The sequence below is a fragment of the Paenibacillus sp. FSL L8-0644 genome (assembly GCF_038008165.1).
GTDB classification, from domain to species: Bacteria; Bacillota; Bacilli; order Paenibacillales; family Paenibacillaceae; genus Paenibacillus; species Paenibacillus polymyxa_D.
The window spans coordinates 1,210,001-1,671,373 of the sequence record NZ_JBBOYN010000001.1 but is presented as its reverse complement, the minus strand read 5'-3'; the positions used below and the strand labels follow the sequence as shown (position 1 = coordinate 1,671,373).

Annotated in this window: 400 protein-coding genes, 20 tRNA genes, 2 rRNA genes, 5 pseudogenes, 3 CRISPR repeat arrays, 5 riboswitches and 1 other annotated feature (2 of these 436 only partly in view); of the genes and pseudogenes, 107 read left to right on the top strand and 320 right to left on the bottom strand. The window is 46.4% G+C overall.

Annotation, left to right across the window (positions count from 1 at the left end):
• The 20 genes from NSS94_RS07535 to NSS94_RS07440 form a co-directional block, all read right to left on the bottom strand.
• Positions 1-984, bottom strand: partial view of an isochorismatase family protein gene (locus NSS94_RS07535; RefSeq protein WP_341039108.1) — the 5' portion only. The gene continues 66 nt to the left of window position 1, outside the view; only the first 984 of its 1,050 coding nucleotides appear in the window; its start codon is at positions 982-984; its stop codon lies beyond the left edge, outside the window.
• A 44-nt stretch (positions 985-1,028) separates the two neighbouring features.
• The gene (locus NSS94_RS07530; RefSeq protein WP_340933887.1) at positions 1,029-2,681 is read right to left on the bottom strand and encodes a (2,3-dihydroxybenzoyl)adenylate synthase; all 1,653 of its coding nucleotides are present in this window, start codon (positions 2,679-2,681) and stop codon (positions 1,029-1,031) included.
• 33 nt (positions 2,682-2,714) lie between these two features.
• Positions 2,715-4,001 carry an isochorismate synthase DhbC gene (gene dhbC / locus NSS94_RS07525; RefSeq protein WP_341039107.1) on the bottom strand — a complete coding sequence of 429 codons (1,287 nt, stop codon included), beginning with the start codon at positions 3,999-4,001 and terminating at the stop codon, positions 2,715-2,717.
• Positions 4,002-4,078: 77 nt separating this feature from the next.
• Positions 4,079-4,864, bottom strand: a complete 786-nt coding sequence (locus NSS94_RS07520; protein WP_322251360.1) for a 2,3-dihydro-2,3-dihydroxybenzoate dehydrogenase — start codon at positions 4,862-4,864, stop codon at positions 4,079-4,081.
• A gap of 318 nt (positions 4,865-5,182) precedes the next feature.
• Positions 5,183-5,953 (bottom strand): alpha/beta hydrolase, encoded by a 771-nt coding sequence (locus tag NSS94_RS07515; RefSeq protein ID WP_340933886.1) that lies wholly within the window; start codon positions 5,951-5,953, stop codon positions 5,183-5,185.
• A 118-nt stretch (positions 5,954-6,071) separates the two neighbouring features.
• The gene (locus NSS94_RS07510; RefSeq protein ID WP_341039106.1) at positions 6,072-7,094 is read right to left on the bottom strand and encodes a FecCD family ABC transporter permease; all 1,023 of its coding nucleotides are present in this window, start codon (positions 7,092-7,094) and stop codon (positions 6,072-6,074) included.
• A complete protein-coding gene (locus NSS94_RS07505) occupies positions 7,087-8,094 on the bottom strand; it encodes a FecCD family ABC transporter permease (protein WP_039269698.1) in 1,008 nt (335 codons plus the stop codon). Before NSS94_RS07505 ends, NSS94_RS07510 begins: the two co-directional genes overlap by 8 nt.
• Before the next feature lie 10 nt (positions 8,095-8,104).
• On the bottom strand, positions 8,105-9,085 hold the full coding sequence (locus NSS94_RS07500; RefSeq protein WP_029516428.1) for an ABC transporter substrate-binding protein: 981 nt from the start codon (positions 9,083-9,085) through the stop codon (positions 8,105-8,107).
• A gap of 164 nt (positions 9,086-9,249) precedes the next feature.
• Positions 9,250-9,933: an HD domain-containing protein gene (locus tag NSS94_RS07495; protein WP_341039105.1), complete on the bottom strand. Its 684-nt coding sequence runs from the start codon at positions 9,931-9,933 to the stop codon at positions 9,250-9,252.
• A 146-nt stretch (positions 9,934-10,079) separates the two neighbouring features.
• Positions 10,080-11,114, bottom strand: coding sequence for an NAD(P)/FAD-dependent oxidoreductase (locus NSS94_RS07490; RefSeq protein ID WP_103047635.1), 1,035 nt, complete (start codon positions 11,112-11,114; stop codon positions 10,080-10,082).
• Positions 11,115-11,303: 189 nt separating this feature from the next.
• The gene (locus NSS94_RS07485) at positions 11,304-11,753 is read right to left on the bottom strand and encodes a hypothetical protein (RefSeq protein WP_165144977.1); all 450 of its coding nucleotides are present in this window, start codon (positions 11,751-11,753) and stop codon (positions 11,304-11,306) included.
• Between the two features lie 28 nt (positions 11,754-11,781).
• The gene (locus tag NSS94_RS07480) at positions 11,782-12,303 is read right to left on the bottom strand and encodes a GNAT family N-acetyltransferase (protein WP_341039104.1); all 522 of its coding nucleotides are present in this window, start codon (positions 12,301-12,303) and stop codon (positions 11,782-11,784) included.
• Between the two features lie 47 nt (positions 12,304-12,350).
• A complete protein-coding gene (locus NSS94_RS07475; RefSeq protein WP_341039103.1) occupies positions 12,351-13,349 on the bottom strand; it encodes an aminoglycoside phosphotransferase family protein in 999 nt (332 codons plus the stop codon).
• Between the two features lie 2 nt (positions 13,350-13,351).
• Positions 13,352-13,843, bottom strand: coding sequence for an 8-oxo-dGTP diphosphatase (locus NSS94_RS07470; protein WP_069012034.1), 492 nt, complete (start codon positions 13,841-13,843; stop codon positions 13,352-13,354).
• Between the two features lie 266 nt (positions 13,844-14,109).
• Positions 14,110-15,066, bottom strand: a complete 957-nt coding sequence (locus NSS94_RS07465; RefSeq protein WP_341039102.1) for an aldo/keto reductase — start codon at positions 15,064-15,066, stop codon at positions 14,110-14,112.
• A gap of 105 nt (positions 15,067-15,171) precedes the next feature.
• Complete coding sequence (locus tag NSS94_RS07460) at positions 15,172-15,987, bottom strand: helix-turn-helix transcriptional regulator (RefSeq protein ID WP_341039101.1); 816 nt, start codon at positions 15,985-15,987, stop codon at positions 15,172-15,174.
• Between the two features lie 36 nt (positions 15,988-16,023).
• On the bottom strand, positions 16,024-16,485 hold the full coding sequence (locus NSS94_RS07455; RefSeq protein WP_318626848.1) for a hypothetical protein: 462 nt from the start codon (positions 16,483-16,485) through the stop codon (positions 16,024-16,026).
• Between the two features lie 11 nt (positions 16,486-16,496).
• Positions 16,497-16,925: a GNAT family N-acetyltransferase gene (locus NSS94_RS07450; protein ID WP_165144965.1), complete on the bottom strand. Its 429-nt coding sequence runs from the start codon at positions 16,923-16,925 to the stop codon at positions 16,497-16,499.
• Between the two features lie 296 nt (positions 16,926-17,221).
• On the bottom strand, positions 17,222-17,575 hold the full coding sequence (locus tag NSS94_RS07445) for a FlxA-like family protein (protein ID WP_341039100.1): 354 nt from the start codon (positions 17,573-17,575) through the stop codon (positions 17,222-17,224).
• A gap of 53 nt (positions 17,576-17,628) precedes the next feature.
• A complete protein-coding gene (locus NSS94_RS07440; RefSeq protein ID WP_341039099.1) occupies positions 17,629-17,895 on the bottom strand; it encodes a hypothetical protein in 267 nt (88 codons plus the stop codon).
• Positions 17,896-18,128: 233 nt separating this feature from the next.
• Between NSS94_RS07440 and NSS94_RS07435 the strand changes: the two genes are divergently transcribed.
• Both NSS94_RS07435 and NSS94_RS07430 read left to right on the top strand, forming a co-directional pair.
• Positions 18,129-18,704 (top strand): class I SAM-dependent methyltransferase, encoded by a 576-nt coding sequence (locus NSS94_RS07435; protein WP_029516416.1) that lies wholly within the window; start codon positions 18,129-18,131, stop codon positions 18,702-18,704.
• 15 nt (positions 18,705-18,719) lie between these two features.
• Complete coding sequence (locus tag NSS94_RS07430) at positions 18,720-19,325, top strand: DedA family protein (protein WP_029516415.1); 606 nt, start codon at positions 18,720-18,722, stop codon at positions 19,323-19,325.
• Between the two features lie 331 nt (positions 19,326-19,656).
• Here NSS94_RS07430 and NSS94_RS07425 read toward each other — a convergent pair whose 3' ends face one another.
• From NSS94_RS07425 to recQ, 3 genes are all read right to left on the bottom strand, one after another.
• Entirely contained in the window at positions 19,657-20,970 is a 1,314-nt protein-coding gene (locus tag NSS94_RS07425) for an alkaline phosphatase (RefSeq protein ID WP_029516414.1), read from the bottom strand.
• A 176-nt stretch (positions 20,971-21,146) separates the two neighbouring features.
• Positions 21,147-23,003 (bottom strand): B12-binding domain-containing radical SAM protein, encoded by a 1,857-nt coding sequence (locus NSS94_RS07420; RefSeq protein ID WP_029516413.1) that lies wholly within the window; start codon positions 23,001-23,003, stop codon positions 21,147-21,149.
• A gap of 54 nt (positions 23,004-23,057) precedes the next feature.
• On the bottom strand, positions 23,058-24,956 hold the full coding sequence (gene recQ / locus NSS94_RS07415; RefSeq protein ID WP_029516412.1) for a DNA helicase RecQ: 1,899 nt from the start codon (positions 24,954-24,956) through the stop codon (positions 23,058-23,060).
• A gap of 223 nt (positions 24,957-25,179) precedes the next feature.
• On the opposite strand from recQ, the gene NSS94_RS07410 reads away from it, so the two are divergent.
• Positions 25,180-26,193 carry an RluA family pseudouridine synthase gene (locus tag NSS94_RS07410; protein ID WP_029516411.1) on the top strand — a complete coding sequence of 338 codons (1,014 nt, stop codon included), beginning with the start codon at positions 25,180-25,182 and terminating at the stop codon, positions 26,191-26,193.
• An 86-nt stretch (positions 26,194-26,279) separates the two neighbouring features.
• On the opposite strand, the gene NSS94_RS07405 is transcribed toward NSS94_RS07410, so the two are convergent.
• On the bottom strand, positions 26,280-27,128 hold the full coding sequence (locus NSS94_RS07405) for a hypothetical protein (protein WP_029516410.1): 849 nt from the start codon (positions 27,126-27,128) through the stop codon (positions 26,280-26,282).
• 684 nt (positions 27,129-27,812) lie between these two features.
• Here NSS94_RS07405 and speD point away from each other — a divergent pair.
• Together speD and NSS94_RS07395 are read left to right on the top strand one after the other, a co-directional pair.
• Positions 27,813-28,619, top strand: coding sequence for an adenosylmethionine decarboxylase (gene speD, locus NSS94_RS07400; RefSeq protein WP_029516409.1), 807 nt, complete (start codon positions 27,813-27,815; stop codon positions 28,617-28,619).
• A 273-nt stretch (positions 28,620-28,892) separates the two neighbouring features.
• The gene (locus NSS94_RS07395) at positions 28,893-30,311 is read left to right on the top strand and encodes an NAD-dependent malic enzyme (protein WP_029516408.1); all 1,419 of its coding nucleotides are present in this window, start codon (positions 28,893-28,895) and stop codon (positions 30,309-30,311) included.
• 85 nt (positions 30,312-30,396) lie between these two features.
• Here NSS94_RS07395 and NSS94_RS07390 read toward each other — a convergent pair whose 3' ends face one another.
• Together NSS94_RS07390 and NSS94_RS07385 are read right to left on the bottom strand one after the other, a co-directional pair.
• Positions 30,397-31,077: a serine/threonine protein kinase gene (locus tag NSS94_RS07390; RefSeq protein ID WP_029516407.1), complete on the bottom strand. Its 681-nt coding sequence runs from the start codon at positions 31,075-31,077 to the stop codon at positions 30,397-30,399.
• 137 nt (positions 31,078-31,214) lie between these two features.
• Entirely contained in the window at positions 31,215-31,946 is a 732-nt protein-coding gene (locus NSS94_RS07385) for an HAD family hydrolase (RefSeq protein ID WP_340884771.1), read from the bottom strand.
• A 358-nt stretch (positions 31,947-32,304) separates the two neighbouring features.
• Here NSS94_RS07385 and NSS94_RS07380 point away from each other — a divergent pair, with 358 nt between their 5' ends.
• The 3 genes from NSS94_RS07380 to NSS94_RS07370 all read left to right on the top strand — a co-directional run bounded on the left by NSS94_RS07380 (position 32,305) and on the right by NSS94_RS07370 (position 34,483).
• Positions 32,305-33,159, top strand: coding sequence for a hypothetical protein (locus NSS94_RS07380; RefSeq protein WP_340954816.1), 855 nt, complete (start codon positions 32,305-32,307; stop codon positions 33,157-33,159).
• 113 nt (positions 33,160-33,272) lie between these two features.
• Positions 33,273-34,028, top strand: coding sequence for a threonine/serine exporter family protein (locus NSS94_RS07375; RefSeq protein ID WP_029516404.1), 756 nt, complete (start codon positions 33,273-33,275; stop codon positions 34,026-34,028).
• 20 nt (positions 34,029-34,048) lie between these two features.
• Positions 34,049-34,483: a threonine/serine exporter family protein gene (locus tag NSS94_RS07370; RefSeq protein ID WP_013309318.1), complete on the top strand. Its 435-nt coding sequence runs from the start codon at positions 34,049-34,051 to the stop codon at positions 34,481-34,483.
• 119 nt (positions 34,484-34,602) lie between these two features.
• On the opposite strand, the gene NSS94_RS07365 is transcribed toward NSS94_RS07370, so the two are convergent.
• Entirely contained in the window at positions 34,603-35,115 is a 513-nt protein-coding gene (locus tag NSS94_RS07365) for a GNAT family N-acetyltransferase (protein ID WP_069012554.1), read from the bottom strand.
• Positions 35,116-35,312: 197 nt separating this feature from the next.
• Between NSS94_RS07365 and NSS94_RS07360 the strand changes: the two genes are divergently transcribed.
• Together NSS94_RS07360 and NSS94_RS07355 are read left to right on the top strand one after the other, a co-directional pair.
• Entirely contained in the window at positions 35,313-36,041 is a 729-nt protein-coding gene (locus NSS94_RS07360) for an MBL fold metallo-hydrolase (protein ID WP_069012553.1), read from the top strand.
• Between the two features lie 72 nt (positions 36,042-36,113).
• Complete coding sequence (locus NSS94_RS07355) at positions 36,114-37,202, top strand: M24 family metallopeptidase (protein WP_069012552.1); 1,089 nt, start codon at positions 36,114-36,116, stop codon at positions 37,200-37,202.
• 58 nt (positions 37,203-37,260) lie between these two features.
• Here the strand turns inward: NSS94_RS07355 and NSS94_RS07350 are convergent, their stop codons facing one another.
• The 3 genes from NSS94_RS07350 to NSS94_RS07340 form a co-directional block, all read right to left on the bottom strand.
• Entirely contained in the window at positions 37,261-37,959 is a 699-nt protein-coding gene (locus NSS94_RS07350; RefSeq protein WP_165144939.1) for a queuosine precursor transporter, read from the bottom strand.
• Between the two features lie 250 nt (positions 37,960-38,209).
• On the bottom strand, positions 38,210-39,607 hold the full coding sequence (locus NSS94_RS07345; RefSeq protein ID WP_029516398.1) for an L-cystine transporter: 1,398 nt from the start codon (positions 39,605-39,607) through the stop codon (positions 38,210-38,212).
• Positions 39,608-39,823: 216 nt separating this feature from the next.
• Positions 39,824-41,059 (bottom strand): PTS transporter subunit EIIC, encoded by a 1,236-nt coding sequence (locus tag NSS94_RS07340; RefSeq protein ID WP_341039098.1) that lies wholly within the window; start codon positions 41,057-41,059, stop codon positions 39,824-39,826.
• Positions 41,060-41,560: 501 nt separating this feature from the next.
• On the opposite strand from NSS94_RS07340, the gene NSS94_RS07335 reads away from it, so the two are divergent.
• Positions 41,561-43,261: a methyl-accepting chemotaxis protein gene (locus tag NSS94_RS07335; RefSeq protein ID WP_318626855.1), complete on the top strand. Its 1,701-nt coding sequence runs from the start codon at positions 41,561-41,563 to the stop codon at positions 43,259-43,261.
• Positions 43,262-43,382: 121 nt separating this feature from the next.
• Here the strand turns inward: NSS94_RS07335 and NSS94_RS07330 are convergent, their stop codons facing one another.
• The 10 genes from NSS94_RS07330 to cobD form a co-directional block, all read right to left on the bottom strand.
• Positions 43,383-45,002 (bottom strand): cobyric acid synthase, encoded by a 1,620-nt coding sequence (locus NSS94_RS07330; protein WP_341039097.1) that lies wholly within the window; start codon positions 45,000-45,002, stop codon positions 43,383-43,385.
• 38 nt (positions 45,003-45,040) lie between these two features.
• Positions 45,041-45,910 (bottom strand): adenosylcobinamide-GDP ribazoletransferase, encoded by an 870-nt coding sequence (gene cobS / locus NSS94_RS07325; protein ID WP_341039096.1) that lies wholly within the window; start codon positions 45,908-45,910, stop codon positions 45,041-45,043.
• Complete coding sequence (gene cobU / locus NSS94_RS07320) at positions 45,907-46,473, bottom strand: bifunctional adenosylcobinamide kinase/adenosylcobinamide-phosphate guanylyltransferase (RefSeq protein WP_069012672.1); 567 nt, start codon at positions 46,471-46,473, stop codon at positions 45,907-45,909. The genes cobS and cobU overlap by 4 nt, the downstream gene beginning before the upstream one ends.
• The gene (cobT, locus tag NSS94_RS07315; protein WP_029516392.1) at positions 46,470-47,540 is read right to left on the bottom strand and encodes a nicotinate-nucleotide--dimethylbenzimidazole phosphoribosyltransferase; all 1,071 of its coding nucleotides are present in this window, start codon (positions 47,538-47,540) and stop codon (positions 46,470-46,472) included. Before cobT ends, cobU begins: the two co-directional genes overlap by 4 nt.
• A 43-nt stretch (positions 47,541-47,583) precedes the next feature.
• A complete protein-coding gene (locus NSS94_RS07310; RefSeq protein WP_029516391.1) occupies positions 47,584-48,417 on the bottom strand; it encodes an ABC transporter ATP-binding protein in 834 nt (277 codons plus the stop codon).
• A complete protein-coding gene (locus NSS94_RS07305; RefSeq protein ID WP_029516390.1) occupies positions 48,414-49,460 on the bottom strand; it encodes a FecCD family ABC transporter permease in 1,047 nt (348 codons plus the stop codon). The genes NSS94_RS07310 and NSS94_RS07305 overlap by 4 nt, the downstream gene beginning before the upstream one ends.
• Entirely contained in the window at positions 49,457-50,464 is a 1,008-nt protein-coding gene (locus NSS94_RS07300; protein ID WP_029516389.1) for an ABC transporter substrate-binding protein, read from the bottom strand. Before NSS94_RS07300 ends, NSS94_RS07305 begins: the two co-directional genes overlap by 4 nt.
• 206 nt (positions 50,465-50,670) lie before the next feature.
• Positions 50,671-50,862: riboswitch (cobalamin riboswitch) on the bottom strand.
• Between the two features lie 122 nt (positions 50,863-50,984).
• Complete coding sequence (locus NSS94_RS07295) at positions 50,985-51,737, bottom strand: histidine phosphatase family protein (RefSeq protein WP_029516388.1); 753 nt, start codon at positions 51,735-51,737, stop codon at positions 50,985-50,987.
• Positions 51,738-51,786: 49 nt separating this feature from the next.
• Positions 51,787-52,758: an adenosylcobinamide-phosphate synthase CbiB gene (gene cbiB / locus NSS94_RS07290; RefSeq protein ID WP_318626864.1), complete on the bottom strand. Its 972-nt coding sequence runs from the start codon at positions 52,756-52,758 to the stop codon at positions 51,787-51,789.
• Positions 52,748-53,851, bottom strand: coding sequence for a threonine-phosphate decarboxylase CobD (cobD, locus tag NSS94_RS07285; RefSeq protein WP_341039095.1), 1,104 nt, complete (start codon positions 53,849-53,851; stop codon positions 52,748-52,750). Before cobD ends, cbiB begins: the two co-directional genes overlap by 11 nt.
• A 160-nt stretch (positions 53,852-54,011) precedes the next feature.
• On the opposite strand from cobD, the gene NSS94_RS07280 reads away from it, so the two are divergent.
• Positions 54,012-55,013, top strand: coding sequence for a lipoate--protein ligase (locus NSS94_RS07280; RefSeq protein ID WP_029516385.1), 1,002 nt, complete (start codon positions 54,012-54,014; stop codon positions 55,011-55,013).
• Positions 55,014-55,175: 162 nt separating this feature from the next.
• Positions 55,176-55,976 (top strand): Cof-type HAD-IIB family hydrolase, encoded by an 801-nt coding sequence (locus tag NSS94_RS07275; RefSeq protein WP_029516384.1) that lies wholly within the window; start codon positions 55,176-55,178, stop codon positions 55,974-55,976.
• Between the two features lie 139 nt (positions 55,977-56,115).
• On the opposite strand, the gene NSS94_RS07270 is transcribed toward NSS94_RS07275, so the two are convergent.
• The gene (locus tag NSS94_RS07270; RefSeq protein WP_029516383.1) at positions 56,116-57,027 is read right to left on the bottom strand and encodes a DMT family transporter; all 912 of its coding nucleotides are present in this window, start codon (positions 57,025-57,027) and stop codon (positions 56,116-56,118) included.
• Between the two features lie 151 nt (positions 57,028-57,178).
• Here NSS94_RS07270 and NSS94_RS07265 point away from each other — a divergent pair, with 151 nt between their 5' ends.
• The gene (locus tag NSS94_RS07265; RefSeq protein ID WP_318626867.1) at positions 57,179-58,672 is read left to right on the top strand and encodes an aminotransferase-like domain-containing protein; all 1,494 of its coding nucleotides are present in this window, start codon (positions 57,179-57,181) and stop codon (positions 58,670-58,672) included.
• Positions 58,673-58,687: 15 nt separating this feature from the next.
• Here NSS94_RS07265 and NSS94_RS07260 read toward each other — a convergent pair whose 3' ends face one another.
• Together NSS94_RS07260 and NSS94_RS07255 are read right to left on the bottom strand one after the other, a co-directional pair.
• Positions 58,688-59,458 carry an MBL fold metallo-hydrolase gene (locus tag NSS94_RS07260; RefSeq protein WP_029516381.1) on the bottom strand — a complete coding sequence of 257 codons (771 nt, stop codon included), beginning with the start codon at positions 59,456-59,458 and terminating at the stop codon, positions 58,688-58,690.
• A 189-nt stretch (positions 59,459-59,647) separates the two neighbouring features.
• Complete coding sequence (locus tag NSS94_RS07255; protein ID WP_341039094.1) at positions 59,648-60,709, bottom strand: sulfate/molybdate ABC transporter ATP-binding protein; 1,062 nt, start codon at positions 60,707-60,709, stop codon at positions 59,648-59,650.
• Positions 60,710-60,930: 221 nt separating this feature from the next.
• On the opposite strand from NSS94_RS07255, the gene NSS94_RS07250 reads away from it, so the two are divergent.
• A complete protein-coding gene (locus NSS94_RS07250) occupies positions 60,931-61,332 on the top strand; it encodes a secondary thiamine-phosphate synthase enzyme YjbQ (RefSeq protein ID WP_029516379.1) in 402 nt (133 codons plus the stop codon).
• Positions 61,333-61,505: 173 nt separating this feature from the next.
• On the opposite strand, the gene NSS94_RS07245 is transcribed toward NSS94_RS07250, so the two are convergent.
• From NSS94_RS07245 to NSS94_RS07235, 3 genes are all read right to left on the bottom strand, one after another.
• Complete coding sequence (locus tag NSS94_RS07245; protein WP_029516378.1) at positions 61,506-62,087, bottom strand: TetR/AcrR family transcriptional regulator; 582 nt, start codon at positions 62,085-62,087, stop codon at positions 61,506-61,508.
• A 5-nt stretch (positions 62,088-62,092) separates the two neighbouring features.
• Entirely contained in the window at positions 62,093-62,725 is a 633-nt protein-coding gene (locus NSS94_RS07240; RefSeq protein ID WP_023987635.1) for a YigZ family protein, read from the bottom strand.
• A 148-nt stretch (positions 62,726-62,873) separates the two neighbouring features.
• Positions 62,874-64,229: a glucose-6-phosphate isomerase gene (locus NSS94_RS07235; RefSeq protein WP_013369975.1), complete on the bottom strand. Its 1,356-nt coding sequence runs from the start codon at positions 64,227-64,229 to the stop codon at positions 62,874-62,876.
• A 250-nt stretch (positions 64,230-64,479) separates the two neighbouring features.
• Here NSS94_RS07235 and NSS94_RS07230 point away from each other — a divergent pair, with 250 nt between their 5' ends.
• A complete protein-coding gene (locus NSS94_RS07230) occupies positions 64,480-65,379 on the top strand; it encodes an NAD(P)-dependent oxidoreductase (protein ID WP_029516376.1) in 900 nt (299 codons plus the stop codon).
• Between the two features lie 108 nt (positions 65,380-65,487).
• Here NSS94_RS07230 and ppnP read toward each other — a convergent pair whose 3' ends face one another.
• The 4 genes from ppnP to NSS94_RS07210 form a co-directional block, all read right to left on the bottom strand.
• Positions 65,488-65,802 carry a pyrimidine/purine nucleoside phosphorylase gene (gene ppnP / locus NSS94_RS07225; protein WP_013309288.1) on the bottom strand — a complete coding sequence of 105 codons (315 nt, stop codon included), beginning with the start codon at positions 65,800-65,802 and terminating at the stop codon, positions 65,488-65,490.
• A gap of 214 nt (positions 65,803-66,016) precedes the next feature.
• Positions 66,017-68,062, bottom strand: a complete 2,046-nt coding sequence (tkt, locus tag NSS94_RS07220) for a transketolase (protein WP_029516375.1) — start codon at positions 68,060-68,062, stop codon at positions 66,017-66,019.
• Between the two features lie 414 nt (positions 68,063-68,476).
• Positions 68,477-69,376, bottom strand: a complete 900-nt coding sequence (gene purU, locus NSS94_RS07215) for a formyltetrahydrofolate deformylase (RefSeq protein ID WP_023987631.1) — start codon at positions 69,374-69,376, stop codon at positions 68,477-68,479.
• Between the two features lie 22 nt (positions 69,377-69,398).
• Positions 69,399-70,526: a deoxyribonuclease IV gene (locus tag NSS94_RS07210; RefSeq protein WP_029516373.1), complete on the bottom strand. Its 1,128-nt coding sequence runs from the start codon at positions 70,524-70,526 to the stop codon at positions 69,399-69,401.
• 417 nt (positions 70,527-70,943) lie between these two features.
• Here NSS94_RS07210 and NSS94_RS07205 point away from each other — a divergent pair, with 417 nt between their 5' ends.
• Entirely contained in the window at positions 70,944-71,858 is a 915-nt protein-coding gene (locus NSS94_RS07205) for a TIGR01777 family oxidoreductase (RefSeq protein ID WP_029516372.1), read from the top strand.
• Positions 71,859-71,932: 74 nt separating this feature from the next.
• On the opposite strand, the gene NSS94_RS07200 is transcribed toward NSS94_RS07205, so the two are convergent.
• The 16 genes from NSS94_RS07200 to NSS94_RS07125 form a co-directional block, all read right to left on the bottom strand.
• Positions 71,933-73,735 (bottom strand): DUF6382 domain-containing protein, encoded by a 1,803-nt coding sequence (locus NSS94_RS07200; RefSeq protein ID WP_341039093.1) that lies wholly within the window; start codon positions 73,733-73,735, stop codon positions 71,933-71,935.
• 63 nt (positions 73,736-73,798) lie between these two features.
• Positions 73,799-74,311: an A24 family peptidase gene (locus tag NSS94_RS07195; RefSeq protein ID WP_341039092.1), complete on the bottom strand. Its 513-nt coding sequence runs from the start codon at positions 74,309-74,311 to the stop codon at positions 73,799-73,801.
• 86 nt (positions 74,312-74,397) lie between these two features.
• A complete protein-coding gene (locus NSS94_RS07190) occupies positions 74,398-75,393 on the bottom strand; it encodes a TadE/TadG family type IV pilus assembly protein (protein ID WP_341039091.1) in 996 nt (331 codons plus the stop codon).
• Positions 75,362-77,578 carry a hypothetical protein gene (locus NSS94_RS07185; protein ID WP_341039090.1) on the bottom strand — a complete coding sequence of 739 codons (2,217 nt, stop codon included), beginning with the start codon at positions 77,576-77,578 and terminating at the stop codon, positions 75,362-75,364. The genes NSS94_RS07190 and NSS94_RS07185 overlap by 32 nt, the downstream gene beginning before the upstream one ends.
• Before the next feature lie 40 nt (positions 77,579-77,618).
• The gene (locus NSS94_RS07180; RefSeq protein ID WP_341039089.1) at positions 77,619-78,287 is read right to left on the bottom strand and encodes a TadE family protein; all 669 of its coding nucleotides are present in this window, start codon (positions 78,285-78,287) and stop codon (positions 77,619-77,621) included.
• A complete protein-coding gene (locus NSS94_RS07175) occupies positions 78,287-78,478 on the bottom strand; it encodes a Flp1 family type IVb pilin (protein WP_013309278.1) in 192 nt (63 codons plus the stop codon). The genes NSS94_RS07180 and NSS94_RS07175 overlap by 1 nt, the downstream gene beginning before the upstream one ends.
• A 13-nt stretch (positions 78,479-78,491) precedes the next feature.
• Positions 78,492-79,376, bottom strand: coding sequence for a type II secretion system F family protein (locus NSS94_RS07170; RefSeq protein ID WP_341039088.1), 885 nt, complete (start codon positions 79,374-79,376; stop codon positions 78,492-78,494).
• Between the two features lie 6 nt (positions 79,377-79,382).
• On the bottom strand, positions 79,383-80,174 hold the full coding sequence (locus NSS94_RS07165) for a type II secretion system F family protein (protein ID WP_340884744.1): 792 nt from the start codon (positions 80,172-80,174) through the stop codon (positions 79,383-79,385).
• Positions 80,171-81,418, bottom strand: a complete 1,248-nt coding sequence (locus tag NSS94_RS07160; protein ID WP_340884742.1) for a CpaF family protein — start codon at positions 81,416-81,418, stop codon at positions 80,171-80,173. Before NSS94_RS07160 ends, NSS94_RS07165 begins: the two co-directional genes overlap by 4 nt.
• A 15-nt stretch (positions 81,419-81,433) precedes the next feature.
• A complete protein-coding gene (locus tag NSS94_RS07155) occupies positions 81,434-82,591 on the bottom strand; it encodes a ParA family protein (RefSeq protein ID WP_341040399.1) in 1,158 nt (385 codons plus the stop codon).
• A gap of 175 nt (positions 82,592-82,766) precedes the next feature.
• Entirely contained in the window at positions 82,767-82,928 is a 162-nt protein-coding gene (locus tag NSS94_RS07150; protein ID WP_341039087.1) for a hypothetical protein, read from the bottom strand.
• Between the two features lie 196 nt (positions 82,929-83,124).
• Positions 83,125-85,452 (bottom strand): histidine kinase, encoded by a 2,328-nt coding sequence (locus tag NSS94_RS07145; RefSeq protein ID WP_340887071.1) that lies wholly within the window; start codon positions 85,450-85,452, stop codon positions 83,125-83,127.
• 215 nt (positions 85,453-85,667) lie between these two features.
• On the bottom strand, positions 85,668-86,555 hold the full coding sequence (locus tag NSS94_RS07140) for a metal ABC transporter permease (protein ID WP_069012197.1): 888 nt from the start codon (positions 86,553-86,555) through the stop codon (positions 85,668-85,670).
• Positions 86,552-87,481, bottom strand: a complete 930-nt coding sequence (locus NSS94_RS07135; RefSeq protein WP_029516359.1) for a metal ABC transporter permease — start codon at positions 87,479-87,481, stop codon at positions 86,552-86,554. The genes NSS94_RS07140 and NSS94_RS07135 overlap by 4 nt, the downstream gene beginning before the upstream one ends.
• Positions 87,482-87,486: 5 nt before the next feature.
• Positions 87,487-88,251 carry a metal ABC transporter ATP-binding protein gene (locus NSS94_RS07130; RefSeq protein ID WP_029516358.1) on the bottom strand — a complete coding sequence of 255 codons (765 nt, stop codon included), beginning with the start codon at positions 88,249-88,251 and terminating at the stop codon, positions 87,487-87,489.
• A 14-nt stretch (positions 88,252-88,265) separates the two neighbouring features.
• The gene (locus NSS94_RS07125) at positions 88,266-89,237 is read right to left on the bottom strand and encodes a metal ABC transporter solute-binding protein, Zn/Mn family (protein ID WP_340884737.1); all 972 of its coding nucleotides are present in this window, start codon (positions 89,235-89,237) and stop codon (positions 88,266-88,268) included.
• Positions 89,238-89,475: 238 nt separating this feature from the next.
• On the opposite strand from NSS94_RS07125, the gene NSS94_RS07120 reads away from it, so the two are divergent.
• The gene (locus NSS94_RS07120) at positions 89,476-90,252 is read left to right on the top strand and encodes a DUF3153 domain-containing protein (protein ID WP_049816931.1); all 777 of its coding nucleotides are present in this window, start codon (positions 89,476-89,478) and stop codon (positions 90,250-90,252) included.
• An 8-nt stretch (positions 90,253-90,260) separates the two neighbouring features.
• On the opposite strand, the gene NSS94_RS07115 is transcribed toward NSS94_RS07120, so the two are convergent.
• The 3 genes from NSS94_RS07115 to NSS94_RS07105 all read right to left on the bottom strand — a co-directional run bounded on the left by NSS94_RS07115 (position 90,261) and on the right by NSS94_RS07105 (position 91,684).
• Complete coding sequence (locus NSS94_RS07115; RefSeq protein WP_340884734.1) at positions 90,261-90,686, bottom strand: thiol-disulfide oxidoreductase DCC family protein; 426 nt, start codon at positions 90,684-90,686, stop codon at positions 90,261-90,263.
• A 128-nt stretch (positions 90,687-90,814) separates the two neighbouring features.
• Entirely contained in the window at positions 90,815-91,141 is a 327-nt protein-coding gene (locus tag NSS94_RS07110) for a hypothetical protein (RefSeq protein WP_013309265.1), read from the bottom strand.
• A gap of 123 nt (positions 91,142-91,264) precedes the next feature.
• The gene (locus NSS94_RS07105; protein ID WP_029516355.1) at positions 91,265-91,684 is read right to left on the bottom strand and encodes an organic hydroperoxide resistance protein; all 420 of its coding nucleotides are present in this window, start codon (positions 91,682-91,684) and stop codon (positions 91,265-91,267) included.
• Between the two features lie 585 nt (positions 91,685-92,269).
• On the opposite strand from NSS94_RS07105, the gene NSS94_RS07100 reads away from it, so the two are divergent.
• From NSS94_RS07100 to NSS94_RS07090, 3 genes are all read left to right on the top strand, one after another.
• Entirely contained in the window at positions 92,270-93,589 is a 1,320-nt protein-coding gene (locus tag NSS94_RS07100; protein WP_340884731.1) for an Nramp family divalent metal transporter, read from the top strand.
• Positions 93,590-93,976: 387 nt separating this feature from the next.
• Complete coding sequence (locus NSS94_RS07095; RefSeq protein ID WP_340884729.1) at positions 93,977-94,519, top strand: PadR family transcriptional regulator; 543 nt, start codon at positions 93,977-93,979, stop codon at positions 94,517-94,519.
• A gap of 13 nt (positions 94,520-94,532) precedes the next feature.
• Positions 94,533-95,732 (top strand): MFS transporter, encoded by a 1,200-nt coding sequence (locus tag NSS94_RS07090; protein ID WP_340884727.1) that lies wholly within the window; start codon positions 94,533-94,535, stop codon positions 95,730-95,732.
• 99 nt (positions 95,733-95,831) lie between these two features.
• Here the strand turns inward: NSS94_RS07090 and kdpC are convergent, their stop codons facing one another.
• The 5 genes from kdpC to NSS94_RS07070 all read right to left on the bottom strand — a co-directional run bounded on the left by kdpC (position 95,832) and on the right by NSS94_RS07070 (position 101,130).
• Entirely contained in the window at positions 95,832-96,560 is a 729-nt protein-coding gene (gene kdpC, locus NSS94_RS07085) for a potassium-transporting ATPase subunit KdpC (RefSeq protein WP_341039086.1), read from the bottom strand.
• 19 nt (positions 96,561-96,579) lie between these two features.
• A complete protein-coding gene (kdpB, locus tag NSS94_RS07080) occupies positions 96,580-98,610 on the bottom strand; it encodes a potassium-transporting ATPase subunit KdpB (RefSeq protein WP_340884722.1) in 2,031 nt (676 codons plus the stop codon).
• A 37-nt stretch (positions 98,611-98,647) separates the two neighbouring features.
• Positions 98,648-100,324, bottom strand: coding sequence for a potassium-transporting ATPase subunit KdpA (gene kdpA / locus NSS94_RS07075; RefSeq protein ID WP_340884719.1), 1,677 nt, complete (start codon positions 100,322-100,324; stop codon positions 98,648-98,650).
• Positions 100,325-100,473: 149 nt separating this feature from the next.
• Positions 100,474-100,551, bottom strand: coding sequence for a potassium-transporting ATPase subunit F (locus NSS94_RS26205; RefSeq protein WP_071559652.1), 78 nt, complete (start codon positions 100,549-100,551; stop codon positions 100,474-100,476).
• A 183-nt stretch (positions 100,552-100,734) separates the two neighbouring features.
• A complete protein-coding gene (locus NSS94_RS07070) occupies positions 100,735-101,130 on the bottom strand; it encodes a hypothetical protein (protein ID WP_340884718.1) in 396 nt (131 codons plus the stop codon).
• A 114-nt stretch (positions 101,131-101,244) separates the two neighbouring features.
• A riboswitch (cyclic di-AMP (ydaO/yuaA leader) is annotated at positions 101,245-101,417 on the bottom strand.
• A gap of 465 nt (positions 101,418-101,882) precedes the next feature.
• Between NSS94_RS07070 and NSS94_RS07065 the strand changes: the two genes are divergently transcribed.
• Positions 101,883-102,359, top strand: a complete 477-nt coding sequence (locus NSS94_RS07065; RefSeq protein ID WP_341039085.1) for a glutathione peroxidase — start codon at positions 101,883-101,885, stop codon at positions 102,357-102,359.
• A 156-nt stretch (positions 102,360-102,515) separates the two neighbouring features.
• Here NSS94_RS07065 and NSS94_RS07060 read toward each other — a convergent pair.
• Positions 102,516-102,598: transfer RNA gene (locus tag NSS94_RS07060), tRNA-Leu, on the bottom strand.
• 342 nt (positions 102,599-102,940) lie between these two features.
• Between NSS94_RS07060 and NSS94_RS07055 the strand changes: the two genes are divergently transcribed.
• Positions 102,941-103,162, top strand: coding sequence for a Rha family transcriptional regulator (locus NSS94_RS07055; RefSeq protein ID WP_069291380.1), 222 nt, complete (start codon positions 102,941-102,943; stop codon positions 103,160-103,162).
• A 124-nt stretch (positions 103,163-103,286) separates the two neighbouring features.
• Here the strand turns inward: NSS94_RS07055 and NSS94_RS07050 are convergent, their stop codons facing one another.
• The 6 genes from NSS94_RS07050 to NSS94_RS07025 all read right to left on the bottom strand — a co-directional run bounded on the left by NSS94_RS07050 (position 103,287) and on the right by NSS94_RS07025 (position 105,274).
• Positions 103,287-103,670, bottom strand: coding sequence for a helix-turn-helix domain-containing protein (locus NSS94_RS07050; protein WP_250243807.1), 384 nt, complete (start codon positions 103,668-103,670; stop codon positions 103,287-103,289).
• 93 nt (positions 103,671-103,763) lie between these two features.
• Complete coding sequence (locus NSS94_RS07045; protein WP_341039083.1) at positions 103,764-104,138, bottom strand: helix-turn-helix domain-containing protein; 375 nt, start codon at positions 104,136-104,138, stop codon at positions 103,764-103,766.
• A 185-nt stretch (positions 104,139-104,323) separates the two neighbouring features.
• On the bottom strand, positions 104,324-104,779 hold the full coding sequence (locus tag NSS94_RS07040) for a MarR family winged helix-turn-helix transcriptional regulator (RefSeq protein ID WP_023987598.1): 456 nt from the start codon (positions 104,777-104,779) through the stop codon (positions 104,324-104,326).
• Between the two features lie 163 nt (positions 104,780-104,942).
• Positions 104,943-105,025 (bottom strand) — tRNA-Leu (locus NSS94_RS07035).
• A 15-nt stretch (positions 105,026-105,040) separates the two neighbouring features.
• Positions 105,041-105,116: transfer RNA gene (locus NSS94_RS07030), tRNA-Lys, on the bottom strand.
• Positions 105,117-105,202: 86 nt separating this feature from the next.
• Positions 105,203-105,274 (bottom strand) — tRNA-Glu (locus NSS94_RS07025).
• A 245-nt stretch (positions 105,275-105,519) separates the two neighbouring features.
• On the opposite strand from NSS94_RS07025, the gene NSS94_RS07020 reads away from it, so the two are divergent.
• Both NSS94_RS07020 and NSS94_RS07015 read left to right on the top strand, forming a co-directional pair.
• Positions 105,520-106,281 (top strand): DeoR/GlpR family DNA-binding transcription regulator, encoded by a 762-nt coding sequence (locus NSS94_RS07020; RefSeq protein WP_029516347.1) that lies wholly within the window; start codon positions 105,520-105,522, stop codon positions 106,279-106,281.
• 69 nt (positions 106,282-106,350) lie between these two features.
• Positions 106,351-107,226, top strand: a complete 876-nt coding sequence (locus NSS94_RS07015; protein ID WP_029516346.1) for a Cof-type HAD-IIB family hydrolase — start codon at positions 106,351-106,353, stop codon at positions 107,224-107,226.
• Positions 107,227-107,405: 179 nt separating this feature from the next.
• Here NSS94_RS07015 and NSS94_RS07010 read toward each other — a convergent pair.
• The 3 genes from NSS94_RS07010 to NSS94_RS07000 all read right to left on the bottom strand — a co-directional run bounded on the left by NSS94_RS07010 (position 107,406) and on the right by NSS94_RS07000 (position 108,140).
• Positions 107,406-107,494, bottom strand: a tRNA-Ser gene (locus tag NSS94_RS07010).
• A gap of 1 nt (position 107,495) precedes the next feature.
• Positions 107,496-107,571: transfer RNA gene (locus tag NSS94_RS07005), tRNA-Asn, on the bottom strand.
• Positions 107,572-107,615: 44 nt separating this feature from the next.
• Positions 107,616-108,140, bottom strand: a complete 525-nt coding sequence (locus NSS94_RS07000) for a SprT family protein (RefSeq protein ID WP_029516345.1) — start codon at positions 108,138-108,140, stop codon at positions 107,616-107,618.
• 144 nt (positions 108,141-108,284) lie between these two features.
• Between NSS94_RS07000 and cmpA the strand changes: the two genes are divergently transcribed.
• Positions 108,285-108,419 (top strand): cortex morphogenetic protein CmpA, encoded by a 135-nt coding sequence (gene cmpA / locus NSS94_RS06995; RefSeq protein ID WP_007429337.1) that lies wholly within the window; start codon positions 108,285-108,287, stop codon positions 108,417-108,419.
• Between the two features lie 104 nt (positions 108,420-108,523).
• Here the strand turns inward: cmpA and NSS94_RS06990 are convergent, their stop codons facing one another.
• From NSS94_RS06990 to NSS94_RS06965, 6 genes are all read right to left on the bottom strand, one after another.
• Positions 108,524-110,746, bottom strand: coding sequence for a Tex family protein (locus NSS94_RS06990; RefSeq protein ID WP_039269623.1), 2,223 nt, complete (start codon positions 110,744-110,746; stop codon positions 108,524-108,526).
• Between the two features lie 179 nt (positions 110,747-110,925).
• Positions 110,926-111,276, bottom strand: coding sequence for a type II toxin-antitoxin system PemK/MazF family toxin (locus NSS94_RS06985; RefSeq protein ID WP_007429335.1), 351 nt, complete (start codon positions 111,274-111,276; stop codon positions 110,926-110,928).
• Between the two features lie 6 nt (positions 111,277-111,282).
• Complete coding sequence (locus NSS94_RS06980) at positions 111,283-111,564, bottom strand: CopG family ribbon-helix-helix protein (protein ID WP_007429334.1); 282 nt, start codon at positions 111,562-111,564, stop codon at positions 111,283-111,285.
• A gap of 291 nt (positions 111,565-111,855) precedes the next feature.
• A complete protein-coding gene (gene alr, locus NSS94_RS06975; protein ID WP_341039081.1) occupies positions 111,856-113,052 on the bottom strand; it encodes an alanine racemase in 1,197 nt (398 codons plus the stop codon).
• A gap of 269 nt (positions 113,053-113,321) precedes the next feature.
• Positions 113,322-114,608 carry an outer membrane lipoprotein-sorting protein gene (locus NSS94_RS06970; protein ID WP_209949622.1) on the bottom strand — a complete coding sequence of 429 codons (1,287 nt, stop codon included), beginning with the start codon at positions 114,606-114,608 and terminating at the stop codon, positions 113,322-113,324.
• A gap of 110 nt (positions 114,609-114,718) precedes the next feature.
• Positions 114,719-115,351, bottom strand: a complete 633-nt coding sequence (locus tag NSS94_RS06965) for a LysE family translocator (RefSeq protein WP_341039080.1) — start codon at positions 115,349-115,351, stop codon at positions 114,719-114,721.
• Between the two features lie 234 nt (positions 115,352-115,585).
• Here NSS94_RS06965 and NSS94_RS06960 point away from each other — a divergent pair, with 234 nt between their 5' ends.
• Positions 115,586-116,578: an ABC transporter substrate-binding protein gene (locus NSS94_RS06960; protein ID WP_341039078.1), complete on the top strand. Its 993-nt coding sequence runs from the start codon at positions 115,586-115,588 to the stop codon at positions 116,576-116,578.
• Between the two features lie 108 nt (positions 116,579-116,686).
• Positions 116,687-118,417 (top strand): ABC transporter substrate-binding protein, encoded by a 1,731-nt coding sequence (locus NSS94_RS06955; RefSeq protein WP_341039076.1) that lies wholly within the window; start codon positions 116,687-116,689, stop codon positions 118,415-118,417.
• A gap of 23 nt (positions 118,418-118,440) precedes the next feature.
• Here the strand turns inward: NSS94_RS06955 and NSS94_RS06950 are convergent, their stop codons facing one another.
• From NSS94_RS06950 to NSS94_RS06900, 11 genes are all read right to left on the bottom strand, one after another.
• Positions 118,441-120,072 carry a formate--tetrahydrofolate ligase gene (locus NSS94_RS06950; protein WP_165144898.1) on the bottom strand — a complete coding sequence of 544 codons (1,632 nt, stop codon included), beginning with the start codon at positions 120,070-120,072 and terminating at the stop codon, positions 118,441-118,443.
• A 212-nt stretch (positions 120,073-120,284) separates the two neighbouring features.
• Positions 120,285-120,593 carry a hypothetical protein gene (locus tag NSS94_RS06945; protein ID WP_029516338.1) on the bottom strand — a complete coding sequence of 103 codons (309 nt, stop codon included), beginning with the start codon at positions 120,591-120,593 and terminating at the stop codon, positions 120,285-120,287.
• Positions 120,594-120,691: 98 nt separating this feature from the next.
• A complete protein-coding gene (locus NSS94_RS06940; RefSeq protein WP_029516337.1) occupies positions 120,692-121,195 on the bottom strand; it encodes a DUF6933 domain-containing protein in 504 nt (167 codons plus the stop codon).
• A 283-nt stretch (positions 121,196-121,478) separates the two neighbouring features.
• Positions 121,479-122,628: direct repeats of the CRISPR family, unit length 30 nt; unit sequence ATTTCAATACATCCCATGTTGTGGTTAAAG.
• Between the two features lie 175 nt (positions 122,629-122,803).
• Positions 122,804-123,085: a CRISPR-associated endonuclease Cas2 gene (gene cas2, locus NSS94_RS06935; RefSeq protein ID WP_341039073.1), complete on the bottom strand. Its 282-nt coding sequence runs from the start codon at positions 123,083-123,085 to the stop codon at positions 122,804-122,806.
• A gap of 5 nt (positions 123,086-123,090) precedes the next feature.
• The gene (cas1b, locus tag NSS94_RS06930; RefSeq protein WP_341039071.1) at positions 123,091-124,104 is read right to left on the bottom strand and encodes a type I-B CRISPR-associated endonuclease Cas1b; all 1,014 of its coding nucleotides are present in this window, start codon (positions 124,102-124,104) and stop codon (positions 123,091-123,093) included.
• Between the two features lie 18 nt (positions 124,105-124,122).
• Positions 124,123-124,617 carry a CRISPR-associated protein Cas4 gene (locus tag NSS94_RS06925; protein WP_341039069.1) on the bottom strand — a complete coding sequence of 165 codons (495 nt, stop codon included), beginning with the start codon at positions 124,615-124,617 and terminating at the stop codon, positions 124,123-124,125.
• Complete coding sequence (cas3, locus tag NSS94_RS06920) at positions 124,614-127,325, bottom strand: CRISPR-associated helicase Cas3' (protein WP_341039067.1); 2,712 nt, start codon at positions 127,323-127,325, stop codon at positions 124,614-124,616. Before cas3 ends, NSS94_RS06925 begins: the two co-directional genes overlap by 4 nt.
• Before the next feature lie 123 nt (positions 127,326-127,448).
• Positions 127,449-128,249, bottom strand: a complete 801-nt coding sequence (cas5b, locus tag NSS94_RS06915) for a type I-B CRISPR-associated protein Cas5b (RefSeq protein WP_010349458.1) — start codon at positions 128,247-128,249, stop codon at positions 127,449-127,451.
• Positions 128,250-128,283: 34 nt separating this feature from the next.
• Entirely contained in the window at positions 128,284-129,288 is a 1,005-nt protein-coding gene (locus tag NSS94_RS06910) for a type I CRISPR-associated protein Cas7 (RefSeq protein ID WP_341039065.1), read from the bottom strand.
• Positions 129,272-131,332, bottom strand: coding sequence for a hypothetical protein (locus tag NSS94_RS06905; RefSeq protein ID WP_341039064.1), 2,061 nt, complete (start codon positions 131,330-131,332; stop codon positions 129,272-129,274). Before NSS94_RS06905 ends, NSS94_RS06910 begins: the two co-directional genes overlap by 17 nt.
• Positions 131,333-131,353: 21 nt before the next feature.
• Positions 131,354-132,067 carry a CRISPR-associated protein Cas6 gene (locus NSS94_RS06900; RefSeq protein ID WP_341039063.1) on the bottom strand — a complete coding sequence of 238 codons (714 nt, stop codon included), beginning with the start codon at positions 132,065-132,067 and terminating at the stop codon, positions 131,354-131,356.
• Positions 132,068-132,434: 367 nt separating this feature from the next.
• A CRISPR array of direct repeats spans positions 132,435-133,454; the repeat unit is 30 nt; unit sequence ATTTCAATACATCACATGTTGTGGTTAAAG.
• Positions 133,455-134,217: 763 nt separating this feature from the next.
• Positions 134,218-135,103: direct repeats of the CRISPR family, unit length 30 nt; unit sequence ATTTCAATACATCACATGTTGTGGTTAAAG.
• A 418-nt stretch (positions 135,104-135,521) separates the two neighbouring features.
• Between NSS94_RS06900 and NSS94_RS06895 the strand changes: the two genes are divergently transcribed.
• The 6 genes from NSS94_RS06895 (at position 135,522) to NSS94_RS06870 (ending at position 142,559) form a co-directional block, all read left to right on the top strand.
• On the top strand, positions 135,522-136,229 hold the full coding sequence (locus tag NSS94_RS06895) for a response regulator transcription factor (RefSeq protein ID WP_029516330.1): 708 nt from the start codon (positions 135,522-135,524) through the stop codon (positions 136,227-136,229).
• 1 nt (position 136,230) lies between these two features.
• Positions 136,231-137,175, top strand: coding sequence for a sensor histidine kinase (locus tag NSS94_RS06890; protein WP_341039061.1), 945 nt, complete (start codon positions 136,231-136,233; stop codon positions 137,173-137,175).
• Positions 137,176-137,283: 108 nt separating this feature from the next.
• Positions 137,284-138,207, top strand: a complete 924-nt coding sequence (locus NSS94_RS06885; RefSeq protein ID WP_341039060.1) for an ABC transporter ATP-binding protein — start codon at positions 137,284-137,286, stop codon at positions 138,205-138,207.
• A complete protein-coding gene (locus NSS94_RS06880; RefSeq protein ID WP_069011122.1) occupies positions 138,200-138,895 on the top strand; it encodes an ABC transporter permease in 696 nt (231 codons plus the stop codon). The genes NSS94_RS06885 and NSS94_RS06880 overlap by 8 nt, the downstream gene beginning before the upstream one ends.
• Before the next feature lie 122 nt (positions 138,896-139,017).
• Positions 139,018-139,162: riboswitch (FMN riboswitch) on the top strand.
• Positions 139,163-139,340: 178 nt separating this feature from the next.
• Entirely contained in the window at positions 139,341-140,288 is a 948-nt protein-coding gene (locus tag NSS94_RS06875; protein ID WP_340954696.1) for a DMT family transporter, read from the top strand.
• Positions 140,289-140,528: 240 nt separating this feature from the next.
• The gene (locus NSS94_RS06870) at positions 140,529-142,559 is read left to right on the top strand and encodes a methyl-accepting chemotaxis protein (RefSeq protein WP_341039059.1); all 2,031 of its coding nucleotides are present in this window, start codon (positions 140,529-140,531) and stop codon (positions 142,557-142,559) included.
• Between the two features lie 90 nt (positions 142,560-142,649).
• On the opposite strand, the gene NSS94_RS06865 is transcribed toward NSS94_RS06870, so the two are convergent.
• Together NSS94_RS06865 and NSS94_RS06860 are read right to left on the bottom strand one after the other, a co-directional pair.
• Positions 142,650-144,131: a carboxylesterase/lipase family protein gene (locus tag NSS94_RS06865; RefSeq protein WP_341039058.1), complete on the bottom strand. Its 1,482-nt coding sequence runs from the start codon at positions 144,129-144,131 to the stop codon at positions 142,650-142,652.
• A gap of 153 nt (positions 144,132-144,284) precedes the next feature.
• Entirely contained in the window at positions 144,285-144,848 is a 564-nt protein-coding gene (locus NSS94_RS06860) for a GbsR/MarR family transcriptional regulator (RefSeq protein WP_028543060.1), read from the bottom strand.
• 515 nt (positions 144,849-145,363) lie between these two features.
• Between NSS94_RS06860 and NSS94_RS06855 the strand changes: the two genes are divergently transcribed.
• Both NSS94_RS06855 and NSS94_RS06850 read left to right on the top strand, forming a co-directional pair.
• Positions 145,364-146,587, top strand: coding sequence for a quaternary amine ABC transporter ATP-binding protein (locus tag NSS94_RS06855; protein WP_341039056.1), 1,224 nt, complete (start codon positions 145,364-145,366; stop codon positions 146,585-146,587).
• Entirely contained in the window at positions 146,562-149,159 is a 2,598-nt protein-coding gene (locus tag NSS94_RS06850) for a glycine betaine ABC transporter substrate-binding protein (RefSeq protein ID WP_341039055.1), read from the top strand. Before NSS94_RS06855 ends, NSS94_RS06850 begins: the two co-directional genes overlap by 26 nt.
• 97 nt (positions 149,160-149,256) lie before the next feature.
• Here the strand turns inward: NSS94_RS06850 and NSS94_RS06845 are convergent, their stop codons facing one another.
• The 6 genes from NSS94_RS06845 to NSS94_RS06820 form a co-directional block, all read right to left on the bottom strand.
• Entirely contained in the window at positions 149,257-150,480 is a 1,224-nt protein-coding gene (locus NSS94_RS06845; RefSeq protein ID WP_341039054.1) for an ABC transporter permease, read from the bottom strand.
• Position 150,481: 1 nt separating this feature from the next.
• Positions 150,482-151,846: an HlyD family secretion protein gene (locus NSS94_RS06840; protein ID WP_341039052.1), complete on the bottom strand. Its 1,365-nt coding sequence runs from the start codon at positions 151,844-151,846 to the stop codon at positions 150,482-150,484.
• A 23-nt stretch (positions 151,847-151,869) separates the two neighbouring features.
• Positions 151,870-152,454: a TetR/AcrR family transcriptional regulator gene (locus NSS94_RS06835; protein WP_029516317.1), complete on the bottom strand. Its 585-nt coding sequence runs from the start codon at positions 152,452-152,454 to the stop codon at positions 151,870-151,872.
• A gap of 256 nt (positions 152,455-152,710) precedes the next feature.
• Complete coding sequence (locus tag NSS94_RS06830; RefSeq protein WP_341039051.1) at positions 152,711-154,075, bottom strand: ABC transporter substrate-binding protein; 1,365 nt, start codon at positions 154,073-154,075, stop codon at positions 152,711-152,713.
• A gap of 125 nt (positions 154,076-154,200) precedes the next feature.
• Entirely contained in the window at positions 154,201-155,022 is an 822-nt protein-coding gene (locus NSS94_RS06825) for a carbohydrate ABC transporter permease (protein WP_029516315.1), read from the bottom strand.
• Complete coding sequence (locus tag NSS94_RS06820; RefSeq protein WP_340931632.1) at positions 155,019-155,984, bottom strand: carbohydrate ABC transporter permease; 966 nt, start codon at positions 155,982-155,984, stop codon at positions 155,019-155,021. Before NSS94_RS06820 ends, NSS94_RS06825 begins: the two co-directional genes overlap by 4 nt.
• Before the next feature lie 192 nt (positions 155,985-156,176).
• On the opposite strand from NSS94_RS06820, the gene NSS94_RS06815 reads away from it, so the two are divergent.
• Positions 156,177-156,497, top strand: coding sequence for a hypothetical protein (locus tag NSS94_RS06815; protein ID WP_318626944.1), 321 nt, complete (start codon positions 156,177-156,179; stop codon positions 156,495-156,497).
• 113 nt (positions 156,498-156,610) lie between these two features.
• Here NSS94_RS06815 and NSS94_RS06810 read toward each other — a convergent pair whose 3' ends face one another.
• Complete coding sequence (locus NSS94_RS06810) at positions 156,611-156,985, bottom strand: PH domain-containing protein (protein ID WP_318626945.1); 375 nt, start codon at positions 156,983-156,985, stop codon at positions 156,611-156,613.
• Between the two features lie 371 nt (positions 156,986-157,356).
• Here NSS94_RS06810 and NSS94_RS06805 point away from each other — a divergent pair, with 371 nt between their 5' ends.
• The 5 genes from NSS94_RS06805 to NSS94_RS06785 all read left to right on the top strand — a co-directional run bounded on the left by NSS94_RS06805 (position 157,357) and on the right by NSS94_RS06785 (position 162,112).
• On the top strand, positions 157,357-158,148 hold the full coding sequence (locus tag NSS94_RS06805; RefSeq protein ID WP_341039049.1) for a polysaccharide deacetylase family protein: 792 nt from the start codon (positions 157,357-157,359) through the stop codon (positions 158,146-158,148).
• Positions 158,149-158,360: 212 nt separating this feature from the next.
• Positions 158,361-158,666 carry a hypothetical protein gene (locus NSS94_RS06800; RefSeq protein ID WP_318626948.1) on the top strand — a complete coding sequence of 102 codons (306 nt, stop codon included), beginning with the start codon at positions 158,361-158,363 and terminating at the stop codon, positions 158,664-158,666.
• 52 nt (positions 158,667-158,718) lie between these two features.
• Complete coding sequence (locus NSS94_RS06795) at positions 158,719-159,387, top strand: class F sortase (RefSeq protein ID WP_341039048.1); 669 nt, start codon at positions 158,719-158,721, stop codon at positions 159,385-159,387.
• A gap of 25 nt (positions 159,388-159,412) precedes the next feature.
• Complete coding sequence (locus NSS94_RS06790) at positions 159,413-160,534, top strand: amidase domain-containing protein (RefSeq protein ID WP_341039046.1); 1,122 nt, start codon at positions 159,413-159,415, stop codon at positions 160,532-160,534.
• Between the two features lie 75 nt (positions 160,535-160,609).
• Complete coding sequence (locus NSS94_RS06785) at positions 160,610-162,112, top strand: oligosaccharide flippase family protein (protein ID WP_341039044.1); 1,503 nt, start codon at positions 160,610-160,612, stop codon at positions 162,110-162,112.
• Positions 162,113-162,353: 241 nt separating this feature from the next.
• Here NSS94_RS06785 and NSS94_RS06780 read toward each other — a convergent pair whose 3' ends face one another.
• From NSS94_RS06780 to NSS94_RS26200, 5 genes are all read right to left on the bottom strand, one after another.
• The gene (locus tag NSS94_RS06780) at positions 162,354-163,682 is read right to left on the bottom strand and encodes a prolyl oligopeptidase family serine peptidase (protein ID WP_029516310.1); all 1,329 of its coding nucleotides are present in this window, start codon (positions 163,680-163,682) and stop codon (positions 162,354-162,356) included.
• 101 nt (positions 163,683-163,783) lie between these two features.
• A complete protein-coding gene (locus tag NSS94_RS06775; RefSeq protein WP_341039042.1) occupies positions 163,784-164,665 on the bottom strand; it encodes an AraC family transcriptional regulator in 882 nt (293 codons plus the stop codon).
• Positions 164,666-165,839: 1,174 nt separating this feature from the next.
• Positions 165,840-166,967, bottom strand: a complete 1,128-nt coding sequence (locus tag NSS94_RS06770) for a hypothetical protein (RefSeq protein WP_341039040.1) — start codon at positions 166,965-166,967, stop codon at positions 165,840-165,842.
• 467 nt (positions 166,968-167,434) lie between these two features.
• Positions 167,435-167,665 (bottom strand): restriction endonuclease, encoded by a 231-nt coding sequence (locus NSS94_RS06765; RefSeq protein ID WP_080658594.1) that lies wholly within the window; start codon positions 167,663-167,665, stop codon positions 167,435-167,437.
• Positions 167,666-167,945: 280 nt separating this feature from the next.
• Positions 167,946-168,038, bottom strand: a complete 93-nt coding sequence (locus tag NSS94_RS26200; protein WP_373459275.1) for an S-layer homology domain-containing protein — start codon at positions 168,036-168,038, stop codon at positions 167,946-167,948.
• Between the two features lie 215 nt (positions 168,039-168,253).
• On the opposite strand from NSS94_RS26200, the pseudogene NSS94_RS06760 reads away from it, so the two are divergent.
• Positions 168,254-168,997, top strand: a pseudogene (locus NSS94_RS06760) (alpha-amylase family glycosyl hydrolase); the annotation flags it as partial.
• Between the two features lie 478 nt (positions 168,998-169,475).
• Here the strand turns inward: NSS94_RS06760 and NSS94_RS06755 are convergent.
• The gene (locus NSS94_RS06755) at positions 169,476-170,135 is read right to left on the bottom strand and encodes a nitroreductase family protein (protein ID WP_029516306.1); all 660 of its coding nucleotides are present in this window, start codon (positions 170,133-170,135) and stop codon (positions 169,476-169,478) included.
• A 209-nt stretch (positions 170,136-170,344) separates the two neighbouring features.
• Between NSS94_RS06755 and NSS94_RS06750 the strand changes: the two genes are divergently transcribed.
• Positions 170,345-170,683, top strand: a complete 339-nt coding sequence (locus NSS94_RS06750; protein ID WP_307348518.1) for a winged helix-turn-helix transcriptional regulator — start codon at positions 170,345-170,347, stop codon at positions 170,681-170,683.
• A 1,455-nt stretch (positions 170,684-172,138) separates the two neighbouring features.
• Positions 172,139-172,939, top strand: coding sequence for a Cof-type HAD-IIB family hydrolase (locus NSS94_RS06745; RefSeq protein ID WP_029516304.1), 801 nt, complete (start codon positions 172,139-172,141; stop codon positions 172,937-172,939).
• Positions 172,940-173,311: 372 nt separating this feature from the next.
• On the opposite strand, the gene NSS94_RS06740 is transcribed toward NSS94_RS06745, so the two are convergent.
• Positions 173,312-174,202 (bottom strand): AraC family transcriptional regulator, encoded by an 891-nt coding sequence (locus NSS94_RS06740; RefSeq protein ID WP_341039039.1) that lies wholly within the window; start codon positions 174,200-174,202, stop codon positions 173,312-173,314.
• A 122-nt stretch (positions 174,203-174,324) separates the two neighbouring features.
• Between NSS94_RS06740 and NSS94_RS06735 the strand changes: the two genes are divergently transcribed.
• The 3 genes from NSS94_RS06735 (at position 174,325) to NSS94_RS06725 (ending at position 177,355) form a co-directional block, all read left to right on the top strand.
• A complete protein-coding gene (locus tag NSS94_RS06735) occupies positions 174,325-175,698 on the top strand; it encodes an MATE family efflux transporter (RefSeq protein ID WP_341039038.1) in 1,374 nt (457 codons plus the stop codon).
• A gap of 68 nt (positions 175,699-175,766) precedes the next feature.
• A complete protein-coding gene (locus NSS94_RS06730; protein ID WP_341039036.1) occupies positions 175,767-176,393 on the top strand; it encodes a sugar O-acetyltransferase in 627 nt (208 codons plus the stop codon).
• Between the two features lie 392 nt (positions 176,394-176,785).
• Positions 176,786-177,355, top strand: a complete 570-nt coding sequence (locus NSS94_RS06725; RefSeq protein ID WP_445671534.1) for a site-specific integrase — start codon at positions 176,786-176,788, stop codon at positions 177,353-177,355.
• A gap of 98 nt (positions 177,356-177,453) precedes the next feature.
• On the opposite strand, the gene groL is transcribed toward NSS94_RS06725, so the two are convergent.
• The 7 genes from groL to NSS94_RS06690 all read right to left on the bottom strand — a co-directional run bounded on the left by groL (position 177,454) and on the right by NSS94_RS06690 (position 182,812).
• Positions 177,454-179,082, bottom strand: coding sequence for a chaperonin GroEL (gene groL / locus NSS94_RS06720; protein ID WP_013309215.1), 1,629 nt, complete (start codon positions 179,080-179,082; stop codon positions 177,454-177,456).
• Between the two features lie 73 nt (positions 179,083-179,155).
• Positions 179,156-179,437 (bottom strand): co-chaperone GroES, encoded by a 282-nt coding sequence (gene groES, locus NSS94_RS06715; protein WP_007429271.1) that lies wholly within the window; start codon positions 179,435-179,437, stop codon positions 179,156-179,158.
• A gap of 359 nt (positions 179,438-179,796) precedes the next feature.
• Entirely contained in the window at positions 179,797-180,564 is a 768-nt protein-coding gene (gene tatC, locus NSS94_RS06710) for a twin-arginine translocase subunit TatC (RefSeq protein WP_340954656.1), read from the bottom strand.
• A 109-nt stretch (positions 180,565-180,673) separates the two neighbouring features.
• Positions 180,674-180,931: a twin-arginine translocase TatA/TatE family subunit gene (locus NSS94_RS06705; protein ID WP_039269589.1), complete on the bottom strand. Its 258-nt coding sequence runs from the start codon at positions 180,929-180,931 to the stop codon at positions 180,674-180,676.
• 103 nt (positions 180,932-181,034) lie between these two features.
• Positions 181,035-181,517 carry a MogA/MoaB family molybdenum cofactor biosynthesis protein gene (locus NSS94_RS06700; RefSeq protein WP_013309212.1) on the bottom strand — a complete coding sequence of 161 codons (483 nt, stop codon included), beginning with the start codon at positions 181,515-181,517 and terminating at the stop codon, positions 181,035-181,037.
• A gap of 114 nt (positions 181,518-181,631) precedes the next feature.
• A complete protein-coding gene (gene moaC / locus NSS94_RS06695; RefSeq protein ID WP_029516247.1) occupies positions 181,632-182,120 on the bottom strand; it encodes a cyclic pyranopterin monophosphate synthase MoaC in 489 nt (162 codons plus the stop codon).
• A gap of 38 nt (positions 182,121-182,158) precedes the next feature.
• Entirely contained in the window at positions 182,159-182,812 is a 654-nt protein-coding gene (locus NSS94_RS06690) for a 5-formyltetrahydrofolate cyclo-ligase (protein ID WP_322251311.1), read from the bottom strand.
• Positions 182,813-183,082: 270 nt separating this feature from the next.
• Here NSS94_RS06690 and NSS94_RS06685 point away from each other — a divergent pair, with 270 nt between their 5' ends.
• Positions 183,083-185,047 carry an ABC-F family ATP-binding cassette domain-containing protein gene (locus NSS94_RS06685; RefSeq protein ID WP_209949684.1) on the top strand — a complete coding sequence of 655 codons (1,965 nt, stop codon included), beginning with the start codon at positions 183,083-183,085 and terminating at the stop codon, positions 185,045-185,047.
• Positions 185,048-185,594: 547 nt separating this feature from the next.
• Here NSS94_RS06685 and tsaD read toward each other — a convergent pair.
• The 4 genes from tsaD to tsaE are packed head-to-tail and all read right to left on the bottom strand — an operon-like array spanning position 185,595 to position 188,508.
• Positions 185,595-186,659: a tRNA (adenosine(37)-N6)-threonylcarbamoyltransferase complex transferase subunit TsaD gene (gene tsaD, locus NSS94_RS06680; protein WP_318626961.1), complete on the bottom strand. Its 1,065-nt coding sequence runs from the start codon at positions 186,657-186,659 to the stop codon at positions 185,595-185,597.
• The gene (gene rimI, locus NSS94_RS06675) at positions 186,656-187,171 is read right to left on the bottom strand and encodes a ribosomal protein S18-alanine N-acetyltransferase (RefSeq protein ID WP_029516243.1); all 516 of its coding nucleotides are present in this window, start codon (positions 187,169-187,171) and stop codon (positions 186,656-186,658) included. Before rimI ends, tsaD begins: the two co-directional genes overlap by 4 nt.
• Before the next feature lie 17 nt (positions 187,172-187,188).
• Positions 187,189-188,025 (bottom strand): tRNA (adenosine(37)-N6)-threonylcarbamoyltransferase complex dimerization subunit type 1 TsaB, encoded by an 837-nt coding sequence (gene tsaB, locus NSS94_RS06670; protein ID WP_341039034.1) that lies wholly within the window; start codon positions 188,023-188,025, stop codon positions 187,189-187,191.
• Between the two features lie 3 nt (positions 188,026-188,028).
• Positions 188,029-188,508, bottom strand: a complete 480-nt coding sequence (gene tsaE, locus NSS94_RS06665; RefSeq protein WP_341039032.1) for a tRNA (adenosine(37)-N6)-threonylcarbamoyltransferase complex ATPase subunit type 1 TsaE — start codon at positions 188,506-188,508, stop codon at positions 188,029-188,031.
• 134 nt (positions 188,509-188,642) lie between these two features.
• Between tsaE and NSS94_RS06660 the strand changes: the two genes are divergently transcribed.
• The 5 genes from NSS94_RS06660 to NSS94_RS06640 all read left to right on the top strand — a co-directional run bounded on the left by NSS94_RS06660 (position 188,643) and on the right by NSS94_RS06640 (position 193,101).
• Positions 188,643-189,173: a cysteine hydrolase family protein gene (locus tag NSS94_RS06660; protein WP_341039030.1), complete on the top strand. Its 531-nt coding sequence runs from the start codon at positions 188,643-188,645 to the stop codon at positions 189,171-189,173.
• Positions 189,174-189,761: 588 nt separating this feature from the next.
• Positions 189,762-190,946, top strand: coding sequence for an acetyl-CoA C-acetyltransferase (locus NSS94_RS06655; protein WP_209949652.1), 1,185 nt, complete (start codon positions 189,762-189,764; stop codon positions 190,944-190,946).
• 54 nt (positions 190,947-191,000) lie between these two features.
• Complete coding sequence (locus NSS94_RS06650) at positions 191,001-191,741, top strand: acetoacetate decarboxylase (RefSeq protein WP_039269579.1); 741 nt, start codon at positions 191,001-191,003, stop codon at positions 191,739-191,741.
• 41 nt (positions 191,742-191,782) lie between these two features.
• Positions 191,783-192,448, top strand: a complete 666-nt coding sequence (locus NSS94_RS06645) for a CoA transferase subunit A (protein ID WP_029516237.1) — start codon at positions 191,783-191,785, stop codon at positions 192,446-192,448.
• The gene (locus tag NSS94_RS06640) at positions 192,445-193,101 is read left to right on the top strand and encodes a 3-oxoacid CoA-transferase subunit B (protein ID WP_029516236.1); all 657 of its coding nucleotides are present in this window, start codon (positions 192,445-192,447) and stop codon (positions 193,099-193,101) included. Before NSS94_RS06645 ends, NSS94_RS06640 begins: the two co-directional genes overlap by 4 nt.
• Before the next feature lie 198 nt (positions 193,102-193,299).
• Here NSS94_RS06640 and NSS94_RS06635 read toward each other — a convergent pair whose 3' ends face one another.
• From NSS94_RS06635 to NSS94_RS06625, 3 genes are read right to left on the bottom strand one after another with little or no spacing between them, the layout of a single operon-like run.
• A complete protein-coding gene (locus NSS94_RS06635; RefSeq protein ID WP_341039028.1) occupies positions 193,300-194,280 on the bottom strand; it encodes a hypothetical protein in 981 nt (326 codons plus the stop codon).
• Positions 194,281-194,283: 3 nt separating this feature from the next.
• Entirely contained in the window at positions 194,284-194,463 is a 180-nt protein-coding gene (locus NSS94_RS06630; protein ID WP_029516235.1) for an H-type small acid-soluble spore protein, read from the bottom strand.
• Between the two features lie 52 nt (positions 194,464-194,515).
• On the bottom strand, positions 194,516-194,755 hold the full coding sequence (locus NSS94_RS06625; RefSeq protein WP_029516234.1) for a hypothetical protein: 240 nt from the start codon (positions 194,753-194,755) through the stop codon (positions 194,516-194,518).
• Between the two features lie 210 nt (positions 194,756-194,965).
• On the opposite strand from NSS94_RS06625, the gene ku reads away from it, so the two are divergent.
• Positions 194,966-195,880, top strand: coding sequence for a non-homologous end joining protein Ku (gene ku / locus NSS94_RS06620; RefSeq protein WP_340884684.1), 915 nt, complete (start codon positions 194,966-194,968; stop codon positions 195,878-195,880).
• Positions 195,881-195,902: 22 nt separating this feature from the next.
• Here ku and NSS94_RS06615 read toward each other — a convergent pair whose 3' ends face one another.
• The 8 genes from NSS94_RS06615 to NSS94_RS06580 form a co-directional block, all read right to left on the bottom strand.
• Positions 195,903-197,756 carry an ABC transporter ATP-binding protein gene (locus NSS94_RS06615; RefSeq protein ID WP_341039026.1) on the bottom strand — a complete coding sequence of 618 codons (1,854 nt, stop codon included), beginning with the start codon at positions 197,754-197,756 and terminating at the stop codon, positions 195,903-195,905.
• Between the two features lie 142 nt (positions 197,757-197,898).
• Positions 197,899-199,392, bottom strand: a complete 1,494-nt coding sequence (locus tag NSS94_RS06610) for a nucleotidyltransferase domain-containing protein (RefSeq protein ID WP_341039025.1) — start codon at positions 199,390-199,392, stop codon at positions 197,899-197,901.
• 28 nt (positions 199,393-199,420) lie between these two features.
• Positions 199,421-199,900 (bottom strand): lasso peptide biosynthesis B2 protein, encoded by a 480-nt coding sequence (locus NSS94_RS06605; protein WP_341039023.1) that lies wholly within the window; start codon positions 199,898-199,900, stop codon positions 199,421-199,423.
• A 1-nt stretch (position 199,901) separates the two neighbouring features.
• Positions 199,902-200,204 carry a lasso peptide biosynthesis PqqD family chaperone gene (locus tag NSS94_RS06600; RefSeq protein ID WP_029516229.1) on the bottom strand — a complete coding sequence of 101 codons (303 nt, stop codon included), beginning with the start codon at positions 200,202-200,204 and terminating at the stop codon, positions 199,902-199,904.
• Complete coding sequence (locus NSS94_RS06595) at positions 200,191-201,201, bottom strand: serine kinase (protein ID WP_341039022.1); 1,011 nt, start codon at positions 201,199-201,201, stop codon at positions 200,191-200,193. The genes NSS94_RS06600 and NSS94_RS06595 overlap by 14 nt, the downstream gene beginning before the upstream one ends.
• A gap of 199 nt (positions 201,202-201,400) precedes the next feature.
• Positions 201,401-201,529, bottom strand: a complete 129-nt coding sequence (locus NSS94_RS06590; RefSeq protein WP_134902123.1) for a paeninodin family lasso peptide — start codon at positions 201,527-201,529, stop codon at positions 201,401-201,403.
• 52 nt (positions 201,530-201,581) lie between these two features.
• On the bottom strand, positions 201,582-203,507 hold the full coding sequence (locus NSS94_RS06585; RefSeq protein ID WP_341039021.1) for an asparagine synthase-related protein: 1,926 nt from the start codon (positions 203,505-203,507) through the stop codon (positions 201,582-201,584).
• Entirely contained in the window at positions 203,504-204,772 is a 1,269-nt protein-coding gene (locus NSS94_RS06580; protein ID WP_341039019.1) for a sulfotransferase family protein, read from the bottom strand. The genes NSS94_RS06585 and NSS94_RS06580 overlap by 4 nt, the downstream gene beginning before the upstream one ends.
• A 213-nt stretch (positions 204,773-204,985) precedes the next feature.
• Between NSS94_RS06580 and ligD the strand changes: the two genes are divergently transcribed.
• Entirely contained in the window at positions 204,986-205,888 is a 903-nt protein-coding gene (gene ligD / locus NSS94_RS06575; protein WP_340931604.1) for a non-homologous end-joining DNA ligase, read from the top strand.
• 69 nt (positions 205,889-205,957) lie between these two features.
• Here the strand turns inward: ligD and NSS94_RS06570 are convergent, their stop codons facing one another.
• Both NSS94_RS06570 and cls read right to left on the bottom strand, forming a co-directional pair.
• Positions 205,958-206,902: a YitT family protein gene (locus tag NSS94_RS06570; RefSeq protein WP_029516224.1), complete on the bottom strand. Its 945-nt coding sequence runs from the start codon at positions 206,900-206,902 to the stop codon at positions 205,958-205,960.
• 192 nt (positions 206,903-207,094) lie between these two features.
• Positions 207,095-208,525, bottom strand: a complete 1,431-nt coding sequence (gene cls, locus NSS94_RS06565; RefSeq protein WP_069011100.1) for a cardiolipin synthase — start codon at positions 208,523-208,525, stop codon at positions 207,095-207,097.
• Positions 208,526-208,671: 146 nt separating this feature from the next.
• Between cls and NSS94_RS06560 the strand changes: the two genes are divergently transcribed.
• Entirely contained in the window at positions 208,672-209,703 is a 1,032-nt protein-coding gene (locus tag NSS94_RS06560; RefSeq protein WP_341039017.1) for a M23 family metallopeptidase, read from the top strand.
• 45 nt (positions 209,704-209,748) lie between these two features.
• Positions 209,749-210,210, top strand: coding sequence for a bactofilin family protein (locus NSS94_RS06555; protein WP_318626969.1), 462 nt, complete (start codon positions 209,749-209,751; stop codon positions 210,208-210,210).
• A gap of 39 nt (positions 210,211-210,249) precedes the next feature.
• Here the strand turns inward: NSS94_RS06555 and NSS94_RS06550 are convergent, their stop codons facing one another.
• The 16 genes from NSS94_RS06550 to NSS94_RS06475 all read right to left on the bottom strand — a co-directional run bounded on the left by NSS94_RS06550 (position 210,250) and on the right by NSS94_RS06475 (position 227,349).
• On the bottom strand, positions 210,250-211,335 hold the full coding sequence (locus tag NSS94_RS06550) for an AI-2E family transporter (protein ID WP_029516220.1): 1,086 nt from the start codon (positions 211,333-211,335) through the stop codon (positions 210,250-210,252).
• Positions 211,336-211,576: 241 nt separating this feature from the next.
• The gene (locus NSS94_RS06545; RefSeq protein WP_341039014.1) at positions 211,577-212,359 is read right to left on the bottom strand and encodes an ABC transporter permease; all 783 of its coding nucleotides are present in this window, start codon (positions 212,357-212,359) and stop codon (positions 211,577-211,579) included.
• Positions 212,352-213,272, bottom strand: coding sequence for an ABC transporter ATP-binding protein (locus NSS94_RS06540; RefSeq protein ID WP_341039012.1), 921 nt, complete (start codon positions 213,270-213,272; stop codon positions 212,352-212,354). The genes NSS94_RS06545 and NSS94_RS06540 overlap by 8 nt, the downstream gene beginning before the upstream one ends.
• A gap of 109 nt (positions 213,273-213,381) precedes the next feature.
• Complete coding sequence (locus NSS94_RS06535) at positions 213,382-213,873, bottom strand: hypothetical protein (protein ID WP_341039010.1); 492 nt, start codon at positions 213,871-213,873, stop codon at positions 213,382-213,384.
• Positions 213,874-214,004: 131 nt separating this feature from the next.
• Complete coding sequence (locus NSS94_RS06530) at positions 214,005-214,982, bottom strand: LCP family glycopolymer transferase (protein ID WP_341039008.1); 978 nt, start codon at positions 214,980-214,982, stop codon at positions 214,005-214,007.
• A 14-nt stretch (positions 214,983-214,996) separates the two neighbouring features.
• Positions 214,997-216,337: a UDP-glucose dehydrogenase family protein gene (locus tag NSS94_RS06525; protein ID WP_165144669.1), complete on the bottom strand. Its 1,341-nt coding sequence runs from the start codon at positions 216,335-216,337 to the stop codon at positions 214,997-214,999.
• Between the two features lie 51 nt (positions 216,338-216,388).
• Positions 216,389-217,198, bottom strand: a complete 810-nt coding sequence (locus NSS94_RS06520; RefSeq protein ID WP_341039006.1) for a WecB/TagA/CpsF family glycosyltransferase — start codon at positions 217,196-217,198, stop codon at positions 216,389-216,391.
• Complete coding sequence (locus NSS94_RS06515) at positions 217,176-218,417, bottom strand: glycosyltransferase family 4 protein (protein ID WP_341039004.1); 1,242 nt, start codon at positions 218,415-218,417, stop codon at positions 217,176-217,178. Before NSS94_RS06515 ends, NSS94_RS06520 begins: the two co-directional genes overlap by 23 nt.
• Positions 218,414-219,646 (bottom strand): glycosyltransferase family 4 protein, encoded by a 1,233-nt coding sequence (locus NSS94_RS06510; protein ID WP_341039002.1) that lies wholly within the window; start codon positions 219,644-219,646, stop codon positions 218,414-218,416. Before NSS94_RS06510 ends, NSS94_RS06515 begins: the two co-directional genes overlap by 4 nt.
• Positions 219,647-220,490: 844 nt before the next feature.
• Positions 220,491-221,753: a hypothetical protein gene (locus tag NSS94_RS06505; RefSeq protein ID WP_209949660.1), complete on the bottom strand. Its 1,263-nt coding sequence runs from the start codon at positions 221,751-221,753 to the stop codon at positions 220,491-220,493.
• Positions 221,740-223,083 carry a flippase gene (locus NSS94_RS06500; RefSeq protein WP_209949661.1) on the bottom strand — a complete coding sequence of 448 codons (1,344 nt, stop codon included), beginning with the start codon at positions 223,081-223,083 and terminating at the stop codon, positions 221,740-221,742. The genes NSS94_RS06505 and NSS94_RS06500 overlap by 14 nt, the downstream gene beginning before the upstream one ends.
• 79 nt (positions 223,084-223,162) lie before the next feature.
• Complete coding sequence (gmd, locus tag NSS94_RS06495) at positions 223,163-224,152, bottom strand: GDP-mannose 4,6-dehydratase (protein WP_029516209.1); 990 nt, start codon at positions 224,150-224,152, stop codon at positions 223,163-223,165.
• Between the two features lie 21 nt (positions 224,153-224,173).
• Positions 224,174-225,112: a GDP-L-fucose synthase gene (gene fcl, locus NSS94_RS06490; protein WP_069012566.1), complete on the bottom strand. Its 939-nt coding sequence runs from the start codon at positions 225,110-225,112 to the stop codon at positions 224,174-224,176.
• 36 nt (positions 225,113-225,148) lie between these two features.
• Positions 225,149-225,847, bottom strand: a complete 699-nt coding sequence (locus NSS94_RS06485) for a sugar transferase (RefSeq protein WP_029516207.1) — start codon at positions 225,845-225,847, stop codon at positions 225,149-225,151.
• 85 nt (positions 225,848-225,932) lie between these two features.
• Positions 225,933-226,619 (bottom strand): CpsD/CapB family tyrosine-protein kinase, encoded by a 687-nt coding sequence (locus NSS94_RS06480; protein ID WP_029516206.1) that lies wholly within the window; start codon positions 226,617-226,619, stop codon positions 225,933-225,935.
• Positions 226,600-227,349, bottom strand: coding sequence for a YveK family protein (locus NSS94_RS06475; RefSeq protein WP_341039000.1), 750 nt, complete (start codon positions 227,347-227,349; stop codon positions 226,600-226,602). Before NSS94_RS06475 ends, NSS94_RS06480 begins: the two co-directional genes overlap by 20 nt.
• A 326-nt stretch (positions 227,350-227,675) precedes the next feature.
• Here NSS94_RS06475 and NSS94_RS06470 point away from each other — a divergent pair, with 326 nt between their 5' ends.
• The gene (locus tag NSS94_RS06470) at positions 227,676-228,044 is read left to right on the top strand and encodes a helix-turn-helix domain-containing protein (RefSeq protein WP_025720479.1); all 369 of its coding nucleotides are present in this window, start codon (positions 227,676-227,678) and stop codon (positions 228,042-228,044) included.
• Positions 228,045-228,097: 53 nt separating this feature from the next.
• Here the strand turns inward: NSS94_RS06470 and NSS94_RS06465 are convergent, their stop codons facing one another.
• The 4 genes from NSS94_RS06465 to NSS94_RS06450 form a co-directional block, all read right to left on the bottom strand.
• On the bottom strand, positions 228,098-228,280 hold the full coding sequence (locus NSS94_RS06465) for a hypothetical protein (RefSeq protein WP_029516204.1): 183 nt from the start codon (positions 228,278-228,280) through the stop codon (positions 228,098-228,100).
• A gap of 309 nt (positions 228,281-228,589) precedes the next feature.
• Positions 228,590-230,887, bottom strand: coding sequence for a hypothetical protein (locus tag NSS94_RS06460; RefSeq protein WP_341038998.1), 2,298 nt, complete (start codon positions 230,885-230,887; stop codon positions 228,590-228,592).
• A 48-nt stretch (positions 230,888-230,935) separates the two neighbouring features.
• Positions 230,936-232,537, bottom strand: coding sequence for a glycosyl hydrolase (locus NSS94_RS06455; RefSeq protein ID WP_340884651.1), 1,602 nt, complete (start codon positions 232,535-232,537; stop codon positions 230,936-230,938).
• 13 nt (positions 232,538-232,550) lie between these two features.
• Positions 232,551-232,631, bottom strand: a riboswitch (cyclic di-GMP riboswitch).
• A 156-nt stretch (positions 232,632-232,787) separates the two neighbouring features.
• Positions 232,788-234,164: a sugar phosphate nucleotidyltransferase gene (locus NSS94_RS06450; protein WP_029516201.1), complete on the bottom strand. Its 1,377-nt coding sequence runs from the start codon at positions 234,162-234,164 to the stop codon at positions 232,788-232,790.
• A 74-nt stretch (positions 234,165-234,238) separates the two neighbouring features.
• On the opposite strand from NSS94_RS06450, the gene NSS94_RS06445 reads away from it, so the two are divergent.
• The gene (locus tag NSS94_RS06445; protein ID WP_341038996.1) at positions 234,239-234,553 is read left to right on the top strand and encodes a hypothetical protein; all 315 of its coding nucleotides are present in this window, start codon (positions 234,239-234,241) and stop codon (positions 234,551-234,553) included.
• A 184-nt stretch (positions 234,554-234,737) separates the two neighbouring features.
• On the opposite strand, the gene NSS94_RS06440 is transcribed toward NSS94_RS06445, so the two are convergent.
• The 20 genes from NSS94_RS06440 to thpR all read right to left on the bottom strand — a co-directional run bounded on the left by NSS94_RS06440 (position 234,738) and on the right by thpR (position 259,666).
• Entirely contained in the window at positions 234,738-236,066 is a 1,329-nt protein-coding gene (locus NSS94_RS06440; protein WP_029516200.1) for a UDP-glucose dehydrogenase family protein, read from the bottom strand.
• Between the two features lie 5 nt (positions 236,067-236,071).
• Positions 236,072-237,172 (bottom strand): glycosyltransferase, encoded by a 1,101-nt coding sequence (locus tag NSS94_RS06435; protein ID WP_029516199.1) that lies wholly within the window; start codon positions 237,170-237,172, stop codon positions 236,072-236,074.
• A 28-nt stretch (positions 237,173-237,200) separates the two neighbouring features.
• The gene (locus NSS94_RS06430; protein WP_341038994.1) at positions 237,201-238,349 is read right to left on the bottom strand and encodes a glycosyltransferase family 4 protein; all 1,149 of its coding nucleotides are present in this window, start codon (positions 238,347-238,349) and stop codon (positions 237,201-237,203) included.
• Positions 238,346-239,533, bottom strand: a complete 1,188-nt coding sequence (locus NSS94_RS06425; protein ID WP_340954620.1) for a glycosyltransferase family 4 protein — start codon at positions 239,531-239,533, stop codon at positions 238,346-238,348. The genes NSS94_RS06430 and NSS94_RS06425 overlap by 4 nt, the downstream gene beginning before the upstream one ends.
• A complete protein-coding gene (locus NSS94_RS06420) occupies positions 239,520-240,359 on the bottom strand; it encodes a glycosyltransferase family 2 protein (protein WP_039269533.1) in 840 nt (279 codons plus the stop codon). Before NSS94_RS06420 ends, NSS94_RS06425 begins: the two co-directional genes overlap by 14 nt.
• Positions 240,360-240,381: 22 nt before the next feature.
• Positions 240,382-241,761 (bottom strand): lipopolysaccharide biosynthesis protein, encoded by a 1,380-nt coding sequence (locus NSS94_RS06415; RefSeq protein WP_029516196.1) that lies wholly within the window; start codon positions 241,759-241,761, stop codon positions 240,382-240,384.
• Between the two features lie 5 nt (positions 241,762-241,766).
• Positions 241,767-243,209, bottom strand: coding sequence for an O-antigen ligase family protein (locus NSS94_RS06410; RefSeq protein ID WP_322251285.1), 1,443 nt, complete (start codon positions 243,207-243,209; stop codon positions 241,767-241,769).
• 5 nt (positions 243,210-243,214) lie between these two features.
• A complete protein-coding gene (locus NSS94_RS06405; RefSeq protein ID WP_013309155.1) occupies positions 243,215-243,985 on the bottom strand; it encodes a WecB/TagA/CpsF family glycosyltransferase in 771 nt (256 codons plus the stop codon).
• Between the two features lie 4 nt (positions 243,986-243,989).
• Positions 243,990-245,327 (bottom strand): O-antigen ligase family protein, encoded by a 1,338-nt coding sequence (locus tag NSS94_RS06400; RefSeq protein ID WP_341038990.1) that lies wholly within the window; start codon positions 245,325-245,327, stop codon positions 243,990-243,992.
• Between the two features lie 10 nt (positions 245,328-245,337).
• Positions 245,338-246,273: a glycosyltransferase gene (locus tag NSS94_RS06395; RefSeq protein WP_039269526.1), complete on the bottom strand. Its 936-nt coding sequence runs from the start codon at positions 246,271-246,273 to the stop codon at positions 245,338-245,340.
• Positions 246,273-246,971 carry a sugar transferase gene (locus NSS94_RS06390; RefSeq protein ID WP_013309152.1) on the bottom strand — a complete coding sequence of 233 codons (699 nt, stop codon included), beginning with the start codon at positions 246,969-246,971 and terminating at the stop codon, positions 246,273-246,275. The genes NSS94_RS06395 and NSS94_RS06390 overlap by 1 nt, the downstream gene beginning before the upstream one ends.
• A gap of 16 nt (positions 246,972-246,987) precedes the next feature.
• Positions 246,988-247,881, bottom strand: coding sequence for a UTP--glucose-1-phosphate uridylyltransferase GalU (gene galU, locus NSS94_RS06385; RefSeq protein ID WP_013309151.1), 894 nt, complete (start codon positions 247,879-247,881; stop codon positions 246,988-246,990).
• Positions 247,882-247,920: 39 nt separating this feature from the next.
• On the bottom strand, positions 247,921-248,559 hold the full coding sequence (locus tag NSS94_RS06380; protein WP_340954615.1) for a CpsD/CapB family tyrosine-protein kinase: 639 nt from the start codon (positions 248,557-248,559) through the stop codon (positions 247,921-247,923).
• Positions 248,543-249,286, bottom strand: coding sequence for a YveK family protein (locus NSS94_RS06375; RefSeq protein ID WP_029516190.1), 744 nt, complete (start codon positions 249,284-249,286; stop codon positions 248,543-248,545). The genes NSS94_RS06380 and NSS94_RS06375 overlap by 17 nt, the downstream gene beginning before the upstream one ends.
• Before the next feature lie 281 nt (positions 249,287-249,567).
• Complete coding sequence (locus tag NSS94_RS06370) at positions 249,568-250,206, bottom strand: response regulator (RefSeq protein WP_165144639.1); 639 nt, start codon at positions 250,204-250,206, stop codon at positions 249,568-249,570.
• A gap of 116 nt (positions 250,207-250,322) precedes the next feature.
• Positions 250,323-251,960, bottom strand: a complete 1,638-nt coding sequence (locus tag NSS94_RS06365; protein WP_029516188.1) for a sensor histidine kinase — start codon at positions 251,958-251,960, stop codon at positions 250,323-250,325.
• 315 nt (positions 251,961-252,275) lie between these two features.
• A complete protein-coding gene (gltB, locus tag NSS94_RS06360; RefSeq protein WP_029516187.1) occupies positions 252,276-256,874 on the bottom strand; it encodes a glutamate synthase large subunit in 4,599 nt (1,532 codons plus the stop codon).
• Between the two features lie 463 nt (positions 256,875-257,337).
• Positions 257,338-258,021 carry a metal-dependent hydrolase gene (locus NSS94_RS06355; protein WP_104496511.1) on the bottom strand — a complete coding sequence of 228 codons (684 nt, stop codon included), beginning with the start codon at positions 258,019-258,021 and terminating at the stop codon, positions 257,338-257,340.
• Positions 258,022-258,176: 155 nt separating this feature from the next.
• Positions 258,177-258,989 (bottom strand): cell wall hydrolase, encoded by an 813-nt coding sequence (locus NSS94_RS06350; RefSeq protein ID WP_029516185.1) that lies wholly within the window; start codon positions 258,987-258,989, stop codon positions 258,177-258,179.
• 101 nt (positions 258,990-259,090) lie between these two features.
• A complete protein-coding gene (thpR, locus tag NSS94_RS06345) occupies positions 259,091-259,666 on the bottom strand; it encodes an RNA 2',3'-cyclic phosphodiesterase (protein WP_341038988.1) in 576 nt (191 codons plus the stop codon).
• A 225-nt stretch (positions 259,667-259,891) separates the two neighbouring features.
• Between thpR and NSS94_RS06340 the strand changes: the two genes are divergently transcribed.
• Complete coding sequence (locus NSS94_RS06340; protein WP_039269519.1) at positions 259,892-260,848, top strand: D-2-hydroxyacid dehydrogenase; 957 nt, start codon at positions 259,892-259,894, stop codon at positions 260,846-260,848.
• Between the two features lie 4 nt (positions 260,849-260,852).
• On the opposite strand, the gene NSS94_RS06335 is transcribed toward NSS94_RS06340, so the two are convergent.
• From NSS94_RS06335 to NSS94_RS06205, 27 genes are all read right to left on the bottom strand, one after another.
• Positions 260,853-261,839, bottom strand: a complete 987-nt coding sequence (locus tag NSS94_RS06335; protein WP_341038987.1) for a methyltransferase domain-containing protein — start codon at positions 261,837-261,839, stop codon at positions 260,853-260,855.
• Between the two features lie 24 nt (positions 261,840-261,863).
• Positions 261,864-262,805, bottom strand: coding sequence for an MsnO8 family LLM class oxidoreductase (locus NSS94_RS06330; RefSeq protein ID WP_165145386.1), 942 nt, complete (start codon positions 262,803-262,805; stop codon positions 261,864-261,866).
• Between the two features lie 69 nt (positions 262,806-262,874).
• Complete coding sequence (locus NSS94_RS06325) at positions 262,875-264,290, bottom strand: deoxyguanosinetriphosphate triphosphohydrolase family protein (protein WP_069012216.1); 1,416 nt, start codon at positions 264,288-264,290, stop codon at positions 262,875-262,877.
• A 262-nt stretch (positions 264,291-264,552) separates the two neighbouring features.
• On the bottom strand, positions 264,553-264,942 hold the full coding sequence (locus NSS94_RS06320; protein ID WP_185156333.1) for a hypothetical protein: 390 nt from the start codon (positions 264,940-264,942) through the stop codon (positions 264,553-264,555).
• Positions 264,943-264,955: 13 nt separating this feature from the next.
• A complete protein-coding gene (locus tag NSS94_RS06315) occupies positions 264,956-266,098 on the bottom strand; it encodes a hypothetical protein (RefSeq protein ID WP_165144627.1) in 1,143 nt (380 codons plus the stop codon).
• 234 nt (positions 266,099-266,332) lie between these two features.
• Positions 266,333-267,244, bottom strand: coding sequence for a nickel transporter permease (nikC, locus tag NSS94_RS06310; protein ID WP_209949669.1), 912 nt, complete (start codon positions 267,242-267,244; stop codon positions 266,333-266,335).
• Between the two features lie 35 nt (positions 267,245-267,279).
• Complete coding sequence (locus NSS94_RS06305) at positions 267,280-268,284, bottom strand: ABC transporter permease (RefSeq protein ID WP_318626986.1); 1,005 nt, start codon at positions 268,282-268,284, stop codon at positions 267,280-267,282.
• 29 nt (positions 268,285-268,313) lie between these two features.
• Positions 268,314-269,969, bottom strand: a complete 1,656-nt coding sequence (locus tag NSS94_RS06300) for an ABC transporter substrate-binding protein (protein ID WP_341038985.1) — start codon at positions 269,967-269,969, stop codon at positions 268,314-268,316.
• A gap of 754 nt (positions 269,970-270,723) precedes the next feature.
• Entirely contained in the window at positions 270,724-271,689 is a 966-nt protein-coding gene (locus NSS94_RS06295) for a glycoside hydrolase family 25 protein (protein ID WP_341038983.1), read from the bottom strand.
• Positions 271,690-271,842: 153 nt separating this feature from the next.
• A complete protein-coding gene (locus NSS94_RS06290; RefSeq protein WP_341038981.1) occupies positions 271,843-272,289 on the bottom strand; it encodes a phage holin family protein in 447 nt (148 codons plus the stop codon).
• A gap of 87 nt (positions 272,290-272,376) precedes the next feature.
• Positions 272,377-272,643 (bottom strand): hypothetical protein, encoded by a 267-nt coding sequence (locus NSS94_RS06285; RefSeq protein ID WP_069011559.1) that lies wholly within the window; start codon positions 272,641-272,643, stop codon positions 272,377-272,379.
• Between the two features lie 58 nt (positions 272,644-272,701).
• Positions 272,702-273,319, bottom strand: coding sequence for a hypothetical protein (locus NSS94_RS06280; protein WP_341038978.1), 618 nt, complete (start codon positions 273,317-273,319; stop codon positions 272,702-272,704).
• Between the two features lie 12 nt (positions 273,320-273,331).
• Complete coding sequence (locus NSS94_RS06275) at positions 273,332-275,929, bottom strand: hypothetical protein (RefSeq protein WP_341038976.1); 2,598 nt, start codon at positions 275,927-275,929, stop codon at positions 273,332-273,334.
• Position 275,930: 1 nt separating this feature from the next.
• Positions 275,931-276,605, bottom strand: coding sequence for a YmfQ family protein (locus NSS94_RS06270; RefSeq protein WP_341038974.1), 675 nt, complete (start codon positions 276,603-276,605; stop codon positions 275,931-275,933).
• The gene (locus NSS94_RS06265) at positions 276,598-277,749 is read right to left on the bottom strand and encodes a baseplate J/gp47 family protein (RefSeq protein WP_029516166.1); all 1,152 of its coding nucleotides are present in this window, start codon (positions 277,747-277,749) and stop codon (positions 276,598-276,600) included. The genes NSS94_RS06270 and NSS94_RS06265 overlap by 8 nt, the downstream gene beginning before the upstream one ends.
• The gene (locus NSS94_RS06260) at positions 277,749-278,213 is read right to left on the bottom strand and encodes a DUF2634 domain-containing protein (RefSeq protein WP_340931565.1); all 465 of its coding nucleotides are present in this window, start codon (positions 278,211-278,213) and stop codon (positions 277,749-277,751) included. Before NSS94_RS06260 ends, NSS94_RS06265 begins: the two co-directional genes overlap by 1 nt.
• A complete protein-coding gene (locus tag NSS94_RS06255) occupies positions 278,206-278,613 on the bottom strand; it encodes a hypothetical protein (protein WP_165176500.1) in 408 nt (135 codons plus the stop codon). Before NSS94_RS06255 ends, NSS94_RS06260 begins: the two co-directional genes overlap by 8 nt.
• The gene (locus NSS94_RS06250; protein WP_340931561.1) at positions 278,606-279,586 is read right to left on the bottom strand and encodes an XkdQ/YqbQ family protein; all 981 of its coding nucleotides are present in this window, start codon (positions 279,584-279,586) and stop codon (positions 278,606-278,608) included. The genes NSS94_RS06255 and NSS94_RS06250 overlap by 8 nt, the downstream gene beginning before the upstream one ends.
• On the bottom strand, positions 279,583-280,221 hold the full coding sequence (locus NSS94_RS06245; protein ID WP_254329439.1) for a LysM peptidoglycan-binding domain-containing protein: 639 nt from the start codon (positions 280,219-280,221) through the stop codon (positions 279,583-279,585). The genes NSS94_RS06250 and NSS94_RS06245 overlap by 4 nt, the downstream gene beginning before the upstream one ends.
• A gap of 39 nt (positions 280,222-280,260) precedes the next feature.
• Positions 280,261-282,165: a hypothetical protein gene (locus NSS94_RS06240; RefSeq protein ID WP_341038972.1), complete on the bottom strand. Its 1,905-nt coding sequence runs from the start codon at positions 282,163-282,165 to the stop codon at positions 280,261-280,263.
• Positions 282,166-282,346: 181 nt separating this feature from the next.
• Positions 282,347-282,781: a phage tail assembly chaperone gene (locus NSS94_RS06235; protein WP_090736430.1), complete on the bottom strand. Its 435-nt coding sequence runs from the start codon at positions 282,779-282,781 to the stop codon at positions 282,347-282,349.
• Between the two features lie 68 nt (positions 282,782-282,849).
• Positions 282,850-283,257 (bottom strand): phage tail tube protein, encoded by a 408-nt coding sequence (locus NSS94_RS06230; protein ID WP_025678602.1) that lies wholly within the window; start codon positions 283,255-283,257, stop codon positions 282,850-282,852.
• Positions 283,258-283,379: 122 nt separating this feature from the next.
• Entirely contained in the window at positions 283,380-284,846 is a 1,467-nt protein-coding gene (locus NSS94_RS06225) for a phage tail sheath family protein (protein ID WP_029516160.1), read from the bottom strand.
• A 2-nt stretch (positions 284,847-284,848) separates the two neighbouring features.
• Positions 284,849-285,067: a hypothetical protein gene (locus tag NSS94_RS06220; protein WP_029516159.1), complete on the bottom strand. Its 219-nt coding sequence runs from the start codon at positions 285,065-285,067 to the stop codon at positions 284,849-284,851.
• Positions 285,068-285,077: 10 nt separating this feature from the next.
• A complete protein-coding gene (locus tag NSS94_RS06215; RefSeq protein ID WP_029516158.1) occupies positions 285,078-285,938 on the bottom strand; it encodes a hypothetical protein in 861 nt (286 codons plus the stop codon).
• Positions 285,935-286,069, bottom strand: coding sequence for a hypothetical protein (locus NSS94_RS06210; RefSeq protein ID WP_256026078.1), 135 nt, complete (start codon positions 286,067-286,069; stop codon positions 285,935-285,937). Before NSS94_RS06210 ends, NSS94_RS06215 begins: the two co-directional genes overlap by 4 nt.
• 339 nt (positions 286,070-286,408) lie before the next feature.
• The gene (locus NSS94_RS06205; RefSeq protein WP_029516157.1) at positions 286,409-286,885 is read right to left on the bottom strand and encodes an ArpU family phage packaging/lysis transcriptional regulator; all 477 of its coding nucleotides are present in this window, start codon (positions 286,883-286,885) and stop codon (positions 286,409-286,411) included.
• 299 nt (positions 286,886-287,184) lie between these two features.
• On the opposite strand from NSS94_RS06205, the gene NSS94_RS06200 reads away from it, so the two are divergent.
• From NSS94_RS06200 to NSS94_RS06185, 4 genes are all read left to right on the top strand, one after another.
• On the top strand, positions 287,185-287,658 hold the full coding sequence (locus tag NSS94_RS06200) for a helix-turn-helix domain-containing protein (protein ID WP_341038970.1): 474 nt from the start codon (positions 287,185-287,187) through the stop codon (positions 287,656-287,658).
• Positions 287,659-287,669: 11 nt separating this feature from the next.
• Complete coding sequence (locus tag NSS94_RS06195; RefSeq protein ID WP_076264415.1) at positions 287,670-288,095, top strand: ImmA/IrrE family metallo-endopeptidase; 426 nt, start codon at positions 287,670-287,672, stop codon at positions 288,093-288,095.
• A gap of 194 nt (positions 288,096-288,289) precedes the next feature.
• Positions 288,290-290,191 carry a 5'-nucleotidase C-terminal domain-containing protein gene (locus tag NSS94_RS06190; RefSeq protein WP_318626999.1) on the top strand — a complete coding sequence of 634 codons (1,902 nt, stop codon included), beginning with the start codon at positions 288,290-288,292 and terminating at the stop codon, positions 290,189-290,191.
• Between the two features lie 235 nt (positions 290,192-290,426).
• A complete protein-coding gene (locus tag NSS94_RS06185; protein WP_318627000.1) occupies positions 290,427-291,098 on the top strand; it encodes a 3'-5' exonuclease in 672 nt (223 codons plus the stop codon).
• A 46-nt stretch (positions 291,099-291,144) separates the two neighbouring features.
• Here NSS94_RS06185 and NSS94_RS06180 read toward each other — a convergent pair whose 3' ends face one another.
• From NSS94_RS06180 to NSS94_RS06170, 3 genes are all read right to left on the bottom strand, one after another.
• A complete protein-coding gene (locus NSS94_RS06180; protein WP_341038963.1) occupies positions 291,145-292,122 on the bottom strand; it encodes a helix-turn-helix transcriptional regulator in 978 nt (325 codons plus the stop codon).
• Positions 292,123-292,193: 71 nt separating this feature from the next.
• A complete protein-coding gene (locus tag NSS94_RS06175) occupies positions 292,194-292,961 on the bottom strand; it encodes a hypothetical protein (RefSeq protein ID WP_029516151.1) in 768 nt (255 codons plus the stop codon).
• Between the two features lie 223 nt (positions 292,962-293,184).
• Entirely contained in the window at positions 293,185-293,340 is a 156-nt protein-coding gene (locus NSS94_RS06170; protein WP_165144572.1) for a hypothetical protein, read from the bottom strand.
• A 314-nt stretch (positions 293,341-293,654) separates the two neighbouring features.
• Here NSS94_RS06170 and NSS94_RS06165 point away from each other — a divergent pair, with 314 nt between their 5' ends.
• From NSS94_RS06165 to queF, 6 genes are all read left to right on the top strand, one after another.
• Positions 293,655-294,095: a hypothetical protein gene (locus NSS94_RS06165; protein WP_341038961.1), complete on the top strand. Its 441-nt coding sequence runs from the start codon at positions 293,655-293,657 to the stop codon at positions 294,093-294,095.
• A gap of 25 nt (positions 294,096-294,120) precedes the next feature.
• Positions 294,121-294,825 carry an AIM24 family protein gene (locus tag NSS94_RS06160; protein ID WP_069011542.1) on the top strand — a complete coding sequence of 235 codons (705 nt, stop codon included), beginning with the start codon at positions 294,121-294,123 and terminating at the stop codon, positions 294,823-294,825.
• 79 nt (positions 294,826-294,904) lie between these two features.
• Positions 294,905-294,948, top strand: a riboswitch (PreQ1 riboswitch).
• A gap of 133 nt (positions 294,949-295,081) precedes the next feature.
• Positions 295,082-295,765: a 7-cyano-7-deazaguanine synthase QueC gene (gene queC, locus NSS94_RS06155; RefSeq protein WP_165144569.1), complete on the top strand. Its 684-nt coding sequence runs from the start codon at positions 295,082-295,084 to the stop codon at positions 295,763-295,765.
• Entirely contained in the window at positions 295,758-296,249 is a 492-nt protein-coding gene (queD, locus tag NSS94_RS06150; RefSeq protein WP_341038959.1) for a 6-carboxytetrahydropterin synthase QueD, read from the top strand. The genes queC and queD overlap by 8 nt, the downstream gene beginning before the upstream one ends.
• Complete coding sequence (gene queE, locus NSS94_RS06145; RefSeq protein WP_341038957.1) at positions 296,242-297,105, top strand: 7-carboxy-7-deazaguanine synthase QueE; 864 nt, start codon at positions 296,242-296,244, stop codon at positions 297,103-297,105. The genes queD and queE overlap by 8 nt, the downstream gene beginning before the upstream one ends.
• A 218-nt stretch (positions 297,106-297,323) precedes the next feature.
• On the top strand, positions 297,324-297,821 hold the full coding sequence (gene queF / locus NSS94_RS06140; protein ID WP_029516147.1) for a preQ(1) synthase: 498 nt from the start codon (positions 297,324-297,326) through the stop codon (positions 297,819-297,821).
• Positions 297,822-297,934: 113 nt separating this feature from the next.
• Here queF and NSS94_RS06135 read toward each other — a convergent pair whose 3' ends face one another.
• The 6 genes from NSS94_RS06135 to NSS94_RS06110 all read right to left on the bottom strand — a co-directional run bounded on the left by NSS94_RS06135 (position 297,935) and on the right by NSS94_RS06110 (position 308,298).
• Complete coding sequence (locus tag NSS94_RS06135; protein WP_029516146.1) at positions 297,935-298,768, bottom strand: AraC family transcriptional regulator; 834 nt, start codon at positions 298,766-298,768, stop codon at positions 297,935-297,937.
• A gap of 216 nt (positions 298,769-298,984) precedes the next feature.
• Complete coding sequence (locus NSS94_RS06130) at positions 298,985-300,364, bottom strand: glycoside hydrolase family 32 protein (protein WP_341038954.1); 1,380 nt, start codon at positions 300,362-300,364, stop codon at positions 298,985-298,987.
• On the bottom strand, positions 300,357-302,612 hold the full coding sequence (gene bglX, locus NSS94_RS06125; protein ID WP_341038952.1) for a beta-glucosidase BglX: 2,256 nt from the start codon (positions 302,610-302,612) through the stop codon (positions 300,357-300,359). The genes NSS94_RS06130 and bglX overlap by 8 nt, the downstream gene beginning before the upstream one ends.
• 18 nt (positions 302,613-302,630) lie before the next feature.
• Positions 302,631-304,037: a sucrose-specific PTS transporter subunit IIBC gene (locus tag NSS94_RS06120; RefSeq protein WP_069011536.1), complete on the bottom strand. Its 1,407-nt coding sequence runs from the start codon at positions 304,035-304,037 to the stop codon at positions 302,631-302,633.
• A gap of 290 nt (positions 304,038-304,327) precedes the next feature.
• The gene (locus NSS94_RS06115; RefSeq protein ID WP_341038950.1) at positions 304,328-306,097 is read right to left on the bottom strand and encodes an acid phosphatase; all 1,770 of its coding nucleotides are present in this window, start codon (positions 306,095-306,097) and stop codon (positions 304,328-304,330) included.
• A 209-nt stretch (positions 306,098-306,306) separates the two neighbouring features.
• The gene (locus tag NSS94_RS06110) at positions 306,307-308,298 is read right to left on the bottom strand and encodes a copper amine oxidase N-terminal domain-containing protein (RefSeq protein WP_341038948.1); all 1,992 of its coding nucleotides are present in this window, start codon (positions 308,296-308,298) and stop codon (positions 306,307-306,309) included.
• A gap of 356 nt (positions 308,299-308,654) precedes the next feature.
• Here NSS94_RS06110 and NSS94_RS06105 point away from each other — a divergent pair, with 356 nt between their 5' ends.
• Complete coding sequence (locus tag NSS94_RS06105; protein ID WP_029516140.1) at positions 308,655-309,923, top strand: MFS transporter; 1,269 nt, start codon at positions 308,655-308,657, stop codon at positions 309,921-309,923.
• A gap of 101 nt (positions 309,924-310,024) precedes the next feature.
• Here the strand turns inward: NSS94_RS06105 and NSS94_RS06100 are convergent, their stop codons facing one another.
• Complete coding sequence (locus NSS94_RS06100) at positions 310,025-310,939, bottom strand: EcsC family protein (RefSeq protein WP_341038947.1); 915 nt, start codon at positions 310,937-310,939, stop codon at positions 310,025-310,027.
• A gap of 133 nt (positions 310,940-311,072) precedes the next feature.
• Here NSS94_RS06100 and NSS94_RS06095 point away from each other — a divergent pair, with 133 nt between their 5' ends.
• Positions 311,073-311,549 carry a GNAT family N-acetyltransferase gene (locus NSS94_RS06095; RefSeq protein ID WP_341038945.1) on the top strand — a complete coding sequence of 159 codons (477 nt, stop codon included), beginning with the start codon at positions 311,073-311,075 and terminating at the stop codon, positions 311,547-311,549.
• Between the two features lie 249 nt (positions 311,550-311,798).
• On the opposite strand, the gene NSS94_RS06090 is transcribed toward NSS94_RS06095, so the two are convergent.
• Entirely contained in the window at positions 311,799-312,224 is a 426-nt protein-coding gene (locus tag NSS94_RS06090; RefSeq protein WP_165144551.1) for an Lrp/AsnC family transcriptional regulator, read from the bottom strand.
• Positions 312,225-312,383: 159 nt separating this feature from the next.
• Between NSS94_RS06090 and NSS94_RS06085 the strand changes: the two genes are divergently transcribed.
• Together NSS94_RS06085 and NSS94_RS06080 are read left to right on the top strand one after the other, a co-directional pair.
• A complete protein-coding gene (locus tag NSS94_RS06085) occupies positions 312,384-313,136 on the top strand; it encodes an MBL fold metallo-hydrolase (protein ID WP_165144548.1) in 753 nt (250 codons plus the stop codon).
• A 76-nt stretch (positions 313,137-313,212) separates the two neighbouring features.
• Entirely contained in the window at positions 313,213-314,112 is a 900-nt protein-coding gene (locus NSS94_RS06080; protein WP_069011529.1) for an SDR family oxidoreductase, read from the top strand.
• A 105-nt stretch (positions 314,113-314,217) separates the two neighbouring features.
• On the opposite strand, the gene mmsB is transcribed toward NSS94_RS06080, so the two are convergent.
• The 6 genes from mmsB to NSS94_RS06050 all read right to left on the bottom strand — a co-directional run bounded on the left by mmsB (position 314,218) and on the right by NSS94_RS06050 (position 323,449).
• Positions 314,218-315,381, bottom strand: coding sequence for a multiple monosaccharide ABC transporter permease (mmsB, locus tag NSS94_RS06075; protein WP_023987351.1), 1,164 nt, complete (start codon positions 315,379-315,381; stop codon positions 314,218-314,220).
• Entirely contained in the window at positions 315,365-316,915 is a 1,551-nt protein-coding gene (mmsA, locus tag NSS94_RS06070; RefSeq protein ID WP_029516133.1) for a multiple monosaccharide ABC transporter ATP-binding protein, read from the bottom strand. The genes mmsB and mmsA overlap by 17 nt, the downstream gene beginning before the upstream one ends.
• Before the next feature lie 32 nt (positions 316,916-316,947).
• Entirely contained in the window at positions 316,948-318,033 is a 1,086-nt protein-coding gene (gene chvE / locus NSS94_RS06065; RefSeq protein WP_336077296.1) for a multiple monosaccharide ABC transporter substrate-binding protein, read from the bottom strand.
• 502 nt (positions 318,034-318,535) lie between these two features.
• The gene (locus NSS94_RS06060) at positions 318,536-320,605 is read right to left on the bottom strand and encodes a UvrD-helicase domain-containing protein (protein WP_341038943.1); all 2,070 of its coding nucleotides are present in this window, start codon (positions 320,603-320,605) and stop codon (positions 318,536-318,538) included.
• On the bottom strand, positions 320,590-322,689 hold the full coding sequence (locus tag NSS94_RS06055) for an ATP-dependent nuclease (protein WP_341038941.1): 2,100 nt from the start codon (positions 322,687-322,689) through the stop codon (positions 320,590-320,592). The genes NSS94_RS06060 and NSS94_RS06055 overlap by 16 nt, the downstream gene beginning before the upstream one ends.
• 259 nt (positions 322,690-322,948) lie before the next feature.
• Positions 322,949-323,449, bottom strand: a complete 501-nt coding sequence (locus NSS94_RS06050) for a hypothetical protein (RefSeq protein WP_341038939.1) — start codon at positions 323,447-323,449, stop codon at positions 322,949-322,951.
• 353 nt (positions 323,450-323,802) lie between these two features.
• Here NSS94_RS06050 and NSS94_RS06045 point away from each other — a divergent pair, with 353 nt between their 5' ends.
• Positions 323,803-324,150 (top strand): helix-turn-helix domain-containing protein, encoded by a 348-nt coding sequence (locus tag NSS94_RS06045; protein WP_341038937.1) that lies wholly within the window; start codon positions 323,803-323,805, stop codon positions 324,148-324,150.
• Between the two features lie 41 nt (positions 324,151-324,191).
• Here NSS94_RS06045 and hcp read toward each other — a convergent pair whose 3' ends face one another.
• The 4 genes from hcp to NSS94_RS06025 form a co-directional block, all read right to left on the bottom strand.
• The gene (hcp, locus tag NSS94_RS06040; RefSeq protein ID WP_340931532.1) at positions 324,192-325,484 is read right to left on the bottom strand and encodes a hydroxylamine reductase; all 1,293 of its coding nucleotides are present in this window, start codon (positions 325,482-325,484) and stop codon (positions 324,192-324,194) included.
• A gap of 144 nt (positions 325,485-325,628) precedes the next feature.
• On the bottom strand, positions 325,629-326,930 hold the full coding sequence (locus tag NSS94_RS06035) for a response regulator (RefSeq protein ID WP_069010373.1): 1,302 nt from the start codon (positions 326,928-326,930) through the stop codon (positions 325,629-325,631).
• Positions 326,881-328,881 carry a cache domain-containing sensor histidine kinase gene (locus NSS94_RS06030; RefSeq protein ID WP_039269448.1) on the bottom strand — a complete coding sequence of 667 codons (2,001 nt, stop codon included), beginning with the start codon at positions 328,879-328,881 and terminating at the stop codon, positions 326,881-326,883. The genes NSS94_RS06035 and NSS94_RS06030 overlap by 50 nt, the downstream gene beginning before the upstream one ends.
• A gap of 34 nt (positions 328,882-328,915) precedes the next feature.
• Positions 328,916-329,923 carry a substrate-binding domain-containing protein gene (locus tag NSS94_RS06025; protein ID WP_165144527.1) on the bottom strand — a complete coding sequence of 336 codons (1,008 nt, stop codon included), beginning with the start codon at positions 329,921-329,923 and terminating at the stop codon, positions 328,916-328,918.
• Between the two features lie 218 nt (positions 329,924-330,141).
• On the opposite strand from NSS94_RS06025, the gene NSS94_RS06020 reads away from it, so the two are divergent.
• Positions 330,142-331,368 (top strand): acyltransferase, encoded by a 1,227-nt coding sequence (locus tag NSS94_RS06020; protein WP_165144524.1) that lies wholly within the window; start codon positions 330,142-330,144, stop codon positions 331,366-331,368.
• Positions 331,369-331,548: 180 nt separating this feature from the next.
• Here NSS94_RS06020 and NSS94_RS06015 read toward each other — a convergent pair whose 3' ends face one another.
• Together NSS94_RS06015 and NSS94_RS06010 are read right to left on the bottom strand one after the other, a co-directional pair.
• Positions 331,549-331,818, bottom strand: a complete 270-nt coding sequence (locus NSS94_RS06015) for an aspartyl-phosphate phosphatase Spo0E family protein (RefSeq protein WP_141695431.1) — start codon at positions 331,816-331,818, stop codon at positions 331,549-331,551.
• 238 nt (positions 331,819-332,056) lie between these two features.
• Positions 332,057-333,454: a helix-turn-helix domain-containing protein gene (locus tag NSS94_RS06010; protein WP_069010370.1), complete on the bottom strand. Its 1,398-nt coding sequence runs from the start codon at positions 333,452-333,454 to the stop codon at positions 332,057-332,059.
• 204 nt (positions 333,455-333,658) lie between these two features.
• Here NSS94_RS06010 and NSS94_RS06005 point away from each other — a divergent pair, with 204 nt between their 5' ends.
• The 3 genes from NSS94_RS06005 (at position 333,659) to NSS94_RS05995 (ending at position 335,372) form a co-directional block, all read left to right on the top strand.
• Complete coding sequence (locus tag NSS94_RS06005) at positions 333,659-334,108, top strand: AbrB/MazE/SpoVT family DNA-binding domain-containing protein (RefSeq protein ID WP_341038934.1); 450 nt, start codon at positions 333,659-333,661, stop codon at positions 334,106-334,108.
• Between the two features lie 170 nt (positions 334,109-334,278).
• Positions 334,279-334,785: a DJ-1/PfpI family protein gene (locus tag NSS94_RS06000; RefSeq protein ID WP_069010368.1), complete on the top strand. Its 507-nt coding sequence runs from the start codon at positions 334,279-334,281 to the stop codon at positions 334,783-334,785.
• Positions 334,786-334,877: 92 nt separating this feature from the next.
• Positions 334,878-335,372, top strand: coding sequence for a hypothetical protein (locus NSS94_RS05995; RefSeq protein WP_029516121.1), 495 nt, complete (start codon positions 334,878-334,880; stop codon positions 335,370-335,372).
• Positions 335,373-335,457: 85 nt separating this feature from the next.
• On the opposite strand, the gene NSS94_RS05990 is transcribed toward NSS94_RS05995, so the two are convergent.
• Positions 335,458-335,928, bottom strand: a complete 471-nt coding sequence (locus tag NSS94_RS05990) for a hypothetical protein (RefSeq protein ID WP_029516120.1) — start codon at positions 335,926-335,928, stop codon at positions 335,458-335,460.
• A gap of 393 nt (positions 335,929-336,321) precedes the next feature.
• Here NSS94_RS05990 and NSS94_RS05985 point away from each other — a divergent pair.
• From NSS94_RS05985 to NSS94_RS05970, 4 genes and pseudogenes are all read left to right on the top strand, one after another.
• A pseudogene (locus NSS94_RS05985) lies at positions 336,322-336,564 on the top strand (hypothetical protein); the annotation flags it as partial.
• 82 nt (positions 336,565-336,646) lie between these two features.
• On the top strand, positions 336,647-337,720 hold the full coding sequence (locus tag NSS94_RS05980; RefSeq protein WP_039269442.1) for a polysaccharide deacetylase family protein: 1,074 nt from the start codon (positions 336,647-336,649) through the stop codon (positions 337,718-337,720).
• Positions 337,721-337,897: 177 nt separating this feature from the next.
• Positions 337,898-338,833, top strand: a complete 936-nt coding sequence (locus NSS94_RS05975; RefSeq protein WP_029516118.1) for a hypothetical protein — start codon at positions 337,898-337,900, stop codon at positions 338,831-338,833.
• 75 nt (positions 338,834-338,908) lie between these two features.
• The gene (locus NSS94_RS05970) at positions 338,909-339,145 is read left to right on the top strand and encodes an NHLP leader peptide family RiPP precursor (protein WP_013309068.1); all 237 of its coding nucleotides are present in this window, start codon (positions 338,909-338,911) and stop codon (positions 339,143-339,145) included.
• Positions 339,146-339,244: 99 nt separating this feature from the next.
• On the opposite strand, the gene NSS94_RS05965 is transcribed toward NSS94_RS05970, so the two are convergent.
• Positions 339,245-341,134 (bottom strand): sensor histidine kinase, encoded by a 1,890-nt coding sequence (locus NSS94_RS05965; RefSeq protein WP_029516117.1) that lies wholly within the window; start codon positions 341,132-341,134, stop codon positions 339,245-339,247.
• 132 nt (positions 341,135-341,266) lie between these two features.
• Entirely contained in the window at positions 341,267-341,554 is a 288-nt protein-coding gene (locus NSS94_RS05960) for a hypothetical protein (protein WP_023987328.1), read from the bottom strand.
• 183 nt (positions 341,555-341,737) lie between these two features.
• On the opposite strand from NSS94_RS05960, the gene NSS94_RS05955 reads away from it, so the two are divergent.
• The 4 genes and pseudogenes from NSS94_RS05955 to NSS94_RS05940 all read left to right on the top strand — a co-directional run.
• Positions 341,738-341,998 (top strand): hypothetical protein, encoded by a 261-nt coding sequence (locus NSS94_RS05955; protein WP_029516115.1) that lies wholly within the window; start codon positions 341,738-341,740, stop codon positions 341,996-341,998.
• 91 nt (positions 341,999-342,089) lie between these two features.
• Positions 342,090-342,269, top strand: a complete 180-nt coding sequence (locus tag NSS94_RS05950) for a hypothetical protein (RefSeq protein WP_029516114.1) — start codon at positions 342,090-342,092, stop codon at positions 342,267-342,269.
• A 101-nt stretch (positions 342,270-342,370) separates the two neighbouring features.
• Positions 342,371-342,641: a binding site (T-box leader), on the top strand.
• An 88-nt stretch (positions 342,642-342,729) separates the two neighbouring features.
• Positions 342,730-343,812, top strand: a complete 1,083-nt coding sequence (locus NSS94_RS05945) for a bifunctional 3-deoxy-7-phosphoheptulonate synthase/chorismate mutase (RefSeq protein WP_029516113.1) — start codon at positions 342,730-342,732, stop codon at positions 343,810-343,812.
• A gap of 238 nt (positions 343,813-344,050) precedes the next feature.
• Positions 344,051-344,218 (top strand): annotated as a pseudogene (locus tag NSS94_RS05940) (hypothetical protein); the annotation flags it as partial.
• 86 nt (positions 344,219-344,304) lie between these two features.
• Here NSS94_RS05940 and NSS94_RS05935 read toward each other — a convergent pair.
• Positions 344,305-345,165, bottom strand: coding sequence for a TrmB family transcriptional regulator (locus NSS94_RS05935; RefSeq protein WP_029516112.1), 861 nt, complete (start codon positions 345,163-345,165; stop codon positions 344,305-344,307).
• A gap of 154 nt (positions 345,166-345,319) precedes the next feature.
• Between NSS94_RS05935 and NSS94_RS05930 the strand changes: the two genes are divergently transcribed.
• Positions 345,320-346,222, top strand: a complete 903-nt coding sequence (locus NSS94_RS05930; RefSeq protein ID WP_322251241.1) for a DMT family transporter — start codon at positions 345,320-345,322, stop codon at positions 346,220-346,222.
• Positions 346,223-346,338: 116 nt separating this feature from the next.
• On the opposite strand, the gene NSS94_RS05925 is transcribed toward NSS94_RS05930, so the two are convergent.
• Together NSS94_RS05925 and NSS94_RS05920 are read right to left on the bottom strand one after the other, a co-directional pair.
• Positions 346,339-346,518 (bottom strand): aspartyl-phosphate phosphatase Spo0E family protein, encoded by a 180-nt coding sequence (locus tag NSS94_RS05925; protein ID WP_023987319.1) that lies wholly within the window; start codon positions 346,516-346,518, stop codon positions 346,339-346,341.
• A 150-nt stretch (positions 346,519-346,668) separates the two neighbouring features.
• On the bottom strand, positions 346,669-347,901 hold the full coding sequence (locus NSS94_RS05920; RefSeq protein WP_341038930.1) for an MFS transporter: 1,233 nt from the start codon (positions 347,899-347,901) through the stop codon (positions 346,669-346,671).
• Between the two features lie 131 nt (positions 347,902-348,032).
• Here NSS94_RS05920 and NSS94_RS05915 point away from each other — a divergent pair, with 131 nt between their 5' ends.
• Together NSS94_RS05915 and NSS94_RS05910 are read left to right on the top strand one after the other, a co-directional pair.
• Entirely contained in the window at positions 348,033-348,290 is a 258-nt protein-coding gene (locus NSS94_RS05915) for a YqkE family protein (protein ID WP_029516109.1), read from the top strand.
• A 329-nt stretch (positions 348,291-348,619) separates the two neighbouring features.
• Positions 348,620-349,297, top strand: coding sequence for a peptidylprolyl isomerase (locus NSS94_RS05910; RefSeq protein ID WP_029516108.1), 678 nt, complete (start codon positions 348,620-348,622; stop codon positions 349,295-349,297).
• A gap of 226 nt (positions 349,298-349,523) precedes the next feature.
• On the opposite strand, the gene NSS94_RS05905 is transcribed toward NSS94_RS05910, so the two are convergent.
• The 3 genes from NSS94_RS05905 to NSS94_RS05895 all read right to left on the bottom strand — a co-directional run bounded on the left by NSS94_RS05905 (position 349,524) and on the right by NSS94_RS05895 (position 351,870).
• Entirely contained in the window at positions 349,524-350,195 is a 672-nt protein-coding gene (locus tag NSS94_RS05905) for an MgtC/SapB family protein (protein WP_341038928.1), read from the bottom strand.
• A gap of 120 nt (positions 350,196-350,315) precedes the next feature.
• Positions 350,316-351,749, bottom strand: a complete 1,434-nt coding sequence (locus NSS94_RS05900; protein WP_341038926.1) for an N-acyl-D-glucosamine 2-epimerase — start codon at positions 351,747-351,749, stop codon at positions 350,316-350,318.
• On the bottom strand, positions 351,739-351,870 hold the full coding sequence (locus tag NSS94_RS05895; RefSeq protein ID WP_275041130.1) for a hypothetical protein: 132 nt from the start codon (positions 351,868-351,870) through the stop codon (positions 351,739-351,741). Before NSS94_RS05895 ends, NSS94_RS05900 begins: the two co-directional genes overlap by 11 nt.
• Before the next feature lie 65 nt (positions 351,871-351,935).
• Between NSS94_RS05895 and NSS94_RS05890 the strand changes: the two genes are divergently transcribed.
• Positions 351,936-352,727 carry an SDR family oxidoreductase gene (locus tag NSS94_RS05890; RefSeq protein ID WP_341038920.1) on the top strand — a complete coding sequence of 264 codons (792 nt, stop codon included), beginning with the start codon at positions 351,936-351,938 and terminating at the stop codon, positions 352,725-352,727.
• Between the two features lie 114 nt (positions 352,728-352,841).
• Here NSS94_RS05890 and NSS94_RS05885 read toward each other — a convergent pair whose 3' ends face one another.
• Positions 352,842-353,636, bottom strand: coding sequence for a YwaF family protein (locus NSS94_RS05885; RefSeq protein ID WP_341038918.1), 795 nt, complete (start codon positions 353,634-353,636; stop codon positions 352,842-352,844).
• A gap of 140 nt (positions 353,637-353,776) precedes the next feature.
• Between NSS94_RS05885 and NSS94_RS05880 the strand changes: the two genes are divergently transcribed.
• The gene (locus NSS94_RS05880; protein WP_013309048.1) at positions 353,777-353,989 is read left to right on the top strand and encodes a hypothetical protein; all 213 of its coding nucleotides are present in this window, start codon (positions 353,777-353,779) and stop codon (positions 353,987-353,989) included.
• Positions 353,990-354,083: 94 nt separating this feature from the next.
• Here NSS94_RS05880 and NSS94_RS05875 read toward each other — a convergent pair whose 3' ends face one another.
• The 7 genes from NSS94_RS05875 to NSS94_RS05845 form a co-directional block, all read right to left on the bottom strand.
• A complete protein-coding gene (locus NSS94_RS05875; protein WP_341038916.1) occupies positions 354,084-355,355 on the bottom strand; it encodes a methyl-accepting chemotaxis protein in 1,272 nt (423 codons plus the stop codon).
• Between the two features lie 263 nt (positions 355,356-355,618).
• Positions 355,619-356,959 (bottom strand): hemolysin family protein, encoded by a 1,341-nt coding sequence (locus NSS94_RS05870; RefSeq protein ID WP_341038914.1) that lies wholly within the window; start codon positions 356,957-356,959, stop codon positions 355,619-355,621.
• A gap of 141 nt (positions 356,960-357,100) precedes the next feature.
• A complete protein-coding gene (locus NSS94_RS05865) occupies positions 357,101-357,760 on the bottom strand; it encodes an SGNH/GDSL hydrolase family protein (RefSeq protein WP_341038911.1) in 660 nt (219 codons plus the stop codon).
• A gap of 168 nt (positions 357,761-357,928) precedes the next feature.
• The gene (locus tag NSS94_RS05860; protein WP_209950039.1) at positions 357,929-358,846 is read right to left on the bottom strand and encodes a PD-(D/E)XK nuclease family protein; all 918 of its coding nucleotides are present in this window, start codon (positions 358,844-358,846) and stop codon (positions 357,929-357,931) included.
• Positions 358,847-358,962: 116 nt separating this feature from the next.
• Positions 358,963-360,273, bottom strand: coding sequence for a galactokinase (locus NSS94_RS05855; RefSeq protein ID WP_341038908.1), 1,311 nt, complete (start codon positions 360,271-360,273; stop codon positions 358,963-358,965).
• Between the two features lie 194 nt (positions 360,274-360,467).
• Positions 360,468-361,991 carry a copper amine oxidase N-terminal domain-containing protein gene (locus NSS94_RS05850; RefSeq protein ID WP_341038906.1) on the bottom strand — a complete coding sequence of 508 codons (1,524 nt, stop codon included), beginning with the start codon at positions 361,989-361,991 and terminating at the stop codon, positions 360,468-360,470.
• A 101-nt stretch (positions 361,992-362,092) separates the two neighbouring features.
• Complete coding sequence (locus tag NSS94_RS05845) at positions 362,093-363,757, bottom strand: PucR family transcriptional regulator (protein ID WP_340884569.1); 1,665 nt, start codon at positions 363,755-363,757, stop codon at positions 362,093-362,095.
• Positions 363,758-364,001: 244 nt separating this feature from the next.
• Here NSS94_RS05845 and ald point away from each other — a divergent pair, with 244 nt between their 5' ends.
• Complete coding sequence (gene ald / locus NSS94_RS05840) at positions 364,002-365,132, top strand: alanine dehydrogenase (RefSeq protein ID WP_341038904.1); 1,131 nt, start codon at positions 364,002-364,004, stop codon at positions 365,130-365,132.
• Positions 365,133-365,213: 81 nt separating this feature from the next.
• Here the strand turns inward: ald and NSS94_RS05835 are convergent, their stop codons facing one another.
• The 12 genes from NSS94_RS05835 to NSS94_RS05780 form a co-directional block, all read right to left on the bottom strand.
• Positions 365,214-365,759 (bottom strand): mismatch-specific DNA-glycosylase, encoded by a 546-nt coding sequence (locus NSS94_RS05835; protein ID WP_341038902.1) that lies wholly within the window; start codon positions 365,757-365,759, stop codon positions 365,214-365,216.
• A gap of 14 nt (positions 365,760-365,773) precedes the next feature.
• On the bottom strand, positions 365,774-366,634 hold the full coding sequence (locus NSS94_RS05830; protein ID WP_341038900.1) for an aldo/keto reductase: 861 nt from the start codon (positions 366,632-366,634) through the stop codon (positions 365,774-365,776).
• Positions 366,635-366,647: 13 nt separating this feature from the next.
• A complete protein-coding gene (locus NSS94_RS05825) occupies positions 366,648-367,889 on the bottom strand; it encodes a WD40/YVTN/BNR-like repeat-containing protein (protein WP_039269410.1) in 1,242 nt (413 codons plus the stop codon).
• 149 nt (positions 367,890-368,038) lie between these two features.
• A complete protein-coding gene (locus tag NSS94_RS05820; protein ID WP_029516091.1) occupies positions 368,039-369,493 on the bottom strand; it encodes a PstS family phosphate ABC transporter substrate-binding protein in 1,455 nt (484 codons plus the stop codon).
• 196 nt (positions 369,494-369,689) lie between these two features.
• Entirely contained in the window at positions 369,690-370,454 is a 765-nt protein-coding gene (locus NSS94_RS05815; RefSeq protein ID WP_029516090.1) for a class I SAM-dependent methyltransferase, read from the bottom strand.
• Between the two features lie 209 nt (positions 370,455-370,663).
• Positions 370,664-372,760 carry a multidrug ABC transporter permease gene (locus NSS94_RS05810; RefSeq protein ID WP_341038897.1) on the bottom strand — a complete coding sequence of 699 codons (2,097 nt, stop codon included), beginning with the start codon at positions 372,758-372,760 and terminating at the stop codon, positions 370,664-370,666.
• Positions 372,735-373,637: an ABC transporter ATP-binding protein gene (locus tag NSS94_RS05805; RefSeq protein ID WP_029516088.1), complete on the bottom strand. Its 903-nt coding sequence runs from the start codon at positions 373,635-373,637 to the stop codon at positions 372,735-372,737. The genes NSS94_RS05810 and NSS94_RS05805 overlap by 26 nt, the downstream gene beginning before the upstream one ends.
• The gene (locus NSS94_RS05800) at positions 373,630-374,019 is read right to left on the bottom strand and encodes a GntR family transcriptional regulator (protein WP_029516087.1); all 390 of its coding nucleotides are present in this window, start codon (positions 374,017-374,019) and stop codon (positions 373,630-373,632) included. Before NSS94_RS05800 ends, NSS94_RS05805 begins: the two co-directional genes overlap by 8 nt.
• A gap of 163 nt (positions 374,020-374,182) precedes the next feature.
• Positions 374,183-376,858, bottom strand: coding sequence for a PAS domain S-box protein (locus NSS94_RS05795; protein ID WP_341038895.1), 2,676 nt, complete (start codon positions 376,856-376,858; stop codon positions 374,183-374,185).
• Between the two features lie 183 nt (positions 376,859-377,041).
• Positions 377,042-377,977, bottom strand: a complete 936-nt coding sequence (locus NSS94_RS05790; RefSeq protein ID WP_341038893.1) for a nucleoside hydrolase — start codon at positions 377,975-377,977, stop codon at positions 377,042-377,044.
• A gap of 176 nt (positions 377,978-378,153) precedes the next feature.
• Positions 378,154-380,298, bottom strand: a complete 2,145-nt coding sequence (locus NSS94_RS05785; RefSeq protein WP_341038891.1) for a glycoside hydrolase family 6 protein — start codon at positions 380,296-380,298, stop codon at positions 378,154-378,156.
• Between the two features lie 548 nt (positions 380,299-380,846).
• Complete coding sequence (locus tag NSS94_RS05780) at positions 380,847-382,346, bottom strand: alpha-glucosidase/alpha-galactosidase (RefSeq protein ID WP_341040395.1); 1,500 nt, start codon at positions 382,344-382,346, stop codon at positions 380,847-380,849.
• A 264-nt stretch (positions 382,347-382,610) separates the two neighbouring features.
• On the opposite strand from NSS94_RS05780, the gene NSS94_RS05775 reads away from it, so the two are divergent.
• From NSS94_RS05775 to NSS94_RS05755, 5 genes are all read left to right on the top strand, one after another.
• The gene (locus NSS94_RS05775) at positions 382,611-383,456 is read left to right on the top strand and encodes a Cof-type HAD-IIB family hydrolase (RefSeq protein WP_029516082.1); all 846 of its coding nucleotides are present in this window, start codon (positions 382,611-382,613) and stop codon (positions 383,454-383,456) included.
• Positions 383,457-383,685: 229 nt separating this feature from the next.
• Positions 383,686-384,684 carry a substrate-binding domain-containing protein gene (locus NSS94_RS05770; protein ID WP_341038890.1) on the top strand — a complete coding sequence of 333 codons (999 nt, stop codon included), beginning with the start codon at positions 383,686-383,688 and terminating at the stop codon, positions 384,682-384,684.
• Positions 384,681-386,096 (top strand): sensor histidine kinase, encoded by a 1,416-nt coding sequence (locus tag NSS94_RS05765; RefSeq protein ID WP_318627038.1) that lies wholly within the window; start codon positions 384,681-384,683, stop codon positions 386,094-386,096. Before NSS94_RS05770 ends, NSS94_RS05765 begins: the two co-directional genes overlap by 4 nt.
• A gap of 4 nt (positions 386,097-386,100) precedes the next feature.
• The gene (locus NSS94_RS05760) at positions 386,101-387,438 is read left to right on the top strand and encodes a response regulator transcription factor (protein ID WP_341038888.1); all 1,338 of its coding nucleotides are present in this window, start codon (positions 386,101-386,103) and stop codon (positions 387,436-387,438) included.
• Positions 387,439-387,665: 227 nt separating this feature from the next.
• Positions 387,666-389,066 (top strand): sugar porter family MFS transporter, encoded by a 1,401-nt coding sequence (locus tag NSS94_RS05755; protein ID WP_029516079.1) that lies wholly within the window; start codon positions 387,666-387,668, stop codon positions 389,064-389,066.
• A 545-nt stretch (positions 389,067-389,611) separates the two neighbouring features.
• On the opposite strand, the gene NSS94_RS05750 is transcribed toward NSS94_RS05755, so the two are convergent.
• The 40 genes from NSS94_RS05750 to NSS94_RS05555 all read right to left on the bottom strand — a co-directional run bounded on the left by NSS94_RS05750 (position 389,612) and on the right by NSS94_RS05555 (position 447,038).
• On the bottom strand, positions 389,612-390,418 hold the full coding sequence (locus NSS94_RS05750; RefSeq protein WP_029516078.1) for a hypothetical protein: 807 nt from the start codon (positions 390,416-390,418) through the stop codon (positions 389,612-389,614).
• Between the two features lie 125 nt (positions 390,419-390,543).
• A complete protein-coding gene (locus NSS94_RS05745; RefSeq protein ID WP_209950046.1) occupies positions 390,544-393,966 on the bottom strand; it encodes a phage baseplate assembly protein V in 3,423 nt (1,140 codons plus the stop codon).
• Positions 393,967-393,986: 20 nt separating this feature from the next.
• Entirely contained in the window at positions 393,987-394,415 is a 429-nt protein-coding gene (locus tag NSS94_RS05740) for a DUF4280 domain-containing protein (protein ID WP_029516076.1), read from the bottom strand.
• 15 nt (positions 394,416-394,430) lie between these two features.
• Positions 394,431-395,855: a hypothetical protein gene (locus tag NSS94_RS05735; protein ID WP_069010344.1), complete on the bottom strand. Its 1,425-nt coding sequence runs from the start codon at positions 395,853-395,855 to the stop codon at positions 394,431-394,433.
• Positions 395,843-396,502: a hypothetical protein gene (locus tag NSS94_RS05730; protein WP_029516074.1), complete on the bottom strand. Its 660-nt coding sequence runs from the start codon at positions 396,500-396,502 to the stop codon at positions 395,843-395,845. The genes NSS94_RS05735 and NSS94_RS05730 overlap by 13 nt, the downstream gene beginning before the upstream one ends.
• Positions 396,503-396,961: 459 nt before the next feature.
• Entirely contained in the window at positions 396,962-397,873 is a 912-nt protein-coding gene (locus NSS94_RS05725) for an AraC family transcriptional regulator (RefSeq protein ID WP_069010343.1), read from the bottom strand.
• A gap of 146 nt (positions 397,874-398,019) precedes the next feature.
• The gene (locus NSS94_RS05720) at positions 398,020-398,679 is read right to left on the bottom strand and encodes a TetR/AcrR family transcriptional regulator (RefSeq protein WP_341038886.1); all 660 of its coding nucleotides are present in this window, start codon (positions 398,677-398,679) and stop codon (positions 398,020-398,022) included.
• Entirely contained in the window at positions 398,672-399,871 is a 1,200-nt protein-coding gene (locus NSS94_RS05715) for an MFS transporter (RefSeq protein ID WP_341038884.1), read from the bottom strand. The genes NSS94_RS05720 and NSS94_RS05715 overlap by 8 nt, the downstream gene beginning before the upstream one ends.
• Positions 399,872-400,014: 143 nt before the next feature.
• Positions 400,015-400,671, bottom strand: a complete 657-nt coding sequence (locus tag NSS94_RS05710; RefSeq protein ID WP_039269397.1) for a DJ-1/PfpI family protein — start codon at positions 400,669-400,671, stop codon at positions 400,015-400,017.
• A 319-nt stretch (positions 400,672-400,990) separates the two neighbouring features.
• Positions 400,991-402,829 (bottom strand): ABC transporter ATP-binding protein, encoded by a 1,839-nt coding sequence (locus NSS94_RS05705; protein WP_341038882.1) that lies wholly within the window; start codon positions 402,827-402,829, stop codon positions 400,991-400,993.
• Positions 402,810-404,546, bottom strand: a complete 1,737-nt coding sequence (locus NSS94_RS05700) for an ABC transporter ATP-binding protein (protein ID WP_341040394.1) — start codon at positions 404,544-404,546, stop codon at positions 402,810-402,812. Before NSS94_RS05700 ends, NSS94_RS05705 begins: the two co-directional genes overlap by 20 nt.
• 246 nt (positions 404,547-404,792) lie before the next feature.
• Complete coding sequence (locus NSS94_RS05695) at positions 404,793-405,929, bottom strand: homocitrate synthase/isopropylmalate synthase family protein (protein WP_341038881.1); 1,137 nt, start codon at positions 405,927-405,929, stop codon at positions 404,793-404,795.
• Entirely contained in the window at positions 405,907-406,671 is a 765-nt protein-coding gene (locus NSS94_RS05690) for a HesA/MoeB/ThiF family protein (protein WP_341038880.1), read from the bottom strand. Before NSS94_RS05690 ends, NSS94_RS05695 begins: the two co-directional genes overlap by 23 nt.
• Positions 406,672-406,765: 94 nt before the next feature.
• Positions 406,766-407,155 (bottom strand): NifB/NifX family molybdenum-iron cluster-binding protein, encoded by a 390-nt coding sequence (locus NSS94_RS05685; RefSeq protein WP_069291237.1) that lies wholly within the window; start codon positions 407,153-407,155, stop codon positions 406,766-406,768.
• Positions 407,152-408,459 (bottom strand): nitrogenase iron-molybdenum cofactor biosynthesis protein NifN, encoded by a 1,308-nt coding sequence (nifN, locus tag NSS94_RS05680; RefSeq protein ID WP_341038878.1) that lies wholly within the window; start codon positions 408,457-408,459, stop codon positions 407,152-407,154. The genes NSS94_RS05685 and nifN overlap by 4 nt, the downstream gene beginning before the upstream one ends.
• Positions 408,449-409,810, bottom strand: coding sequence for a nitrogenase iron-molybdenum cofactor biosynthesis protein NifE (gene nifE / locus NSS94_RS05675; RefSeq protein WP_341038876.1), 1,362 nt, complete (start codon positions 409,808-409,810; stop codon positions 408,449-408,451). Before nifE ends, nifN begins: the two co-directional genes overlap by 11 nt.
• A gap of 79 nt (positions 409,811-409,889) precedes the next feature.
• On the bottom strand, positions 409,890-411,419 hold the full coding sequence (nifK, locus tag NSS94_RS05670) for a nitrogenase molybdenum-iron protein subunit beta (RefSeq protein WP_069010333.1): 1,530 nt from the start codon (positions 411,417-411,419) through the stop codon (positions 409,890-409,892).
• Positions 411,416-412,864, bottom strand: coding sequence for a nitrogenase molybdenum-iron protein alpha chain (gene nifD, locus NSS94_RS05665; RefSeq protein ID WP_069010332.1), 1,449 nt, complete (start codon positions 412,862-412,864; stop codon positions 411,416-411,418). The genes nifK and nifD overlap by 4 nt, the downstream gene beginning before the upstream one ends.
• Before the next feature lie 88 nt (positions 412,865-412,952).
• A complete protein-coding gene (gene nifH, locus NSS94_RS05660; RefSeq protein WP_069010331.1) occupies positions 412,953-413,819 on the bottom strand; it encodes a nitrogenase iron protein in 867 nt (288 codons plus the stop codon).
• Positions 413,820-413,825: 6 nt separating this feature from the next.
• The gene (nifB, locus tag NSS94_RS05655; protein WP_341038874.1) at positions 413,826-415,325 is read right to left on the bottom strand and encodes a nitrogenase cofactor biosynthesis protein NifB; all 1,500 of its coding nucleotides are present in this window, start codon (positions 415,323-415,325) and stop codon (positions 413,826-413,828) included.
• 313 nt (positions 415,326-415,638) lie between these two features.
• Positions 415,639-418,086, bottom strand: a complete 2,448-nt coding sequence (locus NSS94_RS05650; protein WP_341038873.1) for a rhamnogalacturonan lyase — start codon at positions 418,084-418,086, stop codon at positions 415,639-415,641.
• Between the two features lie 374 nt (positions 418,087-418,460).
• Entirely contained in the window at positions 418,461-421,724 is a 3,264-nt protein-coding gene (locus tag NSS94_RS05645) for a DUF5704 domain-containing protein (RefSeq protein ID WP_341038872.1), read from the bottom strand.
• Positions 421,725-421,728: 4 nt separating this feature from the next.
• Positions 421,729-422,673, bottom strand: coding sequence for a copper amine oxidase N-terminal domain-containing protein (locus NSS94_RS05640; protein ID WP_340884532.1), 945 nt, complete (start codon positions 422,671-422,673; stop codon positions 421,729-421,731).
• Between the two features lie 437 nt (positions 422,674-423,110).
• Entirely contained in the window at positions 423,111-425,411 is a 2,301-nt protein-coding gene (locus NSS94_RS05635; RefSeq protein ID WP_069010385.1) for a glycoside hydrolase family 127 protein, read from the bottom strand.
• Between the two features lie 86 nt (positions 425,412-425,497).
• Positions 425,498-426,721: an NAD(P)/FAD-dependent oxidoreductase gene (locus NSS94_RS05630; protein ID WP_341038871.1), complete on the bottom strand. Its 1,224-nt coding sequence runs from the start codon at positions 426,719-426,721 to the stop codon at positions 425,498-425,500.
• Positions 426,718-427,053, bottom strand: a complete 336-nt coding sequence (locus tag NSS94_RS05625; protein ID WP_029516055.1) for a (2Fe-2S)-binding protein — start codon at positions 427,051-427,053, stop codon at positions 426,718-426,720. The genes NSS94_RS05630 and NSS94_RS05625 overlap by 4 nt, the downstream gene beginning before the upstream one ends.
• On the bottom strand, positions 427,050-427,376 hold the full coding sequence (locus NSS94_RS05620) for a (2Fe-2S)-binding protein (RefSeq protein WP_230584936.1): 327 nt from the start codon (positions 427,374-427,376) through the stop codon (positions 427,050-427,052). The genes NSS94_RS05625 and NSS94_RS05620 overlap by 4 nt, the downstream gene beginning before the upstream one ends.
• Positions 427,357-428,793, bottom strand: coding sequence for an aldehyde dehydrogenase family protein (locus NSS94_RS05615; protein ID WP_340887066.1), 1,437 nt, complete (start codon positions 428,791-428,793; stop codon positions 427,357-427,359). The genes NSS94_RS05620 and NSS94_RS05615 overlap by 20 nt, the downstream gene beginning before the upstream one ends.
• A 15-nt stretch (positions 428,794-428,808) precedes the next feature.
• Positions 428,809-429,696 (bottom strand): dihydrodipicolinate synthase family protein, encoded by an 888-nt coding sequence (locus NSS94_RS05610; RefSeq protein ID WP_340884526.1) that lies wholly within the window; start codon positions 429,694-429,696, stop codon positions 428,809-428,811.
• 63 nt (positions 429,697-429,759) lie between these two features.
• Entirely contained in the window at positions 429,760-430,761 is a 1,002-nt protein-coding gene (locus NSS94_RS05605; protein ID WP_341038870.1) for a proline racemase family protein, read from the bottom strand.
• Positions 430,758-431,966 carry an NAD(P)/FAD-dependent oxidoreductase gene (locus tag NSS94_RS05600; RefSeq protein WP_341038868.1) on the bottom strand — a complete coding sequence of 403 codons (1,209 nt, stop codon included), beginning with the start codon at positions 431,964-431,966 and terminating at the stop codon, positions 430,758-430,760. The genes NSS94_RS05605 and NSS94_RS05600 overlap by 4 nt, the downstream gene beginning before the upstream one ends.
• Before the next feature lie 46 nt (positions 431,967-432,012).
• Positions 432,013-433,536: an Ig domain-containing protein gene (locus NSS94_RS05595; RefSeq protein ID WP_341038867.1), complete on the bottom strand. Its 1,524-nt coding sequence runs from the start codon at positions 433,534-433,536 to the stop codon at positions 432,013-432,015.
• 73 nt (positions 433,537-433,609) lie between these two features.
• On the bottom strand, positions 433,610-434,713 hold the full coding sequence (locus tag NSS94_RS05590; protein WP_049816916.1) for a M24 family metallopeptidase: 1,104 nt from the start codon (positions 434,711-434,713) through the stop codon (positions 433,610-433,612).
• 79 nt (positions 434,714-434,792) lie between these two features.
• The gene (locus tag NSS94_RS05585) at positions 434,793-435,719 is read right to left on the bottom strand and encodes a carbohydrate ABC transporter permease (protein WP_209950065.1); all 927 of its coding nucleotides are present in this window, start codon (positions 435,717-435,719) and stop codon (positions 434,793-434,795) included.
• On the bottom strand, positions 435,716-436,621 hold the full coding sequence (locus NSS94_RS05580) for a carbohydrate ABC transporter permease (protein WP_039269383.1): 906 nt from the start codon (positions 436,619-436,621) through the stop codon (positions 435,716-435,718). The genes NSS94_RS05585 and NSS94_RS05580 overlap by 4 nt, the downstream gene beginning before the upstream one ends.
• 33 nt (positions 436,622-436,654) lie before the next feature.
• Entirely contained in the window at positions 436,655-438,010 is a 1,356-nt protein-coding gene (locus tag NSS94_RS05575; RefSeq protein WP_341038866.1) for an ABC transporter substrate-binding protein, read from the bottom strand.
• 123 nt (positions 438,011-438,133) lie between these two features.
• Complete coding sequence (locus NSS94_RS05570) at positions 438,134-439,723, bottom strand: response regulator (RefSeq protein WP_341038863.1); 1,590 nt, start codon at positions 439,721-439,723, stop codon at positions 438,134-438,136.
• 16 nt (positions 439,724-439,739) lie between these two features.
• Entirely contained in the window at positions 439,740-441,566 is a 1,827-nt protein-coding gene (locus NSS94_RS05565) for a sensor histidine kinase (RefSeq protein WP_341038861.1), read from the bottom strand.
• Positions 441,567-441,579: 13 nt separating this feature from the next.
• Complete coding sequence (locus tag NSS94_RS05560) at positions 441,580-442,878, bottom strand: alpha-glucosidase/alpha-galactosidase (protein WP_341038859.1); 1,299 nt, start codon at positions 442,876-442,878, stop codon at positions 441,580-441,582.
• A 134-nt stretch (positions 442,879-443,012) separates the two neighbouring features.
• Positions 443,013-447,038 carry a DUF5695 domain-containing protein gene (locus NSS94_RS05555; protein ID WP_341038858.1) on the bottom strand — a complete coding sequence of 1,342 codons (4,026 nt, stop codon included), beginning with the start codon at positions 447,036-447,038 and terminating at the stop codon, positions 443,013-443,015.
• Positions 447,039-447,563: 525 nt separating this feature from the next.
• Between NSS94_RS05555 and NSS94_RS05550 the strand changes: the two genes are divergently transcribed.
• Both NSS94_RS05550 and NSS94_RS05545 read left to right on the top strand, forming a co-directional pair.
• Positions 447,564-447,965, top strand: a complete 402-nt coding sequence (locus tag NSS94_RS05550; RefSeq protein WP_029514787.1) for a VOC family protein — start codon at positions 447,564-447,566, stop codon at positions 447,963-447,965.
• A gap of 483 nt (positions 447,966-448,448) precedes the next feature.
• Complete coding sequence (locus tag NSS94_RS05545; RefSeq protein ID WP_341038856.1) at positions 448,449-449,519, top strand: SDR family oxidoreductase; 1,071 nt, start codon at positions 448,449-448,451, stop codon at positions 449,517-449,519.
• Between the two features lie 46 nt (positions 449,520-449,565).
• Here NSS94_RS05545 and NSS94_RS05540 read toward each other — a convergent pair whose 3' ends face one another.
• Positions 449,566-449,946: a winged helix-turn-helix transcriptional regulator gene (locus tag NSS94_RS05540; protein WP_025685981.1), complete on the bottom strand. Its 381-nt coding sequence runs from the start codon at positions 449,944-449,946 to the stop codon at positions 449,566-449,568.
• Between the two features lie 369 nt (positions 449,947-450,315).
• Between NSS94_RS05540 and NSS94_RS05535 the strand changes: the two genes are divergently transcribed.
• Together NSS94_RS05535 and NSS94_RS05530 are read left to right on the top strand one after the other, a co-directional pair.
• Positions 450,316-451,524: an IS110 family transposase gene (locus NSS94_RS05535; RefSeq protein ID WP_029514786.1), complete on the top strand. Its 1,209-nt coding sequence runs from the start codon at positions 450,316-450,318 to the stop codon at positions 451,522-451,524.
• 199 nt (positions 451,525-451,723) lie between these two features.
• A complete protein-coding gene (locus tag NSS94_RS05530) occupies positions 451,724-452,575 on the top strand; it encodes an aldo/keto reductase (protein WP_029514784.1) in 852 nt (283 codons plus the stop codon).
• Between the two features lie 117 nt (positions 452,576-452,692).
• On the opposite strand, the gene NSS94_RS05525 is transcribed toward NSS94_RS05530, so the two are convergent.
• The gene (locus NSS94_RS05525; protein ID WP_069010312.1) at positions 452,693-453,379 is read right to left on the bottom strand and encodes a TetR/AcrR family transcriptional regulator; all 687 of its coding nucleotides are present in this window, start codon (positions 453,377-453,379) and stop codon (positions 452,693-452,695) included.
• Between the two features lie 137 nt (positions 453,380-453,516).
• On the opposite strand from NSS94_RS05525, the gene NSS94_RS05520 reads away from it, so the two are divergent.
• On the top strand, positions 453,517-454,869 hold the full coding sequence (locus tag NSS94_RS05520; RefSeq protein ID WP_341038854.1) for an MATE family efflux transporter: 1,353 nt from the start codon (positions 453,517-453,519) through the stop codon (positions 454,867-454,869).
• 90 nt (positions 454,870-454,959) lie between these two features.
• Here NSS94_RS05520 and NSS94_RS05515 read toward each other — a convergent pair whose 3' ends face one another.
• Positions 454,960-455,112, bottom strand: a complete 153-nt coding sequence (locus NSS94_RS05515; protein WP_161626959.1) for a hypothetical protein — start codon at positions 455,110-455,112, stop codon at positions 454,960-454,962.
• A 673-nt stretch (positions 455,113-455,785) separates the two neighbouring features.
• Entirely contained in the window at positions 455,786-456,250 is a 465-nt protein-coding gene (locus NSS94_RS05510) for a hypothetical protein (protein ID WP_029514777.1), read from the bottom strand.
• Positions 456,251-456,711: 461 nt separating this feature from the next.
• Here NSS94_RS05510 and NSS94_RS05505 point away from each other — a divergent pair, with 461 nt between their 5' ends.
• The 3 genes and pseudogenes from NSS94_RS05505 to NSS94_RS05495 all read left to right on the top strand — a co-directional run.
• Positions 456,712-457,197 (top strand): hypothetical protein, encoded by a 486-nt coding sequence (locus NSS94_RS05505; RefSeq protein ID WP_203056004.1) that lies wholly within the window; start codon positions 456,712-456,714, stop codon positions 457,195-457,197.
• Positions 457,178-457,343 (top strand): annotated as a pseudogene (locus NSS94_RS05500) (IS110 family transposase); the annotation flags it as partial. The gene NSS94_RS05505 and the pseudogene NSS94_RS05500, both read left to right, overlap by 20 nt.
• A 14-nt stretch (positions 457,344-457,357) precedes the next feature.
• Positions 457,358-457,582, top strand: a pseudogene (locus tag NSS94_RS05495) (oxidoreductase); the annotation flags it as partial.
• Positions 457,583-457,976: 394 nt separating this feature from the next.
• Here NSS94_RS05495 and NSS94_RS05490 read toward each other — a convergent pair.
• The 16 genes from NSS94_RS05490 to NSS94_RS05415 all read right to left on the bottom strand — a co-directional run.
• A tRNA-Leu gene (locus NSS94_RS05490) sits at positions 457,977-458,056 on the bottom strand.
• A gap of 12 nt (positions 458,057-458,068) precedes the next feature.
• Positions 458,069-458,145, bottom strand: a tRNA-Arg gene (locus NSS94_RS05485).
• A gap of 7 nt (positions 458,146-458,152) precedes the next feature.
• Positions 458,153-458,227: transfer RNA gene (locus tag NSS94_RS05480), tRNA-Gly, on the bottom strand.
• Between the two features lie 10 nt (positions 458,228-458,237).
• Positions 458,238-458,318, bottom strand: a tRNA-Leu gene (locus tag NSS94_RS05475).
• Between the two features lie 12 nt (positions 458,319-458,330).
• Positions 458,331-458,406 (bottom strand) — tRNA-Lys (locus tag NSS94_RS05470).
• A 7-nt stretch (positions 458,407-458,413) separates the two neighbouring features.
• A tRNA-Tyr gene (locus tag NSS94_RS05465) sits at positions 458,414-458,499 on the bottom strand.
• Positions 458,500-458,503: 4 nt separating this feature from the next.
• Positions 458,504-458,579: transfer RNA gene (locus NSS94_RS05460), tRNA-Thr, on the bottom strand.
• Between the two features lie 13 nt (positions 458,580-458,592).
• Positions 458,593-458,669 (bottom strand) — tRNA-Asp (locus NSS94_RS05455).
• A gap of 26 nt (positions 458,670-458,695) precedes the next feature.
• Positions 458,696-458,769, bottom strand: a tRNA-Met gene (locus NSS94_RS05450).
• A gap of 26 nt (positions 458,770-458,795) precedes the next feature.
• Positions 458,796-458,871 (bottom strand) — tRNA-Val (locus NSS94_RS05445).
• Between the two features lie 10 nt (positions 458,872-458,881).
• A tRNA-Glu gene (locus NSS94_RS05440) sits at positions 458,882-458,953 on the bottom strand.
• A 20-nt stretch (positions 458,954-458,973) separates the two neighbouring features.
• Positions 458,974-459,065 (bottom strand) — tRNA-Ser (locus NSS94_RS05435).
• Positions 459,066-459,068: 3 nt separating this feature from the next.
• Positions 459,069-459,144 (bottom strand) — tRNA-Asn (locus tag NSS94_RS05430).
• A gap of 4 nt (positions 459,145-459,148) precedes the next feature.
• Positions 459,149-459,224: transfer RNA gene (locus NSS94_RS05425), tRNA-Ala, on the bottom strand.
• Positions 459,225-459,294: 70 nt separating this feature from the next.
• A 5S ribosomal RNA gene (rrf, locus tag NSS94_RS05420) occupies positions 459,295-459,411 on the bottom strand.
• 148 nt (positions 459,412-459,559) lie between these two features.
• A 23S ribosomal RNA gene (locus NSS94_RS05415) occupies positions 459,560-461,373 on the bottom strand; it runs 1,114 nt beyond the window's last position.

Below are 461,373 nucleotides of genomic sequence, written 5' to 3'. Positions count from 1 at the left end.
ATCAGCAAGTGTCGGACGTTCAGCCAACTCCACGAACGTCACCCTTGCCCCGTAGCGGCGCCATTTTTCCACAAGACTCATCATACGAATCGAATCCAGTCCCCTATCCATCAGATTATCGTGGGCAGCCAATCCTTCCGCTGATTCCTGCAGCAGTCCTGCGACCTGCTCACGTACCAATTGTTCAGTTAACTGCGGAGCCGCAGGCACTTCCTTTTCAGCCATTGCTGAATCTAAAGTCTTTGCCTCGCTTTCTCTTTCACCAGGCTTCTGGTCAGCTATGCCTGTCTGAGCTGTAGCCATATTTACACTTTGCACCTGAGCACCTTCCGTTGCTGACCCCTTCGTAGTCTCCAACTCGTCAATCAAGGGGGCAGTCAGCATCGTAACCGCGCAACGCTCAGCAGCGTAAGTCAGGGCCATTTTGTGGTATTCCAGTGAAAAGTCCCCCAAGGCGTCAGCTACAAAAAAAGGCTGTATATCCTTCATAAATGCCTCGGTCGCGGTCATTAGACAGCCAATATGTGCGTAAATACCGGTAATCATGATCTGATCGCGATGATATTGCCGCAATATAGCGTCTAAATTGGTTTTTTGAAATGCGCTATACCTCCATTTCGTCATAACCATATCCTGATCCGAAGGGGCAAGCTCGTTCACAATCTCCTTTTGAACAGGTCCATCATCCATCCCCTTGCCCCAAAAATCCTGCTGTAGCCCCCTTTTCTCCGGAGCCTGACCTCCCGGCTGCGCCGAATAGATTACAGGTATCCCAAGCTGCTGGCAGTGGCTTTTCAACAACTGGATGTTAGCGATCAACTCCTTGACCGGAGATTGCCCAGCCTCAAAAGCGGTAACAAAATATTGCTGCATATCATGAATCAACAGCACTGCACGTCTGGGATCAGGCCGCCATGCCACTTTATTTTGGGGCATATCCGAAGCACTCGGCATCGGATAAGCTGAAATTGGAGGAATAGCCATCATATCGCTTCCTTTCATTTTTCATTACGAGTATCTGTCTTGCGTTATGTGTTCTTGCTCATCGTTATGTCTCCATGCGGTTCAGGTGCAGATGCTAGCTGCTGTGTAATCATTTCCCGCAATGCTTTTTTACTAACCTTGCCTACACTGGTCTGTGGAAACGCTGTTATAAACTCAATTCTGTCAGGAATTTTGTAAGCCGCCAAACCACGTTCACGCAGAAATTTCTTCAACTCCGTTACGGTCGGTACCATCTCATACGGGATAATAAAAGCACAGGAACGTTCACCCAAATATTCGTCAGGCATGGCTACAATCGCTGCATCATGCACACCGGGATGGGCCAGCAAATGATTTTCAATCTCCTCAGCCGCCACCTTTTCTCCGCCCCGGTTAATTTGATCCTTCGCTCGGCCTTCCACAATCACATTGCCATCGGGACTCAACCTCACCAAATCGCCCGTACGATAAAATCCATCCCGCGTAAATGCTCTTGCATTATGCTGATCCGCCTTATAATAACCCCGAATCGTGTAAGGTCCGCGTGTAAGCAAATGGCCTACCTCTCCCGGTGCCACTTCTTTGTCCTCATCATCCAATATTTTAATTTCATCGTCGATTGAAATGGGACGTCCCTGAGTTGCTACAATGATATCCTCCGGATCATCCAGTCTGGTATAATTGACCAGCCCCTCCGCCATACCAAACACCTGTTGCAGGGTACACCCAAGTTCCGGCTTTATGCGACGAGCAGCCTCCTCATTGAATTTGGCTCCCCCTACTTGAAGCACCTGAAGACTGGACAAATCACAGGTTCTCGACGAAGCACTATCAAGCCATACCAGCGCAAGCGGCGGGACCAAAGCAGTAATCGTCACCTGCTCCTGTTCAATCAATGGAAAAGCATCATCTGGACTCGGCGTAGGCGCAAGTACAATTTTAGCTCCCGCATATAAGGCTCCGAAGACACCCGGAGAACTGAGCGGGTAATTGTGAGCCATGGGAAGCGCAGCTAAATACACGCTATCTTCATCCAGACCGCATATTTCAACACTGCCCCGCAGACTGTAAATATAATCATCGTGTGTCCTTGGAATTAGCTTGGGCAAGCCTGTACTCCCACCGGAAAGCTGGAGAAAGGCAATATCCCCCGCAAGCACCTGGGGTAACGACTGATCAGGTTGGATATACAATCCGGATAGAGCCGTAAATTCCTGCGGCTTGCCCACAACAATGACATGACGCAGGGTTGCCACTCTGGCTTGTACCTCTCTGGCTAGTCCACGATAGTCAAAGCCCGAATATACATCTGGAATGATATAAGCAACCGCCTCGGAAAATTCACCGAAATAGGCAATCTCGCTACTTCGATGAGCCGGAAGCGAGAATATGGGTAACGCCCCCAATCTGAACAGCGCAAAGCATACATCAAAAAACTCCGTAACATTTGGCAACTGAACGATGACCCGATCCGTCGATCTAATTCCCAATTGGTAAAATCCGGCTGCCAGACGATCTACTTTTTCGTCCAATTCACGGTAGCTTGTACTTGTTTGGCCGTCCGTCACTGCCGTCCGGTCACCTTGCGATACTGCACGCTCCCGCAACATTTCTCCAAAGGTCACTCCCTCCCAGTAGCCTGCCTTCCGGTAACGCTCGGCAAATTCCTGCGGCCATGTAGGGCATCCGGGCAACATCATGATATTCCTCCTCTTTCTGTATCGTTCTCGTTATTCATGCTTCAGTCCCAATGCCTGAAGCATGGTTCCAAACTTGGCTGCTGTTTCCGCCAGTTCGTCTTCCGGGTTTGAAGCCGCCACAATGCCTGCCCCTGCAAACAAACGCAAGGAATGCTTTGCAGCTTCTGCACAACGGATCGTAATCACCCATTCTCCATCTCCTGCTGCATCACACCATCCAACAATTCCCGTGTAAAAGCCCCGATCAAACGATTCGATATCTCGGATAACCTTTTTGGCCTGCTCTGTAGGCGAACCGCATACGGCTGGCGTAGGATGCAGCGCCAGGGCAACGGCCAAAGATGAAACCGTCAAATCCACTAATTCCCCCGTAATTTCAGTCGAAAGATGCCACATCGTCTCTGTTTGTATCAGCGAAGGCTCCTGCGGCACATCCAGTCTCCGGCATAGCGGTCTGAGTGCCAAGGCCACCGCTTCAACGACTACCGCGTGCTCATGCCGGTCCTTGACTGATTCCAGCAATGCCGCAGCCCGCAGCTTATCTTCGACAGGATCATCACTGCGAGGTGCAGAGCCAGCCAGCGGATTAACCGTCAGATGCAGCCCCTCTCGGGAAACGAGCAGCTCGGGGCTAGCTCCAATCAGCGTTCGCTGTTCCACACCGACAACAGCCCCGTCCGAGCCTGCTTCTTCCGCCTCCAAAGCGGGTAAATCAACAGCGAAGGTATAGCCTTTGGTATTATGTCTGGCTAAATTATGCAAATAACTTGGAACGTCTACTTGTTCCGAAGTATCCAGCTGTAGTGTTCTGGAGAGCACGATTTTGTTCAGCTCCCCGGACGCAATATATTTCAGGGCCTGTTCCACCCCCTGTACAAACTCCGACGGTTCGGGCACGGAACGAATACCGTAGTCCGGAGCCTGCCCAAGCTTTGTCGGGTTCACACGGCTGGCAGCATTCGCTGAATCGGCAGCTTTCCCATTCTCGGAGTGCCAGTTCGTAGAGTGAGAATGAAGCGGCCCCGCCCATCGAGTCTCTGCCGGAACCAGAAGCTGTGCAGCCCGTGAAGCATCAAAGGGAATAGCTCCCACCACAATCGGATGTCCACCGTGGGACTGACGCACACTCTCGAGCAACGTGGCTACACGCCCGGTCAATCCGCCCTCCGTATCGCTTGCCTCCCCATGCGGCAATGCCCCCAACGTACCTTGGGCCAGTAAAGTCCGGGTGGGTGACGCAAAAAAGAAGGAAGAGCCTGGCTTGTAATCTTTTAGCAAGTGAGTCGCTTGCACTTCAAGCGCAGTATTGGATTTCATACGTTATTGCCTCCTATTCCATTGTTTTCTGTCACGATTGCCATTACCTATTCCCATACAAGACCGCTGCATTCCACTCAGACACCTAACGTAGCGCCACCATCAATGCGCAAATCATGCATCGTTATATGGCGTGACTTGTCCGAAGCAAGAAAAACAACAGCATCCGCGATATCTGCCGGATCAGCCAACCTTCGCAGTGGAATGCCGACCTTGTAAGCGTTCGGCGATCCGTCAATAGCTGCTTGTGCCCCACTTTCATCAGACCACAGGGACCACTGCATTTCTGTCTCCGTAGAACCTGGGGACACCACATTACAGCGAATATGATGGCAGGCAACCTCCAATCCCAAGCATTTAGTAAACATCGCCGAAGCGGCCTTTGAAGCTGCATAAGCTGCCATATACATACGAGGTACAGCTCCCGCATTGGAACCCACCGTGACAATCGAACCCGATTTCCGGGGAATCATATGCTTCACCACAGCCCGGGATATGTAAAAGACACCGTTTGTGTTTACAGCAAAGGTTTCCGTCCAGTCACTGTCACGGAGCGTGTCTACTAGCCCAATTCGTAGCACACCCGCAACATTCACCAAAATGCCAACTGGTCCGAGATGATGCTCAATCTGCTCTACCATCTCGTCGACAGCCGCACGATGGCTGATATCGACAGGAAAAGCCGTTGCACGATAGCCGTCACGCACCAGCTCGTCTACCAGCCTGCTCACACCTTCTGCGTTTCGGTCTACAGCGGCAATGATTGCTCCCAATTCGGCCAGAGAACGCGCCACAGCAGCACCGATACCTTGGGCAGCACCTGTAACCAGAGCTACCTTCCCCTGTATTCCGTCATCACTCATGTTCATTCCACCCTTTCCAGCGAAATCAAAAGAAGCAGTTTAATGCCCAGTTTCTACTGTAATCATCATTCATTTTGAATTTAAATAACTAATAATGATAATCATTATCAATTAAGAGTTACAAAATATGATAACTAAACCATCAATTACAGTCAATGTTGAAAATCGTCTGTTTTAGTCCATATTTGTACATTTAAGAAAATTATCAATTCAAAAAAACCTCTCCTGGTAGCATCGGAGAGGTTTTTTTTGAATTTTATCCCTTTTTATACTCTATATCCCTTTAGATATCTTCATTTTTTGGTTCTTTTTATAGTTTTAGTGACAAACCGAAGCAAAACGAACGGCTCTGCTCACCAGTACTGGCAACACGGATATATGGCCTTCATCTGCAAATTCACGGAATTCTACATGCAAGCCCGAATCATTCACATTTGTTAAACGCTCGGCAAGCTCCCTGGCCTTTTCCTGCATACCACTTGAATGTCCTGCTTCCAGCTCACCCACCGCAATCAACAGCCTTTTGTTCCGTTGTTCCTGAGCTGTGGAGGCTAAAAAGTGTTTCTCTTCCTCCATAATGGCCCTCCCGCCCCAGTGAATAGAGGGACTTCCCGCCACATAGACCTGAAAAGAGCCGGGTCTTGTAAACAGGGTATGTAATACGAACAGGCCCCCTAATGAATGACCGAAGATCGTTTGTCGGCTGCGATCAATGTGAAAATCATGCTCCATTTCAGGCTTTAGCTCATCTTCAATAAATGACAGGAAATGCTCGGCTCCCCCGCTTTCAATAGGTGCTTCTCCATTTGGTTTTACAGGAAGCTCTACTGCCGTTCTTGGTAGTGTAAGATCGTAATATCGAGAAGGATGGAACGGAGCCTCTGTTGGGTAGCCTATTCCTACAATGATAGCTGGGACAACCCCCGTTTTGTCGGGTCGTCTGCCCTGAACACGCACCGCTTCCACCATGGTTCCAAAAACAGAATTGGCATCCAGTACATAAATAATTGGATATCCGGATACAGGAGGTTCCTCAGCAGGGATGGCAATATAAATATGATACTCACGGTTTTCAGCCTGTGAATACATCACTCGATGCTGACTTCGAGGAACGTACACAGCTCCATGTGCATCACTGGAACGATGAACATGCGTAAATAGGTCTTTCACGGGAATAACCTCCTATAGAACCTCAATTTCAATTCAATTAGGCCGTTTTTTTCATGAGCAAGACTACAAAATAAGGGACCCCGATCACCGCAATAATCAGCCCAACGGGAATTTCCGCAGGCGCAACCACCGTTTTGGCAACAAAATCAGACAACAGTACCAGCACCATACCCACCATGCCGCATACGGGAATCACAAGACGATGATGAAGGCCAACCAATCTTCTGGCGATATGAGGGGACAATAATCCTACAAAGCCTATTCCTCCTGAAACAGACACACAGGCACTCACCAGTCCAATGCTGGACAGCAGAAGAATAGACTTTTCCTTTTCGGTCGCAACGCCGAGACTTTTAGCTGTATGTTCATGCAATTGAAATAGATCCAGAACATACGATTTCAACCAAATAACAGGGATCAAAATGACAAGCCACGGAATTACGGCGGCAACCAGCTTCCAATCCGCACTCCAAATACTGCCCGACATCCATACTGTCGCCATCTCGAAATCCGAGGCTTTCATTTTCAGCGATAGATATAAGCTTAAGGAACCGAAGCCAGAGCCAATCGCGATACCTACGAGAAGCAGCCGCTGTGGATCCAGGCGTCCTGCTTTCCATGCAAACAAATAGATCAGCAGTGCAGCCATCAATCCTCCAATCAAGCCAAAAAAGGGCATAGCCAACGCCGCAGTCCAGCCTGTCGTTTCCATCTGTCCTTGGTAAAAGAACATAAATATGACGATGGCTGCCCCCGCCCCTGCATTAATGCCCAAAATGCCGGGATCAGCCAAGCCATTCCGTGTAACTCCCTGTACCGCCGCCCCAGCAATCCCCAGCCCCAGACCGACCAAGGCTGCAATCACAATACGAGGTAGCCGAAAATCAAAAATTACCAAATCCAACTGCGGAGTAGGATGAATACGGAACAACGTCTGAACCACTTCCTGCAGAGTCATGTCAAACTCCCCATGGGTCAGACTAATATAGGAGGCTACTAAAATGAGCGCAGCCACGCTTAAAAGTACGAGCCACAGGCGTTTTGCACTGATTTTACGCATGCTCTCCCCCTCCTTTTCTACGTATTAAGTACAGAAAGAAAGGGATGCCAATGACTGAGGTAACCACACCAATAGGCGTTTCAAACGGATAATTTAGAAAACGGCTCAACACATCAGACATACCCAAAAAAACGCCACCGATCAAACCAGAGCATGGAATGACCCAACGGTAATCTACTCCGATTAAATATCGGGTGATGTGCGGAATCAATAAGCCAACAAAAGCAATTTTTCCTGCCAGCGCAACAGAAACACCCGTCAGCAATGCTACACAGAGCATCGCCCCCAGCTTGACCGGTAATGACCGCTGTCCCAGGCCTGTGGCCACGTCGTCGCCTAGCGACAGTAGTGTTATTGGCTTGGCCAGCAGCATCGCCCCCACAACTGCCACAAGAGCAAAGGGAATTGCCAATTGGATCATCCCGGGATCCATCTGATGCAGTCGTGCGTTAAACCAGAAGCTTACATTTTGCGATACATTAAAATAAATGGAAAGAACGGCCGACAGGCTGCTTAAAAACGTGCCGATGATTGTTCCCAAAATGGCCATACGAACCGGAGCAAGACCCCCGGGAATCATCCAGGCTAAACCGAATACAATAGCTACCCCAAGAGCCGATCCTACAAAAGAACTGCCGATCAGCCCCATCGAAGTGGAGTTCGGCGCGAGGATCATCATTAAGGTGATCACAAATGCCGCTCCATCTGACACGCCCATAATGGAGGGTGAAGCCAAGAAATTCCGCGTCATTCCCTGCATAATGGCTCCTGAAATCGCAAGAAAAGCACCAATCAATATAGAGCCGACCGCTCTAGGCAGACGAGAGTTTAATACGACCTGATGATCTACATTCCCAGCATCAAAATGGAAAAAGGTAGCAATTACCGTCTCCCATTCTATCGTCTTGGCTCCGTACATCACAGACAGCAGTAACGTTAACACGATAAACAAGGGAGAGACGAAGATGATAAGGTAAGGAGAGATTAATTTTTTTCCCATGTTCCTACCTTTACTGCGAAAGTCGGTTCATAACCGCTTCCAAAAAGGCTAGTTTGCTCCATGAAGTACCGCCTTGAGCATTGGGATCTACGATGTTGACGAAGGTTTTCCCATTCTTTACGGCGCTGATACTGCTCCAAATCGGATTTTTCTCCAGATCTGCTAATGCCTGCGGCTGATCCTTGTTCTCTCCTTCTGAGAATTGCACGAACAGATAATCAGGGTTCATATCAGCCAACTTCTCCAAAGAAACTGCCTCTTGTGCTTTTACTGTATTTAACTCTTCCGGTACTTTAGCTCCCAGATCAACATATAGCGAAGGATTGAAATATACATCTGCAGGATATACATACAGATTACCTGTACGAATCCGTACCATAAGCACCTTTTTGTTTTCCCATAATGGCTTGAGCTTCTGTTGGGCCGCCTGAGCATCTCGCTTGTACTTGTTCAGTATCTCTTTCGCCTTCGCCTCTTTGCCCGTAAGTTGCCCCAACATGAGCAGGTTCGCTTCCCAGTTCGTTGAAATATGAGATACTGGAATCAATGTAGCGACCTTCCCCAGCTGTTCTGCCACCGCAGGCCGAAATTTGGAGCTCCCAAGAATCACATCTGCCTTCAGTTTCAGGATCGTTTCAGCACTAGGCTGCATTCGGTCACCAACATCTGCGGCTCCTTCCATCGCTTTTTCCATGTATTCGGGGAATTTTCCTCCCGAAGTAACCGCCCCAGTCGGCTTTACTCCCAGGACAGCCGCATCTTCCATCGCTTCCAGACTTGCTACAATAATATGATCCGTCTTGGTCAGCTTATAAGTCTTATCTAGATATGTAATCGTCTTGGCACTTTCTCCGTCGGAAACTGACGTCTGTGTCGATGCATTGGAATTCGTTTGAGCCGAGCTATCCACCTCCTGCACTTTTCCACCACACGCTGTCAACAACAAACTTGCCGATAATAAAGTACACACCCCTACTGCAAACTTCTTCATAACCTGAATGGCTCCCCTCTACTGCTTGATTACAGATAATAGTTATCATTATCAATGATAACTATTATCAATAGTAGGAGAGAAATCAGTGCATTGCAATATTTTTTCTAATATTTATTAAAAAGGTGAGCTTTTTCCCTTGGAATCACTGCATCTAAGAAGCATCAGCCTTCCTCTCTCTGCTGAACATCATCCACATTCCATTCTCTATAGAACTGCTCCAGATACATCTCCATCCATTGATGCCGAACCTCCGCCAGCTCTCGGGCATAAGTGGTATTCATTAAATCCTGGAGCTTGAGCAGCTTTTCGTAAAAATGGTATATGGCACTTTTACCTGCGGCACGATACTCATGCTGTGAAAAATCTTTATCCGGGTGATGCATCATACTGCCTTTTGAGCCTGCATACATAAAGGTTCTTGCAATCCCAATTGCTCCAAGAGCATCTAACCGATCCGCATCCTGCACAACTTGACCCTCCAGCGTCTCCATGGGCGGGTTTTGTCCACCATTGTAGGACATCGTAGCAATAATAGTCATCACGTGCGCGATTACCTCCAGATCATTTACATGCAGAAGCAGCCACTGCTCTACTTTATCCAGCCCGGCTTGTTTGGAATCATTTAATTTTTCATCCGCTACATCATGCAGCAGTGCTGCCAGTTCACAAATAAACGAATCTGAGCCCTCTTTAGCAGCAATTTTAAGGGACAGCTTTCTCACCCGGTCTATATGCCACCAATCGTGGCCACTATGATCATGCGCCAACTGTTGCTGTACAAAGGGCTCTGCCTTTTGAATAATATCTGCACAAATCGCTTCCTGTTGCTCCGTTCGTCTCTTCATATGTCACCTTTCAATCCAGTCCATACTTTCTATGGTAGGTTCGTTTGATTTTTTAATGCAAACCACATCAATCGTAGTCGCGGAAGTTCTTTTACATTTTCCCTACCCTATCTCTAATCCTATATAACTTAATTCCGTATCTTACTCTACTCCACGACACCAAGCTCGCGGTTCTTCTCCTTAAAGCGGCTGTTATGAGAAGAAACATATGCCGCTTTGTCAGCTGCCGGATCAATATACAGCTTCGCGCTGTTCAGCGCAAGGGCGGCATCTGTGAACGCACCGGCAATCAGATACAGCTTACTTCCGTACTCGACAAAATCGCCTGCCGCGAAAATCCCCGGCAGATTCGTTTCCAGCTTTTCGCTCACTCGGGCATGCCACTCCCCCATATCCAGTCCCCAATCCCGAAGCGGACCGAAATCGGATTTTAGTCCATGATTTACGATGACTGCATCGACATTCAGCACCTGTATTTCGTCCGTATCTACATGACTGATCGTTACCTGTTCAATCGTCTCTCCATTGTTGCTATGTAGCTGACTCACCGCGTATGGCGTGAGAACACGGACCGAAGATGATTTCATACGCGCTACATTTTTCTCATGTCCACCAAAGTGATCCCGACGATGTACGACGGTCACACTCGCCGCAATAGACTCCAGCTCATTCGCCCAATCCACTGCTGAGTCGCCCCCACCGGAAATCAGGACGTGCTTGCCCCGAAATGGCTCTAGCTCTTGTACAGTATAATGCAGGTTCGTAACCTCATAGCGGTCCGCCCCCTCAATCTCCAGCTTAGCCATTTTGAGAATACCATAGCCTACTGCCAGAACGATCGTGCGTGTCCAATGCTGTTCCCCTGTGGCAGAAGTTAGCAGGAACGTGCCATCCTCTTGCCGATCCAAACCAGTGATCTGCTGCCCCAGCACAATGGTAGGCTCGAACGTCCGCGCTTGCTGCTCCAGCTGATCAATCAGCTTTTCACATAAAACCGGGGTAACCCCTCCGACATCCCATATCATCTTCTCTGGGTATATGCGCATCCGTCCGCCCAACTCATGCTTGGCTTCGATCAGCTTGGTCTTCATATCTCTCATTCCACTGTAAAATGCGGTATACATACCGGCAGGACCACCGCCGATGATCGTTACATCATATAATTCCAAGGACACTGTCACTCTGCAACTCTCCCTATCATAGCGTAATATGTCTGCTTTTATTATAAGTGATAATAATTATCAATATCAATTAGGAAATAAAAACATGGCCCTTGGAGAGGTTTTCGTGACCTTAGAACTACATCTTATGGGTTAATATAGCTACTCATGCATGGAAGCATCCATATATTCATTTCCTCTTTCGTTCTATCAAGTGAATGTTTCAAAAAAGTTACTTCCATCGATCATCCAATACTGTTCAGATGAAGGTACCTCGTTCATAAAGTTTTGATATTCTCCTTTCCACCCCACTGGGACATAGTGTTCAAACGAAGCTGGCTCAGGAAATAGCGAATAGAGAACTTTCTCATCAAAGTTAACATACAGAGCAGGATAAAACTCCAGCACTTCATCCTGATGCTGAATAGCATCATCCAGCAACTGGAGCATTGAAGTTAGCTCCCCTGTAGCCACCTTATATTCACAGATGTGATCCAAAAATGCTCCTGCTGTGGTTTCATCCAAAATAGGGATACCAAACCGTTCCTCCATCTCGGTATTCAAAAACCAATATTCTCTTTCCGTCACATACCAATTCCAGTTTCCTTCAAAAATAACACCAACAATGATGTTTTGCGCATATTCAGGCCATAATTTCATGAGCTTCTCGCGTTCCCCTCTTTCTCACTCACAATTCGATCCAAAACCGGTTTACACGGTTTCCGTCTTCCTCTATGTAATCCTTGTCCGGCATTCCGCCGTTTTGTATGATTGTTTTTTTGGAGGAAATATTATCGGAGTCGCATACGACCAGGACTCGGGAAATCCCCAGCTCTTTTGCTTTTTCCAGCGCCAAGGCCAGCATTGTAACAGCGTACCTGTTCCCTCGTGCAGAAGGACGGATACCGTAACCGATATGACCTCCGGCATTCATTAGGTGTTCGTTAAGGACATGCCTGATATTCACCGCTCCCACAACCTGTTCATTCGCATTCACAAGCCAGTATGTGGAGCTTTTGACCCAGCCTTCAGACAGGTTCATTCCATTTTCCTGATTACTTAAAAACGTCAGCATACCTTCAAAATCGTACGGCTCTACAGAGATCACCCAAGGTACCATATGCTCCTGACTCTGTTTCCATTCCTCATAAAATGAAAGATAAGCTTCCTTCCAGTCCTGATCCGGCTTTACCAATCTGACGGTCTGCATCCCACTCACTACCTCCTCTTTAAACACTCAATTTGTCTGCTATTGCTTTATACCTCAATATCCATGAATTTTTGCGCCCAATCTGCAAAAGAGAGCTTATCATCCCAAGTGATTTGCTTCATCGCTTTGGCACATCCCCAGTTTAGAACCTGCTGATGCAGCATATGCACCCGGAAACGCTCAGTAAATCCTTCTTTAGCTTCCATCCCTTGTGCGTAGGCAGTAAGAAAACCTTTTGCCAATTCTTCTTCGCCGTTCTCCAGATACATGGTGGTTATTTTCGGAAGATCTGCAACCCCATCCCCAAAATAGGCTGTCGTAAAATCAAAAAGACCACTGACTCCCCAGCCCTTATTCCCATTCTGCACAAGGAAATTTTGCGGTTTAAAATCCCCCATCACGAAAGTGGCAGCTTCCAGCTGATCGAATGCTTGACGGGAGCCTTCCAATATTTCCTCTACCCATTCCAAATCCTGTACAGAAATGTTCGAGTATTTTTTGGCATCCTCTAGCCAATAGCGAATTCGTCCATACAACCATACTCGATAAGAGACTTCAAAAGGACGAATGCCTAGAGTTGTTGTATCCAGCTCTCCACTGTTCTTAACCTTCCATCTATGAAGCTCTAACAAAACAGTAGCAAGCATTTCAACCATTTGCTGTTTATCCAGCGAGGTCAGCTTTGCTTGCAACTCAGGTGTATGTATATGCTGACCGTATAGACGGGGCATAAGTGCATAGCTCCAGCCAAAAATGTCCTCTGTATGATCCACAAGATACGGTGTTGGCACGGGAATTGGAGTCCGCGTCTGTATTTGCTCCACCATAAATTTTTCTTCTACCCATTGCCCTGGAAAAAGTGGGTTCCCCTTCAGCACAAACTGCCCAGCCGTTGAGGAAACATAAAGAGTTTGCCCTAGGACACCTTCTGCCGTTTTTTCGTAAGACAGCAAACGTCCCAAATCAAAACGATTCAGCATCCTTTGCACTTGATCAATTGTTACCTCGCCTAGCCGATTAGATGAGAAATATATGGTCGTCGTCATCTCTATACACCATAGCTCTTAATCGTTGCTTCCAGAGTTTCATCTGTATCCGCCAGCCACACGGAACTAACTTCAAACGTTCCTGGCTCAAAAAACAATGGAAATCTCCGCTTAAACCAATCCTGCATCGGCAGATTTAGCGCTTCTTTCATATCCACCCACAGCAGTTCTCCCTCGGGGGGATTTTTTAATAGTTCACCTTCAGTGGCTGTAGCCAAATAGTTAAAGACCATATATCTCAGCCCTTGGCTTGGGTCACAATATTCGTCGATTCCTTTAAATACGATTTTCGTAACGGTTAAGCCTGTTTCTTCCCTTACTTCACGAATGGCCCCATTCACAATGCTTTCTGGAAACTCTACTTTTCCTCCTGGAGCAATATAACCCGGAAACCCCTTTCGATTGGGTCTATTCATAAGCAATACCTTACTTCCGTCCTGAATCATACACATGGTATATATTTTGTGTGTCACTTCTGTTGTCAATCCGATCATACCTTTCTTTATTCACGATTCACTAAAATCTAGTTTTACTTTCACACCGACAAACTGTGGTTAAATATGGCATTTCCCATACTTTAACTCGTTATTTTGTAGAGCGCAATAACTCTAACCATAGACTAGACTTGAGAACTCATGCCTAAGTCGGTCAAAATTAGTAAAAAAAAGACCGCCTTTCTACAGAGCCGCTGGTACTACCAGCGGCTCCAGAAAGGAACGGTCTTATCCTAAACTTAATCATCATGCCAATACTCCGTTTTCTAGGCACGCTCCGGATAACGAGAACCTACTGCGAAACCTTTGGGCGAAATACGCTCGATCTCTTGAAGCTCTGCTTCCGACAAAGAGACCTGTAGGGCACCAAGATTTTCACGCACTCTTTCCAATCTCTTCGTTCCTGGAATCGGGACGATATGGTCGCCTTGCGCAAGCAGCCATGCCAGCCCCAACTGAGCAGAAGTACAACCTTTTTGGGCAGCCAGCTTTTCGATCAGGAGGACAACCTCTAGATTTTTGGTGAAATTCTCGCCTTGGAAGCGAGGGAAATGACGGCGGTAATCATCCACTGGCAGATCGTCAAATTTTTTGATCTGTCCCGTGAGGAAACCTCGACCCAGTGGACTGTAGGGGACGAAGCCGATTCCCAGTTCGTTTAGTAGCGGAAGGACATCGTCTTCCACTTCTCTGCTCCACAAGGAATATTCGGTTTCTACTGCGGTAATTGGATGCACCGCATGCGCGCGGCGGATCTGTTCAGCCGACGCTTCCGACAAGCCGATATAACGGATTTTCCCTTCCTTAACCAAATCGGCCATCGTTCCGACGGTCTCTTCAATCGGAGTATTGGGATCGACTCGATGCTGATAATACAGGTCGATATAATCAGTCCCCAGATGAAACAGACTGGCGTCTACGGATTTTTTAATATATGCCGGATCTCCCTTGGGTCCCTGAGTGTGTGTGATCCCGAATTTAGTGGCAATCACTACCTCCTCCCGACGACCCTTGAGCGCACGTCCAACTAGCTTCTCATTGCCGCCGAACTTCTGCTGTGCGTATTCCTCACCATAAAGATCTGCTGTATCAAACAGCGTTACACCAAGGTCCAGCGCTCCCTGAAGTGTGCGCACCGACTCCTCGTTGTTCGGCATCATCATCGTGCCAAGGCCCAGAGCTGATACCTCCAGCCCTTCACATCCCAATTTCCTTTTCAGCATATCATGGTTCCCTCTTTTCTTTGGGTAAATGGATGGAACGAACATGTACTCATTCTAATAGACCCTTATGGAGGCAACCACAGTACGTTTATACTAGTAACAAGATTACCAGGCAGAGGATTGGCTTACTGGCGTGTAGATACAAAAGTGCAGACCCGGTTGGTCCGTAATACTTGCTAAAGAATTAATATCATAGGAAACTGCTTCCACAGCGCCAGGGATTTGAAGGGAAACCCGATTCACCTTTTTGAGCTGGATATGATGCTGCTTCCACATGGTGTCAAACTCCATACTTTCCACACGCAGCCGTTCTACCGTCTCCTCAAACCAAGGATCTCCTAAATACTTGTCATAATAGGTTCTAAAAACAGCTACCGAATAGGACGCGAATTCTTCCCAGTTAACCATTCGACGACGTAATTCGGAATCCACGAACAATAAACGAATCATGACACGTTCAGAAACGGACAGGGAAGAAAAATCGGTAATCACCTCATTCGCCGCGCTATTCCAAGCGAGCACTTCCGCTTTTTCATTGCTGATAAAGGAAGGATAGGACAACTGATCGATAATACGTTGCCACTGTGGATTCAGCATTGTCTGGATGGGCGAAATCGCAACCGTCTCATTGGGATTCCACAATTGAATTAGATGCGCTCTCTCATCATGAGTTAATTGTAGAGCTTCTCCTATACTTTCGATAATCTCCTTAGATGCTGTTACTTCTCTACCTTGTTCCAGCCATGTGTAATACGTCGCACTGACACCTGCCAGCATAGCAACTTCTTCTCGGCGAAGCCCCGGTGTTCTTCTTCGCGGGCCCTGTGAAAGCCTAAGACCTGCCTGCTCTGGTTGAAGTCGATTTCTACGTGATTTCAGAAAAGCTCCCAACGTTTTCGATTTACTATTATCATTAGACATGTGTTACCTCTTTTCGAATCAATCGCTATAGAACGCTCACAGTCCCTCGTCAAACAACTGTAGGCCTATGATTTCAAAGGCGACACCGTCGCCCGCTTTAACGTTGACATCACCATTCATTTCTTCAGAATCCAAAATAAACGTAGTGTCTCCTACTACAATCTCCACACATTCTATCTCGTCTGCTTCGCCTTGCATCACTTGATGTATCGTTCCTTGAATCCAATAGTCGCCTAGCTTTGGTTGAGGTCGAAAAATCCCTGTCTCTTCAGTAGACTTCAGCCTTCTGAACCCCTCTATACTGGACTGAGAAGTCTCGACCGAAATTACACAACCGGGAATCATCTTATTCAAGCTTTGTTCATAGGGGACAACATACGCATATCCGGAGGTCAGTTCATGCCAAAAATATGTCCAGTAGCCGTATACTTTTTCCTTGCCAATATTACGAATGGTGATATGCTGATCTTTATTTATTTCCTTGATCTGTACGCGCATCTATAGAATCCTCAGTAGATATTTTTCTTATAATAATAGTGTTTAAAGCCTCTCGGAGCATCGTCAATGACACCAACGACTTCATACCCCTGCTTTTCATAGAATTCGGGCGCTTGGAAAGTAAAGGTATTAAGTTGTATAAAATCGCACCCTTTTTCTTTAGCAATTTGTTCAATTTCACCAAGTAGTTGTGAACCGTAGCCCTTTCCTCTGTAGCTCTGATCTACCCACAAAATATCAACCTCCACCCAGTTCCAACATAGTACACTTAGGAGACCGCCTATCACCTGACCGTCTTCATTTTTAAGCGTAAGATTAATCTCTTCGTATTGGGTTCGAATATCTGCTGGAACGTGTTTCGCATTAAACTCAATCAACTTGTTTCTGACTAAACGGGCTTCATCTCTACTACTTCGATTCATCTGAGGTTCCAGCGTCATGGCATAAATCCTCCAATTTGAAATGATTACTAGCACTTACTGATTTAAATATAGAAAATAATAGGGTTAAAATACTTTCATCTTCCTACTGTTATATATTGTATATACTTTTCTATGTTTAGTCACATGATTCAATTTAGATGGACAGAATTATTCTAATCTAAATATCGCTGATTAAAGTCGTTCCCTGGATTCATGCAAAATATTTAGTAACGAAAAAAGCAGGCCCCTCTGAAACGGAGAACCTGCTATCCTTTATATCCATCGTCTGCCATACAGGAGAAGAGAGGGGATGATTAAATTGAAATATCCAGTGAATTCCCAACTCCCGTAATATCGCTGCTGTTAGCGCTGTTGATACGAGTTGTTTCTGTGTTACTTGGAGCGGGCTTTTCCATTTTTGGAGTTGACGTACTGCTGGATTGCGAACTTTGCTGTGCAATTTGAGCTTCAATCTGTTTAATTTGTTGCTGAAGCTGCTTCATTTTTGTTTCTTTTGTATCTTTATTATCCTTACTTTGCTGTACCTTGTTGTACTCCGCTTCAAGTTGAGCTTTTTGCTTTTCCAGACTAGCTGTATCGTTGGTACTGGATGAAGATGAAGTGCTTGAAATAGATATAGAACTGCTGGATGTGGATGAAATGTTCATACGAGATTTCCCCTTTATAAAAGTATGAGTTTACACGTGTGGGCTAACCGGTTCTAAGCTAGGGTGTTGCACTCTGTGGCATTCGTAGGAAGCGGAGCCTGCATTCCTCCCGTGTATTCCATGAATTCCTTACTCAATTCGAGTGAATCGTTAGATTTCTTGTGTGTGGTATGACCCGCGGTATTTAGTCCATTCTCATGTGACTTCACCGTATTCGAATGATCATAGGAAGTCGTGATAAGATGTCTGTTAATGGATAGTGACAAAATAGATCCCCTCTCAGTGTACATAATGTTTTTGGCTGCCCACCTACCTTTCATCGGTAGCAAATCTGAATGCAACCTGAGGGTATGCTGAATGATAACTGAATCAATACAGACTCATTAATACCGTAACCCTTTTATTATTTCCTAGACCATAGTCAAGGAAAATACCCTCCGCAAGACGGGGGGATCAACCCTACTTGAGACAGGAGTAAGTAAAGGGATAATTTGTTACTCTTAGCAAAGAATAAATGAACGTATTTTAAAAATTGAAAGTAGGGAAATGATGTATGATCCGTATTAGCCATTTGGTTCACGAGAGACTTATGTTCCTGGTCAAATTTTTGTACTCGCCTGCATACGTGGGTAGTGTAACACCAAGTTCCAGATTTTTAGCTAAAAATATGATAGAATCCATTCCATGGAGTGAAGTTCATGCTGTTGCCGAGCTTGGTGCTGGAACAGGGGCTATTACTCAATACATCCCGTCTGCTGCTGAATTTCAACCTAAGGTTTTACTCTTTGAGAAAGACCAAACCATGCAGCAGAGTTTAAAAAGAAGATTCCCGAATTATCTATGCTATTCCGACTCGCGTGAGCTTCAGCTTGCTATGAAAAATGCCCAAATAGAACAGCTTGACTGCATAATCAGCGGGCTGCCTTTTTTCAATTTTCCACAAGCGATGCGGAATCAAATTGTAGAACAAATTCATCTATCGCTCAGGGATGGAGGAATGTTTGTGGCCTTTCAATACTCTAAACAGATGAAGCAGCAGTTAGGTGAATGGTTTGATATTGAAGAAATCAAGTTTGTGCCAATGAATGTTCCACCCGCATTCGTGTATGTATGCCGAAAGAAAGCTTAAGAAAGGAGTACGGGTATGGACGTGGAATATTTAATTTCCATCATCGAACAATACGGCTATGCAGCATTATTCTTTTCTCTATGGCTGGGGATTGTGGGTCTGCCCATCCCGGATGAAGTCATTGTGATGACTGGCGGGGCTGTAACAGGCATGGGCATACTTCACCCGTTACCCGCTTTTTTAATTGTATATCTTGGGGTTATATCAGGCTTGTCCTTAGGTTATGTATTGGGGAGAACCGTGGGCACACCGATTCTAGAACGTTTACGCCGGAAGAAAAAAATGGACAAGTACATTACGTTTTCGGAAAAATTGATACATAAGTATGGAAACTTCACTATTTGCATCAGTTATTTGCTGCCGATCGTCCGTCACATTATTCCTTATATTGTCGGAATCAATAAAATGAGCTTCAAGCGCTACGCCCTCTTCTCTTATTCAACGGGTTTGATCTGGACGCTGATCTTCTTTCTACTCGGACGTATCTTTGGCGATCATGTACAGGCAGTAGGAGAACTAATCCATCGTTATGGCTTGCAGATGGCATTGCTTGTCATCATGCTGACCATTATATTTTTTATAATGAAATTAGTATGGGGGAAGAAAACAACGGAGGAGTAAAGGTAGAACACGTTCGGCTAGTCTCCTGCAAAGGAGGTGATGCCTGTGGAGGTTAAAGATACATTGATGTGATGATTCAATTTGCGACATTGGTGATCTTGATTCTTTCCTTCAACAAAAAGAAATAGACCGCCCTCTGGAAAAGGTTAGCGGTCTATTTTACTAATCCAACCCTACAACTACCGCCCCTATAAGCGGCTGTTGTAAAAGAGTGAGGATGTTGGCTGCATCTTTGCTATTTTTCAGTATATACTTATTAGCTTTAGTTTATCACAGGAAAAACCATATTGCCAATATGGAAAGCCTTTAAAGTGGCGGCTTACACCCCGAGCTATTTCTTTAATTGAAGCAACTTAACCAGCTTATCATGAATGGCAGTATTCGGGTAATTCCCGCTAAACTGAGAAGAGCCTGGGCCCATCGCGGTTAACGCCACATCAACAGATGTATGTCCTCCCGTGGTCCAGTCAATATAAAACTTTTCATTAGAGCCTTTTACAGTAAAAGGACCATCCTCTTTGGAGACGCCTTCACCGGATTCATCCTCCGCATCTTCGCCTTCAATCGCCAAACCGCCCGTTTCATGATCTGCCGTCACCAACACTAATGTATCTGGATGTGCTTTGGCATAATCTTTAGCTACTTTAACGGCCTTATCGAGCTGTTGCCCAGCCTTAATCGTTAGCTCACCTTCATTGTCATGCGCCATCTCATCCGTTCCTTCTTCTTCTACCATCAGGAAAAAACCTTTTTGGTTTTTGGAAAGAACATCAATCGCTTTGGTCGTCATATCCGGTAAAGAAACCGTTGGATTGTAAGAGTTACCCTGCTTGTTGTGAGCTTGGAACATCTCTTCATTGGCGAACAGCCCCAGCAACTTAGAACCTTTGGCTGCTTTCATTCCTGTCTGATCCGTCACATAGCTATATCCCAGCTTCTTCGCTTGTTCTACCAAATTCCCTTGAGTTCCCTTACTCGCTTCCTCAGGATCTTCTGCCGGAGCATCTGGATGTTTGCCTACTGTTCCGGCAGGGTACCAGAAATCCTCACCACCGCCCAGAATAACATCCAGCTTGCTTTTCTCCAAATACTGTTTGGCAATCTCGCTTTGAGCGGAGCGTTTTTCGACATGCGCACCAAAGGCAGCCCCCGTTGCGTCTGTCACTTGGCTTGTCGTCACGACACCTGTAGACATGCCTGCTTTTTTAGCCAGCTCCATAATCGTTGTCACTGGTTTTTTATTCAAATCCATTCCAATCGCGCCGTTATACGTTTTCACACCTGTTGCAATGGCAGTCGCAGCGGCGGCAGAATCCGTAACCAGGTTATCCCCTGAACTTGTGCTAACCAGGCCGGTTACAGGCATGTTGTCCATTTCAAGTAATCCCGATTTCCCTACCGTCGCCAAGCGAATCGCGTTGCGACTTGCTTCTCCCATACCATCGCCGATGAAGAGAATGACATTCTTAGGGGCATCGACTTTCGCTGACGAGGTTTTCTGTCCTTTGGATACCTGTGTCGTAGTAGACTTGGTATTAGATGAGGCTGCAAAAGCGTTAGGGATATTAGCAGATAACAATGGCGCACTCAAAACGGTAATAGCACCTAAAGCAAGGATACTCTTTTTCATCGAACGCTTTTTCACAAGGTCACACTCCAATAAATTTAATATTCATATATGATAAAGTAATCATATATCTGCTTTGTAAAGTATCGTAAAGCAATAGATTACACGAATGTAAAATTTGGAGTGCTCACCTGTTTTTTATAAGACAAAAGAAGGCACCGACTCTTGGTATATCAAAGTCGATGCCTCTTATATTAAATCGCAGCGATATTTTTGCCGATCGGCATGGTGTAGTAGAGCGGCTTTTGCTGTCCATTTTGCTGATAGACTACAAGCAGAAGCGTGCGGCCTTCGGCAGTCAATGGGCTACCCCCACTCAGGATATGATCCAGACTGAACGGCAGTACATCCAGCACAGCGTGCTTTTGCAGTTCTTTTTCACTCAGCTTCAAGGAAGCAAAGGCTGGGATAATCTCGCGGTATGGCTGCGGCTGTTGACTGCCTACATCCGTCTCACCTGTACTCTCCTTGCTCGCATCTGCCACCACAGGTGACAACAGCGCATCCGGATGCTGGAGAACCATTTTCATATAGCTGGACCAATCATTCTTCTCCAAGGCATGCTCCCACCAAATTTTACGCGGCTTATATTTATGGTTAAGGAAATAATCAAGCTTCATCAGTCCAAGCACCATATCCATTCGCTTTGTTCCACGCGATTCTAGAAAGGACTGGAGACGCGTGAACAAGTCTTCGAGCTGATGCCCGATTTTTTGCCAGCCCTGTCCTTCCCAGTAGTCTCCGAATTCCTGAAAGAAATCAAAGGCGGACGAGAATTCACGCTCAATCAGATAGTTGACTGTATGATCCATACGATGAGAATTCCAATACTTTTCCAATACATCTTCCAAGCGCTTGAGCCGGACGATATCGGCAAAGGAAAGGACGTCATTGCTCAGCATTTCATACGGCGCAACATCCATATACGTATAGTTATACTTGTCTGCGTCGATACGCAGTCCGGTGCCACGCAGCATTTTGAGGAAGCCAAGTTGAAGCTCTTCCGGGCCGAGCGCAAAAACGTCATTAAACGTTTTACGGAATGTGTTGTAGTCCTCCAAGGGCAATCCGGCGATCAAATCCAAATGCTGGTCGATTTTACCGCTTTGTTTGACCTTTGTAACAGTACGAGAAAGTTTGGTAAAGTTCTGGCGACGCTTAACCAGCTCATTGGTAGGATCATTCGTTGATTGGACGCCGATTTCAAAACGAAATACGCCCGGCGGCGCGTTTTCCGCCAAATAATCCAATACCTCGGGACGCATAATATCTGCCGTAATCTCAAACTGGAAGACACATCCACGGTGATTTTCAATCAAAAATTTGAACATTTCCAGTGCATAATCGCGTTTAATATTAAACGTCCGATCCACGAACTTAATTAGGTTGGCTCCATTGTCGATCAGATACAGAATATCTGACTTTGTACGCTCGATATCGTAATAGCGCACCCCAACTTCGATGCTTGACAGACAAAACTGGCAGCTGAACGGACAGCCCCGGCTCGTTTCGAAATAAACAACCCGTTTCCCGAGTTCCGGTATATCTTCAGCAAAACGATAGGGCGACGGCAACTCGTTCAAGTCCGCTTTCGGACGACCGGGCATCTGAATAACCTCTTCTCCCTTACGGTAAGCAAGTCCATACACAAAATGGAACTTGCGATCCCCTTCCAGCTCCTGCAGCAGTTGATGGAATGTTTCCTCTCCTTCACCAACCACGATAAAGTCCACATTCGCCAAACGCTTCATCCAGTGATCCGTATCGTAGGATACCTCTGGACCACCCAGAACAATTTTGACTTCGGGCATAATCTTTTTCAATACATCGATGACTTTAATCGTCTCTTCAATGTTCCAAATATAACAGGAAAAGCCGATGACATCTGCCCCCCGTTGAAACAAATCGGATACGATGTTCATCACCGGGTCCTTAATCGTGTACTCCGCCAGCTCGATATCAAAGTCCTTTTCACTGTAGGCTTTGAGACATCGGATGGCCAGCGAGGTATGAATATATTTTGCATTTAACGTTGATAAAATGACTTTCATAGGTCACAACCTTCTATAGTTTGCATGGACTGTTATATCCTTACCTTAGTATGGCTATTCAAAATCCTCGTACACATCGTCTGCATAAATCTCGTCCTCACTTACCGTTCCCCCGATATTCCCCTGATTATGAAAAAAATCAAGAAACGGCTTGCCGTACTTGCGGAACTTCACTTCTCCGACACCCTTGATCCGCAACATCTCTGCCTCGGATTGTGGGCTCGCTACGCTCATCTCACGCAGCGTCGCATCATTGAAAATGATATAAGACGGTACATGCTCCTGAGCGGCCAGATCGCGGCGGATCAGGCGCAATTGCTCGAACACGGTTTCGTTGACTGCAGCCGGGTATGCATCGCGTCCCTGTCGTCCGCGTGAACCTGCTCCACCTGCAAAAGCCGTGGCATGTCGCACAACACGCTGCATGACTTCTCGCTGGCCCTTCAGCACTTCAGCGGCAAGCTGCTGCAAGCGTACGACCGGATATTGTCCCTCGGACAACATCAGATAGCCTTCCGAAACAAGAACATTGATGATTTCGGCGATCTCTTTTTCCGTCCGGTTGCCCATCACGCCATAGGTTGGTAGGCTGTCAAAACCATACTGCAGCACTTTTTTGTTACGCGAGCCTTTCAACACCGAGGCGACCATCGAGACCCCATAACGTTCCCGCATGCGATGAATGCACGAAAAAATCTTTTGCGCATCTATGGTCATATCAACCAGTTCCCGTTCATCTGTACATGAACTGCATATGCCGCAAGCTTTATGCTCCTCCGCTTCTCCGAAATACTCAAGCTGTGCTGTACGTAGGCAACGAGTCGTGTAGCAATAATCAACCATCTGCTGGAGCTTGCGATAGTCATTACGCTTGCGGTCTTCATCCTGTGGATTTTGCTCAATCAGGAACTTCTGCGTCACAATATCTTGCGGTCCGAACAGCAAAATACATTGACTCGGGTCGCCATCACGTCCTGCGCGTCCCGCCTCTTGCACGTACGCCTCCATATTTTTAGGCATGTTGTAGTGAATGACATAGCGTACGTTCGATTTATCTATCCCCATGCCGAAGGCATTGGTTGCTACAATGACACGGATATCGTCGTACAGAAACCCTTCCTGGCTATCTGCACGTTCCTGATCTGTCATCCCGGCATGATAGCGTCCAGCCGCCATGCCTGCGTCACGCAGCCGTTGGTACAAATCGTCCACGTCCTTACGTGTCGCAGCATAAATAATGCCGGATTCACCCTCATGCTCACGGGCGTAATTCAGTAAAAAGCTGCGTTTGTCTTCCCCGCGCAGCACACTGAACGCCAAATTGGGCCGTCCAAGGCCTGTAACGAACGTCTCCGGTGAGCGCAGACGAAGCAAGCGCACGATGTCATCCATGACCTGCGGTGTCGCCGTTGCCGTAAACGCAGCCACGATTGGACGTTCATACAGCCCGTCCACGAATGGAGCCACAGCCAGATAGCTGGTACGGAAATCATGGCCCCACTGGGATACGCAGTGAGCCTCATCTACCGCTACGCAGGAAATCGGCAACTGAGCCATTTCATCGCGAAACCAGTCCAGTTCGAGTCGTTCCGGTGCGACATACAGTAACTTCAAGTCACCATTCCGTGCGGCTCGTATGCGATCATTCACTTCTCGACCACTCAACGTACTATTGATGTAGGCAGCAGCAATCCCCATCGTGGTCAGCGCATCCACCTGGTCCTTCATCAGCGAAATGAGCGGTGACACGACAATGGTCAGCCCCTCATGCAACAATGCGGGGATCTGGTAGCATATCGATTTTCCGCCCCCTGTCGGCATGATGCCCAACGTATCGTTGCCCTCCAGCATACTGGCCACAATTTTCTTTTGTCCCTCCCGGAAATCGGGATAGCCATAAAATTTTTGCAGCAAGTCCTGCGCCCGTTCCAAGGTTGGTGCTTGTACACTCATAGTTTCAAAACTCCTCATATTTCTAGCGTCCTTGACGCATATCGGCTTTTCTTTCGTTACCTTTAGTTTACCGGGGTTCAGGGTAATGTTCAACCGCTAGAAGACTACCAATCTGGTTTAGTCCCTTATGGCGTTCGCTGTTTTCTCATGATATAGTGAACACGGTGCCGAAAATTTGTCCATAATTATGAAGAGACACGGTTCCAAGAAGGAGAAAGAACCCATGAACAATCGGAAACCCCAACGGAAAAATCATACAAAATCTACGTCAAACGCAAGCCATTCCAAACGCAGTCATAAACCTGCCGGAAGATCTGGCTCCCATAGACCGGAAGCTCCACGGGGAACGAATGCTTTTGATAAAGCCCCTGCCAAAACATACATCGTCCAGGAGCCTGCCGAGCTGTTAAGCTTTTTAGTAGAGCATGTGACTGGCATGGGTCGCAACTCCATTAAATCAGCACTGGCTCGTGGGCAGGTGTCCGTCAACGGCATTCCGCGTACCGTGTATAATTTTCCACTGGAGCAAGGTCAGACTGTCGCTCTTTCCAAGGAAAAGGTAATTCCCGTCGTACCACTGACTGGGCTACGTATTTTGCATGAGGATGAAGCCATTATCGTTATCCATAAGGATGCCGGGTTGCTGTCCGTGGCTTCAGCGCAGGAGCAGGAAGTAACAGCCTATCGCCAGCTTACGGCCCATGTGAGACGCGAGCATCCGTACAATCGTATTTTTGTACTGCATCGTTTGGATCGTGATACATCAGGAGTGATGATGTTTGCGAAAAGCGAAGCCATACAGCAGGAAATGCAAAAAGCGTGGAAGGAAGTTGTGTATGAACGAACATACATTGCTCTTGTAGAAGGACAGGTTAAAAAAGCTGAGGGTACAATCACCTCATGGCTGAAAGAAAGCAAGACGCTAAAAATGTATTCCAGTCCTTATCCGAATGACGGACAACACGCAGTCACTCATTACAAGCTACTTCAAGCCAATCGGCATTTTTCTTTGCTGGAAGTACGTTTGGAGACCGGACGCAAAAATCAAATCCGCGTACATATGGAGGATATCGGTCATCCCATTGTTGGAGATAAAAAATACGGTTCCAAATCCAAGTCGATTGGGCGCCTTGGCCTACATGCGAGGGTATTGTCTTTTATTCATCCCGTCACCGGGGTATTGCTGCGTTTTGAATCCGACATCCCTAAAACCTTTTTGAATCCGTTCCGGGAGTAGAATTGAGCAAAGCATACGGAGATTAGATAGAAAAATAGAAGAGGAAATGAGGGGGCTGTAGAAGGACAGCACCCTTTTTTGATTGATTAAGCGGTATACCTCCGAACACCATCAGCCATTTTCATCAACTCATCCCATATATATATGGGCGTATTACACACTGGACAATCTACCCAACCATTTAAATAGGGTAATTGGGCAATCAGCTTGTTCTCTTCAATTTTTTGGGCATATTCGTGCAACCACTGCATATTAGCACCTCTATGGTCCAATGAACGGGGGCGAATCGGTTGGGGAACCAGATTATCTGAATTTACAGGATCCTTATCATAGACAACCAAGGTGTCATTCTGTTCATCAGGCCAAATATAGAGCGGGGTACCGCAATGCGGACAATCCAGCGTATATTCGTCACCAGTATCGAAGCTTTGTAGCATATAAGCTACGCAGCGATAACCCTGAAAAGCGGCACCCGCAGCCAGAACATAGCGTTTACCGACATCTCCTTCGTGTTCTTTCGCATACAGCACCATTTCTTCAGTCAATTCTGCAAGTCGGACAATGGCACACCGATATTGCGCGTAAATATATTCAGCCAGACTAGAATCCACTTTCACCTGATCCCTTGTAAATTCCAAAGGAACTTTGGTATGTAAGGGATTGTTATTCTTCGCTTCGAATATTCCGCAAATGTTATATATATCTGCACGAATCCCTATATCAGAACTTTTTAACGCAATGTCTACAAGGTAAGGTACAGCCGCAAATGTACAAGTATACAACGTATTTTGGTGATACAGCTCCTCCCAATACAAGGTGTCAGCCATTTCGCCATCATATCCGGCTTGGAGCTGCTTCAACATTTCCGGGACGTATTGAGAAGAACCATAAGGGCCTTGGAGCAGAGTCCAGGCCGGATCGGACAAAGCCAGCATCTTGATACTCCTTCCACCGTTTTTCTTACAGTAAAGGATTTTGCAAAAATCCAATAAGCGACTTCCAATGAACAAAGGTATAGAACGAAGTAGTTTAGTTCGTCTATATCTTGCACTTCGGAGCGACTGGAATCGAATTGTGCAAAATCCTGACAGTAACATGGGATCGGTTTGTAAATTAAACTCGCTAACAAATTCATTTTAACTTCATAATTCTCAGCTTCTTACGTTTATTTTATTATACGCATATTATTAGCTGAAGTTGCTTTCTCGATTTATGCAATATACAAAATCACTATTTTTCCGGGTCTATAATCATATTCGGTTAAGCTTTCGGCATTGTGAAGGTGATACACATTAAATTACTGAATTACTAACCTGGTTCTTAAGTTCTACTACGAGTTCTCTGTCAGTTCAGTTCCTTCTTCGTATACATAGTTCATATTATAAGTCCTGTTACTTAAAAATTGCTGAGTAAGAAATAAAGTATATATACATTAAAATTTCCATACATGTAAAAACAAAGCCACTCCCCTGCCTGTTTTTAATTATGCCAAACGGGTAAGACATACTTGTTCAAGCCTTTAATCTAACAGCTACAGAACTGATTTTATGAATCGGTATATGAAAAGGCGTGTTGGGAATATTATGTATGAATACTGCGACTATAAGGGGAAATAGCCTATGACCATAACACCGGAACAGCGGATTACCCTGCACGGATTTAACAACCTGACCAAATCATTGAGCTTCAATATGTACGATATTTGTTACACCAAAACCAAAGAAGAACGCGAGGCGTATATTGAATATATTGATGAACAATACAACTCAGATCGGCTGACAGCTATTTTAAAGAATGTATCTGACATTATCGGCGCCCATGTGCTCAACGTAGCCCAGCAGGATTATGTTCCTCAAGGAGCCAGCGTGACAGTACTTATATCAGAGGGACCCATTGTGGAGGTTCCGACTGAATCTTATGCCGAGTCACCAGGCCCCCTACCTGAATCTGTCGTGATACAGCTGGATAAAAGCCACATTACGGTTCACACCTACCCGGAATATCATCCAGACGAGGGGATCAGTACGTTTCGAGCAGATATTGATGTCTCTACCTGTGGGGAAATCTCCCCGCTCAAGGCACTCCACTATTTGACTCATTCTTTCGACACCGACATTATGACGATTGATTACCGGGTACGCGGCTTCACACGTGATATGAATGGACATAAGCTTTTCATCGACCATGATATCGGCTCCATTCAAAACTATATTCCAGACGAAGTGCGCAGTCAGTATGACATGATCGACGTGAATGTGTATCAGGAAAATATTTTCCATACCAAATGTAAGCTAAAACAATTCGATTTAGACAATTACCTGTTCGGCTACACCAAGGAAAGTCTGACTGAAAAAGAGCAACAAAATATATCAACACGTCTCAAAATTGAAATGGACGAAATTTACTACGGTAAAAATATGACGTAACAGATCGAATGTGTGAAAATAAAGTGAATCATTTCATTGAAAAAAAGGATGATCGCTTGGACTGAAATACAGCCAGGCTTTCGTCCTTTTTTTGATACAAAATAAAAGATATTACTCAACTTAATCTGTACAAGCGAGTGATTGTTCACTATGATAGGGGAAGAAACCACTAATTTGAAATATCAGCATAGATTTTACATCCGCTTCATATTGTAAGCGCAATCAATCGATCCTACGTATGATTTTGTCATGGAAGACAAAGGAGGAATTTGCATGCAAGGCGGTATTGGCGGTAAAAATATCATTTTACGACTGGAAATTTCCACAGAGCACATCCAATTTGGTCAATTGATTACGTTGGTAAACGAACATGGCGGGGATGTAATCGCCATTGACGTCATCCGCACCTCTGAGAAGGTCACTGTGAGAGATATTACAGTCACCATTGCTGATCCAGCAGAAATCGATCAAATGATTGCCCGGATTAAAAAAGCACAAGGTGTTAAGGTATTATCCATCTCTGATCGTACCTTCCTATTACACCTCGGGGGCAAAATTGAAATGCAGCCCAAAGTCCCCATTCAAAACCGCGATGACTTATCCCGGGTATATACCCCCGATGTGGCACGCGTATGCATGGCGATTCACGAGGAACCGGACAAAGCTTTCCGTTTGACGATCAAGCGCAATACGGTCGCCGTCGTCTCTGACGGAAGCGCTGTCCTCGGGCTAGGCAACATCGGTCCCTATGCAGCCATGCCAGTTATGGAAGGCAAAGCTATGCTGTTCAAGCAGCTCGGATCCGTCGATGCCTTTCCCATCTGTCTGGACACGCAGGACACCGAAGAAATCATTAAGGCCATTAAGCAATTGGCCCCAGCCTTTGGCGGTATTAATCTGGAGGATATTTCATCGCCACGATGCTTTGAGATTGAACAGCGGTTACGTAACGAGCTGGACATACCTGTTTTTCATGACGATCAGCACGGTACAGCTGTCGTTTTGTACGCAGGGCTGATCAATGCGCTCAAGGTTGTCGGCAAGGCCCTGTCTGACGTCAAAATTGTCGTCTGTGGTATCGGGGCTGCGGGTGTGGCCTGTACGAAAATTTTGCTATCTGCAGGAGCAGTCAATATCATTGGCGTAGATCGTCACGGAGCGCTTACAGCGGATGAAACATACGAGCATCAGATGTGGAACTGGTATGCGCAGCATACCAACCCCGAACGGCTGTCTGGCACGCTGTCCGAGGTTCTGAAGGACGCTGACGTGTTTATCGGACTCTCGGCAGGCGGACTACTGCAACGAGAAGACGTGAAACGTATGAAAGAAGCCCCGGTACTGTTCACTATGGCTAACCCAGTTCCCGAAATTGCGCCAGAGGACGTCGAGGACATTGCGGGTGTCATCGCCACCGGACGTTCGGACTATCCTAACCAAATTAACAATGTGCTTTGTTTCCCAGGCATCTTTCGAGCAGCGCTCGACTGCCGTGCCCGTGAAATCAACGAAGAGATGAAGCTGGCGGCCGCCGAGGCCATCGCAGGCACGATCCGTCCTGAAGAACTAAACAAGCTGTATATAATCCCTGGTGTATTTAACGAGAGTGCGGTTCAACGGGTGCGTGAAAAGGTAATTCAAGCCGCAATTGCGAGTGGTACAGCGAGAAGAGTGCCTCGGGATTTCAGATAAAAGAAAAGGATTGCTCCCCTAAATGCGGGTGCAATCCTTTTTGCTATGGAAAGATCAGACTGCATATCCGTTATCTTCACAGCGGTTATGACCTCCATTTAGAGAACAATTGACTGGCACGCTGGGCAAATTCCTCCAGATTAAAGTTGGAGTTGTCCAGCTTGTAGTACCATTTTTTAATCGTATCCAAAATCCATGAGGGAACTTTAACCTCCGAGATACCAGAATAAAACGTATGATACGCCCACACCAAATGCTCCCAGCGCTTGTCATCGCCTTCCTTCACGTATTCAGATACGTCCAATACCTTGGCACGCCCGTCTTGCATGAGTACATTCTTGAGGTGGATGTCACGGGGGTTCAGCCCCTTGGATCGGACAAATTCTCTCGCCTTTTCCACATCCAGAATGACCTGCTCTGGCACAGGAATTCCTTGCAGCAAACAATCCAGCAGCGTAATACCGGATTCATAACTTATGACAATATACTTGTCGCCTTTTCCGTAATAATGAGGAAAAAAGTCAGACCCTCGCAAACGCTCATATACGTCGGCCTCCGCATCTTTCTTGTCGATCGCCATGTCTGAGTACACCTTGAATGCGTAGCCTGGCAACGTATCCAGCGTAAATACGGCCGCATCTGTCCCGATGCCAATACAGCGGACGTCTTGAGTGGCTGTTTTAATGGTAACCGGATCATTATCCTCTGTACTGTATACGGTCACTTGACTTATGATGTCTTCTGCCTGCCTCCATTGTTCTACCATGCGCGATCCCCTCCTTTTCTGTTCTAAACCATTACCAATGAAATTAGATCTATAACAGATAAATAGTATTACGGGTTAGCTTTGGGAATGGCTTCAAAATAGGTTGATTCTTTTAGAAAAAACGGTATGTGCCGTGTCTAACGAGCGTCCGGCAAAAGCAACCTTCTTAACTCTGCATAGCTTGCCGCTGTTTTATAGATTCCTAGCACGTCAGTTTCCGGGGGAGCGTTCCTGTGATTGAACCAGATCACCTGCCAATTCGCAGCTATAGCTCCCGCCACGTCATTGCGCCAGGAATCCCCAATGTAACAGCAGTGCTCTGCTAACGTTCCTGTCCGTTCGTTCACTACTTCAAAAATGCGCGGATCAGGCTTGGCATAGCCAACGGTTCCAGATACAAAGATATGCTCTGCTGCAACATGATTTTCCAACGCCATAGCCTTGATCTTGCTCATCTGGTGTTCTTCAAGACCGTTGGTAATTAATCCAACTAAAAAGCCAGCCGAGCTCAAATCATTTATTAACGAGGTAGCCCCCTCAAAAGGCTCAATTCGGTACTGACGATCCAAATATTCTTGTTGAACATGTACTGCCTGCTCACGGGTAATTTCTATCCCGAATTCTTGTAAAGCCAGAATGAAACGGCTTTCTCTCATCTCATCCAGTTCATGCGTCCCTGCCTTCCCCTCCAGTAGTCCTCCTTTAGCCGATAGTACATCGCTGTAATAGCGAATACGATGGTAGGCTTTCTCAAAAGGAAAACGCTCACTCAATCCTAATACTGCTCGCAATGCATCGCGTGTAGGGTGCAAATGATCGTACATCGTATCATCTACATCAAAAAAAACAGCCTTCTTTTGCAAGTTCATATGCCCACTTCTTTCTGTTAAATCTTCGGATGTCGCTCCTTTTCACCTTGTCCTGATATTATACCCGTTGGCCTGTTGCGTTGCACCCTGTCCTTCACACTGCGCTCCTGCATTCACACTTCACGGTTGCTAACATACACTGAAAAAGACCGCATTTTCGCAAACTCACTTTACTTCTCTACCGAGCTAATATAGGTATCTTGTCCTGCTTTGCCCGAAAGCGTTTTATTTGACAACACACGGGTAAAAGGTCACATTTTTGAAAAGATTCGTCATACAGGTTTACATTTCGTGTAAAATCACGTACCTTTTAGGGATGGACGCTTTATGGATGTATTGGATAAGGGAGGCAGACACGATGGATTCCGGTTCTAACCTAGCCTATGGATCAGCTACACCTTTGATTGAGGCACTTATAGAATTTGAAAAGGAGCTCGAAGCGAACCGGCATTCTTTGAGTTTTGATTTGGGATTGATTATGGAGCAGGGCCGCGCGCCACGATATATGGCTACACCACCAGATGTTATTCCTTTTGCCCATGCAGGGGTGGACGGAATACATTATGGCTTTTTAACGGATTTTGGTCTTGAAAAGGACCTTTCACAGGCCCCTATCGTATGCGTATCTCCCGTCGATTGGACGGGTGTATGGGTGGTTGCCCGTCATTTGCAGGATTTTTTAAGTGTTGTTTATACAGAGAACAGTTCATTACAACGATACTACGCCAGTGGAGATGACTATTCTGGACATGCAGGTCAGCGACTGCCTCAGATTGTAGATGAACGTACCGCGTTTGTACGCGAATGCTTCCGGGAACGCTTTGGTATCGAACCGATTCAGGATATGGCTGCCTATATCGATAGTTTGCGTACAGAACGGAAGCACAATGAAGTAGCTCCTACGCTGAACGGCTTGGGCATTCAGGTATCTTCTTCTGCGAAGCATAGCTCTTCTAAGGAGAGTGCCCTCTTGACCGTAACGGAGCCTTTCCTTTGGGAACAACAAGGCGAAGCTGTGCGTGAGTTATTCCACAACGGTTCGCGTGAAGCCAGACTGGCCTTTATTCGAGATGCCCAGACACGGCATCTGTTCACCCATTCTGCCCTTCGTGCTTTTGTAGCTGGACAGCTTAAGTTGATGGGCCTATCTGAGGCCGCAACATCTCTGGAAGAGTCCTACTATACCGTTATTCCTGATATGATAGAATCATGATGAATTCCTTGGATTTCCCCTAACCTAACCGCCTCCGAAAAGGCGGCTTTTTGTGCTACAATAAATGAAAATAATAGGGTCGAACGGCCCGGTACGAATGAAAGAGAGCGAGCATGAATAATCATTCCTATCCTACTCCTGAAATCATTGAGGTTTGTCTGTTGGCGGGCAAACTGATGATGCAAAATGGAGCCGAAACCTATCGTGTTGAAGACACGATGTCCCGCATTGCTTCGGCCTATGGCATATCCCAGTCCCATAGCTATGTCACACCAACTGGGATTTTTTTTGCCATTAATGACTCGGAGCCTGCCACGCTCATTCGCATCGTAGAGCGGACCACCGATTTGCACAAGGTGACAGAGGTCAATTCCATTTCACGTAAAATCAGCACAGGTGATTTGTCTCCCCGCGCTGCCGTCAAGGAGCTTTCGGAGATTGAATGTGGTCCCCTCCGTTATTCTAACCGTATACAGCTGATGGCTGCTGCGTTGGCCAGCGGTTGCTTTATGATCATGTTTGGTGGAGTTTGGCGAGATTTCCCCGCAGCTGTGTTATGCGGAGGTATCGGATTTGCAGCCGTACAGTATTTTCACAGGCTCGTTAAGGTTAAGTTTTTCTCAGAGTTTTCTGCATCTTTTCTAATCGGTTTGCTGGCGGCTCTATTAACGATAGTAGGCTGGGGACAGATGATGGATAAAATTATTATTGGCTCTGTCATGCCACTGGTTCCAGGCTTGTTAATTACAAATGCCATCCGTGATTTAATGTCCGGGCACCTTGTTTCGGGTCTTTCCAAGGGAGCCGATGCTTGCCTGACGTCTTTCGGCATTGGAGCTGGCGTTGCGGTGATCATTTCTTATATGTGATTCGGAGGAGATTCAAGTCTATGCTTGCACAATTATTCACAAGTTTTATTGCCACCGCTGCATTCGGCATACTTTTCCATGCCCCCCGGCGCTCGCTGCTGCAATGCGGTTTCGTCGGTATGCTAGGCTGGCTGGTCTATTATTCAACTACGGACAGCATGGGACCTGTGAGCGCCAGCCTTTTGGCAACGATCCTCATCGGCATCGTCAGTCAAGGCTTTGCGCGGCTGTACAAAATGCCTGTGATTATTTTCAGTGTCGCAGGCATGATTCCGCTCGTTCCAGGGGGAATGGCCTATAATGCCATGCGCCAGTTCGTACAACAACATTATCCGCAGGCACTGGAGCTGGCGATGAGCACGCTGATGATCGCAGGAGCGATTGCTGTCGGTTTGGTGCTGTCTGAAGTGCTTAATCAGATTTTTCACAGTATACGTTTTAAACCACAGCGCTAAAAGCGATGAAAATAGAAAAGCAAAAGAGGCTGCTCCCAAAATCATCTGCAGTGTATGAGACGATTTTGGAAACAGCCTTTTTCTGTACACGTTACAAAGAATATTTATATGTCATAAGCTTATTCATCCACTCGCTTACCCAATATCGCCAAATCTCGCTCTATGCTGTCCAGCACAGCTACACGCGGATAGTACCCCCATTGCTCAAAACCAAACTTCCGTAGCAGCCCAATACTTGGCTCATTATGACCAAAAACAAATCCCAACAACGTGGTAATCCCCAGTCTCGGACATTCATTTAGCAAGTGCTGCACCAGTCGACTTCCTGTTCCGGTTCCACGAGAATCCTCATGGACGTATATGCTAATTTCTGCTGTACCGTTATAAGCTGGACGCCCATAAAAGGACTGAAGACTGGCCCATCCGGCAATTGTACCCTTTTGTTTTAAAACCCACAAAGGCCGGTGGTTTTCCTGATGAGCCTCAAACCATGGAATTCGACTTTCCACTGTCACCGGTTCCAGATCTGCCGTGACCATTCGTCCTGCGATCGTAGAATTATAAATGTCCACAATATCGGGAAGATCCTCTTTGCATGCAAATTCAATGGAAAAAGATTGGTCGTTATTCATTATTCGTATCCGCCTCCTATTGTGTGATTTATTTATTGTACAAGACAAGCGCCCGATCAGCCATATCGAGTTGTTTTGCGGATTAGTCCCAAAGGGTTTTATAATAGAGCTTGAAGAAAAACAAAAACGGAGTAAGCGATTTAACATGACGAGACGGGAGGTATGTTTCGGAGTCAAGGATTCTGAAGCAGCTTAATATGAATATTGGAACTCAACTCTTGATTTTGGAAATACCTATGGAATCTTTTTTTGGAAAAACAACCATTTATCCTGTACTGCTCAAGGACGAGGATGGACTTACACTGATTGACACGGGAATGCTCGGCCAATTGGAGCCATTACGCAAGGCTATTTCAGATGTGGGTGAGGATATCAGCCGCCTGAAAAGAATTATTTTAACACATCAAGATATTGACCATATCGGAAATGTTCATGCACTGCTGGACTTGCTGCCGAATACTGCCCTGTTAGCCCATAAGGATGACGTCCCTTATATGACAGGAGAGCGACCATTTGTGAAGCTAACGCCGGAACGGATTAATCAGTTGGATACTACGCTCAAGCAACAAGCAGAGGATCTGATTCGCCGCCTGCCAGATTTGCGCTTTGCTCATATTCTTGAGGATGGTGAGCATCTACCCTATGGTGGAGGAATACAGATTATACATACACCCGGCCACACGCCCGGGCATATCAGCTTGTATGTGCCCGCACAAAAGCTGCTGTTGGCAGCAGATGAGTTGCTTGTAGTCGAAGGTGAACTGGTCGGTCCCGCTGAGTCGGCTACGCCGGATATGCCACTGGCCCTAAAGAGCCTCGATAAACTGACTGTATTGGATGTTGATAAGGTACTCTGCTACCATGGTGGTTACTATGATCAGAATGTACAGGCACGTCTGCAAACATTAAGTCAGGAAAGAGAATAAGTCATTCCATGCTATAAATAATGATGTATGAAGAGCTATAATGAATAAATAGGCAGAAAGGAATGAGACTTTATGAATGAGAAAATAACCCGACTGTATGATGAACTGAAGTCACAGTCTTGGGACGGCCTGCTTGTGACCGATCCTAAACATATTTACTACCTGACGGGCTTTGCCAGTGATCCGCATGAGCGTTTTCTTGGTCTGGTGTTGCTTCGGGACCAAGAACCAGAACTGATCGTACCCGCCCTGGATGCAGAAGCCGCCCAAGCTGCTTCTTCTGTGACTCGTATATCCACCCACACCGATACGGACAATCCATATGATCTGCTTCGTCAACGCACAGGCACCGGTGTGAAAGCATTCGCACTGGAAAAGGAGCACGTCTCCGTCCTCCGTTACGAACAGCTACATACTGCCATTGGCGCGGCTCAATATGTGGACCTGGGTCCAGTGCTTCAAGAAATGCGTGTGAGAAAAACTCCTGAGGAAGTACAACGTCTGAAACATGCAGCTCGTTTGGTGGAAGATGCCCTTCGTCACGGTCTCACCCATGTGCGTGAAGGGGTGACGGAAGTCGAGCTGGTGGCCGAAATCGAATACCAGATGAAAAAAATCGGTGCAGATGGTCCGTCTTTTGACACAACAGTGCTGTCTGGACCCAAAACAGCCTTGCCTCATGGTGTTCCGGGTACCCGCAAGCTGCAACACGGCGATCTGCTCATGTTTGATATGGGCGTATATTCCGATGGCTATGCTTCGGATATTACGCGTACTTTTGCTTTTGGAAAGCTATCGACTGAGCTCGAAACAATTTATAATACGGTTCTTCGCTCGAACGAAGCAGGAATTGCCGCCATTCGCCCAGGAGTTTCCTGCGCATCCGTAGATCAGGCAGCACGGGCTGTTGTTGAATCCGCTGGATATGGCCCTGCCTTTAACCATCGAGTTGGACACGGCCTTGGCATGAGTGTTCACGAATATCCATCTGTACACGGAGGCAATAGCGATCTGCTTCATGAAGGCTTCGTGTTCACAATCGAACCCGGCATCTATGTGCCAGGCCTCGGCGGTGTGCGGATTGAAGATGACGTTCTGGTCACCTCTGATGGTGTTGAAGTGCTTACCTCTTTTCCAAAAGAACTGACAGTGCTCGGATAAATCCATTTGCTATTCATTATATAAAAAGTATGAAAAAAGGAGGGGTAACCCCAAGCCATCATGGCTTTAGGGTTTGCCCCTCCTCTTCTATAAAGCTGAAATTGCGTGCAATGTACAAAATGGGTGTACCCGCCGCAGTCAATACAAATTTTAAGATGTAGGTGGTGAATAATATCTCGATCCATATCCCCCACGCATAACCGTAAAAGGCAATAGTACAGAAAATGAGCGTATCTATAAACGAGCTGATCATCGTGCTGCCATTGCCGCGAATCCAGAGCTGATGACGTTCCGGGAAAAACTTGCGAATCCAGGCGTACAGACGCACATCCAGCAATTGACTGACTGCATAGGCTGTCAAGCTGGCAAGCGCAAGCCTTGGTAACAATCCAAACAGCTGTTGCATCGGGGTCTGGGCAAAATCCGTTGCAGTTGGCTCGAATTGCAGCACCATTTGCATCGTGACCGTCGTCATAATCAGAGTGAAAAAGCCGAACCAAACAGCTTTACGCGCCTCTTTAGGCCCATATTTTTCATTTAGCAAGTCGCTGGCCATATACATAGAAACATACATCGTATTTCCCAATGTCGTGGTAATGCCGACCAGATCAATCGTTTTGGTTACCTGAATGTTAGCTAGTACAGTAGCAACACCAATCCAGGCGTACAGCCCTTTTTTACCGAACAACCGAAAACATAACAAAAAGAACATAAAATTGACGAGGACAAAAGCTGCCCCCCATAACAGATTAAACATGAAATCCTCCTAGTTTTGATAGCGCGGGATGGTTGCGAACCGCGGTTCATCCGAAGAAAGCCGGAAAAATATTATTTTAATGTATCATAGATTAGGATTCGTGAACAGCTATAATTTACACTGTCCTAAGCCTAATATAAAGAGCCGACCTTAAGGTCGACTCTGAGTATTGAGGTGCACAGTGCATGTGTTACATATGCGATAGATGCGATATGAGACTGTAGTTTACACCATCTTGTCTATCTTTTACTTAAGAGTGCGCCGTTGCATCCAAATCCATACCTTGATTGTTGAACACGTCTTGATCGTTCTCTTTGAGCACCTTGCCTGAAATGAGACCTGCGGTAATAGAATCATTGACATTTAGCGCTGTGCGTCCCATATCAATCAACGGTTCGACTGAGATGAGCAATCCTGCCAATGCCACTGGAAGATTCATGGTGGAAAGCACGATCAGGGAAGCGAAAGTGGCACCACCGCCTACACCCGCCACGCCGAACGAGCTGACCGTAACGACTAGAATAAGCGTGAGGATAAAATCCCAGCTCGTTGGATCAATACCCACGGTAGGAGCAATCATAACCGCCAGCATCGCCGGATAAATACCAGCACAGCCGTTTTGCCCAATAGTCGCTCCCAAGGTCGCAGACAGATTCGCGATGCCATCGGACACACCCAGTTTTTTCGTTTGCGTTTCAACATTTAACGGAATGGTCGCCGCACTGGAACGAGAAGTAAAAGCAAAAACCAGTGTAGGCAATACCTTTTTCACATACGTCACCGGATTATAGCCGAACAAGGCCAGCAAAATAAGATGAATGATAAACATGACCAACAAAGCCACATAAGAAGCGAGCACAAACTTGATTAGCTTCAAAATTTCATCTGGATTGGTCGTAGCTACTACTTTAGTGATCAGTGCTAAAATACCGTAAGGTGTCAATCTCAGCACCAGCGTTACAATCCGCATCACCACAGCGTACACTGCATCAATCACTTTACGGAAGGTTTGCGCCTGTTCGGGTTTTTTACGATCCAATCCGAGCACAGCCACCCCGATAAAGGCCGAGAAAATAACCACCGCCAGCGTCGACGTACGACGTGCTCCCGTCATATCCTCAAAAGGATTTGAAGGAATAAATTCCAGCACCTGCTGTGGAATGGTCATGTCCTGAACTGTTCCAAGGCGCTCTTCCATCTTCAAGCCTTGTGCTTGTTCCTTTTCTCCACCTTGAATCTCAATGGCCTTTAAATCAAATGACAGACTGGTTACAATACTCACTGAAGCAGCAATTGCCGTTGTAATCAGTAGTACTGCAATAATGGACACGCTGATTTTGCCAAGGTTCTGTCTTCCCTTCAAATTCATAATAGCCGAAATAATCGACACCATGATAAGCGGAATAACGACCATTTGCAGCAAACGGACATAACCATTACCTGCGAGGTTGAACCAATCAACTGATTTTGTAATGACCTCTGAGCCTGCCCCATAGGCATATTGTAGAATAGCCCCGTAGATCAGTCCGAAGCCAAGTGCGGCAAATACCCTTTTTGTAAAGGAGATGTGCTTTTTCTGCATCCAGACCAACACGCCGAGCAGTGCAAGCAGCACGATGACATTCAAAATAATAAAGAAGGTATCCATATATCATTTCCTCCAAACTTCAACGTAAGATGTTTTCTAAAGTGACCCTTCAATCCGAAGATTACTATATCACAAAGCCAACTATTTTTGTAGGTTTTATTGAAATAAAAATAATAAATCTGCTCCAGCCTTAGATTTATCAAAATGACAAACAGCAAGCCTTCGTAAGATGAAGGCTTGCTGTTTGTTATCCTGACACAACGACACGTATTCGATTTAGCTGCCGGGGCTCTTTTCCACAACCGAGTTCGGAGAAGCATTCATGCCAGATGTAGATACTACTTGCGAATGCTCATCTTTTTCATCCACAAAGCCCATAAAATACGTAATTACGCCAGCCGTAACAAACGAAATCAGTATACCCACAATACCGTACACAAGCGTGGGTTCAGAAAATAAAGGTAAGCTGAGCAGCCCAGCAGACGTACCAATAGCAGTAAGCTCTGTTTCAAACAAACACATACAAGCCCCACCAACGGCTCCACCAATCATAACTGCTATTAACGGTTTTTTGAAACGGATATTGACACCATACATGGCCGGTTCAATGATTCCCAGCATGGCTAACAAACCTGTGGACGCAGCCAGCGTTTTGACTTTGGGATTTTTGGATTTAACACATACGCCAAATGTTGCGCCAGCCTGAGCGAAAGCCGCTGCAATGACCACGGGAAAAATATGGTCGTAACCCAATGTTGTAAGCGAGCTGATCATAATCGGTAGCATTATATATTGCATGCCTGCAATAATAAGCCAAGACATCGCGCCTCCGAGCAACAACCCTGTAAACACTTCTGCATTGTCAAACAACCAGCCTAGTCCATCCGATACATGTTGGCCGAGATAACTCCACAGTGGCCCGAAAGCGAACACCATCAAAGGTATAGTGATTATCAGTGTCAAAGTCGGGACAACCAATAATTTAAGTGAATAAGGGGTATACCTGTCTAACCATCTTTCGACACACGATGCTATCCAAACGACAACAAGTATGAGTACTATAGATGAAGCAGCTTGTGGGTCTATAACTGACAGACCAGCAAAACGTACCTCCTCACTTGACTGGAATAAACTTGTTAGTTGGGGATGGAATACGGATACTGCGATGGCTGCCGCAACAAATACATTGCTGCGCAGCCTTCTTGCCGCACTTGCCGCAACAAAAATAGGTAGAAAGTAATACACCCCATCGCTGATAGCCATTAAAATAGTATATACCTGCGGATCAGACAACAATAAACCGAAGGACATTAAAACTAATATAATTACCTTGATCATTCCTGCCCCAATCATTGCCGGCAAGATCGGAGTGAATACGCCTGATACATAATCTAATAGACGACTTATCGGATTTCCCCCTGCAGCAGCTCTGTTACTACCGGAAGTCGGCTCTAGTTCATCTTCGCCTCTGACCTGCGAAATCATTTCTTTGGAAAGTAAATCTCCATTCATAACTACCTTTTCCCCTTTTATATGTATATTGAAGACCACTTTCGAACTTACCAAACCAAGCTTAGAAGAATATTGTCGTAAAAGCGGTATTCCTTATGCTACTTATATTACTTCTTTTTTACAATAGTTTTATAGAAGGAGTAATCTATTCGTTTTTATGCACCTGATAATTTACATCAAACTTACATCTAAACACCTAAGACCATAGTTATATATTTTTTGTTTGTTTTTGGGCAAATATGACTATTCAACCGCCTGTTAATTATGTAAAATAGGTCTAACCTACTTTTTAGTAAATCATGGATTACTTCCCTTTCACATTCTTGTTCCTTGAATACAGCTGAAATATACATAGAATCCGAACATTTTCAGTCTTTTCTTCAAGCAAGGAGAGGAAAACAAGTAGATCATGGCGTGTCTAGCATCTTATTGGACAAGCGGCCTACATCAAGCAGGGGAATTCGTCTGACTTTATTACCATCATGTGAGAGGAGAATTTTCATGAAGAGTTTTAATCGTTCCATTGGCGCGAAATTACGAATTATGTTTTTGCTGATTCAGCTCTTTGCATCCCTTTTGTTCAGCATCAGTTTCTATGCAATATCCATGAGTATCATTAATAACAGTGTCATGCCTCAGGTAGACCAATTACTAGAAATTGGAGCTAAAAATGTATATCAGGATCTCAATATTTCCTTAGCTGTTCAGGCCGGGCAAGGAAGCGGTTCTGATTCCGGCTCCGCTATACAGATGGAATCCTATCTGCAGGACAAAGTCGATACCCTCAAATTAGAATCGGCATATATCGCGGTAGTGAAGGATGGTAAAGCCGAAGTCGTCGCACGGAATGTAAAATCAGTATACAAGGTCAAGGATGCACTCATTCCTGTAGAGGATGTAAAAAAAGCAAAACAAGGCGAGATGAATATCAGTGAAATTTATAGCGATTCGTACGGAGTACACAAAACCGCCTTCTTTGCTATATCGGGTAGTAATTTAGTTCTGGGCGTGAACGAAGATGTTGGATTCGTACAAGAAAAATCCCAACAAATTCTATGGATTTGCATAGGTATTACAGTGGCAACACTCCTGCTGGGCGGAATTATTTCTACCCTCGTGATACGTAAAGTTGTAAAACCCATTGCTGAATTGGTTCGTCATAGCGAAAAAATTGCTCAAGGTGATCTTTCACAAGAAGCGAAGGTTCATGGCGTCAATGAAATTGCGCAACTTGCCCGCAGCTTCCAATCGATGTCTCATAACTTAAAAGAAATGATCGGCCATGTGCTTTCTACATCCGGTGCGGTTGTTGGAGGATCGGACGAGCTGCTTCGTCGGACTGAGGCTATGAGTGTAAAAGTCCAGGATTCTACAGTTGCCGCAGAGGAAATAGCAAAGGGCAGTACCAGCATAGCTACAGCTGCTGCTGAAAATGCGCAGGCTATGGAGGAAATCGCTCAAGGTGTTCAGCACATCGCCTCCTCTGCCAATGATGTATCCGATCAAATCAGTGAAGCGACAAAAGAAACGGTTAACGGTACTACGCTCGCTCAAAAAGCTGTAGCTCAAATGTCACAGGTAGGACATGCTGCCGATGAATCGCTTCGATACATCCATAGTATGAATGAGCGCTCAGAAGCCATTGGCAGTATCGTTTCGGCTATTTTCGATATCACGAAGCAAATTCAAATGTTGTCCCTGAATGCCTCCATTGAAGCTGCCCGTGCGGGCGAACATGGACGGGGCTTCGCCGTAGTAGCCGGAGAAGTGCGCAAGCTTGCGGAGCAATCTAAAGAAGCCACACAAGAAATTTCCGACTATTTGGTTACCATTCAAGAAGTATCGCAACAATCTGTGGACTCTGTGACCCAGGTGAGCCGTGAAATTCATTCGGGAACGGAAATGGTTCAACAAGCGAGCTCAGCCTTTAACCAGCTAAGTGAGCTTATGCAAAAGATCAATGCTACGATTCAAACGGTATCTGCAGCAACGGAACAAGTATCCGCCAGCTCGGAAGAAGTATCTGCTTCCGTGGAAGAGACAGCTCTCATCGCTGCCAATGCACAGCATATGATTCAGGAAATCGGTTTAAATGCCGATGAGCAACTGAATGAAATGGAAAGCCACAGCGAGGTTGTTCGCCAATTAAGCAAACAAGCAACCGAGCTGCAAAAGGCTGTCCAAAAATTTAAAATTACGTAAGCCGATACCATAGAGGATTTTGCAAAATCCTGAATAAAGAGAGGTATCTCTCAGTCATGAAAATGGCTGTAGAGATACCTCTTTATTTTTAAGAGCGATTTAAATAATCATTTTATGAAGTTTATGAATTCATTCCCATCATACGATAAATTTGCTCCATATCTAAATGAGCCCGAACCACCTCTGCGACACGGTCAAACTCTCGTTCCTTGGCTTCACGTACAGTAAAAGTGCTTTCTAAAGGTGCCAAGCCCTTGGCTTGTCGCAATCCATCCAGCCAGCATCGGCGAAAACGGTCATTATCAAACACACCGTGCAAATAGGTTCCCCATACTTTACCGTCTGTCGTACCCCAGCCTTCCTCAAAAGCTGTTCCTTCGCCACGCCGGATATGGAATAACCTTTTCATTTCGCTTAGGTTTAAAGTTCTACCTGTAGGTGCGTATGGTTCCGTAACATACTCCGTAACGCCCATATGTATTTCATAACCTTCAATACTTGGCTTGGAGGCATAACCCGAATCAGGCGCAGTGCCAAGCAAAAGCGGACAATGATTAGACAGGGTTCCTTGTACGCGTACGGTTTGCTTTTCCTTCAAAAAGGTCGTGGACAGAGCCAGCCAACCTAACCCCTCTGCCTGCTGCGGCAACCCAGATTCGACGGCTTCGGAATCAACTAGCGCTGTACCCAGCATCTGGTAACCTCCACAAATGCCAACTAGCTGTGTGCATCCGGTATTCATAGCCTGCCGAATGTCTTTCTCCAGACCTCTCTCACGCAATTCCAACAGGTCTCCAATGGTGTCTTTGGTCCCCGGTAAGATAATGGCGTCCGGTACACCCAACTGTCCGGCTTCTGTGACATAACGAACACTCACATCCGGCTCTGCGGCCAGAGCATCCGTGTCCGTAAAATTGGAAATCCGTGGATATCGTATCACTGCAATATCCAGTTCTTTATCCTTTGCAGATTGCTTGGGCTTCTTATCCAGTACTACCGAATCCTCTGCTTCAATGCGAATGTCTGGTAGATAGGGCAATACACCGAATACAGGAATGCCTGTCCGTTCCTCCAGCCAGTCTAATCCCGGTTGCAGCAGAGACAGATCACCTCTGAATTTGTTAATGATAAATCCGCGGATACGTTGTACTTCATGGGGTTCCAGCAACTCGATAGTTCCTACGAGAGAGGCAAAAACACCGCCCCGGTCGATATCTGAAATAAGCAACACTGGAGCATCCGCCCAACCTGCCAGATTCATATTTACGATATCGCGGTCCTTCAAATTAATCTCTGCCGGGCTGCCTGCCCCTTCCATAAGGACAATATCATAGGTATCGCGCAACCGATTCAGAGCATCCATAACGGTCTGTTTGGCTTTTGGCAAAAAATCCTTCCGGTAATCGGAGGCGCTCATATAGGCATAAGGTACACCGTGTACAACAATTTGTGAGTGCATATCTTTGACCGGCTTAATCAGAATCGGATTCATGTCGGTCGTGGCCCCAATACCGCAGGCCTCAGCCTGCACCCCCTGAGCGCGTCCAATTTCCTTGCCGTCTTCGGTAACATAAGAGTTTAACGCCATATTTTGCGACTTAAACGGTGCTGGACGATATCCGTCCTGCGTAAAAATACGGCAAAGCGCAGTCGTCACCACGCTTTTGCCCACATCCGACGCTGTTCCTTGAAGCATCAATACGGCTGCCGGGCTCGTGCAGGACGGTTCGAAAGTTGACAATTGCCTCTTCCCCTTTAACGAATTCATTTCAAATCTGGTCACAACCCGTACAAAATGACAATAAACAACAATAAAACAGTCTCCAGCAATTCGTTTAAAGTTCCGTATATATCTCCCGTAAGTCCACCCAAGCGGCGGTTAATACGGTTTGCCGTGAAGGTTCCAACACCGTAAGCCAAGAGCGGAATCAACACAAAACCTATCGAGATTGGAAGGCTTTCAGAATATGAAAGCAAGGTTTGTAAGCATGATCCTGCCAACGACAGATTCCCAGTATCCCTTGTTGCTGTAGCCAAACCTGCCAGAAGATATTGTCCTACGGCAGCACTCAGGGTCACTAATACAGCCCAGAATACGGCCAACCCTACGCGGCCACCACTCATATCAGCAAAACGCGCAGCCAGTCCATCATCATTACGGGCTTTAGGCCAGCGCTTCATCGCATGTACCATAAACCAGCGGCTCCAAACCATCGGAAGCAGCAGCAAGCCAGACACATTCCGTTCAACCAGCACCGTATATAGCAAAGAAGCCTTGAGCATGAGCAGCAACACGCAAGCAATAACGCCCATTGCCCCTACACGGCTATCCTTCATAATCTCCAGCATCCGTTCACGGGATCGGTAGCTGAACAAGGCATCAGCTGCATCCATCCACCCGTCCAAATGCAATCCACCCGTCAACCAAACCCAGACAACAAGAGTAAGAATCGCACACGGCAACGGCGGCAGCACCATAGAAGCGAGCGCCGCAAAGCCCCAGACGATGATGCCAATGACCACTCCCACCAGCGGATAATAACTTGCACTGCGTTTAAGCAAATCCGGGGAAAAATCCAATTCCGCCTTCACCGGAAGACGCGTTAAAAATTGAAAAGCAGCAGCAACAGCCTGACGTTCGCGGCTCATAGCTTATATTCCAGCCGTTTGAGTTCTACGGGAATACCCGCCGTCACCAAAAATACTTCATCACAAAGACGGGCAATCCGCTGATTCATAACCCCACTCAAATCCCGATACAGCCGACCAAGCGGATATTCGGGCACAATGCCGTCACCAACCTCGTTGGTCACGATGACAAGCTGCCCCGGATACTGCTCCACAGCTGCCGTCAGTTCATTAATGGCAACTTTGGACGCAGCTTCGCCGTCCTCGCCTGCGGCCAGCAGCACGTTCGACAGCCACAGGGTCAGGCAGTCGACTAACACCATAGGCGCGGGTGATGGCTGCGACGCTTGATCGCCGCCAAGCCGTCGCAGCAGCTCCGGCAGCGCCTGCGCTTCCTCCAGCGTCTGCCAGTCGTACCCGGCAGACTCGCGCTGGACCCGATGAAGGGCGATGCGCTCCTTCATCTCCATGTCGTAGGCCTGCGCCGTTGCAATGTAGCATGCGCCAGGCGCGCGCGACATGCATAATCGCTCGGCAAAGCCGCTTTTCCCGCTGCGTGCCCCGCCGGTCACGAGCGCTTTCATCGCTGCGCGGCTCCCTGACCGTCCGATACGCCTGCATCGGCAAAGGTCGCCATTTCGCGCATAATGCGGCACGCCGCATCAATCAGGTGCAAGCTAAGCGCACCACCTGTGCCCTCCCCGAGCCGCATGTCCAAATGAAGCATGGGCTCCAGCTTGAGCTCGCGGAGCACCGCCGCGTGCCCGCGCTCGTCCGAGGCGTGCGAAGCGAGCATGTACGCAGCGCTTGCAGGCGCAAGTGCACGCGCTGCGAGGGCAGCTGCGCCGGAAATAAAGCCGTCCAACACGACTGGACAGCGATGTGCGGCTGCGCCGAGGATAACTCCTGCCAAGGCGGCAATCTCCAGACCGCCGACCTTAGTGAGCACGTCGAGCGCATCATTTGCATCTGGCTGGTTCACGTCCAATGCGCGGCAGACAACCGCTATTTTGCGGGTAAGCCCAGCCATATTTACACCCGTTCCCCGGCCTACGATAACTTCCGGCTCTAGCCCGGTAAGAGCACATACGACCGCAGCGCTGGCTGTGGTATTCCCGATGCCCAGCTCTCCAGTAACGAATAGCCGTGTGCCACCTTTGACCGCTTCTATTACAGCTCCAGCTCCGGCCAAAATCGCCTGTTCCGCTTCCGTACGCAGCATCGCTGGCCCTTTAGCTATATTCGAAGTACCCATGCGTACCTTTCGGTCCACCAGATTCGCGTGAGCGACATCCGCATTCACGCCAACATCTACCACCTTGACATCTGCGCCCGCATGGCGTGCCAGCACATTAATTGCTGCGCCACCTGACAGCATGTTATACAGCATTTGCTGTGTAACCTCAGCCGGAAAGGCACTGACTCCCTCTTCACACACCCCGTGATCCGCAGCCATGACCATAACCGTTTTACGATCGAATTCAGGCTTATCCACTCCTGTAATTCCTGCTAGCTGAATGACCACACTTTCCAACTTTCCAAGACTTCCCGGTGGCTTTGTTAATTGGTCCAAATGGGCTGAAGCTGCCGAGGCCGCCACCCCATCCGGCTGGGCAATGCTATCGATCAGCTGACGCAGCTTGTCGTTCATACCTTCCACTCCCTGCTCTTTTTAAGTGTGTTTCATCGTTTATTTAATCTGCTGTATCCGAAGCGCTCCTGCGCAGCAAGAGCTGCGGCACACCGCTATCAGGATGCGGAAGCATCACAGGCTCAACACCGTATACTCGTCGAATCCGATCCTCAGTTAATAACTTCGATGAAGCTCCCAATCCTTCAACCATTCCATCCTTGAGTACAAGCAAATCTTCGCAAAATTGGGCTGTCAAGTTAAGATCATGCAAGACCGCAATGATCGTCACACCCGTTTCTTGGCGCCAATCTGCCAGCAGTTCCATAAATTCAAGCTGATAGCGCAAGTCCAGATAGGTCGTAGGCTCGTCCAGCAGCAATATTCGTGGCTCCTGCACCATTACTTTTGCCAAAGCTACACGCTGTCGCTGTCCCCCACTCAAACGGTCTAATGCTCTGTCCGCCAGCGTGGTAAGACCCAATCGCTCCAGCACGCGATCCGCGATCGCCTCCACATCAACACCCTTTTCCCTGCCTAGCCAGTCCTGATGGGGAAAACGTCCCATTTCTACGACTTCCCTGACGGTGTATCCCACGGGAGGAAGCCCTTCCTGTTGGAGTACGGCTATGAGTCGGGAAAGCTCTTTCCTGCTGTAGCTACCGACCTTTTTGCCATAGATATGAACGTTTCCCGAAGTTGGCTGATCTACACCGGAAAGCAAATGCAACAAGGTCGATTTTCCACTGCCGTTCGGACCAATAATCCCCCACCAAGTTCCTTCGTCGACGCTCCAGCTTATATTTTTTAAAGCATGGAACTCTCCATAGGCACGTGTCAGACCCACTACCTCTAATGCCCGATCACGCACCTTCTGTGATTCACTTTGTTCTGTCACAGCAGTCCCCCCCTGCGCAGCTTCTTGTTTCGGTACAGGAGATATGCGAAGAACGGTGCCCCAACAAAGGCCGTCATCACGCCCAGAGGAATTTCTGTGGGGGCTAACAATGTGCGAGCCGCCGTATCTGCCCAAGCCATAAAAACAGCTCCGCCGAGCGCAGATAATGGAACAATCATACGGTAATCAGGACCTGTCACCAGACGAATGATATGCGGTACAACGAGTCCAACAAAGCCAATCACGCCACACACCGAGACAGCGGCTGCTGTCAGCAGCGTGGAAATAATCAGAACAGATAGCTTCGTCGCATCTACATGAACTCCCATGTGCGCCGCCTGACGTTCACCCAAAGCCAAAATATTCAGCACACGTGCCCGGTTCCATAGAAATACCAGCCCTATGACCACATAAGGTAAAAGGATTCCTGTATATGACCAACCGCGCAGACTAAGACTTCCCATCGTCCAGTACAATATTTCATTGACCGTCTCCTTCGACATGGCTGTCAGAAAGGAAACAACCGCTCCCAGAAAGGATTGCATCACCACACCCGACAAAATGAGACTTTGTGTCGGAATTTTCCCACCTTCCCGTGCCAACGTCAGCACCATCCACAGCGTAAGCATTCCGGTCGTAAATGCCACTAGCGGCAGCGTCCATATGCCAACAAATGAAAATTGAAGGCCCCAATAAATCAGTACTGCCGCTCCTACCGAAGCCCCCGAGGATACCCCCAGTGTATACGGATCAGCCAAAGGATTACGCAGCACACCCTGAAATCCGGCTCCCGCCAGCGCCAGCGCTGCTCCTACCAACATTCCCAGTAACACTCGTGGCAATCTGACCTTCAAAATAATCTGCTCTGAGGATGTATTCCAATCCGGTGTAAACGTATCGCCTAACCACGGTAGGTGGTTAACCAGAATGCCCGTGATTTGGCTGACCGGAAGCTTGGCCGAGCCGATGCCAAGACAGAGCAGCAGCGTCAGCAACAGCAGGACAAGACCTGTCCCTCCAAAGCCGATCAGTTTACGGTTCATTTGAAAATTTCAGGATACACGCCCTTGGCCACTTCCTTGAGACCTTCCGTTACGCGTGGACCCGGACGACTGATCAAATTATCATCCACGGCAAACACCCGGTTGTGGCGAACAGCCGATATTTGATCCCATCCACTGCGAGCTTTAATGATATCACCGAGCGTCTGGCCCGTTTTGTCGTCCTTGACACTTTTGCTGTACAAAATCACGTCAGGGTTCGCAGCAATAATATTTTCCTCACTGATTTGGTACCACCCCTTCTGCGTGGCACCTACATTTTCGCCGCCCGCCAACGTAATCAGCTCGTCCATAAACTCGCCTTTACCCACTGTCCAGCCTGGTGAAAACTCGACGTATACCCGCAGCTTCTGCCCTTTACCGATATTTTTAATTCCTTCTTTTACTTCTGCTACATCTGCTCTCATCTTGTCAGTCACCGCTCTTGCTTCTCTCTGATGATCGGTGATTTTCCCATACAATTCGATGTTAGCCATGACATCTTCCACTGTCTTCGGTTCCGTTTTAAAAATCATAATTCCCATGTCGCGCAGCTTGGTCGTAGCCTGTTCACTAAGTGATATCCCTGCAAAAACGACTTCCGGGTTCGCAGCAATGATCGCCTCTTCGTTCGGTTTCATAATACCGCCCACTTTAGGCTTTTTCGTAGCTGCTTCCGGGTAATCAGAGTAGTCGGAGACGCCGACAATTTCCTTATCCAGCCCAATGGCGAACAACGCCTCGGTTTCTGCCGGGGAGACGGAAACGATTTTATCCGGCGCTTTTTTGAATGTAAATTCCTGTCCTGTTGCATCTTTAACTGTGAGCGGGTAAACCGTTTTGCCCGGAGGCTCTTGTGCGTTTACTGCCTGTCCCGGCTGCTGTGAAGAAGCCTGACCCTCTTTATTTTCTGCATTTTTTCCATTAGCGCCACATGCACTCAGCACAACTGCCAAAATCAGAGCCAATAGACCTGTTGTCCACACCTTTATTTTTTTTCCTGCCATGATTTGCACCCCTTCATAAATAAATCGTTAAGAGCGTTACTTGAACATCATCAGATATCTTCTAAATCTAGCCTTTTTTCCTATCAAAAACCCCCGCATCCTCATATCAGGACACAGGGGTCACGTTAGCGCAGATCGTGCGCAGGCGGCAGCTTCTTTCCGCATGGACAGTCACTGCGAACACGTCATCCTTTCCTCGAAGGATTATGGTGACAGGCGGACGGGCAGGTATCCTGACTTATGGTAAAATACATGTCCTGAAATTCTTTCATATGCTTAGTAACATATAAAGAGGACTAACGGGCATGTTTCCATTTACAGTGGCGGGACCGCGCCGGATTCACACCGACTTCCCTTTTAACAGCGCAGGGAGGGAAACCATAGTTTCATCACGCTGCGCCGACCTCGTCTGCTGGATATTTGATGTAGTGGTAGTCAAGCCGTTCTTTTACTTGATGATTATAGGTTAAAATGAGGCGGCTTACAACCCAAACAGCCTCTTTATCCGCTGGTGTCTAACCTAATGAGGAAGCATTTCCGCTATGTAATTGTGCGGTCCTGCCAGCCTCAATTGAATCCTTAATGCTTCTCCCGGCTTCGGATTCAGACTCCAAAAATCATGGCCCGGTATCAGCATGCAAGCTAGCTGACGAATTACGCCACCATGCGTAACGACCAAAACAGAGGGCGACGTAGCAGTCAAATCCATGGGTTGAACTTCCATAGCAACACGCCATTCATACAGAGAGTCAAGAAATTTGCGCAGACGATTTACAAAATCTGTCCAAGACTCTCCACCAGGTGGGGTGATCCGTTGCGGCTCATCAATCCAAGCCCGATACAACGACACATCCTTGAGCATGTCATACGTTTTTCCATCCCACTCGCCAAAATGAAGCTCTCGCAGACATGGTTCCATCATAGGAGGCATAGTAGATAGGGAACGCCCAGACGTCAACTCTGATTCCGGCACAATGATCTGCAAGGTCTGGCGACATCGCATTAAGTCGCTGCAATAGATTCGAGCAAAGGACTGACCTTGCAATTTTTCCTGCAAAGGCTTTAATTCCTGCTCTGCCCCCGGTAGCAAACCTAAGTCGGAGTGTCCCAGATATCGACGTTCCTTGTTCCATAAGGTTGTGCCGTGACGAACTAACACGAGCTCCATATCCCAATGCAGATCTTCTTTAGCATCATACGGCACCTTATCCTCCTGTGAGTTCGGTCTTTGTGCGTATTCTACTGTCCTTTTTGCTGCTATATCTTGTTTCAAGAAATGTCACTTCCTGCTCGATCATTATTCAGTGTGTCACTCCTCACCCTCACCGCACCCATCCCAAGGCAAAACAACCTGCGGCTCCTAACAAACACAATCCTACAAACATACTGGACACGGCGAACATCAGCTGGATCGTATGCCGTATATCTTTCGACTCTAGCGGTCGTATCCAATCCCCCATGTATGCACGAAAGGAGCGCACGCCATGATACACATTATATCCTCCAAGACGAATCCCCAATGCACCAGCAACAGCCGATTCCGGGAAGCCACTGTTCGGACTTGGGTGCAGACGAGCGTCTCGCTTGACTGTGCGCCAGCTTCTTGCAGCATCTCGTTTGTACATCCACGCCGCTATCACAAGCATTGCCGCTGTCAGGCGTGCTGGAATGTAGTTAGCCACATCATCTAGACGTGCTGAAGCCCAGCCTAAATGCAGATACTTTTCATTTTTGTAGCCAACCATGGAATCGAGCGTATTCACAGCACGATAAGCCAGCGCCAAGGGTGCTCCCCCGATCAAGGCATAAAAAAGCGGGGAAATAATCGCGTCCACGATATTTTCAGCGACCGTTTCAACCGTACCGCGTACAATCTCAGGCTCATCAAGTTGCTGCGTATCCCGCCCGACTATCATGCCCAGCTCCCGCCGTGCCGCAGCCAGGTCATCCGCCTGCAACGCTCGGTAGACTGCCATTCCTGCATCCTTTAGTCCTTTGGAAGCAATCGTGGTCGCAATCAGCACTATTTCTGCGCCGACAGATAACCACGGATGAATCCAGGCAAGCAATTGCAACAGCGCCCAGGCGAGCGCAAAGGAGCCTCCCGCCACAATGAGTGGAAGCAGTATACCTGCACGTTTCAGCCCTCGGTCACTTCGGACCTGGCAGCGAATCACTTTTTCCAATGCTGAAATGGCATGTCCCATACCGATGACTGGATGCGGCAACCACCTCGGGTCACCGATCAGCCTGTCCAATAGATAGGCTGCCAGGATAATCAAGCTAACTGTCACGCCGCTCCTCCTCCTCCAGCACTTCACCCAATACAGATAGCAGCCTGTTATTGGCTTCTGCATCCTTGACTGCAATCCGAAAATGGCTCGTCGTCAGTCCCGGATACATAGCACAGCTACGTATAAGGATTCCGCGTTGTCCAAGCGCCTGCTGAATAGCTGATGCGCTCCACGTACCCGGCGCCCTTGCCAGCACGTAATTGGCTTCGCCGGGAACGACACCGCAGCCCCATTCCGCCAAGCCGGTCAACAGACGGTTGCGCTCCGCAGCAATCAGCTCCTGTGTTCGGCGCTCATATGCTTGCCCACTTTTCAGACATGCCTCCCCAGCCAGCAACGCTAACCCATTCACACTCCAGGTCACCTGTTTGGCCGTCATTCGCCGGATATAGTCCGGATGAGCAATCGCATAACCCAATCGTAGGCCAGGAATGGCATAAAATTTGGTCATTGACCGGATCAAAATCACATGAGGATAGCGATCCAGCACAGGCAGCAGTGAGATTCGCCGTTCCAGCGGAATAAAATCAATGAATGCTTCATCCACCACCAGCACAGTACCCGTTGTGCCAGCCGCCTCTGCCAGCTCGCACAGCTCCTGCTCACTATATTGGACGCCATTTGGATTATTCGGCTGCCCGAGGAACAAAACATCTACCTGCTCCATGAGCTGAAGGATGTCCTCCACGTCCGCCTTCCATTGAAGCGAGGCCTTCCCATACACCCGGTTGACCTCGGCTCCGCATTTGCCAGCCAGCTCGGCATATTCCGAAAAACACGGCTCCACTGTACCCACACGCTTAGGAGCTAGTCCCAATAACAAGAGCGCCATGCTCTCAGCCGCTCCGTTTCCGATACTTAACGACTCCGGTGGAACATGCAGTCGCCGTGCGAGCATATTTTTAAAATTCCGATGCCCAGGGTCTGGATAGCGAATCACAGTGTCAAATGAGTGTTGCAGCGCCTCAAGCACCTCAGGCGGTGGACCAAGCGGATTAATATTTGCACTAAAATCTACAAAATCAGCAGCAGTCCCGCCAAATGTCGCCGCAGCTGTTTCCCTGTCCCCGCCATGACCGTAAACCTCTATCATTGCCTCTCATCCTTTCCGCCCGTTTCCAATCATTTAGCTCCATTATGAGGCTGCTTTTTGCGTCCCGTCAATGCAAATGAGCTTTTGTACATGGCTCACTTGGGTTACAATAGAAGGAGGCACACATAAAATTACACAGTTTATATACGGAGGAATGGACATGCTGTTCATCGACAACCAGGGGATACACGATCCAGCCATTAATCTTGCTATTGAGGAATACGCGCTCAAGCATCTACCGCTGGACGACAGCTATTTGCTGTTTTACATTAATCAGCCTTCTATTATTATAGGCAAGCATCAAAATACCATTGAAGAAATCAACGCCGAGTTTGTCAGAGATAACAATATTCAAGTCGTTCGTCGCCTGTCCGGCGGCGGTGCTGTATATCATGACCTCGGTAATTTAAATTTCAGTTTTATTACCAAGGATAACGGGGAGTCCTTTCATAATTTCCTCAAATTTACGCAACCTGTGATTGATGCTCTGCGCCAAATGGGAGTAGAAGCTGAAATGACAGGCCGCAACGATCTGCAGGTCGGAGAACGTAAAATTTCAGGAAACGCCCAATTTGCCACACGCGGACGTATGTTCAGCCACGGTACATTGATGTTTAACCTGAATCTGGACAATGTGGCTGCATCACTGCATGCCAATCCCGAAAAATTCAAATCCAAAAGCACTAAATCTGTCCGCAGTCGCGTAGCTAACATCAGCGAACTGATGGACCGTGAGATGACCATAGAGCAATTTCGCGAGGAACTGTTGCGTTTCATATTCGGATCAGAATTGGATCAAGTACCTCAATATAAGCTCACCGATACCGATTGGGCCAAAATCCATGAAATATCCAAAGAACGCTACCAATCGTGGGATTGGAACTACGGTCTATCCCCCGAGAGCAATATCAAGCACACACGTAAATTTCCAGTCGGTATTATTGATATCCGCATGGATCTTAAGGAAGGCTACATTCGTGATATTAAAATCTATGGGGATTTCTTCGGTGTGGGTGACGTTGCTGATATTGAAAATATCCTGCGCGGCAAGCGTTATGATGAAGGTGAGGTACGTCAAGCCTTATCCTCTCTCGATTTGAAGCACTATTTTGGTAATATTGAGTTGGACGATTTTGTTGGACTTGTATTTTTGGAAGACTAACCGTTACTTTTTCCCATCGTTTCAAACCAATACTTCAGTGGTTATAAGGGGACAGGCTCTTATAGGAGCCGTCCCCTTTTCCTTGCGATATTGTCATTTTGAATATTATAAGATACAATTTTAGCATTGCCCCATGATAGAGATAAAGGAGAGAATACCGATATGTATAAATTAATTGCCATTGATATTGATGATACACTCATTAACGACCAAAAAGAAGTTACACCAGCGACACAACAGGCATTAGAAGCTGCTGTAGCGAAAGGTGTGGTGGTTACCCTCGCTACTGGACGAGCTTATGCCTCTGCACACAAAATTGCTCGCCAGACTGGTTTGAACGTGCCGATCATTACGTATCAAGGAGCTTTGGTTAAAAACCTGCTGGACGAAAACGTGCTGTATGAGCGTTATGTTCCACTCGTGGCTGCACGCCGTCTGTATGAATTCTGCGTGGAACGCAATCTGCATCTACAAACGTATATTGATGACAAATTGTACACACGTGAAGATAATCAGAAAATCAAAGATTACACGGAGCTGAACAACACGGAATATTTTGTAGAGCCTGTATTCAGTAAAGTTATAGAGCAGCCGGCTCCTAAATTGCTGATTATCGACGAGCCGGAAGTGTTGGATGAATTAATTCCTGAACTTCGCGTACTGCTTGGCAATGAAGTTCACATTACAAAATCCAAGCCTCACTTTCTGGAAATTATGCACCATGAAGGCACCAAGGGTCACGCGCTTACCTTCCTTGCAAACCATTTTGGCTGTGAACTGTCGGAAACGATTGCCATCGGCGACTCTTGGAACGACCATGAAATGCTTGAATGCGCTGGTCTCGGCATAGCGATGGAGAATGCCATTCCTGATTTGAAGAAGCTGGCTGATTACATCACTCGCAGCAATAACGAAGATGGTGTTAAGCACGCCATCGACAAATTCGTACTCAATGTTGAATAAGCAAAAAGTGCCTGCTCCCATAATTCTTAAATGAAGTAATACAACAACAAAGCCTCCAAACTGTCGCATGATCAGTAACATACGACAGTTTGGAGGCCTTTTCTGTCAGATCATATAATAACCTGACCGCTATAAAATATCAGGCAGCAGAACGTAACTTACGCCTGTTCACCAAACGGATAATTCCATTGTTCATAAGGATTAGTCCGGTCACAATGAGCAGCACCCCAACCAGCATCCACCAGCTTACATGCTCTCCATACAACAACGCTCCCAAGCCCACCGCAATCGGCGGTGATATATACAGCCACGTCGTCGGAAACAGGGGATTTGTACGCTCCATGAGCCAGTAGAACAGTGTATGTGCAATCATCGAACCAAACAGGATCAGATAGAGTAAAGACCCCATGGCAGGAAGGTACTGCCACCCCTCAGAACTCCACGGTTCCGTGATCGCAGACAGTAACAGCAGCATCCATCCCCCATGGATCATTTGCGCCGCATTCAGGGCAATCGGGTTCGTTTCACGAAATACATCCATCACTCGCTTGGAATAAAGAGCTCCCCCTGAATAACACAGCTCCCCCAGCAAAATAACAAGGCATCCCGCCAGCCACAGACCACTGATCTGAACCGCCAATCCGGGCAGCACAACCAGCACCACACCAAGAAAGCTGATCATGCAGCCAACGACCGTAATCCGTGACGTTTTTTGCCGTAGCAGTACAGATTGCAAAATGACGATCATCATCGGCCCAGTAGCTGACAGAATAGCTCCGATCCCGGAGCTGACATATTGCTCTGCCCAATACAAGGCCGAAAAGGTACCGAAGGTCGTTCCTGCTCCAATCAGCAACATTTCCTTACGCCATAATAACGACCATTTCACCTTTCCGGTCAGCTTCATAGCAATAAATAATATCGCACCTGCGGCGAAAAAACGTACCCCTGCCGATAAAAACGGCGGAAGCCCGGCTTCCACTCCCACTTTTATGGCCAAAAACGTTGTGCCAAAAATAAGACACATTACTGTAAACGCGATCCCAATCATGATACGTCCCTCTCCCTTCAGTTGCTTTTAAGCATACAGGGAGACGAACAGAACAGTTGTATAACTACAGAACAGTTGTATAACTACAGAACAGTTGTATACGTTTTTGAAGTGCTATATAGTACAATACACACAAAGGAGCGTGGATAGCATGGGTAAGAACAACAGCGAACTACTTTTTCCAGCCGATCATGCCTTAAAGCTGTATGAGCAGGTTATCCATTATGTAACTGTGCGGATCGATCGCGGGGATTGGCAAACAGACATGAAGCTGCCGTCCGTACGAAGCTTGGCTCAGGAGCTGGGTGTACATCGGCTAACTGTTTTCCGGGCATATCAGGAGTTGAAGCAACGAGGACTGGTCTATGTAAGGGACAAATCAGGATATTACGTTCATGCTTCCCAAGCGACTGGACATGCAAAATATGCTGGCTACTCGAGACATACGTCCATAGACCTCACGATTCACTCCAAATCTGCCCATGCGGCAGATGATCCGTCAGTTTCAGCCTGGAGAGGAATGGATGGACTTACCCGCGTTCAATCAGTGAATGCGAATTTCCAGTTTTCCAAAGCGCTGATTGACCCCTCTCTCCTGCCCAACCGATTTTGGGGAGAGCTGATGATGCAGGTTTTTGAAAAGCATCCGAAAGTAGCAGCCACCTATTCCGCTGTACAGGGTGATACCGAGCTTCGGGAGGCCATGGCGCAGCATTTTAGCGTGGATAAGCATTTTGCTTTATCACCGGATGAAGTGATGATTACCTCGGGAGCACAGCAAGCCATTGATTTAATTGCCCGATCTCTGCTCCATACAGGAGACCGTGTATTGATCGAACGCCCTGCTTATGGTCCTGCCATGGAAATATTCCGCAGACAAGGCGCACGTCTGACCATGACCGATATTCGACCAGAAGGATATGATATGGACCAGATTGAGTGGTGCATGAAAACGGAAAAACCACGTCTCTTTTATATGAATCCGACATTCCACAACCCGACGGGCTTTACGGTCCCCGATGAGCAACGCAAACGACTGCCTGAACTAGCCGAGCGCTACGGCTGCCTCATTGTTGAGGATGACAGCACCTATGACATCAGCTTTGGGCAAAAGCCTCCTTCTCCGATTTTCGCCTATGATGTTTCGGGAAGCGTCGTCTACATTCGAAGTTACAGTAAATATGTCGCACCCGGTCTACGAATCGCAGCCGTGACCTGCCGACCACAGCTCATGAACAGCCTGCTCAACGTCAAAGCGTTGGTGGACAATGGATCGCCACTGCTGAATCAAAAGCTATTTTTAGAATACTTTCAATCTCCACGTATGCAGCAGCATATTAAAAAACTATGTATCGCGCTCCAGATTCGTAAGGAAACGATGGAAGACAGTCTCCGCGATTCCGGTTGGACATGGACCAGCCCAGCGGGAGGACTCAACCTGTGGCTCCAGCTGCCTTCTACGTTGAAACCTAATGAATTACTTGCCAAAAGTGTACAAGAATCTGTATCCTTTGTCCCCGGCAATGTATTTGATCCCATCGGCGCAGAGGGTAAAACGCATGTACGACTGTCCTATTCATACGCCAACGAGCTACAAATCAAAGAAGGAATCTCCACCCTTCTACGTATCAGTCGAACGATGTAAAGGTAAAATGCACCTTTATTCTAACGGCAAACTCATGCCGGTGTGTGCCAAACTAATCCCTTCCAGAAGCCCATAATTGCGTGTGACATCCACATCATGGGACATATGTGTAAACACTGTGCTTTGGGGCTTAAGCCTTCCTATAAGCTCCTGTGCCTCCAGCATGTCATATACGGAGCGGGTGGCATACTCGGCCTCCTCATGATAAAAACTCGTTCCCAGGACGAGCAAATTCAGATTGTGCAAAGGCAGAATTTCCGCCTCATTTAATCCAATCGAATCCGAACAGTAGGCCCACGAGAAGCCGTCCTTTTCCAGGCGATAAGCGTAGGCATATCCGTTCTTCCCGTGATTCACACGCCATCCCCGGATATTCCACCCGCCAAGTTGGGCTCCCTGATCTACTGGAATAAGATCCAAATTTCCAGAGAGCCAGGAAAATTGCCGCAAGATCGTGTCGATCACTTCCTGTGGCGCGTACAAGCGACCTCTGTTCCCAGTCCAGCGACAGGCATCTGCCCATTCTGGTAATCCTCCAATATGGTCAAAATGTGCATGTGTCACAAGGATCGTAGGGATAAAACGCAGATCGCGTAATTCTAGCTGTCTGCGCCAGTCCGGGCCACAATCAATCATAAAGTCCTCCGTCTCGCTTTCGATCAGCACAGACGATCTCAATCTTATGTTCGCCCCTGTCGTGCGAGCTTCTGTGCATACGAGACAATCACAATATACACGCGGAACCCCCATTGCATCCCCCGTGCCAAGAAAAATAAGCCGATTCATGGTTTAACTCCTATCTATTTGGGTCTTTTTACTACTATTATAACGAACAGACCGATTCTACGTAAATCATCTGCGTAAATCCTTCCAGCGTCCAACGCCAAAAGGAGCATGCCCAAAGCCGTGAAATCAGGCTAGACATCCCCCCAAGCGTGGTCATATATATTTGAGAATTTTGCAAAAGCCTGATTTTTAAATGATGATAGGCATGGGATCTTCCTTCAGGCGGTTTTCCACCATCCAGCTGGACTGGTCATTATATAGATAGGCTCGATGCACCAACACTCGCACCTGCTGACCAGGTTCCAGCGTAGACTTCTCCAGCGAACGGTACGTCATGAGACGATGGTCCCCAACTTGTACTTCAACCATCCACTCACTTCCACGAAAATGCAAATGCTTCACTACGCCTTCCTCGGTTGCCGACAGAAGCGTAAATTCCTCGCTTGGCCCGACATCAATATACTCCGGACGGATCAAGGCACGTGTTCCCACTCCAGCAGCTTCTTCGAAGCCTTTGAGACTGCCTGCCTGTTCAATCACCGTAGATTCCCCAATGAAGGAAGCCACGAACGGGGTACCCGGTTTTTTATAAATATCCCAAGGCGTTCCCTTCTGCTCCAGTCGTCCCTGATTAATCACCATAATTTCATCCGCTACTTCAATCGCCTCATCCTGATCATGGGTGACAAAAATTGAAGTAATGCCCACCCGCTCAATCAACTCTCGCAGCCAGGTGCGCAGCTCCTGACGAATCTTGGCATCAATAGCTGCAAAAGGCTCATCCAACAGCAGCAATTGAGGCTCTGGTGCCAAAGCACGCGCAAAAGCAACTCGCTGTCGCTGTCCACCTGACAACTGATGCGGATAACGATGCTCAAATCCTTTGAGCCCCGTTAGTTCGACCAACTCCGTGACCCGTTCCTTGATACGGGTTTTGGAGCTTTTTTTCACTTTCAGACCAAAGGCAATATTGTCGTAGACGCTCATGTGCTTGAACAAAGCATAGTTTTGAAATACAAATCCGATTCCACGTTCCTGCGGGGACAGCTCGTTTACCCTTTTTCCATGAAAATGGATTTCTCCCGCATCCGGTTGCTCCAGACCCGCCAAAATGCGAAGAATGGAGGTTTTTCCCCCACCACTTGGACCGAGTAAGCCAATAAGATGGCCCGTCTGAATATCAAAAGATACGTCCTTTACTGCATGAAAATTACCGAAATGCTTGTTTAACCCTCTTACTTCCACATGCATATCCGTACACTTCCTTTCCGCTTCTGGACCTGTTCAGGAACAGCAGCAGCCTTGCTTACCGCAAAGCACGTACCTCATTTGAAATCATTTAATTATTCCAATGCATATACTATGTTTTTTCTTATGTGATACTTTATCAAAGGAAAGTAATTTTCGTCAACTCTATATATTATATTAGTAATTAAAAGGGTAAAGTATTAGGAAGAAAGGAGATGGAGTTATTGTTGCATACTTTAGAATTATCCACTACACGGCGAGATGAAATTCGTGATATTACACGAGAGGTTGCTTCATTGATCGAAAAAAGCGGGGTGCAACAAGGAACCGCACTTGTTTATTGTCCACACACGACAGCCGGCATCGCCATTAATGAAAATGCAGACCCAGATGTCAAACATGATGTGATGTTAAGACTAGATGAAGTCTATCCGTGGGAGCATCCCCAATATCGCCATATGGAGGGAAATACAGCGTCCCACCTAAAATCCATCACGACAGGCCCCTCACAAACGATCATCATCCATGATGGAAAGCTGTTGCTCGGACGATGGCAGGGACTTTATTTTTGTGAATTCGACGGACCACGCAGACGTCAATACCATGTGAAAATCATGAAGGGCTGACGGAAACGGGTAAAAAAACAGACCATGATGTTTTCCTACTGGATGCATCATCGTCTGTTAAATTCTTAGTCGCTTTCGCAAAGTACCGTAATGATAAGTCACCGTCATGAAGTGCATACACCTAGAAAAGCGCCCTACATGTTCATGGGTGAAGCGTGTGAATGCAGGTACGCTCATAGGTGTCTGCACAGCAGCTTTACATGTGCTAAAGCAGCGGGCCTAATTTCTTCAAATGTTAAACCGTCCTGAATATAAAAGGATACAAAGCCATGCATGGATAAAAACAGACTTTTCGGTACCCTTGAGCAATCTTCCTCCGAATGCCCCTGACCACTCAATTCTTGACGGATCATGGATGCAAATAGTTCGACACAACGGTTTTGCTCTGTGCGACAGTATGCAAATAGTTCTTCATCGTGCATCATGAACATAATTTCGTATTGATATGGATTTTCCAAACCAAAACGGATAAATTCCAGCATCAAGTACTCTAGTCTGCTCAAGCCATCATCAGGTGTGCCTGTTGCTGCTTGCAGTAGAATCCCACGCAATGTATTAAAATCTTCAATCACAATGGCATAGAACAGTTCAGCCTTCTCTTTAAAATGATAGTATAACGAACCATGACTGTAACCCAGATGCTGGCCAATGCTGCGCATTGAAATCGCACGGTAGCCCTTGGTAATAAACAAGTGCCTGGCCGCTTCCAGAATCCGCCCTCTTGACAACTCCTGTTCTACTGCTCTTCTAGCCATATTATTTATTCCCCTTCAATAAAGTAAAGCTGCTCTCCCTCCGACACAAGCGATTGCCCCTGCGTCAAGTCTGTTATCCAGTTGCTAAAGGATTCCGCATCACCAGCCAGCGGCAGACAGGTTAAGGTAACTTTATCCGTAAACATTGTTTCTCCAGTGCGGATGCTGCGATTGCGTAATTCATTTTCCACTTTGCCCAACCAGGTATAATCCAATTCTACAAAAACTTCACGATGCAGCACACGCGTAATTGCATCCCCTGCCTCGATTGCTGCAACAGCACCATCTGAATACGCGCGAATCAGACCGCCTGCTCCCAGCAAAATCCCACCAAAGTAACGGGTAACAACAATAGCGACATTTTTCAGCTTCTGGTTGCGGATTACCTCCAAAATAGGCTTTCCAGCCGTACCGCTCGGTTCTCCGTCATCCGATTGCTTTTGGATTTCGTCTCTTTCCCCAATCATGTAAGCAGAACAATTATGGGTAGCGTTCCAATGCTCTTTTTTGATGCGCTCTATGAAAGCAGTTGCTTCTTCCTCAGTTTGAACAGGCTGAATGTGGCCGATAAAACGGGATTTTCGAATCACAATTTCCTTGTTGCCGGCACCGCGTACGGTTCGGTATTGTTCCAACATACACGTATAACCTTCCTTACTTCATTTTACAAGAAAGCAGTCCCCCGCTTCTGGCAGCTGGTGAACTGCTTTCCTGTACTTTAATTGATGCTATACACTATAACACTTCTGACCGAAATCCTGTTTCGCATCAGAGATTACAGCACTCTTATTCAGACAATCTCGCTTCAAGCTCAGCTTTTTCTTTTTCGAAGCCTGGTTTGCCGAGCAGCGCAAACATGTTCTTCTTGTAAGCTTCTACGCCCGGTTGATCGAACGGATTTACGCCCAACAGGTAGCCGCTGATGCCGCAAGCTTTTTCGAAGAAATAAGCAAGATAGCCGAAAGAGTAAGGGCTCAAGTCAGGAATATTTACAATCAAGTTCGGTACTTGTCCGTCTGTGTGAGCCAGCAATGTACCTTGGAATGCTTTTTTGTTTACAAAATCCACAGTTTTGCCTGCCAGGAAATTCAGTCCGTCCAGATCATCCTCATCTGCTTCGATGGTGATGTGACTAGGTACATTTTCTACTTGGATTACCGTTTCGAAAATATTGCGGCTGCCTTCCTGAATGAATTGTCCCATGGAGTGCAGGTCTGTCGAGAAATCAACAGAAGCAGGATAAATGCCTTTGTAATCCTTGCCTTCGCTTTCTCCGTACAACTGTTTCCACCACTCGGATACAAAATGAAGAGACGGCTCATAGTTTACGAGAATTTCAATTGCTTTACCTTTGCGGTACAAAGCGTTACGAACGGCTGCATATTGATAAGCCTCGTTCTCAGCTACATTCGGGTTGCTGTATTCTTTGGAAGCGTCTGCCGCCCCCTGCATCATTTCTTCGATGTTAATGCCTGCAGTAGCAATCGGCAACAAGCCTACTGCTGTCAGCACGGAGTAACGACCACCCACATCATCAGGTATAATGAAGGATTCGTAGCCTTCTTCGTTAGCCAGTTTTTTCAAAGCGCCACGTTCTTTATCGGTCGTTGCATAAATACGTTTGCGCGCTTCTTCTTTACCGTATTTTTTCTCCAGAGCTGCACGGAATACGCGGAATGCGATAGCTGGCTCTGTTGTCGTACCTGATTTGGAAATGACGTTCACAGAGAAGTCTTTACCTTCAATCAGTTCCAACAGATGATTCACATATGTAGAGCTGATGTTGTTGCCTGCAAAATAGATAGCTGGGCCCTTGCGTTGATCTTTAGGCAGTGCATTGTAGAAAGAATGCGACAGCATTTCGATCGCAGCACGTGCTCCAAGGTAAGAACCGCCGATACCGATTACGATCAGTACTTCGGAATCGCTTTGAATTTTAGCAGCAGCCTTTTGGATGCGCGCAAACTCTTCTTTATCATAATTGGTAGGCAGGTCGATCCAACCTAAGAAATCGGAACCTACACCGGTTTGGTTGTGCAGTTGCTCATGAGCCAGCTTGATAGGCTCTGCAAAATAATCAATTTCGTGCTGACCTACAAAGGAGAGAGCTTTAGTGTAATCAAAAATAACTTTTTTAGACATGTTTGGAACCTCCTGTTTGGTATTACTAAGACCATGAATACGAACATAAGGACTTAGGAATAGGATACTTTAATTTGCTGGGCCTGACAAGCTTGCGTTACCTATGTATCCTGTGCTTGACAGCCCCTCCTGTAGATAGGGTAGCATGCCCATGCTACAATTAACTGAGATCAACCTGTTTCAATATTCAATTCAGGGCCGACTCGCATCTGCATCGGACGGCAACTTCCAACAAGAAAGGTGATTAGCAATGAAAAACATCGGATTTATCGGACTGGGCACCATGGGCGCCCCGATGGCATCCAATCTGCTAAAGCAGGGATTCGGAGTCACAGTTTATAATCGCACCGCTTCGCGCTGCGAGCCACTGGAAGAGCAAGGCGCACGTACAGCTTCAACCCCTCGTGAAGCAGCTGAAGGTCAGCACTTGGTCATTACCATGGTCAGTGATGATCATTCCATTCGTGACATCTATTACGGCGAAGACGGTGTGTTTGCCGGCCTTACGGCTGGCATGACCGTGATGGACAACAGCACGATTTCACCTGAGCTGGTCAAACAACTAGCCGCCGAAGCGGACAAGCTGGGCTGTTCCTTCATTGATGCTCCCGTAACAGGCAGTAAGCCTGCCGCTGTAGACGGCACACTCGTGTTCATGGTTGGTGGTAATGCAGAAGCCATTGCGGCACAATCAGATGTTTTTGATACCCTGGGCAAAAAGGTACTTCATATGGGACCTAATGGAAGCGGGGCCGTAGCCAAGCTCGCTCATAATACGATGGTCGGTATTCATAACCTCGCTCTGGCTGAAGGCTTTGCTATCGCGGCTAAATCCGGCATCCCGGCAGACAGCTTCCTTGAATTGGTACAACTCGGATCGGCAGGCAGCAAGGCCGCTGACCTGAAAGGGCGCAAAATCATTGAGCATGATTTTAGCAACCAGTTCTCACTTGCCTTGATGCTTAAGGACTTGAAGCTTGCTTCCTCACTAACAGACAGCCTGTCCATCCCCGCACCTATGTTATCCATTGCCAAAAGCCTATTTCAAGCCGGGCAAACGCAAGGCTACGGCGACGAGGACCTATCCGCTGTCGTGAAGACATACGAAGCATGGATTGGCCGCACCATTGGTGGTCAACCTCTCGAATAAGCTGTACCTTTCTGTGTAACTATACTGCTGTGCTTGTGTACATATGGCATAGCTTTAGGGTAAGCACACTTAGCTTGAAGGCTGAGTGTGCTTACCCGTTTTAGCTTACTATTCGGGATAAGAACAGCAATAATCAGTTACACTTCGTACTTCCAGCTTGAAGGAAGACTTTGCAGGTACGTGAAAGGTTGCTGTCCCTTGTATTTCCAGCCATTCCTCAGTACCTGGAAGTAACACTCTCAGATCCCCTGCCAAAATCTCCATAATCTCACGGGAATCCGTGCCGAACTCGTACGTTCCTGGCAGCATAATCCCCAGTGTAACCTTACTACCGTCACCCAGGATGACTGTACGGCTTGTAACCTGACCATCGTAATAAACGTTTGCTTTTTTAACTACGCTTACTCCATCAAACTGTGTCATTCGTTATCCCCTCATCTGCTCTCAATGGTTGAATGAATATTGGTGCATCATAACATAGATTTGATTCCAGCTTCAGTATGAAAATACACACTGTATCACGTATACAATACACTGGAATTCCAAAGTGATCTTTTCGCAAAACATCAACTGTATGAAACAAACAGCCGTAAGCCTTACTCAGGTTACGACTGTCTGTTTTAGATGCTCCAATGTTTTATTTCAACAAAGCTTTCACACGGCTAACAACATTCTCTACTGTAAAGCCGTATTCCTTAATCACGCGATCGCCAGGTGCGGATGCGCCGAATGTACTGATACCGAGAATGTCGCCTTGGTCGCCAACATATTTTTCCCAGCCCAGTGGATATGCCATTTCTACAGCCAAACGAGCTTTCACTTCTGGCAGCAGAACGGAATCTTTGTATGCTTTGTCTTGTTTTTCGAACAGATCCCAGCTTGGGAAGCTGATAACACGTACTTGAATACCTTGTTCTGCCAGTGCTTCCTGAGCTTTAACAGCCAATTGCACTTCGGAGCCTGTAGCTAGAATTTGAGCAACTGGTTTGCCATCTGTTGCATCTGCAACCACATAAGCACCGCGTTTGATACCTTCGCGTGCATGCTCAGCACTAGCAGCCAGGATTGGCAGGTTTTGACGAGTTAATACCAGAGCAACCGGGTTTTTCTTGTTTTCCAGCGTGTAAGCCCAAGCAGCAGAAGTTTCATTACCGTCCGCTGGACGAATTACTGTCAAGTTCGGGATAATACGCAGGGAAGCCAATTGCTCGATCGGCTCATGAGTCGGACCATCTTCACCTACAGCAATACTGTCGTGAGTCAGAACGTAGGTTACAGGCAATCCCATCAGAGCTGCCAGACGAACAGCTGGACGCAGATAGTCTGTAAATACGAAGAATGTACCGCCGAATACTTTTACACCTTGGTGCAACGCCATACCGTTCATCGCAGCAGCCATACCAAATTCGCGGATACCGAAATAGATGTTACGACCGGCGTAGTCTTCTGGCGTAAAGTTCGTCAAGTTGTTCAAATGTGTCATCGTGGAGCTCTCCAGATCGGCAGATCCGCCTGTTAGGAAAGGTACGTTTGGAGCTAATCCATTCAGAGCATTACCAGAAGCTACACGAGTCGAAACGGCTTTGTCTTCAGTCGTGTACTTCGGAAGGTCACGATCCCATCCTTCTGGGAGATCGCCGTTTACAGCTGTTTCGAACTGAGCTGCCAAATCAGGGTGAGCTGCTTTGTATTTGGCGAACTGTTCATCCCATGCTTTGTTCGCTGCGATACCGCGCTCTTTTACTTTAGCAAAATGCTCGCGAACCTCTTGTGGTACGTGGAAGTCCTCTTCGTATACCCATTTGTAGAATTCTTTAGTCAGCTTGGCTTCTTCTGATCCCAGCGGGGAACCATGAGTACCGCCGTGTCCGCCTTTACCTTGTTTGTTCGGGCTTCCGTAGCCGATGACAGTTTTCACTTCAATCAGCGTAGGACGTGTCGAGTCGCCTTGCGCTTCTTCAATGGCTTTTTGGATGGCTGGAAGGTCGTTACCATCTTCTACGCGCAGTACTTGCCAGTTGTAAGCTTCAAAGCGTTTGGCAACACTCTCGGAAGAGGACAGATTAAGCTTGCCGTCCAGTGTAATATCATTGGAATCAAACAATACAATCAGCTTGCCCAGTTGTAAGCGACCAGCCAGCGAGGCAGCCTCGTGGGAAATACCCTCCATCAGATCGCCATCGCCGCAGATTGCATACGTGAAGTGATCTACAACTTTAAATTCGTCCTTATTATATGTTGCGCCCAGTTGAGCTTCAGCCATTGCCATACCTACGGACATTGCGAGACCTTGTCCCAGAGGACCGGTTGTAGCATCTACACCAGCAGTGTGGCCAAACTCAGGGTGGCCCGGTGTAAGGCTACCCCATTGACGGAATTGTTTCAGTTCTTCCATAGGAAGATCATAGCCGCTCAGGTGCAGAAGGCTGTATAGCAACATGGAACCGTGTCCTGCAGACAATACAAAACGGTCACGGTTAACCCATGTAGGTTGATCGGGATTATGATTCATCGTTTTAGCAAAAAGTTGGTATCCCATTGGCGCGGAGCCCATCGGCATACCAGGATGTCCCGAGTTTGCTTTCTCGATGGCGTCAATTGCCAACGTACGAATAGTTGTGATGGACAAATTGTCGATCGTGGAGTTTTCATCCTTTTGAATCGCTTGGTTCTGGTCAGTCATGGTTAGCCTCCTCATATTGTAAAAAGTATGTCAATTGCATTCGGTCATACTCCCCAACATCACCGCCTGATACAAAAACGATATCTGTTGAAGTGAGTGAATCTGCTTGAATGTTTCAATATGACTTATACATTCTTAAGTATTGTACCATTTGCCGTGAAAGTTTGCCAGATCGTTTATAAAGATGATTGTGGGAAATGTAGTACCGTGTCCTCATATAAATATACCCGTAATGTATTAACCTCATTTAAAAAAATATAAAATCACAAAAATATTATGTACTGACCGGCTATAAGGCTAATAATTCACATGAGGATTTTGCAAAATCCTTATATAAAAAAACAAAGCCCGTTATGCGATGGGCTTTGTTTAACAAAAAATATAGATTCACAAATTTTTTCTAAAATTTTAAGATTAGTTAAAAACGACTGTTTTGTTCTCATGAACCAGAATACGATCCTCTGCATGCCACTTCACGGCTCTTGCCAAAACGACCCGCTCTATGGTGCGACCGATCCGTTTTAGCTCATTTACATCATCTCCGTGGCTTACACGCTGCACGTCCTGCTCAATGATCGGGCCGCCGTCCAATTCTTCAGTTACATAATGCGCAGTAGCACCAATAATTTTCACACCGCGATTATAGGCTTGGGCATATGGCTTCCCACCCACGAATGCAGGCAGAAAGGAATGATGGATATTGATAATTCGGTTGCGATAATGCTCAATAAACTTGGGAGATATAATCTGCATGTAACGGGCCAAAATGATAACGTCAATGTCTTCGCCAATAACCTCTAGTTGGCGACGCTCCGCCTCCGGCTTGGTATCGGCGGTTACCGGAATATGGTGATATGGGATACCAAACGATTCCACATACTCCTTCATATCCGGATGATTACTAACCACCAATGAAATATCCGCGTCCAGATCTCCTGCCTGCCATTGCCACAGCAGTTCTACCAAACAGTGATCTTCTTTGGAAACGAAAATAGCCAGTTTTTTCTTGCGGCTAACCGCAGAAATCGTCCACTCCATACGGAATTGCTCAGCAACAGCGGCAAAATCCTGCTCCAACTGTGGCTGGGTTGCACTCAAATTCGGCAGATCAAATTCAATCCGCATAAAAAACATACCGCCCGACGGGTCCATTGTATATTGGTCAGATTGAACGATATTGGCCCCATGCTCGTACAAAAAACGGGACACGGCCGCTACAATACCTGGTCCATCTGGACAAGATACAAGCATACGCGCGCGGTTTTCATGGGCAGATAGAGTGCTATTTGGCTGATGTTTTACGTGAATTTCCATGTGGCTATTAATCCCCCTTAGCTTATACCGTCACTGGCAAATGACTGCCGGCAAACCAGGCAATCAACCGTTGATTAATGTGTTCTTCGCTCAAATCTGGAAATAGTGCTGCTTCCGTTATCATGTCATACAGACGCTCCAACGGCTCACGTGGATCGGCTTTTCTTGCTTTGGCATCATTTTTCAGCAGAGCCCAGGTGTCCAGAACAAATTTACGGACATCCACATCCTGTTTTTTGAAAAACGAATGCAATTGCTCTACCTGACCCAAAAACTCATCCCCAAAGCGCTCCTTTACATTTCCGCGAAGCAGGGCAATTTCAACCTCATACATCGGACGCTGAGTTTTGGCTTCCTTCCCAATCCATGGCGTCTCCAAAATAAACGGACGTCCTTGAAGTGCTTCATGATGCACCACATTATGAATAGTCTGATAGCCAATCCAGCCTGATCCGATCGGAGTATGGCGGTCTTTATGAGCGCCAACTGGATTTTTACTGTCATTAATGTGAACAACTGCAATGCGATTCAAGCCGACAATACGGTCGAACTGCTCCAATACACCGTCCAGATCATTTACGATATCATAACCCGCATCGTGAATGTGACAGGTGTCCATACAAACCGTAAGACGCTCGTTACGCTCTACTTTATCTATAATGGAGGCAATCTCCTCAAAGCTACGCCCCATTTCCGTTCCTTTGCCTGCCATCGTTTCAAGCGCGATGTTAACATCTGTCTCCTTCACGCCGTTCAGTACCTCGTTCAAACCATCGGCAATACGCCCGATTCCATATTCCGCATCCTTATCGGTAAAAGCGCCCGGATGCAGCACAATATTTTTCACACCTATCGCGTGTGTGCGCCGAATTTCCTCCTGAAGAAAGCTGACCGCAAGCTCATAGGTATTTTCTTTGTAAGAGCCAAGGTTGATGATATACGGGGCATGCACCACGATATCTTCCATTCCCTTCTCAGCCATTAACTGCTTGCCTTCCTCCAAATACATGGACTCCATCGGCTTACGACGCGTGTTTTGCGGTGCTCCCGTGTATATCATAAAGGAGCTGGACCCGTAAGTAGACGCTTCTTTTGTAGCGCTGAGCAGACCCTTGTCCGAGAAGGACACATGAGAACCAATTTTCAGCATGACCCTGATTCATCCCCTTATCCTGTTATGCTTGTCTTATTTTAATTTAATCATTTTAACGTGATTATTGAAATCAAACAACATAGCTTTTATGGCAACTTTCTTAAATCAGGATTTTGCAAAATTCGATTCCAGTCGCTCCAAAGTGCAATATACAGACGAACCAGACCATTTCGATCTATATATTCTTCATTGAAAGTCGCTTATTGGGCTTTTGCAAAATCCTCAAATAACTCTATTAAGGGAATACGTAGATAAAGTACACATCAGAATATATGTTAGTCAAACAGGGGTAAATAAAATCATGGATTGACACTTAACCGTATAAAGGACATTCATATGAAGTTTTTTTCTCTCGAAAAGGGTTATATTCTATAACAGATGTATTTTTTGTGAATTGGAAGGAGAGCTGGCTCCATGAACATCATCGTATGTGGAGGAACTGGATTGGTGGGGAGTGCACTAGTCAAAAGCCTGCTAGACGACGGATACACCGTGAAAGTCGTTACCCGCAAGCCACTGGTAGGACACGAAGCGAGCCCCCGCTTGCAATATATGAGCTGGAACGAATTAAAACAAAAGCCTGAAGTACTGGAAGGCACAGATGCGGTCGTTAATTTAGCAGGCGAAACGCTGAATCAGCGCTGGACGGATAAGTCCAAACAAAGAATTCTTCAATCTCGACTGCTATCTGTTGCCCGGTTGGCTCAAGCATTGAATGCTCTACAAAAAAAACCGAAAGTAATCATTCAGGCTTCTGCTGTTGCCGCCTATGGTACATCCCTGACCGAAACATTCGATGAAACGAGCCCGCGCTGTTCGGGAGATTTTCTGTCTCAGGTGGTTGAGCAATGGGAAGAAGCAGCCAATGCCTACCCTTCTGAAGCCCGTTTAATTAAGTTACGCATTAGCCTTGTGCTGGACAGAAAAAAAGGGGCATTCCCACTCATGAAGATGCCTTATAGCTTCGGATTCGGCGGCAAAATAGGTAGCGGCCATCAATGGATGAGCTGGATTCATATTGAAGATATCGTTCGTCTGATCACGTACTGCATCCATACGACGGAAATTGTCGGGGCAGTGAATGCTTCATCACCACAACCCTTGACGAACGACCAGTTTGGGAGGACAGTAGCTACGGTATATCACCGTCCGTACTGGTTTCCCGTCCCCAGCATTCTCGTTTCAAAGCTAGTTGGTGAGATGAGCACGCTAGTATTGGATGGTCAGAAGGTAATACCGCGCAAAGCGCTGGAGCACGGATTTAAGTTTCACTATCCTTCACTTAAGGACGCTCTTAAAGAACTCCATTCTTCCCAAAAACAGCATTGAATTGAAAAAGAGGAAAAGAAAGAGGCTCTGAATATAACAGGCCTCTTCTTGACATATATCCATATAACCTTCATTTATGATGCATTGGAGGATTTAAAAGAGTCCAACCGGTAAGTATAAGAAACTCCAGCGATTTTAAAAGTATCTCCATCCTTCATTGTGTACTCCTTATAAGGCACCATAGGCTCTCCATTCAGAACAGTTCCATTCGTCGAGGATAAATCCTTAACAATGTGGCTATGTTCTCCTGTAACTATGCAAAGCTCAATATGAGAACGGGAAGCTCCATCCGTATGCTCTACAAACTGAACCAGTTGCGGATCTCTCCCGATGATAAAACTGCCTGCAACGAATTGGTCTGGCTGCAACCGGATGCGCTCTGTCCCTCCACTACCTGGTGGCTTGCGATCCAGGCAAGCCATCGGTGATTGCTGCACTGGTGAAATCTGCATCTCTTGATCTGCACGAAGCAGCATCGTTTCCTGCTTAGATGCAGCATTTAGAAGCTCCGTTACCCCGGAGAGAGACTTATAATAAGCCTCACTGGTATCACTGGCTTCCAATTCATTTCTCCGTTCCGCACCTTTCCACGATGGCTCGTGTAAGTCAAAATTCGCTGAAGTTTTCTTACTATTTTCCGTAACTCGATTTCCCACGCTCTTATATTCTGAGTTTGGAAAAGTCCATCTCCAGTTCTCCTGCCCTTGATCACTCGAATCGGAAGATTGCTTGTCTTGATGATGACGTCCCGCTACAAATCCGGTCAGCTTATCTACCTGATAACGATCATTTTTGCGCTGTACTGGGGAAGAAGTAGTTCCTAACCATTCCGAATCCAATACAGGTACTGAATCGCTGTACATATGAGATGAAGTTCGATTGCGCTCCCATTTCCCCGTCCAGCTTATATAAGCAACAGCGGCAAGTACCAAGGTCAGCACCACGGAAATAATCAACGGTACCGTCTCTGGATGGTCCAGATAAATATAACGCCACACGATGGCCGAAGCGAGCAGACATCCGAGAGCAATGTAGGTTTTATATTTTTGCAATCCAGACTCCACATCTTCTACTTCGTTTTCTGTTACATGCTCGGAATTCTCCTCTGGTTTCACGGACGGTTTGAGCCGATTGATCCGTTTAAGCTCCTGAATCTCCTGTAGAGTTTCCCGATGCTCTCGCGCGTATGTTCCGCCACGATCCGTATAGTTCCCCTGTGAGGTATGGGCAGATAGGATAGGATCAGCTGATGAAAAAGCTCGCTCTTCCATACTTTCTGCCTGCACGCTAACACTCTCTGTACCAGCCTTCATTCCTTGCAACAGCAGTTCCTTTAGCAAACCCAATTCAAATTCATTTCTATCACACAGATCGAGTATGCGTTGTATATTTTCTCCCTGAAAGTGGGCCACACGAGTCATTAAACGAATAACCATCTGCTTAAATTGACTGCCTGTTTGCCCTGCATACTGTACACTGCGTAAAGGAACATAGGTTAAACTGGCGGTTTCCCTTGTACCTGAACCACTTAGAAAAATATAATCCTCGTGCAAAATAAACTGGCGAATATCTAACATATATTGCGGGCTGCGATGGAGGGCATCTGCCACTTCAAAAAGAATCCGGTAGAAATGAGAAGTCGACACGCCCCCACCTTTCCATAATTGGGAAAGCATGCGTTGCCCCGAAATGTCGTAATGTAACTCAATCTGAAAATCGACTTCCTTTATTCTAAGTTCCAGCAGACCGGGAATCCGATTACCAGTCATCATTCCAGTTTGTACGGAATTTAAATCATCGGTTTTGAGCCCGTCTTCCTTGTTTAGAATCATAAATGTCCCGCCGTTCCGGGCAAAATCCCTGCTTAAACCAAACAATTCATGACCTCCTTAACAATTTCCTATCTCCGTGAGGTAGCATGATCTCCCCCAGCGGACATGTCATGGCAAGAAGTAAAGATAAGCACTGATCGCCCCCGGAATGACTGCCGTCATAAAAGGAAACCTGAGGTGTGCTTCATTTCCACTGGTCAGTGCTTTTCCGCTGCGAAATAGAAAAAATCCTCCTAAATTAAAAGCTACGCGCCGCAGTCTCATGATGGTTTCCCTCTTCCATAGCAAAATCCCTATGCCAATAATACCTGCAAAAAAAATCGAATATAAAGCTGACTGCCATGCAAAAGCGGCACCTGTCCATGCTCCAATCAAGCCGAACAGCTTCACATCTCCTGCACCAACAGCTCCCATCCAGTACAAAATCAGCATGAACCCAAATCCGGTACCCAGTCCAGCAACAGCAAATAAAAAACCGTGCCACCCCCCAAATAGAGAATTGAATACCAAGCCTACCACTATGCCGGGCAATGTAAGCTTATTAGGGATTTTCATGCTACGTAAATCCGTAAATAACGCAATCGCGAGCAGAACTCCGCATACAATATACATCCACGTCAATGCGATCTTCCCCCTTTATAAAAATAGAAATAGCAGACTGCCAAATCATTTTCCATCGTAGCTATCCCTACAAGTCTATATCCATCCTATCCATCAGCTGGCTTTTCCACGGTAAACGGAACTTCTATACGTTGACCATCCTCTGTTTCAATTACAAAGCTCCATTGACCAGGTGTTGTGTTCGTTCCCACAAACCAGTTCCATTCTATAATCCCGTCCGCGTTGGCAGAGGTCCAGCCCAAGTGCTGAGCTGTGCTTTCACCCGACTTATAAAGCACAGAAAGGTTAGCAGTCGTCCCAGGCTCAACCTTGGCCTTGATTAAATTGTACACACCCTTCACAGCAGGTTCAGGCTTAACGAGCAACTGTATGGAATGCTCCGCATCCTTGTCCCCCGTCGCATTTCCTGTACCTGCTCCTTCCCCTGTGTCGCCAATCCAAAGACGTTCCTCAGCTGCCGCCTGAAGCACAATGCTGCGATACAGAAAAGGAACCTTCATCGGCAGTTCATACGACAGTTCTACTCTAAAATAAGGGTCCTTAGTTCCTGCAAGAGCAGGTACATGTACGCTCGTTATATGAATACGGTCATACTCCAGAATGCTTTCCTCCATAAAAGGCTTTAGCATCGGCTTCAAAACAGGATCGAGTGCAGCTTCCGTAAATCGCCCCCGCAGTTCCTCCATCGGCTTTTGACCGCCCTGAACAGCGCTTTCTACCCAATCACCAATTGGAGGTGGCAACTGGGAAGCGAATTGGCTTGCATATTCACTCACAGATAACTTGGGCAGTTCATCCAGCGGTTCACGCACTGCATCTATTTTTGCGGATGCCGCCTCCACGGCTAGAGAAACTGGGTAGATTTTAGCCGAAACCTGCTTAACCGCTTCTGAAGCGGTAGTCTGCAACGCTGTAGATACCAGTGTCATCTGAACCATATAAATGAGAAAAATAATAAAAAACAGAAACATCGGCAACACCAATGACGCTTCTAAAACAATACTTCCTTGTTCACATTGCTTTTGCCCACAAACTTTCCGTAAACACCGATTAATAGGAAAAATGCGCTGTTTTCGTGACATAGTACACACTTCCCTTAATACTCTCGCCTTCTTTCGAGGCGGTCCCGAGCATCTTCATTACCCCAGGTAGAAACCACAGCCTCATCCCATTCTTGACCTCACCCGTTGCATACGTTTGCCGCTCAGCAGGATTGACATCTGTATTCAGACGGATCAGAGCCAGCATACGGGACATTTTTCGTTCATTATTGCTATGGATCATCAGGAACAATCGCAGATGATCCTTGTATGTCATTCGAAATTTCAGAAAATCAGACAATGGCACGTCCCCCTTTTGTGCCAGCATAATCATGTCTTCTATCGCTTTTTCTACTCCATATAACAAAGCTGCCGCCAAAACGACCAACGGATTACCTTTTGAGCTGTTCTTAACCAATCCCTCCATTGTTCGAATGGCAAGTCTCATAGCAAAAATTTCCCCATAGGCGGATGCCAGATTACCCGTCGGATTATGGAACCCATACAGGATATACTCAACTTCCTGATTATTTATCTCTAGCTGATCTCCCAAAACCTGTGCAGCATTTCCCACATTTCCACCCGATCCGGCCAAACTGCCAAAACGACTGAAATCCACATGATGGAAGTAAGAAAGTGCGTATTCATTCTGGTAAAACTCGTCTCCCAGTTGAGTCAGTAAATTGGATGCCGATCCGTATAGACCATCCATACTATCCATAGAAGCTCCCGCTGCATCATAGGTGTCATAGGGCAAATCGGAGGAAACAGATGGACTGGATGTAGACTGGTTAAACGAAATACTTTCATTGTAATACCGCTCCAGATTTTGGAATTGTTCTGCACTTTGTTTACCTTTGGAAAGAACCTCAATAATCCGATAAGCTTGTTTGAGCTTGTTTTTCGCCTCTTTTTCCATTTTTTTGCGTTCTTTGTCCGGGCCGCGTCGCGTATCCATCGTCCTGGCTTCACCGTCGAGTACATTGGCGGGTCCCGCCCAAGCATACGCATTTAAGTATTTATCTATCTCCTTGAGCGTAGAAGCGACTTCTTGCTTGAGCATGTCTGCATTCAAAAATGGATCTGTATAAAAGGATAACGTACGCATCATACTCGTTATTCTATTGTTAGCAGTATTTATAGAAGTCCGTTGCTTTTCAATTTCTGCTTCCCATTGCTCAAATTCCTTGTCTGGAATCAATAAATCCTCTGCTTTTTGCCGTGCGCTTCCTACCGACGGATCTGCGTTGGAGCCTGCTCCGCTTGGAGTAGGGGCTGCTGAAACCCCATCGTAGCCTGCATTGGCCGCCCTCTGCTTATATTGGGCAATGACTTTGCGCATCTCTTCATTAATCTGCCGTGCTTCATTTAACGGTTCCTTGGCTTCCAGAAGCAGCTTATCATGTTCTTCCCCAGCTTGAACCATGATCTGACGCAGGCGATCAAGCGCTGCCCTCGCTCTACGTGCATATTTTTCCATCTGCATGATTTTAACGTCGTCCACACTCTTCTTATTGTCTTCATATACATGTACGTAATGCTTATATTGAGCGGCAATATCGGCTACAACCTCAAGCGGGTCCCATATATACTGATTGGGCATATAGGTGCCCCTCTGTTTAATAATCCGCTTACGAACCTCTTCCATATAAGCCCCTGCCTTACGCTGCTTCTCCAGCATGTCATCCAGTTTGGTCTCTCGTCTGTCGTACAGCTTTTGCAGCCGTTTCAGCAAATCTACCGTATGAGAAGCCTCTTTCATATTTTGAGAGAGCGGCTTTAGCTTTTCGAGCACTTCAAACGTAAAATCGACAGGTGCTTTATACTTCATCTCTTCACGGATCTGCTCGTTAAATATGGCATATTTACCAAGCTCCCTTTCCATTTGCAGGGAACTAGAATCCAGCTTCATATTCATAAGCGGTAGCGTTTCTGCGCGTGCCGTACGCCGCGCGCTATCATTCAGCACTTTGACCATAATTTGTTCTCCGCCGCCTTCGCCATAAGCAAACAAACCGTACTCCTGTTGTAATGTCGGATCATAAGCAGACATCACTGAACGAACCGCCGCATGGGTCAGTCGTTCAGTCTGCACATGCAGTGCAGCAATTCTCGCGTAATCAATAAATACAGCAATAAAACCGAACATGACCGCCAAAATCAGAATTAAAAAGACCGTGACAGCACCTGATTCCCCGTCCTTTGTATTGTGACCCTTACCAAACACCCGCTTCCTCCTTCCCAGTTACATTCCTATTCCTTACTTCTCACTGACCGTTTTGACCATATTGCATCAATACTTTCCCTACAACTGCCGAATCTACCTTTTCACCTGTTCCTCTGCCCATAAACTTCGCACCATAATAACGGACTAACTCCACCGTACGAATCCATTCCACAGGTTCGACCACGCCAGAGCTCATTTTCCCTTGCAAATCTGTCTGATCTAAAAACTGATTCAGCAAAGGTACCTTCACGATCTTATTTAACTTTGTGGTCACCTTACGGTGAATCATACTGTTCTCATATGTCATCTGCCCCTGCATGCCCGCAGGCATTTTATTTTCTGCATTGGACAGCTTTTGAGCAGGTAACGAGCCTCCCCCATTGCCGCCCGGCACCTGTACATTTTCCTGATTGTTGGCTCCGGTCCAGCCAAACAGGGCTCCCAGCATAACATCATCCTTCAAGCGCCAATAGAGAGAATCCCGTTGCCCTTGCGCAAATGCTCCTGTACGTGGGTCCTTGAAGCTGTTATCCCAGCTGTAAGCGGCTCTTTCTGAAGCAGTAGCAGCGACTTGCACCAATATAGATTTTTGATATATGTACAGGCAAAAAAATAACATCACAAAAATGACCAGCAGTAGAATGGGAAAGACGAGGGAAGCTTCCAAGGAGAAGCTCCCGTCCTCTTTTTGTGCCAATTTGCGCAGCATTATGAATCCATAAAATCGTTACTTTTTTTATCCGCCTTTTTCAAAAGCCCTTCTACAATTTTCTTGATCTGATCCTTGAAAATAATTGCCACCGCAATCAGAATGGCAATGATCAGGATCATTTCTAACGTACCCAGACCATCCTCATCCTTGTACAATTTACGAATACTGCCCGTTACTAATGTCATCATCGTTGTATTCCTCCTACATATTCATCATCATTAAAGCCGGAGCGCCCACCAGCACAATTACCGTTAGCAAAATCAGCGCCATCGGGAATACCAGCTTAGATGAAGCCTGCTCCCCTCTTGTGCGGCTAATTGAAGTCCGCTTGCCCCATAACGTCTGGGACAACTCACGTAAAGCCATCACGAAATCGCTCCCGCCGCGCCTCATATTCAACAAAACTGTCGTCGTAAATACTGTCATTTCCTGAATACCACAACGTTTGCTCAGGTGCTCAAATGCCTGTTGAAAGGAAAAGCCGCTTTCCCATTCTGCCACCGTCTGCCTCAGTTCTCGATACAACGGATGTTCCGTATCCGCCCCTTTACGTTCCACGCAATGTAGCAATGCCCGTTGTACCGTCTCACCTGCACCTACTAAAAGCATCATTTTACTCAACAGTTCAGGCAGTTCCATTAAAATTTGCTGATCCCGCTTCTGTACTTTCCCGTGCAAATCCTTGATCAGCGCGATGGGTACCAGAAGACCAAGTCCCAATCCGAGCACCAGCCCGGTCGCATCCCCACTCAGCAAAAGCGATATTATAGCTCCACCAGCAGCCATCATATATCCGTAACCCAACATTTCTGCCAGAAAAAGCATCGTTTTTTCTCCGCTGTTACGCATACCATACAGCTTTTGCACCGAACGCTGGAGCTTGAACATTAGCAAAGGCAGTCTATGAGTAGCACGTGAAGCATGAATCATTTGTACAAATGGGACTGAAAGTCTTTGCAGCCGCAGTCCCTCCAACTTCATATGGCGAAAATGCGCATACTTAGCACCGTGCATCTGGTTCAGCACCACCCAACCTCCCACTTGCAGAACCAGCATGACCAGACAAATCAACATCACCACACCCATCTCTCCTTACACTTCAATCTTCATAATGTGGTTGATCCACACGAGACACCCACCAAGCACCAATAAACAAAAGGTTGATAAAATCATACCTGTACCGCTGTATAAGGGCATCATGTAATCACCCGCTGTCATGGTCATAAACAATACAAACAAAAAAGGCGCCGCAAACATAACCCTCGATTCAAAACGTTTCTGCGCAATCATTACACCGATCTCCTGCTGAATTTCCAGCTTCTCACCAATGACACTTGAAGCTCGTCTTACGACTTCCACCAGATCACCTCCGGTTCGTTTGCAAGCCGCAAATACGTCCGCAAAATTCGTAATATCTTCCATCTGCGCCCGACGGGCCAAATCCTGCAAAGCGGTTTCTACAGGCTGTCCGATTTCGAGACAGGCGGTAATAATGTTAAATTCAAAAATCAGGTCGTGATCTCCATCTGGACTAAGCAATCTCAAATCCTCTACTGCCTCACGAAAAGCATTCTCCACCGACCTTCCCGCTGAAAGAGAAGACGAGAGCGAATATAAAGCCTGTTTGAATTGGATGCTTAGGGCAGACCTGCGTCTTTGCAGCAAAAATTGCCTAAAATAACGAGGCATCACCCCAGCCCCGGCAGCGCACAGCAACGATAATATCCATTGGTGATAAAATAGATAACCGATCATCGCGAACAACACGCCACTAAAGAATATGCACAGACTTTTTTGTACTGTCGATAATGTATACACCGTATAATCTGGCAGAGAAGGGGCCTCACGTGATACTTGCTTGGCCGCCGTTTTTCCTGACTTCACGCTGATACGCCTCCCCTGTGCCAGTTTTCCGGATTGATCCCGGCCATTTGCAGCTTCAACGTATGTTGCAGACCCTCGCCACAACGTTCCAGACCTCCTACGATTCGCCCCTTGCTTTCTCCTCGCTCCTGAAACCGATAAAGGGGGTTAAGCGTCACCTCACCCTTTTCAAAACCAATCACTTCGCTAATTTCCAGCACTCGTCTGGATTTGTCGCGCATCCGTGACAGATGAACAAATATATCAATGGCCGAGCTGATCTGCTGTCGTACTACTCCAAGCGGAAGCTCTGCCCCTCCCAGCACCATCGTTTCCAGCCGGCTGACCATATCGCGGATATTATTTGCGTGGCCAGTTGACAGCGATCCATCGTGTCCTGTGTTCATCGCTTGCAGCATATCCAATGCCTCACTCCCCCGGACCTCACCCACCACAATGCGGTTGGGCCGCATACGCAGGGAGGAACGAATCAGATCACGAATTGTGATTTCTCCCTTCCCCTCGGTGTTCGCATTCCGTGTTTCCATGGAAACCAGATTAGGGACCGTCACAATTTGCAGCTCTGCTGAGTCTTCAATAGTAATAATCCGTTCAGACGACGGGATAAACTGGGATAATGCATTCAGAAAAGTTGTTTTACCAGAACCCGTTCCTCCGCTTATAAAAATGTTGTACTTGCTACGTACCAAGTCCTTGAGCATAGCAGCGGCTTCTGCATCCAGCGCACCCATTCGTATCAAGTCATCCATCGTCATAGGACGCTCGGGAAACTTCCGTATGGTCATCGTCGGACCCTTGAGAGCAACTGGAGGCAGCACAATATTTACGCGTGACCCATCCTTTAATCGGGCATCCACAATGGGGGAAGCCTCATTCACAATTCGATTCACTCCGGCTACAATCGTCTGGATTAAATCCTCCAGTCGCTCGCGGGACTCAAATTGATCGGGTATCTGCATCACCTCACCAGCCCGCTCCACAAAGATTTCCCGGTGACTGTTGATCATAATTTCCGTAACGGTCGGGTCGTCAATCAATGGCTGGAGTACGTCCATCCCACGGAAAGAGTTAAAAATCTTGCGGACAAGCGCGTGCTTCTCACGGGAAGTTAAGCCTACTAGCTCTACATCGTGTAAAATTCGATTTTCAATATGCCGTACCAGATCTGCATCCTTTACCGAAGACGTTACGTCCAGCCCGTTTCGGATATCTGCTCGCAATGCCTTAAATCGTCCCTCATTCATGTTCATCAGCCCCTTTTAAGACCAAACGGTGGCCGGATGTGTTACACCGTCCACATTCAGCAGCTCCCGGCATAGATGACGAATTTCCCGCTGATAAATCGGTGAACTTAGCAACAGCTCACGGTGCTGCATCTGTTTCCATGAAGGTATATAGGGTAACGCTCCGTTTAGCTCCATGAAGTCACGAGGTAACGAGTTGATCATAGTTCCCATATAGCGGTTCACCACAAAGCTGGTTTTGCATATCATGTCTTCAAGCCCTTCAGGCAGCGTGGTTTCTAAAACATCCAGCCATAATCCGCACTTGTGCATGCTCATTAAATCGTCTGCCAGCAGCCAAATCAGCTTATGACTAGCTTCAAGCACGGCTTGAGCCCGATCACCTTTTTCAGAATCGCCATCTACGATCACTACATCATACTGTCCACTTTCGGCAACTGTTCGAATCAGCTCTTTCGCTTCATCACAAGTCATATCCGTCAGCTCCTTGCGATTATAGACAGGCTGAAAAGTATCCGCCTGAATTTCAGGGCGACGAACACAATAGGAAGCAATGGATAACGGAGTCTCCTCACTCCCTTCTGCCTTGAGATCATAGAGCAGCCTGGACAGCCCTTCTCCTTCTGCTCCGCTAGCACTGCCTGAACCAGTGAATAATGAGCTTGAATCCACCGTCTCCAGATTCAGATAGAATACCGAATATCCCTCATTCCCCAGCTGTTTGGACATATTGAGTGCGGCCGTTGTCTTGCCCAGTCCTCCGGAAGCTGCTACCATGCCGATAATCATCCCACCTTCCCGGCTGTTTACACTTTTCCGACCATTTGACTTCTGTCTCGCCGTTTCCAAAATAAAACCGACCAGTTCAGATAAAGGCTGATATTTTAATAAAGGCTGTCCATATTCGCTCACTTGTTCTCCCTCATGCAATACCAAACAAGGAATATCAGCAGCTTCCCTGTCTGTCCATAGATTCAAAAAGGGAGTTTCACCAACCACCACATCCGGTCTTTTCATTCCGCTGGTTTCCATCATGTATTGATGAAATGCCTCCGGTTGCGAAAAAGCCGTTATTCTCAGCCTTCTAGCGTACTCGCTTCCGTGAACATAATTCAGCAGCGGCTCAATATAATCCCGACCTTCTACGGCTAATACCACTTTCACTGGAATCATAATGCTCATCCCTTCCCTAACACAACAACGCAAAAAAGCACCGTTCATCCATCCGTAAGTACATACGGTTGGTGAACGGTGCTTCCGTCACGTGCAATCTATTTACTGGTAGAATAGCATAGCGCTTATATTAGAGCAAGTATTTTTTGTGCAAGTATCTTCCAAAATCCTCGTACTAAGAGAAGGCGGGCAGTCTAGCCCCGCCTCCTACCATCTTCATCTTAGTAGAATTTGTGGTGACGACGATGACAGTCATGATGGCGATGATGGCGATGATGACGTTTCCGGCAATGACATTTCTTATCAAAATCTTCATGTTTCCGATGATCACGTTCAAATTTAGGTTTAAACTTAATGACAGTCACCTTAATGATCTTCTTAAAGACACGTTTTTTTGGCTTTGGAAAATGACAATGATGCTTACGATGTTTAAACATTTAAATTCGCCTCCATTTCTTTGAGATAGAATATACTATGGAAGCAGCGAACCATCGGTAACCAGCATATGACTATTTATGAATTTACTGGGCTAATTAATGATCTACCTCCAGCTTAATATCCGGGTCATAATCCGCCACAATTAGAACATCCATATGACGTGCTTGACGGAGAATCCTCGGCACAACCGCAGACTTCCCCCAACAGCTACTTCGGGAAGACTGCCCCACGATAAGCTGCGTTCCTGAATATCCTTCCACCGGAGCAATCAAAATGTCGGCAATCTCGCGTCGGCTGGAAACAAGCCGCATCTCAAAGGTTCCCCCCAGTCGGTGGGTCAGCAACTTTAGTTGTTCCAGACGAGGGTTCAGTCTCTCGGGTATACACTCACCGACATGAGCATACGTCACAATCCACACAGCCTTTAGCCGAAAGGCGATACGAAAACCACGGCGGATCAACCTTTCAGCATTTTCGCTTAGCGTCACGCCTACGAAGATCACTTCCTCCCTGCGCCACGGTCCCCGAAGTGATTCGTGTCGATCCCAGGATTCTAACCGCTCATCTACGTCATCTGCCAATTCCCGCAAAGCAAGTTCACGCAACGCAATCAGATTGCCCAGTTTAAAAAAGTGGCTAAGTGCCTGTTCCACCTTCGCAGGATCGTATATTTTGCCCTCACGCATACGCTGCTGCAACGATTTGGGAGCCACATCAACAAGCTGTACTTCATCGGCCAGACGCATCATATGGTCGGGAACAGTCTCTCTCACTCGTATGCCAGTAATCTGTTCTACCGCATCATTTAAGCTCTCCAGATGCTGTACATTCATTGTAGATATCACAGAAATCCCTTGTTCCAAAATGGCGAGCACATCCTCATAGCGCTTGGATCTCAGACTTCCTGGGACGTTGGTATGAGCCAGCTCATCAATTAGCACCACCTCGGGATTGCGCCTGAGAATAGCTTCGGTGTCCATTTCTTCCAAGTGTGCGCCATGACGCTCAATGGACTGACGAGGGATCATCTCCAGAGAGCCTACCTGGGCCAATGTTTCTGCTCTTCCGTGCGTTTCCAGCAATCCGATAACCACATCAATCCCGCTCTCCAGCAGATCGTTTCCCTCTCTCAGCATCGTGTATGTTTTGCCGACCCCCGGAGCAGCGCCAATGTATACCTTGAGCTTGCCTCGCAGGATTTTGGCTGCCTCAGCCTGTGCTTCCTCAACGCTCAAACGATGATACGGGTCATTCTCTTCTACCTCCTGTCTCATCGTTGGTAAAATTCGCTCACCCTCCTGCTCGGCTCGGTCCGCAATCAGCAGTAGATCCATATTTTTCATTCGTTTTAAAATCCCGTTCACCAGCGATCCTTTCATCAGCTCCTGCCACGGAGTCTGCCGAGAATGTCCCATAACAATACGGGTAACATTGTGCGTCACCGCATAATGAATCAGTTGGCGAGGCAACCTTCTGCGGGAAAAAAGCGGGATTTCTTCAAATGTTGATCCTATCTTGTCGGCCAATTGCTCAATTGAGCGCTTAAAGGCTGCTGATTCCTTGGACAGCTTGCGCTTCGAGCTGACAAAGGAGACTACTAGCATATCTCCACCCAACCGCTTGGCGACCTGTTCCCCCCTGCGTACATAAATGGACCCATTCCAATGATATTGGACAGGTACTAAAATACGCTCTGCGGCTCCTGACGCCCCGTGCAAGCCCAACTCCTCCCGGTGCCGTTCCAGCGAATCATTCACATCCTCTGCTACCAATCGCAAGGCAAGCTCACGCAATTTACCCAGATTTCCCCGGTGAAACATCTCAGGATTGGGCGTATGCATGTAGCCTTTCGCCAGCCGTTCCAAAATCATCTCCGGGGTGGCATCAATCAGACGAATTTCATCCGCCAGCTCCAGTGTATCAACCGGAACCGTATATTCCGCTTCAAAGCCTGTCAACTGATATACCCACTCCGTAATTCCTTCGAGTTCATAAACATTGACCGTCGTAATGACGCTAATCCCCTGCTCCAGCAAATACCGAATATCCTCCAGCCGTGTTGGAAATGGGGCGTCTTTCCGGTTATGATGTGCCAAATGATCCACCAGTACCACCTCAGGATTTCGTGCCACCAAAGCTTCCACATCCAGATCCTTTTGCTCCTCACCATCTTTTATCCAATGAATACTAGGCACTCGCTCCAACGTGCCGACCTGTTCCACGGTCTCAGGCCGCTGCATGGTCGATACCGCACAAATCACAACATCGATACCTTCATGCTGCAGCGACCGTCCCTCATGCAGCATGTGATACGTTTTACCCGAGCCACTGACCGCACCCATGTATATTTTGAGTCTGCCTCGATGCAATTTGTTAATCGAATCCAGTATTTCCTCTGGTGATTTACGTTTGAAGCTCTCCACTTTCGTTCCTCCCCACAGCGTAGCCGCTCGTTCCGTCCATCTTATATGGTTGTAATGAATGTACTCCCGTGTCCCAATCAATTCAAGATGATCAATCAAGCTTGCCCCAAAAAAAGCCGCACAGGGTAGCATAAGCGCAAAAAAACGTGCATTCAGGTCTCCTATGCCTGAATGCACGCTATTTTGGGTAACTCATATGGGATCACTTCCTACAATCACTTGCTATCTTCGCCAACGATCCCCCGTTGTTGAATTAACTTTTGCCATACCACACCATGAGACGGGGAAAAGAGAAAAGCCAAAAGCAGCAACACACCCGATACACACAGCATACATGCCGCAATAGAAGCATCCAATACACTTGCTGTGTAAAAGCCTGCGACCGAGCTGATGGCCCCAAGTCCGACACTGTATACAATCATACGGGACAACTTCTCCGTCAGCAAATAAGCGGTAAGAGGCGGTACAACGAGCATGCCAACCACCAGAATTGCGCCCACGCTCTCAAATGACGCCACCGTCGTTAATGAGACGAGACTCATCAGCAGATAATGAAAAAAAACAACTGGAATGCCTAATGAAGCTGCCAAAGCGGGATCGAAGGAAGTAATTTTAAATTGCTTGAAAAAGCCCCCTATCACGAGCAAATTGATCAAAAACATCGCACCCGTAATCCACACAGCCCTCGGACCGACATCAAAGCCAGCTATCTCTAACGTATTCCACGGCACATAAGCAATTTCCCCATATAAAACGTGATCCATATCCAGATGGGCATTGGAAGCAAACACGCTGATCAGCAAAACACCGATAGCAAACAATGTCGTAAACACCACGCCAATAGCAGCATCACTTTGCAGACCGCTTTGTTGGAACAGCTGAATCAGGTACACCGTTAGAAGACCCAGCACTGCCGCACCAAACATCATCCACACCGAATCTCTCGATCCGCTGATGAGAAAGGCAATGACAATCCCCGGCAGTACCGCATGACTGATTGCATCACCGATCATAGCCATTTTTCGGAGCACAAGAAAGCACCCAACGATACTACATCCCCCTGCCACTAACATTCCCGTCAAAATTACATAAAATGAACTCATAGGGCACGCTCCTCCCTTGGCTGTGTTCCGACTGTCAGCTCCAGATTTTTCCTGGCGTTCAACCGAACGATAGCCTTGGAGATCATCCCGCGCTGCGGCGCAAAAATCAAGCTCATTCCAAACACCACAGTCGCACACAACACACATAACGGTCCTGTAGGCAGATTTTGCCCCAGAGAGCTAATGAGCGTCCCACCAAGCCCCGCTATAGCACCAAACAAGCCTGATAGACACACCATGACACCCAGCTTCTCTGTCCAGTATCTTGCCGACACTGCCGGGGTAATCAGCAAGGCAGCCATCATTATGACTCCCACGGCCTGAATGCCAGCAACCACCGCAATGACAATCAATAGCATCAACAACTTATCCAGCCAACCTGCCGGAAAACCAAGTCCGCGCGCAAAGCCAGGATCAAAGCTGAGCAACTTAAATTCCTTGAAAAATAATATACATATTCCGATGAGTACCACTGAAATTACCGCCATCGTATAGACATCAGACAATACCATTGCCGCAGCTTGACCAAATAGAAATTTGTCCAATCCGCTTTGGTTTCCTGCGCCACTATGCTGAATTTCGGTCAACAACATAATGCCAAAGCCAAAAAATACCGACAGCACCGCTGCAATCGCCGAATCGCTTTTAATTCGCGAATACCGGGTTAACGCACTGATAGCAAAGGTCGCAACAATCCCTGCAATGGCGGCCCCAATCATAAATCCAAACACAGATTTTGTACCTGTGATCATAAATGCCACACATACCCCCGGCAAAGCCGCATGTGCCAAAGCATCTCCCATGAGCGACTGCTTGCGCAAATACATAAAACTGCCAATCACCCCGCTGCTTAAACCGAGCAAAATGCAGCCCAGCAAAATCCACTGCATGTTTGGATCGGTCAAAAGCGTTGCCAAGCTTGTCATACTGCTCACCTCACTCCAAGTATCGTGCCGGAATCCGGGCCTGTTTTGAGTATACTCAGACGCCCGCCATACGTACGCTGCAGATTTTCCTCGGTAAAAATATCTGTCGTCTCTCCAAACGCCATAAGATGCCCGTTCAACAGCATAACCTGATCAAAATAATCCGTGACTGTAGATAAATCATGATGAACGACAAGCACGGTTTTACCCTGCTGTTTCAGATCGTTGAGCAATGAAATAATGGCTTTTTCCGTTGCAGCGTCCACACCGACGAACGGTTCATCCATAAAATAAAGCTGAGCGTCCTGCGCGAGTGCTCTGGCTAAAAAAACACGTTGTTGCTGGCCGCCAGACAATTGACTAATCTGTCTGTCTGCATATTGGCTCATTCCAACTTTGTCCAAACTCTCCATTGCAGCCTGACGATCTGCTGCTCCCGGACGCTTAAACCAGCCCAATCTGCCATACCGTCCCATCAAAACCACATCCAATGCGTTCGTCGGAAAATCCCAATCCACCGACTCCCGCTGTGGTACATAGCCAACCTTAAGCAGCTGTTGCTTATAGGGCTTGCCGTAAACTAGCACCTCGCCCCTAAGCTTTGGAATCAATCCAAGCGTTGCCTTGATCAGTGTAGATTTCCCAGCCCCGTTCGGGCCGATAATACCAATCAGCTTGCCTTCCGGCACCTCAAAGGAAACATCGAACAAAACGGGCTTTTTTTGATAAGCTACCGATAAATCACGAACGACAAGTGGTGAATGCCCCATGTATCTCTGCCTCCTTATTTAAGAGCTTTAACAATCGTATTGACGTTATGCTTGACCATTCCGATATATGTTCCATTTTCTGTGCCCTCTTCACCCATGGCATCCGAATACAGCTCGCCACCAACCTCAATTGTATGACCTTGCTGAGCGGCCCCCTGAATAACCGCATCTATGGCCTTTCTCGGAACACTAGATTCTACGAATATGGCCTTGACTTTATGCTCCACCAAATAATCTCGCAGCTTGGTCACATCTTGAGAACCCGCTTCTGATTCTGTGCTCATACCTTGAAGTCCTCTCACTTGAATGTGGTAGGCATCTCCGAAATAGCCGAAAGCATCATGTGCCGTGACAAGCACGCGCTGGGCTTCCGGTATACTGGCAATCTGCTCTCTCGTGTAATCATCCAGCTTTCGCAGCTCAGTAAGATAGGCTTCTGCGTTGGCCTTATATTCCTCCGCATGAACAGCGTCTAGCGTCGACAATTCATCTCTGACGGTTTCTACCGCAGACATCCAATTCTGTACGTTAAACCAGATATGTGGATCATGCTCAGATCCCATTTCCGGGCTACCTGCACGCAACTGATCCTGTGTGATGTTTTTGGACACGGGTATGACGGGTTTTTGCTTGCTGATTTTCTCCAGAATGTCCTGCATTTTACCTTCCAGATGCAACCCGTTATAAAAAATAACATCGGCCTGATCCAGCTTGCGCATATCTCCCTGTGAAGCCTTGTACAAATGCGGGTCAACGCCTGACTTCATAATTCCCGTGACCTCCACATGATTACCGCCGACCTTGCCGACAATGTCAGAGATCATACCGATGGTAGCCGTAGCCTTTACTTTTTGTCCCGTCTCTCTCGCACTTCCCTGCTCTTTCTTCTTAGCATCGGTACATGCAGTCGCTAGAACCAGAGCTAGAGACAATACTCCAACTGTCGTTACCCAGCGCGGCAAAGCCTTCTTAAACTGCTTGTTCATGTTTTAAAATCCTCCTTTGAATTTCGTTTTGGGACAAACTATTTCCTTGATTCAATTATTTTTTATCAATACTATATTTTAGAGTATACACTAAAGTTTTTACCTAGGGAAACATTTTGTGAAATATAATTCTTCTTATGTATTTCGTTATACCGTTCGATTTTCGTTCTCCCAATGTGTAATATATAGAAGATATCCAATCGTTAAACCAAAGAATACATATAAAGAGGTGTAGGTCATGAAGCCAATAGGGTACAGCCCATATCGGAACAAACGTCGGCAAGTTCGGATACGAAAAATACTGCTCATTTTTATGCTGGTATGCTGTCTGCTTGCCCTAACTTCCTGTGCTCGAGGTGACATCCATGTAGATGTTCATCTCGATCAAAGTGTAGATATGGATGCGACGTTCAGCGTAAACAACCAGACACTGATGATGTTGGACAATCCCGGGGTGCTAGATCAATTAGTCAAGCGTATTCAAAGCAACAATGTAGATGTACAGCCGCTAGCTGAACAGGGAAGAAAGGGATATCAAATCAAGGGGCATTATCAAGGAGATTGGAGCACAAACAAAAAAAATCCCAGTCAGGGATTACATCTACCTGAGGGATTAGAAATAAAGCGCGCTGTGAGCCAACATTTTTTCACAACGAATATTGATCTTACCATGAAGCTCGATCTACCACGGATGCTTCCTGAAGAAGCTCAAGGACTGAGTGACAAATTTAAGCAAATGAATGTGTTTGCGCGCAAATTACTGGAGCGGCAGCTGGATCTTAACTTCAGCCTATCCTTACCCATCCAACCTGCTACCCATAATGCGGACCGTGTGTCGGAAGACGGAAAAACACTGTACTGGAACATTGCTCCATTGGAATCTAACGAGCTAAAATTGTCTGTTAACGTGCCCAATGTACGACATATCATGTATGTAGCTGTTACGAGCCTGATATTGATCGTGATCGCTGTGATCTTACTAATTCGTAGACATCGCTCCAAAAAAGAAACTTAAAAAAGAAACTAAAAAAATCGTTGTCTAATTTCTGGTGGGGGGATCAGACATTGATCCTCTTCATCCTTGCCAAACCAACGATATCGGTTACGCGCCACCCAGTTATAGACTGCGTTGCGCACAAAGCGGGGTACCAGGATGAAACCATAGGCCAGCGGGTATGGAAAACGAAGACGTTTGGCAATTCGCAAAGCCGCGGTGGACCTTGTATAATACGTACCGTCTTCAATCAGCACGAACGTATCCAGCTGATCCGCAGATAGTCCTCCTGCACGTAATAGTTCTTGTCCTGCCTCGGATTGCAGGGAACCAAAATGAAATGTTCCCTTAGGGTCACGCTTGATAATAAAGCGGACTGCTCCCTGACAAAAGTGGCATACCCCATCCACCAACACAATGGAGTAATCTGAATGAGCATGATCAGACTGGTTCATATAGCATTTCACCTCCAGGAAATCAACGGCATGAATACAATCAACGCAACCATATGAATATAAACAAAAAAACGCCGAAAGTATCCGACGCTTGTTTAGAAATGTATAGTCTTTACCTGTTCGAAAAACTAGCTCAATGCTTTCTCAAACAGCTGTTTCGTATTAATTTGCTCTAAAAACTCCTCATGGAACTTATCCATACACTTGCAGATAAAATCCTTATGGCATACCGGGCAAGGCGTCGTTAGCAGTCGACTAATATTCGTCAAGGTCCACTCCGGATGACGTTGAGAAAAAACGCGGCACTCCGTTCCATCGGCCAAACTCATTTTAAACTCATAAAGCCCTTCTTTTTCGTTGCTGCCAGCCAGCGTGAAATTAACAATATTCGGTCTGTAAGACATCATATCACCCGTATTTTTCAAATTTGTTTCGTACCTGATGACCAGAATCACCTAAGCCATCTTAATGAATTTTGGCGATGATGTCAAATGGTCGTGAATCTCAGCGAATCAAGATCTATGTGCAAAAGCCCCCGATAAATCGGCGGCCAGAGTGTAGAAGTTATAGAAATGCAGTCAAATGACATTAAGCTCGACATCAATGTTACCGCGTGTTGCTTTGGAGTACGGACAAAAATCATGCGCTTGGCGTGCCAAATCTTCGGCCAGGGCGCGTTCAATACCGGGTATTTTCACATCCAGACGTACCGCCAGCTGGAAGCCGCCATCGCTTGGATCCTTGCCGATAGATACGTGGCTAGTGACCTCAACATTGTCCACCTTCACCTTAGCCTTCCGGGCCACATTAGCCAATGCGCTCTCATAGCAGGCACCATAGCCTGCCGCAAACAATTGCTCTGGATTCGTAGCTTCTCCACCTGCGCCACCCAGTTCCTTCGGCGTGCTGAGCTTATGCTTCAAAACTCCATCGGATGAAGCGACTGAACCGTCTCTTCCACCATGTACCGTTGCTGATGCTGTGTATAATGCTTCCATGATTTCATCTCTCCTTCACTATATTTTTTGCATTCCGCAGGAACCTATCGTCATGTTAATACATGATTTCCTTCTCGTATGTACTTTAAACGAACTACATAAAATGAATCATTTGAAATATGGATGTAAACTAGTACATTTACCGTTTAGTTCCACCCCACCATGTTTACACTATATGTTATAGGTCCCTACTTGGGCCGTCTACATTGAACAACCATCTCCACCAGTCGTTTAATTTTCGGGGACGGAATAAGGTAAGACCATTTTATGGTCCTACCCATTCGATGGGATAACTCTGTCGCACGTGAGAAGGAAATTCACAAAATATGGAACGGGCCTTCACCCGGTAGATGGACAACAATTTAAAAAATCCAAAACGACCAAGCCGCTCCCCTCAGAGCGATATAGCTTGGTTTTTCTATGGTTCAGCTTATACGATGGCCATATTGCTTCAAAAATACGATTAACTTGCTTGACCACACAAAAGTTGTACTAGACAAAAACTATTGGGAGTGTACAATAGGGATAACACAATCGTTATGTCACTAATAATATATTTCAACATCCATAAAGAAGGTGAAGCGTATGAAAAATACAAAGGGTAACTTCGCGGAAATCGCTTCACTGTCGGAAGTGAATCGTTCCTTGAGCGTCCCAAAAGACGGGACCTGGTTTCGGAAGTTTCTTGCCTTTGCTGGACCCGGCTATATGGTCGCAGTCGGCTATATGGACCCCGGCAACTGGGCTACAGACATCGCCGGCGGATCAAAATTCGGCTACACGCTGCTTAGTGTCATTCTAATCTCCAACCTAATGGCCATCCTGCTGCAAGCCTTATCTGGCAAGCTTGGCATTGCCACAGGTAAAGATTTGGCTCAAATGTGCCGTGATGCCTACAGTCGTCCTGTCGCGATCGGCTTATGGCTCTTGTGCGAAATTGCCATAGCAGCCATGGATTTAGCCGAGGTCATCGGTTCAGCCATTGCGCTGAAGTTGCTGTTTGGTCTACCGTTACTATACGGAGTTATCATTACCGCATTTGATGTTATGCTCATTTTACTGCTGCAAAACAAAGGCTTTCGGGCATTGGAAACCCTCGTCATTGTACTGATGGCGACGATTGCCGGCTGTTTTGGCATTAATCTCATTTTGGCACAACCGGAATGGGGCGGCGTATTGGGTGGCTTTGTACCAGACTCGCAAATTTTGACGAATCCAAGCATGCTGTATATTGCTATCGGTATTATGGGTGCTACCGTAATGCCGCATAACCTGTATCTGCATTCTTCTATTGTACAAACTCGCAAATTTGAGCAGACTTCAGCAGGTAAACGGGAAGCTATTACATTTGCAACTTGGGATTCCAGTATAGCGCTGATGTTCGCATTATTTATTAATGCCGCCATCTTGATCGTGGCAGCTGCTGTATTCCATACGGCAGGAAGAACAGATGTAGCCGAAATTAGCGATGCCTACTATCTGCTTTCGCCCCTACTGGGAACCACACTGGCGAGCATACTATTTGGGGTAGCGTTACTCGCCTCAGGGCAAAATTCAACCGTAACAGGCACTTTAGCCGGGCAAATCGTGATGGAGGGCTTTTTGAATCTTCGTCTTTCACCTTGGTTGCGTCGTCTGGTGACCCGCCTCATCGCGATCATTCCAGCGGTCATCGTCACTGCCATCGCAGGTGAAAAAGGTGCGGAGGAACTGCTTGTGCTGAGCCAGGTCATCCTGTCCATCCAGCTTCCCTTTGCCATCATTCCATTACTGCTCTTTACCAGCGACAAAAAGATTATGGGCGAATTCGCAAATAAAATGTGGCAAAAAGTACTAACCTGGCTCGTGACCGCAGTCATTATCATCTTGAATGTAGTACTCATCATCCAAACGATTTCAGGTTGAACAATAATGCTTACAGACGCCTAGCTACACCCAAAACAGGAGATATCCAAAACGCCATAAAAGGCGTAGTGATATCTCTTTTCTTTATGCTTAGCTCCGCATTCTTTTCCACAAATCTAACATCAAGCATGCTCTCATGATCTCCTTACCCGACACGGATCGAATATTCCCGAGTTGTAGAGCGCTCCCCTTACTTACGAACCTGTTCGTATTGCTTTTCAAAAGCTCTTTTTAACTTCAAAAGTCATATTACCAATTTTCAATTGTATGTCTATTCATTTAAGTAAAATTCTTTACTTCCTTAGTTTGTAATGCTACAGTAAAATCACAATACTAAATGTTTAGTATTAAAAGTTTATTATTAAACTATATGGAGGAGATATTATCTTGAGTACAACACGTGTGATGGTTCTTGGGCTCTTGCTGCAATATGGGGCAATGTCAGGATACGAAATACAACAGAAAATGCAATCTGCACAAACGGATAAATGGGCTTATGTGCAACCAGCTTCCATATATCATGCCTTAAAAAAAATGGATTCAGAAGGAATTGTACAGTTAGAAACGTTAGAACAGACAGGGAACCGGTCCAAAGCTATATATGCTATCACGGAGGCAGGAAAGAGTGAGTTTAGTCGGCTTTTAATCGAATCATTTAAAGAATCTTCTGTTGTATTTCCAACAGCACTGTACACAGCTTTAACCTTTATGGATGAGGCTGGGCTCCATGAAATTGAAGAAGCTTTAAGTTTTCAGCAGCAAGCCGTCGAAAAAATCTATAGAGAAATGAAATTAGGGCAAGAACAAAAAGCTGAACTTATGGATATCCCTGTAAACGTTATGTTAATTTTCAGAAATATTTATGATCAATGTGAGCTTCAATTAAAATTTGTCAAACAAATTAAAGAGGAAATCAGAAGAAATTTATGAGGAGGATGTAATAATGAAACTGAGTAAAGGAGCACAAAATAAGCAAAAAGCTGCACTAATGGTTGTCGGATTAGCTGTATTCATTGATATGTTAATCTATGGATTAGTCGTTCCCATTTTGCCAAGGTATGCAGATTCTTTGGGCGCAACTCAAACTGAAATCGGATTTTTATTCAGCAGTTATGCAATCGCATTATTTATAGCTACACCTGTTTTTGGCCTATTAACGGATCGGATTGGGAGAAAGACACCTCTATTATGGGGGTTAATTGGACTCATAGCCTCCACTTTAATGTTTACCATAGCCCACACTTTCTGGCTACTTGTAGTGGCACGCGCTCTTCAGGGAATAGCAGCCGCAATGACCTGGACAGCAGGACTCGCTCTCTTGGCTGATCTATACCCTTCTGAAGAACGTGGTAAAGCCATGGGCTTGGCATTATCCGGTCAAGCCGCCGGAACCCTTCTCGGACCAACAATTGGCGGTTGGTTGTATCAATGGGGAAGTTACCAGCTTCCTTTTTACTTTGCCATCTCCTTGGCCGTCATCGATGCTATACTTCGACTAATTCTCCTACATGATATTCCGGAAGCGAAAAATGAAAAGTATATTTCCCCTTTCTCGTTCATGAAAAATAAAGATTTGCTTTTGGTTATTGGAGTGGTGATTATCGGCGCATCCATCCCAAGCGTACTTGAGCCAACATTACCGTTACACCTACAGCACAATTTTAGCGCTAACCCAGGACTTATTGGATTATTATTTGCTATTCCCACACTTGCTTATGGCCTGGCAACACCTTTTATAGGACAGTTTTCTAGTAAAATCGGCTATAAAAACGGAATTCTCCTCGGTCTACTTATGGTATCCATCGCACTTCCTCTAACTGCACTTCCAGCAATATTATCGCTTCAAGCTGTTATTTTAGCTATTTTAGGGGTTAGCATGGGTATGGTCCTTGCTCCCTGCTTACCTCAACTTGCTGATATCTCTCAACGAAGTGGAATTCATTCTTATGGAATTACTTTTGCACTCTATAACACGGCATACTCGATTGGCCTAATGATCGGCCCTATTTTGAGCAGTACTCTCACGGATCTAATGAATATTAAGTTCTCTTATTTAATCATAGGCATTATTGTATTTATATACATGTTCGTACTCGCTTCAACCTTAAGGAAAGCCAAAAATTCATATCCCCATAAGAAATAAAACATTTTATTACATATTTTTACACCACAGAGCATTCCAGTCCCTGAAAAAAAGGTATCCCTCAAGCTTATCGCTCAGGAATACCTTTTTTTGATCCATCTATAGCTTGACATGCTCTACTTTCATTTGCGCCTCAAGCGCGAGATTCAGCTTGAGCACGTTGACACGCGGCTCGCCGAACACGCCGGCGCTGCGGCCTTCTGTCTGCTCCTGCACCAGTGCTCTCAGTTGATCCTGCGGGATACCCGTCAAGCCGCTAATGCGCGGAATTTGCATCCATGCCGCCTGTGGCGAGATGTGTGGGTCCAGACCGGAGCCGGAGTTCGTAATCAGGTCCACCGGAACCTGACTAACAGGCACATCCGGGTTATGCTTCTGCCAATCCGCAATAGAGTCCTTGACTCGCTGTATCAAGGCCGGATTCGACGGTGCGTAGTTACTAGAGCCTGAACCAACCCCATTATAATCAACGCTCGATACCCGACCTTGAAAAAACGCCGAATCAGTGAAAGACTGCCCAATCAGTTCGGAGCCGACCACCCGCCCCTCCGCGTCACGAAGCATACTGCCGTTTGCTTGCTGCGGAAACAGAACCTGCGCTATTCCTGTACTGGCTAGCGGATATGCCAAACCGCACAAGAGAATCATCAGCACCGAAGTTCGCAAAGCCACTCCAATAACTGTACTTCCTCGCATCTCTTGTCTCTCCGGTTTTCCTTCCGACACAGTCCCGGTCCCTGTATGTTTGTTATGACCTTGTCCGCCAGATTCAGCTTTTTCGTGCGCAGCAAATCTGCGTCCAGACATTATCCGATAAAAACCACTCATGTCATTCACCCTTTCTGCGCTAAATCCACAAATGCACCAGCAAATCAATGGCCTTAATGCCGATAAACGGTACGACCATACCGCCCAGACCGTAAATCAGCAAATTCCGTCCCAGTAGGCGATCCGAGCTCATCGGTTTATACTTCACGCCCTTCATGGCCAGCGGAATCAGAAGCGGAATAATAACCGCGTTAAAGATCAGCGCCGACAAAATAGCGGACAGCGGGGAGCCAAGCCCCATGACGTTCAAAGCGCCCATTTGGGGAATGGCCAGCATGAACATCGCCGGGATGATGGCAAAATATTTGGCAACATCGTTCGCAATGCTGAACGTTGTCAATGCTCCGCGCGTCATAAGCAGCTGCTTGCCGATCGCGACCACCTCAATAATTTTAGACGGATCGGAATCCAGGTCCACCATATTAGCCGCTTCTTTGGCTGCGACTGTGCCGCTATTCATGGCAAGGCCGACATCCGCTTGCGCCAGCGCAGGTGCATCATTCGTGCCGTCTCCGGTCATGGCAACCAGCTTTCCCTGTTCCTGCTCGCGTCGGATAACCGCGATTTTGTCCTCCGGCTTGCTCTCAGCTACAAAGTCGTCCACTCCCGCTTCTCGTGCAATTGTAGCTGCTGTCAGCGGATTATCTCCGGTACACATGATCGTACGGATACCCATTTCCCGGAGCTGATCAAACCGTTCCTTCATGCCTGGCTTCACTGTATCTTTCAAATAAATAATGCCGTATATCTGATCATCCAGCGCGACTGCCAGCGGTGTACCTCCTTCAGAGGCTACCTGATTCGCTTTTTCCTCCAGATCGGCTGGAACACTGCCGTTTTGCGATACGATCCATTGCCGAACAGAATCCACCGCACCCTTGCGTACCTTTCGTCCATCGGCCAGATCCAGACCACTCATCCGGGTCTCCGCCTTGAATTCGATAAAGGTTCCACCTGCTGCCAAGGATGCATCCAACGTATGCTCCTGTTTGCGCATCAATTCGAGAACCGAGCGACCCTCTGGCGTCTCATCCTTCATTGAGCTAATCGCGGCCCACTTCACTAACTCTGCCTTCTCCACGCCCTCTACAGGCACGAATTCACTCGCCATTCGGTTCCCGAAGGTGATTGTACCTGTTTTATCCAGAATCATCGTGTTGATATCCCCAGAAGCTTCTACCGCCTTGCCTGACATGGCCAGTACGTTAAACTGGGTGACTCGGTCCATACCGGCAATCCCGATAGCTGACAACAGTCCTCCAATCGTGGTCGGAATCAGACAGACTAGCAACGAGATCAGCACAGGAACAGGCAAATCAATGTTAAAATGACGGGCAATCGGCGCTAGCGTAACCACCACAATTAGAAAAATAATCGTCAAGCTAATCAGCAAAGTGTTCAGTGCAATCTCATTCGGCGTTTTTTGCCGCTGTGCGCCTTCCACGAGCGAAATCATTTTATCAATAAATGTCTCGCCCGGCTCTGTCGTAATTCGCACCTTAATCCGGTCACTGACTACTCGCGTCCCGCCGGTTACCGAGCAAAAATCACCACCCGATTCCTTGATGACCGGAGCCGATTCTCCCGTAATTGCAGATTCATCCACCGAAGCCAGACCTTCAATGACCTCACCATCGCTTGGAATCATTTCGCCCTGGGAGACAATAACCACGTCCCCCTTACGCAATTCGGTTGAGCTAACCACCTGAATGTCATTTCCGATGAGCTTGTTAGCTTGTGTATCCTGCTTGGATTTTTTTAAAGAGGCAGCTTGTGCCTTACCCCGCCCCTCCGCGAGCGCTTCGGCAAAGTTGGCAAAAAGCAACGTAAACAACAGAATAACAAACACGGCCAGGTTAAAGCCCATTTCCTTTCCAGTTCCAAAATAACCGGGAAACAGTAGCATTAGCAGCACGACCAATGTACCGATCTCCACGACGAACATGACAGGATTTTTCATCATGATCATCGGATTTAATTTTATAAAGCTATCCTTGATCGCATGCTTCAAGATGCTTCTGTCCAGCATGTGTTTGCGTTGTTCCTTCATGATCAAACACCCCGTTCATCCATTCTCATTTTCTTCTTCACATGGTCAAAAATTCAGCAACAGGTCCCAATACGATGACGGGTAAAAAGGTCAACGCACCAATCAGCAGCACGACCCCGATCAGAATGGCTCCAAATAACTTGTTGTCCGTGCGCAGTGTCCCCGTCGTCACCGGAGTCGGTGCTTTGGCATTCAACGAAGCCGCCACAGCCAACAATGCAATCATAGATACATATCGTCCGAAGAACATAACCATCCCCGTTGTCATGTTCCAGAATACGTTGTTATCCGAAAGACCTTCAAACCCCGAACCATTATTTGCGGCAGATGACGCATATTCATAGAGCACCTGAGTCAACCCGTGATAGCCAGGGTTAGTGACCGCATCGTATCCCCAATGACTCATAAATGCAAGTGCAGTTGGGGCGAGAATGAGAAACGGATGTACCAAAATGGCAATCGCGATCAGCTTCATTTCCTTGCCTTCAATTTTCCTTCCCATAAATTCTGGAGTTCTCCCGACCATCAGTCCGCATATAAACACACCCAGAATCGCATACATCAGCATATTCATCAGCCCGACACCCTTGCCGCCAAAAATGACGTTTAGCATCATTTCTCCCAAAGCAGCCATACCACCCAGTGGGGTTAGTGTATCATGCATATTATTGACCGAACCTGTCGTTGCCGCTGTCGTGACCGCAGTGAATAAAGCCGATTGTCCAATGCCGAAACGAACCTCTTTCCCTTCCATGCTTCCCTGAGAAGCATCCACACCCAGTGTCTGGATTAACGGATTACCTGTCTTTTCAGACACGTACGTAATGGATAGAAAAATAAGAAACAATACCATCATGGAGCTAAAAATAATCCAGCCCTGCTTACGATTACGGGCAAACAATCCAAAGGTATACGGCAACGAAGCCGGCATTACCCACATTGCCAAAATTTCCAGCACGTTCGTCCAAGGACTTGGATTTTCAAAAGGATGCGCAGAGTTAGCTCCCGCATAACCGCCCCCGTTCGTCCCCAAATGCTTGATGGACTCCAGAGAAGCAATAGGTCCCATAGAAATCTGCTGCTGTGTTCCGCTCAGCGTCGTAAGATCCGCCGTAGGCTGTAGCGTCTGCGGTACCTTCAATCCAACCAGCACCAGCGTTAGCACAAAGGCCAGCGGCAGGAAAATCCTTATAATGGCTTTAATAAAATCTTGAAAAAAATTGCCCATCCCTTCACCGCGCCGCGTCAATCCCCTCATAAAAGCCGCAGCAACCGCAAAACCGGAAGCAGCCGAAGTGAACATCATCATCGTGACGAACGCCATCTGTGTCAGATACGTAAGCCCGCTTTCTCCGCTATAATGTTGGAGATTTGTATTCGTCATAAAGCTGATTACCGTATTAAAAGCTAGTGATGCTTCCATATTACTGTTTCCCGCCGGATTACCGGGAAGCATTCCCTGTAAACGCAACAGCAAGTAGCTGATCGCCACAAGCACGACGTTCGTAGCAATGAAACTCATAACATACGTGGTCCATCGCATGCTCTCCACTTTCTTCAAACCTACTACCTTATAAATCAGCTTTTCTGTTCTGCCAAAAATCCGATCCGTCCGATTCGGTTCATTCGAGAATACATGATACATATATGTACCCATTGGCTTTACCAAGAGCAGCAATATAAGGATCACAATTCCAATTTGAAGCAGCTCCATCCTCTATTCCTCCTTCAAAATGCTCCTGCGTTTGGAACAACAGACCCGATTCAGACCATCTATGGAGTGCACACGTTTGCGAAAACCTGCTACCTATGATGCTTAATATTCAGATCTGTTGTTCCCGCCCGCTCTACCCCTATAGCTGACTAGAACTTTTCAGGGTTCAGGAGTGCGTAGATTAAATACATAAACACAATAGCCGTAAGCCCAAGTATAACAATCATCCTCTTCGTCCTCCTTTAGAGGTCTGCGCATCACACCAGCGTACAAACAGCAATATCACTCCATAACTCACAGCCATGACGAGCAGCATGTATATATCCATCATGTTCATAACCTCCGTATCGGTCCTCAGATCGCCATTCTTATTTCATCATAAAATCATAAAACAACTATGTTATAAGTGCTTATCCGTTCAGCAGAAAACCCACCTCTCCGTTCAATGTGTAGATCACATGGTCCGCTCCCAATCCCCGATAAATTCCTTGTGGATTACAGCCGTGCGTAATAACATAGATCGATTCCGATGTTAGTGGCCGACATATTTGCAGGAAACGGCAAGTCAGATTCAAGCTGTTCTCGAACAAATACACACTACCAATTTCTTTTTTTGGAAATTTCCATTTTCCCGCTTGCATGGTATTGATGCGGACAATGTGCTCCACACCCATTTTTTTGAGCTGTCGTTCCTCCTGGGCGCTATTCGTGAGAACTGCAAACGCCAATTTTTTGAACATAAGCAATTTCACAAAACTTCTGCCCGCTTCATTCGGTGCAGTGACAATAATTAACCGACCTTCCATCAGTAGCTCCTCTCCCGGTATAAAAAGACAACAAAAAGAAGCCGAAGGAAAAAGGCTTTCCTCCGGCTTCTACATATCCATGATAAAATAAACCATGGCTGCACACGGCGGTTTGTTGCCTCTCCCTGTACGCTTACGAGGTTAGCTGTCGGATTCGGACGTGAGAGTCGCCCTATTTCTGGTACTTGACCGGAAAATTCACCCCATGAGACACACGGCTTCCGAAGCCGTACAGTCTCGATTGGTTCCCCCGCTTTTGCAACTGCAAAATTCAGCGCTATAGACATTTCGTTGTTGCTTCATTCAAGTTAATTTGAAATTACGTCTTGAATCATACACCCGCGCAAGGAAGACTGTAAAGCTCAACTACGGGGTTATAAATCGGCCTTTAGAGCATAGAAGATTAATAATAACGCTTACAATACAACCATTCTTCTCACAGCTCACTCAATCTCTGTTTTTCATCCCTTTTTGAAAATGACAAGCATGTCAATATTGGCGTAGGGTAAGGCGTTATTGGCCTTTTTTTTGTATAAGAGAAGAAAATACGCTATATGTACCAGCTAAACACCGATTGAACCCGCTTTTATAAGAAGAAACACCTTAATTCGCTCCATTTGCGGTGCGATTTACTGTTTTGAGCAAAATACGATTTTACAGCGACTAAGGCTTAATACAACTTTTCCAAACTTGCAACCCTTCTTTAAATTGCTTACAATTTAATTGTTGAATATTGAATAAGGAGAGATACTATGACCGTTTATGAATATGATGCGCAAACCCTGCAAGGGAAACAAATTCCGTTATCCATATATGAAGGGAACGTTCTGCTTATCGTGAACACTGCCAGCAAATGTGGGTTAACCCCCCAATACAAAGCGCTACAAGAGCTATATAACCAGTACCATGAACAAGGGCTCGAAATTTTGGGATTTCCCAGCAACCAATTCGCCAAACAAGAGCCTGGTTCCAGCGAGGAGATTTCCGAGTTTTGCCAGATCAATTATGGTGTTACCTTTCCGATGTTCGCCAAGACAGATGTCAATGGCGATCAAGCTCACCCCTTATTTCGCTACCTGACCCAAACAGCTCCGGGAGTATTAGGGTCCAAAGCGATCAAATGGAATTTTACTAAATTCTTAATTACACGAGAAGGTAACGTATTTAAGCGCTATGCACCGCAAACCACTCCAGATAAACTGGCGGGAGATATAGAGAAGCTTTTGTAGCAAAACTGACATTATTCTTTATCACAGTTAATAAACGACCTGTTGTCTACCGTTGCTTCTGTGGCTAAAGGATATAACGAAAAATACTTAACAAAAAAAAGCATCCCTTCACGTAAAACGTGTCAGGATGCTTTTTTAACTAGGTCTTGCATATAATGCGGTCGAGAGGACTCGAACCTCCACGGGCGTACGCCCACTACCCCCTCAAGATAGCGTGTCTGCCATTCCACCACGACCGCAAATCATAATGTATTGAGGCAACAGATTTATTATACTCTCTCATCAACTATTTGTAAACAAAAATATTATAATTATTTTAACATACATATATGAGCGATAATAATACCGTCCTGCATAAAGATAACCGCTTGCTGAACTATGCATTAATGTTGCCCCCTTACGGATTATCAGAACCACCTAGCACTTAACTAAGTAATTAATTTGACGAAATAACGTATTTACGATTGTAAAAACACGTATAAAAGTGTATCATAGTTTTAGATGGTTAATTCTAACATGTTTACTGATGATTATTATAACACACCAATTATTCCGCAAGAATCCGTAAGGGGCGATTTCTCTTGAACAACAAAATGCCTGTCACCTCCTTCGGGTGGGCCATCAAACAACGGCTTGTCGAACTTCGACTGGATCAGAAAACATTTTGTGAGACACACAATATTCCACCTTCACGCTTGTCCAATCTGATTCACGGCACCCGCAAAGCACAAAGGTACAGAAAACAAGTTGCTGCAATTCTGAACATCGACGATAACGATTATAAGGAGGCACCGCCACTCTAAACCCAACAAGCATTCCAGTTACATATAGGTCATTCCATACCACCAAGAAACCAAATAAACCCGTAAAGCGAACCTCTCCAGTTCGTTTACGGGTTTTCAACCCAGACGATTTTTAGCCAAAAAGTTATTCTGGCTTTGTTTTATCCTTCTCACTTTTTTGCTTACGGTATTTTGCAAATTCGACATATTCTAAAATAAAATTCCGTTCTTCCGTCTCCAGATTTTCTGCCTGGCAATTCAGTGGCCCCATCACTCCAAAAAAATAAGCAGCCTTCTGCTCCTGAAGTACGCCTTCTCCTGGCTTAATCCCTTTCATCAACCAATCGAGCGATACATTAAAAAAGTCCGAAATCTGAATCAAATGGGTGGTACCCGGCGTTGTTTTGCCCCTTCTCCAATCACCAAGATTCCCTGAACTGATTTTAAGTTTTTCACAAAATGCCTTCTTGGTCATTCCGCGATCCTTAATCAAAGCTTCAATCCGCTGATAAATAGTTTGATCTCCCAAAATATTTCCCCTCCGACACAGTAACTTTTTCTGAAATAATTTTCATTCTTTAGCCTTACTCATTAGTAATCCTCATCAAATCCTAAGCAACCATTACCCCATAGTAGAATTGCGCTGGTTTTTCTCATTACGAAAGCGGGTAAATTCAATATACTCAAGTATAAAATTTCTTTCCGCCTCACTAAGCGGTTCCCCCTGGCAATTCAGTTGCCCTGAAGCATCAAAAAAATAAGGGTCTTGCGACTCCTTTAGCACCTCACCCTGTACATCTCGACCCAGCATAATCCAATCCAGACTGGCATCAAAAAAAGAAGCGATTTCAATGAGTTTATTCGTGCCTGGCGTCGTTTTTCCTCTTTTCCAATCCCCGAAGTTCCCTGTACTAATGCCTAACTGCTGGCAGAACGCCTTTTTCGTCATTCCCCGTTCCTTGATGAGTTCCTCGATGCGATGGTAAATAGATTGCATAGAAGTTCCTTCCTCCCTAGCAGGCTCTCAAATAACGATATCATGTTCTCTGTTCCCATTTCAAAGATCACGTATGCTAAAATTACCGAATTATGTATGTTGGTTCCCATTATACCACAACACGCAACAAAAACCGCCTGTTTTCCGAAGAAAGGGCGGTCTTTAAGCCGGTTCACTTACGCCAATCACGTAGCAGAGTTGTCGATTTTAAGTAAAATATGCTTCAATTCATTCAAAGTTTCACTCAGATGCAATAAATCTTCTTCTGGCAGATACACCAGTCTTTCTTGAATTTTATTGGAGAAGGTATGAAATACCTGTTCACAAAAAGCATCGCCTTCCTGTGTAATCGCTACATTTACGACTCTGCGATCCGAATCACACGACTGGCGGTCAGCCAACCCATGCTCCACCAGTTTGTCCAGAAGAGGAGTCATGTTCGGACGTGAGACATTGAGCTGTTTGGATAAATCAGATACCGTAGACGAACGTACTTCACGCAGAAGCATTAGCACCTGAAAGTTATTAGGCGACAAGTGTAATGGGAAATCGAGCGGACCGTAGGTGAAAAATTTCTTCTTCACAATCGGAAACAAGCCCAAAATATTTTCTGATATATTTCCTAACAGTTGAGTGTCCATATTTTTCACCGTCACTTCATAAGTTTATACTTATCATTCTATAACATTATGGCGTTATATTATACTATGGAATCATTATTTCATCATAATCATTACTTTATTACATCATTACACAAATAAAAAAAGCCTCTACCGCGAGAGACTTTTCCGTTCATTCCATTGATGCGGTCGAGAGGACTCGAACCTCCACGAGCGTACGCTCACTACCCCCTCAAGATAGCGTGTCTGCCATTCCACCACGACCGCATAACAAAATATAAATGGTGAGCCATGAAGGACTCGAACCTTCGACACCCTGATTAAAAGTCAGGTGCTCTACCAACTGAGCTAATGGCTCATGCTGTTCATCCAAGCTGTCCGCCATTAGACCAGACCTCAGGAATTTCCCTTAAGCATGCAACATGTAGTCTATAAAGACAACAATGACCCGTAGGGGATTCGAACCCCTGTTACCTCCGTGAAAGGGAGGTGTCTTAACCCCTTGACCAACGGGCCTTATTATTATGCGCCAACTTGGCGACAAGAAAGAGTATATCAAATAGAATAACAAATGGCAATACTTATTTTTGAAATTTTAAAAAAAGCAGTTTTTATCATTACAAAATGCATGTCCACTTACATTAACTTATCTAGAATCATTTAATCCCTGAAAAATCATGATAAATGATTGCAATACCACTTACATTTACTTATAATCACTTACGAGATACCGAAATCATTATATATCAGAGGAGCTTTCTATGTATCAGGAAGAACGAATGTTAAAAATCGTTGATTACTTACAGCTTCACAAGCGTATTTCGGTGGATGATATTTGTGAAATTTTTAATGTTTCACGGGATACGGCCCGTCGAGACCTGGTAAAACTTGAGGAGCATCAAAAAATTATTCGCACCCGCGGCGGCGCCCTTCTCCCTAAACTGCATCACGATCCAATTGGAAATTATAACGAAAGACTGCTTACTGTATCTGAGGAGAAACAAGTGATCGGACAATTGGCTGCCAACATGGTACGAGATAGGGATCGTATTATATTGGATTCCTCTACCACCGTACAGGCGTGTGCAGAAAGACTGAATGTGCAGGAATGTTCGGTTATCACCAATTCAATTAATCAGGCCGACGTACTATCTGGAAAAGACGGTGTCTCCATTCATCTGTTGGGAGGCCGCCTGCAAAAAGAGCACCGGTATGTATATGGCTCGTCCGTAATCGCCACTTTGTCTCACTATTTTGTAGACAAAGCTTTTATCGGGATTGGAGGCATATCATCCCACGGACTAAGCCTGATTCATGAAGAAGACGGTATGCTGAAGCATCAGATGATGAAACAGGCGGATCAGGTGATCATCCTTGCGGACCATTCGAAATTCGGAATTAATTTCCCGTATCGTTTTGCTGATTTATCTGAAGTTAATATCGTGATCACCGATCGCTTGCCAGAACCAGCAATGCTGGAAATTTTGCAACATCATGATATTGAAGTTGTTGTCCCCTCATAAAATATGAGACTGCTTAGCTAGAACTCAAGATTTATCACAGAGATATCGAAAGACAGGAGTTGGAGAGAAATGAAACTGTTTGCGATTGATATGGATGGAACACTGCTGAACGAGGAAGGAAAAATAAGCAAAGTGAACGCGGAGGCTATACGCCAAGCACAAAAGCAAGGCGTTCAGGTGACAATTGCCACTGGTAGAGCCGCTTATGACGCCTGGACAAAGCTAGAGGAAGCAGAACTTATAACTCCCGTCATTGGAGCAAACGGCGCAACCGTACACGATGTGCATCGTCGTCAGTTAACCTCTACTCCTATGGGCCGCAGTGAAACGTTTGAAGTGCTGAGCTGGCTGCACGATAACGACTTTTACTATGAGGTCATGACAGACCGCGCTATTTATTCTCCACAAAACGGACATCAGCTACTTGCTGTTGAAATGGATCGATTGCTGAGCGCCAACCCGGATATTTCGCTGGATACATTATTACACGCAGCCGAAAAACAATATGAACAGACCGGACATACCCGCATCGCTTCATATGAGGACATTCCACTGGATGTAGAGATTTATAACGTGCTCTGTTTCTCCTTTGATCAAGCCAAATTGGATCGGGGCCGTGAGCGTTACCAAAGTTTTCAGGGCCTGAACATGGTCATCTCTTCAGACCGTAACTTTGAAGTCGAGCATAAGGACGCGTCTAAAGGTAATGCATTGCGTTATCTGGCGAATCATCTGAGCATTCCCATGCAGGAAGCTGTAGCGATTGGGGACAGTTACAACGATATCTCCATGCTGACAATGGCAGGAAGAGGCATTGCCATGGGCAATGCAAAAGACGACATTAAGGCCGTCTGCTCCGAAGTGACTCTGACTAATACGGAAGATGGCGTCGCTCATGCTCTGTTGAACATACTTAAGACAGTTGAGGCTGACACTGTGAAATAGAAGTCATTGGCTGCTTACAAGACAGGTTGACGTCGCTTCATGGCGTACGCAGCACGTTCGTCTCTCCACTTAAACGAATTTCAGTCCACCGTTATTTTCAAAGCAGATCTAGACAAAAAGGACGCTCGCAAGCATCATTACAATGCATACGAGCGTCCTTTTTCTACTTAAAATACCAACGGAGAGAGAGGGATTCGAACCCTCGCACCGCTTTCGCAGCCTAACCCCTTAGCAGAGGGTCCCCTTATAGCCACTTGGGTACCTCTCCATGGCTCCCCGAACAGGACTCGAACCTGTGACAACTCGATTAACAGTCGAGTGCTCTACCAACTGAGCTATCAGGGAACATTACTGTAAATTATCTTACAGTATGGTTAATTTACCATGATTCAGGGGGTGCCGTCAAGTGCCAACAGGCGAAGCTTACCTCCACATTTCCCACAGCGATATCGCTGAGGATTCATCTTACGCTTGCGCATATACTCCTGTTTACAGGAAACGCATACTAGCTTGTAACGATAAGGCTGAGGCTTACGTTCCGTTCTTCCCGGCAGAGTCTGACAATGCCTGCTTCCTCCTACACGGGCCAACCATGCTTTGAAGTCAGCATCTCGATGCTGATAGCCCATCCCGCGCAAATGTAAATGATAATGGCACAGCTCATGCTTAATAATTTTCTCCACCTCAGAACGTCCGTAAGCTGCGAGTTGATGTGGATTAATTTCAATATGATGACTTTTCATAAAATACCTACCGCCTGTGGAAGACAGACGTACATTAAAGGTGGCTTGATGTCGAAACGGCACACCGAAGCTCTCCAGCGAAATGCGCTCTACCCATTCTTGAAGCTCTTCATTACTCATAGAATGGCTCATTGAATGGTTCATTGAATTGTTCAGGGACTTAGACTCCATCCTTACGGTCTCTCCTCCTTTGCTCCTTACTGACAAGCATATTATAAAATAACGACCGAAGTCTAACCCCCAATTCATAAGCACACTTTAGGTACCCACCCCATATGCTAAGCATACAGATGTAACGCAGAGGAGGAGATCGGCTTGCCTCAATGGCTCAGCAATCAGCTCATGCGGGCCTTTTACAAAAAGGACCGGCGCCAAATTAAACTGTTGAACGATTGTTGGTTTTTTTATCATAAAGCACCTGGCGTGGAGTTCGATGCCAACAACGGGTAAAAGCTAAAGGCATCCAAAATGAAAGCCGGAATCTCCGATGCAGTTCGGAGATTCCGGCTTTTGTTAACCCTTCACAAGAAGGTTGCACAGTTTTATTTAAAGTATTATGCCTGCGATTGCGCCTCTGCAGGAGGTTTCATCGTCAGACCAACCCTGCCTTTTTTCAAATCAACATTTAACACCCACACCGTTACGTTATCACCGACAGATACGACATCCATCGGATGCTTTACGAAGCCACTGCGCAGCTGTGAAATATGAACCAACCCGTCACTTTTAATACCGATATCGACAAACGCGCCAAAATCAATGACATTGCGGACGGTTCCCTGAAGCTCCATACCCGGTGCCAGATCCTCGATCTTCAGCACATCCTTGCGGAATACCGGCAACGGCAGCTCGTCACGCGGGTCACGGCCCGGACGCTGGAGACTGTCCAGAATATCCTTCAGTGTCGGCACGCCGACTTCCAGCTTCGCAGCTAGTTCGTCAATGTTGGACACGTTCAGTGCTTCCGTTGCAGCCTTGGTGCCCAGATCGTGGGCATTGATGGCCAGTTCCGCCAACAGGCGGTCTACGACAGCATAGGATTCAGGGTGAATCGGTGTGCGATCCAGCGGATTTTCTCCACCCGGTATACGGATAAAGCCAACAGATTGCTCGTAGGTTTTTGCACCAAGACGCGGCACCTTCTGCAACTGACGACGGTTGCTGAATTTACCGTTTTCCTCACGGTACTTAACGATGTTTTTGGCAATCGTCGCATTGATCCCTGCTACATAGGATAACAGCGCAGAGGAAGCCGTGTTCACATCTACACCGACATGGTTAACGGCTGATTCGACAACGTCCTTTAAGCTTTCATCCAGATGTTTCTGCGACACATCATGCTGGTATTGGCCTACACCAATAGCCTTCGGCTCAATCTTGACCAACTCAGCCAGCGGGTCCTGCACACGACGTGCGATGGAAGCCGCACTGCGCTCGGCCACGTCCAAATCGGGAAATTCCTCCTGTGCCAGCTTGGAGGCAGAGTATACGCTTGCGCCCGCCTCATTGACGATCAGATACGCTAGACTGCTGTCACCAATGTCCGCGATGACTTCCGCTACGAATTGCTCTGTCTCGCGCGAAGCGGTTCCGTTACCAATGACAATCAATTCGATCCCGTATTGGGCAATCAGCTGCTTGAACTTTTCAGCAGCCTCGCGCTTCTTGTTGTTCGGTGGTGTCGGATACGTCACAGCCACTTCGAGCAGCTTGCCGGTGTCATCGACAACCGCCAGCTTGCAGCCTGTCCGATAGGCCGGATCGACACCGAGCACACGTCGGCCCTTGATCGGAGCCTGTAGCAACAGGCTGCGCAAGTTGCCTGCAAAAATGGAGATCGCCTGCTGCTCGCCCTTCTCCGTCATTTCAGCGCGCACTTCACGCTCGATAGACGGCGCGATAAGTCTTTTATACGCATCCTCAATGACACTGCGCAGCAGATCTTGCACGACAGACGATCCTTTAATCACTTGGCCCGCCACGTAATTGTAAATGGAATCTGGCACTACCTCCAGACCAACCTTAAGAATGCCTTCCCGCTCCCCGCGATTAATCGCCAGAATACGATGAGGTGGCATTTTCTTAGCGAGTTCACGATAGCTGTAGTAGTTCTCATACACAGATTCTTGCTCTGCGTCCTTCGCTTCGGAGGTCAGCATACCATGGTCCAGCGTATATCGGCGTACCCATTGGCGAATAGCCGCATCATCCGCTATATTTTCAGCTAAAATGTCCAAGGCTCCTTGGATGGCCGCCTCGGCGCTGTCCACTCCCAGTTCCGCATTTACATAAGACTCGGCTTCTTTCAGAGCATCGCCCTGCTTCGGCTGGCTCCAGATCCAGATGGACAGCGGCTCCAGTCCCCGTTCCTTTGCTACACTGGCGCGGGTTTTGCGCTTTTGCCGATACGGACGGTACAGATCCTCCACTTCCTGAAGTTTAACCGCAGAGGTGATAGCCGCCTGCAGGTCTTCCGTCAGCTTGCCCTGCTCATCAATAATGCGGATGACCTCTACCTTACGATCCTCCAGATTACGCAAATACACTACACGATCTTCAATTTCACGTAGCTGATTTTCATCCAGCTCTCCTGTCATTTCCTTACGATAACGCGCGATAAAAGGAATTGTATTCCCTTCATCCAACAAACTAATCGTTGTCCGGATTTGCTTGAGTGCCAGCGACAGCTCTCTCGCCACTTGTTTGACAATCCGCTCTTGGCGTTCTGCTTCGTTCGGCTCCTGCCGGATTTCCGTCTTCGTTTCCTCGTTAGACAAACCTATCCCTTCTTCCTCACAACTCTTGTCATACAGCATGTCTTTCATTATCACAAAAAATGATTCAAAGCGCCAGCAGGTGCCGTTAGAGCAAGCCCTACCTGCATTTTTCATCAGACACGCAAAAGGACAGCGCCCAAGCGCTGCCCTTTTCCCGTTTCACTCGTCGTTCCATCACGCTAAAAATCAATCAAACCGAGACTGATTTGTAGCGAATCGCTCACTTTGCGCATAGTTTCTTCATCTAAGTGGGTGATTTTGTCGGTAAGCCTTTGCTTGTCGATCGTCCGAATTTGCTCCAGAAGAACAACAGAATCACGATCAAAGCCATGCGTCGCCGCGTCGATTTCCACGTGTGTAGGCAGCTTTGCCTTCTGAATCTGAGCGGTGATAGCTGCCACGATCACGGTAGGACTAAACCGGTTGCCGATATCATTTTGAATGATCAGCACAGGTCTGACGCCACCTTGCTCGGAACCGACTACGGGTGAAAGGTCTGCAAAAAAAACGTCGCCGCGCTTTACGATCAATATGGATTACACCCCGCTAACTGTACGGCCCAAGGTGCTGTTTGCATCTTCCTCCGCGTGAAAGGCTTCGGATGCCATGGTCAAGTTAATTTTAGCCATTTCCATGTATCCACGCTGCATAGCTTCACGAATGTAACGTTTTTTACGTTCGCCTACATACAGCTTCATGGCCTGCCTGATAAATTCACTGCGGTTGGAATTTTCCATAGCTACGATCCCGTCCACTTCCTGCAAGAGATGATCTGGCAAACTGATCATTATTCTTTTGGTGTTCTGCAAATTGGCCAACTTCTCTTCCACCCCCAAAACCTTGTCGCCATTGTACCATTATAACGTTATTCCCGGTAATTTATTCAAACGGAATACAAGAATGTATATGATATTCGTATATCATCTATGCTGCATTCCATTATAAACTACGCAGTTCGTTTTCGTACAGGCGTTTGATCCCCGAAATACAAGTGTCAGCGGAGCCTGATGCGTCTTTTGACAGTTATAGCGCTCTTTTCTTTCCTTTGTACATATTTCGGGACGTTCTGCGAAAACTCCTGCTTTTATTCGGTAATTTGCGTTATGAAATTAATTCCAGTGGGTTGGAAGAAGCGAGTTCACTCGAATAACAGGAACATGGCCTCGTGTGTATACACGCGGTACCCTGTCTGCGATCATGCAGATCACCTCATAGTGGATCGTACCAAGCTTGGATGCCAGCTCATCCGCTGCGATAGTTTCGCCGGACTGCTGACCGATGAGAACAACCTCTTCGCCGGTTTGGATTTCTTCCGCATCTTTTGCGAAAGATTGTAAGGATACCATACACTGGTCCATGCAAATCGTGCCTAGTACCGGGACGCGGCGACCGCGTATCAATACTTCGATCTTCCCACTCAGCATGCGGGAGTATCCATCCGCATAGCCGATTGGCAGTGTACCGATCCGTTCTTCACTGGTAGTCACATACCGGGTGCCATAGCTAACTCCCCAGCCAGGAGGAAGCGTCTTGGTATAAACTACCGCCGTCTTCAATGACAATACAGGCAGCAGTTCAATCGCTCGCCGGTTAACCTCATCAGACGGATACAGACCGTATATACTGATACCAATCCGCACCATATTGGGGGAAAGAGAAGGGGTATCAATGGTAGCGGCGCTGTTGCCCGTATGTATAATGGGAATGGTGATACCTTGTTCCCTTAGCGCTTCCGCCACGCCCCGAAACCGATCATATTGTAGCAGTGTATAGCTTTTGTCTTCTTCATCCGCGCGGGCAAAATGGGTGTACATGCCTTCCAGCAGCACCTGCTCTAATTCGTGAGCCTGCCGGACAAAAGCCATAGCCTCTTCTCCAGGCAGCAAACCCAGTCTTCCCATGCCGCTGTCTATTTTGATGTGCACCTTCAGCTTGCGTTCATTTCCTTGGCAGTCCAGTCTGCGGATACCCTCCAGCACTTCTTCACTGAACACAGTCAATGAGATATCATGCTCCCAAGCCGTTTGTACAGCTTCCGGTGGGGTATAGCCGAGTACAAGAATCGGTAGCTGAACCCCCGCATGACGAAGCTCCAACGCTTCATCCAGAAAAGCTACGCTCAAATAATCCGCACCAAGGCGTTCCAATTCCTTTGAAATTTCCACGGCACCGTGTCCGTAGGCATTCGCCTTGACACAGACCAGTATCAGCTTATCCGCTGGCAATGCCTTGCGAAAAGCTTCATAGTTGGCGCCAAGGTGATCCAGGTTGATTTCGGCCCGGGTCGATCTGTATTGTGCTTGCAAATCCAGTCACCTTCTTCAATTGTTAGCCTGTAACATAACCTTTTACCATTCGGAGTGTGGCAAAAGTGCTTGCTTCCAAAGGTTAATGGTAATGTTCAAAAACGTGGCTGTCAATGGCAGGGGGGCTTTACCAGCCTCCTCTACCATCTCTACAATAGAACAGGATATACAAGCGATGCACATCTTAGACTGCGAATGAACAAAAGACGGATACGGGCGGCAGCAGAGCATTTTTACACTCTAGACCGTCTGCATCCGTCTATAAAATTTTATTTACCCGATTGATCCTGTATAGAAGCGGCAATTTGTATCATTTCGCTCACAGGCAGGTCAGCACTGGTGATTCTGAACTCGATTCCGTCATTCATCCAGGTCATCGTCTGCTGTTCGCTTCCGGTCAGCACGGCGAAGCTTCCTCCAATATCAACCAGTTCGCCTGCGGCCAGTGCGACCGCCCGATCTTTTGGACGTGCCTCCACAATGGTATAATTATACGTTCCACTATACCGCAGCATCACGGCATGTGTACCATTATCCTCCAGCTCCGGCGTATCCTTGATCTGTACTCCGGCTGGCGTGTAGGACGGTTCGATCAAGCCGAACTCACCCATCACAGCTTCTGCCGCATCTGTTCCCGCTGACGTTCCGTTTGCAGCATCCGATGTGCCCGGGGTTTGTTGCTGCCTCTCTGCGTTGGCTGCGTTGGCTGCTTTGTCCGGTTTGGACGTATCGTTTGTGGCAGTACCGTCCACCTTGGCTTGCCCTGACGGTTGCTGGACTGCATCCCCTGCGGTCCCCTGCTCTTGTCCGGGTTCGCCAGTCGTCACGCCAGTCGTCCCATCCATCGCACCGGAAGGATCAAGCTGACTGCTGGGATCTACTGCTCCGGAAGATGGCGCCCCTGCGCTACCTGTACTCGTCTTACCTGAAGCCATATTCCGCTCCATATCAAAAGAGTCCTTGTCAAACTTCGTATCAAAAACAAATTGATCGAATTTCAGATCAACAACTACCTTGGCATTCGCATCAGACACCTGTACCTGAGTGGGTGCATAGTCATTTTTGGACAGCCATATCTTTTGTCTCACCAGCGCATGGCTGTTGTAATTCGCTGCCACATCAAACACATAGGATTTATCGTCGGTAGCCAACTGACGGGAGGCATCGCCGATAATGCTGCGAACCAACGTTTCATATAAATATACTTGACCCTGATTGTTTGGCCAGTCGCTTTTGAAACGGAAGCTTTTGTTCAGGCTGGGTGTTAGCACAAATACACCCTCATCATTACGAAGCACAATTTGCGTAACATCCTTTTTCTCGTTCGTCATGGCAATTCGGTAATAGGACGGCTTGCGGTAGGAAATATCCACCTTGTATTCCTGCGGCGTGTCGCCGGTATGCAGCGTCATCAAAGCTGTACCGTGGTAGCTGTTCAGGTCGCTCACCACGTCACTCAAATCTTTAACCACATCGTCCGCGCTCTTCTTGCCGCACCCGGCCAGCAGCAGCGTTACACACATGACCATGGCGAGCATCCATGAAATCCGGCGCATGTCATCAACCCCTTCAGCACATGTTTTAAATGAATTAGTACATGTCTATGAAGGACTTGTTCGATTTATGCAGACTGGCATGACAAGCTTGAACGTATCCTTGCGTAATGCTATAAAATCTTTTGGAGAGTGATCATAAATTCATACAGAAAATAAATCGAAAAACCGATCAAAACCACGCCTGCACCGATCGTAACCCACTTGATAGCGGTTCGATTCATGGCTTTCCGTGTTGTGACTACGAGGGTCATCAAGCCTAAATCATGGATAAGAATACCAAACAAAATACCTAAGCCAACAATCAAGAATTGACTTGTATTTGACCGATCAAATGAGCTTGCCAGCACAGTTCCAAAAACACTCACCCAGAACACTAAATTTCCTGGTGAAACAGCTACAAGCAGCCCATTTTTATAGGAAGAAAATAATGATTTCGTCTTTTTCTCTCCTTCTAGCGCAATATCATGATCTGCATTTTTAATGCTGTCGTACCCCACGTAGCACAAAAAAAGGGCTCCAACGAACCACATAATCACTTGTACCACAGGTAATGACAAGACTGAGGCCAGACCAAAATACAAGCCAGTAATTAATAACAAATCGATGGTCATCCCCCCAAGGCCCACAATCCAACCATGCATGAATCCATTCTTTAGCCCTTGCTTCGTCATTTCAACCGTAATTGTACCTACAGGTAGTGCTATAGAGAAACCTAGTAAAACATATGTAATAAACAATGCCATTTCAAAACCCCTTTCAAATGTATAAAAATGCTATTCTATACCATAAAAAATGACAAATCAATAAAATTTGAAGAATGAAATGAGCTAAGAACACCTGAGACTTATTTTGTACAAAATCGGATTCATTGACCAAGTCTGTCCATTGAGTATTGAGGGTTCAGCGCTTATCATAGCTTTTGTGATAATAATTCTCATTTGCAAAATTCTGAATCATTCTATTATACGGAGGTTACTATGACCAACAAGAGCTCGACAATCAACAAAAAATCTACTCGACCATACACTGCTCTCATCTGCCTATTCTTTCTTATGGGGGCATTGCTGCTGGGATGTGGCGCATCTGACAATCAGAGTGCAAACAGCAACACGATAGCATCTACAAAAACATCGGAAGCTGCCACAACTCGTGAATACACAGACTACAAGGGACATACAGTGAACATTCCTACGACTCCTCGGCGCATTGCTTACTTTGGAGAAAACTATGGGGATTTATTGGTTTTAGGCGTACAAGCTGTAGGTACATCAACTTCTATGATTGAAGGCAAGGTTTACGAAAAGCAGGTTCAGAACGTGGCTGATCTGGGGTTCCCGATTAATTTGGAAAAAGCCTTGGAACTACAGCCTGACCTGATCATTGCCGCCGATACAGATGAAAAGCAATACGCAGCGTTAACAAAAATTGCACCTACAATTATGTTCGATACCTTTGCTCCGTTAAACGAACGTTTGCTGCATCTCGGAGACATTGTGAACAAGAAAAAGGACGCTGAAGATTGGCTTGCCCAATATAAAATAAAGGAAGCGGAGATGTGGACCAAACTTCACGCAGAAGGTGTTAAGGCGGGGGAAACTGCTTCAGTCTTTACCTACTATCCAGGTGACCGTTTATTCGCAATGGGACGGACAGGACTGTCACAAATACTGTATGAAAAGAATGGTTTCAAACCTACCCCTCCTATCCAGAAAGCACTGGATGAAGACAAAGGATTTGTACAAATATCTCAGGAAGTGATCGGACAATACGCTGGAGATCGGATTTTCATACTAAGAACACCAAGTTCAGAAGCCGAACAATCCACCGAACAGTTAATGAAAAGCAAGCTGTGGCTCCAGCTCCCTGCTGTCAAACAGGGTCGTGTGTACACTCAGGATATTGGCAAAACTGAAAGTGATGCTTCCACTCGAGAATGGCTGCTGAAGGAATTGCCCAAGCTCATCAGATAAAATTGGAGAAGCTTATCGACACTTGTTGATAGGCTTCTTTTTTGTTGAACCTAAAGGAGGTATACTCATATATACATGATAACCATTCTCAATAAAAGGAGCAATACTGTGAACCAGTCTTCGTCGTCCGTATATCCTCCTCCGTTCAGCTCACTGCTTTTTCATTTTAAAGAAATTGCGTTGATTGGTGAGCCTACCGATGAATTATTATCACGTCCCAGTTCATATCACTGTCTTCTTATGTTCATCAGTGGGACAGGGATGGTGGACATTGGCCCAGAGCAGTATCTATTCCATACAGGTCATGGGTATTGGCTAGCTCCAGGTGAATCCTATCAAATCGCTCCCCTGAATGGAACTGTACCTGAATACTACAAAATCACGTTTGAGGTCATCGCTTTGACGTCGGAACCACAAGCGGACATGGCCTTGGCTGAACACGCAGCGCGCATGCCGTCCATATATCATGGAGCTGTCCTGCCGGAACCGCGCGAATACATCGTCTCCTCTTCTTCCTCCAAACTTATTCAGTTGATTGAAGAGTTATTTTATAGTACCCAACAAACGGTACAGCCGCATAACCAAACATCCGTATTACGGCAGCAAATCATGTTTCAAGAGTTGTTTTTGCTGTGGCAGGAAGATCACACCGATATTGATCAAAACAATACCTCTAATCCGGCATTGCCAGCATCGGTAGAAGGCACTCTCTCATATATGGAAAACAACTATGAAAAGCCCATTACCGTCAAGCAGCTTGCCGAGCAGGCGAACGTTTCCATATGGCAATACTCGCAAATGTTTCGTAAAATTACAGGCAAAAAGCCGCTGCATTACCTCACTGAGCTGCGCTTGAATCATGCCAAGCGGCTGCTGCTGGATTGCAAACGGCCTTTACGTGAAATAGCCCGTCAGGTTGGTTTCTCTGACGAATATTATTTTAATCGACGGTTTAGGCAAATGACCGGGATTCCCCCTGGCAAGTACGCACTTTCTGTCTCCGGTTCTGTGCGCGTCAAGGATTGGACGGGCCACCATATTCATATTCCGCGCCGAGCAAGCCGCATCATCTATCATGGAGAAACGATGGGCGATCTATTGGCATTAGGGGCCAAAGCCATCGGCGGAAGTCTGCAACTCAGTGAATACAGCGTCTATAAACATCGTCTTGTGAATGTCGCCGATGTAGGCCTTCCACTGGACACCCGCTTGACCAGTGCTCTTGATCCTGATCTAATTATCATCGCCAATTCGGACGAACAGGAATATAAGCGCATTGCCAGCATCGCCCCCACCGTCACCTTCAACTCCTTCGCCACGCTGGAGGAACGGATGCGTACACTTGGCGCCTGGCTCGGTAAGGAGCGGGAGGCCGAACGCTGGTTGTCTACCTTCACAGCCCGTAATCTGGCAATGTGGCAGCAGCTCGGTACGCAAATCACAGCCGGAGAAACGGCCTCCGTCTTCATCTTCGATCATGGTGATCGGCTCTTTGTCATGGGTATGTCCGGATTCTCATCGGCCCTCTACCACCCCCAGGGCTTTCAGCCCGTTGAGCCGATCCAAAAGGTGCTCGACGAGGGACACGGCTTCGCGGAAATAGATCCGAACGAATTGCCTGATTACGCCGGGGACCGCATTTTTATGCTTGTCCCGACAGCCCCAGAATCCAAACGTACGCTGGAACGCATGATCAGCAGCCCTCTCTGGCGCAGCCTCCCTGCTGTACGTCAAGGTCGGGTATATTTCGTAGAAGCTGAACGCTGGAACTGGAGCGATGCCATAACCCGACAAAAGCTGCTTACTGCACTGCCCAAACTGCTTGGCACTTCATCCTGAGAAGCTGCCATTTTCTAAAGATACTACATTAGACCTTGAATGCTTCCATCTGCCTCCAGCGACATATGCTCAGCTGCCGGCGATTTGGGCAATCCTGGCATCGTCATAGTATTGCCTGTTTCCACGACCACAAAGCCTGCCCCTGCAGACAAAGCAACGCTGGACACGTGAATGGTAAAGCCTTCCGGTGCACCTAGCAGAGAAGGTTGATCTGAGAAAGAATACGGCGTTTTGGCCATGCATACAGGCAGTTGTCCAAAACCAAGCTGCTCCATACCGGCCAACGCCCGTTTGGCCGCAGGAGTGTAAGCTACCTCTGCCGCACCGTAAATCTCCTTCGCAATAACACTAATCTTCGCTTGCAAACCAAGGGTATGCTCATACAATGGTGCAAAATGGGCTTTGTCCTCCTGGAGCAGGTTGAGCAGGCTTTGGGCCAGCTTTTCTCCCCCTTGGCTTCCCTGTGCCCACACCTGTGACAACTCTACGGGTACTCCCAGCTTGAGGCATTCCGAGAAAATCAGTTCCAGCTCGGCTTCACTATCTGTTACAAAATGGTTGACCGCTACCAGTACTGGCACGCCAAACTTTTGCAAATTCCGTACATGCCGATTCATGTTGGCTAATCCAAGTTGCAATTGCTCCAGATTTTCTGCGTCCAGCTCATTTTTAGCTACACCGCCGTTATATTTCAGCGCTTTGGCGGTTACGACCAACAGAGCCGCATCTGGCTGCAAACCGGATTGACGGCACTTGATGTCAAAAAACTTTTCTGCCCCCAGCTCAGCCCCGAACCCAGCCTCCGTGACAACCACCTCTCCCAACTTCAGGGCTAGCTTCGTACCGATCAAACTACTGCATCCATGCGCAATATTCGCAAAAGGTCCGCCGTGCACAATAACTGGAGTTCCCTCCAACGTCTGCACCAGATTGGGTTTCAATGCTTCCCGAAGCAGCACAGCCATACCTTCCACCGCATGTAGTTCCTCAGCTGTTACCGTTTCGCCATCTTCGTTATAACCAATCACCATCCGACCCAATCGCACTTTAAGATCGTCCATATCTTCACTTAAACATAATACGGCCATCACTTCTGAAGCCGAGGTAATCAGAAAACCACTTTCTCTCACTGCTCCATTACCTGACCCCAATCCGGTTACAATGTTTCGTAAACTCCGGTCGTTCATATCGACAGCGCGTTTCCACACAATCCGCTCGGGTTTCAACCGCAAAGCATTTCCATGAAATAAATGGTTATCGATCATCGCTGCCAGCAAATTATGCGCTGCCGAAATCGCGTGAATATCACCTGTAAAATGGAGGTTAATGTCTTCTGCTGGAACAATCTGGGCTTGTCCTCCCCCAGTTGCTCCTCCTTTCATGCCGAAGCAAGGGCCAAGGGACGGCTCACGTAACGCAGCAACGGTTTTATGCCCCAGCGCATTCAGCGCCTGCGACAGTCCAATGGTGGTCAGCGTTTTGCCTTCTCCCGCTGGCGTGGGGTTCATCGCCGTAACCAGCACCAGCTTTCCATTCGGACGATCCTTTAACTGCTCCCACAGGGACGGGTTCAGCTTTGCTTTATATTTTCCATACGTCTCTAGATGTTCTTCTTCAATTCCTGCTTCTTTGGCTATATCAATAATCCTCTTCATCTTTCGTTATGTACCCCCCGTTTTATAAGTCTGACCGATGGTGTCAAACCCTGTATCGTTTTATTTTACCAAAGTGTGCCGCTTATTGCGCTATGATTCATTTCATCGCAAGCGTTGCTATCATGTGAGTTATTAAAAAAGAGCCTCCCCCGCCCGTATGGACTTTGGTGGATGCCCTTTTGATACGTCTCATTCAACAAACAGCTCTCAAATTAACCTGCAAAGTTAGCAGCGTAATTTTCAGCAATAAATCCCTTAGAAATCAGGATAGATTGGGATTTCTTAGTAGCAGGGCCATAGCCTTGGGACAGCAGATCATTAATATGTAAGCGATTATAAATGAAGCAAAATACAAAGTTGGACGCCCCACTCGTAAGGATCGATACCAGAAAAATAATAACAGCCCACTTCCAATCCCCTCTAAACAACGCAGGGAAAAAACCGAAAAAGAGCGTAGTCCATGAAAAACCTACTTTGCGTTCCTTGATCATTCCAGTTTTATTTCTTAATTTAATCTTCATTTACCCCTTACCTCTCTTTATATAGTCTTTTAGAACTATATTAGATTATATAGGACAGAGGGAATAAATGGAACTCATTTCGTAAAATCATAAATTTCTCAAATACGCTCTAGTTTATAATGCTTTTCCAGCACTTCTTTAAAAACATCAACAGGGTACTTGTATTCAACAGTTTTGAAAACAATCCGGTTATTCCACTGGTTTTTTTCCAGCTCGCACCCATGCTCCATATCCAGTTCCTTCATAATAAATATAATCTCATCTAAGGTTACCAACACACTATGTCTATTCGTCGTAGTTGCCAGCATCTGCTCGCCTTCCTGTGTGTATGCCTTCACGATCTGCTCATCAAACCCTTCGCTGATCATTAATTCCTTCAAGGCTTGTATAAAAAGAGTCGGCAAGTTTTTGTACTGCGATTTTTTAATCCCAAACAGCGTGATGCTTAAGCGGGATATATCATGCATAAACACTATATTTTTTCTTCGATTCAGTAAAAATAAGCTGGCATGCCAACTATTTAAAGGCGGATAAATATCAACTTGAAGTGGTTCAGTCTCCCATTCCTTCAGCAGTTTTTGTGTTCCTCGTATGACAAACATCGTTGCTCTCCTTTATTGACGCTCCTGTACCGCAGCGTGATTCGACATACCTAAGCTCTCATAATAAGGCATGCCCCGGATATTATAACACTGTATTTCAAACATCGGATTATAAACTCTTTCAGTATAATATAGGGGCTAGCAGCTGCCAGTAATTTGATCACATCTTCTGTTAGGAGTGGAGATGAAATTACTATAGTGCCTTCAGGTTAAGAGTATTTTGAATACTTCTCTGTTGTGGTTAAAGGTAAGTACACAAGGGTGAGTGAATCCATGGTGCTTCATTTCAATACATCCCATGTTGTGGTTAAAGCGTACAGGAAGAAAGTGAAAAGGCACAGTTAGAAAGATTTCAATACATCCCATGTTGTGGTTAAAGCTACACCGATTTAAGTTGGGTAAAGGAGAGGGACCCATTTCAATACATCCCATGTTGTGGTTAAAGCCCGTTTACGTTTAACCGTTCGTTCAAATTTTAGCGATTTCAATACATCCCATGTTGTGGTTAAAGGAACAAAGGGAACAATTTCTAAAGGAAAGAGAAGCATTTCAATACATCCCATGTTGTGGTTAAAGCCGTCCAGTTTAATAGATTGTACGTCCACGTTAATCATTTCAATACATCCCATGTTGTGGTTAAAGAGAATTTAATGTGAATGGTGAAGTCAAATTATTTTAATTTCAATACATCCCATGTTGTGGTTAAAGAGAGGGAGGCAGTAACAACCCTACGGCTCCAGTGCTATTTCAATACATCCCATGTTGTGGTTAAAGGAGAATATGATAGGTTAATAGGTTTGGCCAAAGAAAATTTCAATACATCCCATGTTGTGGTTAAAGAACAGTGCAGGTAATGCGCTTATGAGAGTTAAAGAATTTCAATACATCCCATGTTGTGGTTAAAGAGCTAAAACATTTTTGGAAGAACTAGAAAAAGCACAATTTCAATACATCCCATGTTGTGGTTAAAGGCTCGTCCGCTATACGCAGATCCAGCGCGTTACGCTATTTCAATACATCCCATGTTGTGGTTAAAGGTATCAGTTGTTAAAAGAGATAGAGAATAGTGGTTAATTTCAATACATCCCATGTTGTGGTTAAAGAGCTCAGGGACGCAAAGACACGCGAGAACAAGCTAAATTTCAATACATCCCATGTTGTGGTTAAAGTAACGGAAAGAAATATACGTTTTACTTGACTGCCGTATTTCAATACATCCCATGTTGTGGTTAAAGGGTTGAGTTCACGCTGAAGGTTCCTATTGTAAACAAATTTCAATACATCCCATGTTGTGGTTAAAGTACTTAATACGGGATCTGACTAAAGCAGCTTCACGAATTTCAATACATCCCATGTTGTGGTTAAAGTCCTAGGGCCGGAGTGGGCTAGTTTAATTAGCTCCTATTTCAATACATCCCATGTTGTGGTTAAAGGCTAGTAAAATCAACGTTCTTACAAATGCTATTATGCCTATTCTACTACAGCCGCAAGGGTTTCACAAAATTTTCCCAACCGAAGAGGGTTTGTTAAAAACAATTGACAAATCCTCTCAAACCCTTGGCGCTGTAAGGTTAATTGCTTTCCTCCTCTTTAGGGCGGTTGGGAAAATTACAGCAATAAGGACTCCGAATCACTCATGCGGGCACCGATGATTTCCTCGTCGAAAACATAATCACCTGTCATCTTAAAAACGGCAACAAAGTCGTTCCCTTCATCAATAACCTTTTTTAACTCAGCGCGTAGCTGAATTAAATTAGCAGGGGTAATTTCACCTCGAAATACGGATTTCTGAAAATGAACGAGATACTTTTTACATATTTTAAATACCTTACCCACTCGCTTTTCTCCGATGTCATACACCAGAATGACATAGTTATAATTTTTCGCCATATCCCTTACCTCTTTTCCTTTTCCAAAAAGGGAACAAAAGGCGTTCCTTCGACGATATGCTTTTTTAACTTGTAAGCATCATATTTAATAGCAGATAAATAGCTGACCTTCCGTTTAAGTGTGCCATGATCGAACACCTGCTTCATCCGATCTTCAAGCGCGGTGATAAATACATCGCGACCCATTCCATTTAAAATACAGTAATTATAATCCTTTTCAAAATGCTTATTAACTTGTATTCTTCGGTTGTTCACCAATTCAAAAATAGTGCGGTGCACCAACAATGGCTTGAACGGCTCAGACAAATCCAGACTGAGAGAAAATCGTCGATCGCTCGGTTCATGCAGAAAACTGATACTCTGATCCAGATGGGTATGGTAAATTTGCGAAATCGTTTTCGTGTACAAAATGGTATTACCAAAGCTAATTAGTGCATTCAGCGGATTGTCCGGCGGGCGCTTGACCCGCTTATTCATTTTAAAGTCTTCGGGCAGGAACGTCTTAAATGTGTCGTAAAACCGTCTCCAAATCTCCCCTTCCACACTCAACAGTCTCGGAATATCCTCCATTTTATCTAATAATCGTGGTACATCTTTTTTCAGCCAGTCCAGATAGGGTTTGATCTCCTTGTTGCCATGTTTATAATAGTGATACAGCACTTCATGGATGTTAGCTGCAATGGCACCAATAAAAGCAGCAGCAATAGGTATTCTTCTCTCCAAACAGGCTTTCGCTTGCAATAGCTTAACCTTACCGCTCACCCTTGCGTCCTTCGGATAAAAGGTGCCTCTAAAATGACCATAGTAATCGAAGAAATGGACTGTTATCCCTGCCATCGACAGAAAAGACAGGAGCTTGCTGTTCAACGTTATCTCATTCAGCAAATATAGCTCCTTCAATCCATGAATCGGCAGGTGTACGATCCCTCTTTCTTCACTCCGAAATGTCAGTGAATTATCTTCACGTCCCAAAGTGCCCGGAGTACGTATATATCTAGTAGATGGCGCTGTTTTGGACATTTTTGTCGTCCTCCTTTCTTATAAAAAGCAGTAGGCAAGATAGGCGCAGCGGGTACATTTTTTCTCACGTATCGCCGGATCGGGCTGCTCCTGCTGTAAATATTGCTCCAACTCAGCCAACAACTGCTCCATCGCCTGTTCTGCCGCTTCATCCAGTTCCAGCTCTATCGTTTTACTAGCCTGTTTGTTGCGCTCGCTGAACTGGATTTTTCCCTTACGCTCCATCCCTTTTTGCTTGAGTACATACATGTAATACAGCGTCTGCCATTTCGTTGCCTCTACATCAGCGTCAGACTTTTTGATTTCGGTCACATAGTCGCTGGTCAGCTTGTCCACTTTGATGCCCTCTATTGCAACTTCGCGGTTTTTCTTCCCTTCACTTTGCAACTCATGCATGACCTTGCCGATTCGTACATCCTCACTGTCATCCTCAAAATTCATGCCGCTAGCAAACAACCAGCATTGTCTACGGCAGTGTACATAATAGTTCACCATCGTTCCGGTAATTCTCATAGCAAAAGCCTCTCTTCATCTTCCTTATACCTGGCACGATTAAACTTCTTGGTATTCGTCTTCTCATCCATATCCATATATTGTTCACCCTGCTCCACGAAATACAAAGTACCTACACTATAAGTGTATATCCCCGGCTTTACCTTTCCCCATTTTGTATACATGTGGGGAACCGGATAAATAAAAGTAAAGTTATTCATTTGAGCACGCACCACGGACAAGCGAATCATTCTTTCTGAATAGTCCATCTCCAACCGCTTGTCTGACAATCTAACAAACTCATCCCACACATCTTGACCGTTAAGCGGGGGAGCGTCTTTCATTGGACAGGTATAGTTCAGGAATAGCGTCACACTTTGATCAGGAATGAGGTCCATATGCTTTTGTACATCTGGAAATTGAAGTTCCTGCACTTTTTGTGTAAAGTCGCTCCAATGCTGTTGATCCGGTTTTTCACGAGACTTGTTGATTTCATGAATAACATTCTCATAAAATCCACTAAAATCCTTACTTTCAAGCATTTTTTGATACGCTTCTTCCTTGAGATCAAATGCAACACGCAAGTCATTTTTATATATACCGCTCGCCTGATCACAATCAAAGAAATAAGCCTGGCAATAGTCACGCAGACAAGAACGATTCAGTCGTCCCAAAAATTGCTCCTCACTATCCAGCAAAGAAATATCTTTAAAGCCCACATCCATATCAATATCTACCCCGGCTTCAATCACCTGTGTTGCTACAACGATCACATCACTCAGATAAAACCTCCCATGTTCGTCCTTCCCCAATTTCTGCAACAGCTCTTGGCGATAGGAGAAGCTATCATCCCCGGTAAGCTCATAGACGTCCAAGCCCAAATTCTGCTCCAGCAGCAGATTATAAAATTGGCGTGCCGTCTTTTTCTTGATAAACTCGATCAGAACCCTGTTCCCTTGCCCATCCCGCTCTCGCTGCTTAATTACAGATTCAACATGCTCCAATACTTGTTCCGGCTGCATCTTGCCCTGTTTCAACAAATTAAAATCCAGCTTCACGCGCTCTCTAAACAACGAATGGGCAAAATAACGATCCCGGTTCTGCACCAGTGTATAGGTTTGTATTGCTTCCTCATGATCTCGCTGCTCCAGTAACAAATCCAGATTTGGCAAGGTAGCGGACATGATAATAATTTTAATGTTTAGAATATCCGCAAAGGATCGCAGAAAATGAATAATTTCCTTCCACAATTCATTTCGGTAGCTCTGGATTTCGTCCAGTATAATGACACTATTGCATAAATGGGCGAATGCTAGATTGGCCTCTCGTCCTGTCCCAAATAGATAATTAAAAAAGTTCACGTGAGAAGTCAGTGTCACCGGATATTGCAGCAATTGACGCTCCAACAGCACCCTTTTGAAATCCGTGTTGTCTGGCTCCTGGTCCTTCCCTTCCAAAGTAGCTTCTGCCTCTAGTTCTTCCTCGGTCACCATCGGAGTAATCGAATTAATAACTTCCACCTGATAGCCGTTTACCTGCTCCTTGTGGAAAATCCCATTCAGCGTCTGTCTCGTTTGCTCGATCAGAGAGTTGAACGGAAATACATAAATTAACTTATTCAGTCCCAAGCCGTTATTCAGCAAATGTAGTGCCAAATTTATAGACATGTTGGTTTTACCTGAACCAGTAGGAGCTTCGAGATAAAAAACAGGCTCTTGCAGCCGCTCTAACAACCGCTTTTCCGTTTCGATAAACAACGCCGCTCGTAGCTGATTCATTTCAGACAAGCCAGAGGCATCAGGATTTTGGCGATAGGACTCAATCCCCTGCACAATTCCCGTCTGACGATAAGCCTCCAGCATGGGCTCCAGTGGTAGACGTTCTCCAAAATAATGCATCTCCGGCACTTGCTGCTCTATATATTGATACGTCGCCCGAAAATCCGATGCGACCATCGTGGAGTACAGCAGCTTGACCAACACATAGAAAGGAAAAGGCCTGTGTATTTTATTCTGACGTTTATTGCCTTCCAGACGGATGCACCCAAATACGTTATCGTTCTGTAGCAAGTCCTGCTGATCACGATAATAGCGAATGTAATCAGAATTCTCTTTGACCCGGTTATATTGATTTTTTATTTTTAACTCAAATTCGTTGACCTGCCCTCCCATATCTTCATCCATATTTCCCAGGTACGTGTGGTGGCGGGAGATCGTATATGAGAATGAATATAAAAGATGATGCAGGAATGCAAGTACTTTGCGTTTATGCTTCTTACGGTTTGGATACAGCTCTGTTGTATCATGCCATTCCTGCACCTGCCGTAAATGAATATGCAAGTAAAGCACAGCAGACAGCATGGAATGGTTACTGTCTCCCAACTCAGCGTTCCTTTTAACTTCATTGTTCTTCATTTTGATACGTTGGAAGGCCGGGTTCACCTTGCCAAGATCATGCAAATAAATGGCTTGTCTAAAATAGTACATGATCATTTGCCTTAATGATTCATCCAGCGGTTCTCCATCTATGCCGAGACGATCCAGTGCCCTATGTACCGCAGCTTCCACACCATTATCCCTCATCAGTATCTCAGCATGATGCATGACCAGATCGCTATGCTCCTCCAGCATTTCATCCTGTTGAAGCCCCTCTTCTTTTGCCGTGTGCGCCTTCAGCCTCCCTTTCCCTTCCTCCGTTAGCCAATGCTGTATGGATACATGAATACGCAAATCGTCTTCCCTCTTTTCCTTGGGTACAATTTAAAAAATCCATATAAAAAACCGGGCGCTCCCCATCCTGACAATGGAGAATACCCGGTGTTGATTCCATCTATGAAAACGACTGCCCTTTTTTTAGATAAAATACAAGGTGCGGTCATTGTCAGCATCCCGGTACATTTTTTGTAGATCTTCGGCTTTCAGCTCATCTGTATCAATTTCCTGATTAGAAAATACAAGCGGCTCCAGAATGTAACCGTTGTTGGCTGTATTCAGCCCTACGGGGAGATACTCTTGCAAGTAGGATTGCATCTGATCATCTTTCACATATCCTCCCGTATCTACAAGTACATGTGCAGCCCGGAGGGAGTCGATATATTCCGGTTCACTCGCTGGCTCCAACTCAACTAATCGAGCCTTGGATATCGTAGCCGGATGATCATTTTTCCCCAGATAAGGAATGTATTCAGCCTTGGAATGCTGTACATAATCTGCAAGCCGATCAAATACCTCCCGATCTACGCCCCCATCATCTGCCACGTAGATCGTCCAGCGTGGACGCTCCAACCATTGCTCCCGCACATTCAGCACACCGCCCTCTTCCTGGCTTGCATAACCGACTGTGTTGTTGAAAATCTGGATTTTTTTCGAAAAATATCCTCGATCCCCGTGTGGCACGATGCTCACCGATGCATGACGAAACACCTCATAAAATTCAGGGTACGGCATCGCCGGATTATCCTGTTTGGCTTTACCGCCCAACGCCATATTCCGTTCATACTGCTGCGTATAGCCGCCAAGTCCGAGTACCGCACCGAGCAAGCCATATAATGCAACCTTGTGGATATGACTGTATGTAAAATACGCATATACGTTAACATCCGGCTTTTTAAAAAACGCTGTTTCTCCGCTCAACTCAAAGCATAAAGCCTGCATGCTTTCTTCCCTCCTTCCCCGATGTAATCATCCTCTAGCCTTGAGGAAGCTCGCTGCGCGTAAAGATGTTAAACGTCCGCAGCCCCGGAAAATCCAGCTCTACACGCGATGCATACGGATTAACGTATAATTCTACCGTTTCAATTTCCTCGTTTACATCGTTCAAAAGCGGTGCAAGGGCCGACAAATCATAAACCGTCTGCTCTCCATCCTTGTCCTTATCTGCCTTCACATAAGGGTCCAAATTCGGTAAATACGCCGGGCTCCCTGCTTTAAATTCCACAAATAAGGCAAAAGCATTTTCCGCACCGGATTTACTGTTGGTATTTTGCAAAGTAGCCCCGGTCAAAGCTCCCGTTTTGAAAGCCTGATATGCTTCCTCCGTATATCCTTCAAAGCCCTCGGCTGCCAGCAATTCCACATAGTGATCATAATGCTTCGGATTGACGGAAAAAGGATATACATAATGGGATTCATCCACCGTTCTCTTTTTACCAATCGAGGTGGCGTCATTGTCCTCGCTCTTTTCATTTGAGTTACGAAACGGAGATAAAATATCCTGTACCTCCAGATTTGACCAATCAAATTTATTAAAGCCCTGACCAATTTGTACCGGACCAGCAAGACCAATATTCTGATCCTTCACCGCAAACGTTGCACCAAAATTCATCACATCCACACATTGAAACAGCTTGCTCAGCACTTCACGTGAATTTTTGGATACTTCTTCACCGAAAAGATATTCATAACGCTCTGCGAGATTACGCGGCTGGAGCTTCTCTTCTTTCCCTTTGTCCGCATCCTTTACCTTGTCCGCCTTCTTGTCCTTGCCACTGCTCACTTTATACGAACGAATATACAGTACCTTCTGTCCTTCCTCTGCCCATAAGCGCTTGATGCTATATTTTAACGCCTTGTCGCTACCAAAAATTTGGCCCGTGCTGGTTGTCTTTGGTTGCCCGCTAAAGTCTGCATTCCAGTTCGCCATCCGGCTGACAATCCCGATTAGTCCTACCACACGATTAGTTTTCTTCGCCATGTCCGTTCTCCCCTTCGCTGCTTGGTTTCTCGTTCTCGCCTTTTTTCCAGAACCAGTTGTCCGAAAATAACCCCGCCAGGAACATTTCCCTTGCATCTTCATGCTGGAATTCTTTGTCTGGCTGGTAGGCGTTCACATTCGCTAAAGCCCAATTTAATTTAGTATATTGCAGCAGTATTTTGTGGCGATGCAAATAATACGCTTCTTCGATCCGTTTTTTGAGCTGTGCGCTGCGCTTTGCCATGAAAAAAGGCCCGAGTAAATCTCCTTTTTTCTGCTGGGCTTCAGACTGACTTTTCAAATAAAAAGCAAGTTGTCCCGCCAAATAATAAAACTCATCATCTGTTACTACATAGATCGGCTCTGGATAGGCTGTCTGTTCCGTTTGCCCTGCTCCATCTGCGTTTTCCTTCTGTTTCCGCTTATCCAAGGTGTCTAGCTTTTCTTTGAGTTTATTAGACACTTCAATCAGACGATTTCCCATAGCTGTGTATTCCTCCCCTTCCAAATGAGCCATTAGCGAAAGTCTTACATTCATCGCATCGGCCAACCCACTCAGATCCAGCTTCGACTTCTCTTGCCCTGCTGGTTCTACCCGCAGTAGCTGTTCCTCCAACAGACGAAGCGTTACCCGTGCAAATTGAGAACGGATCGTGGCGGTCGTTCCCTTGAAAAACCAGTCATGGAAGCCCTTTTTGCTCTGCATAAATAATGCAACCATCCCACTGGTAAAATCCTTTTCTCTCGCCTTCGGCTCATCTTGAAGAAAATCACCGTTCATCCGTCCGCGAAAAAAGCGTCTGCTGATTTCCTTTTGCAGTTGCTCCACATTTTCCAGATAGCCGTAATCCTTCACAAACGCTTCGCCATCGTTATTTTTGGTCATCAGACCCAGTGCATTCTTGAGCCGAATATTAACATAAACCTGTTTGGAAAAAGGTACATTTTCATAGTCCTGTATTTCGTTATCCTTGCCCTCCACGTAAATAAAAAAGTAGCCTTCTGCTGCGTCCGAGATACTTTTGGAAAAATCCGTATAATAGCTAAACTTGTTCATTCTGAACTTAGGTTGAGAAATAAGCCATTCGGTCGCTTCCTTTACCCGTAATGCTTCCTCCAATGATAAGCGGACAGGCGCACCAACGCGCATTGTTTTATGCTCCAAATATGGCTTCTTACTGTTCATGCTCATGTTAAAACCGGGAAGACCTGTCAAAGCTCCGTCTACCATTTGGTTATAGTCATTACTATTAAAGATTTTTGGGATGGTATATAGCAAATATTCATAGCCATACATTTCGTCCCATGAATACAAGCTGGAAGTTTCGTTAGATGGGTGATCCATTGATGAGTGAATTGGAGTAGATTCTGAGGTGAAAAAGATTTTAACGTAATTCTTAAAAGGAATCGTTCGGATATGTTCAATGAGAACCGACAGGTTTGTAGCGTACCATTGTTCAATCTGTGCAATACTTGTCTGGCGCTGCTCACTTACGAGATATTCCAGTGCCGGAGCATAATCGGTTTGGGAGAAAAACTGCTGCGTAGGACTGGCGAAGATAGTCTCCGTGCTGCTTTTCTTACTGACTTTCTTACTGCTAGTCTTCTTGGTACCTATCAGATCGTCCCACTTCTTCTGTACCTCTGTTGCCTGAGTCTTGTCCAGAAAACGGGCAAGATACGTGCTCATCCCGGTGGTTCTATCTGCCAGTGGCTCAGCTAAAAAAACATCCCTTTTTGCATATAGGGTGTACGGATTATTGGAATGAAGCTGTTTGCCGGGATCTACGGCTTTGTTCATGGAGATCAGAGAACTCACATAATCTTTTTGTTGGAACCATTCAAAAAGCTTCCCACGTGCTCGATCAGGTTCTTCTTTAGTAATGATCATATGCTCGCTTTCAAACTGGCTGACCTGTTCATTCCAGCTTTGATCTAATCGCAGGCGAATATACAGCCCTTCCTTAGGGCGGTGCCTATCAAATGTAATGTTCGGAAACTCTTTCTTTGCCAATAGATAGCTGTTGGTCAAATCCTTTAGCATCCCTTGCGCCTCCTTTCCGAGTTATTCCAATCCCTTGGCGATGCAAAAGCCTGCCCCAAGGATGCTATTTTTTTCTGCCGCTCCTGAGCCTAACGCAACATTCGCCAGCATCTGTGAATGTTCGTCTGCTCTGACAAGCAGCCGTAGTTTATTACCCAGTAGCTTACGTCCTTTATAGGCTAAGGCAATCGGTTTATGGTTCAACACCTGAATCCCTTCCACAAAAGGCTTCTCCAGTCGAATAGGCTGATCTGGATACAGATGATTATATTTCTTCTCCGCGTTAGCATGAATCCGTTGCAGTAAAAGCTCTACACTCAGGCCGGGTACCCACGGCTTGCCTTCAATGGTCACAATAGCAGGGGTGACAGTGGTCAGCTCGGTGATATGCACCAACTTTTTAGATTGCACGGGGGATGCAGCGATAAACTGGAAATATTCATCCTCCTGTAAGGCTTGCAGTGCTGCCGATATTCGACGTAACGTAATCTCTAAGGAACTGCGGATCGTAATGACATATACACGACCTTGCTTGTATACCCCCACCTTTTCACGCGGAAAAGGCGATCCGAATGTATAATGCTTGTACTCCTTATCGTAGTGCGCCTGCTTTAATGTTTCATCTTTCAGCCCCGCTCGACCAATCCAGGCTCCGATACGCTCCGGTATCTCCAGATGGTGAGATAATTGTTTCATTAACGTTGTTATCTGAATTTCAAAATACAAGATATTCACCTCCTAACTTGATATAGAGTATAGACCTCAATCCGTGATTTGTAAATATTTTTCTCGTTATAATTCTTATTTTAAAATTAGATGTAACGGTACTTAAATTGCTACACGTGCAGACTGCCCTTTTGGTCGCTGTTATCCCCAGATTTTCTGGATTGTATAAACCCGTCGAGGATTAAAATCGGAATAGAGGTGGCTACTTACGCTTCTCCAGAACTTCTTCCCTCTTCACTGCTTAGGACTTAGTACGTTTTATGTTGAAGTTGAAGGATAGCAACCAAAATAAATGAAACGTACAATTTCTTATTTCGATACATCCATGTTGTGGATTAAGAATGTCTACGATTCAAGCACTGACTGGCGCAACCGAATTTCAATACATCACATGTTGTGGTTAAAGTGCAGAAGATGCTAGAAAAGCTATCGAGGCATATCGATTTCAATACATCACATGTTGTGGTTAAAGTAGGTATTCATTTTTCGAAAGCGACCTAATAGCCATATTTCAATACATCACATGTTGTGGTTAAAGAGAAAAGTTTAGTCTGAATTCTGCTGAAGGGCGCACATTTCAATACATCATATGTTGTGGTTAAAGTCCAAACGTTGTGGAGACTCTGCACACATATCTCGGATTTCAATACATCACATGTTGTGGTTAAAGGCAAGTCTACGAAGGTGGAAGTGGAGTGGACAACGTAATTTCAATACATCACATGTTGTGGTTAAAGTGTTTATAAGGTGTTCGCGTTGCTCGGTGGGGAGGTATTTCAATACATCACATGTTGTGGTTAAAGTACCAATGGTTTCATCATTGTCTAAGGTGAATAGTGATTTCAATACATCACATGTTGTGGTTAAAGGGCGGCTGCTACCCAGCAACAGTTTTCATTTATTACATTTCAATACATCACATGTTGTGGTTAAAGACACTTGGAGGGACAAGCCCGCAGATCCTTGCCTTATTTCAATACATCACATGTTGTGGTTAAAGTGAATATATTTGTACTGTCCAGATATACACTCGACCATTTCAATACATCACATGTTGTGGTTAAAGATGCTTAATTTGCTGTTGTATTGGGGGCGTTCGTACATTTCAATACATCACATGTTGTGGTTAAAGCAGTTACAGATGGAGTGATTCCATTATCTAAGCCTTATTTCAATACATCACATGTTGTGGTTAAAGAAGGAGCAGGGTGAAGCGAGCAATGCGGCTATAGGATTTCAATACATCACATGTTGTGGTTAAAGTTTGGCAACATCTCGTGAACATGGTCTTAAACTTCAATTTCAATACATCACATGTTGTGGTTAAAGTCAGGCAAGTAATGCATGTCATTTTCAAATAATCGAGATTTCAATACATCACATGTTGTGGTTAAAGGCTAGTAAAATCAAACTTTCCAAAATCGCAATGTCGTTATTTTACTACAGCCACAAGGGTTTCGCAATTCTTTCCCAACCGTAGGTCGCTTCTTGCCAAGTGCTAAGAAAAATAGCTGTATCCCTTGGTGATCTAAGGAGTTACCTCTTTCTAGCTCTTATAAGGTTGGGAAAAACATAGACCTTTGGTCTATGTTGAGATCGCTTACTTAAGAGTATAATGTAAATGCATCAGAAAAAATGCGCATAATGAATAAAACACTTGTGTATTTAAATTTATATTTCTAGTTTTAAAATACTGAAACTAGACTATGACCGTAACATCCGATGTTTCTTTTACTTTTTGTTCGGAAATATTCTTACTAATGGCTATGAGCTACTTCTTTCTGAATACCCAATTAGTAGCTGACCCCAATACCAAGCTTACCAAAAAAAAGCAAACAACGATTTCAAAATAACAGGCAGTATCGATTAATTTGAATTATTCACGATGTTTACTAAAATATCTTACAAAAATAATTATAAAAATGACAATGCAATTTTGCTTTTCTGAAGTTCTTTATATAAATCACGTTTTCAAAATTTGAGATTTAAAAAATATATTAGTACCCTAATGCATGCAAATGTCAAAAGCCTCCTGACCACTATAAGTGGCTTAGGAGGCTTTTTTCAATAAAAAGGAATGAAGTTCATGGAAGGATGAAGCTAAATAATTTTAATTGTTGAGCATCGAACAAAACACTTTATCAGAAACGAGGCCGAGTATTTTGAATACATCTCATGTTGTGGTTAAAGTGAATCTCCGTTAACAGGGCGAACCTTCCTCTACAAATTTCAATACATCGCATGTTGTGGTTAAAGGTATATATGGGTATGGGGTAAGAGGCTGTTAAGCCTATTTCAATACATCACATGTTGTGGTTAAAGGAGCTAGTTCCATTGCACAGCGTCAAGAACGTTAATTTCAATACATCACATGTTGTGGTTAAAGTCAAATGAAAGCTTTCGCTATTGGCTCACAGATTTAATTTCAATACATCACATGTTGTGGTTAAAGGACGACCCTTGACCGTATCGGTACCGAACAAGGCAATTTCAATACATCACATGTTGTGGTTAAAGCGCCATAGCAGCCGGACATTCCAATACATGCACCATATTTCAATACATCACATGTTGTGGTTAAAGCTTGTCTAAAGCACACAGTTCCCCTATCCTTAATCCATTTCAATACATCACATGTTGTGGTTAAAGGGCAACCGAAACGCGTATCTTCGTTAAATTTTACGTATTTCAATACATCACATGTTGTGGTTAAAGAGTGGTTTTCCTGGTTATTACCCTGGGCAAGCTCAATTTCAATACATCACATGTTGTGGTTAAAGCGGCGGTGGCGACGATGGCGGCAGCTCGCAGCAATGATTTCAATACATCACATGTTGTGGTTAAAGCTCCGTTTTGCGCATTTTTAAGTGTGTCATTAAATTATTTCAATACATCACATGTTGTGGTTAAAGTTCCGGTCAGTATTTGTATATGCCAGAGGATCGCAAATTTCAATACATCACATGTTGTGGTTAAAGCCGGACAGGTCGTACAGCATGGGGTGGATCATACGGTATTTCAATACATCACATGTTGTGGTTAAAGGCTAGTAGAATCAAGCTTTTCAGTTTTAATAATGTGCTTATTTTACTACAGCCACAAGGGTTTCGCAATTTTTTTCCCAACCGTAGACCCCTACCCTCTGATTGTAGAGAAAAACGTCTAAAACCCTTGCACCTCTAAGAAATTCTACGTCTCACCCTTTTAAGAGGTTGGTAAAAAATCACCTACAACGCTTAATGAAATACCTTAATTTATTAGGAACATCATTGGATGTACACCGCGGAATTCATTCTTGAAATAAAGCCAATGCATCGGGAAAAACACCCTTTTAACTTTCTATGAATATTCCCCACTCAACTTCAATGAATATTTTTTATGGAAATCCCCTCCACTGCTCTATATAATTCAGGTACAGTTCGTCACACGAGCTTAATCTAAAAATTAGGGGTGTTCCACACCTATGCCACAGCATATTTTACTTATTGAAGACGATCTATCCATTGCCGAAATGCTACTTAAAGCACTCACTAAGGAAGGATACAGCCTAACCACTGCCTATGACGGGGAAGAGGGGCTTCTTGCCTTTGAACGTCATACCTATGATCTGGTACTGGTGGATTTGATGATGCCGAAGGTGGACGGTATGGAGGTGATTCGACGAATTCGTACCCATAGCGCCGTCCCGATTCTGATTATGTCAGCCAAGGACAGCGACGTGGATAAAGCGCTTGGACTGGGCTTTGGGGCAGACGATTATATTGCCAAACCTTTTTCAATGCTGGAAATGACCGCTCGTATTCAGTCCGCGATCCGCAGATCTACTACATATGCCCGTCAGCAACAGCAGGAGGAACAGCCGCAAGCACAAGTTTTGACCTACGGCAGTCTGTGCATTGATTTTGATCATTTTACAGTCATACGCAATGAAAACGAAATTCAGCTAACAGCCAAAGAATCCGATATTTTGAAGCTGTTTGTAGCCAATCCAAACCGGGTATTTACAAAAGCACAATTATACGGATTTATTTGGAAGGACGATTATATGGGCGACGAGAACGTGATTAACGTCCATATTCGCCGCCTGCGTGAGAAAATTGAAGAAGATCCCTCTCATCCTGTCCACATTAAAACGCTATGGGGCATTGGCTACAAATGGGAGAATGGCTGATATGAACATCGAAAACATTTCTGAATGGATTGTCGGTCTCATCATGTCAGTCGTTATAGTATGGCTTTGGCGGGAGCGTATGGCCAATAAGCGCAAAATAAGGGATATCCGAGCCCTACTAGAGCGAATAGTGACGGTGAATCATGCGGAAAAGCTGCTATATGTCACAGGTGACGTTGAACTGCAACGACTCATGACGGAAATTAATCGACTGCTGGACTTGAATCTCAGAGTGTCTGCAGATTACAACCGTAGCCAAATTGCTATGCGCAAAATGATTTCGAACATTTCACACGATCTCAAGACCCCGCTTACGGTTGTGCTTGGATATGCCGAGATGCTGGATGGCGATCCGACTATTTTGCCGGAAGAACGTATAAAGCTGCTATCCAAAATTCATCAAAAGACAAGCGAAGCGATTGAGTTGATCGGAAGCTTTTTTAATTTGGCGAAACTGGAAGCTAATGATACGGATATTCCGTTGACACGACTGGAAGTGGGAGAACTGTGCAGACGCAGCATTTTAGAGTTTTATGACCTGCTGACCGCACAGGGGTTTACTGTACATATTGAGATCACGGAGCACCCCATTCATGCCTTGGGGAACGAAGGAGCGATTGGACGGGTGCTGAACAATCTGATCTCGAATGCCATTCGCTACGGGGCAGACGGACGGACGCTGGGTCTGACTTTATCGGAACAGCAGGATACAGTGCGTATAGAGGTATGGGATCGTGGAAAAGGCATACAGGAATCTGAGCAGGATAAAGTTTTTGAACGCATGTACACACTGGAGGACTCCCGCAATAAGGCGGTACAAGGCAGCGGACTGGGCCTTACGATTGCCAAACGTCTGGTTGAAACGATGAACGGAGAAATTCAATTGACTAGTAAACCTTATGAGCGGACGGTCTTCTCTTTTACATTGAAGAAAATCAACTATTAATCGGACTCAACATGCTCAACTTAATAAATTTGTAAGAATCACGAAAGAAAAATGAACATTTCGCCCTTTATCCTTGAATTATCAGCAATATACGAAGGGAGAACACCCATGACTTACGTAATACGTACACATCAGTTGACCAAAGCCCTGAAGGGTAACGAAATTGTAACGGGAGTCAGTATGAATGTGCGCAAGGGAGAAACCTATGGCTTTCTCGGCCCTAACGGGGCAGGCAAGACAACGATGATGAAAATGATTACGAATTTACTCAAGCCGACATCGGGTGAAATTGAATTATTCGGTGAGAAATTAACGCCAAAGTCGTATCATCTGCTCGGACGTATGGGTTCGATTATTGAATACCCGATTTTTTATGATAGGCTGACGGCGCAGCAAAATCTCGAACTTCATTGTGAATACATGGGCTACTATAATAAGCAGGCTGTTCGGGATGCCCTGGAATTAGTAAACTTGCAGAATGCGGATGACAAGTCGGTAAAAGACTTTTCACTGGGAATGAAACAGCGTCTCGGGATTGCCCGCGCTATTGCGACTAAGCCAGAGCTACTCATTTTGGATGAACCGATTAATGGTCTGGACCCCGTGGGAATCAAGGAAATCCGCCAACTATTCCACATGCTATGCAAGGAATATGGGATGACTCTGCTCGTGTCCAGTCATATTTTAGCGGAAATAGAGCAGATTGCGGATACGGTAGGCGTGATTAATCACGGAAGGCTGATTGAGGAAGTGTCGATGGAACAGGTGCGGGAAACCAATACGGAATACATCGAATTTACGACCAACGATTGTAAAAAGGCGGCCTACGTCCTCTCCCATCATCTGAATCTGAATAATATAAGGGTGCTCAATGAACAGAGTATACGTATTTACGATTCAAATGTACCGCAGAAACAAATTACGAAGACGCTCATTTTAAATGATATAGAAGTGGATTCCATTCATCAGAAAAGCAGTACGCTGGAAGACTACTTTTTGCGGCTGTTAAACGGAGGTGATCTTCATGCTTAAGTTGATGCAACTGGAGCTCAAAAAATTTCATCTGGCGGGTTATATCCGTTCAGCACTGATCGCCAATGCATGCATTCTTGGGCTGCTCTGTATCATCGCGCTGGACAGCCAAAGTACAGGAATACCCGAATTTACACAGTACACTCAGCTTCTCGATCTCATGGACATGCTGGTCAGAGCCACATTTATTGTGTTTGCCTCCGTTCTCCTGTGCCGCTTTATCGTAGGGGAATTTAAGTCCAAATCGATTACGATCCTGTTCATGTATCCGATTCACCGTCAGAAGCTGATGATCGCCAAGCTCTTGGTTGTGCTGCTGTTTACCTTCTTGTCTATTATTATTTCGGAAATAATCATTACGGCTGCTATTCATCTGCTCAACCAGTTTGTCTTGATTGTACCCGATAACCTTACTCTTTCGATACTGGGTCAACAATCAGCACGGACGCTGATCAATGCCGTTGCTGCCAGCTTTATGGGACTGGTTCCGCTGTATATGGGGATGCGAAGATACTCTGTACCTACTACCATTGTGACCTCAATCCTGATTGTAGCATTGCTTTTCTCTAATAATAACGGCGCTACACTTAGCTCCATAGCCCCCGTGCAAATAGGCTTCTCTATACTGGGAATGCTGGTGGCTTATGCGGCGATTCGACGCATTGAGTATAAGGATATTACTTCATAGTATGTAACTTAGTAAAACGCTTTCGAAAAATAGATGAAAATCATTGTTAGATATACACACATTTTTCACTGGACTTCATTCTAAAACAGGTATATCCTATAGGAGAAATTAAAAAACGGAATAAGGATCTTCGGGGTAGGGTGTGATTCCCAACCGGCGGTATGGCTCATGGAGCTAAGCCCGCGACTCTGTATCTGGCAACAGGATACGGACTGATTTGGTGAGATGCCAAAGCCGACGGTAAAGTCCGGATGGAAGAAGATCGAAATATCAACATGCCGCGAAGTGGATGAATGCTGCGTTATGGGTTTTGCAGTTGCAGTAACTTCATTTAACTTGCATAAAGCGGCAAGTTTATTTGATCAACCCCCGTCTTGCATGGCCTTTCGCCATGGACGGGGGTTTTTGTGCCACCGGTCCTGTATTCGCAAGGAGCTAATTGAGTATGAGTCAATCTTCTACTGTACTAACATCCAAAGGTTTTGATCATAGCTCCCACATGAAAAGCGGTTTTTGGCTGGTCGCAATTGGGGCAGCCTTGTGGGGCGCTGATCCGCTGTTTCGTATTATTTTGCTAAAATCATTTACTTCAACACAAATTGTACTAATGGAGCATGTGCTGCTCTTCCTCGCTCTGACACCGATGCTGTGGAAGCATCGTGAGGAACTCAAAGCGGTACGGCTTCGTCAAGTTTTCGCTATTTTGTTCGTCTCGTGGGGCGGCTCGGCTCTGGCCAGCGTGATTTTTACCATGGCGCTCAGCAACGGTGATCTGAATGCTGTACTCTTACTCCAGAAGCTTCAACCATTGGTCGCTATTATTCTGGCCCGCGTTATATTGAAGGAAATGCTGCCGCGTCATTTTGGATTATTAATTGTCGTCGCTCTGTTCGGGACGTATCTTCTGACCTTCGGTTGGTCGCTCCCCTTCGGGCATGTTCGTGATTTTGTCCAGGTCGGTAGTCTACTTGCACTGGGTGCAGCGGTTCTGTGGGGCGGTTCGACAGTCATGGGAAGCTACTTGCTTCGTTCAATGAAATATGAAACGGTAACCTCCCTCCGCTTCATGGTGGCGCTCCCTCTGCTAATTGTCCTCACCTCTGTAGAGCATGCGCCATGGAATATGCCTGCCGGTACATGGGCAGGCGCAGCTGTGATTATCAACTTGCTATTGCAGGCATTGCTTCCGGGTCTTCTTAGCTTATTGCTGTATTACAAAGGCTTAAGTACGACCAAAGCGTCTTATGCTACGATGGCAGAATTGAGCTTTCCCATGGTGGGTGTCGTGATTAATTGGATCGCATTTCAGCAAATCGTTACTGTAGCGCAATTGACTGGTTTTATGCTCATCTGGATTACGCTCTTTATGATTTCACGTCAGCAAAAAAATTAACAGTTCAATGTCCCCTTCATGACTCACCCAAGCCAAATTGTGAAGATGCTTTTGCATCTCCGATTTGGCTTTTTATGTGTTCGCATTAATATTAATCATAGTTCTTTAGACCTGTTTTTCAAAAAAAGTGTCTAAAATATGCTACTATTTCTCGTTTCCCAATGATTACATCTATAAAATTCGTCGGTTTATGTCGAATAAAACAATGTAGTGATCATCAGACACAGAGGAGCAAGAACTATGACTAAAACAAAACAAACAGTTCCGTGGTGGAACAGGTTTCTCAAGCAGTTTTATTTAATGAGGACAAGATTAATAATATCTTTTTTAGCTGTGTTATTGATTCCGAGCGTACTTATCGGGTACTTTTCTTATCAGGGGGCTACGACACAACTCAGTCAGCAAATGGGCGGTTCCGTATACACGAATCTGTATCTGATCCGGAGCAATGTCAATCAGTATGTAGCGCCTATTATGAAAGACCTGGACGTGCTTACCACTGAAATCAATTCTGATTCCATTGGTACCAACCAAGAGACCCTTCAGAAAAAGTTAGATGTTATCGTCAAGGCTCACCCCGAGCTAGATGCAGCGCTTCTCGGCAATGAGAAGGGGCAATACATACGTTCGCCGAAAAAACAGGAGTCCGATTATGATCCCAGGGAGAGAAAATGGTACAAAAACGCGATGCTGGAAAAGGGTAAAGTATTCGTCGGTGTTCCAGTTGCCAGCGTCACGACAGGGAATTTAGTCGTTAATATATCGGGAACGCTGGAGGACGGTGAAGGAGCTGTTGCCCTGGCTTTGAACCTGGACAAAATGAGTGAAAGTCTGCAGTCTGTTAAGATTGGTGAGCGCGGAGGACTCATTATTGTTGATTCTGAACATAAAGTTGTATCTGGGACTGGAACAGCTTTCAACAAGACAGGCAAAAAAGCGGCTGACGCCATAGAAGGACTTCCCGAAGTGGCGACAACCGTCGAAAATGATACTCCTTCCATGTCGCAAATTCAATTTATGAATCGAGATATGCTGGCCTTTACACTTAAGGACCCTCTCACCGGTTGGAGCATTGTCGCACTGTCGGATCTGGAGGATTATAGTGATGCAGTCCAACCAATTCTGAAACAAAGCCTGATTGTGATTGTTATTTCCATACTTGCCGCGGCGATCATCATTGTGCTTATGGTCCGCTCATTCTTAATTCCGCTGCGCAAGCTGCAAGCAGGAACACGCATCGTCCGTGACGGAAATCTGACCGAACGTGTTAATCTATCCAGCAAGGATGAGTTCGGCGAACTGGCACAGAATTTTGACCAGATGACGCATTCCTTGCATACGATGGTCTCAGAGGTCAACCAAACCTCCTCCCGACTTGCTTCCTCTTCCCTGATAATCAAGGAAAGCACAGAGCAAACGACGGAGTCCGTACAACATGTAGCGGAAACGGTTATGGAATCCGCGGAAAATGCAGCCACCAGCGCCGAGGCATCCGAGCAGACCGCTAATGCCGTTGAAGAAATGGCGAAGGGTGTCAGCACCATTGCCGAATCGGCAAGCTCCATCGTGGATTCAGCAGGACAAACCGAGCATGATGTGGCTCAAGGCAGTCAAATGATCAGTAGTGTACGGACCCAAATGGACCGTATTCTGGAGGCTGTCAGCCAAACGGCTAGCCTAATGGATGAGCTATCCCAGCTCTCGGACGATGCGAAGCAGATGAATACGGCTATTGCCGCCATTGCCAAGCAAACCAATTTGTTGTCTCTGAACGCGTCTATTGAAGCTTCCAGAGCTGGCGAAGCCGGGCGTGGATTTGCCGTAGTCGCTATAGAGGTACGCAAGCTGTCTGAGCAATCCAAGGAAAGCGCGGATTCCATCAGTCAGATTATTACTCAGATGCTCGATTTGATTCAACGCTCTACCGCTACCATGAACGGTAATGTTCGTAACCAGGTAGGTGAAGGTATGCGTATTAGCCAAGATGCAGAAGGTGCATTTACGAATATTGAGCGCTCTACTTCTCATATCGTGGAACAAATTCAAAGTGTGTCCGCTGCTGCTGAACAAATCTCAGCCAGTACAGAGGAAGTCTCCGCCACTGTTACCCATTTGGCAAGCCTGTCTCGCAATTCGGCGGACAGCTCGCAGACAACATCTGCTGCTGCTCAGGAACAAATGGCAGCTATGGAGGAAATTGCCTCTTCGTCACAGGAGTTGTCCAACATGGCGCAGGATTTGCAACAGCTGGTTAAGCGATTTAAGATTTAACTTACTACTAACAAAAGCCTTCGTCCGTATACAAATTACGGGCGAAGGCTTTTTACATTTGAGTTCTTGATATGCTCTCTCTCTTGTTACTTATAGGGTCATCTGACCGGTTAAATGACGGCGTCTATCTCCTTCAGGGTCGTGCTCCACCTTAATATTCTGATGGAAAATAGCTGTAGTCCGCTCTTCTCTGTCGTACATCGGCCAAGCCCCCTCGGACAGCACTGGCTTCCCATCACGTGCAAAAGCAACCCATGCCTGCTGCATATCTTGAGCCAGCTTCTGCATCGAAGGTTGAATCTCTAATCCAAGCTTATCTAGCAGCTCCAGATTATCGAAAACAAACGCAATCTCTGCACCGTGAACCGCTTGTCCAAAGGTAGGATGCCCCGGCAATGTCCAATCAAAACGATACATCCATACAGGCGCATGCGCCGACTGTGCAACAGCAAGAGCCAACGCAGGACGCCAAAAAAATAGATCGGTCAACATTTGCGCCTGTCCCTCAATCGTAACCGGAAAAGGTTCTATCAGGTCGCCGATGTCTGACATGCCCGTCATCATTTCCAATGCCTGTCTCGCTGTCGACTTGTTCATTAGATGGGATTCTTTTCGGATGAAATAGCCCCCCTCATGCAAGTTCGTTCCAATCAAAACGGAAACCTGCTTTGCTGAACCTTGCGCGATTGCAGACAGGGGTACATCTGGCAAGGTCACACCGTCCACAACGGGTTGATAGATCATCGCCATCCCTGGTCCGATGACTTCATGCGTCTTCGCCATCGCTAGCATCAGCGCATCTGTCGGCAGGCTAAACAACCTCTCTGGATGCTGAGTGTCCACACCCAGCTGCTGTAGATACACAGCCGTCACTTGCTCGGCCTGTGAAGTTGGCAATACCTGCGACGCACCGCTCTGCAAAATTGCACGCTGGAACAGTCCTTTAGCTGCTGGCATCGCCAATAAAGCGGCAATACTCATCGCGCCTGCTGATTCACCGAACACCGTCACTTCGTCCGGATTGCCGCCAAAGGCAGAGATGTGATCCCTAACCCATTCCAGCGCAGCGATCTGATCCAGTAGTCCCGCATTAGAGGTCAGGCCATCTCCCTTTGGAGTCAGATGCAAAAATCCTAACGGCCCCAATCGATAATTGATCGTAACAACCACAACATCGCCATTCTTCGCCATGCGTTCCCCGTCATATAAAGGTATAATCCCGGACCCCGTGATAAAGGCACCGCCATGAACCCACACCATCACTGGACGTCCCTTCTCAGGAGTCTTCGAAGCAGGTGTCCAAACGTTCAGGTATAAGCAATCCTCTGACTGCTTAGGCGGTTCCACCAGATTTCCAGTCATACTTTCAGCGGATGGCATAGGTTGCGGACAGATTGGCCCAAAACTCGTCGCAGCCCGCACACCCTCCCAAGACTCCAAAGGCTGGGGCGCGTGAAAACGTAGTTTTCCAACAGGAGGCTGTGCATATGGGATACCTTTCCACACATGATATCCATTTCCCGTTTCCCCACGTAATTGACCTAAACGAGTATGTACCGTAATACTTTCCATTATGAAGCCCCCTTTATTTCGTATGTTCAACACAACGGTATAATATCAATCTTTACATATCTCTATTATACCCTTTGCACACGGCCAAACCAAAAAATACCGGAAGCACTTTTGCGCTCCGGCATTTTTATAAACAAGATAGGGAAATAGCGATTAATCCCGAACTTCTTCTTTTGGAATCAGCTTGTAAATTTCTTCGCTTTCCATAGAGTCAATTAGTCGATCTAGCCACTTGTAATAAGCGACGGCCTGCTTCATTTTCATACGATCTTGCTGAAGAATCGCCTTAAATTCCTCGTACTCTTCACCCTGATTCATCAATCTGTCCAGCTCATCAATGGCTTTGCGCAACACCAGTAAATTTGTTTCTACTGCTTTTCTCCATTTAATAGCGAAGAAGTCAGTGAAGGTTTGATGCCAGTCATATTCGACTTCATACAAGTCTTTGCGTGAGCCCTTGCTCCATACCTTATTTACCATTTTCAGATCCAATAATGTTCGAACTCCTGTACTCATGCTCGTTTTGCTCATTTCCATTTCACGGCCCATCTCGTCCAGCGTCATCGGTTTATCCGCAAAAAAAAGCAAACCGTATAAATGCCCCGCAGACAAAGTAATCCCATACAGGTCCATGTTTTTACCTATAGCTTCTATGACACGTTTGCGAATTTTTTGCAGCGAAGCCTGCTGCTCATCACCTAACTGGTACAAGCTCATGCTTGCAACCTCCTAATTTTAGAGCATTTTGCACAACCTAGTATGAACGATTTACCCGTAAAAGATTAGCTTTGACGCAATATATGAAATCTTTCAACAATAAATGAAATGTTTCAAAAGCAAAGCTTCTGTCTATATTACAACAGCATGGGTCGTTCAAAATCATAATTCGCAAAATTGCTAATGATAGTAAACTTTTTAAATTATGGATATACATAAATCTTTTTCTTATGGTTATATTTCATTGTCTATTTTAAAAAAAGCACTATCGGTTGTAAAGTTCCGAATGTTTGAGCATTCTATAGAACGAAGGAGCATATCGAAGGAAACTTTGTACAGTTTTTTCTGTACGTACTTTATGAACAGTTTTTTTGTTTGAAATGTAAGCAATGCTTCTGTTACAATTAATTTTGTCATTAACCGTTCAGGATGTTCAGAATTATGATTTTTATACTCAATCCTTAATGCAACATGGGGTTAATACCAAGCAAAGTATAGAAAGAAGAGGTGTATGTATGACGATTTTGGAAGTCAAAAATGTCAGCAAACTCTTTGGTCCTCACGCAGAGCAAGGTGTTCCGCTCCTGGAGCAAGGCTGGGGCAAGGAAAAGTTGGCCAAAGAAAAACAGATTACTGTTGGTGTCAATAAGGCCAACATGGAAATTAAGCAAGGTGAAATTTTCGTAATTATGGGGCTATCGGGCAGTGGCAAGTCCACTTTGGTGCGAATGCTAAATCGCTTGATTGAGCCTACCTCCGGTGAAATTCTGGTCCACGGCAAAGATCTCCGTAAGATGAACAAAGAACAACTTCGCGAAGTTCGTCGTAAAACCATCAGCATGGTTTTTCAAAAATTCGCTCTGTTCCCACATCGGACTGTATTAGAAAATGTAGAATATGGTCTTGAAATTCAAAAGGTAGAAAAAGCACAGCGTCAGGAAAAGGCGCAACAAGCGCTGGAACTGGTTGGTCTTAAAAACTGGGGCGATAAAATGCCCGATGAATTGAGTGGCGGCATGCAGCAGCGTGTCGGTCTGGCACGGGCGCTGGCTAATGACCCTGAAGTGCTCCTGATGGATGAAGCGTTCAGTGCATTGGACCCGCTCATTCGCCGTGACATGCAGGATGAGCTGTTGGAGCTTCAGGATAAAATGAAGAAAACCATTGTGTTTATCACCCATGATCTGGATGAAGCGTTGCGGATTGGTGACCGGATTGCATTGATGCGAGACGGTGCGGTCGTACAAATCGGTACACCGGAAGAAATTATGATCCAACCGGCTAACTCTTATGTAGCCCGCTTCGTCGAGGATGTGGATCTGTCCAAGGTATTGACGGCTGCTCATGTCATGCTTCGTCCAGAAACCATCACCATGGATCGTGGTCCGCGTGTGGCTCTGGAATTGATGCGGGAGCGTGGGATTTCCAATTTGTTCGTCATTGACCGCACCAAAAAGCTACTGGGTGTTATTAACGCCGAGGATGCTGTTCATGCACTGCGCAATAATTTGAAAATTGAAGATATTTTGATCACGGACGGACCGCAGGTTGCTGCCGAGACAGTCATTAATGATTTATTTGAAATTACAAGCTCGTCCAAGGTGCCGCTGGCTGTGGTCGATGACAAGCAAAAGCTGCTGGGCGTTATCGTCCGTGGAGCATTGCTCGGCGCACTTGGTGGAGATGTTACCACTACGAAGGAGGTGAATGCCCGTGATACCGAAACTGCCAATCGCTGAGTGGATTCAATCCATTGTAGACTGGATGGGTATTCATCTGGCTGGATTGTTTAATGTTATTTCTTCCATTATAGAAGCTGTAGTTGGCTTTTTCTCAGGCCTGTTCATGCTTCCGCACCCTCTGGTGTTCATCGTAATCATCGGGATTATCGCCTTTATGATCGGGCGGGTTCAGCTTACGCTATTTACTGTCATCGGCTTCCTGCTGATTGATAATCTTGGTTATTGGAGTGAAACAATGAATACGCTCGGACTGGTCATCACGTCTGCGCTCGTATCCATTGTTATCGGGATTCCCATCGGGATCTGGTGTGCATACAGTAAATCGGCATCACGCATTATCACGCCTTTACTTGATTTTATGCAGACGATGCCTGCGTTCGTGTACTTACTCCCAGCGGTTACCTTTTTCAGCCTGGGTGTTGTGCCGGGTGTTATCGCATCTGTTATCTTTGCTATCCCCCCAACCATTCGCATGACCAACTTGGGGATTATGCAAGTATCAGGTGAGCTGATCGAAGCATCAGACGCTTTTGGTTCAACATCTGCGCAAAAGCTGTTCAAAGTTCAGCTTCCACTTGCATTGCCTACCTTAATGGCTGGTATTAACCAGACGATTATGCTGTCACTGTCTATGGTTGTCATTGCTTCCATGATCGGTGCGGAAGGCATCGGTGCTGTTGTGTACCGTGCTGTGACACAGCTGCAAATCGGTAAAGGTTTTGAAGCCGGCTTAGCTGTTGTCGTTCTGGCTATTGTGCTTGACCGTTTTACGCAAAACCTGTTTAAACCTACGCAAAAAGGCAAAAGCCGCGTATCCAGCAAGCAAAAAGTATGGATTACTTCTGCAGTTACAGCTGTCATTCTGATCGCTGGTGCATCCCAATATTTTGTTGGAACGGATCATTCCGCATCTGGCAAAGGTAACGCTGCTGCCAACCCGGTTGGCGAAGAAGTCGGTTACAAAATTATCGGTATTGATGCCGGGGCAGGCATTATGAAATCGACTGCCAAAGCAATTCAAGACTACAATTTGTCTGATTGGAAGCTGGTTGAAGGTTCCGGTGCAGCTATGACGGCCACACTGGACAAAGCCATTAAAGCGAAAAAACCGATCATTATTACAGGTTGGACTCCACACTGGATGTTCAACAAGTATGATCTCAAATATTTGGAAGACCCTAAGAATTCTTATGGTGAAGCCGAGGGGATTCATACGATTGCCCGTAAAGGCTTGCAGCAGGATGCTCCTATCGCTTATGAGTTTCTAAAACGTTTCAAATGGACACCAGAAGATATGGGTGAAATGATGGTCGCCATTCAAGCCGGAACCAGTCCTGAGCAAGCTGCCAAGGATTGGGCGGAGAAACATGCCGACAAGGTTCAGGAATGGACTCAAGGACTGCAACCTGTCAATGGTGACACCTTCAAGCTAAGTTATGTGGCTTGGGATTCTGAAATTGCCAGCACGAATTTGCTAAGTTATATTTTGGAGAACAAACTGGGTTACAAAGTAACAGCACTTCAAGTTGAAGCAGGTCCTATGTGGACGGGTGTCGCTAGTGGTGATGTAGATGCTTCACCGGCTGCATGGCTGCCGTTAACACATGCGGATTACTGGGCTAAATACAAGGATAAGCTCGACGATCTTGGGGCTAATATGAGCGGTGTTAAAACCGGATTGGTCGTTCCAGCTTACATGGATGTTAAATCGATTACTGATTTGCAGGATAACGGAGCCGAAGCGGCTCCGGCTTCCGCCACAACTGGAGACTTTGGCAAAGAGGTCGGCTACCGCATTGTCGGTACCGACCCTGGCGCCGGACTAATGAAGCTGACCGCTAAAGCTATGAATGACTATGGCTTATCCGACTGGAAGCTGCTTGAAAGCTCTGGAGCTGCTATGACTGCTACACTGGATAAAGCTATCAAAGCCAAGCAGCCTATCGTCGTAACAGGTTGGACACCTCACTGGATGTTTAACAAATATGATTTGAAATACTTGAAAGATCCTAAAAAAGCGTACGGTGATAAGGAAGAAATTCATACAATCGCCCGCAAAGGTTTGAAGCAGGATGCTCCTGTGGCTTATGAATTTCTAAGCCGATTTAAGTGGACTGCTGAAGATATGGGTGAAGTGATGATCGCGATTCAGGACGGTACTGCCCCACAGCAGGCTGCCAAGAATTGGGCTGATAAACATCCTGACAAGGTTCAGGAATGGATCAAGGGTCTGCAGCCCGTCAACGGCGATCCTTTGAAGCTAAGCTACGCTGCTTGGGATTCTGAAATTGCCAGTACGAACGTATTGAAATATGTATTGGAACAAAAATTAGGCTATAAAGTAACAGCTCTGCAGGTGGAAATCGGCCCGATGTGGACTGGCGTAGCTGGCGGAAGTGTAGATGCTACCGCAGCCGCTTGGCTTCCATTGACGCATGCTGATTATTGGGCTCAATACAAGGATAAGGTGGATGACATCGGAACCAGCATGACTGGCGTTATGTCCGGGCTTGTCGTTCCATCCTATGTGCCGATTGATTCTATCGAGGATCTTCAGCCGCCGCAATAATATTTTTTCTGCTTTTAAACCATACGAACAAGCAAAAGGCAGATCAGGGTTTACTCCTGATCTGCCTTTTTGTGATATCCAATATTTAGAGTTGCTCTCAGCCTTTTAGCGTGAATCCTTCTTGAGCGGACACTTCGGCATGCTGCTCTGTCGTCTGGTGCTGTCTAAAGAATAACGGATAGATCGCGAAAGACACCAGCAGACTTACACAACCAATGACGCCTAGAGCAATCATATCTTTGAAAATGTACGTGATATCCAGTCCTTTGAGCGTGATGTTCCGTACAGCATCCAGGTAATACGTCAGTGGCAATATCTCAGCAAGCCCCCGCAAGAAGCCGGGCATTGCCTCTAATGGCCATGTATAGCCTGACAGCATAAAGGAAGGAACAGCAATCAGCATCAGAGTTTGGGTCGCATCTACTCTGGTTTTGGAAAAGAGACTGAACAGGAAGCCTAATCCGCACAAGGCAAAGTTAAAAACCAGCGACACTAAAATCAACGGCAGTACCTGTCCCCTGAACGGAATATCGAAGCATAAAGCGCTGATACTGAATACAGTCAGCACATTGAAAGCTCCCGCTGCATAATACGGTGCCAGTTTGGCAATAGCCAAACGCCAAGGGGTATTTCTCCATGCGCCAAATCTTCCCCAAGTCCCTGCTTCCTTATCACGCGTGCAAGACAACGCAATACCTAGCAGCAAACACTGCTGGAGAGCCGCAGAAATAACCCCCAACGGCATGAAAAGCTTATAATCATATACTGGGTTAAATAGCACTCTGGATCGGAACGGGATGGTAGTCAGCGTCGACGCGGCCTGATCGGCGTTCATTCCCTTTTGTTTCATGGAATTGACTGATACTCCGGCACTCACGCTACTAATAACCTGATTCGCAATCCGACTGGCACTATTGGAATACATCATATTACTGCCGTCAATCAGCGTGAGCACGGGTGGATTCTCCCCATGCTTAAGCCGAGTAGTAAAGTTGTCGGGAATGACGATTCCGACCTTAGCTTCTCCAGTCTCTACTTGACGGACTACATCATCCTGATTGTTTGCTTGCCGTGTAACGGCAAATGAATCGGTCGAATCAAACGCCTGAATGATCTGGCGACTGAGTTGCGAATTATCTCCGTCGTACACGGTGACAGGCATCTCGGTAATCCGCTGATGTGAATATAGGAAGCCGAATAGTATCGTATACACAATCGGCGTAATCAGCAGAATAGCCATAAAGCGGCGGTCCCGGAAGATGCTCAGCCATTCCTCGCGAAACACATCGCGGATACGAAGTCTTTCCTGTGAATCCTGCATATTACTGCGCCCCTTTGCCTGTAAACAGAACCGTGGAGCCTGTTGGAACCGATGCAGCAAGGTCTGGCAATGCTACTTTAACACCGAAGGAACGGACATCCTTGTCACCGGAGCTTTGGCTCGGTTTTTGAATGGCAAAGTCAGCAGCCGATTCTAACAGAATGACTTTACCCTTCAGCTCCTTACCGCCAGACAGCAATTTAATTTGGACTGTATCCCCTGCTTGAAGACCGTTCAGAGACGTTTCAGGTACATAGAATTTAGCCCAACGTTGTGTCGAAGTTTCAATGGTATAAACCGGGAACCCTGCACTAGCCATTTCACCTAAGCTAAGCGACTTGGATTTTACGATTCCATCCTCGGACGCACGCAGCGTAGTGTAGCTCAAATAGGTCTGAGCCTCTTGAAGTGCGGCTTCCGCTTGGGCTACCTGTGCATTGGCACCTGCAACCGCAGATTGAGCCTGCTCAACTGTGGATTGCGCCGCCTTCACCGCAGATTGCGCTTGTTCTACCGAAGCCTGAGCGGCTTTGACATCTTCCTGTTGCAGAGCAACTTTGCCCGCTCCTGCCTGTGCTTCCTTCACCGCAGCCAAGGCTTGACGGTATTGAGCTTCAGCCGCCGTAATTTCCTCCTTGCGGCTTCCCTCCCGTGCCATATCCAATTTTTGCGACTCCGCATTATACTTGGCCACTGCCTGTTGATGTTCCAATGTCGCTTGATCCAAAGATGCCTGGGTTGCTGCACCGGCTTCTTGAAGCTTTTTGGCACGCTCCAGATTTTTAACGGTCAGGTCCAGCGTTTCCTTGGCTACCTTCACAGATACTTGCAATTGCTCAAGCTCCTGTGGTCTTGCCCCGCTCTTGAGGGCATCCAGTTTTGCCAAGGCGGCGTTCGCAGCCGCTTTGGCCTGTTCAATCTGGCTGGAGGAAGCCTCTGCGGTCACACTGACCGATGTCGTGCCTTGGCTTTTCTTGGCCTGAGCAGCACTCACAGTAGCCTGTGCCTGGCCTACGCCTGCTTGAGCCTGCAACACTCCAGCTTTTGCTTTGGATACATTACTCTTGGCTGCCAGCAATGCCGCCTGTGCCTGCTTCACCTTATCTTCCAACTCGCGACTTTCCAGATGGGCTAACACCTGCCCTTTTTTAACCTGATCGCCTTCTTTGACGAGCATCTGGTCAATCCGTCCTGCCATTTTAAAGCTGGCATTGAGGGTATCCGACTCCACATAAGCCGTAGGAATGGAAGAAGACTGATCCGCAGACAAGCTGCTTCCACCCCGTGGAAGAGCAGTTAAGGCATATATCCCAACCGCGATTAAAATAATAAGTACGACATAAATCGTATATTTTTTAGCTTTCATGTTTTCATCACTCCATCTGTATATTAATGTTGCATGCCCAATGCATTACACACAAAAACTTCAATGCTTTCACGAGCCTCTTGCAGATTCATCGTTTCGCCCCAAACCATTGACCTCATAGGTGCAAAAATGTAAATCCCAAATAAGCAATTGGCTGTTGTTTTGGCATCCAGCTTACTTGAAATTTTTCCATGAAACTTGCCGGAATCGATCTCTGCCTCCATAAAATCAAAATAGTCAGCCAGCACCTGCCTAATATTAAAATGCTGCTCTTGCGAAACCCAGCCCTTACTGACCAATAGACGGCAAAAGTCCGGTTCTCTCACAATAAACTCAATATGTACTTGGATTAGCTTGCGAATCCTAAGCTCCACCTGATCTTTAGGCGTATGAGCCATTGCTTCATGGATATCCCGGACAAAACGCTCCATCCCCATCTTCAAAATGTAAATGTACAATTCTTGCTTGTTTTTAAAATTGTAATACAGGGTTCCTTTGGCTATGCCACAAACTTTGGCAATTTCCTCCATATTTGTTTCATTAAATCCTCGTTCAGAAAAAGCTTTGAGTGCGCCGTTAAAAATAATTTCCTTTGTCTGCTGTTTCATGCTTCCTCCTTTTTTGAACTGACCGTCCAGTACAAAAATTATGTATTTATTATAAGCCCATTTTTAGTTATCCAGCAATAGGAAAAATGAAAATATTTCATTTTAGACAATTCGTCTAAACGCTTATTCTAAAAGTGAAAATGCAAAAACGGATCGAATAAGTGAGGGGGTCACTCATTCGATCCGCTATGTCATAAAATCGGATGATAAGGAGGCGCATTCTACGGATTATCATCTGATTTTAAGGGAAGGCCGACTATTTTTTCACGGTTTGATTATATTGCGCAATTTTGCCTGTAATTTCTTGGGTAGCTTGATCCAATGCCTGTTTTGGTTGTTGCTGGCCACTCAGCACAGCCTCGATTGCACCTTCGACGATTTGGCGCGCTTCTGGGAATACGCCCATCACTGCGCCCTGTGTAGCGGTGGATTGTGCCGATGCGTGCAATTGGTCAACCGCTGTCTGGAATTGCGGATATTTTACCATATTGTCTTTGAGTACCTTCTCGTCATAGGCTGCTTTCGTGATCGGGAAGTACCCGGTATTTACACTCCATTGTGCCTGTACAGCTGGGGAAGCGACGAATTTAATGAACTCCCATGCTGCCTTCTGCTGGGCTTCGGGCTTGTTGTTCATGATGTACAAGCTTGCGCCGCCTACAACCACGCCGCCTTCTTTTGCTTCATTCGCTCTTGGCAGGAATCCTGTGCCTACTTCAAATTTATCGCCAACCTGCTCCACAATATTACGCAGCGAAGCGGTGGAATCCAGCGTCATCGCAATTTGTCCTGCGGAAAAAGCCTTTGCCGTATCGTCCGAGTTACGTCCCAGATTGGATACAACCTTTTCATCGATCATTTTCTTCCACCACGTTAGGGTTTTTACACCTGCATCCGAATTCAGCATGGATTCCGTTGCCGCTTGATCACGACCATTGCCATTATTCACATAATCTGCGTTCTGATTGGCAAACAGTTGCTCCATAAACCAGCCGTAGATGGCAATGGAAGCACCGGATTTACCATCCTTGCTCAAGGCTTTAGCAGCCTTTTCGAACTCATCATACGTTTTCGGAGGATTAGCTGGATCAAGTCCTGCGGCTTTGAATGCATCCTTGTTGTAATATAAAATCGGGTTTGACGTATTGAACGGCATGGCGTTCAGTTTACCATCAATCGTATAGTATCGTGTAATATTCGGCTCTAGCTGTGACAGATCGAACTTGTCTGCATCAATAAATTGTTGTACGGGTGTGATCATTTTGGAGTCGATCATGAATTTACTACCGATTTCATATACCTGAATGATGTCCGGTCCGCTGTCGGAACCAAGCGACGCTTTCAGCTTGTTCAAGCTGTCATCATATTTGCCTTGATATACTGGCTCTACCTGAATGTCCTTATGACTGGCGTTAAAATCAGCAGCGATCTGCTTGATTGCTTTTTCACCGTTACCGGACATCGAATGCCACCAAGTCAGCTTCACTGGGGAAGCCGCTACTGCTCCATCACTACCATTACTCGGCTTCTCTGCAGCAGTATTATTGCTACAACCTGCTGCAACCACCATGGCAGTCAGAATAAGCAGGGTCAATGCACTTTTCAGACGAAAAAATCTCATAATCTCTCTTCTCTCCCTTTGATTAAATGATTCTTGAATTGGCATTCTCTTGCGATATTCTTGTGTGTTGAAGCTCTGTATATGGGCTGCTTGCGCAGGTGTTGCTTATCATTTTAAATATGTGGTCAGCCTTTAAGCGCACCCGCTGCCATTCCACGAACCAACTGTTTTAGTCCAAAGATCAGCAGGAGCAGAGACGGTAAAATGACAAGTGCCGTACCCGCGAACACCAGATTCCATGAAGTCGATTCCTGAAATTCGAGCATGGATATTCCAATCTGTACCGTGCGCATATTCTCACTATTGGTGATCAGTAAAGGCCAGAGGTACGAATTGTACATATTCAGGAACGAATACACAGCCAGTGTTCCGAGCGCAGGGCGCGATAACGGAAGCACATGGAACAGAAAGTAACGGATATGTCCGCACCCATCCATACGAGCCGCCTCGAACAGTTCCTTGGGAAGCTGGAGAAAAAATTGCCTTAACAGGAATGTCCCGAATGCCGTCGCCAGAAAAGGAACCGTCAACCCTTGATATGTATCAAGCCAATTCCAGCTCCGTACCGTCAGGTAGTTTGGAATAATGGTCACTTCCCAAGGGATCATCATTGTCGCAACAAACATGCTGAAAATGAAGTTTTTTCCCTTGAATTCCATTTTGGCAAAGGCATAGGCCGCCAAGCTCGCTGTAATCAGTTGTCCAATCATTGTAAGACCCGAAATGAGAAATGTATTTCCAATAAAGGCTGCAATCGGAACGATTTCAAACACTTCAGTAAAATTGGCCATATGAAAAGAATGCGGGAAAAAGCTTGGTGGGTAAGCGCTCGCTTCCTCGGGAGACATGACTGCCATAAAAAACGTATATATAACCGGATACAAAATGAGAGCAGCTGCAATCGTAAGCAGCACATACAGCAATGTAGAATTCAGGTGTCGTTTCATTGGTAATGCACCTTTCTTTCCACCCATTTGAACTGAATCATCGTGAGCAGCAGAATGACAGCAAACAAGACAATGGCCTGCGCACTCCCCGTTCCGAACCGGAAATTAACGAAAGCTTCCTGATAGATGGAATACACAAATACATTCGTACTGTTCACCGGACCGCCTTTGGTCAAAATGTTAATTTGAGCAAAAGACTGGAAGGCTCCAATGATGGAAACTACGGTCACAAAAAAGATCGTCGGTGATAACAGTGGCATGGAGATACGCCAGAACGTGACGAGCGGTCCAGCCCCGTCCATTTTGGCACTCTCATACATGTCATCTGGAATCCCTTGAAGTCCGCTCGATAAGATAATGTAATTGAAGCCAAGATTCATCCAGATGGTCATTATGGCTACTGAGAACAGCGCCCAATCCGGGCTGGTCAGCCACGGAACCGGATTGATATGTAGGAGGGAAAGCACATAGTTGAGCATCCCCAGTGTCGGATGAAAAAGAAATTTCCAAATGACCGCAGATGAACCGACCGACAACACCATTGGCAGCGAAAAGGCAAACTGGAAGATACGCATTCCCCGCAATTTACTGTGTGTAAGTGCAGCCAGTACCAACGCCAATAAAATACCTACTGGTACGGTTAGCAGTGCAAACAGGAGTGTGACCTTAATCCCTTGTAGAAACAGTCCCGAGCTGAAAAGTGTAGTAAAATTATCTAACCCCACATAAGCTGCAACGTTTCCTGCGGGATCTGTAGAATGCAAGCTGAGATAAACGGACTTGATCATCGGATAAAACATAAATACAGCAAACAAAATTAGCGATGGAGCCAAAAAGGTATACGCCAGCGCGTTTTCGCGCAGTCTTTGAATTTTTAGCGAACCCGTGCGTATGCGGGCTTTAGACGAAGTCTGTTGCTGACTCCTCGTCCCCAGTCCCATAGATTTGTTAAGCTCACCCAAAACGGAACGCCCCTTTCTTTTCAAACCAACCTCAGTAAGTGTATCGTTTTGATGTAAAGGGAACGTCAAGTGGGCTGGAGTAAAATGTTAATGTTTTTTCTTTTTGTAAAAGCAACTCTCTATAGGTATGAGCACAAGGACATAGACTTCTGCATATGATGCATCATTACATGGTATGGAGGTTAGAGGCGAATGCCGTACAACACCGTCAGTCCGCAAACTTTATATCAAGCTAGACCGGAATTACAGACCGAACTCAAAAAGATCCGCGATCATTTGCATTATCAATTAAGCCCCTACATGAATCATACGGTTAGGGTACAAACGATGGATCATCAAGTATATGAAGGAACGATTGTGCACATCGATGCGGATCATTTGTATCTGAGAGTTCCTCAGCAATATCACTCACCCTTCCCAGGCACCACGACTCCGAATCGCTCCTATGCCTACAACAATGTCATTTTGCCGCTTGTGTTATATAATTTATTGGTTATAACCCTGTTGAGCTAGCGCTCGTTCCATCTCTCTCTAACTAAAAGACAAAAAAACCTCCAAATTCGATAAGTAGCCACCCTTGGCATATTACGAAGTTGGAGGTTTTAGTTATTTGTTTTCCATAATCATTAGTTCTCACAAGAGATACCTGCTTCTTGCTCTAGTACAGCTACAAATCCCTCTATACCCTCTCCACTCGGCAGATGGGTGAACACCTCGTTCACACCCTGATTGATTAGCGTGATGTTTCCCCTAGTACCCGACAAATCCTCATCCAGCTTAGCCAGTGAAATATGGTGATAATTAATGAACTTGACCCAAGGAGTACCCATAGTACAGGAATAAAAAATGATTCGTTCGGACGTCACAGCCAGCATTCCATGAAGCGATATCCTTTGGGAGCTCTGCTGCAAATCATACGTACACCCCATATATGATCGAATGTGTTCGCCCGCTTCTAACGTCAGACTAATAGCTCGCAGCTCTTTTTCTTTTGTTTGCATCCCGTCTCATCTCCTGTTGGAAGTTCAGGAACGAGTCGCAACTCCTTGACCTCAGATCAGCTTTTGCGGCTTGTCCCGTCGACCTCTTCATTTTTCGTCAGATTAAGACTCTCACGAACTGGACAATGACCTACCTCAACTGCACATTGAAACCAAGGATGGATATGTACAACTTAACATGGGTACAGGATGTTATCAACAAGCAAGCTATCACTCTTTTTAAGCATAACTCTGTAATCTGCGTCTTATTGAAGAAACAATTAGATCCAATTTTAAGTGATTGGAATTGATGAATTTCAGAACCGAAGAATGATATACGCTTCTTCTTGGCAAGCTAATGTGAGAATACGTTAGAACGGAGAAGAAGCCTGATGAAATATAACCGATTACTATCTGCAAGTATCGCTGTTTCCTTGTTTTGTGCCAGCTTGTGCCCCACAACCTATATAAATACTGCACAAGCCGCATCTTACACCTCCCCTACTCCTACAAAGGGAAGAGCCTATTATGAAGAACGCGGCGACATTGTATGGGAAGTTCCTACCCATCGCAAGTTGATTGCCCTCACATTCGACGACGGACCGGATGGACGCAATACGCCTGCCATTTTGGATTTGCTTAAAGAATACGATGCTAAAGCGACCTTTTTTGTCGTCGGCAGTCGTGTAGAAAAGCTGCCTCACCTTGTCAAGCGGGAACGAGAAGAAGGGCATGAAGTTGGCAACCATACCTTCCTTCACTCATCCTTTCAGTATATTTCTCGCAACAAAGCTCTGTCCGAATTGGATCAAGCTCAGGCGAGCATCGTACAGGCAACTGGTGCGGGGACCCATCTTTTTAGACCGCCCGGCGGTTCCTATACCGATTCGCTGGTCAAGCTCTCCAAGGAGAAAGGTCTCAAAATTATTTTATGGTCCTGGCATCAGGATACCTTAGATTGGCGAAAACCCGGTGTACATCGTATCGCTAATAAGGTCCTTCGCAATGTCCGTAACGGCGACATCGTCCTTATGCACGATTATGTATATAAAAGTACACAAACCGTCGAAGCCCTGAAAATCATTTTGCCCGAACTAAAAAAAAGGGGGTTTACCTTCGTCACTGTGTCTGAGCTGCTTGCCAATCGTAAGACGCCCGAAGGACTGATTGAAGTGAATAAATAGTAGATAGAAACAAAAAGACTCCGCCAGTTACTCGCCGACGGAGTCTAATTACTATATGTGACACCCAAAGGACTAATTAAGTTCAATAGTTGAAGAGATAGGTATTTGTAATATAGTCCTTTTATATGAAATTCTTGGTTACACAATACGTTCTTTTTACGGCAACTATACTTACGAATTACAATTACAACTATTTAAAGGAGGCAATTACAATGAAAAAAGCAATATTGACTGTAGCGTCCCTTGCTGTATTTCTGTCAGCAGGATCGATGGTTTCTGCGGCTGCACCCGCAACAGAAAAACACGAGCAAAAAATGCATCAACATAAGGTTCATGCAAAACATGAACACAAGATGCATGCCAAGAGCAAGCATGAGAAAATACACAAGCTACATGCGCGTGAAGCTGCTCCTGCCAAAATCATAGGAGAAAAAAGTATTCATGCGAAAAGTTTGAAAGCAAAGGCAACAAAATTACCAAAAACCGGATTCGGTGGCGCGAGCGAGCAAATGAATTAGGGAGGGTTAAAAGGAGAGGGTTAGCTTTATTAAACCCTCTCTCTTTCTTCATATGAACAATACATGGATCATTCGTATAGGAGTATTCTTAATTTTGCTGGGAAGTACGAGCTGTTCATCCTCTGTTGAACATCATCATAACTCTACCTACGCCCCGGCCAAATCTGAAATTCAACAAGTTAAAATAGCGAAGCCCTTACAGGTTAAAAATAAACCTTTTCAAGGAATCGTTCCATATATGCTCGATATTCCTGAGGTTCGTATTCATTCAATTATAGAACCGGTTACATTCTTAGAAAATGGTCAGATGGGCGTTCCAAGCAACACAAATCGAGTAGGTTATTTATCTACCGGTATATTGCCAGGGGCAGCAGGTAATGCAATTATGGATGGACATGTAGATACATACACGGGCCCAGCTGTTTTTTATCCTCTTAAAAAACTAAAAAAGGGGGATTTCGTGTATGTGACTGGCGGTGGCGGCTGTAAGATTCAGTTTGCTGTCGAGTCTGTAAAATTTTACTTAACTTCCAAAGCACCGATTCAGAAAATTTTTGGTCCTACAGAAGAGCATCGTTTGAACTTGATTACATGTGCAGGTCGCTATAGCCGAAGCAGAAAAGAACACGAGGGAAGGCTAGTAGTTTACACCAAATTAGCACACATGAATTCAGCCTGTGAGAAACTTACTCAGGATAAGGGCAATTCCAAAAACAATTAAAACATTTTCAAGGAGAATGAATAATGTGCTTAAGACCGCTAAATTGCAATTGCTGTGCATGATCTTAATAATGATCCCCGCTTACAGCTTCTCTTCATTTCGTGTACAAGCAGAGCCAGCAAAACAAGATGACGTTATTCCTTTTCTTCAAGAGCTGTTTAATGATCGCACCCGGTTGTTGATGGATCAGGATAAAAAGCATATTGAGGACTATTATTTAGTAAAGCACAATCGAAGCAACTACGCATACCTTCATGAAATGAACAGAGCAGAATATATTCAGGAATGGGCCAAGCATCGAAAAATGAAATTCGTGAATGCAGAAAGCTCCATTCGGATATCCCGTATAGAAGTGTTAGACGATACGGCAAAGGTGTCACTTGTTCAGTCCTTAAAATTGAGTTATGAGTATATCGACAGCTACTCCGGTCAGCATGATTTTGGAATTGGAACACGTCATGGCATTACACTTAGAAAAAAAGATAGCCGTTGGTATTTGGAACGTGAATGGTATTCAGATCCATTGGAAGAAAATCCAAAAAAAATTGAACCGCTTGATTCAAGTTTTATTCCTCATAAAGACTCGGTTCCATCAGAGAAGGTTATCCATAATTACAATAGAGCCCGAGCCATTGACTATGCTAACAAGTATGCTGGAATAACATGGGGAGCAGGAAATCGTCAGCGATATAACCCAAAATACCTGGATTATAACTCCAAAGGGGGCGACTGTACCAACTTCTCCTCCCAAGTTATCGGAGACAAGGAGGAAGGTGGAGGACTGCCTATGAAATCTGGGTGGCATTACTCGTATGGTAACGGCGGAAGCCAAGCCTGGGTTCAAACGGACGCTTTTAAAAATTTTCTGATACGCTCCGGCTATGGGAGGATTATAGGACAAGGGAGCTTCTCAGATGTTGTCCGCGCGGTCAATGGTCAGCAGCATCAATACAGACCACAGTTGCTACCAGGTGATTTGATTGCTTACGTATTAAAAGGAGATGTAGACCACTTCTCCGTTGTTGTCGGATTCGATGGGGGTGGTTATCCTTTAGTTAACTCTCATACGGCAGACCGTTTCAGGGTTCCCTTCGACTTGGGATGGGATAGAAGCACCAAGTATTTATTGATTCATATACAAGATTAAGCATCTTGAATCGCAACACTTGCTCATATCCCAAAGAATACTGTCATAGAAATAGAATGGACAGCTTCTAATGGGGTGAAAAACGATTTGAAATTACCTCTTTTATTAAAACAAACTATGGTGAGAGCTAATGCGATGATCGTCGTGAAAGCCATAGGTCTAATCGGAAAAGTATTTATGATACGGCTAGTTGGAGCTGAAGGAATGGGCCTCTACCAGTTAGTCTATTCCTTCTACAGCTTAGTATTGATGATTATTTCCGGGGGATTGCCAACAGCGTTGGCTATGTTTACAGCTAAACATACGGCAAAAGGCTGGCGGTTGTTCAAAATTTTTTCAATACCCATAATTCTAACGGGATTGGCATGCAGTTTATTGACCTATTGGTTTTCAACGCCCCTTGCTAAATTACTCGGCTATCCGCAGATCAATTTTGTGATTCGATGCCTAGCCCCAGCTATACTGACCGTTCCCTTGTTAAGTCTGCTGCGTGGATATTTGCAAGGTCTTGAAAAGTACACTGCGATCGCCATTTCGGAAATCATAGAGCAAACTGCCCGGATCGGTACTTTGATGTTGCTAGTGCCATTATTTATCCAATCCGGCATCGAGTTTGCTGTTGGTGGAGCGGTACTTGGAACTTTTACAGGCGCGTTGTTATCCTTTGCTGTGCTTATTGCTTTTTTTATGTATAACCGCCCTTCTGTAGCTTTATCCCCTCCATCAATTCGAACAGAATTACCTTTAGTAGTACAAGCTTCCTTTGCTATTGCGCTTACACGTTTGCTCATACCTACGTCTGATTTTATGGATGCGATCATTATTCCCCAACGGTTACAAGTTGCCGGGGTTTCTTCTAAAGAGGCAGCGGAGATGTTCGGTATTGTTACTGGCATCGCCCTTGTCGTCGCTTATATGCCTACTTTGATTACAGGCGCGTTAACCCATACGCTCACTATGAAAATAACAGCAGACTGGCAAAATAAGAAGTACAACTCATTCTATAAAAAAGGCTATGCCGCTATTGAGGTAGCGTGGGTCTGGGGATTAGCCTCAGGTTTTTTCATTTTTAAATATGCCCCAGATATCTCCCTACTTGTTTTTGATATACAAAATGCCGAAATTCCTATTAAATCGTTGGCTATGCTACCATTACTCGTTGGATGGCGGGAAATCACAACTAGCGTCTTATGGGCACAAAATCGGAAGAAAACTCCCTTTATCGGCCTTTGCACAGGTGTACTTGCCAATTTCATCATTCTTTACTCCTTGGTTGCCATTCCCGATTTCGGGTATACCGGCATGTCCCTGGGGATCATAACGCTGGAGTTGATCGCAACAGGTTGGAATTTCAAAGTCCTTCAACTCTTTCAACGTGCCAAATCCTGTTTAGCCATTATGCTGTTAGTAGATATTTTAGTTTTTGAAGCCATTCTTATAGTGGGCATGTTGTGTTCCAAGACGTTATCCTCATTGGAATGGCCAGAGACGGCTCATATAATTGTGGAGGTAATCCATTACTGCTTCTGGTGTGCTTTGTATTTAAAGGTTCGATTAAAAAGCGTTTTCAAAGAGTAGGAAAGGCTTCTCATAAGTTTATCAAACTTATGGGAAGCCCTTTTCTATTTGAATGTTAGCATTTAGCTATGTGTATCATTCTTTTGCCGAGCTGCTCAAGTACAGTCTGTCATACTGATTCCTTGAGTTTTCGTCTGGAAAATGTATGTGCGTTAAGCGAAGTTGTATTTACTATTACTGCTACGTCCAAGCTCAACGCTTTGGTTCATGCTTTGGTTCATGCTTTGGTTCATGCTATCTTTCAGTCCAATGTTTTGGAGGCAAGCCATTGCATCATCGTTGTTTTCTTTCCGTTAATCACCTTCGATACTTCGTTGTTATATACGTAAATCCAAGACCAATGGCCGTTGTATTCATACGGTGTTTGGTCGCTCTTCTTGTACAAACCAGAGGTATCCACTACGTTATCAAATAACGACATATGAACATCCTTTGCTCCAGCATTCACTAAACGGTTGTAAGTCGGAACCGTATAATCGTTGGGCGGAACCACGGTGTCGGTTTTGGCAGCCACAAACCAGATCGGCAGGTCCTTCATTTCGTTAATCTGTTCATCGGTTATAAGACTATCCTTCAAGGCTTCACATGCAACCACAGCTGCTGCAAAATAATCTTTATAGTCACGGATCATCAGCATAGTCATGTAACCACCGTTGGAGTCTCCACCAATGTAGATTCGATCTGTATCAATGTCTTTGTTTTGGGCCACGTAATCCTTAATTAAGGACATCAATGCTTGCTCATACTTGGAGGTTCCGTCCCCAAAGCTTGTAAAGCCATCCATCCAGTAGGTTGGGGTCTGAGGTGCCAACACATAAGCCCCGCCAAAATAGGATTGGATATCCTTAGAGGCAAAATTTGCTGCTTTATTTCCGGCAATCGGAATCGTTGGATCGGTACCTCCCTCACCCATACCATGCAGCCAGATCACCAAAGGGTTTTTCACTTTGTCTTTTGCCGGTGCATAGTCTGCGTAGGTTAAAGTAACTCCATCAAAAGTAGATTTACCGGTCGCAAATTGATCAACCAACTTCCGTATCTGTCCTGCGGAAGTATCAATCTTCAAATCGGAAATCGTTCCGGATTTGGTTTTAATAGTTTTTTGCTGCGTGATCGTGTATTTGTTATCATTCCATGCATTAAACCCGGAGCCTGCCGCATCATAATGAATAGCGGAGCTTAGTGTTAATGTCGGACCGATTTCCATTTCCAATACAACATAGCTTCCGGTTTTATTTACAGGATTTCCACTTTTGTCCGATACATAGGCCTTGGTGACTTTCCGGTTGCCATTTTCAATAAAGGGATTTAACAACCGATTGTCGCTTCTTCCCACATGCACCTTAAATGTATCCTTAGTTATCGCATCTTTAGGGACTGGCTTACCCAGGTTAACAATGATCTTCGTAATGGCTGCTCCCCAATCCTTAACTTCCGCAACCGTCCGGTATGAGGTGGGCTGTATCTTTACATCCTTGGCCCATGCACCGGAGCTGAAAACAAGAGTCGTACCGATAGCTAAAGTGAGTAACATAGTTGTCTTAGCAGCCTTTTGAAACCGTTTAAACATGATGTCTTACCTCCCAGATCCATTAATAGAACGCTTACATTGTTTATTTTAATAATCTTTTTAATTTGCATCCTGTCTTTTATTAGCCTAATTCAGGTCAATTACTGACTCCTTGCTCCAGAATACCTCTTGTTCTCTTTTCGATATTGATGCGGTGTTGCCTGGAAAACCTTCTTAAATACCCTGGCAAAAGACTTCTCGTTCGGAAAACCGTGCTCCAACGCAATTTGTATGATGGAATGATCCGTATTCATAAGAACACGATAAGATCTCTCCAGACGGATGGCATTGATATATTGAAATAGAGTCATCCCTACATGCTTCACAAAAAAACGGGACAAATATTCGGGAGATAGTCCAAAAACCTGGGCTATGGAATCCAGGGATAAGCTTTGATCGTAATTCTCTTTGATATAATTGGTTATCAGCGTCAGCCGCTCCAAATATTTATCAGAGTTAAAGCCGGGGATAGATTCATTGTCCATTTTAAAATGCATTAATAACAGATACACCAGTTTATAAGATAGCGATGTTAAATGGATATGTGCTAAAGAGTCATTATGCTGATTGAGATAAGCCACAAATAAGGTGTTTAGCAAATCACGCAGCTCCGCAAAATGCTGTAATCTCTGCTCGTTAGTTTCGAAAATGGATATACAGTCAAATGAAATGGGGTTACTGCCGTTGACATTTGCTCTAATAAATTCAGAAGGAATCAGAACGGTTATGGCCTCTCTTCCTTTTCCCTTAGCCACAGAAAAGGAATGAATAGCATTCGAATTAATGAGCACAATATCTCCTCCTTTGGAGCTATAGCTCGCACCATCAATATAGATATGGTCAATTCTTCCTGAAAGTACATAGGATATTTCGATGCTATCGTGCCAATGCCCAGGTATGTATGCTGGTTCATTGGAGGAATGAACTATAATTTTTAACGGAAAATGATTGTCTGCCTGGACCAGCTCATATTTGTATTCCAAGTTTATCGCTCCTCTCAGATGTGACCTCATAAATAGAAGAAAATGGCTTCAGCAGAGTGCCGAAACCACTTGTATTTAACCTCCCTCTCTCTATAAACAAAAAAACCTAAGTATAACAAAATACATAAGATCCTTGGATCTTAACATTTTGTTCCTTAGGTTTTGCCTGCGTAACAGTAACAATCCTAGTGCTATTCATTTAATTAAGCTAAGTATATAGTGGGTTGAAATACATGTCAACGCTTTCATTTTAGAGCGTAATGAAGTGAAAAAACTGGATTGATTCTCGCCGATAAACGTTTCTGAACTTAACTCTTATTTTATAACATGGTTTGTTCCCTGTTCAGAAAATTTCATTTGCCTATATTCATTCATGTTATTCTTTCTAGCGTCCAATATTCTAATACCCTCTGAGATTCTGTGCTGGAATAGGATTTTATCTGAAATTGTTTTTCTGAATTGTTCATTAAATCACCTCTAAGGATTATTTTTGTGCAAGCATATTATGTTCTAAATTGATTTTGTTATGTAACAAAAATGGATGTTTTCCATAAACACATACTTCATAGGTTCTTCTTCAGCTCATAGTATCGACCAGATCCATTCTCTGATCTTATTGTAAAAAATGATACCGGGTATCCTAAACATGAAAAAATGCAAAGGTCCAAATTTAAAGGAGGCAGCTTTTGTAAGGAAGGACAACCAAAAAGAGCCCCAGAAAATCCCAGGGCAGGTTCTACTACTTTGAAGTTTTTGGAAGTGTGATAAATTAACCTTAATACATATGGTTCCATTTTGACTATTCTGCTTTATCTCCAGTCAACCAGCTAAGACCATCGATTAGGCCATGTTTTTTGAATTTTTGATAATTCGCTTTTGCTTCCTCCTTTCCGCCTCTTACGATCTTCAGTTTGTTACTGGATCTTGTTTGTTGGATGTGTCATTAAAAACGTTTCTGGATTTTTGAGAAGTTATTTGTTGTACCAACATCTTGGGTCGCAGTAGCGGATATATTGGCAGAATCAGTTACACTTGCAAAGATCGCACTCGGCACGACAACAGCACAACAGCTCCCAACAACTAATAGATAAGGCTGATACAAAGAATAATTTCTTTTTCATATATTATTCCTCTTTGTATTACTAGGTGGTAATGACAGCCATCATTGAAATTGTTAAATCCAAGTGTCTTGTTTGTTTTTTGAGGATCTTAGATGAACAAGAACCAAGTTGGCTGTATTTTTAATTCCATGGAAAATAGTATCCTCGTTGATTATCTCAGATCTAACCTTACTATAGTGATCAGCAATTTCTTTTAGAGTCCATCCTTTAATTTGATAATCTACGAGCCATTTAAAATGTTCTAAATTTCTCTTCTCTTTATCTTTTACATATCCTCGTTCTTGAAGGAATTGCTCTGTTCGTTCACGATATAGATTTTTATATTGTTCATAATATGTGTCTATGAGTCTCTCGAACTCTTTCCAGGTTTCTTTCCGCGGATCCCAACCCTTCCCGACCTCCCATGGTTGTGTAAGTGAGTTAGTTTTAGACGAATCCATGATTTTAGCTTCAATAATATTGCTCTTACTTTCGTCAAACATTCTAAGCATTTCAAAAGCATGGATATTTGGTTTATCGTTTCCAGACAAACAGAATATATCTTCTGGGGAAAACACGAAAGGGAAATATCTCGAAAAAAATGAATGATATATTTTTTCTTGTTTACCGACACTTCTACTTAATTCAATATCGTCGTGTTCGTCCTCAAAGTAGAGATACTCTGATAATGATAACTGTTCCTCATACGGCCAAGAGCATTTGTAAATTGACATTGCGCGAAGAGCCTCCGGACCGACTTCAAGATCTTCAGCGTGCTTTTTTATATTCAGCTGTCTTTCTTTTCTTGATTCCTCTTTCCGGTCATCATAATAGTTAGCAATCCCCCATAGAGCCAAATTTAGGTACAAGTCTCCATCTCCTGTTAAGTGGTACTTAGTAGCCCAGCCGTATAGACTCTCTTTTAATTTCATATATTCAGGAAAGTAATCTGTGCGGGCTGCTTTTATTAGTTTCCAATTTGACGGCTCTTCATTGGGAGTCAGTTCCTTTTGACTTGCATACCATTGAAAAGCTTGTGTATAGCTTTCATAAACGCCATGTTCTAATTGTTCCAGTACATCTGGTGCCATTTGTTCTATTAACTTTACAAACAATGATATGGCATCGTGTTTTCCTGAGTCTATTAACACTGGTGAACCATTATATTTGATCCGATTAGGATGATAGTACAAACCCCTCATATGTTTCGGTCTCCCTTCAAAGTAAAAGATTTATTTCTATTCTAGAGTATATAAGTCAATGGGAACATGAATTGCAGCAAATCGATTCTAATTCAACTAAGAAAACAATCAACAAACCTTATGTACTACTACCCACGGTTATTTGTGAGGATCACCTATAAGGATCTTTTACAACAAAGAGTTTCTCCCTACAGCAAACGAAACAAAAAGATCAGTGCTGATCTTTCTCGTTACAACCTACATTTTCTATTAGACTCTTATTAGTAAAATTTCTTCAGTATGTTACTAAGGCAATAATTCAGATTCTGTTATAAATAATAGCACTCGAGCCAATTCGCTAAGGATCATTCCCCCTTTCATTCAACAGTTGAATCATTCCTCAATTTCGCGTGGGATCACTTCAATAATATTCAAAATCATTTTCTTTATAAGGTAATAATTCTACAATAGGCAGCATCGTTATTGAATTAAGCACTTGTCTTCTTAGAGGACAACATTTTTCTTTCGTTTGTACTAGCATCTCTACCAAATTCATTCCGGCTGATTAGCCTGACACTATTGGATTTAGCCAACTCATAGGCCTGTGATGTAAAGTTGCTATTGGTGACAACCCATGCACCATTTGCTCTATAATGTGCGCGGGCGCTCCGCACTTCCTGAACAATATGGAATTTAGTACTCAACCTATAGACGATCATACCGTTCAATTTATAGAAAAATACGCCATGTCCTTGGCGTATAGTTTCGTTAAAATATTAGTGGTACCCCTTGACAAACATTAGCTGGTTTTCTTGTCTTGCACTTGTTTCCAGGCGTTAAGTGTACTCAACTTCTCGCTTTCCTTCTTCTGTAAAAATGATCTGAGTTTTTTTTCCATCAGGATCATCTTATACATCAATTTTAACACGGTTATGCACGGTTTATGGATTCAGGATAATGACTCGGGCAGTATTTGCCTGAGCTTGATATTTTCTTTCATTATTTTTTCTCTTTCAAAGAAAGCATGGCTCCTTCCTGTCTACTCATATGGTCTTTCGGTCTAAATGTTCCGTCCGAATACCCTTGGACCATATAATCTTCGTAAGACCCATAATCTCTCCTTTGGCCCACTGAGCAATCTTGTCCTGGTCCAAGTATACCACTGATTCCCTCTCTCATTTTCGGTAGCCTGAATCACTCTTGCATATGTATATCCAGAGATAACTCTTACTAGACCGACCGTTGCTAAGTGCTCAGCTTGTGTACCCAACAGAACTTTTTTTCATTAGCATTCTTTTTAAGCTCGACTGAATGGAAAGGGTTGGAATAGCCTGTATCTGAATAATCATGATCAACCTCGCATGCTTTCCCGTTTTGGAGACGATAAGAATTATCATAAAGAGTCTGGCAAAATGCTGGCGACCCTATTGCATACGCTTCAAGGCACATCCTACATTTACCAAGGCGAAGAAATCGGAATGACAAATGTGCGCTTTGAAACAATCCAAGAATACAAGGGTATTGAAATCCTCAATATGTATAAAGAATACATGGCTGCAGGCCAAGATGAAGCCTCCATTATGAATTCTATCTACATCAAAGGACGCGACAATAGCCGCACTCCTATGCAATGGAATGACTCACCGCAGGCCGGATTTACAACTGGTAAGCCCTGGATCGGTGTTAATCCTAACTACAAACAAATTAATGTAGAATCTTCGCTGTCTGATCCAGATTCTATTTTTCATTATTATCGTCGGCTAATTGAACTGCGCAAGCAGCATGACATTATTGTTTATGGTGACTACTCAATTGTTGCAGAAAATCATGAGAAAGTTTTTGCTTATCAGCGAGCATTGGGTAACGAACGACTGGTGGTAATTCTCAACTTTTTTGGTGAACCTACGAGTATTTCTTTTCCAAAAGAAAGTTCTATTCCTCAATCTGGAAAACTACTGATTTCCAACTACAAGTCGGAAACTGCACTTGTTGATACTCAAAATATTACATTGAGACCATATGAAGCTAAGGTTTATTTATACACAGTGTAATCAAATTTTTCAAAGGTCTTCCACACCATACTGTTCAGTGAGCAGAAGGCCAGTCTGGGGACAAAGCTTGCCGTTCGATTTCAGAGGGCCTGCGTCAAGATGCCAGCAACAAGCTTCGAGTAACGATCGTTTCACCCGGATTCACAAACACACCTGGATCCACACAATTGGATTCCCTGGACGCCATAAAGGACTCAGAGATGAAAGCCAAACTCGAAGCTTATCAGAACATTGGGTTATCCCCCTACTCTATCGCTAAAGCTATTGCGTTCGCAATTGAGCAACCAAATGGCGTGGGTAAGTGAAATAGTGGTCCGCCCCACAGCGCAAATGTCCAGGGACATCCTCATTAATGATCAATAAGGATCAGGTGCCACCAAAAAACTCAAAAATGCACCTCCAATTGTTAGTAGTGGTTAACAATTGGAGGTGCATTTCATATCCTTTAGCTTCTTTTATATTACATGAATGATTAATATCAATCCTTAGGCAATTCATTAAAGAAAGCGACATCTTCTATCGGTAATCTTACCGTCCGGTGTCCGGGCTTCACCGCCTTACCGATGGCGATAAGCATAACTGGAGCGTATCTCGCCGGAATATCAAACTCTTCTACAAATTTTACTTGGTCAAAGCCGCCCATCGGGACCGTATCATAGCCTTTTGCACGGGCGACAAGCATTAGCTGCATGGATACCAGTCCACTATCAATAAATACTTTTCGGAGTACATTTTCTGGAGGCATACTCGCGAACAGTCTTTGGTATCGCTCCACGAATGATTTAGCTGTCTCTTCAGGCATGTACCCCGCATCGACCGCCATCCCGTAAACTTTCTCGGCCAATTTATAGCCTTCCAAATCTCCGAGTATCGCAATGACAGCTGAAGCCTCAATCACTTGCTGCTGGCTGTTGGCGATCGGAAGCAGTTTTTGTTTTAGCTCCTGCGAGTCGATGACGAGAAACCTCCACGGCTGGAGATTGGCGCCAGAAGGAGCCAGTGTAGCTAGCTGCAATATATCCTTCATTTCGTCCCGTGAGATCTTTACTTCGGAATCATAGTACCTTACAGATCTCCGATCTTGAATAACATCGAAAAACTGCGCCTCCACCTTCTGTGACGATTGTTCAACGGACATGCTTCTCTCCTCCCCATAATTACCTTGCCCCAAGTTGGCACAAGATGTTCTAAATAATTAGTAGTAGACCTTCAAAACAAATTCAACCATTGCAGTTAAATAAGCTTTAGTGTTACTATAAATTATTAAGTGTCTACTTTAAAGTAGACACATTATTTTTATATAGCTCAATAAATTAGACTAACTATACTATAGTAAGGAATGATTTTGTGGATATAAGCAAAGAGGACGAACAATGTCTGATCTCCATTCGCGAGGCGTTGGAGGTTGTTCGCGGAAAATGGGCTATTTTGGTACTCACCTTACTTAGTCTGGGTCCGCAGCGATTTAATCAGATGCGAAGATATTTAGACAATGTCAGCATCAAGTCTTTAACGGATGTCCTGCGTCATTTTGAGCGGCATGAAGTCATCAACCGCCAGGTGTTCCCTACCTCACCTGTTACTGTTGAGTATTCGCTAACAGATAAAGGAAGGGCGTACATACCTGTACTTCGGGAAATGCGCATATGGGGTGAAACCTGGGGAGGAACATCGGAAGCGCGTTGATGATGGCGAAACCCCGCTTGGGTAAAGTAATAGTTTAGACTGGATCTTAAAAATGAAACGGCAACAGCTAGGGACCAGAAAATAAAGTCCTAGACTGTCACCGTTTCATTCAACTAATGTTCACTGTTTAGCACAATCATTATTTCTACTATACGTTTTCGCGAGACAGGCTACAATCGAATGGGATTCAATAATATACAGGCCGCAAAGAAGGTACTGTTCCCAGGAAATCTGGAGTGCAGTACCCTCTTTGTTAACGGACTTATTCAATTAGCTTCATCAATCGTCTAATTTTATTGTGTCCGTCTTGACTGAAGCGATGTTCTGTGGTGTCAGTCCAGGACCGGTGCGACGGGTGCCAAACCATATAATGATGGTGACTAACACAAGCACCGCACAAGGCATCAGCATGATCTTTGCCCCCATTCCTGCCGAACGGTCGACGGCGGTCAAATCAGCTAGAACAATTAATACAAAAACTACCTAATTCAACTCAAATTGAATATGCAAAATTACTTGGCGTAGCACAAAGCTGCATTTCACAACTCATGAAAACCCTAACCGAAGAAAAAGCCATACAAAAGTGATTTTTTTCGTAATATATTGAAAGAGACTGTTTAATCTAAGCTTCCTATCCCCTCCCCTTTCCATGTAGACATATAGGTGAAGTCTTTGGTCTAATCTTAATAGACCCACTATGTAGTATCTACCTAGTGGGTATTTTTACTATCAAGGTACTCCGTTTTCATTTACACTAGTTCACTTAATATAAGTACACTATGGATCTTCCACGAGCTGATTTTTAAGAGGATACACAAATGGTATATACCCACGTAGTAGTTGTGTAGTTAGAAAAAAGGTTGTAAGGCTTTTCTAACTAACCCAATTGAATTACTTTTTGAATATCCCTATACAACCTTATTCAATTTAATTTTTCAGGATTTTTTATGTGATTTTTTGTGATTCAAATAACGAAATATTCACCACATATCGGCCTCATCAACAATTTCCTTCTTATATTCTCTAAAATACCTCTTCCTAAACAGCTGGCATTTTAACGATCACATATCATAATTGTGGCTTGGTAACTTGGAAAAATGTACTGAAATTAATTTATTGACATGAAACCAGTTACATATTTTAATCTTGTTTTGTAGCGAGAGATCATAGATAAGCATGTGACCAACTCGTTTTGAATTTTTTTAAAGACATTTTAAATGTCCATTATAAAGTATTTAAAAAAAGAGTTTTATGAATTTCACAGGAGGCGAATTTGATGGGAATATTAGGTGGATATATTGACCACGTGCGTTTTGATGGGTTCGTATTTTATCATTAGCGCAATTGTATATTCGCAAAAGTTCAAATTCTGGTGGAGAACATGCAAGTGAAATACGTCGATCATTGCAATCAGAAGGATAAACAAGACCAACAAAAAACAGGAGGGTAATAAGTATGATTAAACTTGTAGTCACTGATCTAGACGGAACATTTCTGAACAATAAAAGTTTGTACGATGTCGAACTTTTCAAAAAAGTTTATGCAGAGATGCAGCAAAAAGAAGTCACATTTGTCGCATGTACAGGTAAACAATGTGAACGTGTTGAAAAATTGTTTGACGAACATGGCAAGGGAGTTTGGATATTGGGTGACAGTGCTGCTCGAATTAAAAAAGATGGCCAAGTAGTTAAAGAGTTTAGTATTGATCGAGATCTAGCTCTACAGGCGATTGATCAAATTCAAGACTTCGACAACAATATGACACTTATTGTATGTGCAAGTGATGCTGCGTACGTTCATTCTTCCATTTCAGAAGATATGTATAACGTTGTTAAAGGCTCCTATGAACGTGTATTAAAAACAGACTCCTTTGCAAACATAGATAGCTGTTTTATCAAAATTACGGTCTTCGATACGGAGGGACGAAGTACAGCATTAAGAGCGCATGTTGAGAATACGTTGGGTGGACAAATTTATATTGTTGATTCAGAAGCTAGATGGCTGGATATCACGGCATTGCATACGCATAAAGGTGAGACAGTAAAGAAACTGCAAGAAATGTTGGGCGTCACATACGAGGAAACAATGTCATTTGGTGACGGCGAGAATGATGTGGAACTCATGGCAATCGCGAAATACAGTTTTGCAGTGAGTAATGCTTGTGAAAATACTAAAAAGGCAGCAAACTTCATTACTAAGTCAAACGAAGAAAATGGTGTTCTTCTCACGATTCAAAAAATACTGGATTTGCAGTGATCCTTGTCTGTCAACTGGTATTGCATTATGTAAAGGAGCGGGGCAATGGTGTGATTGCCCCGCTCTTTTATCATTTGAGTTGCAGAAACAGGCACTTCCAATGGTTATTATGTACCGAAAAAGAAATGATTTATGAGCAGACTCATCACATGTATCAATAAAGAATGAAATTTTTGCGGGATATGTTGCCCCAAAATATCTAAAAAGACGCAGGCATGTTAGCGCTCTCCGTGAAAAAAACAGGTTGTTCCTCTACGTAAAGTCCGTACTCCTTATTGTTTGAATTTCTATATTACGCTTTTGAAAAAATAATATTTGATTGGAAGACTGTTGTAATCCAGATTATTTCAAATCGGTTTGTATTACTTCCATTCAAGTTGAATCGTTATTTGAAACTTGTTTTCGATAATTTTGCGGAACTACACCCATCTGTTTACGAAAAATGGATGAAAAATAACTAGCACTTTGAAAACCGCAGGCAAGTGCAATTTCACTTATGGATCTTCGTGTTTCTTTTAACATTTCGCAACTTTTTTGAAGACGATATTGAGTGACATAATTGTTGGGTGTGTGGCCCACATACTTGTTAAATAATGTACAGCAACGGCTTCTGCAAACGGCTCCTGCGTAAGCGATCTCCTCAAGAGTTATTTTTTGATCATAGTTTTGATGAATGAAACGCGTCATTTCTTGAACATGCGTCAATACTCCAGGTTGCCCAGAAATGGGTTGCAAATGATCCCCTATTGTTGCACACAAAGATAAAGCTTGTGATGCCAGACGAAGCGGATTTGGAGGAGTATGGTCCTTATGCATTTCCTGATAGATTTCTTGAATGGACAGTAATATTCTTTGCTGCCAATCAACCTGATCTGTAAGTACAACAAAATCAGCCATCATTAAACTAAACTTTTCCCCCCAGTATGTTTGAATAAATGAAGGCTTCTCACCAAGGATAGAGGGATGAATGACGACGACAAGGAATAAACAATCTTTATGGTCTGCAAGAGAATAGCCGAAATGCAAACGTTGGCTATTCACAAAAAGTCCATCCCCTTGATGCAATCGAGTGATACTTCCATTCACAGAGAAATCCATCGATCCTTGTAATATGTAGATAAACTCTATGTCCAAATGCCAATGCGCTACTGCTGCATAATTGTTAAATTGATGAAGGCTTCCCTTTCGGACATAAAGCGGTAAATCAGGAAGATTATAATTCAAACGTTCTGATAAATCAGAAAACACCTCTAAATTTGTCATCAAAGAGCCCCCCCTTTGTAAATATACGATTTTTATAAAATTATAGCCAATATTAATGGAAACAACAATGATATTATCCTATCCTTATATTGTGTAGATCAGTGGGGGAGGACAGGAGATAGGTGAGAAACCGCATACAACTCAAAGGATCTAATCGTGATTTTAATCGGGAGTTAATGACGCTCGTCATTCCCATTGCATTACAAAATTTAATATCAGCAACTGTGATATCCGTTGATGTAGTTATGCTGGGCATGATTAGTCAATCCGCAATGTCAGCTGTATCACTCGCAGGGCAAATTACTTTTGCATTAACATTGTTTTATATGGGAATTTCAGCGGGGGCAAGTATCCTCACTGCGCAATACTGGGGGAAAAAGGATACTTCAACCATACAGCGCATTCTTAGTATCGCTTGCATGTTCTCCTTTTGTGTCTCCATTTTGTTTTTTTTATCTTCCTTCTTTCTTCCGGGTACACTTATGCGTTTATTCACCAATGATGCAGAACTGATTCGATTCGGCTCAAGGTTTTTACAAATGAATTCCTTTTCTTATCTTGTGATGGGAATATCGCAGATGTATCTCAGTGTGATTAGAAGTATGGAAAATGCAAAACTTAGTGCGTGGATTAGTTCCTTATGTTTGATTTTGAACATTTTCTTCAATGCCATTTGCATTTTTATTTTATTCCCATCAAGGCCCGAACTGGCCATTTCAGCCGTAGCTCTTGCCACGGTTTTAGGACGGATTGTTGAACTAGCGTGTTGTGTGATTCATTCCATAACCAAGGGATCCATTCGTTTTCGTTTGCCTGTACGTGACGGCATTCAACGTAATTTATTAAAAGATTTCCTAAAATATACTCTGCCTGTACAGGGGAATTATATGGTTTGGGGAGGAGCTCTTACCGCTACTGCTGCAATTATTGGACATGTGAACTCCGATCTGGTAGCCGCAAATTCCATAGCGTCTGTAGTTAAAAATCTAGCAGTGGTTCTCTGTGGAGGCATCACTACTGGGGGCTCTGTACTTGTTGGGAAGTATTTGGGACAGGGTGAAATCGAGAAAGCAAAGCATGCGGGCAACAAAATGTGCTTTTATGCTTTGATATTTGGAGTCATTGCAGGCTGCACGATTCTGTTCATTAAACCATTGGTATACTCTATCGTCAATTTGAATCCAACTGCTCAAAGTTACCTAGATGGGATGCTTTACATTAGTGCGTATTATTGTATAGCCAAATCGTTTAACTCCACAACTATAGCGGGTATATTCACGGCTGGTGGGGATTCTAAATTTGGATTTTGGTGCGATACTGTCGTCATGTGGCTTATTATTCTACCGCTTAGTTACCTATGTGCTTTTGTTTGGCAAGTCCCCCCCATTTTCTTATATATCGTCATCAGCCTAGACGAGATGATTAAACTTCCCATTGCTTTTATTCGATATCGACAGTTTAAATGGCTTAACAACATCACTAGAAACTTTGCATAAACCTGATCATAAATAAGGTTTTGCAATTTACTCTAATAAATATAAGCATGTATAAAGGAGAATGTGGCATGAATATCCAAGAAAGAATGACCAGCAAACAATTATTTACAGATCACGATGCTAATTATCCGAAAGAGGCTGCAGAGTTGGCAAAAGCACGCCAGCGTGGTAAGGCAATATGCTATGAAATTAATAATTTGCATCCAGATGATGTTGAAATGCGCAAAACGTTAATGAAACAACTTTTTGGAAGTATTGGAGAAAATGTATGGATGGAGCCGCCCATTCGCATGTCTTATGGTTCAAATACGACCGTAGGAAATAATGTATATATCAATTTCAATCTAACCGTGGTTGACGACTATAAAGTTACGATTGGTAATGATGTCATGTTTGGCCCGAATGTAACGATTGCTGTAACGAATCATCCTGTACATCCAGAAAAGCGCAAAGAAGGCGGGATGTTTGCATTACCAGTGGCCATTGAGGATGGGGCATGGATCGGGAGCGGAGCGATTGTTGTTCCAGGAGTCACGATTGGCAAAGGAAGTGTAATTGGTGCTGGTAGTGTGGTAACTAAGGATATCCCGGCGAATGTAATAGCTGTTGGAAATCCATGCAGAGTTCTTCGGGAGATTACGGATCATGATAGAGAGTTTTACTATAAAGACATGCGTTTTGATCAAGTTGAATAGTAAGAAAAAGTGACCAGTAAGTTTTATAGAATAAAAATACGGCTCACATAAAGTCAAATGGAACCATACCATCTTCGATCATCTACCTTCCGGAGAGGAGTTTTTCGATGAATATAATTTATTTTTTTCTTACAATAGTTTCCCTTTATTTTGTCATTACAGCAATTGTGCATTCACGCCACACTCACTTGGTAGCCGATAAAATGCAAAAACAGTTTGAACATTACTTTAATGAAGATGCGCATCAAAATGATCAGCATATCGTATCAAATTAATAACAATGCATTATTAGCGAAGCAAAACGTCAATTTACAGTTAATAAGTATTTAGAAATATTCGTTGAATATAGCATCCTTCATCTTGAACAAGCTGATGACATTGAAATCTTTCACTTGCTTGCCTTTTCAGGGATACGATCTGGGGAACTCTGTGCTTTAAAAGATACGGACTTTAACTTTGAATTAAATGAGTTACGAATAACCAAGACACTTTACAATCCTGATAATAATATGCGTAAATACATTCTAACTCCACCCAAATCTACAGGATCTATTCGTAAATTTAATATAATTGATAACGTTATGAATTTGCTCCAAAGACACATTGTTAAACAACAAGCTTTCAGACTTGAATGCAAGAAATTATTTGATGATTATCATGAAAACAACTTTGTTTTTGCCCACAAGAACGGCTACCCACTCATTCAAAAAAATATATTAATCCGTATGGAACGTATTCTCAAGAAAACCTCAATTAAAAAGAAAGCTACTCCTCACATTTTTCGGCACACTCACATATCGATGCTGACTGAAGCTGAAGTTGATATCAAAACGATCATGAAGCGAGTTTGTCACGATGACGCAAAAACGACATTGAAAGTCTATACGCACGTTACGGAGAAAATGAAGAAAAATGCCAATGAGAAGATTAAAAATCACTTCGCAGACATCCTCCAAATCTGACTCGTTACAGAGAATGTGATTTTTATGTGATTTTATAGAAAAGGGCTCCCCCTCGGGAGCCCTTTAAATAGCGGTATTACAGGGTTTTGAGGCCCTAATTACATCATGCCGCCCATTCCACCCATGCCGCCCATGTCAGGCATTGCAGCCTTTTCTGGTTCTGGCTTGTCAGCGATAACCGCTTCGGTAGTCAGGAACATTGCCGCTACGGAAGCAGCGTTTTGCAATGCATAACGAGTTACTTTCGCAGGGTCAACGATACCAGCGTCGATCATGTTTACCCAGTCGCCAGTAGCTGCGTTAAAGCCTACGCCAACTTCTTCGCGTTTCAGACGCTCAACGATTACAGAGCCTTCTTCACCTGCGTTAGCAGCAATGGTACGGATTGGAGCTTCCAGAGCGCGCAACACGATGTTCACGCCTGTTTGCTCGTCGCCTTGCAGTTCAACAGCTGCAACTGCTTTGTATACGTTCAGGAGCGCTACACCACCACCGGATACGATACCTTCTTCAACCGCAGCACGGGTTGCGTTCAGGGCATCTTCGATGCGCAGTTTGCGTTCTTTCAATTCTGTTTCAGTAGCCGCACCGACTTTGATGACTGCTACGCCGCCGGACAATTTAGCCAGACGCTCTTGCAGTTTCTCTTTGTCGAACTCGGAAGTGGTTTCTTCCAGTTGCGTACGGATTTGGCTAACACGAGCGTCGATGTCGGCTTTGTTTCCAGCACCGTCAACCACAATCGTATTTTCTTTTGTGATACGCACTTGACGTGCTGTACCCAGTTGGTCTACGGAAGCTGTTTTCAGGTCCAGACCCAGTTCTTCCGTGATCACTTGACCGCCTGTCAGGGCAGCGATATCTTGCAACATTGCTTTACGACGGTCACCAAAGCCTGGAGCTTTAACAGCTACAGCGTTGAATGTACCACGCAGTTTGTTAACAACGAGCATAGCCAGCGCTTCGCCTTCGATGTCTTCAGCGATCAGAACGAGTGGCTTGCCTTGTTGTACGATTTTTTCAAGCAATGGCAGGATTTCTTGTGTGTTTGTGATTTTTTTGTCTGTGATCAGGATATACGGATTGTCCAGTACAGCTTCCATTTTGTCCGTATCTGTAATCATGTACGGGGAAATGTAGCCACGGTCAAATTGCATACCTTCAACCACTTCCAGCTCTGTTGCAAACCCGCGGGATTCTTCAACCGTGATTACACCGTCTTTGCCCACTTTTTCCATAGCTTCAGCGATCAGTTCGCCTACTTCGTCATCAGCAGCGGAAATACCAGCTACTTGAGCAATGGATTGTTTGCTTTCGATTGGTTTGGAGATGGCTTGCAGTTCAGCAACAGCCGCTTTAACCGCTTTGTCGATCCCTTTACGGATACCGATTGGGCTAGCGCCAGCAGTTACGTTTTTCAGGCCTTCTGTGATGAGGGCTTGAGCCAAAACAGTAGCAGTAGTCGTACCATCACCAGCTACATCGTTCGTTTTGGTCGCTACTTCTTTAACCAGTTGAGCGCCCATGTTTTCGAACGCGTCTTCCAGCTCGATTTCTTTTGCAATCGTTACACCGTCATTAGTGATGAGCGGGCTACCGAATTTTTTCTCCAGTACAACGTTACGGCCTTTCGGTCCGAGTGTTACTTTAACAGCGTTAGCCAATGCGTCAACCCCGCGCAGCATAGAGCGACGAGCGTCTTCACTGAATTTAATATCTTTAGCCATTTGTGATAAACCTCCCTATGGATTATGAATGATTTGTTTCAATTCCTATATTCAGGTCTTGTCCGGGTTCCGGTTAACCGATGATCGCGTGGATATCGCTTTCTTTCATAATCAAATATTCTTTACCTTCATATTTGATTTCCGTTCCAGCGTATTTAGAGAAAATGACACGGTCGCCTTCTTTTACTTCCAGAGGAATACGGGCACCGTCTTTCAATGCGCCTGCGCCAACCGCGATAATTTTGCCTTCTTGCGGCTTTTCCTTGGCAGAGTCAGGAAGTACGATCCCGAAGGAAGTCGTTGTCTCTTGCTCAATTGCTTCCACCAATACGCGTTCACCCAAAGGTTTGATCATGAAAAAATAGCCTCCTTATTAAGTGTTTTATCCTGTAATTTGGTTGTTATGTTGTATGTATTAGCACTCGACAGTCGTCAGTGCTAACAACCAACTTTATGATACTCAACTTGGGATTGAATTTCAAGTCCCTAATGTATTTTTTATGGGAATTTTTATGGACAGCCCTTCCCGATTATATCCATCTATCTGAAAAATAACCGTTAACTCAAGGCTAATGGTTATTTTTCAGGGGACTAAGCTGCTACTGTTCATGCCCTGTACATAGTCATGAAATACAAATGCTATTCATCATCTGCAAGTTGCCATGAAGCGCGACCCGAATAAATTATTTACTGATCCATTCAGGTCCTGCCTTATTATTCTGAAGCTACACGCAATTGAGCCTCACGTTCCTCCTGTGCACGCAGTTGCCTGCGGTACACGACCGAAGACAAGTACACGCTCACTTCATATAGCACCAGCAACGGAATCGCCACCAAAAAATCGGAAATAAAGTCCGGCGGGGTAATGACAACCGCGACGAACACCAGCAGAAAATAAGAAATCTTCCGCCATTTGCGAAGCCGCATTGGTGTTAAAACATGAATCCCCGTCAGAAACATGATAAGCAGGGGGAGCTCAAACAGTAGCGCTACAGGTAATACAATATTAAACATAAAGGTGAAATATTGTGCGATCCCGTACGTTTCCTGTAATCCCATACTTTTGGTGACAGACGATGTAAACTGAATCGCCATCGGGAAAATAATGAAATAAGCAAAAGCTGTCCCAATGATGAACAAAAGCAGGACATAAGGCACATACCGCAAAGTCGCACTTCGTTCTTGCGGTCTTAATCCCGGGCTGACAAATTTCCACAGTTGGTAGCATGCAAACGGTAGCGCCACCGCAATCCCGATGATCATGGCAATCTTCATGTAGATACCAATCCCGTCCCAAAAGGAAAACGCGTTTAACTGAAAAGCTTGCGCCGAACCGGAGCGAATAAGCCAGTCATAGACAGGACCCGCCGCGAACAGACCACCAGCCAGTGCCAATACAAATACAATTAGCACATAGATCATTCTGCGGCGGAGCTCTCCCAGATGTTCCATTAACGGCATTTCATGCTCTGATGGGGTCAAATCCACTTCTCCTTTCTGAACGGAACGCAGCAGCGCCTCCTAAAAAATAAAGCCCTTCACTGAAGAAGAGGCTTTTGTTTAGTACAAGATCAAGAATCGATCACTAAATCTATGACAAGCGTTTATCCTCAGACTGAGGCTGAGGTTGAACTTCTGAAGACGTCGTTTGTGATGCTTTGACCACACTATCTTTGCTGTCTTTACGCTCAGTCCGTTCATCTTCTGATAAAATATCGCGTGCCCCGTTTTTAAACTCACGGAATGTACGCCCTACAGCTCGACCCAGCTCAGGCAGCTTGTTCGGACCAAATAGCAGCAGCGCCAGAATAATTAACAAAATATAACCCGGTGCTCCAATATTGGGCATGTGTAGTAATCCTCCTTATGTTGACGAACAAAATAAGAATCTTTGTCCGTATACGGCCTTATAAATTCTTATAGGTATCATACCACACACGATGTGCTGCCTTCTACCGGAACTGACCTGTCACCATAAGCAACGCTTCTGGAAGCTGATCCATTATCGCTGCCAAATTTTCATGCACGCCTTTGGGCGTTCCTGGCAAATTGACGATCAGTGTACGTCCGCGTATTCCCACGATTCCACGGAATAGCATAGCCGCTGGATTTTTCTGCATCACGATCATTCTCATGGCCTCTGCCATACCCGGCACTTCCCGTTCCACGACCCGCCGAGTCGCCTCGGGTGTCACATCACGAATGGCCAGCTCAGTCCCGCCCGTAGTTAGTACCAGGTCTGCATGAAAATAATCAGTCATTTCGATTAAAGCTGCAATAATTTCATCCGGTTCATCGGGAACGATCCGGTATTCCACAATCTCTCCGCCCAGTTCTTCTTCGATGAGTTCCCGGATGACCTGTGCGCTTGTATCCTCACGCTCTCCCCTTGCCCCTTTATCACTGGCTGTTAGGATCGCCGTTTTCCACACCATAAGATCACCCTTCTCCTATCATGAAAGAATACTTTCTCTTCTGAAAATCAGAAACAGCCACGCTGCATCCTGCATCACATCACAGTACCCTCTCGGCGACAATGTTTATCTATGTCAAGGTTCCCGGTGGTCCTCCCGTTGAAAATCCCCATGCTTGCCACCTGTTTTGGATTGCAGCATGGTAGGGCCGATGATCATATCTTTTTGCAGCGCCTTGCACATATCATACACGGTTAACGCTGCGGCTGAAGCCGCTGTCAAAGCTTCCATTTCTACACCTGTCTTACCTTCGGTCTTCACTTCAACTTCAATATGAAGCACATCATGTCCATTATCGGAAAAAGTAATGTTCACGCCTGTCAGAGCCAGTGGATGACACATCGGTATCCAGTCTGACGTTTTTTTCGCGCCTTGAATCCCTGCGACCTGGGCCACAGCAAGAACATCACCCTTGCCGATTCTTCCTTCTTTTACAGCCGTCAATGTAGCCGGATTCATTGTAATCTGAGTCACGGCAACTGCTGTACGAACCGTAGACGTTTTACCCGAAATATCTACCATACGAGCACGTCCCTGTTCGTTAAAATGAGTAAAGGAATCCACGACTCCCTCACAGCTCCTTTCACATACCCAACTTTACTTCAATCATCATTTGTCAATTTTGCATAATCACAATCTAAGCGTCCATCCAGAGTAAACAGCACGTCCACTCGCAAATCCCTTGGCTCCATGGGCACCTGTGTCAGCAATTGTCCCGGCAGTAGCAGCGAGACATACAGCGGACCTACATGGCTGTTGTTACGCTTCTCTGCCTCTACCTGTACGGTAAAGCGGTCATAATAGCCTCCGCCGTAGCCAATCCTGCCCCCACGACGATCAAAGGCCAAGCCAGGCACAACAACCCAATCAATTCCCGTCCACATTTCAGGCGACCATTCCTTGCATGTCAAAGCAGGCTCAGGGATGTTCCAGATGCCGGGTACAATATCTCCGTTCTGATCCATCTCCCTCAGCTCCATCGTCCGAGTTACCGAATCCACTCTTGGGGCCAGGACACGATCTCCCTGTGACCAGCAATGCTCAATGAGGGGAGTCGTCGAAATCTCGCTGCCAAAAGAGAGATAACTAAATAAGGTTAGCTTATCTCCGTTTCTGTCTATTCTAAGCTGCTCCCATGCCTCGATTGCATGCCGACAGGCCACAGCCGATGCCTTCTGCCTTGTCAGCGGGTCCATGGAGTCACGCGCCTCTCGTTGCTGTAAACGCAGCGCGTTCTTCACATTACAGACATCCATCACATCCGCCCTCCCGCACAATCGTCGATAATCTTTAAAACGTTGCTATTGTCCCATTTGTCAGTAAGTGCTGTACGTTGCAAGTTTTTTTCATTCTTTTTCACTTCTCGCTTAAGTTTATCATTGTTTATACAAATTGACTACACGCGGCTCAAGGGTTTACAGGGTGAAAGCAGTGCAATAGTGGGTAATTTCATGTAAACTGGAAGGAAGGTACCTGCGAAAAAAGCAGGTAGAACTGTGCAAAATGTAATGGAGGAACGATACGCTATGCTATTGCAAGTAACCGGAATTACTAAATCTTATGGAATTGAGCCCGTTCTGGACGGGATTAACCTTCAAATATTGGAACGTGAACGTATTGGACTCGTAGGTGTGAACGGTGCAGGCAAATCGACCCTGCTCAAAATCATTGCTGGTGAAATATCCTATGACAGTGGACAAATTTTCAAGGCAAAGGAGACCAGCATCGGTTATCTGGCGCAAAACAGCGGCTTGAATTCTGACCGTTCTATCTGGGGGGAAATGATGCTGGTGTTCACTCCCCTGATTGAAGCGGAACGGGAACTGCGGCAAATGGAACAGGACATCGCTGACCTAGCCAATGCTCAAAACGAAAAACGCTACGCAGATCTGCTGGAACGCTATGCACGTCGTTCAGACTGGTTCAAGGATCACGGTGGTTATGAAATGGAGACCCGTATTCGCAGCGTGCTGCACGGTATGGGCTTTGGCTCATTTGCACCTGAGACGCCTGTAGCTACTCTGAGCGGAGGACAGAAAACTCGGCTTGCGCTTGCGCGCATCCTACTGCTCGCCCCAGATGTCCTTATGCTCGATGAGCCTACCAACTATCTGGATATTCAAACACTAACCTGGTTGGAGGACTATTTGCGCGGCTACTCCGGTTCTCTGCTGGTTGTATCACATGACCGTTATTTTCTGGACCGACTGGTAACGACGATTATTGAAATCGAACGCCATCGTTCTACCCGATATACAGGCAACTACAGCCGCTACATGGAGTTGAAAGCTGCCGAGTACGAAACGAATCTGAAGCATTACGAAAAGCAGCAAGGAGAAATTGCCCGTTTAGAAGCATTCGTACAACGTAATATTGTGCGGGCTTCTACGACCAAACGCGCTCAAAGTCGGCGCAAGCAGTTAGATAAAATGGAGCGTATGGATCGACCCATGGGAGACTTGAAAAAGGCTCATTTTTCCTTTGAAACAGCCCATATGTCAGGTAAGGAAGTACTGGAGGTCCGTGACCTCTCTGTGGGATATGAAGGGAAAAAGCCTTTATTCCAGCACGCATCGTTCGACTTAAAACGTGGAGATACCGTGGCACTGATTGGTCCGAACGGGATCGGAAAATCGACGTTGCTCAAATGTCTGACCGGATCACTTAAACCTGCTGCGGGCTCCATCCACTGGGGCACGAAAATCAAAATCGGTCTGTATGACCAGGAGCAGACGAACCTGAACCCTGCCAACACCGTACTGGAGGAGTTGTGGAGCGAGTATCCTCATATGGAAGAAGCACGTATTCGTACAGTGCTGGGTAATTTCCTGTTTAGCGGTGACGATGTACTAAAAAAAGTAGCTGCATTAAGCGGAGGGGAAAAAGCCCGCGTTTCTCTGGCCAAGCTCATGCTGCGCGAAGCCAACGTGTTAATTCTAGATGAGCCTACCAACCATCTGGATCTGTTTAGCAAGGAAGTGCTGGAAGCGGCTTTGATGGACTATGACGGTACACTGTTGTTCATTTCCCATGACCGTTATTTCCTGAACAAAATGGCGGAACGTGTCATCGAGCTTCATCCTGGAGGGATAGAACATTTCCTGGGGAATTATGATGACTATGTAGCTAAAAAGCAGGAATTGGAGGAAATTGCGCAGGAAGCTTTGGAGGCAAATCAGGCCGCACGCGGCAAAACATCGGCTACCTCTGCATCCGTGACAGACGAGACCACATCCAAATCACGCGCCGCCACCTATGCTGCAGACAAACAAGCCAAAAGCGAGGAACGTAGCCGTCAACGCAAGCTGGAGGCATTGGAAAACCAGATCAAAACGCTGGAAGAACAAATTTTAGGGCTGGAGGAACAAATGACCCTACCTGAGATTTATCAGGATTACACAGCGCTTCAGAATATTCAGGCACAGCTCGACACCCGTAAACAGGAATTGACTGAAACCTATACCTCTTGGGAAGAGCTGTTAGAAGAATAAACACTACTGCATAAAATCTTAGCCTTAAAAATTTCACATTTTCCTCTTCTATTTTTTTGTACACAAGATTATCCACAGCTTATGTGTATGAATGAGATTGAAAAATGGCCTTTTAGGCCATTTTTTTATTGATAAAGAGCCATTTTCAAATGAAAACCAAATTTATCCACCCTTTTATCCACATTATCCACAGATTTTACAAGAACTAAAGGTGTTACATATCCCCCAACTTGCTATCTCCAAAAAGTCTTAGCCTGCTTGCTTCGGGCTGGGTTATCCACATTCGAAACGGTATATGTGGATAACTTTGTTCACAACTTGACAAATCACATCATTATTCGGGCAATATCAAAATTCCAGATTTTTTTGATGGATTATGAAAAATCGTGAACCATTGTGACGAATCATGCGAGGGAATGAGATGCTGCCATTCTTTTGCTCAAACTCCTGTATTTTATCCTCTTGAATTTATATTTTTATGATCGTTATGGTGCGGAACAAAAAAGACACGGCTCAACTGTGCCATGTCTTGCTCATTCTTCTTCAATTAAGTTTGGACAGACCATTCTTCCAGAGACAGCCCTGGATCAGCCTTCATATCCAATGAGGTAAATTCCCCGCGCTTCCATTTGGCGTAGGCCGCAGCGCCGATCATCGCTGCATTATCTGTGCAATATTTCATCGATGGTACAAGCAACTCGATTCCTTCGCGCTCACAGCGCTCACGCAATGCTGTACGCAGTCCGCGATTAGCAGCCACACCGCCACAAAGCAGGAGCTGCTTCGCACCGTATTCACGCATGGCACGAATCGCCTTTTCTACCAGCACCTCGACGACCGACTCTTGAAAGCCTCTTGCGATCGCTCCGACATGAACGGTTTCTCCGCGCATTTTCGTCTGGTTAATTACATTCAGCACCGCAGATTTCAAACCGCTAAAGCTAAAATCATAAGAATCCGGCTCCAGCCATGCACGCGGCAAAGTAACCACTTCCTCCGATTCATGAGCCACACGATCCACATGCGGGCCACCGGGATACGGAAACCCAATGGCTCTCGCTACTTTGTCGTAGGCTTCCCCAACCGCATCATCCCTTGTACGACCAATGAGTTGAAAATGACCTTCGGACTCCATCAGCACCAGCTCTGTATGTCCTCCTGACACAACGAGAGCAATGCACGGATATACGATATCATGCTCCAGCTGATTGGCATAAATATGTCCCGCGATATGATGCGTCCCGATTAATGGCTTGCCGAACGCCAAGGCAGCACTCTTGGCAGCGACAATTCCAACCAACAATGCGCCAACCAGTCCTGGTCCTTGTGTCACGGCAACCGCCGAAATCTCACGAGGGGTAATTCCTGATGTTTGCATGGCCTCGTCCAGCATGTAGGTGATGCTCTCCACATGTTTGCGTGAAGCCACCTCTGGCACAACACCGCCAAAGGCTTTGTGTGTTTCAATCTGACTGGAAATCAAATTTGAGAGCACCTCTGTGCCATTTTTCACGACAGAAACAGCCGTCTCATCACAACTCGTTTCCACTGCCAGTATATAGCAAGGCTTGCCGGGGGCGGAGCCTGTACCTGCTTTTTCCTCTTGCGTCATTGCTTCTGCACGCTTCCTTCCTGTTCACCGGATGCCCCATGCGCGGGAAGATCCGCCCACATGATCACGGCATCCTCGTTATTATCCGAATAATAGCCTTTGCGCACACCTGCGGGCTTAAAGCCTTTTTTCTCATACAAGCCCTGAGCGATCCGGTTCGTTACCCGCACCTCTAGCGTCATACGTTCCATCCCTAAATAAGATGCGGTCTGCATCAGCTCATTCAACAGCTTGTCTCCAAGCTTGCGTCCGCGATAAGCCTCACGAATCGCAATATTCGTAATATGGGCCTCATCCATAATCGTCCACATGCCTGCGTAACCAATGGCTTGTCCGTCTAGTTCCATAATCATATATTTAGCGAAATGATTCATCGTCAGCTCATTGCGGAATGCTTCCTCCGTCCACGGTAGCGTGAACGCTTCATGCTCAATCTCCAGCACATCGGGAATATCATCCAGTTGCATCAAGCGAAACTCAAGTTTCTCTTCCCGCTGTATGTTCTTTGCCATGTTGTTCACCGCTCTCTTCAGCGCTGACGAAGCAGATTGGCTTCCGCCTCCGCCAGCTGGGTATAATTAGGAACCAGCGTATGTAGCTCGTCATGTTCCTGACGAAGTAGCTTATCCGCCCCAAGGCGGCCAACCCATCTTCCTTCCAGCTCATAAGGTACAATACGAAGCTCGCTCCAAGCACGCAGACGCTCAGCTGTTTCGGCGTGAACCGTCGTTTCACCGACTAGCCAAATGACTGGAGGACGCTCTTCAGAGGGCAAAGCCTCCAGCCGTTGCAGCAGGTCATCGGTCCAAGCAGTCATTAAGCGAATTGCATCTGGCTCCAGCCGTTGCGGACTCTCGACGTCGTCAACTGTATTCACGGCGAACAGCCCCGTGTAAACCTGACCACGGCGCGCATCCAGCACAGGCACAATCCAGTCTGCTGCCTGCGCTCCGGACGAACCGTTATGCACAGACTCATTTTTATCTTCTTGTCCCTTCATCTCGACGCCGCGATTCCAACCACCCCACGCCAAAGCGTGCAAAGTCGATATGGACGTCACCGGGATACCCCAGGCCCAAGCGAGTGTTTTGGCTGCAGTCACTGCAATCCGGATACCGGTATAAGACCCCGGTCCAACACCAACTGCAATACCATCTACATCATCTCGTGTCAGCCCTTCTTCATTCAGCAGTCGTTCCAGCTCGGTAATCACATGCACGGAGTGATTACGTTCGCCATAGACGTTGCTTTCTCCCAGCAATTCTCTTCCGTTCATCAGAGCGGCCGCCATCACGGTCGTCGCTGTATCTAACGTCAAAAACCGCTCACGCGGCTTTACATTTACATCTGTATGCTCTCTTTGCATGGTTCAAACTCCATTCTCCCGCAAACTGCGGCACCATTGTTCATAAGGCTCGCCGTACCCGGTCAGGTGAATCAAGCGCTCCCCCACATCCGTTGTTTCTATATACATATGAAGCCGCTGCTCCGGCAATATATCCGGTATAATACTACCCCATTCCACCAGACATACTCCTGTCCCGTAAAAATATTCGTCCAGCCCGAGATCCTCCGCCTCATCCTGGGAAATCCGGTACACATCCATATGATACAAAGGCAATCGGCCCTCGTACTCCTTAATGAGGGTAAAGGTTGGACTATTTACGATACCCGGCACACCTAAATGGCTGGCAAAAGCCTTGGAAAAAGCAGTTTTGCCCGCCCCCAGATCTCCATCCAGCACAATCACTGTTCCGGGAACCGCTTTGTCTGCCAAAAAACCTGCCAATGCCCCGGTCTGTGCCTCTGAGACAGAACGGAACGTAAACTGTTCCTGCGAAATTGTCATATATTTTAATCACCTTTCGTCCGAATCGGACCGTTCCAACTTGTTCTTTATTATATAGTTCACCTTATGTCGCCGCAAGGCATGAAGACATGCTATTGTAAGTTAGATGATACACACAGGGAGGGATCGAAACGATGGGACAAACCGTTTTACTCTTGATTGATGTTCAGCAGGCGATGTTCATGTATGATGAGAAGCTGTATCGTGAGCAGGAAGTTGTAGCGCATTTGCAGCAGCTTTTGGACAAAGCCAGAGCTACAGGTACACCCGTGATTTTTGTACAGCATACCGATGAAGCGGATGAGGATTTCCGGGAAAACAGTGTAGGCTGGGCCATCGCCGATGTGGTGCGCCCTCTTCCTCATGAACGAATTGTCCGTAAATCATCCTGGGACAGCTTCTACCAAACCGAATTGGGCCATGTGCTGAAGGAACTGGGGGCCGATCAGCTCGTAATCGCGGGGATGCAGACCGAGTTTTGCCTCGACACGACTTGCCGAAGCGCCTATAGTCTGGGATACCAGAACAACGTGCTCGTATTGGATGCGCATAGTACATTTGATAGCAAGGTGCTGAGCAGTGAACAAATTGTAGCTCATCATAATGAGCTGCTTGGCAATCGTTTTGTGCGTTTACTCGCGACAGCAGATGTACATTTTTCGTGAGTTATTGATCCAATTCACAAGTTTTCACTATCTCGCAAAGACGTCATCATTTTTATTGGAATTCCAGATGTATTCAATTGGATTGGCAATCTGCCTAGCTTTTTCAAGACCAGATTGGTCAGAAACAAAGCCGCCTTCAGAAAATTCTGTAGGCTTTTTTTATTTTCCAGCTGAGTTAGATGATATTTGCGAGGAAAACTTTTTTACGTATGGATTGTAACTTTCATTTTTAACATAAAATTCAATTTATGATCATGATTTTCAGAAAAAACAAGAAAATAACAGAAAACGTTAGAATGGCCTAATTATTGTGGCCTATATGACCCTATAAACATCTGTACATAGATATGTGTAAATATTTGGACATTGAGCAAAATCTGCATTAGAACTATGATAAAACTGGTTTTAATTCCCAATGGGAGAAGGCGATCGAACCGTCACATTTACTGTCTTAGGCACCATGATATGCCCGCATGCAAATATATCTTGCAATCGCTGCGTCTCGTAGGTTAAGAGCGGAAATTACGAATTGAAGTGCAATCATGGATGTATTGTGTTTTAACACAGCGAAAGGAATGTGAGTTTTTAATGAAAAAAGTAGCTTTAGTAAGCCCGTTAAGAACAGCGGTCGGCTCTTTTAACAAAACCCTTGCGCCTCTAAGCGCTTCCGAACTGGGAGCAACCGTGATGACAGCATGCCTTCAGCAAAGTAAATTAGAGCCTTCTTTGATTGATCAGATTTATTTGGGAAATGTTCTTCAGGCGGGCAATGGACAAAATCCTGCCAGACAGGCGGCATTAAAAGCCGGTATCCCTATTGATGTACCCGAAACAACGATAAACACGGTTTGCGGTTCTGGACTTCATGCCGTTGCTTTAGCTTACAATTCAATATTGGCTGAACAAGGCAACATCGTCTTGGCCGGAGGCATGGAGAGCATGTCGAATGCCCCTTACCTGCTAAGAAATGCAAGAAACGGCTACAAACTTGGTAACGGTGAGTTGGTAGACTCCCTGGTGGCCGACGGCCTTACATGCCCGATCAACCATTACCATATGGGAATTACCGCAGAAAATGTTGCCGATAAATATGGAATTTCAAGAATGGAGCAGGACGAATTTGCCTATCAAAGCCAGATAAAGGCCGTAGAAGCAAAAAACAAGAAGCTTTTTGAAGAGCAGATTGTTCCAGTCATGATCAAAAACAAAAAAGAAACTATTTCTTTCACAGAGGATGAACACATAAGAGGAAATACAACGAAAGAAAAACTTTCTCAATTAAAACCTGCGTTTAAGGAGAACGGAACGGTTACCGCCGGGAATGCTTCGGGAATCAATGATGGCGCGGCGGCCGTACTTGTGGTGTCGGAAGACAAATGCAAAGAACATGCATTAAAGCCATTGGCATATATCAAGGGTTATTCCCTTGTTGGCGTTGACCCTGCATATATGGGAATGGGGCCAGTGAAAGCCATTTCGACACTTCTGAAGCAGCAAGGTATATCCATCGATGCCATTGATCTTTTTGAAATTAATGAAGCGTTTGCCTCACAAGCATTAGCGGTAGTGAAGGAGCTAGGGGTCAGTCTGGACAAAGTGAATGTCAATGGGGGCGCGATCGCGATCGGGCATCCTGTCGGGGCCAGTGGTGCTAGAATATTGGCTACGTTGGTTCATGAAATGGTGCGAAGATCTTCACGTTACGGCATCGCCTCGTTATGCATCGGAACAGGAATGGGCATAGCGATGCTGGTTGAAAATGCGCTCATTTAAAGTGCGTATTCAAGATGAATTTTAGAATATCTGTTAAAGGGAAGGGAGACCGTTATGAATCAAAAAGATGTACTTTCACTCCAATCCATGCCTGCGGCTAGCGGCAGCTACGGGCGCCCGCCATACCGCTTCATCAACCGGGAATTTTTTATCATTACCTATGAGACCGATCCCGCTGCGATTAGACAGGCGGTCCCGGAACCTCTTCAGCCGGATGGAAGCAATACGGTTTCCTATGAATGGATCAAGATGCCCGATTCATCCGGGTTAGGAAGTTATGAGGAAAGCGGTATTGTCATTCCGTGTACTTTTCAAGGAGAACCCTGCAATTTTGTCGCCCAAATGTATTTGGATAACGCGCCTGCTATTCTGGGGGGACGCGAAGTCTGGGGTTTTCCGAAAAAATGGGCAAAGCCTCGCTTGATCGTTGAGGAGACGGAGACGCTGACGGGTACATTGCATTATAACAACGTCCTGGTGGCCACGGGAACTATGCCTTTCAAATATAACATTCTTGATGAAAAGGAAACGGCAAAAGCCATCGCAAAAACACAAGTTAATTTAAAGTTAATTCCTGATGTTGACGGTACCCCCAAAATCGCTCAGTTAGTAGCGTATAATCTTGAGAACATTACTGTAAAAGGAGCCTGGTCAGGGCCTGCCAGATTAAGCCTTATCCCCCATGTCAACGCTCCTGTGGCAGATTTGCCGGTTAAATCTTATATTGGCGGGAAACATTTTATTGCTGATTTAACGCTTCCATATGGAAGAGTCCTCTACGATTATCTTCAATAAAGTTTGCTTTCCTAAAAATATATATATAAGGAGAAGGAACCATGAATAACAAAGTAATCTCCGCTGAAGAAGCAGTTAAGAAGGTCAAAGACGGAGACACGGTGATGGTCGGAGGTTTTCTGGCAGGAGGCTTTCCGGAGGAGCTGGTTCGTGCGCTTGTCGACACCAATCCCGCCAGCAATCTTGCGATTGTTTCCAACGACACAGGCACACCAGAATTATCTATCTATAAGCTTGTAAAAAGCGGCAGAGTAAAGCGAATTTTTGCATCCTATATCGGCTCCAATCCGGAAACGGGAAGGCTCCTGATGACGAAAGAAGCTGAGGTCCAACTCTTCCCGCAAGGCACGCTCGCTGAAAAAATACGCGCAGGAGGAGCCGGTTTGGGCGGGGTTTTAACACCTGTAGGTGTAGGCACCGTTGTAGAGGAAGGAAAAAAGAAAATCAAAATTGATGAAAGGGAATATTTGCTCGAACTCCCGCTCAAAGCGGATGTGGCGTTAATCAGAGCCCATAAGGCTGATGAAGCGGGGAATCTTGTCATCAACGGCTCTTCACGTAACTTCAATATGGTTATGGCTACAGCGGCAGAGTATGTAGTTGCTCAGGTAGACGAATACGTAAAGACGGGTGAAATTGATCCCAATCATGTCAACGTTCCCGGAATATTTGTCGACGCAATTGTAAAGGTGGGTGAAAACGCATGAATAACAGAGAATTCATTGCTCGAAGAATAGCCCAGGAATTCAAAAGTGGTGAAGTTGTCAACCTTGGTGTCGGATTGCCTACAATGGTAGTGGACTATATCCCCGAAGACATTCATATTATGCTGCAGGCTGAGAACGGAATCCTCGGTGTAGGCCCCAAAGCGGCTCAGGGAAAAGAAAGGCTCGATTGTATCGATTCAGGCGGAAACTACGTTACAACCATGGAAGGAGCATGCTTTTTTGACAGTGCACTTTCATTTTCCATCATCCGCGGAGGGCATGTGGATATCACCGTGCTGGGCGCCCTGGAGGTCGACGAGAAAGGCAACCTTGCAAGCTGGATGATCCCTGGGAAAAAGGTGCCGGGTATGGGGGGAGCCATGGATTTGGTAGTTGGAGCCAAGAGAGTGATTGTAGCCATGGAGCATGTGAACAAAAATGGCGCGCCGAAAATACTGGAACAATGCAAGCTGCCCTTGACTGCTGTAAATGTTGTAAAGACCATAGTAACCGAAAAGGCTGTCATTGATGTTATTCCGGGTAAAGGGCTGATGCTAAAAGAAATTGCTCCGGGTTTGACGGTGGAAGACGTTCAATTAGCAACAGAGGCTAAACTGATAGTTTCACCACATTTGAGGGCCATTGCAGTGTGAAGGTCATAGAAAGGAACCAACTGCATCTTCAAATTAACTTGTCTGGCATTTAACTCGTCCCTACGACTGCACTTGTTATTACAAAAAAAGGTTCGCTAATTGCTCATTGAGCAATTGCGAGCCTTTTTTTGGTGGAGCGGGACCTTTCAAGCAGCATCTGCGATGAAAGCCTACAGCTGTGCAAATAAAATGCGCCTTTTATGAGCGTAAAATCCAATCCGCTACATGCTCAGCCACCTTCGTATGGTTAAGATAAGCAAAGAAGTTGTGGGGATTGGCACGCCCAGTGTGACTATCTTTCCAGAATGTCTGAATAAGCGGCTGATCATCAATACTTTCTATTAAATTTCGATTCAGCATCAGATGGAAATCATCTTCAACCCTTGCATCATGCGCAATGTAGTCATCCTCGGCGTTAATATTGGTCCAATGTCTGATATTTGCGGGATACATACCGTCCTCAGGCTCATTGGAATCATACAAGCTGCGCTTTACGGCTGGCTCGCCTAGCGGATTACCCAATGTTAGCCATTCGTTAAGTTTGTGTTCCCATAGATGTTTGTATTCGCTCATACGTGAAAATTTCCATAAAACATCGTAAGCCACCATGCATCCCATACTATGGGAAAGCAGCATGACATCCCCTCCACTACTTAAAGCCTGGGCTAGAGGACACTGTAGCCTTTCGCGAATTTGGGAGCCTATTACACGACTGGTTAAATAGGCTCCCAGATCAGGGAGAATCCTTTTGATCGCACGGGTACTCATACCAAACAAAGAGAGGTAAGGGCTGAGTATTTTTGCAGCATCATCATAGAAGTGTATAGTGGGTTCATTGGCTATCAGACGCTCGTATTCCTCCGGGGTCATATGATCCGTTGGTCGATTAATTAATTGTTCCATACTTTCGTCGTAATAATGGTCTGGAACGTAGAAATCTCCATCGTCTTCTTCAAAAAGTTTTCTGTACCGAGGCTGACTCTTTAATAAAAGTCGATTGTTGATGTCACCATAATAACTAAATGTCAGTAAAATCTGCTCTTGCTCCAGTTTTTGTGCCGCTTCCTCGTTTACTCGACGAAATCCTGCGATCAGTGCTTTTTTAATAAGACGAAGCATTTCGTCGCATCTGGGCTTTTTGTCACGGCCATGGATAATGACCAGATGTTTGGTTCCCATCTCCTACCGCTCTTCCAGACGATCCACACGGACGGTTTGAGTATTGCCGGGGTTGCTGCCCACCTGTACGGTAGCCATACCGTTTGCTTCATCCACATGCTCAATCCAAATCGGTTTGCCATCCAATTGTACGGCAATATTCTCAGATGAATCATAAATGGCTTTTGCTCGTTCCACGTTCATGCTGTTCTCCTCCTGCTGAATGTTGGTGCATTAATTTAGAAATCTAGGTCACCTAGTCTTCATCTATAAGTCGTTCAACGTCCAATGAAGGAAAGCTATGGGAAGGCGAGGTTGAAACTACAGCCTCTAAATCCACATGAGCCACAGCAACGGGAAAAGGCGGCTGAGTTCCATGTGAAAGGGCAAACTCGGGCGGCAATGCATCTTGTTCGCCTGCGGCGGGACCCCGAAAGGCGATATGGCTTTGACCCACACGATGACTGATCTGCCGAGGATAGGATTTTCCGGACATAAATTGTGTACCCCCTTTGAATCGGATATGCCTTACTATGTACCAAAATTGCTGTAACCATGCGCAATCGGCAGCAATTTGCAGTCTTCATCTACACCTCATACAATCACTTATACGAAGCATACTAAGTGAAAATCATATGCTCATATCCCGGGGTGCCCGGAATCGAAGGATGCAAAATGCGGATTAAAGAAAAGGAGGACTGGCGGTATGCATACGGTCTGGAAAGGCGCGATCAGCTTCGGGCTGGTTCATGTGCCCGTTAAAATGTTTTCAGCTACGGAGGATAAGGACATTTCCATGCGTTACATTCACAAGGAGTGTGGAAGCCCACTTAGCTATGTACGAAAGTGTCCCGTTTGTGACAAGGAGGTTGAGTGGGAGGAAATTGGAAAAGGTTACGAGTATGAAAAAGGAAAATTTGTCATGTTCGACAAGGAGGAACTGGAGCAAGTTAGCGGACAAGCGGATAAAAATATCGTGATTTTGGATTTTGTTGATTTGCAGGAAATTGATCCGATTTACTTTCAGAAAACGTATTATTTGTCCCCGGATCAGGCCGGCTCCAATGCGTATAAGCTGCTCATGAATGCAATGAAGGATACCGGGAAAATCGGGATTGCCCAAATCTCCATCCGCTCTAAAAGCAGCTTGGCGGCGATTCGGGTGTTGGATGAATGTTTGGCGGTGGAGACGATGTTTTACCCCGATGAAATTCGTCCCATTGCTCAAGTTCCTAACTTACCGGGGCAGGAAGAGGTTAAAGAGAAGGAGCTGACCATGGCCAAAATGCTGATTGAGCAGCTATCTACACCTTTTGATGCAGCCAAGTATACGGATCAGTACCGCGAGCGTCTGCTGGATCTCATTCAGCATAAAGTTGCTGGTGAAGAGGTGCGAATCGCCCCAACACAGCCTCAGACCAATGTAGTAGATTTAATGGCCGCCCTTCAGGCCAGCATCGAGGCAGTGCAACCTGTCGTTACCGATCCCGGCCCTTCTGCGAAAAAACGCCCTGCGCGTAAACCAGCAGCCCCAACAGCACAGCAGGCGGTGGCAGGCGACAACCTCTCTCCGACTCCAGTCAAAAAGAAAAGAAGCACTGCCAAACGTAAAGAAACTTAAGCTGAGTTACAAAAAAGTCTGGTTAAGGGGTGGCGGTGACACTGCTTTGATACGATAGTAGCTGACTGAACGCCCCCCACTCCTCTTGTTCCAGTTGGCGGTAGTTCCCCTGCTGTATGACCTCGCCTTGATCCAGTACGACAATTTGATCCGCATGTCTGATGGTTGACAGGCGGTGAGCAATGACGATCAACGTCATTTGACCTTTCATCCGTTCCAGTGCTGCCTGAATTGCGGCTTCATGTTCACCATCCAGCGCACTTGTCGCTTCATCTAGTATAAGTACCGGAGGATGATGCAAGATAGCCCGTGCTAATACTAGCCGTTGACGTTCTCCTCCAGACAGACGAATCCCGCGATCCCCAATGATCGTGTTCAGCCCTTCGGGCAGTCTGGATACAAAGTTGTCTGCTGCTGCAAAATGTAACGCCTCCCATAGCTGCTGCTCACTAGCATCCTTATCCGCTAGCATCAAATTTTCGCGGACAGTCGCATGAAATAAAAATGGATCTTGTGACACGTAGCCAAACGACTGCCGCCACTGGGGCAATAATTCGTCGCCCAGAACAAGCCCGTCTATTGTAATCTGCCCCCCAGTTGGACGTAAAAAACCCATCAGGACATCGACCATTGTACTTTTACCCGCTCCTGATTTCCCTACAATGGCTGTCATTTCCCGGGCGGGTATGAACAAATTAATATGACGCAGTGCAGGCTCTGCTGCACCCTCGTAGCGATAATCCAGATGGCTGCATTCAATCCCATGACGAAGGGACAGGGGTTGCCGTTCAGATGCAGATGATAGATTGACCACCGCGGATGGAACGCGAGTCTCAGAGGATGCAAGTGCAATCAATGACGGATCTGTGAAAGCTTCGCACTCTTGTTGCACCTTGGTGACACTTTCAAAAGCGGAGATCATAGACATGATGTATTCCAGACTCGCTTGAATAAGAGCAAATCGAGGCCATAAGCGGGAAAATATAAGAATCAGCACAATCAGTTTTTCAGGTGTAACATGCATCCACTGCAGCGATATAAATATGACGCAAGCGACAAAAACAGCTGCCACTGCACGATGAAAAAACTGTGTGGTCGCATTTTGCCGGACAAATTGAGTCGTATTATCCTCCATGCGTTGCGTCAGGGAGCGAAACCAATGGATATTCGCCGCTTCCAACAGATTGCTTTTTATATCTTTCATACCGTTCATGTGATCCGTAATTCCAGCAAAATAAACCTGTGACAGTTCAGTCGTACGATCACCTAATTGTTTGGCATTTCGAATGGAGCGGCGGAACACGACAAACAGCCCCAATCCACTCAGAAATACCAGTCCGGTTAAAGAGGGGGATAACCAAAAAGCCAGCGCAATCTGGATCAGCGTAAACATGACGGCTGTAGTCAGTTGAAGAAGCAAATTCGTTCCCTGACTGACACGCGCCAGCTCGGTCGTCATCACATGGCTAAAATCAGATTTACGCTGACGCAAATAAAAGGCCCACTGCGCCTTCATAAAGGAAGTGTACACGTCTATTCGAAGAGAACGCATAAAACGCTGCTGAATCCGCGAATTCAGGATGGATTGGTAACGCTGAAGCAAAGCCTGCCCTGTAAGCAGCACTACAAAAACCATCAACATCCCCGGCAATAGCCAGCTTTTAGGAACGAACGGCAAAAAATGATCCAATCCATCAGACAGAAATGGCATCCCTGAATGACCGACAAATACGCCGATGGCCGCCAGCATAGGAACAAGCATATAAATGCCAAAACCCTCCAGTAGACTGACAATGATCATACACCCAATATTGAGAAATAACGCACCGCCGTTCACGCTATACAGCTTTGTCATATATAATCGCAGGTGAACCATAATGCACACTCCTTATTCAGGACTTTGCAAAATTCGATCCCAATCGCTCCAAAGTGCAATATATAGACGAACTAGACCATTTCGATCTATATATTGTTCATTAAAAGCCGCTTATTGGATTTTCACAAAATCCTCTATCGAGTCAGTGCTTTGAAAATCGCCGCTTCAGCCAGAGAAATGGACGTAAAGGGATATACAAAAAATGCAGCTGACGAGGCAATGGAAAAACGCTCGAATCGCCCGTAGAAGGAAACAAACGGCTGATGAGATACCATAGTCTGTGTCTTGGCTCTTTTAAGGAAAGCAAGTAAGTGCGGCTGACCGGCTGATAGACAGCCCTGTTTTTGGTCATGACTTGGCTGGAGGCAGCAGCTGGAGTCATCGGGGCACAACTGGCAGCGGTGCTCATCGGATTATGATTGTCGTTACTGGCATCTTCCCTGATGCTAGTAACGCCACGGGTGGCAAGCATGGCTGCTTCGCCAGAGGTACTGCATACTGAAGGACCGCCACCTGGAAGGGCGGCCTCCGCTTGCTCCGCCAAGGCTCTGCTGTGCAGCAGCTCTGATGGAGCAAGCCTACCTGTACCCGACCCGTGGGTGATCGGGTACAGTGCGGGTACGCTGGCCTGCATGAAGGCCAGCGCGCTCAGCGCGAGCCTGTGCGCCTGCCGGGTAGCCGATACCGGACGCATCGGCTCCGGTATCGGCGTACCCAACAGCGCAGCGGCGAGCGCCCAAGCCTGCCCGCCAGCAGGCAGGCCCCCGTAGCGGCGCATCATCGGCAGTAGCGCCTCCCAATCGACAGCACATACCGCAAGCCTGTCGATGTCAACCAGCCAGCGCAGCCTGAACCATCCGTGACGCGCACCATGCGCACTCAAGTACAGAAATTGATGCTCACTGCCAAGCGTATACATACAGGACGTCATCGCAGTCCTGTTGTCGGCAGGTGTCAACGGTGCCATCCAACTGGCTCCTGTAGCTTTACCCATTTGCCGACAGCTCCACAGCTCGTCAAAAGAGGGTTCCCCACCCCCATCCGGGTGAAGACGCCAATGCAACTCGATCTCTACCCGTTTTTGCGGATGGAGGTATGATGCATGATGGTCCTTCCATTTCCAACTGCCAAGGACACGCACTTCTCCGCTCTTGGACGCATATCCGGCTTCCTGCATCCAATGCTCAGCCTCGTCCATATCGTCAGGGGCAATGAGTAAATCGATGTCCTTGGAGGTACGCAGAGAAACATCCCCGTACAATTGCTGTGCCAGAGCAGGACCCTTCAGCATAAGCACACGGATTCCATGAGCTATGAGCAGCCTGGTCAGACGCCCGGCTTCTGCTTGAAGATGGAGCATGCGAAGCGTGTTTCGATGATATTGCGCCAGAAGGTTTCGCAACAATTCTGCGGGAATGAACGGATGATTCAATGTTTTCAGTTGGAGATACACCGTAGGTACCACTCGATGGTGCTCGGTCAGACGTAAAAAGCGGACCCAATCCATCTCACGCAGCTGGGTAGCAGCAGTCTTATCCTGCCAATGAGAAACGTCTTTCCCCAATAGAGAGAGTAACAACGTTAATTCCTGATCCTCATTCCAATTCGCAAGTTCCAAAACAGACTTGGTAGGCATGCATTCTTCTCCTTCTTGTCTCATCGCATTAAAGCAAAGAACTACCTTTATTTTCTATGTTTGTATCCGTCATAGCACGTCTCCCGAATATTCCCACCACCGTAAATGCTTCCATCTCCCGTTTCCCCGTAACATAAATCGGTCCGCTACGTACCCATGCATGTGCGGCCAAGCGTCCCGCGGCATTTTTGGCTGTGCCCAAATACAACGTGCAGTCCAGTTTTCTGCGCCCCAGCAACGTCATCGCCGCAGCGGCTTGTACAAGACAACTACTGCGCCAAGGAGTATAACGGCTTGCCAGCTCCACAGCGTGTGAAATCTGCCGAATGGACTTCTCTTGCCCAGCGTCACACTGCCATGGGGTTTCTTCCATACGTATGCCCCAAGCCCTTGAGTAATCCCAAAAAGAACGACGCTGGCGCAGCCTCGCCCATCCCAGCTCCAGCCAGGCTTCCGGCAACAATCTTCTGACTTCTGGAGACAGGAGAAGAAGCCGTTGTATCCGCATGTTATACCGGCTCCCGTAGAAGCTTTAACAGTCCTTCCCGCTCCAACTCAGCCACAAAGGTATGTACCTGCTGTCTGCACTGTTCCTCGTCCACTTCATATTCGTTCGTCAGGACAGTTACGATATCGCCAAGTGAAGGACCGGATTCTGCCAGTTCCCAGATTCGTCCTCCTGTGTAGCCTAAATTGTAATATTTACCAGTGTTAATGCTCATCATCACTTTTTCTCCGTCCATATCACTGACGTAGACCTCTTCATTGTAAATGACGCGATAATGATCCTTAGCTGGATTAGTGGCTGCCATAACTCTTTTCCTCCTTACGAATGAGTTCAAGTACCCGTTGTACAACCTCGGACGCAGTAAAGACGGAACTATCCCTCAGCAAGCGCCAGCCCTCCACTTTCCGAGCCATCCTAGCCGCTGTATCAAACGACCATTCACTCAAACCCATTCGCGGAATAATCACCCTGCGATATGTATGTTGTAGTAATGTATGCAAGCACTCCAGAACGTTCAAGGGCTGTTCCGTAACCGCCACTAGCTCCCCTTCGCGCATCAACGCACGGGTTGGAGAATCTGCCACCAGCTCGAATACGCCCCCTAAGGGCAGCGGATCGTTATAAAAATCATCTACGGCGGGTACGGCATATTTATTCAGCTCACCTGCAAGCGTACGCAGATCTGTGTATTGTGGCATTACAGAATTGCGTACATGCTTGTTCTCCCGTAAAGCCTCCAGTTGGAGCAAGCTTTCAAGCCCCAGCTTTTGCTGCGGATAAGCTGGATACACAATGGCAGAGGAACCCGTAGCTTTTACAGCAATCACGTCATCACTAACCATCTGATAACCTGCCTGCCTAAAAACAGCAGCCAATGTCGATTTCCCCGTACCCGATTCACCCACAAATGCGTAGGCCCTCCCCCCGATGACGACCGCACTTCCGTGAATAGGTAATATTCGTCTTTGCATCAGCAGAACACCCATGCATGTACCCAGCACAAACAGCCGCACGGTGTCAGGATCAGCCCCAGAGAATATACTTACCTCGATCTCCTTGCCTTCCCTGACGGCATAAATGGCCGTGCCCGGTATTCGGAACATAAATCGCTCATCCAGCATCACAAAATTGGCCTGCTCCAGCTGACCACTCCATGCAGTCAAATCAGCCTGTCGAATGACTACATCCTCTACCACTCCTGGTGCTGCCAGCATTAGCTCAGGCAGATTCAGCTCACTCGCAATCCTGAGTCCAAAGGCTGTATATTTCGTCCAACTGACATTTGCACTCCTGTCATGCACGTAGGACTCACTCCTCTGTCTTTAAAAATCCCGTCTTTATTTCTTGGGCAACACCTCTAACCCGAAAGAAATAAAGACGGCTGTGTATTGAATACGAGTCCAATGGATCATGCTATTTTCGTTCATTCAATCGTTATCGGCCCAGTTGTCTGGCTTCCAGTCCAACATTGGCTGCATGTATAACATGTATAACCATCTATTAGCTTGGATTATAGATATCGGCATCGTGGTCGGACACCCAATCAATCTGTCTCCAGCCTTTACCCGCCATGGTCTGGCTAATATCCAGCACCTCTATCGTCGGTTCCTGCCATTCTTTTTTACTCATTTCATCACCTCCCCTCCAACGAATGGCGAACTGTCTGACCGGACAGATTCGATCAGTTGAATCTACAGAGAAAACGGTACACAATCAGGCTATGCATGAGTAGTCTTATATTCGGATCAGACGCCTGCTCAGGGCCGGGGTGGTGAAGTTTTGCCATAGCCGTCTTAATAAACTCAATATTGAGATATTCGGCGGCTCGTAAATCATGACACATCAGTTGAAGCTCCCCCATAAACGTATCCCAACAAGGAAGCATACGATGTAGCCAATCTGCAGGCTGCACGCCGCGTACCCGCTGGTTCAACCGAACATCATCAGGTAGATGATCACGCATGGCCGTACGAATGAGGGCACGGTCCCGACCGTTTTGTACATACTGCTCAAAAGGCACCGATAAGCAAAAGCGAATTACCCGGCTGTCCCCGGTCGGATCACGTTCCCATAGGCCGTAACGTAGTGAAAGTTTGGTCGCGACCACACCATTTTTGTTGGCAATCGCCAAATTTGAGAACTTCTCTTTTCTCGTCTGATCGGCATTTTTCATCCAACCTGTTCCGCTCAATACAGGAATATCTTCTACATTCATCCGTTGGGCAAACTCTGGGTGAATCAGTGAAGGAACGGGACTGCGATGGCCACGCCGCAGCCATAAACGAGGTTCAAGTGAAGTCGCTTTCTTCAACATCACGGGGAGTAGATGAGACATACGCCTGCCCGTAAGCTTGCTGTACCGCCTCAATCCCTGAAAGGATTGCAACCAGTGCAAATGACGAAACTGACGGGCATAATAGTCCAGTGCAGGGCCCCACGATACGGAAAAATTGCCTCGTGCCCCGGTCAACAGTACACCGACATTGTGTTCCTGCGCTTTTTCATAAAAACCTCTGATCCAGAAGGAGTTTTCAAAATATTTGTAGGGAGCCTCCATCAAATCCAGCCAAATATCAATTTCTGAAAACGGACTTTTTCCCTCAAAATCCATATAGTTCTCGTGAATGTTGCCCACATAGCGAGCCGTAGAATGAATGTAGCTTCGTTCGTTCGCCAGCAATGTAGGCGGTGTCCAGTCTGTAAAATCTTGAACAGGCACATAGCTGTAGGCATGTAGCGGCTTTTGTTGCAAGTGCAGCGCTGGCGCGGCAAAGCTGGCAACCGCTCCGGAATCCAGCCCTCCGCTCAAGGCAGCCCCTACAGCGCGATGCGTCCGTAATCGGGCAGTGACCGCCTGTGTGAACACCTCGTGGAAAGCTTCTATGTACTCACCTCCTGTTTTGAGCCGCAGTGGCTCTACCTCATCCAGGCATGCATATTTATGAAGGGTTCGCTTCCCCTCCTCCATAGTGAACCAATGTGCAGGAGGAAGCTGGTTGATATGCTTGTAGGCGGTCGTCCCGATATCGACGGATTCCTGCATGGTGCGGATGGACAAAAATTCGGCCAGCCACGGTTCATGCAGTTCTTTTCGCAGAGAGGACAGGGCCAAAAGCGGAGCGACTACCGTGCTAAACGCGAATCCTCGGTCATGTTGGTAGATGTACAGCGTACGATGGCCTGTCATATCTCGAGCACCATATAATCGATGTTCCTTGGCATCCCAAATGACAAAGGCAAAATCACCTATCAGATAACTGGCTGCCTCCACTCCCCATTTGTCATATGCCAGCAAAATCAGCTCGCTGTCCGTGATATCTTGCCGCCGTTCCTGCTCAACTCCCAGCCGTTCAAACAGCTCGGAACGATTGTCAATAATCGCATCCGCCGTGATTGCCAAATCTCTTAGCTCATCATAGAAGGGAAGACGCTCATGAACAGATTCCGGGGTCACATGCTGGGCATGACAACCTAAAAAAATAGAGCCTTCACACCAAGCGCATACGCGGTCAGCGGGATATTTCCGCAGGGCCTGCATCATTTTCCCGCCTTCTTCGGTGCATACAGACTCATGCCCAAAGCTATAGATTCCGGCAATCGCACTCACGTTCTTCCCCCTTTTTCTTTTCCTATACTTGATAATGCTACAGACGCCAAGTACCTGAGTTTACGGGCCAAGAGGCTGCGAGATCGGAGACCTTGATGTGGGCGTTGATAGCTTTGAAGCTGAGCGATAAGACGGTTCCGCTCCTCATAGCTATGTGCCAATCTGTTTTCCAGTGATTGGATCCGTCGATCGTTCACGCTCTGGTCCACATGCATCCTTGCGGGATCTTGAGGTGCAGTATGACGGGTTGCATTTGTCACGAGTTCTCTGTTATCTGTATCCTGTTCTTCGAGGATCCGATAAGCTTCCTTCCATTCAAAGCCGCTTTGCTGGAGGAATTGTTGGGTACGTCGACTGAGCAGCTCCATATCCGGCTCATCTTCAAAGTGAACTCCAGTCATCTGTTCAGCCTGCTCCAGCGCTTCCGCGTAACCAAGTTGCTTAAACATGTGGGACCCAATGCTTCTGCAATACAGCTCAATTTCCGTTTTACTCAACAAATGTTGCCAGCTATGTACCGAATCCTGATGCGCCTGCTCATGCTCTCCTACGAATGGATCGCCCGCTCCCATGCTATAAAAAAGACTGGATTTGGGCGTATCCGCGAAGTCTCCGTACTTTTCCATTCCCGCTTCATAATGGATTCCTAGAAAACCGCACAGCTTCTCAATCTCCGTCGTTGGATTGGATACGAGCTGTTCGTACCTAAGCGGGTATGCAAGTGAATGAGGTGCAGCAAAATAATGAGCGTAACGGAACAAACCAACCGTAATATCCGTCATTTTCATATTAAAATGCGGACTCCCCAGTTCCTCCAGTAGTTGAAAACGTCCGTTCCGTAGCTGATTGACCTTTTTGAATGAGGCCACAATGGCCAAAGGATTTCGGATAAGCCACAACCTGCGGGCAGCAGGGAATAAACGGTCTATAAATTCCAGCACCGTATAGTAACGCGGGGATTTGTCGATAAGCATATCTGCTGTTGTTCCTTGAAGCAAACCATTATATATTTCAAGTGCATACGAACGGGAGGCCTGCTCCAATACGTCGGAGGGGACCATACCTTTAAAAAATTGCCGGAGTATCCCTGTTCCTCCATATGGGCGTGCATGTGACTGCGGAAGATCATATAAACTGAGCAGAAACCACATTTCCTGCGTGGCAAACAGGCGGGAATGGTTTTGCAAAATGGCGGTAAGCAACGAGCTTCCACTCCGAGGGACACTTAACAGGAATACCAGCCCTCCGCCTTGCTTTTCAATCAAGCAAACTCCTCCTCTACCTCTGCTCAAGACACTTTAATAGATACATATCGTATTTTTATTATAAATTTATGATACATAATGTATCTTGTCAATCCTTTTGATGGATAAATTCAGCACTTCACGTTCATGTTAAACCCTATGTAGATCTAAAAGCTTAACAATCAGCCTGTAAATAAAGATTTTGCTGCATATTAGCCAAAGGAGGATAGCACAATGGGACAAGCTGTTAAAGGTACTATTACCATTGAAGGTCAGGAAATTCCTATCACCAACCCGGATAAACCGCTGTGGCCTGAAGCAGGCGTGACTAAGGCGCTGTATCTTCGCAAGCTCGCGGTACTGGCTCCCTTCCTGCTCAAATATTGTCATCATCGTCTGCTGACCGTCATCCGCTGGCCACATGGGATTCACGGTGATTTTTTTTATCAGAAAAATGCCCCACGTCCTCGGCCGGACTATATTGAAACCGCCCTGCATGATGGCATTGAATATATCGTGCTCGGCAAATTGCCACAACTCCTCTGGCTTGGTAATCAAGCTGCGTTGGAATTCCACCCCTCTCTGCACGAAGCGGGAAACAAGCTGCCCTGTGAATGGATGATTGACCTTGATCCATCCAGAGAGGTGGAGCCACGTATTATGGAGGCAGCCTCTATTGTCGGTGAAGTACTGGCTTCGCTTGGTTTGGACTCCGTCCCCAAAACATCCGGGGCCACAGGTGTACAAATTATCGTTCCGATCCGTACAGGCATAACCTTCGACGAACTTCGCAGCATCGGGCTATTAGTCGGACAGTTTGTGACAGAAAAGCACCCGCATCTGTTCACACTCGAAAGGTTAAAGAAGGATCGTGGAACAGCCATCTATTTTGATTATTTGCAGCATTATCAGGGGAAAACTCTGGCCGCTCCTTATACCCCGCGGGCACGCCCCGGCGCTACGGTCTCCACTCCGCTAACATGGGAAGAGGTACGGCAAGATGTATCACCACTTGACTACCATTTGCTGAATATTGAGGAACGACTAAATCGGGTAGGCGACTTGATCGACAAGGTTCCTCCCCAACCTGTAGAAGACGTCCTCAAGCATATGCGCACCAAGGCACACCGAACCTGATCCATGCTTGGAAGAATAAAAAAGGGGACGAACCCCACAGCCATTAGGCTGAGAAATTGTCCCCTTGCGCTAGTGTATTCCTTTTTTCTTAAAGCGTCCGCCCTTCACATCGTGAATGTTACCGATCGCAACGAAAGCGTGCGGGTCCCAATCTTCAACGATGCTCTTCAGCTTCGCTTCCTCCAGTCGGGTGATGACGACGAAAATCACTTTCTTGCTTTCGCCCGTAAAGCCACCTTCACCTTCCAAATAAGTTACGCCCCGTCCAAGACGATCCGTCAGGGCATCCCCGATATCACGGTATTTGTCACTAATAATCCAGACCGATTTGGACTGATCCAGACCTTCAATCGTAATATCAATCATTTTCATGGCGATATAATAAGCAATCATGGAATACAGGGCATTTGGCCAACCGAACACAAAACCTGCACTTCCCAGAATGAATATGTTAACGAACAGCACGATCTCACCGACCGAAAAAGGAGTTTTTTCACTGACGAGAATAGCTACGATCTCTGTTCCATCCAGCGAACCGCCAGACCGAATCACAAGACCCACCCCAACACCGAGAATGACGCCCCCAAAAATAGCGCCGAGCAGCGGTTCACCAGGAGTCAACGCACTTACATTGTGAAGTAACGCGGTTCCAATGGACATTACGACGATACCGAATAATGTGGATAAAGCGAAGGTTTTACCGATTTGTTTGTAGCCGATAAGTAAAAATGGAAGGTTCAACAGGGTCAGGAAAATACCGAGCGGATAGCCAGTAATCTTGGAGGCCATGATGGAAATACCTGTAACGCCTCCGTCAATAACGCCGTTAGGAACCAGAAATATTTCCAATCCCACTGCCATCAGAGCTGCACCAACTACTATCATGGCTGCACGCTGAAACAGGCGTTTTACTTTGTTCTTCGGATTAGCTGGAATTTTGCTGATCTTGGTCAACTCTCCGGTCACATCTGTAATCTCAGATAAACTTTGGACTTCCTTGCTCACTACACTCATATATAAATCCCCCCGTTACAGTATGATATATTGGACAAAAAAGGGGCTGCTATCCGCAGTCCCCTATTCTTTACCGCGCTATTTATATAAATAGTATATCACAAAACTGTGATTTCGCGCAAAAAAGTTAGCAAAGAGCACATAAATCACAATAAAGCGGGATTATATCGATAAAAACGACGAAAATCGCCTTTAAAGGAGTGGAGAGAGCATGCGAGTTAGAATTTCAGCTGTTTTCTGAGATCTAGGCCGTCTGCGGAACACGTTTAAATCTATGCGTGAGGAGTTGGAAATGTCCTCTACAAAATCTGCCGAAAGCCGTTCCAGCGCTGAATTAGCAAAAACGACAGCGGTCAACTCAAAATTATAGAAAAAGCTGCGCATGTCCATATTGGCGGTCCCGACCGAGCCGAGTAAATCATCGACAATCACCACTTTGGCATGAATAAATCCTTTTCGATATTGGTAGAACTCCACCCCTGCCTCCAGCAGTTCTTGTACATAGGACAGAGACGCCAAATGAACTAACTTCGAATCGGACTGGTAGGGAATAATAATTTTCACATCTACGCCACTGACTGCCGCCAGCTTGAGCGCCTCATAAATGCCCGGATCGGGAATAAAATACGGCGTCGTAATCCAAATCCGCTTTTTGGCAACTGTGAGCGCCCCAAAGCACATTTCCTGAATCGTATCCCATACCTGATCGGGACCGCTGCTCAAAATCTGTACTTCCTCATCCCCGGTACAGGTATGTGGAGGAAATAAATTCACATCCATCAGTCTCTCCCCTGAGGCCAGCTTCCAGTCACTAAGAAACGCATTTTGTAGAAAATAGACGCTATCTCCTTCAATCTGCAAATGCGTATCCCTCCAAAATCCTACTTTGGGGTATTTTCCGAGATAATCGTCGCCTACATTAATCCCTCCTACAAATCCGACCATGCCATCTACCACCACGATTTTCCTGTGATTGCGATAGTTAATCCGGCGGTCCAGCGTGGCGAAAAACGGAGGTAGAAAATAATGAAATTCCACTCCCGCCTCACTACAGGTGCGAATAAAGGAATAGGGTAAATTGTAGCTCCCCACACCGTCTACAACGAATCGTACTTTTACTCCCTCACGTGCCTTGCGGATCATGACCTCTTGAAACTTTCTTCCGATTTCGTCGGCCCGAAATATGTAAAACTCCACATGGATATGATGTTGCGCATGTTCCATCGCTGCCAGCATGGCCTCGAAGGCTTCTTCACCGTTCGTCAGCACACGTGTGCGGTTACATCCAGTCAACGGGTTTTCCGACATACGAATTAACTGGTTAAACAGGCGCTCCTGATGTTTGAAATGAGGATTATGCATTTGCTCCACATGTTCAATGACCTTGGATTGCGCCCATAGACGCTCGCGGAATTCACGAAACAGCTGCGATCCCCCTTTTCGAACCACTTTACGCTTCTGATAATCCTGTGCAACAAAGTAGTACACGACAAAGCCAATGAGCGGGAAGCAAAACAAAATAAAAAGCCAGGCTACCGCTTTGGACGGCTTGCGAAATTCAAAGAGCAGAATCGTCCCGGTCTGAAAAATAAAAACAATTAAAACCAACAGCAACCACAGCATGTCTAAGCCTCCTTATATATCTCAGGATTTTGCAAAATCCTCATCTACGTTTTATACTAAGCTCCAATTTTTTTGACATGTTTGCCTCTTAAGCTGAATAGATAGTAACCAAGCACTATAGGAGCGATGTCCGGAAAGGAGCGATTATGAAAAAAGGAAGCCTAAATCGCCGGATGACCCTGCTTGTTATTCGGGATGCACAGCAACCGCCCAAGCAGCTACAATGCTCTACAGCCGCTGTCATTCTCGTCCCGACTCTTGTGATCGCGTCTATCTCTACGCTCGTGATCGGGCTGCAAATCCGTTCTTCCCATATTATTTCCCAAATGGAAACGAATCTTGCTGTCCAGAGTTTGCAGATGGAGGTCACGGTAGCGGACAAGGATGCAGCCATTGGGCGACTACGGCAGGAAGTCATGGAGCTGACAAATCAAGCCACCCATATTCGTGAACGCCTTCAGCGCGTAACAGAGCTGGAACAGCAAATGCAACAATTCATTCGTAAACACGGAAACTCATCTGCCACAAGTAACCATAAAAAGACCATGACTCCGCTCTCCTGGGATGCTTCCGGCCATATTGGGGGTGAGCTGATCGCAGTACATGAAAATACTGCCTTCCTAACTCGCCAGGCAATGGATGATTTTCAGGAGATCGAATCTCTGTTGGACACGGTGGAACGTACGGTTCCTCGCTCTATTCAGCAAGCAAATGCCGTCCAGCAAAATCTGGAGCACAAACAAGCCGCACAGTTACTCCAGACTCGTAGGCTGGCTCTTGCCGTGCAAGGGAAACCCTCCGTTTGGCCTGTAGGTTCACGGCAAATGACCTCCAGCTTCGGCTATCGCAGCGACCCTTTTACGGGTAGATCTGCCTTTCATTCAGGCGTGGACATTGCCGGACAAACCGGTGATCCTGTCTATGCAGCAGGAGCAGGCACCGTCTTGGAGGCTGCTTCTAGTGGAGCCCGCGGCAAGTGCATCATCATCCAGCATCCTGACGGACTCCAGAGCTGGTATATGCACCTGAGCGGCATGCAGGTGGCTCCAGGAGATCGTGTCCACAAAGGACAGACCATCGGTCTGCTGGGAAGTACCGGGAGAAGCACAGGACCTCATCTTCATTTTCAGATCGTCAAGCATAACCAACCTGTCGATCCATTACTGTATGTACAATGAGGATTTTGCAAAATTTTCACAATAAAAGATTGGGGGAAAACCATCATGTTTAAGGAATCCAAAAAAAAGCTCTCCACCCCAGCTATGGATACACTGCTCGCTAATGGCACCAGCTTTGAAGGTACAGTTGAGGCAGAGGCCAATATTCGGATTGACGGTCATTTTCAGGGCGATATCCGCAGCACTCGTACTGTCGTCATTGGAGAATCTGCTGTTGTACGTTCGGACATCTTCGCACAAGACGTCATCCTTGCCGGTAAGGTGTTCGGCAGCATTACTACAGAAGGACGACTGACCATTACGCCGACAGGTGAGCTGTACGGAAATACCGCGACCGCTGCATTGGTCATTTCTGAAGGCGGTGTACTGGACGGCACAAGTCAAATGAACCGAACAAAGGATGTAGAGTTGTCAACTTCTACGGATGAGCCAAACGACGAAACCCAATCTAGTTTCAGCAAAGACAGGGAGGACAGCCAAGCCGCTCTGCAATCTGAAGCAGGGTAAAGTCAGTATATACTCCTTTAAATCCAGTGCATTCTCCATTCATTCCATAATATCCTCCACTCTGCGTTCCAAAAATAATTGGTATACCTTGCGTATGACGATTTTTCCGCACATATACAATGGAATCACCAAAATGATACCCAGAATCCCGAGCAGGTCGCCACCAACTAACAGTAAAATAACGACAGTCAACGGATGAATATCCAGCTGTTTACCAAAAACTATAGGTGACAGCCAATTATCCTGAATTTGCTGTGCAGCAATCACCACGACCAGCGACCAGAGCGCCATCGAAGGTGATTCGAGAAATCCAATAATAACCACGGGTATAGAAGCAGCCACTGCCCCCACATAGGGAATAAAATTAAGGAAAATCGAAATAACGGCGAGCAGCAAGGCATAAGGCAAACCAATAATCAAAAATCCAAGGAACATCATCACACCCAACGCGACATTGATCAGCACCCGACTGACGATAAAGCTGCTGAGTGCACTATCGATATCTTCCATAACCTCCAATGCGTCCTTGTGATATTTTTTAGGAAAGAAGTTTAGCATTTTAGGGCCAAACTTGCTCCCTTCCTTCAGCATGTAATAGAGCAATATGGGGAAGGTAGCCAATACGATAAAAAAGTAGGACACGAACGATACCAGCTTTACCGAATAATCAGATAGCGTCGAAAAGGCTTCGTTCAACGTATCTGACAGTTGTGACAGCGGGTCTTCACCCGGAGGCAGCACTTGTCTCAAGGATTGATTATGCCGCCATTGGCTCAATTGATCAACCAGACTTTTAATGAGCTTCGGCGCATTTTCAAATAAATTGGTTACTTGATCACGCAGCGTAGGCCACACACCCCATGAGAAAACAAACAATAACACTCCAATGACCAAATAAATCAGCAAGATGGAGATCGATCGTTTGATTTTTCTCCGTTCCATTACATCCACAATCGGCCTTAATAAATAATAGAGGAAAAAAGATAGCATTAACGGTACCACCAGCAAGCTGACCAAGGATACGAGAGGACTAAATATAAAACTTACTTTGGTGCCCAAGTAAATGATGAGTAATAGCATGACGATACCTGTAGTTACACGAAAAAAACGATTATTTTGCAGCATACCATGCGGCCCCCTCTGTTCTATTTCTCTCTACCTCTTTAAACGCAAAATGACCCTATTGATTGATTCTTGCTGAAAATAGATTACAATATACCCCTGCACGCAGAATATGTAACAAAAATGACATAGATACTGGATAAAACAGTGTTAAATGAGGATTTTGCAAAATCCTGAAATAACAAAAGGACGTCCAAATGCTGAGCATTTGAACGTCCTTTGTGTAACTCTAAGACACTGCGATTTAGGTTGAAACATCCCGTTTTACGAAAACCACCCAGGCAATGGCGATAAAAATTACATAATAAGCGGCCAGCACGGTGAGCGAAAAGGTTAGACTGAAACTTACCCTACCCGGCGGCATATCTAGATATTTTTTCAGATCCATATGCGTAAATAGTACGTATTTGGTCCATTCAAAACGATCTGTGCTGAACAAGCCAATAGAGTTATAGATTGTTTTGGTGAACATCATGAACAGCGACAGCCCAATCGCCAAGGCACTGGAACGGAAAACAGCGGACAGCATAAAAGCAAAGGCCATCGTCACGAACAAGGCAATATAGCTATACAAGAAGTTCAACGTTACATAAGATATCGGATCACTGAACAGCGGAACAGAACCCGCTGGTGCATCCTTGGATAACATCAGCCATGAGGACAGCGTAACCATCAAGATCAAAATGATCGTTCCGAGCAAACTGAACAAAATCACGGATATATACTTGGACAACAATATTTTGCTGCGAGTCCAAGGTCGGATGAGCAGCAGCTTAATCGTTCCCCAAGTAAATTCACCAGCCACCGAATCAGCAGCTACAATGACCGTAAACGTTGTATTGAGAAAAAAAGTAAACAACGTCGTTAATGCAATCCCATCCCACACACTGACCTGATCGGAAACCAGGGAGATCAGCATCGGAATCGCAGCAGTGATGACCGCCAGCAATCCCAGCATAATCCATGTGCGCACACGCAGGTAAATTTTCAGATTTTCGTTATGTACCAGTTTGAAGAAATCACCCAATGAACCCGCCTCCCGTCACTTCCAAAAATTGATCTTCCAGCGTACGGGCAACCGGGCGAATCGCATATACTTTAACTCCGTTTGCAGCCAGCAGGCTGTTCATCTCTGCGATCTGTTCCCGCTCCAGGTGAAGCAGCAGTTGATTACCTTCAACGCGTCCTGCTCCAGCAAGCGCATAGGCTTGTTCGGCATCATTTACCTCAAAAGCAATTTCCGCCGTCTGCACTTCCTCCCCTGTATTCTTTAGTTGCTTGATATCAACCAGCCGTCCGCTCTGAATAATGGCTACACGGTCGCACATCAGCTCCATCTCGGACAACAAATGACTTGATACGAATACGGTAATTCCCTCCGTACGGGTCAATTGACGCAAATAATCCCGCAGTTCACGAATACCCTGCGGGTCCAAACCATTGGTCGGCTCGTCCAGCACAAGCAGCTTCGGTCGATGCAAAATCGCCTGAGCTACTCCAAGTCGCTGTCGCATCCCGAGCGAATAGGTTTTTACTTTATCGTGAATCCGGTTTCCGAGTCCCACCAAACGAATCGCTTCATCCACGCGTTCTTGGGTCACCCCAGAAGACATTCGCGCAAAATGCTGCAAATTTTGATAGCCTGTCAAAAACTTGTACATCTCCGGGTTCTCAACAATCGCGCCGACATGGGAAACGGCCTTTTCAAAATCAGTATTAATGCTGTCTCCACAAATATGAATATCGCCCTTGCTGATCGAAATCAGGCCAACCATCATACGGATGGTTGTCGTTTTTCCCGCACCATTGGGTCCAAGGAAACCAAATACCTGTCCCGCCGGAACCTCCAGCGTCAGATCGTCCACGATCGCTTTTGAGGAAATGATTTTACTCACACCCTCCATACGTATGACGGGAACCTGTCCTGTCGCTTGCTGCATGCTATGAAACTCCTTCCATCCGGAGTGAAGCTGTGATCCATTTTACTGTACATTTCCGGTTTTGGAAGTATTGTACCATATTTAACCTTTTAGAAACACCACGCAACCTCTATTCCTTGTCCTTGTATATCCAAAGCACCCGCCATTTCTCATCTTCCTGCGTCACATAACAAGGCTGTACGATATCAAAATTACCGAATCGGGTCTTGTAATGCTGAGTGACCGTAATACGGTAAACCTTCCCTAACTCTTCTCCATTCTGATCCGTACGAATGTCATATTCAGTCTGCGGCTCCCCCAGTTCAAACGTGAACGTATCCGTCCCCATATCCTGCATAAAAACGTGCGCACGCTGCTGTACATACGTAGATTTCTCGAATTTCTTTTTTATTTGCGAATGAAAAAGCTCCCATGAACCTCCGAAATTTCCCGATTGCTCCATCGTGTAGAACTCATTCAGTGCTTCTACCGCTTGATCGCCCTCGCCTGTAGACATCACCCCGCGCAGACCCAGCCACAGCAGCCATAACAATCCACCTATGATGGCAATATATAATAGCTTACGTACGAACGCCGAAGCCGCTCTTCTTCTAAACAGCACACACTGCCCCTCCCTCTGTTGGACTATACCGAATTCTCTACAGATGTATGTGGGACAAGCCTTTTTTAGAAGACTTTAGAAGAAAATAACGGGTGACCTCCCAACAGGGCACCCGCCTACATAAGGCTTACCTAAGGCGATATGGTAGTGGTAAGCATATGCTTCTCCAGCACTCCATGGATACGCTGGCGTTCCTGTTCATCCACCATGTAATAATACACCCCGTTGATTTTACGCCCATGTCCCTTCAGTTCAACGGTATCCGTCTGCTTGAGGGACGGACCGATCCGGGTCAGGAAGGTGGTCATATCGTCAAAGGTAATGTCTGTGCGAATCTGCTCCCCCGCTGCCTCCAGTATCGGTTTTACCCTCAACAGCCCTTCCTTGCTGATGGACTGGGCAAGAATTTGCTTGAGTAGCTCCCGCTGGCGAGCATTTCTTCCGAGATCCCCACGTGGATCATCGAAACGCATACGGGCGTAGGCCAACGCCTCAGCCCCGCTCAAGTTCAAATTACCCTGTGCAAAATGATGACCCTCATATTGAAAATCAAGTGGATTATGAACCTCGACTCCCCCCACAAGGTCCACCATTTTCGCAAACCCTTCCATGTTCATCTGTACATAGTAATCTATCGGATAGTTCAAAAAATGTTCTACCGTACGGATCGACATATCCACGCCCCCAAAAGCAAAAGCGTGATTGATTTTGTCCTCACGCCCCCTACCGATCAACTCTGTTCGCGTATCGCGCGGAATGTTGAACATCAACATAGAGCCTTCGGCAGGGTTAACAGACAAGACGATCATCGTATCCGATCGTCCTGGATCGTGAGACCGCCGATCTACGCCCAGCACCAGCACGGTAAACGGCTTGAACTGGGAGATGGCTGCCGGATTGGGTGTACTTGATCCAGAGTCTGTATCTACGGATCGCCCTGCTCCGCCCGTTGCAAGGGTAGAAAACGCCCCAGGCTGCACGATGCTGCGCGGATGATACATCGCATTCGCCGCTGTTTTAAAAGAATGATACACATAAGCGGTGTAGGCAGTAGCCCCTATGACCAATAACGCTGCAGCCCCCAATGTCATCTTCAGCCATCGTTTCATATGCAGCCTCCCCTTTACGGATTTACTACAGACTGATGACGATCTACATCCAGATTATTCATCTGTGGCCTACCAACAGAATAGTATGCAAAGACGGATTGTCTGATTTGCTCCTCGCTGTACACATTGCGTCCATCGATCATAATAGGATACTTCATAAGCTCATTCAGCTCACCCAGCCCGATTTCACCAAACTCCTCCCATTCCGTCAATAGACACAGTGCGTCACATCCCTCTGCTGCTTCCCGTGCGCTATCTGCCCACGTTACTTCCGAGCTGTCCAGCAGTCTGCGGAAGTTAGCGGTAGCGATCGGGTCATATGCACGGATTTGCGCCCCTGCCTCCAGCAGCGACTGCATAATATCCAGCGCCGGGGCATCTCTTACGTCATCTGTATTCGGTTTAAAGGCCAGTCCCCATATACCAATCGTTGCTCCTTCCAGATCACCCAGCGCCTCTTTCAGCTTACGAATCACGTTAAAGCGTTGACCCTGATTCACTTCCACCACAGATTTCAGCAGCTTGAATTCATAGTCTACGTTGCCTGCAATTTGGATTAGAGCTTGTGTATCCTTTGGGAAACAGGAACCCCCATAGCCGATACCTGCAGACAAAAAGGAGGAGCCGATCCGCTGATCCAGCCCCATACCGTGTGCCACACGTGTAACGTCTGCGCCCACCTTTTCGCAAATATTTGCAATCTCATTAATAAACGAAATTTTGGTCGCCAAAAAAGCATTCGACGCATACTTGATCATCTCCGCCGAACGGATATCTGTGGTTACGATATTTGTCGTCAACGGCTCGTGCAGTGTAGTCAACACAGCGGACACATGTGGATCGGAAGCTCCGATGATGATTCGATCTGGCTGTAGGGTGTCTATGACTGCTGAACCTTCGCGCAAAAATTCAGGAACCGAAGCCACACCAAAAGAATAGTTTGTGCGGCTCGCAATCCAATTTTGAATGCGTTCGTTCGTGCCGACCGGTACCGTGCTTTTGGTGACAATGACTTTGTAGCCATTCATGGCGTCTGCCACCTCGCAGGCGGCTTCTTCAATATAGGACAGGTTCGCTTCTCCGCCCGGCAGCGAAGGCGTGCCGACCGCCAAAATAACAATTTCAGCCGCCTCCACCGAAGCTGCCGTATCTGTTGTAAAGCTTAGTCGGCCTTGTTCTACATTATCTTTAATTAGTGCCTTTAATCCCGGTTCATAAATCGGCACCCCACCTGCACGCAACTGAAGAATTTTGTCCTCATTCTGATCTACACAGACGACGGTATTTCCGAGTGCGGCAAAACAGACCCCCGACACCAGCCCCACATACCCTGCACCTATTACACATAGCTTCAAAGCAACTCCCCCTTTTACATGCTGTCTCATTGCATCCTGCTATTACCGACTTCACTTCTCTATATCTCTTCCTGCAAGCCGATTTTGATAAAGCGTAAGCCGTTTGTTTTGCCGATAAGATTTTAGAAAACGGTATACATATATCGGATTGTTGTAGGCATACCTCTTCCATAATCGCTTCGGTTCGCAGATCAGACGATACAGCCACTCCAGCCCCAGCTTTTGTACCGCTAGCGGCGGTCTGCGAACCTTTCCAGTGATATAGTCAAAGGCCGCCCCTACTCCAATCATCACGCCACGGATGCGGTCTTTGTTTCGATGCATCCATATTTCCTGCTTCGGGCAGCCTAAGCTGACGAATATGATATGCGCGCCGGATGCATTGATTGCATCAATGATCCGCTCCTCCTCATCTGGGTGAAGCTCACGAAATGGCGGTGAAAAGCTGCCCGCAATGCGGATTCCGGGGTAATCCTGTTCTACTCTCTCTTTTAAGCTATCCAACGTATCCGGCGTACTGCCGAAAAAATATACACTCACCTTCGTCTGTGGCGCACGTTCGCACAACTTGAGCATCAGGCTGGGACCATCTACCCGATCCTGACGCTCAAATCCGTACAGCTTGAGCGCCCATACCAACGGCATACCATCCGGAGTACACAAATCGGCTTGAGTGAGCGCTTCGTTGAACTCGGGATGATTCCCGGCCGTGACAATGGAATGCGTGTTGCAAATACAAACATAGCCGTCCTTTCGTTCGACTACCCATTGTTCCAGCATGTGTACCGTCTCCTGAAACGTAAGTGCTGCAATATCTGCATCCGCAATCCTTCCAACTCTATATTGGGGCAGCTGCTTCATAATCACGCTCCTCCATCGCCTCGCTATATATCGCCATCAGCTGCTTCACATTCACTTCTTCCGTATAGCGTGCAGCGTAGTTTTCTGACACCTTCTGTCTCATAGCTGCATAGTTTTCATAGGCTACTGCACAGCGAATCACAGTCTTTATATTTTCCAAATCATCATGTTGAAAATGGAAACCCGTCACCCCGTCCTCCACGACTTCCTCCAGTGCGCCGAGCCGGCTGCATAATACCGGAGTTCCAACAGAAAAAGACTCTACAATGGTCATGGGAAATCCTTCATACCAAATGGAAGGCACCATGACATACATGGCCCGGCTCATGCAATCGAGTACCGTGTCTCCATCCTGCTTATCGAGAAACCGAACATCTTCCTGCGGATAAGCAGCGGCCAATTCAGCCTTTTCCGGACCATCCCCAATGATGACCAGGCTCAATCCATCCCGATCTTCCAACTGTGACCAGGCTTGCAGCAGATTGCGAACCCCTTTTTCAGCTGAAATCCGCCCCACGAACAATAAATAACGATCATTCGGGTCATATTGGGTTTTCATGGTTTTATGATGGACAAAATTCGGCTTTACCGCGATACGATCCAGTGGAATACCGCTTTCGGCAAATTTGTCCCGTGCAAATTCCGTCAGCGCAATATAGCGACTTACCTTGTGCTGCCATGTGCCGATCAGATCGTTCAACTTAATCATCGCCGCTACCGGAATCGTCTGAAGCTGTGAACCTCGATAGCATCCATGACGGATGGAATGCAGCAGCGTGCCGTGCAGACATTTTTCACAAACCTTATTCCCTCGCATAAAGGTTGCCGCCGGACAAATCAGCCTGTAATTATGCAGGGTCTGGACAACCGGAATCCCCAGCCGTTCACAAGCATGATAGACCGAAGGGGATATAACCGGAAAAAAATTATGCACATGCACCACATCCGGCTTCACCTGTAAAAGCAGCTTCTTAATTCTCTTGAATTCCGGCAGGGACCATACCGCCTCTACCGCCAGCTTTGCCATGTTCGCTAGCCCTCTGCTTTGAATGCTGTCGTTGTGCACATAGTAATGCTCTGTCTCTATTCCTCTGGAACGCAGCATAGCCGATTCTTGCTCGACAACCTTGTCTTCTCCCCCGCTTTGCTGATAAAAGTTATGGATGATCAGCACCTTGCTTACAGGAGGGTTCATCTGTCTGCTGACCTGTTGGCTCACGTGGCTGCCCCTCTTTCCTGCGTTGATTGCATAGCGTGGTTAGAATTCTTGGGCTTGACCCCTTGATGGCTTACGATTTCATCTGCGATGCGATCCCACGACATACGCTCGACCGTAAGAAAAGCCTCCTCCGCCATACTTCGTCTCAGCTCAGCATTATCCAGCAAAGCGCCTATTCGACCAGACCATTCCTCTTCTGAAAAGCTTCTCAGCATCACCCCGCTCACTCCGTCCTCAATCAAGGTAACCGAGCCCCCGTTTACCGAAGAGATAATCGGGACGCGAAACAGCATACTTTCCAGCAGTACCATACCAAAAATATCGTATTGGGTCGGAAACAGCATCACATCCGCCGCTCCGTAAACCTGCCACAGATGACGTTGCTCCACTCTTGTAAAATGTATAATACTGTCCGTTATTCCCAATTCATGAGCATATGTCCAGTAGCGGTCTGTGTCCGTCTTCCGTCCATTCCCGACCATTAACAAAAGGCAGCTAGGATGCTTTTGGAGCACCCTTTTGAACGTACTCAGCATAAAACGTATATTTCTCCGTTCCTCCAGTACACCAACATACAGTAGTACCGGACGATCACCGATTCGACGCAGCTCATTCGCGACCTCACGGTTTTCCTCACGTTCTCCGCTTATGTCTTCACTGTTGTTGCTGATGTCACTGTTGAATGCTCTCTCTACTTTACTGCGATCCAGTCCGACTCCAATCGTAACCACGTTGTCAAAACCTTTATTCTCCAGATAGCGCTTGGCGAGATCGGATTTGACATAGGTACGGCGTAGAGATTTTGTTACCTTCGGCAGCAGCATAATATCGTACAGTTTGCGGATCAGCGCGTGCGTGTTATCCCGGTATGGGCCGTGATACAACGCCAGCTTATCAGGACATTTACGGGAAAGCAGATAGGTCATGATCTGGTTGTATTCTGTAGTAATGACCAGACCATAAGCATCCAGAAAAGAATCTTTGAGAACATCTCTGTAGATGCTGTTGCTTAAGAACTTAAACCCGTGGAGCCAGATAATACGCAAGGTGCATCCTTCGTGACGGTAGACTTGTTCCAGATGGGTTTCCTTACGATCGTTGTAGTAAACAATGTCGCAATCATAGCCTTTTCGAACGAGTGCTTTGCCCAAACCGACTTCCTGTAAATTGTATGAGTCCCCGTTCACCTTGCTGGCAAAATTGCGGAGATACAATATTTTTCGAATCATCATCAGGGCTCCTGCCATTTCATATTGAGTGAGTTATGGAGCACGGAGGGTTCAGAGAACGCTGCGCGTTCCATTTGATCTTCCGATCGCTGTTGCAGTGGGATTCCTGGATATATAAAACATTCCGAGGTAGGAATCCCACTGCAAAGGCGAACGCTAGCGCTTCTTCAGATTCAAATGGACCGCTCCGCTGCTGACCACCGTTTCCATAAAGTCACCCCATTTCAAAAAAGGGAATGCTGGGTATGAAGTGCCCTCGCTGCGTGGATACGCGAGCAAATGCATGCAGGGCGTTGACTTCGTCAAACGACTTGTGAGCTTGGCACAGTTATGGGGGGCGGGGTTTAGAGACCGCTGCGCACTCCATTTGATCTTCCGATCGCTGTTGCAGTGGGATTCCTGAATATATAAAACATTCCGAGGTAAGAATCCCACTGCAAAGGCGAACGCTAGCGCTTCTTCAGATTCAAATGGACCGCTCCGCTGCTGACCACCGTTTCCATAAAGTCACCCCATTTCAAAAAAGGGAATGCCGGGCATGAAGTGCCCCGCTGCGGATATACGCGAGCGAATGCATGCCCGGCGAGAAGTTCGAGGCGATAGGGCGAAGCTATCGCCGGACGGCTCTTACCTCCCCACCTTATAGGCTGGGGGAAATTCTTTTTGGCGGCGGTGGGTAGCGGAGGGTAAGGATTTGAATCTGGAAAAGCGGCAGCGTTCGCCTTTGACGAGGGATTCCGCCCTTTTACAGGGCCTATTCAATCTAGGGAATCCCCCGTCAACAGCGATCGGAAGATCAAATCCGTCCCGCAGCGGACTTCCATCCACAAAAGTCGCTCCAGGATCAAATCCGTCCCGAAGCGGCCTCCCCCCTCCAACTTGAATGTTCCCGTTGCCTCTCCTCCGTCATCTGCATATTAAAATGATCTGCCCCTTTGAGCTGGGCAGCTGCCATATCTGCCACTAGAGTTACACTCGATTCCATCGGCACAAAGCGGTATTTGTAAGCTGTAAGCCGATGATCGGTTTCGTGAAATAAAATATCCTGAGCGTAATTCCCCCATCGGTCCTTGGGCATCAAATCAATGGTCATACCGGCATGCGCAGAGGGCAGCAGCATATTAGAGCCGTGGATGCCGATCACTAATCGGCTGGCTGCATATACCTTGCAGACCCGCAGCTCACTTTCCCGGTCGAAGCGTGTGACACGCTCATCAGAAATCCATGCCGGGAAACTCCCGGTACGCCCAAGTCCAGCGACTGTAAAGCGATGATCCGGGAAGCTTTCTCTCAGCCTGCGGAACAGCCGTATGATTTTACTGCGCTGATGATAAATTAGCGGTTTTAGCCCACGTTTGAGCTGCGGAAATTTCTGTACCGCTCTTGCGATATGATGGCTGCCGCTCCACAAGCGGTCTTCCCTCCATACGAAGGTAATGCGCGGCTCTGGCTCACGATCCTCGTTATAACGGGAGACACCTGTAAACTGCTCAATATCAAACTGATTGGGATGTGAATACGCCGGGCTGACATACACCTCATCAAAACGCATCAGTTCCTCAATCATCCGATGATGTAGTACAGGATAAAAGTTTCGTGCCCTGCTGAACGGCACATCAACCGTCCAAATTTCAGACACATATGCTGGCACCATCCACTCCAGCGACTTTTGCACAATGACGATGATGCCCAGGTCCGGCGATTGCTCGTATTCGCGTTGCACATTGAGCAGCTTGAGCAAAGCATGACCATACAAATAATCCATTGTGTTGACGATGATTACACGTGTAGAAGCTTTCATTTTATGCACGGTCATGCCGACTGCTAAGTCATAGGAAGGATTCATCAACGATTGTCGCAAAGGTTCTCCGAGCCATTTTCTCGACTTCGCATCACCGGTCAGAATATAGTCAGGCATTTCTACACGATAAGGTGAATACGTAGCATGGCCGACCCTCATGTCCTCAAGATATTCGCGTCCGCACCCCTCACACATAGTGCTGACACATACATGGATTCCCTGCCACAGCACCTCTCCACCACGTACCTTACCTCCACAATGCGGGCACTGTTCCTCATGCCGAACAAACGGTTTAATGGGTATCATGATTGTTCTCTCCAACTTTCGGTACTGTAATATGAACACGCCAGAAGGTCAGGATGGACTTCATCATCCAACCCAAATTAGATTTAACTTCCTTAAACAACAAATCTAATAGAAATACAGATATCGTAAAGGACAAAATCGTCGCCACTAACGACCCTCGGACACCAAGCAACGGGATTAGCGCGTAATTGAAAGCGATATTCGTGACCGCCCCCACCACCGAGGTCAGCAGCGTGTATCTGAACAAATTTTCATTGGTAATAAACAAGCTTTTAGCAACACTGAAGTTGGTGAAAAACAGACGAATCGCGAATAGAGACAACAGCGAACCTGCTTCGGTAAATTCTCTCCCATACAGCACAACCACTACCCATTGGGATAGAAAAAATAAAGGTACCGAGGTCACAAGAAAGCATATAAACATCAGCCGATACACCTTGGACAATGTCTGTCTGTACTCGTCGCTTCCTTTCTGCTTGGAACGCGTCACCACCGGAGCATAAGCCGTTGTCAGAACGACCGGAATGAAGCCCAACACTTCGATGAGTCGGAGTGCAACGGAGTATTGCCCAACCGCAGCGTTTCCCAGCAGTTCACCGATAATGACTTGGTCGATCCGTGCCTGTACATATACAGCGGAGGATGACAGTATAAGCGGCCAGCTGTGATTCATGATTCGCCGAGCTGTGGCTAAACGGAACGTCCATCGGTTCACACGTCGTCCTTCCTTATGGAAGAAATACAGCAGCAGCAGGCTTCCCAACAAAAACTCTCCATGAGCACACAACGCCACCCACCATATCGGAACACCCGATAACAACAGAATGATTTTGACAGTGGAGCCGAGAACAAAAGCGGTATTCTTGGCAACGACCGTGTATTTGGACAGCATCTGCGCACGAAACCAGTAGTCGATGATATCAAACAATTGAAATACCGAGGCCGTAGCTAGGATCAGATTGATCAACCGTACCGAACTGTCTTCCGGTCTGAGTAGTGAAATGAAGGAATAGGACAGTACAATGGCTATTAGAGTACCTAACAATTTCAACAGAACCGCCGTACCCAATAGCTCATGCTCATCCTTGGGGTCTTTGACAAGATCGCGTACTAATATAGAATCAAAGCCAAGGGTCGTAAAAATCAGAAACATCCCGAAAAAGGATTCCGCATAATTCCACTTTCCCAGTTCCTCTGGTCCCAACACTCTCGCCATGATGATGCTGACTGCCAGGCCGAACACCATGCGAATCATTTTGTCACCGAACAGCCAGGATGTATTCACCAGCAAACTTCTGCGCGGTTTGGCGCGTTTTTCGACTAATGTCATAGGTTTTACTCCATCTTGAAAAAATGACCTTGCGTACAGCGAAGAGACCCCCCGCCCAGGCGGATGGCCTCTCCATCTCTTACACGACGACAGAAGCTTCAACTGCAGCCTGCCTTTTTACCCGCTCCAAGTCTGTATCCACCATCATACGAATGAGCTGCTCGAAGCCTACTTCCAATCGCCAGCCCAGCTTTTCTTTCGCCTTGGCACAATCGCCGAGTAATAGATCTACCTCTGCCGGACGGACAAATTGAGGATCGATCACGACGTAATCCTCATAATTTAAACCTACATGGGAAAAGGCAATTTGCAGCAGTTCACGCACAGAATGCATTTCTCCCGTGGAAATGACGTAATCATCCGGTTGATCCTGCTGAAGCATCAGCCACATCGCCTTTACATAATCCCCTGCAAAACCCCAGTCTCGCAATGAATCCAAATTTCCCATGCGCAGCTCTTGCTGCAACCCCAGCTTGATACGAGCTACCGCATCCGACACTTTACGCGTTACAAATTCCAATCCTCGACGTGGGGATTCGTGATTGAACAGAATGCCAGAGCAAGCAAACATATCAAAGCTTTCACGATAGTTCACTGTAATCCAATGGCCGTACACTTTGGCGACACCGTAGGGACTACGTGGGTAAAATGGAGTCGTTTCTGTCTGCGGTGTCTCCAGCACCTTACCAAACATCTCGCTGCTTGACGCCTGGTAAAAGCGCGCTTCCGGTTTGGCAATTCGAACCGCCTCCAGCATATTGGTGACAGATAATGCTGTAATCTGCCCTGTAGCCAACGGCTGCGGCCATGAGGCCGCTACGAAGGATTGAGCAGCCAAGTTGTAGACCTCATCCGGGTCGGACTGCCGGACGGCTTCAATCAATGAAGCCAGATCGGTCATATCACCGGAAAGCCAGTGGATGTCATTCTGGATATGCGCTACATTTTCAAAGTTCGGTGTGCTGGTTCGTCTGCGCATCCCGTACACCTCATAATCTTTGGATAGCAGCAATTCAGCCAGATAGGACCCGTCTTGCCCGGTAATTCCTGTGATCAGCGCTTTTTTCATTCCAATTCCCCCACCGTTTTTTTATTGTTCAACCAGATCCAGACCTTGAAATGCCTGATACACAGACTTTAATCCCTCTTCTAGTGAAATACGCGCCGACCAGCCCAGCCCGGAAATTCGGGATACATCTACCAACTTACGCGGCGTTCCATCAGGAGCGGAGGTGTTAAAGGTAATTTCTCCCTCATAGCCGACTACATTCTTCACTCGCTCAGCCAGCTCACGAATGGAGATATCCTCACCTACGCCGATATTTACAATTTCATTTCCCTCATAATTGTTCATTAGGAATAGACAGGCCTCAGCCAAATCATCAGAATGAAGAAATTCTCGCCGCGGCGTACCAGAACCCCATACTTCTACAGTCGGAGATTGATTCAGCTTGGCTTCATGAAACTTGCGGATGAGCGCAGGCAACACATGAGAAGTCTGGAGATCAAAATTGTCGCCCGGACCGTATAAATTCGTCGGCATCACAGAAATAAACCGGGTTCCATACTGACGGTTGTAAGACTGACACATTTTAATCCCGGCAATTTTAGCAATCGCATAGGCCTCATTAGTAGGCTCCAGTTCACCCGTGAGCAGATATTCTTCCCGTAACGGCTGCGGAGCAAATTTAGGATAGATACAGGTAGAACCTAGGAATAATAGCTTACTTACATTTGCCCGGTATGCCGCATCAATCACATTTGTTTGTATAAGCAGATTGTCACGGATAAAATCAGCCGGATATTCGTTATTCGCCAAAATCCCACCAACCTTGGCCGCTGCCAAAAATACATAATCCACAGGCTCTGTTTCAAAAAAATGATCTACTGCCTCTTTATTACGTAGATCCAGCTCACGGCTTGTGCGAGTAATAATATGACGGTAACCCGCTTCCTGAAGCGCTCGGACAATAGCGGAACCCACCAGTCCGTGATGCCCTGCTACATATATGTTGGAATGAAGATCCATACTTATCCCCTACCTTCTTCGTGAAAATGAAAGACTTTAATACGCATCCTTGGAGCCTAGCAGCACACGAAATGTTTTCAGCATAATAATCATATCTGTGCGGAAACTGCGTCTGGATATGTACTCCAAATCCAGTTCTACCATCTGGTTAAAGCTTAGATGATTACGACCGCTGATCTGCCATAGACCGGTGCAGCCTGGTGTAACTGTCAGACGCAGCTTATCCCTCACTGTGTAATCATGGACCTCTCTTGGCAACGGGGGTCTGGGTCCTACCAGACTCATCTGCCCACGCAGTACATTGAACAGTTGTGGCAACTCGTCGATGCTCGTTCTGCGAAGAAAGCGACCCACACGGGTAATTCGGGGATCGTCCCGCATTTTGAACATCGCACCCTCAATTTCATTTTCCACCAGCAGTGCAGATAATCTGGCTTCGGCATCAGACACCATGGAACGAAATTTGATCATGCGAAACGGCCGCTCATTTTTTCCAATACGTACTTGATAAAATATTGCACTTCCTTTGGGGTCCTCCAGCTTAATCAGCAAAATGACAAGCAGAAATACCGGGCATAGCACGATGATTCCAATGAAAGACAATATAATGTCCATGCTTCGCTTCACGAACGGGTATACGTTCCATCCTTGCCGCCGTTCAAGCCCATGAGCGACCGAATAAACATCCACTGACGCACCCCGCACTTCGACCTCATTCGAGCGGGAAGAAGACACGTCTCATCACCTCGCTCCTTATTAATAAGTATTATTTATACATTGTTAAAAGAATTTTATATACTCTCATTTTCCTCCTTTTTATTCATGTCAGATTGCGTTCCTCCATCCCCCGCTCGACACGGGTATTCGAACGCTTCACATTATTAAGTACTACGCCCAGAATGCGCGCCTTTACTCTTTCCAAATTCGCTTTTGCTTTCTTGACGACATCCTTTTTGACCTTCCCTGCCTGCACCACCAGAATGACTCCGTCACACATGGCGCTTATAATGAAGCCATCCGGAAAGGACAGCAACGGCGGTGTATCCATTAGGATCACGTCATAATGTTCTTTCAGCTCAACCAGCAGAGCATTCATTCTGCGGGAACTGAGCATCTCGGACGGATTGGGCGGGTTCGGTCCGGCTGTAATTGCATGCAGATGGTCAATCCCGGTTTCTTGAACCACATCCTGCCATGCCTGTTGATTGGCAAGCACCCGTGTCAGCCCTGTATGATTACGCAAACCAAACATATGGTGCAAGGAGGAACGGCGCAGATCCATATCCATAATCAGCACCTTTTTCCCCTCTTGCGCATAGGTTACAGCCAAATTGCTAATTGTGACCGTTCTGCCTTCACCCGCCTGAGCGGACGCCACCATCATAACCTCAATCGGCTCGTCTATAGAAGAAAACTGGATGTTAGTGCGAAGCATGCGGTACTCCTCCGAAACGGAAGACTGAGCATGTAGGGATGTAACGAGCTGATTATTGATTAATCGCGGCATATTGCCCTTCACCTACCTGTTTAGGAGTTGTAGTGGAGCTGTCAGAGCGTTTATCTTCTTTTTTCATTTTCGTAATCAGGGCTAGGGTAGGCAGACCGAGTTCTATTTCAATATCCTCTTCATTCTTAAATGTATCATCCAGTACCTCCAGCAGAAACGCCAAGCCTATTCCCAACAATAAAGAGGTGGCAAAAGCCATAAATATCTGTATAGTGGCATTACTGTTCACGGGAACTGCTGGATCATTCAGACTGGCTTCGCTTAGGATGGTGACATTGTCCATTTTCATGATAGAGGGGATTTGCCGTTTGAATACTTTGGCTACCGCATTGACGGTTTTCACAGCCTTCGTATACGATAAATCGCGGATTGTTACATCCATGACCTGTGAATCACCTGCGGTGTTCACTCTTAATTTTTGCGCCAATGCTGACGGAGTGACCTTAAGATCGGGGAAGCTGGCGACCACCTGATCCATAATCGCCGAGGAGATCATAATTTGCTTATAGGAGTTCGTTAAGGCTATATTCGTTTGAACTACACTGTAATCGACGACACCTGCACGATCCGGTCGTGGCGTCTGGTTGATAATGAGCTTTGCGGTAGCTTCATAAATCTGCGGGGTAAAATACATATTTTTTATGCCCACTACAGTACATACTAGCAGTACGATGCTACCAATCAACCACATTCTTTTACGGATCAAACGGATGTACTCTTTCAACTGCACAAGACCAGTCCTCCCTGATTGACTTGTTTTCGATGCAATAACGCTTGTACTGATCCTCTGCATAACGGGGAAAAGAACGGTGCATGACCCTCTAATCTATAGTAAAATGTTGTATAATAGCGCATAGAAGGTCTAGCCAGCGAATAAGCACAAAATGCTCATCATCGGTGGCCTCTTAGGGTATATAAACGAAGACATCAGTGAAAACCATTAAATAAAGATACGTTATGTAACTTACATAACTAATTTATGATACAAAACGTATCTTGTCAAGCGTAAACTTGCTTTTTTACCTTTCTTAACCTTGCCTTCAGGAGGAAAAACGGATGAATTATGGCACCCGCATCGCTGAATTACGAGAACATAAGGGATTAAAACAAGAGGAACTAGCACAATCCCTCGGAATTACGCGGGCAGCTCTTTCTCACTATGAAAAAAATAGGCGCAAGCCAGATTTCGAGATCCTGACCAAGCTCGCTGATATTTTCGGGGTAACGATTGACTACTTGGTGGGACGTACGAGCCATCCGGCGGCAATATTGGATTCAGATGTGAGGGAATTTGTGGACCAGCTTGAACTGTCCGATGAGGATATTCTGCAACGTTTCAACCTGACCATTGATGGACGCACCTTGTCTGAGGAAGAAGCCAAACGTTTTATTGCATTTGTCCGAATGGAACGAATGATGGAATAAAGAAAGCGGCCGACTGCTTCACGTCTCGCTCAAGTAAGACCAGCCGTTGGAATTTACACGCGCTTGTCCTTCCGGTATGTGGTTCCATCCGCGTCGCTTTCTAGCCATTCTGGCATCGTGAACCCACATTGGAGCAAAATGTCCCGGATGTCCAAGTGGATGGCAGCTTTGTCTGCTTTCTGTACGTTGTTTTGAAAAAGAGGGTTGTTCCCCCCTAATTCTGTCTCCTTGTTCATTCAGCACTAACCTCACTTTATTATTCTTGGTCACCGGAAAGAAATTTCCCACAAACCTTGTATGTATAGTCACGAACAAAACTATTATATATGAATACACACCTGCAATGTTGTCGTCTTATGACGAGAATAAAAAAGGATTTTCTTATTTTTTTCTTCATTATACGTAAAGTATTGGCAAATCAGAACGATTTTCCAACAAAAAAGAACCTGTCAGGTCCTATTTTCTCCTGATAGGTTCTTTTTTGTTTTATTTCGAAATGATGTTAGGTATTCGAACTCTAAGGTCCTATATGCATTCCGATCTGATTAAGCGGCCTCGGCTGCCTGGGAAACCTGAGTACCTCCGGTCGCTCGGACTTTGTAGACATAGTGGCCTCCGGCTTTTACCGTGCGGTCTGTATACGTGCTTCCCGCTACTTGCGAGGCAATCACCTGATAGGCCCCGTCGGTTCCGTCAGCACGCAGCACATCATAGGAAGATACGCCTTCTGCCTGAAGCCAATTAATCTCTACCGCCCCATCCTGAACAGAGGCAGCCTTCACCCCTGTTGGAGCTGAAGCTGCGGTCTGATCTGTACTTTTTAATTCCAAAATATATTGTACCGCTTCGCCAGGACCCAGCTTTTCTTCAAAATCAAGGGCAGGAGAAGCCTTGAGCCCTGATATGGAACGCTGTGCCTGACTGTAAGTGGAACCCGCTCCAAAACGTTCACCCGTGTACAAACCGGCATTCGGCATTGTCACCCGTACACGAACGGTCTGCGTGGTGGATTCGAAATTCACTAGATTCACCAGCAATTTGTTTGAAGTAGCGCCGCTACCTGCCAGCGGTTTAAGCTTGGACGTATCCACCGCACGCACATACACCATTTTATCCTTGGTATCCTCTGGATTCAGCACTGTATAAGTCAGAGGTTTTCCATGGGTGGCATAGGCTAGACTCAAGCGTCTCATGATCTTAACACGAGTGTCCTGTCCCTGCCCGAACGGATAAATTTCTGTGTTGGCCGGGTTATGACTTTGCAGATCGAAGCCTGTTTTAAACAGCGTATAATCTTTATAAAAAGCAGCGTGCTGGATAAACATATCGGCAAACCCAATTTGTGAACGCATAATCCGGTCGAATGCGGCTGCTTGTGGCTGACTAGCCCCATAATCTGGATTATCTCGATGCGTATCATTGGTACCGAACTCCGTGTTCAGCATCTTCTTCGCCAGTCCGTCGCTCGAACCGCCGAAGGTTTTCAAATTTTGAATGAAGCTGCCCCCGCCCTCTTCATTATACGATTCACCGTAGGCGTGTCCGTTGGTCAGGTCAGTGACTTCCTCCAGCTGTTTACGCTGCGCCGGGTCTCGCTCCCATCCATCCGGATCACCGCATTTTTGCTTACCTCCGGTTTGATTTTTGCACGCCTTGGTAGAGTACGTCGGCCAGTAGGCCCAACCCGGCGCTACCGTTTTGAGATGCGGTGCCAATTGCTTCCCTTCCGTATTCAACCACTTAGCTACAGCCAGATTTACCGCCTTGGAGCGATTAAATAATCCAGGTTCGTTATCTACTTCATAATATTGAAGATAAGAACCGTATTTTTTTACATAATCGCGCAACTTTTGCTTGGCCGTTTCTGGCAGAGAACCATCTTTTTGCAGCTTGATATCACCTGTATATAAATACAAAGCAGACGATTGCATATTATACTGCTTTAACGTTTGATAGTAATCATCCACGTCTGTACAGGCCTTGCCCACATTGCTGGCACAGGTGACCCTCATGACATTGCCACTATAAGCAATTCCCAGCCATTTGAGAACGTATGGTAAATGCTTAACTGCACCCTGATCATAATAAAATTCTTTATTGTTCACATTTGTTCCGGTCAGTATATATTTACCGTGTACCGGTTCGGTCGCAGGTGAAGCTAACGTCTCCAAGCTCAAGTCATCCCAAGTCCACCACACATTTTTATCTTCTGCAGAGGAGCAGTATAGGCAGCGCGCTGTCTTTAGCTTGAGTACGTTAACACCGCTTTGCAATTGCTCTTTGGGTATATACAGCTCGTAGTTGTTTTTGAAATTATAAGCACTCCCAGTACCGGATACTCCGGCAATCTGAATAATACCGGACAGCTGTTGATTTGAAAATACAGCCATTTGTGGGACTGCTTTGCCCGCATCTAAAATCCGAACACGGAATATCATACCATTGGGAGGAATCTGATTCAGCTTATACTGGAGTGTCAGTTCAGGGTTCGTGGACGCATTCAAACCGGGAGGAATATCTCCACTGCTGAGCAATACCGGAACTGTTGTACTCTCTTCTGCTACCGACAACGCTGACATTGCTCCTTTAGCAGATGATTCGGTAGAGGCAGCTGCTGTAGAAATGTCGATATTATCCCTGCCGACCACACCTTTGAATTCCGCTGAAGAGTCATCCCTCTGCCCCAGCTTCCATACTGGACTGGCAGCTGCTACTTTATCCGTCTGCAATTCTGCGCTTCTTGAAGGCGTGTATATAAACCAAGCGATCATCGCTATAGCTACGATCGCTAGTAGTCCAGATAAAACTACTGTATACCTATGGGATAACCACTTTTTTATCATATGATCGACCCTCTCTCCTCAAATTTTTGGACCGGGAAAGAGTATTAATCAAGGAAGAAACAAAGCGTTTCCGGGAATCACCGCTTTCGCTTCATGCTGACTTTCCCACATTAGACGTGCCATCGCGTCGCCTTTTTCATCATAGTATTCTACTTTTAAATCTACCATTTTGCCTGCTTCCAAAGTCATACTGCCTTTACGCTCTGTCCAGCTTTGTTTGAACCAGCTGTCAATCACCAACTTGCCGTCTACCCATACACGGATACCATCATCGGATATCGTGGTGAACGTATAGGTCTCGCTATATTGCGGTTTGATTTTACCCGTCCAGCGAACCGAGAACTGATCGGCATTCACCTTAGGGTCAGCGGCATTGGCACGCCAGTTGTAGTCCAGCTTGCTATCTGTACGGATCAAAACAGGACTTCCATTCAAATTCATATTGTTAAAATATTCGCCACGCAACCCGTTCACATATACCACATCAGGAACAGAAGGAGGAGTCGGAGCTGGGGGAACGATCACTACTGGCGGAGCCGGGATAGGCTCACTTTGTCCCTCGTCCGGTAAGGTCGGTATATCTGTCCCAGGTGGTTGAATCGTTTCCAATCCATTCTTCACATCATCCCGCGTCAAACTCCTCGAATCATTCATATAATCCTGAATTTGATTTGTTGTGTTATTCTCAGTCAGCATCTTGCCCCAAGTCATGGAATATACCCATTTAGGTTGAGCCTGCAACACCTCAGAACTAGGCATCTCACCGTGCTCCCCAATGGCAATCGGCTTATTCCGTGCCAGCCCAAGCAGACCTTCGTAATGACTTTGCTTAAAATCATTGTTGTAAATATCTACTGCCAAGATGTCCACTCTGTCATCCCCCGGGTATTTCGGGGTGTACGGGACAGTATACGAATTGGGCGCATTCGGACTCCATACCCACAGCAGATTGTTCAATTGATGTGTGTTGGTAAAACGGTCGTACATGATATTCCATAGCTGATTGAAATTATTTTTGTTTCCCCACCAGAACCAGTCGCCATTCATCTCGTGGTAAGGTCTCCACAAAACCGGAACCCCTGCATCACGAAGCTGCTTTAACGATACAGCGGCCTTATCCAGATCGGCAATGAGGAGGTTATACTGCGTAGTACCTGGGGTCACGTATTTGTTGAACTCTGTCTGACTTACTTTCGCCTGTACATTGGCCCAAGTCAGTGGCCTACCTGGTAGCGCTTCATGAAAAGTCATCGTCACAATACCACCGGATCTGTCCCAACGGATAGCACTATCGACGACATTTTTACGTTGCGCTGCTTCTGTAGCGTCAGATTGACCAGAGATAGCTCCCATCTCATAGCCGTGTACACCTACATATGCCTGACTGATTTTTTGGACCTTGTTACTTAATTCATCCGGACTTTCCAAATAATCATGCTGACCGGTGACTATTTTTTTCCCTGAGATGTTGAGTAAATAATTGTATAGTTCACGGGCCTGAGTAGAAGCGTCCGAATTAACAGGTTGTAATGAAGCGGCATTCGCCACAGACAGAGAATCACCAAAACCGACGGGCAACAATGAAAAAAGCATAACAACGGGGAGTACATGACGTATCAGTCGATACAGAGGAATAAAATTGAATCTCACTTTCGCTCTTCCTTTCGGTAGCCAGGCTGCCATCCTTGTGGAAGGCCCTTTAGCTTTGCGTACCTGCCTTTCGACAGGGCTGCGTTTATCGTTGGAAGGAGTTTGGATTCCTTCTTACCCTAAGTATCGACTTTATTTTACCAAAATTTAATAGGTCATGTTCATGAATTTACAGGTTTTCGCCCAAATTCGACAGTTTGAGCCATGAATTTTCATGAATTTGTCTTTTTTTTCGTTTTTACGAAAATAATTATGAGATAAATTGGTGACGGGAAATTTCATTCCAATCCATACAAAAGCGGACAATATCCTCTTCAACCAATTCAGAGCCAGTCTGCACCTCAATAAAATCCACATCTGTCACAGCCAAAATGCTATGCTTCGTCCCTTCAGGAATGCGGACTACATCACCAGCCTTTACTTTGTGTAGCTTCTCATTCAAAATAATTTCCGCTTCACCGCTAATAATGGTCCAGATTTCACTCCGTTTGAAATGAAGCTGGTAGCTGATATTTTTGCCTTTTCGTACGCGGATTCGTTTGGTCAATACCTCGTTACCCTCGTCATATTTGACATAATCCACAACCCGATACTGCCCCCAACGACGTTCTTCATACATTGGACGCTGATCATGAGCCTTGAGCACTTCTTTAATACGAGGACTTTCTGCCTTATTGGTCACAAGAATGCCATCCGGGCTAGCCGCTACAATCAGATCATTCGTTCCAATGATCGCCACAGGAATGTCTAACTCGTTAATAAGACTCGTATTGACGCAATCCTCCGTTACTACACCTCTGCCCACTTGTTGATTAGACATTTCTTCTGTGAGCGTATTCCAAGTACCTAAATCCTTCCAAAAACCATCATACGGAAGAACTACAATGTCCTTTTCCTTCTCGACTACTTCATAGTCAAAACTGATTTTTTCCAGAGATGCGTATTGCTTTTGCATTTCTTCATAATTCAGCGGCAATCCCTTGGATGCCAAGATATCCAGCAAATAACTTAATTTGAACGCAAAAACCCCGCAGTTCCATAGAGCATTGCGTTCAATCAGACGCTCCGCCTGCTCCCGGTCGGGTTTCTCTTGAAAATGGCTCACTTCGCGGTAGCCAGTGCTACCTTGGGTGGCATCGTTTTTCGGAATAATGTAACCATATTTCTCTGAAGGATAGGAAGGGACAACCCCGATTAATGCAAGCTTGCCTTCACTCTCCTGAAGCGTATGTTCCAGTTGGGCTACGGAGGCGAAGAAAGCATCCTCAACATAAGGATCTACAGGCAATATAGCTACAATTTCATCAGGTGAAACACCTGCAATGGAATATAAATAAGTCGCTGTCAGCGCAATCGCAGGAAAGGTGTCTCTGCGTTCTGGCTCAACAATGATACGCGTATTCGGCCCAACCTGACTCTGGATCATTTCGACCTGTGCTCTCCCTGTCGCAATAAACGAGGATTCTGATAATCCGTTGTCTCCCAATTGTCTCCATACCCGCTGTACCATGGATTCCGAAGTCCCCTCCGGGCTCTCCAGTACCTTCAAAAATTGTTTGGAACGGGAATCGTTGGACAAAGGCCATAATCTTTTACCGGAACCACCAGACAAAAGTACGAGCTTCATAACTCTCCACTTCCTCTCTATAATGTATGGGTGATCGGATGGGGCAGGGTTGAGTAGTCCGCTACGGGCTGGATTTGATCTTACGATCGCTGTTGGACCGGGATTCATTCGATTGTATAAAATCGTATATAGGTTTGAATCCCGATCCAAAGGCGAACGCTATCGCTTCTCCAGATTCAAATCCATCCCTGCGCTACTCAAAAATGCATCATGCCGATCATACCGTTTATTGCAAAAGGCGTGACCGGACATTATTAAGTCCGGTCAGCCTGTTAGCGCTCACGCGCTCGGCCCAGCCGCGAGGTGCTTTGATCGGAAGGAGCGGCATCAACCGCGCCGCTCCTTCCGATACGCCCTTCCTACTCCCATCCCATAAGGTGGGAGTTTAAAACTGTGACTCCACGGCGGAAAGCAGCGGAGCGGGCAGAATTGTTCTGAAGAAGCGTCAGCGTTTGCCTTTACCCCCGGATTTTAACCTTTGAATGTTTTACACAATCAAGAAAATCCGGGGGTAACAGCAATCGGAAGAACAATCTGCACGCGCAGCGCCTCCCCCACCACCACAGTCACTTTTTAAACTTCCACTTTATCTCTGTTCCACCCACTCATCCGCGGACGCCCCACGGAATAGTATTCCAGCCCGGAGCCTTGAATCTGTTCCTCGGCGAATACGTTACGACCGTCAATTAGAACCGGTTTGCGCAGAAGGGAGGCCAGTTGTACGAGATCGACCTTTTTGAACTCTTCCCAATCGGTCAACAGGCACACAGCGTCGCTACCTTCGGCGGCTTGCTGTGGGGATGAGCACCACACAATATTCGGGTGATCCACGTGCTCCTTGAATTTATCCATCGCAATGGGATCATACAGTTTGACAATTGCGCCTGCCTGAATGAGTGTTTCTACGATTTCCAGTGCTGGAGCTTCGCGGATGTCGTCTGTATTTGGCTTGAAGGCGAGGCCCCAAATGCCAATCGACACACCGTTCAGTTGACCCAGCGATTCACGCAGCTTGGATACAATCATAAAGCGCTGGTCGGTATTCACCTCGACCACCGATTTCAACAACTTAAATTCATAGTCTACATTACCCGCAATTTGGATAAGCGCATTTGTGTCTTTTGGAAAGCAAGAGCCACCATACCCGATCCCTGCTTGTAGGAAAGAGGAGCCGATCCGTTTGTCCATACCCATGCCATCAGCCACACAGGTTACATCGGCGCCAACCTTTTCGCAAATATTAGCGATTTCGTTAATAAACGAAATTTTAGTTGCCAGGAACGCATTGGACGCGTATTTGATCATTTCAGCACTACGGATATCCGTCACATAGATTTTATCCGTGAACACCTGATGCAGAGTGACCATGGTTTCACGCAATCCAGTATTGTCCAAACCAATAATGATGCGATCCGGATGAAGCGTATCATTGATGGCTGAGCCTTCTCTCAGAAACTCCGGCGCAGATACGATATCGAAAGACAAACTCGTGTGACGAGCCAATACGTCCTTAATCTTTTCGTTCGTTCCGACAGGTACAGTACTCTTGGTCATAATAATCTTATACCCGTTCATGGCTTTCCCAACATCAGCAGCCGCCTGTTCAATGTAGGACAAGTTCGCCTCGCCGTTAGCCAGAGAAGGCGTACCTACCGCCAAAATGACGATATCCGAGCGGCGTACCGCATCAGCCAAATCCGAAGTAAACTCCAATCGACCTGCTTCCAGATTCAGCGCGATCAATTCCTCAATACCCGGTTCATAAATCGGAGATTCTGCCCGGTTCAACATGTCGATTTTGTACTGCTCCAGATCGACACAAATCACCTCATTACCTTTTTGCGCAAAACATACACCCGAGACGAGCCCAACGTATCCAGTACCAATTACAGCCAGCTTCATTCCGTTCATCCTCCTTTTAGAAAGTTCACATAGGCTTGTTCTACATACTTTTTCAGTTGATCCTTGAAGTTATCTTCATCAAATTTGCGGGCATGGGTAATGATATCGTCCACATTCCATGCATGCTGCTCGACCTTTGCGACGGCCTCTAGCACATCCTCTACTTGATGCTTGCGGAAAAATACGCCGTTTACATGAGGAACAATCGTATCCAGCGCTCCCCCACCCTGAAAAGCGATGACAGGCCGTCCGGCCGCATTCGCCTCCAAAGGCGTAATACCGAAGTCCTCTTCGCCCGGAAAAACGAGCGCTCGGCATTCTGCCATCAGCTTGTTAACCTCTTCGTCCTCAAGCCTGCCGAGGAACTCAATGTTCGGGGCAGCCATACCTTCGAGTCGTTTACGATCTGGTCCTTCACCCACAATGCGCAGCTTGAGACCGTTACGTTTGAATGCTTCGATCGCGAGATCGATGCGCTTGTAGGACACCAATCGGGATACGATCAGGTAATAGTCACCGATGTTTGTAGCGCGTTTAAAACGGGATGTATTAATAGGTGGGAAAATGACATCCGAATCCCTTTGGTAATAGTGCAAAATTCTTCTTTTAACAACCGAAGAGTTGGCGACAAACTGGTCTACGTTGCGCGAAGTTTTGGCATCCCATGTTTTCAACCGGTTCATGTACAGCTTTAGCATGTTTTTGAGCAGGTTGGATTTGGACTGCCGGGCCATATATGTATCGTAATCCCAGGCAAACCGCATCGGTGTGTGACAATAACAAATGTGAAACGTATGTTTGGGTACCTGGATGCTTTTCATAAATGCACTGCTGGAGCTTAAAACAATATCGAAATCCCTAAAATCAAAATCACGGATAGCGATGGGATATAGCGGCAGCACTCCTTTGAAGTTGGCCTTCACTCCTGGGACCTTTTGTAGCCAAGTGGCTCTAATATCCGCATCTTTCAAGTTACGCGACAGGCGGTCGTCGCTGAACACCGTTGTGAAGATAGGAGCTTCCGGATACATATCGTGGAATACCTCTACTACCCTTTCCGCTCCGCCCATTTGGATTAAGTAATCGTGTGCTATCGCTATTTTCATCTGAATCATCCTTTAACGCGAATGTCGGTCAGACTCCTGCCAACAAACCCTTATAGTAATGAACTATATCCTTAACTGTGTTCTCGATGACAAAATGCTTCTTGACCCGTTCCATCCCTCTCTCACCCATCTGCTGACGTTCCTGTGGATGCTCCAACATCCAGCGGATGGCTTCTTCCAGCTTAGCCGGGTCACCCGGTTCAATAAGTAGCCCGGTTTCATGGGGTACCACCGTTTCCTTGGGTCCACCCTCATTGGAAGCAATCACTGGGAGACCAGCAGCCATGCCTTCAATAATGACCTGGCCGAATGGTTCTGGTGTGATAGAGGTATGAATCAGCAAATCACAACGCTGCATCAGGCCTTGAATGTCATCGACGTGCCCCAGCAGATTGACATTAGCCAACCCGTATTCGCGCATCGTAGACTCTAATCGTTGCTTGTATTCCTCTTCTCCGAACAATGCATCTCCAGCCAGCCAGAATTTCACGCGCTGATCCGGTAAAAAGGAACGTGCCGCCTCCAGTAAAATATGTTGTCCCTTCCATTCCGCCAATCTGCCGACCAATACGACGTTAAACGAGTCATCACCACGTGAATGCGCAGCCGTGTCACGTGCTGTAATTGCTTTGGCAAAAGCGGAATAAACGACGAGCGTCTTTTTGTCCGGGGGTAACTCCAATGCACTCAGCGTGGACTTGGAATTGGCAATCACTCCGTTGGGCAAAAAGCGGGACATCAGCCGAATCCCTTTGGCTACAATCGGCTTCAGATACGGCGGACCGATGTGGTCACGGATATGCCAGATCAAGGGCAGCTTCGCCGATTTGGCAGCTACTGTACCATACAGTGCAGACTTGAGCGAGTTCGTGTGAACGCACACGACCTTTTCCTCACGCAGCAAGGGCGCAAGTTTTCTACCGTATGCCAGCAAACGAAAAGCTGCTGCAGGCGCACCTAGATTCACGGCGTTCCGTCCCCGATTGCGAATCGAATCGTCCAATGGAATGATGCGCACATCAATATCACGCTGCCGAAGCCGATCTGCCAAATCACCCTCCTCTGCCAAAATAACGAGCGGGTCGATATGTTCCCCGATATTCGTCAGTATGTTATACAAAGCGACTTCGCCGCCGCTCCATCTTGCCGTATGGTCAATATAAGCTACTCTCATCATTTCGCCGCCGCCTTTCTGTCAAGGACCTGTCGGAACACCTCTTCCACCTGCTCCGCTACATGTCCCCATGTATATCTGCTCAGGACATGGTCCCGGCATTCCCTTGCATTCGGTAGAAGTTCACGATGATCCAGCACACGCAGCAATCCTTCAGCAATGGCTTCACTGTCCGTTCCCTGGAACAATAGCTCGGGACGGAATCCTCTTAAAATTTCCTTGCTACCGCCCACAGGAGTGGCCAGCACTGGCAGTCCCGAAGCCATTGCCTCCACCGTGATCAGACCGAAACCTTCCAGCGCCTGTGTAGGTACGACGAACAAATTCGATGCTTGATGGTACAGTGGAAGCTCCTCATCCGACACATAACCGAGCAACCTTACATGGTTATGAAGATTGTATTCCGCTACCTTGGAAGCCAATTCCTCCATCAAGGGGCCCTTCCCTCCAATCAGCAGCAGATGATCAGGATGACGCTCGGTTACTCGTCGCCATGCTTCGAGTAGCTGTAGCAGTCCCATTCGATTAACAAGACGACGAACGGTTAGCACAATCGTCGCGTTTTGCGGCAAATTCAGGCGCTCTCGTACTGCTCCCCGATCCTCTGCCGGGTGGAACCTTTCTACATTCGCCGCTCCGGGAATAATGTGAATTTTGCTGAGTGGAACCTTATAGTGCTCATGCAAAATATCCCGAAAAGTCTCGCTTAGCACTATAAATTTATCCGACAGACCGTAGGCCTTCATTTCAATGGATTTAGCCAACGTCGTTTTTAGAAAATGCTTGATACCCTGTCCTTCAATCTTCATTTCCTCCGTCCACGGTCCGTGAAAGGTGGTAACTACCGGGATTCCTCTTTTTTTCGCCTCCAGCGCTGGCCCGACACTATAGGGAGCAAAATGGGAATACAATATATCCACCGGTTGCTTGTCGAACAACTCTGCTGCATATTTTTGCATTAGCTCCCGGCGCTTCCAGATGGATTGCTGCTTGCTGCCAATCGTATGAATCCGAATACGGTCGGGCGCTTGCGGCTGCTCGTCACTACAGATTAGAGCATCCAACGTATTGCGCTCTAACGTAAGCTGCTCACAGATCGATTGGAAATATGTGTTGAGGCCTCCTGGCTGCAAAGACGGCCAGCTCAACCCCGTTGCCGCAATACGAAATCCGTTATTGTACGACATAGCTGGTTTCTCCTTTCTGCTCGGTATGTCCGTCATCCACGATTTCTATCTTTTTTCGCCGCTTGGTTAGCTCATAATGCTTGAAGCAGACGAGAAACTCATACATCACCCAGAAAACGGCTACGGCAAAACCCGCCAATCCCTTGCGGTATAAGCCTTGGACAAAATACTTCTGCACAAAGCGGGCAGGGGGCCGCCACAACAGTCTGGTCATCCGAAAGGATCTTCCTTTGTTAAATGCCGTCTCTGCTTCCAGATCTGTATATTTATTAAAACGGGTCATATGATCACTGATGCTGCGGAAGCCGTAGTGCCATAACACACCCTCCAGATTGACAATCTGGGAAGAGGCTACATCCGGCATTTCATGAACAAGACTATTCGTAATGCCATAAATACGACGATTGTACAAACGAACCAGATATTCGCCTTTATTCATCCATTTGCCGAGAAAATCGCCAATCCGAAATACGGAATATGCTTTGGCCGGATCGTGGAGCGTTTCTTTTACTTTCAACAAATCTCCAAGCAACTCTGCATCCACTACTTCGTCCGTATCAATCAGGAATATCCAATCAAATTCCGCTTTTTCAACACCAAACATGCGCTGCTTGGCATAACCGGGCCACGGGTTAGAAAACACCCGACAGCCCAAGGATTCAGCTACCTGAATCGTATTGTCCTTGCTCCCTCCGTCAATGACGACGATATCGTCCGCAAAGGGCTTGCAGGATTTAATGGCGGCTGTGATTCGAGTGCCATCATCCTGAGCGATAATAACTACGGATATCCGGTTGTCCGCGGGAACGCTAGACATGTGGTTCATTAGCGGGTGCCTCCTTCTTTATCTAACCGTTAACTGGCTTTTTCCGGATGTAGTGTGACATCGTTGATCGGAGCCATTGAAAATCTTGTTTGGAAATAAGCAGTCTTGGAATCTTCATTTTTAGAACGAATTTAACATTACATAAAATGAAAATGAACCGTAGAATCCCCGAAGACAGCATTGCTATCCCTGCACCCGTCAATCCATATCTCGGCACGAGTATGGACAGCAATGGAATGACGAGCGCCAATCCGACACCCTGTAGAATGGTAACCAGTTTGGGCTTACCCAACGCCATAAATTGTTGTGCCAGCACCATGGTCCCTCCACTGATAGCAACCTCAAGCACAAGGAACCGGAATACCGTAAGCGCTTGTTTAAACTCTTGACCATATAACAATGTAAATACGAACGGAGCAATCAGCATCAGCATCATCGCAGCCAGAAAGGTTGCTGTTGATGTCACTCGAAATGCCCGAAATGTTATGTCCACCGCCTCTTCCTTATTCAGACCAGAGGCTTTGGGAAACAGCACGACAATGATCGAGGTAGAAAATACATTCACCATCCTGGCCAAGCTGACCGCTACTGCATATAAACCGAGATCAGCGGGTCTGAGCAGACCCGCAATCAAAATCTGATCAATATAAGTGGAAACCTGCCCCATGAGATCATTTCCGTATGAACCCATACCGTAGGTAAAGAGATTTTTAAATTGCGTCCAGCTGTTCTTCACCTTGGGTTTGTACAGCCGAATCATCCGTATCGTGACACCGATATAAATCGGCAAGCCTGGTAGTAAATAAGCCAATGCCGAGGTGTACGGATTCATATTTCCGGTTAGGATCAGAATCGCCAGACCCAGCAACGTACTTAGCGGTACCAGATACCGGAATAAATTGTACTGCTTATATTCCGAGCGAACTTGAAGCAATGCATTATTGATCTGTGAAATCGCTATGAGCGGACACATCATCATGGAACACTGCGCGAAAAGGATGACCGATGAAGAAAAAGAGCGCAGCCAATAAGGAATTAGAAATACTCCGACGAGTGTCGCCAAGCCCCCGAACATGGTAGCCAACAACAAGGCCAAACCATACAGCTTGCCCGTTTCCTCCGGTTTCCTTTTCGCATTGTAAATCAATGCAGAAGGGACACCGAAGCTCATGCAGAAGGCGAGAAATTGAGACCAGTTCACCATCGCTGTCTGTTCCCCGCGTCCAGTAGGACCCAGGAATCGTGCCGTTAGCACACCAGTCAGCATGTTCACGACGAGAATCAGCATACTGAATATCATCGTTTTTACTGCTGCAGAGCTGTTATCCTTGCTTTTGGCAAACCGAATCACTGTGGACCATAGTGTCCGGACAGGTGCGGATAATGCTTGTAAGTTTTGCACAGCCTTTACCTTCTTTCCGCGATGACATCTTTTGCCCATAGTCCTATTCCGATCATCATCCAGATCAGATAGCCGCGCATACCCGGGAAACCATTATCCGATATGAGACTGGCTACAGCTCCGGCCCACGTAGCCAACGCCAGTCTGATATAAGGCTGACTGGAATCTCGTTCGGCAATACGGACGAGAAGGCGCTTGATGATAACGAACAGACCACCGAAGAAAAAGAATGCTCCGAAAATACCGAAGGTGAGGAAAATGGCAATATACCCATTATCCATAATCCCAAGTTCACCGAGATCGCCGCCGTTATCAAGCTTGGTTCCGATTCCTACACTCCCGATCCCCTGCCCGACTGGATTGCTAGTAATTGCCGGAAGCATCGTATGCAGTAAATCCAAACGCTCGTTGTACGAATGATCCTGTTGAATATCCGTCAGCGTCTGCATACGAGCCACCAAACCCTCTGCCCCTGGAAGTTTTGGAACAATAATGTAGAGAAGAAGACCGACGACAGCTAGTTGAACCAAGGTCTTCCACTTCCCCTTGGAAGATGAACTGAGAATATAAGCCAACAACATGACGAATGCAATTAGCCAGGCTGAACGTACCAGCGTGATTAAGAGACAAACGACCGTCAGCAGAATTCCGATCCATCCCAAAGTGCCACGCCACCGTTTTTCCATTAGCATGGGTACAAGTGCCATCGCCAGGAAAATAGCGCACGGACCGGGCGAGTTCATGGAAGAAAACACTCTGATTTGAAGCGGTTCTGGAACACCAATGGAATTCATTTCTACATGATTCATCCAAAATGCATCCCAAGGAGGAACTGTCAAATACTGAATAATGCCGTAAATCGCCACAAGAACAGCAATGTTGGCATATGAATACAGCAGTCGGTCCAGTTCCTTCGCTTTCATGGGCTTAATCGCAAAATATGGCAATAGGATCAAAGGAACCACATAATTGGCTAAATCATAAGCAAAAACAATACCATTTTTGAATAACCCGACGACACTTCCGTAGGCCAATTCTATGCCGAAAAATACAGCAATTCGGGTTAATGGCTTTTCCGCCAGATGAATACCCCGCAGCACAGGAATAATCAACATACTGCTTACCAGCAGCGGTGCCACGCTCAACAAGGAAACCGAGTGGTACGTTCCCTCCAACCAATCCGCAATACGGCGGATTTCCGGGCCTACTGCCCACACTGCCAGCGTGTAAGGAATCAGTAGCCGGGATTGCAAGATCGCCAGCAGGAAGGCCGGAAAAACGAGCGCCAGCAATATGGCTCCCTGCTGGCTCATGGTGGGATTCATCTTGGCGCTGGCAAATCCGATGGCGAGTGGCAGCATACAAGCCAGCAACCCCATGCCGATCATGCCGATTCCACGCCGATTTCCTAGCCAAACGGAAATCTGCTGATCTGCCAACCGACTCATGTTTCTCACCCCTGACCTCCCTTCATCCGCTTCCGCTTGAACATCTCCTTAAACAGCAGAACGAGAAATTGGGAATCCTCAATCAAATATCTTTTCCACAATCGTTTAGGCTCCTGAGACAATCTCCAGAACCATTCAAATCCCGTCTTCTGCATCAGCTCCGGTGCTCTTTTCACATTTCCCGACAGGAAATCAAAGGTCGCTCCCACCCCAATCGAAATCGGAGCGCGGTAAGTCTCATAATATCTGTAAATCCATTTTTCCTGTTTAGGTGCGCCTACACCAACAAAAACGATGTCCGGGCGAGCCTCTTGCAGCAATTGGACAATGTGTCTGTTCTCCTCTTCGTTTTTCTCAAATCCATAAGAAGGAGAGTAACAGCCCACCACGTTCATGTTCGGATAAGATTCCTGGAGATTGAGCATAGCCTTCTCAGGAATACCGTCAGCTGCACCCAGAAAAAATAAACGATAGCCTCGATCCTCAAAAGCCTCCCCCAACCGAGTGAACAAATCTGACCCGGACACTTTTTGTTTGAGGGGCTTTTTCAGCAACTTGGACGCCCATATGATAGGCATCCCATCGGCCACTACAGCTCCGGCATCTGAATACACCTTGCGGAATTCATCATCCTTGCGAAGCTTGATCACATGATCGACATTACAGGTCAAAATGTAGGAATGACGCTGATGTTCAATAGAAGTATCTATAAATTCGAGTAGATCATTAAAATCGTAATTATCAAAGTTGACATCGAACATGTTCACTCTGCTCATCGTATCACTTCTCTTTGCGAAAATCGGTTTGAGTAGATGTCTGGTATAACGCGTTTAAATACCAGCAAAATGGAATAATCATCTGAACCGTCGACAACGTATTATCTGAAAACGAGTAGATCAGAAAGCCTGCAATTAAGCTTGCAAAATAAGGTTTGATAGACTTGGCAAGCGACCGGTAAATGAGAGCGAACACGATCAGCAATGAAAGCATTAATAGCCCGCAACCGATATATCCCGTGTCAAAATAAAAGCGAATATACTCATTATGCGGTACAACGAAACCATTGAATAACGTCCCGTCGTTCGCAACCGTTACCGCGCCAAGACCTCTACCTGACCAAGGGTAATCATGTACTCTGTTCAAAAAATATTCCCATGCCTCCGAGCGTCCCGACAGGTCAATGCCTGTATCGGTCTCCCGTTCGAAGGAGCGTTTTTTTAAATTGTTCCATTGCAGGGCCACCGCCCCCAGAGCAACCAAAAACGATCCGGCCAGCGGTAGCAAATAATTGACTTTCCCCTTGAGGTACTGACAGGCAATATCAAACAGATACACAGCAAACATTAATAACAATGCCAGAATCGGTCCACGTGTACCGGTGGCGATCAGAATCAAAAAGTTCAGTGCCAACACTGTGTAATAAAAAGCGGCTTGCTTGGGTTTGCGCTTGACCTCAATTAGAGAGACGGCAATTCCGAGAAAGGAGAGCATTGCCAGATGCGGCGGTATATTCGCTCCTTGTACTCTGACTGCGCCCGTAAATTCCACATCCGTAAACGAATGCAGCCCTAGAACCTGCAAACCCAGCCCAATGACCACACTAATAATTGGCAACAGACTGATCAGTCGGATATGCTTTTCTGCCACATCCTTTTTCCACTGGATCAGTAAAAAAAAGAAAGGGAGTGATAAACCGACGAACGCCTTGACGGCAATCGAGGTCGTTAACAAAGGCATCCATGCTGAAAATCCAAATGTGATCCCCAGCATGATCACCAATGCCCAGACCGGATAGCTGAACTTGAGACGTATGCCATACACGAGCATGCACGGCACCAGCAGAGCCAAAATGCCCAATTTGTACAATGACAAAATCTCAATACCGAACACGCCGCCCTGATACAGAGAATCGACTGAGACTGCTGTACTTAGCAAAACAGCATAGCTGATGCGCTCCGGATGATGGATAGAAACAGCCAGCAAGAGCAGTAAACATACCGCCGCAATACTGACCACCGGCTGATAGGTAGCCGCAATTCCTACAGCAAGAGCGCCCAGTAGAAAAATAAAAACATGCTGTATGGTGTTTATTCTAGTAGTCCAAGGATAGTTACTCATGTTCCATCTTTCACCCCGCAGCTGACTCGCTTTTCCGGTTGCGCAGTGTATCCAGCGTCCCACGGATACTTTCAAGCCTGCACCGGTTCAACAGCTTCCTGCCCTCACTACGTGCCAGCAGGGAATCCGCCGTGATGTATAACACTTTGGCTGCCGTCTTCGCCATCAGCATCGCGTTGCCGCGCAGACCTACGGCCTGAGCAGCGTTAGACATGCCCTGACAATAGTAGCGGTTCATGATCCATTCTTTCGTTAACCGTGAAGCCGGCACAAAATGTTCCACAGACATGTGTGGATGATACATAATCGTTCCACCATTTTTACGGATTTGCTCGAATACCCACGATTCTTCACCAGATAGAAGGATATCTCCCTTTCTGCCTAGATGAAGCGGGAACATAACGGCGGCAAAAGCCGTTTTGCGCATCGCCATATTCGCTCCGAATGGATTCAGTCCCGACGGGTACTCACGAACGGCTTTGCCCAAATCAATAATCGTGTAAGGCAGTTCAAGCGGGCCTGTCAGCCAACCCGGTCGTTCCGTCTCAAACATAGGGTCAATTTTCCCACCCATAGCCGTCAGCTCAGGATTGTTCCCGAATGCCGACATAATCGTTTGCAACCATGTAACACACGGAATTGCATCATCATCGAGAAAAGCAATGACTTCCGCTCTTGATAACGTAATACCTGCATTACGAGCTGCAGACAGTCCTTGCTCTCGCTCATAATGATATCGGAGATGGATATTCTGACCATGTGCGACAGTGAACCTTTTGATCGTCGCCGCTGTATGATCGGTGGACCGATTATCGACCACAATGATCTCAGCCAGTGCGAGGTCTTCCAGCTCCAGCAGGGACATTAACGTTTTTTCCAGCAGATCCGCCCGGTTATAGGTGCAAATAACGACGGATACTGCGGGACATCGCTTGAATGCATCCATCAATAAGCATCCTTGGAGAACAGCATTTTAACGCCTGTTTTCATGATGATTTTCAAATCGAGCCACGTATTGCGTACATGAATATACTTCAAATCCATTTGCACCATTTCTTCGAAGCCTACACTGTTACGTGCGCTCACCTGCCAGTAACCCGTACATCCCGGTGTTACAATCAGGCGTTGCTTATCATAATCGGAATATTGCTCGACCTCGCTGGGCAACGGCGGACGCGGACCGACTAAAGTCATGTCGCCGACCAACACGTTCCACAGCTGCGGAATCTCATCAATACTCGTCTTGCGCAGAAAACTACCAATTTTCGTGATCCGAGGATCGTTTTTAATTTTGAACATGGCGCCGCTCACTTCATTCAGCTCCATCAAGTCCTTTTTCAATTCCTCAGCATTGGACACCATTGAACGGAATTTATACATATCGAATAACTTCTCATTCTTGCCCACCCGAGTTTGCTTGAAAAACACGCTTCCCTTTGGGTCTTCGAGCTTAATCAATACGCCTACCACTACAAAAAGCGGAAGCAAGACGATCAAGCCCACGAACGACAGCAGCATATCAAGGAGGCGTTTTGTGACCAGGTAGGACGTTTTATCCTGAATTTGTGTATTTCCGTATGGCATGTAAAACGCTTTACCTGACATGACAGCCTCGCCGTCCTCCGGTAAATTTTCCATGCTCATGCTGACGTACCCCCTCTCAACCTGCCGTGGTTGCTTTCTCGGTCTTTTTCAACCATTCATTCATAGCCTCCATAACCGGATACTTCAAATCATCGCTGGCAAGTGCAAATTCAAGTGTGGTTAAAATATATCCAAGACGCTCACCTACGTCATAGCGTGTGCCTTCAAAATCATAGGCGTACACACGCTCACTCTGATTCAGCTTTTGGATCGCATCCGTCAACTGAATTTCGCCGCCAGCTCCTTTTTCCTGAAGATCAAGATATTTGAAAATTTTCGGTGAGAACACGTAGCGACCCATAATAGCCAAATCGGATGGCGCTGTGCCTGGAGCTGGTTTTTCTATAAAATTATTCACTCGGTACAAGCGTCCGTCCTGCTGATCCGGTTCAATGATGCCGTACCGGTTCGTAAATTCCTGCGGTACCCGCTGCACACCGATAACCGAATTTTGTGTTTCCTCATACTGATCCATCAGCTGGCGCAGGCAAGGCTTCTGACCTGTTACGATATCATCGCCCAGCAGCACACCAAACGGCTCGTCCCCGATAAAGCGTCTTGCGCACCATACCGCATGTCCAAGACCTTTGGGTTCTTTTTGGCGAATGTAGTGAATTTCCACTCCCGAAGAACGCTGTACTTCCTCCAGAAGCTTCAGTTTTCCGTCCTCGAGCAGTTTTGACTCCAGCTCAAATGCGTTGTCAAAGTGATCCTCAATGGCACGTTTACCTTTACCCGTAACGATAATAATGTCCTCAATACCAGAAGCAATTGCTTCTTCCACGATATATTGAATCGTAGGCTTGTTGATAATTGGAAGCATTTCCTTAGGCATCGCTTTGGTGGCAGGGAGGAAGCGCGTACCTAACCCTGCTGCTGGAATAATGGCCTTTTTCACTCTTTTCGTCATCGCACTCATTCTCCTTGCTTCATCGAATTTTGGTGTTGCTTACTTCACCTGATTCATCACAATTCCAACCAGCGTCGCACTGGCCTGCTCCATGAGTTGCTTTGTTTTGCGCAGATCTTCCCGTTTGGTACGACCATGTTTAGCAACGAGAATCACACCATCTGTCAAACCTGCAATCAGGCGAGCATCCGTATAATTCAGCGCCGGAGCTGAATCGAGTAAGATGATGTCATATTCACGTTTGAGCTCTTCCAGCAGCTCAGCCATACGTTCGCTACCGAGCAGATCCGCTGCGTTGTACAGGGTGTCTCCACCGGGAACAACCGATAGCTCCAGGCCACCATGCCTAACGATAGACTTGGAAGAAGCCCCACCGCGCAAATAAGCCGATAGACCTCCGGTACTCTCCATTCCGAATATCTCGTGCAGCGCTGGTTTATGCAGATTGCAATCCACCAGAGCCACCTTCTTGCCTTCTTGTGCAAAAGAAACTCCGATGTTGGCGAGCAGTGTTGTTTTACCCGCTCCGCTTTCCGGCGAGGTCAACAATAGAACCGTCCCACGGTCCTTTTGTCCAATCACCTGCTGCCGAATGTATGTACGGAGGGATCGAAATGATTCCGAGATATACGATGATGGATTACTTTCTGTAATCAACATGTCATTCAATCGCAGCATATTTACGCTCCCCTACCCGTTCTTTGGAATTTCCAGCTGCTCCATCGATGTCCTTCTTGCGAATGACTGGAATCGATGCAATTACCGGAATACCGATGTCTGCGTCTGCCTCTTTTTCCGAGCGCAGCGTGCCGTTAATGCTTTCCAGGAACACAATCGTGCCCAATGCAATCATCAGCGATACGAGAAAACTAATCGCAATATTCATGAGCGGGTTCCCATTAATCGGGTCAGGATTGGCCTGAGGATCCGCTTCATTTAAAATTTTCACATTATTCAATTCCATCAATCCCGGAACCGTCTGTACGAATTTCTGGGTAACCGCGTTTACAACCGCTGCGGCCTGTGGATAGCTCCCTGCCTCAAACGTCAAACCGATAACCTGACTTTTATCCGAGGATTTAATCTGCAGCTTTTCTGCCAACTTCTGCTGTGTCAAACCGAACTCGGGATGAGTCGCTACAACAGCGTCCATAATTTTAGGTGAAGTGAGAATTTGCTTGTAGCTTTCCACCAAATTAAGACTTGTGTTGACGTCGTTCAGATTGTTGCTCCCCTGCTTGGCGGAAATATGATTAACCAGCAGTTGGCTTGAAGCGGAGTAGACTGGCTTCACGACATTGTCGCTCACAAAGTATGTTGTTACACATGAGAGAATGACAAAAATCGCAATCAGCCACAATCTTCTTTTAATCAGGACTAGATAATCCAAAATGGTTTTCTCCACAAAAATCCTCCCTCCTATACAATTTCTCTTCATATTTAAGTATGACTTTATTGTAACAATTGGCTCTGTGAACGACATGGAACCGAATGGCACTTTCTCCCTCACTACAGGGGGAGGGAAATGTATACTTTCGGATACGGCATGGTATACTTTTGTACCATACATTGTTGATTATGGAAAAAGAAATCGAAAAAAGCCTCAAAATCACAAAAATTGGTGATTTTAAGGCTTTTCATTCCACTCGCATATGAAAGTGCAATGCAACTTATAGAGTCAGCGCATCATACAATGTTTGTTGGCTCGTACTTCGCCAGACCAATGGCATTGGCATACAACGCTGCCTGCGTGCGATCCGCCAGCCGCAGCTTGGCCAGGATCTGACTGACATGCTTTTTGACTGTAAACTCACTGATAAATAATCGGGATGCAATTTCACGATTGCAAGCTCCTTGTCCCAACTCGACCAGCACTTCCTTTTCCTTTGGCGTCAGGTCGTCCGTCAGATTGCCCGCATCTTCACGCAGCTTGTTTTCGAGAATAGCCGGATCATAATATTTGCGTCCTTTGTTGACAAGATGAATCGCGTAAATTAGTTCCTCAGGCAACGCTTCCTTAAGCACATAACCGTCCACGGAAGCTTCCTCTGCTTTCAGAAAATCTTCACGTGTTGCGGAAGAGGTCAGCAAAATAAATTTACTTCTGAAACCACGTCCGCGCGCTATCTTGATAATATCCAGCCCTGATTCATCAGCTAGTTTCAAATCCAGCAGCACCAGATCCGGATCCGTTTCCTCAATCACCACAAGTGCTTCCTGTTGATTCTGGGCCTCTCCCGCAAACTGAACATTGGGCTGCATGGATATAACCGCAGCAAGTCCTTTCCGTACTAAAGGATGATCATCGACAATGACAATTTTCATGATTCGGCCTCCTGTCTACAGTTCAGGATTTGCATAATCCCTATGTATCCGATTGTTACCGCAGATTTTGTATTGCAGAATGTTCACACATTTTATTCGAGAATTTTGCAAAATCCTCATTCATAAGCATTTACCGGAATGGACAATCGGATCTGTGTTCCTTCTCCGATTCGACTTGAAATATCAAATTCGCCTCCCATCGATTGAGCTAAATATTCCATATTCATCATGCCCAGGCCCCCGCCTGCACTGACCGCCTCACCTCCTGCTACCATTCTCGCCGTCTCAAACCCTACTCCGTCGTCATGAATAGACAGTCTAATCACTTGGGGCGTCAATTTTAACTTCACATCAATTCGCTTGGCCAATCCATGACGGATTGCGTTCCCCGCCGCTTCGGAAATGATGCGGAACAAAGCCTTTTGGTACAAATACGGAAGTGAATAATGATCACCATGAATGTCAAAATCAATTTGTACATGATTCAGCTTGGATAGTGTATGCAGATGACTTTTCACCGTCCCTAACCAAGTTGAGCCTCCGCTTTTTTTCGAGCTTAGACTATGAATCGCTCCTTTCAGCTCTCTAACCGCTTGGTTGGCAGATTGCTGAATTAGATCAATTTGCTCCTCCACCTGCTCCTTTGGCTGATGACACCAGGTTTGCCGGAGAGAATGCGTTGCGTACACAATACCAAAAAGGCTCTGAGAAACATTGTCATGCATTTCATTTGCAATCCGGTTCTGCTCATTCGTCACAATCAATTGATTCTCAATACGCTCCAGCTCATAGCGCTCCAAAAACACAGCACTCAGCTCAGCCAAGAATATCAGTTGTTGCACGAGCCAGCGTCTTCCTGTCAGACTTTGATCCGGTCCCAGCTTGAGGCCAATCGTCGCTACAAAGCGGGTCGTCATCGGTACGGTGATCATGAGAAAGTCGCCCCATTCTGGCAGATGTCTGAAAAATGGTTCGCGTTCTTCCCTGAACTCCTCCCGGTAATTCTCCAGTTCCTCGAATAGCTGCTCTTCCTCCTCCACCGTCCAGCCTGTCTGGCTGCTTGCCGGTGCATCCTCCTCCTGACTATCCAGCCAGAAAAATGCACGGCTCTGCTTGGTAAGCTTGACAGTGTAATCCGAGATGACCTGACCCAGATTTAATGCCTCATTATGGCTGGTCGTCTCCATGATGTGGTAAATTGACTTGATATGATCCATCGTCTCATTGGCTTGTTCTTTAGCCACCTTCAGTTCGTCCTTCATGACGCCGATAACCTGCATTGCCATCGTGGTTACGATCAATACCAGAAACAAATTAATGTTCTGCAATATAAGATCCCACAAAAAATATTGACCTGGTGTAAAAAAGATATAACAAAATGTAAGCACCAAACCGATATAAGAAAGTAGGAGCGTCCAGCTGTACCTCATAGATAGATGAGCACAAGCTACCAGCATGGGAGTAATCACATACCATTTGAACGGGCTATTTATCCCTCCGGTCGGGAATAACAACAAAATGATCCCTGCTGTTTCTAGTGCAATGCTACATTTCAATACCATATCATGAAGTCTGTATTTACGGTAAATCCAAGTAAATGCTGTAACGGATAAAAATAGAAAACCAATCAGTAACAGCTTCTGCCACACGATTAATCTAGATGATTCGAACAGAAAAACAAGTGACGTTAAAGATAGTGATACATAACGGTATAGAAAAATCATTTTGTCTTCTGCTGACTTCCTCAACTTCATCCTGTCACCCTATTCTGTGTTTTGAAGGGACGATGGGCATATTAGGTTTGTGTACTCTAAAAAATCATAACCAATCCAAAAATAAATAACAAGACATAAACTCTTACGTAAACGGTTACATTCCAAAAAAATTGGTACTTTTTATAACATATTTACCGTTTCAGGAAAACATTTTGGGGGTAATGTCAGAATTTATGACGTTTGTCAAGGAAATAAATCACATTTTTGCGACCTAAAAAAGACTTGCTGGTACCACTGTGATTACAACAGCGGTATTCAGCGAGTCCTTTTTTAGTGAACCTGGTAGTCTACATTTTAGCCCCCGGCACGTGCTAATTCACGCATATTGGCTTCAAATGCTGCCAATAGAGCTTCATCTCCGCTCAAACCAGTTGCCTCTTCTTTTTGGATCTGTTCAACCATACGCTTGTAATCCTTTGGAATCACTCGTACAAACTGCTGAATCGCAGTCTGCCAATCATCCAAAATACGTTGTCCCGCTTCACTACCCGTGTAAGTGACATGGCGTTGAATCAAGCCACGCAACTCCGCTGCTTCTGTAGGTTCTTCCACACCTTCCAGCAACACCATTTCCAGATTACAACGGCTCAGGAACGTCCCCTCAGGGTCATAGACATATGCAATACCTCCGGACATTCCAGCTCCAAAATTCCGTCCGGTTCCACCCAATACAGCTACACGTCCGCCTGTCATATATTCGCAACCATGATCTCCAACGCCCTCAACAACAATACGTGCGCCGGAGTTCCGAACGGCAAAGCGCTCGCCTGCGATTCCGCTAATGTAAGCTTCACCGCTGGTCGCTCCATACAAGGCTGTATTTCCGATAATAATGTTCTCTTCTGCCTTAAAGGTCGCTTTGTGAGACTTTTTCACAATAACCTTACCGCCAGATAGCCCTTTACCGACATAGTCATTGCTATCGCCTTCCACGCTCAACGTGATGCCTTTCGGAATAAATGCTCCGAAGCTCTGACCTGCCGATCCAATAAAGTTAAAGCGAATCGTATCCTCAGGCAGACCCGCCGCTCCATACTTACGGGTGACCTCGCTGCCCAGAATCGTCCCTACCGCCCGATTCACGTTTGTAATAGGTAAGGTACCCTCAACAGGCGTTCCGTTCTCCAACGCTTTCGCAGCCATCGGTACGAGCTGCTGCATGTCGAGTGTTTCTTCCAGACCGTGGTTTTGGCGTTGTACACGGTAACGTACACTACCTTCTTCCAACTCAGGAACATGCAACAGCAAGCTCAGGTCTACGCCCTTCTTCTTCCAGTGCGAATCGGCGTTCACGGTATCCAGGCAATCCGTACGTCCAATCATTTCCTGAATCGTACGGAAGCCCAATTCCGCCATAATTTCACGGACATCTTCTGCAATAAAACGCATAAAATTCACCACATGGGCAGGATCGCCCATATAATTTTTGCGCAGCTCCGGATTCTGCGTAGCCACACCAACCGGACATGTATCCATTTGGCATACCCGCATCATAATACAGCCCAACGCCACGAGCGGCGCTGTAGAGAAGCCGTATTCTTCCGCGCCCAACAGGGCAGCTACTACCAAATCGCGGCCAGACAGCATCTTGCCGTCTGTCTCCAATACTACGCGGTCGCGCAGGTTGTTTAGCATCAGCGTCTGATGCGTCTCCGCCAGACCCAGCTCCCAAGGCATACCCGCATGACGAATGGAGCCTTGCGGAGAAGCGCCTGTACCACCGTCGTAACCGCTGACTAGAATAATGTCAGCACGGCCTTTAGCTACCCCTGTAGCAATCGTACCTACGCCTACCTCTGACACCAGTTTCACGTTAATGTCAGCACGCGGATTGGCGTTTTTGAGATCATAGATGAGCTCTGCCAAATCCTCGATAGAATAAATATCGTGATGCGGCGGCGGTGAAATCAAACCTACTCCTGGCGTAGAGCCACGGACCTCAGCGACCCAAGGGTACACCTTACGTCCTGGCAGTTGTCCACCTTCGCCCGGCTTCGCGCCTTGCGCCATTTTGATCTGAATTTCGTCGGCATTCACCAAGTAATTCGATGTTACACCGAATCGGCCCGATGCTACCTGCTTAATCGAACTGCGACGAGAATCACCATTGGCATCCGGTATGAAACGTGCAGGGTTCTCCCCACCTTCACCCGTATTGCTCTTGCCACCGATCCGATTCATCGCAATCGCCATATCTTCATGCGCTTCCTGACTGATCGAGCCAAAGGACATGGCTCCTGTCTTGAAGCGACGCATAATGGATGCAGCGGATTCCACTTCATCCAGCGGCACAGGCTCACCAGCAGGCTTCAATTGAAGCATGGAGCGAATCGTCAAATACTGTTCAGATTCACCCTGTACCAGCTTGGCGTATTTCTTGTAAAGCTTGTAGTCTCCCGAGCGAACCGACTGCTGGAGCAAATGCACCGTTTGCGGGTTAAACAAATGCTCTTCCCCATCGTTACGCCATTGATATTCGCCGCCCGAATCCAGCACTTTGTCGTTGCCGTCCTTGTCGGTGAAAGCACGATTATGATGAACCAGCGCTTCTATAGTCACTTCCTCCAGACCAATACCGCCAATGCGGGAAGGTGTCCAGGTGAAATAACGGTCAACAAAATCCTGTTTTAAACCTACGGCCTCAAAAATTTGCGCCCCACGGTACGACTGAATCGTGGAAATACCCATTTTGGACAATATTTTAACGACACCCTTCGTTGCCGCTTTAATATAATTTTTAACTGCCTTTTCGTGCGAGATGCCGCGCAGCAAACCCTGCTGAATCATGACATCCAGCGTTTCAAAAGCCAGATACGGATTAACCGCACTCACACCGTAGCCAAGCAGCACCGCATAATGGTGAACATCCCTTGGCTCGCCGGACTCCAGCAAAATACTTACACGTGTGCGGGTACCCTGTTTAATCAAATGGTGATGCAGGCTGGAAACAGCTAGCAACGCCGGAATGGCTGCATTCTCCGCATCCACTCCACGGTCGGACAAAATCAGGATGTTATGACCTTTGTCAATGACACGGTCAGCCGCCTCAAACAATCCTTCCAGCGCCTTGCGTAAGCCCTCAGCACCTTCCTTCGCTTCAAAGAAGATCGGGATCGTCATCGATTTGAAGCCTGGACGGTGCACGTGGCGAATTTTGGCAAACTCCTCATTCGATAGCACCGGCGAATCCAAACGAATCTGGCGACAGCTTTCCGGTTCTGGATGCAGTAAATTGCGCTCTGGTCCAATCGTAGTTGCGGTTGACGTTACAATCTCTTCACGAATGGCGTCAATCGGCGGGTTTGTGACTTGGGCGAACATTTGTTTAAAGTAATTGTACAAACGTTGCGGACGATCAGACAGCACCGCCAATGGTGCGTCGTATCCCATTGAGCCAATCGGTTCTGCACCTGTAAGTGCCATCGGCTCCAGAATTTTGCGCAGTTCTTCAAACGTATATCCAAAAGCGAGCTGAAGCTGATTTACATTTTCATGTTTAGGCTCCGGCTGTTCTAGTGCTTCCGGCAGCTCATCCAAATCAACCAAGTGCTCATCCAGCCATTGCTGATAAGGTTCCTCGGAAGCAATACGTTCCTTTAACTCTTCGTCAGAAACGATACGGCCTTCTTGGGTATCAACCAACAGCATACGACCCGGACGGAGACGATCCTTATAGAGCACATTTTCAGGATCAATATCCAATACACCCGCCTCTGAAGACAGTGCGATCAGATCGTCCTTGGTCACATAGTAACGTGCAGGACGCAGACCGTTGCGGTCGAGAATCGCCCCGATTTGGATACCGTCTGTAAACGCCATTGCAGCAGGTCCGTCCCACGGCTCCATCATAGTGCTGTGATATTCATAAAATGCCCGCTTCTTCGGGTCCATGGTTTCATGCTTGTTCCAAGGCTCCGGCACCATCATCATGGCTACATGAGGAAGGGATCGTCCGCTCAGATACAGAAACTCCAGCGTATTATCAAACATGGCTGTATCCGAGCCATCTGGGTTAATGACGGGTTTTACCTTCTTAATGTCTCCGCCAAACGCTTCGCTTTCAAACTGCGCCTGACGCGCATGCATCCAGTTCACATTGCCGCGCATCGTATTAATTTCACCGTTGTGAATCATAAAACGATAAGGATGCGCACGATCCCAGCTCGGGAACGTATTCGTACTAAAACGGGAATGGACCAGCGCGATCGCTGATGTCACCCGCTCATCCTGCAAATCCAGATAAAATTTACCTACCTGCTCGGTTGTCAGCATTCCTTTGTATACAACCTTGCGACAGGACAAACTTGGAATATAGAACGACTCACCGTTCTCATCCTCTTGGTTATAGCGAATAGCAAGCTCTGCACGTTTGCGAATGACATACAGTTTCCGTTCGAAGTCCAACTCTTCCTTCAAATCGCTACTGCGACCGATGAATACCTGACGCACACCCGGTTTAGCTGCTTTTGCCGATTTACCCAGCATTTCGTCATAAGTTGGAACATCGCGAAAACCCAAACAATTTTGACCTTCGTCCACGATGATATCTCTTAGCTTCTGCTCATGCACCTCACGAACTTTTGGATCATTGGATACAAAAAGCATACCCACGCCATAATGTCCGGCCTTTGGCAATTTGAAGCCCAATCGCTCCGCTTCCTCTTGAAAAAACAGATGAGGGACCTGAATCATAATCCCTGCTCCGTCACCGGAGTTAGGTTCACTTCCCTGACCGCCCCGATGCTCCATATTCACGAGCATGGTCAAAGCCTGACTTACAATATCGTGCGATGGTTTTCCCTTGATGTGGGCAACAAAGCCCATGCCGCAGGCGTCTTTTTCGAATTGGGGATCATATAGTCCCTGTTTGGGTGGTAAACCTGTCTGTCTCATGGAACGCAACCTTTCTGTTATAAAGTCATGCTGGCCTGAAATACAGGCGGCCGAATAGAAGACAGTGGCAACAAGAGGTAACTCAAAGAACAACTACGAGGAATGGGGGACAAAACATGTGACGTATTCAAGGCGGTACGGTCCACCGAATGCGTATGTTTTTCAATAATTATGCAATGGCTTGACTTGAAAAATACGTCGATTCCACTGATGAATCTAATTAGTTCTATCATTTTATCATTGACCTATCATGTTAGCAATTCAAAGTTTTTATGATTGTGATAATAAATCTTTTACATTACAGCTTCAACGTATCAATGCAAATTTATCTCATTTTTATGTATAAATATTCACTTTTAAAAAACAACCTTTCCTATTCCTCTAAGGAACAGAAAAGGCTGACAAAGGAGATACGATAAGTTAATAGACCATCTAGTGTATTCACGCAAATCAGATATCCGTATTAAAATTCGAGACTTTCGCCGGGCTTCAATGCTTTCCCTTCAATACCTTCTTTGTGCAGACGATCACAGAAGCCATCTCCGTCCTGCTCAATACCCGGGAACGTATTGTAATGCACCGGTATTACGCGGCTTGCACGCAGCCATTTTGCTGCCAGCAATGCATCCTCCGGTCCCATCGTATAACCATCTCCGATCGGCAATACCGCAGCATCGATGGAGTTAGTCTCCCCAATGAGACGCATGTCACCAAACAGACCAGTATCCCCTGCATGGAAAAAGGTTTGGCCTCCCATGGTCAATAAAATCCCCGCCGGCTCTCCCATGTAAATGGGTTTTCCGTCCACCGTCAAAGATGAGCTGTGAAACGCAAGTGTGAATTTCACATGGAAACCGTCAAAGTGGTGCCCCCCACCCAGATTCATACCGTGAGCTTTGGCCCCCAAGGATGAACAGTATTCGGCCAGTTCCGCGACCGCGATTACTGGACAATCATTGCGCTTGGCAATTTCAACAGCATCTCCAAAATGATCGGCATGACCGTGTGTCAACAACACGGCATCCACCTGAATATCCTCGGCCTGTACGGTTGCTTTAGGATTTCCCGTCAAAAAAGGATCAATAATAATCCGTTTCCCCTCTGCCTCTACCAGTACAACTGAATGTCCATAATATGTGATTTTCATATCATCTACGCCTCCTTTGTCACTTTCATTATTTGGGTTACTTTCCTTTACCTATTATACCTCTTTTGCATTCTGGCTTCACCTGTACCACAAAATCCGTTCACAAAGCTGAACCCTATTGTTTAGAAAGGGCTGTTATTTGTAGAAGGGTGCCTTTATTTATAAAAGGTATGATGACCGATCGTTTTCACCTTGGTACGGGAATGATGAACCGTAAGGTCCTGAGCCAACGTAAGCGACAGGAAAAAACAGGTGTTATCAGGCACGGCTTTATGGCCGTTCAAAGCAGCAGTAACCGCACGGATGCTGTCCTGGTTGGGCTGAACACGACGAAGACGCCCGTTCGCGACCGGACTAAATTGCGCTTTTTGATAAATCACTGCCTGAATCGTATCGGGAAATGGGGCTGACCGCAGCCGGTTTAAGACAACGTTGGCAACTGCCACTTTGCCTTCGTACGGTTCGCCTTCTGCTTCTGCCATCACTATTTTTTGCAGCAGGAGCAGTTCTTTAGCGGAGACTGTGTAGCTCCAGGTAGACAACGCCTTGTCATCCTGCGTGAGCATTTTTGTCTTCGTAAAGTAGATGGTTGTAGGAGGGGTTAGGATTGCGGACTTGCTATGCTGGACCTCAGGCTTTTTCTTGCCTGTAGCAACGTTATTCCGAGCTTGTTCCGCCTGCTTCATCTGGGAAGCGGGTAACGGAGTCGGCATGATTTCTTTCCAGCTTGGCTGCCCATGAGCAGCAACAAAGATGGGGCTTGTCCTGTTAGACCCTTTATGGGTCCCCATCCTGTCGCCATATGTAGGAGCTGCAGAGTTCCCTGACCAGCTCAGAGAATGCATGGATGCATTTTTATGATTATTCTGTGTTTGCTGAACCTCAGCGTAGAGGCCTATCCCCAATATACAAACAAGCAGCACACTCAAAAGAGGTGCAAACCAACGATGTTCTTTAATAATTTCCATAATGTTCCTCCCGTTAACTTAAGCACATTCCTCAGATATGTAACCCAAAATGCGCTTTTTGAATAACGCTGAAACACTATATCACTAAATTCGCTGATAGATCAAGGGTTTCGCCTCATTAATGGGAATGTTTGAATTATTTGGTACATTGGTTTTTGACCCAATCGTGTTGCATATAAAACAAATTCTCCCACTTCCCAAGGCCCGCCGCTTCGGTCATTTGGCTGCCACACAGAAGCTGGAACGGGCTGTCCCCCTGTGTACGAACGTGCTACGGTGATATGAGGCCGATAAGGTCTGTCCTCAGGTTTAAAACCAAGGGGTTTGGTAGCACGAAGTATAGACTGATATAGCTGCTCTAGCGACTCTCGCTGTCCAGTCACTCCTTTCCAGAGTACACGTGGAAATTCTTCACGGCCAAAAAAACCTGCTTCTCCAATGCCAAGTGTGAACGGGTGATGCTCAGCTGCCGCTTGAACTAAAACCTGCTCAAGTTTCGGGATAACTGAGGTCTCCACATCACCCAAAAACTGAAGTGTCACGTGGTAATCTCTGAAATCAATCCATTTGCGAAAAGAAAGATCACTCAAATCCTGCTCCACCCAATGATGTAAGTTCTTCTTGTGCTCATTTGGGAGAGCAATAGCTGTAAAAAGTCTTTGCGATTCATCTTTCATCAACCTTTACCTCCTTTGCTATAGATATTTGTGGATATCTCAAAAGCAGCTGTTTGGATTGTCCCTAATCAGGGTAAAGCCATTTGTTGTTATATATAGTGACACCGCGAGCTCGTTTTTATCCTTCTTATGCAATTTTTTCAGCAATCTGTTATTCTTGAAAAGATGGTTCGCCAGAATATATTGGAAACTCCAAGGAATTAAAAATCGAGGAGGCTGTGAACTATGGGAAACATTTTAAGCTTACATCAACTGACGGAAGAGCAAAAAAAACAAGTTCGTGCAGCGGCTTCGGGCTACGAGTTGATTATTGGCAAAGCTCAGGAATTAGAATCTAAACAAATCCGGGAGGCCGAGATTATTCTGGGCTGGTCCAAGCATATTGCCGAAGATGCATTACATCCAGACAGCAAGCTGAAGTGGATACAAACCTGGTCGGCTGGGATTGATAAGCTACCGCTTACCGAATTGGAGAAGCGTAACATTTTACTCACGAATACGAGTGGTGTGCATGCCATTCCAATTACAGAGCAGATCTTTGGAATGCTGCTATCGCATACACGTTATTTACAGCAAGCAGCTCTCTTGCAGCGTCAGAAAACATGGCAACCACCGAAAGGCCAACTGACGGAATTACGTGGCAAAACGCTGTTGATTACAGGCGTTGGCGAAATTGGCCGTGAAACAGCGCGGATTGCAGAATCCTTTGGCATGCGGGTAATCGGAGTCCGGCGTTCTGGCAAGGAAGCTCCGCATGTAGAGCATATGTATACTAACGAACAACTACACGATGCATTGGGAGCAGCGGATATCGTGGTAAATATATTGCCATTCACCGAGGAGACTCATCACTTCTTTGACGAAAAAGCATTTGCAGCTATGCGTAAGGGAGCCTTCTTCATTAATGTAGGTCGCGGTGGAACCGTTCATACGGATGCGCTTGTACGCTCTTTGGAGCAAAAGCATATTGCCTTTGCCGGACTGGATGTATTCGAGGAAGAACCACTACCTGCGTCACATCCACTATGGAGTCTGGACCATGTTTTGATCACACCGCATATTGCAGGCGATACGGACCGATACGCCGAACGAGCGGTAGATATTTTTCTTACTAATTTGAATGCCTATGCCGCTGATCAGGAACTGCCGTTGAATTTGGTTAACTATAAAACTCAGTATTAACACACTACTTACAGATCCAGATTTCCCGACTCATACCTGTCTTATGTATGCGACATTGCTCCGTAAGGGTCCAACCTGACTCGGATAACAATGTTTCCATCGGCTCCGTGCTCACGACCACCGCCCGCGCGGCCAAGCGTCTCAGACTGCGCAGCATCTTCTTTTGTTCATCAGCCGGGAGCACGGAGCACAGGTTATAGGGCATATCCAATATGGCCGCATCGTATGTGCCTTCGAGCTTATTCATATCCCCGAGTTTCACTAGATCTTCTTCATATCCAAAATGACGCAAATTCACTCGTGCCCCACGCACCGCCAACGGATTGATATCACAACCGCGAATATCCTTTCCCATACTTAATGCTTCAATCATTACATTGCCCATACCACAACACGGGTCCAGCAGTTTCAATGAGCCTGGTTCTCCCTTTGTTGCTATTAGATCAGTTGCTGCCAAATTCACAAGTGCCCTAGCTACCAGAACGGGTAGTCCAGTAGAATAATTTTGCGGCTTCTGACGACGCTCCTGCCACGATCTGTCGCTATACTGACACCTGCCCAGTAGCCACCGTTGTCCTATCCGAATAACACCAAGGATGATATCCGGTGTCTTCATTTGCGCCTGGCCATGAATGCGTGCACCAATTCGGCGTTCGATCCCGCGCCGCTCGTCATAGCCGGCCTCATGGTCACCTTCTTTAAGGCACAACACCTTGAAAGTCTTTCCTTCCTCAAGCTGTAACATAGAGGCTGCTTCGCATAGCTCTTCCAGTGTTCCCGCATCTGTCACTACATCCAGCCGAAGATGAATAAACGGGCTGGTCCCCGGTTCCAGCCGTCGATGGGACAACAGGATGGAATCCTGCACGGGCGGCTGACCGAACAAACATTTTAATTCCAAAAGACATAACTCACGCTCTGTTTCATGACACGCATAGGTATACACGTAGCTTGGTTTCATTTCATCGATATTCGTTTTCTGTTTATTCATGTCAGATCTCTTTTCATCTTTTCATTAGGAATCAAGGCTAGAATTTACGGCCTCCGCTATTAGACGGTAGGAGTGAAGCCGCTGCTCATAATCGGGAATCGGTGTGACCAACAGAAACTCATCGTTATCATATTTAATCTGCAAGCCACGTAACCGTTCGGCAATAACCGACGGCGTTCCCACCAGCCAGCTGGCCCGAATTGCCGGGTCGCCCAATGTAATCTGAGCAGCCCATTGCTGCGCCAGCTCATCCGTCAAGGCACATACTGCGCCTACAGCAACCATGGTACGTGGCTTGTCTATCCGATTGGATGGCTGAAAGCTGGAGCGGTAAATGCTGAGCATCTCTTCTGTTTGATGTTCACTCATAAACTGACCGAATACATAGCCTGTTGAATACTGGGCGGCATATTCGGCACTTTTTCGGTTTGTGCCCAGCATCCACACTGCTGGCGGCTGTTCAGGCATTGGCCGGGCAAACACAGGCACCTGTTCATATTCGTAAGTACCTTCCAGCAAAGCCAATAGAGCTTCCATCGTCTGTGGCAGCTCCGTCACATGTTGAAGAAAATTGCCGCTCAGTGCCATCGAAGCATGAGGTCCCCCACCAGGTGCTCTCCCCAGACCCAATTCGACTCTGCCAGGATATAGAGCGGCCAGCAGATGAAACCATTCCGCGACCTTGACTGGACTATAATGCGGAAGCAAGATAGCACCCGCACCCAGTTTGATTGTCTTCGTCACCGCCCCGATATGAGACAGCAGCACTTCCGGGCTGGAGGAAGCCAGCCCCTCCATATCATGGTGCTCCGAGGTCCAGTAACGTGTATATCCCCACGCTTCTGCCTGTCTCGCTAGTTCGCCAGCTCGTTGAACCGCCTGCTCCGGACGGTTACCGGGCAGCAACGGCACCATATCGAGCACACCGAGATTCAACCTTTTTATAGATAAAGACCGAGATGGCATAGACACAATCCTCCCTCCTACTATCAGCTACAAACCAGTTTCTTCTACTATATAGGGGGAATTTAAAGGTTAATCCAGATCATAAATGGAACCCACCTTCAGGCCGTATAACTCATTATAGATTTTTTCAGCAAAAGCATCGGTCATGCCTGCAATATAGTCTATGACCATATGCTCCCATGTCCAGATCGGCTTCGTCTTGGCTTGGTCGCGCTCATAGCGCTGGAGCCAGTCGCTTGGAATAATAGATTTGGATGTTTCCGGGTCCAGAAAAGCCAACCAAAGTCGTTTGAGCATCCACTCACTCCGTTTTTGCAGTCGCTGTACGCGCAGATCGCGGATCATCGTAACCCAAGCAAAGCTTTTCAATACACTCACCGTGCGCAGCATATCCAAATCTTCGTTTCCATCCCGTACAAAGGTCACTTTTTTCCAATTTCCATCATCAATGACACCCAAGCTGCTGACAAACAGACTGACCCAGTATGCCTTCACTTCACGGCGGGTCCGGGAATAATCGTGTTCACACATCGGCATCTTGCCATTCCACACCTTCAAAAATTCACTCAGCACAGCCGCTACCTTCTGCTCAATCTGAGCCAGTTGCCAGCCTTGCCAGAAGCTATCCTCCAACGTGGTGATTTTCTCCGTAATCAGACGAATTAAATACGGATCATACAAGAAGTGCTCGTGTACCTCGATTTTTCCAGCCTTAATCCCATCCTCCAAATCATGCGCAGAATAAGCGATATCGTCGCACAGGTCCATAAGCTGGGCTTCCAGCGTTTTTTTACCATCAGGGATACCCCAATCCTCGCGGATGGAACGTATATATTCCCACTCATGCAGATACAACCCTTTTTTGTTCAGAATCCCTGGGTACGGGTATTTGTTGATCCCCAGTAACACAGCGTCCGACAAATTCAAACCATCCACGTTCTCACGCTTCTCCAAAAACATAATCAGCCGGAAATTGTGCGCATTCCCTTCAAAATGCTCATAAATTCGTCGCTCACGCGCATAGGCCTCCTGTCCACGCTTGGACTCCAGTGTGAAGCCTCCGGCAGAGGATATCTTTTCTACCTTTGTTTCAATCAGTTGATCCAAAATCCCGTCCAGTACTTCTTCTCCCTTGTGCCCGAACGGGGGATGCCCAAAGTCATGTGCGATGGAAGCACATTCTACCACCTCAGGGTCAATGATCAGTCCTGCGTTATCTGCCTGTTCCAGCTCTACTTCAGGATGGCGGCGCAGCAAGCTTCGGGATGCTTCACGCGCAATTTGCGCTACCTCCAAAGAATGCGTCAGTCGTGTGCGATAATAATCGCCCGTGCCTGCACCAAATACCTGTGATTTACCCTGCAACCGACGGAAAGTCGGTGAATGAATCAAACGGGAGTAATCCCGTTCATATGCGGCCCGTGAAGCGTCGCTTCGTGTCTGTTCCGCAAATTGCCGATGCTCTCTCTTGTCCTGCCATGTCATAAATCCCACTCCCTACGTACTCAATTGGAGTGATTATACATTTTTTTCGCGCTTCATGAAAGCTCACATGACTTTCAGTTATATATGTAAGCATCAAACTATCTCACCTATTCGTAAGAGTAGAAAGGATTGTATACCAATCTGCAAGATTTATGGACTGAGCGCATTATCGCCTATCAAGTCAAGCCAGTGGTCAGACGATGAGAAATAAAAAAACAAGTCCCAACTATGTCCCGAGACTTGTTTTTGCTTATGATAACTTCTATTTTTCCATTAATTTATTGAATATTTCTCTATCTTCGGAAGTAAAATCGGAAATCCGTTTCTTTTGCTTGTATGTGTTGGTACTTGAATCCAGCTTAATGAAGCTATTTTCACCAACCACATATACGATATTGTTTTTTATCTTATATGACACAATATTATCAACAGTATTTTCCGTTGGATCAGCAAGATGATTATAAAGTATTAAAGGGTCGTCCGGCCCCCCTCTAAAAATTTGAAAAGTCCCGTCACCAAAATATTCTACGGTATCTTTGCCTGATGGGTATTTATACTTCGTATCATCCCCAGAATTCACCAGGAAAATTAGAGTAGTAATTATAACTAGTAGAGAGATCAAGATCAAAATAAAGATATATCTACGCTTCATCTACAATTCACACTCACTTCCAAGCTTTTCTTGTATCAGTTACTGTTACATAAGACGTATACTCATTTAATGTTCCCCATGATTCCATTAAATTTGTTAGGTTTGCTGCAGCCCAACCAAGTTTGTTGTTCCCAGTAAACATTTGTTTAAAATTATACTCAAAATTATATTTATCATAATATATTGTAGTAATTTTCCATTGCCCGTCAACGTAGTTTCCATTTATTTTATAATACATCTTGTGAAAAGCATTATATAAATCTTTATCACTTTCTAATCCCTTAGATTCATTATTCGAAAAACTTTTAGCTTTATTAGCATTAGCTTTTTTGACTTCGTCATTAACTATTGCGATGTGTTCTTTAGATTTTTTAATTTGCTGCGCCTCATATGACCATTCGTTAAAGTGTAAATTTCCTGGGTTGTAATCAAGTGAATGTTGAAGTAAATTGGCTGTGATGTCCCCGTACTTCTTTCGAGCTATAGGAACAGCTACTAATGTAAAAGCTTTACGATCAGGATAATGTAGTACAGTATCTGAAGAATTCTTTACCTTCTCTACGCCTCGCACCCAAGTCTTTTCTAGTTCTACCATAGGATTTTCAAACGGAAAAGTATTACTTCCTGCATACACTAACATATTCTTACTATATGCATCTTCTAGTACTTTTTCCGAGACATCAGACTGTTCCTTTTCTCTTGTTTCCTTAAGTTCTAACTGAGGACTATATTGAATTTTTCCCAATTGATCTTCTTTTTGTTTTAAAACAAGTTCAAACTCAAGAATCTCTTTGCTGGTATCAATCTGTTCTTGATACTCATGTACGTAAGCGTGTGTAAACGTAATATCTCGAATTGTGTTTTCATTTCTAACGATTTGGATATTACATTTTCGATAGTAATCCTCAGTATCAGGTTCATATTCTGTGTTTGCCCATGTGTACAGCATGTTGGAATTATCCGCATTGTCTATAACTGAAGGAAGCGAATGAAGCGGAATTTTGCTTAGAATATGTAGCGAATGAACCAAGTTTGTAGACTTAGCTGAAAGGTTTAGGGAACTATTATTTTTATAAGTAAAGCCAGTGATCTCACCTTTTACAAACTCGATTGGTTCACCACCGGATTTACGTTCTATTCTTAATGAAATGCTCATTGAAATAATCTCCTCTGTTAATTCAATCTAGTTTTGTAGGAAATATTTGTGAAAAAATAATTTCCAAATATTAATATATACGAAAGATATTAAATAGTAAACATATTTTTAACTTGTACTTTTTCAGTTCGAATCGAATTTGAAAATCTAATATAAAAAAGGTGTTCCCCAGCCATTGGATTCAGGCCAGAGAACACCTCTTTACTCAACTTTATATCCCTCACCACTTTTGCTCTAACGCTTTGCCCTCGGGTCCAATACATCCCGCAGCCCATCACCCATCAGATTAAAGCCTAATACGGTCAGCATGATAGATATCCCCGGAAAAATAACTGTCCACGGCGCGTTCTGGATATATTGCCGCGAATCGGACAACATTTTACCCCACTCTGGCTCAGGAGGTTGTGCACCCAAGCCTAGAAATCCAAGCGCTGCCGCTTCAATGATAGCCGTTCCGATCCCCAACGTTCCCTGTACGATGATTGGTGTCAGGCTGTTAGGCAAAATATAACGGAGGATGATTCGTGTATTATTGGCTCCAAGCGCTCTAGCAGAAGTGATATACTCCTCTGTTTTGACACTCAGCACCTTAGAGCGAACTAACCTTCCATACGTTGGCACATTGACAATGGCAATGGCGTACAACGCATTTTCCAATGAAGGCCCTAGAATGGCCACAATAGCAATGGCCAGCAAAATCCCCGGAAATGCCAGTAAAATGTCGAATAGCCGCGAGATGGCCATATCTGCCCATTTTCCGTAAAATCCTGCGATTAAACCTAAGGCTGTTCCTACAATCATTGAACCAATAACGGACAAGAAACCGACCCACAACGAGATTCTGGCTCCATACAGGGTACGAGTCAGTAAATCTCGACCGAGATCATCCGTACCGAACCAATGCTCCGCAGAAGGAGGCTGCAAACGGCTCACCAAATTTTGCTCTTTATAGTCAAAAGGAGCAATCCACGGCGCGATCAAAGCAATGATGACAAAGAAGATAATAATGCTCAGGCCGACGAGCGCCATTTTATTGTGACGGAAAGCCCTCCATGCGTCTCTCCAAGGACCAGTCACGACAGGCAAATGCGCCAATGTACTGCGTGTCGTCGGTATGTTGTTGGGTTCCATTGAAAATTGTGACATCGGACAAGCTCCCCCTTGAACAATTGGCGACTTGATTACTGATAACGGATACGCCGATCGAGAACCGCGTACAGCAAATCGACAATCAGATTAATGATGACGAACAGGAACGCTATGATCAGAATTCCGCTTTGAATAACCGGATAGTCACGCGAGCTGATCGCTTCAAAAATGTACCGCCCGATGCCGGGCCAGGCAAAAATGGTTTCTGTCAGTACCGCGCCTCCCAGTAGTGATCCCGTCTGAAGACCGATGACAGTAAGCACAGGGATCGCAGCATTTTTAAGCGCATGTTTGTACACGACTTGAAAAGATGCCAGCCCCTTCGCCCGAGCCGTACGGATATAGTCCGCATCCATAACCTCCAGCATACTGGAACGGGTAATGCGCGCAATGACCGCCATTGGAATCGTTCCCAGTGCGATACTGGGTAGGATCAAATGCTTGATAACGGTCCACACCTGATCCATACGTCCACCTATGAGCGCATCAATAACAGCTAAATGTGTCACAGCTTCCACAGGATCACGGGAATTCATGCGTCCGATGGAAGGGAGCCAATGCAGCTTATTTGCAAAAATCCACTGCTCCATCAAGCCCAGCCAAAAAATGGGCATCGATACTCCGACCAGGGCAATGACCATGCTGACATAGTCAAACCAGGAATTTCGCTTCCAGGCACTCACGATGCCAGCGTTCATTCCAACTACTATGGCAAAAAACATGCTCGCTACTGTCAACTCCAGCGTAGCCGCCAGATAAGGAAGCATTTCCCGGGCAATCGGCTGTCTGGTGCGAATGGAATCACCCAAGTCTCCATGTGCCAGTTCACTCAAATAGGTTCCATATTGCTGAAACCACGGCTTATCCAGTCCCAATTGCTCACGTAGCGCCTGCTTGGACTGTTCCGTAGCTTTATCTCCTAGTATGGTTTCCGCCGGATCACCCGGAATAGCATGAATAATCGAAAATACGATAAGCGTCATGCCCAGTAATACAGGAATCAATATGGCCAGTCTTTTTACAATATATGAGTTCATATCCTATTCACCGCCTGCTTGCGTTTGGGCTATTCAAAATAAATATTTCCGTACGCTTCCATACCTGCCGGAGAAGGTACAAAACCCTTGAGGTTCGCTTTACCTGCCATCAACGGTGTGCTGTGAACCAAGGGAATCCACGGTGCATCCTGTTTAATAATCACTTGTGCTTGTTTATACAATTCCCCACGCTTGTCCTGATCGACCTCAACCTGCGCCTTCACCAATACTTTGTGGAGTTCCTCATTCACATAAAAACTACGGTTATTGCCTGGAATCGTATCCTTGTCCAGCAATGTATAAAGGAAATTATCCGGGTCACCATTGTCCCCGTTCCATCCCAGCATGTACAGATCATCCTTCTCTCCTGCTTTAAGATCATCCAGATACGTAGCCCATTCTGGAGATTGGATGTTGACTTTGACGCCTATTTTTTCAAAATCGGCTTGAATGGCCTCTGCCACCTTTTTGCCGTCAGGCATGTAAGGACGAGATACGGGCATTGCATAGAAGGTTAACGGCTCGGGAAGCCCGTTAGGAAAGCCCGCTTCCGCCAGTAAAGATTTAGCCTTATCCAGATCATAGGCGTAGTCCTGAATACTATCGTTGTACCCCCATAACGTAGGTGGCATCGGATTGACCGCAGGCTTAGCCTGCCCTGCAAACAATGCATCAATAATGGCCTGCTTGTTCACTGCGTGATTCAGCGCCTGGCGCATCTTGGGATTATTGAATGTTTTTTTCTTTAAATTAAATCCAATATACGCCACATTAAAGGAGGGACGTTCAATTTTTACTAATTCGCTATTACCGTCTAGCTGCTTTGCATCATCCGGATTCAAATCCTCCATCAGGTCAATTTCCCCGTTTTGCAGAGCATTAAATCGCGCGGTATTGTCGGGTATGGAACGAACAATGATCTTTGCCAACTTCGGCTGGCCCTCTTTCCAATAGTTTGGATTCTTCTCCAGCGTGATGGTATCGTTCCGTTTCCATTCCTTAAATACAAAAGGCCCCGTGCCGACCGGATTACTCTTGAAATCAGCCTTTTTCTCCTGAATTGCCTTGGGACTTGCAATACTAAAGGATGGCATAGCGATATTTTGTAAAAACGGCGCCTGCGGCTTGTTTAGAGTAAACTGTACACTGTTCGCATCTACCGCTTTAACCTCCTTAATCACCCTACTTCCATCAGGCCCGAACATAGAATCATAATAGTCAAACGAGTCACCTTCAAATTTGTATGGACTTTTAGGATCAACCCAGCGGTCAAAGTTAAACACAACCGCTTCTGCGTTAAAGTCACTTCCGTCATGGAATTTTACACCCTGACGCAGCTTGAACGTATAGACCAGTCCATCCGGTGATACTTCCCAGCTCTCTGCGAGCCCCGGTTGGATCTCCGTTGTGTTTTCCTTATATTCCAGCAGTGTGTCGAACACTTGCATTCCGATTTTTAGCGACTCGCTTTCAGTCACAATGGCAGGATCTAGCGCCACGGAATCTCCGCCGCGTCCATAAATGAGCGTGTCCTGCACGCCCTCTCCTGCTCCGCTTGATGTTTTCCCTGCCTCTGGCTTTGCTCCTTCACCTGATCCCCCACAACCGGAAAGCGCCAAAACAGCTCCTAGCGCAAGCACCAGCAGAACGGTCCAGATTTTGTGTTTTGCATACTTTTTGCTCATGCAGCAAACCCCTTTCACACCTTATATATTGTTAATTCGTTGATACCGGATGAATGCCAATTCTTGAATTGACATGACAAGCTTGTCCTCAAGCTGTAATCCCAGGTTCCGAGTTCATCAAATAGGTGTAGTAGGACAGAAGTGTTCATAATCTAGTGGTGTAAGAGATGCTGTAGGGTAATTGAATAGATGTGATGTAATAAATAGAAAGAGGAGTATGTCAGGTCGTGGTGAAAGTGTGATATATACTCACAAACAGTGAATATTATGCTCAAACAAAGTTGATTATTGGATACTTTACTATAAAATCTGGAAGCAGACAAGGGGGTTTTTCATACATTACGATATGTTTTTATACATCATGTCAATTAATATTACAAACCAACTTACACGATCATACCAAATATATGCTCCTGCTGGGGGTCTTTAACCTCCAAGCAGGAGTATAATCTTACCTCAAAAATGTATTCAGCACCGGGCCTACATCCTGTATATCCTATTCCCAGATATGTTCTGAAATAAACAAACGTACAAGAGCTTTTACCGCTTGATTTGGCTGGTAGACATGCTGCATTTTCACCCAATGATTCACACTTTTAAAACGTTCTAGTTCAGCTTATGTAGAAATCATGAAGAACATCACTTTACAATAAGTGCAGGCGGTTGCCTTTGAACCGCCTGTCTATTTACGTTTCAGGCGTATGGCTTAGTTCTCATGAAAATAATCCCTTTTTTGCATAAAATTCACAAAAGATCATTTGGTCGTTTTAAACACACCCAGACGGTTCAGTACGACCAGTAAGCGATAAAAATCGTAACTGCTTGGCAGTTTCGCATCCACAATCGGGCTTGCTGGATGAAATGCAACAGCGGCAGCCATTGCTTCCTTCGCCCAGGTCGGTACAGGCATAGTCTGACGCGCCTCCAGCTCAGCTACCCGCTGATCCACTTTTTTAATATAAGCGCTTTGTTCATTCAACGTCTGCTTGAGCACATCTTTGCTGTTTTCAAGAGCGGCGACCTGCTGCTGCAGGGCCTTAAATGCCGCTTTTTCCTCTGCTGTCATTGGCTCATCCCCCTCTTCTCCTGCAAATGCTTGGCGTAGCTCGGCCTCTGTTCCGGCGTATACATTCAGGTCAACCGGCCCTTGAATTCCATCAACCCGTCCACTATCGCTGTATTGCCAAAAGTCCCAGTTCTTCCATGCTGTGGTGTCGCCGGGCACCCGTGTACTATAACGTGCAATCCACAGCTTATAACTACCCAATGGCGCTTTGAAATGGGCAGCAAAAGCATTCCCTGTATATACCATCGGCTTACGGCCGCTTACCCGTTCAAATTCCGTTACAAATGCCAACGCAACCTCATGAATCGTGGCCGAGCTAAGCCCTCCCGGATTATTTTCGTAATCCATCACCGCTGGCAAGTCCAGCGCTTTCGCCCCACCCACCTGCTCCAACACCTCGGCGAAATGCCTGGCTTCTGCTTTTGCTGCATTTACATTGGTCGCATCTACAAAATGGTACGCACCCAGGAGAATCCCGGCTGCCTTGATCCCTTTTGCATTCGTGATAAATGTCGGATCGACGTAACGCTGTCCTTGACTCGCTTTAATAAAGGCAAACGATTTACCATCGGCTCGTACACGCTTCCAATCAATCGTTCCCTGATATCGGGACACGTCAATGCCTTCGGTAGCATTAGGGCTACGACTTTGCATAAGGCGCTCCCTCCCTGTCATTATAATGTTGTAGCACTCTGTCTCTGTTATATATGCTTGGACCATCCATACGGTCTGGGCTTTTCCACTTTTACACCGAAAAAAGGGCAAAAAGGTCGTCTGCCTATTTGGGTGGTGGCCACTGGTGGCACTTTATGAAACTTTATTCTCTTTGTCGGAAGGGTCGGTTGGCTTTATTTTTTCTCCACTCGACTTGGACTCAAAAATAGCTACCGCATTCCGTAAAATATCCGGCATCGGCACTCCCATTCTGCCCACATTTTCAATAATGGACAACAGCTCGTTCGCTAAATAAAAGAAAACGACGGCATCCCGGAAGTAATGTGCATCCCCGAGAATACCGTCGATTAGATGAGCTACCGTAATGAGCAAAAACACGGTAACCTTGCGAAAAATACCGTAATACCCCTGGCGGCTTTTTAGCTCCCCATTAATCCAGGCCGCTGCCCATCCGGTGAAAAAGTCGATCACGACCATCCACCACAGCAACGTCAACATTGTGGTCCACCCCCCGAAAAAATAACCGATCAAGGTCCCCGTGGAAAACCCCAGCCAAATCTGATCGATCTTTTCATGCATATTTGTTCCCCCTTTTGAACCTAGGTGTAAAGTGAATGCCCTTGGACTGATCCAAGGGCATAAAAACAATGATTTTTATTTTGTTCTCTATACTGTTTTTTTACGGAAAATAGAGGTATACCATTTAACCGTTTCTTCCTGTTCATTTAAAGCATCGGTTGATGACGATCCTTCTACGTTGCCCGCTATTAGATCAGAACGCTTGGATAAAATAATCTTCATTACTTGTTCACGCTGTTCTTCATCTAAAACGTAACTTCCCATGATCGTTGCTATATCGCCCTCACCCCGCTCATAGCGAGTGATGCAAGCATGAGCACAAATACGCATTTGAGCCTCTGATAAAGCGGCCATAACTATAACTTCACCTCTTTTTATAAATTTTTCTATTACGAATAATTGTCAGTACACCTTATTTTCCTGCGTTACCAAGCATGAGCTGGGTCAGTGTCACTTCGAGATCTGCAATACGTTGCTTCAATTGATCTGTCTCACTCGGCTGTTGCTCTGCTTTTTGTGTCAGTTCCTTAATTGCTTCCTCACTCAATCCTTCACTCCAAAATGTCGTGGGGTCTCTGCGCTCTGGGGCCCTGAATGTCTGAGCAGAATATACAGGTTCGTCTCCACGTTCGTTTTCAGGTTTGTTTTGCCATTCATCATGTAGCTTCTGAAATGAAACTTGAGATTCTTTGCTAAGTTGCTCGTATGCGTTTTGTGCTTCTAACAGTTTTTCTGCGTATACTGCTTCATAGGTCAGCCAACCTTGGATGTCAAAACGAGGATGGTATAGACCAGGTGGTACTGAAATCCCTACTGTATAACCAGCAGGGATGCTTTCTGAACTTGTTACATCTGTGGTACTAGAGCTACTGTCAGCAAGCCGATGGGTGTCTAGTTGTTGGTTTGTATCAGATTCAGATTGCGTAGGCGAAGATAGAGTGTAAAAAGGGACGATACCTGAAAAGGTGTCGTCCACCAGTTCGTCCTCCAGATAGAGGCCTTCTGTATTTACTTTAGGAACTACTTTCATGTTGTGACCTCCTTATTTTTCTGCAAGGAATGACAGCCCATCTAACCAGACGGTCATATAGGTTGTATTCTGCGTCTTTACCTGTCCTGCTGAATCTATCATTATTGTAGCATTGGGGGATTCGACCCCGCTCCCGTTGCTAGATCGCACTCTTATTTCTGTTAGGTTTCCAGGTCTGTATCCTACTGGCAAGGTGAACAGCAACGTTCCTGGTGCTACTACACCGCCTGTTGTGATGCCTCTAATAACGACAAGTTCGTCGTTCATTTTAAGGTACTTTACGGAAGAAGAAGACCACCCATTAAGCAATGTAGGTGTTAACCAAGCAGGATTATCCTTGTCAGCCTTCTTGTTCTCCAGCACCGACACACGCGCCGTGTTCTGCTGAACGCTATCTACCAAATCCGCAAGTAGCGTTTTTTCGTTGGCTGCATATGAGCCTATAAACGGCACGACTGGCGAACGGTCAAGCATAAGGTACGTAGCGGTGTATGTTGCCGCTTGGTCGTAGTTGCTTGTGTATATTATAGCCATCTGTTTACCATAAGCCGACGCAAAACTGATAAGACTGAACCTATTATCAACGACATTTCCACGGTATACAGCCAGTATCTTTTCTGTCATTTTAGACAGATTCGAACCCGGTAAGGCAGCATTATTTATTTGGTAGTTGCCGTTACTCTCAAATACCGGATTAGCCCGTTCACGCAACACAATCCCTGTGCCTACTTCAACCTGATTGTCTCCCTCAGTAAAGGAAAGTTGACCCTCTGATATGATAGGCTCCACGGTAGGCGTTGCAAGTTGATATACAAGTTGATACGGCGTATACCCTGCATAGGATTGTTGCGGTACGGATTGGGTAAAGTTAGGTGCGCCTACACGCTGAACCCAATACTTAGTGCCTGTACCGTTCCACGTTGCCGTGGTCATGGTTTGAGCATTCGCAGGAGTGATGGTGTTAGCATCGTACGCCTTGTACCCGTAAAAGTATGCTTTGATGTCATTCTGGTCCGGGCCGTAGCTGTCTGCCCATCCACTATCGGCAAGTGGGATGCCTAGGTAAATTTCTCCGGCTGCTGTGACTGCGTTTGAATCGGGTGTATTGCCCGTACTGCCTTGTGGCAATATCTTACCGTCGAACTTTGTACCAATGCCGCTACCCGCTACCGCTCCAGCCGACAGCCCCGACACTTTAACCTGTCTATTCCCGTTAGTAGCGCCGCCTTCGCCTTGTACCCATGCTAAACTCCCGTCTAACGTAACCCCATGCCACTTCTTGGACTTGAAGTATTGACCGTCACGTTCAAACACTGTATCCGCATTAGCCCCCGTAACTGGGTCGGCGTACAGGTCTGTTTGCAACGCTAACATTGAGTCTTCGCGTGGTTTGAATGGTTTGGCTGCGCTGCCGATGTTGATAGAAACATCACGGAATACCGCCGTACCTGTTGCGGCAATATCAAGACCTACAATCACCTGTAAATATGACGTGTTGGCTGGCGTTGTGAAACTCTTAACCATTGTTTTTGTTCCGTTGGATGTGGCAAACGGACCAGTTGTGAAGTCCGCTAACACTTCCCCATTCTTTCCCATGGCTTGTAAGTTCCAGTATGCCCCTGATCCAATAGTACCGCCTATGTTAGACACATCAACCGTGACCGATAATGTATAGTCTGTTGCTGGTACCGCATTGACTTTATACCCCAGTGTATTAAAGCCAGACAGCCCCGTCGATTTATCTAGCCGCACCTGATTAGGACCTATAGTTGTTGCCGTTCCCGCCTGCGCAACGGTGGACCATTCATAAAAGCTCGGCAATAGGTTTTCCCCGTACCGTATCGCATATGGATTACGAACGGGCATTAAACTGTCAACATAGGGCCATTTGGCTGCTGCTTGTGCTGGCGTATAACTTGCAGCTGCTGTGTAGTCTGCCTCGCTGATCTCGTATACGCGCACACTGTCCATATTAAACGTATTGCCGCTTGCACCCGTGCCTGTGACTGTAACAATGTGAAAATAGTCCTTCGTCGTGAACCGTACAACAGACGGAGCAAAAACAGAGGCAGAAGTTACCTCGTTACCCACAGCACCAGCAATACCATTTATTGATATCGCCACCTTGCTGGTATTACCACTTTTCACGTCCGCTATTGCGATATATTTTCGTCCAGGTGTGGTCAAAAAACTTGCAGACGCAGTTGCAGACGCACTACCCAGCGTAATTTTAAATGAACTGCTGCCGTTGGTTTTGCTGTTAGAGTCTATTGCAATAGCTACGTTTGAGGACCATTCGCTCACTGTCTCGCAGCTACCCATCCGTCCCAACAAATTCACCAACGTACGCCCGCTCAGCCCCGTCAGCGAAAATGGCGCAGCCTTTTCCGCATGAACCATCTGCACCCCGGGTTCGAGAGTTACCGTCTTACGCTCTGTCGTATCCAAACGCTTCTTGATCGCATTCACACCATCATTCACGTCACCAGCAAATTCATCAACAGCCCGCCAGTTTTGGTCCAAATACTTCTCCAAATCAAAATACGTGGTTTTGGGCGATGTGCGGTCAATTTGATTTAAACCAAGATTCGGTGTTTTTTCACTTGCCATGTTATGCGCCACCTCCTAAATATCTATCCTGTGTTGTATGTTCATTTTCATAGAGGGTCATAGACTCCACTTCGGCAATGGTCAGGTAGCGTAGTTTGTACTCCACTGCCATGTGGGCGGGCTTGATCTCCTCAATGGTTGCTTTCAGGTCCTCCACGTTGGGCGGAATCCCGATGGTATCTATAAATTTGACCGTAAATCCCCATTCGGCAGGGTGAAAAATAACATCTACCGTACCTCCGTCATACGCCTCTGCTACATTTTTGACAAGCCGACCGGAAAAAGTTCCTGCCCCTCGCAGCTTCGACTCCACCACCGCACGCCGTTGGTCCAATGGCTTCGCCAGATCGGTTTCAATCCCCAACTCCATTTCCCAGCGTTCCAACCCCCATGTGGCGGTACGTACAAAAAACTGTCCCACCGTTGCATCCATTGCAAGATACAAGGCGTCCAATTCGATTCCTTTAGCATCCATATCGGAACGCATCACGCGTGAGGTTTCGTAATAGGAAGGCAAATAGGAAAGCAGCTCACGTCCTCGCTCGCTGCTCATTTGGCCCACTGTATCTTCCGCTATCGTTACTCGATTAACCAAAGTGCCACTACGGTTTGCATGTTTTCCCTGGTCTGGGTTATTCAATAAATCGCCAAAACTGTTCGTTCCATTGTTACTCACTGACGCTCACCGTCCCCAGCACGGCTACCTGGCCTGAGCCAATCTCAATATTCTGATTGCTCTGTCCATTGATTTTCAGTTCAGAGAAATCAATAATAATCGGAATATCGAGCAAAACAGCAGAAATCCGGGTATACCGTACCAACGGGTCTTCCTTGTAAAAGGCAAGCTGCTTCAAATACGTCCGCACACCGCTCTCGATGAGCTTTTTGATTTCATCCAGTGTGGACGGCTTCTCTTTGGTACGCTGAACCTTGACTGAGATGTTAATCTCCACTTCTGCTGCTGGCATGATCGTCACCACAGGGCCCGCTGGCGCCAGTCCTTCTCCTTGTCCATCCTGCGTCGGATCGATGTACTTCTGCACCGCAGCGACGATATCTGGGCTGGCTGCGCGTTTATCCGTATCCAGCACATATAACCCCACTGTTCCCGGTCCTTTCCAGAGCGGAACTACTTCCACGCCACCCACTCCAGCAATCTCATTCGCCCACTGAGTATACTGCGCCTTGTTGCCGCTTGTGCCCTGGTTCCGCACCTTGGCATAAAAACGCTCCAGCAACAGCTGGTCGCTCTCAACGTCTGTACCGCTTTTGGTTTGCTCCGTATTGATCACAGAGGCAACCCCGCTAATCGGAGTGGCCATCACCTGGATGACGCCCGCAGGTACATTACCGCTGCGCCCGGGGTTGACCGCCCGAATAGCCGCTTCCCCGGCACCTTGTTCATCCAGCGTGACCGAAGCCGTGGTCGCATACTCAATAGAAGCTTCCCCGGATACATCATCTGCCGGGGTCGCCACCAAGGTCCCCGCCGGGACAGTCGTTCCCGCTGTGCCCGTGAACGTAACCATACCTGAGGCCGCAACCGCTTCTCGCCGTGTCACCCCATGCTCTGCTGTCCGCAAATCCAGCTCCGGCGAACGAAAATCCGGGTTGTCGCTGGCTGCTGTGCTGGCAAAGCCCCGACGCAGCAGCTCCTGCGCCCAGATCGCCGCTTCCGAGAGCATGAATGCCACCGGCGCCTGCGCATCCCAAATAAAAGAGCCCTCGGACTTATCAATATCCGAAGGCACTTTTTCCAGCATTCGATTTAAAATTTCCTCTTCCGTCTGGTCTACCAAATATTCCGGCAAGTCTGCCATTAGATCACCACACTTTCCACAATTTCCGTTTCATCCCGCACGTTCGTAATCTGGCAGCTAAAATGGCACGCCTCGCCTTCCCAGCGAAACGTGAACTGATCCACACTAGCCGTACGTGCATCTGCTAGTAGCACCTCTGTGACCATGCGTTTAATTTCACTTTCCTGCACACCGTGCCCATAGCTGCTGCCAATGAGCTCCTCCAGCTCACTCCCATAGTCAGGTGAATAGATCACATGCCGGTAGCGAGGAGTGCGAATCGCTTTTTCACACCACTGTACCCACGCTTCCTTCTCCCCTGTAGTCACGATTTTACGACTAGGGCTCATAACAAACTCACCGGCTTCAAAATCAAACCTCCAGCTTCGCCCAAATACTGCACGGTTATCCTCCAGTATATCCGGGTCGGTCATATCCCTGTCTGTCCAGATCATATCATCTGTTTCGGGAAATAAATTAGCCACGTCCACTCACCACCTTGCACACGACCACCACATCATTGCCGCTATTCACCCGAACCGCCAGTACACGATCTCCAGGCTTGAGTCCTTCGTTCAAACTGAGATTCACATCCTCCAGCTCGTCTTCCCCGATATAAAAGGAAGTTTTCAGCTCTTTACCTTCCCAATTTTCTGATTCCACTGCGGTTGAGGTACCTTTGTACATATGGCGTGGTACAGATAGCAGTCCCGGCAGCTCCGCGACCAGATAATCCTGAAGCTCATGTTTAAAATCGTCCAGCTTGAGTCCCGTGGAGGTGATCGTGCCTAGTACCGCGCCTACTCCACTCAACGCTTGCCGAGTGTGTCCCGCCATAGACGACTGCATTACACTTACAAATGCACCATAGGGATCTTTACTCAAGAAAATACCTCCTTTTAACCATATCGAAGGAAGCGAGCTCTAAAGTCATATTCCCCGGGCTCCCCAAATCCCGACTGACTGAAGTAACAATCAGCTTTAATCCTTGTAACATCACAGCTTCACCGGCACGTATGGTATTAATATCTGGTAAATTAACTGTAAAAGTTTCCTGGATTCCAGTTAGATGACTTTTAGCAAGCTTACTGGCTCCGCCAGCTGCTTTCACTTGATCATCTTCCACCAGTTTTTGCAAAGTACCTAGCGCTTTAGTATCCCCTTCTGCTACAGCCAGCACCTTAGACGGTACCTCTTGTCCGCTTCCTACGTTCTCATTAGCTGTCATTACTTTGACCTTAGTTACGGCTCCCTCAAGTGTCCGCAACTGCGTAAGATCAATAAATCGGTCTAACACATAGGGGGAAGGATTGCTACCGATTTTAAATAGCTCCAATCCAGCACTTGTCATGCGTAACTGGTACAAATCTCCGCCCAATTTTGCTGTCTCTTTCAAATCAGCAAGCATCATGGAATATAGGGTCTGGGCACGATAAATACCTTTTCCTAATCGCACTTTCGTATCAGGTATTGAGGTGATCTGAAACTCCCAATCCTTCGCGTATTTACGCAACCGCTGCGTAGCTGTCTGTCCTTTGGGAAATAAATATTCATCCTCGGATTTATCCAGATAAATCGTCCGATCATATACCACCAGAGAGAAACGTTTTGTACCGCTGTTAGAGCTCTCTACTTCCCATACAACAGCAGGGTGGAGAAGTGGTACCTTTACATTTTTTCCAAATGGAATTCCACTGACACGAATAGACATTCCCGGAGTAATCGTGGGCATAACATTTGAAGCAGCTACACGTATGCTGGCCTGATATGCAATTTGATTAAGAGCATCTTTTAAAGTTATTTTCTCAACTAGGGAGGTAAGATCATATCGATCTTGAAGTATTACTTGGTAACTCATGGCATCACCAGCTTTTGACCCGCTTTAATCCTATTCGGATTGTTGCCTATGATCTTTGAATTCACTTGATATATACTTTTCCATTTGGAACTGTCCCCCAACTCCAACTTTGCAATTTTAGAAAGCGAATCCCCAGTTTTGACAGTGTACGTCTTAGATTTAGTTTTAAGATTCGTGCGTGGAAGGTTACTAGAGTTTACTTTTTGAGGAGAATTCCCTTTTCGCAACACTATTTTAGGTTCCCTCCATGTACGCAAAGTAATTTCAAAATATATATCTCCTGCCTCGCCTCCACGAAAGGTCGTATTATGAGCAATGATAAAAACAGGAACATTAATTAGTGTATTCGTAATAATAAATTGGTACGGCTTCTCTGCTTTTAACATTGCATTTAACCTGTTCATCGCTTCGTTAGGATCTGGGATATTTTTATAACGACAATAGGATGCATCGTACACCTTGGGAAAAAAAGAAGAAAAGGTGATTTCTTTCACCTTTTCTCCTTGTGGAAAATCAAATTCCCCATGTGTAAGCATCGTAACTGTTTCATACCCTTTTTGCCGTGAAATATTCACCTCTTCGGGATTAACTGGGAATTGAAACACGCTTTGACCATTAATCAGAAAAAAGTCTATACCCATAGCCTCCCTCCTTTCTGCTGTGATAGATTTACGTTAGACTAGTACAGCTTTATCCTTTTTAAGGGAACTATTGTCCCCTCCACCTCTATTAATAATTGCCTGTCGTACCTCATTTACAATCCGGTGTCCTACTTGAAGTGCCATCGTGTCGAAATCAATAGAATCTTCTTGAACCGTTACCTGTACTGCTCCAGGAGGCAACGTTACACTGATTTGGTTGTTCGTTTCTGTCTTGAAATCCTTGAGAAAGCCTGAAAGGCTACTCATTTGTTCATCCGTTATTTGCACGAGCTGTGGAGCTGGTTTTCCTCCTTTCGCCGTAGGAATTTGTGAACCACCTGGCCCCATACCCTGAATCACCTTGGAACGGTTTTGGGCATCCTGAATAAAAGATGGTAATGGAAGCCCCGGATCAACCGAAGGGAATCTTGACAGAGCTAATGACGCTCCCGGTGCAGTTGAAGCGGGATTATAAGATTGCGAGGCCTTATTTACAGAAACAACAGGTTGTGATTTTTCAGGTTCATTTGAATAACCAAACAAATTAGAGAAGTCACTTTTCAAACTTTCTGTTTGACTAGAAAACCAATTACTGACATCAGATGCTTTATTACTCATCCAATCTGTAGCTTGGGAAGCTTTTTCACCAACCCAATCCTTCGCAACACTTGCTTTCTCGCCAATCCAATCCTTTGCACCAATAGCTTTTTCTCCAACCCAGTCCATTGCAGAAGTAGCTTTTTCTCCGGCCCAATCACTCATTTCAGAGAACTTTTGAGCTAACCATTCACCTGCTAAACTATCTACTACAGCGCCTACAATTGCACCAATAAGACCACCAATTACAGTACCTATACCTGGAGCAATCGCTGTACCAATAGCTGCCCCAGCAGTAATAAAGCCACTTCCTAAAAGCGCTGATGTAATAGCAGCCGGACGTTCTTCCGGCGACGCTGTAGCAATGTCTACAATATCTAATACTATGCTAATTGGGCCAAGCAGCTTCTTGCCCCCCTTCATTGCTCCCTTACCTATCTTTTTAAGCATATTTCCTGGATTTTCACCAAGTATTTTTTTACCGAAATCAAATATCTTTCCAAACTTCCCCTTACCTCCATGCGGAGTTGGCCGTCCTCCTGGGACTCCCGGCTTAGAGCTAGGTTTTGGGTTAAATAAACGTTTTGCTTTTTCCCACAGCTTAGGAAGTCCTCGTTTTTTGCCAGGGCTTTTTTTGTTGTTCTTATTTTTCTTTTTGTTTTTACCATCAAGTCCATCTTGTTCAGCAATGCTTCTTTTACTTTTTCCTTTTTTCCCACAGCAACAACAATTACAGATCACCTTAATTTTTGGAGAAACTCGAATAGGACCTGTTTTTACGTTGATCTTAGGCGCATATTTTGGAGCTGCGACTCTAATATTCAATCTAGGTGGTTTTACCTTGATATCATAATTAAAGTTAAAGTCAAATTTAGGATCCTTTATTTCTAAATTTGCAGTAACACTGATAGACTTGTTCACAATATTTGAAACATTTAAATTATTTCCCCGGTTGCCACCCTTAGCTTTCTTCTTATTTGTATCGTCTTGATCAATGCCCGTTTTTGCACGTGCAACAATATAGGCATCCTTAAGACTTTTTAGCTTTCTGATAAGCGCTTCGAGGACTGGAGTCGCCTTATCAATCAGAAAGACTTTTGGCCTAATGCGTAGCCGGCTAAGACGAACAGCTAGGCTGTAAATATTCCCAAGATGCCTATGCATATACTTAAGTTCCGTATTCAGCTTAATCAAGCTCTGATAACGGGCACGTCCTAAGCGATCAGAAAGCCGTTGTATCTGCTCAATATAGCGACTTGTTGCTTTAAGTTCCCGGTTTGTAATTATCAAATCCTCTACATCTGTAACAATATTAACTCTATAGTTACTTGATCCTGCCATTTACTCACCTCCTTACGTATCTATCATTGCTGTATTTGCTTGGATAATGCGTCTAGTTCCTCTTCAGCAAATGCAATTAACATGGATTTTTCACCTCTGTTTAAGGCCCAAAACTCTCCGGGACGGAGATGATGCCGTATCCACAGATGATACAGCACCGATGTCATTCCGCCGGAGCGAATCAGTTTTTTAGATCATCAATTTCCACACCGAAGCCGGACAGTTCCAGCACCTTATCCCCTACTGCATCCAGTTCACCTGCCAGAAGCATTCGACGCACAGCCTGTTCACCACCAGACAATTTAAGTCGGCTAGTAATTCGCGGATCACCCCATCCGTTAATTTGCAGACCTTTTACTTCTAGACCAGCCGTAGCTTCCGAGATAAGCAGTGCATTGAATGTTTCTGTATCTACTTTTTCATCCACACGGCCTTTAACCGTTTTACGAATTGTGCACCGTTCACGGATGCTATCTACTTTGTTGGATGTCAAACCACGAAGTGTGAGAAGCATATCCAGGCGCTGAATCCGAACAGTTTCCTCTGGTAATTTATCTGCAGCTTCAAAAAGACTATCCAAAATTTGTTCCTCTGACATATTTTCAGGCAAACTCATATTAAATCCCCCTAATAAATTTTTGAAAATTGGGCCCGGATTACTCCAGGCCCACCATAACCAATAAATTATTCAGCAACGATAGGATCAAGCAGTTCATAGCCTTCAAAGGTGAAAGTAGTTTCTTCTGGCACTTCTTCTCCCGCAGTCCAGTTAGCCAACTGAATCTTATCTGGCATGCAGCGAATCAAACGAACGCGTTCATGTCCAAAAGATTCAGGATCGTCTAGCTTGGAAATAATATCGAATTTTTCAAAACCGCGACGAATCATATCGGAAGTTACTTTGTAACCACTCATCGTTCCAGTGCCTTTTTTAGCTCCATTTTTATGCACCTTCCAAGTATTACCAACCAAATTCAGTTCTCTTTTATCAATTTCCACGCTAGCTTCCAGCTTGTTAATATGTGTCTGCCATACCCCATCAATATATGCCTGACCAAACGTACCTAAAATAACTCTTGAAGCATCCAACATTTCTTTTTCCTCCTCAAAATAATCCATAATATAGTTCGGGATTTCATAAAATCCTCGTTGTTAACAAGCTACTTCATTTCTGCCGATTGCCTACGAAATGCTTATACACGTAAAATGCTTATTTATTGCACGTAAAATGTGCCGAACAGCTGCTCCATCACGTCGGTGAGCTTCACGTTCCATTGCAGGAACACTTGATCCGGCTCCGGTTTGATGACTGGCGCATCGCCGTAGTAAGCCGGGTCGAGAATGACATCGTAGCCATCTGCTTCGATGACATTGCTCAGCGACAGCTGTGCCAAGTATTCTTTGATTGCACCGATAAGTGCCAGACGGCCTTCCACCGTATTGTTGATTTTGCCAATGTAAGTCTCTTCAGCTGCACGCTGCAAGTCAGCGTTAATAGCGTCCATGACACGGATGGAACGAATTTTCTTCCATGCGTTGTTTTGCCCGGCAGACGGGTTCACCAAGCTGTTGATCCCACGCAGCGCTTTGACCTGACGGCCGTCGAAGAACAGCAGGAAGACACCATTACGAACAGCCTGCTCCTGCTCAGAGCGTGTCCAGCGGCGGGTCACGTCCTCAAAAGGCGTAACCGCATATGTTGCCGATTGATTCAGACGTTGGCCTGCAATCAGTCCAGCTACATAAGCAGCCGTTTGAGCGGAACTGTAGTCCGTACCTGCCAGACGTACGCCTGTACCGACGTTCACGATGCCTTCATGGTTCAGCGCCAGGGAACGTGCAGAGGCCAAGCTAACAGCCGTTTTGGACACATCATCTGCCGCAGAACCGCCGAATACAGCGATTACGCCTTTACCTTCGCCCCGGACACGCTTGATCCAGGCAGCGAAGCTTTGCAGCAATGCCAGATCAGCTGCATAATCCAGAGCCAAGACATTAAATTCCTGCCCTTCAAGTGCCTCCTGCATCGCGATGTAATCGGCATTAACCAGCTTGCTATTGCCGCTGTTGCCGCCAGTGAGGTGTACGCCGCTGACATCCACCGGAATGCCGCCGTCGCCGACAACTTCGGCCTTCACCCATACATTTTCGCTGTTCTCGTTCATCGCCTTGGCGATAGAGGCAGCCGTACCGTCACTGCCTTTGTACGTGCCGAGCAGCTTGGTTCCTTCATAGAGGCGCACCTCACGAGCTTGCTCATCACCCAAAGTTGGCTGTACAGTTACAGCAAAACCATTACCGCGGCTACCTGTGTACAAAGCCTTCAGACGCAGCACATCCGCCGGGGTCGCACCGCCGCTTTTCAGCGTCACAGATGCTTCAGCAGCTGTATCATCTGCCAAACGGTAGGCTAAGAGCTTTTTCGGACCGCCCAGCAAAGCCAGATACAGCGTCGAATACGCGGTCGCACCGTCCAGACTGTCACCCGAAAAGATTTGGCTGATTGCCGTTTCACTGCCGATCTCTACAAACTCACGTACAGGGCCCCAATTCGCCTTAACGGGCACAACGACCGTACCACGCGACCCACCTTGAATCGCTGAAGCTGCTGCTGCCTGAAAATTCATATACAAACCCGGCAATACCGGTTTATTCGTGTTTTCCCATGTTCCGCCTGCCATAATTAGTCCACCTTCGCTTTCATAAATTGTTCGATTTTAGTGTGTGCTTCTGCTACCGTAAACAGCTTGTCCTGTGTGCCAAAAAAGGCGCCTGCCAGCACTTCTTCTTTCACGGAAAACAATGGTTCTGCGTGCTCCTTTAGCTCCTCCAGCGTATAGCGGGGGCCACTTGCTTTCTGCTCGGCATATACCAGGGTCTTCTCATGGTTTTCCAAGGTCACTCGGACCACCTCATTTCAAAATAGGATGAATTTCCACTCTGCGAATCAACGCCGCTTCCTCAGCCGGACGCATACGTCGCTGTACTAACATCAGCCGAAGCTGACCATCTAAAATGGCATCTGCCTGCAAATCGGCTGAAGCTTCAGCTGTAGACATATAACGGCCTTTGTCCTGATCCAGAGGAAGCTGGATTTGAGCGGCAAAGCCCTCGATCAGTGCGAAAGCTGCGCGGTTTTCCTCGGTGGTGTCCGGGGCGGTAATATGCCCGATGAACCGTTTGCGCAGCTCATACATGGAGGCTCCCGCCATCCTAGTTTCGCAGCCGCTCATCCGCCATAGTACCGCTTGCCGCCCCGGCTGTGCGGGCCATGCGTCGGCGTATACCGACCACGTTTCACCCAGTTGCTTCTGCGTCCAGCGGACCAGCGCGGCCAGCCACTCTTCCGGCTGTGTAGCACCGCTTGCTGGAACGGCCAAACCACCTTCCGTCTCAGGCACATACACGCCAAAACGAAGCGTTCTATAGGCCTTGCCCGTAACGGTGTCCAGCTTTTCTGCATCCCGCACGCCCAAATAGTGCGCGGTAAAAGCCGATGTATCCTCACCTGCACCTGTCACGGGTTCCCGGTGCAGCCCGGCAATCAGGGCATTCGCCCATACGTCAGCCTGCGCCAGTCCGGCTTGTCCTGCGTACAGCATGATGCGGACAACCTGCCGATAGCCGGCCCAGGAAGACTTCCAGATTTCCTCGCCCAGCGCCATAACAGCATACGGCTCCTCTGCCGTCTGCGACGGTGGCTGAACATCGTATACACGCCCTTGCAGCGCTGGAATAATTTCAATGAGCTTTTGCTTAAAGGCTTGTCTCATTCTGCGGCATGCCACCTTTGCGTACCCTGCGTTCGCATGTTGTGGCTATTCAGCCAGGCTTTTTTCCACTTCCGTGTTCTCATCCGGCGCAGCTCCATACTCATGCATTGCAGCATCCCTTGCTTAGGCAACACGACTCCTCCTTTCTATTCAACGAATTCCCGGGAACCGACAGAGACGATCACCGCATGAAAAAACCGGCCCTAATGGCCGGCTAACGTTTGACTGTGTGTGTCTTCGGTATGTCCTCTTGTCTTGATTCCCGATGATATAATCTTACACCCTAATAACGAATGCGTTGCCGGGGAAATGGACGATAAAAGCAGAGGATAGGGATGATGTTGAGAGGTTTTTTGAGAACAAATGTTCGTATCGTAAAAAAAGACCTTGACCCCTGTTATTACAGGAAATCAAAGCCTTTTAGGAAACCATTTTAAAATAGAAATGAGAACAAGTGGATAATTATTACATCAACCCAATTTTCGATCCGCACCCTTCTGCAAGCCTGCCAAATTTAAAACGCCTTGGTCCGCTAGTGCAAGCGCCATTTTGTAAAAAGCACGCGTGCGAAGCTTCGTATACGTATCCTTGCTGACTGGCGGGTCTAACACATAATTGTAAACCTTGTAATCGAACACATCGTCATCCTTTAAATAACGTTCACGGATAAGCAGCTGTTCGCGTTCATTCAAGCGGCTCACTACGGCATCCACCATTTCGCAGTAGGCCAAGCGGGCGGCAGGAGCATCTACATTATATACGGCTGTCCGGGCCGTTGGATCGCTTGTCACATTTGTTGGGCCGCTCGGGCGATCCGTATAGCCAGCCGTAATAAAGCTCTCCCGATCCATAAAGGTAATCGTTTTATAAATTCGGTATTTCTCAAACACACCCTCCAATGCATTCTGCGTTTTGCGACGGTCCAATTCGGGTAAGTTATTTCTCATGTAAAGCAACACTCCTTATATGCCTTTTGACAATGATGTATTTTTAAATGAAGATTTTGCAAAATCCTCAAATAGAAAACGCTCATGTTTACATTGCGTTCCCCTTTTGTTCGTATCTTGAGTATAACATAACATTATTTAGGATAGGTATCCATCCTCAAAAAAAGCAGTATAGCTCCAAAAACAGGATATTCGCTTTATTTTTCTATGCCTTTTGGCATATTACGTGCTTTTACTATTTACCTAATGGTATAATAAAAGCAATATCTATGATTCTCTTGCAGAAAGGAGCCCCCATTGTGGAACAGCCAGCATTCGGAACTTACTTAAAACAGCAGCGTGAGCACAAACAATGGAGCATCAACCAATTGGCAGATGCTGCAGGTATTAGCAATTCACAAATTTCCCGCATTGAAAATGGATTACGCGGAATTCCCAAACCCTCCACTCTCCGCAAAATAGCGGACGCGCTTAGCGTATCCTATACCGAAATGATGAAGGCCGCCGGATATTGGGGAGACGATGATTCAATAGAGCAAAGTCCACATGAACTTGATCCTTCTACTGTACCGGAATGGGCAACCTCCAAAGACCGCCGGGATTTTAAAAAAATGCTGGAGGAAGACGACGAATTAATGTTCGATGGCATTCCGCTGGATGAAAAAGATCGTCAACGGATCAAGGACGTGCTGACAGGTCTGTTCTGGGAAGCCAAACAGATGAACAAACATAAAAAGCCCAAAGAGCCCCAAGCGGGCAAAGATCAGGGATAGCAGGTGAGCGTATGAACGAACTCATTCACAAACTTGTCCGAAAATACCGTACCAACTGCCCCTTCGATATTGCGAAAGCCCTGGGTATCCATATCCGATACTGCGATCTAGGCCCCACAACCAAAGGGCTGTATTACCACAAGCTACGTAGAAGATTTATCGTTATCCACAATGGCCTCACACCCGAATGGGAACGGTTCGTCTGTGCGCATGAATTGGGACATGACCGACTGCATAAAGGCATCAGCCGCTTTTTTATGGAGGAGCATTCCTACTTTTCCCCAGGAAAATTTGAACAGCAGGCCAATCGGTTTGCCGTGCTTTTGCTGAGTGAAGGAAAACCGCCACTAGCTGACGAAACGTTGGATCACTATTTACCCCGGATCGGGCTGCCCAAAGAGACTGCCCTTTTTTTTGACCATAAATCAGAACATTAGTTCCTATTCTATGAGCTGCTGTTGATTACTTCCTCTATAATATAGGTAACTAGACGATGGATTTAACAACCGATATATCAAAAAATTTTAATGCTTTGATATAAAATAGAAGTTATTTTTACAATCATCTGATAAAATGTGGTCGTAAGCGGTTTCTCTAATTCATTCATTTTATGGGAGGTTGAAGGAACAACATGAACTCATGGAAAAAACTCTCGTCGATCCTGACGACTGTCGCGCTTTTACTTGGGTGTCTCGGTACAGCAGCAGCAGACCCAGCAACCCATGTGGGAACAACGGGAACGGCAACGACTCCAGTCAGCGGTAAACACATCACCATCCTACATACGAACGATACCCATGCCCACGTGGTGGCGAATGACAAGGAAATGGGATTCGCCAAGCTGGCGGGCATCATTGATCAGTACCGGGCTTCTAATCCCAATACACTGCTGCTAGATGACGGGGATACCGTTCACGGAACGACTTTCGCTACTTTGGTTAACGGTGAGAGTATCGTGAAAGTGATTAACAAGCTGCGCTATGATGCTATGGTTCCGGGTAACCACGAGTTTAATTATGGTTGGAAGCATCTTGTCGAGCTAAGTAAGGAAATTCAGTTCCCTGTGCTCAGCGCCAATATTAAACAAACAGACGGAACACGTTTGTTCAAACCCTACGTTATTAAAGAAGTGGACGGCGTTAAAATCGGTATTATCGGTCTGACTACGCCAGAAACAGCATATAAGACGAATCCCAAAAATGTGGAGGGTATTCAATTCACCGATCCTGCGGCTGAGGCCAAAGCGGCTGTTGATGAAATCCGCAGCAAAGTAGATGTCGTTGTTGTTCTTGGTCACCTGGGGCAGGATGCGTCTAGTAAGGACACCAGCCTCAAAGTTGTTAAGGAAGTGCCTGGCATTGATATTTTCATCGATGGACACAGCCATACTGTACTGGAAAAAGGCTTGGTTAGTGACAATGGTACATTGATCGCTAGCGCAGGTGAATACACCAAGTATCTGGGTGTTGTGGACTTATGGGTCGACGGCGGTAAGGTTACGCAAAAGCAAGCCAAGCTGATTGATTCGACTCAAGCAGTGGACGTTCAGCCCAACGCTGAAATTGCTGCATTGATCGCCTCCATTCAGAAGGACCAGGAACCTATTCTTAAAGAGGTTGTAACGCAAACGAGTGTGGATCTGGAAGGAGCACGCGAAAAGGTACGTGCAAGTGAAACCAATCTCGGTGACCTGCTCACCGATGCTATGCGTGACGTTTCGGGAGCAGATGTGGCTTTAACGAACGGTGGCGGCATCCGGGCTTCCATCAAGACGGGAACGGTAACCAAGGGAGACGTCATCACTGTGCTGCCCTTCGGCAACCAGATCGTTACCTTGAAGGTGAAAGGCTCTGACATTCAGGCCGCACTGGAAAATGGTACAGCCTCCTATCCAGAGCCAAGCGGAGGTTTCCCGCAGGTATCAGGTATCTCGTTCAAAATAGACACATCAGCAGCCAAAGGCAGCCGTGTTCATTCCATTCTGATCGGCGGAAAGACACTTGATCCTGAGGCAACATATACACTGGCCACCAATGATTTTACTGCCGTAGGTGGTGACCAATATACGATGTTCGCTAAATATCCACAGGCAGGTATGTTCGGCTCGCTTGATGAGGCGTTAATCCGCTACATGCAAAAGGTGGGCTCCGCTAGCCTGCAAGTACAAGCAGACGGTCGCATTCAAGAAGCCAAGGCTGACGGTAAAATGTCTGTCCCTGCCACACAAGCTGCGCCATCTGCTTCAACCGCAACACCCGCACCTGTGCAGGAAAAGCCGCAATCCGTCTCTACACCGGCTGCGAAACCAGCGCCCGCAAAACCTGCACCGGCAAAGTCTCAACCAGCCAAGCCACAGCAGACATCCGATTCTGCACAAGTTACAAATAGCCATGTATATGTTGTGAAATCCGGGGATACGCTGTATGACATTTCCCGCAAACATGGTACCACCTGGCAACAGCTTCAACAGTTGAATAAGTTGAAGAATCCTCACCGTATTTATCCCGGACAAAAGTTAGATCTCCCGGCCTAATTCGATAGCTAGCAAAGGCAGCATCCTAGTGGTTCCGAATGCTGCCGTAGGTCAGGCGTTTATAGATATGCGATAGTCCAAGCTCATTTGGACATCGCATATTTTTTTTAAAAGCAAACCTTTTAACCGCTGACAAGTTGTGAACCGAGAGGTATGATGGAGAAGAGTCACTCGGGCAAGAACATTCGTCCCGATCCCCATCGGGATCAGTTATATGTGTGGAAGGAGTCCAGAAATGCAATACATTATTTACGATCTTGAATTTACCGTTAGTCGTAACGCCAGATATTCCTCCGAAATCATTGATATCGGTGCCGTCAAAGTTGTTCAGGGAAACGATGGCCTATACGTTGCGGATACGTTTCACAGTTTTGTAAGACCTTCGAATCGACCTGTACTCTCGACAGATACCGTTCAGTTCACGGGTATTACTCAACGAGACATTGATGCCGCTCCACTATTTCCTGAAGCTGTGAAGCAATTCATAGCCTGGCTCGGTACGGATTCCCCCTATTATTTATGCGCATGGGGCCCGGATGACCGTCAGAAGCTGGTATCCCATTGTCGTACCCATCATGTAGATCTCGGATGGATTCATAATACAAATGATATACAGAAGCAGATTTCCCGTCTGTTTGGTTCCAATGGAAAGTACCGTCAGTTGAGCCTGTCTCAGGCGCTAGAATTGTGCAACATTGACTTTGACGGTCAACAACACCGGGCACTGGATGATGCCGTGAACACCGCTCAGGTTTTCATGTACCATTTTGATCGTATTACATTAGTTCATAATGCTGCTGACGATGAGGAAAGCCGTGGATCGAAGCTCGTCTACTCCTCACCAGAAGAAGAGCAGGAACAGTACAGTCCTTTTGGCAATCTCGCCAACCTGTTTAAGGACCGTTAAGCGGATAGCTCCCCGGCCCGTTCCGGGGGATCTCCCCCTGTTATTCTTAATTTCCTGCCTTTTTATCGAAATAGAATGCCCCCCAGGTTCGCAGCATTTCTTGCATTCGTTTGCGATACCGTAAAGGCTCTAGGATCTCGGCCTCAGCTCCATAGGAAGTGAGCCAATCCAGAAATTCACGGTCATGATTGACCGTCACCTCAAACAACAAACTTCCATCCGGCAAATCCTTAAGAAAAGGCTTGATGAACAGTTCCTCTTCTTTGACCCGATATACAGACTCGGCAGAAAAACGTACCACAAACCGGATATTCTGATTTCCTTTGGTCACCGACCAGGTCCCTTTAAAAAACATTTCCATTTCAGTTGTATTTTTTTGAAACGTATACGGCAAAATTCTCATGTTCCGAAATCGGCTGATCCGAAAGGTTCTCATCGCGGATTGCTTGTGACAAAAACCAAGCATATAGAATCGCCGATCCTGCGGAACCAAACAATAAGGATCCACCTGAACGAGTGAAACATCTTCATTTTGAGGCGAACTGTATTCCGCTTCAATGGTCTGCTGCGTAAGACTCGCTAAAACAATCAGCCTGAGCAGATAGGGCTGGTTTTCCCGATCAAGTGTCGAGCCGAGCCGGACAATATTTTTCATTTCCTGCGCGAAGCTCGTCTGGTCCATCTTTTTTTTCTGACTAGAGGCCATCACTTTCTCATAAGCACTTTCAAAAGCTGGCGGTAAAAGAGGCTTTACCGTTTCCATAATCTCTCCCAGCTTAGTAAAAGCCTCTGCCTCTTCTTCCGTCCAATTCAGAGGATACAAAGCGAAATTGCTAATAAAAATGTACCCCTTGCCATGCCCCATATTCGCAATCGGTATATGCATAGCGCTTAGCGCCTCCATATCTCGGTATATGGTACGTTCTGATGTTTCACAACGTTCGGCAAGCTCTCTTGCCAATATCCCTGGATTTGCCTGAACAATAGTAATAATCCGCATTAAACGTATCAACCGATCAGTCAAGGAAGTCTCTCCTTTACAAAAAGATAGTAAATTAGACTCACTATATTACACAAATAAACTAGCATAATTGCCTATCTCAAAGTATCATTTTCAGTAAAATGAACATCTTCTAGCGATATTGCCTTATTGAAAAAGACTTTAGAACTATACGCTGTAAATGATACAAAAGTACCACTCCATTTATTACGTATAGCCAGAAGCAACTCGGCTTCCTGCAGGTAGTCCATATCATCGCTTCTTGCTGCACGTATAAGTAATTCATCTGCTTGTCTGGTAAGGATGAACGCCCCTTGCTCATATTCCCCTTTCTCGTACATACGCAATGCCTTTTTTACAATAGGGGACGTCTCATTCAGCTTTATGTATTTTTCCACCTTCGGGTTGGATGGAATGCTCAGCAGACCAAGATGATGCGTAAAATGGATGTAGAGCTGGTCTGTCCGGATCATCGTTCGCTTTTCCTGCGATGGCTTGCGCCAGCTCCACTCCATCATTCCAATCGTATGTCTTCCGGACGAGTGAGCCGGTATAGAAAACGTCAAAATAGCCTGTCTATATTTTCCCCGCCGTACATCACCACAGTGAACAAACATGCTATCTCCGTTTTCCGAGCGTTTAAAACCGAGCCTTACCCCTTCAGCTTTTAATAGACTTACCCCGTTTTCTGGAATGAATTGGAGTTGAAGGTCACATCCCGCTGCTTTCGGTATTAGATTTCCTTTTCTTTTACGTTTAGCTCCATAGCCCCATTCTATCAGTAGATTTACTTGTTTGGACCCATTCGCAGATATAGACTCTTTGTCCCATGTGTACGTTACATTGAGCATTGACTTCACCACTGGTAAATTCCCCCTAAAAGAACATGTAACTCTAAATTAACAGTGTTATCTGACACTATATTGTCAGGGAACGTATGTTTGATTGTGAAAATTATACATGGGAATCTTTATGAAGGGGGACCTAGTTTGGTAAATAACATTTTAAACCATTTGAATTACATGAACGCGCAAAAATAGCCCGGCGTATGCCGGGCTATTTTATAGTCTACTTCTATACTTAAACTTATGAGATTGTAGTTTCTGTTAAAGAAACATTCGTTTTTGTGCAAATATCAGATATAGGGGCAAAAGTAGTACTATCTACGACGAGATCCTTTGATAACGGCTTTCCATTTACAGTGATTTTTAAAGTTTTATAGTTTTGTTCTTTCTCATTCATCTTGCAAAATCTCCTTCTATATTAATTTTTAATATATTTCAGTTCATATATTCATATTTAAGACCTGATCAGGTGCGGATCGTTCTTTACTCGTATGCTAGAAAAAATGCCGGAATGTTGCCGCTTCCTTGATATACCCGTTTTAAGGTACACTTAAACTCATATATCGACTTTTTTTGAGATCATTTTCTCCGTATTTATCGTCCGTTTCTTCAAAAATCTGCATCCGTATCGTTATATTATACGTAACCATGTCATATGGGTAATGATCTATATCATCTAACATCTTGGTTTATCAAAAGGGGGAACATCTCTTGGCACGACCAACTTATCGCTTTGCTTTGTATCGCCGCATTGTCTGCGCTGCTATAGCACTTTTGTTTATTTTGGGGATAACTCGTGTACCCGAAGTACATGCTGCTTATTGGGATGATGTATATCAGGGCTTCGAGCAATTTTCGCGGTTACCTGGTGATGTATATCAGCTCAAGGAAAGCTATCGACAAACACAGGAGGATCTGGAAAAGGCCCGTAACAGCTTAGAAGCCTATCAAGAGCAAAACGCCCAATTGCTGGAGCAAAACCGCAAGCTGACTGACACAGTCACAGAATTAAAAAATCTTCAAACCCAGCGCGATCAGGCTTCACATCGAAATAAAATGCTCATCATCACAGCTATAATTCTGATGGCCGGTTATTTTATCGGTATCCGACTGTTGCGTTACGGGATGCGTCGACGTTCGGGAAGATACTAACTGTCTGAAAGGATGAAAGGTCTGAATGGACATACAAGCAGGACAACACCATGATGAAAGCGTCGGTTCGGTCGTAACGCTCGATCTGGCGGAAGGAGAAAAGCTGCACGTTCTGCATCCGCAGCAAATCATCGCATACCGCGGCCCCAGCTCAGGCCGCAGTGATAAACTGATGAATATTAAGGGCATGTATCGCAAACACAAACTGATTCAGGCCGATTTCACAGGAGCTTGTCGCCTAATTGCCGCACTTCCACCTGGCTTTAGTCTAAAAATGATTAAGCTTGAAGGAAGCGATGATCTGTTATACGATTTTCGCAACCTGTTCTGGTACAGCTCCGGTATTCAAATGCGTACTAAGCTGCTAAGCATGAAAAACATGTTGTTTAGCCGTGATGTTATAAAAATGAAATTTGATGGTGTGGGTCAAATCGGTCTTTTGACGCAGGGATTGGTGTGTCAGGAACAGCTTCATCCGACAGAACCGATATATGTGGATGCGAGCAGCGTCATTGCCTATCCCGAAAACGCCCATCTGGAGTTGACCGTGTACGGCAACCATCTGGCCAGCCAGCATATGAACTATCATTTTAAAATGACCGGACAGGGTACCGTACTATTCCATGCCGGGGAGCATCATCGGCGGCTCCAACAGGATATGAACGACGATGGCGTGATCAAGCGATTTTTAAGGGAAGTCATTCCATTTGGTGGAGTGTTTATCAAATAGCCCTGCCATGCTATAATGACAATGCTAAAGCCGTCTGTCCTCGTGGCAGATACTAATGAAGAAAATCCATGCGTCATGCATGGGAGAGGTTCGCGAACTCCCTCTATAAAAAACTAACGATGCTTTGTCCTCCGCAAGAAAAATGATTTGTCGGGGCAAGGCCTGTTTTTTGTTGAAGTCGGTTCAAGAACTCTCCTTCTTCCAAGTGACAAGACTTGTGTCTTGCACCATTCCAAGAAGATCGAGAGGTTTTTTTATGTTTGCAAACGAAAAAGCAGTCGTCGTATTCAGCGGCGGCCAAGACAGCACAACCTGTTTATTTTGGGCAAAAGAACATTTTGCTGAAGTAGAAACCGTGACATTCGATTACGGTCAACGCCACAAGCAGGAAATCGAAGTAGCCGCTGGAATCGCCCGCGAACTGGGTGTTCCGCAAACGGTACTGGATATGAGCCTGCTTAATCAACTAGCCCCTAATGCCCTCACACGCACAGACATTGACATTACTCAACAGGAAGGCGAACTGCCTAGCACCTTTGTAGACGGTCGCAACCTACTGTTCCTGAGCTTCGCGGGAGTTCTCGCCAAGCAAAAAGGAGCGCGCCACATCATTACAGGCGTATGTGAGACGGATTTCAGCGGCTATCCCGATTGCCGGGACTCCTTTATCAAATCGCTGAACGTCACACTGAATCTTTCGATGGACTATCCCTTTGTGATTCATACCCCGCTCATGTGGTTGAACAAGGCCGAAACTTGGCACATGGCCGATGAGCTGAAAGCTTTTGAATTTGTAAGAACACGTACACTAACGTGCTATAACGGCGTCATTGGCGATGGCTGTGGCGAATGCCCTGCTTGCAAACTTCGCCGTGCTGGACTGGAGCAATATCTCGCGGTGCGCGGAGCTTCATCCCAAGGAGTTGAAGGTCATGCGTGAGCCAGGTACCTTTCGCATTGTCGATAAGCTCCAAGAGTTCGGGACAGACATTGAGCGCTCTCAGCTGCGTTATCACCGCAAACGTGTACTCGTCAGCAAACAATTTACATTCGATGCAGCACATCATTTGCACTGCTACGAAGGCAAATGCAAAAATCTGCACGGACATACCTATATCGTCGTATTTGGCATAAGCGGCATACCGGGCGAAACGGGTCTAACGCTAGATTTTGGTGACATCAAAACGATCTGGAAAGAGCGGATTGAGCCTTTTCTGGACCACCGTTACTTGAATGAGACGCTTCCTCCAATGAATACAACGGCGGAAAATATGGTCGTCTGGATCTTTGAACAAATGGAGTCAGCCTTGACCTCGGAGGCATATTGCAACCGTGTCGAAGGTGGACGTACCGAGTTTGTACGGTTGTTCGAGACAGCTACCAGCTACGCCGAGTTCCGACGGGAGTGGATGCTCGATGAGTAATACCGTGACTACTCACCAACCCATGACAGCCTCCCACGGCACCCAAATAGCCCCTATTCCCGTACTGGAGGTGTTTGGTCCCACTGTTCAGGGCGAAGGTATGGTCATTGGTCGTAAAACGATGTTTGTTCGTACCGCAGGCTGCGATTACCATTGCTCGTGGTGCGACTCCGCCTTTACCTGGGACGGCAGCGCCAAGGATCAGATCCGTCGTCTGAGTGCCACGGACATTTGGCAGGAGCTGAAGGCCATCGGCGGCGAACGCTTTTCGCATGTGACCCTTTCTGGAGGCAATCCTGCCCTGCTACCGCAGCTTGGGGAGCTAATCACCCTGCTGCGCAGTCAAGGCATTGCCACCGCTGTCGAAACACAAGGCTCCCGTTGGCAGGAATGGCTGTACGATATCGATGAGGTAACCCTATCCCCGAAATCGCCCAGCTCTGGTATGACGACCAACTGGGACGTGCTGGATGATATTATCGACCGTCTGTCGAACCGGAAAATGGCTTATGAGTCCCGAGCGACGTCCCACGTCGCAATCGCAACAGACTTGAAGGAACCCGCTAATGAATCTGCGCGGCTCTATACCGGAGCTTGCAGCTTGAAGGTCGTCATCTTCGATGACACCGATCTTGCCTATGCCCGCACTGTTCACGAGCGCTATCCACACGTACCGCTGTTCCTTCAGACGGGTAATCCAGATGTAAACACGGAGAATACCGGACAGATAGCGGAGTCTCTACTCCATCGTTATGAATGGCTTATCGACCGTGTCATGGACGATTCCCTACTAAACGATGTAAGAGTACTCCCGCAGCTCCACACCCTCGTATGGGGCAACAAACGCGGCGTATAACACTTATATGTAATATATTCCGTATGCGCTGTATGTGATACACAAAGGAGAGCATTACTCACTTCTATCCCAACCTACACGTAAACGAGTAGGACTTTATGGTGATGACGGCGGTCGGCAGCGAAGCGGAGACTCAAATCATTCGCGGAGCGACCTCCCACCACCATAACTCCCTCTCTCTTTTACCAAACCAACTTACTTTAAGGAGCCTTATCCATATGACCGGAAGAACACCCGAAGAAATGACCGATGTTACCCTGCTTGGCAATCAAGGCACACAATACACTTTTGCCTATGATCCCGCCATTCTCGAAAGCTTTGATAATAAACATCCCTATCGGGATTATTTTGTAAAGTTCAATTGCCCGGAGTTCACCAGCCTGTGTCCGATTACAGGACAACCTGATTTTGCAACCATCTACATCAGCTACATTCCCGATATTAAAATGGTAGAAAGCAAATCCCTTAAGCTGTACCTGTTCAGCTTCCGTAACCACGGCGATTTCCATGAAGACTGCGTCAACATCATCATGAATGACTTAATTAAGCTGATGGACCCTCGATACATTGAAGTATGGGGCAAATTCACGCCACGCGGCGGTATCTCTATCGACCCGTACACCAACTACGGCAAGCCAGGAACAAAGTATGAACAGATAGCGGAGCACCGCATGATGAATCATGATATGTACCCAGAAAAGGTTGATAACCGTTAAGCTAATAACTCTTCTGACATAGCGTAAATATCAAGGGGTTGTCCTAAAGTCATCAAATGACTCAGGGACAACCCCTTCGTTTTACTGAAAGGAGACTGTGCACGCTTGTGGCATTACACATCCAGATCAAATCTTGATTTTTTATATTCATACGGTGTTTTACCCATAACTTCTCTAAAAGCTTTTCTGAAAGATTTCTCGTTTGGAAACCCGACCTCGTAAGAAATTTCTGTAAGTGACTTATTAGTTGAATCCAGTAAATCGATCGCCTTCTCCAAACAAAGAATTTGCTTGTATTCGGTAAACGTCTGGCCTGTATATTTATGAAACATTCGCGACAAATAAGCCTCCGAATAACCGCAGATACGGGCCGTTTTGGCCAAGCTAATATTTTCAGTATAATGCTCTTTAATAAAGTCCATGATTGTCTTTATCTTTTGTTGCTTTTCACTGAATACTTCCGGTGGAATGTCTGTCGTCTGACTAAAATGATTGACAAGCAAATATTTCAGTTCAATAATTCGGCTTTGCTCTAAAATGTAGTCGTATTTGCTTTTGGAAATATGTAGATCATATATATCCATAAACAATCCTCTTAATTTAGAGATTATAGGTTCTTCAACTTGTTTCTCTTGCGTGTTTAAATGGATGATTACTTGTTCATTGGCAAAGAAAGTGTCTGGAAATTGCAGCACTATAACCTGGTTCTCCGTAATGCTCTGCGTGGAATGCGGAACATTGCTGTTAATGAATAGCGCATCCTTTTCCATCAAAATAGTTATTTTTCCTTCATGCCACACCTTTAGACTTCCACTTGTACAGTAGATCAACTCCATATTGCTGTGAAAATGCATAGGAATGACTCTTTCTGTATCTCTGGATTGGAACATAAAAAGGTTAATCATTTTTTTTCTGTCTATTTCGATATGTTCATATATTTTTTTCATTACGACACCTCATCAGCCAGCCATGAGTGATCCATCTGTATTCTTTATTAAGGCATAAACTCTTATACTAATACTCATACTATACCGATAGTAAAATGCTCGGACAAGCAGAATCTATTCAACGGACCAAAAATAAAAAAGAAGGCAGTTCTTCCCGCAAACGGGATAATGAACAGCCTTCCTTAACCTGCTTGCAACTCGGCAAGCAAAAAAATGTTACCCTACACATTCCTGCAACTGATACATTCTAACTTCTCCTACATTGTCTCCTGCCTCAAGTAATACATTGCTTTGGTCTGCATCTTCTATGAAATAACGCAGGGAAAACACTTCTTCACCCTCATTCACAAAGATCTCCAGGCTTGAGCTTTCAATGAATATTTGCATTTCTGCAAGCTTATTATTTAATGTTGCTCTTCTGTACTCTCTCTCGCCAGTCAACCAGTTTGTTCTCCAAACGGTCAGACTGTTTTGTTCCTGATCATAGTCAATTTGCACAGCATCCCTTATGATCATTTTAAAATTTTCTGTCAGTAAGGAAAAATCAACAATTAGCTCCGCTTGTGTAGAAGGCAGCACCCACTCACTACTACTTTGAATTTCCCCTTTGTAATGCATGCCATCCAGTCTTAACAATTGTAATTCCGGCAATGGTTTCTGGTACAACACACCGTTCATCAGCACAACTTCTCTAGGAAGTGTTAATGCATGAATCCAGCCCTCCTGAATGGTCGGGACAGCCCTCTCCGCTTCCTCATTCATGGCGCTCATCCATCCGAACATAATGGTTCTGTCATTAACTTTGAATGATTGTGGAGCGTAAAAATCAAATCCTCGATCAAGCTCTTTAAAATCGGAAAGGTCCCCGTTGAATTTGCCTGTATTCGATAATTTGCCAACCATATATCCCGATTGATTAGGATTTTTATAATATTCGCCTCTCTCCGGTAAACCCTGAGGAGAGAAAACAAAAACATCATTTTCGGCAAAATGAAGTACGTCCGGACATTCCCACATATATCCAAATTGGTGGTCATGATCAACAAATGATCCTTGGCATTCCCAATCGGACAAATTTTTAGATTTGTAGATAAGTGTATCTCCAGTCAAATCTTCTCTTTGGGCGCCAATAATCAACCACCAGTTCCCGTGTTGGTCTCTCCATACTTTCGGATCTCGAACATGCCTAGTGTAACCTTGGGGATGCTCAAACAAAGGGCCGATTTTTTGAAAATACTCTCCATCCTCCGAAATCGCGGCGCATTGATAGCTTTCTTTTACTCCATCATCTCGGATTACATTTCCTGTGTAAAACAGATACAGCTTTTCATTATGAACAATGCCCCCGCCCGAATAAATGCCATCCTTGTCATACCATTCCGAAGGCTCCAGCGCGACACTTTTCCTTTGCCAGTGCACCAGATCGCTGGAAACAACATGGCCCCAGCATTTATTTTTATGCTCAGTTCCTTTTGGATTCCACTGATAAAACACATGATATTGATGATTGAAATAAGCAAGTCCATTAGGATCATTGAGCAAACCGTAAGGAGGGGTAATATGATATTTCAGGTTATACGCGTCGCTTTTATTCATGCTCATCCTCCGGTAAAAAAACAAAACTAAAACTCAGCAAAATTTCCTGCGAGCTTGACCCGATATAAACATCAAATTCACCGGGTTCACTTTTGTATTGCATTTCACGATCATAAAATTTAAGCATCTCTTCATGAATTGAAAATTCAACATTTTGGGTCTCGCCACTTTGCAAAAAAACTTTTTTAAAGTCTTTTAATTCTTTCACTGGCCTTGCAATACTTGCAAATTTATCGCGAATGTATAATTGGATCGTTTCCTTTCCATCATAAATTCCAGTGTTGGTAACAGAAATACGGATATCAACTGACTCATTTTTCTTCATTTCTTTTTGGCTAATTGTTAATAGGCTGTATTCAAATGAGGTATAGGATTTGCCATAGCCAAATGGATACAAGGGTTCATTCACTTCATCTATATATCGGGATGCAAACCGATAAGAGCCATTTTCCTTTAAATTCGGTCTGCCTGTATTCAACTCATTGTAGGACATCGGAATTTGTCCCACGCTCCGTGGAAAGGTCATGGCTAATTTCCCCGATGGATTGACTTCCCCATACAGTATATTGGCCAGTGCTTCTCCGCCCATCGTTCCTGGATACCAGGCTTGAACAATAGCGTCCACTTTTCCGGCTACTTCGGTAAGAATCAAAGGTCTTCCGCTATAAACGATCAGAACCGTCTTTTTGCCCAGTAAACTTAATTCATGGAGTAGTTTCATTTGCGGCTTAGGAAGCGTCGGGTTCGTTCGTGATCCCCCTTCTCCGCTCTGATAAATACTTTCTCCCAAGGCGAGGACAATGACATCCGCTTCGTTAGCATTTCGGATTGCTTCGCGCAGCAGGGCCTCCTCATCGACTGTTTCAGCAGCCAGCTTGTCCGCATATTTGCCAAGGGCTTCTCTTGCATTAGCAGGAAGCATGTGCGCCCCTTTGCAAACCGAGAGATTGTCGGGATCAACATGCTTTAATAATCCCATTTTCAAATTGACGGTATCCGCCTCATCCCCCTTAATGGCCCACATACCCAGGGTGGAGTTTTCATCTGCGTAAGGACCGATTAAAGCTACTTTGGTATGTTTAGACAATGGCAGCAGTTGATTCTCATTTTTCAGCAAGACGACGGATTCTTCAGCCAAGGACAGCGCGGCTTTTTTATGTTCATCTGACAGAATGCTGTTTCTCGACCGCTGAACGGTTTCCTGTAATCCGCGGAACGGGTCCTCAAACAGCCCCAAATCATTTTTCAGCTTTAGAATACGGTATACCGCTTCATTCAACAGCCCCAGCATATGCTCGTTATCAGATACTACTTTCTCCAATTGATTGGCGTATACTGCTGTCTTCATATCCACATCAACACCAGCCAACAATGCCAGCCTTGCGGCGGAAGCCTCATCTTCGGCATAACCGTGCATGATCAGTTCTTCTATAGCGGCGTAATCCGAGATCAACACACCATTAAAATTCATCTCTCGTCTTAGCACGTCGCGGTTAAGCCACTCGTTTCCTGTTGCAGGAACGCCATTCAGGGTATTAAAGGCCGTCATAACAAGCTTTGCCCCCGCCTCGATTGCAGCTTGATATCCTGGCAAATAATATTCTCGCAGCGTGTGCTCCGACATATCCACGGCGTTATACTCACGTCCAGCGACAGGTGCCCCATAAGCGGCAAAATGTTTGACGCAAGCGGCAATTTTATTCGTTGGTATGATTCCTTCCAAGTTTCTCCCCTGGATCCCCTGAACCATGCTTTCAGCATATTTTTTCGCTAGCAAAGTATCCTCTCCAGGCGATTCCATCACCCGCCCCCAACGAGGATCTCTAACGATATCTACCATGGGGGAAAAGGTCACGTGCACACCTTCGTCATAACATTCCTGGGCAGCAATCGAACCTGCATGTTCTATACTCTCATAATTCCAACTACATGCTTGTGCAATCGGAATCGGGAAGATGGTTCGATACCCATAGATAATATCTGCCATGAACAGCAGCGGAATTTTATGAATCGATTTTTCCAAATAATCCGTTTGCAGTTGGATAATTTTTTCTGGATTAGTGATGTTCAATATGGAGCCCGTGTTATATATATTGTAGCCGGCGTTTAACCCTAATTTTTTTAAAGGACCCGTCACAACAGTGTCTATATCCCCTTCAAAAAAATCACCGGTCAGTTGGATGAGCTGGCCTATTTTCTCTTCTATTGAAAGGCTGTCCAATTTTTTAAGCAGTGTGTTGTTGTCCATGATTCTCCCCACATCATTTTATTTGTGATCTATTTTTTCTTTAAATCCAAAGATCCACGTTAGTGCAAATGCCACAGCAAAGCCGATTACACAAACTAAGATATATATGAATATCTGATTGTTCAGGTACAATAACATTCCCGGTAGGGCTGTGATTGACATGCCCGTTGCTTGAACATTAAATATACGTGCGAAGAAACCGCCAACCGCTCCGCCAATCAAGCCCATCAAGAACGGTTTGCCATATCGAATGTTCACCCCAAAGATAGCGGGTTCTGTAATACCCAATAACGCAGACAAGGTAGAAGGATACGCAATGGATTTGGTTTTTACATTTTTAGATTTTAGACCAACAGCCAATGCAGCACCCGCTTGTGCGCAAATCGACGCTGAACTGATCGGGTTCACCATATTCCAACCATTGCCTACTAACATCTGTATTTCAATCAGGTTTAAGGCATGGTGCAGTCCGGTAACTACAATAATCTGATTGATGCCACCGTAAATAAATCCGCCGATGCCGTATGGTAATTTTAAAATGGCGGTAACACCCATTAATATTAAAGTTTCCACCTCGTGAAAAATGGGACCGATCACGAACAATCCCAGTACCAGTGTGATTAATAATGTCAAAAATGGTGTTAGAATTAAGTCCAATGCATCCGGGACTGATTTCCTGATTTTTTTCTCTAGCATCGCCCCCACGACACCTATTATGAAGGCAGGCAAAACCGAGCCCTGATAGCCTGCAATTTTAATGAATCCGAAAAATACTAGTGGTTCCTGAACTTTTTGAGCGACATCCCAAGATGTAGGCAACGAAGGACTTACTAACATTAATCCAATCAATATCCCCAATAGTGGTGATCCACCAAACACCCGGAAGGCCGACCAACATACCAACACGGGTAAAAATGCAAAAGCCGTATCGGTCAATATTTGCGTAAACAATATGAAATTCGCAGAAATATGATCAGGTGTAAGTCCAAATAACTGGAGCAGTGCAGGCTGAGTTACTAAGCCTCTAACTCCCATGAATAATCCTGTAGCTACCAATGCAGGCATAATCGGAACAAATACATCCCCAAAAACACGGATCATTCTTTTGAACCGATTATCACCTTGAGTGGAGGCCATCTCTTTCAAATCAGCCTTTGATGTAGCAGATATGCTTTGGCCAACCATGGCATCGTATACTTTATTTACAGTACCGGTTCCAAAAATAATTTGATATTGCCCAGAGGTAAAGAAAACGCCCTTGGCCTTATCAATATTCTCAATAAATTCATCATCAATAATTTCTCTATCTTTTACAATCAGCCTCAGCCGTGTGGCACAATGTGCCATGGAAATAATATTGTCTTCTCCGCCAAGCCCTTTAATGACATCTTGGGCTATTTTAACGTATTCTTTTTCAAGACTCATCAGTCTCTTCCTTTCCTCTGTTCCTCTTAGTTAGTCTGAATCATTAAAACGTTGATCAAATATGCTTCTTAAGAATATCATGACTGCGCTTTCAAACAGCGGGATTATTTTACTACATTAAGGTCAAATTTTGACCTTTTTATATCCTTGATTATAAATGCATACTAGCAACTGGTGCCTGATGAAACAATAAAGTGCACCCCTAGAATACACAATGGAATAACCTTCTGGTTTATTCCCATGTATTTTAAAGGTGCACTTCAATTGTTGTATAGAGAGTTACTTACGTTTTACTTAGTGACTTTCAACTGAGCACTGTCAGCTGTATAGATAACCTTCACTTTATAATTGCTTGGTAAACCTACCGTTTCAATGGAAGAAAATGCTCCATTTCGTTTAGCATAAGTTAAGATCGTAGCACCATTAGCCGGCACATATTTGTTAGAAAAGTTCAGGCGTAATTTTCCGTTGAGTATGGCTGTTCCCTTTATTTTGAGCACATCATTTTTAGTGCGTAGGTTAAGCTCAAGTGTTCCCTTGGCAGATTGTCTGTAATTTCCGCCAATAATCAGCTTCCCAGAAGCATTTTTAAGAAGAGTTCCCCCGTAATTCGTAATTCCGCCACTTCCGAAAGCCGTGTCCGAAGTTCCCTCCAAAGTACCTTGGTCGATCTGTGTACCGCCGGAATACGTATTGTTGCCCATTAGTTTCAACGTACCTGTTCCCTTTTTAGTCAGCTTTCCAACACCAGATATATTATTGCGCCAGCGATCCAATGCATTGAAACCACCTTTGGAAGCGTCCATATTCACCGTCACATTATTGGCGAAAGCACCGTAGCCATCCGCAGCGGAAAACAAGTTCAATCGTCCCCATCCCTCAGCATCATCAAGTACAGGATATCCGGAAGGAATTCCCGTGGTAGCCAAAACCCAACGACGTTGTGTGCTATCCAGGTAAGGCAAGCGTGTCTCCAATAGTACCTCAGCTCCCTTAGGCACTATCATAGGCGTCGCGGTTGGATTAACCTGACTGAATCCGTATGTTAATCGTTGATTATAATTTTTTTTGTTTGTGGCATAATTGCTGAACCGATCTGGAGCTGTACCTTTTTGAGACAGCAGTTGTTTGCGAGCATCCTGATAAGCGGCTTTCTTCAAACTGCTATTGGCTGGATCAGACAGGATAGCAGCAGCCATCGCTGTTGCCATGACACGCCCTCCCATAACATCAAGCGGGGAATGCATACCGGCAACAACACGGTTATTGCCCAGCTCCGAAGCTCGCGTCAGCAGTTCTTGATAACGCTCCGGCACGGCGTAGGCCATAGCAATAGAACTGAGATACGCAGCATTGGTATGACCGCTAGGAAAGCCGCCATCGCTAGTAGCATCAGCTTTGAGAGCGGGAATAAGGCTCGGAACAACTACAGAGTTATCGCTCCAGCGAAACGGGCGAGGATAGCTAAAATAAGACTTAGCCGGGTTCGTCGTAGAGTATTCTCCACGCAAGGTATTTACCAGATTTACGATGTTGCCGAGATTGGAGCTTGTACTCCCAGCATTCGTTCCCTCATCTTCGTATTTCTTAGTCAGGGCATCTGCCGGAATGTCGTTGATTGTTGTCGTGGCACCTGCATTCTTACGATATACATCAGTGAGCGAACCCAGCCCGTCGATCACACTGTAGCTCTGGTTTCTGCGATCATCCAAATAAGCCGCATCGGCCTCACTGGAAGTGCGACGGGCAGCGATATCAATCACTTTTTGAATATTGGCGTCCAGCACGCTGCTGTTTAGCTTGGTACCTGTATCCCAGGTAGCGCCGGGAGTCCAAAGCTTATTAAATTCGGAGAGCAACCCGAGAGTCGGATTAGAGCTTTCCGTCTTATTTGCAGAACTATTATTTTTATAATGATCTACGAAATATCCCCACGACGGTTCTGTTGGAGTTACCGCTGTTGGTAGGGTTGCTGCACTCGCATAACTTCCACCCAGGGAACCTAGAAGTAAGGGTAAAGATAGTAATGCAACTGATAATGGTTTCCTTAGCGATTTCATTCTTAAATCAGATCCTCTCTTCTCTTGTGCTCTTCATACTTTCTCTACGGAGCCATTATCTATATAACAAGATGTATGACATAAAGAATCATATCTTAAGTTTGTTAAATCAAGAGCTTAGTTTTGTTAAATGAAAAAAAGGCATCCCAAGATTCGTATATACGAATCTGGAGATACCTCTTTCAAACCGTTATAGAAAATCAGCTACCCTACAGCCATACTTCTATGACTTTGCCATTTACGAAAGCTACTGCCTTGAAATAAAGACTACGATTGCCGTATACCCAGGCTTCGACTTGAGTTCCGTTTGAAGCAGCCCCCTTTTCTCTGACTGTTGGGCTTCCCCATGCGAACTGCACCTGCGTCGTATTCATGCCCAAGCTTACCTCGTTATTTTTAATCTTGTTCCAGATGGCTTGCGACCATTGGTATTTCTTGTACGGATCGTAAGTTAGAAATTGATCGGAATCAGACAGCATTTGTGGAATGCGTGAAGCTCCGATAATGGAAAACGTGTCATAAGTTTCGCCATTAGCCCCCTGGAAAATAACTTCGTAAGATTTAACACCGTTCGGGTCTGTGCTGACTTCGATGTCTTTAACTGTTACCTTGCCAAATCGCTCTCCAGCGTTATAGAAGTTATTGACCCAATAGGTTTTGCCAATTAATTTGGACAGACTACCCAGATCAATGGCTTTGATAATTTTAGCCGTTTCCGGCGTCTCAATGACCAGCTTGGTAGCGCCCACAGATAATTCGCCTTGCTGACGGTCACGATTCCATTTGAATCCGCCCAACTTCAGATCGGTCAGTAATGTTCCCGGGAATACAACCTGTCCGTTAACCGTTTGAACCTTGCCCTTCAGTGCAACAGGTTTACCATTCACTATCGCGGTGGAACTCCCTTTTTGGAGTACGATATTGTTTTTACCCAGCTTGATCGTAAATGCCTGGTTTGCCACGGTAACAGATCCACCCAGCGTCTTGAACACAGACTGCACAGGCAAATACACACTGCCGTTTAGTATAGCCGCCCCGGTCAAGGTTTGGTCAGACGATACCTTTAGTGTAAAAGAAGAGGGTATACCTTCGTTCCGCAGAGATACGGCTGTGCTGCCAATGCCCCTTACTTTGAGTGTACCGGAACCATTCTGCTGTAGCTCGGCAACCTGTGGTTTCTCCACTTCAATCTCACTAGCTTCGGGATGACGTGTTAGTCGATAACCGTTCGAATACGTCTCTTGTACATTTAATTGAATCGTATCGCCGATGGCAGCCTCTTTGGAGGTCGTCAACAAGGACATACCCGTTAATGTAGGCAAACTTAGCGCAGTCGTGGTTCCGTCCTTATAGCCGACCCAAGAGCCATCCTTTAATTGTGCAAAAAGTTCGTCAGGCGAATCAACCAACCTTGCAACATTAGATAACCCGCTAAGTTGCACCGCAGGATATTTTTTCAGCCGATCATAGCTCCATACCGTCCCGTCGCGATGTACAGTAATCAAGACATGTGTACCTTTTTTCCACAATATCGAAGTAATATCACTTCCCACTTCACGTGGCGGTTCATTGGTCAGCATATCCAGCATCGTGACATGACCATCTTCCTTAAGTATTGCAGCATACGCCGTACTCATTTTGATATCAAGCGCACCATCTACATGACCTATCTTGCGGGGCTTAGATTCTGCGTACCCTGTGGAATACCATACATCACCGGATCGAGTAAGAACCGTAAAGTAGGTACTTACCTTATCACCGTCTATAGCATCCGATATTCCCTCGACCTGTTCTCTTCCCCAGGAGATCGTCCCATCGGTTTTAATAGCCAGACCCTCTCCGGTAATCTCCTTTACTCCTGAAGATTGGGCCGTCACTTTTGGGTCGGAGTTATCATCCCAGATGGCTACCTTCCCGTCCTCAGTCCAGCCATAATAACCTTGACTCTTGTCTTTGCTGCCTGTAATGCCCTTCAAATTCAATTTCTCAATAGCCGGGCCATCTATACTCTTTCTCCATAAAGAACCATCATCCAGTATGTAGTTATTCCGGTCGATCACGTCTATAATTTTAGCATTTTTCCAAGTGTTGTTCGTCGTTACATTTGCCGCTACTGCTGTTTCTCCAGTGTTTAACGTAGTTCCCACCACCGCTCCACATACCACGGATACTGCCAGCAAAATCATCCCTGCTTTTCTCATCGTGATTCCCCTTTTCTATCTCTATTTCCATATCAGTAACTTGCATAATTCCATTCCCAACGCTCAAAAATACAATATATAAACGAACTAGATCGCTTCGATCTCTATATTACTGATTTGAAAGCCTTTTTGGGATTGATACAAAATACTCACATATATATCGGTTTTGAGGATGGTAAATGTTTGAATTTCGATATGCCATTTTAGAAATTCTAACTAAATGGAGCAATGAAGAGTATCCAGCAGGATGGGCAAGCAGTAATGAGTAAAGGTGGCCTTCATCCCACTTTCAGCCATTTGCTGCAAACGGATCGCTTCCTATATCTTAAAATATACATACATATTCGGAGGTTGCCATGACTAGTAAATCCGCTACAAAAAATGAAACGGGCCAATCGCTCCCCCTCCCAGGGCCGCAAGTGAAAGGCACCGTTTTTGCGATTCTGATTGCGATCAGTTTCGTCCATCTGTTCAATGACTCGATTCAATCGGTCATTCCAGCGATCTTTCCGATCTTAAAGGAATCTATGAGCCTGAACTACACGCAGATCGGCTGGATTTCATTCGCGATCAATTTTACAGCTTCAATCATGCAGCCTGTGATTGGCTTGTTTTCGGACAAACGGCCTACGCCCGCTATCCTTCCCATCGGCATGGGCTTTACGCTGACTGGCATGCTGTTGCTCGCCTATGCTGCCGATTATAAAGCGGTGCTGATCGCAGTCATCTTTGTGGGTCTGGGCTCGGCTGCCTTTCACCCTGAAGGCTCGCGCGTATCCCATATGGCGGCCGGGCCGCGTCGGGGATTGGCACAATCCATTTTTCAAGTTGGCGGTAATGCGGGCCAATCGCTGGCGCCGATGCTCACGAGCTGGATTTTTATCCCGTTGGGACAATTTGGTGCGATCTGGTTCACAGGTATTGCGGCAGCGGGAATTGTGGTGCAATCGTTCATCGCACGCTGGTACGGTAACGTCCTACGTACAGAAGGCATTGCACGCAAAAAAGCGGTGGCACGCCGCATGAAGCCCGAAGTGCGTAACCGCGTTATGTTTGCCATGATTGTCCTCATTCTACTGGTATTCGTCCGTTCGTGGTACTCGACCTCGGTCGGAAGCTACTATTCGTTTTACCTGATGGAAGTATTTAAAATGCCATTGGCTGATGCACAGCTTTACATTTTCCTGTTCCTCGGAGCTGGAGCGCTGGGCACCTTCTTTGGCGGTCCGCTCGCGGACCGTTTTGGTAAACGCAATATGATTTTTCTGTCCATGGTATTAGCTGCACCACTCGCGCTGGCACTACCTTATGCTAACCAATTCTGGACGGCAATCCTGCTGGCGATTATCGGATTTATTATGCTATCTAGCTTTTCGGTCACAGTCGTATATGCGCAGATGCTCGTGCCTGGTAAAATCGGGACCGTGTCCGGTCTCATTACAGGTCTGGCTTTTGGCCTTGGCGGTGTAGGCGCACTCGTACTCGGCAACTGGATCGACAAAGTAGGCATCACCCACATCATGTTCCTGTGCGGCTTTTTGCCACTGCTCGGCATCTTAACCTTCCTGCTTCCTACAGATAAAACTCTGAACCGCTGGGCGGAAGAAAATGGAGCCGAAGTGTAACAGACAAACGTGTGGCGGCCATCCTGGCCGCTGCACACCTTTATAGCCAACTCACGTGTTTCCTCACGAAAAAAATTCCCCCGTTTATACCTAAGTTGCAATCAGTTCTCTACTTCTGCCAAACGCATCAAAATCCGACGCTTCCGATACAGCATTTTCCCTGCTTCAGCTACATCACTAATAGCACTTCGATTCGCGATAGACCCGAACAATATGCCCGCAATCGGGACCATTTGAAGCAGCTTTTTCCATCCAAACTGATCACGATAGGTGTTAATGACCTCTCTCCATCCCTGCATCTGGGAAAAAACCTGTGCCTGACGTGAAGGATCATCGAACAAAGCCAGCTCCTCTAATACGGCCTTCTTCCCCACAATATCGGATGAAGCAAATTGCATACATTTAATAATAAAAATGCGTTCCTGCTTATCATGGGGATCAAAGCCATAGCACAAGGCTATTTCCTGAAGCACTTTGAGCGACAAGCCGAGCAAAAGAGGAATATCCGCCGCAATCGTAAACACACCGCCAATCCCCGTTGTTGCTCCCTGAGCGGTGGCAAAGGTAATGCGAGCCGATGTCATATCGTCGGCAGTCCGATTCATGATGGTTAGCGGGAGCTCAGCCGCCTGCTTCAACTCCCACATAGGTTCGACACTATGTTCTGAATCAACGTTTTCCCCGGCACGAGGCAGGTCCTGCGTATCCGAAGCGGAATCTGCACCATTTTGCTGAATGACATGTTCATAGGCCGTCTTTTTCAGCCTGTTCAGAACCGTTTCTTCCTTCACCAAATATTTGCCGCCGTTCTGAATGAAGCTGCCCAGCTCGTTAAGCAGTTGCTCCAGCTTGTCTTTAATGATTTTGGGCGTCAGCCGATCCAGCAACATAAAAGGCCATCTGCCGATTTTTTCCCAGAAAAAAATGTCCTTCTGTTCCTTCTCCCATTTTTCAATATTCTTCAACTCATGACGCAATACGTCCTGGCTTTCCCGATATTTTGTAAGCTGCTTCATAAGCGTAGACGTCTCCTTTTGACTATGCTAGTTTATGTATGGGTAATACGTAAGCAAGGCGAGTTCAGGTTTCTTTTTTTAGCAAACGAGATGATATAGTCAGTTAAAAATTCGTACAGATCGGAGTGTAATGATGAATAATGTAGATCTTGTCCCTTACCATTGTGGGCATGATGCCATTTTACATACCTTCTACTTACCTGAGGAGCAGAAGCAGTTTACTGGAATGCCGGATGAAATGCTCATACTGGCCAAGGAAGATCCGCACCGCCATCCTGTCGTGATTACGGCTACTAGAAGACCCGTTGGATTTTTCATTTTATACGATGGGGATGAATTAGCGGACTATACGAATACTTCTGAGGCACTGCTGCTACGCGCGTTCTCTATTCATTACGCAGATCAGGGGCAAGGATTCGCCAAAAAGGGGTTGCTTCTACTACCACAGTTCATCGCCAGACACTTCCCACATATTCGCGAGATTGTGCTGGGCGTCAATGCCCGTAATCTGTCTGCCCAAAGTCTGTATCGCAAATGCGGCTTTATAGATGAAGGTGACACTAAAATGGGACAACACGGCTTGCAGCATATTTTTAAAATGAGCCTATAAGAGGTTGTTCAAAAAGTCGTCTTTCCATAACGAAGCTATTCAAGAAGCGGATTCGACGTCGAATCTTGAATTCAGCCGGGCCTTCCGTTGCTCACGTAGATCTCTCTACGCTCCGCTACTCTGTCCCTAGCTTCATCCAACCTTCTCGGTCCTGAAAAGCCGACTTTTTGAACACACACTATAAGTTGACCTCGATAGCCCTCGCCCAAATAGAAAAGCTTTCGGCACAAACGCCGAAAGCTTTTATCGTTAAATCTCACCAATGGAAAAACTCAATTTGTAATTACCAAACTTCGTAAGCTCATCCAGCATGGTATTTAACTCTGTTTGTGAGGACATGCGCACCCGCATCCAATAACAGCCCTCCCCACTCACCCGGTGGATTTCAACAATATAGGGATGCTCCCGTGCAAAAGCTTGGAAAGCACTGTGAGTCGTTCCTGAATTCAAAAAAACCGTAATAAAGGCATGAATCGTCTGTCCAATTTTTTCAGGGTTCCAGCGCAGCGTATAGCCTTCGATAATGCCCGCATCCTGCATTCTTCGAACACGCGCCCCTACGGCTTGGCCTGTCAAATGAACAAGCTGGCCGATCTCCTTGTGCGATAAAGAGCTGTCTTCAATTAAATGATGAAGAATGCGCAGATCGGTGTCATCAGGTGCGAATAGTTCCATAGTTATTTTTCCTTTCATGATGAAACGATAATGCTGATTTTCCTTTCAGCAAACCGTAGCCTGTAGCTCCTTGCGTCAGATATGATTGTAACAGAAACAATGAACTACCGAAAATACACTTGGTCAAAAATAACATTCATCACAAAGGAGCTTTCATATATGAAAATCACACTAATCCGTAACGCAACCTTATGGCTGGAATACGCTGGAATAAAATTTCTGATCGATCCGATGTTGAGCGATGCTGGCGCAAATCCGCCGGTCCCCAATACGGAAAATGCCCGCCGTAATCCGCTGGTTCCCTTGCCGCCACAATGGCAGGCACTCGGACAGCCTGACGTTGTCATCGTCACACATTTACATCCCGATCATTGGGACCCGGCAGCAGTACGCTGGTTGGACAAACAAATTCCTGTCTTCTGCCAGCCCGGAAATGAAGAACAAATCACTGCTGATGGTTTTACACAGGTTACCCCGATTCCGTTGGCTGGTTCTGTGGGAGAAATTGAGATTATCCGTACAACCGGGCATCACGGCACCGGAGAAATCGGGGAGCAGATGGGACCCGTATCCGGCTTTGTTTTTCAGGCACCAGGTGAACCTGTCGTCTATTTGGCCGGGGATACGATCTGGTGCAGTGAAGTCGCGGAAACTCTGGATAAATACCGTCCTGACTGGACAATTGTGAACGCTGGAGGAGCACGGTTTACGGTAGGTGATCCCATTATTATGACTGCCCAAGATGTAACGGCGGTAGCACAACATGCCCCTTATACACAAATCGTGGCTGTCCACATGGAAGCAATCAATCATTGTCTACTAACTCGCTCAGAGCTTACGGAACATATCAACCGTGAAGGTTTAAAGGGGCGCGTCCATATTCCGGCAGATGGAGCGACGGTTTCGGAGTAAGGCAATCGTCCTGAGTCACCGTTTGCGCCTATTTTGAATATATTGGATTTCAAAACGTATAAAGAAGGGATTATCGATGAATTGGCAATATCCTAATTACGGTACAGAAACCCAATGTAAAGAAGTTCCGATTACTTTTCCTCCCCAGCATCAATATAGACAGCCGGGGTTGGAATACCTAATGGTTCCACGCCCTATTTATGATAATCCAAAGTATATCGGCACTGGAAAGCTTCAGGATCGGGTGGCTATTATTAGCGGTGGGGACAGTGGTATTGGTCGCGCGGTTGCAGTGGCATTTGCCAAGGAAGGGGCCGATGTGGTCATTGCCTATCTCGATGAGCATCGAGATGCTATGGAAACCCGTGATGTCATTCACAGGCTTGGCCGACGTTGTTTGTTAATTCCGGGGGATCTAAGGCTAAAAAGCAACTGCTGTCTGGTTGTTCAACAAACGATGGAAACCTTTGGTCGTATTGACATCCTGATTAACAACCTAGGTATTCAGTTTGTGCGCGAATCGTATCTGGATATCAGTGAGCAGCAGCTTCGTGATACGTTTGATACGAATATTATTTCCTTCTTCCATATGACTACAGAAGCATTGCCGTATATGCGGGCTGGGGCCAGCATCGTCAATACGGCATCGGTGACAGCCTATGTGGGTCAAAAGAATATGATTGATTATTCAGCTACCAAAGGAGCTATCGTCAGCTTCACCCGCGCTTTGGCTAATAATCTGGTCGATCAGGGTATTCGCGTGAATGCGATTGCTCCCGGTCCGATCTGGACTCCGCTGAATCCGGCCACACAGTCGCCTGAAGTCATTCGCACCTTCGGCAGCAATACACCAATGAAGCGTGCCGGGCAGCCTTATGAATTGGCTCCTGCCTATGTGCTGCTGGCTTCGGATGACGGTTCCTACATTACAGGCCAAACGCTGCATATAAACGGCGGCCAAATGGTCACGACTTAGTTTCGTTGGCTGATAGCCACAAGACCCAACAAGCAAGAAAACCTCCAGCATCCACATTTCTAGTGGAACTGGAGGTTTTCTTGTTTTACGATACCGAATCTGAGCTTAAGCAGATCTTTTGTTTTTGTTGTAAATATCGAAGGCAACCGCCAGCAGCAGCACCAAGCCCTTGATTCCTTGCTGCCAGTCAATACCCAGACCGATCAGAGACATACCGTTATTCAGTACGCCCATGACCAAACCACCGATAATGGCTCCAAAAACGGTTCCGATCCCGCCGGATGCGGAAGCTCCACCGATAAAGCAGGCTGCGATGGCATCTAGCTCGAAGTTCGTACCCGCTCTCGGCGTAGCCGCGTTCAGACGTGCAGCAAAGATCAGACCGGAAATGGCGGCCAGCACGCCCATGTTAACGAATACCCAGAACGTTACTTTTTTCGTTTTGACACCGGACAGACCCGCCGCCTTTTCATTTCCACCTAACGCATACACATGACGGCCCATAATCGTGCGGTTCATGACGAAGGAGTACACAACGATCAGTATGAACAGCAGCACGAGAATGTTAGGTATCCCCGCGTAGCTCGCGAGCATGAAGGTGAACAGATTGATGACCGCAGCTACCACAATCAGCTTGAGTACAAATAATGTCTGTGACGGAACCTCAAATCCGTATTTAAGCTGAGAACGACGTTCGCGAAGTTCGTTCACGATAAACCATACCGTGAGTGCAATGCCGACAATGATGGATACCAGGTTATAACCGGTAGATGAAAAATCCGGCAGGAAGCCTGAACTGATTTTCTGGAAGCCCCCCGGAAATGGAGAGATCGATTGACCTTCCAGCACGATCATGGTCAATCCACGGAAGAGCAGCATTCCTGCCAATGTAACGATAAATGCCGGAATCCGTACATAAGCGACCCAGAACCCTTGCCATGCGCCGATTAACGCTCCGACCAGCAAAGATGCAATGACAGCGATCCATGCTGGAAGCTGCCAATCGACCATCATTATGGCGGCAACCGCACCGACAAAAGCAGCTATGGAGCCGACGGACAAATCAATATGTCCAGTGATGATGACCAGCACCATCCCGATGGCCAGCACGAGAATATAGCTGTTTTGCAGAATCAGATTGGTAATATTAATCGGCTTCAACAGCAGGCCGCCTGTCAGCACCTCGAACAAAATCATAATGACGACCAGCGCAATCATCATGCCATATTGGCGGATGTTATTTTTAAATAGTTTAGTTATGGTTTCCATGCTTCACGCCTCCTGACTTGGTCATATATCTCATCAACGTTTCCTGCGACGCGTCCTCACGGCTAACCTCTCCAGTGATCCGCCCAGCATTCATGACATAAATCCGGTCACACAAACCTAGTACCTCTGGCAGCTCGGACGAAATGACCAGCACTCCCTTGCCTTCAGCGGCAAGTCGATGAATAATCGTATAAATTTCATATTTGGCACCCACATCAATGCCGCGTGTCGGCTCATCCAGAATCAGAATATCCGGCCCGGCGAAAATCCATTTGCTCAGCACCACCTTCTGCTGATTGCCGCCACTCAGATTACCCGTTTTCTGTAAAATGCTCGGTGCTTTTATGTTCATGCTTTTTTTCATTTCCTCTGCAACAACGACTTCCTCCTGCTCATTGACGACAGCACCCTTCGTCAGCTTGTTCAGGCCAGTCAGCGAAATATTACGCTTGATATCATCCATCAAAATGAGGCCATACTCCTTGCGATCCTCTGTCACATAGGCAAAGCCGTTGTTGATCGCGTCTGTAACCGTGTTGTTCTGGATCGGCTTGCCGTCTTTAATCAGCTGACCGGAAATGTTGCGTCCGTATGACTTGCCAAACACGCTCATCGCCAGCTCGGTCCGTCCCGCTCCCATCAGCCCGGCAATACCGACAATTTCACCGCGACGGATGTTCAAATTCACCTGATCCAGCACCTTGCGGTCTGCATGATGCTCGTGATACACCGTCCAATCCTTCACTTCCAGAACGACTTTGCCAATCTCGGCATGACGCTCTGGATAACGGCTGGTCAGATCACGTCCAACCATCCCGCTAATGATCCGATCCTCCGTGACCTCATCCTTTTTCATATCCAGTGTCTCAATCGTCTTCCCGTCCCGCAAAATCGTAATCGAATCCGACACCTTTGCGACTTCATTCAGCTTGTGGGAGATGAGAATGCAGGAAATGCCCTGTCTTTTAAATTCCAGCATCAAATTAAGCAGATTTTCACTATCATCCTCATTCAACGCCGCTGTCGGTTCATCGAGAATAAGCAGCTTTACCTTTTTAGAGAGCGCTTTCGCAATTTCGACCAGTTGTTGCTTCCCGACCCCGATGTTCGTAACTAATGTATTGGGATTCTCACTCAAACCGACCTTGGACAGCAGATCGCGTGTACCCACAAAAGTCTCTTTCCAATCAATCACGCCGCCGCTGGCGCGTTCGTTGCCCAGATAAATATTTTCCGCAATCGAGAGATACGGGATCAGCGCCAGCTCCTGATGGATAATGACAATGCCTAGTTCCTCGCTCTGCTTGATATCCTTGAACTCACACGTTTTGCCCTGGAAAACAATATCCCCTTCATAGGTTCCATGCGGATATACACCGCTTAGTACCTTCATCAGCGTCGACTTGCCCGCACCATTCTCACCGCACAAGGAATGGATTTCGCCTTCCTTGACCTTGAGATTTACATTTTCCAATGCCTTCACGCCGGGAAAGGTTTTGGTAATTCCCTTCATTTCCAAAATGATTCCAGTCATGGGATACGCTCCTTTCGGTTGGATTCTTACACTTATTTCAGTCCGATTTGCTCTTTGGTGTAATAGTGACTGCCGACAATATCCTTCTCCACATTCGTTCGATCTACCGAGATCGGATCAAGCAAGTAAGCAGGAATGACTTTTTTACCGTTGTTATAGGATTCCGTGTCATTCACTTCCGCTTGTTTGCCCTGTAAAATGCTGTTGGCCATCACGACCGTTTGCTCAGCCAGCTTGCGGGTATCTTTAAATATAGTTTGCGTCTGCTCCCCGGCCACAATGGACTTGATCGAAGCCAGCTCCGCATCCTGCCCCGTAATGATCGGCAGCGGCTTGTTCGCTGATCCATATCCGACCCCTTTCAGGGATGAAATGATACCGATGCTAATGCCGTCATACGGGGATAGTACCGCGTCCAGATTGGCCCCTGAATAGTAGGCACTCAGCAGATTATCCATCCGCGACTGCGCTAATGCTCCATCCCATCGCAGTGTAGCGATCTGCGCCATCGTCATCTGCTTGCTGCGCACGACCAGTTTGCCGGAATCCACGTACGGTTTCAGTACGGACATCGCACCATTAAAGAAGAAATAAGCGTTATTATCATCCGGTGAACCACCGAACAGCTCGATATTGAAAGGGCCTTTGCCTTCCTTGAGTCCCAACTTTTTCTCAATATATGCCGCCTGTAGCACGCCCACCTTAAAGTTATCGAAGGTCGCATAATACGTCAGATACGGTGTGTTGCGAATCAGGCGGTCGTAAGAAATGACCTGAATGCCTCGGTCGTGTGCCTTCTGAATCACATCCGTAAGCGTGTTTCCGTCGACCGAAGCGATCACCATAACATTGACGCCCTTGGTGATCATATTTTCGATTTGGGAGATTTGGTTTTCCACCACGTCCTCGGCGTACTGTAAATCCGTTTTATAGCCTTGCTCCTGAAACAACCGGACCATATTTTCTCCGTCCCCTACCCAACGCTCGGACGATTTGGTCGGCATGGAAATGCCCACATAGCCTTTTTCCTTGCTGCCCGTTCCACTCTCCGCCAGATTGCAGGCCGAAAGCATCAGGGCCAAAACCAGAAGCCAAACGACAACAGCTCCTTTTTTCATATGAAGTTCCCCTTTCCTCATGTGATGCGGGTCAATTTGAAGGTAAGGATTTTGCAAATCCTCAGGTTAGTGCTAATTAGAGTTGAGATGAGATAGCGCTTACATAAGTGAGGCAATGAGTGCCTCTCCTTTTTTTATGTGCAAACACATGGTATCATTCCAGGCCGGGAAAGGTCTTTGCTGGTTTTGAACTTTTTTTATAAAATTTTAACCTTTGTGTAGGGGGAGGAGACGGGATTGGATTAAAAAAATACAAAAAAGCTTTGCCAGTTTGTAGCGCTGGCAAAGCTAATCAAAAACTCAACTCTGTACAAAAATATTAATTGGGTTCCCTATAAGATTTTTTTAAGATTCTAAATCGGAAATCAAAAAATTAATCAAATGGACTGATTATTATGATAAGTGTAACAATCCACCTTGTGTATTAAACTTCTATAGTTTCGAATATTTGTTGCTTTTTAAATCTTAGCAAGAATTTTGCACATGAAGTGTCCTTACTACGCTAATACAATTGGTCCTGTAGAACATTATAGTAAATAAAGCTTTCTTCGCCGAACAATAATTTAGCTCTATGAATGCTTTCTTCGGACAATTTAGATAGAACAACAATAGCCAAATTATATTTTGCACGTGAACATATCACATAAAATAAATTTTTAGTTTTGCTATATCTCTGATTTTGATCCTTATCGACCTCACTAAGATAACCATCCAAGCTATAACTTCTTTTCCAGTCATTATCGTTTATAAAGCATACCACATTATTAAACTCAGCACCTTTTGTTCCATGATTAGTGGAAAAAGGAGAAGAATCTTTTACTGTATAGTATAAACGTTGGAATTGGACATATTCCAAATTCATTAAATCGTAAAAAAACGAATCCTTCAATACCTCAAATTCATAGTATTTCTTTAGTTTTTGAGGGACTTCCAATAAATTATTCTGAATTACAAAGTTAAAAATTTCGCTAATTTTACTTTCAGCTGATTTTTGTATTAATTCATTCAGAAGATTATTTAAGTTTATTTTATCTTGTAATTTAGAAATTTTAAATGAAGTCTTACTCAAGAGTGACTGAATCTTGTTCTGTTGATACAGCTCAACCATTTCTTCAATAGCGAATAAAAAATTAGCAAACGGACAGTCTCTGTTATCTTTATTTTTCAAAATAAAGTCTTTCTTTTTCTCTCTTCTTCCTTCTGCTCGACCGTATATTGATAAATGATCAACAAAATACCTTTCCAACAAGCGACGATTAATTATAGGAAACGCTAATTCTAATCTATTTAATTCCTGAACATCATTTTCAAAAATTTCAAGAGCATTAAACTTTTTTGATTTTATTACTTTTTCATTTATTTCTTTTAGAAAGTTTTCGTCATTACTTGAGAGAGTTCCGTTATTGAGTGAATTTTGTAATTCAGATGAAAACATTCCATAAATCTCTTCTGCCACTTTATTTTTCAGACGAGTCTCTGGAAGAAGTCTATGAACAAAACTCTGTTTAATTTGCCCTACTTTAAAAGTTGCTTTATCATCCTCATCATACAATTCATGTAATTCTAAGTAGTTATTTTTCTTAGCAATTGCCTTAGTAACCAAATACAATTTTTTAATATTATACGGATCTGAAATCGAAAATTTGGATAAAAGATTATGATTAATAAAATCTTCTGTATCTAAATTCACATCGTCAACATAATAAAACAGACACTTTCCATTCTTTGAATCTCCTGCTTGCTTCTGCTCTAGTTGATCGTCTCTCAATTTATTAAGTAGATTAATTACTTCTTGAGAACATCTGAAATTTTCCGTTTTTTCAATTGTTTTTAATCCATAGAGTAGTGGGTCAATTTTACCTATACTTTTCTCATAAATCTGTTGGTGGTAGTCTCCAAATAATCCAAACAGTATGTTAGTGTCAACTTTCAGTTGGTCTAATAATACTTGAGCTGTATCTTCTTTAGTATCCTGATACTCATCAATAAAAATAACAGGATAAGTGTCCTGAATAAGTTTTTTGAGTACTTTATTCTGCTTAATAAGTTGATTAGCGATTTCAAGCATTACATCGTGAGATATAATACCCTTTTTATAATTAGCATTTTCTTTGTACTGTATTTTATCTGTTAGTTTACCTAAAGCTTCAATCCGCTCAAGATTTTTAATTTTAGCTTCTTCAGCCTTTTTATATGCTACACTCTTTACTTTGGAGGAGTTTAGCGTTTCATTACCTTTATCTATCCTATCTTGTAAATAAGCAATAAGTTTATCTTTCAACTCTCTATGGAATGGTTTGATAATTCCCCATAAAAAATCATGAATTGTTTTGACTTCTACTAATTCATTACCCTGGATTCTATCAATAATTTCTTCTTTGGCAACCCTTGTATAAGTGATACAAGCAATCCTCTTATTCGCCTTTCGATACTCGTTCGCTTTTTTACTAATAATATAATTCAATGCTTGTACCAGAGTCCATGTTTTACCACTTCCAGCTCCAGCTTCAATAATAAAACTTTCTTCTTGATCAATACATCTGTAAACCTGCTGTTCTACTTCGCCAACCATAACAGTCCCTCCTTAATATAGGATGGTACTTGCCAGCCTTTCAAATACATCAGATCAAAAGCAAAATTAGATTTTTTATCATATTTATCTATATATTCATAAATAGAGTAGGAATTATCGAATATTTCTTTATCATTAGTATATTTTTTGATTTTATTATATATACTACTTAATTCTCTTTTATTTTCTAAAATATACTTTGTATTTTCTATCAGAAAAGCTTCTTCAAATGTCCTTCCACACTTTATTCCAATCTTATGCTCATCTTGAGCATAATAATTTGTTTGATAAGCCACTCCCACATTTTCTTGAAACTTCTTTTCATTTGGCATTCCAATCAATTCCTTAATGAGTCTTGTTTGGGGTATCCAGTTTATGAGTGTAGGATTAGTGGTGATCAATTCATTTATCTCGTCACTCTTAATTTCATATTTACCAGGATATTTTCTAATTTCTCCATTAACATCTAATCTTTCATTTAATTTGCAACAATCAATATCGGTAATAATTAATGTTTTAACTCCTAGAAACTCTAAAAATTCTTTGAATTTATGCATATAAGCACCACTAACTTCTATTAAAGAAATATATTGTTCTTCCAAAATTTTAATTGGTACTTTTTTTCTTTGTAGTAAAGCAATTTCGTTATCAACTTCCTTTATGAATAGGGGCATAAGTAAACGTTCGCATAATCCCTCGACCATAATAATCTTGTCAGCAAAAAACATGTCACATTTTACCAACGTTATATATCTTTTCAAGAATTTAAGAGTATCTATATCATAACTATTTTCTTGATCATCTTGAACTGTAGTGTTCTCGGTGATTGTGAATTTCTTCATATCCTTAACTATTAATTGTTTATTGAACCGACAAAAATACCTTATGCTATCAAAAGAAGAGTTAGAAACAATATGAGATGAATGGGTAGTGATAATGACTTGGGCGTTAATTTCATTTTGATTTAAAAATACATTAATTCTTTGCACAAGTACACTTTGTAATTGTGGATGCATATGAGCTTCAGGCTCTTCTATAAAAATAAGATTTAAATCAGTGCCATTGTCTTTTATAGTAGATTTAAAACTAAGAATTTCTGAGATGATATAAATTAAATTACTATATCCTAAACCGTTATATTTTTCGGGAAGCAAATGCTCATTATCTTTATAGAATAATTTTATGCCAGTGAATAGATTACTAACTGTCACGTTAGACTTTAAAGTCAAAGTCGTATCATCTAAATTGGGATAACCAAATGTCGAATAAGAACGTATAAAATCTTCAAAAAAGGAACCTAATTTAATATCAATACCTTTATTAGCCTTGTATATTTCTTCATTTAATGATTCTATTTCTATTTCTGTCTGTTTATTGCTTGGGCTTTTATCTGATCTATTCTTATACTCCTTTTGAAAAACACTTGATAATTTAGAATTACTCCTAGAATTCCCATCATCTACTTCTCTTTGAGCAGCTATGAAACAAGTACCAAAAATTTTGTTTATATCAGTGGGACTAATTTTTTCTACTTCCACATCATCTGATACAGGTTTAATAGACAACTTAAAATATTTATTATAAAGGCCCTTAATATGACTAATGATATCTTTTTGTGAATTTTTCACATACTCTTTGTGTAAATATTCAAAAAATATATTTATTTGTTCCAATCCATATTTAAAAGAAATCTTCAAGCTATTTGATTCGTCCAATGTTGTCAACAAAGGCTTTATATTACTCCAATTATCTTGATCGGTGTACTCAACCGTCAAGATCAACTCAATAGAAGGAAGCTCATCAACACATGTTTGAAAAAAATCCTCCTTTTTCTTCTCATCCTCCTTTGCTAAAAGATAATTTTGAAAAACACTTCTAAAGTTATTATGGCACTCAGAAGAAAAATCCTCCCATTCAAATTTTCTATCTTTTAGAAACCTTTCAAATACGTGTGTAAAAGAGGTCTTTCCAGAATTGTTTTTACCTACAATTAGAGTTGTGTTCATATCTATATGAACATTGTTGTCACCTGTAATATTTTTTAATAACCTATAATTCTTCACTTCGACGTCTTTTAATCTCATTGTCCATCCCCCTAAGTCCTAGGACCTACTTTTGTATAGAACCAGAAAAAATTAGCATTCTATACCTATAGACAATAGTACCATGGAATGTTAATAGATACCAAAAAAAATATACTTTCCCTATGACTAAGAAGCTTATATGCTAACTGATTTTTTATGCTTATGTATACTTTAAGTAATATTGAGAAAGTCAATATTGTATGCCAGCAATAAGATCATGGGGAAAAGTAGATGATGTGACCAACAATAAAATAACGATTTAATTGAACGAATTTTCTTTATAAATAGATGGATACCGCTTAGACGGATCAGCTACGATCCGCTGTGACAGAGACTCTAGAATAGAGTCCGTTTTATAAAGCAACTTGTCTACTTCCTCCTGTCTCATCGTCTCCTCGGATGCTTCATCCTCTCCCGAAACCAGATAATGTACCGTACCGATAAACAGCACCATATCTAAATTGGGCTCAGCATCTGTGTGAATTAAAGGGAATAGGTCAGTCATGGATCGAATGTACGATGGAATGATCTGGTTTCGATGAACATACATGGCCTTAGCCATAGAAAACATCGCTCGATCACAAAGAATGAGGCAGTTTTGAAACTGATGATGGTCGCGCATCATCTGTGCAAGCTTGATCTGGTATTCGGCAAGCTTTTGAAAATCCATCATGCAATTGAATATGTAGGTGTCGCTGTACTTAGGCAATTTGAAATCAGAATCATTATGTAGGTGGGGACTTAAGGAGTAATGTTTCATGGGGAATCAACTCCTGAATTAAAATTTCATAAATAAGGGTTTTGCAAAATCCTGAAACAAATGTGAGCAACGTAGCACAAATATGTAACCATCAAGATGTATAATTTTCTAGCTACCGGACAAGCTTCCTAATAAATATTACTATATAGTAGTTTTTAATTCAATTTACTTACTAACACTTATTAATTAGATGTAACTCTTTCTCTACACTTCTAACTAGAGGATTTTGCAAAATCCAACAAGCGACTTCCAATAATAATATATAGGTCGTGATGATCTAGTTCGTCTATATATTGCACTTTGGAGCGATTGAAATCGATTTTGTAGAACCCTTACTATAGAGAGGTGTATTCATGTCAGAACTTTTGGAATTAGTCGGTACACGTATTCGAGATATTCGAAAGTCTAAAGGGCTTTCCCAAGAAGCTTTAGCCGAAAAAGCAGGATTCAATTCGAGTTATATTGGATTTATTGAGCGAGCGGAGAGAAATATATCTTTGAAAAATCTGGAGAAAATAGCGAAGGCATTGAACGTGGGCGTCTATCAGTTGCTTACATATGTGAAGGACAATGATGAGCTTACCGAAGAACATTCAAGTATAAAAACCATTTTAACTCTCCTAAGAACTCGTGAATCCAAAGATACTGCACTGGCATTAAAGATTCTTACGGACATCTTTATAAGAATCGATGAACGATGAAACAAAAAAGGAACTGCACTTTGCAGTTCCCCACCAATCTCTTACGACAACGCCAACATCGCTTTCATATCTTCCTCTGCGGTAGTAATTAGCTTCAAGCCAAACATCTCCACCAGTACATCCAGCACGCCAGAAGAAATGAACTCAGGCGGCTTCGGCCCAATGCGAATATCTTGGATGCCAAGGCTGAACAAGCCCAGCAGAATGGCAACCGCTTTTTGCTCAAACCAGGACAGCACAATGCTGACAGGCAGCTCGTTCACCGTACAACCGAAAGCATCCGCTAATGCCAGAGCGATTTTCACAGTAGAACCCGAATTGTTGCATTGCCCCAAATCAATATAACGGGGAATCCCTGTATCTCCAACGGTTCCATAATCCACGTCATTGAAGCGGAATTTACCACAGGATGTGGTCAGAATGACCGTATCGTTCGGCAAGGATGTAGCCAGCTCGCGATAATAGTTGCCGCCTTTGCCTGGTGCGTCGCAGCCTGCAATAACGAAGAAACGGCGGATATGCCCGTCTTTAACGGCCTGAATAATTTCAGGAGCCAGCCCGATGACCGTCTCGTGATGGTATCCTGTCGTAAGCACCTGTTCCGACTCTACATCTGCGGCTGGCAGAGCCAACGCGCGCTCGATCAATGGAGAGAAATCGTCGTCCATGATCTTGGCTACTCCCTCCAGCCCGGCTACTTCATAAGAGAAGAAGCGGTCTGCATACGTGCCTTTAATCGGCATAACACAGTTCGTCGTAGCCAGAATTGCGCCCGGGAACTCTTCGAACAGTCTACGCTGGTCATACCAGGCTTTACCGATATTCCCTTTGAGATGTGCATATTTCTTCAATGCCGGATAACCGTGAGCAGGCAGCATTTCCGAGTGAGTATAGATATTGATGCCCTTGCCCTCTGTCTGCCGCAGCAATTCCTCCAGCGCATATAAATTATGTCCGGTCACGACGATGCATTGGCCTTCGATTTTATTTTGGCTGACCGTAATCGGCTGCGGAATGCCAAAACGATCCGTATGCGCACGATCCAGCACATCCATGATCCGTACAGCCGCATTTCCGACCTTCATCGCCATTTCCAAATGCTCTTGTACATTAAAGTTAGAATTGGTTAAGGTCATATATAACGCTTCATGCGTGATGCGATCTACCTCAGGATCGGTATAGCCCAACTGGCGAGCATGTGTCGCATAGGCAGCAATCCCTTTTAATGCAAAAATCATCGTATCCTGCAAGCTCGCTATCGTCTCATCTTTCCCGCACACCCCAACTACTTTACACCCGCCACTCGGCGTCTGTTCACACTGATAACAAAACATATCGTTTTCCTCCAAATATTTATAGATATTTGTTCGTTATCCCCAGCGTAACAAACCCCTGAATGCGTAGGTGTGATTACACACACATTTTTTAGCATTTATCATAATAAGACAGTGTAAGACAATTCCACATTCCAATTATTCCTATTCCAACGAATTTTCCTGAATTCCCCCGCCTTTACGGTACTGTACAGGAGACACGCCCATGGTCTTTTTAAAAGCGGTGCTAAAATAGTGCTGACTGTCGTATCCCGTACGTTCTGCTATATCATAGATAGACAACGTCGTGGAATCCAGCAGTTGCACCGCTTTACGGATACGGGCACGCGTGACGAGGGTCACGAAGCTGTCGTTGAGCTCCTTTTTCAGCACGCGGCTGAGATATACGGCGGATACCTGTAGCCGCGAGGCAAGGGCTTCCAGCGTCAACTCCCGATCGGCGTAGCCTTCCTGAATAAGCTGCCGAGCACGGCGTACGATGGGAGACAGCTGCGATTCGCCATACACCCGATCCCGACACATCCGGTACGCATCCATTGCGCCTTCCAGCCCACCCGCGTTGGATTCCACATGCGTATGAACCGCTATATTCAGGTAGCGTCCAATCGCCTGCTCTATGGAAGCGCCAATCGTCTCGGGTGCCTCCTGCCACAGACATATGCCGATCAGCCCGTTCGCATCGCGGAACAACACATGTGGCAGGTCCTCCAGCAGTTCGCCAATAATATTTTCAGCGGCAAAAAGAAACAACTGTCGGTCATTCTCGCGCATAATCGTCTGCCGGGCCTCTGCCGCTGGCCACCGTACGACACCGATCTGAGCAGGCGGCCGCGATGGAAGCCGTAAAAACGCCAACTGCTCCATGACATCTATGCCCGTATGTTGCCCTTCCAGCCATTCCAGGCAAAACCGCTGGCGCAACAACGGAATATTCCGCTCAATCTGCCCGGCAGCTTGTTCTACATAGGCGGCACGCTTACGCTCTTCCTCGAGCCGCTGACCGAGCCGTGACAGCGCAGCGTGAAGCTGCTCAGCATCTACCGGCTTCAAGATATAATCCTCTACGCCAAGTCGGACTGCCTCCTGCGCATAAGCAAATTCATCATGCCCGGAAATGATTAGACAGCGGCACTCCGGACGTACTTCCCGCAGCCGACGAATCAGTTCAATCCCGTCCATGAACGGCATATTCATATCGACCAGCATGATATCTATGCGAAGCTGACCCACCAGCTCCAGCGCTTCTTCACCATCCTCCGCCTCAGCTGCAACCTCCATGCCGAGTGCCGCCCAGTCTATGCAATCCCGTATCCCCTCTCGGATGATCGGCTCATCATCTGCGATCAATACTTGGTAACGCTGTGCTGTCCCTGTTATCACTTCCGTTATGGCCTGGTCAATCAGACTCACCGTCGTTGAGTTGTCTCTGCCCTTTGATTTCGTCATCCTGACCCTCTCCTTTTTCATGCGGCTTCTTCAGTTGCGCCATATCCAGCAGCAGCGGATGAATGATCGTCACGCAGGTGCCTGCTCCTTCTTTACTATCCAGTACAATTCCATATTCCTCACCAAAAGATAGCCGGATACGCGCTTGTACATTCAGCATGCCGTAGCTTCTACCATTTGTACTAGCCCCACTTTGCTTCTGCTGTCCTTCCATCGCCTCCAGCGGTATTTCCAGCAATTCACGCAGCTCACGCAGCCTTTCTGCCGCCATCCCTGCGCCATCGTCACGCACCGTCAGCAGCAGCTTGTCGCCTTCAGCTTTAGCTTCTATCCAAATCGTGCCTGGGCCACGTCTGGCCTTGATGCCGTGATAAATCGCATTTTCCACTACAGGTTGAAGCATTAACTTCAACACGAACAGATCCTTTAGCTCGTCGGGTACATTCAATTCCCAGCGAAGTCGGTCACGATAGCGGGTTTGCTGGATTTGCATATAGCTAGATATATGCTCAATCTCGGAGCGCAGCGGAATAAAGTCATCTCCCTTGCTCAGCCCGAGACGGAACAATCTCGATAGCGCCCCCACCATGTCAGATACGTCGTCTGCTCCATTTCTTCGGGCCATCCAATGAATGGTATCTAGCGTATTGTATAGAAAATGGGGCTTAATATGCTCCTGTAGGCTGCGCAGCTCGGCATCCCGTTTTTGCCGTTCCCTCAGTTCACTAAGTGACATGAGACGGCGAATTTGCTCCAGCATCCGGTTAAAGCTCCGCCCCAGCATTCCAACTTCATCCCCACGGTCACTCCATTGGCGAACTGTGAGATCCCCTGTCTCTGCTGTCCGCATATAGGACATCAGCCGGAAAATTGGCTGCGCAATGGAACTCGACAATCGCAAGGATGCCGTTAAGCCAAATAGACATACAATGAAAACAAAACAGACGACATAGAACTGAATTTGCCGCACTTCCAGTGTAGATTCGCGTGCCGGGAATACCCCTACGGTTCTCCAGCCCGTGAATTCAGAAGCCCTGAACATGAACAGCAATTCTCTGCCCCCAGCTTCACGGGTAAACATCCCGCTGTCACCTGCCCCGAACCATTGCGGTGGAATGCGCTCAATCAAAGGCATATCCGGCCTGTACACGCTGCGTCCCTCAGCATCTGTCACCATTAAATACCCACTTTTGCCCAAGGTTACATCTCTGGCGGCCTGCGACACAGCCCGTAGCTTGAGGTCAATCATTATCGCGCCTAGCACGCGTCCGGTTTCCGAATCCGTAACCGAACGAACGACGGAGACAATTTCACTGTCCTTGTACCGGACATGAGTGGTCACATTACGGTGGCTCGGCTGTCCTAGCACAGTGAATATGCCTGCATGCTGCGCCGCCTGTTGGTACCAATCTTCTTCCGTCAGGCTACGCGTGCTTCGAGCATACATTTCGTTGCTGATATAGTCGCCTTTTTCGTTCACGATCAGAATCCCTGCAATTTCAGGATATAACGTAGTATAGCCCTGCAAAAATTGCTTCATTTTATACAGCGTATCCTGCTCCTGTACAGAACTTAATGCCTGCTTGGAGCTGAGAGCCTGATTTTGCGCCGAGTTCTGAGTCTGCTCCCCCTGGTTTTCCGGTGTTATTACACTCGCATGACCTGCGTGGCCGTCAGCCAGCGTCTTCCCTTTCCAGAACTCCCCGATATCGGGGTTAAAAGCAATCAGATACGTCATGTTCTGCAAATTTTCCATTTTGGTGTCTAGTGCTTCGTTTACCTTGCCAATCAACTGCATCGTATGGTCTTCCACCTGCCGCTCAATAATCCGTTCCACCGTCCAATTGACCAGCAGACCTAATCCCAGCGAAGGTACAATGCCAAACAACAGGAACAGCAGCATGAGCTGATAGCGTAAGGGCATATTGCGCAAGCGTAACCGCGGCATCATGTGGTGCACTCCTAGCTGGATACGCTTCCAAAATTTATTTCGCATAATAATCATCTACATTCGCCTGGGTGACAACAGAGATTCCAGTGTCTACCCGCACGGGCAGCGGAGTGTTGTCTCCGGTGGAAGAGGGCGCAGGAGTCGTCAAATGATGATGCAGATGGAACAGATATTGAAGCGACCAATAGCCCATATTCCATGTTCCCTGGGCAATTGTTGCCGAGATTGTGCCACCACGAATCATATCCAATGTCGCTTTATTCGTATCAAAAGAAATGATTTTCAGCGGGTGGCTGTTTTTTTGACTCAGTACCGCTTCACCTACACCTGTTCCTCCCGTTGCTTCGGTCACAAAAATGCCCGCCAGTTTCGGATAAGCTTTCATCAGCCTTTGCGACTCATCCCGGGAAACCATCGCGTCTGCGCGGCCATCCGCTACTTCCACCACCTTCATGGCAGGATACTGCCGCTGTATGGTATCGCGAAAGCCACGCAAGCGTTCCTCATGATTTTGCTGACCGGGTAGCGTCAAAACAGCGACTTGACCTTCTCGTCCCAACAGCTCTGCCATTTTATCCGCAGCGGTCACGCCCGCCTTATAATTATCCGTGCCCAAAAAAGAATACGCCCGACTCCCCGGCGCTTCGGCATCAAACAGTACCACAGGAATGCCCGCATCCAGCGCCTTATTAATTACCGGAATCAGAGAGTGAGGATCAATCGCTGATATGGCAATCCCTGCGGGCTTACGAGCAATCGCCTGCTCAATAACGGTCGTCTGCTCCTGCGCATCATAACGGGTAGCTCCCCGATACTCCACAGTCACTCCCAAAGCATCTCCTGCATCCTCGAAACCCTTGAGCCCGCTTTTCCAATACTCCAAGCCAGACTGGAAGGTAATCATCATATAGGTTTCTCCGATGCTGCCTCGTAGCCCCTTATCTTCCCAAGTACCATTCAACGGGCCAGTTTGTTCATACCTGAACACATAGAGAGCAAAGGCCGCAATCAACAGCATATATACCAGCAGCGTTTTTTTCATCCTTCCTCTCCTTTTCCTGTGTGTATCCTTAAGTTATAAATTCACTTTAATTTATTCTGGTTTCACTTAGATTGTAAACGCAATCATATCAAATTGGAACTACTTCACTCTTCTTACTTTCAGGTGGCGTTAATCCTGCACTAATGTTTCTACGTTACAATACCTACAATTGCGCTAGGAAAAACATGTGCGTATCTTGAGGAAAAGGAGTGATATGGATGAGCAAGCCGCGTATCGCGGAGTGGACAGAACTACGGGGCCTCGCCTACCTCGCTGTCGTGCTTCAGCATTGCATTGGCGAATATATTTATCGCAGCGACATCCAACAGCCAGATTCTGTGATGCTCGCGATGCTGTATCATTTGACACGTTTTGGCACACCGACGTTCGTTTTCCTGTCTGCGGCGCTGCTTTTTTATAATGGTAACAAACCGATTGGCTACCCTCGCTATATTGGCAGGCGGTTTCGAGATATTTATGTTCCTTTCCTCTGCTGGACGGTTATTTATTGGGTATGTACTCAAAACTGGTCAACGGCGCAGTGGGGAAATATTTATTTTTACAAAGGTATGTTCGAGGAAATGATCATCCCCGTCAGCGGATATCATCTATGGTTTGTAGTGATGATCTTTCAGTTTTATATTTTGTTTCCTTTATTTTCAAAAGCAGCCGGGCAGGTTCAAGCGTTTCTACGCCGTTACAGCACGAAAAGACGCAAACAGCTTGTTTTGGCTGTTATGCTGATTGCCGCTGCGGCTTACGCTTTGTTGTTACAATGGTCCTACTATGACATGTCTGCATGGAGCACTGGGTTGCCGTCCTTTTGGCAGACTCTGTTAGATTACCGCACTTATAACTTTGTTATGTATTTTTTCTATTTTATGCTGGGCGCAGTGTGCGCCTATATGACGGACACCTGGCGGGGATTGGCCCAACAGACGTTACCGTGGAATGTATTTGTCTTTATTGGTCTATTCATGCTTATGGGTCACACAATGCTGATCCAGTCGGGTGATACGATCAATCTCAATATTTCTACTTATTTGAAACCAAGCACCTTCGTGCTGATTGTCTCGCAGTTGCTTTTGTTGTATGGACTGCTGCTTCATTTGCAAAAAGATACGCGATCCGAGCCGTTTCGCCGTATGCTGAACTGGATCGGACGCTATTCCTTCGGAGGATATCTGGCCCATGCGCTCGTGCTGTCCTTCATATCCTACTACACCCGCCCGCTTGCACTGGGTGATCATCATTTTACAGCTACGCTCATTACGTTTGTCGTCGTGGCAAGTGTTTCTCTGGGCATCAGCTGGCTCTTTGCCCATCTGCCCGGCGGCAACTGGATTGTTGGCTCCAAAGGCAGACAGCGGTTGAACTGGCATTCGTTTCGTTTCCAGTTCCTTTCCTCTAAGCGCGCTTCCAAAAGCACGCAGGAGCTTGGCTAAACTTGTGCGTCTGTGTTTCAGCATGGGGTTATAAATCCAATGGACTTTGGCAGGGCTCTCTTATGGAGCTCTGCTTTTTTGTTGCCTTAGTATGCTGTCCCCAAAAAAATGATTAACATTTTATGACATGAATATGTATTTTATTTTAAAATAAGTCATTATATAGAATAATAATAAACATTACGTGGGAGAAGTCACAGTTTTGCATAAAGAGAAAGGGGAGGATGGACTGAACATAACATCGTCGTTGTTAATGATCTGATCCAAAACATGGTGAGGCTGCTTTCTGGTCTGATACATACGGTTGTACTGATTAATCAGTTCATCCAAAAGCATAGACTGTTCAAGTACACAAGCATGTCCGAAGCCATACTCTGCGTAAAGATCATGCAAGTGTTGTCTGGCGTGTTCCATTTGTTGAATTAACGTTTCCGTTTTATCCCTGTTCATCCTGCATACCTCCTATTGAATCTTATTTTAAGGAGGGATGTACAAATACGTCATGATCTTTTTTGAACCTAAAAATTACAAAATAATACAAAAATAGACCAGCTATAAGCTGGTCAATAGTAATGAATTTGAAGATGATGATTACTTGGATCACATTCCACCAACGTGTCCTTGTGTTTGGATTGTGCCATGGCTTAGGTTTGCAGTTTGATATGGTACTGTGAATACCAGTAAAAAGCTAGTTACCGCTAAGCAGAAAGCCATCCTTTTGATCATTTTTCTCCCACACCTCCTCATAAATGGATTGAAACCGAGCCTGTGTTTTAGGAGCCGCATGTAATTTGAAATGATAAAATAATCCAAAACAGTTGGCAATAAGTAGTACGTGGTTAATTGTAACAGCTTTTTCAAAAGCGTTTATTAAACAATTGAAACCATATGGATATCTGCCTTTATTTAGGCTGTACTTGGCCATTTTGTACCAGAAGCGTACGTATTCTTCCGATAAAACTTGTTGAGTATACGTATCAGAAGATGATGGTTCCTGATACGCTGCAATTTGGGACTCAAAGCGTCGAAGGATATGATCTACATCTACATTATATCGATTAGCTACTTCAAGGACGTTCAGTAGCTCGGCAAAAATCTCCTTTTCGGCAGCCATATGTTCTACGTAATCTGGCAGAACACTGATGTCCCCGGACATAAGTCTATTGACGTACGTATTAATTTTCGCCCATTGCAGATATTGCTTCTTCCAATAGAGAGACTCAGAATCTTGTTCCTTCACCCAACTTAGATCCGCATAACAATGAATGTGTTCTAATGCTTGTTCATGATCCCCTCTTGCATCGCAAGCACTAGCACACATTAGATCAGAATAGGCTATGTAGGTGAAAAACGGTCTAATTGGCTTTTTTTTCGAATCTGTTCCTTTTCGCTTGGAGTTATGAACCAAATTATATTGGATCTGTCCTAATTGACCCATCTGATGGGCAAATTCATACACCTTGTCCCACATGCTTAATGACCTGTAGACGTTAGCCAAATCTTTTAATGCATCTAATTGCTCTATCTCGTCTAAACGATCCACAAAAGGAGCAAATTCAATGGCAGCTTGAAGATTTACAGCTCTATCTTGTCCAATATTGATTTGGAACAAACGATACTGGCAGACCGCCAATCGCTCTGAATGCTGCTGCTTCTCACTTTCAGCCACCTTTTTGTAAAGGTATGCCGCTGCTTCGTTGTAACCGTCTTTGTATACATTTTCGGCAACTTCAAAGAGCGATGGCGGATAATTAGGGTTATCCAATAGCAAAATTACAACTCGCTGCAAGCAGTCGAGTCGTCCTAGTTCAATGCATCGGTATAAGAAAGGGCTTATTTTTTTCCAGTTTAGCGGAGATTCTTCAATGCATTCTTCAATATAACGTTCGTAAAAATAATCCGGTGGTAAATTCATTCCCGCAGTAATACTATCCAGTTGATGAACAGAAATAGATCGGTTACCAGTCACAATGCTACTAACTGTACCTACATTCAAATCAATCGTGTGACCAAACTTGGTCATCGTTAAGCCTTTTCGTTTCAGATAAGTTTGAATTTCTGCCTGTATCGTAGGTGTGATTTCCATGGATAAACCACCCTTTCAGCATTTTCATAGAATTTCAATTTCAATTTCAATAAACAATGTAGTTTGGAAACTAATGGTATAATTATTGATTTTCTTTCACGATAATACCATCTTTTGGAACAAACATAAATGCTTTTACTTTATTGATTTTTATATTTTTTTTAGGAGATCATTGGATGTTGGACAATGGAAGGAGAAGATCACTTGAAAAATACAGGTATGACACGTCCCTTGGATACGTTAGGCCGGATTGTTATTCCTAAGGAGATGCGAACCTCTATGGGGATTCAAGCTGGTGAGTCTTTAGAATTTTATTTGGATGTTGAAACAGGATTATTGAGCATGCGAAAGTATATAGGAGTCTGCTGTCATTTATGCTATTCGGTTCGGGATTTAAGCTATTTCAGGGGTTCATTTTTATGTAAAAAATGCATAAACGATCTGAAGGGAAACATAGGTGTGAGTCAAATACCTGTACCTGTTATTAAGGAACCTGCGTGCAAAGAAAAAAGTGTACATCGGTTGTCTTCACAACATTTGGTTGAGAAGCTAAGAAGACTCATGCACGAGCATCCAAACGCCAAGCAAGGCGAATACGCTGAACGGCTCGGCGTATCCCAAGGCCGTATTTCCCAGCTTAAAAAGCTATTATAGGTATCGCTCAACTCATATTCTAGCAAAGCTAAATAACCAGTCGCTGGTTGATTTCGTGCGACTGGTTATTTAAACTTCTAAGCCTATATTTGCTGTAAATTATGGAATTAAACCTATCAAAGTGGTATATTGACTCAAAGCTAAAAACTAATGTTGAAGTAGGTGTATAAATGAAATCACACGTTTTAATTTATGATGGTTATGTGAGTTTTGAGATTATGCTAGCAACCTATTTTATGAAAACCAAAGGGGACATTGTTACGATTGGAGTAACCAAAGACCCTGTAATTTCCTATGAGGATTTTAAAGTTACGCCTTCGGTAGCCCTTGATGAAGTGTCTGCTGAGGATATTCAACTCCTAATTATACCTGGTGGAGATAACACTCTATTAAAGACGAACAAGCAACTTCTAGCTCTAATCAGTACACTAAATAATGATCATAAAGTGATAGCGACCATTTGTTCTGCCACTGAACTACTGGAGATAGCAGGTGTCTCCTATAAAAATCCTGTGAATCATCCAACGGGTCTGGAGATACACAAGAATATCATTACGGCTAAACCAAATCAGTATGTGGACTTTGCAATTGAAATAGGCAAGGTGATGAACATTTATACTGATGATGAAGATTTAAAAGAAACCATTGATTTTTTTAAGCTCTTTAAAGATAATTGACTCTTCTGCTCTCCCACAACAATCACTTTATGTATGGTGATATTTAGGATACTATAGTGAGGGAATTAGCATACATAAGAGGGGTAATCAAAATGAATGACAAATTAAAGGGGCTATTAGTGGGCTTAACCATTGGTATGATGATTACTGGTGCAACCGCAATGGCTGCATCTGGAACAAGCGTAAATGCTGTTGTGAAAAAGTTTGATGTATTTTTAGAGGGGACAAAAAAGAACACTGCCGATGGCTTGATTTACAACGGAAACACGTATATCTCTGTTAAAGATATTGGGATTGCAGAAAGCAGACAAATCAGCCTCATTGATAATAAACTGTATTTAGGTAAACAGCAAAAGATGATTACAGAAAATCAAGCACTCCATATTCTTTCTGATAAAATAAAAAAGGATGCTGTTAAATATAATTTAAACTTAATGGTTGAAGGTTTGGAAGGAACTAAATATTGTATAAGAGTTTACGAAGATTTCCCTGATCACATTGCAACTTATGGATTCTATTATGTAGATAAATACACCAGTAAAGTAACTAAATATGACATAGCACAAGATAAGGAAGTGGAAATTTAAGGATGGGTTTCCCCCATCCTTTTTTTATTGTCAAACGATCTACTCCTCGACTTATTCAAGAGCAGATATACCACGGTATCCCCGGCTAACGCTTCAATTGAGCTTCATTCGAAGCGCCGGACTTACGATCGAATGTAATCGGGCCTTTACGGTTCACAAGCCGTTTCAAGTCCACGGTCATTTCATTCTTCAACTTATCAATAAGCTGATCTTCTTGGATGCCTTTGCTTTTAGCAACCTCGGCCAACGACTTCCCTTGTCCCAGCTCTTTCTCTAACTGGACAGGAGTGATGCCCAGCAGCTTGGCTACTTTCTCGTTGAGATGGTGATTCAAGCCGCCAGGCCTTTTGCCGTGCCTATGTCTGTGAACATGCCCGTGTTCGTCCTGTGGTTCAGCATTCCATTGGCGGGCTGCCCCTTGGATAGAGGCGTTGGAGGTGATTGCTTGCAACGAATTACCCGGTTCCGTCCCGGAAGCTCCAGCTGCACCCGCAGTGCCATACATCATCACTCCTCCATACAGGATAGCAGCGGTCAGTTTCCATTGTTTTTTCATGTTGCAGACCCTTCTTTCATCCTTTTTAAAATAATATTTTCTTTTCCCGCTATTTTTATTCATATTTTCGCCTGTTAAGTAACCATAAGACGGGAAAAAAGAAATTATGAACATTGCTATCACAATTACACCCAACCTTCGATCTACACGCGCTCCTTGGGAACCCTATCCTGTAGAGTGAGCAAGAATGAATAACTATACTTTCTACAATATAACTTGAAAAATTTCAAGTTATATATTAAAGAAAATATGATAAAATCGAATTGTAAACGTTTACAATTCGATTTTTGGAAAGACATGTTGCATCAAGCTACTACAGAATGCACTGCATCATAGTGAGGCTACAGGAGAAAAGTCCAATGAAACAAAAAAATAAGGTTATTTTTGTGGACATCCAAACGCACGAGCAAAACCATATCGGTCAGCGAGCACTTCAAAAAGTGGGAATACATGGACAAGATGTATGAAGATTCACTTACTGTAGAGGGATACCAAAGCAGTCGGAGTGCCAATGTAACTAGTAATACAATTACGATTGGCGGCAATAATGGCACCAGAAACCAAGAGATCGAGCTCGTTGTAATAGCCGATGACGGAACATGGAATGCTTATGTTGATTATTTGGAGATCAACTAAAATTTCAAATCTAGTAAAGAGTTGAATCGGTTCGGAGTATCGGAACATCCATACTATATTAAAATAGCTAGGAGGTAGACCCATGTTTATAGCTAAAGCAGGAAAATGGACGGCGATTATGTCAATCACCTTGTCTTTATTCACAGGCTCGCTGGTGATCTCGAGCAACCAGGCGCTTGCGGCTGATTGCTCGAGCGGTTATGTAGCGTTAACCTTCGACGATGGTCCCAATCCCTCTAACACCAAAGCGCTTCTTAGTGCTCTGAAGCAAAACGGTTTACGCGCGACGCTCTTTAATCTTGGACAAAACGCGCAGAATAATCCTTCGCTTGTACGTGACCAGCAAGCAGCAGGCATGTGGATCGGTAATCATTCATGGTCACATCCGCATATGACACAACTGAGCACATCGCAGATGTCATCGGAAATTACACGCACGCAGCAAACGATACAGTCCATTACTGGCACGGCACCAAAGTTGTTCCGTCCTCCGTATGGCGAGACCAACGCAACCCTCAAATCCATTGAGACCCAAAACGGTCTTACCGAAGTATTGTGGAACGTTGACTCCCAAGACTGGAACGGCGCCTCCACCGCACAGATCGTAGCTGCTGCGGGCAAACTTAAAAACGGCGATGTGATCCTGATGCATGATCAGTACCAGACTACACTCCAAGCTATTCCACAAATTGCACAGAACCTCAAAAATCGTAACCTTTGCTCTGGTATGATCTCACCAAGCAATGGCCGGGCGGTAGCGCCTGATGGCGGAAACGGCGAAACGCCGCCAAACAAAGGCACAAAAGTGGAAGCAGAGAATATGACCAAAGGCGGTCAGTATACTTCAAATATCAGCTCGCCGTTCAACGGAGTGGCTTTATACTCCAACAATGATTCAGTGAAATTCACACAGAATTTTACCAGCGGCACCCATAGTTTTTCACTCCGTGGTGCTTCAAATAATTCCAACATGGCCAAAGTTGACTTGAAAATTGGTGGACAAACGAAGGGTACCTTCTACTACGGCGGGAGCAGTCCTGCGGTCTATACTTTAAACAATGTCAGCCATGGAACCGGAAATCAAGAGATTGAGCTTGTTGTAACAGCCGATAATGGGACATGGGATGCTTATATTGACTATTTAGAGATCATCTAATTTAAAAAAAACAAAATCCCGGCGGGATCTTCCCAACCGGGATTTTTGTCGATATCCTTTTTACAACATTCTCAATGTAAAAATAACAAAATCTTGAAAATTGCAATCTGTTGTATAATGGCGGGTAACAACTAGAAGTCGCTATAAAAATATTCATAAGAGATGCAGGTGATGGCGATGGAATGGTATTTTGCATACAAAGACGAATTGGAAAAAGTATTTCGTCAAGCGGAGGAACGGACGTCCACGTTTCCAGCTCCCTTTCAGCAAGAGGGTTTGGACTATCTGGCGCGTTTTAATCCGTTGCGGGAAGACAGCACGCGTAATTACATATGCTATTTGCTTCCATTTTGGCTGCAAGAACTCACAGGACTGCCCCCCGAAACATGCCGCAGGCTGTCACTTGGCAACGTGTTCGTCATGGCTCACTATTTAATTCAAGACGATGTGATGGACACAGCAGCAGACAACCGTAAAACGCAACTCGCTTTAAGTCAACTATTCTATACCGAGTGTCTAAGCGTATATCGGGACCTTTTTCCGGCAACCTCTCCTTTTTGGTCATATGCCCGAACGTATGTTGATGAATGGGCCGTTAGTGTGATATCCGAAGGAACAGAGGACTATTTTCAAGGAGAAAAAAATAAGGTCGCGCTGAAAGCAAGTCCATTAAAAATGGCCGGAACGGGTGCTTTGCTGCTCGCAGGCCGTGCTGATCTGATTCAAAACATTACAAATATGACGGACTTGGCGCTACTCGTGCTTCAAATGTCGGATGATTGGGCGGATTGGTCAGAAGATTTGGTCGAACATAGCTATAACTGTCTTTTGTCCCATATCAGTGCCGAGCAAAAGACGGCTTACTGTGAAGGATTGGGACCCAAACAGATTCAGGAAGCGATTTATGTACGCGGTGCGCTTGCCAGCTATGTGAACATTGCCGATCAAGCAGTCCAACAGTTAGAGACCCTGGAGCCTTCTATCCACGGCCTACATAGCTTTGCACATTCTATCGCAGCTGAGCTGGGCGAAGTGGCGGCAGAAATTGAAGGCGGACGCTCGCATTTGAGAAGAGGCGGACTTGACTACTGGCTCTCCAAAAATATGAAATAATGCTAGATTTTTCTGAGCCCTTCGTGGTATACTGACTAGGTAAATATAACCAATTGAATGAGAGGGTGATTTTTGATGGCTACTGAAGTTCTTCAAACACAAGTCATTCAAAAAGCTTGGGAGGATGCCAGTTTCAGAGAGAAACTGATGACTGATCCCAAATCTGCAATTCGTGATGTGTTAGGAGTCGTGATCCCCGATCATATCCAAATCAAAACATTAGAAGAAACGCCTGATCAGTTTTTTCTGGTAATTCCTCCAGACCCCTCCGGCGTGCTCGCTGCATCCCAGAAACCTCGCTCAATGTGGTAGAATGATTGTTAATGCTTATTTAATCTAGATTCCTTAACCTCATAGGGGTGGGCTCAGCAAGCTTCCCTCCGTTTTCTCCGAACGCAAAAAAGCCGGATATTATCCGGCTACGGGGAAGCGGATGGTCGCTTCTGTTCCCACCCCTTTTGCACTTGTAAAAGTTATTTTTCCATTCATCGTTTCAATAATCCGAAAAGTCACCATCATTCCTAAACCCGTGCCTTTTGTCTTATTCGAAAAATAAGGCTCACCTAGTCTGGATAAAGTCTGAGCATCCATCCCTTCACCATTATCCCGAATATGAATGACAGCTTCTCCGTTATCCACATAAGCCCATATATGAATAAGCCCCTGGTCTCGCAGCGCTTCAATACTGTTTTTGATGATATTGATGAACGCCTGCTTGAACTTGGAGGAATTCCCGCGTACTTTGATTTCCTGGGGAATATCCAGCGAAATTTTTCCACCTTGCAAATTAGCCATTGGACTGATGATTCCTTCAATATGCTTGAATTCGTCCAATATGGTCAACGTTTTGGTTTGGTCAAATTCTGGCTTGGCAAAGGTCAGAAAATCAGTAATAATCGCGGAAGCTCGATCCAGCTCCTCCAGAGCGATATGTAGATAGTCTTTGTTCTTACCATCCTCCTGCTTGCTCATCAACTGAAGAAATCCACGTGTAACTTGAAGGGGATTACGTACCTCATGAGCTACAGATGCAGCCAGATCGCTAATAATCTCCATTTTCTCCGAACGTTGAAGCTCATTATTGAACATTTCCAGTTCTCTGGAATACCGAACCACCTGCTTGTGCTTTTCTGCCAGTCTTCTGCCCAAAATCGCGATCAACGCCAGTACAAAACCGAACACGCCCCATTTCCACAAAAACATATTGTAGTGTCCGTCCAGAATGAAAAACCAGCTCAGTTCCCCGATAGAGATGACTGCAAAAAATGCAAAGCCTGTCGATAAGATGATCGCTTCGTGATCACCCTTAAGTGCCATGCGAACCGAAGCAAATACCAGCAGTATCATTAAGGCGACGAGTAATATACCCAGAATGACTACACTAAAAAAATAATATATGTTGTTCAACCGCTCCTGTGCTCCTAAATTCACAATCATCATGGTAAAGCAGAACAAAGAGTAGGCGGTTAACAACTTTCTGAATTTACGAATCAGTATAATCGAATTGATGTTTTGCTCAAAAAAGAAGGCTAATGAGGGCAGCAGAATAAATAGTGCCACATCAAAAAGTTGTAAGTACAGCTTGCCATAGCCGCGATAGAATGTATACAAGAATGGTGAATACGTTACGATCATCAGACCAATAGACAATACAATCGCACTTAGGGACAGCCACATGGCCATACTCGGACGGAACAGAAAAAACGAGCAGATCAGCAGCACCAGGGCGATAAAGATAAACGTACTGCCCAGTACAATATCTAAAACATCCATTCTGACCAAGGTCCCCAACAAATCGCGATAATCACCGGTCATCACATTACCGATGATGCCCAGTCTTTTCTTACTGCTTTCCGTCCATATGTATAATGTTTTACCGCTGTCTTCCGGCTTCAGCGGAATCAGAATACGATTATTCTCATAATTGTACCCACGGTAGGATTCGTAAAAATTGGTCCCATCCTTATACAGCGTAATATGCCTGCCATAAATATTTTCAAAAAGTATCGCTGGCGTTTCATCATTTAGCGAAGGTAACTTAATACGAATCCAGGCGGAGCCTATATTGCCAGGCTGCCTAAGCAGTTGTGTATCATCTTCAATATGCATCCAGATCTTGCTGGGATTCTTTACCTCATCTAAAGAGCCATCCTCGTCTACCTCTCCCCATCTCATATCCCAGGAGGGTATTTTATAATCCCCTTCCGGGGTCATTTTGGCCGCATAGGCGGAGTGACCCAGCGACAACAGCATCACAATGACCGCTAGCAGGGCGGCGACAGCTTTGGGCACATGCCTCATATTAAGCACCTCAAAGTTACATAGTAGGATTTACAAGTTTGTATACGTTTTAACATTTTTTACGTCCTGAAATTATATTATTCTATACGATGATGTGCATACCTTCTTCACAAGAAGGATATCATGTTCTTTTTACTCATTTTTTGTAAAATCTTCATATTGATTAATGATCATTTCCTGTTCGCGCCGCTCTTTCTGCTCTCTAAGCCCCAACCATGGTTCACAATCTTCATCTTCATAGATCGTCCAAATATCGGAAAATAAATAATCGCGTATTTCTACTATTTTTCCGGCCTGTCCGCCATCTGTCCAGTATAAGCCTTCCGGGCGTCGAATGAGGGTGCGGGAAAATCCCGGGGTAGATGCCTTTTGTCCTACGCGGATACGACTAATCATCGGACCAAACATGTACCATTCCAATTCATATCCCTCCCTATCTTCTTTATCATATCACAGCAGTTACCAAAAAAACGCTAATTGAGAATGGGCATCTCCCTATTCGCATGATTTTAACTTCCTACAGACACACTAACTGAAGGTTTAGCCGTTCCGCTGTTTGGGTAAGGTCGGAATAAGCAACAAAAAGTAAAGGAGCTGAGCAACATGGCAAATCGTGACGATCGAACTACTGAGCTACATGACAATGATTTTGAGCCTTCTCTGCAAAATGCAGAAACCAACTGGGAGAATCTGACCGAAGGGCCGGATACTCCTCTGGAGGACGTACCAGATGCCGATGAACTGACACCGAACAGTCCCGTTGATCCTTCTGCTCCTGCCGAATTCCTGCATGGTACCGATTTGCTGAATGGTACCGATGGGGATGAAGAAGATCAACTGGAAAGCGACGATATGCTGGATTAACCACTTCATTTTATCGAGTGAAAGAAAACGGTTACCCATTCTGCTATGCGGGTAATGTAGTGTATAACAGAAAGGAGTTGACTGATCTCCTATGTATAAAGATCCGATGTCTCAGGCCGATATGGAATACAAACGGTATAAAGCCTTGAATCCTGTGGAAGCAGACGACCGTAGGACTGCGGACAAGACGAATACGGACGATACCTCGACCGAAGATAACCCACGAGGAGTCGCATCTGCGAATCCCGAACCCAGGGATCAAGGAAAATAAAAGGGCAGCAATTCAAGGGCAAAAACTTGAACCTGATAATCAGGGCTTGCCTTCTGCACCTACTTTGTTTAAAATAAGGTCAAATCTTTTGAATACCATGAACAAAGACATCGACGGAGACAAGTAAACGTCTAATGGATTCCCACAGAAAGGTACGAATTGCTGAGAGCGTACCGCAATCCCGCGTTGAAATTCACTCCCGAGTCGAGCCTTGAACCGACAGAAGGATTCATTCCTTTGTCCGAGTAGAGGTTTCCGGAAGCCCCCGTTACGGGCATCAAGCTCAGAAGTTACTGCTGTCGACTGAACGACGTTGACGATTCGTATGTATACTTCTGTAATTAGGGTGGTACCACGGCATTCGTCCCTTGCGGCGAGTGCCTTTTTGTGTTATTTTCTGCAAAAAAGTCCATGGACTGACAGAAAAAACAAATTAAATTCGGGAAGGGTGTAGTACTGTATGTCTACAAATGAAAATTCTTTGGAGCTGCTGCGTGAACAACTCGATGCTACAAATTTGCAATTGCTGGAGCTGCTGTCCCAACGCGCTGAACTGGCCGGACAACTTGGAAAATTGAAGGAAGCTCAAGGGGTACCTGACTTTGATCCGGTACGTGAGCAACAAATGCTGGACAAGCTGATCGCGGCTAACCGTGGGCCTTTTGACGATGCTACGATTCGCCAACTGTTCAAAAATATTTTCAAGGCTTCTTTGAACTATCAAAAAGAAGAACACAAAAAACATCTGATCGTCAGCCGCAAAAATCAACCAGATAGCACAATTATTAAGGTTAAAGATACGCTGGTAGGCGGCAAAGCCTCCATCATGGTCGCAGGTCCATGCTCGGTGGAAAGCTACCAGCAAACTCGTGAAGTAGGTGCGGCTCTCAAGGAAGCCGGTGTGCCGATTCTTCGTGGTGGCGCGTTTAAACCACGTACGTCTCCGTACGATTTCCAAGGACTGGGCGTGGAAGGACTGCAAATTCTCAAACGTGTAGGTGATGAGTTCGGACTGGCTACAATCAGTGAAATCGTCGATCCAAGACATTTGGAGGAAGCGATCCAATACATCGACATTATTCAAATTGGTGCGCGTAACATGCACAACTTTGAATTGCTCAAAGCTGCGGGTGAAACAAGAACTCCGGTTCTGCTCAAACGCGGACTGGCTGCAACAATGGAAGAGTTTCTTCATGCTGCTGAATACATCGTTTCCCGTGGTAACACGCAAGTCATGCTGATTGAACGCGGTATCCGTACGTACGAAAAATGGACGCGTAACACGCTGGATATTTCCGCTGTTCCGATTTTGAAAAAGGAAAGTCATCTGCCTGTATTGGTGGACGTGACTCACTCGACAGGCCGTAAGGACATCCTGGCCCCTTGCGCCAAAGCTGCCCTGGCTGCTGGAGCCGACGGTATCATGGTGGAGGTCCATCCGAACCCGGCAGTCGCTTTGTCCGATGCTCAGCAACAGCTGAACATTCCTGAGTTCCACAACTTCCTATCTGAAGTCAAAGAATCCGGTTTATTCAAAGCGTAAAACTAATTTTATGCTGGGACTTGTAAACCGCTTTCATTTTCTCGGACATTGATGTAAAATCGGATCAGGATTGTGACTGATCATGCAGGCAAAACCTAAATGTATATATGCTCAACTATTGTTGAGACATATATATGTTTAGGTTTTTTTATGCCTAAATCTTGAATAAAAAGAATACTTACATGGTCATAATCCTAAAAAACATCATAGGAGCGTTCAGAGTGGGGAACAAAAATGAGAGAAAGTAAACACGATTGACTTGCAAGGTAGTGATACGAATGCAGTTAGTTTCACAGTTCCCGCAGATGCTAAGTCAGGGAATACGCTTCATATCATTGCAGAAGTACAGGACAATGGAAAACATCCTTTAAAGCATTATCAACGTGTGATTGTAACCGTAAAATAATAGAACACAACATCCAATAAAATTAGGCTCATGGAATAACACTCCATGGGCCTGTTTATTTTTGCACATCGGACCTCAGACAATCTCTATACACGTTTCATGCTTTTTTCAGTCAAAGGAATATAATATCCTTTGCCATTCGGACCCATAGCAAATTTATTGCGAAGATGAATTAGATTAGGGCCGAATTTCTCTTCTAATTGTTCACGGAACTCATATAGGATTTCCATGATATAAATATCATGAATAATCACCTCCGTAATCGGCATCACCAGACCCGGATGCAACGTCCATGCAGCGCGGCTGTCATCACCAAGTGAAAGTATGCCAGCTACGACCTCCCGGTCGTCTATGCTAAGTACAATCCACCGACCCCCAATTTCGGACGTAATCTCTTCACTCATATCATGGCGGTAAACAGTAGCGAAATCAAAGTTAAGCTCCCCATACGCTACAATGATTACTTCAATTCCTTGTTGGGCTACTTGCTCTAAGGCATCTCGGAACACCTCGGCATCCTCTTTCCAAATTTCCAATAAAATTCGGTGTTTTGCTCCTTTTACCCCTTCATTTATGCGATTGATAATGGCTTCATACCCCGAAATATTCCAAATATTCTCTCTGTTTTGAAATGATGCCGTGTACTGCTCCAAACTCTCTTGCGCCACATTGAAAATCTGCTCTGCTTTGCGTTTTCTCTGGGCAATCAATTCATGTGGCGGAAGCGGCACATACAGAGGCGTATTTTCTTGACTGACCATGATGTCCCCACGGTTGACCATTCCAGACAAAACCTCGTAAATTTTGGATCTCGGAACCCCGGAATTCAATGAAACGGCGTATCCCGAAAGCGGAGAGCTTTCCAATAAGGTCACATAAGCCTTGGCTTCATATTCACTAAAATTCAAATCCCGTAGAATTTCTAATATATTTGGTTTTGGTTTCATGACGTCTTCTCCTCAATTCGTGTTCATCCTTACTATATCACTTCCCCTTGACAAAAACTGATATACACACTATCTTTTTAGTAACGTTTTTATAGTAGTCACCATAGTAGCAACTATTGTATTTCACAGGGGATTACCTCAGGGAGGATTTAACTTGAACAAAGTCATAACTCATCACAGCGAAAGCAACAGGATTTACTACGGTTCTACGATCCTGGCCCTATTGATCTGGAGTACATCGTTTATTGCCACCAAAGCAGCCTACACGACGTTCCCCCCTCTTACCTTGGGTCTATCCAGATTTATTATAGCTTCCGTTGTGCTAGGTATCGTTTTGCTGATTAAAAAAGAACATGTCAAAGTAAAGCCAAAAGATTTGGCTACGATTTCGTTTAGTGGTGTTTTGGGAATCACTCTCTATTTTTCAATGGAGAATATAGGGGTTAGCCTGACTACCGCTTCCAACGCAGCATTAATTGTTGCATCATATCCCGCAATTACATCGCTGCTTGAACTTATTTTGTATAAAGTGAAATTATCCAAATATAAAATCTGCGGCATAGCACTGGCCATGATCGGGGTATATTTCTTGACTTCAGTTGGCGAAAGTTCGGATAGTAAGAATCAACTCATCGGAAATTTAATATTGATTGGAACGGGTTTTGCGTGGGCGTTTTACACTTTCATGACGCGTAAGGTTGTGGACAAATATCCACCCGTGACGTTATCTTTTTATCAAACCGTTGCAGGGAGTATCTTTTTTATACCGTTGGCTCTATTAGAAAAGGATCGTTGGCAGGTTCCAACAACAGGATCGTTTATGTTGTTAGTATATCTGGGTGTATTCTGCTCCGTTATCGCGTTTTTGCTTTATAATTACGGATTAATCAAGCTGTCACCGAGCAGTTCCGTTTCTCTGATGAATTTGGTTCCGATATTTGGAGTCTTATTTTCTGTGTTGCTTTTGCAAGAAACGATTACATGGCGCCAAATCATCGGCGGTTTGGTCGTTATTATCGGTGTTTTACTAAGTGCCCATCAAACAAACCGTACCTAAAATGATAGATTGCACACTAGTTAGAAAAGTTAAAACAAGCATCGTTGTTATAAGTATCAGCGCTACAATACAAGGGCGAGTGACCTTACCAAAAGTTTCTCGCCCATCGGTTACATTTATGCCGTCGGTTTTTTTTCTTTTATATAAAAAAGGTGGTTATATTGATTGATGAGGTTATCCATAATTACAGACTGTCTGAGCACACTGGCATGATTAAAACCATGTTTTGCTTGCAAAATATACAGCTTTTGACGAGCATTCTCAAGCTGTTGACGCAAAATGTCGTCTCTTATCATAATATATCCCTCCTTGTCATATTATCAGTGTAGAGGGTTATGAATAAGTATACTAAAAGTAAAGGTTTGGGATAATTATCTAATCGCGCAAAAAAAGACCTGCTCTAGGAGCCTTAAGCTTATGCCATTAGACAATCTGCTGTCATTCTCCTATCCGGCAGAATGAATATCCTGATCCGTGACGTTCTTCTTGGCTGAAACCGGAAAAACGTTTTTTCCCTTGGCCCATAGCAACAACGCTGCAAGCAGCAATATGCCACCGTTTAACACAAAGATCCAGCGGATTGGCATCCAGCTGCCAAGCATGCCGCCAATCAACGGCCCCGCCATGGTCGCGAGTTGGGTGGCTGATTGATTCAAGCTAAAGGCTCGTCCGCGAAACTCCGGCTTGGTAACCTCCACAGTCATTGCGTTGATAGCAGGCATGACGGACGCATAAAACAATCCATATCCAAACCGAAGCGCACCAAAACCAACGAAGTTGGTTACATAAAATTGTAAGATGTTCCCGATTCCCGAACCAATCAGTCCAATCAGCAGCACATGTGCAAATCCGGTCCGTCCCCCAATCCGTCCCCATTGAGGAGCCATCAACACCGCCGCAATGCCTACGGCTGAGAATACAATCCCGGAACTTAGAGACGCTTGGCTGCGGTCAACTCCCATCTCAAGCACATATACCGTAATTAATGGTTCCAGTATCATAACAGAAAAGGTGCTTAATCCCGCCAAAATAAGCAAAAAATACAATGGCCGGTTAGCAATAGCCTCCTTGATATCATCACGAACATGCGAGCGGGTACGGGTTCCCTTGAAGCTGTCCTCTCTAGCGCCAAAGGTCGCAATTAATGCAGATACCAGTACAAGAGCTGCAGAGAAAAAAAAGGCATTCCGATTGCCATAATAATGGCTCACTACACCACCGATCAACGGGCCTATAATGCTGCCTGTCGCCCCAGCGGTCGCCATTATACCGAGCGCATAGCCCGTTTTCTCTTCTGGCGAACCCGTTCCGACCAGCGCAATCGCAGCAGGAATAAACCCGGATAGAAGGCCTTGAAACAGTCGTACTCCTACGAACACATATGGATCTGTCACAAAGGCACATATCAGGTACAACACCGCCAGGCTAAAGCCTGAACGAATCAGCATCGGCTTACGTCCATATTTATCTGCAAGCGAACCCCAAAATGGGGCAATCAGCGCACTGGCTAAAAAAGTGACTCCAAAGGCAGTCCCCGACCACAGTTCCAAATGATCATTTACGCCCATTTCCGTATTCAGAAAAATAGGTAAAAACGGAATAGACACGGAATAGGCCATGCTGCAAAACAACACGCCAATCCACAAAATGACCAGGTTTCGCTTCCAATATAGATGCATGATGCCACACGTCCCTTCTGCTCATTCCATTATTACCCCCTCAATTAGAAAAGTCTACCGCCCCCCTCATCCTTCCATCGTGGAACAACCGTGAAGAAGCTGATATAATCGAATGGAATGGAGATGATGACATGGCTAAGAAAAGAAATTCGTCTTCCCCTGCTCCTGCGCCTCAGGACAAACCTGCTACGTTAAAGGATCTGTTGAGTCAGGATGTGCTGAATAAGCTTAAGGCTCAAGCCAATGAAGCCCAAGCAGAACAGGACAAGCGTAAAGAAGACGAACGGCAGCGTGCCGTCGAAGCAAAAAAAGCTGAACAGAAGAAGCTAGATAACAACTTTGAGCATCTGCTGAATAACAGCAATTTGGACTGGCACAAATACAAATAAGCCAAAACCATAACGGTTTTGGCCTATCTTTACGCTTTATGTTATAGCCAGTCACGAATATGTTGTACTGAGTACAGCACCCCTACCCAAACCGGCAGACTGAACGCCATACCCCATATGAGACCTTTTGCCAGCTTTTTGTCTACCTCCATCATGATCCTGCCCCTTTCCTTGGGAATAGCAGCAGTATGGGTCAAGAATACGGCTTTCAAACCCGTATTTCCTTATCCCCAGCAAAAAAGTATGATAGAAAATGGAAAAGTGTTCTGCGCTGCCCCCAAACTTTAAATTAGGATGTTACACCATCCAACCTTTCAGGAGGAATATCAATGAACCGAAAAACGATACGCCCATGGTACACGCTGTGCCTACTGGCCATCATGCTCGTGCTGGTTGCTGGATGCGGTACAAAAGCGGCCGATGTGGAAGCTGCCAGCCGGACAAGCACTTCAACTCCTGCTGCGACTAAAGACAAGAACAAGGCTGTTTCCCATCCGATTGTCACGATTGTCATGAATGATGGCAAGAAAATTAAGCTTGAGCTGTATCCGGAAGTAGCACCGAACACGGTTAACAATTTCATTTCTTTGGTACAAAAGGGAGCCTATAACGGCACCATTTTCCACCGTGTGATCCCAGGCTTTATGATTCAGGGTGGTGATCCGCAAGGTAACGGTACAGGTGGCCCCGGCTACAGTATCAAAGGCGAATTCAAGAGCAATGGTGTTAACAATACACTCAAACATACACGTGGCGTATTATCCATGGCCCGCTCAGCGGATCTGGATTCGGCCGGATCGCAATTTTTCATCATGGTTGCCGATGCGGACTACCTCGACGGTCAATATGCCGCTTTCGGTAAAGTAACGTCCGGGCTGGATGTGGTCGATGCTATCGTCAATTCCAAACGGGATAGCAATGACAAACCGATCCAACCGGCTACGATGAAAAAAGTCACTGTGGATACGCTGGGTAAAAAATATCCAGCTCCAGTCAAAGTAAAGTAAGACATTCAAATCATTCTTTCAAAACGGGATAACCGCAACGACCTTGTGCATACGCATGAGGTCGTTTTTGCTTATCCCTTGATGCTCTCTAAGCTGCTGCCTCTATGATGTAGTAAGAGTATATACACAAAAGGAAGCGTTTTCAATCATTATTTTTAAAGTTTTTTTCCGTTATAAGAGCCGCCAGCGTTCGACAAAAAAGCTACTGTATGAGCAGTAAATTCGTCTAATTGGACTTGGTCTCGACCGAACGAATACCTTCCATCTCTTGCAGCAGTAACAGCAATTCCTCCACTCCCTCTGACCGGGACAGCTTTAGAAGCATATGAATAACCAACTGCTCACCGTTATTGATGCGCTCGGCGTGAAAGCTGTGAATCGTCAGCTTCTTATGTTCCAGCAGTTCTTTGATCCGATTCAGTACGCCCGGCTCATTGTCGACCTGAACAACCACTTGTCGCGTAGACGGGGTAGCCATCTGATAAAACCGACTATGGAGCAAGGACTGAGCCGCTAAAATAAACAGCGTCACACCTGCACCAAGTCCATACATTCCTGCACCTACGGCTATACCGATTCCGGCGGTAGTCCAGATGCCTGCGGCAGTGGTCAATCCTTTGATTCTATTTTTTTGTGTGAAAATCATCCCTGCGCCGATAAAACCGACTCCACTTATAACCTGCGCTGCTATTCTGGAAGGGTCCAGCGACAGGTTAGTCCAGGCAGCTTGATCCTGGAAACCATATTTGGATACCACCATCATGAGCGCTGCGCCAATACCGACAATGAAATGCGTGCGAATGCCTGCCTCCTTCATCCGACTCTTCCGTTCATAGCCGATTAACGCACCGCACAAGCCAGCGAACATGACCCGAATCAGATAATCCCAATCCCACATACTTTTTTCACTCCACTATTTATTTATGTTTTGAAAAGATGTTGCCTTAATATATACAACTCAATAATGCTACGGCAAATGAGCCGTTTATACAGCTGTTATTTTGTTATTACCCAAATTTTAAGGTATCTTCACTTCATGCTCTGGCAGATTGCGATGTACCTTTCTCCCCTTAAGCAGCCACAACTCCGGTGTATCCTGTACACCATCAAGGCGCAAGCTGAACGCCCCCGCTGGTAAATTGCGTATACGCAGCAATAGACGGTTTCCGTCTGCTACGGCATCCACAAGCTCCAACAACGTTAGTGAATCCTTCCTTAGGTGGCGGCTCAGGTCACGTGTTGTACCTGCTCTGTCCTCCCGGCTCCATATACGCAGCTCATCTACAGACGGTGTAGCAATCCGCTTGCTGAAAGAAATAACCACCTCATCTTCAGCTGATCGTTCCGCCTTAAGCGGTTTGGGCGGCTCATCGTACATGTAACCACCCAAATGGTATTCATAGGCGGTCCAGGCGTCGTACCCGCCCTCCAAGGCGGCAGCGCCAAACTGCCGCGTCCACTCACGGTCCCGAACCATACGCGCGAGAGAACCGATATCCGCCTGCACCCCGAGGGGCAGACCCGGATAAGCGGCCCGTATCGACTGCGCGATGCGGGCGTAGCCGTGGGTATACTGCGGCGGCAGACGGCGCCGCATCCAGTCCGGCCAATGGGTCTGGAGCACGTGCATATCCGGGGCTACGCACCCGATCATGGCTACCGCGTCCAGACCCTGCCATTCCCGTAGCTGGCCGGGGACATCGCCGCGCCCGCTCACAGCAAGCGACCATGTCGCCACGCAGATGTCCGGCCGGACATCACGCACACCACCCGCACCGTTTACCAGCTCGCTGATCAGGCCGTTCACGGCGTCCACGCGCAGGTCGACCCACTGCGCGTACAGCTTCGGAACCTTCCGGTAATAATTCCGCGCATGCTTGTCGCGAAAATCCGGAATGTCCTCACCGCTACGCTCGCGAAAGGCGCGCTGTGCATGTGGCCCAATATCCCCGTACACTCCACTGCGCAGCCCGTTCCATTCGGGGAAATAAGGCTCCGCCACCTCGAACCCGTCGAACGGAATGTCGGTGACGAGCCGGGCAGCGGCTTTCTTTTTCCATTCCACATACTCCTGGGCAAAATGCGAAAGCCGCTGAAATCCGTCGTTCGGTTCGCGCAGCAGCTCCATGCGCCATCCTTTCCACTCCGGCGGCAGCTGGGACACGCCAAAAGAACCGTTGCCTAGCACCATCGCCCACACCGCTATGCCTCTGCGTTGAAAAGCAGCAACAAGCGCTCCATCCACTTCATTTTCACGCACGACAAAATAATGAACGGTCTGGTAGCCCGCAAGGGCGATCTCATCTGCTATACTGTCCCGCGAACGGTTCGCGTAATAGGGAAACAACGGATCGATTTGAATACTGGGGCCGCTCAGTGCCCACGGTTTCACTTTTCCGGTCAGTGCTATAGCGTCTGTCGATTCGGGTTGGTCATTTGCGTTATAGCTCAATTCGATCCACCTCCGTCACCCGGTCTTCCCCGATACGTGTTCCTGCTATAAGTTCCTGCTGGTTCCCTATGTTACCATATTTCGCAAATGGGGTGAAATCCAGCGGTGACTGTTTCACCATCAACGTACAGAGGTATGGAATAACGAGTCAGGTTTAGTTTATGAACGGAATGGGAGGAATAGTCAATGGCAGAGCAGAGATTGCAAGGAAAGATAGCAGTGGTCAGTGGTGGAGGTTCAGGAATCGGCAAGGCGACCGCGATCCGTTTTGCAGAACAAGGCGCCAAGGTGGTCATGCTGGATCGGACACCCAAGCATGCAGAGGAGACCCAAGCAATTATTGAGCAGGCTGGCGGTGAAGCACTTGTGCTGGAATGTGATATTTCCAAGCCAGATATGATTCAGCAGGGGTTCGCTAAAGTCGTGGAAACGTACGGAAAGTTGGATATCGTGTTCGCCAACGCAGGCATTAACGGCACCATGGCCCCTATCGAGACACTGGAGCTAGAGGAATGGGACCGCACGATGAACATTAATCTTCGCGGCACCTTTGCTACCGTTAAATATGCCGTCCCTTACCTGAAAGAACACGGCGGAAGCATTATCATTACCAGCTCCATCAACGGTAATCGAACCTTTTCGGGTATTGGATTCTCAGCCTACGCCTCCACCAAGGCAGCTCAGGTTGCGTTTATGAAAATGGCAGCGCTGGAGCTGGCACGTTACAAAATTCGGGTCAACGCGATATGCCCGGGAGCCATCGACACGCAAATTGACAATAACACATACCCTTCGGAAGACTTGAAGAAGGTACAAATTCCAGTCGAATTTCCGAAGGGCGGAGAGCATCCGCTAGAGGATGCCCCTGGTGAACCAGAGCAGGTTGCCAATCTGGTCCTGTTTCTCGCCTCAGACGAGTCATCTCATGTATCGGGTACGGAAATTTATGTAGACGGAGCAGAATCACTACTGCGTTAAGAATTAGAATGGAGAACGTTATCCCCAGGCGTACTATTGTTTAGGCATTCTTAGCATTCTTAGCAGCCTTATCCTTGGTCAGATACTTGTGGAGAAGGCTGCTTTCATATGGCTTTACAACGGCTTTGATGTCGACCTATCAGCACCATGCACAGCTCCTTTGCGAAAGCGGACATACAGCCTGCCTCCCGGGAGCACCTCGAACAACAGCATCAGAAGCGAAAAGAACAGCAGTGCAATGGCTTCTTCTGCCAGAATGTACAGAGGATATGGCCCCAAAACATCCAATATCGACGGTGTCGACGGCTTTCCGGCTAGAAACATGTAGTTAGCACCGAGAGCATCGTCTACGATCCACACTATCAGCGCCAAGCCATTCAGAAAAAGCATAGCTCCCCCCACACTCTTCCATGTCGGTTTGAGTCCTTCTATCCAGGTCATATACAAGGCTGCCAAAATAATAGCACTATGAGCTACGAAAAAATGGATAAAACGATAATGTGGAAAGGCATATGCCAAATTAGGCGTGAGTACTGCTTGGAGCGCCCCTCCAATTCCGGCAAAAAGGATGATCGGATATAACCAGCGGCTTCGAAAAATGAGCATCAGGATAGACAACAGCAGTGTCACACTACACAGTTCTAATGGCAATGAAGTCTGGACATCCCAAATATGCTGCATCACATACCAAATATTCAGAGTCACCTCTGACAGAATGAGGACTGTAATTAACAACCAGCGAATTCCCTCACTTACAGGCTTGTTCGACCGAATCCATCCCCTAGTCAGCCACAGTAGCAAAGCGCATACAATGAGTCCCAATACAGCCAACCCATGTGACGGAGTAAAAGCCTCGAACCCTTCTGGCGCGTTGGCATCAAACCAAGGCCCTGACCACGACCTATCCATAGCTAGCCCCCTTTAATCTCTTTCTCTCTTCGTTGCATTCTATTTTATACCCAATAGCCGATTATGTTCTAGCCGCGTTTCTTGCTTGTTCAATACCTTACCTTTATGATAAAAGATATTATATTCAAAGGAGAACCCTCATGGCCATTAATCGCCGATTAATTACAGATCAGGATTTCAATGAGGCACTGGAACGTCATCTTCGTGTCCGAGTATTTCAGGATGACCAATTGATTGGCTCTGGCGGAATCATAATCCGTTTCGACGATCAAACCATCGTCGTGCAATCCAGCGTCAGTGATCTGGCTTACCACCCTAGAAAACAATGTGAGTTTTTTGAAATTAAAAAATAGCCGCTACACACCGGGAAACCATTTTGCTGCGTTTTCCGGTGTATAGCGGCTACATTTTGTTCGTATATATCATGCCTCACATGACGATTTCTGATTATAGTTGAATTCCACGTGTTTTCATCATGAGTTTATTCGTAAGCACTTTCAAATCCTCGGAAGAAGACGAAATTTCCTGCATAATTGCTGTCTCCTCATGAGCAGCTGTATAAATTTTGTGAGCCCCTTCAGAGAAGGCCCCAGACATTTGCTGAATACGATGGATCTGCTCAAAGGTTTGATCTACCCGATTCGTCTGCTCCGTCACGGCCTCTTCCATTAAACGGATGCTCTCGACAAATTCACGTACAATAGCGTTCAAATGGTTCAGCGTCTGATCCACAGAGCTTGTCCGTTCCGCCTCGGCACTGACCAATGACGTTTGCTGATGCATCAACTGCACTGTCTCTACGATTTGTGACTGCACACGGCTAACGATGGCATTTATTTGCTGCACAGACTCCGTACTTTGGGCGGCAAGTGCGCGAATTTGGTGAGCCACTACCGCAAACCCGTTCCCTTCTTCTCCCGCACGCGCCGCTTCTATGGAAGCATTCAACGCCAGCAAATGGGTTTGTTCAGCAATATCCTTCACGGTGCTTGTAATCGCTTCAATTTGGGAAGCTTCTTTTTCCAGTCGTGCAATTACCTGCTGCGAACGACCATGTGATGCTGTCAGCTCTCCCATTCCATCCATCAGGGATGAAAATACGGTCTGCGTCGAATCTACTGAATGCTCCATATGGCCTGACAGTTCCAGCATATGTCCCGATTTGCTACGCATCATTTTAAAATCGCCCAGCATTCGGTCTGCTGTTTTAATCGATTGGGCAGATGCTTGCTTTTGCTGCTCCACGCCATTCAAAATATCTTCTACCACCGAAGACATGGACTCAATTTGTGTGGTAGCCTGTACAATAGCCAAGCTCAGATTTTCCGCACTTTGCGAAGTGGTTCTGGTGCTGTACGAGATCTCATTGAACATATCTTTAATGTTCAGCATCATGTGCCGAAATGCATCATACAGAACTTTGATTTCATCCTCCGAGCGACGTTCAGGAATCACAACAGACAGGTTCCCCGCCGAAGCTTCCTCTGCCGCCTTCGCCAACCTAACAATGGGCCGCGTGAGTAATTTTGAGATCAACCAGCCCAAAATGCCACTCCACAGGACACCCAATAACAGAATGATTGAAGTGTACACCCATTCTTGTGTACCTTGAGCAAGCCAGTCCTTGAGTACAAAAATAAAAAAAGCGCTTGTTCCATAGGTTATTGCAGAAATTGAGACAAATGCAGTAACCATTTTCGTACCTAGTGACATCTTCATGTACTGTAGCCCACCCCAAAAAACTCAAATTTGATTCCATTTTACCATAAAATTGCTACATTTCTAGTAGAATTTTTCACAGACAGATATATTTATGAGCATAAAGATACAGAGTCTTAAGTCCCCTATCCTAATTACAAAAAACAATATGTTACCAGGTAGCAGCTTGCATCTTAAGATGGACAAATTGCGTTGCCACAAGCTTTACAGGCTATTCGTCACATCTTAAGCAAGCTGTTACTCGACAAAGCCATTTTCCATTATTAAAAATCATTGTCATTTTTCTGTTCAACGACTGCTTTCTTCATCGCTTCAATTGTGTCTATTTGGTGACTGTTTTTTTCCAGTACAGTAAACTCCCATAAACCGATGGTCAGCTTGTCTCCTTGCTGGATATCAAAACGCTCTGAAAGCATCCATCCACCAATCGTATATACGTCCCCGGCCTCAATATCCGTCTCCAAGCGCCGATTGACCTCATGAATGAGCGCCTGTGATTTGAGTATGTAACGATGATCATCTGTTTTTGTAATGAGTGGAGTTAACGCTGCGGGGGTTTCGGTGTCGGTATAGGAAGGAATGTCTCCAACAATCTCCTCCATAATATCCTCCAGTGTGACAAGTCCAGATGTTCCACCATATTCGTCCACCAGCACCGCTACTGGAATGCGCCGTTTTTGCATCTGAATCAGCAGATCCCGAGCCTGAACCGTCTCGATAACCTGAAGCACCGGATGAATATAAGAAGCCATCGTCGTATTCCCTGTGCTGTGCCCACGTGCCAAATCATGCAGGGCTTCCTTAACGCGAATCATCCCGATAATACGATCCCGGTCGCCATGTTCAGCTACAGGTAGAAAATTATAAACTTTGTCCTCGATCAGCTCCATAAACTCGGCCACTGTTGCCTGGTGGGAGATGGAGCGGATGTGGATGCGCGGTACCATAATTTCCTGCGCTGCACGGTCGTCAAAATCAAATACATTGTTCAGATATCGATATTCTGTCGGTGTAATTTCACCACTACGAAAACCTTCAGATAATGCCAAACGAAGCTCAGCTTCACTGAGTGCTGCATCTTCTTCAGATACCTTTTTGAGCCCAAAGAGACCTGTAATGACACGCGATGAACGACTAAGCACCCAATTCAGAGGATAGGTCATTTTATAAAATATCGTGATCGGACGGGCAAAAAACAATGCCATCGGTTCCGCAATCTGTATGGCGAATGTTTTCGGTACCAGCTCCCCAATGACCACCTCAAAATAGGTCAAGATCAGAAAAGCCAGCAAAAAGGAGAGCACTCCCGTCAGGCCTGCCGGAATATGAGCCAGCACAAACAGGGGGTGTAGCAGATGTTCAACAGTAGATTCCCCTAGCCAGCCTAGCGCCATTGAGGTTAATGTCGTTCCGAGCTGACAAGCAGATAAATACTCGTCCAGCCGAGACAAAATGTTTTTAACAGCTTTCGCATTTTTGTTGCCTTCAGAGGCCAATTGATTGATGCGAGATACCCGCACACGAATAATGGAATACTCCGAGGCCACAAAAAAAGCAGTTAATGCGATAAGTAATATAACCAGAATGATATTTATCGTTTCCATAGCCCTCTCTTGCTCCGTTCATGATGAAGCAAGAAGCACCCCCTTTGACATTCATTTTTGGATGGAACCATAACATAAGTAATGATGTCCATAATCGTGTATTACCCAAAAATGACAAGGAGTAGACTATGTATGACCCTGTTAGCGAATCGCCAGCGGACTCTTTTGCACGATATCTATCCAATGATCAGCTATCAACTGATGCCCAACCGCTGTCGGATGAACCCCGTCATGCAGCCAATAGGAGGCGTCCGCCTGGGTAGCGGCTTCGTTCAACATGCTCTGGAGCGGCACAAATACAGCACCAAATTCGTCCGCTAGCTGACGTACAATACGCTGATACCCCGTTATTTTTTCTTGCCAAATGTTCCATCGCGCTTCGGCAGCTCCTGTTTTCAAAATAAACGGCTCGCACAGCACGAGTCCCAGATCAGGCATCACTTCACGCGTTTCTTCCAGAAGGTGGCGATAGGCTCGTTCAAATCGGTCCGTCACCCCGGACGGCTCCTGCTCGACGATCCGCCAGGCGTCGTTCACTCCGATTAGAATGCTGAGCAGGTCTGGTTTCAGGCTAAACATGTCCTCATTCCAGCGTGCGTACAAATCCGAAACTCGATCCCCCGAGATTCCCCGGTTCACAAATTCTGGCTGTGTGGTCGTCAAACGGCTCCCCAATGCACCTGCGATCAGATACACATAGCTCTGACCCAGCCAATGGTTCGCATCCTCATTTCGTCCCCTTCCTCCGTCTGTTATAGAATCTCCCTGAAATAGAATACGTGCGTGTTCTGTACTCGTCATCTTCCTAACTTCCTCCTTCACATTTTCCAATAATACCCTTATCATACCTCGCGTCATCTAAATTATAAAGCGGTTTCAAAATATAGAAGAGTTATAGATTTGCCATATGGCCGGATTCACTAGCTTTAATTAGGGTAGGAATCCGGGGGCAAAGGCGATCAAGTCATTTCACACCGCTCGGTACTTACACACCTCACGAAAATTACAGCCTCCGCACGCTCTGCGTGAAGGCATCGGAGTGAAGAAAGACTCGGGCTTGGGCCGGTTATAGTAATCGTCATCGAGACAGGACTTCATTTCATCGATGTATCGTCCTACATTACCAACCACTTTGTCGATATCTTCTTGCGCGGGACGATATACCTCATGCTCTCCTGTCATCAAATACTCCACACGTACCTCAATCTTCTCCAAAGGAAGCTGATAGTGCTCCTGCACATAGGAAGCATACAAAAAAAGCTGGTCGGAAAAATCGCCTTCCTTGCCTGTTTTCCAATCCACGATAACCATGTCTCCATTGTCTCTACGGTAGAGCAAATCCATTTTGACATACACCTTCGTCTCATGAAGGAGCATCGTATCCCACTTCTCCACTTCTACAATTCGGGCCTTTCCCTGTTGCAGTTCACGCCAAACCGCAGTACGGTACAAATTGTGTATCACCGCGTGCTGCCGCTCCTTAATAAGGGCGATCCGTTCTGGAAGCACCTCGTCGTCGTAATAAACCTCCGCCAGCATGACGCGATTTTTCGGATCTTGTAGCCATAGCTCACGGTGTAGCGATTCCTTGTAGCTGTTATTCAACATGTTCTTCATAGCTGTCTCAAGGTATGCTGTGCGCGGGATAGCCCCTTTTTCCATCCATCCACGTATGACGGATTCACACATTTGATGCGTAATATTCCCGAATAAAATATATAAGTTGCTCAGTTGCTTGAGCCGATACAATGTAACTTGCTCTTCAGTGCCCTGTGCCGAATTCCAGCCATTATGCGAGCCGTAATAATGATAATAGTATTTGCGTAAGCATTCATCGAACGTTTGAGCCCTCGATTGCGAATAGGACCAGGACGGGTATATAGCCATGACAGGCCCTCCTTCATTAAAACTATCATCTCTTTATTATAACGCAAACCCAAGCTGTATCGGCGATAAAAAGAACGAAGACCTTAACCCATGGGTTAAAGTCTTCTACTGACTGACTAGTTTGTAGACTCGCAATGAGTCCGTTCGACATTGATCAAATTACTAACATTAACGGCACCGTCCTCACGGACGTTGACAACAAGTACCGGAGTTCCCAGCATGCCGCTGATCCACTCCTTATAATCATCCACATGATCATTCGGAAGAATCGTCAAGATGACACCAGCAAAGCCACCACCATGTACTCTGCATGCGCTGTTATCTATTGACTTTAAATACATTTCGGTTAAAGCCAGTGCAACCGATACGTCTTGTTCCCGCGCAATCCCACTTCTATATACGTTTTGGAGCCATTTCCATGAGGAATTACCAGATTCAGTAACGAGCCTCAGGAAATCAGTAAAGCGCCCTTCCTCCAGTGATTTCACCTGTTCATCCACACGTCTATTTTCTTCAAAAAAATGCAACGCCCGCAGCACTGCACGGTCTCCTGCTTTTTCCCTGACCATCTTGAGGTTGGCATATAGATCCTCCGGCAATAAGTCACGGCAAACCGTTGCGCCTAAAGATTGTGCCACTGCACGCATTTCGTTGGGCACTGCCGCGTAATCGTCCGTTAAATCGGCATGATTTCCACCTGTATTTACAATAACGAGGGAATATCCGTTTTGTTCAAAATTCCAATGAACAGGATTTATGATCGGTTCCTTGGGATTTTCAAAGTCAATGGAAATCAAGCCGCCATACGCACAAGCCATCTGATCGAGCAGCCCCGACGGCTTGTTCCAATAGCCATTTTCTGCATACTGACCAATTTTGGATTTAGCAACAGCATCTAACGCTCCCTCGTTATAAAAATGATTTAATATCGTACATATCAACATTTCAAAAGAAGCGGAAGAGCTTAAACCTGAAGCAGAGAATACATTACTTGATATATAAGCTTGGAATCCCCCAATACGGTATCCGAATTCAAGTAGACCAGCGGCAATGCCACGGATCAGCAGCATCGTACTGTCATCCTCCGGTTTTGGCGACAAGTCGGTTAAATCGATGACGTACTTCGTCTTATAGCCTTCAGAAAAGAATGTAATTACAGACTCCTCCACTTTAGAAGCTGCAGCGATGGTATCGAGTGTAATACTGCCTGCCAGCACCTTCCCGTGATTGTGGTCTGTATGATTCCCACCAATTTCGCAGCGCCCCGGAGCACTAAACAGTTCAATATCCCCTACACCAAAATGCTCCCGATACGCCTGTATAAGGGATTCATATCGAGTCGTTTGCTCAGAGATTTGCTGTTGACCGTACATTCGGGCAAGCACCATTTGTCCCTCTCTGGAATTCAATAGTTCCATATCCTTCATCGTATATCCCCCTAATTGTATGTGTTTTCCTATGCTGGAATGATACTATCATTATCTCAATTTTCCCTGTATGAAAGTATGGCACTTTTAAAATTTGTAAGCGCTTATTTTAATCGCTTTACTGAGCATTTTAACAATATAACAAAAAAAGAACCAGCCCCTAACTAAACTGGGCTGGTTCCTTGAATTTCTTTTTAGTCGCGTTTCAGTACATATTCTCCATCACTGTTACGAGTTACTGTGGCGCCAAGCGCCTCGGCAACTGATTTGAAAGGAACATACAATGTGCCATATTCATCCGTATATGGAGCTTGTGGCAACGTCAATGTGCTTCCTTCCAATACAGCTTGTTTAGAGCCACTTTTCAGCTTAATCGTCTTACCTGTAATATCATCAATTACAGTAGTCTGTTTGGCAGCTGCATCCCATTTTAACTCGGAGTTCAGTTCGCTCGTCAGTTCACGCAATGGAATAAAGGCAGTACCACCACGATTCTCCAAGACGTAGTAATCGTCTTTAGGATCGAAAGTTGTTTCTACTTTTGTAATTTCCAAATCATTTTTTAAAATGTTGTAGATCGGAGAATTCGCTTCAAAATTGCGCAGCGTCGCTCCCGGAGTTAATTCAGCTTGTTTATTCAAGTCAATAACACCGTTAGAAATATCCACTTTATCAGCCGTCACACTACCATTGACGTTCCAAGATTGAGTTTCGGTCAGAATTGTGAAGGACTTCACCGGAAGACCATCCACATCTGGCAAAGCAACCGTCAGGTCTGTTGCCGCTTTGCGAACATTTCCTTTTTCATCAAAATACATGTCGCTTTTCAGAACCGTGTTAGCACTCAGGACCGTTTTGATTTCAGGGGACTGTGCATACATGGTGCTAACGCCTACATCATATTGATCAACAGCTAGATCCAAATATTTTTTAACTTCGGTATAAGCCTCATTGACCATTTTTTCTTTGTTAGCACTCAGTTCCGCTGTTACTTTATCACTATCTTCAATATTCATGCCGGAAGCAATCGTCTTCGTCATATCAATGGCTTGCCCGATCAGCTCTTTCAAGCCTGCTTCGTCCTTGGCCAGATTCGCCAGGAACGGTTTTACCAATGTTACCAGCTCATCACCACGAAGTTCAGCATGCAGATGGGTCAGTTTCACTTTGTCTTTTTCACCGTATACTTCCTCGGTTACAGACGTTGCAGAAATGGTCGAAGGGTTAGGCGCATGCTTGAGCATAAGTGCAGCGGCTGTTTTCGTCAGTTCTCTCACGTCTTTGGAATATACATATGGATCAAATCCAGCAGGCAGACCGCTCAAACTCTCTTGCGAGTTCATAGATATGTAATAAGGTTTTTTGGCACCTTCCAGTTGAATAGCCAAACCTTGGCGGTCTAAAGCAAGTTCAAACGGTAAATTATACTTATCGATGTGCAATGTACCTTTGGCAGAAGCAAGTTCCTCCGATTGTACTTTGGCTTCATCCACAGTAACGGAAATCGAATTAATCAAATCTACGATTTCTTTATCTCCTTGCGTGATTCCTTCTTTGGGAGTCAACTTAAGAGAGATTTTCTCCGTTGTCTGCTGGGATTTCACATCAAGTGTTCCCAATAAATTTTTACTTACATCAAATCCGCCTACTGCCTGGCAACCTGTCAAAGCTACCATTAACAGAATAAGAGGGACGGCAATCCATTTTTTTATATTCATATTAATCCCCTTTCAAGATATTTCCGTAATCTCTTCTATTATCTCAGTGTTAACACGCATTGTAAATGAGTAGAATGGAAAATGGAACTAGTTATTTAGGATCAATTTTCAGCCTGAAGCATCCGGTAAGCCAGTAGTGCCATTTCCAGGCAACGACGTTTGTCAGGGTCTGCCAGATTTCCCTCTATGATTTCATTAATTTTATCCAGCCGATTATAAAGGGTCTGTCTGTGAATGTACAAAATTCCGGCGGTATCACGCTTGGAACCATGGGATTGAAAATAGGCATCCAGTGTATCCAGAAGCTGCATATGGTGCTCACGATCATGCGCAATCAGCCCACCCAAATGGTCCTCTACGAACTCTTGTAGAAAAGGAATGCGGGGCACCGCCTTCAACAACTGATAGATTCCGATGCTGTCGTAAAATAACCGATCCTTCATGACTGGGACGCTTCGTGCCACTTCAATGACCTCATATGCCTCTTCAAAACTGCGATCCGTCCCCGTCATGCGATGCCTTACCTTACCAAAGCCTGCATGAATGCGCACCTTATCAAGCTGTCCTGCGGCATAGTTCTGAATATATTGAACTGTATGGGCAAGCACTTTTTTCATTTGCGCTGCGGAACGCAGTGTTAATTCCTCCTTGGCACAAAGGATGTAACACTGACTCCCCTTCATCATCAACAGATTGTGCAACGTTTCTTTTTTCAACAATGAACGAAGTAGCACTAGCACATCCTGATTGATGGACTCCTTGCGCACCTGACTGGCATCTTTGTCCTGATGTTCCACCTCAATGACCCCTGCCCAAAATAAATACTGTCCCTTCGATAACAATCGCAGGCCCATTCGGGTCTGGGCCTGCTCTTCACTGGGAAGCTGCCCGCTCAGCACATCCTGAATCAATTCATTTTGATTACGCAGCAATCGGTCTTCAAGAAACTGTGTTCTCAGCACCAATGTAGCGGCCGCCTTGGCCGTGTAATCGAGCAGCAGCGACATTTCTTCTGTCGGCATTTCACCATGCAGCACCAAACCTACTGCGGAAAACACCTGACCGAAGCATACAACGGGCTGAAACAACACGGCAGTGGATTCATTCAGGTGAAATAGCAGATGCCCCTCCCGATCGGCGGTCATACTAGATTCCACTTCATGGGCATAAAAATCTGCAATACGGTCCGCTAGATCCGGCTGGACGGAAGGTACGAATCGATTGGTATCAATGGAAGACATGTAGATGACCTGCCGGGCTGCATAGTCATGGAGCACACGCAAGAGGGCGCTCATATCAGTACTGCGCAGGGTTTCCTGCTGAAGTTGACGTGAAAATCGTTCCAGATCTTTTAGGAGTTCATGATGTCGGTTAATAAGTAGGGAATGAATATCTTGTGTAATTTCAACAAAACGTACTGGCTGCTCAAATACGATGACCGGGAAGTGATGTCGTTCCGCCAACTCCAGAATTTCAGAAGGGATTTCATGAATGCTCGTGCCCAGCTCCACACACAATCCCGCAGCTTCCGAGCGGATCAGTTGCTCCATATACTCGGCGCGCTCTTCCCCCTTCCGGGTAAGCCACAGGCCGGTCGTCAAAATCAAGTCATGACGGCTCACAAACGGAGAGACATTTGTGATTTCTAGCACATGGACCCAACCCACACGGCGATGTACGCCCTGTTCCCCCGCCGCCAGCTTCGCCCGCCGGAAAACGGGACGTTCCAGCACATCCGCAATGGTAAATGTTTTTTTACCGTTCATCGGCATTCTCCTTATGTATATGTCTTTATGTCATTTTACATGACATATATTCATCAAAAAGTCGAGCCTTTAAGTCAGATAATCCGACAAAATGTATGATGTCAAGGAGCTTCACCCCTTGTAAACTGTACCTAATCTAACATGAATTGCATTTATCGGCTTGAGTCCATGTAACTAATCAGCAGACTGCATAAAAATGATAGTGTAATTTTCTTAACCATTATTTTTAGGAGAGGTGAATGAAATGAAAATTGGGGTTCCGAAAGAGATTAAAAACAATGAGAATCGTGTCGCTCTAACGCCCGCAGGTGCAGCTCAAATGATCCAACACGGACATCATGTGTTTGTGGAAAGCCACGCAGGTGTTGAAAGCGGCTTTACGGATGGAGATTATGCCACTGCGGGTGCGACTCTTGTGCAGCAAGCTGCGGACGTGTGGTCCCAGGCGGATCTGATCATCAAGGTAAAAGAGCCGCTCTCCTCTGAATACGGATATTTCCGACCAGGATTGATTTTATTCACCTATCTGCATTTGGCCGCCGAGCCAGCACTGGCCCGCGCTTTAACAGACAACGGTGTAGCCGCTATTTCCTATGAGACACTAGATGTTGAGGGCAGCCTCCCGCTGCTTACTCCGATGAGTGAGGTTGCCGGTCGAATGGCTGTACAAATTGGAGCACAACTGCTGGAAAAACCAAAGGGTGGCAAAGGCATCCTGCTGGCAGGTGTGCCGGGGGTCAAACGCGGTAAAGTGACCATTATTGGCGGAGGGGTGGTCGGTACCAATGCTGCCAAGGTCGCCATCGGTCTCGGGGCAGATGTGACACTAATCGACCTAAGCCTGCCAAGACTGCGCCAACTGGATGATATTTTTGGCAATCAGCTCCATACGCTAGTGTCCACCCCGTCCAACATTGCTGAAGCCGTGGCGCAAAGTGATTTGCTGATCGGCGCTGTCCTAATCACTGGTGCCAAAGCTCCGCGGCTCGTAACAGAAGCCATGGTACAGACGATGCAGCCCGGTTCTGTGATTGTGGATGTCGCCATCGACCAAGGCGGCATTGTCGAGACGATTGACCACATTACGACACACGACCAGCCTACCTATGTGAAGCATGGCGTCATTCACTATGCGGTAGCAAACATGCCGGGCGCGGTACCGCAAACCTCGACGCTGGCCCTGACGAACGCGACGCTCCCTTTTGCTCTCCAGCTCGCAGATTTGGGTGTGCAGGAGGCGCTTCGCAGAAGCAAACCACTGCTTAGTGGCACCAATGTCCTGAATGGACATATTACCTACGAAGCGGTCGCACGTGATCTGGGATATCCTTATGTTCCCGTGGAACAGGCAGGGCAGGCGAAAGCCTTACAATAGAAACAGCTCAAAGAACCACACGCTCTTCCCAGCAGGGACCGAAGCGTGTGGTTCTTTTTGTACTAGCTATATTCACCGTACTTACTGCGTTTCAGATATTTCTGACGAAAGGAACGTTTGAAGACGGCGATAAATATCTGTGATTTCTTCCAGCGACATGCGCACCAGTCCGCTAGACGAAGGTGCCACAAATTCATGCATCTCAGGAATTAGCGGTTCAGGCTGAAATCCCCAATCTACTTTGGATCTTTTACTGTATTCGGTGTACACGCCTTTGCCGACAAAGCAAGCAACCTTCGGGCGGTATTCCTTTAGCTTCTCGTATAGCTTCAGACGTCCTTCGGCGTATTCCTCGCGTGCAATGTCCTCCATTCCCCTCGTGGGACGGGAAACAATGTTCGTAAAACCAAAGCCCAGCTTCAGCAGCTCCCGATCTTCCGATGGATTGTACAAGCGAGGTGTCAAGCCTGCTCCCTCAAGTATGCGCCAAAAGCGGTTGCGCGGATTCGCATAATGATGTCCTACCTCGCCTGATTTCAGGCTGGGATTAAAGCCGATGAATACAACGGATAATCCATAATCCAGATGATCATCTACCTCATGCAGTTCTGTCTCTCGCTCTGTCATGGGCTCCTCCTTCCTCAAACCATATCCAGCGGCTGCTTCCGCATCGGCGGAGGAAAAGCTTCGTCTATTTGTTGAAGTTGTTCAGGGGTGAGCCGAATACTTGCTGCCGCTGCATTTTCTCGTACATGCGATTCCTGTACCGCCTTCGGAATGGCCCAGACATCACCGTCTCGTATGACCCACGCAAGCGCAATTTGCGATGGAGTTACCCCGTGGCTGGCAGCAATGTCTACCATAACAGGATGCTCCAGCAGGCCCCGTCGCAGGCGACCACCTTGGGCAATCGGGCAATAGGCCATCACAGGCACTCCATTCGCACGGCTCCAAGGTAGCAGATCATATTCGATGCCCCGCGAAGCCGCGTGATACAGCACTTGATTGACAGCGCAGGCTTCGCCTCTCAGGTTCCATAGCTCCTCCATGTCGGACTTGTCCAGGTTGGACACTCCCCAGCTGCGGATTTTGCCCTGCTCACGCAGTTGTTCCATACCTTCTATTGTCTCTTCCAGTGGAATATTCCCTCGCCAATGCAACAAATACATATCCATGTAATCCGTTCCCATGCGGGTTAAGCTAGCTTCGCACGCCTGAGCCAGTCCTTGGCGGTCCGCATGATGAGGGTAAGCCTTGCTGACAAGATAGACATCGTCCCGGCGCCCCTGAATGGCCTCTCCGACGATCTCTTCTGCGCCGCCCTCCGCATACATTTCAGCCGTGTCCACCAGCAACATGCCCAGCTCGAAGCCAAGTTGAAGCGCACGCACCTCCTCCTGCCGAAGTGAGGCTTTTTCGCCCATATTCCACGTGCCCTGCCCGATGAGCGGTACTTCACGACCGTCCGTCCATGTGATCACACTTTTCTTATGTTGGCTCATATGCATTCCCTCCTTAGGAGCCTGGTGTCACAGGCTTATCAAATACATGGCTCTGCGTCCAATGCTGTCCACCATCCGAGGTAGTGTACATAACTGGGGCCTGCTCTGAGTCCGAAAAAATAGCCCAGCCTTCTTTGGCATTTGCCATCCCGATTTGCTGACCGCCATAACCGTCAAAGCCTTGCTTTCCATTGTTCCACGTCTTGCCGCCGTCAGTCGTCCAGCCAATCGTATTGGGCTTGTCGCACGGTGCGCAATAACCGCCCATCCATGCGGTACTGCTATTAACCGCATAGAGCATACCTGGTGCCGCCCCTTCATTTTTAGGAACCTGATTGTCTTGCTGGCTAATACCTGGTGCCGGGCCACCGCCAGCGGTGGCATTCGCCAGTACAGGACGCCAGCTTTGTCCACTATCGGCAGTATGCCAAAGCGAATACGACGTCTGATTCATCCCCGTATCTCCAACCAGCTCGATCCATGCGTTGCCACGTTCTACCGAACGAATAATGGCTCCATTTAGAGGCGCCTCCGTTGTCCGTGACATGACAGTAGTCCACTTTTGGCCCCCGTTAACGGTATGTAAAATCTGGAATGAACGGTCTGTGTCCTGCGTAACCGCCCAGCCGTTTTGCCGATCATGGTAATATGGCTGTCCTACCATGTGGCCAGGCACGGGGAGCGAAGACCAGCTTTGCCCGCCATCCTTCGTATATTGGTTGCCACTGAACCCTTCCTTGGATGATACAAAGTGTAAAAAGCCCGTTTGCCCTTGCTCAGGTACAGTCCCAACAACCTCCCAGCGTTTGCCGCCATCGCGAGTGGCCAGCAGCGATCCGCTGTCTGCCATAACAGCCCAGCCTTGCTGCCCGTTCAAGGCAAAAATCTGCTGAACCGTACCTTGACCCTGATATTGCACATTCCACGTCGATCCGACTGAACCGGATGCAGACGCGTCCGTTCGGGCAATCCAGCCATTTCCGCCGATCCAGCCGGATTGGCCGTCGATCAAACGCAACGCGGTAATATTGTCCATGCGGACTTTCGCTATAGTAGTGTCTGTGGTTGCTTGTCCTCCTGTTTTCGGTGTATCTACAGTCGCTCCCGAACCATTCGCTTGTGCCGAGACGGCACCCTTTTGCTCATTTTGAGCCGTTTGTCCTGTTTGCGAACTTGTTTGTGAGCCTGTTTCACACCCCGCTGTCACTATGGCTACGGCGAGTAAAAGCACCCAGACCGATGTTTTTTTCTTCATTTTCGTTCATCCCCTTATGTTGGTGATATACATGGCTGTGCGGGTATTGTATTCACAGCCATGTATATTCTATGTATTACCCTGCTGTCTTCGTTTCACTCTTAAGGTGAATATACGGAATGGACTGAATGCAAACCAGCGTTACAGGATTACGAGTTTACAGGAACAAAGCCGCCTTTTTCGATGGCCCGAGTTCCTTCTTCACTTTGCAGCCATTCGAGTAATCGTTGCATCGAAGGGCTTGGTTCCTCGCCTTCCCGTGTGACTACAAACAGTTGAGCTGTGAATGGATATTGCTTCGAGCGGATGTGCTCTTTGTTCGGCTCCACTCCATCAATAGACAAAAATTTGACCTCTTGACGATTATGCATCACATTTGCAAAATAATAAAATGAATAACCGAGCGCGTTGTGATCCTTGTTAAAATCTGCGACTGCATTAATCATACCACCCATAATGCCAATTTGTAGTTCACGTGGCGGGTCAGCCATTTCATGGCCTGCCATCACTTTCTTTTGCATATATGTCTGACTGCCTGAATTTTCTTCTCGCTGATAAGCAATGATCGGCTGATCCTTGCCCCCTACCTCATTCCAATTGCGGATAGCCCCTTCATATATACGGCGAACCTGCTCCGAAGAAAGTCCTCTAACCGGATTGTCTTGATGTACGAGGAAAATAAACGCATCCCACCCAATGGGTGTGAGCTTCATTTGTATTCCCCGACTTTTCGCCAGCCGCAGTTCCTCATCGGAAGGACCAGCCACCAGAATCAGATCCGCCTTCTTTTTGATCAAATTGACATATGCCTGATGGGTCGTGTTGAATCTCAGTTCGTGCGCTGCTCGCGCCTTGCTCATTCCGGTCAGTTCATGCAGCATATCCTGCGCAAACGGAATGGCCGCTGTAGCCCCGTCAACTACCGGAAAATCTCTCTCTGCAATGTATGGGCGTTGAGGAAGCATCAGTGTAATCGTCAGCACAATGACGAGCGCAGCAGATATCGCGGCAACAATCCATTGCCATCTATGATCCACCTTACCATTCTTGTCGGTTAGCGCTGGATAACGATTTACCCCAACTCCTACTACCATGCCAACTATCGGCAGCAGTGCAGCCAGTAGAAACCAGATTTCACCATGCTGTGTATATGGACCCAATACCTCTAACACAGGCTCCGCCCAAGCATGATAGAGTGAAAAGAGCCCCCACGCCCCTCCCGACACTTCAGCAGGTTGACCACCAGACCCTTGTATTCCTACAATCCACAACCACAGCCCACATAATAATGATAATAGCCCGGTCAGCATCAGCGAAAGCTTGCCCATGCTGGACATACGCGCACTCAAGGCACCATAAGCTGCAAAGATGAGACCGATAATCCATGCATATAGAAGCAGTATTACAATCACAGTTGTATCCGTTACACCTTCATGCCTCAGCAGAAGCTGCACTTGGGGTGCCACAACCATACTCCAAACTACATTAAACATGACTGAAAACAATCCAAACATAAACGTACCGCCCAACCATGGCCAAAACCATGCTATCCGCACAGACTCGTCCTTTTCCGGCTTGGTTATAACTTCCTTTGGATCAGACATGTACATCCCCCTATAACTAATGAATGAAATGAGACTGTAAGCCATTGCTTCTTCATTGTACAATTATGGTAAAGATTAGTATACGAGAGGAGGAAAAAAAAGCCTTATCCGATCTTCCCAGCGATGAATTACTCAAGCTGCGTATGGCAAAAAAGGCCTCCCCCACGGGAAAGGCCTTTTTGTCATCGAATCTTCTTTATATTGCTCTGGCATGGATCAAAAAACGGTGCTGCTTCACGTCCCAATAGCCATCACGTTTAATATCTAAATACAGACCATATAGCTGTTCTATATATTTCTCCGGCTGAAAGTCTGTAATCTGCCATTCGATTGCTTTTAAGTAATAGACAATCGCTCCAATATCGTAAAAGCGCTGTATCGGAAACTGTTCCTGCTGCTCTAAAATTTCGAAGCCATTGCTTTTCAAACCTGCAAGTGCTTGAGAAAGGGTCCAGTCCGCATACTCGTAATCAGGTGCTCCCAAACGGTCGTTGATGCCCGCACAATCTAGGCCCCCTACCTGTTGAGTCAAAAACGTCCCACCTGGTCGCAAAATACGCCGTACCTCCGTTGGCGAAAATGACTCATGCTTATTCAGCACGAGGTCGAACCCGGCATCGCCAAACGGAAGGGAATCGTCATCCTGTATAGCCATAACGCGCACACCCAGCGGCTCCAATCTTTCCTTGGCGATAGGAACATTCGGTGCATACGCTTCTGTCGCACATACGATCTCTGGAAAAGGGCGTAGCCGAGATAATAGCTCTCCCCCGCCTGTTCCCATATCCAGCATCGCCTTGGATGAATGAATAAACTTCATAGCCTTGCTGACATAAGACCATTCCAAGGGCTCGCTCGCCACACGTCCCGTATCCGAGATGAATGAAAAATCCCATCCGGAAAATGACTGCTTATAATTCTCCAAGAACTGTAGAAATTCACGATCTTCTGTATATTTCATATTATTTTTGCTCCTCCACCATTGAGCTGTACGTTATTGAACTCTTCTCTCTGTATGTTCTACGTTGTATCTCTCTGTACATCTATTTTATGTCAGCTCTAATGTGGAGGAGCTCTTGCCCGTCGGTGAGGTTGTTATATGTCGTGTCGGAACCATCCCATGTTTATCTACCTCCGTCCATATGCCATCCAAACCAGATGCTGTCCCACTTAAGGAACTGTCGGTAATGCCTTCGCAAGCTCCGGTGTGATGTCTTTTGAGGTTAATAAGTAATAAATCGTATGAAAGCCGGAACCGCTGATGGACTTGATTTTAACTTGGAACAGATAAGTGCCTTTCTCTACTTGTGGATCATAGCTGTAGTCATTTCGGTTATCCAGCACAGTATTCCAAAGTTTTGGATCTTCAATTGTGGTGACTTTATACTTCTGCTGCAATATTCTGAACAAATTCGCTGGTTCAATATACTTACCGGGCTGATACGACTTCTTCTCTTGAGAAACCATTGGAATAGCTCGAATCGATATAATGTCTTTCGACGTGACAATCACCTTGTCGGCGTATCCTTTGCGTTCCAGCCAAGCATTCAGCTTGTGGAAGGATATACGCCAATTAAAGGAGACAGTGCGAGTCCACTCTGGTTCTTCTGACAAAATAGATGAAGGTTTGTTCACAATATTAATATTCCCCAACGCGTAAGAACCTGCCTGCATTTCACTATAGCTCATGCCCAAAACTTCTTCTTTCAATACAGCTTCAAATTCACGAATATCTTCCGGATCAGTCAGAACAACTCGCCGTTCATTATCATCTGCCGATTGAATGCTGATCGTCTCCGCTTTACCATACAGCTTATCAAGTGAGTAGCTTACTGTTTTGTAAGGCTCAGACAGCATCACATTCGCCAGCGCTGCCCGGAAAGGCTGCTCTGGAAATGTATAGCTACGAGTCATAATGGTACCATCGTCCAAACGATAGGCAATGGATATCATTTGTTGCGGTTCTTTATTGAACCCAGCCGACTCTCCAACTGAGTGTGCACTTACAAGCTCACGCTGTAAATTCAGCACAGCAGCAATAAAAACTTTATCTTGCGAAAAATAGAGATTTTTCTGTGTCGCTCCCCCGTCCAGATACAAATTTTGCCCAGCATAGACTTGCTCGACTGAATGAGCGGTTGGAATCCGTTCCTCGTAGCCTATCCAACTAGACGTGGGGATGTACATTGCCAGACCCAAAACTGCCCCATATGCAACCAGCTCCAGCAAAGCGCGAATACGTACAATTTGCCATGTCTTGCGGATGACCATCTCCACAGCAATATAACCTAAAATAGCTCCAAGCACATACCCGAAAATTGACCAATCTCTCCCCTGGCCTCCTGTGCTATAAAAATATTCTCCTATCAGCAACATGGCACATAACATGACCCCTGCCTTAAAAAAGGGCTGAAAGAAAGTAAAGGCCATAGCCTGTGTTGCCTTTTCTACCAGCCGCTTGCGATATAACACATAGCCTAAAATCACAAACAGCAAGGAAACACCCATATAAATAAGCAGCTCCACATATGAAAATACGCTACTCGACAAATCCATAATGCGGACGAACGGCGATAAACTATACCAAATATTATTGCTGCTACGCAACCCCACGCCATTACCGTTCTGAACAATGGTTCCCAAAATCTGAGAGTAACCATATAGATTGTGCCCCAGAAAACGACTTATCATGGAGTACAAGAAAAAGGGCAACAACAGCAAAACATACACTACAACAGCTTGCAACAGCGATTGTCCTACACAGATACCTACAAACACGGTAAAGGTAAACAGGAAAATCGTAAGGACGGATACGACCAAAGCCCACGATCCAATATCATTGATATAAAAAATATAAGATAGTTCAACCGACGTATTTAGCAGGGCAGTTACTCCCGCGGTCAGCCAAATAGGTACGAGTAAAAGGATAAGGCCGCTAATTAAATGTGCCGATAACAGATGCTCTCTGCGTAAAGGAAGACTATGGTATAAATCTGATGAACCCTTCCGCTGAATAAAACGAAGCAACATCACGCCCGCCAGCACAGGCACAGTCAAGAAAATAATATTTTGCAATTCATTTCCTGGGATTGTACTATCGAACAAGCTTCTCAAAACCGTGGGCACTCGCTCGTTTCCAGTACTCATAAATAGTGGCAGTGGCACCGTAAACAATAACCCCGCCAAGTACAATAGACCGATCCAGCCATGCTGTCTCAGGCATTGGCGAATTACGCCGCCGCTACAGAAGAATCGGTTGGATGTCATAACCTGCGTCCTCCATTTCATAAATGAAAATTTCTTCAAGCGTCAACGGCAGCAAATCGAACACATGTGGCTCGTATGCTTCAATCGTCTCCGCAATCCGCTCTCGCTCACCCCGGATAATAAGCAGCAGAACACTGCCCCTTCGTTCCTTATGTACGACCGAAAGTTGGCTACAGACAGCTTCCTCATGCATGCTGTCCCGAAAAGCAACCTGCACCTTATGCGTATCGGATTTGAGGTCATCGACCTCTTTTTCCAATAGCATCCGACCTTGGTGCATAATGCCGACATGATCACACATGTCTTCAATCTCACGCAAATTATGAGATGAGATCACGACGGTCATCTCACGTGCAGCGGTTTCTTGGAACAAGAGATTTTTGATCATTCTACGCATCACTGGGTCCAGACCATCAATGGGTTCATCCAAAACCAGCAGCTCAGGCATGCAGCTCAAGGCAAGCAAAAAAGCGGCTTGGCGCTTCATCCCTTTGGAAAAACGGTGAAGTTTGCGCTTCGGGTCCAGCTTGAAAATATCCGTAAGCTGTGTGTAGCGTTCCTCACTCCAACTTGGATAAATGGAGCGGTAAAACCGGGCCATCTGACGAATTGTCGCTTGCGGGAAAAAATAAGGGGTATCCGGTAAAAACAGAATGTGCTGCTTGACTTCAGGCTGCTCATACACTGGCTGACCACCGATTAGCACCTTGCCAGTATCCGGTCGGTAAATTCCGGCAATGATTTTGAGCAAGGTCGTTTTCCCTGCCCCGTTCGAGCCCAGCAGTCCAAAAATGGAGCCCTTCTTTACCGTAAGGGCAAGCTGATCGACAGCCTTTTCTTCTGTAAATGTCTTTGTGACTTCCCTTAATTCAATCAAGGGACATCCCCCTTTCCTTTGTTTGCATAGCTTCCACGTATATGTCGTCCACTTCCTGCTGTGTAAAACCGAAATGGACAGCTTCGATCATCTGTTTTAACAATGCCACCCGAATCTCATCCCGCTTCATTTGTTGCGGCTGCTGCTGGGTAGGCGTGACAAAGCTGCCTTTGCCCTGAACGGAATAGATATATCCTTCGCGTTCCAGCTCGCGATACGCCTTCTGAATCGTATTCGGATTCACCGTAAGTTGAGCGGACAATGCCCGTACAGAAGGCAATTGCTCATCCGGCTGAAGCGATCCGTACATGATCATTTCCTTGACCTTCTCCATAAGCTGTTCGTAGATCGGCTTACGGCTGCGGATATCCAGCTCGAACACATGGACTTCCTCCTTTCAACACTGGCTCAAATTCATTTATACATGTTCAACTGTTCTAACTGTACTATTATTAATAGTACAGTTAGAACAGTTTGTCAATCTTTTCTTTGAACATTTCTTACAAAAATAGCCGTGATGCATCCTGCATCACGGCTATGTCTTTTTAGCCTTCCTTTGAATCATAAGGCTGATCACGGCATATATTGGCAAGCGTTTGCCCTTCCGGCAGTTTAAGATCCAGCTGGAACCGGAATGTTGCTCCTTTGGCCTCGTCGCTATCCACACCAATGGAACCTCCCATTAGCTTGACCAGGTTTTTGCAGATGGACAAGCCTAGGCCTGTCCCTCCATATTTTCGGTTCAGTGCCGGATGAAGCTGGGAAAAAGGCTGAAACAATAGATGTTGGCGGTCTGCTGGAATACCGATTCCAGTATCAGTAACACTGAACTCAATCAGGCATCTATTTTTACGACGGCTGTAAGCCTTTCTCTCCACAAAGATATTTACACGCCCTCGCTCCGTAAATTTGATCGCATTGCTCACCAAATTCACTAGTACCTGTCGAATACGCACATGATCACCGACCAGCATCCCCGGCATTTCCTGATCCACATGCCATTCCAGCTCAATGCCTTTTTCCATAGCCTGCGTCATGAATAGGTCAGCCACACTGCCGACCACGTCATCTAGCACAAAGGATTCGTGCAGCAAAGACATTTTACCAGCTTCGATTTTGCTCAAATCCAGTATCTCGTTCAATATCTGCATTAAAGCACCACTGCTACTGGTAATAATGTCTATATAGCTACGCTGCTCCTCATCCAATTCAGTATCTGCGAGTAACCCCGCCATACCTATAATGCCGTTCATCGGTGTACGGAGCTCATGACTCATCACAGAGAGAAACTCTGACTTGGCCCGATCGGCGCGTTCGGCAGACTCCTTGGCCCGAATGATCTCCTTTTCATTCGTCCTGTCTACAAAAACCATCACAGCCCCTTTTCGCTCGCCATTATCCATCAAAGGGCTGATTCGATAGGAGGCCAGAAAGCTGGACCCGCCTTTTTTCCAAAATACTGCTTCCTCTGCCTGATAAGAGGCTCCGCTTCGAATCGCTTGAAGAATAGAGGACTGTTCGTCCGGAAAATGACTGCCAATTTCGTCAGCATGGCGGATCATGTCTATGCATGCGCCATTCAGCGGTTTGGCCGATCCTACGCCGAACATCTCGACAGCTGCCGGGTTCATAAAGCGGACATGTCCTTCGGTACTTAAACCCACAATTCCTTCGGATACAGCATTCAAAATAAGCGAATGCTCATTACTGAGCTTCTCAATTTGAGCAATGTAGCTTTTGAGAGGGGTAACATTTTCTATAATCCCGTAGCAGCCTACAATTTCCTCTTGCACGAAAATCGGGATATTCGTCATCTTGATAAATAGACGCTCCCCCTCCTTATGTATAAATTCCGATTCATAGGTTTGCGTCTCACCCTGCTTGGCCAGCTCCATGTGACGCTTGATTTTATCCTGTTCCTCAGAGGAAGCCATGATAAGTATGTCAGCCCCAAGCAACTCATCCTTCGTATAACCCGTAAGCTCCTCCAAGCTCGGATTCACACTTAAGATATGACCTTCCATATTCACGGCGCATATCCCGAGTGGATTATGCTGAAATAGTGACTTATAGCGGTTTTCACTTTCACGCAGGCGCTGCTCCATTTCCCAGTGCTCTGTAACATCCTGGATCATACCCACCACTTGAACGGGCTTGCCTGCATGCTCGTCCATTTCAGCTTCCCAGATTGAACGCAGTACCTTTTGTTCCCCATTCGGCAATACAATTCGGTAAAAGGTCTCTTCGTGTATTCCCTTCAATATAACGTTGGTGATAATCTGTTTCATGCGCTCTGTATCTTCTGGATGAACAGCCGCCATGAACGCGTCAATACTTGTTTCAACCGGCTTGACACAATAGCCAAATATGCTGCGAAATTCCTTGGAAAAATGCATAACATTGTTGACCAGATCCCAGTCCCATGAGCCGAACATCGCCAACTGTTGAGCTTTTGCCAGGTTCTCCTCGCTCTTCTGGCGCTCTGTGATATTTCGTCCGATGGATAGAACTCGCTTGATTCTGCCCCGTTCATCCCGAATAATGCGGTACGATACTTCTAGCCACAAATAGTGCCCGTCCTTATGACGAACACGCCGCTTCATGATGCCTGTTTCCTTGAACATTCCATGTACACGCATGTAATCGGCATCTTCGACATGGTAAAATTGCAATCGTTTTTTCCCAAGCATCTCCTGTTTCGTATAGCCTAAGAGTTTTTCCACCGAAGGAGAGATATATTGGAGTATGCCGTCCGCCGTGCTATATGAGATAACATCCGGCGTATTTTCCGTAATCAGCATATACAAATCCTCATTATCCGAGAGCACCTGCTCCATGTCCTTTTTCTCCGTGATATCCATTGCATACGCAATCAAATATGATTGCTCGGTAGCCTCATCATCAAATATGGTTAATTCCAGCGATAGCCAGACGGATGTTCCCCGTTTATGTTTCAAACGTAGCTCTGTCTTATAGACTTGATCCGTAGCCTGTAGCCAACCTGCGTAAGCCTCCCTCAACCCTCGCTGATCCTGAGCCTCTTTATACAAGAGATGGTAATATCGGATATCCAGTAATTCCTCCTGCTCATATCCGACCATTTTGCAAAAGGCGGGATTGACGTACAGGCACTTCCCTTCCCTCGACAAAATCACGATTCCTGTCGGGGCATGATTATACATATGTTCCAGCAAAGGTAGTCGTCGAGCAGCAGAAAACACAATCAATCTCCTCCTTTGTAGTCTGGCAGTTTTATCCAATTGCACATATTATACCATGACGTGGGATTTTTATAGCGGTGAGTCCACCTCTAGATGAAAGCCCTTAAACATGTATGCACAAAAGATTGCCGATGCAGATTCATCGGCAATCTTTGAATTATTTTTTTATACCACCCGGCTAATTTATACCACCCGGCTAAGAAAATGACGCAAAAATCGCTCCGCATCGACTTTAAGTGCCACATCAACCGTAGTCAGTGCTTGAGCTTCGTTCTCATTTTGCATTTCACGGGTGCGACCAACCTCGGTGGAATCGCCCACCTCGACGGCAATGTGCATTGGACGCGTCTCCACAAAACTGGAGTCAATAGCCAACCCTACGGCTAAAGGGTCATGCAAAGCACAGCCTGCAATGCCAGGTCTGAAATTGCGATAGGCTTCCATATAAAAGTCTGTCATATCTGCCATAAACGCGCCCAGCTCGGTCCCTTGCTCACGCCATTTGTCCACATCCTGCTGGGGAAGCAGTGTCTGCATCGTGACGTCCAGCCCGACGAGCGTAAGCGAAAAGCCCGCTCCCAGCACATAGGCTGCGGCTTCTGGATCGGCGTAAATATTCGCTTCAGCCGTTGGAGTTACATTCCCTTTCACTGTGACCGCGCCGCCCATGATGATCAGGCGCTCAAGCAATTGGGGCAATTCGGGACAGCGATCCAATGCAATCGCAAGATTGGTCAGCGGTCCCACAGCTACCAGGGTAAGTTTGCCCTCATAGCGACGAGCCTGTCCGATTATAAAATCAGCGGCATCCCCAGACGCAGCCTGACGGGAGGGCGCTCCTTTCAACTGATTGCCAATACCGTCTTCACCGTGAATATGCCGAGAATAAGGTTTGAACAGCTCCCGAGCATACGGCTTGTGAGCCCCAGACACGACCGGAGCCTCTACCCCTAGTTTTTCCAGCAGAATCAGTGAGTTACGTGTTGCCTCCTCCACCGAGATATTGCCAAAGGTGGTTGTAATACCGAGTAGCTCCAATTCCGGCGAATGGACCGCGTACGCAATAGCAAGCGCGTCGTCAATGCCCGTATCTACATCTAAGATTAACTTTTTGCTCATGATGACCCTCCACAGTAGAAACAGCATTCTTTTTTTCATTATACACAATTTCAATGCTTATTCCCTTGGTCATCAAATTCTTTATTCGAAGACGTAAAAGAAGGCTACGACAGTTATGCCGTAGCCTTCTTTTACTACTTTTCAATCACTCAAGGGGCACATGTTCTAGCCGAATCCTAAGGCTCGATTCCCCACACCAGCTTATCATTGTGGAACAACGTTACTTTGTTCCATTCTGCATAAGAGGTTTTAGTTGGATCAAAGGAATAATCATTGGATTCGTTCAGGTTAGACCAGTCGCTATTGTTCATGCGGATCTGAATATCACCTGTTTGCGCTCCAGCAGCGAGCGTGCCGGCAGCAGCACTGAAACCAATTTCAATATAGTTGTCTGTAATGGTGCGCAGCACGTTATCATTGCCTACTTGCGCATAGTCTACTGTGGATTGCAGCTCTTGGCTGCCATCCTTCGTAAAATAGTAACGGATTTTCAGCTCACTCAGCTTCACGGGTGTTGTGCCTTTATTTTTCAGGTTAAGGAAAGGCTTAACTGCGTTATCCGCTGGGTCGGTGTCCCCGGCCCGGTACATTACAACCAGATCACCCGCTGGTTCTGTTGGATCAGTCGGTGTACCTTTAGGTTCAGCACTTACCGTTGCAGAATCCTTACTTGTTCCTTTCGCATTCGTAGCACTTACAACATAGAAGTAAGTTGTTCCGTTCGTCAGTCCCTTATCTGTGTACTCTCTTTCTGTTACAAGAGGGGCAACGGCTGTAAAAGGACCTGCTTCGCTAGTGGCACGTTTTACCGTGTAGCTATCGGCACCAGTAGACGCACTCCAAGTCAGCGTCACTTGAGCATTACCAGCTACGGCCTTTAAGCCAGACGGTACAGCTGGAGCTGTAGGCGCTGGGTCCACACCACCAGTGGAAGGCACGATTGCAGGGTACGCATTTTGTACCAGCATCACAAACTGATCATGGAACCAAGCTCCTGAAATAGGTGCATTCGGCAAAGCATCTGTTAATGTGCCATCCTTGGTTGTATAGGTAGGATCACACATACGGTCAAAGCCTTTACCCTCATCGTTCGGAATGAGTGAGCTGGAACCATCGGAATCACCCGGAGGTTTCGCCCAGACATAGGCATCGATATGGCCAGCTGGAGCCGTTTGTGGCGGCGTTCCCATACCTGCTCCGCTGCTATTACACCAGTTACCACGGTGCGAACGTTTGTCCACACGACCTGAGTTTACATAGGAGTTAATATCATTGCCGACTGCGGAAGTCGGACGGTTAGGTCCTCCCCATCCATTACGGCCGGTATCAATTAACATGCCGAGCGAGCTTGGCCAGCCTGCATTGACAAAATCTCTATGCAAGGACTCAGCGAAATCCGATTCATCGAAATTAGGATTCCATTCGTAGAATTTGGATGATTTGATCGGCTGCCCGCCAATATTCAGGTTGGGATCAGGCAGATTCGGTTCTGTCAACGGTGAAGTATTGGCTGTATTCGTGATAAAGCCATCCACACTGGACAAACCTTTGCTAGTATCTTTGAAGATAGTTGTAAACAGAGATACCGTTGCTGTACGGTTGTTATCCCAACCTAACCAACCAGAGTGACCGATATCCACGTATTTGTACACATTCGGAATCTCGTTCAGCTTATTCATTGTGTATTTAACGCCAGCCTCATAAATTCCTGTAGATTTGGCTTGTCCACATTGGGGAGTATCCAGATTGGTTACCAGATTTGGCAAACTGTCCGGTTCAATGATCGCTACGATGCGAATATCCTTATATTTGGGATTCGCAAAAATAGAAGCGATTTTGTCAATATAATCCTTTTTGTACGTTTCCAGACCTGCCTGAGTCAACGGCAATTCACCATTGGAAGCCAAGGCATGACAATCTCGTCCGGGCAGATCATACACAATGAATTCCGCCGTAATCGGCATGTTGCCTTTCTTTTGCGCCAATACTTGGTCCAAATGCGCTTCCAGGCCAAGCTTGCCTCCACCGCCGTTAATAGCAGCGATACGATCAAGCCATACGGCTGTCGGGAACGTTTTGACCGTTTGCATTTTTGCCTTCAGGTTCGCATCTGTAATCTTGGCAATCGATGTGTCGACACTAGCCGCATAATCAGGGTTAACATATTTTGTCGCTCCTTGGTAAGGATTATCGACATGGGATTCTGCATGTATTTTATCCGTAAATCCTGCACCTGGTAGAAAGCTGCTTGCGACGAGTGATAGCGCAAAAGCATACTTCATGCTTTTACGAAGCACTTGCTTTGTTTTCAATTGCTTCACCTATCTTTCCGTGGATTTTGTTGAATCTTCCTATGTCGGCACCTGATTGTTACATGATTAATTGTGAGTTACGCCTACTCTACTTTTCCAAAAAAAGTGGCGTTCATAGTTGCGAAAGGTAAGCGCTTTCTATTTGTGCATGCGCTCACATTTTCCCCTTTTTGTCACCTCCTATGTTAGATTATAGTGAGCTGGAAATCTGCTGTAAATTGAATAAATTAAGGACTACATTATTAATTAGGCATATGAATTGCCACCCTAGTGGTTCATCAAGGCCCCTCTTTTTCTGAAGTCGGTTTCTTCATTTGTTGAACATCCCTGCTATAACAAGCTTTCGGGAGATTTAGGATCGACGGCAAAAGAGCAAATTCATAAAAAGCAAGACCGTATTCTTTAATTTCCGTCAGCCTAAATCGACAATGATAAACTCCAGCACGCCAACTATGCCAAATCGTTATATCTATCGACAGCAAAAGGGTGTTTTCAGGCCCTCATGACCGTGAAAACACCCTTTTATTGTTGTGAAGTCAATCTCTGCTCTTGTTGTTCTACACTTTTTCGCGATCCTTGCCCTTGTCGGATTGCCCTGCATTTTTATTGGCGGCATCCCGATCCAACTGCATTTCTTCAACCGTCTTCACCTTAAGTCGTGCTGCTCCCTCATAAGGTCGGGTTGGAATCAGATCGCCTGCAGCCAGACGTTGACGCGCCTCGGCAATTGCTGCTCCGTATTGCGGTAACCATGCTTCCTGCGCCACCAGCATTTCATCGACCATCTGCCAAATTTCTTTCGGATTACACACCGCGCCCACTAGCGGATCCATCATAAACGCTTGTCGTAGCAGCTTATCATCTCCGTGTACAGCTGCTTCAACAGCCAAACGCTGGACGGAAATACTTACATTGCAGACGGCAGCAAGACCAAGCGGTAGGTCTCCTACATGTGGCATGGAGATACCATTCCGATCCACGTATCCAGGCGCTTCAATAATCGCGTCGTCTGGCAAATTGGAAATCACACCGTTATTAACGACATTAAAATGCCCCCGGTATACACGTCCGGTTTCCAGACCTTCGATAATGTATGAACCATGCTCTTCACCGCGATTTTCCGCCTTGTACTCCAATGGCTCTTCTTTCATCCAGTTGGGGAAATCTGTTTCAAACCAATTACGTCCTTCTGTACATACACGCAGATAGCCGCCTGTTTCTCCGTTGATCCAGCTGCCTAGATCAATCCAGTCCATAATTTCATTCGGACGCTTCCGGTACCAAGGTACATATTCACTTAGATGACCATTCGACTCTGTGCTGTAATAGCCAAAACGGCGAAGCATGTCGATGCGCACCTTTTCGGTACGGCTATATTCGGGATGTTTTTCAAAAGCCTCCAGCAGCCCGGCTGTCAGATCCTTGCCTTCATGTGACGCCTGAATGTACCACGTCTGGTGATTGATTCCGGCGCACACAATGTCCACATCCTGCTTCTCCAGACCATACACCTCGGCAATTTGGTGATGCCCATGCTGTACGCCGTGACATAGACCGATTGTACGCACACCGCTGTATTTATTACAGGCCCACGTCATCATTGCCATGGGGTTCGAGTAGTTCAGCAGCAATACATCCGGTGCACTTAGCTCGCGGATATCCTTGCAGATGGCCAGCATTTCAGCAATACCACGCTGACCGTACATAATCCCTCCTGCACACAGTGTATCGCCCACGCATTGATCCACGCCATATTTCAGTGGAATATCCACATCGGTTGCAAAGCCCTCCAGCCCGCCAACCCGGATCGTACAAATGACGTATTTGGCATCCTTTAAAGCTATCTTACGGTCCGTAGAGGACTGTATTTGTATGGACAAACCATTCTCGCGAATATCCCGCTGGCACAGCTCAGTAACCATATCCAGATTGTGCTGACTGATATCCGTAAAAGCCACTTCAATATCATTAAATTCCGGCACCGATAACAGATCTCGCAAAATTCCACGGGTAAAACCGATGCTTCCTGCTCCAATAAAAGCTACTTTAAATGACACGGCATTCAACCTCCGGTAATTAGAATGGGTATATACCGTCATTGTAGCAATAGGCCTGTGGAAAGCGTTATCAAAATCATGACCAGTTTCGTATTTAGGTGTCAAAAATCCTAACTTTCGCGTGATCAGAGGGTTTCCCATTTCCATTTTGATCCATCCCACTTCTCTCTTTCTATCTAGTGTTTTTTCAGTTCAATATGTACTTTAAGTGCGGTAAATGTAGTAACATAAAAGAAAACATTGGAGAGCAAGGAGCAGCCTAAGATGAACAAAAAGATTATCTTTTTAGATATAGATGGAACGCTAGTGAATGATGATGGTATGATTCCCGAATCTGCAAAAACAGCATGTATCGAAGCGAGAAAGAACGGACATCTGATTTATTTATGCACTGGCCGATCCAAAGCGGAGATTTATGATTTTATCATGGAGGTCGGTTTTGACGGGATCATCGGAGCTGGCGGGGGCTTTGTAGAAATCGAAGGCGAGATGTTATATCACCACAAAGTATCGGATGAAGATGTTAGACATATGGTCGATTACTTTGATGAACATGATTTGGACTTTTATTTGGAATCGAACGGGGGACTGTTTGCGAGTAAAAACTTTCTGCCCCATGTGGAACGGCTTATCTATGGAGATGTGGACAATGATCCCGTAGCCAGAGAAAAAAAAGAACAACGCCCGCATCCTTTTATCACCGGCCTAACTATAGGAGAGGACAACCTGTACCGTAGTGACGTGAACAAAGCATGTTTTTTGGAAAATAAAAATGTTCCTTTTGAACAAATCAAAAAGGAATTCGCAGGGAAATTTGAGGTTATTCAATGTACTGTATCTGCTTTCGGGCAAGACAGTGGTGAGCTAATGGTTCCCGGTATTCATAAAGCCGTAGCTATTGAAAAGCTTATTGAGCATTTGGGAAGATCCCAAGAAGACACCATTGCTATCGGAGACGGGATGAACGATGCTGAAATGATTGAATATTGTGCACTAGGAATTGCCATGGGAAATGCCAAACCGGACCTCAAAGCCATTGCAGATGACATTACGGATGCTGTGGATGAAGATGGACTGTTTCACAGCTTTAAAAAGCATGGTCTGATTTAGTGAGGTTATTTTTATATACTTAAGCCCCTGAAGCAGTTTCTGGACTTAAAAATGTCCTAATCCTACTGGTAGGGGCCTATCTCCAATGCTATCTTTCCACGGAATTCATTTAGTGCCTGCTCGACTTCCATCTCCTCAATAATCGCGCTTATGCTGGCGATAGCTGCCTACGCTTCTTTGGTTACTGTATAATGAGTTAAGTCTCTAAATATTTACAAAGGAGCAAGACATGTCAAACCGTAAATGGACATTTATCCTTATCCCAGTCTTCCTGCTATTTGCCTGGCTGCTCTTTCAGTTCACTCTGTCTTCCTTTCAAATCCACCAATTTGCAGAACAATTGAAGACGGTTTCACCAAACGACGGGGGTTCCGATACAAAAGTGGTATTGATATCGCAAGAGCTAGACAATTATTACTGGCGGTCCATTGAACAAGGAGCCCGAAAAGAAGCGGAACAGTACGGTATGCGGCTCGATTATATCGGTCCAGACCGCATTAATCCGTCCGAGCAGATCAAACTGCTGGATAAAGCGATCGCTGCCAAGGCGGATGCAATTCTGGTTCAAGGGATAAATGATCCGGAGTATCGACGATTAATCGACAAAGCAGCCGGACTTGGCATACCTGTCATCGCGATCGATACGGACGAACCGGACTCCCGAAGGCTGGCTTACGTCGGAACGGATAACGAAGGAGCAGGAAAACAGATGGGCGCGCTGTTAGCGAAAGCCTCTGGAGAGCGTGGCGACATTGGAGTTATGATCAGTAGCGAGCACGTCGAGAATCAGCGACTTAGGCTTGCCGGATTTCGCTCCGTGATCAGCCGCTATCCCAATCTCCACATTGTGGAGATTCGCTCCTCAAATATTTCACGGCTTCAGGCAGCCCAGCAAGCCCAAAACATGCTCACCCGGTATCCGCAGATCCGCTACATGGTCGGATTCAGTGCGCTGGACGGCCTTGGCATTCTGGAAGCCTCGGAGCGGCGCGGCGCGCGGAATTTGCAAATTTTCGCTTTTGACGATATGGCCGAGACGTTGGAAGCGATCAAAGATCGCAAAATCGAACTGACCCTTGTTCAACAGCCAGAAGAAATGGGGGCTAAGGCCATAAAATTGCTGAATGATTATCTAAAGGGGAATGATCCCCAGCAATTAACATACACCAGGGTATATGAAGTGCATGCGGACACTCCCGACAACATGTCCGGAGATGACAGACGATGACGATCAGAACGAAGCTGCTTCTGTTCATCCCTCTTCTAGTTGTGTTCGCCAATATCATCGCTTATTTTGTATTCCAAAGCGGAAAGGTCGTACAACAGAGCTACGATGAAATGCTTGGCCGCATTCTCCTCATCGAGCAAACCTCCGAATCGGCGGAGAGCAACTTAAAGCTCCTATATGCCTATCTGCTTAATCCAAGGGACGATAAGGCTATGCAGGGTCCGACAGAATACCAATTAATGCAGTTGAAAGGCAAAATCCAAGAAGTCTCCGACTCGACCGACCCTTCCTTCGCCGAGGAGGACTACGTGAATTTGTTGACCACATTTCTTGAACAGAAACAAGCCGCAGTTCTGGATGCAAATACACAAGATCCTCAATCGGCTTTTGAACATTATATTGAAGCGGAGAAAACCGTCAGCTATATTCATGAGGAGGGACAGCGACTGATCGATGCTGAACTGGCCTATTACCGGCCGATCATCGAGAACATTCGGAACAAAAATGAGCGAATGAACGTTTTAGGAGTGGCATTGTTCGGCATGAACGCGCTGATGGGGGTTTTGCTTGCAATCTGGATCTCGCGCAGCATTACTGGCCCTGTCGGCAGACTTGTCGGACTGGCGAAGCGAATCGCTACAGGTGATCTGAATATCAAGCCCCCACCGCGACGGGATGACGAGCTAGGCGTACTGTCGGACGCCATTTCGCAAATGTCCGCCGATTTGAGTATCCTCATTGAGAAGGATAAACAGAGTCTGGAAATGCGGCGGCTTGTGAAGGAACTGGAGCTTCTGGCTCTGCAAAATCAAATTAATCCGCATTTTTTATTCAATACCTTAAATGTGCTCTCCAAGCTGGCGATCCTGGAAGGGGCGGAGAAAACCAGCGACCTGATCGTTTCGCTGTCCAATCTACTACGGTACAGTCTGCAAAAGCTGGACAAACCCGTAACTCTCCAGGAGGAACTGGATCATATTCGCGAATACGTGACCATTCAGCAGGCGCGCTTCCGGGACAGAATTCTCTTTAATCTGCACTTTGACGCTTCCGTTCTTCAGCAGCAAATTCCGGCCTTGACGATCCAGCCATTTATTGAAAACGCTTTTCTTCATGGTGTGGCAGATATGGAGGATGGAGCCATTATCACGTTGACGTTGTCGCGAGCGAACGAGGATGTACAAATTGAAATCTCGGACAACGGAAAGGGTATGACGGAGGAAACCCGACTGTCCGTGCTCCGTCTTGAAGGCGAAGTCGAAAGTGGCAGTTCAACAGGACTTGGAATGCAAAATGTGTTTAGGCGGCTGCAGTTGTTCTACGGAAAAGAAGGAATGGTTGAAATCAGTAGCAGTACCGGACGAGGTACTACCATAACCATACGAATTCCAGTCAAGAAGGAGAGTGAGTAGACTGATGTATCGGTTGTTAATCGCGGATGACGAGGCTTTAGAGAGAGAAGGACTGGAATTGACAGTGGAACGGGCGATGCCGGGGATATTCCGGTTTATTCATGCTGGCAACGGTCGCATGGCGATTGAATGTGCGGAAGAGCACCGTCCCCATATTGCGATTCTGGATATCAATATGCCCGGAATCGACGGGCTTGCAGCGCTTCGTGAATTAAAGGAGCGGCTTCCCGATACCCGATTCGTGCTCGTCACTGCCTACGATTATTTTGCCTATGCCCAGAAGGCGCTCTCTTTGGGCGTAAAAGAATATATTCTGAAGCCGGCGAAGCGAGAACTGATCATCGGCACACTGAAACGACTGATTGAAGAAATTGAGTGCGAGAAGCGAGCACGTACGGAAGAATTGGAGCTTAGGCACAAAATCTCACAGCTGATGCCGCTCGCAGAAAATGAGCTGGCTTTAATGCTTATGGTCGACCAGACAGTGGATTCGAGCGCTTCCCAGCTATCAGAATGGCTGGACTTTCCTCTTGATCAGGGAAGCGCCATCATTGCCGCCTTTGACGGATATCCGGACGAGCAGGATAAAAAGAAAATTTACGATCATTTCCGAAGCTATGTAAAAACACATGGCCCGAATGCCATTGTAAGCTCCCTGATCGACCATCATGTAGCCACTTTTTTATGCAAGCCGCCTGCCACCAGCGAAAACGACTGGCGCCAGTTGGTTAAACACCTCGTTCAGCAGCTCTCCGAGCTTGCCCACCAGCAACTTGGCATTAAGACGGCCATTGGAATCGGATCGCTGCATAGCGGCGAGGAAGGACTTCGCAAGTCCTATTTCGAAGCCGTTTTTGCCTTCACCCTACGCAAGCGGGATGGAGGTTACTGCCACTTTGACGAACTGAAGTCGTCAGAGGCTGGAAACGCTTCTGTGCTTGCCGTCAAAGCGGAGAATGGAATGCTTCAGCAGACGTACGTCATGTCAGCACTGCAACGGATACGCGAACAGCGGGAGGTTCAAACACTGACTATGCTGGGCAGAGCGAAAATGTATATCGAGGAACGATTCAACGATGAGCTTTCGCTGGAAGAAGTGGCTGATTTTGTCCATTTGAATCCCCACTACTTCAGTAAAATTTTCAAACAGGAATACGGAGAGACGTTCATCGACTTCGTAACCCGGCTACGGATTGATAAAGCTATTTCTCTGATCAAGGAGGGTAACCTTGCTCTGAAGGAAATCAGCTTTGAAGTGGGTTATAAGGACCCAAACTATTTTAGCCGTGTCTTTAAGAAGATAACGGGCGTTCCTCCCACTGAGTTTAAAGGCCAAAAATAGTAGAAATTCATCCATGCCGGCCATCGGCATGGATTTTTTTAAGCTCGAATGACAAGGTAATGCTAGATTTAGCTCCTCCGTCTCCAATTCGGGAACCGAAGCCAAAATCGTGCGTGAAAAGGTCCGTTTATTGAAGACGATAACCGGCCTTTCTTTTATAAGCGCATGTTATACTTCTCCTCGAAGAACGGAATGAGGTTTTAGGAATCTGGAGGGGAGATGATTATATGGGAGTAATCATTCATAATGAAAGCGCTCAACAGAAAGCGCTTCAATCGGAAAAACCCAATATGCTTTTTGTGACGCTAGTATCCATCGTAGCTGCGCTTGGAGGGATACTGTTCGGTTTTGATATCGCGGTCGTTTCGGGAGCAGTTGAATTCCTACAGCAGCGTTTTTCGCTGAGCGAATTTCAGGTTGGTTGGGCGGTGTCGAGTCTGATTGTAGGGAGTATCACGGGAGCGGCTCTCTCTGGCTACATGAGTGAAAGGATCGGTAGAAAAAAGGTATTACTGGCCGCCGGATTTTTATTCGTCGTCGGCTCGATCTGCTCTGCGCTTCAAGACTCGTTCACCGGGTATGTTATCTTTCGCATGATCGGCGGCATTGGCATAGGCATCACTTCCACCGTTTGTCCGGTGTACAACGCGGAGATCGCTCCTGCCAAATACCGCGGCCGTTTGGTTGCTTTAAATCAGCTGGCGATCGTAACGGGCATTTTCCTGGTTTATTTTCAGAATTCGTGGATCGTCAGCCTGGGGGATGAAGCCTGGGGTGTCTCAACAGCCTGGCGCTGGATGTTCGGAGTGGGAGCTGTTCCAGGACTGATCTTTATGCTCTTGATGCTCTTCATACCCGAAAGCCCGAGATGGCTTATTAAACAGAATCGGCCTTATGAAGCGTTGCCGATATTGCTGAAAATTCACGGTGAAGAAGCCGCTAAGCAGGAAGTGCTTGATATCAAGGAATCATTCAAAAATGAGAACAACTCATTGAAACAATTGTTCGCTCCCGGTATTCGGGTCGCTCTCTTTATCGGTGTCATGCTTGCCATTATGCAGCATATTACCGGCATCAATGCCATTTTGTACTACGCGCCGGTTATCTTTAAAGGAATGGGACTCGGTACGGACGCTTCTTTGACCCAGACCATCTGGATCGGGTTGATCAATGTGTTGTTTACCATCGTATCTGTATGGCTGATCGACAAAGCGGGACGAAAAATCCTGCTGATAATCGGCACCTCGTTGATGACCTGCTGTTTGGTCATTATTGGAGCCGCATTCAAAATGGGTTTGACCACCGGACCGCTCGTACTCATCATGATATTGATCTACGTGGCCTCCTACGCTATATCGCTTGGGCCAATCGTATGGGTCATGATCTCTGAGATCTTTCCGAACCGCATTCGCGGCAAAGCTGTAGCCATCGCTTCGATGGCACTATGGGCCGGTGATTATCTGGTATCGCAGGCATTCCCTCCTCTGCTGAGTTCAGCCGGTCCGTCCAATACCTTCTGGTTATTCGGAGCCATCTCGTTATTCGTCGTAGTCTTTATATGGCGCAAGGTTCCCGAAACCAAGGGGAGATCACTTGAACAGATGGAAAATATGTGGCTTGGGAAATGACCCAACTTTAGCTCTCAAAAAGCCCAGCACTGTTATAATGCATGAAATCACACGGCCTCTGAATTCATACCGACCTAAATCGGTAATGGTTCAGAGGCTTCTTGTTGCTTATGTGTAATTTATCCTCCTGCTTCTCCTTTAATCACTCGAAATTATGATGGGCAGTTTTTGATTAATGGATAGCGACGACGTAGCGTTGACTAACGCCAACTGTTCGCACAATTCCTTAGCTTGCTGGCAGTAACCACGAATTTCATCCATAAGCTATTCGTATGCTTTATGTGCCTATGTAAGCAGCCCCATCTGTTGAATGACTTGTTCACGTTTTGTCATTTAGTTCAGCTCCTCAGCTCATTTTCTGCAGGCAAAAAAAGCTCATTCCTACTCAGGGTTCAAGTTGGGAAGAGCTTTTGAAAATTTATCAAGTGTTTGTTTGTTGGTTGTATTGTACGATCTTGTTACTGGAATTGTAAAGAAATTACCAAACTATTTAAAGAATTATCCCCTTTCATTCCTTAACATTTTTTTATTGTCAAAGAATTATACTACTCTGGCAAAGTAAAAATAACATCAAACGGATTCCTATCCTCAAAAAATTCCGAGTAAAGCTTTGTAGCTAGTTCTGGAGTCAGATTCGTCTTATTCCATAATAATCCGCCTAATTCCCTCAATATTTCAGCTTCCTTCGGGGTTACTATTTTAGATTCAATTATAGATTCCGTACTTTTTGGAGTTACCCACGCCCAATCGTTTACGGCCGCTTCAGTATAAGGATATCCGAAGGTTAACGCACTTATAGATGCATATTTTGAACACAACGGATGAACAATTAACAAAAATGCTCCAATAATCCATGAACGGTACCCTATTTTTTGTTGTAACCGAACCTCTTTCGCAAATGACTCAAGTTGTTGTGAAAAGGGCTGAAGAGACTTAGGGACTGGTCCCCACTTAGATTCGTCCATTAATACTAATATTTCAAAGGCAAGTTCTTTATCTACATTTTCGGCTAGTTTTACAAATATCTCATTACATCCATGATTATTAAATGAATTTAAACAGCTGACTGCATCCTTGACATAAGTCGCACCTTGTGCGATCAGTTTTATATACTCATCTAAGAGTTCATCATCACCATTGAAATCTGGAGAATTAACTATGGTTTCGATTAAAAGTACTTTCGCACTATCTTCCTTAACCATAGGAATTATGCGCACAAGCTGAGTATAGTAATCATCTACTAATTCTTCTAAATTAGCATTAGTCTTTAGTAACCTTAAAGCATCTTCTAAGAGATAATTATCTTCGTCTAAAAGAGCATTCGCTATTAATTCTAGAATCCTTTTAATCATCTTTTTTCATCTTCCATTCCGCTTAAAATAGTATCCATATCTTCTTAAAGGCTGAAGCCTACCATGGATAATTTCCTTTTGCTGGTGCTTCTCTACTTAAATTTTAAAACTCGCCTTTCCTAATTTTAATGGTTCTGAATAACTCTCCATTCTATCCCATCATCTACTTCTTTATAAAGAAGCCTCATAACGTTCGTTATTCCAGTAGTTTTTTTCTCATCAATAATGTCGAGGCTAGTCCATCCATCATCACGGGGGTGTTCTCTGTACTTATCGGAAGCTAATCTTTGGGCTGCATTTGGATCCCCATTCCTGCGTGCTGCAAGATCGTCTAGATGCTGATGAGCTAGTTTCTTTTCACCTTGGGTAAGATGCCTACGTACAGGTTTCTGCGTCTTTTTAGCTACCCTTATATCTAATGGAATCAAATCATTAAGTCCCCCTCTAGGGTTCTTCATATTAGCATGCTTAATTTTTAACAATTGTTCAGGTGAAGGATTCCCCGTCCCCTCTGGTATCTTAGGATTCCCCTTAATGCCCCCTGCTCCTTTTGACATGCCGCGAGATACAATACCAAGAGTCGGACGGGTGCTCTGTCTTGATTGGAAGATAGATGCGGTGGAAATTATGAGTTCGAACTGTGCTTGAGAAATTGCGCTCTCTAATGCTATCTTCCCACGGAATTCACTTAGTGCCTGCTCGGCTTCCATCTTATCACTACTTGTAAGATGGGCAAACCATTCTTCAAAAGTCTGTTGTTGCTTACCCTTGTATAAATTTTGATACCATCGCCTTAGATCAGCTTCAGCTTGTTCTTTTTCCGCTTTTTTGGCTCCTGCATTCATCACAGTTTCTAAACGAACATCTGGCTCTGTTTTTCCTTTTAGCTCGGGATTTACTGGCCTAGGGTACGGATCCTTTTTATTTAAAATCAGCTCTACGAAGGCCCACTGGGCTTTTGTCTCCGAGTTACTTTCTACTTTACTCGTTTGTGTTAGCCTTGCAAACCAAGTTTCAAAATCCCTATTTGGATTAAACTTATAATATCTTTCATACTCATTCCTTAATCTTTCTTTTTCTTCTAAAAAACCTGTTTCTCCTTCACGCATCACCATTACATTCTTAACATATTCCTCAAATTCAAGATTTCTATTTTGGTCATTTTGATTAATGGAACCAAATTTCTCATCAAGAATTTTCTTCGCTCCGGTGGCATCTAAGGGTTGTAACTGTTCAACTTCCTTATTCCGCCAACCTTTTCTCACTTCAAGCGGAATTTTGTGATACTCCGTGTTCAGCTTGTCCATATTATGGGCTAGATTTTTCGCTAGCTCCCCTAATGATCTGGAACTAGCGATGTTGCGGGCTGCCGTCCATACTTTGCCTCTGTAAGCGGCGGCGTAGCGTTGTCCGACACCGCTCTTTTTATAAGCAGCTACCCGGCGGTTAAAGGCTACGGCTTCCCGCGCCAGATTCCTTCCGGCCAGCACAGCCCAGCCTCCTGATGGCACGCCTGCCAGCATGGATAAACCAGCGGCCGCATACTTCAAGGCACGGGTTGATCCTCCCTTGGCAACGTCGCGGCGAATAGAGGCGAGCTTGCTGCTCACTATCCGGGCAGGCGTTCCCAATACGGGAACCGTACCGATGATACTCAGCGCCTTCTGAGCTACGTTCAGCATACCGCCCAGCAGGTTTGCCTTGGGCGATGCAGACGCAGCGGGGGAAACACCTACCTTCCCAGGCTTGCTGCTCCCCGAACCCTGTTCACTCGGAGAACCTCCTCCTGCCCCGCCAGTACTCTTCGGCGCGTGGGCGGCCTGATACGCCTTGATCGACATCAACGGCGGTTCTGGCACGGGCTCCAGATCAGCGACGAAAACCGGACGCTTGATTATCCCATCCAGCTTCACTCGCGACGAACGAATATCCGTCTCTCCGTCTATCACCATACTACTGCTACCTGCTTGCAAATAAATGGCCTCGTTTGCCGTAATGTCCAGTGTGTCCTCCGCGTGGATCGTTAGCCCCCGTTTGGCCGCAATTGAAAGCGTATGGTCACTGTGTACCTGTATTCCCTTCGCATCAAGTGAAATATATACGCTATCCGTTTTAGCCGATACCAGCAACTCTTGCGCGCTTAGCTTAACCAGCTTGTCATGAGGAGTGCCCCAGTATTTAATGTCCGGATTGCCTAACTCGGGTATAGGCTTGCCACTGCGCCTCACAGACCTGGCTGCAAAACCATCCGACTCCTGCAAAGTCGGGAACTGTACCTGCACCATGTCTCCTTTTTCGGGCATCACATACCAGCCGCTATGGCCCTCTGCACTATAGCCTGTTGCATAGGGGAGCCAGCATGCCTTTTCCCGTTCCTGTACAGCATCTATGGTGAGATGTACACGTACCTGATCCCGCTCAACTTCCAGTACCTGGCCCTCTAGGGAGGCCCCTCTCACTGAATGGTTCCAGATCGGCTTTTGCCGAATTTCATCTTCAGAAACCAGTGTATAGGTATGTAAAAACAACCCCCGGTCCATCCGGGACACGATATCCGCAACGAGCAGTTCCTTGCCTTGAAAAGAGAGTACATCTCCCGGGCGGAAATATCGTGCACTCTCCACAGTATAGAACGTACCATAGGGGGTGTTGGCTTCGTTATGGCGCATACCGATTTGAATCCCCGGCTGTCTTTGCCAAAGGTCTGCTCCTCCAGGCAATGCTCTACCCATGAAGCCATCCACGCTGACAGCAGATAGTCGCTCACTGCTGCTTGAATCACTCCAAAAATATTTTATTCCGTCGTCCACATGACCCGATCCTGGAAGAGGGCCGCCAAGGATTGCTGCGGCTTCGTACACCGACGATGCTCCACATGACAAACCGTCCCCGTCAGAAAAAGCCCCATCTGCGCCGACAAAGCTTTTTCTTGAACGATACGGGACCTCATCCAGTGTTGCGGGTCGCCCCTCGGGAATACCGAACCAGAACTTGGGGGCATCTGCGGCAGCCTCAGGCACAAGCACAGCTCCAAATCTGGAAGCCATCCTTTTCAAAAATGCCCAGTCTGTTTCTCTGTACTGCAATGTCAAAGCGCCCAGTTGAGCACCCCCGCTGACCGTATCAATCACATCTGCGCCTGTATAACCAGTAAGTACCTGCTTCAGCAGCTGCCCATACGTCATGGTATGATTTTGAAAAGACCGGGTCACAGGCCTCACATCGAGCCGAATCGTATGCGATATGGCCTCTAACTGTACGTAATGAATACCGTGTACCTGCTTCAGCGTGATACGCGTCATTTGTCCATGAAACAACGTACGCAGCCGCTGGCCATCCTTGTCCTTTTCGATGACTTCAACCGGTTCGGCTTCACTCTCTAACTCCATAAACCGTTCCTGATTTTCCTCCGGCACGATACCACTTACTACCAAACGCACATGGTCGCCCAATCTACGCTCAATACGAATGTCTGTCATGGTTTGCAGCGGAACTTTACTCAGTAATTCCACATGACGGTAACCGGATGTTTCCTGCACCTTGTCCATTTGATGAGAAACCCCCACTATCATTCCAGATTCTGCCCGTCATTTTCAATCGTTATTGCTCCGCAATACAGGCAGGCATTGGTACAATGCTCCAGCAAGGCAGGCTGTCCCTCGACGAGCACATCCTGCTTGCCCCCAATCCAGGGTCGAAGAATGACCGGAATACAAGGCGCCTTCTTCACACCGAAAATGTCCACCATCTCGCTATTTTGAACCGCCGGATTGGCCGAGCTAAAACAGTTACCAAACCCAGATATATGAACTCCCGGTTCGTGATCCCCCACATTCATCTGGGCCTTGTCCTTGATGTAAACACCGTGGCTAAACGGACGCTTGAGCCGGGTGGGTTGTGTACCACGGTTGCATTTCAAAATAGCCCCTGCAACCACATATCCTTTTTTTGCACCTGATCCGGCCTGAATGGTCATGGATGCTTTTTCTTTTGCCATGGTCTGCTTCCTCCGTCAATTCGTTTTGACTTCGCTGCCAACGACCGATGTGTCACCACCGAGTGTAATATGGCTGCTGCGGCTGGACAGGTTGATTTCCTGACCGGCGGAAATAGTCACCTTTTGCCCCGCCTCCATGTGGATGTTACCGCCTGCCGAAAAATGAATATCTTTGTTGCTCACCATATGAATACCGTCGCCCTGATTCAGCTTGATGAAAACAGCGCCATCCTTGCCGGTAATCACCACCTCGTCCGGTGTCAAGCGGATTTCCTTACCATGTGGCGTTCGGAAAATTTTTACGTCGGGATGCTTCAAATGATTGTGGCCGCCATCCCCCCGATCCTGCCGGACCGAGCTACTCGCGATGCCCTCGTCATCATGCTGGTTCGGGAAATAAATACGCACTTTATCCCCCAGCTCAGGCATCACATACCAGCCACTATGCCCCTCTGCACTATACCCTGTTGCATATGGAAACCAGTGGGCTGTATTTTTGTCCTGCTCCGGGTCGATATCCAGATGCACTTTAACCCGATCACGTTCGACAGCGATCACTTTTCCCTCCAGAGACAGACCCGTCAACTGCTCGTTATAATACGCTTTCTGTCGCAACCCCTTATGTGTCGTCAAGGTATATGTGTGCAGCAGTACTCCCTGCGTCATACGAGTTTGTGCCTCGTATACATATAGCGTTTTGCCACGGAATTGGATTTCATTGCCCAGTTCCAGCACCTGCTCTGTTTCAACGGTATAATCGAGAAAATCCTGCTCGTCCACCGAAGCTGTATCATTGCCTGCAAAGTAGCGATATGCCGAGATTCTTTTGCTTACCGTGTAATGATAATTGTCCAGTTGAACGGCTGTTCCACTTTCCTCAATGCCAAAATAGAACTTTGGGGTATCAAATATGGCCGCGGGCATAAGGGAGGTATGGTAATAGGAAGCCAGCCGCTTGAGAAAAGCCCAATCAGTCTCGCGGTACTGCACCCACATCCGCCCGATCGACGCTCCTCCGGTGGCCGAATCCATGATGTCCAAGCTAGGATAAAGAAGCGAAATACGACGCAGCAGTTCATCCACCTTCATATTTTTGTCCTGAAAAGAACGACTTTGGGGGCGTACATCCAGCCTGTAGGTATGCGACACAGCCTCTACCTCCAGGTAGTACACATCTCGTACCGCCTTCACTTCAATCGCCAGCACTGTTCCGCTAAACAAGGGAACCTCCGTGCCATCCTCAGCCAGCTGCGAGATTCCGACAGGTGAGTCAAATTTGGTCATATCCACATAAGTATCTTTTAGTTCCTCAGGCACGACAGCGGTAAAACGCAACCGAGTGTGGTCGTTCAGCTGCTTGACCAGGTAGAGCTCCTGTACATTGATAAGCTGATAAGGCGTGATTTTCAGATTAGAATAGGTGGTGCTTATCTGCTCCATGTTCCTTCTCCTTCAGCCTCACTAGGCAGGATTTTTAGTGTGGTCATCATACGTTGAGCGACCGGACGCCATGTATCCATACGTTCCTCCGTACAGTTAAATGAGCATATAAGCGCATGCCCTTCCAGAGCTGCAAAAAAGGTCAGATTATACAGACGCGTATTCAAAGCCGGAGTCATAAATTCACAGTATCCCACCCGTCGTCCGTACACCTTGCACACACCGTCTGCATACCATTCCGTCAACTTTTGCGTGTGGTGCAAAATGTAGATCATCTCGCTGGTGAACGCCTCTAGCTCCTCATCCGTCAGTTCGCTTGGTGTCAGGTTAAAAGAAAAATTGATCTCCCCTGTTGGATCGGTCAAAATGAGCGGTGGGCGATAACTCGAAGGATATTTAAGTTCAATCTCCCGCTCACCCATCTCGGTGAAAGTCCGGGGCAACCATATCGAAATTTTGTCGTTCAGCAAAGGACGTTCTGCAAAAGCGATTCGTTCTCCGTCCAGCATCTTAAGTGGATAAAGTTCCAAGCCGCTCTCAGATTCTATGTAATTGTGTAAATCCGATTTCGGGAGACCAGATGCACCCTGTTGTTCCTTCCGTGCAGTATTAATCATGTCTGCAATTTGTTCATCCATATGTCCCATCGACGGTAAAACTCCTTTATATGTTCAATCTCAATATTCATTTCATGGAACTTTATAACATAATTGAATCCAAAGAACCATTTGAATTCCAATTTATACCTTACATTATAGGTATCATACGAAGTGTTTTTGTTATTGTCAATTTATAACTCTTATAAAACAATCAAGATATAAGACCTATTATCATGCATAAAAATGAAAGATTTACTATCATTCAGATTCTTTTTACCCAAAGCAAGCATCCATACTTGTGAAAATACGTCTTCATTTTCAAAGAAATAAAGTTAATTCGCCTCTGAACATCTTCGATTTAAAATAATTATATGAATTTCAACTCCCAAAAAATGATTCTTTTGAACCTGAATCCAATTGCCTATTTTCAAAATCAAAAAAAAGCCTACCTTATTTATCAGGTAAGCTCCACGCGAATATGAATAAATCATAAAACTTCCTATATATTCAGTCCCCTTCCTCCTCCGCATAGTTCCTCACATTGCGCTCTACAGCAGAGCGGTATTCTACAGGGGTTTGGCCTGTGTGCTTTTTGAACAGCATATGAAAATACTGCCTGCTGGCTACGCCTACATAATCGGCAATTTCTTGAATGGGAATGTCCGTTTGCTGAAGAAGCATACGGGCCTTGTCCATTCGCAGCATTGTTAAATACGCGGTGAGTGTTAGCCCCGTATGTTTTTTGAAAATACGGTGCAAATAACCTGGGTGCAGATTCACGGCCGCCGCCATGTCCTTGACCACAATCTCTCGATCATAGTTCAGATGGAGAAATTCAATGCATCGTTTGATGTACATATCCGTTTGCTGCGTGTTGCTACGCTCTGCCTCTTCCCGTAGACGTGCAATTCGTACTAGCAATTGCATAAAAAGCATCTCTGCCATTGCACCCGGCTGTTCTTTTCGTTGGTCCAGCTCCAGCACGAGACTTTTCAGCGCATAATATACCTCTTCCGGGTCCGATAGTACCAGATACGGGAACGGACGTGACATGAGAGTCGTGACCTCCTGCTCCTCCGTTGCGATTTGTCGGATAGACGGCCCTACCCTCACCCCTTCCGTAAAACCAAACTCTACATTTAGCATCCGGCACGGTTGTTCTCCTTCCACCACCAGTCGATGCGGTACACCTGCGTCCAGCATAATAAACTCGCCTTTACGCAGCGTGATGCTTTCTTCCGTGTTCTCTCCCGTTTGTACATCTACCCTGCAAAAGCCGGAAATCATGTACATAATTTCAGTGGAATGATGATCGTGGTAAGACATCGTATAGTCATGCCATTGCTTGTAATAGTAAGCAAAAAAGCGGGGAATATAATCCCCGTCACGCAGCCGTGGCTCAAACAGACTTCCGTTCATCCCCGCACCTCCGTGAAATAGATAAGGCTAATATGGCAAGTATATGTAATCGCTCTATTTTCACAGTTTAGCAGACTGAGCCGTGTACTTCTATTTCGTCCATTGGACGATCTATAATCCTTTGGAATACAGCAGGCGACTCCTACCTAAAAGGTAGGGGGTTCATCACTTTCTGGACTTAAATACTGAATCAACATTCCCACAAATCGGTTAGCGATTTGTATATCCTCAAGTTCGTTATTCCAATCGCCCCTGGACGTCAGACTCATTTTCTGGAGTATACCCATCATAGAAGTGAAAATAAAATGAGCGGTCTTCAAGGGTTCTGTGTCGGACTTTAAAGATCCATCTTGGATTCCAGCTTCCAGAGCATCCATCAGGAAATGTCGTTCCTTTTCCCGGCTAACAAAATTGTTGTACTGTTCTTTGAGTTCTTGATTTGAATCATAAGCTTCGTAATGCAGATCGAATAAAAGAATAAACTTGATGTATTCCGGATGTTGCCATGCGTAATTAATCCATGCATCAAGCATCGAAGTAAGCATCACCTTACCGCTCATTTCGGCTGAAGGTGATCTTCTAACAAATTCGGTCATGCTCTCAAGGATTTCCATCTGGACCTCAAAGATCAGTTCGTTCATGGACTGAAAGTGCTTATAGAATGTGACCCGGCTTACACCAGCCACGTTGCATACATCCTTAATATTCACTTTGAGAAAGCTTTGCTTCATAAAAAGTTCCTTTGCAGCCGCAATGAGTTCTTCCCGATTTTTGTTTTTTAAATTCTGGTGCCAGTTCTCAGTCATTCACAACCATCCGTTTCTCATTTTTCGATTTTTGTAAGGTTAAGAAAAGGGCAGATGCAAGGATAAGTGCACCAAAAATATAAGGAATATGAATGTGTTTGTCAAACAACAAGCCCGCTAAAATGGGTCCCAATATATTGCCTAGGCTGGTATACGTCGTATTCAATCCAGCGGCATATCCTTGGCGATCACCAGCTGAGTTCGCGATCATTGTACTTACGGTTGGCCTTAGGAAGGCATTAAAAGCAAAAAACAGAGCAGATACCGCCAGCAAATAACCTAAATTAATCTTAATGATCATTAACAGTAAAGCGATGGCTGTCATGATCAAAGAAAGACGTATAAGCTTCATCTCACCAAGTCTCTTGATGAGATAATCAAGTAGCCATATCTGTACAACGATGCCTATAATTGCACCAACCGTAATGATCATTGAGATTTTAGTGGCATCAAAACCATATTTTCGTTCCACAAAAAGAGCATACACTGTTTCGTAATTCATCAAACCTAATGTCATGATCAGAATGAGGAGAAGATAACGAAAATAGGATGTCCGAAATGAATTTAGGATTTGGTTGCGAATGGGTTCCCGGCGGACCCAATGGCTAGCGGGTTTTCGTTTTTCCTTGGGTAATGTCTCTGGCATATACAAGCTAAGCAGCGTAGCAACAAGTCCAAGTCCACCAGCAAAAAAATAGGGCACCCTTATGCCAAACTCAGCGATCATACCGCCTAACCCCGGACCAAGCACCATCCCCAAATTCATGGAAGCACCCAAGTACCCCATTCCTTTAGCGCGAGTTTCAGGAGTGGTAATATCAGCAACATAGGCCATATTGGAAGGAACCATTAATCCAATACCCATCCCCCCAATAAATCGGGCAATATATAAAAGGGGCAATGTCGTAGATACAGCAAACATGAGATCCGAAATGACCGTTAAAAACAGACCGGTGATGATCATGGATTTTCGACCCCATCTATCCGAAAGCTGCCCACCTAGGGGCGAAAAAATAAACTGTGCTGCTCCAAATGCGGCAATAAGATACCCCGCAGCAGCTCCTGCCGCATTAAATTGTTTCAGATATTCAGGCAGAATGGGAATCACCATGCCTTGACCCAATAAAGCAATAAACAAATTCAGCATCAGAATGAAAAGCGGAAATGTAGCAGACTTAGGTAAGCTGCTCATGTTTGTAATCCCCTCCAACCATTTACACTATGTAACCCTTTACTATGTGTAAACTATATTAGTTGAAATAGGGGGCATTGTAAATAAAAATACAAACCTATTGAGCCTAGCTAATACCGAAAAGAGATCTTGTTATTCTTGATTTACACATGAGGCTCCCTTTTTGCAAACTCTTGTAACATACCTCTTATTTGTTCTACCAATATAGCAGGTGCTTTCTTGGGTGAACCCGTGTCAAACGGAGGCTGAGGATCGTATTCCAAAATCAGCTGGACTCCTTTACTCATGTCTTCTCCCAATTCCCATGCTATTAGCTGGAGTGCCATATCAATACCAGAGGAGACACCGGCTGCTGTAATGATTTTGCCCTGACGAACCACTCTCTCATCTGTTGGAATGGCTCCAAGAGATTGAAGCAGGTCTAAGGAGCCCCAATGACTGGTGGCTACGGTTCCATTTAACAAGCCTGCGGCGCTCAAAATCAGAGAGCCATTACAAACCGACGTGGTCCATTTCGTAGTTTCATGTATTTGGCGAATCCAGTTTAACGTTTCTTCGTCATTCATTGGAGTTTTATAATTTGGCGGACTGCAGCCTGGAACAACAAGAATATCAGCTGAAGGTACTTCAGAAAAACTGTAATCGGCATGCAAATAACCCATATTTGAGTCCAGTTTGACTAACCCCTTTTTCTTAGCGACAAACTTCACTTCACATTTCAGTGTAGCAGCAAATACATCATATGGACCTATGGCATCTAATGCTGTGATTCCATCGAAAAGCATGATTGCGATTTTCATGATGACTCTCCTTTGAAGTGGGATTTTATTCTTACACACCCATACTAACATACATATACGGGGTATGGGTATATTTAATTTTGTGAAAACACTGCTCGGCTTTCTTCATAGACGATATTGCCCACAACCAGAACAGTGACCTTTTGAAGTAATAATACGCTTACCAGCGTAAAAGCCTCTGCCCTCAAGGGGGTATGTTAATTTCAAACATCTCTTGTCACCAAAAGGCATACTTAAAAAGGGCTACCCCCAGGGTAGTCCTTTTTAGCATCATAAAGCTTCTACATCTTGCCTACAAATCTGTGAATCGAGAGCCGGCTTAAGAGCTTTGCTTACTCAATTGACCATAATATAAATCACTGTAAAAGCCTTTGTGAGCCAGCAGCTCATCATGAGAACCCTGCTCCTCCAGACGGCCATCCTTCAAGACCAGAATCCGGTCAGCCAGACGAATGGTATTCAGCCGATGTGCGATGACGAAACTTGTTCGACCCTGCATAAGCCGCTCCAGTCCTTCTTGTATCTTCATCTCAGTAATGGTGTCGATGCTGCTGGTTGCCTCGTCGAGTACAAGAATGGAAGGGTTGGCCAAAATAGCACGGGCAATAGCCAGCAGTTGTTTTTGCCCTTGACTGATGCCGCTGCCGTTCGCTTCCAGCACCTTGTCGTATCCGTCCTTCATCCGCATGATAAAGGAATGGGCGTTGGCCAGTTTCGATGCTTGTTCAACCTCCTCATCGGTGGCGTCCAGTCTGCCGAAACGGATATTTTCACGAATCGTCCCCTGAAACAGGAAGGAGTCCTGTAGCACAAATGCCATGCGGGAGCGCAAGCTTTCACGCTGTATGGTGGTAATATCGCGTCCGTCCAGCGTAATCGTGCCCTTGTCGGGGCTATAGAATCTAGAAAGGAGCTGGATCAGTGTCGTTTTTCCTGCCCCGGTCGGACCGACCAGCGCGATCATTTCACCAGGTTTGGCTTCAAAAGAGATACCTTCCAGTGTAGCACTTCCCTCATCATAACCGAAGGAAACATCCGTAAACCGCACCGCCCCCTCCACATGCGCTACCTCCACTGCGCCGCGTTCATCCTTGGACTCTTCATCTTCATCCAATATTTCAAATACACGCTCAGCTCCGGCAATAGCAGACAGCAGGGTGTTCCACTGGTTAGCCAAATCGTTCAGCGGTCTGGTGAACTGGCGGGCATATTCTACGAATACAATAATTGTACCTATAGTAATGGAGCCGCGAAGGGCCAAAATCCCACCGATCCCCGCTACAATAGCAAAGCTGAGATTATTCAGTCCATTCATCAGCTTCGGTATAAAGCCTGAAATCGTTTGTGCCCAGAAGCCCGACAGCCGAATACGGTCATTGCGCTCGCCAAAACCATGGATGACTCTCTTTTCCTGCGAAAATGCTTTAATAATCTGCTGCCCGGACAGCGTTTCTTCGATGTATCCGTTCAGTTCGCCCACATTCTTCTGTCGTTCCTTATATAAGGGCCCGGTACGACGTGTAATCCAGCGCATCCCGGCAGCCATTAACGGCACCACGATAAAGGTCAGCAGGGTCAGCAGCGGGCTTAACCACAGCATCACCGTGAGTGTACCGATTAACGTCAATATGCTCGAAAAAATCTGAATGGCGGAGCTGTTCAGCGTAGAACTGACATTTTCGATATCATTGGTCAGACGGCTCATGATCTCTCCCTGCTGACGTTTGCTGTAAAAAGGAATCGGTAGTCGATGCAAATGTGAAAACAGATCGAAACGCATGCGGTACACCGTCTCTTGGGCAATCTCAATCATCCAGATATTTTGCAGCCAGGAGGTCAGCGAGTTCAGTAGATATACAGCCCCTAATCCGATGAGAAAATAAATCCACGTGCGTCCACCCGGACCTTCGAGAAAATCATCCACCGCTACACCAACCAGATATGGACCCAGCAAAGCCAGCCCGGAGCTGAGCAGCACCATGAACAGTACCAGCATCAGTTTGGCCTTACGACGAGCCAGATAAGCCCATATCCGTCCTAACGTGCCAGACCAGTTTTTCGCTTTGGCCTTGCGGCGTCCTTCAGCTCCCGCCAGATTTCGCAGCACACCGGACGGCGGTGTAGGCTGACGGAACGGTTCAATGAGTTCCTTGAACATGCGACTCCTCCTTTCCATATTGTGATCCATAGATACGTCGATACAGATCCGAGCTATCCATGAGATGCTTATGACTTCCGCTTGCCATCAGACGACCCTCATCCAGCAGTAAAATCTGATCTGCCGATGCAGTCGAGCTGATTTTCTGCGTAATGAGAAATGTCGTACAGGACAGGCCATCGAGTGCATTCAGTAGTGCTGCCTCCGTCCCTACATCCAGCGCACTTGTGCTGTCGTCCAAAATCAGCACTGCCGGCTGGCGTACCAGCGCGCGGGCAATCGAAAGTCGCTGTTTCTGTCCGCCAGACAGATTGACGCCACGCTGCCCGAGCATCGTATCATAGCCTTGCGGCAAGCGTTCAATCATACTATGGATTTGCGCCATGCGTGCGGCTTCCTTAATTTCCTCCAGGCTGGCATTCTCCAGCCCCCAAGCAATATTATCCCGAATCGAGCCGGTGAATAGCAGTACCTCCTGAGGGACATAGCCAATGGCCTCTCGCAATATGGACGCATCCAGTTCACGAGCGTCCTTTCCGTCAAAGCGCACATGACCTTCATCCTCTTCATAGAGACGCGTAATCAACTGCACAAGTGAGGATTTTCCCGAGCCAGTGGCCCCCATAATAGCTATCCGCTCGCCCGATTGCGCTTTAAAAGATATTTCCTTTAGGACAGCCAGATCACTGCCCGGATAATGAAAGCTCACCCGGTCCATTTCCACCTGTCCCTCAATCCGTGTATGATGTGTTGAAACAGGCTCCAGCCCATGCCTATCTTCATTAGAAGTTTCCAATATCTCTCGGATCCGCCCCGTAGATGCAGTTGCCCGGGAAAACACAACAACGATACCTGATAAGGCAGACAAGGCTCCAATCGTCCGCAGTGAATAATTGACGACTGCGACCACCTGTCCTACACTGGCATCCCCAGTGGAAATTTGGCCGCGTCCGAACCAAAGTACTGCAATAATCCCTGCATTCATCGTAAACAAAATGAACGGCATCGTCGTTTCCGTCCAGCGTAGAGCGGACACCGTCCCTTTCATCAATTCGCCTCCGTAATGGGCGAAACGTTCGATTTCATGCCGCATCCGTACAAAAACCCGGATGAGCCGGATTCCTGTCAGGTTCTCCTGAATCACTCCGTTAACGTCATCCAGGCGACGCTGGACACCCTTAAACAAAGTGACCGTTCGCCGCATCATCACCAGCACAAACACGAACAGCACCGGGGCCATAACCGCCAATAGCAGCCCAAGCCTGAAATGTACAACCAGTGCCATCACAATACTGCCGATGACTACAAGCGGAACTCGTGTCATAAACCGCAGGCTCATAAACACCGTATCCTGTACTTGCGTGACATCCCCGGTCAGGCGCGTAATCAGCGACGAAGTGGCAAAACGTTTAAACACAGGATACGAAAAGGATTGCACTTTACGGTACAGCTTTTCCCGCAAATCATAGCCGAAGCCCTGACTTGCATGTGAAGCAAAAAAAGAGCTGGATATCCCCGCCATAAAAGCGATAACGGCACTTCCCACCAGTACACTGCCCCATAACCAGACGACGGACAAATTCTGTTGCCGAATGCCCTCATCTATGATTTTGGAGATCAAATACGGCTGCGATAACTCTACCGTCAATTCCAGCAACATCATCACGAGCGCCGCGATGGCTGGAACCCGATATTTTTTTAGAAAAGAGAACATCATCCCCACAAGCATTCCTCCAATTGCCCATAGCCGTCCTTCCAGATCAGCGTGTAATGGTTACAAGATTCGAACCCGCCTGCTGTAAAACCATATATACGCACTTTATACAGCACTATATTTTATTATACCCTTCTGAACGGCTTCGTTTAACCAGCAAATTGGAGACTCCGGTTGCAGGAATTAACAAATATACAAAAAAAGCATTCCAGTCACAGTAACACTTACCGGACGGGAACGCCTTTTCGGTTATTTCGGCAGCTCTGCCGGATAATACTGCAGCCAGCGCCTTAAATCCGCGCTATGGATGACAAGCTTGGGATCTTCACCGACTAGGCGAAGCCGCTCCAGCAGGAACTTGATTTCACCGGAGCCTGCCTCGATTCCTTCCTGCTCCAGCATATATTGAACTGCACTTCTGCCCGAATGCTTGCCGAGTACGAACGAATGGTCAGTGCCCAGCTCGGTCGGATCAAGGGCCTGGTAGGCGGCGCGCTCCTTTAGCAGACCGTTGATATGTATGCCGGATTCATGGGCGAATACCATGTCTCCCACAATGGGCTTGCCTTCGGGAATGATTCGGTTGGAGGCTTGGGACACCAGTGCAGCCAGCGGGTTCAGCAGTTCGGGACGGACGCTGCAGGTTCCTTGATATAGGTCCCTCCACGACATCACCACCTCTTCCAGCGGCGTATTACCTGCCCTTTCTCCAAGTCCCGACACCGTGGTACTGGCCCAGACAGCTCCCGCCTGCAAAGCTGCCAACGTATTGGCAAGCGCGAGGCCATAATCATTATGACAGTGAATCTCAAGCTCCACATCCTGCGGCACGCGCGATACAAACCTGTCTATACGGGCAGCTATGGCAGCAGGATGATGAACGGACAGCGTGTCGGCATATCTGAAGCGCCGGATACCATCCCTGTAGAGCTGATTCGCCAACTGTTCAAGGAACAAGTCATCTGCCCTCGAAGCATCCTCAAAGCCTACGGAAACAGTCAATCCTTTACACTGACCGTAATCGACAGACTTGCGGATCAGTTCTGTCACCTGCTCAGGATTCATACCCAGCTTGGCTTTCATCTGCACCGTCGACACGGGAACCGAAATATGGGCCCAGCCGACACCTGTCGATTTAGCTGCATCAATATCTGTGAACACCGCGCGATTCCAGGTCATTAGCTTCATCTGAAGTCCAAGAGCAGCAATTCTGGCAATAGATCTGCACTCCGCCTTTCCCATTGCCGGAATTCCGATCTCAGCCTGCTCCACCCCCGCCGAGTCCAGCATGATGGCAATTTTAGTTTTCTCCTCGGCCGAAAAGGCAACGCCCGGAGCCTGTTCTCCGTCACGTAGTGTTGTATCACAAATATGCAACCGACTCATCTGTATCCCCTCCCGTTCCGCAGCACGGACAACGCGGGTTGCGTTTGACTGCTATGGTGCAGCTACTCATATCCAACACATTCATACGGTACATGCGGTCAGTGAACAGATTGCCCGCATCTGTAATCCATTTGACCGCTTCCAGTGCAGCCATACAGCCAATCAAACCAGAGGTGGCTCCCAGGACCGGGAATCCCAGAGGTTCCCAAGGCTGTCCGCCTTCCGGGTAAAGACATTCCAGGCATGCCGTCTTACCGGGCTCAATGGTCATCAATGATACTTCATAGGCGTACATGGCCGCTTCTATCATTGGTCTGCCATGTCGAACACATAGTCTGTTCAGCGCATATCTTTCCGGAAAGTCATATCGTGCATCAATCACGATATCCGCCGCTTCTACCCATGGCCCAGAGGATTCTTCCGTGATTCTGTGGGCGTGGCCCTCAAGCTCCGTCTCCGGATTGATACGATGCAAATGCTGTAATGCCGTCTCCATCCGTTCCTCCCCGATTCGTCCGCTGTCCATCAGCACCTGCCGGTTCATATCGGGCAGATGGATTACGCCCTCATGGGCCAATATCAGCTTTCCCACTCCAGCAGCGGCTAGGTACATGGCCGCTGTCCCCCCCAATCCTCCGATGCCTGCAACCATAACAGTAGCCTGCTTTAGCCTGTTCTGACCTTCTACTCCCAACAGCTTCAACTGGCGTCCGTATCTACTGTCTTCCAGCAGCTGTACCATTCGTCCACCCCCTCCATGTGCGGCTCCCGCCTTTAAGATATTCGGTCCGCAGGATCTTGATAACTTATAGGGTTGCTCTTCCTTACAGGAGAGCTCATGATTCGGCTTTGCCGCTGCCCTCCTCAGCATGCAGGATTTTGGCAAGCCACATGGGCGGATTGCGAGCCAGCATATTCTGGAGACGCTGGACCTGCTCCTCAATGGTGCTGCCGAAGGCCACTTTCACAGGCATAATGGTCCGCTTGGTAACCTGTGCGGCGGCCGAAGCGCCAATCTGTACCAGAAAGATCAAGGCACAATCCTCAATCAGGCCAATTCGGCTGGCGATCTTGCCCGCCTCGTTCTCATCGCTCCCCAGGGCTATCCGCCGATGCTCCAGGAACTGGACGCCTGAGTGCCGGATTTCAAATACAGTGAACATAGGACTCTGCCCAAAATGAGCATTCACAAGCACGCCGTCTTCCGTCGCAAATGCAACCTTCATCCTCCCCTCCCCCTCTCGGCAAGCAATACATTGCCCACCTTATTCACCCACTCCATGGTTCCACGGTATCCGACGCTTACGGATGTGTGGGCGCCTAGCTCGTCATACACCGGCAAGCCTGCCGGTACGAATGAGGCCCCAGCCCGTGCCGCTCCCTTTCTTCCATGTGAATTGCTGATCCACAAATCCACGCCCTGCGCGCTCTCCTCTGCATCATCCAGGTCACCGATCCAGACTTCCCGTTCTGTCTTTTTCAGTGCGGGCGTGCTGCAGGGTGTAATTAGCCGCTTCAGTTCAACTCCCATCTCCTCCAGCCAGGCTGCGGTCGACAGCATATGATCCGGTTCTAGCGCCACTACAGCCGAAGCGCCGGAATAATAGAAATGGGCATCCAGCATGCTGTCCAACAGATTTTCACGCTGCCAGCGAAAGCGAACGGGGGCTGGCTCGCGGCTGATCTTCTGCAGAAAATGTATGAACGCATCGCTCGCGGCCAAGCCAGACAGACCAGCGAACAAGTGGTAGGGAATGCCTGCGGCATGAGTCAGCCTGCGCGCCGGCCGCTCCATGCTCGCGCCAATGGCAATGGTACAGGAAGACTCCAGCATCTGGCAGGCTGAATCCAGCGGAGTCCCCCCTCTCGTCAAAGGGGAGAAACCTGTCAGCAGGTGACCAGACAAGGAAGTGGAGATATCGGGGAGCGTAATAACCTCCAGGCCGAAGGAAGCGATAATATCCTTGATTTCCATGACATCTCCGGCAGTCAGATAAGAAGCTGGCAGCAGATTGACCTGCATCCGGCGCTGTTTTCTGGAGGACTTGCCTCCGGCCAATCCGAGTACAGCATCCATTAGGGACTCTACTGTACTACTGTAGCCCGTCTCCAGAGAGCCGTGAAAATCAGGCAGCGATACAGAAAACAGCAGACTGTCTTTCAAGGCCCGTTCTCGCTTGAACGCCTTTACCCTGGACTGAAAATCAACGCCTGCCACCTCGGTGAGGGCTGTGCTGATGACGCCGATGACATCTGGATGGTGTTTGGACCAGATATGATCCAGTGCCTCCTCCAGATTCCGGTCTGCATCAAATATAACGTCCATCTCTTGCAGCGCAGAGGTCTGAACGGCTATCGGCTCTCGAAAATGGCGAGTCAGCAGCGCCTTGGAGAAGGCCGAGCAGCCCTGAGCGCCGTGCAGCAGAGGCATTGAGCGATACATCCCCTGCAGAGCCAGCACGCCCCCCAAAGGCTGTCCTACCTTGAGCGGGTTGACACTGACAGGCTTCGGGGCGGATTTAATCAGCAAATTCCTTCTCCTCCTCCCATGGAGCCAATTTGGCGGTCAGCTCCCATACCGGATGCTGTAGCGTATGCACAAGCTGTTTCGCCAGAGACAACAGCCCGTCATAGCCCGCATAGGCTTTGTGCCGCTCCTGATTGATGTCCACAAAAGGAATCTGTTCCTTAAGCGCCATATACATATTCCGGCCCCCGGCAATGACCATGTCCGCCTTGCGGCTCCGTACGGTTTTGAGAATCTGCCGGGCACCGCCTTCCGGGATGTATTCCGCATCATCCCCGATACGGTCAGCAATCCGGGATACATCCTCGGCAGTGCTCTTGTTCGTGCCTACACCTACCACCTTTATGCCCAGCTCCTGCAAAGCCGTAATGACAGACCAGCTCTTTACACCCCCGCTATAGAGCACTGCCCGCTTTCCTTTCAACTGCTTGCGATAGGGCTCCAGCTCCAGCGATAGCCTCATTTCCTCCCGTGCGGCCAGCTTATCCACCCGTCGCTCTACATCCCGATCTCCGGTCAGGTAAGCCATCTGGCGCAAGGAATAACTCGTCTCCTTTGCTCCATAAAATGAACCTTCAAAATAAGGAATGCCGTATTTACGCTCCATTTGGACTGCTAGGCCCAGCAAAGCTCGGCTGCATACGACCATGTTGGCCTTGGCACGATGCGCCCATCCCACCTCACGGAACCGACCGTCCCCGGTAATTCGGGACAGGATAGTCATTCCCGTCTGCTGCATCAGCCGCTCGATATGCCACATCTCGCCCGCAATATTGTATTCCCCGATGAGATTGATATCATGGGAGGTTGTCTGTTCCGGCTCGGTACTGCCGATAATATGCTGGAACAATACATCTCCGGCCAGCCGAGTCCCGAGATTCTTACTGCCCACAAATCCCGGACTGTTCACCGGAATGATCGGCGTCCCCAGCCGCTCCGATTCAGCCTTGCAGACCCCCTCGATATCTTCACCGGTGAGGGCTGTGACGCATGTGGTATAGACGAATACAGCGGGAGGAGCAAAACGGCTGACAATGTAGCGGATCGATTCATGCAGCTTCTGTTCACTACCAAAAATGATATCCTGTTCTCCAAGATCAGTAGTGAAGCCATACGCCGACAGCCCCGGGCCGCTGGACAGGCTGCCTCTGCTCTCCCAGCTATTGCCGAGACACGCAATCGGCCCGTGCACCAGATGAGCCGCATCTGCAATGGGGATCAGTGTAATCTGGGCCCCGTCAAAGGAGCAGCCACCCGAAGCCTCCCCCGGCACAGGCCGGGGACAGGGCGTGCTTTTGGGAATTTTGTTGCCGCAGGATACCTCCAGCCTTCCGTTAGACACAGCCGGCTCCATCCGCACACCCCCTTATTTCAGATAGAATCCATTGAAATCACAAGCCAAGCTGCCAACTTCCATCTACGCGATACAGCAATTAGCGCACCAAATCAAAGCTATGATCCGGAGCCTGCTCTTCCATGACATCCAGTACGGTATTCACGAATTGGGTAAGCAGATTCAGCGTACCCTGGTAGCCGATAATCGGATAACGATGTAGATGATGCCTGTCGAAGATCGGAAAGCCCACACGGAGCAAAGGAATTTTCGCCTCTTTCGCCGCAAACTTCAGATGGGAACTGCCAATAGCCAGGTCCACCTGGTCCTGGAACAGCAGCGAACGCATATGCCACAAATCCTGACCAGAATGAACCGTGGCTTCTGCACCGTAAGGGCTGGACTTCAGCAGAAGCTCTGCTTCCTTCTCAAATTTCCGGTCTCCATTGGAGCAAACAATATGCACCGGCTCCATGCCCAGCTCTAGACAAAAGCCAATCAAGCCGATGAGCATGTCCGGGTCTCCTGCCATAGCCACTCGTTTGCCGTGCAGATAAGCATGCGAATCCATCATGGCATCCACAACTCGAGCACGCTCCTGCTTCAATGCCTCGGGTATTTCTCTTCCGGACAGGCGGCTAATCTCCTCAAGCAAGCGATCTGTAGCCCGGATACCCAGCGGTGTGGAGATGGAGAACATCTGCTGCCCCCAGGTTTGCTTCATATAACCTAATGTTTTACGAAGAGAGTACTGCTGGATCGCCAACGTGCCGGCAGCATCTGCGGCCTTGGGCACATCCTCAAGCGGCGTTCCCCCGTAATAGTAGCTGTACTCTCCAGTAGCTCCTGAATCAAAATTACTGCTGTGGTCACCCAAAATGGTATACGTAGCGCCGAACATCCCCAGTATGCGCCGCATTTCCGCAAAATTTCCCGTATACCCGTCAAACCCGAGCAGTACATTCAGCTTCAATTCATGACCAGGCTGCGGCGTCCGGCCTGACTTGTTATACAGCGTCTCCAGCACAGAGCGCAGCATGGCATCATAGCCTGTAATATGTGAACCGGAGAAGCTGGGGGTATTGGCAAAAGGAACTGGCATATCCTCGGGAAGGGCTCCCTCCTGACGGGCATTAGCCAGGAAGGCAGACAGGTCATCTCCGATCACCTCTGCCATACAGGTCGTGCATACCGCAATCATCTCCGGCTGATACAAGGCAATACAGTTCTCTATACCGTCAATGAGGTTGCGCATGCCGCCGAATACGGCGGCATCCTCGGTCATCGAGGTGGAGACGGCAGGAACAGGCTCCTTGAAGTGGCGGGCAAGATGGCTGCGGAAATAAGCCGTACAGCCCTGTGAGCCATGAATGAACGGGAGCGTTTTTTCAAAGCCCAGTGCAGCCATAACCGCTCCCAGCGGCTGACAAGCCTTGGCCGGGTTCACGACTACGGCTGTGCGGGCAAAATTCTTGTCCTTGTATTCCTTGGTCTTGGTGTACTCCAGGGTGTCGGTAACCTCCTCTGGCGAACAAGGGGCCTCGAAGGCTCGTTTCTCCTCACGCTGGCGCACATATTTATCCTGCCGAAACAGCTGATTGTGATCGACAATATTCAGACGCTCGCTCATACCGACACCTCCGCAGTCTGCCGGGACGGCAGCAGGCTCCAAACTGGACTGTTTATGGTCATATCCATATCACGTGCAAAAATCTGGAAGCCGTCAAAACCATGATAAGGCCCGCTGTAATCCCATGAGTGCATTTGACGGAAGGGAATGCCCATTTTGTGATACACGTATTTCTCCTTGACTCCGGCGCCCATTAAGTCAATATTCAGCCGCTGGGCCAGTTCCTCCAGCTCATAGGCAGTTGGATCATCGTACAGAATAGTGCCTTCCTTTACATCGGGAAATGTCTTCTCGTAATCATCCTTATGGGCAAATTCGTAGCCTGTAGCCACAATTTCCATCCCCAGATCCTCATAGGCACCGATGGTATGCCTTGCCCGCAACCCGCCAATCAGAAGCATCACCTTTTTACCTTCCAGACGTGGGCGGTATTTACGGATGACTGCCTCCATCTGCTGCATATATTGGGCGATGACCTGCTCACATTTTTCCTGAATCGTTTCGTCAAAACGAGCTGCAATCGCCCTTAAGCTCTCCACTGTCTTGGTCGGGCCAAAGAAGTTATATTCCATCCAGGGAATTCCGTATTCCTGCTCCATCGTTGTGCACATATAATTCATGGAACGATGACAATGGATCAGATTGAGCTTGGATTTATGGGCAATCCCCAGCTCATTGATCGTACCGTCACCCGACCACTGCGCTATGACCCGCAGTCCCATTTCCTCCAGCAAAATACGCGAAGCCCAGGCATCACCGCCGATATTGTAGTCCCCGATAATGGAGACATCATAAGGCCCGCACTCCTTTAGCTCCCGGCGCCCCATCAGAAAATCGCGGATAGCATCATTGGCAATGTGATGGCCCAGAGACTGACTCACCCCGCGAAAGCCCTCACAGCGTACGGGAATGACCGGAATGCCCAGCTCCTCTGTCATCTTCTTGGCCACAGCCCCGATATCATCACCAATCAGTCCGACCGGACATTCAGATTGCACGGAGATGCCCTTAGCCAGCGGGAACATCTCCTTGATTTCCCTGCAGATCACCTCCAGCTTCTTATCTCCGCCGAACACGATATCCTTTTCCTGAAAATTGCTTGTAATCTGCATAGCGGTAAAATTATTGATTCCCAATACCCCATTCGCATAATTACGTCGGGTACCCCAACTGTATTGTCCGCAGCCGATGGGACCATGGCTAATGTGCACCATGTCTTTAATCGGGCCCCATACCACACCCTTGGAGCCTGCATAAGCACAGCCCCTTGCTGTCATAACGCCGGGCCGTGATTTCATGTTGGACTTGATGGAGCAGGTTCCGCAGTTCACAAGCTCCTCATCCGCAATCTCAAAATGCTTGGTCCGGTCCTTCTTGGCCTTCTTGGGATATACCTCCAGTATCTCCTCTACGATCTGCTTACCCTTATCCACAATACTGCTCATTTGACCTATTCCTCCCTCCTGCGAGCTGCGCGTTCAGCTCCTCCCATCATCACACGATGATTCCGTCATTAAGCCTTCTGGCTACAGCCTACTGCCCGGACGCCTCAGCTTTGTTAATTGCGGTTTCTTCATCCTCAATAATGCCGAATTCCATCAATAGATCCTCCAGCTCTTCCATGGAAATAGGGGTGGGAACCGTTAGCATGTCATTATTCAAAATTTTACCTGCCAGCTCTTCATACTCCGCAGCCTGCTTATGGTCCGGGTTGTATTGAGTTACAGTCATACGGCGCAGCTCAGCGTGCTGGACAACATTATCACGCGGCAAAAAGTGGATCATCTGCGTGTTCAGTCTTCTTGCAAGCTCTGTAATCAATTCCGCTTCCAGGTCCGTATTCCGGCTGTTGCAGATTAAGCCGCCCAAACGCACCCCACCGCTGTTGGCATACTTCAAGATCCCGCGTGCAATATTGTTGGCAGCGTACATAGCCATCATCTCGCCTGAGCATACGATGTAGATTTCCTGCGCCTTCTTCTCCCGGATCGGCATGGCGAAGCCCCCGCACACGACGTCCCCCAGTACATCGTAGGATACGAAATCCAGCCCTTCGTAGGCCCCCTCTTCCTCCAGAAAATTAATGGCCGTGATAATGCCGCGCCCTGCACAGCCGACACCAGGCTCCGGCCCACCGCATTCCACGTTCAGAATGTCACCGAAGCCCTTCTGGACAACGTCCTCCAATTCCAGGTCCTCCACCGTACCCCTTTCAGCCGCCAGATGCAGCACAGTCTGTTGGGCCTTCGTATTCAAAATAAGACGGGTGGAGTCTGCCTTGGGATCACAGCCTACGATCATAATTTTTTGTTTGAATTTGGTCGCGAGTTGAGCCAGTGTATTCTGCGAGGTTGTCGATTTGCCGATACCGCCTTTACCGTAAAACGCAATTTGTCTCATATTTTCTCAGCCTCCAAAATGTTCAATGGGTAAATCCGAATGACTGCCCTTAACTCCCTTATTACGCTGACTTCCCTTATTGCTCTGCACAGGATACATATAACGTAGAAATTTTACATATTCCAGAACGGATTCCTCAATATCCCCGCCGCATACAATAGGCAGCACGCCAGCTTCCTGCAATGCCTCTTTGGGGGCCTCGCCTATGCCGGCCGACAGCAGCAATGCACAGTCATGCACCATGGAAAGGATCTCCTTCATCGTCTCGGCCTTGTCTCCATTGCAATCGGCTTTCCCGTGGCAGTAGGATTGCACCTTACGAATGCCTATGAAATTTACGATAATCCCGTCGCTTTCATAGATCATAAATTCCTTGGCACGGCCGAAATGCTGATTCACCTTCCCTCCGCCACGACTGGCCACAGCGATTAGGACTGGCTTTGAGGTAAAGCTCACTTCAGGCTTATCCCCAGATAACGGGCAGCTACATCCAGCCCCGGTTGACGGTTGTTTGGGGTGCGATTGTCCCTCCTTGCGTTCCATTCTCACTCTCACCTTCTCATCCAGTTCTTTCTGAAATTGTGCCCTTGCCTCTTCATCCATGGGAGGAGCAGCCGCAATGTTCTCCCATGTAAAATCCTGATTGCGATCCTCGCCCAGCAGTCCAATCGCATCCGCCCTGCACTGACGGCAATGGCGCATAATGACAGCTCCCGCTTCAGCACATTTCTCCTGCAGCTGCCGGACCAGGCGGGGACGGGGGGCCCGCATCCCTTCCTGCTCATATCGGCTACCAGGTGCGATGATGAGCGGCATAATGTTGTGCAGCACTGCGCCGTGCTCCTTGACCACCCTGGCTACCTCCGGCAGATGGGCATCATTGACTTCGGGAATCAGCACCGAGTTCACCTTGCACAATACGCCTCTCGAAGCCAGCATCTTCAAGCCTGCCAGCTGGCGGTCAATCAACAGCCGTGCGGCCTCCTCACCTGTATAGCGTTTTCCTTCATCGTAGACCCATCCATAAATGCGGCTCCCCACCACTGGATCTACAGCATTGATCGTGATCGTGACATGCGAAATGCCCAGCTCTACAATCCTGTCGATATGCCTGATCAAGGTAAGGCCATTCGTGCTGAGACAGAATATGACGTCCTTAACTGTCTCACGGACCCGGCGGAAGGTATCGAAGGTTGCCTCCGCATTGGCCAGCGGATCTCCAGGTCCCGCAATGCCGACAACGGACAGCTGCATCAGCTGTGCCGCTACGCCATAGGTCTTGCTCGCCGCCTGCTCCGGCGTAAGCAGTTCACTAACAACGCCGGGACGGCTTTCATTGACGCAATCGAATTTGCGGTTGCAATAATGGCACTGAATATTGCATGCCGGGGCTACTGGAAGATGAATGCGCGCAAAATAGCGATGTGCCTCTTCGTTATAACAGGGATGTCGTCTGAGAGTTTCTAATGCTAAGGGGGTTTCCGAGAGATCAGCTAAAGAGTCCATTCATTCCCTCCTCTCTACGTTATATTCCCTTACATAAATCTCTGTTTTTGTCTGGAATATAATTACATCTTAGAGACAGGGACAAATACAGTCAATTCACTTCTCCATGAAATCCCTGACATTTATCCTCAATTCACATATGTGTCAAATTTTACGTCAAGTAATATATCGTATACTTTACATGTGCGCGGTTACATTTCATATTCTCAATAACATCAAGACGTAAAAAAAGAGAGTCCGTAAATACGGCTCTCCTTTTGAGATAAGAAACTTTAATTTTTTATTATATATTTTGGGAAATAGTCTCCGCTTATCATTCCTTCACATCTATTTTCGTCCCATCGACTATCGTTCCATCGACTTCTTTTTCATCTACCTCTGCTGCCTCTACTTCATCCGCTTCGTCACTGCTCTCTTCCTCTATTAAGGCTTTTGGCGTGTAGAGCTTGGGAATCGGCACATTCGCCCAATCCATATCGGATGCAAAATAAAAGCTCGTGTAGGACGGCTGGTTATACCCGGTATTTTGACGCGCCACATCCGTGCGATACTGCGGATCATGCATCAACGTGTACAATTTATGCGTCGTAGGTTCTGTGCTCAGATAGATACGGATGGCTGAGCTATCCGCTGTACGGACGAGCATTTCCTCCCGCCAATCTCCGAAAATGTCGGCTACCAGCGATGGAGTTCCTTTCGTATAGTTATTCGTTTTGGTTCCAGTAGCGGTCAGCAATGTACCTCGTTTCCAATCCTCAATGGTTGGGGTTACATCAATTGCGCCGTTTACGATTTGTGTGGTCATATCAGCTGCCCATTTGATACTCATATTGGTACCCGGCATCTTCGTATCCAGTTGTTTGCCCGCTGCGGTCCACAGGCCTATGGCCCAGGTCTCCAGACCTCGCTGATCCGGGTCTATGTCACCGACCATTCCCCGACCTGTATCCTTGCCGGAATATGCGCCGTAAATGATTTCACCTGTTTTGGCATCCCGCAAAGAATAGCCATATGGAGCGTAAGTGCCACCTTCATGTACCATAAAGATTTCTTTGCCGGGGCGATCCGGGTCAATATCGGTTACATGCAGTGCATCGCCGTGCCCCAATCTGGCGGTTTGACCCGGAGTTGCACTTTCAGGAGGCATGACATCAAATGAGCTGTACAACAGGCTGCCATCATGGTCAATCGTGGCGGAACCGTATACGATTTCGTCCTTGCCGTCACCGTCCACATCCACCACGCTCAAAGAATGCGCTCCCTGTGTGGTCAAGGTGCCAAATTTCGGGTCCGTTCCATCACGCCCGTGCGGACCATCGTTAAATGGATTGGTCATTGGTGTCCAGCCACTGTCCACCATCCAATGTTTTTGGAGATGGCGACCATCCCATGTGTAGGTGGCCAAAGTGGAACGCGTATAATAGCCGCGTGCAAATACGGCATACGGCTTGCGGCCGTCCAGATAGGCCACACCTGCCAGGAAGCGGTCTACACGGTTGGCGGGTTCAATTCGGGCCATGGCGTAGTCGCCCCACATGAGGCCATCGTCATGACGCTCCGGCTCATAGCGGACGGTATCCAGCTCAGCTCCCGTTTTCCCCTTGAAAATCGTCAAATACTCCGGTCCATCGACAATAAAGCCCTCGAACTCTCTCAGTTTATTTTTGTCGCTCCGCGCAGGCGCGTATACATCCATAAAGTAGTCCGTCAGGCTTTCCGCATCCTTTCGAGATAACGGATAACTGTACTTCGGAGCGATGCCAAAGCATTCCTCCAGCGTAGCAGGCCATTGTCCCTTGACCACTTCTTCATGCTTCGTCCAGTTCATGAACATGTTTACTACATGCTCATAATAATCCGAGCGACTCAAACGGTAATCATCCTCATGTGTGATCCCTGCTTTGCGATCCTCACGTGGCAGAGTAATATACTTTTCTTTTTTCGGCTTGCCCTTCTTATCAAAAGAAATCGTTTTGGTCCCTGGAGCCGTTTTGAACATCAGCTCGGCTTTACCATCGCCGTCAAAATCGTACACCATCATTTGTGTATAATGCGCACCTGATCGAATATTCACGCCCAGGTCGATCCGATACAGCAGCTTGCCTTCGGCCGTATACGCATCAACATACGTATTTCCGGTATACCCCTTCTGAGATACATCTTTGGAGTTCGACGGGTCCCATTTTACAAAAAATTCATATTGTCCGTCTCCATCCACATCCCCCACACTCATATCGTTGGCCGAATACGTATAGGATTCACCTGCGGGTGTTACGCCATCGGCAGGCTTTTGGAGAGGAAGTTCATAGTAACCCTGCTGCCATGGCTTCACTTTAGCGCTACGATCCTTTTCCCGCCCATTAACGACTGAAGCTACTCTGTATACTGATTTACCATTCCCTTCCTTATCCACATAGTTGGTACTGTCGGTCACTGTCGCAATCTTCTTACCGTCACGGTATACGTTGAAGTCCGCTCCTGTCAGCCCCGTTGAACCGTAACCGTTCACTTCTTGAGCCAATAACCGCCAGCTTAAAAATACCCCTTCCTGCGTCACCGCAGCTACCAGTCCGCGATCCAACTTTTCCAGCTGAATGCTACCGCTACGGTTCTGTTCAACTGCAATGGCTGATTCCGCCTGTAGTGTCGGTTCGGACAAATCTTCCGCAGCCACTCCTCCAGTCGTGCCCGTCATCGCCAGCATCGCTGCCAACGCAGCGGTCAAGCTTCCCTTTCGCCATGCGCCTTTACTTTGAGCCATTCGGGTCGTCCTCCTCAATAGTATTGTGATGACAAGCAAGTACGCCAAAATGATTGCGCTTACATAAATTAAATTCCCTATTATTATAGTTTTGCCGTTCCCTCAAACGCGTTTAAATATCCGAGGATTTCTCTACACAAAACCGTGTTGTTTACTCATTCCAAATAAAACAGCCCCCACCAAGCCTGTATGAAAACGGCATGCTAAGGGCTGAACACCGCCAAACTCCCCATGAAGGCAGAGGAAGTAGGCAAAATCATATTCGCATAAACTCAAAAGGAAATATAAAAAAACGGACAGTGGATTGTTCCCATTGTCCGTTTTTTTATATTTCGCGCTAGTTATGGATTAGGATTCGTCTTGATTACTGCAACCTAGTGAGGGACAAATGAACTCAAATCGTCTCGGCTGGACTGATCTGTATGATAAAACACGACATCCCCGTCCTGTAAATAAAAGGTATGCCCGTACGGGTCTTTTATCTCTCGGCGGTAACCCTCCAGTTGCCACTGGTTCAGTAGCGGGCCATTTATATACTGTAAATGCGGATGCTCAGCGTCCCCCTGACGCAGTGACTCTATATTAAAGCCGACGACGATAAAGCCCGTTTTCTTGAATATATCTGTATGCTCGTTTAGCTCCTGACGGCGACTGACCTCGCGCAAATCCGTGCCTTTGGTGACTGCGTACACATCAGCAGGCAGGCTATATTCACCATACCAGCGCTGAATCGACGCATTAGCGCGATCTACGTTAACCCCATCCGGCAGTTCTGTCTTTGGACCGATTAAAGTACGCACAGCCGCAGGCAGCACCAGCCAGTCGTAGCGTCCAACCCAGGTCTTGCTGCGTGCAATACGGTGGGCATACAGGGAAACATAACGTTCCAGTGTCAACTGGCTTTGCTGTGCTTCACTCAGCTCATGCTTGTATTGGTAGGCTGCCGCGTCCTGCATTTCCTCCATCGGCACATTGCGTAGCCGTTCATTCAAAATAACATAGCGCTTTTCCCGATCCTCCGCCGATCCCAAACGGATAAATTTTCGACTGCCGGAATGTGTATACAGATCTACCTCTTCCCGCTGTAGCCCATCTTTGCTCACCCAATAGAACGATGGCGTGATGCGAATACCGTCCTTGGCGCTAAACATATTGCCTTTGGTCTTGAGGTCAAACTTGAAATGGTAGCCTGTCTTGACTGCCACATTTGCATAACCTTCATGTGGGTGACTGCCGGGACGAATGGGCAAGGTGAATGGCTCCTGGTTCCCTCTCGGTAACCCGTCAATATTGCCAAGCCCCGTCCAATAGGACAGGCCGCTATGCGTCGGGCTCCCTTTACGTTGCCGAAACACCCGCTCCCAATGGTAATCGGCAATATCCGTGATATGAAAATCGTACATCCGTCCGATGACCTCTATATTTACCACATCATTGGCAACATGGTGGGCGATATCCGTGTTGGCATGGCGCTGTTCGGTGAACCCGTCCGGAGCATTTTCGGCAATGGTACGGAACTCAACTGTATAGTTGCCTTCATCCACCCATACGGGAAGATAAAAGTCTGTGTTGAGCTGCAGCACTGGAATGTCGATCCAGGTACCCCGCGGATAAAAATGCGTCTTTCCTTTGTCGTACACATCGAACGGAAAGCGAACCTGCTTGGTTCGTACATATTTGGCATACTCCCGATCACCATATCCGGGAATATCCAAATGTGGTCCCGCTGTTGAAATCGTCACCCGGAAAGGTCGCTCCAAAATAAGTGCGGATCGTCCCTTCGTAGGTTGGGTTTTCTGATTATGAGCAGCATCGTCCGACACTTTAGACAGATTCACTACGGGAGTGTGGACAGTCACCGTATTAATTCCCTGTATCGGGAACGTTTTATCCGCACCTCCATTGATATTTCCTTTGAGAATAGCGTAAGTGATGTCACCGCTGCTGGGCGTATTGGGTTTATTGATCTTATGCTTTTCAATCATATGGCCCGGGCTGTACAGGATATCCAACCCGATTTTTACGGGTTCAGGGATTTTGCCAGGAGTCGGCCCCTTTTCCTTGACACGCTGGTGGTCCATGATCGTTTGACCGTTGAATTTCACAGTATCGTTTTCAACTTCCACGTCTGGTGTAGCCTTCTGGGCCACAGGCTCCAGTGATCTTTGTTCATTGGGCACCTTCGGCATACTCTTGCCGCCATAAATATAAAGTGAACCCCCATCGACGATGCCCGGAGAAGGAGCCGGATAGTATTTTCCGTTGGTCGCTGATTCTACAGACGGCGGCGTGTAATTCCTTGGTGGAATCGTAATACTACCTCCCGGCAGTGCATAGTTGCGTAGCTGCGCGTTCTTGATACCGTACACCTCAAGGTTGTCGATCACCCAGTAGGAGTACGGTTTCACAATTTCGTATTTGTAATACTCCGCGACCTTCATGTGCCGGGTATCGTTGATATCTTCCCATTCCAGATCATACGTGCGCTTCAGCTTGACGTTGTAGGTGCACTCGCCTTTGAGCTGTTGGTAGGTGTTTTGAAACAGGTAATTCCGGGCCAGCACGTTTCCGTACAGGCTTTCAGAAGTTGGAATACCCTTGGCTACATCAAAACGTGACGCGCCTCGCTGATCGGCTTTAATAACGGCAGATACTGTCGGGTCCAATTCGGCAGTTTCCAAGCGCAGACCTGGAACGGGGCGGGAGCAGACAACACCTTTCGTTGGCTGTTCATGATCTTGGCAATCCGAGGGTGCTCCCTCTTGGCTTTCTCCAGGCTTAGGACAGCCCTGAGCTTCTTTGTAATACAAGTAAGCGGTAAACTGTTCAAAAGAACCGTCATAGGTAAACCCGGGTACAATTCCCGGCAAAATATCTCCGCTTGGCGGTTTACCTGTCGTGCTTTTCTTATAACCCACATACTCATATTTCGGGTTGGTTGGCGGGGGAAAATCATACGGTTGATCAGCTTTCAGTTCATCCTCTATTGGTGTAAATACGTTGTTAAGTGATTTCCCGTCAGTGGTAAAATGCTTGACGATTAGGTTGCTCTCCAGTTCGATCTTGAACAGGATGGGTTGGTAGATGCGCCAGGCTTCTACATTGGGATCGAGAGGATTAGAACTTGTTTTTCTAATATCCTGCGGTTTATCTGCGTCCAATCTTATATTCACCGTAATTGGGATTACCGTAGTATCGGTTCCGATTCCTCTCTCATCAAAAGGGCGAATATCTTTATTTTCAGTTCCTTTACTTATAGAACGTAAATAATCTTCGTAAATATCTTGTCTGGAATTACTAAAATATTCATCTGGGTCGGACGAAGTGTACAGACGAGCTTCTACGTTTTTGATTTTTCTCCCTGGAAACTGAAATTTGTATGTGAATGTAGCTTCCCCTTGCATGTGTTTATTAGGCTGTTTCCCACCCTCTGTAACCCACTGACCAGAGCTATTTTTCCACATATCGAAGTACATCATCCCAACAAAATAACGGTTATTCTTATCTGCATGGTAGGACAATGGTGTTACTTCGGCGTCGGCTGAAGCTTTGTTGGTTGGGGAATAAAAAGGTGGAAGCTGCAACAATAGCAGTACCCCCACCAGCAATACGGCAAGAATTCGGTGTGTCTTTTTCAAGTGTTTAATTACCCTTCCACGGATTAACCATCAACAAAATGTAATCTTTCGATGCCAAATCAAAACCAATATACTCAACTTCAGATAGTTTGAAAGAACGATAATTTTTAATACCATAATAGACTTCATCCGCAGATGAAAAGATTTTATAGTACATCATTTTTGTGCCATCGCCATTGTCTTTTGTCAATTCCTCTAAAGCATATCTAAAACGAGTTTCATTATTTTTGGTAACATAAAAGATTGCTCCTGCTTTAGAGTTAGTTTTAACTCTCATTTGTATATATGGCGTTCCATCAGAAGCTGTGTACCGATCAACAGAATATATATCACGTAGAAGCTTTACAGGAAGATCAGAATTCTTGAAAATCATCACTTTCTCGAAAGTGTTACCTCTTGCCCCCTTCAACAAGCTAGGGTCTGACGCAAAAAGTTTTTTATACGGCTCGATACTCACCGCCTGATGCCCCGTATCCTCCAGCGCAGCAATTTCCTTCTTTCCAATCCAGACCCAGCGACTGACCTTATCCCACTCCACCGTTTGCCCCAGACCCTCACTTACCAACCGCAGCGGCACAAAAGTACGGTTTTGCTTCAAAATAATCTTCGTCTCATACGTTTTGGTCTGCCCATCCACGGTAGCGGTGTTTTGACCCACTGTCATGTTAACAGCATGGGCATCATTTTTAATCGACACAGCCAATTGACCGCCTGTTTTCTCCCAGCCTACCTTAGCCCCTAGCGCTTCGGATACAAAACGAATCGGAACCATCACATAATCGTTACTATCCTGAAAAGGTTTAGCATCTGGAAACTGTATTTTTTTCGCGTTTAACAAGACTTCAATGGGCTTGGTGCTGCTTGCCGCCTCCGTCGTTGGAATCGTAATTGTCGCGCCCCATAGCAACGTGACTGCGGTCAAACTCAACATCCATTTTTTCATACTCATCTCTCTATCCCCTTTGTCGGCTTAAACTTTAAACTATGTATATCATCTCTAATTTCATAAACTTATCGCATCCCCACTTTCGGAAAATACTGGATACAACTTATATATTATAGGGTTTCCCTCTTACAAAATCTACAAGAAAAACTTCTAATACAAAGTATTCCAAACAAATAGACTCTATAAAGCAATCCCTCCCCCTCAATCATAGAACTGACTCATTAAAAAGTTTTATATTTCCGCAAAATATCAACAAAAAAGGGCTGCCTCTCCCCTATGAAGGAAGAAACAGCCCGTGTGCTTCACGCGCAACAAAACTATGAATATATCAGCTTATACCACCATATGGATTATTCCAGCATCATCCAATATTTCTTACATCATAAATCATACCGGACGAAAAATCAAACGTTACTTTTTCTCACGAAACATTTCAAAGATCATTCATGTATACCTGAATTTCCAGCTTGATAGAGTTGCTCATATACGTCCTTGTTGACCATCCTCAGCCCAAACAATCTGCGGATACGCTGTCCCGGCTTGGCTTTGAAGGTCACTGTCGCCTGATCCTTACCCTCCAGATATGCAGCCGGAATAGCGGCATTCACGTTGTAAAATTTATCGGCTTCATCAAAACCTTCACTAAAATGCTCAAGCGGATGACCGTTAACCAAAATATCAAAACCACAGTTTGGCATTTCCAGCGTAGCCGTGTAGGTAATAACCAACAGCATCGGAGCAGATGGATCTGTATTCAAATCAAAAGAAAACCAGCCGTCAATTCCCGCATTCCGATAAGGTCGGTTATTCACATATCCAGTGCGAGTCGAAGCATCTCCCTGGAAGTTATGATCCCGCTCCGGCTGCATTTCTCCGGGTTGGGCAAAATCAATCGTACACTGCTCCAGAATCGCCAGCTTTTCGCGTGCCGCTGTGTATTCCTGTTCCGCCTCCTGCCACGCTTCCTTCGTAAAAATATCCCAATATACGGAATACGTACGATCATGCATTTTATACAGAGGAGACAATTCCACATCCCGAGGATGCCCTGCATTCAAGGTACGGAACGTATTCGTCTTATCCTCTACAGACTGTATCCAGGCATCCAGCTTTTCCGTTTGAGGGATAAATACCGGTGTATAGAGGAAATCCTTGGCTTTAGGATCTTCTAAGGGTCCAAGGTCGCCTGCCAGCACCAACGGTCCATACATAACAGCCGCCCGATCCGGATTATCCGGCATCTGCTCCAGCCTCAGCGACATCGGAATCGTCACCTCTACAACATCCCCGTCAATCCACGTTCTGGCGATAGAGATGAAGCTGCCCGGTTCCGATACAACCGACTGTTCTTTGCCATTTACACGAATGGTAATTCCTTTTTCAGCCCAATATGGATAGCGGATGAGTAGCGTAAATGAGGCAGGTTGATCGCATTGAATCTCCAGCGTCGTATGATCTGTATCTGGATAGGAAGTGTTTTGTTTTAGCGTAACGCCTCTGTCCTTCCATTCCAGCGTGGAAGCAATGAACTGATTGACATACAGCTTATCGTGATCGTGAAAATAAATACCGCTGCCGTAGCTCGCATGGTTTTCCATCCCTGTACCAACACAGCATGTGAAATCGTCAAATTTGCTTTCAAAATGCTTGTGCCCGCCCATCGCCAGCGACAGAAAATACGTTACGCCCCCGTGAACCGGGTCCTGCGAGGCCAAAATATGATTGAATAGACCTCGCTCATAAAAGTCGGCTTCCTTGGCGGAAACATTCCATTGAAACAGATGATTTGTCAGCTTGAGCATGTTATAGGTGTTGCACGTCTCCGTCGTATGAGGCCCGATGCGATCATTCAAGCCATCCGGCGCTCCAAAATATTCTCCAAAGCTATTCCCGCCAATGACATACGAATGATGATCCACCACCCGCTCCCAAAAAAACTCCACCGTCTCCCGGCGCTTCGTATCATTAGTCAGCTCATATTCCTTGGCAAGCCCGATCAGCTTCGGAATCTGTGTGTTGGCGTGAATGCCCTGTAAACAGTCTTCCTGCGAGCTAAGCGGGTCCAGCACCAGCTTGTGCCAGAAGCACTCAGCCAGCCGCAAGTAGCGCTCTTCCCCAGTATCCGCATACAAATCGGCCAATACCTCATTCATGCCTCCATATTCGCAAAACATCATCTGCTGCATCTGCTCATCGCTCATCGGCTTCATCATTCCTTCGAGCCAGTCCGCCAGCTTGCGCTCCACCGTCAATGCCTTGTCACAGCCTGTCAAATGGTACGCATCACGCAGGCCAGCAAACAACTTGTGTAGTGTATACAAGGGGGCCCAGGCACCGTTTAGGTCAAACCCCTTCGAGCGAATATTTCCAGCAGACACCTCTTCAAAAAGTTCCTTTCCCCCAGGAATACCGGATACATATCCGTCACCGTGCGCTGCCTGACAAACGGCTAGTTCATCCGTAATGTAATGTGCAATTTCTTTAAAACGCTCATCGCCCGTTGAAGCATACATCATGGAGCAAGCGGACAAATAATGTCCCAGTGTATGACCGGAAATAGTCATCGCTTCCCAGCCCTCATATTGAGGCGCTTTGGGCGTAAGTCCGGCATATTCCCGAAAACGCGCCAGCAGACGGTCTGGTTGAAGCTCCAACAGATAAGATCGGTTCAGCTCCATCGCCTGTTTGAAGGGACCTTCAGCCAATACCACCTCGTTCAGTGCGAACGGTCTTGCTTTCATATGGGCTTTTGCTTTAAGAGTCACTTTCCGTTCCTCCTTTAAGACGAATTTGGGACAAAAAAACGCATATCAAACACAACGAGCCGTTACGCGCCGCTGCCAAAGGTTTGCCCCCACTGCTGGTACAGCTGCGTTCTCGCCTCTGTAATGCCGGGATGAAACTGAATCAGCGCATGCTTCCGTGCAAAATGGACCTCACGGATCGCCTCCTGCACCCGCTGTTCCCCGCCTGCTCCGCCGAGTCCAGCGGCATGGAGCACGGAAGCGGCGGCTAATCGACCTTGGGCCATCGCGACCACCCCGCTTTCGATGCCGGTAATATTGCCGGCAACGTACAGCCCTTTGAGCGAGGTTTCCATTCGCTCACCATGCAGTGGAACATGCCCGCCCAGCTCAGGGCTGTACACGAATTTGCACCCGGGTACCGCCGCCAGCTCGGCGAGCGGATACAAGCCGCCGCTCAGCGCCACGAAGTCGGCGGGTTCGACGCGCTCGCTGCCGGGAATAGGCGAGCCGTCCGGTTTAACGTGGACCAGGGTCACGGATTCGACCCGGTCCTGGCCGTTGACGGACAGCACCGCTGTCCGCAAACGGATCGGGATATCCCACAGACGGAAGCCTCTGTGGGGATAGCAGCACGCGATGAGTTTCTCCATCCGCAGCGCCGCTGCCAGCCTGCCGCCTGCACGCATCCAGGCGGCAGGAGCTAGCCCCGACAGCTGAAGCAGCAGCTTCGCGGAGGCTGTCGGATCTGCCGCCGCACCAGCCAGCGGATTAGCGCACGGCAGTGTAATTGCCGCCACCTTCACCCCGGCGACAGACAGCTCGCGGGCAATCGCCATCGACAATACGTTCATGCCTACGATGATGCCGCGTTCCCCCGGCTTAACGTAATGAACATTAGTCATTACTTGTGCGGCCCCGATAGACATGACGCCCGGTAACGTCCAGCCATCCAGCGGAACGGGAATTTCGGCAGCTCCAGTCGCTAGCAATACGTAATCCGCAGTGAACAATCCACAGGAAGTGGAAATTTCCCACGTTGTTGTATATTCCATACCATGCACGGAAACGCCGCAGCGAATGTCCACCCCAAGCTCCCCGCAACGGGTAATCAGCTCATCCGAAACGTGTTTTCCAACCCACCAGCCTTGACTGCCTTCCTCATGATATTGCCCGGGCATACGTCCACCCGGCTCTGTAAACTCATCCAGTACCGTGACTGGCAATCCTTGCTCAGCAGCCGATACCGCTGCGGACAATCCGGCGGGACCCGCCCCAATGACGATAAGATGCGCCATTTCATTCATGTCACAATTCTCCCTGTGATTTCATTCGAAAGCTGCCGCCCGGTTTCCACCACCATACCTTCTTCCAGCTTGGTCAGGCAGGAACGGACGGTACCGAACGGATGAACCGTCAGGCGGCATTCGTTACAATGCCCAATGGCGCAGTATACGCCTCTGGCCGTACCGGATTCCTCATGCCTTCTCAGCAAACGGACACCGCTGGCCAGCAGCGCTGCTGCCAATGGTTCTCCAGCCAATCCCTGCATGGGACGACCGTCAAAAAAGAAAGATACCTGCCGCCGCTCCGGCTTTGGTCCCAAAATAGGATGATTTACAATACGCGTGCGGCTCATAAAGAACCTCCCTCTGCCAGCTGCCCGAACGTTACGGGACGCACTGGTGGCCTTTGCGATAACAGCTCCGCCTCCCGGCGGGCAGCAGGAACCTGATTGTAAAACCATGACTCCACCAATTGTCGGCATACCCTACCCTGACATGCCCCCATCGTCACCCGCGTAGCCATTTTAAGCTGGCGCACGGTGTCCATACCCATGCGGCAAGCCTGCTCCATCTGTGCGATACTCACTTCTTCACAGCGACATATGAGCAAATGACCTGATGCGCTCCCCACCGTCTCACTTCGTCCCGTCACCCGCTTACTCATAGCTGATCGCACAGGTTTTAATCGCTGAATAAAAATCCAGCGCCGCCTGGCCCTGTTCCCGGGTATGTGAACTGGATTGCTTCAGACCGCCAAACGGAGCCTGGTATTCCACACCAGCCGTCTCCTGATTAACCCGAACCATACCGGCGTTCGCCTCATCCAGAAACCGATGAGCCAACCGCAAATCGCGGGTGAATAGAGAGGCGCTTAATCCATAAATAGAATCATTGCACAGTCGAATTGCATCCTCGAAGTCGTCCGCTTGCACGACCCCCAACACAGGTCCAAAAATCTCCTCCTGAATCAACGGATGGGATGAATTGAGTCCAGTCGCCACCAGTGGACGCACATAATATCCGTTCTCTGTCCCGGCGGCGGCTCCACCTTCGGCCAAAATGTGAGCTTCCCGACGTGCGAGTGATACATAGGACATGACCTTCTCGTATTGACCTGCGGATGCCACAGGTCCAAGATACGCACCGGGGTCAAGCGCCGGAGCGATCTGTATTTTTTCCACCGCTTGGCGTAAGGCTTCCGTGAACGTCTCATAGACAGACTGTTCCACGATCACCCGGCTGGTGGCCGTGCATTTCTGCCCGGCTGAACGTAAAGCTCCGCTGATAATCATCGCCACCGCCTGTGCTACATCCGCGTCTTTCAGCACAATGGCGGCATTTTTACCTCCCATCTCGGTCTGGTATTTCATGTTACGGCGCGCGCATCGCTCGGCAATGCCCAAACCTGTAGCGGTGGAACCCGTGAAGCTGACCGCATCTAGTACCGGAAGCTCCAATAAGGCATCGCCAATACGGTTCCCCTGCCCAATGACTAAGTTCAGTACACCGGGTGGAAGCTGCACCGCCTCGAATAGCTTGGCGACCCGTACTGCAGTTAATGAAGCATGTTCGGCAGGCTTCCAGATGACCGTGTTTCCGCACAAAAGTGCAGGGGCGATTTTCCATAGCGGAATAGCTACCGGAAAATTCCACGGCGTAATGACAGCCGTTACCCCCAGCGCAATGCGCTTTGTGTATTGGAGCACTCCCGGCTCATTCGAAGGAATGACTGTACCGATGGAACGTACGCCTTCTGCCGCATAGTAGCGGAGCAGATGGACACCTCGCATGACCTCTCCGCGCATCTCGGTAATCGGCTTGCCCATCTCACGGCTGGCCAGTTCAGCTAATTCAGGTAATGCTGCTTCTAGTAACCCGGCTGCTTTGAACAGATAAACTCCCCGCGCTGCGGGACTTAAAGCAGCCCAGCCCGCCTGAGCCAGCCGTGCCGCATCCCCGGCCTGTGTAATATCGCCCGTTTCTGAAAAATGGACGACTCCCACCTCCTCCTTCAAGTCCGAAGGATTGTGAACCACCAATTCCTCGCCGGAAGGGCTCAGCCACTCACCACCGATCCAATTTCGGCTCTCCATCATCTTCACCTCCATTCAGGATGAAACCCCGCTCGGACGAACCGCCACCTCAAATGCTTCGCGAATGCGGTCATAATCCGCCTGCGGCAGCGCAAGTCTGGGCGGACGTGTCGGACCGACCGGAAATCCAGCCAGCTCCATCATATATTTGATGGACTGTACCAATTGCGGGCTGGCATCATAGTGGAACAGCGGCAGCAGCCTGCGATACAACGCGGACGCTTCTGCCATATTTCCCGCCTGTGCAAGTCGGAACAGCTCTACCCCTTCCTTGGGCAACGCATTAGGCACCCCCGAAATCCAGCCTGTCGCGCCGAACAATGCCCCCTCCATCGCTAGATTATCTACTCCAACCATGACCTCCAGCTCTGTCTGATCCAAAATAGCGTGAATACGCCGTACATCACCGGAAAATTCCTTGACTGCTACGATATTTTCAATTCGCGACAAGTCCGCAAGAATATCTGGAGTCAAGTCAACCTTGTAATCATGGGGGTTGTTATACGCAATGATCGGCAAGCCCACCTTTGACAATGCTTCATAATGGGCCGTTACCTCATGAGGCAGTGGATTGTAATTAATGGGTGGCAGTGCCATGACACCCGCAGCCCCAGCATCCTTCGCATGCTGAATCCAATGCACCGCCTGTTTGGTGGACGGAGCCGCCGAGCCGACAACAACCGGGACACGCCCTGCCGCAGCGTCAATTACGGTATGCACAACCTGCGACCGTTCCTCCGGGGACAAAGCCGCATATTCTCCCAGCGATCCTGTAGGAACCAGTCCGCTAATGCCACTTGCAATCAGATGCTCGCACAGCTCGGTCAGACGCTTATGGTCTACCTCCAGCTCTGCCGTGAACGGTGTAACCAAGGCCACATACACACCTTCAAAACGTGCCATATGCTTACCAACCCTTTCCCATCTTTATTTTCATATTCAGCATTCGGGACGGATGTAAAATGCTCACATCAGCAAAAAACCTTCTTTAAGCGGGTCCTCGGGGTCCAACACAAATTGATGATGTCCCGTCACCCAAGCCGATCCTGTAATTTGTGGAATGACTGCCGGATAAGGACCTATCTGCGTCTCGCCCACGATTTCAGCCCGAAACATGGAACCTGTGATGCTTTCATGTACAAACGGCTCATTGAAGTCCAGTTTTCCTTTGGCGTGCAACACCGCAACCTTGGCTGAGGTTCCTGTGCCACAAGGAGAACGATCGATACCTCCCGGTGGGATGACGACGACATTGCGGCAATCGGCCTGTGGAGCCACAGGCTCTCCGTAAAATTCAATATGCGTCAACCCTTGAATAACCGGATTTTCAGGATGTACGACCTCAACAACCGCATTCACTGCCTCCCGAATCTGCACTGCTGTTCGTACAATTTTTGCCCCATGGCTCTGCTCCAGTGCAAGACCGATGGAAGCCGCCTCCACAATGCCGTAAAAGTTGCCTCCATACGCAATATCCAGCGTGACTTGCCCGATGCCCTCTACCTGTACCTCCACCTCACGACGGTACACAAAAGAAGGAATGTTTGTGAACGTTACTTGTCGCACCTTGCCCTTATCCACCTTCATCCGCACTTGAACCGGGCCTGCCGGAGTGTCCAGCAATATCGATTTTTTATTTGCAGCAATCAGCCCGCCTTCCATCAGCGCCGTGCATACGCCAATCGTATCGTGACCGCACATTGGTAAATAGCCACCGGTCTCTATAAAGACCACACCGATATCAGCATCTGGGTGACACGGTTCTGTTAAAATACAGCCCGACATCACCTCATGCCCTCGCGGCTCGAACATCAGCAAACGGCGAAAATCATCATGATGTGCTGCCATATAAGTCATTTTTTCCAGCATCGTACGACCTACCAGCTTAGGCGCGCCGTGAATGACCGTTCGCGTCGGATTGCCCCCCGTATGGGTATCAATGGTAGTAATTCTGCCCAGTACACTCATCCGGTTACCTCCCCGTGAACCTCGTGGTTGGTAAAAGCCTCCCCAAATCGGTCATATCGCAGCGGCTCCACCGGAATGCAAGTGGGTTCGCCACGTACCATTTCGGTCACCAGTTTACCCGTAACCGCCGCAAGACTAATGCCATCCCCCTCATGACCAGAAGCGATATACAGCCCCGGTACTTCGTCCACCACTGATACAATTGGCAAATGATCAGGTGTCCATGGACGCAAGCCAGTATACGCCCGCATCAGCGGTACATTGGCTAAAGCAGGAAAAAAACGAATGGCTCTACGGGCGATTAAGCGAATCACTTGCTGATCGACACGTGTGTCCATACCGACAAACTGACGGCTGCTGCCGATCAGAATGTTTTGAGATGCGGTTGGCTCGAATACCAGCGCTACACCGTATTTTTCATAAAGCTCATCCACACACCGCTGACCGCCAAACTTGCTCATCAGATAGCCGAACTCCATTACCTTGCGGTTGCCAATGGAAGGCATTCGAGCAGACACCAGTATATGTCCTTTGCGCGGTATAATCGGAAGGTCCAAACCGAGTGAATGACCGATGCTGCGTGTCCATACACCTGCCGCCAATACCACTGCACCTGCATGGATAACGCCATTAGGCGTCTCAACCCCGCGGACGTTCCCCCTTTCGTCCTGAAGGATGGACTGTATCGGCATGCGCGGTAATAACTTGGCCCCCATCCGACGCGCGGCCTCGGCCAGTGCATACGTCATCAACACCGGATTCACAGTGGAATCTGTCGCACACTCCAGCCCACCCGGCAAATCTTTGGCCAAATGTGGCCATTCCTCTCGCAAATCCTGATGATCCAGCATGCGAAACGGAAGTCCTTCCTGCTGCTGACGGGTTACCCACTGCTCAGCCGCTTGCATCTCCTGATCGTTTTCACAGACCAGAATACTTCCAGGCGCACGATACTCAAACTCATCCTCCAATTCCCTAGCCAGCTCTGCCACCAGTTCCTGCGATACCAACGACATTCGACTGTCAAACCCGGGCTCTTTATCGATTGCCAATATATTTCCATCACAACGGGACGAAGTGCCTCCAGCAATCTCCCCTCGCTCAGCCAGCACGACCTTCATACCGGACTTAGCTGCATAATAAGCGATGGCTGTACCGATGATTCCGCCGCCTACAATGACCAGATCCGCGGCATCATGTTTCATTCGCTTCCCTCCCTTCGGCCGTTTTAATCTGCTTATGAGGTATTATTTACAGCTTGAGCGTAAAGGTTTGCGTCACAGGCTTGCTCAGCTCATCATAATCCCGCAGCTGTACAGTGAACGTATACGTCTTGTTGCCTGCTCCGCTGTCCGCTGTTCCGCTAATCGTTCCTGTAAAGCGATCCAGTGTGAGCCCTGCGGGCAGTTGACCGCCTGTCACCGTCCAATCGTAAAACGGAACGCCTCCTTTGGCCTCCAGCTTGGCCGTGTACGCTTTGCCTTTGACGGGTGCTGGCAATTGCTTCGTTATGATTTCTGGCGCGAGGAAAGGAGTCAGGTCCTTACGCAGCGGCCAGCCAGCTTTTTCTGCTACCAGTAGCGAAAGCTTCGTGTTCATCCAGCGCCGGGTCGGGAACAGATGGCGCCAGCCTCCATTTTGTCCGCTCAATCTGTCGACTTCTGCAAGCTCTCCGGAGAGATGATAGCTGTCATCCAGTGCAGCTGGTCTGTGCTGATAAGCCAGAATATCCGGGTCATTGCCCGCCGCTTCCTTCAATGCTTTGACACCCGGGAATGTGTCGCTGAACACAATCGCATGACCAAATTCATGCATGATCAGCCCATGCACATCCGTCACCTTGGACAGATCGGATTGATACCATTCTTCATCGTCTACGGATGTGAATGGAATCGCATCATCATAGAAATCCAGTATCAAACTATAGGAACGGTTCAGGTTCCCTGGGACGGTCACACCGTTACGTGTATGATAATTGCCGTTCGTGGCTGGAAAGCCCGTAGAATACGGCCCGTTCAGCCCTCTCATAAACACCCACATGCCTTTGTAGGGCTTATCATTTGTCACCTGTATTTCATTTTGCCAGTCGTCTCCTGGCAGATGGTTTACCTCCGCTTTGGCAGGAACCTCATCGAAAGGAGCCAGATCAAAGAAATAGAACCAGTCCTTTACCGCCAGCTCTGCGGCTTTTTTGGTAGCTGCATCATTGAAATAAGGCTTGATCGTATCGAATCTGTAGTCAAAATGGAGAGGGACTGTGGGTTCTTTATTATCGTCCTGATCCAACACGCGAATCGGAATGGACTGAGTAGTCGTGTGACCACCATTTCTGGCAACGGACATAGACAGCGTATAGTTCTCTATTTCACCGTTTCCTCCAATCCGGTCAGGATGGATGGCTAGCCGAAAATCTTTTTCCTCCTGGGCATTGGCAAAAGTCAGCGTTTTGCTTGCACCTTGCGCCGACAGCGTACTTGGCAAATCCATCATCAGCCGGGACGTGCCCTGCGGATTTAACGTAACCGTTAACGGAAAAGCAGCATCCGCTGGCGGTTTTACTTTTAGCTTCACATACGGGTTGGCCAGATATCCTTGCCAATCAACCAGATCTATACCATAATCGTTCACCGTCCGGCTAAAAATGTCGACGACTTTTACACCCGATTTTGCCTCGGCATAAGCCTGTTGACCCGGAATAGCTGGTGTCAAAGCTACAATGAGAGAAGCCGTCAGCGCAGTCAGCCATATTTTGGTGTGTCTTTTATGCGTGTTCATTTGATCCCCTCCATCTCATTTTTGAATGACTTACAAACTAAACTATGATAGTTACCTATAGCGCCACTGCGTTTTATAATAAAAGCAGCTCCTTAGGGGAAGAGGTCAGTACCTTGACACCGACATCTGTGATCAGCACATCGTCCTCAATCCGAACTCCGCCAAAGCCTGGAATATAAATGCCTGGTTCCACAGTAAGGACATGACCTGGCACGAGCACCGACTTACTTTCGCGGGAAAGCCGTACCTGCTCATGAATCTCCAAGCCAAAGCCGTGGCCCAGCCCGTGACCAAACTGCTCCCCATAGCCATAGGAGGCAATCACATCCCGCCCCAGACTGTCTCCCTCCCGACCGCTCATGCCAGGGCGAAGTCCAGCAATCGTCGTCATATTCGCTTCCAGCACAATAGCATACAGTTCCTCGTGCCGCTCCGACGGATTGCCGACGAATACGGTACGCGTGATGTCGGATAGATAGCCACGCACATTTGCGCCAAAATCCATTGTGACAAACTCGTTCTGACCAATTTCCTTGTCACTGGCCAGTCCGTGCGGCAATGCCGAGCGCTCACCCGAAGCGACAATGAACGCAAAACCGCCTGATTCCGCGCCTGCGAGCCGAAGCTGATATTCCAGTTCCGCCGCAATCCGCCGCTCTGTGACCCCAGGCTGAATATAATTCAGCACCTCCGTAAAGGCAGCATCGGTAATACGCGTTGCCTCACTTATGGTCCGAATCTCTTCTTCGTCTTTCACATCGCGCAGCCGTTCAATGACATCCTCCGTTTGCACGTACTCCAACGAGCCCAGCGCGGCTTGAAGCTGTCCCGACTGTTGAAGTGAGACATGCCTGCTCTCCAAACCCAGTCTACGAACCCCCAACTTACTTGTGAGATCAGCGATGGTCTGGAAGATTTGCGACTCATGCCGAATCACTGAATATTCCACTGCCTGATCTGTTGCCTGCATCATATAGCGGAAATCCGTCACTAAAAAAGCCTCTTCTTGCGTAACAAGCACAATTCCCGCAGAGCCTGTAAATCCGGTCATATATCTTCGATTGGGCCCATGTGTAATAAGCAGTGCATCTATCCCTAGAGCCGTGAATTTCGAGCGTAACCGGGCCAGTCTGCCAGGAACACCCTGTAACGGTTTTGTCTTCTGACTGTCTTCCACTTTCACTCGTACGCCTCCTTATTTCCCATCTCTTTTCAAGGCATATGCCTTAGAACACACCAGCGCGTCCTAACTTCCTTTAGCCTTTAATCCCTGTCAATGTGATGCCTTCAATAAAATAACGCTGCCCTATAAAAAATATCACGACGATCGGAGCCAAAATCGTGCTGGAAGCCGCCATCAGGTAAGGCCAGTTGGTATTGTTCAATCCCCGGAAAGTCGCCAGCCCCAGCGCGAGCGTAAAATGCTTTTCGTCACTTAAGTAAATAATCGGGCCCAAAAAATCGTTCCACACATCAATAAATGTAAATATTCCGATCACGATCAATGCAGGCGAAGATAAAGGAATAATGACGCGCCATAGTACAGTCAGAGGCGTACCTCCGTCCATATAAGCCGCTTCGTCCAGATCGCGTGGAATCGTCAGCATGAATTGTCGCATCAAGAAGATGTTAAATGCCCCTCCACCGAACCATGCAGGAACAATGAGTGGCAAAAATGTATTCAGCCCGCCCAGCTCACGCCACATGACGAAAGTGGGAATCAACGTCACCGCGTAAGGCAACATCATCGACCCGATTAGCAGGGAAAAAATCAGATTACGTCCAGGCCAGCGCAGGCGGGCAAAGGTAAACGCCGACACAATCGAGGTCAACATCACTCCTGCCAGCACACACACCTCAATCATGAACGTATTCATAAAATACCTGCCGAACGGTACTGAAGTCAGCGCTTCCGGGTAATTGCTCCATTGAAAAGGAGAGGGTATCCACTCTGGCGGGAACACGAAAATTTGCGATGTCCCCATCAGAGAGCTACGAATGAGCCATACAAATGGCAACAGCATTAACGCACTGCCTATCATTAAAACGATATACAGTACAACACGGCTGATTGAGAATGGTTTGGAACGGGTGGGGGTAGCAGGACTACGGGAGCGTTCAGGCTGTGGAAGCGGATGATGTGGTGTTTCTGAAGAATTGACAGAAGAAGTGACCTGATTCATGAACGTTCCCCTCCTTCATAGTGAACCCACTTTTTGGACGTGGAGAAAATCAGGACGGTAAGCACCATGATGACGAAAAATAAGATCCAAGCCAGAGCTGAGGCGTAGCCGATTTTAGTCTCCGTAAAGGCCGTACGCCACAAGTAGAACACATAGAACAACGTTGAATTGTTAGGTCCCCCGTTGGTCATAACATACGCCTGATTGAAGGCCTGAAAGGTGCTGATTAAAGACATGACCAGATTGAAGAAAATGGTTGGTGTCATCGAAGGAATGGTAATGTGAAAAAATTTATGCCACCTATTGCCGCCGTCTACCTCAGCTGCTTCATACAGATGAGTGGGAACCGACTGAAGTCCCGCCAAAAAGATAATGACCGTGTTCCCGATCCCCCAGGTGCTCATCATGATCAGCGAGGGTATTGCAGTGCTCTCATCATAAATCCATTTGCTCCCCGGCAGTCCAACGCCCTCCAGCAGCGAATTTAACAGTCCAAAATCCGGGTTGAACATCCACAGCCACAGCATCGTGTTGGCAATACTCGGTACAATGGTAGGTAAATAATAAATCGTGCGGAACACCGACAAACCCTTCACCTTTTGATTTAATAACAGCGCAATGATAAAAGCCGCCGCCAAGCCTAGAGGTACGCTGCCCAGTGCATAATATGTGGTCACGAACATGGATTGGGAAAAGGTATTATCTTCAGTCAAAATGGTTCGGTAATTATCCAATCCAATAAAGGTCATCTGTCCGCCAATCGTCCAATCGGTTAAGCTGAATACGAACGAGGCCGCGATCGGTCCAATTGTAAAAATCATTAATCCGAGGATGGCAGGAAGCGCGAATAGCAGACCCCAGTTTCGCTCCATGCGCATCATTCCTGATTTTGGTCGCTTCATGGGCTGTTCTCCTTTCGCAGCTGTCCCGCCGCATTATTCATCCGGGTATACGCCTTGAAGCAATGGCTGAATGATAGGTTCCAGTTCATCCAGCGCCTGCTGCGGCGTCTTCTTGTTCGTCCAGATCAGATCCAGCCCCGGGGTCAGCTTGGAACCGATATCAGGCCAGTTGCGAAGGGTCGAAGTTGACGGCTTGATCGCACAATCTCTGGCATACTCAATGCCAGCCTTTTGAAATTCCGGTGGATGTGCGGCATTGTTCGTCCATGACTGGATAGCCTGCTCATCGGTATAATATTTTTCCTCGATAGGCATCCAAAGACCGGACTTGAACAGATCCACCTTTTCGGGATTGTTATGGTATAAATAAAATTCGAGCGCTTCTTTTGGGTGCTTGGTGCTCTGGAAAATGACCGTGGCTCCCGCAACAATCATCGTTTTGGGCTCTTTTAGCTTCGGCAGAACGCCGATACTCCATTGCAGCTGCTTGTTGTTCGAAAAATCAAGCAGGGACCAGGTTCCGTCCACCACCATCGCGACCTTCCTCGTCTGAAGACGAATCGTATTAGACGGCATGTCCTGCTGCTGGATCAAATCAGGAGAAACATGCTCCTTGAACACCAGATCCTGCAGCTTCTGAAAAACCTCCACCGACTCAGGACTGTTCAGGGTGTACTTCTTGCCCGTTTTGTCAGTCAAACCTCCGCCGTTGCTTGCTAAAAGCGGTCCCCAGGAGCTGCGGTCATTGCCGAAGGCAAAGCCGTACTGCACAATATTTTTCGGATCAAATCCACTGTCTCCCGGATGCTTGCCGTTCTGATCCTTGGTCAGCTTTTTGGCAATTTCCAGGAATTCATCCCATGTCCACGCTTTTTCAGGATCAGCCGGAGGGACGGGTACCCCTGCTTCTGTAAACAACTCCTTGTTGTAAAATAACTGCATCACTTCCAATGCGGTGTAATTGCCGATAGACTTGCCGGGTTCGCTGTAGAGATAGGAGGATTTGAGCTTGTTTTTTAATTCGGGATATTCGTCATAATAAGAGGATAAATCCAGGAGTCTGCCTTCACTTGCCCATTTCATTGTGAGGGAATCACCCAGGTAGGCGATATCAGGAAGCTGATTGGCAGCCATTAACGTGTTAATTTTCGTCGTGTAGTCACCAGGGACATGCTCGCCCTTCACCCGGATGTTCGGGTGGAATGCATTAAAGCTTTGAATCATTTTTTCCATCGCCTGCTTCTCATCATTGCTTCCCCAGTACATGAACTTGAGTTCGACCGCATTGGGATTAGCCGGTTCGCCAGCGTTACCACTGCAAGCCGTCAGCCCTGTCAACATCACCGTCATCACGAGAGCCATCCATGTCCGTAACCTTCGTTTCAGCAAATCAACCGGCCCCTTCCTGAACTGGTTTCTCCTTACAAGCCTATTATGCGCTGAGAGCCCAGAGCCGACCACCCAACGACTCCAGACTCTCTTTGTTTTGGTATGATTTTTTTAACAGCGCGTTTACAAAAATGTTTTACGAAACTCCGTCGGGGTCAGTCCAGTATGCTTTTTAAAGGCAATGCTAAAATAGTTCGTATCTGTGAATCCCACAAGCTCCGCTACCTCCGCCACCTTGCGATTCGGGTCCAGCAGCAGTTCTCGGGCTCGCTCAAAGCGAACACGCGTCTGGTAGTCGGCGAAGCTTTCACCTGTAACCTGCTTGAAACGGGCACTCAAATATTTGGGACTCATATTCATGTACTCTGCCAGACGGTTCAGCCCTCCATCCTCCTGAAGATGCTCCCGAATCCATTCCTTGGCCCGTTGGAATTTGCGGGGAATACCCTTCTCGCGTGATTCTCGGACATGACGACCCACCCGAACAAAATAGCGCGATACATAATCAACCATCTCGGGCCCATGTCGTAATCGGGACAGCTCCAACAACGGGTCATGCTCCTGCATGGACGTTTGTCCTACAGATGCATCACTCTGAACGATCCGCATGACGAACAGCACGAGCTGGGTGACGATCATTTTCACCTGCTTGAATGGCAACCCTGCCAACTGTCCTGACCATTCCTGTAAAATCGCATGTACGGCAGCATCATTACCGGCTCGAATTTCCGTAATCATCAGCAGTTCCTTCTCCAGTAATTGACTGCTGTTTGGCTCGGCCGCCTGAATGCTCTCATAGGGGATGATCTGGCTATAGCCCACCCACCCCCGATGCTCCGCCGCTTGCACGGCTTCCTCATACGCCTCGGGAAGTTGCTCCATCCGTTGTACAGGACGGCTAATCCCGATGGACACGCTCTGGCTCAATCGTTCCTGCACGGCCTGCCGAATCTGCTGTGCCGCCCGCTCCGCCGCCCTGCAAGATGCCGTCGCCAGCAGCACAACACGCCGATCGCGGGAAACCGCTGCACTGTGCGCCTTCGCCCCGGTTGCTGCCGCAGCCTCCCCAGCCAGTCCAGCGAATACATGGCAGCTTTTATGCATGGAACCGTGTGACTTGCTAGCGGCTGCTTCCTGCTGCGACGCCTCCTCCAGCTCGCAACACAGCACGGTATAAGGCGGCCCACTCGTCTCGCCGAAAAATCTCAGCCCGTCCATCTCCCGAATGACCTCGGCTGCAGGACGCCGCTGCTGGAGCAAATCCAGCAGTAGATGCTCCCTGTACAATGGCTCCAATGAACGATGGCGGTGAATCGCTTCCTCCTCGCTTCTTCGCCATTGCGCAATACGATCCTCAGCCCGGCTCAATGCCGCTTCGAAATCCTCGCTGGTCACCGGCTTGAGCAAATAATCGACCGCTTGAAGCGAGACTGCCTGACGAATATACGTCATAGATTCGTACCCTGTCAGGAATAATAACGGGGTCTGCTGATCCTTGTCCCGAATAGTTTTGGCTACATCCAGTCCACTCATATCCGGTAAATTAATATCCAGTAAAACCATGTCCGGTCGCTGCTCCGTATACAAACGTAATGCCGTTTCGCCGTCCCCCGCCACATCACTGACTTCCACTGACAGGCCACTTTCCGCCACCATCAGCTTCAGTCCTTCCCGAATATGATATTCGTCGTCCACAATCAGCAGCCGGTACATGCCCTTCTCCCCTTTCTTATTCAGTTCGAATGGGTGCCAGTAAGGTAACCGAGGTGTACTGACCCGGCTCGCTTGTCACGGACAGTCCATATTGCGGACCATAATGCCGAAGCCGTTCATGTACATTGCGCAGTCCAAAGCCAATAGCACTTCCCCGCTCGGCATCTAGCGACTTCCGAATATCGTCCAGACGCTCGGCTCCAATACCGCCCCCATCATCACTGACCGTCAAACGCAACATATCCCCTTCCCTTGTGCCGGATAACATGATATAGCCATGGTCGGTGCGCCCTTTTAAACCGTGGTAAATAGCATTTTCGACGAGCGGCTGGAGGATTAGTTTGGGTACATAAAATCCGCAAATATCCTCCTCTACCTCGCAAATCCACTCGAACGAATTCCTAAACCTGAACTGCTGCACCTTCACATAGGCGCTTACATGCTCAACTTCCTGTCCCAAACTGATTTGCTCTCGGCCATAACTTAGTGAAATGCGAAAACATTTACCGAAGGCACCGATTACTTCTGCCATATCCCGTTGCCCATTCGCCAATGCCATTCCCTTCAGTGACTCCAGCGTGTTGTACAAAAAATGCGGATTAATCTGCGCCTGAAGCGCGCGGAACTCAGCCTGCTTACGCGACAGCAACGCTTCGTAGACCTGATCGTATAGTTCATGATTTTTTTGCATCATATGAAGAAAACGCTCCCCGATCTGCCCTACCTCATCCTTAGGATTAAAAACAACGGAAGTAGGAGCTTCGAAAGCTTGGGCTGAGCCTGTAGGATTCACACTCCCATCGACCGCCATTAATCGGCTCAATTGAAGCAGGGGGCGACGAATCGTGTCACTCAGCCGATAAGACAGCATCCAGCCCAGTATCAGTGCAACCAGAAAAGTCCAGATGGTCCAGGCACCAATTTTCCGCGCATCCTCGAACAGCACAGACTGATCGACTTTTTGCAGCAGCGTCCATTGTCCTTCATTTAACGGGCCGTAAGAGATCATCGTTTGGCGACCGTTCCATGTTCTCCAGTCCTTCGTAAGCACTGGCCTATCCACAGCCGATTTAGCAATCTGCCGCAATAGCGCTTGATCCGCAACGCTTTGCTCCGGCAATCGGTATACAGGCTCGCCCTCCTGATCCAGCACCCACATCTGGGTATTGCCGTCTGTCTCATGAAAAGCAAGCCCCCGAAACAGACTAGCCTTGTCGATTTCCAGCAGCAAAAATCCGAGGGGTGCGTAATCTCCAGTCGTTTTTCGAAGTAGCTTCCCCACATAGATGCGATCCCTCGCCATCCCGCGTCCTGATTCAAACGGCGAATGAGCCATCCACATCATGGGCCGCTCGGCGAGCAGGCGGCGATAGTACACACGTGCTTCCTCTAATGTAGGAAGGCCGCCAAAACGGACCGAAACATTCCCCTGATAGAGAGAATGCTTGAGCCCGCCATTGGCGGCATATATGAGAGAGGACGTGATATACGGCTTGGTCTGGGTTTGCGTACGGACAACCATACTGAGTGTTTCATCGTTCCGTAAATATTCATAATCATCTTCCGGCTTGGTCTCCAGCATGGACTGCACATCAGGATTGCTGAGAATGGCATTGGTCAGGTCATTCAAATCGGAAAGCGTGGCATTGACGTAATTTTCACTCATTTGCCGAGACTGCATAGCTAATGCTTCTGATTTCTCACCGATGGAATGGGCCGCGATCCGGTAAAAGGTAAAGGTCAATACCACCATCGGAATGACGGTGAGTACCAGCGTCAGTACAATAAATTTCCCACGGATTGTAGGAATCCCGGCGAACTTTTGACGACCCCGGCCTCCCATTCATCTGTCTCCCTTACACATAGGGTGGGAGCCATTCCCCGTGCGCTGCGATCAGGTCATCACACAGAGAAACGATATCATCTATGGACAGCTCTGCGGACGTGTGCGGGTCCAACATAGCAGCATGATAAATGTGCTCCTTTTTCCCGGTGATTGCAGCTTCAATCGTTAACAGCTGGGTATTAATATTCGTCCGGTTCAGTGCAGCACATTGGGGTGGCAAATCCCCGACAAAGGTTGGCGTAACCCCGTTACGATTCACCAGACAAGGTACCTCTACACAGGCTTCCTTCGGCAGATTGGTAATTAAGCCTGTGTTCATCACATTGCCACCAATGGCAAAAGGCTGATTCGTTTCGATCGCCTCAAATATATAAGAGGCATACTCGTTTGACCGTTCATGACGCAAATCCTGATCGCCCAAAAGCTCCTCACGCATCGTTTCCCATCGTGCAATCTGGTTCACACAGCGGCGCGGGTATTCATCCAAAGGAATATTGAAGCGCTCGATCAGCTCAGGGTATGCCCGTTTGATAAAATACGGATGATATTCCGCATTATGCTCGGACGATTCTGTAATGTAATAGCCGAATTTTAGCATCATTTCAAAGCGTACCATATCATGATGCTTTTCCTGCTGTTTAGCGGCGGCTCGTTTTTTAATCTCAGGATATAAATCTACACCATCCTTGCTCACTTCGAGCAGCCACGCCATATGATTGATGCCTGCGATTTTTGCCTTTACACCTTCCTGCTCCAGCCCAAGGCTTTTGAACAGCTCCGGTATACACGCCTGCACGCTATGACACAGCCCTACCGTACGGACACCGCCATAAACGTTCATTACATTCGTCAGCACTGCCATCGGATTGGTGTAGTTGAGAAACCAAGCATCCGGGCACACCTCACGCACGTCTGCCGCAAAATCGAGCATTACCGGAATCGTGCGTAAATTGCGGAAAATGCCACCAATGCCGACCGTATCGGCAATCGTTTGGCGCAGACCGTATTTTTTGGGAATTTCAAAATCCGTAATTGTACACGGATCATAGCCACCCACCTGGATGGCATTTACCACATAAGTTGCTCCACGCAGTGCTTCCTTGCGCTCAGTGTAGGAGCGGATCACACAGGTGCTCCCTGTTGTTTTTTTCAAATTGGATAAAATATTTTCTGAATCTTTCAGCCTTACGGGGTCAATATCGAACAACGCTAGTTCAAAGCCCTGCAAAGCAGGCGTCAACATACAATCGCCAAGCACATTTTTAGCAAATACCGTACTGCCTGCACCCAGAAATGTAATCTTGCTCATACTTTATCCCCCATTCACATTTTGTTCGCAGCTTTGCACTCCAAATGCAAGGATACCCACCGCCACTCTCCCCTTTATAGGAGGAAAGTGACGATGGGAAAAATTAGTCATGACTATGCGTTGTTGCCGCCCATTCAGAATACCCCCGCTGATTTAGCGGAGCTGACAGGTCGAGGCGGTAAGGCAGATGTTACCGGGGATGTCGTAGTTGGCGGGGTTACTGAATTCTCCGGGCCAACCGGTGTTACCGATGGAACCGCAGCCCCTACCTCAATCACGGTTACCTTCGCCATTGCCTTTAACTCTGTCCCTTCTACTTTGCCCTTCAACTCAAACGAACCTGGAGCAGCATATTGTGCAGGGTCTATATCCTCCCATTCCACAGCCACCCATTTAGTGGAGCCTTCGCCATACGTAGCTTCCACTACGCTTGGCAGTTCGGGTTTTTCACCCGTACGAGTCGTCACGTTTACTTCTTTTAAAGCCGTAATTTTCTCGACTCCCGTTAGGCTTTGTGCTGTACCGGAGACCAAACCTGCTACCTCAGAAGCATTCAAAGCACGGCTGTAGATCCGGAATTCATCCACCAGACCATTGAAATAAGGATCAGGGTATTGAGATTTGCCGATAAAATTATTTTTGGTCTGTCCCAGACTGGTAGGATTCAGGGTCAAGTTGGTATTGCGTCCCACTTCTTTTCCATCCACGTATAAAATACCTGTGGAACCTGAAAGCGTGACCGCAACATGCTTCCATACGCCTGTCGGCAGTACAGGGCCTTCAATCGTCTGCTCCTGTCCCTGCCCGTTGCCTTGATTGGTAATGGCAAACAGCATGGTATTTCCTGCTTTAGGCGTCAGGAACATATATTCATTCGTCCCGGAGCCGAAGTCAAAGATCCGTACATAATCGCTCAGGCTGTTCGCTTTGACCCAGCCGGATACGGTCAATTGCTGTGCACGACTGACAATACCCGCCGGAAGCTGCACGTAGCTGTCCTTGCCGTTCAGGCTGACAGCATTGCCTGTTTTACCCGCAGCCCATGCAGCCGTTCCCTTCACGGCAGCATCATTGCCACTGTCCGATGAATCCGCAACTACAGAACCGCTTGTTTCATCAAACTTGTAAACTGCAAGCTGTTCAAGTAACGGAGCGGCCGGTTCAGCTACCACCGTTACTTTAGCCTCCGCTGACAACTGAGAATCGCTGGCTGTCAGCTTGAACACATACGTTCCTGGCTCGGAAACGTCCACCTTCGTGCGCAGCGATGCTTTGCTGCTGAATGTGACCTTCGCGTCCTGCGGTCCTTCAACCAGACTCCATTCGCTTGTCACCTTGCCTTGTGGAAGTCCATCATCCGTAGCTGTGCCTTTCAAAATGATTTGATCCGGCAGCTTCACCTTCGAATCTTTGCTAGCGTCTACAACAGGTGCCTTGTTCGGATCCGGTGTGGTTGGTGTCAGCTCTACCGTGTAGGAGGAAGCTGTTCCAATCTCCAATTTAAGCTTGTTCGAAGGTGCATACGCATTAAATTTCCCTTGTGATTGACCGCCTACTTTAACCAAATACGTTCCTTTCTTCAAACCGTCAAATGTAACGTACGTAGAATGAGCTTGGCCTGGCGTTTGATTTTTCAACTGAAGCCATACATAATCCTTGGAAGTTGCCAGCTTGGCTTCTGTATACTGATCCTTTTCCAGCTCGATATACATCTTTTCCGTAATCAGATTGATTCGCTTGAACAAACCGTCCAGCGGCTTGATCGTATACACGTTGCCACTTTTGCTCACCTCTGCACCGTAGCCCGTCAATCCAAAAATCGGATCCATCGCGATATCAGCGCTTAAGGTTTTGAGCGCACCGAACAATCCGAGATCAGCCTCACCACTCATGCCGCGCCAGCCGTTAAAGAGCGGAACATTTTTACCGCCGCCAGTGCCGTTCGTGCCGTTATTGCCTTTTTCCGCTTGATACGTCCATGCGACCGCCCCGATGTTCTCAGGGTCCGAGCTGATTTGCCCGGAGTTAATCGCTCCGACATTGGCAATTTTAGCTGCATAGGACAACCGTTGTTGTTCCTCACGGTGATTGTCCTCATGATGGCGAATCCAGTCATCCATCGCATATCCAGCAAGCGAAGTCGTGTACTGGAAGTTAAACCAGTTCTCCCCGGTAATCGTCACCGGATCGGTGTAGTAGTACCATACGGGCATGTGACCGCGTGCCGCACGGGTTTTGGCATTGATTTTACCCATCATTTCCAGGGCTTTACTTTGCTCGCCCTCTGTATCTATATTCTGCTTGGCTAACGTATATACAGCTTCTTCCCCTGTATTGTCATAGCTATATTCAGAACCATAAGGATACTTTGTATTTTTAAAATTGTTATATTTACGATCCATTTTTTCCTTAAGATCATTCGCTTCATCATCATAGCCTTCATCATGAAGTGCCTGAATAATATCCGGTGTGGTCAGTTCGCCCATCAAACCTGTTTCCCAGTTGTACGCGACTGGCCCTTCATACAATGCTTTGAAAATGTTATACGCCCGCAGCAAATACGTTTCCTTTGGATGCTTGTAAGTAACAAGATCCGGGTATTCCTTGGCAATCTTGTACATGCTGAAATACGTGTTGTATACATGCGGATACGCATACCCTCGATAGGTCGGTGTATCATTCGGCTCTGGCATCAAGAAATCATGAATTAAATAATCCTCATGGTGTCCGCTCATCAGATTCGTCCAGATCGCCGTTTCCAAATAATCGTCTACTGCCCGCACCTCTTTGGCGACCGGAGACAGTGTGTTTTTCTCAGCCAGGAACTGTCCATGCGTCAGACCCCAATCGTCTCCCCAGCCCCAATAGCCGTTGAAAATGTTCCGTTTGGATTTGGTATGCATCATCCAATCGTCAAATACCTTGTCGCGCAGATCACCCGGTACATTCCATTGGGTTTTGTCGACCATAAATGTAGCGTGCCGTTGCAGTGCTTGATCAATCGGCTCGATGGCATAGAACTGTAACACCGTTTTATTACCGTTGCCGTATTCTACCGTGATGAAGTTCGGTCCCAGCTTAGTAAATTTCAATTCATAAATGTGGTGTCCTCCAGCCTTGCTATCCGTCTCTGGAATAACGGTTCCGTCGGGATAGGTTACTTTGCTGATCGCCTGCTTGGAGCGCAGGTCCACCTTCGCCTTTTGATTCGTAGGCACGATCATGCCGGGTACGACTGTTGTATCCACCAAGTTTTCTTGGTACAACGTATCTTTTACATCATGCTCGTCCTTCACAGCCAGAAACTTGAAGCCATAGTTTTTGCTTTGACCGGGATTCAGGATCAGGCTTGTATTGGGCAAATAGCCCCGGTTAGTGGACTTGATGACATTGGAATGAATATAAAATACATTCAGCCCTTCCAGCCATTTACCTTCGTTGGCCGGATTCCAGGCCCATTTGCTGCCCGGATGCTCCTCATCCCGCCAGTGATCCTGATATTCAAAACCCGCACCTGTTGTCGAATCAGGAATCAGCAAAAGGGAAGAGCCAATGCCGCTGGGACGCCCAGCTGTAATATAGGAGCTGTTATTGCCGACAAAGGAATGCGTCACCACTCTAGTTTCGTAGATCGCATCACCATTAGTCCATTGCTCATTGAAAGGCAGAGGCAAACCGAAATCGCCAATCTCCAATTTTTTCCCACTTGTATTCTGTACCTGTATATTCCACAACACCGAACCATTCGACTCTGCCGAATACGTTTCGATGACTTTAAAATTGCGTATGCCTTCTGCATTAGTAGAATTCTCGTACGTGACAGTGACACGGTTACCACTAGTTGTGATCTTGCGTGCGTCAGCCGACTTGTTCGTCCATGCTTTTGTCCAGCTACCTCCATCCAATCGGTACGTGAACATCAGCTCCCCTAGCCACTGATGATCTGCGGTGTTCTGCTCAGGTGTAACCGTTGCATTCATCACATATTCAGTCGGGAAAGCATCTCCTTTGATACGTATGGATGAGATTTCTCCATGCTCGCCTGTCTGAATCGTTAGCTTGTCATTGGTTAGTTCATGGGCCTCTGCCGTATGCACTCCAAACAACACAGACGCTGTGGTTAAAAATAAAAACGCCGCCAATATTCCCTTAAATTTCATCAACACGGCCTCCTTTTGGATTTCGGGGTCCTGATTTGCTTGCCAATCACCTGAAGTCTCTTCATTTCGCCGCAACCTCCTTGGAAATGTAAGCGCTACAACTCTATTGTACAAATCCTTGTCCATTGGTAAAATCAACATTTTCAACCGATTTATATAGGATTTCAACCTTTCGAGACCACCACTTTAACATTGAACTATCGTTTCTCGTTAGTTCAATGTTTTAATTCTACTTTAGTCCCAAAAATTTAATTTCAGTAATTATATGTTTCGCGCTGAGGGTGCTTCTCTATAGACTGGATTACAAAACGCACTTCTACTTTGATGCGAAATCCATTTCTTGGCTAGATCGATACCTTGACGGAGACGATGCTGGAGCAGAGAAGTAAATAAGTTTACTAAGGAAACCGCAGAATGCATGACAGGAATGTCATACCTTGCAGTTTCTTTTATAAGATTCGCTTCTGCTGCCAGAAGTAGAGTATAGTAGGAGTAGTTGAAAAAATATTCCAGGAGGCTACAGCCATGTCACAGGATATCTGGATTAACCTGCCGGTCAAAGATGTTGAGAGGTCAACTGCCTTTTTCAATGAGATTGGATTCCATGCGGTGAGCGTTGGTAACGAGAGATCCAAGCTTGCCATAGGCCAAACAACGATTCTGCTGTTCCCGGATGCGGCGTTTGAGCAATTCACAGGTTCTAAAACCGCAGATACTTCCAATACCGCAGAAGTAATATTTTCCATTGGCGCTGAAAGCAGAGAAGAAGTAGATGCCTTTATTCAAAAAGTAGAGTTTGCCGGAGGAAACATCTTTGGCAAGCCGAGTGAAATTGACGGCTGGATGTACGGCGCAGGATTTGCCGACCTGGATGGTCACCGCTGGAACCTGCTGTACATGGATGAGAGCAAAATGCCGAAACGCTAATATGAAAACGCCGGTCACCTGCTTAAGGTCACCGGCGTTTTTTACACCCCTATAATCTCATATCAGTAATTCAAATCAAAATGGTTGCTTAGAAGGAAAAATTCGTGGGTTAAACTTATACAAATCACCTGGGTTAGCCCGTATTAATTTATTGGTCTTACATAAATAATCAATATTAACGCATATTTGAACTAACCTGCCCGTTAGCTGAATAGACTGGCGAATCATGCCAGCAGTCTATATTATTTGAACTATCGTCTTCCGTTAACTAAAACTACCTTTGAAAGCTAGCGCCGAGTATACCCATCTACCATAATGATTAAGAAAGCAAAGAGAGAGTTGACTGACTTCTTTTCGTCTGGATATACCTCGATTACTTTAAAGTTCTTATGTTACTTTAATGTGCGTACTTCCTATGTATGGTTAGTTGATGCAAAATAATGTTGTACAAAGAAAGAATAGTACAGAAGGAGCTGAAACACTATGAATAATGAATCTACAACAACACGCAAAGTCGCCTTGGTCGTAGGTGCGAATGGTGTTATCGGTCGCAACCTCATTGATCACCTCATCTCTCTTCCTGATTGGGACGTGATCGGCGTATCGCGTCGCGGTGGAGAATCTAGCAACCATGTTCGATATGTGGCTACGGATCTACTCAATATAGACGATCTTCACGAGAAGTTAAGCGATTTAACTGGGGTAACACACATTTTTTATGCTGCTTACCAAGACCGTCAAACTTGGGCTGAACTTGTTCCACCGAACCTCGCCATGTTAGTGAACATCGTAGAAGTGATCGAACCAATCGCGCCGGGCTTGAAACATGTCAGTCTGATGCAGGGATATAAGGTATACGGCGCACATCTCGGCCCGTTCAAAACTCCTGCTCGTGAGACAGACGCTAACCACATGCCTCCTGAGTTCAATATTGATCAGCAAGATTTTTTAGAACAACGGCAAAAAGGTAAGGCTTGGAATTGGTCTGCACTCCGTCCTTCTGTAGTCTGCGGCTTCTCGCTTGGAAATCCGATGAACCTCGCAATGGTCATAGCGATTTACGCTTCAATTTCGAAGGAACTTGGAATACCTTTGCGGTTTCCAGGTAAGTCAGGAGCTTACAACAGCCTCTTGGAGATGACAGACGCTGGGCTTCTCGCAAAGGCAACAGTATGGGCGGCGACCGACGAGCGCTGTGCGAATCAGGCATTCAACATTACGAACGGCGATCTGTTCCGTTGGAATGAGTTATGGCCGAAGATCGCTCAATACTTTGGTATGGAAACAGCCCCTCCGTTGCAAATGTCTCTGGACGTTGTCATGGAGGACAAGGAGCAGCTTTGGAACAAAATGGTTGAGAAGCATGGTCTTGCTCGGAATTCCTATAAAGAGGTTTCCTCTTGGCTATTCGGCGATTTCGTGTTTGCATGGGATTACGATTTTTTTGCCGACGGAACTAAGGCTCGTCGTTTAGGCTTTCACGAATTCGTCGATACCGAAGCAATGTTTATGAACATCTTCAACGACTTCCGCAAGCGTAAAGTCATCCCGTAAACTACCGTATAAAATAAGAAAGCCGACCTTGTATTGGGTCGGTTTCTTAACTGTTATTCACGTCTGTAAGCATTGGATTAGCCAGAACAGTAGCCTTTCCCTCGTACTTTCTCTCTATATGCGAATCCCCCCAACGGCACATCAGATGTAGGAGTTCCTTTAGACTCCAGCCGTAGTCTGTCAACTCATACTCAACTCTAGGTGGTACCTGATTATAAGAAATACGTAAGATGACGCCCTCTTCTTCAAGCTCCCGAAGGTGCTGCGTTAACATCTTTTGAGTAATTGCGGGAATCAAGCTCTTAAATTCATTATTACGTTTCTTACCGAATGTCAAATGAAAGAGAATAACAGGTTTCCATTTCCCACCAATTACCTCTAAAGTTGCCTCAACTGCGGTGTTGTAAATTTTTTCAGTCTTTTTCACACAACTTGCCCCTTTTCGAATATTTCGAAACAGGTCATTGGTAACTCCTGATGAATTGGAGATATTAAATGTCCCTATTAAACATTATAACGACAACCAAATTATTAGGCTATCCTGCCCGTTCGTATTATGAGATCAGCCAGTTATTTCTGGTTGATCCCTTTTTATTTGGGTTTGAGGATTAAGGTAGCCGGGTCGAACGTTCCTGCCCGTGGGACTTGATCCCGAGAGCTATAATGTTCCCCCCTACTTGTCATGACCATGATTGAGGCTGGTTGGGACACGAGATCCCGTATAACAAGCGATGCTATGGAGCGACAAGAACCCTTAGGGGCTACCGGTAAATCTATTCGTATAGGGAGAGATCTAATGAATCCAGTTATCGGTCTAGATATTTCTAAAGAAGAAAGTCATGGACAAGCCTTTTTAGAGCGTGGAAAACCGTACAAGGGAACTTTCCATTTCGCACATACTCGAGATGGACTGGAGGAACTGCTTCAAGCAATTCAAGAAGTCGAACATGCGTCCAGACTGCGTCCTTTGCTTATTCTAGAAGCAACTGGGCATTACCAATGTCCCGTTGTTCAGTTCCTAGAAGAGCATCGCTATCTATATATTGTCATTAATCCGCTCATCTCAAATCGGCTTAGGAAGTCCAATCTTCGTAAAGTGAAAACGGATGCTGCTGATGCTTATCTTTTGGGAGAGTTGTTCTACAAAGAAGAGTTTGAACCTTTTAAGAAAAGAGGTGTGCAACTGCTCAATCTTCGCTATCTAACGAGACAATATGAGTCTCTTTCAAAGATGTGTGTGCAGACTAAATTGCAATTCCAAGCTGTTCTGGATCAGGTTTTCCCAGCATACAAGGGTGTCTTCGGAGCTATGTATTCAGGCGTTTCACTACGATTTTTAAGTGAATTTCCAACCTCATATTCGGTTTTGCAAACGGACGAAGAAACACTTAAAGCTAAAATCAAAGACATGCTTTCAACGAAACGAGGCCGTTCAAAGGACTGGATTAACGAGCGAGTAAAGCGGCTGCTTGATGCGGCAAAACAAAATCCCTTCGAGCAAACCTTGTACGCTAGCCACTTAATAAATTTAAAAGTTCTTATTACTCTCATTCTTCAGTACCAGGAGCATCTTGCTGAGTTGGAACAGAACATAAATGCCCTGGCTGAAGAAATCGAAGAGTATGATTTAATCCAGTCGATTCCCGGTATTGGCCATAAAATTGCGGCAACAATTTTATCGGAAGTTGGAGAAATCGACCGATTTGATCATCCAAAGAAACTAGTAGCCTTTGCTGGTATTGATCCCAGTGTTTTTGCTTCAGGTAAGTTCACCGCAACTCGAAATCGAATTACCAAACGTGGTTCTCGGCAGCTTCGTTATGCGCTGGTTATGGCTGTCCAGTGCGGACTTATCCGTTCTCGCAATATGCGGATCAAAGAGTTTTATGACCGCAAGAGAGCCGAAGGAAAACCGCATAAAGTAGCTCTGGTTGCATGTGCAAATAAGCTTGTTCATTGGATTCACGCCATCTTAAAAAGTAAAAAGGCATTTCGTCAGGCTTAACGAAATTATATTGGTATAACCTTCCAAGGCACAGATTAACTGGAGGGTTATTTGGCGTGCCTATTTTAACTATACCATATGATTTAGGTTCTCGTTCCTGGGAATCTTGACAGCTATTAGCTGGTATAGTTGAACCCCGAATTAAATTAAGTTTTGCTTACATTCCGTAAAAGTATTTCCCTAATACTAAGGATTTTATATGCAAAAAGTAACTTTGAACAATGGGATTGAGATGCCTATACTCGGTTTTGGTGTTTATCAGATCCAAGATGCAAATGAATGTGAACAAAGCGTTTATGACGCTATTATGGCAGGCTATCGGCTGATTGATACCGCTGCCTCTTATCTAAATGAAGAAGCAGTTGGCAGAGCGATCAAACGTAGTGGCGTGGCAAGAGAGGAGTTATTTATCACTACGAAACTTTGGGTTCAGGATACTGGTTATGAGCGTACAAAAAAGGCATTTGAAAAATCACTGGAAAGATTGCAGTTGGATTATTTGGATTTGTATTTAATTCACCAGCCATATGGAGATGTGTTTGGTTCTTGGCGCGCTATGGAGGAATTGTATCGTGATGGAAAGGTCCGTGCAATCGGCGTTAGTAACTTCCATGAGGATCGCCTGATCGATTTGATTATTCATAATGAAGTAGTTCCTGCCGTAAATCAGGTTGAAACTCACCCATTCAACCAGCAAATTGAAAATGCAAAATTTATGAAAGAGAATAATGTTCAGATCGAATCCTGGGCGCCTTTTGCTGAAGGGAAAAACAACTTGTTCCAGCATGAAATATTGGTATCCATAGCTGAAAAATATAATAAATCCGTTGCTCAGGTGGTTTTACGCTGGTTGGCACAAAGAGAAGTTGTTGTGATTCCAAAGTCTGTTCGTAAAGAGAGAATTATCAAAAACTTCGATATCTTTGACTTTGAGTTAAGCCAGGAGGATATGGAGTCGATTACTACGTTAGATACGAAACAGAGCCTGTTCTTTTCACATCGCGATCCTGACATGGTGAAATGGATCAGTACCCGTAAACTCGATATCTAACCCTCTTTCAAAAGATCCCCGTAGGTTTTGATTACGCCAAAAGAACCAACAATTTAGGGTAAACGTAAACCTAATTGAAACCGCCCATCCAATAACCGGATGGGCGGTTTTTACATACTACTTCTCCTTCTCCTGCTCCTTTATCACCTGCTCAATCCCCAACAGAATCAGCTTCAAGCCGAACTCAAACGCCCCGTCGGTTCCCATCAGATTGAACAGCCCGTTCGTGAACATCCTCCGAAACAGTCCCACATCCGTCTCGCTCATGGAGTCCAGAAGGCGAATCATCTCCTCACCCGGATGCGCTTTCTGGTCCTTAAAGATAGCGGAGACATTGCGCTCATGCTGATAATCGTCTAGAACGAAATAGAAGACATAGTTCACAAGCGTAGTAACCACTTGCATTTTCTGCTCTTGCTCAAGCGGCGTCGATTCCACGCAGAGCAGCATACGGTTGGTGAACCGGATGATGTCCGGTTCGTGGGGCAGCGTCATCATCATGAGCTGCGTGGAGCAGGGATATCGGCTGAGCACGTTCCGTACCGTTACCGCAAGCCCCGTCAGCTGCTCCTTCCATTCCCCCTCGGAGTGGAACTCTTCCAGAATCATTTTCGATACCTGGTTGGCCAGACGCTGGTAGAGATGCTGTTTGCTCTTGAAGTACCAGTACAGAGAGGGAGCCTGAATCCCTAACCTGTCGGCCAATCGTCTCATGCTTAATTTCTCGATGCCCTCCTCTCCAAGAAGCTCCCACGAGGTTTCCAAAATCTTATCCTCCGAAATCTGAGGTTGCTGCTTTTTCATGTCATCCGCCCTTTTATCTAACAGTGTAAGTTTATGCTTTACAGGTTCATTGGTTCATGATACCATCTAACACTGTAAGGCACAACCTAACAATGTTAGACTGGAAGGCAAAATAAATAGAGAAAGTAGTGATCCGCATGGATGCAGAAAACCTCCATTACTTTGAAAAAGCACCGGTCGCAAAAGCCGTAGCTCACTTCGCTATACCAATGATGCTAGGCACGTCAATGAGTGTCATTTATTCCATCTTGAATGCCTATTTCCTTGGTACACTTCACAATACTGCCATGTTAACCGCACTCGCACTGACCCTGCCGTTATTCGCAATCATTATGGCGCTAGGCAATTTGATTGGCATGGGTAGCGGTACATTCATCTCCCGTTTGCTAGGAGAGAGAAAATATGATGAGGTAAAGCATGTGTCTTCATTTGCCTTTTACAGCAGTTTAGTTCTCGGTCTTATCGTGATGGCCGTGGGTCTCCCGTTGATCAATCCAATCGTTCATGGCCTGGGAGCAACGTCTGACTCCTTCGGATTCACGAAGGACTATGTCACGATTATGCTTATTGGCTCACCATTCGTCGTATTATTCTTCACACTGGAGAATATCGTGCGTTCGGAGGGCGCAGCAATCACGTCGATGATCGGTATGATTCTCAGTGTTGTTATAAATATTATTCTCGACGCGTTAGTCATCTTCGTGCTCCATTGGGATGTGATCGGCGTTGCGTCTGCTACGGTCATTTCTAACTTGGTTGCGAGTGCATTCTACGCCTTCCATATGGGATATAAGAGCCAATTCTTAACCGTCTCCGTAAAATGGTTCAAGGCTACCAAGGACATTCTGAGCAATGTATTCAAAATCGGAGTTCCTGTCTTTATTATGAGTATCTTTTTGGGTGCAATGTCGCTCATCTTTAACCATTTTCTTGTCGAATACGGGGATCAGGCAGTAGCGGCTTACGGAATTTCATCACGTTTATTGCAATTTCCTGAGTTTATTCTGATGGGCTTATGCGAGGGAGTCGTGCCGTTGATTGCCTTCTCATTCACAGCGAATAAATTACGCATGAAGAATACCATTGGATTTACGATCAAAGTGATTGTGGCGTTAGCAGTCGTATTTGGCATCATCGTCTATTTGATTTCCGACCACTTAATTGGTTTATTTACAAATGACTCGCAATTAATTGGAATGGGCAGCTACATTCTACATGTGACATTCCTATCCTTGTTCATTACAGGAATGACCACATTGTTTACCGGGATCTTCCAAGCATCAGCACAAGGAACTGCCGCGTTTATTATGTCAATTATTCAAGGAATTACTCTGATTCCTGTGTTGTTTATCGCCAATCAAATGAACGGCTTCCACGGGGTGGTCTGGTCGCTTGTCATTGCGGATGCGGTCGCATTCCTTGTTGGTGCCATCATGTTGTATGTTTTGCGGACCAAATTGCAGCCAGAATTGGATAAGTTAGTACAGTAGAAAACATATAACACCCAAGAAGGCAGGATAGGACACTCCCCGACCCTGCCTTTTTTAGGTATATGGACGGGGAATAGGGCAATTGTCATTTCAAAAAGGAAAATGCCCCCTACCTACACGATCTTGCTTATTCAGCGCCCCCATCGCCACACTCATCGGAAAGTTCTTACCTCTGAAGATCATCGTTCCCAGCGCAAACTTCGAGACGAGCAAATCCGTGCCTCCTAATCCCTTATATTTCATTTTTCAACGCTACTGTATTAACCTGTACTGCCCGTTACTTCCATGAAAGAGGGAGCATTTGCCACGGCAGTGTGCTCCCTGTTCTAAATTCAAATATCGTTTCCCGTTAGTTGAATCATTTCTGTGATTGATCCACCTTGTAGATTCTTCTGGGATGGCGGCCTGTGCAACCTGCACTGATCCACGACCTCGAACAGTCTCACTACTTCAACAACTGATTGGAGACGAGACCGAGAATCGATCATGGGCCGCTTAATAAAGCACTTGAGAAAAGCGAAGCTAGACATGGACTAACAACAACATGTATGAAATAGAAGTTTGGATATTAAAACAAAATCAACACGAGTGCATACCACACTAAGTGTTGTTACCTTCATTCGCAGCAAACTATTCTGGCTAATCGTATTGTTAGGTCACTTCGCACAAGGAAATTTTTCATCTTCACTTATGGTATGGTTCACCGCGTTGGCTGAAAAGGCAAGTTCTCAAAAAAATAGTCTCCTTATCAGAGACTACCCGCGATCTTCCTGTTTGATAATCATACGATAAGCGGTAGCTTTTCATCATTCTTTCAAAAAAGGGCAATCCTTTTACGGGATAGCCCTTTCTTTAATTTCACTTTTTTGCAAAGAGAATAAGGTGCTGGATTCCTCCATTTGCGCTTTTGCTTACTTTAATATTGTCCTTTAATTACAAAAAACGAACCCCGAATTGTTCCAGCTAGTTTAGACTTCTGCCTAGCAAACTTAAACTTCCCTTCTAGCTCCTTTGGTACCTCCATCCCCTCAGAAAGCTTAAAACCAACAGCCCGCTTTTTAGGGTCATCCACCGTATACATGACATTGATTGCAAGACCATCCTCATAAAAAACGTAGGTAAATCGGATATTTTCCACTTGAAAACGCGACGTTTCTAAAGGTTTAGCCGCAAACGCAATATCACGTTCTTCTCTCAAAATTCGGTTCACATAATCAAGGCTCTCCTGGCTTTCGCTAGCTGGTACAACCGTAAATTCATACTTGTACTTGTTCATAAAATAACGGGCTTCATTAGCACGTAAACCAGCAAGCGCTTCTGCTACAGGTGAAGACTCTAAACCAACCGTAGATACATCTTTAAAATCAACGAGATACGACATTTCCATTCCTCCTATTCTCTCTTTACGCCCTAACAGCTTCCGCATTTCACCAAAATCAAATTCATTTCTCAAGTTGTTGTAGAAACATCCTTATAGCCAGACTTCAAATTAATTCTCTTATCTACCACATAGTATACCAAAATTGATTCAAGAGAAGATTTTGAATGGCGAATTTGTTAGTTTGTTAAATAGTGTTCACATAGACTGGTATTCACAAACACCGCTTTAAATATTCGACCAGCGAGATAATACGATACTGCCTATAGTTCCTCGAGGTCGGGAAATTAAGGACTCAGAGTATGTCCTACCAAAAAACTCTCGGCCTGTGTCCTGTACTTCCATTAAGGAGGTTCAGATTCACAAGCCAAAGATATTTTCATTCATGATGGTGGCCGTTAGTCCATGTTTGTTTGGGAAAGACCCTCTGCACGGAAGGGGGCGTACCCGCATACATAAACCAAATGAGTACGATACCTATCTATCATGAATATATAGATGCATGGCTGAAGAATCATATCGTGCCTGTAATTGCGCTAAACTTTGTAACGGTTATACACGAGCGCCAAATGAAAAAAATCGCCGGGGACGACAAGTTGTTGCGGCAGATGATCGCGGCTATGGACGAAGGCTTTCGCATGTTAGAGGCCTTACGGTATCCGCTAACGCCGGCCGCGCAAGCATCACTAATCCGCAAACGATCGGCGTTGATGCGCCTTTTTACGAAAATTTATCATAGGATGCCGATCAGCCGACTGGTTGACGGATCCGTAGGGGAAATCGTAGCTTTGAGCCGTGTGTTTCACCTTTGGAAGGAACAGACACGGGTCCCTCCCCCCCCAACTGGGACGAGTTGGAAAAGCGTTTTGAAGCCAAGGTCAACCGTTCATAACTTTTACCCTAGGAGTAATCAACCGAGGATGATCCTAGTTCTACAAAGAAGACTTTGAGCATTATAAAACAAGGGGCGTTTAGTTGCTTGAATCTTTGAAACTTAACACGACAGCATAACACGTTTACCGGTCTATATATCCAAATTAAGCTGCAGTTCCAAACCGCATTGGATCAGATATCCCCTGAATACAAAGGTGTTTATCGGGGATCTTCATTGAAGGTACGAACACCCGTACAGCAACTATCTATCCAGCAGCAATAAATACAGAATTGTTGACTACCATCACAGATAAGAATACTTTAAAAGGTGCAACTGCATTGTATGAACAACATGGTATTTCACCTGATCGAGTTGCCAATGTTGTTGCGTTCGCGATTGATCAGCCAGAAGATACGAACGTTAATGAGTTTACAATTGGACCAACAAGTCAACCTTGGTAAGTTCATCTTCTAAAGCGCAAAAGTCTGTCGAGTTTCCCAACAGACTTTTTTGCTTTCTGTGTTGAGTTGGTGAAGTAAACTTTAAACTAACTTGTCCGTTAGTTTAATAAAAAGAGCAGACTTGAAGCGCCTGCTCAACATTGAGTGTTATTTAACTATCGTTCCTCGTTAGTTGTACGCCCTATCTTAATAACGCAAAAGAACGGAGGAGATTGCCTTGGGGTTTCTACTGCTTGTAATGTCGATAGAAATAGTTTAAAAGTAAAAAAGGAGAGATGGCATAAAAATAAGCCATCTCTCCTTTTTCATCTATATAAAGCGGGTAATGGGAATCGGACCCACGCTACCAGCTTGGAAGGCTGAGTTTTACCATTGAGCTACATCCCGAAATAGATGCCGGTGAGAGGACTCGAACCTCCACGGTTTCCCTCACGATTTTGAGTCGCGCGCGTCTGCCAATTCCGCCACACCGGCTTATGAAGTTAATGGCGTCCCCTGAGAGATTCGAACTCCCGACCTTTTGATTCGTAGTCAAACGCTCTATCCAGCTGAGCTAAGGGGACTAATAAATGGAGCGGACGACGGGAATCGAACCCGCGACCCTCGCCTTGGCAAGGCGATGCTCTACCGCTGAGCCACGTCCGCAAAAACAAGATGCGCGTGGAGGGACTTGAACCCCCACGTCAAAGACGCTAGATCCTAAGTCTAGTGCGTCTGCCAATTCCGCCACACGCGCATACAATGATAATGGTGAGCCATGAAGGACTCGAACCTTCGACACCCTGATTAAAAGTCAGGTGCTCTACCAACTGAGCTAATGGCTCGTAAAACTGGTGGAGGATGATGGATTCGAACCACCGAACCCGTAAGGGAGCAGATTTACAGTCTGATGCGTTTGGCCACTTCGCTAATCCTCCAATATGGTGCCGGCGAGAGGACTTGAACCCCCAACCTACTGATTACAAGTCAGTTGCTCTACCAGTTGAGCTACACCGGCGTATTAAGTTAAATGGCGGAACCGACGGGATTCGAACCCGCGATCTCCTGCGTGACAGGCAGGCATGTTAGGCCTCTACACCACGGTTCCAGAGGAAACTTCCTTAGTTGAAGTAATTGCGGGGGCAGGATTTGAACCTGCGACCTTCGGGTTATGAGCCCGACGAGCTACCGAACTGCTCCACCCCGCGACAGTAATAAATATTTATTTTTCAAATGGTGGAGGCTGAGGGGCTCGAACCCCCGACCCTCTGCTTGTAAGGCAGATGCTCTCCCAGCTGAGCTAAGCCTCCATACTGCTTATGACCCGTAGGGGATTCGAACCCCTGTTACCTCCGTGAAAGGGAGGTGTCTTAACCCCTTGACCAACGGGCCATATATCTATTATTAAGAGCTGGCGGAGAGAGAGGGATTCGAACCCTCGAGACGCTTTTGGCGCCTACACGATTTCCAATCGTGCTCCTTCGGCCAACTCGGACACCTCTCCACATGGCTCCCCGAACAGGACTCGAACCTGTGACAACTCGATTAACAGTCGAGTGCTCTACCAACTGAGCTATCAGGGAATATTGGTGGAGCCAAGGGGGATCGAACCCCTGACCTCCTGCGTGCAAGGCAGGCGCTCTCCCAGCTGAGCTATAGCCCCATCTAAAAAATCATTTTTGTATGTATAATCAATAGCCTGATAGGCGAAAAAAAATCCCCATTATGGGGTTGCTTGGCGACGTCCTACTCTCCCAGGACCCTGCGGTCCAAGTACCATCGGCGCTGGAGGGCTTAACGGTCGTGTTCGGGATGGGTACGTGTGGAACCCCTCCGCTATCGCCACCAAACATGAATTTACATCGTAAATTCTTTCGTATGGTATTCGGTTCATCACTTATCGTGTGAATGAATAGCCATGCGCTTGTTGTATGTATTTCTACATACCTTCAAGGTTACACCCTGAAAACTGGATCCGAAACTTATTGCGCTTTATCTTAGGATAAGCCCTCGACCGATTAGTATTGGTCAGCTCCATGCATTACTGCACTTCCACCCCCAACCTATCTACCTCGTCGTCTTCAAGGGGTCTTACTAATTGGGAAATCTCATCTTGAGGGGGGCTTCACGCTTAGATGCTTTCAGCGCTTATCCCTTCCGTACATAGCTACCCAGCGGTGCTCCTGGCGGAACAACTGGTACACCAGCGGTACGTCCATCCCGGTCCTCTCGTACTAAGGACAGCTCCTCTCAAATTTCCTACGCCCACGACAGATAGGGACCGAACTGTCTCACGACGTTCTGAACCCAGCTCGCGTACCGCTTTAATGGGCGAACAGCCCAACCCTTGGGACCTACTTCAGCCCCAGGATGCGATGAGCCGACATCGAGGTGCCAAACCTCCCCGTCGATGTGGACTCTTGGGGGAGATAAGCCTGTTATCCCCAGGGTAGCTTTTATCCGTTGAGCGATGGCCCTTCCATGCGGTACCACCGGATCACTAAGCCCGACTTTCGTCCCTGCTCGACTTGTAGGTCTCGCAGTCAAGCTCCCTTCTGCCTTTGCACTCTTCGAATGATTTCCAACCATTCTGAGGGAACCTTGGGGCGCCTCCGTTACTCTTTAGGAGGCGACCGCCCCAGTCAAACTGCCCACCTGACACTGTCCTCGCACCGGATTACGGTACCAAGTTAGAACCTAGATACGATCAGGGTGGTATCCCAAGGATGCCTCCCCTCAAGCTGGCGCTCAAGGCTCAACGGCTCCCACCTATCCTGTACAGATCGTACCCAAATTCAATATCAAGCTGCAGTAAAGCTCCATGGGGTCTTTCCGTCTTGTCGCGGGTAACCTGCATCTTCACAGGTATTAAAATTTCACCGGATCTCTCGTTGAGACAGCGCCCAAGTCGTTACGCCATTCGTGCGGGTCAGAATTTACCTGACAAGGAATTTCGCTACCTTAGGACCGTTATAGTTACGGCCGCCGTTTACTGGGGCTTCGGTTCATAGCTTCGCTCTTGCGAGCTTACCACTCCCCTTAACCTTCCAGCACCGGGCAGGCGTCAGCCCGTATACTTCGCCTTGCGGCTTCGCACAGACCTGTGTTTTTGCTAAACAGTCGCTTGGGCCTTTTCACTGCGGCCCCCTCGGGCTATTCACCCTACCGAGGCACCCCTTCTCCCGAAGTTACGGGGTCATTTTGCCGAGTTCCTTAACGAGAGTTCTTCCGCGCGCCTTAGAATTCTCTTCTCGCCTACCTGTGTCGGTTTGCGGTACGGGCACCTTCTCCTGGCTAGAGGCTTTTCTTGGCAGTCTGAGATCATGACCTTCGCTACTATAATTTTCGCTCCCCATCACAGCCCAGCCTTAACGATGTGCGGATTTGCCTACACACCAGCCTCACTGCTTAGACGGACATCCATCAGTCCGCGTCACTACCCTACTGCGTCACCCCATCGCTCATAACGGATTACGGTGGTACAGGAATTTCGACCTGTTGTCCTTCGACTACGCCTATCGGCCTCGCCTTAGGTCCCGACTTACCCTGAGCGGACGAACCTTCCTCAGGAACCCTTAGGCTTTCGGCGGATCTGATTCTCACAGATCTTTTCGTTACTCATACCGGCATTCTCACTTGAATGCAGTCCAGCGCTCCTTACGGTACACCTTCAACCCGCATTCAACGCTCCCCTACCCCTGATGCAAGCATCAAGCCATAGCTTCGGTGGTGTGTTTAGCCCCGTTACATTTTCGGCGCAGAGTCACTCGACCAGTGAGCTATTACGCACTCTTTCAATGGTGGCTGCTTCT

Coding starts and splice junctions, on each gene's coding strand:
- NSS94_RS07530 (WP_340933887.1), bottom strand. CDS start 2,681: ATGTTGCCCGGATGCCCTACATGGCCGCAGGAATTTGCCGAGCGTTAC.
- dhbC (WP_341039107.1), bottom strand. CDS start 4,001: ATGAAATCCAATACTGCGCTTGAAGTGCAAGCGACTCACTTGCTAAAA.
- NSS94_RS07520 (WP_322251360.1), bottom strand. CDS start 4,864: ATGAGTGATGACGGAATACAGGGGAAGGTAGCTCTGGTTACAGGTGCT.
- NSS94_RS07515 (WP_340933886.1), bottom strand. CDS start 5,953: ATGTATTCACAGGCTGAAAACCGTGAGTATCATATTTATATTGCCATC.
- NSS94_RS07510 (WP_341039106.1), bottom strand. CDS start 7,094: ATGCGTAAAATCAGTGCAAAACGCCTGTGGCTCGTACTTTTAAGCGTG.
- NSS94_RS07505 (WP_039269698.1), bottom strand. CDS start 8,094: ATGGGAAAAAAATTAATCTCTCCTTACCTTATCATCTTCGTCTCTCCC.
- NSS94_RS07500 (WP_029516428.1), bottom strand. CDS start 9,085: ATGAAGAAGTTTGCAGTAGGGGTGTGTACTTTATTATCGGCAAGTTTG.
- NSS94_RS07495 (WP_341039105.1), bottom strand. CDS start 9,933: ATGAAGAGACGAACGGAGCAACAGGAAGCGATTTGTGCAGATATTATT.
- NSS94_RS07485 (WP_165144977.1), bottom strand. CDS start 11,753: ATGAAATTATGGCCTGAATATGCGCAAAACATCATTGTTGGTGTTATT.
- NSS94_RS07480 (WP_341039104.1), bottom strand. CDS start 12,303: ATGCAGACCGTCAGATTGGTAAAGCCGGATCAGGACTGGAAGGAAGCT.
- NSS94_RS07475 (WP_341039103.1), bottom strand. CDS start 13,349: ATGACGACGACCATATATTTCTCATCTAATCGGCTAGGCGAGGTAACA.
- NSS94_RS07470 (WP_069012034.1), bottom strand. CDS start 13,843: ATGATCGGATTGACAACAGAAGTGACACACAAAATATATACCATGTGT.
- NSS94_RS07465 (WP_341039102.1), bottom strand. CDS start 15,066: ATGCTGAAAAGGAAATTGGGATGTGAAGGGCTGGAGGTATCAGCTCTG.
- NSS94_RS07460 (WP_341039101.1), bottom strand. CDS start 15,987: ATGTCTAATGATAATAGTAAATCGAAAACGTTGGGAGCTTTTCTGAAA.
- NSS94_RS07455 (WP_318626848.1), bottom strand. CDS start 16,485: ATGCGCGTACAGATCAAGGAAATAAATAAAGATCAGCATATCACCATT.
- NSS94_RS07450 (WP_165144965.1), bottom strand. CDS start 16,925: ATGACGCTGGAACCTCAGATGAATCGAAGTAGTAGAGATGAAGCCCGT.
- NSS94_RS07445 (WP_341039100.1), bottom strand. CDS start 17,575: ATGAACATTTCATCCACATCCAGCAGTTCTATATCTATTTCAAGCACT.
- NSS94_RS07440 (WP_341039099.1), bottom strand. CDS start 17,895: ATGAAAGGTAGGTGGGCAGCCAAAAACATTATGTACACTGAGAGGGGA.
- NSS94_RS07435 (WP_029516416.1), top strand. CDS start 18,129: ATGATCCGTATTAGCCATTTGGTTCACGAGAGACTTATGTTCCTGGTC.
- NSS94_RS07430 (WP_029516415.1), top strand. CDS start 18,720: ATGGACGTGGAATATTTAATTTCCATCATCGAACAATACGGCTATGCA.
- NSS94_RS07420 (WP_029516413.1), bottom strand. CDS start 23,003: ATGAAAGTCATTTTATCAACGTTAAATGCAAAATATATTCATACCTCG.
- recQ (WP_029516412.1), bottom strand. CDS start 24,956: ATGAGTGTACAAGCACCAACCTTGGAACGGGCGCAGGACTTGCTGCAA.
- NSS94_RS07410 (WP_029516411.1), top strand. CDS start 25,180: ATGAACAATCGGAAACCCCAACGGAAAAATCATACAAAATCTACGTCA.
- NSS94_RS07405 (WP_029516410.1), bottom strand. CDS start 27,128: ATGCTGGCTTTGTCCGATCCGGCCTGGACTCTGCTCCAAGGCCCTTAT.
- speD (WP_029516409.1), top strand. CDS start 27,813: ATGACCATAACACCGGAACAGCGGATTACCCTGCACGGATTTAACAAC.
- NSS94_RS07395 (WP_029516408.1), top strand. CDS start 28,893: ATGCAAGGCGGTATTGGCGGTAAAAATATCATTTTACGACTGGAAATT.
- NSS94_RS07390 (WP_029516407.1), bottom strand. CDS start 31,077: ATGGTAGAACAATGGAGGCAGGCAGAAGACATCATAAGTCAAGTGACC.
- NSS94_RS07385 (WP_340884771.1), bottom strand. CDS start 31,946: ATGAACTTGCAAAAGAAGGCTGTTTTTTTTGATGTAGATGATACGATG.
- NSS94_RS07380 (WP_340954816.1), top strand. CDS start 32,305: ATGGATTCCGGTTCTAACCTAGCCTATGGATCAGCTACACCTTTGATT.
- NSS94_RS07375 (WP_029516404.1), top strand. CDS start 33,273: ATGAATAATCATTCCTATCCTACTCCTGAAATCATTGAGGTTTGTCTG.
- NSS94_RS07370 (WP_013309318.1), top strand. CDS start 34,049: ATGCTTGCACAATTATTCACAAGTTTTATTGCCACCGCTGCATTCGGC.
- NSS94_RS07365 (WP_069012554.1), bottom strand. CDS start 35,115: ATGAATAACGACCAATCTTTTTCCATTGAATTTGCATGCAAAGAGGAT.
- NSS94_RS07360 (WP_069012553.1), top strand. CDS start 35,313: ATGAATATTGGAACTCAACTCTTGATTTTGGAAATACCTATGGAATCT.
- NSS94_RS07355 (WP_069012552.1), top strand. CDS start 36,114: ATGAATGAGAAAATAACCCGACTGTATGATGAACTGAAGTCACAGTCT.
- NSS94_RS07350 (WP_165144939.1), bottom strand. CDS start 37,959: ATGTTTAATCTGTTATGGGGGGCAGCTTTTGTCCTCGTCAATTTTATG.
- NSS94_RS07345 (WP_029516398.1), bottom strand. CDS start 39,607: ATGGATACCTTCTTTATTATTTTGAATGTCATCGTGCTGCTTGCACTG.
- NSS94_RS07340 (WP_341039098.1), bottom strand. CDS start 41,059: ATGAATGGAGATTTACTTTCCAAAGAAATGATTTCGCAGGTCAGAGGC.
- NSS94_RS07335 (WP_318626855.1), top strand. CDS start 41,561: ATGAAGAGTTTTAATCGTTCCATTGGCGCGAAATTACGAATTATGTTT.
- cobS (WP_341039096.1), bottom strand. CDS start 45,910: ATGAGCCGCGAACGTCAGGCTGTTGCTGCTGCTTTTCAATTTTTAACG.
- cobU (WP_069012672.1), bottom strand. CDS start 46,473: ATGAAAGCGCTCGTGACCGGCGGGGCACGCAGCGGGAAAAGCGGCTTT.
- cobT (WP_029516392.1), bottom strand. CDS start 47,540: ATGAACGACAAGCTGCGTCAGCTGATCGATAGCATTGCCCAGCCGGAT.
- NSS94_RS07305 (WP_029516390.1), bottom strand. CDS start 49,460: ATGAACCGTAAACTGATCGGCTTTGGAGGGACAGGTCTTGTCCTGCTG.
- NSS94_RS07300 (WP_029516389.1), bottom strand. CDS start 50,464: ATGGCAGGAAAAAAAATAAAGGTGTGGACAACAGGTCTATTGGCTCTG.
- cobD (WP_341039095.1), bottom strand. CDS start 53,851: ATGATAGAGGTTTACGGTCATGGCGGGGACAGGGAAACAGCTGCGGCG.
- NSS94_RS07280 (WP_029516385.1), top strand. CDS start 54,012: ATGCTGTTCATCGACAACCAGGGGATACACGATCCAGCCATTAATCTT.
- NSS94_RS07275 (WP_029516384.1), top strand. CDS start 55,176: ATGTATAAATTAATTGCCATTGATATTGATGATACACTCATTAACGAC.
- NSS94_RS07270 (WP_029516383.1), bottom strand. CDS start 57,027: ATGATTGGGATCGCGTTTACAGTAATGTGTCTTATTTTTGGCACAACG.
- NSS94_RS07265 (WP_318626867.1), top strand. CDS start 57,179: ATGGGTAAGAACAACAGCGAACTACTTTTTCCAGCCGATCATGCCTTA.
- NSS94_RS07260 (WP_029516381.1), bottom strand. CDS start 59,458: ATGAATCGGCTTATTTTTCTTGGCACGGGGGATGCAATGGGGGTTCCG.
- NSS94_RS07255 (WP_341039094.1), bottom strand. CDS start 60,709: ATGCATGTGGAAGTAAGAGGGTTAAACAAGCATTTCGGTAATTTTCAT.
- NSS94_RS07245 (WP_029516378.1), bottom strand. CDS start 62,087: ATGGCTAGAAGAGCAGTAGAACAGGAGTTGTCAAGAGGGCGGATTCTG.
- NSS94_RS07240 (WP_023987635.1), bottom strand. CDS start 62,725: ATGTTGGAACAATACCGAACCGTACGCGGTGCCGGCAACAAGGAAATT.
- NSS94_RS07235 (WP_013369975.1), bottom strand. CDS start 64,229: ATGTCTAAAAAAGTTATTTTTGATTACACTAAAGCTCTCTCCTTTGTA.
- NSS94_RS07230 (WP_029516376.1), top strand. CDS start 64,480: ATGAAAAACATCGGATTTATCGGACTGGGCACCATGGGCGCCCCGATG.
- ppnP (WP_013309288.1), bottom strand. CDS start 65,802: ATGACACAGTTTGATGGAGTAAGCGTAGTTAAAAAAGCAAACGTTTAT.
- tkt (WP_029516375.1), bottom strand. CDS start 68,062: ATGACTGACCAGAACCAAGCGATTCAAAAGGATGAAAACTCCACGATC.
- purU (WP_023987631.1), bottom strand. CDS start 69,376: ATGGAAATTCACGTAAAACATCAGCCAAATAGCACTCTATCTGCCCAT.
- NSS94_RS07210 (WP_029516373.1), bottom strand. CDS start 70,526: ATGCTGAAAATTGGTTCTCATGTGTCCTTCTCGGACAAGGGTCTGCTC.
- NSS94_RS07205 (WP_029516372.1), top strand. CDS start 70,944: ATGAACATCATCGTATGTGGAGGAACTGGATTGGTGGGGAGTGCACTA.
- NSS94_RS07190 (WP_341039091.1), bottom strand. CDS start 75,393: ATGTCACGAAAACAGCGCATTTTTCCTATTAATCGGTGTTTACGGAAA.
- NSS94_RS07180 (WP_341039089.1), bottom strand. CDS start 78,287: ATGCTGCGCAAATTGGCACAAAAAGAGGACGGGAGCTTCTCCTTGGAA.
- NSS94_RS07175 (WP_013309278.1), bottom strand. CDS start 78,478: ATGATGACATTAGTAACGGGCAGTATTCGTAAATTGTACAAGGATGAG.
- NSS94_RS07170 (WP_341039088.1), bottom strand. CDS start 79,376: ATGGGTGTGGTGATGTTGATTTGTCTGGTCATGCTGGTTCTGCAAGTG.
- NSS94_RS07160 (WP_340884742.1), bottom strand. CDS start 81,418: ATGAATGAGGGACGATTTAAGGCATTGCGAGCAGATATCCGAAACGGG.
- NSS94_RS07155 (WP_341040399.1), bottom strand. CDS start 82,591: ATGATTCCAGTGAAAGTGGTATTAGCCGTAGAAGGTCGGGATTATATT.
- NSS94_RS07140 (WP_069012197.1), bottom strand. CDS start 86,555: ATGAGTTCATTTTATGTAATTTTGACGGGAATGTTAGTGGCAGGGGGA.
- NSS94_RS07135 (WP_029516359.1), bottom strand. CDS start 87,481: ATGACAAGCTTGGCAACGCTTTTGACCGATCCAAACATGCAGTGGATT.
- NSS94_RS07130 (WP_029516358.1), bottom strand. CDS start 88,251: ATGGGGCATTCACCACTTGTCGTTCGTGATTTATCGGTAGCTTATCAA.
- NSS94_RS07125 (WP_340884737.1), bottom strand. CDS start 89,237: ATGAACAAGCAGTTTAAGAAGGCTTTGCCGCGCTGGGTAACGACAGTT.
- NSS94_RS07120 (WP_049816931.1), top strand. CDS start 89,476: ATGAAGCCAATAGGGTACAGCCCATATCGGAACAAACGTCGGCAAGTT.
- NSS94_RS07115 (WP_340884734.1), bottom strand. CDS start 90,686: ATGAACCAGTCTGATCATGCTCATTCAGATTACTCCATTGTGTTGGTG.
- NSS94_RS07105 (WP_029516355.1), bottom strand. CDS start 91,684: ATGGAAGCATTATACACAGCATCAGCAACGGTACATGGTGGAAGAGAC.
- NSS94_RS07100 (WP_340884731.1), top strand. CDS start 92,270: ATGAAAAATACAAAGGGTAACTTCGCGGAAATCGCTTCACTGTCGGAA.
- NSS94_RS07090 (WP_340884727.1), top strand. CDS start 94,533: ATGAAACTGAGTAAAGGAGCACAAAATAAGCAAAAAGCTGCACTAATG.
- kdpC (WP_341039086.1), bottom strand. CDS start 96,560: ATGAGTGGTTTTTATCGGATAATGTCTGGACGCAGATTTGCTGCGCAC.
- kdpB (WP_340884722.1), bottom strand. CDS start 98,610: ATGAAGGAACAACGCAAACACATGCTGGACAGAAGCATCTTGAAGCAT.
- kdpA (WP_340884719.1), bottom strand. CDS start 100,324: ATGGAGCTGCTTCAAATTGGAATTGTGATCCTTATATTGCTGCTCTTG.
- NSS94_RS26205 (WP_071559652.1), bottom strand. CDS start 100,551: ATGATTGTTATACTTGGGCTTACGGCTATTGTGTTTATGTATTTAATC.
- NSS94_RS07070 (WP_340884718.1), bottom strand. CDS start 101,130: ATGGAAGGTCGGTTAATTATTGTCACTGCACCGAATGAAGCGGGCAGA.
- NSS94_RS07065 (WP_341039085.1), top strand. CDS start 101,883: ATGACCGTTTATGAATATGATGCGCAAACCCTGCAAGGGAAACAAATT.
- NSS94_RS07045 (WP_341039083.1), bottom strand. CDS start 104,138: ATGCAATCTATTTACCATCGCATCGAGGAACTCATCAAGGAACGGGGA.
- NSS94_RS07040 (WP_023987598.1), bottom strand. CDS start 104,779: ATGGACACTCAACTGTTAGGAAATATATCAGAAAATATTTTGGGCTTG.
- NSS94_RS07020 (WP_029516347.1), top strand. CDS start 105,520: ATGTATCAGGAAGAACGAATGTTAAAAATCGTTGATTACTTACAGCTT.
- NSS94_RS07015 (WP_029516346.1), top strand. CDS start 106,351: ATGAAACTGTTTGCGATTGATATGGATGGAACACTGCTGAACGAGGAA.
- NSS94_RS07000 (WP_029516345.1), bottom strand. CDS start 108,140: ATGGAGTCTAAGTCCCTGAACAATTCAATGAACCATTCAATGAGCCAT.
- NSS94_RS06970 (WP_209949622.1), bottom strand. CDS start 114,608: ATGCGCCGGATTTCATGGATGCTCGCCATGGTCATGTGTGTAACGCTG.
- NSS94_RS06965 (WP_341039080.1), bottom strand. CDS start 115,351: ATGGCATTGTTTATTACATATGTTTTACTAGGTTTCTCTATAGCACTA.
- NSS94_RS06960 (WP_341039078.1), top strand. CDS start 115,586: ATGACCAACAAGAGCTCGACAATCAACAAAAAATCTACTCGACCATAC.
- NSS94_RS06950 (WP_165144898.1), bottom strand. CDS start 120,072: ATGAAGAGGATTATTGATATAGCCAAAGAAGCAGGAATTGAAGAAGAA.
- NSS94_RS06945 (WP_029516338.1), bottom strand. CDS start 120,593: ATGAAGATTAAATTAAGAAATAAAACTGGAATGATCAAGGAACGCAAA.
- NSS94_RS06940 (WP_029516337.1), bottom strand. CDS start 121,195: ATGTTTGTCATACGAGGAACACAAAAACTGCTGAAGGAATGGGAGACT.
- cas2 (WP_341039073.1), bottom strand. CDS start 123,085: ATGGCGAAAAATTATAACTATGTCATTCTGGTGTATGACATCGGAGAA.
- cas1b (WP_341039071.1), bottom strand. CDS start 124,104: ATGTCCAAAACAGCGCCATCTACTAGATATATACGTACTCCGGGCACT.
- NSS94_RS06925 (WP_341039069.1), bottom strand. CDS start 124,617: ATGAGAATTACCGGAACGATGGTGAACTATTATGTACACTGCCGTAGA.
- cas5b (WP_010349458.1), bottom strand. CDS start 128,249: ATGCAGGCTTTATGCTTTGAGTTGAGCGGAGAAACAGCGTTTTTTAAA.
- NSS94_RS06910 (WP_341039065.1), bottom strand. CDS start 129,288: ATGGCGAAGAAAACTAATCGTGTGGTAGGACTAATCGGGATTGTCAGC.
- NSS94_RS06905 (WP_341039064.1), bottom strand. CDS start 131,332: ATGCTAAAGGATTTGACCAACAGCTATCTATTGGCAAAGAAAGAGTTT.
- NSS94_RS06895 (WP_029516330.1), top strand. CDS start 135,522: ATGCCACAGCATATTTTACTTATTGAAGACGATCTATCCATTGCCGAA.
- NSS94_RS06890 (WP_341039061.1), top strand. CDS start 136,231: ATGAACATCGAAAACATTTCTGAATGGATTGTCGGTCTCATCATGTCA.
- NSS94_RS06885 (WP_341039060.1), top strand. CDS start 137,284: ATGACTTACGTAATACGTACACATCAGTTGACCAAAGCCCTGAAGGGT.
- NSS94_RS06880 (WP_069011122.1), top strand. CDS start 138,200: ATGCTTAAGTTGATGCAACTGGAGCTCAAAAAATTTCATCTGGCGGGT.
- NSS94_RS06875 (WP_340954696.1), top strand. CDS start 139,341: ATGAGTCAATCTTCTACTGTACTAACATCCAAAGGTTTTGATCATAGC.
- NSS94_RS06870 (WP_341039059.1), top strand. CDS start 140,529: ATGACTAAAACAAAACAAACAGTTCCGTGGTGGAACAGGTTTCTCAAG.
- NSS94_RS06865 (WP_341039058.1), bottom strand. CDS start 144,131: ATGGAAAGTATTACGGTACATACTCGTTTAGGTCAATTACGTGGGGAA.
- NSS94_RS06860 (WP_028543060.1), bottom strand. CDS start 144,848: ATGAGCTTGTACCAGTTAGGTGATGAGCAGCAGGCTTCGCTGCAAAAA.
- NSS94_RS06855 (WP_341039056.1), top strand. CDS start 145,364: ATGACGATTTTGGAAGTCAAAAATGTCAGCAAACTCTTTGGTCCTCAC.
- NSS94_RS06845 (WP_341039054.1), bottom strand. CDS start 150,480: ATGCAGGATTCACAGGAAAGACTTCGTATCCGCGATGTGTTTCGCGAG.
- NSS94_RS06840 (WP_341039052.1), bottom strand. CDS start 151,846: ATGAAAGCTAAAAAATATACGATTTATGTCGTACTTATTATTTTAATC.
- NSS94_RS06835 (WP_029516317.1), bottom strand. CDS start 152,454: ATGAAACAGCAGACAAAGGAAATTATTTTTAACGGCGCACTCAAAGCT.
- NSS94_RS06830 (WP_341039051.1), bottom strand. CDS start 154,075: ATGAGATTTTTTCGTCTGAAAAGTGCATTGACCCTGCTTATTCTGACT.
- NSS94_RS06825 (WP_029516315.1), bottom strand. CDS start 155,022: ATGAAACGACACCTGAATTCTACATTGCTGTATGTGCTGCTTACGATT.
- NSS94_RS06815 (WP_318626944.1), top strand. CDS start 156,177: ATGCCGTACAACACCGTCAGTCCGCAAACTTTATATCAAGCTAGACCG.
- NSS94_RS06810 (WP_318626945.1), bottom strand. CDS start 156,985: ATGCAAACAAAAGAAAAAGAGCTGCGAGCTATTAGTCTGACGTTAGAA.
- NSS94_RS06805 (WP_341039049.1), top strand. CDS start 157,357: ATGAAATATAACCGATTACTATCTGCAAGTATCGCTGTTTCCTTGTTT.
- NSS94_RS06800 (WP_318626948.1), top strand. CDS start 158,361: ATGAAAAAAGCAATATTGACTGTAGCGTCCCTTGCTGTATTTCTGTCA.
- NSS94_RS06795 (WP_341039048.1), top strand. CDS start 158,719: ATGAACAATACATGGATCATTCGTATAGGAGTATTCTTAATTTTGCTG.
- NSS94_RS06780 (WP_029516310.1), bottom strand. CDS start 163,682: ATGTTTAAACGGTTTCAAAAGGCTGCTAAGACAACTATGTTACTCACT.
- NSS94_RS06770 (WP_341039040.1), bottom strand. CDS start 166,967: ATGAGGGGTTTGTACTATCATCCTAATCGGATCAAATATAATGGTTCA.
- NSS94_RS06765 (WP_080658594.1), bottom strand. CDS start 167,665: ATGATCGTCTATAGGTTGAGTACTAAATTCCATATTGTTCAGGAAGTG.
- NSS94_RS26200 (WP_373459275.1), bottom strand. CDS start 168,038: ATGGTCCAAGGGTATTCGGACGGAACATTTAGACCGAAAGACCATATG.
- NSS94_RS06755 (WP_029516306.1), bottom strand. CDS start 170,135: ATGTCCGTTGAACAATCGTCACAGAAGGTGGAGGCGCAGTTTTTCGAT.
- NSS94_RS06745 (WP_029516304.1), top strand. CDS start 172,139: ATGATTAAACTTGTAGTCACTGATCTAGACGGAACATTTCTGAACAAT.
- NSS94_RS06740 (WP_341039039.1), bottom strand. CDS start 174,202: ATGACAAATTTAGAGGTGTTTTCTGATTTATCAGAACGTTTGAATTAT.
- NSS94_RS06730 (WP_341039036.1), top strand. CDS start 175,767: ATGAATATCCAAGAAAGAATGACCAGCAAACAATTATTTACAGATCAC.
- groL (WP_013309215.1), bottom strand. CDS start 179,082: ATGGCTAAAGATATTAAATTCAGTGAAGACGCTCGTCGCTCTATGCTG.
- groES (WP_007429271.1), bottom strand. CDS start 179,437: ATGATCAAACCTTTGGGTGAACGCGTATTGGTGGAAGCAATTGAGCAA.
- NSS94_RS06705 (WP_039269589.1), bottom strand. CDS start 180,931: ATGCCCAATATTGGAGCACCGGGTTATATTTTGTTAATTATTCTGGCG.
- NSS94_RS06700 (WP_013309212.1), bottom strand. CDS start 181,517: ATGGTGTGGAAAACGGCGATCCTAACAGCCAGTGATAAAGGGGCAAGG.
- NSS94_RS06690 (WP_322251311.1), bottom strand. CDS start 182,812: ATGGATGTCTGTAATGTGAAGAACGCGCTGCGTTTACAGCAACGAGAG.
- NSS94_RS06685 (WP_209949684.1), top strand. CDS start 183,083: ATGCTATTGCAAGTAACCGGAATTACTAAATCTTATGGAATTGAGCCC.
- tsaD (WP_318626961.1), bottom strand. CDS start 186,659: ATGACGCAAGAGGAAAAAGCAGGTACAGGCTCCGCCCCCGGCAAGCCT.
- rimI (WP_029516243.1), bottom strand. CDS start 187,171: ATGGCAAAGAACATACAGCGGGAAGAGAAACTTGAGTTTCGCTTGATG.
- tsaB (WP_341039034.1), bottom strand. CDS start 188,025: ATGCAAAGAGAGCATACAGATGTAAATGTAAAGCCGCGTGAGCGGTTT.
- tsaE (WP_341039032.1), bottom strand. CDS start 188,508: ATGACAATTTCGCAGGAACAGTTTACGTTCCGTTCTGTCTCAGAGGCA.
- NSS94_RS06660 (WP_341039030.1), top strand. CDS start 188,643: ATGGGACAAACCGTTTTACTCTTGATTGATGTTCAGCAGGCGATGTTC.
- NSS94_RS06655 (WP_209949652.1), top strand. CDS start 189,762: ATGAAAAAAGTAGCTTTAGTAAGCCCGTTAAGAACAGCGGTCGGCTCT.
- NSS94_RS06650 (WP_039269579.1), top strand. CDS start 191,001: ATGAATCAAAAAGATGTACTTTCACTCCAATCCATGCCTGCGGCTAGC.
- NSS94_RS06645 (WP_029516237.1), top strand. CDS start 191,783: ATGAATAACAAAGTAATCTCCGCTGAAGAAGCAGTTAAGAAGGTCAAA.
- NSS94_RS06640 (WP_029516236.1), top strand. CDS start 192,445: ATGAATAACAGAGAATTCATTGCTCGAAGAATAGCCCAGGAATTCAAA.
- NSS94_RS06635 (WP_341039028.1), bottom strand. CDS start 194,280: ATGGGAACCAAACATCTGGTCATTATCCATGGCCGTGACAAAAAGCCC.
- NSS94_RS06630 (WP_029516235.1), bottom strand. CDS start 194,463: ATGAACGTGGAACGAGCAAAAGCCATTTATGATTCATCTGAGAATATT.
- NSS94_RS06625 (WP_029516234.1), bottom strand. CDS start 194,755: ATGTCCGGAAAATCCTATCCTCGGCAGATCAGTCATCGTGTGGGTCAA.
- ku (WP_340884684.1), top strand. CDS start 194,966: ATGCATACGGTCTGGAAAGGCGCGATCAGCTTCGGGCTGGTTCATGTG.
- NSS94_RS06615 (WP_341039026.1), bottom strand. CDS start 197,756: ATGGTTCACCTGCGATTATATATGACAAAGCTGTATAGCGTGAACGGC.
- NSS94_RS06610 (WP_341039025.1), bottom strand. CDS start 199,392: ATGCCTACCAAGTCTGTTTTGGAACTTGCGAATTGGAATGAGGATCAG.
- NSS94_RS06605 (WP_341039023.1), bottom strand. CDS start 199,900: ATGCGGATACAACGGCTTCTTCTCCTGTCTCCAGAAGTCAGAAGATTG.
- NSS94_RS06600 (WP_029516229.1), bottom strand. CDS start 200,204: ATGGCAGCCACTAATCCAGCTAAGGATCATTATCGCGTCATTTACAAT.
- NSS94_RS06590 (WP_134902123.1), bottom strand. CDS start 201,529: ATGAGTAAAAAAGAATGGCAGGAACCGACGATAGAGGTGCTGGATATT.
- ligD (WP_340931604.1), top strand. CDS start 204,986: ATGGGACAAGCTGTTAAAGGTACTATTACCATTGAAGGTCAGGAAATT.
- NSS94_RS06570 (WP_029516224.1), bottom strand. CDS start 206,902: ATGAGTGTAGTGAGCAAGGAAGTCCAAAGTTTATCTGAGATTACAGAT.
- cls (WP_069011100.1), bottom strand. CDS start 208,525: ATGCTGTGGTTGCTGTTGGTTTTAATTGTTTTTATTTTTCAGACCGGG.
- NSS94_RS06560 (WP_341039017.1), top strand. CDS start 208,672: ATGAAAAAAGGAAGCCTAAATCGCCGGATGACCCTGCTTGTTATTCGG.
- NSS94_RS06555 (WP_318626969.1), top strand. CDS start 209,749: ATGTTTAAGGAATCCAAAAAAAAGCTCTCCACCCCAGCTATGGATACA.
- NSS94_RS06550 (WP_029516220.1), bottom strand. CDS start 211,335: ATGCTGCAAAATAATCGTTTTTTTCGTGTAACTACAGGTATCGTCATG.
- NSS94_RS06540 (WP_341039012.1), bottom strand. CDS start 213,272: ATGCAGCAAGCGACAGGACAGGTTCCCGTCATACGTATGGAGGGTGTG.
- NSS94_RS06530 (WP_341039008.1), bottom strand. CDS start 214,982: ATGAAACGATGGCTGAAGATGACATTGGGGGCTGCAGCGTTATTGGTC.
- NSS94_RS06520 (WP_341039006.1), bottom strand. CDS start 217,198: ATGAAGCAGCTGCCCCAATATAGAGTTGGAAGGATTGCGGATGCAGAT.
- NSS94_RS06510 (WP_341039002.1), bottom strand. CDS start 219,646: ATGATTCGAAAAATATTGTATCTCCGCAATTTTGCCAGCAAGGTGAAC.
- NSS94_RS06505 (WP_209949660.1), bottom strand. CDS start 221,753: ATGATACCCATTAAACCGTTTGTTCGGCATGAGGAACAGTGCCCGCAT.
- NSS94_RS06500 (WP_209949661.1), bottom strand. CDS start 223,083: ATGACATTAGTCGAAAAACGCGCCAAACCGCGCAGAAGTTTGCTGGTG.
- gmd (WP_029516209.1), bottom strand. CDS start 224,152: ATGAAAAAAGCGCTGATCACAGGAATTACCGGGCAAGACGGGTCCTAT.
- fcl (WP_069012566.1), bottom strand. CDS start 225,112: ATGGATCTTCATTCCAACATATATGTAGCAGGGCATCACGGACTGGTG.
- NSS94_RS06480 (WP_029516206.1), bottom strand. CDS start 226,619: ATGCCGCGATTAATCAATAATCAGCTCGTTACATCCCTACATGCTCAG.
- NSS94_RS06470 (WP_025720479.1), top strand. CDS start 227,676: ATGAATTATGGCACCCGCATCGCTGAATTACGAGAACATAAGGGATTA.
- NSS94_RS06465 (WP_029516204.1), bottom strand. CDS start 228,280: ATGAACAAGGAGACAGAATTAGGGGGGAACAACCCTCTTTTTCAAAAC.
- NSS94_RS06460 (WP_341038998.1), bottom strand. CDS start 230,887: ATGATAAAAAAGTGGTTATCCCATAGGTATACAGTAGTTTTATCTGGA.
- NSS94_RS06450 (WP_029516201.1), bottom strand. CDS start 234,164: ATGAAGCTCGTACTTTTGTCTGGTGGTTCCGGTAAAAGATTATGGCCT.
- NSS94_RS06440 (WP_029516200.1), bottom strand. CDS start 236,066: ATGAAGCTGGCTGTAATTGGTACTGGATACGTTGGGCTCGTCTCGGGT.
- NSS94_RS06435 (WP_029516199.1), bottom strand. CDS start 237,172: ATGAAAATAGCGATAGCACACGATTACTTAATCCAAATGGGCGGAGCG.
- NSS94_RS06430 (WP_341038994.1), bottom strand. CDS start 238,349: ATGATGAGAGTAGCTTATATTGACCATACGGCAAGATGGAGCGGCGGC.
- NSS94_RS06425 (WP_340954620.1), bottom strand. CDS start 239,533: ATGTCGTACAATAACGGATTTCGTATTGCGGCAACGGGGTTGAGCTGG.
- NSS94_RS06420 (WP_039269533.1), bottom strand. CDS start 240,359: ATGAACCACATGTCTAGCGTTCCCGCGGACAACCGGATATCCGTAGTT.
- NSS94_RS06410 (WP_322251285.1), bottom strand. CDS start 243,209: ATGAGTCGGTTGGCAGATCAGCAGATTTCCGTTTGGCTAGGAAATCGG.
- NSS94_RS06405 (WP_013309155.1), bottom strand. CDS start 243,985: ATGAGCAGAGTGAACATGTTCGATGTCAACTTTGATAATTACGATTTT.
- NSS94_RS06400 (WP_341038990.1), bottom strand. CDS start 245,327: ATGAGTAACTATCCTTGGACTACTAGAATAAACACCATACAGCATGTT.
- NSS94_RS06395 (WP_039269526.1), bottom strand. CDS start 246,273: ATGGATGCATTCAAGCGATGTCCCGCAGTATCCGTCGTTATTTGCACC.
- NSS94_RS06390 (WP_013309152.1), bottom strand. CDS start 246,971: ATGAGCATGGAAAATTTACCGGAGGACGGCGAGGCTGTCATGTCAGGT.
- galU (WP_013309151.1), bottom strand. CDS start 247,881: ATGACGAAAAGAGTGAAAAAGGCCATTATTCCAGCAGCAGGGTTAGGT.
- NSS94_RS06380 (WP_340954615.1), bottom strand. CDS start 248,559: ATGCTGCGATTGAATGACATGTTGATTACAGAAAGTAATCCATCATCG.
- NSS94_RS06370 (WP_165144639.1), bottom strand. CDS start 250,206: ATGAAAATTGTCATTGTCGATGATCATCCTTTAGTACGGAAAGGACTT.
- NSS94_RS06365 (WP_029516188.1), bottom strand. CDS start 251,960: ATGAAGTTGAGGAAGTCAGCAGAAGACAAAATGATTTTTCTATACCGT.
- gltB (WP_029516187.1), bottom strand. CDS start 256,874: ATGAGACAGACAGGTTTACCACCCAAACAGGGACTATATGATCCCCAA.
- NSS94_RS06355 (WP_104496511.1), bottom strand. CDS start 258,021: ATGAAAATCACATATTATGGACATTCAGTTGTACTGGTAGAGGCAGAG.
- NSS94_RS06350 (WP_029516185.1), bottom strand. CDS start 258,989: ATGGAAATTATTAAAGAACATCGTTGGTTTGCACCTCTTTTGAGTGTG.
- thpR (WP_341038988.1), bottom strand. CDS start 259,666: ATGAAAGATGAATCGCAAAGACTTTTTACAGCTATTGCTCTCCCAAAT.
- NSS94_RS06340 (WP_039269519.1), top strand. CDS start 259,892: ATGGGAAACATTTTAAGCTTACATCAACTGACGGAAGAGCAAAAAAAA.
- NSS94_RS06335 (WP_341038987.1), bottom strand. CDS start 261,839: ATGAATAAACAGAAAACGAATATCGATGAAATGAAACCAAGCTACGTG.
- NSS94_RS06330 (WP_165145386.1), bottom strand. CDS start 262,805: ATGCCATCTCGGTCTTTATCTATAAAAAGGTTGAATCTCGGTGTGCTC.
- NSS94_RS06325 (WP_069012216.1), bottom strand. CDS start 264,290: ATGACATGGCAGGACAAGAGAGAGCATCGGCAATTTGCGGAACAGACA.
- NSS94_RS06320 (WP_185156333.1), bottom strand. CDS start 264,942: ATGAAGCGTAGATATATCTTTATTTTGATCTTGATCTCTCTACTAGTT.
- NSS94_RS06315 (WP_165144627.1), bottom strand. CDS start 266,098: ATGAGCATTTCATTAAGAATAGAACGTAAATCCGGTGGTGAACCAATC.
- nikC (WP_209949669.1), bottom strand. CDS start 267,244: ATGTCACAATTTTCAATGGAACCCAACAACATACCGACGACACGCAGT.
- NSS94_RS06305 (WP_318626986.1), bottom strand. CDS start 268,284: ATGAACTCATATATTGTAAAAAGACTGGCCATATTGATTCCTGTATTA.
- NSS94_RS06300 (WP_341038985.1), bottom strand. CDS start 269,969: ATGAGCAAAAAGTATGCAAAACACAAAATCTGGACCGTTCTGCTGGTG.
- NSS94_RS06295 (WP_341038983.1), bottom strand. CDS start 271,689: ATGCAAAGTCGTAGCCCTAATGCTACCGAAGGCATTGACGTGTCCCGA.
- NSS94_RS06290 (WP_341038981.1), bottom strand. CDS start 272,289: ATGCATGAAAAGATCGATCAGATTTGGCTGGGGTTTTCCACGGGGACC.
- NSS94_RS06285 (WP_069011559.1), bottom strand. CDS start 272,643: ATGGCCGCTTTATCAGAGGCTCAAATGCGTATTTGTGCTCATGCTTGC.
- NSS94_RS06280 (WP_341038978.1), bottom strand. CDS start 273,319: ATGAAAGTAGTTCCTAAAGTAAATACAGAAGGCCTCTATCTGGAGGAC.
- NSS94_RS06275 (WP_341038976.1), bottom strand. CDS start 275,929: ATGGCAAGTGAAAAAACACCGAATCTTGGTTTAAATCAAATTGACCGC.
- NSS94_RS06265 (WP_029516166.1), bottom strand. CDS start 277,749: ATGGCAGACTTGCCGGAATATTTGGTAGACCAGACGGAAGAGGAAATT.
- NSS94_RS06250 (WP_340931561.1), bottom strand. CDS start 279,586: ATGAGTTACCAAGTAATACTTCAAGATCGATATGATCTTACCTCCCTA.
- NSS94_RS06240 (WP_341038972.1), bottom strand. CDS start 282,165: ATGGCAGGATCAAGTAACTATAGAGTTAATATTGTTACAGATGTAGAG.
- NSS94_RS06235 (WP_090736430.1), bottom strand. CDS start 282,781: ATGAGTTTGCCTGAAAATATGTCAGAGGAACAAATTTTGGATAGTCTT.
- NSS94_RS06230 (WP_025678602.1), bottom strand. CDS start 283,257: ATGTTGGATGCTTCAAGAGTTATTTTAGGTACGTTTGGTCAGGCATAT.
- NSS94_RS06225 (WP_029516160.1), bottom strand. CDS start 284,846: ATGGCAGGCGGAACATGGGAAAACACGAATAAACCGGTATTGCCGGGT.
- NSS94_RS06215 (WP_029516158.1), bottom strand. CDS start 285,938: ATGAGACAAGCCTTTAAGCAAAAGCTCATTGAAATTATTCCAGCGCTG.
- NSS94_RS06205 (WP_029516157.1), bottom strand. CDS start 286,885: ATGAGAAATAACTTACCCGAATTGGACCGTCGCAAAACGCAGAATGCA.
- NSS94_RS06195 (WP_076264415.1), top strand. CDS start 287,670: ATGAACGAACTCATTCACAAACTTGTCCGAAAATACCGTACCAACTGC.
- NSS94_RS06190 (WP_318626999.1), top strand. CDS start 288,290: ATGAACTCATGGAAAAAACTCTCGTCGATCCTGACGACTGTCGCGCTT.
- NSS94_RS06185 (WP_318627000.1), top strand. CDS start 290,427: ATGCAATACATTATTTACGATCTTGAATTTACCGTTAGTCGTAACGCC.
- NSS94_RS06170 (WP_165144572.1), bottom strand. CDS start 293,340: ATGAATGAGAAAGAACAAAACTATAAAACTTTAAAAATCACTGTAAAT.
- NSS94_RS06160 (WP_069011542.1), top strand. CDS start 294,121: ATGGACATACAAGCAGGACAACACCATGATGAAAGCGTCGGTTCGGTC.
- queC (WP_165144569.1), top strand. CDS start 295,082: ATGTTTGCAAACGAAAAAGCAGTCGTCGTATTCAGCGGCGGCCAAGAC.
- queD (WP_341038959.1), top strand. CDS start 295,758: ATGCGTGAGCCAGGTACCTTTCGCATTGTCGATAAGCTCCAAGAGTTC.
- queE (WP_341038957.1), top strand. CDS start 296,242: ATGAGTAATACCGTGACTACTCACCAACCCATGACAGCCTCCCACGGC.
- queF (WP_029516147.1), top strand. CDS start 297,324: ATGACCGGAAGAACACCCGAAGAAATGACCGATGTTACCCTGCTTGGC.
- NSS94_RS06135 (WP_029516146.1), bottom strand. CDS start 298,768: ATGAAAAAAATATATGAACATATCGAAATAGACAGAAAAAAAATGATT.
- NSS94_RS06130 (WP_341038954.1), bottom strand. CDS start 300,364: ATGAATAAAAGCGACGCGTATAACCTGAAATATCATATTACCCCTCCT.
- bglX (WP_341038952.1), bottom strand. CDS start 302,612: ATGGACAACAACACACTGCTTAAAAAATTGGACAGCCTTTCAATAGAA.
- NSS94_RS06120 (WP_069011536.1), bottom strand. CDS start 304,037: ATGAGTCTTGAAAAAGAATACGTTAAAATAGCCCAAGATGTCATTAAA.
- NSS94_RS06115 (WP_341038950.1), bottom strand. CDS start 306,097: ATGAAATCGCTAAGGAAACCATTATCAGTTGCATTACTATCTTTACCC.
- NSS94_RS06110 (WP_341038948.1), bottom strand. CDS start 308,298: ATGAGAAAAGCAGGGATGATTTTGCTGGCAGTATCCGTGGTATGTGGA.
- NSS94_RS06105 (WP_029516140.1), top strand. CDS start 308,655: ATGACTAGTAAATCCGCTACAAAAAATGAAACGGGCCAATCGCTCCCC.
- NSS94_RS06100 (WP_341038947.1), bottom strand. CDS start 310,939: ATGAAGCAGCTTACAAAATATCGGGAAAGCCAGGACGTATTGCGTCAT.
- NSS94_RS06095 (WP_341038945.1), top strand. CDS start 311,073: ATGAATAATGTAGATCTTGTCCCTTACCATTGTGGGCATGATGCCATT.
- NSS94_RS06090 (WP_165144551.1), bottom strand. CDS start 312,224: ATGGAACTATTCGCACCTGATGACACCGATCTGCGCATTCTTCATCAT.
- NSS94_RS06085 (WP_165144548.1), top strand. CDS start 312,384: ATGAAAATCACACTAATCCGTAACGCAACCTTATGGCTGGAATACGCT.
- NSS94_RS06080 (WP_069011529.1), top strand. CDS start 313,213: ATGAATTGGCAATATCCTAATTACGGTACAGAAACCCAATGTAAAGAA.
- mmsB (WP_023987351.1), bottom strand. CDS start 315,381: ATGGAAACCATAACTAAACTATTTAAAAATAACATCCGCCAATATGGC.
- mmsA (WP_029516133.1), bottom strand. CDS start 316,915: ATGACTGGAATCATTTTGGAAATGAAGGGAATTACCAAAACCTTTCCC.
- chvE (WP_336077296.1), bottom strand. CDS start 318,033: ATGAAAAAAGGAGCTGTTGTCGTTTGGCTTCTGGTTTTGGCCCTGATG.
- NSS94_RS06060 (WP_341038943.1), bottom strand. CDS start 320,605: ATGGTTGGCGAAGTAGAACAGCAGGTTTACAGATGTATTGATCAAGAA.
- NSS94_RS06055 (WP_341038941.1), bottom strand. CDS start 322,689: ATGAGATTAAAAGACGTCGAAGTGAAGAATTATAGGTTATTAAAAAAT.
- NSS94_RS06050 (WP_341038939.1), bottom strand. CDS start 323,449: ATGAAACATTACTCCTTAAGTCCCCACCTACATAATGATTCTGATTTC.
- NSS94_RS06045 (WP_341038937.1), top strand. CDS start 323,803: ATGTCAGAACTTTTGGAATTAGTCGGTACACGTATTCGAGATATTCGA.
- hcp (WP_340931532.1), bottom strand. CDS start 325,484: ATGTTTTGTTATCAGTGTGAACAGACGCCGAGTGGCGGGTGTAAAGTA.
- NSS94_RS06035 (WP_069010373.1), bottom strand. CDS start 326,930: ATGACGAAATCAAAGGGCAGAGACAACTCAACGACGGTGAGTCTGATT.
- NSS94_RS06030 (WP_039269448.1), bottom strand. CDS start 328,881: ATGATGCCGCGGTTACGCTTGCGCAATATGCCCTTACGCTATCAGCTC.
- NSS94_RS06025 (WP_165144527.1), bottom strand. CDS start 329,923: ATGAAAAAAACGCTGCTGGTATATATGCTGTTGATTGCGGCCTTTGCT.
- NSS94_RS06020 (WP_165144524.1), top strand. CDS start 330,142: ATGAGCAAGCCGCGTATCGCGGAGTGGACAGAACTACGGGGCCTCGCC.
- NSS94_RS06015 (WP_141695431.1), bottom strand. CDS start 331,818: ATGAACAGGGATAAAACGGAAACGTTAATTCAACAAATGGAACACGCC.
- NSS94_RS06010 (WP_069010370.1), bottom strand. CDS start 333,454: ATGGAAATCACACCTACGATACAGGCAGAAATTCAAACTTATCTGAAA.
- NSS94_RS06000 (WP_069010368.1), top strand. CDS start 334,279: ATGAAATCACACGTTTTAATTTATGATGGTTATGTGAGTTTTGAGATT.
- NSS94_RS05995 (WP_029516121.1), top strand. CDS start 334,878: ATGAATGACAAATTAAAGGGGCTATTAGTGGGCTTAACCATTGGTATG.
- NSS94_RS05990 (WP_029516120.1), bottom strand. CDS start 335,928: ATGAAAAAACAATGGAAACTGACCGCTGCTATCCTGTATGGAGGAGTG.
- NSS94_RS05980 (WP_039269442.1), top strand. CDS start 336,647: ATGTTTATAGCTAAAGCAGGAAAATGGACGGCGATTATGTCAATCACC.
- NSS94_RS05975 (WP_029516118.1), top strand. CDS start 337,898: ATGGAATGGTATTTTGCATACAAAGACGAATTGGAAAAAGTATTTCGT.
- NSS94_RS05970 (WP_013309068.1), top strand. CDS start 338,909: ATGGCTACTGAAGTTCTTCAAACACAAGTCATTCAAAAAGCTTGGGAG.
- NSS94_RS05965 (WP_029516117.1), bottom strand. CDS start 341,134: ATGAGGCATGTGCCCAAAGCTGTCGCCGCCCTGCTAGCGGTCATTGTG.
- NSS94_RS05955 (WP_029516115.1), top strand. CDS start 341,738: ATGGCAAATCGTGACGATCGAACTACTGAGCTACATGACAATGATTTT.
- NSS94_RS05950 (WP_029516114.1), top strand. CDS start 342,090: ATGTATAAAGATCCGATGTCTCAGGCCGATATGGAATACAAACGGTAT.
- NSS94_RS05945 (WP_029516113.1), top strand. CDS start 342,730: ATGTCTACAAATGAAAATTCTTTGGAGCTGCTGCGTGAACAACTCGAT.
- NSS94_RS05935 (WP_029516112.1), bottom strand. CDS start 345,165: ATGAAACCAAAACCAAATATATTAGAAATTCTACGGGATTTGAATTTT.
- NSS94_RS05925 (WP_023987319.1), bottom strand. CDS start 346,518: ATGATAAGAGACGACATTTTGCGTCAACAGCTTGAGAATGCTCGTCAA.
- NSS94_RS05920 (WP_341038930.1), bottom strand. CDS start 347,901: ATGCATCTATATTGGAAGCGAAACCTGGTCATTTTGTGGATTGGCGTG.
- NSS94_RS05915 (WP_029516109.1), top strand. CDS start 348,033: ATGGCTAAGAAAAGAAATTCGTCTTCCCCTGCTCCTGCGCCTCAGGAC.
- NSS94_RS05910 (WP_029516108.1), top strand. CDS start 348,620: ATGAACCGAAAAACGATACGCCCATGGTACACGCTGTGCCTACTGGCC.
- NSS94_RS05905 (WP_341038928.1), bottom strand. CDS start 350,195: ATGTGGGATTGGGATTATCTGATTCGGGTCATGTTCGCTGGCTTGTGC.
- NSS94_RS05895 (WP_275041130.1), bottom strand. CDS start 351,870: ATGGTGAAACAGTCACCGCTGGATTTCACCCCATTTGCGAAATATGGT.
- NSS94_RS05890 (WP_341038920.1), top strand. CDS start 351,936: ATGGCAGAGCAGAGATTGCAAGGAAAGATAGCAGTGGTCAGTGGTGGA.
- NSS94_RS05885 (WP_341038918.1), bottom strand. CDS start 353,636: ATGGATAGGTCGTGGTCAGGGCCTTGGTTTGATGCCAACGCGCCAGAA.
- NSS94_RS05880 (WP_013309048.1), top strand. CDS start 353,777: ATGGCCATTAATCGCCGATTAATTACAGATCAGGATTTCAATGAGGCA.
- NSS94_RS05875 (WP_341038916.1), bottom strand. CDS start 355,355: ATGAAGATGTCACTAGGTACGAAAATGGTTACTGCATTTGTCTCAATT.
- NSS94_RS05870 (WP_341038914.1), bottom strand. CDS start 356,959: ATGGAAACGATAAATATCATTCTGGTTATATTACTTATCGCATTAACT.
- NSS94_RS05865 (WP_341038911.1), bottom strand. CDS start 357,760: ATGACGAGTACAGAACACGCACGTATTCTATTTCAGGGAGATTCTATA.
- NSS94_RS05860 (WP_209950039.1), bottom strand. CDS start 358,846: ATGGCTATATACCCGTCCTGGTCCTATTCGCAATCGAGGGCTCAAACG.
- NSS94_RS05855 (WP_341038908.1), bottom strand. CDS start 360,273: ATGAAGGATATGGAACTATTGAATTCCAGAGAGGGACAAATGGTGCTT.
- NSS94_RS05850 (WP_341038906.1), bottom strand. CDS start 361,991: ATGAATATAAAAAAATGGATTGCCGTCCCTCTTATTCTGTTAATGGTA.
- NSS94_RS05845 (WP_340884569.1), bottom strand. CDS start 363,757: ATGAACGGTAAAAAAACATTTACCATTGCGGATGTGCTGGAACGTCCC.
- ald (WP_341038904.1), top strand. CDS start 364,002: ATGAAAATTGGGGTTCCGAAAGAGATTAAAAACAATGAGAATCGTGTC.
- NSS94_RS05835 (WP_341038902.1), bottom strand. CDS start 365,759: ATGACAGAGCGAGAGACAGAACTGCATGAGGTAGATGATCATCTGGAT.
- NSS94_RS05830 (WP_341038900.1), bottom strand. CDS start 366,634: ATGAGCCAACATAAGAAAAGTGTGATCACATGGACGGACGGTCGTGAA.
- NSS94_RS05825 (WP_039269410.1), bottom strand. CDS start 367,889: ATGAAGAAAAAAACATCGGTCTGGGTGCTTTTACTCGCCGTAGCCATA.
- NSS94_RS05820 (WP_029516091.1), bottom strand. CDS start 369,493: ATGTCTGATCCAAAGGAAGTTATAACCAAGCCGGAAAAGGACGAGTCT.
- NSS94_RS05815 (WP_029516090.1), bottom strand. CDS start 370,454: ATGAAATATACAGAAGATCGTGAATTTCTACAGTTCTTGGAGAATTAT.
- NSS94_RS05810 (WP_341038897.1), bottom strand. CDS start 372,760: ATGACATCCAACCGATTCTTCTGTAGCGGCGGCGTAATTCGCCAATGC.
- NSS94_RS05790 (WP_341038893.1), bottom strand. CDS start 377,977: ATGAGCAAAAAGTTAATCTTAGATGTAGATACGGGCATTGACGACGCG.
- NSS94_RS05775 (WP_029516082.1), top strand. CDS start 382,611: ATGAACAAAAAGATTATCTTTTTAGATATAGATGGAACGCTAGTGAAT.
- NSS94_RS05770 (WP_341038890.1), top strand. CDS start 383,686: ATGTCAAACCGTAAATGGACATTTATCCTTATCCCAGTCTTCCTGCTA.
- NSS94_RS05765 (WP_318627038.1), top strand. CDS start 384,681: ATGACGATCAGAACGAAGCTGCTTCTGTTCATCCCTCTTCTAGTTGTG.
- NSS94_RS05760 (WP_341038888.1), top strand. CDS start 386,101: ATGTATCGGTTGTTAATCGCGGATGACGAGGCTTTAGAGAGAGAAGGA.
- NSS94_RS05755 (WP_029516079.1), top strand. CDS start 387,666: ATGGGAGTAATCATTCATAATGAAAGCGCTCAACAGAAAGCGCTTCAA.
- NSS94_RS05750 (WP_029516078.1), bottom strand. CDS start 390,418: ATGATTAAAAGGATTCTAGAATTAATAGCGAATGCTCTTTTAGACGAA.
- NSS94_RS05745 (WP_209950046.1), bottom strand. CDS start 393,966: ATGGACAAGGTGCAGGAAACATCCGGTTACCGTCATGTGGAATTACTG.
- NSS94_RS05740 (WP_029516076.1), bottom strand. CDS start 394,415: ATGGCAAAAGAAAAAGCATCCATGACCATTCAGGCCGGATCAGGTGCA.
- NSS94_RS05735 (WP_069010344.1), bottom strand. CDS start 395,855: ATGGAGCAGATAAGCACCACCTATTCTAATCTGAAAATCACGCCTTAT.
- NSS94_RS05730 (WP_029516074.1), bottom strand. CDS start 396,502: ATGGGACATATGGATGAACAAATTGCAGACATGATTAATACTGCACGG.
- NSS94_RS05725 (WP_069010343.1), bottom strand. CDS start 397,873: ATGAACGGAAGTCTGTTTGAGCCACGGCTGCGTGACGGGGATTATATT.
- NSS94_RS05720 (WP_341038886.1), bottom strand. CDS start 398,679: ATGACTGAGAACTGGCACCAGAATTTAAAAAACAAAAATCGGGAAGAA.
- NSS94_RS05715 (WP_341038884.1), bottom strand. CDS start 399,871: ATGAGCAGCTTACCTAAGTCTGCTACATTTCCGCTTTTCATTCTGATG.
- NSS94_RS05710 (WP_039269397.1), bottom strand. CDS start 400,671: ATGAAAATCGCAATCATGCTTTTCGATGGAATCACAGCATTAGATGCC.
- NSS94_RS05705 (WP_341038882.1), bottom strand. CDS start 402,829: ATGTTCAAGGAACTCATTGAACCGTTCCGTCAGCCTACACCGCCGTCC.
- NSS94_RS05700 (WP_341040394.1), bottom strand. CDS start 404,546: ATGATGTTCTCTTTTCTAAAAAAATATCGGGTTCCAGCCATCGCGGCG.
- NSS94_RS05695 (WP_341038881.1), bottom strand. CDS start 405,929: ATGAGTCGGTTGCATATTTGTGATACAACACTACGTGACGGAGAACAG.
- NSS94_RS05690 (WP_341038880.1), bottom strand. CDS start 406,671: ATGGTACAGCTGCTGGAAGACAGTAGATACGGACGCCAGTTGAAGCTG.
- NSS94_RS05685 (WP_069291237.1), bottom strand. CDS start 407,155: ATGAAGGTTGCATTTGCGACGGAAGACGGCGTGCTTGTGAATGCTCAT.
- nifE (WP_341038876.1), bottom strand. CDS start 409,810: ATGGAGCCGGCTGTGTCTAACGGAAGGCTGGAGGTATCCTGCGGCAAC.
- nifK (WP_069010333.1), bottom strand. CDS start 411,419: ATGAGCGAGCGTCTGAATATTGTCGATCACAATCAGCTGTTTCGGCAG.
- nifD (WP_069010332.1), bottom strand. CDS start 412,864: ATGAGCAGTATTGTGGATAAGGGTAAGCAGATCGTAGAGGAGATACTG.
- nifH (WP_069010331.1), bottom strand. CDS start 413,819: ATGAGACAAATTGCGTTTTACGGTAAAGGCGGTATCGGCAAATCGACA.
- nifB (WP_341038874.1), bottom strand. CDS start 415,325: ATGGACTCTTTAGCTGATCTCTCGGAAACCCCCTTAGCATTAGAAACT.
- NSS94_RS05650 (WP_341038873.1), bottom strand. CDS start 418,086: ATGGCTCAAAGTAAAGGCGCATGGCGAAAGGGAAGCTTGACCGCTGCG.
- NSS94_RS05640 (WP_340884532.1), bottom strand. CDS start 422,673: ATGAGTATGAAAAAATGGATGTTGAGTTTGACCGCAGTCACGTTGCTA.
- NSS94_RS05635 (WP_069010385.1), bottom strand. CDS start 425,411: ATGAAAGCAAGACCGTTCGCACTGAACGAGGTGGTATTGGCTGAAGGT.
- NSS94_RS05630 (WP_341038871.1), bottom strand. CDS start 426,721: ATGAATGAAATGGCGCATCTTATCGTCATTGGGGCGGGTCCCGCCGGA.
- NSS94_RS05625 (WP_029516055.1), bottom strand. CDS start 427,053: ATGAGCCGCACGCGTATTGTAAATCATCCTATTTTGGGACCAAAGCCG.
- NSS94_RS05615 (WP_340887066.1), bottom strand. CDS start 428,793: ATGGAGAGCCGAAATTGGATCGGTGGTGAGTGGCTGAGCCCTTCCGGC.
- NSS94_RS05610 (WP_340884526.1), bottom strand. CDS start 429,696: ATGGCACGTTTTGAAGGTGTGTATGTGGCCTTGGTTACACCGTTCACG.
- NSS94_RS05605 (WP_341038870.1), bottom strand. CDS start 430,761: ATGAGTGTACTGGGCAGAATTACTACCATTGATACCCATACGGGGGGC.
- NSS94_RS05600 (WP_341038868.1), bottom strand. CDS start 431,966: ATGAAACATGATGCCGCGGATCTGGTCATTGTAGGCGGCGGAATCATC.
- NSS94_RS05595 (WP_341038867.1), bottom strand. CDS start 433,536: ATGAACACGCATAAAAGACACACCAAAATATGGCTGACTGCGCTGACG.
- NSS94_RS05585 (WP_209950065.1), bottom strand. CDS start 435,719: ATGAATCAGGTCACTTCTTCTGTCAATTCTTCAGAAACACCACATCAT.
- NSS94_RS05580 (WP_039269383.1), bottom strand. CDS start 436,621: ATGAAGCGACCAAAATCAGGAATGATGCGCATGGAGCGAAACTGGGGT.
- NSS94_RS05570 (WP_341038863.1), bottom strand. CDS start 439,723: ATGTACCGGCTGCTGATTGTGGACGACGAATATCATATTCGGGAAGGA.
- NSS94_RS05565 (WP_341038861.1), bottom strand. CDS start 441,566: ATGGGAGGCCGGGGTCGTCAAAAGTTCGCCGGGATTCCTACAATCCGT.
- NSS94_RS05560 (WP_341038859.1), bottom strand. CDS start 442,878: ATGAGCAAGATTACATTTCTGGGTGCAGGCAGTACGGTATTTGCTAAA.
- NSS94_RS05555 (WP_341038858.1), bottom strand. CDS start 447,038: ATGAAATTTAAGGGAATATTGGCGGCGTTTTTATTTTTAACCACAGCG.
- NSS94_RS05550 (WP_029514787.1), top strand. CDS start 447,564: ATGTCACAGGATATCTGGATTAACCTGCCGGTCAAAGATGTTGAGAGG.
- NSS94_RS05545 (WP_341038856.1), top strand. CDS start 448,449: ATGAATAATGAATCTACAACAACACGCAAAGTCGCCTTGGTCGTAGGT.
- NSS94_RS05535 (WP_029514786.1), top strand. CDS start 450,316: ATGAATCCAGTTATCGGTCTAGATATTTCTAAAGAAGAAAGTCATGGA.
- NSS94_RS05530 (WP_029514784.1), top strand. CDS start 451,724: ATGCAAAAAGTAACTTTGAACAATGGGATTGAGATGCCTATACTCGGT.
- NSS94_RS05525 (WP_069010312.1), bottom strand. CDS start 453,379: ATGAAAAAGCAGCAACCTCAGATTTCGGAGGATAAGATTTTGGAAACC.
- NSS94_RS05520 (WP_341038854.1), top strand. CDS start 453,517: ATGGATGCAGAAAACCTCCATTACTTTGAAAAAGCACCGGTCGCAAAA.
- NSS94_RS05515 (WP_161626959.1), bottom strand. CDS start 455,112: ATGAAATATAAGGGATTAGGAGGCACGGATTTGCTCGTCTCGAAGTTT.
- NSS94_RS05510 (WP_029514777.1), bottom strand. CDS start 456,250: ATGTCGTATCTCGTTGATTTTAAAGATGTATCTACGGTTGGTTTAGAG.
- NSS94_RS05505 (WP_203056004.1), top strand. CDS start 456,712: ATGAGTACGATACCTATCTATCATGAATATATAGATGCATGGCTGAAG.